This is a genomic window from Streptomyces sp. NPDC091289 (assembly GCF_044757365.1).
Taxonomy (GTDB): Bacteria; Actinomycetota; Actinomycetes; order Streptomycetales; family Streptomycetaceae; genus Streptomyces.
Map to the genome: position 1 here is coordinate 115,344 of NZ_JBIVUT010000001.1, position 389,165 is coordinate 504,508.

Consider the following 389,165-nt stretch of genomic DNA (forward strand, 5'->3'; position numbering starts at 1 on the left):
TGCTGTCGCCGCCGAGCGCGAAGAAGGAGTCGTCGCCGCCGGGCGGTCCGTCCAGCCGCAGGACCTCGGCGAACAGGCCGGCCAGCGTGGCGGCCGTGCCGGTCAGCGGGGCGTCGTCGGAGGCTGCGACGACCGGGGCGGGCAGTGCCGCGCGGTCCACCTTGCCGGTGGGGCCGAGCGGCAGGGCGGGCAGCACGGTCACGGTGGCCGGGACGGCGTAGTCGGGCAGGGTGCGGGCGAGGGCCGAACGCAGCCGGTCGGGGTCGAGGTCCGCCCCGGGCCGCGCGACGACGTATCCGGCGAGCGCCTTGCTGCCGGGCCGGTCCTCGCGCAGCACCGCGGCGCCCTGGCGCACGCCGTCGAGCGCGGTCAGGGCGGACTCGATCTCGCCCAGCTCGATGCGGAATCCGCGCAGTTTCACTTGGTGGTCGGCGCGGCCCAGGTACTCCAGCTCCCCGTCGGCGCGGCGGCGGGCCAGGTCGCCGGTGCGGTACATCCGGGAGCCGGGCGGGCCGTAGGGGGCGGCGACGAAACGGGTCGCGGTGAGACCGGGGCGGCCGAGGTAGCCGCGGGCGAGCCCGGACCCGGCGACGTACAGCTCACCCGGGGTGCCGGGCGGCACCGGGCGCAGTGCGGCGTCCAGGACGAGGGCGGCGGTCTCGGCGACGGCGGTGCCGACGGGGACCGGGCTGTTGTCGTCGGCGCGCAGCCGGTCGGGGTCGCAGCGCCAGAGGGTGGCGTCGACGGTGGTCTCGGTGGGGCCGTAGGAGTTGAACATGCGGGTGCGGCCGGCCCAGGCGCGGACGAGGGCGGGGGTGCAGGCCTCTCCGGCGACGATGAGCGTGGTGCCGGGGGCGACGGCGTCCTCGGGGAGTGCGGCGAGGACGGCGGGCGGGACGGTGAGGTGGGTGACGCGGTGCTCGGCGAGGAACTCCGCGAGCGGTTCGCCCAGGCGGCGGTCGGCGGGCACGATCTCCAGGGCCGCGCCGGAGAACAGCGCCATCACGATCTCCCACACCGAGGTGTCGAAGCTCAGCGACGCGAACTGGAGCACCCGGTCGCCGGGACCGGCCCCGAAGGCGTCGGCGAGGGTGCGGGCCAGGGCGGGCAGCCCGGTGTGGGTGACGGCGACGCCCTTGGGGCGGCCGGTGGACCCGGAGGTGTAGATGATGTACGCCGCCGCGTCGGGCCGTCGGTTGCGCCAGAGGCCCGGGTCGTCGGCGGACCGGCCGAGCAGTGTGCCGTCGACCTCCAGCCGGGGTACGCCGTCGGACGCGGGCGTTCCCGGGGTGGTGAGGACGAGGGTGGGGGCCGCGTCGGTGAGCATGTGGTCGATCCGCTCGGCCGGGTAGTCCGGGTCGACGGGGAGGTAGACGGCTCCGGTCTTGGCGACGGCGAGCAGGGCGACGACGGCTTCGACGGTGCGGGGCAGCATGACCGCGACCCGGTCCTGCGGCCGTACGCCGTGTTCGGCGAGGTCGCGGGCCAGGGCGTTGGCGGCGGCGTCGAGCTGCCGGTAGTCCCGTTCGGTGCGCTGCCCGGTGGCCAGGTCCGGTCCGGCGAGGGCGGGGGCGTCGGGGTGGGCGGCGGCCACGGCGGCGAAGAGTCCGGGCAGGGTGGTGGAGGCGTCGCCGTGCGGCACGGCGGCGTCCTCGGGGCGGCCGAGGAGCGCGGTGCGTTCGGCCGGGCTGAGGATCTCCAGCCGGTGCAGAGGCGTCGCGGGGGCGGTGACGGCCTCGGTGAGGACCCGGACCAGGCGGTCGGCCAGGGCCTGCGCGGTGGCGGGTTCGAAGAGGTCCTCGGCGTACTCCAGGACGCCTTCGATGCCGTCGGCCCCGGCGCGCTCCGCGAGGGTGAAGGTCAGGTCGAACTTGGCGGAGCGGCCGAACGCCGGGACGGTCGTGGTGGTGAGTCCGGGCAGCCCGATCTCGCCCGCCTGCCGGTTCTCGTACGCCAGCATCACCTGGAAGAGCGGATGGCGGGCGAGCGAGCGGTGCGGGGCGAGCGTGTCGACGAGGTGCTCGAAGGGGACGTCGGCGTGGGCGTACGCGGCGAGGTCGGCCTCCCGCACCCGGTGCAGGAGGTCGCGGAAGGACGGGTCGCCGGAGAGGTCGGTGCGCAGGACGAGGTTGTTGACGAAGAAGCCGACGAGGTCGTCCAGCGCGGTGTCGTGGCGTCCGGCGACGGGCGTGCCGACGACGATGTCCTGGCCGGCCCCGGTGCGGGCGAGCAGGGCGGCGAGCGCCGCGTGGGCCACCATGAACAGTGAGGTGGACTCGGTCCGGGCCAGGGTGCGCATCGCGGTGTGCACCTCGGGCGGCACGGTGAACCGGGCGAAGCCGCCGCGATGGCTGGGCACCGGCGGACGCGGCCGGTCGGTGGGCAGGGGCAGTTCGGCGGGGAGACCGGCCAGGACGGTCCGCCAGTGGTCGAGCTGGGCGGCGGCCACCCCGTCGGGGTTCGGCGCTTCGCCTTCCGCGTTCGGCGCGTCGTCGTCCCAGCCGAGAGTCTCGCGCTGCCACAGGGTGAAGTCGGCGTACTGGACGGGCAGCGGCGGCCACGCGGGGGCGTCGCCCCCGGTGCGGGCGGCGTAGGCGGTGGCGAGGTCGGTGAGGAGCGGGCGGGCCGACCACTGGTCGGCGGCGATGTGGTGGACGACGAGCACGATGACGTGCTGGTCGGGGGCGAGCCGCAGCAGGCCCGCGCGCAGCGGCACGTCCCGCTCCACGTCGAAGACGGTTCCGGCCATCTCCTCGACGTAGCGCCGGAGTTCGTTCTCGACGCCGGTGGCGTCGGTCACCGTGAGCAGCGGAGGGAGGTCGGGGACCTCGACGATGTGCTGGTGCGGCCGGCCGTCGGTGGCGGGGAAGACGGTGCGCAGCGCCTCATGACGGGTCATGACGTCGATGAGGGCGGCGCGCAGGGCGGGGACGTCGAGGGGGCCGGTCAGCCGGGCGGCGAAGGGGATGGTGTAGTCGGCCCCGATGCCGTGGAGTTGCTGGAGGAACCACAGCCGGCGCTGCGCCGGGGAGAGCGGCAGGGTGGCGGGGCGCGGCCGGGGCCGGAGCGGTTCGGGGGCCCGCCCGGCGTGCTGGACGCGGCGGGCGAGGGCGGCGACGGTCGCGGCCTCGAAGACGTCGCGCACCGACAGGGTGACGTCGAGGGCCGCCCGGATCCGGGAGGCGAGGCGGGTCGCGAGCAGGGAGTGGCCGCCGAGGGCGAAGAAGTCGTCGTCTGCGCCGACCTGTTCGCGTTCCAGGATCTCCGCGAAGAGGTGGGCGAGGATCTCTTCCTGCGGGGTCGCCGGGGCGCGTCCGCCGGGGACGGCGGCCTCTTTCGGTTCGGGCAGGGCGGTGCGGTCGAGCTTGCCGTTGGCGGTCAGCGGCCAGTGGTCGACGGGGATGACGGCGGCCGGGAGGAGGTAGTCGGGCAGCCGTTCGCGCAGGGCCTCGCGGAGCCGGTCCGGGGCGAGCGGGCCGGCGGCGGGGGTGGCGTAGGCGAGGAGTCTGGTGCCGCCGCCTGGTGCGGGGCGGGCGAGGACGACGGCGTCGGCGACCTCGTCGAGTGCGGCGAGTGCGGCGCGCGCCTCGCCGGGCTCGACCCGGAAGCCCCGGATCTGCACCTGTTCGTCGGCGCGCCCGAGGTAGTCGAGTTCGCCGTCCGCCGTCCAGCGCGCCAGGTCCCCGGTGCGGTACATGCGGGTGCCGGGCGCCCCGTACGGGTCGGCGACGAAGCGGGTGGCGGTGAGGGCGTGCCGGCCGAGGTAGCCACGGGCCAGGCCGGGCCCGGCGACGTACAGCTCTCCGGTGGCCCCGGGGGCGACGGGGTGCAGGGCGGAGTCGAGGAGCCGGACGGCGAGGTCGTCGAGCGGCCGGCCGACGGGGCTGAGCGGGGCGTCCGGTCCGTCCTCCTCCTCGGCCTCCATGACCCGGTGGGTGACGTGCACGGTGGTTTCGGTGATGCCGTACATGTTCACGAGCTCGGGGCCGTCGTCCCCGTACCGCTCGAACCAGCCGGTGAGCCGCCCGGGGTCGAGCGCCTCGCCGCCGAAGACGACGGTGCGCAGAGCGAGTTCGTGTTCCTCGGAGGCTTCGAGCAGGACGTCGGCGAGCTGATGGAACGCGGACGGGGTCTGGTTGAGCACGGTGACGCGTTCGCGACGCAGGAGGGCGGCGAACTCCTCGGGCGCGCGGGTGGTGGCGCGCGGGACGACGACGAGGCGTCCGCCGTACAGCAGAGCCCCGAAGATCTCCCAGACGGAGAAGTCGAAGGCGTACGCGTGGAAGAGCGTCCAGACGTCGTCCGGGCCGAAGCCGAAGTCGTCGTCGGTGGCATCCAACAGCCGGAGCACATTCCGGTGTTCGACGACGACGCCCTTGGGGCGTCCGGTGGATCCGGAGGTGTGGATGACGTAGGCGGCGGCGTGCGGGGAGATGGCGGGGGCGGGGTAGCGGGTGTCGTCCGGGGCCGCTGCCGGGATGTCGTCGAGCGTCAGCCAGCCCGCGCCGGGGCGGTCGGCGTCACAGTCGGTGGCAGGCAGGTCGTCCCGCTGCCGCGAGGAGGTGACGAGGCCGATCACCGGTCGCGCGGCGGCGAGTTGGGGGCGGATCCGGTCGGCGGGGGCGTCGGTGGGGAGCGGCAGGTAGGCCGCGCCGGTCTTGAGGACGCCGAGGATCGCGCCGATCTGCTCGGCGGACGGTTCCAGGGAGAGAGCGACCAGGGTGCCGGGGCCCGCGCCCCGTGCGTGCAGCAGATGGGCGATCCGGTCGGAGAGGGCGTCGAGTTCCCGGTAGCCGATCGTCCGGTCGCCGTCGGTCACGGCGGTCGCGTCGGGGTCCAGGGCGATGGCGGCCGCGAAGCGGTCGGGGATGGACTGCGTGGGGGGCTCGTCGTCGGGGGTGAGGGCCTCGCCGTCTTCGAGGACGCGGCGGCGGTCCTGTGCCGTGAGGAGTTCCACCGTCCCCGCCGGGGAGGTGGGGGCGGTGGCCAGGGCCTCCAGGACCCGGACATAGGCGGTGCCAAGAGCGCGGGCGCGGTCGGCGGTGAGCAGGTCGGGGCGGTAGCGCAGGGCGATCCGGGTCTCGGGGCCGGGGTGGACGACGACGGTGACGGGGTAGTGCGTGGCGTCCTCGCCGCGCACGGACCGCACGGTGAGTCCGCCCGCTGCCTGGGCGTCGGCGAGGCCCCGGGTGTCGACGCCGAAGTTCTCCACCACCAGCAGGGTGTCGAACAGCTCGCCGATTCCCGCGAGTTGCTGGATGTGCGGGAGGCCGAGGTGTTCGTGGCCCAGGAGCTTGGTGCGGTCGGCCTGGAGGGTGGCGGCGATGTCGGCGAGCGGAGCACGCGGGGGTGCGTGCACGACGACCGGCAGGGTGTTGATGAACAGGCCGATCATGGTCTCGGCGCCGTCGAGGTCGGCGGGACGGCCGGAGACGGTGGTGCCGAAGGCCACGTCCGCCCGGCCGGTCAGCCGGGCCAGGGTGATGCCCCAGGCCGCCTGGTGGACGGTCGCCGTGGTCAGTTGCCGGGCGGCCGCGAAGGCGGTGAGCCCTTCGCCGGCCGGGGTGGAGAGCCGCAGATCGAGCTGGACGGGCGGCTCGGGCACAGCGGCGCCGACGGCGGCCGGCGCGAGGAGGGTGGGTGCGGTCAGCGGGGCGAGCGCCTCGCGCCAGGCACTCTCGGCGGCGGGCCGGTCCTGTGCGGCCAGCCAGGCCAGGAAGTCCCGGTAGGGGCGGACCGTGGGCAGGGCCGGGGCGGCGGGGGCCTTGGTGTGCTGGGCGTAGGCGGTGAACAGCTCCTTGCCGAGCAGCGGTACCGACCAGCCGTCGAGCAGGATGTGATGAGCCGTCAGGATGAGGGTGTGGTCCTGGTCGCCGTGGCGCAGCAGGGTGAGCCGCAGCAGCGGGGGCCGGGTCAGGTCGAAGCGGTGGGTGCGCTCCTCGTCCAGGATCCGCTGTTCCTCGGCCCGCTGCCGGTCGGGGGCGGTGTCCCGCAGGTCGATCTCCCGCCAGGGCACTTCGGCCGTGCGGGGAATCGCCTGGACGGGCCGGTCGAGACCTTCCTGGAGGAACGCCGCCCTCAGGTGGGGGTGGCGGTCCAGCACGGTGTCCGTCGCGCGGCGCAGGGCGGTGGCGTCGAGGTCTCCGTCGAGGCGGAAGACCAGACGCATGGTGTAGACGTCGATCCCGTCACTCGCGCCGGAGGCTCCGCCGGTGTCGGAGAGGTCCGCGTGGAAGAGCAGGCCTTCCTGAAGGGGCGCCAGGGGAAGGATGTCTTCCAGGCCGTGGTCCGCACTCACCGGTTCCTCCATCGGGCTTCGAGCATGGCTGTCTGTTCGGGGCTGAGCGGGGACAGGCCGTGGGCGGGCCTGTCGGTGTGCCGGTCGGCGGGTCCGGCCGCCGGTTCCGGTCCGGCGGGTGGTGGGGCGTCTGTGGCCGGCGCGGTCAGCGCGCGCTGCCAGCAGTCCGCGAGGTCGTGGGCCGCCCGGTCGTCGAGGGCCGCCGGGGACCAGGTGAGCCGGGTGTCCAGCAGGGGGCCCTCGGGGGTGTCCCGGGTGAGGGCGTTGATCTCGACCGCGTGCGCCATGGTGAGCGCGTCGTCGATCGCTCCCCCGAGCACGCCGGCCCCGGGCGCGGGTGTCCAGGCCGCTCCCCCGGCTGCGGGCGCGGTGCCGAACCGCCCCAGGTAGTTGAAGGCGATCAGGGGTGCGCCGGGTCCGTCGGCCGCTGCCACGGCCAGGGGCCCGTCCGGCTCGCCGCGCTCCGCCGCGTACCGCAGCAGGCCGTAGCCGATGCCGCTGTCGGGGAGGCGTTCCAGGTGGTCGCGGGTGCGCGCGAGGGTGTCGCCGGGCGGTTCGGCGGCCGTCGCGGTCAGCCGTACGGGGTAGAGGCTGGTGAACCAGCCGACGGTACGGGAGAGGTCGGCGCCGTCCTCGATCTGCTGTTCCCGGCCGTGCCCCTCGACATGGGCGGCGAAGTCCACCCGGTCGCGCCCGCTCCATTCACGTACGGCGCGGGCGAGCGCGGTGAGCAGGAGGTCCTGGACACGTGCGCCGTGGTGTTCGGCAGCCCCGGTGAGCAGGGTGCGGGTGGCCGCGCCGTCGAGGGTCCGGACCAAGTGGCGGGCCTCGGCGACCGTGCCCAGGGCGCGCGGCTCCTCCGACGGGGCACCGGGCGGGGCGGGCAGCCGGTCGGGGGCGGCGAGGATCTCGTTCCAGAGCGGGAGTTCGGCGGTGCGGGCGGCGGTCTGCCGTCGCAGCGTGTGGGCCCAGCTCCGGAACGAAGTGGTGGCGGGCGGCAGTTGAGGTGTCCGGCCCTGTGCGATGTCGCTCCAGGCCTGGGCCAGGTCGTCGAGGAGGATGCGCCAGGAGACGCCGTCGACGGCCAGATGGTGGACGACGAGCAGCAGTCTGCCGGGGTGTCCGTCCGTCCCCGGGTAGCTGCGGGCCCGCACCATCAGCCCCTCGGCCGGGTCGAGTCGGGCGGCGAGCTCGTCGACCTCGCGGGCCAGTGCCTCGGGGCTCGCCCCCGTACCGGACGGCCCTTCGTCCAGCGCCGGGGCGGGCCCCGCGTCCGGCTCCGGGATCACGAAGGTCCCGGCGTCCAGGTCGATGCGGGCGCGCAGCACGGCGTGGTGGCGCAGGACCGCGCCCAGGACCTCCGCCGTCGCGGCCGGGTCGATGGCGGGCGGCAGGGTCAGCAGCATGGACTGGCTGAACCTGCCGGTGGGGCCGGGCCGTTCGGCGATCCAGCGCATGATGGGTGTGAGGGGTGCGGGGCCGGTGTCGGGGAGGGCGGGGGCCGAGGGGCGGCCGGCCACCGGGGCCGGCTCCCGGCCGGAGACGAGGGCGGCGAGTGCCCGGACGGAGGTCTGCTCGAAGACCTCGCGCGGGGTGAGGCGCAGCCCGGCGGCGCGGGCGCGGGCCACCAGTTGCATGGAGAGAATGCTGTCGCCTCCGAGGGTGAAGAAGTTGTCCTCCGCGCCCACCGAGGGCAGGGCCAGTACGTCGGCGAAGAGCGCGGCCAGGGTCTCCTCGGCGGGTCCTTCGGGGGCGGTGTCGCCGGTGGCCGCGCCGAAGTCGGGGGCGGGCAGCGCGTCGCGGTCGAGCTTGCCGTTGGCGGTGACCGGCAGACCGGGAACGGTCACGAAGGCGCTGGGCACCATGTGGTCGGGCAGCACCCGGGCCAGGGCGGTGCGCAGGGCGGTGGTGTCGAGAACCGCCTCCGGGTCCCCCGCCGCCGGCACCAGGTAGGCGACCAGTCGGCGCGGTCCCGCCGGGTCGTCCTGGCGCAGCAGGACGGCCGCCGCGCGGATCTCCGGGCGGGCCTGGAGGGCGGCGACGATCTCGCCGGGCTCGACGCGGAAGCCCCGGACCTTCACCTGGTCGTCGGCGCGCCCGTGGTAGAGCAGGGAGCCGTCGGGCGCCCGGGACACCAGGTCGCCGGTGCGGTACATGCGGCTGCCGGGAGGGCCGCCGGGCTCGGCGGTGAAGCGTTCGGCGGTGAGGCGGGGGCGGTCCAGGTAGCCCTGGGCGACGCCGGGCCCGGCCACGTACAGTTCGCCGGTCCCGCCGGGAGGTACGGGCCTGAGCAGGGTGTCGAGGACGTGGGCGCGTACGCCGTGCAGCGGGGTGCCGATGGGCGGGGTCGCGCCGGGGGTCAGGGGTGCGCTCATGGTGACGCAGGCGGTGGCCTCGGTGGGCCCGTAGGCGTTGACCATGCGGCGGCCAGGGGCCCAGCGGGCGGCCAGCGGTGCGGTGCACGCCTCGCCGCCGACAATCAGGGTGCGCAGGCAGTCGAGTCCGTCCGGTTCGAGGCCGGTGAGGGCGGTGGGCGGGATCAGGGCGTGGCTGACGCGGCGTCGGGCGATCGTCTCGCCGAGGAGTGGTCCGGCGAGCGGTCCCGGGTCGGGGACGACGAGGGTGGCGCCGGTCGCCAGGGCCATCAGCGTCTCCATCACGGAGGCGTCGAAGGACGGGGAGGCGAGCTGGAGGACCCGGCTGCCGTCGTCGATGCCGAGCCGCTCCGCCTGCGCGGTGGTGAGGGCGGCAAGGCCCCGGTGCGGGGTGATCACTCCCTTGGGGCGGCCGGTCGACCCGGAGGTGAAGATGATGTAGGCGGGGTGGTCGGGGGTGAGGGCGACGTCGGTGTCCGTGTGCGCCGCTTCGGGCCTCGGCGCGTCCGTGAGCAGCGCGTCCGGGTAGCGGTCGGCGAGCGCCCGGTGCGTGAGGATCCCTGCCGGGCGGGCGTCCTGGAGCATGCCGGCGATGCGGTCCTCGGGGTAGTCCGGGTCGATGGGCAGATGGGCGGCGCCCGCCTGCTGGACGGCGAGCTGGGCGACGACGAGGTCGACGGAGCGCGGCAGGATCACGGCGACCGTCCGGCCCGGACCGATCCCCGCACCGCGCAGCGCACCGGCCAACTCGCGTGCCCGCCGGTCCAGTTCCGTGTACGTCAAGGAGCCGTCCGGCGCGTCCACGGCCACCGCGTCCGGCCGGCGGTCGCGCTGTTCGGCGAAGAGCCGGGCCCAGGTGCGGGCGGTGGGGGCGGGCGGTCCGGCGCGGTGTGCGGTGAGCGCCGTGTGTTCGGCGTCCGTCAGTGCGTCGAGTGCGGCGATACGGGTGTCGGGGGCGGTGACGAGCGCCCGCAGCAGATGTTCGACGCGTGCGGCGAGGTCCCGGGCGTGGGCCGGGGTGACGGCCGCCGGGCGGTAGGTGAGGCGCAGGGTGAGCCGTTCGCCGGGCACGGTGGCGAAGGTCAGCGGGTAGTGGGTGGCGTCCCGGCCCCGGATCTCCTCCAGGCCGAGACCGGTGGCCTCGGCGAGGGCCGGGATGCCGTCGGCCGGATAGTTCTCCAGGGCGGTGAGGGTGTCGAAGAGGACGCCGTGTCCCGCGGCCCGCTGGATGGCGGCCAGGCCCAGGTGGTGGTGCGGCAGCAGGGCCGCGAACGCGTCCTGGACGCGGGCCGCGAGAGCGGCGAGCGTCTCGTCGGGGCGCACGGTGACGCGTACGGGAACGGTGTTGACGAACAGGCCGATCATGTCGGTGACGCCGGGCACCTCGGCGGGCCGGCCGGAGACCACCGTGCCGAAGACGACGTCACGCCGCCCCGTGTGGGCGCTCAGCACCAGCCCCCACACGGTCTGGGTGAGGGTGCTGAGGGTCAGTTCCCGCTCCCGGGCGAATGCCAGGAGCCGGGCGGTGAGGTCGGGGTCGACCAACACCGTGTGCTCGTGCGGGAGTTCCTGCTCGCCGGGGTCGTCGGGGACGAGCCGGGTGGGTTCGGTGACGCCGTCCAGCGCCGCGCGCCAGGCTTCCGCCGCGCCCTGCTCGTCCTGGGCGTCGAGCCAGGAGCGGTGGAGCGGGTAGTCCGGCGGGGCGGGCAGTTCGATGTCCGCGTAGGCGTGCAGGAGTTCGCGGACGAGGAGGGGCAACGACCAGCCGTCGAGGACCAGATGGTGTCCGGTGAGGACGAGTTCGCAGGTCTCCGAGCGGCGGATGAGCGTGGTGCGCAGCAGCGGCGAGGCGGCCAGGTCGAAGCGGCGGCGGCGGTCGTCGTCGGCCCGCCGGGTGGCGCGCCGCTCCTGCTCCTTCGGCTTGCGGCGACGCAGGTCCAGTTCGTCGAACTCCGCTTCCACGTCGGCGTGCACGCGCTGGGTCCAGCCGTCCTCGTCGCCGGTGAACGCGGTGCGCAGGGGTGTGTGGCGACGGATGACCGTGCGCAGTGCGGGGCGCAGACGGTCGGTGTCGAGGTCGCCGGTGAGGCGGATGACGACCTGGACGTGGTAGACGTCGAGCGGGTCGCCGCCGGTGCCGGTGGCCTCCGGGCCGTCGTACTGGGAGAGGAACAGCAGCCCTTCCTGGAGCGGGGTGAGCCGGCCGGGGGCTCCGTCGTCCGGGGTGGCGGGCCCGGCGGACGTCCCTGCGTCCGGGGTGGCGCGTTCGGCGACGGCGAGCAGGCCGCTGACCGTCCGGTGGCGGAAGACGTCCTGCGGGGTGAAGACGAGACCGGCCTTGCGGGCCGCGCCGACGAGTTGGATGGACAGGATGCTGTCGCCGCCGAGGGCGAAGAAGCTGTCGTCGACGCCGATGTGTTCGGTCCGCAGGAGTTCGGCGAAGAGGGCGGCGAGCCGCCGCTCCTCGTCCGTGCGGGGTGCGGTGCGGGTCTCCGGGGAGGTGAGGCGGGGTGCCGGGAGCGCGGCGCGGTCGAGCTTGCCGTTGGCGGTGACGGGCAGGGCGGGCAGCGGGATCAGGGCGGTGGGGACGAGGTGGGCGGGGAGCCGGGCTGCGAGGTGTTCCTCCATACCGGCGGGGAGCGCGGCGCCGCCTCCCGTACGGGGGACGACGTAGCCGATCAGATGCGTGGTGCCGGTGGCGGGGTCCTCGTGCGCCACCACCGCGCAGGCGGCGATCTCGGGGTGGGCGTCGATCGCGGCCCGGATCTCGCCCGGCTCGACGCGCTGGCCGCGCAGCTTGATCTGGTCGTCGACGCGCCCGAGGTGTTCCAGCGTTCCGTCGGCCCGTAGCCGGGCCAGGTCGCCGGTGCGGTAGAGGCGGCTGCCGGGCGGGCCGTAGGGGTCGGCGACGAACCGTTCGGCGGTGAGGGCGGCGCGGCCGTGGTAGCCGTACGCCAGTTGGGCTCCGGCGAGATAGAGCTCGCCCGCCGCGCCGGGCGGGGCCGGGCGCAGCCGTTCGTCCAGGACGAGGGCGGCGGTGTTCCACACGGGCCGGCCGATGGGGAGGTGCCCCGAGGCGATGTCGGCGGTGGTGACGGGGTGGGCGGTGACGTCGACGGCGGCTTCGGTCGGCCCGTAGAGGTTGTGGAGCTCGGTGTGCGGGGCGAGGCGGAGCAGTCCGTCGGCGGCGGCCGGGGTCAGGGTTTCGCCGCTGGCCAGGACGCGGCGCAGGGACGCGCAGGCGTCGGGGTCGGCGGCGCGGGTGAAGTCGGTGAAGGCGGTGAGCATCGACGGGACGAAGTGGACGGTGGTGATGCGGTGTTCGCGCAGCAGCCGGGCGAGGGCGGCCGGGTCGCGGTGGTCGTCGGGCCCTGCGGTGACGAGGGTGGCGCCGGCGAGCAGGGGCCAGAAGAGTTCCCAGACGGATACGTCGAAGGTGGCCGGGGTCTTGAGGAGGACGCGGTCGTCCCCGGTGAGCCGGTAGGTGTCCTGGGCCCAGCGCAGCCGGTTGGCGACGGCGCTGTGCGGAACGGAGACGCCCTTGGGGCGGCCGGTGGAGCCCGAGGTGAAGAGGAGGTAGGCGGGGTCGGCGGGGCGGGGGGTGTCGAGGACGGTGGTGAAGCGGGGCACCTCGTCGGCGGTGATGTCGAGGACCGGCAGGCCGTCGAGGACCTCCTCGGGAAGGGGCACGGCGGGTTCGCCGATCAGCAGGACCGCTCCCCCGTCGTGGAGTTGGGACCTGATGCGCGCGGCCGGCTGGGTCGCGTCGAGCGGGAGGTACGCCGCCCCGGCGCGCTGCACGGCGTGGACGGCGAGGACGAGTTCGGCGGAACGGGGCAGCGCGACGGCCACGGTGTCTCCGCGTCGGACGCCCTGGTCGGCGAGGAGGCCGGCGATCCGGTCGGCCTCGGTGTCGAACTCGGCGTAGCTCCAGCTGCGGGCCCCGTCGCGCAGGGCCTCGGCGGCAGGGGTGCGGGCGGCCTGCTCGCGCACCAGGTCGGCGAGGGTGCGTGGCGGCAGGGCGGCATCGGTTCCGGTCGACGCGGTGAGGACCCGCCGCGTCTCCGCCGCGTCCAGGACGGGCACCTGGTCCACGGGCCGGTCGGGGTGGGCGCAGAGCCGTTCGAGCAGGGCGGTGAGCCTGCGGGCGAGGGCCTCGACGGTCGGGCGGTCGAAGAGGGCCGTGCGGTAGTTGAGGGCGGCGCGCAGCCCGTCCTTTCCGGGTTCCTCGACGACGGCGAGGGTCAGATCGAACTTGGCGGCGCGGGTCTCGACGAGTTCCACATCGGCGGTGCCGGGTCCGAAGGGGTGGCTGCGGTCCGGGGCGTTCTGGTGGATCAGGGCGATCTGGAAGAGCGGGTGGCGGGAGAGCGAACGGTCCGGGGCGAGGGCGTCGACGAGCCGTTCGAAGGGCAGGTCGCCGTGGTCGAAGGCGTCGAGGTCGACGGCCCTGACCCGGGCGAGGAGTTCGGCGAAGGTGGGGCCCCCGGAGGTGTCGGTGCGCAGCACGACGGTGTTGGCGATCAGTCCCGGCAGCTCCTGAAGGGCGGGCTCGCCCCGGCCGCTGAGGGTGGTGCCGATCGGCAGGTCGTGGCCAGCCCCATGGGCGGTGAGCAGGACGGCGAGGGCGGACTGGAGCACCATGAAGAGGGTGGCGCCGCCCTCGCGGGCGGTCCGGACGGCGGCCCGGTGGACGTCGGCGGGGAGGGCGAACTCCACGGAGTCCCCGCACTCGTCCACCTCCGCGGGACGGGGCCGGTCCAGGGGCAGGGCGATCTCCTGGGGTGCTCCGGCGAGTGCGGTGCGCCAGTAGGCCAGCAGCCCGTCCTCCCGGGCGGCGGTCGCATCCCGGTGCCAGAGGGTGTAGTCGGCGTACTGGAGGGTGGGGGCGGCCGGTGGCGTGCGGTCCGGGTCGAGTTCGGTGGCGTACAGCTGGGCGAGGTCCCGTACGAGGGGTCCGGTGGAGGCCTCGTCGTACGCGATGTGGTGCACCACGAGCAGCAGGGCCGGTTCGCCGTCGGGGCCGGTGAGGAGGTGGGCGCGGAGCGGGGGCCGGTCGGCCAGGTCGAAGGGTTCGGCGGCGAGCCGGCGGGCAGCGTCCTCGACGGACTCGCCGTCCAGGAGTGCGGTCGTCAGGGGTACGGGGGCGGCCTCGGGCAGCACCTGCTGGACCGGGCGTCCCTCGTGCTCGGGGTAGCAGGTGCGCAGGATCTCGTGGCGTCGGGTGAGCGCGGTGAGTGCACGGCCTAGGGCGTCCTCGTCGAGGGGGCCGTGCAGGCGCAGCAGCAGCGGTACGGCGTAGGTGACGGCGGATCCGCCGAGCCGGTGGAGGAACCACAGGCGGGCCTGGGCGGGCGACAGCGGGAGCCGGTCGGGGCGTTCGGCGGCCGGGGCGAGCGCGGGGACGCGGGCGTCCTGGGTGCGGGTGAGTCCGGTCAGCCGCTCGGCGAGCGCGGCGACCGTGGGGGCTTCGAAGAGGGTCCGGACGGGGACGTCGAGGCCGAGTTCGGCGCGGAGGCGTCCGGCGAGGCGGGTGACCAGCAGGGAGTGGCCGCCGAGGGCGAAGAAGTCCTCGTCCACGGCGACGGGGGCGCGGCCGAGGACCTCGCTGTAGAGCCGGGTGACGAGGTGTTCCTGTGCGGTGCGGGGGGCACGTCCGGTGGGCGGCCCGTCCGGGGCGGCGTCGGCGTCGGGGAGAGGCAGGGTGGCCCGGTCGAGCTTGCCGTTGGCGGTCAGCGGCAGCCGGTCCAGGCCGACGAACGCGGTCGGCACCATGTAGTCGGGCAGTCGCGCCGCGCAGGCCGCGCGCAGGTCGGCGGCCGGGACGCCGCCCGTCGTGTAGGCGACGAGGCCGGGTCCGGTGGGCAGGTCATCGCGGAGGAGGACGGCGGCGGAGCGTGCTCCGCCCGCGTCGCACAGCACCGTCTCGATCTCGGCGGTCTCGATGCGGAACCCGCGCAGCGACACCTGGCTGTCGGCCCGGCCGAGGTAGTGGAGGGTGCCGTCGGCGGACCAGCGGGCGAGGTCGCCGCTGCGGTACATCCGGGTGCCGGGCGCGCCGAACGGGTCGGCGAGGAAGCGTTCGGCGGTCAGCGGGTGGCGTCCCCGGTAGCCGCGGGAGAGGCCGGCCCCGGCGACGTACAGCTCACCGGTGACGCCGGGCGGCACGGGCCGCAGCCGCCGGTCCAGGACGTAGAGCCGCAGATCGTCGATGGCCCGGCCGACGGGGCTCACGCCCGGGGCGGGCGCACCGGGGGCGAGGTCGTGGGTGGTGACGTGCACGGTGGTCTCGGTGATCCCGTACATGTTGACCAGCCGAGGTCCCTCGGGGGCCCGGAGCCAGGGGGTGAGGCGGGCCGGGTCGAGGGCCTCGCCGCCGAGGACGACCAGGCGCAGGGTGGGCGGGATGCCGGGCGAACCGGGGGCGGTGAGGGCCTCGGTGAGCTGGTAGCAGGCGGACGGGGTCTGGTTGAGGACGGTGACGCCCTCGTGGTGCAGCAGCTTGAGGAAGTCGTCCGGGGACCGGGTGACGGTGTGCGGGACGATGACGAGGCGGCCGCCGTGGAGGAGGGCGCCCCACATCTCCCAGACGGAGAAGTCGAAGGCGTAGGAGTGGAAGAGGGTCCATACGTCGTCGGGGCCGAAGGCGTCCTCGGCGGTGGCGTCGAAGAGGCGGGCGAGGTTGCGGCCGGTGACGACGACGCCCTTGGGGCGGCCGGTGGAGCCCGAGGTGTAGATGAGGTAGGCGGCGTTGTCCTGGCGGGGCGGCGTGGTGCGTTCGGCGTCGGTGACCGGACCGTCCGGCTGCCGCCGCCAACTCCCGGCGTGCGGTTCCTCGTCGAGGACGAGCACGGGGGTGGTGCAGGTGACGGGGGTGCTGCCGACGGTCGCGGTGTCGGTGAGGACGAGGGCGGGGGCGGCGTCGTGGAGGGTCCAGGCGATGCGGTCCTGGGGGTGGGCGGGGTCGACGGGGACGTAGGCTGCCCCGGTCTTGGCGACGGCGAGCACCGCTTCGACGAGGGCCGTGGAGCGGGGCAGCAGCAGGGCGATCCGGTCCTCGGGGCCGACTCCGTACGACATCAGCAGCCGGGCCAACGCGTTGGTACGGGCGTCGAGTTCGGCGTAGGTGAGGGTGTGGTCCCCGTGGGTGAGGGCCGGTGCGTCGGGGTGCCGGTCGGCGGTGCGGGCGAACCGGTCGAGGACGGACGGGGTTCCCCGGTGGTCGCCGGCCGGGTTCCAGTGGCGCAGGAGGGTGTCCTCCTCCCCCTCGGTGAGGACGCCGATGGAGCCGATCGGGGTGTCGGGGCGGGCGACCGCGCGGGCCAGGACGGTGACCAGCCGGTCGGCGAGGGTGCGGACGGTGGCGGCGTCGAACAGGTCGGCGCTGTAATTGATCGCCCCGTCGATGCCACCGCCGGTGAGGTGATCGGTGAACCCGACGATGAGGTCGAACTTCGCCGTGTCCGTCTCCCGCAGGGTGAACATGGCGTCGACGCCGGGTGCGGTGAACGGGATCGCGGTGCGGTTCTGGTACGTCAGCATCACCTGGAACAGCGGGTTGGCCGGGCCGCGTTCGGGGTTGAGCTCCTCCACGACCCGTTCGAAGGGCAGGTCGGCGTGGTCGAAGGCGTCGAGGTCCACGGCCCTGACCCGGCCGAGGAGTTCACGGAAGGACGGGTCGCCCGACAGGTCGGTGCGCAGGACGAGCGTGTTGACGAAGAAGCCGATCAACTCCTCCGTGCGCCGCTCGCCCCGGCCGGCGGTCGGGACACCGAGGGGGATGTCGTCCCCGGCCCCGAGTCCGGCGAGCAGGGCGCACAGCGCGGCCTGGGTCACCATGAACGGGGTCACTCCGGCGCCGGCGGCCAGGGAACGCAGGCCGGTGGCGACCTCGTCGGGGAGGGTGAAGGGGACGAACCCGCCGCGTCCGGTGGGTGTTTCGGGCCGGGGCCGGTCGGTGGGCAGGTCGAGGGCGGCGGGTGCGCCGTGGAGCGTGCGCCGCCAGAAGTCGGCCTGGCCCTGGAGGTGGCCGCCGTCCAGAAGGGTGCGCTGCCAGTGGGCGTAGTCCGTGTAGCGGGCGGCGAGCGGCGGCAGGTCGGGGGCGGCTCCGGCGAGCCGGGCCCGGTAGGCGGCGGACAGGTCGGTGAGCAGCGGTTCGACGGACCATTCGTCGGCGGCGATGTGGTGGATCAGCAGCAGGACGGTGGTGCGGTCGGGCTCGGTCAGGACGGTGACACGGAAGGGCGGTTCGGTGGCGAGGTCGAAGGGTTCGGCGGCGAGCGCGCCGAGCAGGTCCTCGACTTCTCCCGGGGTGTGGGCGGCCCGGACACGGACCGGTGCGGGCCGGTCCAGGATGTGCTGGGCCGGTGCCCCGTCGGCCTCGGGGAACACGGTGCGCAGCACGGCGTGCCGTTCGGCCAGGTCGCCGACGGCGGCGGTCAGGGCGTCGTGGTCGACCTCGCCGGTGAGGGTGAGGACGAACGGCAGGTGGTAGGCGGGGCCGGGCTGGAGCCGGCTCAGGAACCACAGCCGCGCCTGGGCGGGCGAGAGCGGCAACGGGCCTTCGTGGGCCACGGGTTCGAGTGCGGGCAGCGGGGTGGCCGGGGGCCCCGAGTGGGCGGCGAGCGCGGCGACGGTCGGGGTGTCGAAGATCTGCCGGACCGGCAGCGGGTGGCCGAGCACCTCGGAGGCCCGGCCCGCCAGCCGGGCGGCGAGCAGGGAGTGGCCGCCGAGGGCGAAGAAGTCGGCTTCCGCGCCCACGTGTTCGAGGCCGAGGAGGTCGGCGAAGAGCGCGGCGAGCAGCTCCTCGCGCTGTCCGGCCGGGGCGCGTCCGGCGGGGGCGGCGGCGGGCCGGGGCGCGGGCAGGGCGGCCCGGTCGAGCTTGCCGTTCGGGGTGAGCGGGAGGGCGTCGAGCGGCAGGCAGAGGTCCGGGACGAGGTGGCCGGGCAGCACGGCGCGCAGGTCTTCGCGGACCCGGGCGGCGGTGGCCGCCCGGGTCTCGGGGGTGCCGGTGAGCCCGGTGAGGTGCGCGATCAGGCGGGGTGCCGGGTCGGACGGGTCCTGGTGGGCGACGACGGCCGCGTCCTCGACTTCCGGGTGGGCGCGGAGGGCTGCGGCGACCTCGCCGGGTTCGATGCGGTGGCCGCGGATCTTCACCTGGTGGTCGGCGCGGCCGACGATCTCCAGGGTGCCGTCGGCGCGCAGCCGGGCGAGGTCGCCGGTGCGGTACATGCGGGCCCCGGGCGGTCCGCAGGGGTCGGCGGTGAAGCGTTCGGCGGTCTGGCCGGGGCGGCCCAGGTAGCCCTGGGCGAGTCCGCTGCCCGCGAGGTAGAGCTCGCCGGTCACTCCGACGGGCAGCGGGACCAGGCCCCGGCCGAGGACCCGGGCGCGGGTGTTCCACAGCGGGGTGCCGACGTGCGGGGCCGCGGCGGCCGTCGCGTCGAGGGTGCCGGCGGTGGACCAGATGGTGGTCTCGGTGGGCCCGTAGAGGTTGACGAGTCCGGCGCCGTGGGCGACGAGCCGCCGGGCGAGGTCGGGGGCGAGGGCCTCGCCCCCGGCGAGGGCGAGCAGCCCGCCGACCGCGTCGGGCCGGGCGTCCAGGAGGGCCCGCCACAGGGAGGGGGTGGCCTGCATGACGGTGGGGCGGGCGGTGTCGATGAGCCCGGCGAGGAGGGCGGGGTCGCGGACCTGTTCCCGGTCCGCGAGGATCACGGTGCCGCCGGTGATCAGTGGCAGGAACAGTTCGAGGACGGCGATGTCGAATCCGACGGTGGTGACGGCGAGGAGCCGTTCGGAGCCGTCGAATTCCAGGGTGTCGGCCAGGCAGAGCAGGAAGTTGACGACGGCGGCCCGGGTGACGACCACGCCCTTGGGGCGGCCGGTGGAGCCCGAGGTGTGGATGACATAGGCGGGGGCGTCGCCGTGGGTGGGCCGGGGTGCGAGCGGAGCGGCGTCGGCGGCGGCGCGCACCGTCGCGGGGTCGTCGAGGAGGAGGGCGGTGCGCGGGTCCACGTCGAGGGTACGGCCGGTGGCACGGTCGGTGACCAGGAGCGCCGGTGCGGCGTCGGCCAGCAGCAGCCGGATGCGGTCGGGCGGGAAGTCGGGGTCGACGGGGAGGTAGGCGGCTCCGGTCCGGCCGACGGCGAGCAGGGTGACGAGGAGGTCGGCGCCCCGGGGCAGGCTGACGCCGACGAGGACGCCGGGGCCGGCCCCGCGGTCGGCCAGCAGCCGGGCCAGCCGGGCGGAGCGCTCGTCGAGTTCCGCGTAGCTGATCTCCTCGGCCCCGCTGACCAGGGCGGTACGCGCGGGGGTGCGGGCGGCCTGGGCGGCGCACAGCTCGGCGGGCGAGGTGGCCGGGACGGGGTGCGGCTCGGGAGCCGCGACCGCGCTGCTGGGGACGGTGCCGGATGCCGCGCCGGATGCCGTGCCGGGGAGGGTGCCGGTAGCGGAACCGGCAGCCGCTCCGGCGACGGTTCCGGTAGCCGTGCCGGGGGCCGTTTCCAGGGTGACGACGGGGCGTTCCGGGGCGGCGGTGGCCCGGTCGAGGAGGTGCAGCAGCGCCCGGGCGAAGCGGTCGGCGGCGGAGGCGTCCCAGAGGTCGGTGCGGTATTCGAGCTGCCCGGTCGCCCCGGTCGCCGGGTCCTCGCTGATGGTGCACTGGAGGTCGAACTTGGCGGCCCCGGTCGCCACGAGGCGGGGCCGGCCGGTCTGGCCGGGCAGCACGGGCCGGTCGGGGAACTCCTCCCGTACGGCGAACAGCACCTGGAACAGCGGGCTCACGCCCGGCAGGCGGGGCGGGTTGACCTCGGCCACGATGCGTTCCAGCGGGAGGCGCTGGTGGGCGAGGGCGGCGAGGTCGTCGTCCCTGGTGCGCTCCAGCAGGTCGAGGAAGCTGGGTGTGCCGTGCAGATCCGTGCGCAGCGGAAGGGTGTTGATGAAGAAGCCGACGCTGTCGCGGAGCGCCTCGTCGTGACGTCCCGCGACCGGTGTGCCGATGACCAGGTCGTCGCCGCAGCCGAGCTGGGAGAGGGTGGCGGCGAACGCGGCGTGCAGCACCATGAAGGTGGTGGTGCGGGTGCGGCGGGCCAGGGCCCGGACGCGCTGGTGGAGTCCGGCGTCGAGGGCGAAGTCGTGGGTGCGGGCGGGGCCGCCGGTCCGGGTGGGCCGGGGCCTGGCCCAGGGCAGGGTCAGCTGTTCGGGGGCTCCGCTCAGCCGGGTGCGCCAGTAGGCCGCGTCCGCGTCCTCGTTCGCGGCCACGACGTCCCGCTGCCAGAGCGTGAAGTCGGCGTGGTCCACGGGCGGGCGCGGCAGCAGGGGGGCGGCGCCGGAGAGGCGGGCGGTGTAGGCGGCGGCGAGGTCGTCGAGGAGCGGCGGCAGTGACCATTCGTCGGCGGCGATGTGGTGCAGGACGAGCAGCAGGGTCCCCCGGGGCGGCTCGCCGCCCTCCGGGGCCTCCGACTCCGTGGTGAACAGCACCGCACGCAGAGGCGTTTCGCGCTCGACGGCGAAGGGGCGGGCGGCCTCGACAGCGATCCGGTCGGTCAACTCCGCCGCGGTGACCGTGACTTCGTCGAGTGGGGGCTCCGCCGATCCGGTGTCCAGCACCTGCTGCCAGGCCTCACCGTCCTGGACGGGCAGCACGGTGCGCAGGATCTCGTGGCGGGCGGCGACATCGGCGAGCGCGCGGCGCAGCGCGGCCGGGTCGAGCCGGCCGGTGATGTCGAGGGCGAGGGGGATGTTGTACGAGCCGTCCTCGCCCTGGCTGCGGGCGAGGAACCACAGCCGCCGCTGTCCGAAGGAGAGCGGCGGCCGCTCGGGCCGGGGTCGCCGGACCAGCGGAGGCAGGGCCCCTGCCGACGGCCGGGAGGCCTCCGTCTCTTCCAGGACGGCGGCCAGCCGGGCCGGGGTGGGGTGGTCGAAGACGACGCGCACGGGCAGTTCGGCCCCGGTACGGGAGCGGAGCGCGGTCACCAGGCGGGCGGCGGACAGCGAGTGGCCGCCGAGGAGGAAGAAGTCGTCGTCGGGCGTCGCGCCGCTCCGGCCGAGCACATCGGCGAACAGGTCGCACAGCAGCGACTCCGCCCCGGAGCTCGGGGCGCGCCCGGGCGTGGGGCGGGCGGCGGTCCCGACGGCGGGCAGTGCGGCCCGGTCGGTCTTGCCGTTCGGGGTCAGCGGCAGCCGGTCCAGCCCTACGAAGTGGCTGGGCACCAGGTGTTCGGGGAGCTGCTCGGCGAGCGCGGCGCGCAGCGGGTCGGCCCAGGGGCCGTCCGTGGCGTCTCCGGCTTCGGGCTTCTCCTCCGTGTCCTCCGTCGTGCGTGCGAGAACGCAGTACGCGGCGAGCGTCAGGTCGCCGCCCGGTGCCGGGACGGCGGTGACGGCGGCCTCCGCGACCGAGGGGTGGGCCAGCAGGGCGGCCTCGATCTCGCCGGGTTCCACACGGTGTCCGCGGATCTTCACCTGGTGGTCGGCGCGGCCCAGCACCTCCAGGGTGCCGTCGTCGCGGAACCGGGCCAGGTCGCCGGTCCGGTACATCCGGCCGCCGGGTGTGCCGTAGGGGTCGGCGACGAAGCGTTCGGCGGTCAGCGCGGGGCGGCCGAGGTAGCCCTCGGCCACCCCGTCCCCGGCGAGGTGCAGTTCGCCGGTCATGCCGACGGGAGCGGGGGCGAGGGTGCGGTCCAGGACGTAGGCGCGGGTGCGGCGGACGGGCCGGCCGACGTGCGGCGGGGCGCCGTGGCCGAGGACGGCCGCGGTGGACCAGATGGTGGTCTCGGTCGGCCCGTAGAGGTTGACGAGCCCGGTGGCGTGCCGGGCCAGGATGTCCGCCAGGTCGGGGGGCAGCGGCTCTCCCCCGCTGAGCGCCCGCAGTCCTCCCAGGGTGTCCGGGGCGGCGTCGGCGAGGACGCGCCAGAGCGAGGGGGTCGCCTGCATCACGGCGGGTGCGGTCGACCGGATGAGCGCGGCGAGCGCGAAGGGGTCGCGTACGTCGTCGTCGGCGGCGAGCACCACGGTGGCCCCGCCGAGGAGGGGAACGAAGAGTTCGAGGGCGGCGATGTCGAAGGAGACGGTGGTCACCGCGAGCAGGCGGTCCTCGCCGGACAGGCCGAGCAGCCGGCCCATGGCGGCCAGAAGGTTGGCGAGGGCGTGGCGGGGCACCACGACGCCCTTGGGGCGGCCGGTGGATCCGGAGGTGTAGATGACATAGGCGGGGTCGGCCGGGTGGGCGTCGGCCGGCGGGACGGGACCGCCGGCCTCGGCCCCGGTCTCCCTGTCCGCCCCCGCCCCCGCGTCCGGGACCGTGCCGTCCGGGGCGATGGTGAGCAGGGGCAGATCCGTGGCCCAGGGGTGGTCCCGGTCGGTGACCAGGAGGAGGGGCCGGCTGTCCGTCAGCATGTGGCGGAGCCGGTCGGCCGGGTAGCGCGGGTCCAGCGGTACGTACGCGGCTCCCGCCTGCGCCACGGCCAGCAGTGCGACCAGGAGCGCTTCGCCCCGGGGCAGGGCGACGGCGATCAGGCTGCCCCGGCCCGCACCCCGGGCCCGGAGGACCGAGGCCAGCCGGTCGGCCCGGTCCGCAAGATCCGCGTAGGTGAGGCGGGTGTCGCCGCGGCGGAGGGCCACCGCGTCCGGGGTGCGGCGGACCTGGGCCGCGAAGCCCTCGGTGAGGCCGGGGGCCGGGGCGGCTTCGGCGTCCTGGTCGGCGGGGGTGTTGAACTCCCGCAGGACGCGCCGGTGTTCGGCGTCGCCCAGGAATCCGACGCGGGCTGCCGGGAGGTCGGGTTCCGTGCGGGAGAGCCGGTCCAGGAGGGTGGCGAAGCGGTGGAGGTGGGCGTCCAGCTCCTCGGCTCCGTACAGCTCGGGGCTGCCGTCCAGGACGAGATCGAGGCCGGTGAGCCCGGTGTCCGGGCCGCCCCGCCCGGCGACCGTGACGTTGAGGTCCTCGACGGCTCCGGCGGCCAGCGAGTGCACCGTACCCGCGCAGTCGCCGAAGGTGAGTTCCGTGGCGAACGGCTTGATGTTCAGCTGGGGGCCGACGAGCCGTCTGCCGTGCCCGAACAGCTGCAGGTCGCGGCGGAGTTGCTCGCCCCGGTAGCGCTGGTGGCGGCGTTGGGTGCGCAGGGTGCGGGTGATGCGGCGCAGGAGGTCGCCGACCGGCTCCCGTTCGTCGACGGCGACCCGGAGCGGGACGACGTTGACGGCGGTGACGGGGGTGCGGGCGAGGACGCTGCCCGTGCGGTTGCTGACAGGGAGGCCGATGACGGCCTCGGGTGTGCCGGTGAGCCGGGTCAGGTACAGCGCCCATGCGGCGGTCACCGCCTCCGGCCAGGTGGCGCGGGAGTGCTGCGCGAACGCGGCGAGCCGTTCGGCGTCCCCGGCTCCGAGGGTGAGCCGGCTGCGCAGGAAGCGGGGGGCGACGCGGGTGGGCGCGGTGCGGGCCGGGGTCGGCGGGTGCGGCCGGTCGGCCAGCAGGTCCTGCCAGAACCGGGCGTCGAGGGTGTGCTGTTCGGAGCCGGTGTAGCGCAGGTCCTCCTCGACCGCGTCGCGGAGCGAGCCGAACGAGGCCGCCTGAGGTTCGGTGCCCGCACATGCGTGCCCGTAGAGCTCGGCGACGCGTTCGGCGAGGCGGGCGTAGCCGTAGGCGTCGAGGAGGATGTGGTGGCAGCGGTGGTACCAGAGCCATTGCTCGTCGCCGGTGCGCAGCAGCGTGTGGCGGTAGAGCGGGCCGCGTTCGATGTCGACCGGGGTGGAGCGCTCCTGCTCCATCCAGGTCAGGGCGGCGGTGTGCGGGTCGCCGGCGGTGCGGAGGTCGAGGATGTCGGGGCCGGCCGGCAGGACCGCGCCGGTCTCCTGGTGGACGTCGTCGCCGTCGGCGGTGAAGCGTACGGAGAGCCCGTCGGCCTCGCCGACGGCCCGGGTCACGGCCGCCGTGAACGCCCGCTCGTCCAGCGGTCCCGTCAACTCGACGTACTCCGCGGTGAGATACACGGGGTTCGCCGGGTCGAGTCGCTGCGCGGACCAGAGACCGAGCTGGGCCTCGGTCAGCGGCAGGCGTTCGCGGTGGGTGCTCATGCGCATTCTCCCGGCAGGAAACCTCGGCCGGATCTCCCGGTGAGGTGGACAGGTTCGTGGGCAGGGCGTGCCGGAGGGCACGCGGACGAGGGCCGTCGGCGCGGCGGTGTGACAGTGAGTGGTGGGGGGGGCGGGTTCGGGGCGCGGGCGCACCGGGACCGGCCGGTGGTGCGGGCCGGTGTCCCGGTGCGGTGTGCTCCGTGGGCCCGGAGCCGGCCCCGGGGTGGGTCAGGCCTGGGGTCTGTGGCCGTGGTGGGGGGCGAGGTCCAGGACGGCTTTCGGCTGCACGACGAAGGGGCGCATCATCATCATGTCCTCGTGCTCGTAGACGTGGCAGTGGTGCATGAACCGTCCGGGCGGCCCGTCGAACGTGGCCCCGACCGTGATGAGTTGGGCGGGCGCGAGCGAGATGACGTCCTTGGGGCCCTGTTCGGCCGCGGTCAGCGGGGCGTTCTTCCGCCAGCGGATCGGAGTGGTGGTGCCGGCTCCGTAACCGCCGCCCGGCAGCTCGAAGAAGGTGAAGGAGCCGACGTCGTACACCTCGCGGCTCAGCCCCTGGAAGGCGACCGAGTGGAGGTGCATCGGGTGCGGGTAGGCGCCCTCGGATTTCTCCAGGCTGAGGAAGCGCCAGCGTTCGGTGGCTCCGGCGGCGACGGTGAACCGTACCGGGTCCTCGAAGGTGGCGGAGACCCGCCGGAAGGTGCGGACCGTGCCGCGCTCGTCCTCGATCTGGACGATTCCGTCGATCGGGAGCTCGCCCTCGGGGGCCTCGGTCTCCTCCATCTCCCAGAGTTCGGGGTCCTTGGGGTAGACGGGGGTGACGATGACGAGGCGTTCGGGGGCGGCGGCCGGGGGCCTCACCGGGGTGAAGGAGGTGGCGAGGCGCTTCGGCGGGACGAACGTGTCGTGCCCGGCCCGCGAGGCGACGCGGAACTCCATCAGGTCGGGGCGGGCCCCGGGTTCGGGCAGGGCGTTGACGAGCCGGAGCCGCCGGCCGCGCAGGGCGGAGAAGTCCACCAGGAGGTCGGCGCGTTCGCCGGGGGTGAGCGGGACGCCGTCCGTCACCGGGTCGGGCTTCGGCAGCAGTCCGCTGTCCGTGCCGATCAGCCGGAAGGCCTCGGCGGGGAGTTCCTCGCCCTCCTCGTCGAGGATCTTCAGGAGGTAGGGGCGGTTGTTGGAGGCGTTGAGGGCGCGGAAGCGGTACCAGCCGGCCTCGACCTCCAGGTGCGGCCAGATCACCCCGTTGACCAGGTTGAACGGTCCGGTGAAGGGGCGGACCAGTTCATAGGGGTCGTCGGCGACGACGATGCCCTTGTAGAGGAGGTCGCCGGTGAAGGCGCCGTCGTCGTCGAGGTCGAGGTTGCGGTCGTAGAAGACGAGGGGGACCTCCCGGTCTCCGGCGGGAAGCCGTAACCGCCGCTCCTCCTCGTCCCGGATGAGATAGGCGCCCGCGCCGAGGCCGGTCATCACATTGAGGTGGGTGATGTGCATGGCGTGGTCGTGGTACCAGAGTCCGGCGGCGGGCTGTTCGTTGGGGTATTCGGCGAGCTGGGCGGCGCCCGGCAGGACGGCGTTCTCCGCCCAGCCGTCGTTGCCGCCGCCGGTGACGGCTCCATGCAGGTGCACCACGGCCCACGGGGGCAGTGCGGCGACGTCGGCGCGCACCGCGGCCCCCTCGCGCCCCGGGCGGTCCCACATGAGGGGCAGCTCGGGGTCGTAGGCGAACGGGACGCGGACCGCCGGCAGGGGGTAGGCGCCGGTGAGGTCGTTCTCCCAGGCGATACGGAGTCGGCTGCCGCGCTTCGCCTCGATGGTCGGGCCGACGTGCGTGCCCTCGTACGTCCACAGCCGGGTGTGCGGCAGGCTGCGGTGGAGGCGGACGCGGGCCGAGCGCATCGTGACGGTCAGCTCTCCCTTGCGGCCGCTGATGACCCGGGGCACGGGCAGCGGGTCCAGGAAGGGCACGAGGGCCTTCGCCGCCTTTGCCGCGCGGGCGGCCTTCCCCGCGGCGTCCCCGGTGAGCCGGGGCCCGGCCTCCCGGGCCTCACGGACGGCGTCGGGCAGGTCGTCGAGCGGGGTGCCGAGGGCCGCCGTCATCAGGGCGGAGCGGGGCGGCGCGGTGGCGGCCATGGCGCGGCCGGATCCGCCGGGGAGGGCGAGTCCGGTGCCGAGGGCCGCCCCCGCGCCCGCCACGCCGGCTCCGATGAGGAACCCCCGGCGGGCGACCAGGTCCGACAGCTTGGGGGGAGTTCTCATGTGGGATCGGCCGCCATGCTCTCTATCAGGCTCTTGGGCCGCAGGTCGGTCCAGTTCTGCTCGACGTAGTCCAGGCAGGCCTGGCGGGTGTCCTCGGGGTGGGCCACGGTCCACCCGGCGGGCACCTCGGCGAACGCGGGCCACAAGGAGTGCTGTCCCTCGTCGTTGACGAGCACCAGGTAGGTGCCGTCCTCGTCCTCGAACGGATTGGTCACCGCAACCTCCATCTACTTAGGTAAGGCTACCTTTACTTGATCGCTCAGCGACCCTACCCACCCATCTCGCGGTTGACGCACCGAATCCCACAACTCACTCACTCAACACCGGTTTTGATGGCTTGAAATGAGCGCCCCGGACGCCTGCGCACCCGGGGCGCCTCCCTCACGCGGTGCCGGTGCCGCGCCGTTTGAACAGCACCCAGCCCAGGTACACACCGCCCAGCACGGCGGTGGTGACGCCCACCGGCAGCAGATTGTTGCGCTGGGACTCCTCCACCACCTGGATCCATCCGACCTGCCGGTCGGCCCACACCAGGGCGGTGAAGAACTGGCTGGAAGCAAGGTGTGCGGCCGAGAGCAGTCCGGCGCCCACCGCCCCCGCCGAGAACAGGCTGACGCCCGGGCTGCGGCTGACCATGGCGGCGATCTGCGGGGCCGCCAGCGCGATGAACGGGATGGGCCCGGCGCTCGCCACGGCCACCCCGCACAGCCCGATGCCCAGCACCGTCAGGGCGAGCCGCGAGCGGTTCACCCGGACGCCCAGGCCGGTGGCGAGATCGTCGCCGAGCTCCATCATCCGCAGTCGTCTGCCGAACAGCAGCACCGGCGGCAGGAGGACCACCAGGGCGACGGCCATGATCTGCACGGAGCTCCAGCCCCGCCCGTTGAGCGTCCCGACGAGCCAGATGTGCGCGTTCTGGGCGTCGTTGAGGGAGGACCGGGTGAGTAGATAGGAGTTGACCGATCCGAGCATCGCGGTCACGCCGAGCCCGATGAGGACCAGCCGGATGCCGTGGAGCCCTCCCCTGCTCGCCAGGACGGAGACCAGCAGCGCGGTGACCAGGCCACCGGCGATCGCTCCGGCGGCCACCGAGGCCGCCGCGCCACCGAACGTCACGATGACCAGGATCGCTCCGGTCGCCGCGCCGCTGTTGAAGCCGATGACGTCGGGACTGGCGAGCGCGTTGCGCGACACGCTCTGGAAAATCGCGCCGCTCATGCCCAGCGCACAGCCGGCCAGGATCGCCAACAGGGCCTGGGGCAGCCGCTCCTGGTTGACGAAGTGGACGGCGAGCCGGTCGCCCGTACCGTAGAACAGGGCGCGCGCCACGTCGGGCACCGGTACGGGGTAGGAGCCGACGCCCAGGCTGACCAGCAGCAGGAGCGCCGCCAGCAGCAGGGCGCCGCCGCTCACCAGGGCCGTACGCCGGTGCATGCGGAAGCTGACCCGTCCCGACCACAGCCGCACCGGCCGGGCGGCGTCCGACGCGCCGGCGCCCGCCTCCGGGGCCGGACGGATCTCCGTCGTCGTCACAGCGAGGCCTCCTTGCGTCGGCACACCATCGCGATGAACACGGGAGCGCCGATCACTGCGGTCACGGCGCCGACCTCCAACTCGTCGCCGGGCAGTGCCACTCGGCCGATGATGTCCGAGACCAGCAGCAGCACCGGGGCCAGCACCATGGAATACGGCAGCACCCAGCGCAGGTCCGGCCCGGTCAGCCAGCGCGCGACCAGCGGAACGACCAGGCCCACGAAGCCGATCGGCCCGGCGGCCGCCGTCGAGGCGCCGCAGAGCAGGGTCACGGCGATCACGGCGGCGATCCGGGTCCGGGCGATCCGCGCCCCGAGCGCCCGGCCCAACTCCTCGCCCAGGGCCAGGGAGTTCAGCGGGCGGGCGAGCAGCAGGGCGATCACCAACCCGACGGCCACGAACGGCAGGAGCTGCACGACGAGTTCGGGCTCCCGTCCGGCGAGCGAGCCGACCATCCAGAACCGCAGGTAGTCGTAGGTCGCGGAGTCGAAAACGGTGAGTCCGGCGATGACGCCGCTCAGGCTCGCGCTCACCGCGGCCCCGGCCAGCGCGAGGCGTACGGGCGTGGGCCCGGCCCTTCCGGAGGCTCCGAGCACGTACACGACGACCGTGGTGAGCGCCGCGCCGACGAAGGAGAACCAGACCAGCGACCCGAAGCCGGCCAGGCCGACGACGCCGATACCGAAGACCACCGCCGCCGAGGCGCCCGCGTTGACGCCGAGCAGCCCCGGGTCGGCCAGGGGGTTACGGGTGACGGCCTGCATGACCGCTCCCGCCACGCCGAGGGCCGCGCCGGTCATCAGACCGACGAGCGTGCGCGGCAAGCGGAGTTGGCGGACGACGTCGGTGGTGTAGGAGCCGTCGTCGTTCCAGAGGGCGGTCCACACCTGGCCGAGGGTGGTGTCCTTCGTGCCGATCCAGGTGCTCAGCACGACGAGGAGCAGGAGCACTCCGGTGAGGACGAGGAGTCCGCCGCCGCGCAGGGCGGACCGGGCGACGGTGGGTTCCGGCTGTGGCTTCCGTGCGGCGGACCGGCGGCCGACGGCGGTGGGCGGGGCGGTCACGTCGGCGTCCCGCCCGTCCGGACGGGCCGAGGGCCGTGCCGTAACACCCGCGGCGCGCGAAGCCCCCGGGGCCGAGAGCCGAACATAACCAACCGCATGGTGCAGCCTTCCGTCGCGTCCACTGTCATCGCAGTGGCGCGACGCACGGCCAACCGACCTGTCGCACAGGCCGGTTGACTGGTCGGGCGAAGCGGAACCCCCCGCGAAGTAAGGCTGACCTTACCTAAGATCGCGGCGGCTGAGGAGCCCGGTCGGGGCCCGGTCAGAGCCCGAGATCGCTCAGGCGGGCCTCGTAACGGATGGTGAGGTCCTCGGAGTCGCCGGCCGCCGGGTCGTCCCAGAGGGCCTCCAGCTCGGAGCGCACGGCGTCGGGCAGCGCCTCGTACCGCTCGGACCAGGTGTCGGAGTTCGGTATCCAGTAGCCGACGACCTTGAAGCGATCCGCCGGGAGCCCCAGCTCGCGCCGGAGGTAACGGCGCACCGAACGCAGGGCGTTGGTCTCCCCCGCGACCCATACGTACCCGCCCGCGAGATCCGTGCCGGGCGGGACGGCGGCGGCCACCAGATCGGCCAGCCGGCTCGGGCCGTGGCCGTTTCCGCCGTAGGTCCAGGTCACCTTGGAGTCGGCCGGTTCCCGCAGCGGGAGGACGGCCGAGGGGTCGGGCGCCTCCAGTACCACCCGGGTCCTGATGTGGTCCGGGGTGTTCTCCAGCAGCCGGGCGGCGGCGGGCAGACCGGTCTGGTCGGCGACCAGCACCTGCCAGGTGAGATCGGCCGGGGGGCTGTAGAGCCCGGTGGGGTCGTTGACGCCCACGACGTCCCCGGGCCGCGCCTCGGCGGCCCAGCCGGACGCGATGCCGCCCTCGTGCAGCACGAAGTCGATGTCGAGCTCGCCGGCCTCCGGACGGACCGCGCGGATCGTGTACGTGCGCATCGGCGCGACGGGCTGCCCCTCGGGGGTCTCCCACCCGCCCTGCTCGGTGGTCCGGGGCAGGGACACGGCGGTGCGGTCCGGGCCGTGCGGAAGGAAGATCCGCACGTACTCGTCACCGACCCCGGTGGTCCGGAAGCCCGCCAGCCCTTCACCGTGCAGGGTGACGCGGGTCATGCTCGCGGTGAGCGGCTGCACTCGGGCGACGACGGCTCGGTGGATCGTCATGGACACTGCCCCTTCGTACGCGTGGTCGGCCTGAGCGCCTCGCCCGCGGGGACGAGAGAACCGAATTGACTTAGGCCAGCCTAACCTTCCATGGGCACCAGTTCGAGACGGCGTCGATCACACGGCCGGTGTACGACGGCGCACACCCCGGTCCTCCGCCGTTCGGCAGAGGAGCCGACGACACCGCACCCGCGCGTCTGCCGAACGGCCGATGGATCCGACGGGGTGCCGGGACCAAGCTGGTGACCACGGCAAACGCCCGTAGCACCACCTCGCAGCAAGCACCCCGGAACAAGGAGTTCACCATGCGCGTCACCTCCCTCGCAGCACTCGGCATCGCCGCGCTGACGGCTCTCACCGCGACCGCCGCGACGGGCGCGGCACCCGCCGACGACGCCCCCGCCGCCAAGCCGGCCACGACCGCGAGCGTCCACGGATCGGCACGGATCCACTATGCGTTCAGCCCCGACGACGACATCCGCTTCACGATCGACGCCGATGCGGCGCCCTACTCCCGGCCGCTTCCCGGGTTGCCCCAGGGGCTGCCCACCGACGCACGGGGCACGGTGAGCTTCCGGCACGTCGTCGCCGCCACGGGGCAGATCGCCACGGCGAAGGCCCGGGTGGACTGCCTGGTCACCGGCGGCGGCACGGCGACGCTCACCGCCGTCGTCACCCGGTCCGACGTGGGGCCCGTCGGCGAGCGGCTGGGCTTCAGCGTCGGCGAGGGACGCGCGGGCGAGCCGGACCGGCTCGGGTTCTCGTGGGGCGTGGCGAACGTCGACCCCGAGGAGACCGACGAGCAGGGGAACGTCACCGCCCCGAAGGTGGGGACCTGTATGGCGCCCGCGCCCTTCGCTCCGGCCACCCGGGGCGGCTTCACCGTCCGCCACGCCGAACTGCCCACGCGGCCCAGCGGAATGCGCTGACCCGGCACAGGCGCGTTGTGCCAGAATCCACCGCATGCCCGTTCGATATCCGCGCCCCCTTCGTCCCGGTGACCGCATCGGGGTCACCTCCCCTTCGAGTGGAGTGCCCGAGGAGCTGCGCGAGCGGCTCGCCGTGGCGGTGCGCGATGTGGAGGCGCGCGGGTACGAGGTCGTGACCGGCCGGTGCATGGACGGCTCCGGGCACATCAGCGCGCCCGCGGCCGACCGGGCGGCCGAGTTGACGGCGATGCTCACGGACCCCGGCATCAGAGCCGTGGTGCCGCCGTGGGGCGGGGAGACCGCCATCGACCTGCTGCCGCTGATCGACTGGGAAGCGGTGCGGGCGGCGGAGCCGACCTGGGTGGTGGGCTACTCGGACCTGTCGACCGTGATGACACCGCTGACCCTGCTCACGGGGGTGGCGACGGTGCACGGGAACAACCTCATGGACACCCCGTACCGGGTGCCAAAGGGTCTGGTGTCCTGGTTCGACGTCGTCGCCGCCCCGCCGGGGCACCGGTTCACCCAGATCCCGCCGGAACGGCACCGGTCCTCGGGCTGGGACGACTGGGCGGAGCACCCCGACGCCCGTACGCTCACGCTCGACCTCCCGGGCCGGTGGACCCGGCTGGACGGCGGCGGCGACGTGGACGTCGAGGGGCGGCTGATCGGGGGCTGCGTCGAGATGCTGTGCAACCTCACCGGTACGCCGTACCTCGACACCTCGACGTTCGCCCGCACGCACGCCCCGGAGGGGCTTCTCGTGTACGTGGAGGCCGCCGGCGACGACGCGTTCGCCATCTGCCGCTATCTGCACGGGATGCGGCTGGCCGGCTTCTTCGACGCGGCCAACGCCGTACTCGTGGGCCGGACTTCGGCCCCGGACACCGCCTCGCTCACCCAGCACCAGGCCGTGCTGGACGCGCTCGGACCGCTGGACGTGCCGATCGTCGCCGACGTCGAGTGCGGCCATGTGCCGCCGTACCTGCCGCTCGTCAACGGGGCGCGCGCCCGGGTCGTGCACACGGCGACGCGCGGTGAGCTGACCCAGACGCTGGACTGACCGCCGTGGCGTCCGCCCCGGCGGCCTGGCACCATGCAGGCCCATGAGTGATCCCGAAACCGCGTCGGCCCAGGCCGTTCGCCTGGTGCGCGAGCTGTACCCCGAGGCTCTCGGGGCCGTTCTCGGCGGGTCGGCCGCCCAGGGCCGGGCCACGGCGAGCAGTGACCTCGACATCGGTGTGCTCCTGCCGGACTCCGCCGGAAGCGGCCGCCGCGTGGTGCGCCACGAGGGCCGCCAGGCGGAGCTCTTCCTCAACGCCGTGGGGGACGTGCCCGGGTTCTTCGCGTGGGACCGTGCCCGGCGGCGGGCGACCGTCGTCTTCGTCTACGCCCAGGGGGTGACCCTGACCGACCCGTCGGGGCATGCGGCCGACACACGTCGGCTGGCCGAGGAGATCGTCGCTCTGGGACCACCGCCGCTGACGGTGGACCAGTGGCGCCACGGCCGCTATGTGCTGACCTGCTACCTGGACGACCTGGTCGACACACCGCCGACGAGCCGCCATGAGCAGCTCGTCGTCGCCGACCACGTCCTGCGGGAGGCCGCCGAACTCGTCACCGCCCACCGCGGCGCCTGGACGGGGATCGGCAAGTGGCTGCCGCGGCGGCTCCTGGCCGCGGATCCCGGGCTGGGGAACGCCCTGCTGGACGGGCACCTGGCCGTGGCGGAGCGGGCCGATCCGGTGCCGTTGGCCGCTGCGGCGACCGAGGTGCTGGAGGTGGTCGGCGGGCCGCTGCGCGAAGGCTATGCGCACCGGTGGGGGGCCTTCGAGGCGCGCGGGTCCTGACGAGCGGTTCGCCTCTCAGCAGATACGCGGCAGCTGCTCGCCCAGCGGCATGTCCACCACCCGGGTGCCGCCCAGGCCCGTGGCCGCCACCACCATGCCCGGATGCTCCGCGACGCAGGTCCCGATCCGTACCGACTCCTTGCCCAGCGGGTGGGCGCGCATCGCTTCCAGGACCGCGTCGGCGTGGTCCGGGGGCACGAAGGCGACGAGCTTGCCCTCGTTGGCGACGTACAGGGGGTCGAGGCCGAGGAAGGAGCAGGCGTTGGCGACGGTCTCGGGTACCGGGAGGGAGCCTTCGTCGAGGGTGATGCCGATGCCGGCGGCTCCGGCGATCTCGTTGAGGGAGGTGGCCAGGCCGCCCCGGGTCGGGTCGCGCAGGACGTGGAGGTCGCGGCAGGCGGCGAGCATGTCGGCGACCAGGCCGGCCAGCGACGCGGTGTCGCTCTGGATCTCGACGCCGAACTCCAGCCCTTCGCGCACGCTCATGATGGCGACGCCGTGGACGCCGATCTGCCCGCTGACCAGGACCGCGTCACCGGCGGCGGCGCGCTGGGGGCGGATGTCGACGCCGTCGGGGACCAGCCCGATCCCGGCGGTGTTGATGAAGATCCCGTCGCCGTGTCCGGCGTCGACGACCTTGGTGTCTCCGGTCGCGACGGTCACGCCCGCCGTGCGGGCCGCGTCGCCGAGTGCCTGCGCCACCCGCCCCACCACCGACAGTTCGATGCCCTCCTCCAGGATGAAGCCGCAGGAGAGGTAGGCGGGCTCGGCGCCCGCCATCGCCAGGTCGTTGACCGTGCCGTTCACGGCGAGGTCGCCGATGCTGCCGCCGGGGAAGAACAGCGGCCGGACGACGAAGGAGTCGGTGGAGAAGGCGAGCCGGGCGCCGCCCATCGTCAGGTGGGCGGAGTCGCCGAGTTCGGCGAGGATGTCGCTGCCGAAGGCCGGGGCGAAGAGGTGCTCGACCAGTTCGGCGGAGAGCGTTCCGCCGCCGCCGTGGCCCATCACGATGCGTTCGTGGTCGCGCAGCGGGGCGGGGCAGGTCCAGCCGGAGAAGTCGGCGGGGGCCGGGGCGATGTCAGCCAACGGAACTCGCCTCCTTCGTCGCGGCCTTGGAGGCCTCCTTCGGGGCTTCGAGCCGCCGGTAGAGGTAGTACGCGGCGCACGCGCCCTCGCTGGAGACCATCGTCGCGCCGAGCGGGTTGCGCGGGGTGCACTCCTTGCCGAACGCGGCGCACTCGTGCGGCTTGATCAGGCCCTGGAGGACCTCGCCGCTGCGGCAGACCGTGGACTCCTCGGTCTCGATGCCGGTGACGGAGAAGCGGTGCTCGGCGTCGTACTCGCGGTACTTGGGCGACAGCCGCCAGCCGCTCTGCGGGATCATCCCGATGCCGCGCCAGGACCGGTCGGTGACCTCGAAGACGTCGGCCAGCATCTTCTGGGCGGCCGGGCTGCCCTGCTCGTTGACCGCGCGCGGATAGGCGTTCTCGACGGTGTGCTCGCCCGCCTCCAGCTGCCGTACGGCGCGGCGGATGCCTTCGAGGATGTCGAGGGGTTCGAATCCGGTGACGACGATGGGGACCTCGTGCTCGGCGGCGAGCGCCGGGTACTCCTTGGTGCCCATGACCGTGCAGACGTGCCCGGCGGCGAGGAACGCCTGGACCTGGCAGTCCGGCGAGTTCATGATGGCATCGATCGCCGGGGGCACCCGTACGTGGGAGACCAGCAGGCTGAAGTTGGCGATGCCCAGCTTCTTCGCCTGGTAGACCGTCATCGCGTTGGGCGGGGCGGTGGTCTCGAAGCCGATGCCGAAGAAGACGACCTGCTTGTCCGGGTTCTCCTGGGCGATGCGCAAAGCGTCGAGCGGCGAGTAGACGACGCGGACGTCCGCGCCCTCGCTCTTGACCTGGAACAGGTCGCGGCCGCTGCCCGGGACGCGGAGCATGTCGCCGAACGAGCAGAAGATCACGTCGGGCCGGGAGGCGATCTCCAGGGCCTTGTCGATGATCTCCAGCGGCGTGACGCAGACGGGACAGCCCGGGCCGTGGATCAGCCGGATCTCGTCGGGGAGCAGCTGGTCGATGCCGTGGCGGATGATCGAGTGCGTCTGGCCGCCGCAGACCTCCATGAGGGACCAGGGTTTCGTGGTGAGAGCCCGGATGTCGTCGAAGAGCCGTTTCGCGAGGACCGGGTCGCTGAACTCGTCGAGATACTTCATGACCGTGCCTCCTTCTCACTCCCGTCGGCGGGGAGTTCGGTCCCTGCCGGGCGCTCCGCGCCCGCGTCCTTGGCGGCCTTGCCCCAGTGGTCGCCGAACTCCTCCTCCAGTACGCCGAGGTTCTCGAAGAGTTCCAGGGTCTGGCGCGCCGATTCCTCGTCGAGCCGTTGCAGGGCGAATCCGACGTGCACGATCGCGTAGTCGCCGACCTGCATGTCGGGGACGTACTCCAGGCACACGTCCTTGACGACGCCGCCGAAGTCGACCTTGGCCATTCGCGTGGCGTCGCGTTCCTCGATCTCCAGCACTCGGCCGGGTACGGCCAGACACATGGCGCTCTCCTCCCTCACTCCTTCGTCCGGGCGGCGACGATCAGTTGTCCGAGGGCGAGTCCGCCGTCGTTGGGGGGCACCTTGCGGTGCCGCAGGACGGTGAAGCCGTCCGCCTCCAGTCCCGTACAACAGCCTTCGGTGAGCAGGGCGTTGCAGAAGACACCTCCGGTCAGGGCCACGGTGGCGATGCCCGTACGCTGCCGGGCCGCCGCGCACACCTCCCGTACGAGGACGGTCACCGCGCGGTGGAAGCGGCGGGCCACGGCGGTGGCCGGTGCGCCCGCGAGGACGTCCGCCGCGGCGGCGGCGAGGACCGGTCGCGGGTCGGCGATCAGGGGGGCCGCCGGCCCGTCCGGCTCTGCTCCCAGGATGAACCCGTACGCGGACTCCCGCCCGTCGTCGCCGCCCGCGCCCGCTTCCGCGCCGGTCAGGGCGGCGTTCTCCAGGCGCATCGCGGCCTCGGCCTCGTACTCCACGCGGTGGCAGACACCGGCGAGCGAGGACACCGCGTCGAAGAGCCGGCCCATGCTGGAGGTGGGAACGCAGTTCAGCCCGCGCTCCAACTGCCGCTCCAGCAGGCGTCGTTCGCCGGGTGGCGCGATGGCGGTGCAGGGCAGGGCGTCCGTCCACGGCAGTCCGGCGGCGCGCAGATGGGACAGCGCCATCCGGTACGGGTTGCGGACGGCGGCGTCGCCGCCGGGCAGCGGGACGTAGCGGAGGTGGGCGAAGCGTTCGAAGCCGTCGTAGTCCGCGATGAGGATCTCGCCGCCCCAGACCGCGCCGTCGTCTCCGTATCCGGTGCCGTCGAAGGCGATGCCGATGACCGGGGCGGTGCCGTCGAGTCCGTGCTCGGCCATGGTCGAGGCGACATGGGCGTGGTGGTGCTGGACCTGGCGCAGCGGGAGGCCGCGGGCCTCGGCGGCGCGGCGGGCCCACTGGGTGGACCGGTAGCCGGGGTGGCGGTCGGCGATCAGCAGGCGCGGGGTGACGGCGGTCAGGCCGGTGAGGTGCCCGGTGGCGCGCTCGAACGCGGTGAGGGTGGAGAGGTCGTCCATGTCCCCGACGTGCGCGGAGAGCCAGGCGTAGCGGTCGTCGGCGGCGCAGAAGGTGTTCTTCAGATCGCCGCCGACCGCGAGGGCCGGAACGACGGGCAGCGGCAGGGCCAGCGGCAGCGGGGCGTAGCCGCGCGAGCGGCGGACCGGGAGTTCGGCCCCGGCGCAGATCCGGACCACGGAGTCGTCGCAGGGCACATGGATGGGCCGGTCGTGCCCGAGCCAGGCGTCGGCCAGTCCGTCGAGCCGGGTCAGGGCCTCGGTGTCGTCGGTGACGATCGGTTCGCCGGAGCGGTTCCCGCTGGTCATGACCAGGACGGGTGGTCCTGGCGGGTCGCCGGGCAGGCCGAGGAGCAGGCGGTGCAGCGGGGTGTACGGGAGCATCACGCCGAGGTCGGGGCTGCCGGGGGCGACGCCGGGCGCGACATCGCCCGATGTGGAGCGGGTGCGGCGACGCAGCAGGACGACGGGTTTGCGGGGGCCGGTGAGGAGGGCGCGTTCGGCGTCATCGACGTGGGCGAGGGCTTCGACGGTGGCCAGGGAGTCGGCCAGCACGGCGAACGGCTTGTCGCCCCGGTTCTTGCGCTTGCGCAGGGTCCGTACGGCGGTGGGGTCGGCCGCGTCGCAGGCCAGGTGGTAGCCGCCGAGCCCCTTCACGGCGAGCACGGCCCCGTCGGCGAGCAGTCTGCGGGCCTCGGCGAGCGCTTCGGCGTCACGCAGGGCGCCGGGGTCGTCGGGGCCGCGGCACAGGGTGAGGCGGGGGCCGCAGTGCGGGCAGGCGATCGGCTGGGCGTGGAAGCGGCGGTCGGCGGGGTCGGCGTACTCCTGGGCGCAGTCCGCGCACATCGGGAAGCCGGCCATGGTGGTCAGGGGGCGGTCGTAGGGCAGACCGGTGACCACGGTGAACCGGGGGCCGCAGTGCGTGCAGGTGATGAACGGGTGGCGGTACCGCCGGTCGGCCGGGTCGGCGAGTTCGGCCAGGCAGGCGTCGCAGGTCGCCGTGTCCGGCGGGATCAGGGTGCGTCCGGGGCCGGAGGCGGAGGGCCGGATGGTGAAGCCCGAGCCGTCGTTCAGGACGGGCACGGGGTGCGGCTCGACGGACTCGACGAGGGCGAGCGGCGGTGCACGGGTCCCGATGGCGTCGGTGAAGGCGGCCACGTCGGCCGCCGGGCCCTCGACCTCGGTGTGGACGCCGTCGGCGTCGTTGGTGACCCAGCCGGTGAGGCCGTGTTCCTCGGCGAGGGTGTAGACGAACGGGCGGAAGCCCACGCCCTGGACCGCGCCGCGCACGGTGAGGTGGCGGCGGACCCGTCGCGGTTCCCGTGACGCCTCCGGTGCCGGTTGCGGGGCCGTCGCGGGCGGGGGCTTCCGGGGCGTCATCGCGGGCTTCCCGCCGGTAGGTGCGCGGCCGCCCGGTCGTGCGGGTGCTCGTGTTTGGCGTCTGCCTCACCACCGTGGTGGTGCAGGTGCTTCTCGTGCTGCCGCGCGAGGACCGGCGTGTGCGTCTCCAGGCCGTCCGCCGCGCGCAGGACGTGGGCGAGCAGGTCGTCGACGCCCTCGCCCGTGCGGGCCGATGTCTCGATCACGGGCACGCCCGGGTTGACCTGCTGGACGCCCGCGAGGAAGGCCTCGCGCCCGAACTCCACCGCGTCGGCCAGGTCCGTCTTGGTGATCACGACCAGGTGCGCGAGCCCGAAGGCCGCCGGGTACTTCACCGGCTTGTCCTCCCCCTCGGTCACCGAGGCGAGCGCGATGCGCAGGGTCTCGCCGAGGTCGTAGGAGGCGGGGCAGACGAGATTGCCGACGTTCTCGACGAACAGCAGCCGGGTTGCCTCGGGCAGCCAGCCGTCCAGCTTGCCCCACAGCATCCCGGCCTCCAGGTGGCAGAGCCCGTCGGTGAGGATCTGCCGTACGGGGGCTCCCGAGCGGGCCAGGCGGGTCGCGTCGTTCTCGGTGGCCAGGTCGGCGGTGACGGCGGCGGCCGGGGTGCCGCCCGCGACGGCCCTGGTGAGGAGCGCTTCCAGCAGGGCGGTCTTGCCGCTGCCGGGGCTCGACAGGAGATTGACGGCCGCGGTGCCCCGCTCGTCGAGGGTGCGGCGCAGCTCCACGGCGTTGGTGTCGTTCTTCGCCAGCACGGCCTGATGCAGGTCAACGGTGCGGCACATGGCTCGCCTCCGGTACGTCGTCCCCGTATCGGCCGCCCGGTTCGTCCAGGACGACCCGGGCGATCTCCAGTTCGCGCCCGCCGGTCAGGCTCATCGCCCGTGAGCAGACGCCGCACCACAGGTCCGGGGGCATCCCGGTCGCGGTGTCCCGCCCGCAGCCCTCGCAGCGGGCCCGTCCCTCTACAGTTTCGATCAGCAGCCGCGCGTCCGCCAGGGCAGTGCCCTCGGCCGCCACCCCGAAGGAGAAGTCGAGCGCCTCGGGCACCACACCGGACAGTTCGCCGACGCGGAGCGTCAGCGACCGGACGCGCGCGTCCCCGGCGTCCTGCTCGTGGACCGCGCTCTCCACCTGGTCGACGACGGCCATGGCGATGGACAGCTCATGCACGGTGCTCACCCCCTCGCTACCCTGAAAGAACCATGGCTGGTCACGAGGTCGAACGGCGGGCGCTGCTCACCCCGGTCCTGCTTCTGCTCCTGGCCGAACGTCGGGGTCATGGCTACGAGCTGGTGCAGCGGCTGGGCGCGTTCGGCTGGGAGGAGGCCGAGTCGGCGCATGTGTACCGGCTGCTGCGGGGGATGGAGAAGTGCGGTGAGGTCACCTCGCGGTGGTGTGCCTCCGCCTCGGGTCCCGCGCGTCGGGTATACGCGATCACTCCGCAGGGCGCCATGAATCTCGCCCTGTGGTTCGTCCGGCTGGGAGAACTGCACAGCACCCTCCATCTCTTCCTCGAGCGCTATGTGCAACTGGAGGACGTCGGGGGCGGGGACGGGCCTCCGCACCACTCCGGACGGGACTCCGGTCACGACCCCGGTCACGGCTCCGGTCACGGGGATTACATCCGGCGCATGCGCAGGTAACGCCGGGCGTCGGGCAGGTTCCTGACGACTCCGTAGAGGGCCGCGAGGCCCGCGGCGACGCCGATCCACATCCAGTGCATCCTGTGCCTCCAACGTCGTGGTTCTCAGTTCTGTCGTGGTTCTCAGTTCTTCTGCGGTACGGAATCCGGTACGGCGGTGGCGCGGCGTGCCAGCAGGTCGAGCACCAGACCCACCGCCGGCTCCACCGCCGCTTCGACGGGGTCGCTGAGTCCCATACCGTCCGCGGTGTCCAGGGGTTCGCAGCCCACGACGTACACCTCGTCGGGAAGGGTGCCGCCCGCTCCGGCGTGCAGGTCGTGCAGCAGGCCGAGGACGGTGGCGGGGTCCATGGCGTGGGTGTCGAGCGGGCCGGGTGCGGGGCGGGCGTCCGGCGGCCGGGATCCGACGTCGATGGTGTAGAGCGTGCCGGGCGGGCCTCCCCGGCCGACGGTGTCGACGAGGACGAGGGTCCGGTAGCCCTCCAGCAGCTTGTACGCGAGGTGGACACCCCGGATTCCGGCGTCCATCAGCTCGGTGCCGGGCGGCAGCCGGGACGGGTCCAGGCGGCCGAGCCGCCGGACCGTCTCGACGCCGAAGCCGTCGTCCGTGAGGAAGATGTTGCCGACCCCGGCGACGAGCGTGCGCGCGGGCGTCTCCGTACCGGTCATGGCTCCTCCTCCCGCAGTGGGGTCACCTCGTCGGGCTTGAAGTAGAGGAACCGGCCCTGCTGGCGGCGGATGTCGTTGCCCGGGTCGTCGTCCAGGACGACGGCGAGGTGCACCTCGCCGTCCAGGTCCGCGACCACGGCTTCGACGGTGGCCCGGCAGCCCCGCAGGAACGCGTCCTGGGCGTCCGTGCGACGGGAGCCGGGGGCGAGGAGGACGCGGCTTCCCTCGCCGACGGCCTCGCCGTCGACGGAGACGGTGGAGGGGGTGTCGGCCGCCTCGGGGTCCTGCTGCGGGTCCCACCAGGGGTGCCCGGAGCCTTCGGGGAGGCTGAGTCCGGCGGCGGGCGCTGCGGGCTCCTCCCCCGTGACCTCGCGCAGCCCCCGGATCGCTCCGTGCAGCCGTTCCCGTACCGCTTCGGGCATGGTGTCGACCAGGTCGATGACCTCGGCGGCGCGGGCGTCGGTGCCGCGTGCCTCACGCTTCTCGTGCTCGGTGAGGGCGGCGGTGCGCAGCGAGAGGATCTCGTCGATCTCGGTGGCGTCGTAGAGGGGGCCGGGGCTCTCGTCGGCGAGGGCGGGGTGGTCCTCCAGGATGATCGGCGAGGAGAGCACGACGTCCTCCCGGCCGGCCGGCCCGGCGAGGACGGGCCAGGTGTTCTCGTTGCGCAGCTCCGCGACGGCGGGGCGGGCCCATTCGGGCGGGTCGGTCATCGACAGGAAGCGGCCGCCCTCCACCGCGAGGAGCAGATGCGCGCCGATCATGCTGTGCGGGAGAGCGTCGTCGCGGCTGCCGCCGTGGGCAGGCGGGGGCGCGTCGACGGTGTTGTGGACGGTGACGGTGAGGCGGGAGAGCCGGTAGGGGCCGGGGAGTTGTTCGACGTACGGGCGGATCTCGCCGGAGAGGCGGCCGCGCCGGCGTACCAGTCGGCCCAGCGTGCGGCCCTCCTCGTCGAGCACCGGTTCGTGTTCGGTGCCGGGCGGCAGGTCGAAGGTGACGGTACGGGTGTGGGCCTGCTCGCCGGTGAGTTCGGCGAGGGGTGCGTGGAGCCGGACGCGTTCCTCGTGGCCCTCGTCCCAGGGGACCAGGACCCGGTCGGGCAGCTCCAGTTCGGGTACCTCGGTGTAGGAGCCGTCGGGTTCGAGGCGTTCGACGGTCCGCCGTCGTACGTGCAGGAAGCGCAGTTCGGCGTGGAGCCGGTCGCCGGAGCGGGGTTCCAGGAGGATGTCGGTGCGCTGCTCCGCGTGTTCGCCGCCGTCGGCGGTGCGGGCGGGCGGCACCAGGACGCCGAACTGCCAGCGCATCCGGTTCTTGGCGGAGGAGGCGCGGTACGGGTAGAGGACGTAGCCCTCGAAGAGGACGGCGTCGGCGACCGTGCGGGCCTGGTCGAGCGCGTCGTCGAGGGAGGCCGCGAGGTCCGGGGCGGGGTTCGGAGCGGTCATCTCACTCAGCCCCCTTCGCTTCTGCGGCTTCGGCTGCGGCTTCCGAAGTGGCCAGCAGCTCGTCGAAGACGCGTTCCCACGACGGGAGAGCGCGCGCGGACCGGTAGCGGCGCAGGTCCTCCAGGCAGTCCTTGCGCAGGCGCAGCCAGCCCGTGTTGGGGAAGTAGGCCTCGATCAGCTCCTGCCAGACGGCCACCGGCATCAGGCAGGACGCCTCCTTGTGCCAGGGGATCGGCTCGGCGCGGAAGCTGCTGCGGCCGGTGAAGACCGTGCCGGAGAAGAGCATCAGCAGCGGCACCTCGCCGCGTGCCAGGGCCCGGAAGTAGGAGGCGGAGGCGACCTCGGTGTCGTAGGTGCAGGGCACCGGGAGGTCGACGTGGGTGGTGCCGGTGAAGGCGGGCACGGTGAGGGAGGCGTGGGCGAACTGGAGCGGTTTGAGGGTGCTGCTCCAGCGGCTGGGTTCGCCGAACAGATCGCCCAGCATGTCGACCTCGTCCGGGTCGTAGGTGCGCTTGGCGGGTTCGATGCGGATCTGGCACCGCAGGGCCACGGCGTGCACGGGCAGGTGGTCCCGTTCCTCGATGCGCAGGTCGAACAGGAGCGTGGGGCTCGCGCCGAAGGGCTCGGGCCTGACGCCGGTGCAGTGGAAGTCGAGGTCGGTCACGGGGCGCCTCCGGAGTGCCCCGGGCTTGTGGCCTCGGCTTCCGCCGGCAGCGGCCGGGCGCGGGAGGCGACCCGGTCGAAGAACTCCGCGAGGGCCGCGCGGGCCTCGGATCCGCCGTCGAAGCCCTTCCAGTGGAGCCGCATCCGACCGACGAGTTCGTAGCAGACGTCGATGGGGACGAGGGTGCAGGTGGCGGGCCGGTCGCGTTCGGCGTGCAGCAGCAGCGCCTCGACGTCGTCCTCCAGGAGCCCGGCGAGCCGGGTGGAGCCGATGACGGCCTCCCAGGTGGCGGGGTCGAGTTCGCTCTCGGTGGCTCCGGCCGGGCTCGGGTAGAAGGCGGCGAAGCGGTCGAGCGCGGAGTTGCGGAAGAAGAAGGCGAGCCCGACGGGGATCTGGAGCCGGTTCCAGCCATCGTCGTCGAGGAGGAAGCCGGGGTCGGTGAGGTAGCGGTCGGGGACCGCCCGGAAGCGGCCCTGTCCCGCGCCGGGGCGGGTGAAGAGCAGATGGCAGGGCGGGCAGGAGCATTTGAGGGAGCGGCGGGTGGTGTCGACGAGGTGGCGGTGCTCGTCGGGCAGCGGCTCGCCGCACAGTTCGCACCGCTCCCCCGGCGGCGGAGGCCGGCGGGTGAACTGGGCCAGCACGTTGGCGCTCACGACCCGGCTCCCAGCAGTTCGGGCAGCGCGATCCGGACGGCCCCGTCCTCCTCCAGGAGCGGCAGCGGTTCCAGGTGCGTGTGCTCGCCGCGCCCCGCGTGCCGTACGTCGAACCGGGCGGCGCACCCGGCGCAGCTGAGGAACTCCCCGTCGAGGGGGGCGGTGCGCAGGTCGGCGCCGCAGCCGGGGCAGCGGTCGCGGTAGGCGTACAGGTTGCCGGGGAGCCGGACGAGGAGGAGTTCGTTGCCGTCGATGTCGGCGACGCGGGTGGTGCGGTCCCGGGCGGGGAGGGCCGGTGCGGCGAGGGTGTGCCAGCGGGGCGGTTCGGCCGGTACGTCGTTCCGTGGCGGCTCGGGCGCTCCGGTCGGGGCGTCGTCGGGCGGGCGGGGCTGGATCTGGAGCAGGGGCGGTTCGGCGGGCGCGGCCTCGGTGACGCCTTCGACCTCGATGTGTGCGATCTCGGGGGCGAGGCGGGCGACGGCTTCCTCGATGGTCCAGCGCACGGTCTGGGTGGAGGACGGGCAGCCGTCGCAGCTGCCGCGCAGTCTCAGCCGGAGTGTGGGGCCCTCGGGGGCCTCGGTGTCGAGGCCGGCGACGTCCACGTCGCCGGCGTGGGAGCCGAGGTAGGGGCGGACCTTGTCGAGGGCCCGGCCGACCCGGGTCATGGTGTCCTCGGGGTGCAGGTCGTGCAGGATCAGCAGGTCGCCGACGAGTTCGTCGGCGGTGAGCACGGAGAGGGGGTCGGCCCCGGCCGGTGCGGAGCGCAGCAGCCGTACGGTGCGGGCGAGGCCTTCTCCGTAGAACTCCACGACGCTGCGCACCAGTTCGTCGGCGGTCTCCCGGGCCCCCGGTCCGGCCTCGCTCTCCAGTCGGTCCAGCAGTTCGCCGATGCGTGCACCGGGGTCGGCTCCCGCCATCGTGGGCCCCTCTCGTCAGCCGCCCGCCAGTCCGCTCAGGCCGGTCGGCATATGGGTCTGCTCGATGGTGCGGCCGCCGCCGACGTACATGTGCACACCGCACGGCAGGCACGGGTCGAAGCTGCGGACGGCCCGCATGATGTCGATGCCCTTGAAGTTCTCGGGCGGGTTCTCCTCGAAGATGGGGGTGTTCTGGACGGCGTCCTCGTACGGTCCCGGGGTGCCGTAGCTGTCGCGGACGCTGCCGTTCCACGGGGTCGGCGGGTAGGGGTGGTAGTTGGCGATCTTCCCGTCCCGGATGACCATGTGGTGGGAGAGGACGCCGCGGACCGCCTCGGTGAAGCCGCAGCCGATGGACTCGTCGGGGACGTCGAACTGCTCCCAGGTCTGGGTGTGTCCGGCGCGGACCTCCTCCATCGCCTGTTCGGCGAAGTGGAGGGCGGCGGCGGCCGCGTACGCCTGGAAGTAGGTGCGGGCCCGGTTGCGTTCGATGGCGTTGGACCACTGCGGGATCGTCCACTCCAGCGCCATTTCCGGCTTGGTCATGGTGCGCGGGAGGTTGATCTGCACGCTGTGTCCGGTGGCCTTGATGTAGCCGATGTCGACGAGTCCGGACAGGGCCGTGGACCAGAGCCGGGCGATGGGGCCGCCGCCGGTGTCCAGGGCGAGGTGGTCGGTGCCGTCGAACCAGCGGGGCGACATGACCCAGCTGTACTTGTCGTCGAAGTCCCGTTTCTGCGGGGCCGGGATGGTGTGCTGGTTCCAGGGGTGGCGTTCGTCCAGTTCGTTGCCGAGCGGGTCGCGTTCGACGAACTTCCCCATGCCCGCCCAGTCCTCGTAGTAGGAGCTGCCGAGCAGGATGCGGATGCCGAGGTTGATGTCGAGGAGGCTGTTGGTGACGAGCTTGCCGTCCACGACGACGCCCGGGGTGACGAACATCCTGCGGCCCCAGTCCTCCATGTTGGCGTAGGTGAAGTCGCAGTACTGCGGGTCGTTCAGCGCACCCCAGCAGCCGAGCAGGACGCGCCGGCGGCCGACCTCCTCGTAGCCGGGCAGCGCCTCGTAGAAGAAGTCGAAGAGGTCGTCGTGGAGCGGGACGACCCGCTTCATGAACTCCACGTAGCGGGTGAGGCGGGTGAGGTAGTCGGTGAAGAGCTGGATCGTGGCGACCGTGCCGACGCCGCCGGGGTAGAGCGTGGAGGGGTGCACATGGCGGCCCTCCATCAGGCAGAACATCTCGCGGGTGTAGCGGCTGACCTGGAGGGCCTCGCGGTAGAACTCGCCCTCCAGCGGGTTCAGCGACCGCATGATGTCGGCGATGGTGCGGTAGCCGTGGTCGGCTGCGTGCGGGGCCTCGGTGCGTTCGGCGAGTTCCAGGACCCCGGGGTTGGTCTCGCGGACCATGCGCTCGCAGTAGTCCACGCCGACCAGGTTCTCCTGGAAGATGTTGTGGTCGAACATGTACTCGGCGGCCTCGCCGAGGTTGATGATCCACTCGCCGAGGTGCGGGGGCGCGACTCCGTACGCCATGTTCTGGGCGTAGACCGAGCAGGTGGCGTGGTTGTCGCCGCAGATGCCGCAGATGCGGCTGGTGATGAAGTGCGCGTCGCGCGGGTCCTTGCCCTTCATGAAGACGCTGTAGCCGCGGAAGATGGACGAGGTGCTGTAGCACTCCGCGACCCGCTTCGCGGCGAAGTCGATCTTGGTGTGGATGCCGAGGCTGCCGACGATGCGCGTGATCGGGTCCCACGACATCTCCATGAGGCCGTCAGCGTCGACGACGGGTTTGCCGGTCGCAGTCGCCATGGTCCCGCGCCGCCTTCCTGTTGGTCGTGCCGCTCGTCCGGGCCGTCGCGCCCGCCGGGGTCGCCCGAGCTCACCGGGGTGGCCGGCGGGAGGTCACCAGGGCGGCCGGTAGCCGGTCTTGATCGTCTCGCTCTTCGACCGCCACTTCGGTTCCTTGTCGACCGTCTTCTCCGTGAAGTGGCGCAGCCGCCGGATGACGGAGCCGTACACCCCGCTGGCCGCCGCCGACACATGGCCGCCGGGCGGCTCGTCCATGAACGGCATGAACTTGTCGGGGAAGCCGGGCATGGTGCAGCCGATGCAGATGCCGCCGACGTTCGGGCAGCCGCCCACGCCGTTGATCCAGCCGCGCTTGGGAACGTTGCACTTGACGACCGGCCCCCAGCAGCCTAGCTTGACCAGGCACTGCGGGGATCCGTACTCGTCGGCGAACTGGCCCTGTTCGTAGTAGCCGGCCCGGTCGCAGCCCTCGTGGACGGTGGCGCCGAACAGCCAGGTCGGCCGCAGCTCCTCGTCCAGCGGAATCATGGGCGCGGCGCCGGCCGCCTGGTAGAGCAGGTACAGCAGGGTCTCGGAGGCGTTGTCCGGGTGCACGGGGCAGCCGGGGATGCAGACGATCGGGATGCCCGCCTTGGACTTCCACTCCCAGCCCAGATAGTCCGGCACGCCCATGGCGCCGGTGGGGTTGCCCGCCATCGCGTGGATGCCGCCGTAGGTGGCGCAGGTGCCGATGGCGACGACCGCCAGGGCCTTGGGGGTGAGGCGGTCGAGCCATTCGCTGGTGGTGATCGGCTGGCCGGTCTCCGGGTCGTCGCCGAAGCCGCACCAGTAGCCCTCGGGCTTGATGCGCTCGTTCGGGATCGATCCCTCGACCACCAGCACGAAGGGTTCCAGTTCGCCCCGGTCGGCCTTGAAGAACCACTCCACGAAGTTGTCGGCACCCTCGACGGGCCCGCATTCGTAGTCGATGAGCGGCCAGTGGACGGCGACCTTGGGCAGGCCGGGCAGCGCGCCGAGGGCGAGTTCCTCGATGCTCGGCTGGGAGGCGGCGGTGAGGGACACGGAGTCCCCGTCGCAGCTCAGCCCCGCGTTGATCCACAGAATGTGAACGGTCGGGTCTTCCTGAGGTTCGTCCAGTACGTCCGGATCGGCCGTAGTGGCGGTCGGGGCGCTCATGAGCCCTCCTCGGATCGGCCCGCTTCAGGTTCTCTGGTCGGCAGCCTCTTTCCTGGATACCCCGGGGACACCCGGGCCGGTAAGTGCGGCGTGGCCCTATTGCCCGCGTGCACCTGCCGGGGCGGGACGCGGCACGCGGGTGGCCGGTTCGGATCAGGTGGGGCCGCGCCCGCCCTAGCATGACGGGATGAGCCGACTGCCCGACCCCCACGCCCGGCGTTCCGTACTCCGACTGCTGGGCGGCGCCCTCGTGACCGTGCCGCTCGCGGCCTGCGGCACGGAATCCGGCCCGTCCTCGCCGTCGCCCGCCGGGAAGGCCGCCGGATCGCCCTCGGCCGCGGCGCGGGACGCCGGGCGCGCCTTCGCGGCGCTGGAGAAGGAGTACGCGGCACGGCTCGGCGTGTACGCCGTCGACACCGGGAGCGGGCGCACGGTCGCCCACCGTGACGGGGAGCGGTTCGCCTACGCCTCCACGTTCAAGGCGCTGGCGGCGGGGGCCGTGCTGCGGAAGTACAAGGTGGCCGGGCTGGAGCGGGTCGTGACCTACCGCCGTGAGGATCTGGTCGAGCACTCCCCCGTCACCGAGAAGCACGTGGCCACCGGGATGAGCCTGGGCGATCTGTGCGACGCCGCCGTTCGCTACAGCGACAACACCGCGGGCAATCTGCTGTTCGACGCGGTCGGCGGGCCCCGGAAACTGCAGGCCGTGCTCGCGGAGCTGGGGGACGACGTGACCCGCATGGAGCGGCGGGAGACCGAGCTGAACGAGTGGTCGCCCGGCGCCACCCGCGACACCAGTACGCCCCGGGCCCTGGCCGAGGACCTGCGGGCCTTCGTCCTGGGCGACGCCCTCGGCAAACCCGAGCGGGCCCGGCTCACCCGGTGGCTGCGGGACAACACCACCGGCGGCGAACTGATCCGGGCGGGGGTGCCGAAGGGGTGGACCGTCGGCGACAAGACCGGGGCGGGCAGTACGTACGGGACGCGCAACGACATCGCCGTGGTGTGGCCGCCCGGCGCGGCGCCGCTGGTGCTGGCGGTGCTCTCCCACCGCACGGACGCGGACGCCGACTACGACAACACGCTGATCGCGAAGGCCACGTCCGTCGCCGTCGGCGCCCTGACCGGCCGGGACACTCCTTAGCGCACGGCTCGGGCCCCCTCGGAGGACGGCTCAGGTCTCGTCCAGCACGGCGTCGATCTCGCCGAGGAAGTCGTCCAGGTCGCCGGGGTTGCGCGAGGTGATCAGCGACCAGCCCTCGGCGTCGTCGCGGACCACCGGCTTGTCGACCCAGGTGCCGCCCGCGTTGGTGATGTCGGTCCGCAGCGAGGCGTACGAGGTCAGCGTCTTGCCCCGGACGTAGCCGCCCTCGATCAGCGCCCACGGCCCGTGGCAGATGGCGGCCACCGGCCGGCCGGACGCGGCGAACGAGCTGACGATCCGGGTGGTGGCCTCCTCCAGACGCAGCGAGTCGGCGTTCAGCGTGCCGCCCGGGACCAGCAGGAGGTCGTACGCGGCGGGGTCGACGTCGTCGAGTGTGAGGTCGGGCCGCACGGTCTCGCCGGGATCACGGTCGCCGACGAGGGTACGGATCCCGTCGGTGGAGACCGCCGCCACGCTGACCTGCGCCCCGTGTGCGCGCAGATGCTTCACGGGGACGACGAGTTCGTCCTGCTCGACCCCGTAGTTGGTGACGATGGCCAGGATCCGGCGGTCGTCGAGAGCGGTGGTGGACATGGACTGCTTCCTTTCCTCTGGTGTCGTTCGTCCGGACGACAGGGGCCTTACCGCTCACCGCGTCGACCAGCAGCGGTTCTTCCTCGACACCCACCGTGCGGGCCACAGTGCCAATATGGCCGGGCGCTGCGGGCCCCGCATCTTCTCCCGTAGCGTGATGAGGGAGGCCGGGCCAGGTGTCCGGGGCCTCACCGCCCCGGGAGACTGCTTCGCCGGACAGCGGGTACCCAGCAGAGCGCCTCACCACTCCCCCCGTTCCCACCGGGGCCGTACGAAAGGAAGCTCTCATGACCGACCGCAGGCCGGAAGGCACCGCCTACACCGGGGCTTCCGGCAGCCCGCCGCCCGTACCGGCGGACATGCCCGACCAGCAGACCCAGGAGGGCGAGGACGCTCTCGACATACCGGTGCCGGACCGGGTGGCCCGCGAGGGCGGACAACCCGAGCTGGACGAGGCCGGGGCCGGCCGGGACGCTCCGCGCAACGCGGGGGCACACCCCGACGAGCATCCGACCCCGGAGGAGTCGACGGGCTAGCCGCCCGGTACGTCCGGAACGCCCTGGAGCCCCGGAGCGCGATGCGCTCCGGGGCTCCAGGGTCGGTCAACCCGGGATCAGGCGGCGGTGATGTTCTCCGCCTGCGGGCCCTTCTGGCCCTGGGTGATGTCGAAGGTCACCGCCTGGCCTTCCTGGAGCTCACGGAAGCCGGTGGAGTTGATGTTGGAGTAGTGCGCGAAGACGTCGGGACCGCCGCCGTCCTGCGCGATGAAGCCGAAGCCCTTTTCCGAGTTGAACCACTTGACGGTTCCGCTGGCCATGCCCGTACCTCTCAGCAGTAAACGGATCCGCACCGCGCGGACCCGGAGGTGATCGCCCTGGTTCTCAGGCACTGCACAGCAAAACGCCCGCGCCAGGCGCGGGCAGGTACTGCGAACCACGACATCTTCCGGCGACGCTACACGGCGGGATCACTCCTCACCAGAGAGCAACGCCATTTTGCTGTGGATCACCTTCGTGGTCACCGGCTCGTACCACACCGACTACGGCCCGTTCAGGGCCTGTCGGCGCCCCGGGCGACCCCGCGCGCCCACAGGACCAGCGGCAGCTGGAGGGGCAGCCGGGCGTAGGCCGCGGCCCGCTGCGGCCGGGGCCGGTGACGCCAGTCGACAGCCATCTGCACATTGGCCGGAAACACTCCGACGAAGAAGCCCGCCGTCACCCGGGCGGCGGGCGCCCGGGTCCGGGGGTGGGCGAGGCCCGCGGCCAGGGCGAGTTCCACCGCTCCGCTGACGTAGGTCCAGGTACGGGGCCTACCGGGCAGGATCCGGGGCACCGTGCCGTCGAAGGCCTTCGGGACGGCGAAGTGGAGCACCCCCGCTCCGCCCATGAGCCCGGCGAGCAGGACGGCGGAACGCGTCTGGCGGGACATGCTTCTCCTTCGACGACGGGACTTACTTGGGAGTAAGTTACGGGTTCCCAGCGCGTCCCGCACCCCTCAGGGCGCCAGCAGCCGCCAGAGCATCAGCACCCCCACACCGCAGACGAGCACTCCGGCGAGCAGGGCCAGCGTGCCCCGTCGTACGTTGTCGGGCTGGAAACCGCCGAGCACGCTGAAGCACAGCCGGAGTCCGTGGGCCACGGCCAGCGCCCCGCACGCGGTGATGGCGAACCCGGCCGCGATGGCGTCCCACTGGTCCTCGAACGCCCGTTGATACGGCCCCGGCTGCCGGGTGGCCAGTACGTATCCGGCCGAAGTGAACAGAGCGGCGGGGAAGGCCACCAGGCCGAAGAGGACGGTCAGGCGCCGGATCACCGGAACGACCCCCTTTCCACGGGGAAGCGGGAGAGGCGTTCACGGACCGACCGCTTCAGCCGTTCCTCCCACCGGTCCCGCTCGGCGACATGGGTGAACAGCTCCCGCATCCGGTTCACCTCTTCGATCATCGTGTGCTCCTCCTCGGCGAACCGCCGGTTCAGGGGCCGTTCGATCCTCAGCAGGAGGGCGGCCCACGCCGCGAGCGAGAGCGCCGCCACAGTCAGGCCGGCCACGACGAGCACACCCCCGGGGCCGTCGCCCGTGGCGGCGGCGAGGGCCAGCACCGCCGGGAGCAGCACCGCGAGGGAGGCCGAGGCGATCCGGGGCCGGCGGACCCGGCGCTGCCGGGCGCTCAGGGCCTGGACACCGGCCAGTCGCCGTTCCGCGGCCGCCAGCGTCCGCAGGAACGCCGCTCCGCCGTCGATCGCGGCCATGTCAGTCCCCGTTCCGCTGCGTGATGAACGACTGGAGTTCCTGGCCGAAATGGGTGCGCAGCGCGCCGATCTGCGCATCGTCCAGCTGGGAGGTCTGTACGGGCAGCCCCGGAAGGAACTGGTGGCGGATGAGCCGGGAGGCCATCGGGAGGACGGACAGGCGCAGCGACGTCTCGTTCTCCAGGTCCCGCATGAGGGCGGCGAACGGGGACTCCCGGCGGGCCCGCCCGGGGATGTAGTGGTCGCGCGCCTCGTCGAGCCGGTCCCAGTACAGATCGCTCTTGGACACCGCGACGATCAGCCAGCGCAGCCGCTTGGCCAGCTGTCCGTCGATGATCGCGTCGACCAGGAGCCGGAAGTCGGCCGCCTCCTTGCGGCGGTGCCAGTTCCGTACGGCTTCCCGGTCGACGGCGCCGTCGGCGGCCAGCGCCTCCTGGACGTCGCGCTGGGAGGCGCGCTGCCAGATCCTGTTGTGCCCCCAGCAGACGACGTGGACGATGCCGTGCGGGGAGGCCTCGCCCCCCATCGTGTCGTGCAGGGCCCGTTGCCGCTGGGTGGACAGCTGCCCCGGGATGACGGTGACGGCGGCCCGGGTGCGGCGGTTGCCCGAGCGCAGGACCGTGGCGTGCTTCTCGATGTCGGGGCTGCGGGAGCTGTCGCTGTCGCCCGTGCGGATCGACTGGGTCAGCGCGTCGTAGAGGACGGTCTTGCCGGCCCCCGCCTCGCCGGTGACGGCGATGGGGTTCACCGAGAGGCCGAGCCGTCCGTTCAGGGTGGCCACGCCCGGCCCGGGCCCCTGACCGCCACCGTCCACCGCGTGCCGGACGCTCTCCCACCGTGATCGGGTGTTCTCCCAGACGTCGGGCACGCGCGCAGCTCCCCCGGTTAGGCCGATGGGGAGATGCTATCGATCAACGGGGCGCGGTGTACCGGCACTTACGGGATTGACGGCGGGATTCACTGGATGAACCGGGGCAGCCAGCGCGCCTGGTAGTCGGGGTGGCCCGCGTACTCGGCGGCGAGCTGCCGCACGGCGAAGCCGAGGCCCACCGCGCGGCCGGAGCGGAAGTCCTCGGCCGGGCGGTCGGTGTCCAGGTCGGCCACCTCGACGTACTCGCCGACCATGACGCGGTTCGTCTCGATGCGCTCCAGGGTCCGCGCGGGGTTCTGGAGGGCGATGTGCTGGTCGAAGCCCCGGCCGCGCACCGTGAACGCCACCCCGCCGGTGCGGTCGTGGACCTCGCCCGGCACATCGGCCGGGCACCGCCATCGGTCCCCGCCGGCGGCCAGGGCGACGTGTTCCTCGTCGGCGAGCCGGGCCCGGACGAAGGCCACCATGTCTGCGTTGCCGGCCATTGGATGCCGCTCCCTTGCGCTGATGGATCTCTGCACTCGATACGGGGAGCATTCTGGTGGACCGGACGCGGCACGATCCACCTCCGCATCCGGTTCACCCCACCGTGTCCCCCGCGTCACCCGCGGCCAGGCCGGCGAGGACCTTGTGCAGGGGTTCGGTCTTCCGGCGGCGGTACTCCTGCACCGCCCAGCCGTTGCCGTCCGGGTCGGTGAAGTACATGAAGGTCGCCCCGTCGTCGGGGGCATACCGCTGCGGCTCGGAGACCTCGACGCCCCGGCCGACGAGTTCGGCGTGCGCGGCCTCGATGTCGGTGACGCAGAGCTGGAGGCCGTGGTACGTGCCCGGCTGCGGGGTTCCGGTCGGGTTGGGCAGTCCTTCGGTGAGGGCGATCGAGCAGCCGGATCCGGGCGGCGTGAGCTGGACGACGCGGGCGCCCGGCATCACCTCGCCGTCGATGTCGACGTGGAAGCCGAGCTTGTCCCGGTAGAAGTCCCGGGCCCGGTCGACGTCGGTCACGGGGAGCACGATCACTTCGAGGGTCCAGTCCATGGGTCAGTTCCCTTTCGCGGGTCGGTCGGTGTCCGGGCCGGGCCCTGGCTCGTCCGGGTCGGGTCGTGGTGTGTCCGGGGCGGGTTGTGATGTGTCGGGGTCGGTTCGTGGCACGCCCGCTTCGGCGTCCCCGTCCTCTCCGGCCGCTTCCGCTTCCCCGGTGAGCGGCGTCGCGCCGCCCTGGAGGCGGGCCAGGTCGGCGGGCCGGACCTGGATGATGAACAGGGCGACCAGGGCGGCGAACACGGCGAAGCAGGCCGCGACGACGAAGGCGCTGGAGACGCCCGAGGTGAGGACCTCGTCGCCCCAGGGCGGTGGCAGCTCGCCGGTCCTGCGGAACTCCAGAAGCTGGGCGGGGGTGCCCTCCTGGAGGAATCTCGGCACCTGGTCGCTCGCCGCGTTGCGGCTGGCCGTGCCGAACGTCGTGACCAGGATCGACAGCCCCAGGGAGCCGCCGACCTGCTGGGTGGCGTTGAGGATGCCGGAGGCGGCGCCCGCCTCCTTCGGGGCGACGCCGGAGACCGCCATCAGGGTCAGCGACACGAACTGCATGCCCATGCCGAAGCCGAACACGAGCATCGGGCCGAGAATCGAGCCGAGGTAGGAGCTGTGGACATCGGTCAGCGTCAGCCAGCCGAGGCCGACGGCGGCCAGGAGCGCGCCCACCACCATGAAGGGTTTGGGCCCCCACCTGGGCAGCAGCTGGGAGGCCAGCCCCGCGCTGACCGCGATGACGGCGCTCACGGGCAGGAACGCGAGGCCGGCCCGCAACGGGCTGAAGTCGAGGACGTTCTGCACGAACAGGGTCAGGAAGAAGAACATCCCGAACATCGCCGCGGCGAGGCTGAGCATCATCGCGTAGGTCCCGGCGCGGTTGCGGTCGCGGAACATCCACAGCGGGGTGATGGGCTGTTTCGAGCCGCGTTCGACCGTGATGAACACCGTGAGGAGCAGCACGGCGGCCGCGAACGAGCCGAGGGTGAGCGGGTCGGTCCAGCCGTCCTCGGAGGCCCGGATGAAGCCGTAGACGAGCAGCACCATGCCGACCGTCGACGTCAGGGCGCCGGCGATGTCGAAGTGGCCCGGACGGCGTTCGGACTCGGGGATGTAGCGGGGGGTCGCGACGGCGATCAGCAGGCCAATGGGGATGTTGACGAACAGCACCCAGCGCCAGTCGAGCCACTCCACCAGCAGTCCGCCCGCCAGCAGTCCGATGGCGCTGCCGCCCGCCGAGACGGCGGCGAACACCCCGAACGCGCGGTTGCGTTCGGGGCCCTCGCGGAAGGTGGTGGTGATCAGCGACAGGGCGGTGGGCGAGGCGATGGCGCCGCCGACGCCCTGGAGGGAGCGGGCGGCCAGCAACTGCCAGCCCTCCTGGGACAGTCCGCCGAGCAGCGAGGCGAAGACGAAGAGGAGCACGCCGAAGATGAAGACCCGGCGGCGGCCGAGGATGTCGCCGAGGCGTCCGCCGAGCAGCAGCAGTCCGCCGAAGGTCAGGGTGTAGGCGTTGACCACCCAGGAGAGGTTCTCGGTGGAGAACCCCAGGTCCTTCTGCATGTGCGGAAGCGCGATGTTGACGATGGTGACGTCGAGCACCACCATCAGCTGGCAGGAGGCGATGACCAGCAGCGCCAGTCCGCTCCGGTGCCGGTCAGGGGTCTTTGCCGTGTCCGCGGGGGTCGCGTGGGAGCCCGTCATAGTGCAGTTCGTCTCTCGTGCCGAGGGCAGTGCACCCCAGGGGGTGTCTGACAATTCCGCGTGGGGCGGCCGGTCTCTGCGTCGGTCGGATGAACGCGGGCGTTCACCCGACCGACGTTATGACGGAACCCGGAGCCTCGCCAATCGGGCCAACGCGGTCCCGCGCGGGCCCTTCGCCTCACTGGAGCGCGTGGACCGCGGTACGGAAGACGGCCGGCGCCCGGTGGGCCGCGGCGACGATCAGCCGCCCCGAGGACGGGTGGCCCGCTGCGGCCAGGAGGGCCGCGGTCAGCAGCCGGTAGCGTCGGGTGACCCGTGCCCACCGGCGGGGGTAGTCCTCGGGCCGACCGGCGGTCAGGCAGTCGACCGCGGCCGTTGCGGTGGCGACCGCGAGGGCGATGCCCTCCCCGGTCAGGGCGTCCACGTAGCCCGCCGCGTCGCCGACCAGCAGGACGCGCCCGGCCCGCCTGCCCCGCGCCCGCTGCCGCAGCGGACCCGCCCCGCGTACGGGGGTGGCCCCGGGTGCTGCCGCGAGCCGGGCCGCGAGGGCGGGGAAGGCGGCCAGGTGCTGGTCGTAGGGGCGGCGGTCGCGGCTCAGGACGGCCACTCCCACCAGGTGCTCGCCGACCGGGGTCACGTACGCCTCGCCGTGCCGGGACCAGTGCACCTCGACGTGGTCCGTCCACGGGGCGAGCGGGTAGTGGCGGCGCAGACCGTAGCGGCCGGGCCCGGGGGCGGGCCGGTCGAGGTCCAGGGCGCGGCGCAGGGGCGAGTGGAGCCCGTCGGCGGCGATGAGCCAGCGCGCGGTGAGTCCGGAGGCGGTGACGGTGCGTTCGTCCTGGCGGATCTCCCCGACCTTTCCGGCGACGACGCGGACGCCGAGGGCGGCGGCCCGCTCGTGCAGGGCGGTGTGGAGTTCGGTGCGGCGGACGCCCGCGCCGGGGCCGCCCCGGAAGGCCGCCTCCGCGCTGCGCCGGCCGTCGGTGTAGCGGATGCCGCGCAGCTCGTGGCCGCTCACCCGGACACCGAGGTCGCGCAGGGCCGCGACGCCGCCGGGCATGATGCCCTCGCCGCACGCCTTGTCGACGGGGGTGGTGCGCGGTTCGACGACCACCGTCTCCAGGCCCGCCGACGCGGCCCGGATCGCGGCGGCCAGTCCGGCCGGCCCGCCGCCGGCGACCAGGACGTCGATCACGCCGTCGCGTCCACGGCCGGGAGTCGGGACAGCGCCCGGTCCTCGCAGCGGATCCGTACGGCCATGAGCGCGGCGTTGAGCACGGTGAAGACGAGGGCGGTCACCCACGCCCCGTGGACCAGGGGGAGCGCGAGGCCTTCGGCGGCGACGGCGACGTAGTTGGGGTGGCCCAGCCACCGGTAGGGGCCGCCGGTGATACGGGGCAGGCCGGGGACGACGATGACGCGGGTGTTCCAGCGGGGGCCGAGCGCGCGGATGCACCACCAGCGCAGCGCTTGCGCGGCCACGACGACGGCGACCATCGTCCAGCCGAGGACGGGCAGGAAGGGACGGTCGGTGAGTCGGACCTCCGCCAGACAGCCCACCAGGAGCGCGGTGTGCAGGGCGACCATCGCCGGATAGTGCCCGCGGCCCGATTCGGTGCCGCCCCGGGCGAGGCTCCAGGCGGTGTTGCGGCGGGCCACGACGAGTTCGGCGAGGCGCTCGGCGGCGACGGCCAGCACCAGGAGGGTGTACCAGGTCATACGGGGCTCCCGTTCACGGTCGGGTTCGGGCGCGGGGGCACGGGTGGCGGGCCGTCGGGTCTCTCCGTCCTACCAGCGCAGCAGCACCAGTTCGCAGCAGAATCCCGGGCCCATGGCGAGCAGCAGCCCGGGGGTGCCCGGCTCCGGGCGGCGCTGTTCGATGGTGTCCCGCAGGACGTGCAGGACCGAGGACGAGGACAGGTTGCCGACGTCGGCCAGCGAGCGCCAGGTGACGTCGAGCGCGCCGTCGGGCAGATCGAGGACCTCGGTGACGGTCTCCAGCACCTTGGGGCCTCCCGGGTGGCACACCCAGTGGGCGATGTCCTTCGGTTTGAGGCCGTGTTCGTCGAGGAACTCCCGTACGTCGTCCGCGAGATAGCGGCGGACGACGTCGGGCACCGCCGGGTCGAGGACCACGGAGAAGCCGGTGGAGCCGATGTCCCAGCCCATGACGTGCTCGGTGTCCGGGTACATCCGGCTGCGGGTGGCAACGATCTCGGGCCCGGCGACGGCCCGGCGGCCGCCGAGGGCGACCACGGCGGCCGCTCCGTCGCCGAACAGCGCGGTCGCCACCAGGTTGGCGGGCGAGGTGTCGTGGCGCTGGAAGGTGAGGGAGCAGAGCTCGACCGACAGGAGCACGGCCACGTCGTCGGGGTGGCCGAGGAGGTAGTCGTGCAGCCGGGCCGTGCCGGCGGCTCCGGCGACGCAGCCGAGGCCGAAGACGGGCAGCCTCTTGACGTCGGATCGCATCCCGAGCCGGGCCACGAGCCGGGCGTCGACGGAGGGGGCGGCGATGCCGGTGACGGAGGTGAACATCAGCAGGTCGACGTCGGTGGGCCGCAGCCCCGCCGCCCGCAGCGCACCGCGTACGGCCTGGCCGCCGAGGTCGACGGCGGACCGGATGAACACGTCGTTGGAGGCGCCGAAGCCGTCGAGGTCGCGGTAGGCGTCCAGGGGCAGCACGGTGTGCCGGGTGCGGACCCGGGCGTTCTCGTGGAGCCGGTCCAGGACTCGGCGGTCGGCGCCGGGCGGCAGGCAGGTGCGGGCCACCATGTCGGTGACCTCGCGCTGGGTGTGGCGGTGGGGCGGCAGGGCCCCGTGAACCGCGGCGATGCGGGTCATCCTGCCTCCTGCTCGGGTGACGTCATGAACCCATCCTGCCCACAACCGGTAATGAATCCCGGGAAGGGACCCGCCCGGTCCCCGCATTGACGGGCCGCCAGGCCCCTACGATCGCCCGATGGACGCCACGGACAGGGTGAGCCCGGGCGGCGCGGTCGCGGCCTGCGCCGGGCGGCGGGGCCGGGTCGTGGGGCTCGCGCTCGCGTGTCACCCGGGGCCGGCGCTCGCGGTGACCGCGCTCGCCTGCGCCCTCGCCCTCGGCTCCGGTCTCGGCGGCCCCCGCTCCGCGCTGGTCACGGTGGCGGTGCTGACCGGCCAGCTCTCGGTGGGCTGGTGCAACGACGCGTACGACGCACGGCGTGACGCCCGTGCCGGCCGCCGGGGAAAGCCCGCGGCCGACGGCACGGTCGGGCCGGGCGCGGTGTGGGCGGCGGCGGCGGTCGCGCTCGCCCTGTGCGTACCGCTCTCACTGGCCTGCGGAGCCCTCGCCGGTACGGTGCACCTCGTCGCGGTCGCGGCCGGCTGGCTCTACAACCTCTGGCTCAAGGCGACCGCCCTCTCCTGGCTGCCGTACGTGGCCGGATTCGGCGCCCTGCCGGCCGCCGTCGCGCTCTCCCTGCCCGGCGGCCCGTGGCCCCGGTGGTGGACGGTGGCGGCCGGGGCCCTGCTCGGGTTCGCGGCGCATCTGGCCGACACGCTCCCGGACATCGCGGCGGACCGGGCCGCCGGAATCCGGGGCCTGCCGCACCGGCTGGGCGACACGGGGACCCGGCTGCTGCTGCCGCTGCCGCTCCTCGGCGCCACGGCGGTGCTGGCGCTCGGGCCGCCCGGGCCGGTGGACGCCGGGGGCGCGGCGGCGCTCGTCCTGGCCGGTGCGGCGGCGCTCGTGGGCCCGGCGCTCGGCCGCCGGTGGCGCAAGGCCGCGCTGGCCGGAGCGGTGGCCGTGGCGGCGGTGGATCTGGCACTGCTGCTGGCCCGGGGCGCGACCGCAGCCTGAACAGGCTTGCCCAGCACCGCACCTGACGTCACGTCAGTTCGCGCACTCGAATGACATGACCATGCGAGGACCGTTGACAAAATCGAAACAGCGCAGAAATCTATGAACCTCCGACCGCAAAAGATTGACTTAGAGCCTCAATTATTGTGGAAGCAGAGGACATCATGAGATGGAAGCGACTCACAGGACGGTCGATCACCGGGCTGCTGATAGCCGGAATGGTCTCCGTCGGACTCCTGCCCGTCGCGGCGAGCGCGGCCGAGGCCACCGATCTGGCCCGGGGGAAGACCGTCACGGCCAGCGGTTCGCACGGTGGCTTCCCCGCCGCCAACGCCAACGACGGTGACGTAGACAGCTACTGGGAGTCCGACGGGCTGCCGGCCGACCTCACGGTGAAGCTCGGCGCCGACGCGGACCTGGAGTCCGTGGTCGTCAAGCTCGACCCGGACCCGATCTGGGGGAGCCGGACGCAGGACATCCAGGTGCTCGGCCGGACCCAGGACGGCACCGCGTTCACCTCGCTCCGGGCCCGCGCCGCCTATGCGTTCAACCCGGCCGGCAACCAGAACACGGTGACCATCCCGGTGGACGGCAGGGTCGCCGACCTCCAGCTCAGGTTCTTCTCCAACACGGAGGCTCCGGGCGCGCAGGTCGCCGAGGTCCAGGTCCTGGGAACGGCCGCGCCCAACCCCGATCTCACCGTGAGCGCGCTGTCCTGGAGCCCCTCGTCCCCGTCCGAGACGGACGACATCACGGTCGAGGGGACCGTCCGCAACATCGGTTCGGCCGCTTCCCCCGCGACGACCGCCAATGTGAGCCTGGGCGGCGTGGTCGTGGGCAGCGCCCCGGTCGGCCCGCTCGCCGCGGGAGCCTCGGCCGAGATCTCGGTCGAGGTCGGCAAGCGGCCGGAGGGCTCGTACACCGTATCGGCGCTGGTGGACCCGACCGACACGGTCGTCGAGTCGGACAACACCAACAACAGCCGCACCACCGCCTCCCCGCTGGTGGTCGGGCAGAGCCCGGGCCCGGACCTGGAGGTCCGCTCCATCACCTCCAGCCCCGCCAACCCGGCCGTCGGCGCGGCCGTCAGCTTCACCGTGGCGGTGCACAACCGCGGCACCAGCGCGGTGAGCGCGGGCACCGTCACCCGGCTGACCGTCGGATCCACCACGCTCAACGGCACCACCCCGGCCATCGCGGCGGGTGCGACCGCGAACGTCACCATCGGCGGCAGCTGGACGGCGGCGAGCGGCGGCGCCACGCTGACCGCCACCGCCGACGCCACGGACCTGGTCGCGGAGACCAGCGAGACCAACAACGTCTTCGCCCGCTCCCTCGTGGTCGGACGCGGCGCGGCCGTGCCGTACACCGAGCTGGAGGCGGAGGACGCCGCATACGAGGGCACGCTGCTGCAGTCCGACGCCGTGCGCACGTTCGGGCACACCAACTACGCCACCGAGTCCTCCGGCCGCGAGTCGGTGCGGCTCGACTCCACCGGTGAGTTCGTGGAGTTCACCTCGACAGCTCCGTCGAACTCCGTCGTCGTACGGAACTCCATCCCGGACGCGCCGGGCGGTGGCGGCCGTGAGGCGACCATCAGCCTGTACGCCGACGGCGAGTTCGTCCGCAAGCTCGACCTCTCCTCGAAGCACAGCTGGCTGTACGGGAACACCGACAGCCCCGAAGGACTCACCAACACCCCCGGCGGCGACGCGCGGCGGCTGTTCGACGAGTCCCACGCCCTGCTCACCCAGACCTACCCGGCGGGAACGAAGTTCCGTCTCCAGCGGGACGCGAGCGACGACGCCTCCTTCTACGTCATCGATCTGATCGATCTGGAGCAGGTGGCGGCGCCCTCGTCACAGCCGTCGGGCTGCGTGTCCATCACGACGTACGGCGCGGTGCCGAACGACGGGATCGACGACACGGACGCGATCCAGCGCGCGGTGACGGCGAACCAGGAAGGCGAGATCGACTGCGTGTGGATCCCGGCGGGCCAGTGGCGCCAGGAGCAGAAGATCCTCACCGACGACCCGCTCGACCGGGGCCAGTGGAACCAGGTCGGCATCCGGGACGTGACGATCCGGGGCGCGGGCATGTGGCACTCCCAGCTCTACACGCTGACCCCGCCGCACGAGGCGGGTGGCATCAACCACCCGCACGAGGGCAACTTCGGTTTCGACATCGACGAGAACACGCAGATCTCCGACATCGCCATCTTCGGCTCCGGCACCATCCGCGGCGGTGACGGCGACCACGAGGGCGGCGTCGCGCTCAACGGCCGGTTCGGCAAGGACACGAAGATCAGCAACGTCTGGATCGAGCACGCCAACGTGGGCGTCTGGGCCGGCCGCGACTTCGACAACATCCCCGAGCTGTGGAACCCGGGCGACGGCGTCGAGTTCACCGGCGTACGGATCCGCAACACCTACGCCGACGGCATCAACTTCGCCAACGGAACCCGCAATTCCACGGTCTTCAACTCGTCGTTCCGCAACACCGGCGACGACGCGCTCGCCATCTGGTCCAGCAAGTACGTCAAGGACCAGTCCGCCGACATCGCCCACGACAACAGCTTCCGCAACAACACCATCCAGCTGCCGTGGCGCGCCAACGGCATCGCGATCTACGGCGGTTACGACAACACCATCGAGAACAACCTCATCTCCGACACCATGAACTACCCGGCCATCATGCTGGCGACCGACCACGACCCGCTGCCCTTCTCCGGGGAGACGCTGATCGCCAACAACGGCCTGTACCGCACCGGCGGAGCCTTCTGGAACGAGGACCAGGAGTTCGGCGCGATCACCCTCTTCCCGCAGAACCTGCCGATCCCGGGAGTCACGATCCGCGACACGGACATCATCGACTCCACCTATGACGGCATCCAGTTCAAGACAGGCGGCGGTCTGATGCCGGACGTCACGATCGAGAACGTGCGGATCGACCAGTCCAACAACGGATCCGGCATCCTCGCGATGGGCGGCGCCCGCGGCAACGCGACGCTCACCGACGTCACCATCACCGACTCGGCCGACGGCGACGTACTGATCGAGCCCGGCTCGCAGTTCACGATCACCGGCACGCCGAACGGCGCACGGGCCAAGCGGTAGGCCTGGTAGGACCCCGGTACGGATCCCGGGCCGGCGGATCGCCGCCGACCCGGGAACGCCCTTGTTCCGCACCGGATTTGGTCCCGTCACGGCTCTGGGAAGTGCAAGGCCCCGGGGCTACCCTCCGCGCATGATTCCCACGGTTGTCTGGGGTACCGGCAACGTCGGCCGCGCGGCGATCCGCGCCGTCGAGGCCCATCCGGCACTGACACTCACCGCCGTCCTCGTGCACGATCCCGCCAAGGTCGGCCGCGACGCGGGCGAGCTCGGCGGGGCCGAGCGCACGCTCGGGGTCGCGGCCACCGACGACATCGCCGCCGTCCTCGCCGCCCGCCCCCGGGCGGTGGTCTACGCGGCGTCCGGCGATATCCGTCCCGACGACGCCCTCGCCGACATCGGCCGGGCGATCCGGGCCGGCGCGGTCGTCGTCACGCCCTCCCTCTATCCGCTCTACGACCAGCGCAACGCCCCGCCGGAGCTGCGGGACCCGGTCCTGGCCGCCGTCGCCGAGGGCGGCGGCTCCCTCTTCGTCTCCGGCGTCGACCCCGGCTGGGGCAATGACGTCCTGCCCCTGCTGGTCAGCGGCCTCGGCACCGAGGTGGACGTCATCCGCTGCCAGGAGATCTTCGACTACTCCACGTACGAGCAGGAGGAGTCGGTGCGCCATCTGATCGGCATGGGGCACCCGATGGACTACGAGCCGCTGATGCTGGCGGAGAGTGTTCCGACGATGGTGTGGGGCGGTCAGATACGTCTCATGGCGCGGGCGCTGGGCGTCGAGCTCGACGGGATCCGCGAGACGCTGGACCGCCGGGCGCTGGAGAAAGAGGTGTACACCCGCACGATGGGCACGTTCGCGGCGGGCACCCAGGGCGCCGTGCGCTTCGAGGTGCAGGGCATCGTGGACGGCGAGCCCCGCATCGTCATCGAGCACATCACCCGGATCCACGCCTCGTGCGCCCCTGACTGGCCGTCCCCGCCCGACGGGGTGGGCGCGCACCGGGTGGTGATCGAGGGCCGTCCCCGTATCGAGGTGACGGTCGAGGCGTCCGACGAGGACGAGAACCGGTCGGCGGGCGGGAACGCCACCGCGGTGGGGCGGCTCGTCTCGGCGATCGACTGGCTGGTGGACGCGGAGCCGGGCCTGTACGACGCACTCGACGTTCCGCTGCGGCCTGCGGTCGGCAGGCTGGGAAGGAGACCGGCATGATCATCGATATTCCGGAGGGCCAGGAGCCCATCGGCTACGTATGGGGGGAGATGGTCCCCGGCATCGGCATGGCCGCCGCCACGTTCTCGATGTCCGTGTACGAGCACACCACGCTGGGGCTGCGGGAGTTCGAGGCGGCCAGGCTGCGGGTGGCGCAGATCAACGGGTGCCTGTTCTGCCTGGACTGGCGGACCGAGCGGGACGGGGCGAAGGTCGAGGAGGAGTTCGCCGGGGCGGTGACCCAGTGGCGTACGACCGACGCGTTCGACGAGCGGACCCGGCTCGCGGCGGAGTACGCCGAGCGGTACACGCTCGACCATCACGGTCTGGACGACGCCTTCTGGAAGCGGATGACCGCGCACTACAGCCAGGCGGAGATCGTGGAACTGACGATGAGCATCGGCTCGTGGCTGGCGTTCGGGCGGCTCAACCATGTGCTGGGGATCGACGCGGTGTGCGTTCTGCCCGGTCACGGGTGAGGGGCGGGCCCCCACGGACGGAGTCCGGGGCCGCCGGGTTGGCACTCCCGGCCCCGGGCTCTTTCGTTGTCGCCTACAGATCGGTCGCGATGATCCGTTCGATGTTGCGCTCGGCGAGCGCGGTGATGGTGACGAACGGGTTCACGCTGGTGTTGCCGGGGATCAGCGCGCCGTCGATGACGTACAGGCCGGGGTAGCCGTGCAGCCGGCCGTAGTTGTCGGTGGCCTTGTCCAGGACCGCACCGCCCAGCGGGTGGTAGGTGAGGTGGTCGCCCCAGATCTTGTACACACCGAAGAGGTCCGTGCGGTAGATCGTCCCCTCCTTCTGGTTGATCTTGTCGAAGATGGTCTTCGCGGCGTCGATCGACGGCTGCTTCCACGCCGTCTGCCAGTTCAGCTCCGCCTTCCCCGCCGCCGCGTTCCAGGTGAACTGCGCCCGGTTGGGGTTCTTGGTGATCGAGAGGTAGAAGGAGGCCCAGGTCTCGATGCCGGTGGGCAGCGGAGCGACTTCGGCGAACGCTCCGCCGGCGTCCCAGTTGTCGATGCCGCCGGTGGGGATGGACGACTGGACCTTCCCCGTCGGGTCCCAGAGGTGGTTGGCGCGGCCGCACATGACGTTGCCGTTGTCGCCCCAGCCCTTGCCGATCTCGTCGTTGAGGAGGGGCAGGGCGCCGGTGGCCTTGAGGCCGACGAGCAGCTTGCTGGTGCCGACGCTGCCCGCGGCGAAGAACACCTTGTCCGCCGTGACGGTCTTGGTGACGGTGGTCCGGCCGGTGGTGTCCAGCTGGTCGATGAGCACGGTGTAGCCGCCGCCGGGGGCCGGGGTGACCGTGGTGACTTTGTGGAGCGGGGAGATGGTGACCCGGCCGGTGGCGTTGATCCGGTCGAGGTAGGTCTTCTGGAGCGACTTCTTGCCGTAGTTGTTGCCGTAGAGGATCTCTCCGTCCAGGGCCGACTTGGGGACGCTCCCGGCCGCCTCCTGCTTCATGTAGTCCCAGTCGTAGACGGCGGGCACGAAGAGGAACGGGAAGCCGGAGCGCTGGGCGTGTTTTCGGCCGACCCGCGCGTACTGGTAGCAGTCGACCGTGTCGAACCAGGCGGGATCGATGGTGGTGACGCCCAGCCCGCTGTTGGCGCGCGGGTAGTAGGTGCTGTACATCTCCTCGGCGTTCACCGTCGGGAGGATCGCGCCGAAGTTCTCCCGGCGCGGGGTGACGGCCATGCCGCCGTTGACCAGGGATCCGCCGCCGACGCCGCGGCCCTGGTAGACCGTGATCCCGCCGAACTCCTCGGCGTCCAGGATGCCGGTGTAGCGGTTGACGTCCTTGTCGATGGGGAAGCCGAGGAAGTTGCTCAGCGGCTGCTTGGTCCGGGTCCGCAGCCAGAAGGAGCGGTCGTCCGGCTTGGTGGTGTTGGCGAAGATCTTGCCGTCCGCGCCCGGGGTGTCCCAGGCCATGCCCATCTCGATCATGTGGACGTCCGTGCCGGCTTCGGCGAGCCGGAGGGCGGCCACGGAGCCGCCGTATCCGGTGCCGATGACCAGGACCGGTACATGTGCGCCGGAGCCGATCGGCGCCGCTGCCGCACGCACGCTCGCCCAGGACGGTGCGGTGGTACCGGCCAGCGCCGCGACCCCCAGAAGAGAACCTGTTCCAGCGATGAATCTTCGACGCGAGACACCCTTGGCCTCGCCATCCTGCATGGTGGTGTCGTTCATGTGACCTACCTCACTCTCGACAGAGTGCAACAGGTTCTACTGTCGATCGCGTGGTAAGTCACTAGAAACTTGGGGGTAACTTCCCGGCCCCGCCCGGCATGACAGAGGGGCCCCGGACCGTTCGGTCCGGAGCCCCTCCGCCCTGGGCGCGGGGTCGATCAGTAGGCGCCGAAGACGTTGTCGATCGAGCCGTAGCGGTCCGCGGCGTAGTTGCACGCGGCCGTGATGTTGGCGACCGGGTCGTAACTGTCGGTCGAGGTGCCGGGCACGTGGTACGCCTGGAAGGTCGGGTCGATGACCTGGAGCAGACCCTTGGACGGGGTGCCCTTGACCGCGTTGGAGTCCCAGTTGTTGATCGCGGCCGGGTTGCCCGAGGACTCGCGCATGATGTTGCGGTGGATGCCCTCGTAGGTGCCGGGGATGCCCTGCTCGGCCATGACCGCCAGCGACTCCTTGATCCAGCCGTCGAGGTCGTTCGTGTACGTGACGGCCTTCGCGGCGGCCGGAGCGGCCTGCGCCACGGGGGCGGCCTTGCTGCGCTCCGAACGGTCGGCGCGGTCCGCCGACGCACCGCGCGCGACGGACGGGGAAGCCTTGCCGGACTTGGCGTCCGACGGGGCGGCGGCCTTGTTTCCGAGGGTCAGCTTGATACCCGGGTGAATAAGATCGGGATTCTCTCCGACGATCTTCCGGTTGCCTTCGTACAGCTTCTCCCAGCCGCCGCTGACGGAATGTTCGCGGGCGATCTTGGAAAGCGTTTCACCGGCCACCACGGAATGCTGGGCGGGCGCGGCCTTCGCGGCGGAATTCACCTGTGCGGACACCGCTGCGGGGGCCGCGGCCTGCTGCGGCGCCGCGGTGGGGGCGGGGGCCGCGAAGGCGCTGGTGGCGCCGATCACCGGGAGGGCGAGAACGGCTCCGCCGGTGGTCACGGCGGCGAGGCCGCGGCGCAGCGAGGTGGACTGGGGACGGCGGTGCTTACCCTGTGCGGGCATGGGGGATTTCCTCTCCGGCGCCTACGAGGTGAGCTGTCGGGTTCAGACGGGAGATGTCTGGCCGCACGGTCGTGCGACTTCACCCCAAGCCGTTCCGGTAACGGTTCGGCGACTTACCTGGGTCCCCCGCTCCTGCCGTACGTGAGTGGGTTTCGGATTCCCGGACGGCGGCAGGATTCGGCGTTCCATCCGGATTGACGGTGACCGTAGGCGAGAAACGCCGAACGGAACAAGCCCCGCATTCCTGATTCCCTTTTCCGCGCATGATCGAATGGCGGAATTCCCGGACCGTGCCGTGCCGTCATGGCGTCAACTTTCTTCGCACAGAAGGGAACCGACGGATCCGCTTCTGCGTCCGCCCCCTGGGACGTGATGCTCACCACTCGCTCGCGGCGATGGCGAAAACAGGCCTAGGCAAATGCAGCAAAGGGCTCAGCAATCCCTTTACGGATAGATTTAACAAAAGGACCAAATCAACCATATAGGCATAGCAAAACGGACCAATCAGGCACTCGGGGCGAGGCCGGTCGAGGGGCCCGCGGGGCGATCGCTTACGGTGTGGGGTGGAGACTGGTAAGCCAACCCTTACCTCCGACGTACGCTGTACCTGCCCGCGTTCGCCCGCCCCGAAGGATCACCACGCCATGACACGCCCCGTCCGCGTCGCCATTGTCGGAGCCGGCCCCGCCGGTATCTATGCTGCGGACGCGCTGCTCAAATCCGAGGTCTGCCAGGACCCGGGGGTCTCCATCGACCTCTTCGAGCGCATGCCCGCGCCCTTCGGCCTGATCCGTTACGGCGTGGCCCCCGACCACCCGCGTATCAAGGGCATCGTCAAGGCCCTGCACCAGGTGCTGGACAAGCCCCAGATCCGGCTCTTCGGCAATGTCAGCTACCCGCACGACATCGGCCTGGACGACCTGCGGTCGTTCTACGACGCGGTGATCTTCTCCACCGGCGCCGAGGCCGACCGGGCGCTCGACATCCCCGGCATCCAGCTGGACGGCTCCTACGGAGCGGCCGAGTTCGTCTCCTGGTACGACGGGCACCCCGAGGTCCCGCGCACCTGGCCGCTCACCGCGGAGAAGGTCGCCGTGCTCGGCGTCGGCAACGTGGCCCTGGACGTGGCCCGTGTCCTGGCCAAGACGGCGGACGAGCTGCTGCCCACCGAGATCCCGGACAACGTGTACCAGGGCCTCAAGGAGAACAAGGCGCTGGAGGTGCATGTGTTCGGGCGGCGTGGCCCCGCGCAGGCCAAGTTCAGCCCGATGGAGCTGCGGGAGCTGGACCACTCCCCCAACATCGAGGTCATCGTCAACCCCGAGGACATCGAGTACGACGAGGGCTCGATCGCGACCCGCCGGGAGAACAAGCAGGCCAACATGGTCGCGCAGACCCTGGAGAACTGGGCGATCCGGGACGTCGGCGACCGCCCGCACAAGCTGTTCCTGCACTTCTTCGAGTCCCCGGTCGAGATTCTCGGCGAGGACGGCAAGGTGGTGGCGCTGCGCACCGAGCGCACCGAGCTGGACGGCACCGGCAACGTCCGGGGCACCGGCCAGTTCACCGACTGGGACATGCAGAGCGTCTACCGCGCCGTCGGCTACTACTCGGAGGAGCTGCCCAAGCTTCCCTTCGACGTGGCCTCCGGCACCGTCCCGCACGAGGCGGGCCGCGTCATCGCCGGTGACGAGCACATGGCCTCGGTCTACGTCACGGGCTGGATCAAGCGCGGCCCGATCGGCCTGATCGGCCACACCAAGGGCGACGCCAACGAGACGGTCGCCTGCGTCCTGGAGGACCGCGCCGCCGGCCGGCTGCCCGAGCCGGCCACGCCCGCTCCGGAGGCCGTCGAGGCCTTCCTGGAGGGCCGCGGCGTCCGCTACACGACCTGGGAGGGCTGGCACAAGCTGGACGCCCACGAGCAGGCGCTGGGCACCGCCCAGGGCCGTGAGCGGATCAAGGTCGTGGAGCGCGAGGGCATGCTGGAGGCCTCCGGCGCCTTCGTGCCGGCCGAGCGCCCCGCCGACGCCTGATCGACAGGATCGACGGCACTCCTTCTAGGGGGCCGGATCCGGGGCCGCCGCCGGGCGCCCCGGGTCCGGCCCCCTGAACGTGCGCCACAGGTCGGGGCCGGACGCCCGGGACGCCGGGGGCCGCCGGACCTCCGGGGTCCCGGTCACCCACCGGGCGGCCAGCAGGATCGCGATGTCGTCGGGGCGGTCGATGGCCGCCCGGGCCTCCCCGATGACCTGGTCGGCCGTGTCGGCCAGGGGCACCGCGCCGATGCGTTCGACGGTGGCGCGCAGCCGCTCGATCCCCTCGTCGATGTCCGTGCCGGGGCGCTCGATCAGCCCGTCCGTGAACAGGGCGAGCATCGCCCCGGGTTCGAGCCGCATCTCCGTGACCGGGTAGGTCGCGTGCCCGTCGATCCCGAGCACGATGCCGCCGGGCAGGTCCAGCACCTCCGTCCGGCCGTCGGGCCGGCGCAGCACGGGCTGCGGATGCCCCGCCCGTACGGCACGGGCCATACCCGTCACCGGGTCGAGCGCGATGTAGCAGCAGCTGGCGAACTGTCCCGGGTCGAGGTCGATGAGCAGCCGGTTCGTCCCGCTCATCACCTCCCGCGGATCATGGTTGCTCAGCGCGAACGCCCGTACCGCACTGCGCAGTTGCCCCATCGTCGCGGCGGCGGAGACACCGTGGCCCTGTACGTCGCCGATGATCAGGGCGAGTTCGTCGCCGGTCTCGATGACGTCGTACCAGTCGCCGCCCACGTCCATGCCCTGGGTGCCGGAGAGGTAACGCCCCAGGGTGTCCACGCCGTCCACCTCCGGCAGCCGGTGCGGCAGCAGGGCGTCCTGGAGTCCGCGGGCCAGGGCCGACTCGCTGTCGTAGCGCTGGGCGCGCTGCAGGGCCTGGGCGATGAGGCCGGCCAGCGCCGTCAGGACCGTACGCTCCTCCGGGCTGAAACCGCGCGGCCGGTCGAAGCCGAGGATGCAGGAGCCGACGGGCCGCCCCGAGGCGATCAGCGGGAGGAACGCCCGCGCCCCGACGTCCGCGTCGATCGGGATGCCCGGATAGGCCTCGGCGAGGCGCTGCATGGACTCGAAGAAGATCGGACGGCCGGTGGTCAGGGTCTCCACCCCGGGGATGCTGACGTCGAGCCCGACCCCGTCGAAGCGGTCGAGGAAGCCCTTCGGGAACCCGGTCTCCCAGGCCAGCTGGAGATGACGGTCGTTCAGCAGATAGATGGCTAGCTGACGGCCGCCGAACGCGGGCAGCAGCTCCTCCGTGACCACCGCGGAGACCTGACGGGCCGTGACCGCCTCGGTCAGGGCGATGGCGAGGGCCACCGGCCGGTACAGCGCGGAGGAACGGTCGGCCGTCGAGCCGATGCCCAGCCCCGGTGCGGTGACGGAGCCGGGAGCGTAGGCCGGCTGGTCGGTCGCCTGGAGGACGACGCTCACCCCGTCGTGGCCCGGATACAGGGACACCGACAGCCAGCGCGAGGGCGGGCGCCGGGCGAGGAAGTGGACGGGTTCGTCGGCGATCAGGGCCGCCCGGTAGTGGTCCTCGTACGCCTCGTGCCCGAACCACGGCAGGGCCTGCCACACCACATGGCCGATCAGCTCCAGCCGGGAGTGACCGAGCAGTTCCTCGGCGAGGCCGTTGGCGTACGTGATCCGCCCGAGCCGGTCCAGGGAGAGAATGCCCCGGGGCAGCCGGTCGGCGGCCTCCGGCACGACGGGCCCCGCGCCGAGGTCGACCAGGAAACCGCTCAGATGGCTGGCGGACGCGTCGCCGTCCGGGTGGGTCCAGCGGCCGGACAGCTCCAGCAGATGAGACCGGCCGTCGGGGCCGCGCAGCCGCATGCGGCGGACCACCGGCTCGGCCGATTCCACCGTCTGCCGGGCCAGTGCCCACAGCCCGTACACGTCCTCCGGGACCAGCCGTTCGGCGAGCGCGTCCACGGTGCCCGGGAAGGCGGCGGGCGCGAAGCCGAGGATCGCGCAGAGTTCGTCGTCGGCGGCGACCTGCCCGGAGTGCAGGTCCCAGTCGAAGCGGCCGACCCGCACCGGGGGCGCGGTGGCGGCGGGCAGCTGCACGGGGACCGGCTCGGTCTCCCATACGCAGTCGACGCCCCGCCGCTCCAGATCGGTGAGCGCTCCGCCGAGCCGTTGCCCGAGGCGGTGCAGCCGGTCGCCGTCGGCGGGGGCGATGGGCTGCCCCGGGGTGGAGGCCCGCAGGACCGCCAGCACGCCCATGCTTCCCCGGGGTCCGGTGATCGGCACCCACAGCGAACCGAACGGGAACGGCAGCCCGGCCATCAGCTGCGGGAACCGGCGCATCGACTCCTCCGCGTCGGAGAGCAGCACGGGCCGCCCCGAGCGGTAGGCCTCGGACACCGGGAAGGGCCGGTTCACATGCATCCGCCACCAGGGCCGGAACAGCGGGCCCGGCAGTCCGGCGAGCACCGCGAGCCGCAGAAGTCCGGGCGTCCGGCTGCGCAGGTAGACGCCGCCCGCGTAGCCGTCGGTCGACTCGACGGCGCTGACGAGGCCCTGTGCGAGGACGAGGGACAGCTCGTCGGGTGCTCGGTCACCGTCGTATCCCCCGGCCGCGGTCCCGTTTCCGGCGGGCGGGGGGTGCCGGGTCGCATCGTGCCGGGTCACACAGCCAGCATGCTCCCGATCCGGGGTACCCCGCACCTCCGGCGGCCGGCCACTCCCCTGTGGCGGCCGGTCGCCAGGAGGCGGGATCAGTACAGCTTCGCGACGGCGGTACGGGTCGTCTTCTTGAACCCCTCCAGCGGTGCGCCGTCGAGTTCGCCGAGCTGCCCCCACTCGACGACGGTCACCGCGCGGCCGTCGCGGCCCACGGAGAACAGCCAGATGTCGGTGGCGCCGACCTCCGGGTAGGACGTGTCGATGCTGTAGACGTGCGCGCCGTCCTCGATATTCACCCGGCCCTGGTACAGCGCCTCCCCCTCCAGCCCCGGGTTCTGCTCCTTCAGCCGGTCGAGGCAGGTCTCCAGGGCGCTCCGCAGCTCGGCGGCGAGCGTCCTGGCCTGGGCGGTGGTGGCGGCGACCGTGGTGGTCTGGCGGGCGCCGGTGTCCAGTTCGGTGCGGAAGTCCCGGTGGCGGGTGCCGGCCGCCGGAGCAAGGCCGGCGGTGCACATGGACCCCTCCTCGGGCAGCCCCTGGCGTACCGGGTCGGCCGTCCAGGGGGTGAGGGAGGCGGGCAGCTCGCCGGCGCTGAGGAACTTCGGCGGGGCGGGAGCGGGGGCCGGGGCCGCGGCGGCCGGCACCTGGGCCAGGGCGGTGACGGCCAGGCCCGCGGCCGCGGCGGTCAGGAGTGCGGTGCGGAGGGTGCGCATGGGTGGGTTCCCCGTTTCGGGTGGTGCGGTCAGGTGGGTCGTACGCGTCGTTCCGCGGCGTACGGGGCCCGGTGAGGAGCCCGTACGGAGGCGGTACGGAGGCGGTACGGGAACGGCTCCAGCCTGGGCCGCGGCCCTGGACGCGGACAAGCGCGACACGGCTTCGCGCCGGGCTGGAACCGTCCCACCCCCGGTGACGTGGGTGTTCTCGAAGGGCTGGAACGCCCGGGAACGGCGGCGGGGGAGGTCGAGCGGGTTGGGTGACGCCGAGGGGTCCGCACGGGCGGCGTTGGCGGAACGGCTGAGCGCGCTGCGGGAGGGGTCGGGCCGGACGTACGCGTCGCTGGCCCGTCGCATCGGCGTCAGCGGCTCGACGCTGCACCGGTACTGCACGGGGCGGACGGTGCCCGCGGAGTTCGCCCCGGTGGAGCGGCTGGCCCGGTGGTGCGGCGCACCGGCCGAGGAGCGGGAGGCGCTGCACCGCCTGTGGATCCTGGCCGACGGCGAACGTCTCGCACGGCAGGGGGCGGCGGAGGCGGAGTCGGCAGGGGGCGTGCCGGCGGGGGGCGTGCCTCAGGAGGTCGTGCCGGTGGACGCCTCGGCCGGGGAGACGGTTTCGCCCGGGGAGCGAGCGCGGGACCACGCCGGCGAGGCCGGGGCGTCCGGTGGGGCGTCCGCCGGGGCCGGGGCGTCCCGGGGGCCGGTGCTCCGGTCCCGTCAGGCGCGGCGGTACGCGCAAGGGCTCGGCGTTCTCGCCGCGGCGGGCCTCGTCCTCGCCCTGGTCGCGGCGTTCGGAGGGACCGGGCTCCCGGGTCCGGACCGGCGGCCGTCGGTGGCCCACCGTCCGGGCGAGCCCCCGGTGGACTCCCCGGCGCCCTCCCCTTCCGGCTCCGGCACGCCCGGGAAGCCGCAGGGCACACCGAGCGGGACCCCGCAGGGCACACCGTCCGGCGGCCCGACGCCGACCGTGCCGCCCGGCGTCGGGCCGCGCAACGAGACGCTTCCCCGGCCCTCCGGCTCCTCGTCGGGTCCGGAGGCCGGGCGGGTGCCGTTCACCTGGACCGGTGACGACCACGTCTGGAAGAACGGCTGCGACCACTCCTACCTCGTCGACCGGGGGCCCACCGCCGTCCCGCCGCCCCCGGTGCAGGCCGACGCGGCGTCCTGGGCCGGAGCGCTCGGCGCGGTGCACGCGGGCGAGACCGGTGTCCGGATCACGCTGCAGGGCCGGGACGAGCGGGCCGTGGTGCTGGAATCCCTGCGGATCCGGGTCGTCGAGCGCCGGGCGCGGGCGAAGGGCCGGGTCTACCGGATGAGCTCCGGCTGCGGCGGGGCGCTCACCCCGAGGATGTTCGACGTCGATCTCGATGTGCCCCGCCCCATCGCCCGCCCGGTCGCGGGCAACGACTCGGGCGTGCCCATCGAGGCGGTCGCCTTCCCGTACAGCGTCTCGGTCACCGATCCCGAGGTCCTCCTGATCACCGCTCGTACGGTCGGCTGCGACTGCGACTGGTTCGCGGAGCTGGCCTGGAGCAGCGGCGGCCGGTCCGGCACGGTGCGCATCGACGACGGCGGGCGGCCGTTCCGTACGAGCGGGGTGCGGGGGCGGCCCGTCCACGACTACGACACGGCCACCGGCCGCTGGGTGTCGGTGGAGGGCGCCGGGGAGGAAGCCGTGTCCTGAGAAGCGGTGGGACCGTCTCTCGCGGAGGCGTGCGGGGGAGGATGCGCCCATGCTGGTGGGACGTGCGACACGCGCGGCGGACCGGCGCCGACTGCGGACGTTCCCGATGGAGGTGCCGATGGATCCCGTCACCGCGCTGCGGCGGATCGCCTTCCTGCTGGAACGCTCGCAGGCCGCCACCTATCGGGTGAAGGCCTTCCGTACGGCCGCCGCCGCCGTGGACGCGATGGCCGCCGGGGAGGCGGCCGAGCGGGTGGCCGCGAAGTCCCTGGAGCAGGTCACCGGGATCGGCCCCCGCACGGCCGAGGTGATCCGGGAGGCCCTGGCCGGAAGGACACCCGGATATCTGGACCGGCTGGAGCAGGAGGCCGCGGCGGAGCCGCCCGTCGAGGGGGGCCAAGATCTCTACGCCCGGCTGCGGGGAGACTGCCATGTGCACTCGGACTGGTCGGACGGGGGCAGCCCGATCGAGGAGATGGGCCGGACCGCCGCGGAGCTGGGGCACGCGTGGGCCGTCCTCACCGACCATTCGCCCCGGCTGACGGTGGCACGCGGCCTGTCGCCGGATCGGCTGCGGGAGCAGCTCACGGTGGTGGAGCGGCTCAACGAGGAGTGGGCGCCGTTCCGGCTGCTGACGGGGATCGAGTGCGACATTCTCCCGGACGGCTCGCTCGACCAGGAGGACGAGCTGCTGGAGCGCCTCGATGTCGTGGTGGTCTCCGTCCACTCGAAGCTGCGGATGGACCCGGCCCCGATGACCCGGCGTCTGGAGGCTGCGGTGCGCCATCCTCGGGCGGATGTCCTCGGCCACTGCACGGGACGCCTGCTGGCCGGGCGGGGCCGGCCGGAGTCGCGGTTCGACGCGGACCGGGTCTTCGCGGCGTGCGCCGATGCGGGGACGGCGGTGGAGATCAACTGCCGTCCCGAGCGGCAGGATCCGCCACGGCGGCTGCTGCGCGCGGCCGTCGCGGCGGGGACGCTCTTCGCGATCGACACGGACGCGCACGCCCCGGGGCAGCTCGACTGGCAGCGGTCGGGGTGCGCCCGCGCCGAGGAGTGCGGGGTGCCGGCGGACCGGGTGGTGACGACCTGGAGCGCGGAACGGCTCCTGGAGTGGGCCGGCTGACACACACCCGCCCGCCCGGTTCCGGAGCTGGTGCATGTCCGGAAACGGGCGGGCGAGCGGGCTGCGGCGGGGCTACTTCTCGGGGTAGACGTCCCCGGCCTCCATGGCGCTCTGCTGTTCGCTCCGGTCCCGGATCGTCCGGGACTTCTTCTCCAGCCGCTCGCGCTCGTGCGGGTCGCTCGCGCGCTCCGCGGCCTCCGCGAGCTGCTGGGCCTTCTCACGCATCTGCCGAGCCAGGTCGGCGGACTCGTCCGAACCGCTCATCACCACACCACTCCTTGGACGCTGGGGACTTCTGGGGCGTGTCCCCAGCGAACCAGCGACCGGCCGCCTCCGCATCCCGCACGATCCCGCACGGGCGCGCGGTCACTCCGGCTGCCGGCCCAGACGCCGCAGGAGTGCGCGCAGCCGGGGGTGGCGCGCGTGCGCCTCCGCCGAGCGGCGGCCGAGCTCCTCGCCGAGGCGTTCGGTGCGCTCCTCGATGTCGAGTTCGGCCAGCACCCGGTCGATCTCGGCGAGGAGCGCGCCGTGCAGCTGCCACTGGCGCGGATGCTCCTGGACGTCCTCCAGCAGCAGGTCGGCCACCCGGTCGCGGGTGGCGCGGCTGCGGACGAGCGCGTCGGCGAGCCTGTCCTCCGCCGCCTCCGCGTCGGCGGCGAGCTGGGTCGTGACCAGGACGGCGAAGCTCTCGATCGCCTCGGCGAGGTGGCCGAAGAGTTCCTGGAGCAGTTCCGTCACATCGGCCGGGAACAGCGACTCCTCGGTGCGTGCCTTCGCCAGGTCGGTGAGGGTGCGGGACAGGACGCGCAGGACGACGGCGCAGATCTCCAGCGTGTCGAGCCCGGTGCGCAGGACGACCCGGTGCAGCAGCCCCTGTCTCACCCTGGGGTTGAGGGTGAGACTTTCCTCCGCCTGTCGCAGCGAGGCGTCGACCTCGACGATGTCGTGGTCGAGCCTGCGGGCCTCGTGCAGCCGGGCGGCGGCCCGGGAGACGGGGTGGTTCCCCACCACCTCCTCACCCATGCTGCGCAGCATCGTGCCCATCCGGGCGGCCAGGGACTCGATGGAGGAGCCGGCCGAGCCGACCCAGACGGGCGGGGCGAGGAGCAGGTTGAACAGGAGTCCCACGACGGCGCCGATCAGCGTCTCCCACACCCGGTCCCAGGCGGTGTCGGCGACCTGCGAGACGCCGAGGACCAGCATGGCGCTGATCGCCACCTCGGGCACGAACTCGTTGACCCGCACCAGCCGCCCGATCAGCAGCGAGGTGAAGATGGTGAGGCCGAGGCTCCACCAGCTCAGCCCCACCAGGGAGCTGAAGGCGATGGCGATGAGGACGCCGACGACGACCGAGTTCACCCTGCGGACGCCGGTGGTGAGGGTCGCGTAGAGGGTCACCTGGACGACCAGGAGCGCGGTGAGGGGCGCGGTCAGCGGGGCCGGTTCGGGCAGCGCCCAGACGGCCACGGAGTACGCGATGACAGCGGCCGCCGTGGAACGCAGCGTCTGCACCCCGGCGGGTTCGGTGGTGCGCTGCACGAGTTTGACGACGGGGGCGGAGACTCGGGGCATGCCCTGACGGTGCCCCGAATCGCCCCGCCGCAGCGCTCCCCCGGCCCGCGCTCCGCCGTACGGCCCTGTACCCGGGCGGTACGGCGGACGGCATGCGCGGAGCCGCGGACGGAGAGACCCTGGAGGCATGGCTGTTCTGCTGAATCCCCCAGGAGAGACACCGCCGGCCGAGGGCTCCATCAGCGAGGCCCACGAGGAACGCGCGGACGGAGGGCTGTGGGAGCATCCCGGCGTCTGGACCGCCCTGATCGTGATCGGTGCGCTCGTGGTCGCCGGATTCTTCCTCGCCCGGATCTTCGGCTACGGATGAGCCGCGAGGTCTCCGCATCGGCGCGCCGGATCGCCGACGTGCTGCTGGAGGAGTGCGGGCGGACGTACGCGGCGGAGGCGGGGATCCGGCTGCGCGACACTCCGCAGCCGCTCTACCAGCTCCTGGTGCTGAGCCACCTGCTGAGTGCCCGGATCCGTGCCCCGGTCGCCGTGGCCGCCGCGCGGGCGTTGTTCGCGCACGGTATGCGCACCCCGCGCCGGATGGCGGACGCGACCTGGCAGCAGCGCGTGGACGCGTTGGGTGAGGGCGGCTACCGCCGCTACGACGAGCGGACCTCCACCCAGCTCGGGGAGGGGGCGCACCTCGTCCTCGACGTCTGGAAGGGCGACCTGCGGAGACTGCGCGCGGAGGCGGACGGCGACGGAGGGGCGTTGCGGGCGGGGCTCCGGCGCGTCCGGGGGATCGGACCGGCCGGGGCCGACATCTTCGTACGCGAGGTGCAGACGATCTGGCCCGAGATGGGGTTCCTGGCCGGTGCGAAGGCCCTCCAGGGGGCCGAGCGGCTCGGTCTGCCCACCTCCCCCGGCAGGCTGTCCGAGGTGGCGCGCGACCGGGATGGGGCCGCGTTCGCCGCGGCGCTGGTCAGGGCGGCCCTGGACCGGGAGATCGTCGAGACGGTCCGGGAGGCCGCGCGCCGGAGGAAATGAGCGCCGCTCACGGACCTCCCGGGACCATCGCACCTCCCGGGGTCGCCGCGCGGACTCGCGAAGGCGCCCGTGCCGTACGCGACGGGCACGGGCGTCTCGCTTCTCTCAGCGGTCGGAGGCTGCCCGCGATGCGCGCGCCAGGGCCTCCTCGCGGCGGGCCTCGGCCTGTTCCTTCCTGCCCTCGGCCTTCAGCCGCTCGTCCTCGAGGGCGATGCCGTCCGATTCCTTGATCATGCCTTTGAGCCTTCGCGCCTTGGCGCGGGCTATCTCGGTGCTCTTTCCCACAGCTGCCTCCATGCCGCGAGGGAGATACGCGCTTCTCCCTCCACTATGCATACCCGCGCGGCAGAACGCAGGGGGCACGGGCCGGCAGAACCTACAGGAGCGGATCCTCGTCCTCGTCCGGTCCGCCGCCCTCGACGCGCAGCGCGAGGTCCTGGAGGACGTCGGCCGACGACACGTCGGTCTGTCCGGAGTCGTGGACCTGGGCCAGCATCGTGAACGCGAGGGTGAAGGCGCTCACGAGCTGTTCGACCGCGCCGCCGACCTCGCGTCCGACGACGTTGACCACCTCCTCGACGGAGAAGTCGTCGGGGATGGCGATGTGGGGCATCGTCTCGTTCAGCAGGGCGGTGACGGCGCCCGCTCCCGCGTCCAGATCTTCCCGTTCGAGGTCCGCCTCCAGCAGACGCTGCATTTCGCGCGCCTCCGTGAGGATGCCGATCACGCGCTTCACGACTTCCCGTTGCTCCATGGGCGCGAGCATAGGGCGTGCAACCCGGTCGCAACGTCCGGTCGAGTTGACTTGCGTCCGGTTGTCGCAGCGTGGCGCGGCCGAGAAGGGGCAGGTCCATGGAGTGTGACCCGAAATCTCCCGCCGTCGAGCTGACTCCCGCCGCGGCCGGTCTGCTGCGGCGGCTGCGGGCGGACCACGGCCCGTTGATGTTCCATCAGTCGGGCGGCTGCTGCGACGGCAGCGCGCCGATGTGCTACCCGGCCGGTGAGTTCCGTACCGGGGACGCCGATGTGCTGCTGGCGGCGCTCGCCGTCGAGGGGATGCCCGAGAGCGTGCCGTTCTGGATGTCGCGGAGCCAGTACGCGGTGTGGGCCCACACCCGGCTGATCGTGGACGTGGTGGAGGGCCGGGGCAGCGGATTCTCGTTGGAGGCCCCGGAGGGCGTGCGGTTCCTCATCCGCTCGCGGCTGGCGGACGGATGAGGAAGCGCACGGCCCGTCAGTGCGTGTCGCGCACGGCGACGATGCCGTTGAAGACGCCCGCGTAGGCGGTTCCGTCGGGGCCGATGGTGATGGGCGCCCAGTTGTTGTCGTACGCGGGTCCGGTGCCGGTGAGCGTGCGCCAGCGGCGTTCGCCGGTACGGAAGTCGACGGCGGTCAGATACCAGGCGTCGATGCCCAGCGCGTTGGGCTCCTTCTCGTAAAAATAGAGCAGTCCGTTGGCCGTGGACAGTTTGGGCACGGTGGAGGGCGAGCGGACGGCGCTCTCCCACACGGTGTCGCAGCCGCTGCCGTCGGGCCGTACGTCGATGCGGGTGACACCGCCGACGACGCTGCGGCCCAGCAGCAGCGAGGTGGGGTTCTCGTAACCGTAGTTGTTCTCGACGACGAGGCTGTCACCCCAGCTGATCAGCGAGTTGTCGGTGGTGGAGCGGCCGTGGGCGAAGACCGGGACCGAGCAGACGAGACGGCGTTCGGCGGGGACGTCGACGCCCCGGCGGAAGACGAGGACGTTCATCCGGTCGTCCGCGTTGTCGGTGATCGCGACGTATTCCCCGTCGGTGCCGAACAGGTCGGGGGTGGTGCCGGAGCCCTGGTTCACCGAGCCGGGCTTGGTGCCGGTGCCCCGGTCGTACGTCTGGCGCCACTGGATGCGCGGGGTGCCGTCCTCCTCGGCCGTGAAGCTGTAGAGGGCGTGGTCGGAGACGATGGAGACCGCGTCCTGGTCCACGGAGAAGGAGTTCTGGATCTCCTCGCCGTCGAGCCGGACGGACCGGATGGCCGAGGTGTCGGGGTCGACCGTGCCGACCCGGCCGAGCCGGGTGACCCACCAGATCCGGCCCTGCCAGTCGGGCATCACGGAGGTCACCGGGTCGCAGGTGCCGCTGGGGAAGAGGTTGGTCCAGGACACGCAGTCGTGCGGGACGTGACCCGTGAGGTCCCAGTCGTCCTCGACGACGAATTCCCAGCGCGCGTCCGCGCCCTGCCGGTGGGCGATGCGCAGGACGTGCTGGCGCGAGTCGGCGAGGACGACCCGGTCCTGGTCGTCCAGGTAGAAGTAGGCGCCGCCCGAGGTGTCCTTGAAGATCTTGGAGAAGTCGAGGCGGGTGATGGCCTCGACCGTGGAGGACCGCTGCGGCAGTTTGTATTCGGCGAGCGTGTCGAGGGTGCGCGGGTCGAGCAGTTTGAGCAGGAAGCCGGTGAACGTGCCGCAGACCGTGATCAGCCGGCCGGCCGCGTCGAACGTCGCGGTGGCGCACTCGCCGCCGATCGGGGCGATCTTCTCGCTGGTCACCTCTGGCGCCCGGCCGAGCGGTCCGGCGTAGGGGTGGGTGCCGCTGCCCGCCGCGTCCGCGTGCATGCCGCTGCGGCCGTTGGGCGCGAGGAAGGGGTGCTGCGGGGGCGCCTGCCCGGGGACCGGCGACGCGGTGGCGGGAGCGCCCTCGTACCCCTTGACCAGACGGTGGCCGGGGGCCTTGGGGATGTCGTCGGCCTGCGCGGGGGAGGTGGGCCCGGCCAGGGTGAGGGTGGCGACGGCGAGCGTCAGGGCCAGGGCACGGGCGAGCGCTCTGCGGTACGGCGGGGGCATCGGGCTCCTCGGTTACGGACGGGGGTCGCGCCGCCGCCCGACGTTAGGACGCACCCCTTGAAGTGTCCATGGAAAGCAGGAGGGTTTCGCGGGCACGACACACCGCCGCAACACCGCGCCATGTGCGGCAACACCCGCGACCGCCCGCACCACTCCGGGCCGTACCGGGCCGCGCCCTATCCGCGCGGCGGCGGCTTCGGACGCGAGCGGTTCTCCAGCATCGCCCGGCGGATTCCGGCCGCCGCGGAACGTGCGTGCTCCGGCGTCGCGGTGTGGTCGGCGACCGAGGTGACGAAGCGGTGCAGCGGCTGCCGGCAGCGGGTGCACGGGGTGTCGGTGGTGACGCGGTGGCCGTCCTCGCACTGCGGGTCGGAGCACGACCCGGGCATCAGCAACTGCTCGGCGATGTCCTGGGCGCTCCAGCGGCGGCGGCCGTCCTCGTCCTTCTCGTTGAGGGCGTGGGCCCAGCGCAGGTTCCAGCGGCGTTCGATGCGCTCACGGAGGAGACCCGCGCTCCGGTTCGCCAGCTCCTGATGGATCAGGTCGTGGACGGTGCTCGGGACCCGGCCGCCGAGCGCCTGGAGGAGCTGCTGCGGCAAGGCCTGGAGGACATAGCCGCGCGGGTTGCTCTTGGCGCTCTCCCGCCAGCGGTCGCAGCCGCAGGATCCGTCGGGGCGCTTCGGGGCGTGGCAGCGGCCGCACAGGCCGCGGCACTCGGCGCACAGCCCTCCGTCGAGCCCGTCCAGGTGGGGCGCGGGCGCCCGGCCGCACTCCTGGCAGCAGGCCGCGCACGGACCGCAGAGCCGTTCGTTGCCCGCTTTCGTCGTCCAGGTACGCATCTGGCACCGGCAGCAGAGGCCGGTGTTGCAGTACTCGTGGTGGGCGGCGCCCGAGTGCCGTCCGGAGGGCGGAAAGGACATCTGACCATTGTGCGGGATGTCCGGGGGCGGCGCGGACAGACCGCCGGGACCGGGGCCCGGGTCAGGGGTGGAGGCCGCTGACCAGGTCGGCGGTGGCGCCGATGCCGTCGTGGATGGTCGGCGCCATGCTCGTACTGGCCAGGAGGAAGCCCAGCAGGGCGCAGACCAGCGCGTGCGAGACCTTCAGCCCTCCGTTGCGCAGGAAGATCACCGCCAGGATCGTCAGAAGCAGCACCAGTGAGATCGAAATGGCCATGGCCAACCTCCTCCGCCGCGCCTGATTTGCGGCATTCGGCCGCCAGTGTGGCGCAGCGGAGGGGCTGTTCGGCGGACTGGCGTGTCCGCCGAACGGGTACTTCCGGCCCGGTGGGCGTTACGGGGTCGGGGCTCCGTTCCCGCGAGCGCGGAGGAAGTGTTCGAGTCCGGCCAGATCGTCGGTGTTGAGGTGGTCGACCCCGGCGGCGAGCAGTTCGGACCAGACGGCCTCGCGTTCGGGTCCCGGCAGGTCGGGCGTGGCCCAGAAGCGGATGCGGCGGCCCTCGCGGTGGGCGGTGGCGACGAGGGTGCGGAGCCGGTCGCGCTCGGCCCGGGGGAAGGGGCCCGCGCCGCGCCAGCCGAAGCTCTCGGTCCAGTTGGCGCTGACGAGCGGGGCGAACGAGGCGGGGGCCGCGGTGCCGAGGTCGTCGAGGCGGCCGTCGTAGAACGCGTACCGGGTGCGCTGCGCCTCCATGGGGGCGCGGGCGGCGCGGTCGCCGGAGATCACCGGGGTGACCGCGCCGGGGTGGACGCGGCCGTGGCGGTAGCGGGTGAGGATCCGGCGGTGGCGGCGCAGTTGCCGGTCCAGCTCCTGGTAGGCGGCGACGCCGTCGGCCTTGATGTCGATGAGGAGTTGCAGCGGGGCGCGGTGGTGCGGGTGGACGCCGCCGTGCCCCGCGCGGACCAGGGCGGCGAGCGGGTCCAGGTAGAGCGAGGTGAGCGTGCGGGTGGGGTCGAGGTCCGCGGGCTCGTGGGCGACGAGCAGCTCGCCGTCGACGAGGAAGACGTCCGCCTCGACGCTGGTGAAGCCGTGCGCGAGCGCGTCGTGCAGCGGCCGGGGGTGCAGGTAGTCGTTGTGCGCGTGGGCGTGGCGTAACGGACGCGGGCCGCGCGGACGGGCGGGCGCGGCGGCCGCCGTCGCGGTGGGGACGGCGACTCCCGCGGCGGCGGTGGCGAGGGCGACCGTGAGCGCGCGGCGGCGGATGAGGTGGGCCATGGGGACTCCCTGAGCGGCGGACGGGCGGGGTGGACGGTCGCGTCGAGTATGGAGTCGCGACCCAGCCATTGGGCAGGTACCTGCCAAGAGTTGGCCGGACCGTCGCCGGTCGGTCGGCCGGGCCGCATCCGCTGTTCGCCGATTCCCGTGCGGCCTCCGCTGTACCCCGCGCGTGACGTGCGCTCAGCCGACCGCGACGCGCTCGCTTCCGGCGTTCCGCTCGCCCCAGCGGACCGTACGGTCGCACCAGCGCTCCAGCAGCACCCGGTCGTGGCCGACGGCCAGCAGGGCCGCCCCGGACTCGGAGCGGTAGCGCTCGACCACCGAGACCAGGGCCGCCGTGGTGGACGCGTCGAGCATCGCGGTCATCTCGTCGCAGATCAGCAGCCGGGGCTCCAGCACCAGGGCCCGTGCCAGACAGGCCCGCTGGAGCTGGCCGTCGCTCACCGCGTGCGGGCGGCGCTCCAGCAGCTCCTCGGAGAGGCCGACCAGCGGGGCCAGTTCACCCACCCGCCCGGGGACCTCCCGGCGGCGCCCGGTGGACCGCAGCGGCTGGGCGATCAGTTCGCGCAGGCTGAGCCGGGGGTCGGCGGAGAGCCGGGGCTGCTGGAAGACGACGCCGACGGCCGTGCGCTGCTCGCGCGGGGCCCGGTGCCGCCAGCCGCGTATCACCGTGCCGTCCAGGGTCATGGTTCCGGCGTCGGGGCGGTGCAGGAGGGCGGCGACCTTGGCCAGGGTGGACTTGCCGCAGCCGCTGGGGCCCAGCAGCCCGACCGCCTCGCCCGCCGCGACGTGCAGGGAGACATCGCGGACGACGGGGTCGCGGCGGTCGTATCCGGCGGTGATCCGGGTCAGCTCGAGCATCGGTGTCTCAGGCATCGGCGGCCTCCTTGAGGGGGTGCGGCCTGCCGGTCAGCGCGTGGTGGCAGGCCAGGTCCGCGTCGAAGGCCGGCTGTTCGCCGGTGCAGCGGGCATCCGCGTACGCGCAGCGGGCGGCGAAGGCGCAGCCGTCGGGCAGCGCCCCCAGCTCCGGCGGCATGCCGGGGATCGGGGCGAAGTCCCGCTCGGGCAGGGCGTCCAGCAGCCCCTTGGCGTACGGGTGGCGGGGGCCGGGTGCGCCGAAGAAGGGGGCGGCGTCGGCGATCTCGACGATCCGGCCGGCGTACATGACGGCGACCCGGTCGGCGATGCGTTCGGCGGCGGCCAGGTCGTGGGTGATGATCAGCAGCGCGCGGCCCTCGTCGGTGTGGCGGCGCAGTTCGTCCACCGTCCGCTCGACGAGGTCCCGGTCGAGTCCGGTGGTCGGTTCGTCGGCGAGCAGCAGCGGGGCGTCGCCGATCAGGGCGAGGGCGGTCGCGGCGCGCTGGGCGAGGCCGCCGGAGAGCTCGTGCGGGTAGCGGTCGAGGTGGCCGTCGGGGAACGAGGCGCGGTCCGCCGCCACCACGGCGGCCTTGCGCAGTTCGCTCCCCCGCACCCCGGTCAGCTCGCGCAGGCTCTCCTCCAGCTGGGCCCGGACGGTGCGCACGGGGGTGAGGTGGGCGGCGGGACTCTGCGGTACGAGGCCGATGCGCCGACCCCGTACCGTACGGGCGAGCGTGCGTTCATCGGCGGTGAGCAGGTCCAGGTCCCCGCCGAGCACCGCGCTGCCGGTGGTGGCGGCGTTGGCGGGCAGCAGTCCGAGCAGGGCGGAGGCCAGGACGGACTTGCCGCAGCCGCTCTCGCCGACCAGGGCCAGGCACTCCCCCGGTGCGACGGAGAAGCGGGCGTCGGTGACGGCGGCGATGTCCCGGCCGCCGCGCATCCGGAAGCGGACGGAGAGGTCCCGGACGTCGAGGGCGGGTACCCCGGTGTTCTCACGGGCGTCGGTCACAGCATCAGCTCCGATTTCCGGCGCGGGTTGATCCGGTCGCGCCAGGCTCCGGCGAGTCCCGCGAGCGCGAGGGTCGGGATGATCAGGAAGAGGCCGGGGAAGAGGGTGGGCCACCAGTCCCCCGCGAGCAGCGATCCGCGCGCGGACTGGACGAGGTTGCCGAGGCTCGCCTGATGGGCCGGGAGGCCGAGGCCGAGGAAGGAGAGCGCGGACTCGTGCCACATGGCGTGCGGCACCATCAGCACGGCGGCCAGTCCGGCCTGCGGGAGCACCCCGGGCAGCAGGTGCCGCACGATGACCCGGGTGCGGGAGGCCCCGCCGGAGACGGCCGCGTCGATGAAGGGGCGCGAGCGCAGCGAGAGCACCTCGGAGCGGACGATCCGGGCGGTGGAGATCCAGTGCGTCAGGGCGACCGAGATGATCACCGGCCAGACGCCGGGCCGGAACATCGCGACGATGAAGATGCCGAGCAGCAGATGCGGGATGGAGGACAGGGCGTCGACGACGCGCATCACGACCCGGTCGGTCCAGCCGCCGAACGCCCCGGCGAGCGCGCCGATCGCGGTGCCGATGACGGTGGCGGTGAGGGCCGCGACGAGGCCGACGAGCAGCGAGACGCGCAGGCCGTAGACGCAGCGCAGCAGGAGGTCGCGGCCGACGTCGTCGGTGCCGAACGGGTGGGCCCAGGACGGCGGGTCGAGCTTGTTGGCCAGGTCGACGGCCTGCTGGTCGAGCTGGGCCAGCGGCGGCACGACGAGGACGGCGAGCGCGACGGCGACGACGATCGTGGCCGAGGTGACGATCCGGACGCGGCGGGTGGTGCGGCCGGGGAGGGCGAGCGTGGTCTCAGCCATCGAAGGCCACCCGGGGGTCGGCGAGTCCGTAGAGGAGGTCGGAGAGCAGGTTGCCGAGCAGCACGGCGGCGGTGGCGAGCACCGTGAGCGCGGCGAGCAGGGAGAAGTCCACCGAGGTGGCGGCCTCCACGGTGGCGGCGGCGATGCCTGGCCAGCTGAAGACCGTCTCGACGAGCAGCGCGCCGGTGATGAGTTCGGGGACGCGGGAGCCGATCAGGGTGAGCATCGGCAGCATCCCGGAGCGCAGGGCGTGGCCGAGAAGCACGGTGCGCTCGCTCAGCCCGCGGGCGCGCGCCCCGCGCACGGGGTCTTCGGCGAGGGCGTCGGCGACCCCTTGGCGTACGTACAGGAAGAACCACGGCAGCTGGGAGACGCCGAGGACGGCGGCGGGCAGCACGAGGTGCGAGGCGACCTGGCCGAAGGTGACGACATCGCTGGCGGCGTCGGTGAGCCCGCCGGCCGGGAGGACGTCCAGCTTCAACGCGAAGAACCAGATGGCGAGGAGCCCGAGCCAGAAGGCGGGGGCGGCCTCCAGGGTGTACGCGGCGGAGCTGACGCACCGGTCGAGCCAGCCGCCGGGCCTGCGGGCGGCGAGGACGCCGAGGCCGGTGCCGAGCAGGATCGCGATCAGGAAGGCGGTGGCGGCGAGCAGGACGGACCAGCCCATGCGCTCCGCGATGACGTCGGCGACCGGCTGGCGCATGAGGCTGGAGTCCCCGAAGTCGCCCTGGAGCGCGGAGGTCAGCCAGTCCCACCAGCGGGCGACGAGCGGCTGGTCGACGCCGAGGTTGGCCCGCAGCTGGTCGAGGTTCTCCTGCGACGCGGTGAGCCCGGCGGTGCCCGCGTAGGCCTTGACCGGGTCGAAGGGGGACGCGGCGGCGACGGCGAAGACGCCGAAGGTGACGACGCCGAGGACGGGGACGGCGAACAGGGCCCGCCGTCCCGCCATCCGCGCCATCGGCCCCCAGGGGAGGCGGTGGCTCACTTCTTCGAGCCCCCGGCGCTCTTCGTGGACCACTTCTCGACGTTCCACCAGGGGCCGGAGGCCAGCCCGTGGTCGTGCGGCTCCACCTGGGTGGTGAGGGAGCCGAAGCGGTCGTCGACGACGTAGAGGTGGTCGATGTGGGTGAGGAAGGTGTAGCCCGGGTTCTTCACCAGCTCACGCTGGACGGTGTCGTAGGCCTTCTTGCGCTCGGCCTTGTCGCCACTCCTGCGGCCGGCCTCGATCGCGGTGTCGACGGCCTTGTTGTCGTACCAGGCCATGTTGTTGAAGCCGTCGCCCGCGAGGGAGGACTTCAGCAGGGTGTACTGGTCGAAGTCGGGGTCGGCGGGCGAGCCGCCGCCCGCGAGCACGGCGTCGTGCTTCATCCGGGGCTCGATGACCTCCCAGGTGCCGGCCTCGGCGGTGATGGCGATGCCGGCCTTCTTGGCGTCGGAGGCGTAGGCCAGGGCGTGCTCCTGGCGGAGCTTGTCGCCGGTGAGGTACCAGAGCGGGAACGCGGCGCGCACGCCGTCCTTGACCCGGACGCCGTCCTTGCCGGGCTTCCAGCCGGCTTCGTCGAGGATCTTCTTCGCGGCGGCGAGGTCGTGGGGGCGCTCGGTGCCCTTGGTGAACCACTCGCTGTCGGTGGGGACGGGCCCGTAGGCGGGCTTGCCGTCGCCGTTGAGGATGGCGTCGACCATGGTCTCGCGGTCGACGGCGATGTCGAGGGCGCGGCGCACGGCGGTGTCTCCGGCGACCTTGTTGTGGGTCGGGAGCGTCACCGTGCGGTAGTCGTAGGTGGTGGCGGCGTAGGTCTTCTTGCCCTTGTCGTCCGCGAAGCCCTTGGCGAGGTTGGGCGGCAGGATCGCGCCGTCGAGGTCGCCGGAGCGCAGCCGGGTGGCGCGCACGTCGTCGTCCTTGATGATCGCCATGGTGAACTTCTTCACCTCCGGCTCACCGCCCCAGTAGTGGGGGTTGGCGGTGAAGCTGAGCTTCTCGCCCTTGGACCACTTGGTGAGGACGTAGGGCCCGGTGCCGATCGGCTTGGTGGTGAAGGCCCCGGTGTTGACGTCCTGCTTGCCCGCGATGTGCTCGGGGGCGATGGGCAGGACGGTGCGCTGGGCGAACGGCGCGTAGGGGTACTTGAGCGTGAAGACGACCGTGTCGTCGCCCTTCGCGGTGACATCCTTGACGGCGTCCAGCTCTGTGCGGGAGGCGTTGTTGGTCTTCTCGTCGAGGATGGTGCGGTAGGTGAAGACGACGTCCTTGGCGCCGAACGCCTTGCCGTCGCTGAACTTCACGCCCGTGCGCAGCTTGTACGTGTAGGTCAGGCCGTCGGCGCTGACCTCGGGGAGTTCGGCGGCGAGGGCGGGGCGGAGCTTCATGTCCGCGTCCAGGGCGAGCAGTCCGTCGAAGATCTTGGAGTTGCCGTCCTTGCCGTAGCCGAGCAGCGGGCTCAGGCTGTCGGGCTCGTAGGCGATGCCGACGACGGCCGAGGTGGACCCCGATCCGGAACCGCTCTTGGCGCTGTCCGGGTTCGAGCAGGCTGCCGCGGTCAGGGACAGGGCGGTCGCCAGTGTGGCGGCGACCGCCACCCGTATCGATCGGGCCGTCATACTCTGCACATCCCTGTTGAAGATCGGCTGTTATTGCGAACAGCACGCAATTAAACAGCACGTAAAAGGCCCTGGTACACCCCGCCTCGACCGGCGGGACGCGTGCACCGGGGCCGGTACGACAGGGGATGGCCTCTCAGGGGGCCGGCCCCGCCCGCCTACAGCGAGGCGTCGGCCAGGTCGATGGTGAGTACGTCCTCGTCCCTCGTCGGGTGCTCGATCGTGATCGAGCCGTCCGCGCCGGCGTAGGCACCCGTCCCCCCGGTGATCGCGAAGACGTGGGACCACGGCTGCGCGTTCACCGGGGGCTCGGTCAGGGCGGGAAGCGGCCGCTGGAAGGCCGTGGCCGCCGTGATCAGGCCGTCGTCGAGGCTCAGGACGAGCGTCGCCAGGACGTACGACCCGTCCAGCCCCACGGCGACCGGCAGGCAGTGCGCGTTCTCGGTGCCCACGATCTCGCCCTGCGCGTCCGACAGGTCGTACCGGACGAAGTACGGGACGCCGGCCGTGAGGACGTCCGGGATGTTCGCGCCCGTGCGCCTGCCGGTCAGGACGATCCGGCGGTCCGCCCTGCGCGCCGCGTGGGCGGGCCCGCCGGCCCCGGCGACCAGTCCCCCGGCGATGGTCGCCGCCGAGGCCAGTCGCAGCATGCTCCTGCGATCCGTGTCCGTCATAGCCGCCTCACACCCTTGTCCGTCGTGTCCGTGGGGCGCACACGCGCCCCACGGACAAACGCCCACCGAGGCGGAACGGATCGCCTCGCACGCGCACATCACCGGATCGGACGAGCGGGCCGGTGTACCCAGGGGCGATCAGGGGCTACGGGGCCGGCAGCTCCGCCAGTTCCGCGACGGCCTGCCGATGGCCGCCCGCCGTGCCGTACGCGATCGAGTCGGCCTTGGCGCGCTTCAGGTACAGGTGCGCGGGGTGCTCCCAGGTCATGCCGATCCCGCCGTGCAGCTGGACGCACTCCTCGGCGGCGTGGACCGCGACGCCCGAGCAGTACGCCTGGGCCACCGCGACGGCGAGCGGGGCGTCGGGGCTGTGGGTGGCCAGCGCGTCGGCGGCGTTGCGGGCGGCGGCGCGGGCCGAGACGATCTCCAGCCAGAGCTGCGCCATCCGGTGCTTGAGCGACTGGAACGAGCCCACGGGCCGGTTGAACTGGTGGCGTTCGCGGGTGTACCGCACGGTCTCGGTCAGGCACCACTCGGCGATCCCGAGCTGTTCGGAGGCGAGTAGTCCGGCTCCGGCGAGCAGTCCGCGCCGTACGGCGGTGGCGCCGGTTTCCGCGTCGGCGAGCAGGGTCCCGGCCGCCCCGGTCAGGGTGACGGCGGCGAGCGGGCGGGTCAGGTCGAGCGGGACGAGCGCGTCCACGGTGACGCCGGGGCCCGAGGCCTCGACCGCGTACAGGCCCTCGGCGGTCGGCACCAGCAGCACATCGGCGGCCGCCGCGTCGGCGACGCCGCGTACCGTGCCGTCCAGCGAGGTGAGGACCGCGTCCGCCCCGGCGGGCGGGGTCGCGAAGGGCACGGCGAGCACGGCCGTACGGGCGCCCGAGGCCAGTTCGCCGAGGAGCGCGGCGGCCGGTCCTTCCTCCCCGCCCAGCGCGAGCAGGGTCTCGGTGGCCACGACGGAGCTGGTCAGATACGGGGCGGGGGCGACGCTGCGGCCCAGCTCCTCCAGGACGACGGCGGCCTCGCGGTGGGACGCGCCCTGGCCGCCGAGCTTCTCCGGTACGAGGAGTCCGGCCGCGCCGATGCCGCCGGCGAGCGAGGCCCACAGCTGCGGGTCGTACGGCGTGTCGGACTCGGTCGCGGCGATCACCGTCGGCGCGTCGGCCCGGTCGGCGAGGAGGGCGCGCACGGCGGAGCGCAGGTCCTCCTCGTCCTGCGAGTAGAGCAGGTCGGGGGTGGCGGGGGGCTGGGTGGGCGCGGTCATCGGCTCAGGTCCTTCCAGGCGACGTCCTTGTCGTTGCGGGGTTCGGAGGGCAGGCCGAGGACGCGCTCGGCCACGATGTTCAGCAGGACCTCACTGGTGCCGCCCTCGATGGAGTTGCCCTTGGAGCGGAGATAGCGGTAGCCGGCGTCCCGTCCGGTGAAGTCGACCAGCTCCGGGCGGCTCATGGTCCAGTCGCCGTACAACAGGCCCTCGTCGCCGAGCAGTTCGACTTCCAGGCCGCTGATCTCCTGGTTGAGCCGGGCGAAGGCGAGCTTCATGCCCGAGCCCTCGGGGCCGGGCTGTCCGGCGACGAGCTGCTGGCGGAGCCGCTCGCCGGTGAGCCGGGCGACCTCGGCCTCCACCCAGAGGGTCAGCAGGCGCTGGTGGGTGTCGGGGGTGCGCAGGTCGGGGCGTTCGCGCCAGGTCTTCGCGACCGGGCCGATCATGCCGCCCTCGCGCGGGATGCGGGAGCCGCCGATGGAGACGCGCTCGTTCATCAGGGTGGTCTGGGCGACCTTCCAGCCCTCGCCGACGGGGCCGAGGCGACGGCTGTCAGGGATGCGTACGCCGGTGAGGAAGACCTCGTTGAACTCGGCCTCGCCGGTGATCTGGCGCAGCGGCCGGACCTCGACGCCGGGGTCGGTCATGTCGCAGATGAAGTAGCTGATGCCCCGGTGCTTGGGCAGGTCAGGGTCGGTGCGGGCGATGAGGATCGCCCAGCGGGCCAGGTGGGCGCTGGACGTCCAGACCTTCTGGCCGTCGACGATCCAGTCACCCGTCTCGTCCTGGACGGCCCGGGTGGCGAGGGCCGCCAGGTCGGATCCGGCGCCGGGTTCACTGAAGAGCTGGCACCAGACCTCCTCGCCGACCCACAGGGGGCGCAGGAAGCGTTGCTTCTGTTCCTCGGTGCCGAAGCCGAGGACGGTGGGGGCGGCCATGCCGAGGCCGATGCCGATGCGGCGCGGGTCGTTGTCGGGCGCGTCGGCCGCGGCGAGTTCGGCGTCGGCGACCTGCTGGAGGGAGCGGGGCGCGTCGAGTCCGCCGAGGCCCACCGGGTAGTGGACCCAGGCGAGGCCGGCGTCGAAGCGGGCCTTGAGGAACTCGGTGCGGTCGGTGGTGGCGGGCGGGTGCGCGGCGAGCAGTTCGCGGGTGCGGCGGCGGACGTCGGCGGCGTCGACTGCGGGGCTCATCGGGCGCCTCCGGGCAGGACGACGATGCGGCCGGTGCTGGTGCCGTCGGCGACACGCTGGACGGCGTCGGCCGCTCCGGCCATCGCGACACGCTCACTGACCAGGGGTTTGACGATGCCCTGTGCGGCCAGCTTGGTCAGCTCGTCGTGGCAGGCGCGGACGGCGGCCGGGTCCTTGGTGTTGTAGAGGCCCCAGTGCAGTCCGACGACGGAGTAGTTCTTCACCAGGGCGTGGTTGAGGCCCGGGGTGGGGATGACGCCGCTGGCGAAGCCGACGACGAGGATGCGCCCCTCGAAGGCGATGCACTTGACGGACTTGGCGTACGCGTCGCCGCCGACCGGGTCGTAGACGACGTCCGCGCCGCGCCCGCCGGTGGCTTCCTTCACGGCGGCGACGATGTCCTCGGAGCGGCGGTCGATGACCAGGTCGCAGCCGAGTTCACGGGCGACGGCGGCCTTCTCCGGGCCGCCGACGACGCCGATGACCCGCGCGCCCGCGGCCTTGCCGAGCTGGACGGCCGCGCTGCCGACGCCGCCCGCCGCCGCGTGGACGAGAAGCGTCTCGCCCGCCTCGAGGTTGGCGCGGCGGTGCAGGCCGAACCAGCCGGTCTGGTAGCCGATGTGCAGCGCGGCCGCTTCGGCGTCGTCCAGGGCGTCGGGCGCGGGCAGCAGGGCCGCCTCGTCCGCGACGACGTACTCGGCGAAGCCGCCGTGCGGCAGGGCCGGGGTGGCGAGGACCCGTCGGCCGTCCTCGGTCGTGCCGCACACCTCGACGCCCGGGGTGAACGGCAGCGGCGGCCGCACCTGGTACTGGCCCCGGCAGAGCAGGGCGTCGGGGAAGTTGACGTTCGCCGCGCGGACCTCGACGAGCACCTGCCCGTCGCCGGGGGTGGGCCGGTCCGTCTCCTCCAGCCGCATCACCTCGCCCGGCTCGCCGTTCCGGTGCACTCGCCATGCCTGCATGAGGGGCCTCCACAACACTGTCGAACACGGTCGGCATTACCACTGCTCCGGCGCATACTAAGCGGTCGCTTGCCGATCTGGGAACACCCCGAAGCGACCGACGGCGGGCCCCTCAGCCCCGCTTCGGCTTCGCCCTCACGTGCATGCGCTCGCCCTGCGGGCCGAACAGACTCAGGAACTCCACCGTCTCGTCCTCGGCCGGGCCGAACCAGTGCGGCAGCCGGGTGTCGAACTCGGCGGCCTCCCCCGGCTCCAGCACCAGGTCGTGTTCGGCGAGCAGCAGCCGCAGCTTCCCGGAGAGCACGAACAGCCACTCGTACCCCTCGTGGGTGCGCTGTTCCGGCGGGCCGCCGCTGCCGGGCTCCTGGATCAGTTTGTACGCCTGGAGGCCGCCGGGCCGGGCGGTCAGCGGCAGCATGGTGCGGCCGTGCTGGACGATCGGCTTGGCCCGCACCCGGGGGTCGCCGACCGGAGTGGCGCCCACCAGGTCGTCGAGCGGCACCTCGTGGGCGCGGGCGATCGGCAGCATCAGTTCGAGGCTGGGGCGCCGGCCGCCGGACTCCAGCCGGGAGAGCGTGGAGACGGAGATGCCGGTGGCGGCCGAGAGTGCGGCGAGGGTGACTCCGCGGTCCTTGCGCAGCCGGCGCAGGCGGGGGCCGACGCCGGACAGGACGGTCTCCAGTTCCGGGTCGTCCCGGTCGTGTTCCTTCATACGGCTATTGCAGAATCGGCAAGCCGTTTTGTCAATGCAGGAAGAGTGTCTCAGGCGCGGTCAGTGGGCGAAGACCTCGAAGGTGACCGCGGGCCGGCCGCCGAACTGCTCGGCGGCGGCCTCCACCATGCCCGTCAGGAAGGTCCGGCAGTACCGCTCCGGATCCTCCTGGGTCAGCGCCTCGATATACGTCCGGTGCTCCAGCAGCGACCGGACCGAGCGTTCGAGGCCGGCCGTGGCGTCGACCGCGTGGGTGGGCCGGTCGCTGCCCGCCACGGCGGTCCAGCGCACCCCGTCCCACGGCTGGAGTCCCTCCTCGCGGAGTTCCGGGAAGATCCAGCGGTTGCCCGCGTCGGCGACGGCGTCCAGCGCGGCGCGCCCGACCGCGCGGTGGTCGGGGGTGTTCCAGGCGACCCCGCCCCAGGTGTCCCGGTGGTTGAGGGTGACCACCAGCTCGGGGCGGTGGCGGCGGATGGCCGCGGCGATGTCGCGCCGCAGCCCGGTGCCGTATTCGATCACCCCGTCGCGGTGGTCCAGGAACTCCACGGTCGTCACGCCGACGACGGCGGCGCTCGCCCGCTGCTCCCGCTCGCGCACCGGGGCGCACTCCTCGGGCGGCAGGGTGTCGATCCCGGCCTCGCCGCGGCTGGCCAGGAGATAGACGACCTCGCGGCCGCCGTCGGTCCACTCGGCCACGGCGGCGGCCGCCCCGTACTCCAGGTCGTCGGGGTGGGCGACCACGGCCAGGGCGCGCTGCCAGTCGACGGGCATGGGTTCGAGTCGCTGCGGCGTCATACCGGCAGGCTACCCACGTCACGTCCCACCGGCAGGCCGGCCAGGCACTCGGGGTGCCCGGGGTGCTCGGGGTGCCCGGGGTGCTCGGGGTGCCCGGGGTGCTCGGGAACGCTCCGGGCGCCGGGCCGGGGCGAGTCGCCCGACCGGCCGGGGCCCGGCGGCGGTGCCGGGCGTGCGACGCTGGAGTCCGGTGGCGACCACCGCGAACCCGGCCCGGCCCGTCCGGACCGGTGGGAGGCCTCCCTCCCGCCCCGCCGCCCCGGCGAACGAAAGGAACCCGCCCGTGCCCACCAGCCCCGCATCCCTCTCCCCCGCCCAGGCCGCAGCCCGTCTGGAGGAGTTCACCGTCATCGACGTGCGGGCTCCGGGCGAGTACGCCGCCGGACATGTCCCCGGCGCCCTGAACATCCCGCTCGACAAGCTGCCGGACGCGCTGCCCGCCCTCAAGTCCGCCTCCGCGCGCGGTTCGCTGCTGGTGGTGTGCGCTTCCGGGGTCCGGTCCACGCGGGCCTGCGAGATCCTCTCGGGCGCGGACATCGAGGCCGTGACGCTGACCGGCGGCACGTCGGCGTGGGAGGGCGACGGCCGGGGTCTGGACCGCCCCGAGGGCGCGCGCACCACCTGGCCCATGGAGCGTCAGGTGCGGCTCGCGGCGGGCTCGCTGGTGGTGGCGGGGCTGGTCGCGGGCATCCGCTTCCCGGCGGCGCGCTGGCTGTCCGCGGGCATCGGCACGGGCTTGGTGTACTCGGCGGTCAGCAACACCTGCGGGATGGCCGCGGTCCTCTCGAAGCTGCCGTACAACCGGGCCCCGCGGGCCGCCGGTGACCTGGACGCCACGCTGGAGGAGCTCCAGCGCTGATCCAGCGTTGACCCAGCGCTGATCCGGCGGGGCCCGGCCGGTCAGCGACCGGCCGGGCCCCGGGCGGGCGCACCGGCCTCGGCCGGTCAGGCCTCGTCGCGCACCAGCGCCAGCAGCCGGTCCAGGACCCGGGGGCCGCCCGCCCGCACCCCGTCGTGCTCGTACTCGTTCGTCACCCAGGTCCGCAGCCCCCGGATCGCCGCCGCCGTGCGCAGCGAGTCCGCGGTGTCGACGTACATGTCGTCGTGGTAGACGGCCGCCGCGACCGGGACCTCGTTGGCGGCGAGCCGCTCGGGGTCGTACAGCACGGGCCAGTCGGTGCGCTGCGCGAGCAGTTCGGCGGTCTCGCGCAGCGGGCGCAGCGCCGGGTCGACGTCGAAGTGCCAGGGGTGGATGGTCTCGCCGGTGAAGAGGACGGGTCCGTCGCCCTTCAGTGCCGCCGCCGCGTCGAACTGCGGGAACTCGGCCCGTACGCGTTCCGCCGCCCAGGCCGTGGCGCGCTCGCCCTGCCCGTAGATGGCCTCGTGCAGCAGGGCGTACAGCGGGTGCCCGGCAAAGGAGGAGGCGGTGCGCATCGCTTCCTGGAAGGTGTCGGAGAGTTCGGTGGCGCCCGGGGTGCGGACGAAGGCGTTCTCCAGCAGGTAGTGGAGCTGGTGGCTGCCGCTGCCGGAGCCGAGCATGATGCCGAGCGACTGGAAGCCCTCGGGCGTGAGCCGGTGTCCGGCGCTCTCGGGCCGGTGCTCGGCGAGGTACGCGGCGATGGCGCGGGCGCGCTCGACGTCCTGCGGGTAGCGGGCGTAGTGGGCGGCGACCTTCCGTTCGATACGCGGGTACGCGGCCCGGTAGACGTCGTCCGCGTGCGCGTCCAGCGAGGGCAGTCCGCCGGTGATGAGGACCGCCGCGAGGCCCTCGGGCGCCGAGGAGAGATAGCGGACGGCGCAGAAGCCGCCGAAGGACTGGCCCAGGACCGTCCAGGGTGCTCCGCCGGTGAGCTGCGGCCGGATCAGTTCGCAGTCGCGGACGATGGAGTCGGAGCGGAAGTGGGCGAGGTAGTCGGCCTGTTCGCGCGGGCCGCCGCGCAGCGGGAGGGTCTGCCGGTTGGCCGGGGTGGACAGTCCGGTGCCGCGCTGGTCGAGGAGGAGCACCCGGTAGTCGCGCAGGGCCCGCCCGAGCCAGGCCTCCGTGCCGACGAAGCGGCGCGCGCCGAAGCCGGGGCCGCCCTCCAGGTAGACCAGCCAGGGCAGTTCCTCGCCGGCCCGGGAGGCGGCGACCGCTTCCCGGCCGTAGACCTCGATCTGCTCGCCGCCGGGGTCGCTGTGGTCGAGGGGCACGGTGAAGCGCCGGTCGGTGAGGACGACACCGGGCTGCCGGTAACTGCTCACGGGGAACTCCTGAATCCGGGGTGCGGGCTGATCCGGGCGAAAGGGCCAGTTCAGCACATGCCCTCCCCGCGAACGGCCAAGGGGCTGTGCCCCGGACGGTCCCGGCCCGTGTGCGCGGCGGCCGGGGTGCTCCTAGCGTGCAGACATGATCCGGTTCGAAGAGGTCGGCAAGGTCTATCCGGACGGGACGACGGCGGTCGACGGGCTGACCTTCGAGGTGGCGGAGGGCGAGCTGGTGACCCTGGTGGGGCCTTCCGGCTGTGGGAAGACGACCACGATGATGATGGTGAACCGACTGATCGAGCCGACCTCGGGCCGGATCCTGGTGGACGGCGAGGACATCGCCGGGATCGACCCGGTGAAGCTGCGCCGCCGGATCGGCTATGTGATCCAGCAGGTGGGCCTCTTCCCGCACCGCACGGTCCTGGACAACACCGCGACCGTACCGGCGCTGGTCGGCTGGAAGCGGGCACGGGCCCGGGAGCGGGCGGCGGAGCTGCTGGACCTGGTGGGCCTGGACCCGAAGACGTACGGCTCGCGCTATCCGGCGCAGCTCTCCGGCGGCCAGCGCCAGCGGGTGGGCGTGGCGCGGGCGCTCGCGGCGGATCCGCCGGTGCTGCTGATGGACGAGCCGTTCGGGGCGGTGGACCCGGTGGTGCGGGAGCGGCTGCAGAACGAGTTCCTGGCCCTGCAGCAGCGGGTGCGCAAGACGGTGCTCCTGGTGACGCACGACATCGAGGAGGCGGTGCGGATGGGCGACCGGATCGCGGTGTACGGGGAGGGGCGCATCGAGCAGTTCGACACCCCGGCCGCCGTGCTCGGCACCCCGGCGACGCCGTACGTGGCCCGGTTCGTGGGCTCCGACCGGGGGCTGAAGCGGCTGTCGGTCACCGCGATCGAACCGGAGGACCTGGAGGAGCCCCCGGTGGCCCTGCTGGAGGAGCCCGCCCGGGAGGCGGCGGCCCGGCTGGAGGCGGCGGGGGCCCGGTGGGCGGTGGTGCTGAACGGCGGCGGCGAGCTGCACGGCTGGGTGGCGGCGGACGCGTTGCGTTCGGCCGGGGAGAAGGAGGCCGTGGGCGTACTCGCCCGCCGGATGGACGCGTGGGTGCCGGTGGGCGCCCCGCTGAAGCAGGCGTTCAGCGAGATGCTCCAGCACGACGCGGGGTGGGTGGCGGTGCTGGACGGGGCCCGGTTCCTCGGGGTCCTCACCCCGGCGAAGCTGCACGAGGCGCTGCGCCGGTCGGTGGACGCCGACGCACAGGGGGTGGGCCGTGAGGAGGTGGAGTTCGACTCCGTGGCGGATGCGTAGGGGGCGGGCAGGGGTGGCGGCGGGACGCGACCCGGCCCACCTTGCCCGCGCTTGCACATAACCCGCGCGTGCAATTATTGTTGACGCCAGTAAACGTCGCACGCCATCGATTCCGGCGGCGACGCGCACGACGTACACCGCGCAACCCGTACACCGCCCTACCGGAAGGCCGCCCCATGTCCACCGTCCCCACCGTCACGCTCAACAACGGCGTGACCATCCCCCAGCTCGGCTTCGGCGTCTTCCAGGTGCCCGACGACGAGACCACCGCGGCCGTCTCCGCCGCGCTGGAGGCCGGCTACCGGTCCATCGACACCGCGGCGATCTACGGCAACGAGGTCGGCGTGGGCCGCGCGCTGGCCGCCTCCGGGATCCCCCGCGAGGAGCTGTTCATCACCACGAAGCTGTGGAACGCCGACCAGGGCTACGACGCGACGCTCGCCGCCTTCGACGCGAGCCTGGCCAAGCTCGGCCTCGACCACGTCGACCTCTACCTGATCCACTGGCCTACGCCCGCCCACGACCTGTACCCGGAGAGCTGGCGCGCCCTGGAGAAGCTGGCCGCCGACGGCCGGATCCGCGCGGCCGGGGTCTCCAACTTCCAGCCCGCCCACCTGAGCCGGCTGCTGGAGACGGGCACGCTCGTCCCCGCCGTCAACCAGATCGAGCTGCACCCGGGCCTCCAGCAGGCCGAGCTGCGCGCCTTCCACGCCGAGCACGGCATCGCCACCGAGGCCTGGAGCCCGCTGGCCCAGGGCGCCCTGCTCAAGGAGGCGGCGCTGGTCTCCATCGCCGAACGGCACGGCAAGTCCCCGGCCCAGGTGGTGCTGCGCTGGCACCTCCAGCTCGGCAACGTCGTGATCCCCAAGTCGGTCACGCCCGAGCGGATCCGGCAGAACATCGACGTCTTCGACTTCGAGCTGTCGGCCGCGGACCTGGACGCCATCGCGGCCCTGGACCGCGGCCTGCGCACCGGCCCGGACCCCGACACCCTCAACTGACCCGGTTCGCCGGTCAGCGACCGCGGCGGTAGCTGCTGCCGTCCCGGGGCCGGACCAGCAGCCCCGCGACGACGAGGTAGCGGCGCAGCGCGGAGCAGTCCTCGTGGACGGTGAGCAGCGCCTCGTTCACCTCGTGTTCGGTGTACGAGCGCTCCCGCTCGAACAGCGTGTCGGCGAGGTGCACGAGCAACTGCTCCCGCCGGGCCTCCTTGCGCGGGATCGCGACCAGGCGGCCGTGCGAGAAGAGCGCCTCGACCCGGTGGGTACGAGGGGTCTGCGACGGGGGCGTACGCGTGTCTTGTTCGGCGGGCATGGCCGGAAGCGTCGCAGGCTTCCGGAGGACGGGCAACGCCTTTTCGGCGTTGCCCGTCCTCGCGTTGACAGACGCGTACCGCCCGGGTTGTGATGGTGCATGTGCAGCGTGACGTCGGCCAAAGAGATCTGGGCCGGCCGGCGGTCAAGCCAGCACCTTCTTCCCAGGGATGACGCCATGAGTCCACTCATCGCCCCCTGCCTCTGAGCAGCCGCGCTCCGGGCCACCGTGCTCCGAGCGCCTTCGCGTCCGAACACCTCACCGCGGCACTCCGCGACGCCGGGCCCTCGTGTGCCCGCATTCCTTCCGGGAGACCCAGAACCTCCATGTCCCATGCCTTCCAGCAGTCCGTCATCACCGAGTTCCGCGCCAACGCGGGGAAGGTCGGCGGCCCCTTCGAGGGCTCCGATCTCCTCCTGCTCACCACCACCGGCGCCCGCTCGGGCAAACCGCACACCACGCCGCTCGGATACGTACGCGACGGCCGACGGCTCCTCGTCGTCGCCTCCAACCTCGGCGCACCGCTCGACCCCGACTGGTACCGCAATCTCCTCGCCCACCCCACCGTGCGGGTGGAGCTGGGGGACGAGGAGTTCGAGTCCCTCGCCGTGCCGGCCGAAGGGAAGCGGCGCGACGACCTCTTCGCCCGGGTGGTGGCCGAAGAGCCCGGCTACGCGGAGTACCAGGACTCCACCGACCGGGTGCTGCCGGTCGTGGTCCTGGAGCTGCCCGACCCCGACGCGGAGGCCCCCGCGATCACCTCCCTCGCCGACAAGCTCGTCGAGGTGCACACCTGGCTGCGGGCCCAACTGCTCCACGTACACGCGGAGACGGAGGCGCACTTCGCCGCTCGGGCCTCCCACGGGGACGCGGGCGCACCGCCCCCGCCCGGTCTCGGGCTGCAGATCCGGCAGCGCTGCCTGGCGTTCTGCCAGGCGCTGGAGTTCCATCACACGGCCGAGGACGGCCATATGTTCCCCACGATGGAGGGCTACCACCCCCACCTGAGGGACGTCTTCGACCGGCTGCGGGTGGAGCACCGCTCCATCGGGGAGCTCCAGTCGGCGCTCGCCGCCCTGCTGGCCGATGTCGCCATCGCGGAGCCGGACCGCTTCCGAGCCGAACTGACCCGGATGACAAAGGAGTTGACGGCGCACCTCGACTACGAGGAGGAGCAGATCCTGCCGCTCCTGGCCGATGTGCCCTGGCCGCCGGCGGCTCCTGCCCCGCCCGCCTCCTGACGTCCGGGGCGGCTCAGCCCTTCGGGAGGAGCTTCTTCGACTCCAGGTAGGTGCGCGCGACGTCCTCGGGCAGCCTGCGCCAGCTGTCGACCTGCTCGTTCATCGAGGCCAGGTCGGCGGTGGTCAGTACGGTGTTGAGCCGGTCGAGGGCGTCGCGCACCCCGGTGCTCCCCGCGCGGGCGCGGTTGACGACGGGGACCACGTAGTCCGCGTTCTGGAGGTTCTTGTCGTCCTCCAGCAGGACCAGGCCGAACTGGTCCAGCGTGGCGTCGGTCGTGGTGGTCAGCACCATCTGGTCCTGACCGTTCTGCACCGCCTGCTTCGCCTGGGTGGTGCCGACGCCCTTCGGGTCGACGGCGACGATGTCGATGCCGTACGTCTCGCGGAGCCCGGGGGCGCAGTAGGGCCGCTGGACGCATTCGTCGCCCGCAGCCAGCCGGACGGGCAGTTTCGCGGCGCCGACGTCGCTGAGGGTCTTCAGCCCGTGCTTCTTCGCGTACACGGCGGTGACCGCGAAGGCGTTCTGGTCGACGGCCCGGCCCGGGTCGAGCACGGTCAGCCCGCGCGGGGCGGCCAGTGCGCGGAGCGCCTTCATGGTGGCGGCGAGGTCGGGCGATCCGACGGGGGCCGCGTCGGCGCCGTTGGCCTTGGCGTTCAGCCAGTCGGCGAAGGTCGCCGCGTATTCCGCGACGACGTCGATCTGGCCGTTCTCCAGGGCGGGTTCGTAGATCTCCCGGTTGGTGACGGAGATGAGGTCGGCGGAGTATCCGGCGTCCTCCAGGAGCAGGGCGTACATCTGGGCGAGCAGGTCGCTCTCGGTGAATCCGGCGGATCCGACGGTGAGTTCCCTGCTGTCGCCGGGCGGTGCGGTGACCTCGCCCTGGTTCTCCAGGCTGGGGCCCGTGGTGCAGGCCGTGGCGGCGAGGAGGGCGAGCGCGGCGAGGGCCCGGCGGGCGCGGTTCACACCGCCTCCCGGCCGTACCGGGGCGCGAGGCGCTGCCCGGCCTCGAAGAGGCCCTCGACGAGGAGGGCGAAGACCGCCACGAGGATCGCTCCGGCCACCACCTGCGGGGTGGCGGCGAGGTTGAAGCCCGCGGTGATGATCCGGCCCAGTCCCCCGCCGCCGGCCAGCGCGGCGAGGGTGGCGGTGGCGACCAGTTGCACGGCGGCGATCCGCACGCCGGTGAGGATCAGCGGGAGCGCGAGCGGCAGCTCGACGCCCAGCAGCATCTGGCGGCCGGTCATGCCCATCCCCCGGGCGGCCCGGACGACGTCCCGGTCGACCTCGCGCATGCCGACGTAGGCGTTGGTGAGGAGCGGCGGCACGGCGAACAGCACCAGCGCGATGATCGTCGACCACTGGCCGTACGTGCCGACGGGGGTGAGGAGCAGCAGGACCAGCACGGCGAAGGTGGGCACGGCCCGGCCGATGTTGGAGAGGTTGACGGCGAGCGCGCCGCCCTTGCCGAGGTGGCCGAGGACGAGGGCGACGGGCAGCGCGATCAGGCAGCTGATGAGCAGGCAGACGACGGTGAGGAAGAGGTGTTCGCCGAGCCGGTTCCAGACGCCGTCGGGGCCGGACCAGTGGGCGGCGGTGGTGAGCCAGGACCAGGTGTCCGAGAGCGTGTTCATGTCCGCGTCCGGGTCCAGGGCGTCAGCAGGCGGCCCGCTCCCAGGAGCAGCAGGTCGGCGGCGACGGCGATGACGACACACAGGACGGAGGCGGTGAGCACCTGGGCCTTGAAGTAGGTGTTCATTCCGGAGTAGATGAGGTTGCCGAGTCCGCCGTGGCCGACGATCGCCCCGACGGTGACCAGGGAGACCGCGGAGACGGTGGCGATGCGCAGCCCGGCCATCGCGGCGGGCAGCGCGAGCGGGAGCTCCACGGCGAGCAGGAGACGCAGCGGCCCGTACCCCATGCCGCGGGCCGCCTGCCGGGTCTCCTCGGGGACGGCGCGGAGCCCGGCCAGGATGTTGCGGACGAGCAGCGTCAGGGAGTACAGGACGAGCCCCGCGATCACCAGCGCGGCGGAGAGTCCGTACAGCGGCAGCAGCAGCGAGAACATCGCCAGCGACGGGATCGTGTAGAGGATCGTCGTGAGGCCGAGCACCGGCCCGGCCGCCCAGCGCCACCGGCGGGCCGCCAGGGCCAGCGGGACGGCGAGGACCAGGGCGATGGCCACCGCGGCGGCCGTCAGCTGGAGGTGCTGCAACACCGCGTCCACCAGGATCTCGCGGCGGCTGGAGAGATAGGCGCCGCAGATCCACTCGTTGCGGGCGAGGCAGTCGTCCGGAGGCGCCATCACCTGTTCATTCGAGCGCGGCAGCGGTGCCGTCGCAGGTCAGGGGCGGCCGTTCGGGGGGTTTGAGCGACTGCTCAACCCTCTGGTAGCGTCCGGCGTACAGGGGTTGAGCAGTCGCTCAAACAGGCGCGGCGACCGGGGGCAGGCAATGGGGCTGTACATCGAGGCACTGATCCGCACGGACCTGGAACGGCTGTGGGAGCGGACCCAGGACACCGCGCGGCATCAGCGGTGGGATCTGCGCTTCACCGAGATCAGCCCGCTGCCCGGCCCGGCGGATTCCGCCCAGCGGTTCCGGTACGCGACCCGGGTACTGCCGTTCCTCACCGTCGCGGGGACCGGGACGAGTGCGGGCGAGCGGCACCGGGAGGACGGCGAGCGGGTCTCCGCGCTGAGGTTCGCCTCGTCGGAGCGGCTGTCGCTGCTGGCCGAGGGCAGCGGCTACTGGCGCTACGTCCCCACCGCCGACGGGGTCCGCTTTCTGACCGGCTACGACTACCGCACCCGCTGGGGCCGGTTCGGCGCGTTCGCGGACCGGCTGGTGTTCCGGCCGCTGATGGGCTGGGCGACGGCCTGGTCCTTCGACCGGCTGCGGCTGTGGTGCGAGCGCGACATCAGCCCGGCCCGGTCGCTGGCATACGCCCTGGCGGAGGTCCTGGTGCGGATCCTCGTCGTGGCGGTGGCCCTCCCGTTCGGTCCGGCGGCCGTGCTGCCGGCCGCCCTGGCCGCGCTGTTGACGCCTCCGTCCCCGCGCACGCCCGCCGCCCGGCGCTGCCTGCGCAGACCGCCCGGCCGTCCCGCCGCCCCGTCCCTCCTCGCCCGTCTGGAGCGCCCGTGACCTCGATCTTCGCCCGTGCGATGGGGGATGAGTTCCACCGGCTGCACCCACAGCTGCAACGCCGCTTCTCGGTCGGCCTGGAGAGCGGGGAGGCATGCGTCGGGCGTGGCTCCATGGACCGGATCTGGCACGGGCGGGCGTTCGTGAAGCCGTTCCTCGCGCTCGGCGCCACCCGCAACATCCTCGTGCCCCGGACCGGCCGCGACGTCCCCTTCACCATCGAGAACGTGCCGTACACCGACTCCTACGGCCGCGAGACCGTCACCTTCGTCCGGACGTTCGCCCTGCCGCGCGGGCCGCGCCGCTTCGACGCCACCATGGTGCACAGTCCCGAGCGGTCCTGCGTCCTCGACTACCTCGGCACCCATCAGCATCTGGCCACCGATCTGCGGCTCAGCGCGGAGCCCGACGGGTCACTCCTCATCCGCTCCGGGGAGCACCGCTTCCGGGAGGGCCTCCTGGATCTGCGGGTCCCGGAGCTGATCGGGGGCGATGCCGAGGTGCGCGAGTCCTTCGACGACGCCACGGGCCGCTTCCGTATCCGGGTCCGGGTGACCAACCGGCGTTTCGGGCCGCTGTTCGGCTACGAGGGAACGTTCCGCGCCCGCTACGTCGACGCGCTGCGGCACGGCGTACGGGCGGGGCTGCGGCCGGTCCGCGAGGAGGCGCGGGCGTGACGGGGAGCGCGACCGGGGCGGACACCCGGACGAAGCTCCTGGAGGGTGCCCTGCGCACGCTCGCCGACCAGGGCATCGCGAAAACGTCGGCCCGCGCGGTCGCGGCCGCCGCCGGGGTCAATCAGGCGCTGGTCTTCTACCACTTCGGCTCGGTCGACGAGCTGCTGGCGGCGGCCTGCCGGTACGGGGCCGAGCAGCGGGTGGCCCACCACCGCGAGCGGCTGGCCGCCGTCACCACCCTCGCCGAGCTGGTGGCGTGCGGGCGCGAGCTGCACGAGGAGGAGCGGGCGGGCGGCCACGTCGCCTTTCTCGCCCAGTTGCTGGCGGGGGCACAGACCCAGCCCCGGCTGGCGCCCGCGACCGCGGCCGGCCTGGAACTGTGGACCGCCGAGATCGAGAAGGTCCTGGTCCGGGTGCTGGGTGACTCACCGCTGGGCGAGTTCGCCGATCCGGTGGGGCTCGCCCGCGCCGTGGCCGGGTCGTTCGTGGGCCTGGAGATGTACGAGGGCGTCGACCCGGACGGGGCCGTGCGGGCGTTCGCGGCGCTGGAGCAGCTCGCCGAGCTGGCGGGCGTACTGGACGAGCTCGGCCCGGTGGCCCGGCGCGCGGTGCGCCACCGCCTGCGGCGTACGGGGAAGGCGTAGCCGCGGGGCAGCGGGGCCCGGCGTACGGTGGAGGGACAGCGCACGCGTACGCCCCGGACGGACGGCAGGTACCCGCGATGGCCGGTGAGATCTCCTTCTTCGAGCTCGGCGTGGAGGACCCCGACCGGGCGCGCGCCTTCTACGGCGAACTGTTCGGCTGGGCCTTCGAGCCGGGCCCCTCGGGCGGCGGCTTCGCGATCACGGCCCCCGGGACACCGGGCGGGGTGCACGGCGGTGACCCCGGCGCCGGGCCGTACGTGTTCTTCCGGGTCGACGACCTGGGCGCCGCCGTGGCGAAGGTCCGCGAGCTCGGCGGCACGGTGGACGAGGGGGAACTGGGGGGCGACGACGACGAGTCGGCCGCCCGGTTCGGCCGCTTCCGGCTCTGCCGTGACGACCAGGGCTCCTCGTTCGGCCTGCACGAGCCGCCGACGGCCGGGTGACGCACAACGCCTGACGCGTACCGCACGAACAGGAGCTTTCGGCACCCGTACGGACGCGCGAACAGCGTCGGAAGCGAAAGCGGAACGACCTGGGGCGCCCGAGCAACCCTCCATGCCCGGCTGCCGTCTTGATCCATGACAGGACGGTTCGCCGCGCGGGACGTGCGGCGTCCAACCCCCACATGATCCGGGCCTGTCCGACCGGCCGACTATACCCCCCATGTATACACGGAGGGCATAGCCGCCCCGGTGCGGGCCCGGGCACCGCGCGGAAGGCACCCATGCAGACCAAGGCACTGGCGCCCGAGTACCAGGGAGCTCTCACCAAGATGTCGGTGAACGCCTCCCTCACCGACGTACTGGCCGAGGGAGTACGCCATCTGAAGCAGGCCGAGCTCTCCGGATCGCAGGAGGAGGTGGCGCGCTCGGGCCTCGCCGTGGCCGAGGCGCACCGCAGGCTCGGGCAGGTGGCGGAGGCCGACCGGGCCTGGAAGGCCAGCTACCGGGCCGCGCGGGCGGCCGGGAACACCGGGGCGATGGCCTGGGCCCTGTGGAGCGGCGGCACGCTGGCGCGGCAGCGCGGGGCGCTGCGGCTCGCGTTCCGGCTGCTCGGCCTCGCCGCGGAGCTGGGGAAGCGGGGCGGCGATGTGGTCGCCCGCGGCTATTCGCTGGCCGGACTCGCCGAGACCGGGCGGATCCAGGGCGACTACGCCACCGTCGCGACGCTGCACGAACAGCTGCTGGCCGAGGCGCGCGTCCGGGGCGAGGCCCGGCACACCGTCTGGGCGCTGGAGGGCATCGCGCAGATCCACCGCAACACCGGTTCGCTGGACTCGGCGCTGGAGATGTTCGAGGAGGCGGCCGTCCTGGCGGGCGACGCGGACGACCGGCGGGGCCGGGCCTGGGCGCTGCGCGGCATCGCCGACATCGTTTCCCTCCGGGACGGGGCGACCGGGCGGGCGCTCGATCTGCTCTCCGAGGCCGAGGTCACCTGCCGCGAGATGAAGCTCTCCAGCGCCCTGGCGTACAACCACAAGATGCGGGCCAACGTGCTGTTCCGCGCCGGGCGGTACGAGGAGGCCCGCGAGGTCTACGAGCAGGCGCTCGGCGAGTTCCGCGCGATGGACGAGCCGCGGGGCGAGGCACTGTCCTCGCTCGGCCTGGTCAAGGCGCGGGCCAGGCTCGGCCGGGACCGCGACGCCACCGCCGCCGAGCTGGACGAACTGCGCGGCAGGCTCAGCCGGATCGGGCTGCTGAACGCCCGGGAGATGGTCGAGAAGGCGTACGCCGAACTCGGCGTGGAACAGGCCGTGGTGGACGGGAGCGGGGACCGCCGATGACGCTCTCCACGACCCGCCGGGCGAGCGCGCCGCAGATACTGGACCGGTGCCGCGTGCTCGTACGCCCGGCCCTGGTGGAGTCGGTGGGGCGGCTGCACCCCTGGCACGCGGAGACGGCGGCCTTCTCGCTGGGCTGGAGCGGGACCGGCGGCGAGCCGGTGCCCGGATCGCAGGGCAAGGGGGTCCGCCAGGCGCTCGCGGTGCTCGGCGCGGAGGCCGCGGGCGGCAGCGGGGCGGAGGCGGTGCCCGGTGCGGTCGCCGTCGAGCTGATCCACACGTTCTCCCTGATCCACGACGACATCATGGACGGCGACGAGACCCGCCGTCGCCGGCCGACACTGTGGAAGGCGTACGGCACCGGCCCGGCGGTCCTCGCGGGGGACGCCCTGTTCGCGCTGGCCGTCGCCACGCTGGCGGAGACTCCGGGTCCTGGCGGCCCGGCGGCGGTGCGGCAACTGGCGGGCGCGCTGGGCGATCTGGTGCGCGGTCAGGCGCAGGACCTGCTCTTCGAGTCCCGGCCGTGGACCGGGCCCGGGGCGGTCCTGCCGCACGAGTACCGGACGATGGCCACTCTCAAGACGGGCTCCCTGCTCGGTTGCGCGGCCGCCCTGGGCGCGGTGCTGGCGGGCGCTCCGGCGTCCACCGTCGAGGCGCTGGACCTGGCGGGCCGGCATGTGGGGGTGGCGTTCCAGGCGGTGGACGACCTGCTCGGGATCTGGGGCGATCCGCAGGTGACCGGCAAGCCGGTGCACAGCGATCTGCGGCGGCTCAAGAAGACCTACCCGGTGCTCGCGGCCCTGTCCGCCGACCACCCGGCGGCCCGGCGCCTCGACGCACTGCTCGCCTCCGCCGGACCGCTCGACGACCCGGCGGCGCGCCGTGCGGCCGAACTGATCGACGAGGCCGGCGGGCGGCGGGCCACGATCACCGAGGCCGAGGAGCACCTGGCCGCGGCCCGCGCCTGCCTGGACCGGGTGCCGCTGGCCGAGGAGGCGCGCGGGGATCTGCTGACGCTGATCCCGTACCTCGTGGACCGCACCGGCTGAACCGTGGCCGCCCGCCGGACATCGGCGGGCGGCCACCGGCGGTGGACACCCGGGCCCTCGCCGGGACCTCCCTCTCGGCACCATGGAAACGGCGTAGCCGACAGGTAGATGGTGATGCCATCCGGTGCGCCGATCGGCGGTGTGCGGTAGGCCGGAAAAAGGTGACGGTATAACCGGCTGGATCCGTACGGAGCACCGCCGCCATTCCGTGCGACAGCCCCCCGCAAGCCCTTTCGCCACCTGCCCGAAAAGGGCTCGCGACCCTGCGCCGATCTGCTGCGCGGCCACTCTAACGGCCCCCCAGCAGGCGTAATCCCCGTGTGGTCGTATGAGCGAGTCACGCGCACGATATCGCCACATCTCTGCCAAAGTGCACTTCGGCTTTACTCACCGGATTGAGCGAAGAGAGCCGTGCGTGCTGGAGATGCGTCGTACTGAAGAAAGCCAATTGACGGTCCTTCATTTGGTTCAGCCCGTGGACGGCGGAGTGGCCCGGGTCGTCACCGATCTCGTCAGGGCCCAGGCCGGGTCCGGACTGCGCCCCGTGGTGGCCTGTCCACCGGGGAGCCCGCTGGCCCTCGGGGCGGCGGCGGCGGGTGCCGAGGTCCACGACTGGTCCGTCACCCGTGCCCCCGGGCCCCGGCTGGCCGGTGAGGTCGCCGCCGCGCGCCGGATCGTCCGCGCGAGCCGCCCGCACGTGGTGCACGCCCACAGCGCCAAGGCGGGACTGGCGGGCCGGATCGCGGTACGCGGCCGGGTCCCCACGGTGTTCCAGCCGCACGCCTGGTCGTTCGAGGCCGTCGGCGGACGCACCGCGGAACTGGCGCTGGGCTGGGAGCGGTTCGGCGCGCGCTGGGCCGATCACATCCTGTGCGTCAGCGAGTCCGAGCGCCGCACCGGGCAGGAGGCGGGTATCGCCGCCCGCTGGTCGGTCATCCACAACGGCATCGACCTCGACCGTTTCCGCCCCGGCAGCCACGCCGACCGCGCGGAGGCCCGCGCCTCGCTGCCCTTACCTGACGGGCTCGACCGGGACGCCCCGCTGGTCGTCTGCGTCGGCCGGCTGACCCGGCAGAAGGGGCAGGACGTCCTGCTGCGGGCATGGCGCCGGATCCCGGTGGCCGGGGCCCGGCTGGTCCTGGTGGGCGACGGGCCCGACCGGGACGGACTGGAGGAGTCGGCCCCGCCGGGCGTGCTGTTCACCGGTGCCTGCGAGGACGTACGGCCGTGGATCCACGCGGCGGACGTCCTCGTGCTGCCCTCCCGCTGGGAAGGCATGGCCCTGGCCCCGCTGGAGGCGATGGCCTGCGGCCGCCCCGTCGTGATGACCGACGTGAACGGGGCGCGGGAGAGCCTGCCGCCCGGCCACGAGGACCACTGTCTGGTGCCGCCGGAGGATCCGGCGGCGCTGGCCGCGGCGCTGACCGCGCTGCTCACCGACCCGGAACTGCGCGAGGCGGTGTCCCACCGGGCCCTGCGCCACACCCGGACCGCCTTCGACGTCCGACGGACCGCGGGGGCGGTTGCCGGTCTCTACCAGGAACTTGTCGGCATGTCCGGCCCCACGACGAGGAAGCGCACCGAGCGATGACGATGGAGAGTGCACCGGTTCCCGGCACCGCCCAGGCAACAGCCGTGCAGGCGCACACGGTTCATCCGCCGCGAAGAAGCGGTGGCGGTGCGCAGGCGCAGCCCGGTGAGCGCCGGGCCGTCCGGTTCGGCCGTCTCGCGCCGCTCCTGGGCGTGGACGCCCTGGCCCCGGCCGTGACGTTCGCCCTGGTCGTCCCGGTCGCGTGGCCCTGGCTGCTGGTGGCCGTCCAGGCCGTGGCCCAGGTGCTGCTCTTCGCCCAACGCCGCCTGTACGGGATGCGGTTGTCCCCCTCGGCCCTCGGCGAGCTGCCCGCGCTCCTCGGTCTCGCCCTTCTCCAGTGGTACGTGACCATGGAGGCGCTGGACGCCTGGGCCCCGCAGCAGGCGATCGGCTGGGCGGTGCTCGCCTACGGGGCGGGGGTGCAGACCGTACTGACCTGTGCGGGACGCGCGGCCGTGTACCGGGCGCGGCGGCGGGCCGCCGCCCGCCGCCCGGTGTCCACGCTGGTCGTGGGCCAGGGGCCGCTGGCCCGTCAGGTGACGGCGGCGCTGTACGACCGCCCCGCGTACGGGCTGCGGCCGGTCGGTGTGGTCGCCGCCCCGGCGGCCGGGGACGAGGACCGGGCGACGGGTTCCGACACCGTGCCGCTGCCGGTCCTGGGCTCGCCCCAGGAGGTGGGGCGGGCCGTCGTGCAGAACAGCGTGCGGCACGCGGTGTTCACGGCGCCGCCCGAGGCCACCCCGGACGGGGCCGCTCTCTTCACCCTGCTCACCGGACACGGCTGCCGGGTGTGGCTGGTCACCGGACCCGGCGCTGTCGCGGGGCTCCCGGCGGGAGGCCGCCCGGATCATCTGTGGGGCTTCACCGCCCAGCCCCTGCACGACCGGACGAGCCGTCCCGTCGGCCACGGGATGAAGCGGGTGATGGACGCCGTCCTGGCCGCGGTCGGACTGCTGCTGGCGGCCCCGGTGATGGCGGCCTGCGCCCTGGCCGTGCGGCTCTCCGACGGGCCGGGGGTGATCTTCCGGCAGGAGCGCGTCGGCCGGCACGGTCGTCCTTTCGTCCTGCTGAAGTTCCGTACGCTGCGGCCCGCCGACGTCCAGGAGTCGGCCACCCGCTGGAACGTCGCGTCCGACGGGCGGATGAGCCGGGTCGGCCGGGTGCTGCGCCGGACCTCTCTCGATGAGCTGCCGCAGCTGTGGAACGTCCTGCGCGGCGATATGAGCATGGTCGGGCCCCGCCCCGAACGCCCCTTCTTCGTGGCGCAGTTCAGCCGCGCCCACCCCGGCTACCAGGCCCGTCACCGGATGCCGGTCGGCATCACGGGTCTGGCCCAGGTGAACGGGTTGCGGGGCGACACCTCGATCGAGGACCGGGCCCGTTTCGACAATCGCTACATCGAGACCTGGTCGCTGTGGCAGGACGCGTGCGTGCTGGCGCGGACCGCGGGCTCCCTGTTCCGGCTCGGAGGCAGCTGATCATGGCCGCTGTCCTGACCCGGCCCGCGCCGACGCCGTCGGCCGCGCCCCCTGCCGTCTCCCGCCCCTCGTGGGGCGGTTGGCGGAGCCGTTGGCCGCTGCTGCCGCTGGTCGCGACCGTCCTGCTCCCCGCCCTGCCCTACGGGGCCTCCGGCGAGGGCGGCGGCCCTGCGGTCGGACCGGCCGATCTGGCCTCGGGTCTCGCGGTCCTCGTGTGCGTGGGACGGCTGTTGTATCTGCGCCGGCGCCCGCTGAGCGCCACCGCCGCACTGGTCCTGGGGCTGCCGGCGGTGGGCTTCGCGGTGGCCACGGTCACGGCGGCGGACCCGGCGGCGGCCCTGCCGGGGCTGGTCCGCTATCTCCAGGTCTTCGTCCTCGTACCGATCGCGGTGTTCCTGCTGTTGAAGGACGCGTACGGGTTCCGGATCGTCGCCGGCTCGCTGGTGCTGCTGGCGGTCGTCCAGGGCGTCACGGGCGTCCATCAGTACGTCACCGGGACCGGCGCCTCGTACATGGGCGAGGACATCCGGGCGGTCGGCACCTTCGGGCCCAGCGACATCATGGGCATGGCGACCGTCGTCGCCTACGGTCTGCTCGCCGCCGCGGCCTGCGCCCTGCGCACCCCCGGCAGCGCCCCGGCCTGGCTGCGGCCGTGCGCCGCCGTCCTCGCCGTCGCGCTGATCGTGCCCCTGACGCTGTCGTTCAGCCGGGGCGTGTGGATCGCCACGGCCGCCGCGGTCCTCGTCGCCCTGGCGCTGGCCGGGCGGCGGCAGGCGCTGACGTCGCTGGCCGTGCTGGGCGCGGCCGGGGTGGTGGTGGTCGGCGGGTTCGGCATCGGTTCCGAGATGATCGCGGACCGGGCCGCCAGCGTGACCCGGGTGACCAGCACCCCGGACCGCTCCGTCAGCGACCGCTACGCGATGTGGAGCGCGGCGGGCGCGATGTGGCGCGAGCGGCCCGCCGCCGGGGTCGGCCTCAAGGGCTTCCCCGACCACCGTGACGGACATGCCTCGATCGGGCTCTCCTCCGGCAGCGACACCGCCGGGGCGGGCCAGGAGTTCCGCCGGCAGGCGCTCCTGTCGCCGCACAACATGTATCTCCTCGTCCTCAGCGAGCAGGGCCTCGTCGGCCTGACCGCGCTCGTGGGCAGTTGGGCGGCGATCCTGGTGGGCGCGATCCGCAGACTGCGCCTCGCCCGCTCGCGCGGCCCCGCGGCCATGGACTGCGGTCTGACGGCGGTGGCCCTGATGACCTGGCAGAGCGTCAACTTCCTGTACGCGGACATCGGCGGGCCCACGACGGTGCTGAGCGGCGTCATCCTGGGACTGGCCGCCTGGTGGGCGCTGGCCGAGCCGGACCGGGTGAGCGCCGCATGAGCGACACCGGTACGGGGACGGAGGCCGAGCCGCGTCCGGCGGACGCGGCATCCGCCCCGCCGCTGCTCCCGGCGCCCGGCTCCGGCCCCGAGGGGCCCGTCACCCCCGGCACCGCGCCGGAGACGGACAGCGGCGAGGCGCCCCGGCTCGGGTCCTTTCTCGCCCGCGCGGCGGCGGCCACGGCGGTGCTGACCGTGCTGGGGGCCGTGCTCGGGCTGGTGCGGGACCAGGCCATCGCCCGGTACTTCGGGGCGAGCGACGCCAGCGACGCGTTCCTGATCGCCTGGACCGTGCCCGAGATGGCGGCGACGCTCCTGATCGAGGACGGGATGGCGCTCCTCCTCGTCCCGGCCTTCAGCCTGGCCCTGACCCGGCGGGCCGAGGCCGGACATGCTCCCGGCTCCGACCCCGTACGGGATCTCGTGGCCGCCACACTCCCCCGCCTGGCCCTCCTGCTCTCCGGCGGCGCGGCCCTGCTGATCGCGGGCGCCCCGTGGGTCGTGGGCGTGCTGGCCCCGGGCCTCGCCGATCCGCGGCTCGCGGTGGACTGCACCCGGCTGACCGCCGTCACCGTGCTCACCTTCGGGATCACCGGCTACTTCAGCGCCGCGCTGCGCGCGCACCGCAGCTTCCTGCCGCCCGCCTGCGTCTATGTCGCGTACAACCTCGGCATCATCGGGATGACGCTGGCCCTGCACTCCGTGTGGGGGGTGCGGGCCGCCGCGGTGGGCGTCGCGGCCGGCAGCGGGCTGATGATCCTGACCCAACTGCCCATGTTCCTGCGGCTGGTGCCGCTCGCGCGGCCCCGGCTGCCGAGGTTCGGGCGGCTGCGGCGGCGGGCCGCGCGGACCGCTCCGCTGCTGGGCTTCGCGGTCCTGGCCCCGGTGGTCCTGTTCGTGGTGAGCCGTCAGTCCCAGGTGCTGGTGGAACGGTTCCTGGCCTCCACCCTGCCGGCGGGCGCGATCTCGCATCTGAACTACGCCCAGAAGGTCGCGCAGATGCCGATGGTGCTGTCGCTGATGATCTGCACGGTGACCTTCCCGGTGGTCGCGCAGGCCATGGCCGCCGGGGACCGGGAGAAGGCCCGGCGGCGGGTCGAGCGGGACCTGGCACTGGCCGGGATGGTGGTGCTGCTCGGCACGGCGGTCGTCCTCGGATACGCGCCCCAGATCATCGAGGTGCTCTTCCAGCGCGGCGCGTTCGACGTCGCGGACACCGACGCCACCGCCCAGGTGATGCGGGTGTACGCGCTGGGGCTGCTCGGGCACTGTCTGGTCGGCGCGCTGAGCCGGCCGTTCTTCTCGTCCGGGCGGCCCACCTGGTTCCCGGCGTTCGCCATGGGCACCGGGCTGCTGGTCACCATGGGGGCCGGGTACGCGCTGACGTACCGCTTCGGTGTGGACGGCATCGCGACCGCCAACGCGATCGGGATCAGCACGACGGCGCTGCTGCTCCTCATGGGCCTCGGCACCCGGGTGGTGCCGATCCGGACCCGCGCCGTGGCGCTGTCGCTGGGCCGGCTCACCGGGGCGTCGCTGGCGGCGGGCGTGGCCGGCTGGGCGTGCGCTCCTCTCGTCCCCGACGCGGTGCTGAGTCTGGCCGCCGGGTGTCTCCTCGTCCCCGCCGTCTTCTTCCTGACCGGGCTCGCCCTGCGCTCGCCCGAGGTCGTTTCCCTGCTGGCACTCACCCGACGGAGGTTCCTTGATGGCCGCTGATTCCTCGGCACATTGCGCCGACGCTCCCTCGTCCCGGCTCCGCCCGCACACCCGCCGTCAGCCGTGGATCCTCACGTACCACTCGGTGACGGATCCCAGCGACGATCCGTACGGCATCACCGTCTCCCCCGAGCGCCTCGACGAACAGCTGTCCTGGTTGCGCAGCCGGCGGCTGACCGGGGTGGGGGTGTCCGAGCTGTTGCGCGCGGGGGCGTCGGGGCGGCGCGGTCTGGTCGGGCTGACCTTCGACGACGGGTACGCGGACTTCCTCGGCGAGGCGCTGCCGGTGCTGCGCAAGCACGGCTGCCGGGCGACGGTCTTCGTCCTGCCGGGCCGGCCGGGCGGGGACAACGCGTGGGATCCGCTGGGCCCGCGCAAGCCGCTGCTCACGCACGCCGAGACCCGGCGGGTCGCCGACGCGGGCATGGAGGTCGGCTCGCACGGCCTGTACCACCAGGACCTGACGGCGTTGTCGGACGAGGAGCTGCGCCGGGAGACCGTCGACAGCCGGGAGCTGATCGGCGAGCTCACCGGCGCACTCCCGGAGGGCTTCTGCTATCCGTACGGGATCCTCGACCGCCGGGTCACGGAGGCCTCGCGCACGGCGGGTTACGGCTATGCCTGCGCGCTGGCCCCCGGCCCGCTGCTCAGCCGGTTCGCCCTGCCCCGCACCCACATCAGCCAGGCGGACCGGGGGGTGCGCCTGTGGGCGAAGGACCTGCGGCACGGGCTGCGGCAGGTCGCCGCGCCCGGTACGGGCTCCCGTGTCACCGGGCCCGTGCGGGCGGGCGGCCCGCGGTGAGGGCGCTGCACGTCATCACCGGGCTCGGGGTCGGCGGCGCCGAGCGGCAGTTGCGGCTGCTGCTGCGTCATCTGCCGGTGGAGTGCGACGTCGTGACGCTCACCAACCCGGGGGCGGTGGCCGAGGAGCTGCGGTCCGACGGGATCCGGGTGACCCACCTGGGGATGCGCGGCAACCGGGACCTGTCGGCTGTCGGGAGGCTGGCCCGGCTGATCCGGGACGGCCGCTACGACCTGGTCCACACGCATCTGTACCGGGCCTGTGTGTACGGCAGGATCGCGGCCCGGCTGGCCGGGACCCGGGCCACCGTCGCGACCGAACACTCCCTGGGGCGCGCCGAGATCGAGGGCCGCCCGCTCACCCGGGGCATCCGGGCCCTCTATCTCTCCACCGAGCGCCTCGGCTCGGCGACCGTCGCCGTCTCCTCCACCGTGGCCGGCCGGCTGCGGGACTGGGGGGTGCCCGCCGACCGGATCCGGCTGGTGCCCAACGGGATCGACGCGGGCCGGTTCCGCTTCGACGGGGAGCGGCGGACCTCCGTGCGGGCGGAACTGGGCATCCCCGAGGGGGCGTTCGTCGTCGGCGGGGTCGGGCGGCTGGTGCCGGGCAAGCGGTTCGACGTGCTGATCCGCGCGGTCGCCGCCCTGCCGGAGGCCCGCCTGCTGCTGGCCGGGGACGGACCGGAGGCCGGGTCGCTGCGCGCGCTGGCCCTGCGCCTGGGAGCGGTGGACCGGATCCGGTTCCTCGGGGAGTGCGACGAGGACGGGGACGGTCCGGTGCCGGGTGTTCCGGCGCTGCTGAGCGCCCTGGACGCCTTTGTCTCCACGTCCCGCGAGGAGTCCTTCGGCCTGGCCGCCGTGGAGGCGCTCGCCGCCGGACTGCCCGTGCTCCACGACGCCTGCCCCGCCATCGACGACCTGCCTGCCGCCCACGCCCCGGGGGCCACCCGGATCGCCGGGAGCCCCGACGAGCTGACGGCCCGGCTGCGGCAGCGGATACAGGCCCGCGCGGACCGGCAGCCGCCGCCCCGGGCCGTCGGCCATTACGACATCAGGCGCAGCAGCGAGCGGCTGATGGACGTGTACGCGTACGCACTCGACACCGCCCCACCGAACCGGAGAGCCTTTTCATGACCGAGTCACCCGAGCAGCAGCGGCCCGCCGTCGCCCGTCGGCTGCGCACCGCCCTCACCCGGCTTCCGCACTGGTGGCCACTGCCCGTCTGCGTGCTGATCGGCACCGCGTCCGGGCTGTCGTACGGTGCGCTCGCCGCACCGCAGTACGAGGCCACCAGCTATGCGATGGCGGTCGCCGAGGGCGAGACGGACCCCTCGGCGGCGCTGGGGTACGCCCAGTCGTACGGGCGGCTGACGACGAGCGACGCGACGCTCTCGTACGCCCAGGGTGCGGCCGGCGAGCCGGTGCGCGAACTGCGGTCCCACGTGCGGTCGGAGACCTCTCCCGACTCGCCGATGATCGCGGTGACGGGCACGTCCGAGGACCGGCACAAGGCGGCCGACATCGCGAACGCGGTCATCGAGGCCGTCATCGTGAGCAGCGGCCATGTCTCCAAGGACACCGGGGTGAAGCTGATCAAGTTCACCCATGCGATGACGCCGGACCGGCCGGTCTCGCCGTCGGTGCCGCTGGGCACCGCGGTGGGGGCGGCGGCGGGCGGTCTGCTGGGCGGTCTCGTGCTGCTGGTACGGCCGCGCCGGGCAGGCTGGAGCGTCTCGGCGCAGGTGCCGGGGCCGACGGCCGAGGGCGGCAACGTAGCCCAAGACGAGCGGGAGCTGGTCCGATGACGGCGCACCGGGCGGGCAGCCTCGCCGTGACCCTGTGCCGGGACTTCCGGGAGTTCGGCGCGCTCGCCGGGGAGTGGGACGCCCTGCACCGCCGCTGCGCCACCGCCACCCCGTTCCAGAGCCACGCGTGGCTGCACTCGTGGTGGATCTCCTACGGGCAGGAGGGCCGGCTGCGGGTGCTGCTGGTCCGCCGGTCGGGGCGGCTGATCGGGGCGGCGCCGCTGATGCTGGTGCACCGTCCGATGCCGCTGCTCGTCCCGATGGGCGGGGCCGTCTCCGACTTCTTCGACATCCTCCTGGACGAGGAGGAGGCCGGGTACGCGGTGGGGGCGCTGGGGCGCGGTCTGGACCGGGCGGCCCGGCACACCGTGGTGGACCTGCGGGAGGTCCGGCCGGACGCGTCGGCGCAGTTGCTGTTCGGGCGGTGGCCGGGGGCCCGGAGCCGGCTCAGTGACTCGACGTGCATGGAGCTTCCGGCCGAACCGCTGGGCGACCGCGTGGCGCGGCTGACGGGCTCACGGGGTCAGCGGCTGCGCTCGAAGCTGCGCAAGGTCGAGGCCCTGGGCGTCGAGGCGCACCGGATTCCGCAGGACGGGGTGCCCGCCGCGGTCGGCACGCTGCTGCGGCTGCACGAGCGGCAGTGGGAGGGCCGGGGGGTCAATCCCGAGCATCTGCGGGCGCGGTTCTCGGACCATCTGATCCGGTCGGTGGGACGGATGGTGGGGGACGGTACGGCGGCCATGACGGAGTTCCGGCTGAACGGCGAGGTGGTGGCGTCGAACCTGTCGTTGCAGTCCGGGCATCTGACGGGCGGCTATCTGTACGGCGCGGATCCGGCGCTGCGTGAACGGAAGGTCGATGTGTCGACGATGCTGCTGCGCGAGGTGGCCCAGCAGGCCTCGGACGCCGGGCGCGAGGTGCTGAGCCTGCTGCGCGGTGCGGAGAGCTACAAGAACCACTGGGGGCCGGTGCCCGTGGTCAACCAGCGGCTGCTGCTGGCCCGCCCGGGTCTGGAGCCTCTGCTCCGGCTGCGCGAGTCGCAGGTGGCGGTACGGGAGCGGGCGGTGGAGACCGTGAAGGCCCGGTTCCCGACGGCGCGGGACTGGCACGAGCGGCTGACGGGCCTTCCGGTGATCGGGCGCTGACGCGGGACGCGCGCCCCGGGGCGTACGCCGGACAGGGGCGTCGGAGATATCACCTATGAGCCGATCCGTTACCGTCCGGCGTTTTTCGCGTTGTCAGGGGGTGCGGGCCTCGCGTCCGCAGCTCACCCCCTTCTTTACTAGGAGTTCTCAATGTCTCGTATGACGAAGGTCGCCGCTGTCATGGCCGGCACCGGCGCCCTGATCGCCGGCGGCGCCGGCATGGCGTCCGCGGACGCCGGTGCGCAGAGCCTCGCCGCCGCCTCCCCCGGCGTCGGTTCGGGCAACAGCGTCCAGGTCCCCGTGCACGTCCCGGTGAACCTCTGCGGCAACACGATCAACGTGATCGGCCTGCTGAACCCGGCCTTCGGCAACACCTGCGTCAACGCCTCCGAGGGCCACGACGACGGCGGCGACGGGGACTACGGCTACGGCCGCTGATCTCCCGCTCCACCGGAACGGCCGGCTCCCTCCTCGCGGAGGGGGCCGGCCGTTCCTCCGTCCGGGCTCAGGCGTAGCGGTAGACCTTGCTCTGGTCGAGGAGTTTCCTCGGGGGCACGCCCCAGGGGGGCATCGCCTCGTCCAGGCCGAAGACGTATTCGCGGTCCTGGCTGGGCGAGGCGGGCTTGCGGCCGGGCAGATAGGCGGACTTCGGGTGCGCCTTGCGCCACCGGTCCCACAGCAGGTCGATGAAGGAGTGGTGGAGCCAGAACACCGGGTCCTCGGGGGAGGCCGCGCCCGCCATCGGGCCGCCGACCCACTGGTGGACCTGGTTATGGAGGCCCACCGTGCGCACGCCCCGGATGCCCCACCCCTCGATGCGGTTACGGAAGCCCTCGGTGCTGATGCTGTTCCAGGGCTCGGTGTCGTAGACGGGGTCCTTGAGCGCCCTCGCCACGTCGTCCTTGGTGGGGAGCGAGACCGGGTTGCTGCCGGGCCTGCCGAAGTTGCGGGTGAGGTAGTTCTCGTCGGTGACGCCCTTTCCGACACTCCAGTTGCCCGCTTCGTAGGCGAACGCTCCGGTGGTGACCTGGCGGTCACCGGGCCTGCCGTTGCTGCCGAGGAAGTCCTCCGCCCACAGGGACGAGGTCTGCTTGTTGTCCTGGGTCCAGTCCCAGTAGGGGACGCTGACGCCCGCGTCGACGCCCTGGAGCGCCTTCTCGAACTCCAGCAGGTACTGGCGGTGCCAGGGGAAGAACGAGGACGTCATGTGCGCCGGGCGCGGCCGGCGCTCGGTGTCCATGACGTAGTACTCCCGGTGCATGACGACGAAGTCGTCGTAGCGGCCGGAGCGCTTCAGTTTCAGGATCGCGTCGACAAGCCGGCGCTTCTCGGTGCGCGTGAGGTCGCGCTGGTTCTTGCGGGTGTACACCGGTGCTGGTCCTCCTGGTTCACATGTGGTGCGCGACGGGGGGCGCGAGTGAGGCGTTGCCTAGCTCGTCGACGGCGGCGCGGGCCGTCTCCAGCAGCGTCGGGTACGACTCGTAGTGCCGGACGTCGCTCAGATAGGTGCCGTCCGCCCGCCGCATGACGTGCAGCGGCCTGCCGTCGATGCGGATCTCGGTGACCGGTTCGGCGACGACCGCCACCCGGTCGTCGTCCGGGGCGCCGGCGGGGACGATGACGGTCGCCGTCCCCCGGATCTCCCGGCCCCGGTACATCTCGGCGAACTCTTCCGTCGTGGACGACTTCGTGGCTGACTTCGCGGATGACTTTTCCGCCGTGGATCCCTTTTCCGCCGTGGATCCGAGGGCCTCGGGTCCCGGTGCGGGCCGGGCCGCGGCGGCCTGCTCACGGTCGAGCAGCGGGAGCAGGGCGCCCGCGGTGCCCGTGACCACGGCCGCGGTGAAGGCTCCGCGCAGGACGATCCGGCGGGAGGGAACGCGGGTGCCGCCCGGTTTCGCTGGGGTGGGGCTCATGAGAAGACTGCCTGCCTCTCGTTAACTCGTCCGAGGTGCTGCTGATGGCGATGTTGACAACGAGGCGGTGCCGAAACAGTTCTCGTGCGTGCGGCGTACGGCGCACACGCGGCGGTCACGTTCCGTCAAACGCGTGAGGGTGCGGGGCCATCGGCGGCGACGGGCCGCGTCGGGAGGGCCTGCGCGGCGGGCGGACCGGAACATGGCCTGGCGAACCGTGGAGGTGATGGGCATGACCGTTCCGAACCAGCTGTCCGGCGACCGTGTGCTGCGCGCGGCGGACGTCGATCTGGCCGACCCGGCGTTCTGGCGGCTGCCGCGCCCCGAGAGGCTCCGGGCGTTCGCCCTGCTGCGGGAGCTGGACGCGCCGGTGCTGTTCACTCCCCGGCCCGGTACCGCGCGTACCTCCGGCACACCGTTCCACGCCCTGGTGCGCCATGCCGACGTGCGGACCGCGAGCCGCACGCCCCAGGTGTTCGCGAGCGCCCCGGGGGTCACCACCCCGGAGCCGGCCGGCTGGGCGAAGGCGCTGTTCGGGAACTCGATGGTCAACATGGACGGGCCCGAGCACGCGGCGCTGCGCCGGATCATCTCGCGGCGGTTCACGCCCCGGCTGCTGGCGGACGTCGAGGAGAACGTCGGCCGGCTCGCCGGGCGGCTGGTGGACGAGCTGATCGCCGAGCGGCCCGGGGACTTCATGCCGTCGGCGGCCTCGCGGCTGCCGCTGGAGGTGATCTGCGACCTGATGGGCATCCCGGAGGCGTACCGGGCACGGATCGCGGAGCAGATCGACCACGCGTCCGAGCACGTCGGCGTCGAGCGCCGGGGCCGGGCCCGGCTGCGGATTCCCGGCCGGGGGCTGGCGTCCCTGGCCCGGATGCAGTGGGTCATGGGGCGGCTCGCCCGGGAGCGCCGCCGGCACCCCGAGGACGACCTCGTCTCGGCGCTCGTGCGGGCGGACATCGACGGCGAAGCACTGTCCGGGCGGCAGCTGGGGGCCTTCTTCTCCCTGCTGCTGGTGGCCGGGGTGGAGACGACCCGCAACGCCATCGCGCACGGGCTGTTCCTGCTCGACCGGCATCCGGAGCAGCGGGAGCTGCTGCGGTCCGACTTCGACCGGTACATCGGCGGCGCCGTCGACGAGATCGTCCGGCATTCGACGCCGATCATCCAGTTCCGCAGGACCGTCACCGCCGTATGCGAACTCGGCGGCCGCACGTTCCTTCCGGGGGAGAAAGTCGCTCTCGTCTATGCGTCGGCCAATCGCGACGAGGCGGTTTTCACCCATCCGGATCGCTTCGATATCACCCGGTCGCCCAATCCCCATCTCGGATACGGCGGCGGGGGCCCGCACCACTGCCTGGGGGCGCATCTGGCCCGTCTCGAAATGACGGCCCTGTTCCGGGAACTGATCGACCGACGGCCTGTCATGCGGAAGCTGGGAGATCCGGAACTGGTCGATTCGAATTTCGACAACCGTGTCGGCTCGCTGCCGTTCACGTTCGGCCCCACATTCACCTGAACGGCACGCCCGCAACGCCGAATACGATAAATGGACTCCTGCGCATGCCGCCGGTGCATGATGATGAAACTCTCTCCCTATCAGGCCGAACCGGCCGGAATTCATCGCAGCCAGGAGGAGTAATGCCGGCAAAGCGCCGTCTCATCGTCTCGTGCATCGCGGCGGCCGCTCTCAGCCTCCTGGCAGGGGGTGGCATCGCGGGCCAGTCTCCGCCGGGCACCGATTCCGTCGACGCCGCCGCCCCCGGCCCACCGGGCGCGGGAAGCGGCACGGCGCACGGCGCGTATCTGGACTACGGGCCCGCCGGGGTCAGCAGGATGGCCGAGCTGTCGCGCTGGCTCGGCGGGGCGGAGCTGCGGGTGGGGCACACGTATCTGCCGGGCGATCTCTGGGTGAACATCGAGGGCGCACCCGATTTCCTGGACGCCTGGGCGGACTGGAGACAGGCGGACCAGGACCGGATGTTCGTCCTGAACGTGCCGATGCTGGAGCGCAACGAGGAGCGGGTCCCGGACGGCGAGGTGCGCACCCTGCTCCGGGCCGGCGCGGCCGGGGACTACGACCAGCACTTCACGAAGCTCGGTGAGCGCCTGGTGGGGCTGGGCGTCCCGGACACCGTGATCGTGCTCGGCTGGGAGATGAACGGCACCACGTACACCCATCGGTGCGGTCCCGATCCCGCGTCCTGGAAGGCGTACTGGGAGCGGATCGTCACCGCGATGCGCGCGGTGCCCGGCCAGGAGTTCCGCTTCGACTTCACGCCGAGCCGGGGGCGGGACGCGGTGCCGTGGACCGAGTGCTACCCGGGCGACGACGTCGTCGACATCATCGGGATGGACTCCTACGACCAGCCGCCCGGCGAGACCTTCGACGACCAGATCAGCGACCCGTACGGGCTCCAGAAGCACGTCGACTTCGCCGCGGAGCACGGCAAGCCCATCTCGTTCCCGGAGTGGGGGCTCTTCCGCAACGGCGACAACCCCGAGTACATGCGGCGGATGCTGGAGTGGATCGACCGGCACAAGCCGCTCTACCAGACGGTCACGGACTACTGCCCGCACGGCGTCTGGCAGTGCAAGAGCAATCCGCGGTCCTCGAAGGTGTTCCGGACGATGCTGACGGAGATGGCCGCGCCCGCCGGGCCCGTGCCCAGCCCCACTCCGACGCCGACACCCACGCCTACGGACCCGGCCCCGTCCCCGACGGTCCCGCCGTCCACGCAGCCGTCCCCGCCGGTGGCGCCCACGCCCACGCCACCGGTGACCGACGCGCCGCCCGCCCGCAGGTGGTGCGTCACCGTGCCGTTCGGCGACTGGCTGGGCCAGTGGCTCAAGGAGCGCAAGATCTGCTTCCGCTACTGACCCCGGGCATGGAAACGGCTCCGGCCCACCTGTCGGGGGCCGGAGCCGTCCACCCACACGGGTCCAGCGCGGGGGCAGGGGGACGAGCAACCGCTTGTCACCACCACCAACGCGGGCACCGCCCGCTCCGTCACGCCGCCGAACGAGGGACACCCCCCGCCCGGACCGCACACCGGGCGCACCGGGCGCGGTCCGGGGCGACGCGCGACCATGGAAACCTACAGAGGGTGGTGAGGTGCAATGGCATCCGCCGATGAGGGCTCCCCGGCGGAGCCCGGCCCGCTGCCCTCCGGGGACGGGCTGCGACCGGCGCGGACGGCCGACGACGCGGCGGCGGTGATCGCCGGGGACGGCACGGTCATCGGCTGGACCCGCGGGGCCGAGGCGCTGCTCGGGTATCCGGCGGCCGAGGTGGTGGGCCGGTCGGCCACCCTGCTCCTGGCCGGCCCCCCGGACGCCTGGCGGACGGCCGCGGTGGCCGCGCGCTGCCGGGCCGGTTCGGGGTGGAGCGGGCTGATCTCCCTGCGGAACCGGGACGGCCGAGCGCTGGACATCGACGTGCGGGCCACCGCCTCGTTCCAGATCGCCGGGCAGGAGGGCTTCCTGGTGTCCGGGCGGGAGCTCACCCCGCACTGGACGATGAGCGGGTCCGTGCTCGACGACTTTCTGACCCGGTCGCCGGTCGGGATGGCGGTGCTCGACCCCGAACTGCGCTATCTCTGGCTCAACGACACCCTGGAGCGGTTCGGCGGTGTCCCCCGGGAGCAGCGGCTGGGACGCCGGCCGGGCGATGTGCTGCCCGGAGCGCTGGCGGCGCCCATCGAGCGGCTGATGCGACAGGTCCTGTCGACCGGCGAGGCGATCACGGATTACGAGTATCTGGGCTGGAGCTGGGCCGATCCGCACCGCCGACGGGCGTACGCGAGCTCGTTCTTCCCGCTGGCCGACGCCCAGGACCGGCGGGTCGGCATCGGCTACCTGGTCCTCGACGTCACCGACCGGTGGAACGCGCGCCGGCTGCTCGCGCTGGTGAACGAGGCCGGAGCGGCCATCGGCAGCACCCTGGACGTACAGCGTACGGCGCAGGAGCTCGCCGATTTCGCGGTGCCCCGGTTCGCGGACTTCGTCTTCGTCGACCTGCTGGAGACCCCGTTCGGCGGTGACCGGCCCGGGGCGGCCGCGCCGGCCGAGGGCGAGCGGCCGGCCATGCGCCGGGCAGGCATGAGCTCGGTGCGCGAGGGCTGTCCGGAGGCAGTCGTACGGGTCGGGGAACCGGTCGATTTCGTGCCGCCGCCGCACGACGCGCACTTCCTCCTCGACGGCGACCCGGTCCTGCTGCCGGTGCTCGACCCGGACAGTCACGGGTGGACGGTGGAGCAGCCCGCGCGGGCCGCCCGGCTCCGGGAGTTCGGGCTGCACTCGCTGATCTCCGTGCCGATGCGGGCGCGCGACACCGTGCTGGGGCTGACCACCTTCATGCGGTCGCAGAATCCGGTGCCGTTCGACGAGGACGATGTGGCGCCGGCCCGGGAGCTGGTGGCCCGTGCGGCCGTGTGCGTGGACAACGCCCGCCGCTACACCCGGGAGCACACCGCGGCGCTGGTGCTCCAGCGGAGCCTGCTGCCGCACACGCTGCGCGGTGGGACGGCGCTGGACGTGGCGTCGTCCTACCTTCCGGCGGACGCGAAGGACGGGGTCGGCGGCGACTGGTTCGATGTGATCCCGCTGTCCGGCGCCCGGGTCGGGCTGGTCATCGGCGATGTCGTCGGGCACGGCATCGGGGCCGCCGCGACCATGGGCCGGCTGCGCACCGCCGTACAGACGCTGGCCGACATGGATCTTCCCCCGGACGAGCTGCTGGCCCGCCTGGACGATCTCGTCCTGCGGCTCAGCGAGGAGGAGCGGGCGGGGGGCCCGGCGGAGCGGGGCGGCACGACGGTGGTGGGGGCCACCTGCCTGTACGCCGTCTACGACCCGGCGAACGGCTGCTGCACGATGGCGCGGGCCGGTCACCCGCCGCCGGTGGTCGTCACACCGGACGGCACGGTCAGTTTCCCGGACCTGCCCGCCGGGCCGCCCCTGGGCCTCGGCGGGCTGCCCTTCGAGTCACTGGAGATCGAGCTGCCCGAAGGGAGCCTCCTCGGCCTCTACACCGACGGGCTCATCGAGGGGACCGACAAGGACATGGAGAGCGGCATGGAACGGCTGGGCCGGGCGGTGTCCCGGGCCGCGCTGCCGCTGGAGGATCTGTGTCCGGCGGTGGTCAAGGAACTGCTGCCCGTCCCGCAGCCGGACGACATCGCCCTGCTCCTCGCCCGGACGCATGTCCTGAGCCCCGAGCACCTGGTCTCGTGGGACGTTCCCGTGGACCCGGCGGCGGTCGGGGAGACCCGGGCGAAGGTCTCCCGCCAGCTGGAGGCGTGGGGGCTCGCGGAGCTGTCGATGACGACGGAGCTGATCGTCAGCGAGCTGGTGACCAACGCGATCCGGTACGGCTCGGGGCCGGTCCGGCTGCGGCTGCTGTTCCAGTCGGCGCTGACCTGCGAGGTGTCCGACGCCAGCAACACCTCGCCGCGGCTGCGGCACGCCAGGACGACGGACGAGGGAGGGCGCGGGCTGTTCCTCGTCGCGCAGCTCGCCCATCGGTGGGGCACGCGCTACACCCCCCGGGGGAAGATCATCTGGGCGGAGCAGCCCCTTCCCTGAACGCCCCTGATCGACACCGTCAGGAGTGGGCCGACGCCTCCTCGCGGGCGAAGAGGCGGGTCAGCGGGCCGCCGGCCAGGATCAGCTCGTCCCAGGTGCCCTCCTCGACGATGCGCCCGCCGTCCAGGACCACGATCCGGTCGGCCCTGCGGACGGTGGCCGGGCGGTGGGCGATCACCAGGGTCGTCCGGGTGGCGGAGTCCACCGTGAGCGCCCGGGCCAGTTCCGCGTCGCCCCGGTGGTCCAGATGGGCCGTCGTCTCGTCCAGGACGAGCACGCGCGGGGCGCTCAGCAGCCCTCGGGCCAGGGCCACCCGGGCGCGCTGGCCGCCGGACAGGGTCGCCCCGCGCTCGCCGACGGCGGTGTCGAGCCCGTCGGGCAGGGCGTCGGCGATGAGGTCGACGCCACAGATCCGTGCCACCGCGCCGACCTCGTCCGCCGTGGCGTCCGGGGCGCCCAGGCGGAGGTTCTCGGCGAGGGTGCCGTGGAAGAGCGGGGCTTCCTGCCCGACCACGGACACGGTGGCGCGCAGCTCCTCCTCGGTGAGGTCCCGCAGGTCGACGGGGTGGGCCGGGGCGGGGGGCACGAGCTCCAGGACGCCTTCGGCCGGATCCCAGTACCGCGCCAGAAGGTGGGCGCAGGTCGACTTGCCCGCCCCGGACGCTCCGACGAGGGCCACCGTCTCGCCGGGCCGGACGGTGAGGTCGACGCCGTCCAGCACGGCCTCTCCCCCGTAGCCGAACCGTACGCCGCGCAGCCGCAGGCCCAGTGGTCCCGCCGGTGCGGGGCGGGGGGCGGTCGGCGCGGGGGCTCCGGCGGGGGCGTGTACGGCGGCCCGGACCCGTGCCGCGGCGGCGCGCAGGCCGCCCGCCCGGCCGAGTGCGGCCGCCGATTCGGCGACCGGAGCGAGGGCGCCCAGGGCGAGGGCCAGGGCGGCCGGGGCCCACGCCCCGTCCAGGCGTCCGGCGGACGCGGCGTGGGCGGCGGCCGCCACGACCCCGATGACGGCGGCGACGACCAGCAGATCGCGGGCCGCGCCCGCACCGGTCTCCCAGGACTGCTCGGCGCGCTGGGCGCGGGCGAGCCGGCGCCCGGCGGACCTGAGCCGGGCCCGCCTGCGGTTCAGCGCCCCTGCCATCAGGAGTTCACGCAGCCCGTCGACGCTCTCCACGGTCTCGGACGACACCTCGGCGAGCGCGCTCCGGGTCCGCGCCCCGCGCTCCGCCCGCCCGCGCGCTTCGAACACCGGCGACCAGATCAGGAGCAGCGCGGCGGGCACGACGGCGAGCAGCAGCCAGGGCCCGAGGGCCGCCAGCACGGTGGCGGACACCGCGAACACCACGCCGGAGGCGAGGAGTTGGGCGATGGCATGGGCGTAGAAGAACTCCAGTGCCTCGACGTCCCCGAGCGCGGTGGCCGCGAGGTCGCCGCTGCGCCGGCCGGCGATCCGGGCGGGGGCGCTGCGGGCCAGCCCGTCGAAGACCCGGACACGGAGTTCGGCGAGGACCCGGTAGGCGAGGTCGTGCGAGAGGTCCATCTCCCGCCAGGTGGCGAGGGCCCGCAGCAGGACGAGCCCGGCCAGGACGGCGACGGTCCCGGGGGTGGGCGGGCGGTGCTCCGTGACGGCTGTGCCCACCGTGTACGCGGCGAGGGTGACCAGGGCCACCAGGGCCGCCTGGTCGACGAGGGCGGCCAGGCAGGTGCGCAGCACGGTGACGCGGTGCGCGCCGAGGACGGGGAGGAGGGAGCGCAGGGCCCCGGTTGCGGCATCGCCGGGCGAGGCGGCGGAGGCGGTGAAGGTGGCGGAGGAGGTGGCAGAGGAAGAGGAGGCGGAGGGGCCGGGCGTCGGGGGACGTGGCGGATCGGCCGGGGCCGGGGCGTGGGGCGGGGTCGGGGTCATGCGGCGTGCTCCTCCTGTGCGGTGCGCCCGGCCGCGACGAGCGAGGCGTAGACGCCGCCGCCCGCGAGCAGGGTGGTGTGGTCGCCCGCCGCGGCGACACGGCCCGCGTCGAGGACGACGATGTGGTCGGCGTCGCGTACGGCGTCGAGCCGGTGGGCGACGACGACGCAGGTACGGCCGCGGCCGGTGGTCGTCAGCTCCCGGACGATGCGTGCCTGGCCGCGTTCGTCGACCGCGCTGGTGGCCTCGTCCAGGATCAGGACCGGGGCGTCGGCCAGCAACGCCCGTGCGAGGGCCAGCCGTTGGCGCTGTCCGCCGGAGAGGGTGGCGCCGCGTTCGCCGACGAGGGTGGCGTAACCGTCCGGCAGCCGGGCGATCTCCTGGTCGATCCCGGCGGTGCGGGCGGCGGCGCGGAGTTGTTCGTCCGTGGCGGCGGGGCGGGCGATGCGCAGGTTCTCCGCGACGGTGGCGTGGAAGAGGTAGGTCTCCTGCGAGACCACGGCGATGCCCCGGCGCAGGGAGGCGAGGGTGTACGCGGCGGTGTCCGTCCCGGCGACGGTGAGGCGGCCCCGGTCCGGGTCCCGTTGCCGCAGCAGCAGGCTCACCAGGGTCGACTTTCCCGCCCCGGACGGACCGACGACGGCCGTGGTGCGCCCGGGGGCGGCGGTGAAGGACACGCCGTCGAGGGCGGGCCGCCCGCTCCCCGGGTGGGTGAAGTGCACGTCCTCGAAACGGATTTCGGGGGCGTCCTGCCAGACGGCGGGCACGGTGCCCCGGTCCGGCACGGCGGCTTCGGCGGTGCGCAGTCCGGCGATGCCGTCGGCCGCCGACACCCCGAGGTAGCCCGCGTGCCACTCGCGGGAGAGGTCGCGGACGGGGCGGAAGCATTCGGAGGCGAGGAGGAGCAGGAGGTAGGTGCCGGTGGCGGCGGTGCGGCCGGTGGCGGCCGAGGAGCACGCCACGAGCACGGCGGCGACGGTGCCGCCCTGGACGGCCAGGTCGGTGAGGCCGGTGTCGACGAGCGAGACCCGGAGCTTGGCGACGGTGGTCCGGTGCAGGGCGGCCGACCGCCGCTCCAGCCGTTCCCGTACGCGGCCGACGGCACCGGCGGTGCGCAGGGTCGGCATCCCTTGGAGAGCCTCCAGGTAGTCGGCGGCGAGGGCTTCGTAGGAATCCCAGTGCTCCTTGCCGCGCCGCGCGAGCAGCCGGTCCCACCAGCGCGGCCCGAAGAGGGCGAGCAGCAGGGCGGGGCCGAGGGCGAGGGCCGCGTACGGCTCGACGAGCGCGACGGCGACGAGCAGCAGCGGCGGAGCGGCGCAGGTGATGAGGAGTTGGGGCAGATACCGCGAGATGTACGCGTCGACGCCCTCGACGCCGTCCACCAGCGTGGCGCGCACGGCTCCGGCCCGCGCACCGGTGATCGCGGTGGGCCCGAGCGCGCCGAGCCGCTGAAGGAGAGTGTCGCGGAGCCTCACCCGTACGGTGGCTCCCGCCGTGACGGCGGTCAGGCGCTGGGCGCGGCCGAGGGCGGCGCGGACCAGGACGACGACGATGACGGCTGTGAGCAGCGGGGCGAGGGCGGCGGTCTCCCCCTGGGCGATCCGGGAGAGGACGACGGCGAGCAGAACGGCCTGGGCGAGGTGGGTGGCGGTGACCGCCGCGAGCAGTGCGGTGGCGAGGCCGAGCGGGCGGCGCGCGGTGCTCGCGGCGCGCAGGAGTTCCGGGTGGAGCATCATGGGCGTACTTCCTCGCCGGGCGGGGGTTGTTGGGGGTCGGGTGCCGGGGGTCGGGGGTCGGGTGTTGGGGGCCGGTCCTGGGGTGCCGGTGCCGGTGCCGGATGCTGGGTACCGGTTCCGGTCGTTGCGCGCCCGTGCCGGTGCCGGACGTTGCGTGCCGATGCCGGTTGTTGCATGCCGGTTCCTGTCGTTGGGTGGTTCCGGGTTACGTGGGCGGCTTCCGGGTTACGGAGGTGGGGCGGACGGGCTCCGGTGTGCTCGCGGGGGCCTGGGGCCGCCCAGGGCCAGGCCGTGCACGATCCAGTCGCGTCCGGGGGTGTCGCCGAGCGCCGCGCCCAGATCCGCCTGCTGCCAGGAGCCGATGGGGCGTGAGCGCAGGCCCAGTGCGGCGGCGTGGGCCTGGGCCGTGCCGACCGCGTATCCAGCGATGAGGCGGCTGCTGCGGAAAGCGGCCGGCGGAGCGTCCTCGGGGCAGCCGTGGGCGAGGAGCACCGCGCCGGCTGTGCCGACCCACTGCTGGTGCGCGGCCCAGCGGGCGAGGGTGGGGCGCGCGTCGCCGGTGGCCCGGACGGCGAGGCCCCGACTGCCGGAAGCCGATACGTCGTACAGGGCCGGGGTGGCACCACCGACCGCTGCGGTCCATGCGGGTCCGGCCGGCCGAACTGTCCGCGCGGTGGCCACGATCCGGGCGAGCGCGTCGTGACCGGGCAGATGGTTCAGCCCGTCGGGCGGGGCGCTCCGGCGCGCTTCCAGGACATCGTCGGTCACCGCTCCCGGGCGCGGGGCCGGGTACCAGGTGCCGCCGGGCAGTGCGGTGGCTTCTGCGATGTGGTGCAACAGATGCCGTGCCGCGGCGAGTTCGCGGGGCGGGGAGGTCTCGGCTCCGGGTTGCGGCTCCGGAGCCCCGGCTCGAGGCAGGGCGGCCCAGGCACTCAGTGACCCATCGGCGCCCCCGGCTCGGCCCAGGGGGTACAACTTGGCTGCGGCGAGCGGCAGTTCCGGCTCGGTGCCCGGCCATACGTCCTGCCAGTCCGGGGCAGGGGGCAGCCCGGCGGCGGCGGACAGCAGGGCTCCGTCCGCGTCGAGGGCGACCCGGACCCCGACGGCCGGGGGCCCGGCCAGCGCGAGGGCGGCGGCGGCATGTCCCGCGTCCAGGAGCAGCAGCGGCCAGGCCCGGTGGCCGTAGTGGGCGACGGTGCGGGACGCGGCCACGGTGAGGACGACGAGGGCGCCCGGGGGGACGTCGGCGGGGGCCGGGCCACGCGGATGGGCGCGGTGGGTGCGCGGGTCGTAGGCGTAGCGTCCGGGCGACAGCGAACATCCCGGCCCGAGCAGCAAGTGGGCGCGCACCGGATGGAGGGCGCCCGCCGAGGGAACGGGCCGCAGCCTGCCCGGCGTGCCAGTGGGTGCGGCCAGGGACAGCCGCAGCACACGGTCCAGGTCGATCGCAGCCCCGGAACCGGTCCCGGACAGCGGCAGCCCGGGACCGTTCCAGGGAAACGGGCGCTCCGGGACGTACGGGGAAAGGTCCGGAACCCTCGGCGACCGGGCGTCCGCGAGCGCCTGACGCAGGAGGGCCGGCGCGGGGCGCTCGGTTCGGGAGCCGGGAGCCGCCCCCGGGGCACGGGCGGAAGCGGACGCGTCCGGCGGCACGGGAGCGGGTTCGGCGACGTGGACGGCACGTGGCCCGGGCGTCCCGGAGGCGGACGCGGCGGTCCGTGCGGCGCGCGCACCCGAGGCGAACACATGGGGCAGCACGGCGCGCGCGCCGGAAGCGGCCTCGGCGGTCGGCATGGAGGGCTCCCCGGAAGCGGGCGCGGTGGACAGCGCGGGGCACAACCCCGCGACCGGTGCGACGGGCAGCACGGTTCTCGCCCCGGAAGCGGGCGCATCGGTCGCCACAGGGCGCGCACCGGAGGCGGGTACGCCGGACGACTCAGGGCACGCACCGGAGGCAGTCGCGGCGGGCGCCACAGGGCGCACACCGGAGGCGGGTACGTCGGACGACGCAGGGCACGCACCGGAGGCAGTCGCGGCGGGCCGCACCGCGTGCGCACCGGAGGCGGACGCGTCGGGCGGCACGGCGCGCACCCCGGCAACAGGCATAACGGGACGCACGGTTCGGGCCCCAGGAGCGGCGGGCGCGGCGGCTCGGGCCGAGGTCTCGGGCATGGCGGTGTGCTCCTTCACATGTGCGGCGGCGGGGCGAGGGTGAAGTCCTGCGGGGTGGCCGGCGGTCGGGAGCGCCAGCCCCGGGCGAGCGCCGCCGTCGCGAAACGCGGGCAGCCGAAGTAGCCGAAGGCAGCAGGGGAATTGGGGATCAGCCCGGAGACCAGGACGCGGGCGACACGCAGGGTGGTCTCGGCGACGTCCTCCGTGGTGAGGTCCGCGGTGATCACCCGGTGCCCACCGGCGGCGAGCGCCGCGTCGAGCCCGGTGCGGCTGCCCGGGTCGATCGCGGCGACCGGGACCGTACCGCGTGCGGGTTCGGTGAAGCGGCGGGCGAGCGGGGCCATCCGGCCGTCCAGCCAGACCTGGACATGGGCGCCGAGGTCCCGGACGGCGGCGAACTCGGGACCGCAGTCGTCGAGATAGCGCCGGTCGGGGCGGTGGTCGAGGTAGAGGCCGCGGGCCAGCATCCCGGCTTCCACCGCCCGGTACACCCAGCCGTCGGCGTCCACCGCACCCTGGGTGAACACCCAGGTGTGCACGGCCTCCAGCACAGCCTTGCGGGCCGCCTCCGCCGGGTCGTACCGGCAGGCGAACCCCGCCGCGTATATGCCGCGCCCGGGATCGTGCACGAGGGCCGCCACGCAGGGGGCGAACTCGGAGGGCATCTCCACGATGCGCACGTCCAGCCCACACCCGGCGAGGTCCTCGGAGAGGCCGGGCACGCTTGCCGGGTCGATGCCCCGGGTGGGCCCGTCCAGGTGCCACCACAGCTCCAGCGCGTCGCGCTCGACGACTTCGAGGAGCCCGCGTTCGGCGGCGTCGTCGAGGCCCTGCCCGGTGGCGATGCCCGCGTAGTTGAGGTGGTGGGTGCGGGGCAGCGAACGCGGTTCGCCCTGACGCCAGTTGAGGTGGGTCAGCGCGACGGGGGCCCAGCAGGGCTCCCCGTTCTCGACGGCCCGGGTCCACAGCGCCGGTGTGTCGGGGGTGAGTTCGGCGTACGGGAACCCCGGGCGGGCGTACTGCCAGGGGGCGTACGTCGGCAGATCACCGGGCTTCCCGTAGAGGCGGTGGCCCTCGGCGGTCAGTTCGGCGGCGGTGGCCCGCCGGGGCTCCTGGGGGTGGCCGGGCGGTGGGAGTCGGTTGCCGCAGTAGCGTTCGACGGCCTCCGCGACGGCCGCGATCCACGCGCCCCGGGGGTCGCCGAACGTAGTGCCGAGCGAGACCCGGTCGGCGGGCCAGGCGCCGAGACGGCGGGCGTCGGCGACGTCGGCGGTCATCGCGGTGTAGCGGGGCGGCGCACCGGCGGGGTGCTCGACGGGCCCGACGGCCCGGATGATCCCGCTGACGGGATCGACGAGGGCCTCGATGGGCAGGGCGCTGGTCAACGGCATATCTCCGGTACGGGCTCGACGTAGCGGCGTCGGGCGACGACGGGCAGGTGGAGGGCGCTGCCCCGGGGGTTCACGGTGCGGCGGGACGGGGCGAGCCGGGTGGCCGTGACCGGGTCCTCGCCGGTGTGCGGGTTGCGGGCGTGGGCGGGGAAGTGGTGTCCGGCGATCTCGGCACGCAACCGGGTCCCGGCGGGCAGCCGCCGGCCCAGTGTGCCGAGCGGCACGGTGATGTCCGCGGCTTCGCCGGGCGGGCCGGTACGCCGGACGATGCCGAAGGCGAGCGGATCCGCTCGGCCGGACGGGTCGAGTGCGGTCAGGCGTACGGCCCAGTCGGCGCAGGGTGTGTCGGCCGTGACGTTGATCCGGGCGACGGCGGCCCCTGCCAGGTCGAGCGGGCGGGGCAGCGGCGGTGAAAGAAGCAGACAGCGATCGGCGCGGTCGCCGTCGGCCGGGACGGCGAGGTCGTCGGAGCGTACGGGGTGGTCCGGGTCGGCGCTGAACTCGGCTCCGTGGAGCAGCCGTAGACCGGTGGGCGAGCCGAAGGGCCAGGCGACGGTGCGGGCCCGTTCGACGTCCGGCCCCTCGGACCCGGACCCGCCCGGCGGGGTGGCGGCGGCAGTGATCGCGGACCGGGGAGCGCTCCGCACCCGCGTGCTGTGCCAGCGTCCGCTGTCGCCGAGGGCGATGACCCCGTGCCGCGTCGGATCCAGGCGGTCGGCGAGCGCGGCGCGGGCCCACCGTACGTACAGCGCACCGAGGTTGACGCGTGCTCGGGACGGTGCGGCCGGGTCGGCGGTGAGTCGGTGTCCCCAGGGGCCGAGCAGCAGACGGGCCGGGCCGCCCCAGCCGTGCCACAGGGCCACGGTGTCCTCGGCGAAGGGGTCACGGGTGCCGCCGACGGCGAGCAGCGGAGTGCGGGCGGCGGCTCCGAGCTCGACGAGCCGGCCTCTTCCCCGGTCGGCCCAGAGCCGTGGCCAGGACGGCAGTTCGCGCCCCAGGCCCTCGGCCAGCCGCTCCGCCAGTCGGGCGATCGGGAGGTGTTCGAGCAGCCCGGGGTCGTCCGCCAGGGCGCGGGTCAGGGCGTCCGGGTCGGAGTCGCGGCGGTCGCCGTGGGCCGCCCACCAGCCGGCCCGGGCCCACAGCCGCTCCGGGCCGCCGGGCTCGCGCGCCGTCTCGGTGAGCCCGAGCGCGGGGACGGCGGCGATGACGGCGTCGGGGACTCCGTCGCGGAGGACGGCGTCGGGGGCTCCGTCACGGTGGGCATCGTCGGGAATCCCGTCTCGGAGGGCCTCGGCGGGGGCGGCGAGTGCGGTGACGAGGGCGCAGTGTGCGGCGTAGGAAGCACCTGCGGCGACGACCTCTCCGTTGCTCCACGCCTGTGCGCGCACCCACGCGACGGCGGCCGTGCCGTCCGCCCTCTCGTGGCCCCAGTAGGGGTGCCACTCCCCCGGTGAGCCGTGGCGGCCGCGTACGTCCTGGGCGAGGGCGGCGAATCCGTGCGCCGCCCAGCCGCGCAGCTCGGCGCGGTGGGCGTCGCGTCCGTAAGGGGTTCTGATCACGACGGCGGGACGGGGACCAGGCCCGTCCGGGAGGCATACGTCGGTGGCGAGCGCGATGCCGTCGGGTGTGGGGACGTACACGGTACGGGTGTTCACGGGCGCGCCTTCGCGGTGCCGGTCCCGGCGCGCGTCCCGCCCCGTGTCGGAGCGGGCAGAGGTGCGACGTCCGGGACGGGGAGCACGGGGTGCTCGGTGACGGTGAGGTCGCGCAGGTCGATCCGGCGCAGCCGACGGCGCACCAGGAGACCGACGGCCCCGTCCGGTCCGGCCCCACCCGGTCCCGCTTCGGCTTCGGCTTCGGCTTCGGCTTCGGCTTCGGCTTCGGCTTCGGCTTCGGCTTCGGCTTCGGCTTCGGCTTCGGCCCAGGCGATCAGATCGGCGGTCAGGAGCGCGGCGATCAGGGCGGCGGAGGCCTCGGTGGGGTGCGGACCGGTGTCGGGGGTGCGGTGTCCGGCCCAGTACGCGGCGAGTTCGCGATGGGCGGCGGTGGCCGCGAGCCTGCGGAGACGGACGTGCCGGGAGGTGACGTCACCCGGGGCGGCGGCGAGAGGCTCGATCCAGGTGTGCGCGCCCTCGCGGTGGCAGCGCAGCCAGGCGATGCGTCGCCCGGGCAGCCGGTCCGCCGTGTCCCAGAGCCCTTCGGGTACGGGTGAGTCGAGGCACCACACCACGGCGACGCGTCCTTCGGCGCGGTGTTCCGGGGCCGCCCGGGCGAGCTCCGCCACCCGGTCCGGGGTGGTCAGGTGGACCTCGGCCCCTTCCGCCCCTGCGCAGCGCGCCACCGGACCGGTGAGCACGCGGTCGCCGAGGACGTGGACAGTGCGGCCGGCGAGCGGAGCCCGCGGCAGGGCGGACACCGCGTGTCCGCCGGCCTCGAACGCCTCGACGAGCCGGGCCAGTTCAGCGGCGTACGGGCCTTCGCCCGGCGCCCCCTCCCCCATCAGCCGGCGCACCAGGGCTTCGCCGTCCACACCGCCGGTGTCGATGCGCAGGAACTCCCCTCCGGAGGTCCGGAGCACGGGGCCGGCACCGGGGACGGTGACGATCCCGGCACCGGGAGCGAGTCGACTGCGGGTCACGGAATCCTCCGGTGCGGGAAGCGGGAAGCGGAAGGGGATGTGGGAAAGGGGAGTCGGGAAAGGGGATGCGGAATGTGAAGGCGGGGCGCTCGGCGGCTGAACGGGCGGGCCCGCCCGGGATGTCACCGGGCGGGCCCGCCCCCGCGTTACACGGGGAAGCCTGCCGTCAGCGGCAGGCTTCGCTCACTTCTCGGCCGCGGTGTCGGCCTCGACGGTGTCATCGAAGGGGTTCTCGACGAGAGCGTTCGAGTGGGTGGCGGACAGGTGGGCGAGCTGCCCCTGGTCGGCGATCGGGCTGAACACCTTGTTGTTCTCCATGAGTTGACGTCTCCATTCGGTCGGATCGGATAGGCGTGCCGCACGGCGATTGGTGACTGCCGCCGCACCCACCGACACTAATGAATATGATTTTCATTCCGCAATAGCTGGAGTGGATCGAGAGGGTGATCTGGGTAACAGACGGGCCAACCGCCCTCGCTGTCGACCCCCACCCGGCCGTCCACGCCCAGGACTTCGGCCAGCAGCCGCCGGGTGACGACCTCGGCCGGGGGCCCGTCGGCGGCGACCAGGCCCTCGCGCAGCGCGACGATCCGGTCGGCGAACCGGGCGGCGTGGTTGAGGTCGTGCAGCACCATCACCACCGTCAGCCGGCGTTCCGCGCGCAGCCGTACGACCGTCTGGAGCACCTCCAGTTGGTGTCGCAGATCGAGATACGTGGTCGGCTCGTCGAGGAAGAGCACGCGGGCGTCCTGGGCCAGCGCCATGGCCAGCCGGACCCGTTGGCGTTCACCCCCGGACAGCGCGTCCACCGGCCGGTCGACCCAGGCGGTGACACCGACGTCCGCGAGCGCCCGGGACGTCACCTCGTCATCGCCCTCCCGCAGCATCCCGAGCGGCCCCCGGGCCGCATAGCGCCCCTGACGTACCAGTTGACGTACCGTCAATCCCGGTACTGCCGGTGCTGATTGGTGGAGCAGGGCGACGCGTCGGGCGGCGGTGCGGCGGGGCAGCCGCGCCACGTCGTCACCTTCGAGCAGGACACGCCCGCCGCTCGGGGTGAGCAGGCCGGCGGCGAGCTTGAGGAAGGTGCTCTTGCCGCATCCGTTGAGCCCGATCAGGGCGACCAGTTCACCGGCGCGGATACTCAGGTCCACCCCGCGCAGCACCATGCGTCCCGGGTAGCCGAAGGCCAGCCCTTCGGCCCGGACCACATCCGGACCGGGGCCCGCGCCCGGCTTCGCATCCGGGGCGACCCGCTTCGCCGGGCCCACGTCCACTTGTCCCGTCAGGCCTTCCGACATGCCGCCCCCCTCATCGCCGTACCCCTGTTCTGTCGACTGTTCCGTCGGATGTTCCGACTGCTGTTCCGACTGCTGCTCCGTCTGCTGTTCCTCCGACGCCGGGACGGCGCGTCCACTCCTCGCCCCGTCATCGCTCGTCCGCCCGTCGCCGCGCCACGACCATCAGCAGCCCCGCCCCCACGAAGGTGGTCAGGGCGCCGACCGGAAGGGTCAGCCGGTCCGCGTCGAACGCGGTGGCCAGCAGCCGGGACAGCAGTTGGGCGGCGGCGTCCGCCCCGCACACCACCACCGCACCGAGCAGCGCGGCGCCCGGGAGCGTGCTGCGCAGGTCGGCGCCGAAGACGGCCAGCGCCAGATGAGGCACCAGCAGCCCGACGAAGCCGAGCGCGCCCACCGCCGAGACGGCGCCGGCCGTCAGCGCCACCGCGCACACGAGCGCCGCTCCCCGGCCCCGGCCGGTGGCCAGACCCGCCGCGGCGGCCTGCTCGTCGCCGCAGCGCAGCAGGGTCAGCGGTCCGGCGAGCAGCCAGGCCGCCGCACCCCAGAAGGCGGCCCACGGCCAGAGCAGATTCCAGTGCTGCCAGACCCGGCCCTCGGTGGAGCCGATCAACCACTGGACGACGCTGCCGAGTTCGCCGGGCGCCACCAGGAGGACGACGGCGGTGAGTCCGGCGAGCACCGCCGACACGAGGACCCCGTAGACGGCGGTCTGTTCCGGGTCGCCCCGGTCCCGCCCGGCGAGCAGCCACAGCAGCCCCGCTCCGGCGAAGCCGCCGAGGCAGGCCGCCACGACCACGGCCGTGGGGGATTCCCAGCCCGCCAGGCCGAGGCCGGTCGCGGTCACCGCGCCGAGCACCGCACCGGGGGTGACACCGGTGACCTCGGGCCCGGCCAGCGGATTGCGCAGGGCGGACTGGAGCACGAGCCCGGCCACCCCGAGGCAGGCCCCGGCGGCCAGCGCCACCAGCAGCCGGGGCAACCGCAGGTGGAGCACGATGTGCTCGGCGGTGGGGTCGTCGCCGATCCCGAGCAGCACGGCCCGTACGCCTTCGGGGGTGACGCCCCGGCCGGCGAACAGATCGGCGCAGGCCACCGCGGCGACGAGCAGCGCCAGGCCGCCCAGCCGGACGCCCGGTGCGCGCAGAGCGCGGCGGGCACGGCCGGCCCGTCCGGGCGCGGTGTCGGTGAGCGTCATCGTTCGGCCTTCCGCAGGACGGGAGCGGGGACGTCCGGCGGACTCCCCGGCACGGACGCGGACGCGGGCGCGGCCACGGGCAGGGCCTCGGGCAGGGCCTCGGGCAGGGCCACGGCCCCCCGGTCCCGGGCGGGCCGCCTCCCCCGCTTCAGCAGCACCACCCCGACCGGCACCCCGACCAGAGCGGTCCAGGCGCCGACGGGCGTCTCGACCGGGGCGAGCGCCAGCCGGGCCGGCTGATCGGCGCACAGCACGACGATCGCGCCGCACACGGCGGACCGGACGAGCCACCCGGCCGCGCCGCCGTCCGGGCGGAGGCGGCGGGCCAGGTGCGGGGCGAGGAAGCCGACCCAGGCCACCGGCCCGCAGACCGCGACGACGGGGGCGATGAGGACGACGGCGATGCCCAGCGCGGCCACCCGCGCCCGTTCGACCCGTACCCCCAGCGCACGGGCGTCGTCGTCACCCAGCCGCAGCACACCGAGCACCGGCACGCACAGCACCAGCGCGGGGGCGGCGACGGCGAGCCAGGGCAGCAGACCGGTGACGTCGTCCCAGGTGCGGGCGGACAGACTGCCCAGCAGATAGCGGTAGATGAGCTGGAGGTCGAGCTGGTCGGCCATGACCATGAGCACCAGCAGCCCCGCCTGGAGCGCGGCGGCGACGGCGGCTCCGGTCAGCAGCACGGCCGAGGGGCTCCGCCCGAATCCGGCGGCGACCAGGGTGAGCAGACCGCCGAGCGCCGCCCCGGCCAGGGCGAGGAACGGCTGCAGCCCGAGCGGGACGGCCAGGGCCAGGACCAGCGGCGCGGCGACGCCCAGGGCGGCCCCGGAGGAGACCCCCAGCATCTCCGGCACGGCCAGCGGGTTGCGCAGGGCCTCCTGGAGGACGAGGCCCGCCGCGCCCAGGCAGGCGCCGGCGAGCAACGCCAACACCATGCGGGGAAGCCGCAGTTCGGTGACGACGAGCCCCGCGAGCCCGTCGGCGCCCAGCGTGGCCGGCAGCCGGGCGGGCGGGACGTACGGCGTGCCGAGGCTGAGCGCGCAGACCGCGCCCGCCAGGGCCGCCGCGCCCAGGCAGAGCAGTGCGACGGGCGGACGCCTCACCGCAGCGCGGCCGTCGCCTCGTCGAGGACGACGCCCAGGGACCGGGTGCCGCGGCCCTTGGCCCACACCTCGGAGTCGACCTCGATGACCTTGCCGTTCTTCACGGCGGGGATCCGTGACCAGAGGGGGTTCTTCGCCAGCTTGTCGGAGAGTTTGCCGTCCGGCGCACCGAAGGAGAGGGTCTCCACGAACAGGACGTCGACGTCCCGGGCGAGGATCTCCTCCAGGCTGTAACTGCCGTCGACGCCCCGGCTCTTCCAGGGGTAGTGGGAGATCTTCGGGAACAGTCCGGCGGCCACATCGGTCTCCGGGGTGGCCACGCCGAAGTTCTCGTCGCTGCCGTAGACGATCAGCGCGGTCCTGTCGCTCTTCCGCTTCTCCGCCTCAGCCAGGCGGGTGCGGAAGGTCTTCTCGGCCTTCTCGCCCTGTTCGGTGCGGCCGGTGAGCGCGGCGAGGTCCCGCAGGTAGCCGACGCTGTCCTGCCAGGATCCGGGCTGGACCGGCCAGAACGTCGTGGCGCCCTTCAGCGCGGGGGCCAGCTTGCCGTGCGTGTCCTCCAGGCCGATCACCAGGTCGGGCCGGTGGGACAGGATCGCCTCGACCTCGGGACTGAGGAAGCCGCCGGGCACGACCGGTATCTCCGCCGCCTTCTTCTCGCCCAGGAGCTTCGGGTGCGCCAGCACCTGGGAGTTGGTGGCGGTGGGGGTCATGCCCAGCTCGACGAGGATGTCGTCGCAGAGGGCGACCAGGCAGACGATCTTCTCCGGCGGCTTCGGCAGGGAGACCGTGACGCCCTTGGCGTCGGTGATCCGGGTGGCGGCCTCGATGGGCCGCACCTCTGTGGTCGTACGGGATCCGGCCCCGCCCCCCGGAGCGCCGGCCGTCCCTCCGGTGCCGGTCTCCTCGGTTCCGCAGCCGGCCAGCAGGCCTCCCAGTACGGCGATCGCGGCCCAGCGGCGGACTCTCAGCGCGGTTCGTGGCATCGACGGTCCCTCAACGTTCCTGTGCGGTCCCGGGGATGCGGCAGCGAGGGCGGCGGAGCCCCGGGAGCGATCCCCGCCACAAGCCGAAACCTTACACATGATTATCATTTCCATTAAAGCCAGCGGGGTCACCCACCGATTCCAGGAGTTCGCCATGCCGCACGCCCCCACCCCTCGCCTCTCGTCCCACGCGCCGCCGCGCCTCCTGGTCGCCGACCACGTCGCGGGGCGGATCAGCCTGCTGGACCTCCCGGACGGAACGGAGCGGGCGGAGCTGAACCACCGGCACCTCGCCGAGCACGCGGGGTTCCTCGCCCTGCCGGGCGACCTCACCGCCTGTGTGGACGACCGGGCGGGTGAGCTGTTGGTCCTGGACCCCTACGGCCCCGACGCGGGCCGCCCGCTGGTCCGGCGGCGGATTCCGGTCGCGGTCCCCGCCGAGCATCTGGCGGCGGATCCGGGAGGGCGGTATCTGGCGGTGACCACCGGCCTCGGCCGCAACGAGGCGGCCTGGACCGGGCTCCTGACGGCCGTCGACCTCGACGCACCGGACGGCGCCGTCGCCGTACGCGTACGGGAGCGCACCGGCGAGCCGGGTGTCACGGTCCTCGGCGGACCGTCCCCGCTCGTGGTGCTGCGTCACCGGGAGCCGGGCGAACTGCTGGTCCACCGGCATCGCGACCTGATGCGTTCGGCCCCCGCCTGCCCACCGGCGACCCCGGTGCGGCGGATCGCGCTGCCGGACGACGACGGGCACGGTGACGCCCACGATCCGCTCACCGGGCGGGTGTTCGCCGCCGCGGGCTCGGGGGTGCATCGCGCACGGCGAGAGCAGAACACCCCGGATGCCCCGGACGCCCTCGTGTCCGAGGCCCCGCTGTCCTGGTCCGCCGACGGCCGGTCCGGCGGGCGCGGCTACTACCTGCGGCTCGACCCGGTGCGGCGCATGGTCTGGTCCTGCGTGCGCGGCGGGCCGGGCGACCCCGGGCAGTGGCCCGACTGGTCCAACGACGCCTGGTGGCACCACCTCGACACCGGCGTTACGGGCCGGCTGGAGCTGGGCCCCGGGCTGGTGTTCCGGCTCGCGGTGACCGCGCGCCACATCGCGTACACCCGGGTCCACCCGGACGGCGACGAGCTCATCCTGCTCACGGCACCCCCGGCCGCAGGATCCCGCCCGGAGGTCGCCGCGCGACTGCCCCTGCCCGCCATGTCCGGCGCACCCCGGCGCGGCGGGACCCCCTGGGACGGCGTGCAGCGGCGGGCCGTCGCCGGCTCCCCCGGCGGGGACCTGGTGGCGGTCAGCCGGGGAGGCCATGGCGAGATCCACGTCTTCGACGCGGATCGGGCGGCCCAGGTCACGACCCTGTCCGTCCCGACCCCCCTGGACGACGGCGGTCACCTCGCGCTCGTCACGCCCGGGGACGGAGCGCACGCCGATCCGATCGGCCGCTGAGAGACGCGGCGCGGGTGGTGGCGCGGCGCAACCACCGTGCCACCACCCGCTCCTGGCGCCCGGACCGGCTTCACCAGGAGGACTTGGTCACCCCCGGCAGGAATCCCGCGTGGGCCTGCTCGCGCATCCGGACCCGGGAGAGGCCGAACCTGCGCAGATACCCCCGGGGCCTGCCGTCGACGCTGTCCCGGTTACGGACCCGCGTGGCACTGGCATCGCGCGGCTGACGCCGCAACTCCTCGACGGCGGCGGCACGTTCGCGCTCCGGCGTGCCGGGCCGGCGGATGACCTCCTTGAGCTCGGCCCTGCGGGCCGCGTAGCGGTCGACGATCGCCTGACGCTTGTCGTTCCGCGCGATCTTGCTCTTCTTCGCCATTCAGACCTTCCCTCCCCGCGCGCGGATGCGCGCGACCGCGGCTTCGATGCCGATGCTGTCGATCGTCTTGATCGCCCGAGCGCTCAGCGTGAGGCGCACATACCGGCCCTCACCGGGCAGCCAGTACCGCTTGCGCTGAACATTCGGGTCGAACCGGCGGGACGTCCGGCGGTGCGAATGGGAGATGTTGTTGCCGAATCCCGGCTTCGAGCCGGTCAGTTGGCAGTGGGCGGACATGGAAAGTTACCTGCCTCTCCTTCGACGCATCCATTATTGAAAATGGAAACCATTGCCATATAGTAGCGCCCATGGCTCGCAACGAAGTACGCCCGGTCATCAAGCTCCGCTCCACCGCGGGGACCGGCTACACCTACGTCACCCGCAAGAACCGGCGGAACGACCCCGACCGGATGGTGCTGCGCAAGTACGACCCGGTCGCCCGCCGCCATGTCGACTTCCGCGAGGAACGCTGAAGCATCCACTCCCCCGACGCCGCCCCTGAAGCACACCCCTAGGACACCGCCATGAAGCCCGGAATCCACCCCTCGTACGGCCCCGTCGTCTTCCGCGACAAGGCCGCCGACTTCGCGTTCCTGACCCGTTCGACCATGACCAGCGACCGCACCGTCGCGTGGGAGGACGGCAACACCTACCCGGTGGTCGACGTGGAGATCTCCTCCGCGAGCCACCCCTTCTACACCGGCACCGCCCGCGTCCTGGACACCGCCGGACGCGTGGAGCGCTTCGAACGCCGCTACGGACGCGGTGAGGCTCGGTGAACGAGCACCGTACGAAGCTGCCCGTCGTCATCGTCTGCGGCCTGCACTCCGAGGCGCGCCACGACGTGGTGGAAGGGCTACTTCGGGACGTTCCGCACAGCGTCGCGCTCCACCACGACCTGTCGACGGCCACCGGTGGGACGGTCCGCCGCTCCCTGCGGGACGCCGGCGGCAAGCTGGCTTCCGGCGAAGCGCCGCTGGTGAACGAGTGCGCCTGCTGCGCGCTGCGCGAGGACCTCGTCCCCGAACTCGAACGGCTCGCGGAGGACGGGGTGACCCGCCTCGCCGTCCTGGAGCTCTGGGACTCCGTCGAGCCGAAGTCCATGGCCGAGGTGATCGCGGCGCACACCGATGCCGCCGAGGTGACGAACGTGTTCGCGGCGGTCGACCCCACCCTCGTCCTGCCCTGTCTCTCCAACGGCGACGATCTGGCCGAGGCCGGTCTCGCGGCGGCGCCGGCCGACCGACGGACCATCGGCGACACCTGGGCCCGGCAGGTGGAGAACGCCCCCGTCCTCGCCGTGGCGCAGAGCCCTGCGGCGGACGACGAGGACCGCGCGCTGATCCGGCAGCTTCATCCGACGGCCCGTCAGGCAGGTGCCGGTTCGACGGAGTTGGCCCGTCTCGCGTTCGCGGGGTTCGACGTGGAGGCGGCGGACGCGGGGCAGCACCCGGCCTGCGCACTGCTGCCGCAGGAGGCGGAGGAAGCCGGGGTGGGCACGCTCGTCTGGCGTCGGCACCGGCCCTTCCACCCCGAGCGCCTCCTGGACGCGCTGGAGGACCTGAGCTGCGCGGCGGCCCGCAGCCGGGGCCGGTTCTGGCTCGCGGACCGGCCCGACACGCTGCTCTCCTGGGATGCGGCGGGCGGCGCGCTCTGCGTGGAGAACACCGGCCCCTGGCTCGCCTCGCTCCCGGACGCCGCCTGGTCCATGGTGCCGCCCTACCGGCGGGCGGCCGCCGCACTGGACTGGCATCCCGAGCACGGCGACTGCTGCCAGCACCTGGTCTTCGTCTCCCCCGGCCTCGACCGCGACGGCCTGACCGGGCTGCTGGACTCCTGCCTGCTCACGGACGAGGAGTACGGATCCGGCCGGGACGCGTGGAAGAACCTGCCCGCCGCGTTCGACGCGCTCCTCGACCCGGTCCACTGACCCGACCGTCCCGACCCGTCCCGTCCCGCCGCGTCCCCGCCCCCGTAACCCCGTAACCCCGCAGTCCCGCGACCCACCGACACACGAGGAAGCCCCATGGCACGTCAGCCGGACCCCCGCAAGCCGCTCAAGAACCGGCCGAACCCCCTGGACGCCGCCAGGATCACGTACATCGACTACAAGGACACCGATCTGCTACGGAGGTTCCTCTCCGACCGGGGGAAGATCCGCAGCCGCCGGGTCTCCCGGATCAGCGCCCAGCAGCAGCGCCGGGTGGCCGCCGCCATCAAGAACGCCCGCGAGATGGCCCTGCTCCCGTACTCCGGATCCGCGGCGGGCAAGTAGCGCGCGACGCCCCCGCCCCTGGATTTCGCCCTGCGGCGGGGGCCGCCGCCCGCGGCTCGGGATGCAACACCGCGGCAGCCCGGAGAACATGGACGCATGGGCAGAGACATCCCCGAGAAGGGCGCCCCCGGTTCGAGGTCATCGACTCCGGGAGCAGCGGGCCGACGGGGCGGTCCGCCGCACCAGGGACTCGCACTCGCCGCCATGCTGTTCGCCGTGTCGATGACGTTCATCGACCAGACCATCGTCGCGATCGCCGCCCCGGACATCATCGACGAACTCGGGCTCACCTCCTCGCAGATGCAGTGGGTCGTCAACGCCTATCTGCTGACGCTGGCCGCCTTCTTCGCACTCGGCGGACGACTGTCCGACATCTTCGGCCACCGCCGCGTGATGCTGATCGGCACCCTGGTCTTCGTCATCGCCTCCGCCCTGTGCGGCGCGGTGCCCTCCGGGGACTTCGCGCAGGCGTGGCTGATCGGCTTCCGGGCCGTCCAGGGCATCGGAGCGGCCCTGATGTTCCCCGCCGCGCTCGCGGTGGTCATCGCCGTGTTCCCGGTGGAGCGGCGCGGCCGGGCGCTGGCGCTGTTCTTCGGGATCTCCGGGGCACTCACCGCCGTCGGGCCGCTGCTCGGCGGCTGGCTCACCGCGTGGACCTGGCGGGCGATCTTCTGGGTCAATGTCCCGATCGCCGTCATCGCCGTCGTACTGGCGCTGCTGGCCCGCATCCCGGACCGGTCCCGCCGCGAGCCGCTGGACCTGCCCGGGGCGGCGCTGGTCGCGGTCGGCATGGGGCTGACGGTGCTGGGCCTGCAGCAGGCGGGTACCTGGGGCTGGGACTCCGTCGCCACCTGGGCCTGCATCGCGGGCGGGCTGGTGGTTCTGGCGGTCTTCTGCCGGTTCGAGCTGCGCACCCGCTTCCCGTTGATCAAGCTGCGGGTCTTCCGCGATCTGGCGTTCAGCGTCGACAACGCCGTGCTGTTCTTCGCCATGCTGGCGTTCGTCCCGGTGTTCTTCTTCGCCTCCGTGTACGCGCAGGTCTCGCTGAGCGCCTCGCCGAACCAGGCCGCGCTGTATCTCCTGTACTTCTTCATCGGCTTCGGGATCGCCTCCCAGTGGGGCGGCCGGATCCTCGACAAGCGCGGCGCACGCCCCGCGATGAAGCTCGGTACGGCGCTCGGTGCGGTCGGGTTCGCGCTGTGGGCGGGCAAGTTGACGTCCCTGTCCATGCACGACCAGTGGCTGTACGCGGCGATGGCGGGCGCGGGCATCGGGCTGCTGCTGGCGCCGGCCTCGACGGACGCGGTGAACCGGGCGATCGACGCCAGCTACGGCGAGGTCACCGGCATCACCCAGACCGTGCGCAACTTCGCGGCCAGCATCGGTCTCGCCGTCTACGGCACCGTGCTGACCCATACGACGATCACCAAGGTGGACGAGACGCTGCGGAGCAAGGGCGTGCCGGCCGGTGAGTCGCACGACATCGCCGAGTCCGTCGCCCAGTCGGTGACCGGCCACGCGGACTCCCGGGGGCCGTCCGGGTCCGGGCCCGTGGCGGAGACCGTACGGGACTCGATGGCGGCGATCCGGATGGACTTCGCCGAGGCGAACCAGTGGGTGTTCTACGGGATGGCCATCGCCCTGGGCATCGCCTTTCTGATCTCGCTGCGCCATCCGGGGACCCGGGTGACGCGGGAGTCCTCCGATCAATGAAGGTCGCGCCCGGTGTCGGGTGGGTCCGGTGGATCCGGCAGGTCCGGTGACGAACCGACCGGGGCGGGTCGCTGCCGGCCGCGGCGGAGACGGCTGGGGCGACCGCATGGCTCCCGGTCGTCGTGGACGGAGGCGTGTGCGGGGCACGCCGGGCGGGGCAGGTAGAGCAGGGGCTGATCAGGTGGGTCGGTGGGTCAGAAGGCGAATACGGCGTTGTCGTTCATGCTGCCCGCCATCTCGCAGGCATTGCCGTACGTGGTGCTGAACTGGACCGGCTTGCCCTGCCAGACCCCGTGGGCGGTCACCACGACCGGGTCCCACTGGCGGGTACAGGTCCGGTTCGACGGGCCGGCGGTCAGTTCGGAGAACTCGCCCTGGACCGCGGCCAGTTCCTTGCAGGCCTCGACCGGAGAGGGGTGCGTCCCCTCGGCGGTCGGGGCACAGGAGAGCGTGACGGCCCGTTCCACGGTGGCGGTCAGCGGGTCCTCGCCGCGGGCGACGGTGAGGACGAGTGCGGAGGGTGCGTAGAGGCTCTCCGCCTTCGCCGGTGCGGCCTGCGCGGTGGCGGTCGCGAAACCGCCGAGCAGAAGAGCGCTCGCCGTGACGGTTGCGAAGATGGCGTGAGGGTTGCGTCGCATTGGTGAAAACTCCTCGATCGGGTGCCTGATTGCGGTCAGGAGTCTTACGCATGCGGAAAGTAAGCGCACATCGACGGCCACCTTCCAGCCGTAGACGCTTGTTCGAACCGACCGAATGGTCATTCGGGCAGCTCAGGCACCCCGCGCGACTCGTCCAGCATATGGACAGACTTCAGCGGTTCAATCCGAAACAACCGCCTGACCTGCGGATACATCCGAACGACTCGATGCGCCAAACCGCCGCTTCGGCCGGAAAGTACCGCTGTCCGGGCGCTTCACGGCCGCCGCCACCCTTCGACGAACCGCCCACGGATCACGCGGAGGACACAATTCCGGATACCTCTTGACCAGGGGAATTTAGGTTAGGCTAACCTCACGGTCGTGATCGCTCCTGCCCTCGACCGAGAAGACCCATCGCCGCGTCGGCGCTCCGCGCCCGCTGCCGGCACCCCCGCCCCGACCGCCGGTGCCGGGCCCGGCTCGGCCGTGTCCCGCGCGGCCGCTGAACCCGACGCCGGCCTCGACGCCCGCGACATGACGGTCGCGTACGACCGCACCGACGTCGTGCACGGCGCCGACCTCCGGCTGCCGCGCGGGCGCGTCACCGCGCTCATCGGGCCGAACGGCAGCGGGAAGTCCACCCTGTTGCGGGCCGTGGCCCGGCTGCACAAGGCGCGTACCGGAACCGTGACCGTGGCGGCCCGGACCGAGGACGCCGGGCCCGTCGACGCCCTCGCCCTGTCGCGCTCCGACTTCGCCCGCCGCGTCACCCTGCTCGCGCAGAGCCGGACCGCGCCGGCCGGGCTCAGCGTCCGCGACGTGGTCGGATTCGGCCGGCACCCCTACCGGGGCCGGGTCCGGGGGAACGACCCGGACGGCGCCCGGATGGTCGAGCACGCGCTGACCGTCACGAACCTCGCCGAGTTCGCCGACCGCGGGGTGGAGAGCCTCTCCGGCGGGCAGCTGCAACGCGTCTGGTTCGCCTGCTGCCTGGCCCAGGACACCGACGTACTCCTCCTCGACGAGCCGACGACCTATCTCGACCTGCGCTACCAGGTGGAGATCCTCGACCTCGTCCGCGACCTGGCCGACACCCACGGCGTCACCGTCGGGGTCGTCCTGCACGACCTGGACCAGGCCGCCGCCGTGGCCGACCAGGTCGTCCTCCTCTCGTCCGGGCGGATCGTCGCCGCGGGCACACCCGCCGAGGTGTACGCCCCCGAGCGGCTCAGCGACGCCTACGGCATCCGCATCGACGTCGAACCCGACTCCGCCACCGGCATCCCACGCACCCGCGCGGTCGGCCGCCTCCACCTCCGTTCCGAAAGGCCCTGAACACCCTCATGAAGAACCAGCACCTGACCTGGCCCGTCCTCGCCGCCGCGGCCGCGCTCGCCCTCACGGCCTGCGGCACCACCGAGGCGCCGAAGAAGGAGTCCGCCGGGGACAACGCGGTGACGATCACCGACTCGCGCGGCAAGAAGATCACGCTCGACGGGCCGGCCAAGCGCGTCGTCGGCACCGAGTGGAACGTCGTCGAGACGCTCGTCACCCTCGGCGTCCAGCCGGTCGGGGTGGCCGACGTGAAGGGCTACACCGCGTACGACAAGGCCGCGCCGCTCACCAAGGGCGTCAAGGACATAGGCACCCGGGGCGAGCCCAGCGTCGCCACCGTCGCCGCTCTCGAGCCCGACCTCATCGTCGCCACCACCGACCTGTCCGACTCCGCCATCGCGCAGCTGTCCAAGGCCGCCCCGGTCGCCGTGGTCCGCTCGGCCGACGCGAGCCGGCAGATCGACCAGATGATCGACACCGTCGAACTCATCGGCCGGGCCACCGGCACCGAGGACAAGGCCACGTCCGAGGTCGCCTCCTTCCGCAAGGCGGTCACCGACGGGAAGAAGAAGCTCGCGGACGCCGGTCTCGCCGGCGAGAAGGTCGCGTTCGCCGACGGCTGGCAGGAGGGCAACCAGGTCTCGGTGCGCCCGTACGTCAAGGGCTCGCTGCTCTCCGACGTGAACACCGAACTCGGCCTCGTCGACCCGTGGAAGCTGAAGGGCGACAAGGCCTACGGCCTGGCCGCGACCGATGTCGAGGGCCTCACGAAGATCGGCGACGCGCAGTTCGCGTACATCGCCAACGACTCCGACGGCGGCGACCCGTTCGCCGACGGCCTCAAGGACAACGCGGTGTGGAAGTCCCTCCCGTTCGTCAAGAACGACGAGGTCCACCGACTGCCCGACGGCGTCTGGATGTTCGGCGGCACCGCGTCGATGCGCGAGTACATCGACGCCCTCGTCGGCGCGCTGACCGCCTGACGATGAGCACACGCACCACGACGACCGTCCCGCCCGCCCCCGTGAAGACGGTGGCGGGCGCGGCCGCTCCCGCCGGGGCCGGGTCCCCGGTGGCGGCCGGCCGACCGGCCCGCCGCGGCCGGATGTTCCTCCTCGCACTCGCCGCGCTCCTCGCCCTGGCCGCTCTCGCAACCGTGCACGTGAGCCAGGGCACCGCCGCCGTCGATCTGCACACGCTCTGGCACCTGGCCACCGGGGCCGCCTCCGACCGGACCGCCGACGAGCAGACGGCCGCCGTGGTCCTGGACTCCCGGCTGCCCCGGCTCGCCGCGGGGCTCCTCGTCGGCTGCGCGCTCGGCGCGGCGGGCGCGGCCCTCCAGTCGGTGTCGCGCAACATGCTGGCCTCCCCCGACACGCTCGCCGTGAACGCGGGCGCGTATCTCGCGGTGGTCGCGGTCGCCGCGTTCGGCATCACGCTGCCCGCGCTGCCGGCCGGGGCCACGGCCTTCCTCGGCGGGCTGTTGGCGGCGGGCGTCGTCCTCGGCCTGTCGCGGGCGGGGGCCGGGCCCATCCGGCTGGTGCTGGCGGGTTCGGCGCTCACCCTCGCCCTGTCCGGGCTGAGCGGGATGCTGCTGCTCCTGCGCTCCCAGCAGACGACCGGGCTGTTCGCCTGGGGCAACGGTTCGCTCGCCCAGATCGGCATGCAGTCCATCGACCGGCTCGCCCCGGTCGCGCTCCTCGCGTTCGCCGGGCTCATGCTGCTGGGCCGGCGGCTGGACATTCTCGCCCTCGGCGACGACGGGGCGGCGGTCGTGGGGGTGAGCCCCCGGCTGACGCGCAGCATCGCCGTGATCCTCGCGGTGCTGCTGGCAGCGGTGTCCGTGGCGGTCGCGGGGCCCGTCGGCTTCGTCGGCCTGTGCGCGCCCGCCGTGGTCCGGCTGCTCAGCACGTGGATCCCGGGCCTGGTCCGGCACCACGCGTTCATCCCGGCCTCCGCGCTCGCGGGCGTGCTCGTGGTGCTCGGCGCGGACGTGCTGCTGCGCGCGGTGTTCGGCGCCCAGGCGGGGGCCGAGGTGCCCACCGGCATCGTCACGACCTGTTTCGGCGCACTCGTGCTGGTCTTCATGGCCTACCGGTCGCGCGACATGGGCACGGACAGCGGCTCGACGGCGTTCGCCCGGCTGCGCAGCCGACGCGCGTTCGTCCTCACCCTGGTGGCAACGGTCGTGGGGCTGCTCGGCGCGGTGCTGGCGGCGACGCTCATCGGCGACGCGACGCTGCTCCTGGGCGATGTGGGCAACTGGCTCACCGGCCGGTCCGGGCGGCTGGTCACGTACATCCTCGACACCCGCGTGCCCCGGGTCGCCGCCGCCCTGCTGGCCGGTGCGGCGCTGGCGGTCGCGGGAGCCGTCGTCCAGGCGGTGTCGCGCAACCCGCTCGCGGAGCCCGGCGTCCTCGGCGTCGTCAGCGGAGCCGGGGTGGGGGCGGTCGCCGTCCTCACCGTCGTACCGCTGGCGAGCTTCTGGCTGATCGGCGGCTCCGCGCTGGCCGGTGCGACGGCCGCCGCCGCGCTGGTGTTCGGTCTTGCCGCCCGCCATGGTCTGGAGCAGAACCGTCTGGTGCTGATCGGCATCGGGGTCCAGGCGGGCGCGGCCGCGTTCGTCAGTCTGCTGATCGTGCTCACCGACCCGCACAACGAGACGAAGGCGCTGGCCTGGCTCGGCGGTTCGACGTACGGGCGGACGTTCCCCGAGCTGATCCCGGTGCTGGTCGGCCTCGTCGTCGCGCTGCCCGCCCTCGTGATGATGCGGCGCGAACTCGACCTGATCGGGCTGGACAACGAGACACCCGCCCTGCTCGGCGTGCGGATCGGGGCCACCCGGCTGGGTCTGCTGAGCCTGGCCGTCCTCCTGACGGCGGGAGCCGTGGCGGCGGTCGGTGTGATCGGGTTCGTCGGCCTCGTCGCCCCGCACGCGGCCCGCGCCCTGGTGGGCCGGCGTCATGTGCGGGTCATTCCGGTGAGCGCGCTGCTCGGCGCGCTGCTGGTGGTCGTGTCCGACACGGTCGGCCGGACGATCATCGCTCCGGCGCAGATCCCGGTCGGCCTGCTGACGGCCGTGATCGGTGCCCCGTACTTCATCTGGCTGCTGTGGCGGTCGCGGCGCGAGGGGTGACGGCGACGAGGCCCAACGCATAGGCGTGGAAGGCTTTCAGCGGGTGTGTCCTCCAGGGTGCCTCCATCGCTAAGTGGTCGGCTCCGGAAGTCCTTCGGGTGTTGATCAGGCTGGCTGGGCGGTGGAGGATTCTTCCTGGTGATCGGTGGTGTGTCGGTCGAGTCTGGCCAGCAGATCGTCCAGGTCGGAGGTGGTGAACCTCCACTGGAACGGCTGTGCCGTGGCCTTGTAGCGGTCTTCGAATTCTTGGAGCCGGTCCCTGACCTGGATCAGGTTGGTGAAGTCGTTGGGCGAGACGACCTTGCGCTGCACCACGGAGAAGTAGATCTCCACTTGGTTCAGCCATGAGGCGTGGACCGGGGTGTGCACCAGGACCGCGTTCGGGAATGCCGCAGCCAGCCGGTCGGCAGCCTTCGTGCCGCGGTGAGAGGAACCGTTGTCGACGATCCAGAAAACCCGTTTCGCGCTGGCGTAGGGTTCCAGGCCCATGACCTGGGCGACCACGGCCATGAACGGCTCGATGCCGGTGCGCGCCTCGGTGCGGCCGAACACCTTCGCATGGCGGACGTCGTAGGCGGCCAGGTAGGCCAGCGCGCCGCCGCGGCCGTAGGTGTGGTTCACCCGCATCGCTCTTGCCTGGCCCGGGGCAAGCGTGGGGCGGCAGCAGCAGGCCGGAATGGAGGTCTTCTCGTCCGCACTGATGACGTATTCGTCCGCGTCGAGTAGCTCGCCGTCGGAAGTCGGGGTCGGTGATGAAGATCCAGGAGCAGTGCTGCCAGGGTTTGATCGCGTCATGGTCGAGCCAGCGGCGCACGGTGGAGGCCGACACCGACGCGGCGATGCCCCGCGACATGGCCTCGCGGGCCAGTTCCGGGCACGACCAGCGCGACAGCGGAGCGCCGGTCTCAGCGGGAAGCTGGCAGGCCAACGCTTTGACCTGCGCGGCCTGCAGGAGTGTGAATACGGGAGGGCCGGCCAGCGCGCTGACGGTCGAGCAGGCCGCGCAGACCCAGGTCGGCGAACCGGCCTCGCCATGCGCGCACCGTGTCGACGTGCACTCCCGCCTCAACGGCAATGCGCTCGTTGGACCTGCTCCGAGCCGCCAGGAGCACGATCTGCGCCCGTACCCGGTCCCGGTACTCGGTCCTGTGGCCGTAGGCAGCCTTCTTCAGCCGATGCCGCTCGGCGGCGGTCAGGACTATCGGGCGCGCGGTGGCAACAGGCAAGGCACGCAGGCCGATCGGCAGAAGTGGATCAGGGCAGCCACAGCCTGCCGCAGGCGCTGACGTCTGATGGCAGCTCGGCCATCAGACGATGGACGAGCTGCCCAACCCGCCGAGCCGGCCGATCTCCTCCATCGGGTACGGGGTCTGCCTGCTCTCCAGTTGGAACTTGCGGTAGAAGTCCGTCATCACCGTGGCGAGCGGCGCGTGCTGGGTGAGGATCGCTGCGGCCTGTGACGGAATCCCCTCCGGGCGCTCCCCTTGGGCGCATGCGCGCACGAACGCACTGCGCTCCTCCCCCCTGTACCCATACAGGGCGGTGACCAGCCAGATCACCAGATGTGTGGCGGAGTAGTAGCAGTCATAGGTCTGGTGTTCGGCAAAGAAGTCGTCCTCTTCCTTGGACAGGTCGAACCGGGAGGAGATCGCAAGGCCGTAGTCCGCAAAGAACAGACGCTCACCGTCGGTCAGGATGTTCTGGAAGTGGGCGTCGAAGTGCAGGAGACCGTGGGCGTTCATGAACGAGGTCCCAGCCTGCAGTTGCCTCACGACCATGGCGCAGGCCCTCTCGGCCGACTCATCACCGGCTTTGACCTGGACGCCCAGCCAGTCGTGCAGGTTCTGGGGGATGTACTCCAGGAACAGTGCGATGCTCGCAGAGGAATCTCGCAGAGCCTCGATCCGGCGGCGCACCTGCAATCCGCCTCCCCAGTAGGTGACAGCCTTCTCCACGTCGGCCAGTTCCTCGGGAAGCGACTGCCCGGGGTGCGGCAGGACCCGCGAGTGGTACATCAATGGGAAGCCTTCATAGTCCTGTGCGAGCACCCAGTTTGTCGTCATGGTGTGCACGGCCAGCTCCCTCCAGGCCCCAAAGCCCGGCGCCCCGATGACCCCGACACCGAAATGGGAGAAGGCAGGTAGCTCGAAGAGGTTCGCCGTGGACCGGACGTTCTCCGGCTGCCTTTCCAGATCGCTCAGCGGCACCCGCTTGACGAAGACCGGGGTCCCGCCGATGTCCAGCAGCGCCGATGTCCCGCCGATACCGGATCCCATTGGCTCAGCCGCATCCACGAGGTCGCGCAGTTCAAGATCACTGCACAGGGCCAGTGCTGTGGAGACGGCACTGTGAGCCGCCAGACGCGCATCGCGCGACATGTCAACGCTCTCGACGACTGCCTCCACGCGGGCATGAACCTCTCTGAAACACCTGGGCGTCTCCGACGAGCACGCGACGCACAGCCCTGCGGTTCGACTCTTGGCACGTACAGCAGGCATCCAGGACCCGTTTTGCGAACACAGATCCGAACCCCCTGCCGGCTGCACTGTACGTGAAGACGACAAGGAGATCGGGCGAACGCAATACCTCGGCAAACCACCACTGCTCAGCGGCTCGGAACTGGGCAAACTCGCAGTGGTCGAGCTTCATCGCAGTATCCTTCGACGCCGACCGGTGAACACACCCGTCAGGCCCGGGGGCTAACCCCCGAAGAACTTCCGGAGCCGACCGCTAAGGTGGCGCCGATGGAGATATCGGTGTTCCCCAGCCCTGACGTCCTCGTGGCGCGGCTGGCCCGGCTGGCGGAGATCGCGGTTCCTCCCGGGCATCCTCCGGGCGAGGAGTTCCTGCGTGACCTCGCCGGACGGGTCGGCCTGGACGGCAACGACCTCCTTGTCGTCGCCGGTCTCCCGCTGCCGGAGGACGCGCTGGACCTGGAAGGCGCGGCGGGCGGCTGGGGCTCTTCGCTGGTGCAGCACACGCTGTCCCTCCCCGCCCACGACCGGCAGCGCCTTCGCGCACGTGCCCGGGCGCTGGCCGGGCAGCCGCGTCCCGCACGGACCCCGGAGCGGCCCCCCGCGGCCCCCGGGCCGCCGGGTTTCGGTTCGCTCCTGGTGTACATGCTCGCTCTGCGCAACCTGAACCCGTCGGCCGTCGCCGAGACCATGTGCCTGATGTCGGGCGTCTGCAATGCGGCCTCGACCATCCGGATGGTCCGCGACGGCGCGAAGGAACTCGACGCCGAGCTTCTCGGAGGTTTCGCGGCGGTGCTGGGCGTGCCGGTCGCCGTGCCGGCCGCACTGACCGGAGTGAGCATCCCGGCACAGAGCGCCGGACCCTCGCCGGAGGTGGCGGACGTGGCTGCGCTGATCCGGGAGGTGCGGCACCTCACCGAGGAGGAGGTGATCGAACTCGCCGACCTGGCACAGGAGCTCGACCGGACGTCGGGCACGGCGGAGGGAACGCCGGGCCGGTGACGCTCGGTGGCTCAGGACCCTGCCAGTGACACGAGCACGAAACCCGCGCCGATGACCGCCATGACGCCGCCGCCGATCCGATACTGGGTCAGGGTGAGCGGCCAGGTGCGCCGCGCGTTGGCCTTCACCTCGAACCAGTCGGTCGCTCCACGCACGTTGGTGGCCAGGGCCACCCCGGCGACCAGCACCGCGCATCCCCACAGCAGAACAAATCCGTTTCCCAGCACGCAGTGAGAATAGCTGTTCGATCGCCCGGTCCGGCTCCTCGCCCGGTCGCCGGACGAGGAGCCGGAGCCGCGGACTCAGGCCGTGAAGCGGTGGTTGCCCGAGCCGACGGCGAAGACCGCGCAGCCGTCCTCCATCCGCAGGAACCGGGCGCCGCTGTGCGTGACGTCCTCGGCGCGGGCGGCCGGGATCCATACGTCGGCGGTGGTGTTCACGGGCAGGCTCACGGTCAGGTGGAAACGGCCCTTCTCCGTCTTCCAGTCGGTGGTGACCGGGCCGTGAAGGGAGGTGAACCTGCCCCGGGCTCGGGTGATACCGCCGCCGGGCCGGGGCCGGACCGTGATCTTGCGGAAGCCGGGGGCGGCGGGCGCGATGCCGGTGATGTGGGCGTACATCCACTCCCCCACCGAGCCGTACGCGTAGTGGTTGAAGGAGTTCATCCCGGCGTCCTGGAAGCTTCCGTCCGGCTTGATGGAGTCCCAGCGCTCCCACATCGTCGTGGCCCCGCGGTCGATCTGGTAGCCCCAGCTCGGGAAGGTCCGCTGGAGCAGCAGGCGGTACGCCACGTCCGTGTGCCCGGTGTCGGTGAGGACGGGGAGCAGGCGCGGGGTGCCGAGGAAGCCCGTGGACAGGTGCCAGTCCTTCGCCTCGATCAGGGCGACGAGGCGGTCGGCCGCGGTGGTGCGTTCCGCCGCACTCAGCAGGTCCATGGAGAGCGCGAGGACGTAGGCGGTCTGCGTGTCGCCCTTCACCCGGCCGCCGTCGGTGACGTACGCGGTACGGAAGGCCTCGCGGACCTCCGCGAACAGTGCGGTGTACGGGGCCGGGTCCTCGCCCAGGACGCGGGCGGTGCGGGCGACGAGGTCGGCGCTGTGGGCGTAGTAGGCGGTGGCGATGACGTCCTTGGGGGTGTCGTCGGCGATGTTGAGCCAGTCGCCGTAGCCGGTGGCGGGCCGCAGCCGTCCGCTGCTGTGCGCCTCCAGGTAGTCGAGCCACTTCAGCATCGAGGGCCAGGCCTTCTCCAGGACCTGGGTGTCGCCGTACGCCTGGTAGAGGGCCCAGGGGACGGTGACGCCCGCGTCGCCCCAGCCGGCCGAGCCCGCGCCGAGTCCCTCGACATGGGGTGCGACGTCGGTGAAGGCCCCGTCGGTGGTCTGGTCGTCCTGGAGGTCGCTCAGCCATTTGCCGAGGAAGCGCCCCGACTCCATCGCGTACGCGGCGGTGGGCGCGAAGACGTTGATGTCGCCGGTCCAGCCCAGGCGTTCGTCGCGGGCGGGGGTGTCGGTGGGGATGGAGAGGAAGTTGCCGCGCAGACCCCAGGTGATGTTGCTGTGGAGTTGGTTGAGCATCGGGACGTTCGTCTCGAACTCCATGGTGAGGGGCGCGTCGGTGTGGATCACCCGTCCGACGACGGCGTCCAGCGGCGGCCTGCCGGGGTAGCCGGTCACTTCGACGTAACGGAAGCCGTGGAAGGTGAAGCGGGGCTCGTACGTCTCGCGGCCGCCGCCCTTGAGGGTGTAGTGGTCGGTCGCCGCGGCGGTACGGAGGTTGGTGGTGTAGACGGTGCCGTCGGGGTTCAGCACCTCGGCGTGGCGCAGCCGTACGGTGGTGCCGGCGCGGCCGGTGACGCGCAGGCGCGGTGTGCCGACCATGTTCTGGCCGAGGTCGAAGACGAAGACGCCGGGGCGGGGTTCGGTGATCTTCCGGGCCTTGAGCTCCTGGATGACGCGGCAGGGCCCGTCGGGCTCCGCCACCAGTTCGGCGGTGACCTCCTCCTCGGCGGGCACCGCCTTCGCCCAGTCGGCGTCGTCGAAGCCGGGGCGCAGCCAGCCGGTCGTCTCGCGGCGGGCGTCGTAGCTCTCGCCGGTGAGGAGATCGGCCAGGGTGATGGGTCCGGTGGCCGCCCGCCAATCGGTACCGGACAGCACCCGCTCGGTCGTCCCGTCCCGGTAGGTAACCTCCAACTGGCCGAGGAAGGCGGGGTGTTCGCCGTACTGATGCGGGCCGAACATACCCACGTTGCCCGCGTACCAGCCCGTCGCCAGCTCCACGCCGAGGGTGTTGGCCCCGGCGGTGAGCAGCTCGGTGACGTCATGGGTCTGGTACTGGATCCGCTTGGCGTAGTCGGTCCAGCCGGGCGCGAGGCGGTCCGTGCCGACGCGCTCACCGTTGAGGTGGGCCTCGTACAGGCCGAGGGCGGTGGAGTACAGCCGGGCGCGTGCGACCGGCTTGCGGCGCAGCCGGAACTCGTGGCGCAGCTGGGCGACGGGGGCGTAGGCCGGGGCCACCTTGCCCCAGGGGCCGGAGCCCCACGCGGCGAGGACCTTGGCGGCGGGCCAGGATCCGTCGTCGTAGTCCACGGCCCGCCAGTCGCCTGCGGGTTCGGCGTCGATGGCCTTCCAGTCGTCCCCGGTGGTGAGGGTGCGCACGCCATCGTCGGTGGTCAGTTCCAGGGCCCCGAGCAGCCCGGCGGGGCCGGCCACGTCGTTGGTCGCGGCGACGGCGAGCACATGGCGGCCGGGGGTGAGGTGGGCGGTGACGTCGGTGAGCGACGGGCGCCGCCAGGTCTCGGCGGCCTGGTCCGCCTCGGCCCGGGCGACCTCGGCTCCGTCCAGATGGGCTACGTATCCGTCGTCGGCGGTGAGCACGAGCCGGGCCCGGGTCACGCCCTCGGGTACGTCGAACGCGCCCCGGAACCAGCGGGTCGCGGCCGGAGCGTTCGTCGCCGGATCGCCTTCCGGGAACCAGATCCAGGAGGCCGAATCCAGGTCGGGCGCGCCGACGAGGGCGGCCGGGGCCCCGATCCAGCGCGCCGACCAGTCCGACGCCTCGTTGAGGCCCGTCTCCCACCACGTGGGCTCGGACCAGGCGGAGGCCCGACCCTCGTCGTCCCAGACCCGTACGGTCCAGTAGTAGCGGGTACGGGAGCGCAACTCCGGTCCGCCGTAGGTCACCTGGGCGGAATCCGGGGATGCGACCTTGCCGCTGTCCCAGACGTCGGGGCGGGCCAGGGCGCGTTCGCTGAGGGCGACGCGTATCTGGTACGCGCTCTGGCTGCGTCCGGGCTCGGTGGCGGCCAGCGGCCAGCTGAGACGCGGGCGGGTGGCGCCAATGCCGAGCGGGCGCCGGACGTACTCGGCGGTCGCGCCGCTCACCCGCAGCGACTTCGCTCCGGCCGCGCCGGCCGCGCCGCGTTCGGCGGCCTGCGCGGGCGGGATGGCTCCGGCGATGAGGGTGGTTCCCAGGGCGGTGGCAGTCGTGCTGAGCAGTCGTCGTCTGCTGATCACACTCGGCTCCGATTCGGCGAGGGGACAGGGGATGGAGCGGGGTCAGGAATACAGGGGGTGCGCGCCGTCGACGCGGCGCGCCGCCGCCTCCCAGGCCGCCGGGTCACCCGACGGCTCGTAGCGGGTCAAGGGCTGCGTGCGGACGATGAGTTCACGCACCGAGTCGAGGTCGCCGGGCAGGCCGTGGGCCCGCGCCTGGACGAGGACGTTGCCGAGCGCGGCCGCTTCCGCGGGGCCCGCGACCACCGGCAGACCGCAGGCATCGGCCGTGAGTTGGCAGAGCAGGGCGTTACGCGCCCCTCCTCCGACGATGTGCACCACGTCGACCGCGCGGTCGGCCAGGCGCTGCGCCTCGTGGATCGCGCGCCGGTGGGCGAGGGCCAGCGAGTCGAGGATGCAGCGCGTGGTCGCGCCCGGAGTCGCGGGCTCGGGCTGGCCGGTCGCCCGGCAGGCGGCCGCGATGCGTTCGGCCATGTCTCCGGGGGCCAGGAATTCAGGTGCGGCGGCATCCACCACGGACCGCAGGGCGGGCGCGCGTGCGGCTTCGGCGAGCAGAGGGGTGACGTCCTCCCGGCCCCAGGTGCGCATGCACTCCTGGAGCAGCCACAAGCCCATGATGTTGCGCAGGAATCGCACGGTGCCGTCGATGCCCAGCTCGTTGGTGAAATTCGCGGCACGGCTCGCCTCCGTGGTGACGGGGGCGTCGAGTTCGAGGCCGGCGAGGGACCAGGTTCCGGTGCAGAGGTAGGCGAACCGCTCTCCCCGCCCGGCCGGGACGGCGGCGACCGCCGATGCGGTGTCGTGCGAGCCGACGGCCGTCACGGGTACGGGGCCCGGCAGCCCGGTCTGCTCCTGGACCGCCGGGAGCAGCGCGCCCGCCGGGTCGCCGGGGCGGCGCAGCGGGGCGAAGAGGGCGAGGTCGATACCGAGACGGTCGGCCAGGTCGTGGTTCCAGTCGCCGGTGCGCGGGTCGATGAGCTGGGTGGTGGAGGCGTTGGTGAGCTCGGTGCCCTGCTCCCCCGTGAGCCAGTACGCGATCAGGTCGGGGATCAGCAACAGACGTGCGGCGGACGACAGCTGCGGGGTTTTGCGAGCGGCCACGAGTTGGTAGAGCGTGTTGAACGGGGCGTACTGGATGCCGGTGGCGCGGTAGAGGTCACCGGGCGGGACCGTGGCCCACACCTGCTCGGGCACCCCCTCGGTGCGGGCGTCCCGGTAGTGGACGGGGTTGCCGAGCAGGGCGCCGTCGGCGTCGAGGAGGCCGTAGTCCACGGCCCAGCTGTCGATGCCGACGGAGTCGACCGGGCCCGCCGCGCGCAGCCCGTCCAGGACGCCCCCGTACAGGCCGAGGATGTCCCAGCGCAGGCCTTCGGGCAGGCGTACGGGCCGGTTGGCGAAGCGATGGGACTCGGTGAGGTGCAGGATGTCCGGGCCGACGCGGCCGACCATGACCCGCCCGCTGGACGCGCCGAGGTCGACGGCCGCGAAGGTCTGCGTACCGGCGACGCTCATCGCAGGAAGGCCCCGGCGACCCCGGCGTCGACGGGGATGTGGAGGCCGGTGGTGTGGGTCAACTCGCCACCGGTCAGGGCGAAGACGGCGTTCGCGACGTGTTCGGGCAGCACCTCGCGCTTGAGGAGGGTGCGTTGGGCGTAGAACTCGCCGAGCTTCTCCTCCTCGATCCCGTACGTCGCGGCGCGCTGCGCCCCCCATCCGCCGGCGAAGATGCCTGAGCCGCGCACGACGCCGTCCGGGTTGACGCCGTTGACGCGGATGCCGTCCCCGCCCAACTCGGCGGCCAACAGGCGCACTTGGTGGGCCTGGTCGGCCTTGGCGGCGGAGTAGGCGACATTGTTCGGGCCGGCGAAGACGGCGTTCTTGGAGGCGATGTAGACGAGGTCGCCGCCGAAGCCCTGGGCGCGCATGACACGGGCGGCCTCGCGCGAGACCAGGAAGGAGCCCCGGGCCATGATGGCGTGCTGGAGGTCCCAGTCCCGGGCCGTGGTCTCCGCGAGCGGCTTGGAGATGGAGATGCCCGCGTTGTTCACCACCAGGTCGACGCCGCCGAAGGCGAGCGCCGCCGCGTCGAAGGCGGCCGCGATCTGCTCCTCGCTGGTGACATCGACCGTGACGGCCACCGCCCGGTCCAGGCCGCCCAGCTCCTCGGCGACGACGACCCCGCTCTCCTGGTCCAGGTCCGCGACGACCACGCAGGCGCCCTCCGCGACGAGGCGGCGGGCGATGGCCCTGCCGATGCCGCTGCCCGCGCCGGTCACCAGGGCGACCCGGGTGGCCAGCGGCATCGGCTTCGGCATCCGCCGGAGTTTGGCCTCCTCCAGCGCCCAGTACTCGATGCGGAACTTCTCCGACTCCTCGATCGGCGCATAGGAGGAGACGGCTTCCGCGCCACGCATCACGTTGATCGCGTTGCGGTAGAACTCCCCCGCCACGCGGGCGGTCTGCTGGTCCTTGCCGAAGCTGAACATCCCCACTCCGGGGATCAGCACGATCGCCGGGTCCGCACCCCGCATCGGGGGCGAGCCGGGCTCCGCGTGGCGGGTGTAGTAGGCGGCGTACTCCTCCCGGTAGGCGGCGTGCAGTTCGCCCAAACGCCGTACGGCCTCGTCGAGTTCAGCGGTGGGCGGCAGGTCGAGGACCAGGGGCCTGACCTTCGTGCGGAGGAAGTGGTCCGGGCAGGAGGTGCCCAGTGCCGCGAGCCTCGGGTGTTCGGCGCGGGCGAGGAAGTCCAGGACCGCTTCGGAGTCGTCGAAGTGCCCGACCTGGCGGCGGTCCCGGGAGGCCAGGCCGCGTACGTACGGGGCGAGGGCGGCGGCCCGCTCGCGGCGCTCCGCCTCGGGCAGCGCCTCGTACCCGTCGAGGACTGGTCCGAACGGCTCGGGCCTGCCGCGCTCGGCCAGGAACGTCTCGGCGGTGCGGATGATGTGGAGCGCGTTGGCCTCGCACTCCTCGGACGTCCCGCCCCAGGCGGTGATGCCGTGGCCGCCCAGGACACAGCCGATGGCCTCCGGGTTCGCGTCCTTGACCGCGGCGATGTCCAGGCCGAGCTGGAAGCCGGGACGCCGCCAGGGAACCCACGCGACCGTGTCGCCGAAGCAGTCGGCGGTCAGCTTCTCCCCGTCGGCGGCGCAGGCGAGCGCGATCCCGGAGTCGGGGTGCAGATGGTCGACGTGCGGGGCGTCGACGAGGCCGTGCATGGCAGTGTCGATGGAGGGGGCCGCGCCGCCCTTGCCGTGCAGGCAGTAGTCGAACGCGGCGACCATCTCGTCCTCGCGCTCCTCGCCCGCGTAGACGCCTCGCAGGGCGCGGAGCCGGTCGAGGCGGAGTACGGCGAGCCCTTCCTCGGTGAGGGTGCCGAGGTCGCCGCCGGAGCCCTTGACCCACATCAGCTCGACGTCGTCGCCGGTGACCGGGTCGGGCGCGGGGCCCTTGGCCGAGGCGTTGCCGCCTGCGTAGTTCGTGTTGCGCGGGTCGGAGCCGAGCCGGTGGGAGCGGGCCAGGAGTGCTGCGGCTTCGGGGTGGAGTGCCATGGGTTCCTCGGTGTCCTTCGCTCAGGGGCGGCAAAGAGGCGGTCGGGGCGTGGGGCCGGGCAGGGCATGGCCCGTCGGGTGTGGGGCGCGGTGAGGGCCGTCGGGCTTGGGGCGCGGCGAGGGCCGAAGGCCTACGCCCCCCAGCCCGCCTGCTGTCCGCCGATCCGCTCCTCGGCGGTCTTCGTCGCCCAGCCGGAGCGCCGGTAGGCGGCCATCGGGTCGCCGTCGAGGCCCTGTTCCTCGCGGATCTCGGCGAGCAGGGGACGTACGTCGGTGTTGTAGGCGTCCATGAGCACGGCGTTGGACTCCAGGACGTCGCCGGCGCGCTGGGCGGCGGCCAGGGCCTCGCGGTCCACGAGGAGCGCCTTCGCGGTGGCCTCCTGCACGTTCATCACCGAGCGGATGATCGCGGGGATCTTCTCCTCGATGTTGTGGCACTGGTCGAGCATGAAGGCGACGTCCGCGGTGAGCCCGCCGCCGCGCACGACCTCGTACATGATGCGGAAGAGCTGGAAGGGGTCGGCCGCCCCGACCATCAGGTCGTCGTCGGCGTAGAAGCGGGAGTTGAAGTCGAATCCCCCGAGCCGACCCTCGCGCAGCAGGGTCGCGACGATGAACTCGATGTTGGTGCCCGGTGCGTGGTGACCGGTGTCCACGACGACCTGCGCCTTCGGGCCGAGCTTCAGGCAGTGGGCGTACGCCGTGCCCCAGTCCGGGACGTCGGTCGTGTAGAAGGCGGGCTCGAACAGCTTGTACTCCAGGAGCATCCGCTGGTCGTCGCCGAGCCGTTCGTACACGGCGGTCAGTGCCTCGGCGAGCCGGTCCTGCCGCTCGCGGATGTCGTCCTGCCCGGGGTAGTTGGTGCCGTCCGCGAACCACAGCTTGAGGTCCCGGGATCCTGTCGCGTCCATGATGTCGACGCAGGCCAGAAGGTGGTCCAGCGCCTTGCGGCGTACGGCGGCCTCCGGGTGGCAGACGCTGCCGAGCCGGAAGTCGTCGTCCTGGAAGGTGTTGGCGTTGACGGCCCCGAGGGTGAGGCCCCGGTCGCGGGCGTGCCCGGCGAGGGCCGCGTAGTCGTCGACCGTGTCCCAGGGAATATGGAGGGCGACGGTGGGTGCGGCTCCGGTGAACTCGTGCACCTTCGCCGCGTCGTCCAGTTTCTCCTGGGGGGTGCGGGGCACGCCGGGCCGGGCGAAGACCTTGAAGCGGGTCCCTGAATTCCCGTACGCCCATGAGGGAGTCTCGATGGCCTGGGACATGAGGGCGGCCTTCACCGTGGCGGGCTCGGTCACTTCGTCGCTCCTGTGACTTCGGTGTGAACGCGAATGAATCTGAAACGATTCATGCGGGTTGAAGTTAGGAGCACCCCTGAGGGCTGTCAACCCTTCCGGCAGCCCGGACCTCACAGAACCTCTCGGATACAAGGGGCGATCGAGAATTTCCGTTCACCCCCATTGACGCGACCCGAGGGACCTGCCTAACGTCCCGGCAACTCATTTGAAACCTTTCACGATGCCGTGAGGACGCCCTCCGCATCGTCGAGGAGCCCCCGATGACCCACCGGTCCGCCAAGGATCCGGCCCCCGTGCTGGCACTGAGGGACGTCTCCAAGTCCTTCGGCGCCGTACGAGCCCTGCGGGACGTGTCCCTCGACCTGTTCCCCGGCGAGGTCCACGCCCTCGCCGGCGAGAACGGCGCGGGCAAGTCCACTCTGATCAAGACGCTCGCCGGAGTGCACCGGCCCGATGCCGGTCAGCTCCTGCTGGACGGCGAGCCGGCCACCTTCCACGGCCCCGCCGACGCCCGGGACGCCGGCATCGCCGTCATCTACCAGGAGCCCACGCTCTTCCCCGACCTGTCGATCACCGAGAACATCTTCATGGGCCGTCAGCCCCGTCGGACGCTCGGCCGGATCGACCACCGGGCCACCCGGACCGCGACGGCCGCCCTGATGCGCCGGCTCGGGGTCGAGCTCGACCCCGACCGTCCGGCGCGCGGCCTGTCGATCGCGGACCAGCAGATCGTCGAGATCGCCAAGGCCCTCTCCTTCGACGCCCGCGTCCTGATCATGGACGAGCCGACGGCCGCCCTGACCGGCAGCGAGGTGGCCCGGCTGTTCGGCGTGGTCCGCGCACTGCGCGAGCAAGGGGCCGCCGTGCTGTTCATCTCGCACCGGCTGGAGGAGATCTTCCGGATCTGCGAACGGGTCACCACCCTGCGGGACGGGGCCCTGATCGCCAGTGAACCGCTGGCGGGCATGGCCGAGGAGGACCTGGTCCGCCGGATGGTCGGCCGGGACCTGGACGAGCTCTACCCGAAGCAGCACGTCGAGGCCGGCGAGGTCGCCCTCAGCGTCCGCCGCCTCACCCGCGAGGGCGTGTTCACCGACGTCTCCTTCGACGTGCGATGCGGCGAGATCGTCGGCATGGCGGGTCTGGTCGGCGCCGGACGTACGGAGGTGGCGCGGGCGGTCTTCGGCATCGACCGGTGGGACGCCGGCGAGGTCGAGGTGGCCGGGCGGGCGCTCGTCAACGGCGCCCCGTCCACCGCCATGGCCGCCGGCCTCGCCCTGGTGCCCGAGGACCGGCGGGCCCAGGGCCTGGTGATGGGCATGTCCATCGAGCGGAACATCGGCCTCACCGGTCTGCGCGCCACCCGGAAGGCGGGGCTGATGGACCGGGGCGCGGAACGCAGCCGGTCGCTCGACTGGGCGGTCCGGCTCCAGGTGAAGTACGCCCGGATCGCCGACGCGGTGTCCACCCTGTCCGGCGGCAACCAGCAGAAGGTGGTCCTGGCCAAGTGGCTGGCCACCGGGCCCGCCGTGCTGATCGTCGACGAGCCGACGCGCGGGATCGACGTCGGCACCAAGGCGGAGGTGCACCGGCTGCTGAGCGCGCTGGCAGCCGACGGGGTGGCGGTGCTGATGATCTCCTCCGACCTGCCCGAGATCCTCGGCATGGCCGACCGGGTGCTGGTGATGCACGAGGGCCGCCTCACCGCCGAGATCCCTCGTTCCGACGCCACCGAGGAGACCGTGATGGCCGCTGCCACCGGGAGGGCCGCCGCATGACGGTGACGACGACCGAACCGGCGCCCGTCGCGCCGATCCCCGCCTCCAGCAGCACCCGGCTGGTGGACCGCGTCTTCAAGATGCGGGAACTCGCCATCCTGCTCGTGCTGTTGGCGATGCTCGCCCTCACCCAGATGGGCAACAGCGCGTTCCTCTCCGAGCAGGGCATCAAGGACCTGCTGCTCAACGCCACGATCCTGATGCTGGTCGCCACCGGCCAGTCGCTGGTGGTCATCACCCGCAACGTCGACCTGTCCGTGGGCTCGACGCTCGGCATCAGCGCCTTCGCCGCCGGTACGTATCTCCAGGGCGGCGGGCACCCGGTGGTGGCCGTGACCCTGGCCGTGCTGCTGGGCGTCGGCTTCGGGCTGCTGAACGGGCTGCTCGTCAGCCTGGGCCAGGTGCCCGCACTGGTCGTGACGCTGGGCACGCTCTACATCATCCGGGGCATCGACTCGATCTGGGTCGGCTCGCGGCAGATCACGGCGGCCGATCTGCCGGGCGGTTTCGTGGACTTCGGCTCGGGCGGCATCTCGGCGGTGCCCTGGCTCGCGATGATCGCGCTGGCCCTGCTGGTGTCGACGGCGTACTACCTCAAGCACTTCGGCAGCGGGCGCGAGCTGTACGCGCTCGGCTCCAACCCGGAGGCGGCGCGGCTGGCGGGGATTCCGGTACGCCGGCGGATCCTGCTCGCCTACACCTTCTGCGGGGCGCTGGCCGGACTCGCGGGCGCGCTGTATCTGGCACGCTTCGGGAACGTCGACTCGGGCACCGGCACCGGTTACGAACTCACCGTCGTCAGCGCGGTCGTGGTCGGCGGCGTGGTCTTCACCGGCGGGTCCGGCACGGTCTACGGCGCGGCGCTCGGCGCGCTGCTGCTGACCTCGGTCAACAGCGTGCTGCCGGCGCTCGGCGTCAGCTCCGTATGGGTGCTCGCGATCAACGGCTTCCTGCTCATCCTCGCCATCGCGGTCGACCGGATCGTCGCCCTGCGCGTGGCGTCCGCACTGAAGAAGAGGAACGCCCGCCATGGCTGACTCCGCACTCGCGCGCGCCGTCCGCTGGGACACGGTCGTCGGCGCTCTCCTGATCGTGGTGCTGCTGCTCTCCTTCGGCTTCGTCGACGGTTTCGGCAACACCCTCAACCTGTCGTTCCTGATCGGCAACACCCTGCCCATCGCCCTGATCGCCCTGCCCATGACCCTGCTGGTCGTCTCCGGCGAGATCGATCTGTCGGTGGCGTCCACGGCCGGTCTCTCGGGGGCGGTGATGGGGGCGCTGTGGAACCAGGGTCTGCCGATCGAGGCGATCATCCCGGTCTGTCTGCTGCTCGGCGTGGTCTGCGGACTGGTCAACGGGCTGCTCGTCACCCGGCTCGGGCTGCCGTCGCTCGCGGTCACCATCGGAACGCTGGCCGCCTACCGGGGCATCGCGCAGATCGTGCTGGGCTCGGACGCCGTCACCGACTTCCCCACGCCCTACCTGGACTTCGCCGCCGGCCGGATCGGCGACACGTTCGTCCCGTACGCCCTCGTGCCGTTCCTGGCGCTGCTGGCCGTCGCCGTACTCGCCCTGCACGCGACGCCGTTCGGGCGCTCCCTGTTCGCCACCGGGGCCAACGAGGAGGCGGCCAGGTTCGCGGGCGTGCGGGTGAAGCGGCAGAAGCTGATCCTGTTCACGGTGACCGGCCTGATGGCCTCCCTCACCGGCGTGTTCTGGGCGCTGCACTACGCCAGCGCCCGCTTCGACAACGCCACCGGCCTCGAACTGTCCGTCGTGGCCGCTGTGTTGCTCGGCGGTATCGACTTCGACGGAGGCAAGGGCACGCTCGGCGGCGCGATCGCGGGCGTGTTCCTGCTCGGGGCGCTGCAGAACGTGATGAGCCTGGGCGACGTCTCCGCACAGTCGCAGATCGTCGTCACCGGCGTGCTGCTCGTCGTCTCCGTGCTCGGCCCGCGCGTCGGGCGGCAGATCGCCGTGGCGAGGGCGGGGCGACGGGCCGCCTCGGCTCCGACCCCGGCCTCGGCTCCGACCCCGTAACCGTCCGTCATCCCCGCCCCTCTCCCGCAAAGGACCCTGCCATGCGTACGTCATCGATCCGCCGCACCTGTGCGGCCCTCGCGGCCGTCACCTCCCTCGCGCTCGCCGTCACCGCCTGCGGGGGCACCACCAAGAGCGATGTGAAGAAGGAGAGCGGCTCGGCCGCCTCGGCCGGTGAGGCGGACCCGGACGCGCCCACCAAGAAGGGCCTGACCGTGGGATTCCTGCCCAAGCAGGTCAACAACCCCTACTTCACCACCGCCGACAAGGGCGGGCAGAAGGCCGTCGAGGCGCTGGGGTCCACCTTCAAGGAGGTCGGCCCGACCAGCGCCACCGACACCTCCGGCCAGGTCTCCTACGTCAACACCCTCACCCAGCAGCAGGTCGACGCCATCGCCGTGTCCGCGCAGGACCCGGGCGCGCTGTGCACCGCGCTCAAGCAGGCCATGAAGAACGGCGTCAAGGTCGTCACGTACGACTCCGACACCAAGACCGACTGCCGCCATGTGTTCATCTCGCAGGCGGGGGCGGAGGACCTGGGCCGTACCCAGGTCCAGCTGCTCGCCGAGCAGATCGGCTACAAGGGCGAGATCGCGATCCTGTCCGCCGCCCAGACCGCGACGAACCAGAACCTGTGGATCGACTACATGAAGGACGAGCTGAAGGACCCGAAGTACAAGGACGTGAAGCTGGTGAAGGTGGCGTACGGCAACGACGACGCCCAGCAATCCTTCCAGCAGACTCAGGGGCTGCTCCAGGAACACCCGAAGCTCGCCGGGATCGTCTCGCCGACCACGGTCGGCATCAAGGCGGCGGCGCAGTACCTGTCCGGTTCGAAGTACCGCGGCAAGGTGAAGCTGTCCGGCCTCGGTACCCCCAACGACCTGCGCTCGTACGTGAAGAACGGCACCGTCGAGGCGTTCGAGCTGTGGGACCCGGCGAAGCTCGGCGAGCTGGCCGGCCACACCTCGATCGCGCTGGCGTCCGGGCAGATCACGGGCAAGGAAGGCCAGACCTTCGAGGCGGGCGACCTGGGTACGTACACGATCGGGAAGGACGGGGTGGTCGACCTCGGCAAGCCGACGGTGTTCGACAAGGACAACATCGACGACTTCGACTTCTGATGCGCGCGGATAGGCTGAGGGTTCGTTCCGCGTCCCTCGCCCCTCTGGAGGTCTCCGTCTGATGGCCCGGTCGGTGGGTATCAAGGACGTGGCCCGGGTCGCCGGAGTATCGGTGGGCACGGTCTCCAACGTCATCAACCGCCCGGACGCGGTCGGTTCCGACACCCGGGCCCGCGTCCTGTCGGCGATCGACCGGCTCGGATACGTCCGGAGCGAGTCGGCGCGGCAGTTGCGGGCGGGGCGCAGCCGGATCATGGGGCTGCTGGTCCTCGACATGGGCAACCCGTTCTTCGTGGACGTGGCGCGCGGGGCGGAGCGGGCCGCGCGCGAGGCGGGGCTCGGTGTCATGGTCTGCAACAGTGCGCAGAGCCCCGGCGAGGAGGCGGAGTATCTGTCGCTCTTCGCGGAACAGCGGGTCCGGGGCGTGCTGCTCACCCCCGCCGACGCGACCGGCCGGAACATCGAGGCGTTCCGGCGGCACGACATCCCGTTCGTCCTCGTCGACCGGGTCGCCGAGGGAACCACCGAGTGCTCGGTGTCGGTCGACGACGTGGCGGGCGGGGCCCTGGCCGTACGGCATCTGCTGGACGCCGGGCACCGCTCCATCGCGTATGTGAGCGGGCCGCCCGGCTTCAACCAGGTCCGGGACCGCCGTACGGGAGCGCTCGCCGCGCTCGCGGAGGCGGGCCTGGGCCCGGAGGCGCTGCGGGAGCTGCCCACGGAACGGCTCGACGTGGCGGCGGGGCGGGACGCGGGGGCCCGGCTGCTGGGGCTCTCCGACCGTCCGACCGCCGTGTTCTGCGCCAACGACCTGCTGGCCCTGGGCGTGCTGCAGTCCCTGTTCGCGGCCGGGGTCTCCGTTCCGGGCGATCTGGCGCTGGTGGGGTACGACGACATCGAGTTCGCGGCGGCGGCCGCCGTGCCGCTCACGTCCGTACGGCAGCCGGCGGCGACGATGGGGGCGCTGGCGGCGGGTCTGCTCCTGGAGGAGACCGGGGCCGGGGCGGCGGACGTGCCGCACGAGCACCGGCGGGTGGTGCTGCAGCCGGAGCTGGTGGTGCGCCGCTCCAGCCTCGCCCCGCGCTGAGTCCCGGGGCGGCCGGGGCCGTCGGTCAGAGGTGGGCGAGGAGTCCGTCCAGCGGGCGTGGCAGACGTACCGGGTCCAGCGCTTCCGTCAGCGCTCGCGCGTAGTGCTCCTTGCGGCCGCCGATGGTCCCCATGAACCGCCGCAGCTGCGCCTCGACGGGCCGCTCCCGCTGGGCGGGCTGCCGTTGGAAGAGCCGGAAGGTGCGCAGGTCGCCCTGGTCGTCGATGACCTGCTGGACGCCGTCGGTGCCCAGCGCCCGGATCAGCTCGTCCTCCAGGTCGGCGTGGCAGGTGAAGAAGCCCAGCGTCTCCAGGTCCTCGGGGGTGCGGGCGGTGCCGAAGCCGGTCCGCTCCAGGCCCTGGAGGAAGAACCGCTGCTCCGCCGCGTCGCACAGGCCGGCGGGCCGGACGTCGAGTCCGTCGGGCCCCAGGAGGCGCAGGTACCGGGTGATGCTGGTGGCGCCTCCGAGCGGTACGACCACGGCGCCCTCGGCGGTCAGGTCGCGCCCCTGGCGTTCGGCCAGCGCCTCGACGGCCGCCCGGTCGCTGACGCCCTCCACGAGCACCACGGTGCGCAGGCCCAGGTCGGCCGCCAGGTCGCGGGCGGCCGCGGCCTCGGCGGGCGCCGGTGTGTCCGTATCGCCCGCGGCCCAGGCGATGACCGTCTGCCTCAAGCGCGTCGCTGTGTCCACGGAGCCAGTCTCGCACCATGATCGGCGGGTGCGGCAGTGGTTTTCGGGTACGTCGGCGAGGACCGTTCCCCGGTACGTCAGCGGAGTGCGGGAGGCCGCCGCGCCAGGTACAGGCCGACGCCCAGGGCCAGCGCCAGCACACAGCCGGAAAAGGTCAGTCCGGCGTTCCTGAGTCCGATGCCGAGGGTGAGGGCGCCGACGCCGACGACGGGCAGGGAGATGCCCAGGTAGGCGATGACGAAGAAGGCGGACACGGTCGCGGCCCGGTGCTCGGGCGGCGCCGCCGCGCTGATCGCCGTCACCGCGCCGCGGAACGCCAGCCCCTGGCCGAGGCCGCCGCAGAGCGCACCGGCGACGAGCAGCGGCAGTGAGGCGAACAGCAACGACGCACCCACCAGCACGAGTCCGCCGACCAGCACGAAGCAGCCGCCCGGCAGGGCACGGCGCTCGCCGACCCGTCCCATGAGCGCCTGCCCGGCCGTGGAGGCGAGGAAGACGGAGAAGACGACGAGTCCGGTCAGGGCCAGATTGTGGACGTCGAGCGTCTCGGCCACGAAGGCGGGGGCGACCGCCGTGAAGAGACCCAGCAGGGAGAACCCGGCGAAGGCGGCCAGCGCCGAAGCGGCGAACACCCCGCGCACCTCGGGCGGGACGGCGAGGCCCTGCGGCCGCAGCCGGAATCGGCGGACGCGGGAGGTGACCGTCTCGGGCAGGAGGCAGGTCAGCGCGGCGGCCACGGCGATCAGCGCCAGGTGCACGACGAAGGGGAGCCGCAGGGGCCAGGGGGCGTACTCGGCGAGGAGTCCCGACAGGAGCGGGCCGCACCCCAGGCCGCCCATGTTCGCGGCGGTCGCGGCCAGCCCGGCCCTGGCCGCGCGCCCCGGCGGGGCCAGCTCCATCACCGTGACCGTCGCCGCGCCGCTCAGCAGTCCGGCGGCGAACCCGGAGAGGAGGCGGCCGGCGAACAGGGCGGGGAGCCCGCCCTCGAAGAGGAAGCAGAGGGCGCTGGCCGCCGAGAAGCCCAGGGCGGCCAGGAGAACGGGCCGCCGCCCCGCCTCGTCGGAGACGTTCCCGGCGAGCAGCAGGGTGGCGATCACTCCGAGGGCGTAGACGGCGAAGACCACCGTCACCATCAGCTCGGAGAAGCCGAGCTGTTCCCGGTAGAGGCCGTAGAGCGGGGTGGGCAGGGTGGTGCCCGCCATGCCGATGGCGAAGACGGCCGCGGCGGCCGGGTAGCCCAGGCGCCTCTTCGGACGGGTGGGTCCGGTGGTCCGGCTCATGCGGCGGAGGCGTCGTCCGGCCGGGCGGCGGGCGTGATGTGGGTGAGCACGCACAGCCAGCGGCCCTCACGCCGGACGAGAACGTCCGTGACCCATTCGTCGGCGTCGAAACGGCGGCCGCCGTAGTGGGCCGTGTTCGTCATCCGTGCCGTGATCGTGGCGGTGTCGCCGTGGACTCGGACCCTCGGCGGGCTGATGGCCGCCATCGCCGAGTGGGTCAGGTCGCCGGACTCGACATAACCGAGGAACGTGTCCCGGTCCGTGATGCCGGACTCGGAGACGATGACCCACTCGTCCGCCATGAAGGCCGCCATCCGTGTCACGTCGTTCGAGACGATCGCGGCGGACCAGGCGTCCACGGTCACGGCGAGCCGGGCGTGATCCGCGTCGGGCGTTCCCCGGTCCGCGGGCGGCTCGGCGGTCTCGTCCTCTCCGCTCTCTCCCATGCCGCGAGCGTAGCCGTGGGCCGGGCGGGCCGCGCGTCCTACGGGGCGGGCGGGACCGTGCGCGGCCCTGGGCCGCCCTGCACGATCCCGCCCCCCGGTCGTCGGACGGTCAGCGGTGGCGAGGGATCAGCGCGCCCCGCCCTGACGGCGTTCGAATGCGGCGAAGGCCGCTTCCTGACGCCACTCGGTGGCCGCCTTCGCGTTGTCCGCGAGATAGCGGGCGCAGGCGGGGGCGGGAGGCGCGATGCCCGGCCGGGATCCGGCGCAGACGCGCACCGGGCGGTAGCCGGAGCGCTCGGCGCCGGTGGCCCACAGGCTGCCGCCGTCGAGGAAGGCGTACGTCAGCGAGGCGCGCGCCAGGTCCTTCAGCTCGGTGTAGCCCAGGCCGTAGGTGGCGCGGGCGTACTGGTACTCGTGGCTGATGTCGATGCGCGAGACGCCGGGGTCGTCGGTGGCCAGGACCACCGGGACGCCGTAGCGGCGGTACGCGTTGAACGGGTGGTCGTCGCCCGCGACGCCCAGGATCTGCTTGTTGCTGCTGAACGGCACCTCGACGGCGACATCGCGCCGGGCCATCGTCCGGGCGAGCTGCCGCCAGTCGTCCTCGTGGACCAGGTCGACGCCGTGGCCGATGCGTTCGGCTCCGGCGACGAGGACGGCCTCACGGATGTGGAACGTCAGGTCCTCGGGCTTGACCAGGCCGGGGGTCAGCTCACCGGCGTGCAGGGTGAGGCGGGCGTCCGGGTACTGGGTCCGCAGGTACTGGAGCATCCGCATCTGGAGGCGGTAGTTGCGCAGGGCGCTCTCCCCGTCCTCCGGCTGGACGAGGTTGACGGCGACGAACCGCGGGTCGCGCTCCGCGAGTCGCATGCCGAGCGCCATCTGGGTGAAGACGCGTTCGTTCGAACTCCCGCGGGAAACCTGGGAGATCCACCGGACGGGAAGGCGGCAGCCGGGGTCGGGGCGGTCGGTGTCGCAGTGCGCCGCCTCCCGGAACTGGGCGTCGGCGGCATCCGCCTCGCGTACGGCCTCGGCGACGACCCCGTCGAGCTTTCCGCCGCCGACCAGCTTGCGGTGGAAGGCGGCGAGGTCGGCGTCGTAGCCCACGGAATCGGCGAGCTTCTTCGCGGAGTCCGACGCGGGGGTGACCAGGGTCTCCAGGTAGAACTGGTTCTGCTCCACGACGGTGTTGGCGACGTTGGCGAGCATCTTGCCGCGGTCGCGCGTCGCCTCGCCGAACTTGCCGAAGGTGTCGAAGAAGTGGTCGTGGCCGGACTGGTCGGCGGGGAAATCCTGCATCGACCAGGCGCGGACGATCCGCTGACGGAACTCCGCGTCCGTGCGGGCGTCGGCGGCCGGCCGGGTGCCCGGTCCACAGGGCGGGCGCACCGCGGTGTCCGTGGCATCGATGCACAGGCCGTTCTCGCCCGCGAGTTGGATCAGGTACTCGGTGGTGACCGCGCCCGAGAGGTGGTTGTGGAGGTCGCCGCCCTTGGGCAACGCCGCGAAGAACGCCTTGAGCCGCGCCGGGTTGTCCCCCAACGCGTCGAGGCGGGCGGCGGTCCTGCGTTCGGCCGGGGTCGTGAGGCGGCCCGGCGCCTGCGCCCCGGCCCGGGGAGATGCGTCCCGCGCGGGTGCCGCGGCGGCCGGTACGGCGGGGAGCAGCGTGACGAGAGCGAGTAAACCGAGCCCGGCAGGGAGCAGGGACTTGGGACGGTGGGCCGTCCGAATCGATGAGATCACCGCCGAATGATCGCGTCGTCGGACACGCTTCCCGGCCCGAATCGCGTACACGGGCAGCAAGATCCACTCGATCGAGTGGGGAGATCCGTCGCCCCGTGCGCACACGGTTCGAGGCGCTGTACGTCAGTACCTCCGTGGTGTCGCGACGCTCACCCAAGGGGCGGTCAGCGCACCCGCCCTCGCGACTTGAGGGGCCCCGGCGGGAGCTGAGGCGCGGGGATCGGGGCGCCGTCGTACCCCTTGACCTCGCCGAACCTGTCGCCGTTCATCCAGTCCTCGCGGGCCTGGGCGATCTCCTCGTGGGAGCGGCCGATCCAGTTCCAGAACATCACGAGCTCCTCCTCGAACGGTTCGCCACCCAGGAGCATCAGTCCGGCGTCGGAGACGGCGCGCAGGGGCAGTTCGGTGCGGCCGCAGCCGAGGTAGAGCATCGAGCCGGGCAGCACGGGGACGCCGTCGACCTCGGCCTCGCCCGACATGGACAGGACCGCGTACTCGAAGTCGGGGTCCAGGGGCAGGCGGGCCTCGGCGCCGCCGGTCAGGGTCACGTCGGCGCCGACGATCGGGGTGTACGCGGTGCCGGGCGAGGCCGCCCTGTCCAGTTCGCCCAGGATGACGGTGGCGGCGAGGCCGGGGGCGGTGACGACGGGCAGGTCCCTGTGGTGCTGGAAGTGCGGCTCGACGTTGCGGTGCGCATCCGGGAGCGCCACCCAGAGCTGCGCCCCGTGCAGCAGCCGGGCGTGCTCCTTCGGGCTCTCCTCGGAGTGGCTGATGGCACGGCCCGAGGTCATCAGGCCCAGCTCGCGGGGGCGTACCGTCTGGAGGCTGCCGAGGCTGTCCCGGTGGAGGACCTCCCCGTCATGGAGCCAGCTGACGGTCTGGAGTCCCATGTGCGGGTGGGGCGGGACCTGCATCCCGGGCTCGTCGGCGATGTCGTCGGGTCCGTAGTGGTCGACGAAGGCCCAGGCGCCGACCATGCGCCGGCCGAGGTTGGGCAGCAGCCGGCGGACCTCGGTGCCCTCGCCGAGCTGGACGTGGCGGGGGGCGAGGAGCTCACGGACGGGCTCGGCGACGACGAAGCCGCGCCCTCCGCAGACGGAGGGCGTCGCCTGGCGATCGAGATTGCTCATGGCGCTCAACCTATTCCCGTAGGGGCGTGGAGCACCGGGTCCCACGCCAGAATTTTAGTGGAATGTTCAACCATTGTGCGGTGTTGTCATGGCTGAACGTACGGCGGGGCGGTCCGGAGACGGGCCGCACCACACGAAGGAGGACACGTGAGCGAGACCGAGACCTACTACGAGTTCGGCACCGCCGCCGACCGGTGGGACCGGGCGCAGATGTTCTTCGAGGCCAAGGAGTACCTGACGGCCGCGCGGATCCTGGGCGGACTCGTCGAGGAGGTGCCGGAGCAGGTCGCGCCCCGGCTGCTGCTGGCCCGCTCCTACTACCACTCCGCCCGACTGGGCAAGGCCGAGGAGGAGCTGCGGACCGTTCTGGAGCTCGACCCGGTGGAGAGCTACGCCCGCCTCATGCTGGGCCGGACGCTGGAGCGCCAGGGGCGGACCGCCGACGCGGCGCCGCACCTGCGGATGGCGGCCGCCCTCACCGGCGACTTCGGCCCCGGAGCCACCCACTCCTGAGCCGTCGCCCCGCTCCACCTGCCGGGCCCGCACCCATCGGTGCGGGCCCGGTCTCCTTTACCCGCCGGTACGGGCATCGGACAATGTGATCTCCAGGACGAAGGGGTGGGGAGATGCAGGGATCCAGGAGTGCCGCATTACGCCGGGCGCGGTCGGCCGCGCTCATCGGACTGGCGGTGGCGGCCTCGGTCGGCTGCTCCGGCGGCGGGAACGGTGACGGCGACGGGAGGAACGGGGAAACGGCGAAGCTGACCGCCCGCCCGCCGGGGGCCCACAGTTGGACCGGCACCCCGTGCGACCTCCTCGCGGGCGCGGCGCCCGCCGAGGGCTTCGCTCTCGGCAGCTCCACCGACTCCGCCTCCCCCGACGCCCGGGAGGACATCGGCGAGAACGGTGCGCGGCCGCTCTACCGCCGGACCGGCTGCCTCGCGGACCTGAAGGCCCCGGACGGCACATTCTGGAAGCTCAGCACCACCGCCTCCGTGTACGAGGACACCGAGCCCGCCCGCCACGCGTACCGCCTCAAGGAGAATCTCGACCGTGCCCACGGGCGGGGGCCCGAGAAGGTCCACGACGCCGCCTACGCGATACCGGCCGACGACCAGGGCCGCCCCGGCCGCACCCTCCTCCTGTGGAACGGCGACCTCGTGCTCACGGTGTCCGCGTACGCACCGCACGGCAGCACGGAACCCGACGTACAGAAGGACCTCGAACAGATCGTCGGGAACGCGGCGCGCCGCACCGAGGACGGCCTGCGCGATCACGATGCGCCCTCCCCCGCGCCCTGATGACCACCACTCCCACGACCCCCGCGGTCCGGCTCGGTGCTCCGGATCAGGTGTCCGGGCGGGCGTTCGCCACCCGGTCGAGCCACTCCTTCATCAGCGCCGCCTCGGCAGTACTCAGACCCGCCCCGTGCTCCTGCCGCAGCAGGGCGCTCAACCGGGCCGCCGCCGTGGGGACTTCGGCGTCCGGCGGGGTGCTCGGCGACACGTCGGGCGTGAGCACCGTCGCGTACAGGGCGTCGCGCACCCGGTGGGACACCTCGATGTCGTCGAACGTCGCCGGGCGGGACACGAGCATCAGCGACACCCCCACATTGGCCGACATGATCATCTGGGCGGCCAACTCGGGCGCGACGCGTATCCGGCCCTGGGCCGCGGCCCGTTCGAGGTCCCCCGTCAGGATCCGGTGGGACTCCAGCGCCGCGGCGGGCGGCGTGCGCATCGCCGGTGAGTTCATGAGGCGGTAGAGGTTGCGGTTGTCGAGGGCGAAGGCGACATGACTGTCCCACCCCCGACGCAGGTCCTCCACGGCGTCCGTCGTCTCGCCGCGGTCCCGCTTCGTCGCCAGGTACTGCTCGAAGCCGTGGTCGACGACGGCCGACAGCAGGCCTTCCTTGTCGCCGAAGTGGCGGTAGAGGGCCGGCGCGCCGACCTTCGCCGCGTCGCACACGGCGCGCGTGGAGATGTCGCCGTCGGGCGATTCCCTGACCAGGGCGGCGGCCACTTCCAGGATGCGTGTCCGGGTACTCGTACTCACCGGACGGACGCTATCAAGCGGCACGGCGGCGCTCAGACGATGCCGCCGTTGGCCCGCAGCACCTGGCCGTTGACCCAGCGGGCCGGGCCGGCGAGGAAGGAGACCACCTCGGCTATGTCCTGCGGGGTCCCCAGCCGCCCCAGCGGCGGCTGGGCGGCCATCCGCGCGATGGTCTCCTCGTCCTTGCCGTCCAGGAACAGTGCGGTGGCGGTCGGCCCGGGCGCCACGGCGTTGACGGTGATGTCCCGGCCGTGCAGCTCGCGGGCGAGGATCAGGGTCATCGCCTCGACGGCGCCCTTGGTCGCGGCGTACGCGGTGTAGCCGGGCAGGGACAGCGACAGCACCGAACTGGAGAAGTTGATGATGGCCCCGCCCGCGCGCAGCCGCCGGGCGGCCTGCTGGTCGACGACGAACGTGCCCCGGATGTTGGTGCGGTGCATCCGGTCGAGCGTGTCGAGTTCGAGCTCGGCCAGCGGCGCGAGCGCCATGACGCCCGCCGCGTGCACCACCACGTCGACGCCTCCGAACGCCGCCTCTGCGGCGTCGAAGAGCGCCGCGACGGCGACCTCGTCGGCCACGTCCGCCTGATGGGCGAGGGCCTCACCGCCCGCGGCGGTGATGGCGGCGACGGCGGCCTCCGCCTCGGTCCGGTTGCCCGCGTAGTTCACGACGACCGCGAACCCGTCGGCGGCGAGCCGCTCGGCGCTCTCGCGGCCGATGCCCCGGGATCCCCCGGTGACCACGGCCACCCGGCGCGGGGCGTCGGATGCGAACTGTTCGGTCATGGTCCGTTCGGTCATGGCAGTGCTCCTGGCGACTGGGGTCGCGGCGGTCCCGTGAAACCCGATGGGATCAACGCTAACACCATGACGTTAGCAGCGCTACCCCGAAGGCGTAACGCTGCTAATGAACATTGCTACCCCTACCCCTCCTTCGCCCTGCCCGCACACGACAGAACCCGCCGGGGCGTGTCCGGCGGGTTCTGTCGTGTGCCTCACGCACGCGCGTCCGTACGCACGGCCCGTTCAGTTCACCGCACTCGCGGTGCGGGGCGTCGCCGCAGGGACGGCGGGCGTCAGGAGCCGTTCGGTGAGGTAGCCGAAGACGATGCCGAAGACGCTCCACAACGTCGCCTGGACCGCGAGCGTCGAGAGCCGGAACTCCCACAGCAGGCCGGCCGGGAAGTCCTTGCCCACCTCGTCGAAGGAGGGCAGGAAGGCGTAGGCGAGACCGATCAGCAGAACGAAGCCGGCGACGGCCGCGATGGTCGCGTTCCAGTTGCCCAGGCGAGGAGCGAGCCGCCTGCCGATGATGACGGCGGCGACGGCCAGCAGCACGCTGAGGGCGACCATCAGGAAGAACAGGGCGGTGCGCTTGCCGATGGTGTCGGGGTTGCCGACGGCAGGCGGGTTCGCCGGGTACTTCAGGAACGGCACGACGTAGACCGTGAGCAGGGCGGCACCCGCGATCAGCGCCGCCGTGGCCCGGGGGCCGAAGTTCCCGATGCGGCCCAGCGCGTAGCAGAACACGAGGGCGGCGATTCCGCCCACGGCGACGCCGAAGACCAGGACGCCGGTGGCGAGTCCGCCGGTCGCCTGCATGGTGCGGCTGACCAGTTCCTCGCCGCCTCCGTGGTCATGGCTGTGGGCCTCTTCGAGGGCGATGGCCGCGTCCACCTGGGACTCACCGAGGAAGTAGGCGACGGCGAGCGCGAGCGCACCCGCGATCAGGCCCGCGAGCATGCCGCGCACGAGCAGAGCTCTGACAGATATGGAGTTCACGATGGTTTCCTGTTTTCTCTTGCTTCCCGTGTCCGCTGATTCCCTGGTTCCTCAGGTGCCTCAGTGGCAGGGGAAGCCGAGCAGGTGACGGCCGTCGTGAACCCACTCGTGGACGCCTTCGCCCGAGATGAGCGCGGTGGCGCCCTGTTCGGCGCCGACGAAGTAGAGCAGGACGAGCATGAGAATGCCGAAGAAGACCGCCCACGGGGCAATGGCCTTCGCCGAGATCGGAGCGATCGCGGATGTCCCGGTTGCGGGAACGGCGGACTGTGCCATCGCAGTACCTCCTGTGGGAACACGCGTCCCTGTCGTGGTGCCTCGGACGAAGGTGCCGGGTCTGACTTCCCCGCACGGATGCGGGTTCACAGTGGCGCGACCGTGCCGGATTCTCACCGGACTTCCGTCACACCCTCGTCATGGTCGACGTGACCATACCGCCTGTACGCAGGTGCCGCCATGGTCCAATCTGCGGGGCCGCCGAGCACGGATCCCTTGGGACGGCAGGCCTTTGGGGCCCATGGTGAAGGAGTGAGGGCAGGGACATGACAGTACGGGTGATGTTGATCTCACCGGCGATGAACGCGGCGCTCCGGGAGGCCCGCTTCGACGGCGACGCCCCCCTGGACCGGTCCGGCCGGGAGCGTGCGCGGGCAGCGGCCGGCGCGGTGCCGGCGGCCGGGCTCGTGCTGAGCGGCCCGTCCGAGCGGTGCCGTGAGACCACCGAAGCGCTCGGTCTGACGGCCCGGGCCGAACCGGCCCCGGCCGGCTGGGACCTGGCGCGCTGGGCCGGCCGCCGCCTCGACGAGGTGGCGGCCGCCGAGCCCGAGCGGGTGGCCGCCTGGCTCGGCGACCCCTCGGCGGCTCCGCACGGCGGCGAGTCGCTGTGCGACCTGGTCGGGAGGGTCGGCCGGTGGCTGGACTCCCTCGGTGGACCGGACGCACCCGGCACCGGTTTCCTGGCGGTGGCCGAGGCCGCCGTCGTCCGGGCGGCGGTCGTCCATGGTCTGCGGCTGCCGCCGGAGGCGTTCTGGCGGCTGGACGTCGCCCCGCTGACGCTGACCGAACTCAGCGGGCGGTCGGGCCGGTGGAACGTGGGACTGGGCCGCCCCCTGACCGCTCCCCCGGCCGACTGAACGTCACGGCACCTCGCTGTCCCGCCAGTCGGGCCGGATCAGCACGGCCGTGGCGACGATGCCGTCCTCGATCCGCCACAGCCCGTGCAGCGTCGTCGGCAGCGCCGGGTCGGTGAGCAGCAGACGTGCGGCGAAGGCACCGTCGGCGGCGGCACCGCCCCGAGGACCGTCACCGCCGCCCGGAAGACTACTGCCGTCCCGGCTGTCCTGACCGTCGATCCGATGGAACGTCAGGTCGGCCTCGGCGAAGTCGAGTTCGAGGCCGGTGACCGGATACCAGGCCTTGAAGACGCTCTCCTTGGCGCTGAACAGCACCCGGTCCCAGTGGATGTCGTCCGAGCCCTCCGGCGCGGGCGGACCGATCCGCTCGCGTTCGGCGGGCAGCGTCACCAACTCCCTTACGCCGGTGGGGAGCGGGGCGTGAGGTTCCGCGTCGATGCCCAGTGACAGCACCTCCTTGGCACGGGCCAGCGCCGCCGCCCGGTACCCGGCGCAGTGGGTCAGGCTGCCGACGATTCCCTCGGGCCACAGCGGTCTTCCCCGGTGGCCGTGGAGCACGGGCACCGGCGGCAGGCCGAGTCCGGCCATGGCGCGCCGGGCGCAGGCGCGGGCCGTCGCGAAGTCGTTCCTGCGTTTGGCCACGCTCTTGGCGACCAGCGCCTCCTCCTCCGGGAAGAGGTTTCCGTCCGGGACGGTCTCCGCGCGGGTGTCCGCGCAGGACACGTCGGCGGGCAGCAGCCGCTCGATCACGAGGTGCCTCCGGGGGTACGCCGCTGTGCGGTCGGTTCGGCGCCGGTCCGGGCCGGTGGGGCGGGTTCGCCCTCGTACGGGAGGATCTGCCGCAGCAGTCCGCGCGGGTGTCCCCGCTCCCGCCACTCCCTGGGGTAGCCGATGGAGACCTCCTCGAAGCGCACCCCGTCGTACCAGGTCGTACGGGGAATGTGGAGGTGTCCGTAGACGACGGCGGTGACGTTGAAGCGGCGGTGCCAGTCGGCGGTCAGTTCGGTGCCGCACCACTGGGCGAACTCCGGGTACCACATCACCGACGTGGGCTCCCGGACGAGCGGCCAGTGCCCGGCGAGGACGAGGGGTATCCCGGGGTCGTGCTCCGCGAGCCGGCGTTCGGTGGTGGCGACCCGGGCGCGGCACCAGTCGTCCCGGGTGGGATAGGGGTCCGGGTGGAGGAGGTATTCGTCGTTGCAGACGATGCCGGACTCGTGCGCGACGGCGAGCGACTCCTCCTTCGTGTGCGTTCCCGGGGCGCGGAAGGTGTAGTCGTACAGGAGGAAGAGCGGCGCGATGGCCACCGGGCCGTCCGGGCCCGGCCAGAGCGGGAAGGGGTCTTCCGGAGTCGTCACCCCGAGGTCCCGGCACAGCGCGACGAGGTGGTCGTAGCGGGCCTGGCCCCGCAGTTGGACCGGGTCCTTGTTCACGGTCCACAGCTCGTGGTTGCCGGGGGTCCAGATCACGTGGGCGAAGCGTTCCGCGAGCAGTGCGAGCGCCCACCGGATGTCCTCGGGCTGCTCCGCCACGTCGCCCGCGACGATCAGCCAGTCCGCGTCGGACGCCGGGTGCAGGGACTCCACGAGGGGCCGGTTGTCGGTCACCGCCGCGTGCAGGTCGCTCACGGCCAGCAGACGGCCCGCGCCCTGCTGTCGGTGCCCGTCGCCGGGGGCGGGAACGGCGGCGGGAGCACCGTGCGGTGCGGGGTCGCTCGGAGGGGTCATGGGCGCTGATTCCCGATCTGTCGGCAGTGGTCCGGCTCCGTCCGCACGGTGGGAGCCGCTGGGAACGTAGCCTCTCACGCTCGGCTCGCGGTTCCTCAGGGGTTTCGGACGGTGGGCACGTCGGCCGGTACCTGCCATCAGCGGGCGTCCGCCCGGCGGGAGTTGAGTTCGTTGACCGCGCCGAGCGCGTCGCCGACCGTCGTGTAGTCGACGGCGATGAAGGTGACCGGGCTGCCGCGCTCCGCCTCGCAGGCCCGGGTCCTCTCCAGGACCCAGTCGCGGGCGTTGACGCGGCCGGCGTCCAGGCGGCTGCCGCCCGCGTTCGTGATGAAGTGGTTGAGGAGGAAGAGCCGCTTCCCGGTGCCGCCCCGGTGCGGCCCGCAGGTCATCTCGGAGGGGCTCCGGAAGGCGAACGGGGTCTCCATCCCGTACCGGTAGAAGTTGCGGTACCAGGGCGCGGGGCCGTCGGCCTTCTCGGCGAACACCACGAGCCGTCGGCCGCTGTCGATCATCTCCTCCAGGGTGGGCCACGGGGCGTCCGGGTCCGCCGAGGGGGTGTGCAGGAGGTCGTCCAGGCCGGCGGCGCGGAACGCCTCCTCGGTGTCCTCGGGGCTGATGTCGTCCTGGACGATGAGCGTGACGATCTCGGTGGGGTGGGCGCGCAGCCAGTCGCCGATGTCCTCCAGGGCCGGGACCAGTTCGATGGCCCCGGCGCGGCAGACTCCGTGGCAGAGCCACAGGCCCTCGCGCGGCGGGTTGACCTTGTCGATGGCGCCGGAGATCAGGCGGCGCTGCTCGGGGGTGAACTCGGGGGAGTCGAGGCGCTCGGCGATGTCCTGCGGACTTTCCCAGCGGTACGTGTCGAGCTGGAGGGCCCGGACGCCCGTGTTGAGCTGGGTGGTGATGTCGGGGTCCTGGAGGGGGCCGATGAACCGGTCGGCGGTGGTGGACATGGCGTTGTGCGAGGTGAGGTAGGCGGCTTCGTCGTAGCGCAGTTCGCACAGGCGGCTGCTGCCCAGGCACTGGCGGGGTGCGGACGGGCCGAACACGGGCGGCACGAGCAGGACGCCGGCCAGTGCGGCGCAGGCCACGCCCGCCGCCGTCGTCCGTACCGCCGTCGGGGTCGGGGTCGGCATCCGGCCCGGGCGCACCAGCAGCGCCCAGCCGACGCCCGTGAGGAGTACGCCGCCGAGGAGAGCCGTGAGGGCGGCGCTCAGCCCGGTGGCCACCGCCTGGTCCACGGCGTTGCGCTGGAGGTCGTCGACGAGCGCGGTGACGCTCGGGGCCCAGGAGGACGGGATGGCGAGCAGACGTCCCCCGGTGATCAGCCGGGCCAGGAGCACGGCGGCGGCGGTCAGCACTCCCGCGCAGGCCAGTGCCTGCCCCAGCCGCATCAGCCGGCGGGCCGGGGCGGCGGGGCCGGTGAACCAGAGCGTCACGAGAGCGGCCAGGGCCAGGGTGACGGCGAGGACCTGGAGCAGGGTCAGCAGCCGGACGTAGTCGCGGGCCTCTTCCAGGGCGGTGAGGTCGTTCCCGGCGGCGGTCAGGGTGTCGGTCAGATCCCACGTACCGTCCTGGAGGGTGGTACGGAGGCCGGCCACCGCGCTCCGTGAGCCGTCGGAGAGCGCAGCGGCCGCGGTGGCCGCCAGCGCGGTCGACACGTCCCCCTCCCCCAGGGCCACCTCGATCTCGGGGCGCAGCGCCGCCCGTTCCCGGTCCGGTACGGCCGTGAGGAGGGCGTCGGCGGCGCGGTCCGCCTGGTCCTCGGTGAGCGGCAGCGCGGGCAGCTCGGGGGCCCGGCCCTCCTTCAGGGCGTCGAGCGCGGTGGCGAGGTCGGCGGTGAACCGTTCGAAGTCGGGCCGGTCGCCGCCCTGGACGTTGGCCACGAGGTCACCGAAGTAGACCTGTGCGAGGTCGGCGAGGTTCTCCAGCACCGGGGCCAGGTCGACGGTCAGCCGGAGCTCGTCGCGGTCGCCGCGCAGATAGCCGGTCACCGCCTCGATCTGCTGGTCGGTCAGGGCCCGGACCGTGGCGGGCGGCAGCACGACCTTGATGTTCGACGTCACCAGCGCCTCGGGCACGGGCAGGCGCGCGAGCAGGTCGCGGGTGACGGGCGAGATCTCCGGGTCGACGAGCACCTCGCTGTAGAGGCGGTCGTAGGCCGACTCCTCGTCCAGCACCGCCTGGTAGAAGCCGGGTGAGGCGACCGTGGACCGGACGGTCGCGGTCAGGGCGACCGTGCTCACGCACAGGACGGCCAGCACGAAGGCGAGCACCGGCACGAGACGGCGGGGCCGGAGCGGGTTCGTGGTCGGTTCGGCACTCACCCGCCCAGCCTATGCGGAATATCAGCTTTTATGCATGAATGATGAGATTCAGGAGCTGAGGAGCCCGCTGTGCACTCCGTCCACCTGGCCGTGCTGATGACGAGTCACGACCGCCGCGCGCGGACGCTGTCCGCGCTGCGCGCCCTGGAGGAGCAGCGCGGGCTCCCCGCCGGGACGACGCTGGGCGTGCATCTCGTGGACACCGGCAGCACCGACGGTACGCCGGAGGCGGTCCGGCTGCGGCATCCGGCGGTGGAGGTGATGTCGGTGGGCGCGGACGTCCCCCGCAACCAGGCGCTGCGCATCGCGAGCCGCAACAGCCGCAGCGGCGGCGGGGGCGGCGGCGCGCTCGGGGTGACACCGGGCGGACCGAGCCATCCGTGGACGCATCAGCTGTGGCTCGATGACGGGGTCGAACTCTTCCCGGACGCCGTGGTGGCGCTGTTGCGCACGGCGGACGCGGCCGGGTCCGACGCGGTCGTCGTCGGCGCGGTGCGGAACGCGTACGGGGACACGGTGTACTCCGGCCGGCGGGGCAGGTCCCTGGCGCTCGTCGAGCCCGGCGAGCACCGGCCCGAGCCCTGCGACACGTACGACGGGCGGGTGGTCCTGGTGTCCCGTGCCGTGTACGACCTCGTCGGGGACCCCGACAAGGTCTTCCGGCACCGGATGGGCGACTACGACCACGGCTGTCGCGCGCGGCGGGCCGGTGTGAGCGCGTTCGTCGCCCCGGGGCACGCCGGCGAGTGCGTGGGCGGACCGGTCGCGCCCGCCTCCCGGGAGCCGGGGATCGGCGTCCGGGAGGCGCTGCGCCGGGTGACCTCCGGGCGGGAGCTGCCGCCCCGCCAGTGGTGGCTGTACTGCCTGCGGCACACCTGGCCGTGGGCGCCGTATCTGATGGTCGCCCCGTACGCGCGCACCGCGGCCCGCGCCACCCTCGGCCGGCTGCGGGGGTGAGCACGGGCCGGGCGGCGTCAGCTTCGCTCGGCGGCGACCGCGGCGGCTTCGGCCGCGGGGCGTCCGGTGGGCGGGGGCGGCACGGTGGGACGCCCCGCGGCGGTCCTGGCGGTGCCGGCGGCCTTGCCGGATCCGGGGGATGCCTTGCCGGGCGTGGGTGCGGCGCCCGGTGCGGATGCGGCCGAGGGGATCGCGGCGCCGGTGGCGTGCTCCGTCGTACGCCGGGTGGAGGTACGGGGAGGGGCTGTGCGGGGCGGTGCGTACGCCGGGATCCTCAGCAGGGCGAACACGGCGGCCGCCGTCCCGGCCAGCGGCAGGAGGAGGAGCGCGGGGTGCAGCAGCTCCGCGTACACCAGCGTCCCGGTCGCCACGGGCACGCCCGCCCAGAGGGCCAGGAGGACCGCCGTGCCCGGCACGGTGACGCGGACCCGGCGCAGGCGGTGCGCGATGTGGTCGTCCGTGTCGCGGAGCAGGGAACGCGCGGCGCGGCGGCGGGAGATCAGGACCAGGGCGGTGTCGGCGAGGGCCACCGTCGCCAGGGCCGGCAGCGCGGCCCACGCGGCGCGGCCCGACGGAGCGGCCGCCTGGATCAGCGCGCCGGAGGCGGCCAGCGCGAATCCGGTGAACTGCGCACCGGACGCGCCGAGCCGAAGGCGGGCGGGGTGCCAGTTGTGGAGCAGGAAGCCGGCGAGACCCGCCGCCAGGGCGGCCGGAAGCAGGGCGAGGGCGGGGCTGCCGCCGACGGCGGCGCAGGCGAGCAGCCCGGCGGCGGTGACCACGCCGACGGCGGTCAACAGGCCGTCGGCGTGGTCGAGCAGGGCGAACGCGTTGGTGACGAGGACGATCCAGAGCACGGCCAGGACGCCCGCCGCGGGTGACAGTCCGGCGAGGCTGACGACGAGGACCGCGGCGGCCGTCTGCACGACGAGGCGGAGGGCTCCCCACAGGGGCTTCAGGTCGTGGACGAGGCCGAGAGCGGCCACGGTCCCGGCCCCGGCGAGCAGCCCCGCGACGGAGCCCGCCGAGTCGTCCGCCGCGCCGAGCCACAGGGCCCCGCCGACCGCCGCGCCGACGCCGAGCACGGCTGCCGGACCGCCGGTCCTGCGCAGCGCTCTGGCCCGTGGCGCACGCCCGGCCGGTTCGTCCGGGACGTGGGGGCGGAACGCCGCGCGGCGGGCGCCCTTGGCGAGTGCGACCGTGATGAACAGCGCGGCCACACCGGAGGCGATGATCCCCAGCACGTTCACCTGCCCTGCCTTTCCTCGTTCATGACCCTCGGCACTGGACGCCGGGCGGCCGGTGGAACGGCGGCAGCCCGGTCCCGGCCGGTTGTGGGTCGGGGGACACAGGACGCCACCCGGGTGGCGTTTCTCCCCAACCTACGGGCCGATGTCCCCATTCACCCTAAATAACACGAAAAGGGTGGCGTATTGTTCTGCCGCCCGGCCTCGGGAGTCCCCACGCCGACCGGTCCACATCGCTCAAAACGTCTTGGTTCGGGCAGAGTTGACCGCCGGTGCGCGCGGACGGGCCGTCAGCCCGCGACATACCGGTCGGCGTTGCGCTCGGCCGCCGCGTGCCACCAGCGGGGCGGAGGGGGACCGGCGATCACGGCGGTGGGCTGATCGGGGTGCAGGCCCAGCGCACGCAGCGCACCGGCGTCGACCCGCACGGCGTACCAGCCGCGCCGACGCCCGTCCGCGTCGATGCCGCAGGCGAGATCGACGTGGATCAGCTCCCCGGCGAAGGGCATCCAGTCGATCCCACGGTCACGCAGTCAAGCGCGGAGGGCTGCCGGGGGTCGCGGGCAGCCCGGCAGGTTCTCGTACGACACGACGGTCACCCACTCGGTGCTCGAACCGTTGCTTTCCCTCTGCGCGCGCATGGCGTCGAGCGTAGCGTCACCCCGCGGCGCGGGCGTCCCTGCCGTCCACGATGGTGCTGACAACCTCGATGTCCCCGATCCGGGAGGGGTCCACGCGGTGCGGGTCGTCGCCCAGCACCACCAGGTCGGCGCGCATCCCCGGCGCGAGGGCGCCCGCCGCGTCCTCCCAGCGGCAGGCGTGGGCGCCGGCGACCGTGTAGGCCCGCAGCGCCTCGTCGACGGTGACGGCCTCGTCCGGGCCGATGAGGCGGCCCGACGCGGAGGCGCGTTCGACCATGAACTGGATCGCCCGCAGCGGCGAACCGTCCGTGACGGGGCGGTCCGAGCTGCCCACGAGGGAGACCCCGTGGTCCAGGAACCCCCGGCCCCGGTACATCCAGCCGGCCCGCCCCTCTCCCATGACCGTCGCGTAGTCGTCGCCGAAGGAGTGCAGGAAGGTGGGCTGGACCACCGCGCTCACGCCGAGCTCGGCGAAGCGGGGCAGCTGGTCGGGGCGGATCAGCCCGGCGTGTTCGATGCGGTGGCGCGCGTCCGGGCGGGGCCGCAGCTTCTGGGCCCGCTCCAGGGCGTCCAGGGCGAGGTCGGCGGCCCGGTCGCCGATGGCGTGGACGGCGAGCTGCCAGCCCGCGAGGTGGCCGTCGACGATGAGGGCGGCGATGCGGTCGGGGTCGTCCTGGAAGCGGCCGGTGTTGTCGGCCGTGCCCTCGTACGGGGAGGTGAGCGCCGCCGTACGCGCCATCATCCCGCCGTCGGTGTAGATCTTGAGCGCGCCGAGCGACAGCCAGTCGTCGCCGAACCCGGTGCGCAGGCCGAGGTCCAGGGCCCGGGGGAACCCGTCGTCGGTGTGCGCCGCGCGGGGGCGCAGGGTGTCGCCGGACGCCATGAGCTGGACCCGCAGGGGCAGCCGGCCACGGTCCCGGAGCAGTTGGTAGGCGCCCAGTTCGACGGGGCTGTGGCCGAGGAGTCCGCCGCCGATGCCCGCCTCGGCGCAGGCCGTGATCCCCTCGTCGAGGCAGCCGCGGGCGGCGAGCTCGATCGCGTCGGCCAGCTCCTCCTGGGAGTAGGGCAGCCGCAGCCGGCGGGCGGTGGTCATGGCGCTCTCGGCGAGGAAGCCGTCCTCGTGCGGCGTCCCGTCCGGCAGCAGCTCCAGTACGGCGGTGTTGACGACGCAGGCATGCCCGGAGTCGTGCATCAGGAAGACCTTGCGGCCCTGGCTGACCCGGTCCAGTTCGGCGGCGGTCAGATGGCGGCCCAGGGCCCGCTGGTCGTACCCGGCGACGTCCACCCAGGCGCCGGGAGGAGCCGGCCGCCGGGCCGCCGCGTCCACGGCGGCGAGGATGTCCTCGACCCGCTCGCACGGGGCGACGCTCGGTGTCGTGGCCTTCAACCCGGCCCAGGCCAGGTGGACATGGCTGTCGATGAAACCGGGCAGCACGGTGGCGCCGCCCAGGTCGACGACCTCGCGGGCGGGCAGGGAGGTCACGGCCTCGTCCACGCCGACGACCCGCCCCCGCCAGATGCCCAGGTCGTGGGCGACGGGGTGGTGCGGGTCCATCGTGAGGATGCGGGCGTTCGTCAGCCTCGTACAGAGCATGGAAGGTCCCTCCCGGTCGCGTTCGGACCCACGGCACGCGACCGGAAGGCGGGCCGGGCCACGTTGGCCCGCAGTTCACGCCCTGTCGATGCCGGGGTGCGTTTCCGGCCGACATCAGCTGTCAACCTGCCCGTGAATCATAGGACGTTGTGCTCTTAGGTAAGGCTTGCTTTACTGAGGCGCCGGTTGATCGCTCTTCCAAGGAGGCACCTCCATGCGGGTCGTCATGTTCGGTTACCAGACCTGGGGACACCGCACCCTGCAAGCTCTCCTGGACTCCGAGCACGACGTGGTGACGGTGGTGACCCATCCGAAGAGCGACCACGCCTACGAGAAGATCTGGAGCGATTCGGTCGCCGATCTCGCGGAGAAGCACGGGGTTCCCGTGATCATCCGCAACCGGCCGGACGATGAACTCCTGGAACAGCTCAGGGAAGTGGCCCCGGACATCATCGTGGCCAACAACTGGCGGACGTGGATGCCCCCGGAGATCTACAACCTGCCGGTCCACGGCACGCTCAACATCCACGACTCGCTGCTGCCCGCCTACGCGGGCTTCTCGCCGCTGATCTGGGCGCTCATCAACGGCGAGCCGGAAGTGGGCGTCACGGCCCACCTGATGGACGAGGAGCTGGACGCCGGCGACATCGTCGTCCAGCGGGCGGTGACCGTGGGACCGACGGACACCGCGACCGACCTCTTCCACCGTACGGTCGACCTGATCGCGCCGGTCACCGTCGAGGCCCTCGGGCTGATCGCCTCCGGGCAGACCGAGTTCACCCCGCAGGACCGGTCGAAGGCCAGCTTCTTCCACAAGCGCGCCGAGGAGGACATCCGCATCGACTGGAACTGGCCGGCCGAGGACCTGGAGCGCCTGGTCCGCGCCCAGTCCGCCCCGTATCCGGCCGCGTTCACGTTCCACCGGGGGCAGCGCCTCGAAGTCGTCTCCGCCGTCGTGTCCCAGGGCCGCTACGGCGGCACCCCGGGGCGCGTCTTCTACCGCGAGGGCGACGGCGTCGTGATCGTCGCCGGAGCCGACGCCCGTACGGGCCGCAACCGCGGTCTGGCGATCACGCGCGTACGGACCGCGGACGGCCACGAGCTGCCCGCGACCGAGTACTTCACCTCGATGGGCGGCTATCTCACCGGCCGCCCCTGACGATCGGGACCCCACCCATGCGTACCGCACGTGCCCGGCACTACCTCATGTGCCGGCCCACCTACTTCGACGTGGTCTACTCCATCAACCCGTGGATGGACCCGACGAAGCCTGTCGACACTCCGCTGGCCATCGCCCAGTGGGAGCGGCTGCGCGAGGTCTACCTGAACCTCGGGCACACCGTCGACACGATCGACCCCGTCCCCGGTCTCCCCGACATGGTCTTCGCGGCCAATGGCGCGACCGTCGTCGACGGGCGGGCCCTCGTGGCCCGGTTCCGCGACGCCGAGCGCATCGCGGAGGGCCCCGCCTATCACGACTGGCTCCGGGCCAACGGCTTTCCGGACCTGCGCACGGCCGCGTTCGTCAACGAGGGGGAGGGCGACTATCTCCTGGCCGGTGACTGGCTGCTGGCGGGCACCGGCTTCCGCAGCGATCCGCGCTCCCACGACGAGGCACAGGAGTACTTCGGACGCCCGGTGATCGGGCTGACCCTCGTGGACCCCGACTACTACCACCTGGACACCGCCCTGACCGTGCTCGACGAGAAGACGGTCGCCTACTACCCGGGGGCCTTCTCCCCCGGCAGCCTGGCCGTCCTGGAGCGGCTGTTCCCGGACGCCCTCCTCGCCTCGCCCGGCGACGCCGAGGTGTTCGGGCTGAACGCGACATCGGACGGATACAACGTGGTCCTGCCGCAGAACGCGACGGACCTGGCCGGGCAGTTGCGCGAGCGCGGCTTCAACCCGGTCGGCGTGGATCTCTCCGAACTCCTCAAGGCCGGCGGCAGCGTGAAGTGCTGCACCCTGGAGCTGCGCCGGGACGCCTGAGCGGACGGCCTCCCCACGGAAATTCCGTGGGGAGGCCGTCGGTGCGTGGCTACCGTGGGCGCATGACCATCGAGACCCGGACGGCCTTCCCTCCCCGACCCCTGCACGGCGTCAAGGCCGTGTACGCCCGTCAGGCCGGCTGTCCGTCCTCCTTCGCCCTGGCGGTGGCGGACTTCGAGCCCTGGGTGGAGGGCGTGGAGTTCGAGACGGCGGACACGTGTACGGTGCCGGGCTGGTCGGCCGCCGAGGTGGCCGAGCTGCACGAGGCGTTCGGCGCCGGCGTGCGCGAGGAGCTGGCGAAGCTCGCGGAGGCGACGAAGCTCGCGGAGGCGACGGTTCCGGATCACGGCACCACCGTGGCCGTCGCGGTCGTCCTGCGGTCCATCAAGGTGCACGAAGTGGACACCAACCCCCGCGCGTTCCACCAGGCCGGGCGACAAGCCGTCCGGAACGCGTTGATGGAGGCGTACGGCCCACCGCCGACACCCTGGCCGAGGCTGCCCTGAATCCGGGCTCCGGCCCCACCGGCCGGCCGCCCACGCCGCGAAAGCCGGCCGCCCACGCCGCGAAAGTTAGGGTAACCTAACTTCATGCCCATCACCGTCCCCCGTCCCGCGCGCGGCGAGGCCCCTTCGACGGCCTCGCCCGCCTGGGCCGAACCCCCGGCCGGCGGGGCCGAGGTGGCCGAGCCCTATCTGCTCACCACCGCGGTGTTCGGCGACTCCGGACCGATGGAGCCGGCGGCCTCGGACATCCACACACACCCCGACGCGCTGCTGGTCTGGCCGCACACCGGCTCGATCACCCTGCGCACCCGGAACGCGGTGCGCCGCCTGCATCCCGGGCAGGGCGCCTGGCTCCCTCCCGACACCCCGCACGCGGCGTCCCACGAGGCGGGCGGCATCAGCTGCTACACCTACGTGGCGCGGCGAGCCGTCCCGCCGGGCTGGTCCACCCCCCGGCCGATGCGCGTGAGCCGGGCGCTCCAGGAGATGCTGCTCCATCTCGACGCGACCGCGATGCCCGACGACCTCCGGCTGCGGACGCAGCGCGTCATCATCGAGATGCTGGAGGAGGACACGCTCCCGGCGATCGAGGTGCCCGTGCCGGAGGACCGGCGGATCCAGGTGCTGGCCGACGACGTCATGCGCGATCCGGAGAGCGACCTCTCCGTGGAGGGCTGGGCGGCCCGGCACGCGTTGAGCGTGCGCACCGTCACCCGGGCGTTCAGCCGCGACGTCGGCATGCCGTTCGCCCGCTGGCGTTCGCTGGTCCGGATGTCGGCCGCCACCGCCCTGCTCGCCCAGGGCCACCCGGTCAACCTGGTCGCGCACCGCAGCGGTTACGCCACCACCAGCGCCTTCTGCGCCGCGTTCCGCCGGGTCACCGGCACCAGCCCGACGGAGTACCTGCGCGAGCAGACGACTCCGGCGCCGGCCACCCGCTGACCCCACCCCGCACCACGGCCCGGGTGGAGGTCCGCCCTCCGGCTGGCCGATTCACGACACACCCTGGCCGGTACACGACCCCCGAACGGCCAGGACCTTCCTAATGTCTCTCCAGGTGAGGGTTGCCTTACCTCAGAACCAAGGAGAGACATGTCGACATACATCCCGGCCCGACGCGGGCCGGGCGCCCTGGTCCGCGCCCTGACGGTGGCGGTCGCCGCCGTCGTCGTCCTGGCGGGCTGCGGCGGCACCGCGTCCGATTCCGGCACGCCGGAGGCCGCGTCCAAGGCCGCGTCGGCCGCGTTCCCCGTGACCATCAAGCACGGCCACGGCAGCACGACGATCAAGCAGAAGCCGAAGCGCGTCGTGGCGGTCAGCTGGATGTCCCTGGACGTGGTCGCGGCCCTCGGCACCGTCCCCGTCGGCGTGGACAAGCAGTGGGGCGGCGACAAGCAGGGCTACACCCCGTGGTTCCGCAGCACGGTCGAGAAGCTCGGCGGACCGCTGCCCGAGACCCTGAACTACGGCGACGCGGGCGAGATCGACTTCGAGCAGATCCTCTCGCTGGAACCGGACCTCATCGTCGGGCTCTACTCCGGCATCAGCGACGTCGACTACAAGCGCCTGTCCCAGATAGCCCCCACTCTCCCCTACCTCAAGAAGCCGTGGGACGGCGGAACCTGGCAGGAGATGACCCGGACCATCGGCACGGCTCTGGGCGAGACCGAGAAGGCCGAGAGCATGGTCACCGACGTCCAGGGGCAGCTGGCCGCGGTGGCGAAGGACCACCCGGAGTTCAAGGGCACGACGTTCGCCTATGGACTGGCCCTCTCCCCCGGCTCCACCGAGGTCGGCCTCTACATCGACTACGACGCCCGGGTCCGTCTGCTCACCGAAATGGGCTTCGAGAACACCCCCTCGATGGAGAAGATCGCCTCCACCGCCAAGGGCACCAACTGGTACGGCGGCATCAGCCTGGAGAAGCTCGACACGATCGACGCCGACATCTTCGTCGCTTGGGCCAACGGGGCCAAGGAGGTCGACTACACCCTGAAGGATCCGCTCTTCAGCCGCTGGAAGCCGATCGCCGACCGCAAGTACGCCTTCGTCGAGAACGACACCATGGGCATGGCCACCAGCGGGCCCTCGGTGCTCTCCATCCCGTGGGCGATCGACCGGTACGTCCCGATGCTCGCCGACGCCGTCGCGGGCAAGGGCAAGACCGCCGCGGGCTCCTGACCGCCGCCCGCCGCCCCGCCGCTCCACCCAGGTGACGCCCTCCTCAAGGACAACCATGACGACCGCCCCACCCTCGGGTGACCTCACCGCCGGCGCCGAGCGCGCTGTGCCGGGCCCGCGCGACGACGCGGGCCCGGCCCGGCGGCACCGGCACCGCCCGCTGATCCTGCTCACCGCCGTCGGCCTGCTCCTCGTCGTCGCCGTTCTCAGCCTGATGATCGGCGCGCGTGCCATCGCGCCCGGCACCGTATGGGACGCGCTGCTCCACTTCGACGACTCCGACGAGCACGTCATGGTGCGCGAGCTGCGTGTGCCACGCACCGTGATCGGCCTGGTCGTCGGTGCGGCGCTCGGCCTCAGCGGCGCGCTGATCCAGGCGTTCACCCGTAACCCCCTGGCCGATCCCGGCATCCTCGGCGTCAACGCGGGGGCGAGTCTCGCGGTGACGTTCGCCGTCGCCGTCCTCGGCTACACGGCCGCGGGCCAGTTCATCTGGTTCGCCCTGGGCGGGGCGTTCGGGCTCACCGTGCTCGTCTACGCCCTCGGCTCGATCGGCGCCGATCGCGGCACCCCGGTCAAACTCACCCTGGCGGGCGTCGCGTTCACCGCCGTGTGCGGCGGCTTCACCAGCGCCATGGCGCTCAAGAGCACGACCACCTTCGACATCATGCGGTTCTGGGGCGTCGGATCCATCGGCGGGCGGTCCCTCGACATCCTGCCGGTCGCCCTGCCGCTCATCGGCGCCGGCCTGCTGCTCGGACTGCTCAGCGCGGGCTCGCTCAACGCCCTCGCGCTCGGCGACGACATCGCCCGCTCCCTGGGGACCCGGCTGGCGCTGACCCGGGTCGTGGTGATCCTCGCCGTCACCCTGCTGGCCGGAACAGCGGTCGCGGTCGCCGGGCCGATCTCGTTCGTCGGGCTCATGGTGCCGCACATCGTGCGCTGGTTCGTGGGGCCCGACCAGCGCTGGATCCTGCCGGTCACCGTCGTCGTCGCCCCCGCCTTCCTGCTGATCGCCGACATCATCGGCCGCGTGGTGCTGCCCTCCGGGGAACTGCGGGTCGGTCTCGTCACGGCGCTCGTCGGCGCCCCCGTCCTCGTCGCCCTCGTCCGGCGGCGGAAGGTGAGCACCCTGTGAGCACCCGAACCGTGCCCCCGCCCTCCCCTGCGGCTCCGCCGCCGGCCGGCACCGTACGCACCCGGGGCACGATCCGGCGGCCCGGCAAGGTCGACTTCGGCCGGACCACGTGGACCCTGCGGCGCGGCGGGGTGTCGCTGCGCATCGACCGGCGGGCCGTCCTCGTCTGCGCCGTCCTGACCGTCGTGGTCGCCGCGCTGGGCGTCGTGACCCTGGGTTCCGGATCAATCAGCCTGACGCCCGTCCAGGTGCTGTCCGCCCTCGTCGACCCGGACGCCGATCCCCGGGCCCGGCTCGTCGTGGTGACCTGGCGGCTGCCCAGGCTGCTGTTCGCCGTGGTGTGCGGGGCGGCGCTGGCGATCAGCGGCGCCCTGTTCCAGTCGCTCACCAAGAATCCTCTCGGCTCCCCCGACGTCATCGGCTTCGCCTCCGGCTCGTACGCCGGCGCGAGCGTCGTGATGCTTCTGCTCGGCACCGCCAACTACCTCGCGGTGGCTTCGGGTTCGCTGATCGGCGGGGCGCTGACGGCGCTGCTGGTGTACGTGCTGGCCTACCGGGGCGGGCTGCAGCCGTTCCGGCTGATCATCGTCGGCATCGCCGTCGGTGCGTTCCTCGGCTCGCTCACCTCGATGCTGCTGCTCTCCGTCAGCCCGCAGCAGGCGATGCTGGCGGCCACCTGGGGCGCCGGGTCGCTCAGCGGGCTCGGCTTCGAGCAACTGCACCTCACCGCCCTCGTGTTCGCCGTCCTGCTGGTGGGTTCCGCCCTCGTGGTGCGTCCCCTGGTCCATCTGGAGATGGGGGACGACGCGGCCGTCGCGCTCGGGGTGCGCGCCCAGCGCGCCCGGCTGACGGCCACGGTCGTCGGGGTGGCGCTCACCGCGCTGGTGACCGCCGCCGCGGGCCCGATCGCCTTCATCGCGCTGGCCGCGCCGCAGATCGCCCAGCGGCTGACGCGGAGTTCGACCACTCTGCGCATCGTGCCCGCCGCCCTCACCGGGGCGGCCGTCCTGGTCGGCGCGGACTTCATCGCCCAGCGCATCGATCTGCCGGTCGGCGTCGTCACGGTGTGCGTCGGCGGCGCGTACCTGGCCTGGCTGCTCGCGCGCCAGTACTCGGGCCGCCGCCGATGAGCGCCCGGCCGTGCGCGAGCCCGTGCAGATGACCGTACGACGGTACGTGAGCCCCTGCCGGTGACCGTACGACCGTACGCGAGGCCCTGCCGATGAGCGCCCGGCCGTACGCGAGGCCCTGCCCTTGACCGTACGGCGGACCGCTCCCCCGGCACGGTCCACCCCCTCCCTTCCTTCTCCCGAGGAGACATCCGTGAGCACCACGATCCCGCCGGTCCGGCCCCCGGCAGCGGGACACCCGGCGAAGGGCCCCGCCCCGCACCCTCCCGAGCCGGAGTCGGGGCCCGAACCCGCCTCCGTGAAGGCGCTGTTCCGCACCGCCCTCGTGCGGGACGGGCGTGGGCTGCGGCTCGGCCTGACCGCCGTCGCGTTCATGGTCCACCAACTGTGCGAAGCCCTGGTGCCGATCCTCATCGGGGTCGTCATCGACCGGGCGCTCGCCCCCTCCGACGGCCCGGCTCTCCTCGGCTGGCTCACCGTGCTCGCCGGGGTGTTCACGCTGCTGTCCCTGTCGTACCAGCGGGCGTCCGCGGCGATGGTCACCGTGTACGGATATGGCGAACAGGCGTTGCGCCGGCGCACGATGGCCAGGCTGCTGGACCCGCGCTCGCTGCGGCGGCGGCCCGGGGCGGGCGAGGCGCTCTCGCTGGTCTCCTCCGACACCTACCGCGTCGCCGGGGTCTCCTGGAGCGTCGTCCAGCAGGCGTCCACGGTCACCGCCATCCTCACGGCGTCGGCCGTCCTGCTGCTGATCTCCCTCCCGCTCGGCGCGGGCGTGATCGCCGGTACCGTCCTGGTGCTGCTGATCATGCGCCGGATCTCGATGCCGCTGGAGGCGCGGGGGCTGGCCGAGCAGAGTTCGGCGGCGCGCGCCGGTGATGTGGCCACGGACATGATCACCGGTCTGCGGGTGGTCACCGGCATGAACGCCCACGCCGAGGCGGCCCGCCGCTACCGCGTCGCGAGCCAGGCGTCGCGCAGGGGCGCGGTCGCCGCCGCCCGGTCGGTGCTGACGTACTCCAGCGTGAGCCTGCTGCTGTCCGGCCTCTTCCTGGCGGCGCTCGCCACCGCCTCCGGGTATCTCGCTCTCGACGGGAGCATCACGATCGGTCAGCTCGTCACCGTCCTGGGCCTCGCCCAGTTCCTCCAGGGGTCGCTCGCCCACGTGGGCACCTTCGCCTCCAACTGGATCCACAAGCGCGCCTCGGCCCGCCGGCTCAGCGACCTGATCAACGAACCGCCCCTGATCGGCGCCGTCCCGGGCCCCCGGGACGGCCGGCCTGGCGAGGCGGCCGACACCACCGCCCCGGCGCTGCTCTGGCATCCGCCCGGCCATGGCGCACCGGTGCGGCTGGGGCGCGGCGAGCTCGTCGGCGTCGTGCCCGGCCTGCCCGCCCGGGCACGGGACATCGGCGACCGGCTCGGCTACCGCGTCCCGCTCGCCCGCGGTGAACTCCTGGTGGGCGGCGTCGACGCCGTCGAGCTGGGGCCGGAGCGGGTACGGGAGTTGATCGCCGCGCCACCCCATCACGGCGCGGTGTTCTCCGGCACGCTGCGGTCGAACCTCGTGCCCGCGGGCGGCGACCCCGACCCCGCCGTGCTGCGGGCGACGATGCTCGACGACGTGATCGAGGACATCGGCGGGGACGGCTGCGAGGTCGGCGAGCGGGGACGCAAGCTCTCCGGCGGTCAGCGCCAGCGTCTGCTGATGGCTCGCGCGCTGCACGCCGGGGCGGACGTCGTCGTCCTCGACGAGCCGACCACCGCCGTCGACCCGGCGACCGAGCAGCGTATCGCCGAAGGTCTGCGCGCGCTGCCCGCGACCACGCTGCTGATCACCACCAGCGGCATCCTGCTCTCCGCCTGCGACCGGGTCGTGGACCTCACAGCCGAGGCCGACGCCGACGCCGATGCCGATGCCGATGCCGGTCCCGTCCCCGACGTCGCTCCCGCTCCCGACGCCGACCGCAACGAACCGAACGGAACCCCCCGGTGACCCCGGTAACCACCACCCTGCCCATCGCCGGTCCCCGCCGGACCCGGCGGGAGCTGCTGCGCCGGCTCGGCGCCCACCGCTTCCGGCTCGGCGCGGCGCTGCTGACGCTCCTCGCCGGGACCGCGGCGACCCTCGCCACCCCGCCCCTCCTCGGCGGCATCGTCGACGCGGTCGCCGAGGGGTCCGGGCAGGGCCGGGTGATCGCGCTCGGCGTCACCCTGCTGGTCGTCGCGGCCATCGGCGCCGGCCTCGCCCTCGTGGGTGGACGGATGCTGGTCTCCCTCGTCCAGGAGGTCCTGGCGGCGCTGCGCGAGGACGTGTTCACGACCGCGGTCCGGCTGCCCGTCGACATGCTGGAGTCCTCGGACAGTTCGGATGTGGTCTCCCGGGTGACGCACGACGTCGAGGCGATCTCGGAGGCGGCGTCCGACGTCCTGCCCGATGTGACCGGTGCGGCCTTCACCATCGGTCTGAGCCTGGTCGGGCTCGCGGTCCTCGATCCCCGCCTGGCCCTGGCCGGTCTGGTCTGCCTGCCCGTCCACGTCCTGGCCACCCGTCAGTTCCTCACCCGCACCCACCAGGTGTACGGGGACATCCGCAGGCTGGAGTCCGCGCGCGGGCAGAGTGTCATCGAGGCGGTGCACGGGGCCGAGACCATTCGCGCGTACGGCACCCAGGACCTGCATCTGGGCGAGGTCTCCGACCGGGGTGAGCGGGCCATCGAGCGGCAGCGCGACGGCGTACGGCTGCGCAACCGCTTCACGGGGTGGCTCAACGCGGCGGAGTTCCTGGGTCTGGCCGCCGTCCTGGCCACCGGATACGCGCTGCTCGGCGCGGGGGCGATCTCGCTCGGCGCGGCCACCGCCGCCGCCCTCTACTTCCACCGCCTGTTCGGACCGGTGGGCGCACTTCTGGGCAGTCTGGACGACATCCAGCGGGCCACGGTGGGCCTGGCCCGGCTGGTCGGGATCACCGACCTCGACGGGGCGCGGGACGACACGGCCGCCGTGCCGAGCCCGGCCCTCGCCCCGGGGCCCCCGGAGATCGCGGTGGAGGGCGTCTCGTTCTCGTACGACGGGATACGCCCCGCGCTCAGCGAGGTGACCCTGACCGTGCCGGCGGGCGGGAGCGTCGCGCTCGTGGGCGCGAGCGGCTCGGGCAAGTCCACCCTGGCCCGGCTGATCGCGGGGATGGGCGAACCCACGGCCGGCCGGATCACGGTGGGGGCCGCCGGGGCGCCCGCCGTCCGGTACCTGGTCACGCAGGAGGTCCACCGGTTCGGCGGGACCCTCGCGGACAACCTCCGGCTGGCCCGCCCGGCCGCGTCCGACGAGGAGCTCCGTGAGGCGCTGCGCGCGGTGGGCGCCGACTGGGCGGAGGGCCTGGAGTCCGGCACCGACACGGTCCTCGGCCCGGGCGGCACGCCCCTGGACGACGGCTCGGTCCAGCATCTGGCGCTGGCCCGCGTCCTGCTCGCCGACCCGCCCGTGGCCGTGCTCGACGAGGCCACCGCCGAGTCCGGGGCGGGGGCCGGCGATCTGCTGCGGACGGCGCTGGCCCGGGTGACCCGGGGCCGGACCAGTGTGATCGTGGCCCACCGGCTGGACCAAGCGCGCGACGCGGACCGTATCGTGCTGCTCTCCGGCGGCCGGGTCATCGAACAGGGCACGCACGACGAACTGCTCGCGCACGGCGGCGAGTACGCGGCGCTGTGGCGGGCGTACGACCGGGGCCGCACACCGGTGTGAGGGAGGGGAGAGAGCGGGCGGGCCCGGGGGTCAGGCAGTTCGACTCCGGCTGTTCTCGGGCACTTTCACCCGTACGTTGCCGTTATTCGGGCAGCGGTCTGTCCTGGACGACGTTCTTCATGACCAGGGTCGACGTCAGGCGCTGGACGCCCGGGAGCCGGGCGAGCTGCTCGTCGTAGAGCTGCTGGAAGGCGGCCAGGTCGGCCGTCGCGACCCGTAGCAGGTAGTCGGGCTCGCCGAACAGACGCTGCGCCTGCAGTACGTGCGGGACAGCGGCCACAGCCTCTTCGAAGGCGGTGACGGTGTCGGGGCTCTCCCAGCGCAGCGTGGCGAAGACGAGGGCCTCGAAGTTCAGGCCGACGGCCGCCGGGTCGACGACGGCCCGGTAGCCGCGGATCGCGCCCTCGCGTTCGAGGTCGCGCAGCCGGCGGTGGCAGGGCGAGACGCTGAGTCGTACGCGAGCGGCCAGCTCGGTGACCGTCAGACGGCCGTCGAGCTGCAGCTCAGTAAGAATCTTCCGGTCCAAGGCATCCATGGACAAGATTCTCCCCTACATACCGCGATCATGAAGTAAATACGCAAACACCTACGGTCATATCCGGCCTAGCGTTCCCTCCAGAGCACGACTTGCCGAGAGGGAACGATCGATGGAAACGACGACACTGGCGGCCTTCCTGGCCGTGGACCTGCTGCTGGTGTTCACTCCGGGCGCGGACTGGGCCTACGCGATCTCCGCCGGGTTGCGGGGACGCTCGGTCGTCCCGGCCGTCACCGGGCTGATCGCCGGACACGCGGCCTACGCGCTGGTGGCCGTCGCGGGCCTGGCGGTGATCGTGGCGAGCTACCCGGCCGCGCTCACCGCACTGACCGTGGCGGGGGCCGGGTACCTGCTCTGGCTGGGCTGGGGGATCCTGCGGCAGGCGGCCGTCCCGGTTGCCGCCGGTGAGACCACTGCCGCCGGTGGGACCACGGACGCCTCCCGCCTGCGGGTCCTGCTCAAGGGGGCAGGGATCAGCGGCCTGAACCCCAAGGCGCTCCTGCTGTACTTCTCGCTGTTCCCGCAGTTCATCGACCCTGCCACGGGCTGGCCGGCCGCCGCGCAGACCGGTCTGCTCAGCACGGTGCACCTGACCGCGTGCGCCGTCGTCTATCTCTCCGTCGGCGTCCTGGCACGCACGGTCCTGCGCACCCGGCCCTCGGCCGGCCGGGCCGTGGCGCGCATCAGCGGTGCCATGATGATCGCCATCGGCGCCCTTCTCCTGATGGAAGGCCTGGCCGGTTGAGGAGCCCGACCCGCTCCGCCCGACACGACACGGACCCGAAGGAGAGCACGCAGGTGGAAGACCGGATGCGGCAGGACCAGGCGAGCCCCGAGGTGCACCAGCGCGTCCGGGACAGTTTCGACCGGCAGGGCCTGATGTCCCACCTCGGCGCTCGGATCGCTCACATCGGCCCGGGCCGCGTGCACATCGTGCTCCCGGCCCGCCCCGAGGTGACACAGCAGCACGGTTACGTCCACGCGGGCGCCACCAGCGCCATCGCGGACAGCGCCGGCGGCTACGCCGCGCTCACCCTGTTCGACGAGGCGTCCGAAGTCCTCACCGTCGAGTACAAGATCAACCTCCTCGCACCCGCGGCCGGTGACCACCTGGAAGCGATCGGGACCGTCCTCAAGCCCGGCCGCACCCTGACGGTCTGTCTGCTGGAGGTCTACGGCGTCCGCGCCGACGGCACCCGGAAGCTCGTCGCGAACGGCCAGCAGACCCTGATCCGGGTGAACAGGACCGCTGAATAGGCCCCCGGCGTCTGCGCATCCTCCAGCACGCCCGGGTCGGTCACGCCGTCGGCGTCCGGTCTCCCCGGCGACGGACGGGCCCCGGCTCAGCGGCGGTCCGGCACCCGGCGCAGGGTGCGGATCGGGCGGGCGACCAGCAGGGCGGTGGCGGTGAGGAAGGAGACCATGACGCCGACGAGGAGCACCTGGTCGGTGCCGAACACGCCGACGGCGGGGCCCGCCAGCGCGCTGCCGATCGGGTACATGCCGACCGAGCCCGCGACCTCGTAGGCGTGGATGCGGTTGAGCATCTCGCCCGGCACCTGGGTCTGCACGCTGGTGGCCCACATGACGCCCCAGACGCCGATCCCGGCCCCGACCGCGACCTGGGCGGCGGCGAGCGCCCAGACCGGCAGGCCGAGCACGAGGCCCAGCGGGTAGAGGGGGTACGCCAGCATCGCCACCGCCCCTGCGGCGAGCGGCCGTTCGGGCTTGTAGCGGATCGCCAGCAGGCCACCGATCACGGTTCCGGCGCCCAGCGCGGCGTTGATCAGGCCGAAGGACCGCGCGCCGTGTTCGGGCACGATGACACCGGCGGCCACCGACAGCTGCGGCCCCCAGGAGAGCACCGCGTAGAACATCCAGATCACGATCACGCCCCAGAGCCAGCTACGGGCGCGGAACTCCCGCCAGCCGACCGCGAGGTTGCGCCACAGGCCCTCGCCGGGCGGCGGGGCGGGCACCGGTCCGAGCCGGAGCACGAACAGGCAGACCGCGCTGGTCCCGTAGGCGACGGCGGAGATGACCATCACCCAGCCGGTGGATCCGAACCCGACGAGGACGCCCGCCAGCGCGGGGCCGCCGAGCCCGGTGATCGCCTCGGAGGTGCGCAGCACCCCGTTCGCGCCCTGTACGTCCCGGGACACCAGCGGGACGGTCGAGGAGGCGCCCGGCTGGAACAGCGCGTTGGCGGTCCCGGCCACCGCCAGCAGCGCGTACAGCTGCCAGAGGTGGTCGATGCCGTGGATGAACAGGAGGGCGAGCAGGATGTGGGCGGTGAGGTTGGCCAGATCCGCGATGATCATCATCCGGCGGGCGGTGAACCGGTCGGCGAGCACCCCGCCGAACAGCACCAGGCCCGCGAACGGGGCGACCAGGAAGGCCATCGAGTAGCCCGCGGTATCCACACCGTACCCGTCGATGAGCAGACCGGCGGCGACGGCGACCGGCAGCATGGCCCAGCTGAGCAGACCGGCGCTGCGGGCGACGAAGTAGTAGCGGAAGTTGCGGGACCAGATCGCGGGCTCCCCCGGCGGTGTCCCGACTGTCACACCGGCCTCGCCAACCCCGCCGTCCCCGCCGGTCGTCGGCGAAGTCGCGACCACCGTGGCGTGTTCGTGCTCCGCCAGGCGTTCTTCCACGGCCGTTCAGTCCTTCGGTCGTCGGTCGTGCGCGCCGTCGGTCCCGCGTGGCGGCGACGGCGGGCGGTGTCGCGCGGCGAGTTCCGCTCGCAGGGCGGCGTTCTCCTGTTCCAGCCGTGCGAGGCGGTCGTGGACCGGTCCCAGGGCGTCGGAGAGTTCGCGCCGGGTGAAGCGGGGTGTGATGTGGTTGGGGCAGTTCCAGGCGAAGGCCTCGACCCGGACGGTGACGAGCTGTTCGACCCTGCCTTCGGTACGCGGCGAGTCCAGGCGCTCGGTGAGTACGGGGTCCTCGTCGGCCGGTACGGCGGTGGCGTGGCCGAAGAGTTTGAGGCGGGTCTGCCGGGCGTGGTCGAGGAAGAAGAGCGCGACGCGGTCGTTGCCGCGCACATTGCCGGTGGTGATGTACTGCCGGTTGCCGCGGACATCCAGATAGCCGAGGGTGTGCTCGTCCAGGACGTGGACGAACCCCGGTGGTCCGCCCCGGAATTGGATGTACGGCCAGCCGGTCTCCCCGACGCTGGCGAACAGGAAGCCATCGAGGCTCCGGATGAAGTCGGCCGCCGCGCCGGTGAGCGGCTCCGCCTCGCCGGCCGGCTCCCGCAGCCGGCGGCCGGCTGCCGTGGCGCTGCCCATCTCCTGTTGGACCCGACGCACCGCCGAGGTGTGTGCGAGTCGGTCGTACCGGCTCATGCGGCGCTCCTGTCGATCGGCGTGGAGGGAGGTGGTCCTGCGATGCGGCCAACCGTACGGTTGCGGTCTGGCCGCGCTCCTTGAGTCCGGCCAGAGGAACGGGAGCGCCGAAAAGGCCGGTCGCGGACGACGGGAACGTGCGTTGACCTGCGCGTGTGCCGGTCGGTGCCGGGCTAGGCGCGGGGACCGGCAGAAGAGACGGAACTGCCGGAGCAGTTGTCCTGCCCGTCGCCGCTCCGGGCGAGCTCACGGGCGTAGGAGCGCAGCAGGACGTCCAGTCCGAACCGGCCGACCGCCCGTTGTCGCACCAGATGGGCGTCCGCCAGGCCCGTCAGGAGTCCGGCCGCGGCGGCCGGTGTGACGTCCGCCAGTGCCGCGGCGTCGTCCACGGTGAATTCCTGGCCTGGCAGCAGGCCGAGGAGCCGGAACATCCGGCGTACCCCGGCCGGAAGCACACGGTAGGAGAGGTCGAAGGCGGACCGCACGGCCGAGCCCCGGTCCCCTTCGATGTGCAGCCGGCCGAGAACGTCCTCCCCCGCCAACTCGGCGCAGTGGTCGGCGATACGGGCGTTGCGGGCCACCAGGTTGGCACCGGCGATCCGGATGGCCAGCGGCAGACCGCCGCACAGCGCCACGAGCCTGCGGGCCGCTTCCCTCTCGGCCGCGACATGGCACGCGCCGACGATGCCGCTCAGCAGTCGGCAGGCCTCGTCCGGGTCGAGCACGTCCAGCGCGATGCGGCGCGCGCCGTCGCTGGAGACCAGACCGGAGAGCTCGCTCCGGCTGGTGATCACCACCGCGCAGCCCCGGGCGCCCGGGATGAGCGGTCTGACCTGCTCGGCATCGCGCGCGTTGTCCAGGACGATCAGCAGGCGTCTGTCGGCGAGGAGCGTGCGGTAGAGGGCCGCCGCTTCGTCCTCGTCCTCGGGCAGTTCGTGCGGTGGTGCTCCGAGGGCCCGGAGGAATTGCGCGAGGACGTCGCCGGGGCGCAGCGCCGGGAGCCGGGAGTGGCCGCGCAGATCGATGAACAGCTGCCCGTCCGCGAAGTGTTCGCGTCGCGCGTGCGCCCAGTGCGTGGCGAGGGCGGTCTTGCCGACCCCGGGCGCGCCGACCACCACCGCCAGGTGCGAGCGCCGCGCCGGATCGGACGCGACGAGGGCGTCCAGTATCTGCGTCTGCGACCGCCGCCCGACGTAGTTGTCGGCCGCGGCGGGCAGTTGGGCCGGGGCGGGGACCGGCGTCGGGCCGGTGGTCACCGTACGGTCGGACGCGGCGGAGTCGTCGAGGCGCTGTGCGCGTGGCAGTTGCCGGCGCAGTACGCGCAGGTGTGCCTCGCGGACCTCCGGGCCGGGCTCGATGCCCAGCTCCTCGTCGAGCCGGTCACGCAATCGGCTGAACACGTCGAGCGCGGCGGCCTGTTCACCGCAGGCGGCGAGAGCGAGGATCAGCCGGGCGTGCAGGCCCTCGTGCAGCGGCTCGATGTTCACCAGGTCCGCCAGCACCGGGACGGCTTCCCCGGAGCGGCGCAGCAGGAGCGCCATGTCGGCGTGCAACAGCACGGCCCTGACCCGCCGTTCATCGGCAGCGACCGAGGCCGGGTGCCGGCGCAGCACCGGGTCCGCGTCCGCGAGGACGGGGCCCCGCCACCATCGCAGGGCCTGTGTCAGCGACTCGTACACGGGCGCCGGATCCGACGTGCGGCGCAGGCGTTCCCCCTGGGCCAGCAGCTCGTCGAAATAGCCGAGGTCGATCTGGCTCCGGGACGCCTCCAGCCGGTAGCCGGTGGGCGTCCGGACGACGGTCGGCGGCGGGTCGGCCCGCAGGCCGCACGGTTCCAGCAGTCGGCGTACCTGGCTGACGTAGGTGTGGATGAGGCTCTGGTGGGAGTGCGGCGGCCCGGACGGCCAGAGGATGTCGGTGATCTCCTGCTGCGTGGCGGGCCCGGGGTGCTTGAGCGCGAGCAGCCCGAGCAGGCGGCGCAGCATCGGGCTGGAGATCTGGACGCGGGTCCGGCCGCGTTGGAGGGCGAGGGGGCCGAGGATCAGCAGGCGGGGCCGGCCGGCGTCGCGCGGCGGCCCGGTGCGCGCGGAGGTCAGCAGGTCCGCCAGTTCCTCGCCGCTCAGTCCCAGCGTCTCGGCCAGGCCGCGGAGCGTGCGCGGGCGGGGCCGCCGGACCCGGTCGCGCTCGATGTCGCGCAGTGCCCTGGTGCTGATCCCGGCACGCGCCGCGGCCGCCTCCTGGCTGAGCCCGGCCCGTCGGCGGAACGATTGGATCCGTGGGCCGACCGCGTTTTGCTCCGCACCTTGTTCCCCGCCTTGTTCCCCGCCTTGTTCCCCGCCTTGTTCCCCGCCTTGATCCGGGCCCTGCTCCTCGCCCTGCCTCTCGCCCTGCTTCTCTCGAGGACCACCCTGCGGGTCCCTCGTGGCCGACGTCGTATGCGACATGGCATCCCCCTGGTCCGCCGCCCCCGGCCAGTGTGGACCGGCCCCGTGCACCGATCAAGGGAGGGCCGGCCGGCGCCCGGTCGCCGGGACAGGGCGCCTGGTCACAGACGGGGGGTCAGCTTGCCCGCGAGGTCGCGCCGCGACCGGTGGCGGCCGCGAGGATCACGGCGAGAGCGACCAGGACGATGCCGAACCGGACGACGCTCGTGACACCCGCGTGGTCCGCGAACAGACCGCCGACGAGGGCACCCAGGGCGATGCAGGTGTTGTAGGCCATGGTGTTGAGCGACATCGTCGCCTCGAAGGCCTCGGGGGCCGCCGCGAGCGTCAGGTTGATCTGACTGAGCTGGACGACACCGAAGGCGAGGCCCCACAGGGCCATCGCGGCGATGACGCCGACATCGTTCGCGCCCACGGTCAGCAGCATCACCAGGGCGGCGATCATGATCACGCCACCCGCGACGAAGCTGCCCCGCATGCTCCGTTCGACCGTCCGGCCGCCGATGAAATTGCCGGCCGCACCGCCGATGCCGAACACGATGAGGACGACGGTGATGAAACCGCCGGTGGCGGACGCGCCCTCTTCCAGGTACGGCCGGACGAACGTGTACGCGCCGAAGTGGCCGAGGACGAAGAACACCACCATGAACAGCACCACGCGCAGCCGTACGTTCCTGAGCGGCAGCCCGAACACCTCGCGAACCGTGACCGCGTTGGCCGACGGCAGCGACGGAACCGTGACGGCGACCGCGAGGAACACGGCGGCGCTGAGGGCAGACCAGATCAGGAAGGTGCTGCGCCAGTCCCCGGCGCTCTCCAGCAGGGTGCCGAGCGGGATGCCGACGACGGTGGCGACCGAGATGCCGGACATCACGACGGCGGCGGCGCGGTTGGCGTGCCGCTCCGGGACGATGCGCATGGCCATGCTGACGCCGATGGCCCAGAAGACGCCGCTGGCGAAGCCCATCACCAGGCGGGTGCCCAGGATCAGCGGGTAGTTCGGGGCGATCGAGGTGATCAGGTTCCCGGCCGCCAGGACGACGAGCAGGGTGGTCAGCAGCCGGCGCCGGTCGATACGGCGGCTCCAGGCCACGATGAACGGCACGCCGAGACCGGCCGCGACACCCTGCGCCGTGACCATGAGGCCGACCGCGCCCACGGAGACGCCGAGGCTCTCACCGATCGGGGTGAGCAGGCCGATCGGCATCAGTTCGGTCGTGAGGAAGACGAACAGGCTGGCGGTGATGGCGGCCACGCCCAGCCAGCCCCGGACCGGGGACACCGGTTCCCGCGAGGCGGAGGGCGGGTTCGTCTCTTCTTGAACGGTCATGTCGTCTCTCCGGAAGTCGTCGGGCGTGGTTCGCGAAGGCCGTACGGCACCGGGTCCGGCACGGTGGTCACGGCCTCGGTCGGTGCGGTGCGGTGGTCAGGCGGCGGGCGCTGGCCGAGTACGACCGCCGCGAGGACGACGGCCATGCCGACGCACTGGAGGGCCGACAGCGTCTCGCCCTTGACCAGGTAGCCCAGCAGCGTCGCCACGACCGGGCTGCCCAGTGCGAGGAAGGAGACCGCGACGGCGGGCAGGCGTTCGATGCCCCGGAACCAGACGATGTAGCTCAGGACCGCGCCCAGGGTGATGAGGTGGGCGAACCCGATGACGTTGGCTCCGGTGAGCCCGTCGGGCAGCTCCTCCAGCGACAGCCAGAACGGCAGCAGGACCAGTCCGCCCGCCGTGAGTTGCCACCCGGTGAACGTGAGCAGGCCGACGCCCTCCGGCCGGCCCCACCGCTTGGTCAGCGTGATGCCCAGGGCCATGCACAGCGCACCGCCGACCGCGGCGAGAACTCCGAGGGCGTCGAGCGACGCCGTGCCCCTGAAGACGAGGAGCGCCACGCCCCCGGCGCCCATCGCGCAGGCCAGGGCGTGAAGGGTTCTGATCCGGTCACCGAGGAAGAGAGCGGCGAGGATCACGACGAACACGGGCTGAGCCGACATGATCATGGCGGCGATGCCGCCAGGCAGTCGATAGGCCGCGTAGAAGAGCAGGAAGTTGAAGGCGCCGATGTTCAGCACGCCCAGGAGCGGCGCGCGCCACCACCAGATGCCGACCGGAAGCTTCCGGCCCAGCGCCAGCAGCACCAGCCCACCGGGCAAGGCCCGCACAGTGGTTGCCAGGAGCGGCCGGTCCGGTGGCAACAGCTCGGTGGCCACCAGGTAGGTGCTGCCCCAGACCGCTGGAGCGAGACCGGTCAGGGCCGCCGTGCGTATGTTCTGTCTGCTCGTCATCTCGCCTCGAACTTCTCGAACTTCTCGAACTTCCGGGGGGGGGAGAGATCATCGGGACTCCCGCTTTCGGGCACGCCGGAGAGGCCCCGGTCGCGTGGCCGACCTGCGTGATCGGCCCGCGGAGGCTCCTGTCGTGTGTGGTCGCCATCAGTCTCGGACCGAGGCCATCCATGAGTCCAACACATGCTTGTCACGCGATGAATCTCGATTCACGATGGATCCATGGAGCTTCAGCAGATGCGGTACGTGATCGCCGTGGCCGAGACGAACAACTTCACGAGGGCCGCCCAGCGCTGCCTGGTGGTGCAGTCCGCGCTCAGCCACCAGATCGCGCGCCTGGAGAAGGAACTGGGCGCCCGGCTCTTCGAACGCACCAGCCGCCGGGTCCGGTTGACCCCGGCGGGCGCGGCGTTCCTGCCCGCTGCCCGCCAGTGCCTGGAGGCGGCGGAGCGAGCGGCCGCCGAAGTGGCGGCGGCCGTCGGGGAGGTACGCGGACGTCTCAGGGTGGGTCTGATCCCCACGGTCGCCGCCGTGGACCTTCCCGCCGTCCTCAAGGACTTCCACCAGCGCCACCCGAAGGCCCGGGTCAGCCTCTGCGTGGGAGCGAGCGAGGATCTCGTCGAGCAGGTCAGACAGGGCGAGATCGAGGTGGCCTTTCTCGGCATCCCGGTCACCGCCCGCCCTCGGGGCGTCATGGCCCGGGAGCTGGCCCGGGAGCGGCTGATCGCCGTGGTCTCCCCGGCCCACCCGCTCGCCGGCGCGTACTCGGTCGACCTCCGCCGGCTGTCCTCCGAGGTGTTCGTGGACCTCCCGGCGAAGACCGCCGGCCGAGCGCAGTCCGATCTCGCCTTCGCCGCCGCCGGCCTCACCCGCGAGGTCGCCTTCGAGGTGACCAACGCCGACTACCTGGCCCGGCTGGTCGGCGCGGGCCTGGGGGTGGCCCTGCTCCCGCCCTCGTACGTCGCGAGCCTGGCCGGGGTGACCACGATCGAGGTGACGGACGCGCCGGCCCGCGTCGAGTACGTGGTCTGGGGCCGGGAGGGCCGCACCCCGGCGGCCACGGCCTTCCTGGAGCTTCTGGGCGTCGAGGAGGAGTGAACGCCGGGTACGTCGAAGGCCCGGGCCGTCACGCACGAAGCCGCTGGTGTCCGCATGCCGGGACCCGTGGTGTGAAGCGCCTCACCGGCTGGGCACCTCGGGCCGGACGTACGCGATCATGACCGGATGGACACGCGATTTCTCGGCATATCCGAGCTGACCGAAGCCCCTTCCGTGGCGGTCGTGGTCGACGTCATGCGCGCTTACACCGTGGCTGCCTGGGCCTTCGGCCAGGGGGCGGAGAAGATCGTCCTCGCCGAGTCGCTGGACGACGCCCTGGCCCTCAAGGCCCGTCACCCGGAGTGGGTGACGCTCAAGGACGGGCCGCCGGCGCCCGGCTTCGACGCCGTCAACTCACCGGGCCTGCTGCGCTCCGTCGACCTCGACGGACGGACCGTCGTGCAGAAGACCACGGCGGGAACGGTCGGCGCCCTCGCCGTCAAGGAGGCGTCGCTGGTGCTGTGCGCCGGCTTCGTGGTGGCGGAGGCGACGGCTCGGCTCCTGCGGCACCGTGCGTGCGACGCCGTCACGTTCGTGGTCACCGGCGAAGAAGGGCGCGCCGAAGAGGATCTGGCGTGCGCCCAGTACATCGCGCGGAGGGCCGGCGGGGCCGGGACGGACGCGACCGCGTTCCTGCGCCGTGCCGGCGCATCACGTGCCGCCGCCGAACTGACGGAGGGGGTGCGTCAAGGGGCCCATCCCGATGACGTGGCGCTCTGTCTGGAGCTCGACCGGTTCCCCTTCGCCATGGTCGCGACCTTGGAGGACTCGCTGATGGTCCTCCGCCCGTACGCCGTACCGGCATCAGCACCGGCACCGGCCGACGCGGCTTCGGCCTGACCGTCGGCGCCGCTCAGGCCGCGTTCTCCGGCGCGATCTCCGCGATCAGGCCCTCGATCAAGGTCTTGATCTCGTCGCGGATCGGGCGGACGGCGGCCACGCCCTGCCCGGCCGGGTCCTCCAGCTTCCAGTCGAGGTAGCGCTTGCCGGGGAAGACGGGGCAGGTGTCGCCGCAGCCCATCGTGACACAGACGTCCGACGCGCGGACCGCGTCGACGGTGAGGACCTTCGGCGTCTCGGCGGAGATGTCGATCCCCACCTCGGCCATCGCCTCGACGACGGCGGGGTTGACGGCGTCGCCGGGGCTGGAACCGGCGGAGCGGACCTCGACGCGGTCCCCGGCCAGGTGGGTCAGCCAGGCGGCGGCCATCTGGGAGCGGCCGGCGTTGTGGACGCAGACGAACAGGACGGACGGCTTGCCGGAGGACTCGGCCATGGTGATCGCTCTCTCCCGTCGCAGGGCGGAACACTGATCCGCCGCTGACTTCAGCCCCCGCCGGCATCAGCGAGTGGCGGCGTGAAAGTATCAGCACATGCTGACTTCAGTCGATCCTGATGTGATGCGTGCGCTGGGCGATCCGCTCCGCATGAAGATCGTGACCCTGCTCGCCCGTGAGACGCTCTGCACGACGCATCTGGTGGAGGAGACCGGAGCCAAGCAGACCAATCTGTCCAACCACCTCAAGGTGCTGCGCGAGGCCGGGCTGGTGGAGACCGAGCCGTGCGGTCGCTTCACCTACTACAAGCTCAGGCCCGAGGTCCTGGCCGGGCTGTCCGAGCAGTTCGCCACGCTGGCCCAGTACGCCCGTACCGCCGGCGAGAACAAGAGGTCCTGCCCGTGACCTCCGCCGAGCCCACCACCACGGCAACCGCTACCACCGCCGCCCAGGACGCCGACCCGGGCGAGGACGGCTCGATCGTCGGAAAGCTCTCCACGCTCGACCGCTACCTCGCGGTGTGGATCCTGCTCGCCATGGCCGTCGGCCTGGGACTGGGACGCATCGTCCCCGGCATGAACGACGCGCTCGCGAAGATCGAGATCGGCGGGATCTCCCTGCCGATAGCGCTCGGCCTGCTGGTCATGATGTATCCGGTGCTGGCCAAGGTCCGTTACGACCGGCTCGACCGTGTGACCGGCGACCGCAAGCTGCTGATTTCCTCACTGGTCGTCAACTGGATCATCGGCCCCGCGGTCATGTTCGCCCTGGCGTGGATCTTCCTGCCGGACCTGCCCGAGTACCGCACCGGCCTGATCATCGTGGGCCTGGCCCGCTGCATCGCCATGGTCATCATCTGGAACGACCTCGCCCGCGGCGACCGGGAGGCCGCCGCCGTCCTCGTCGCCCTGAACTCGGTGTTCCAGGTGTTCGCGTTCGGCCTGCTGGGCTGGTTCTACCTCGATGTGCTGCCGCGCCTGCTCCACCTCGGCGACGGCCAGGGCCTGGACGTCCCCGTATGGCATATCGCGCTGAACGTCGCCATCTTCCTCGGCGTCCCCCTGCTGGCCGGATTCCTCACCCGCCGTATCGGCGAGCAGAAGATGGGCCGCGAGCACTATGAGGCAAACTTCCTGCCGCGGATCGGCCCCTGGGCGCTGTACGGGCTACTCTTCACGATCGTCGTCCTGTTCGCCCTCCAGGGAAGGACGATCACCTCGCAGCCGCTCGACGTCGTACGGATCGCACTGCCGCTCCTCGTCTACTTCGCGATCATGTTCTTCGGGACGTTCCTCCTCGGCAGGAGCCTCGGCCTCGCGTACGACCGCACCACCACGCTCGCGTTCACCGCCGCCGGCAACAACTTCGAACTGGCCATCGCCGTCGCCGTCGCGACGTTCGGCGTCACCTCCGGGCAGGCGCTGTCCGGCGTCGTCGGACCGCTGATCGAGGTGCCCGTGCTGATCGGACTCGTGTACGTCGCGCTGGCCTGGCGCAGGAGATGGACCGCCGAGGCGTCACCGACGTAACCGCCGCCGAGCTCGGCTCAGACGACGACAGGGCTGCGTCGCTCGACAAGGACGACGTCGCGCCAGACTCCGCGGTGACGCCCGACCCGCTCCCGTGTGCCGATGACCCGGAATCCCGCCCGCCGGTGGACCGCCAGGCTCGCCCCGTTCTCGGGAAAGATGCCGGCCTGGATGGTCCAGATCCCGGCCCGCTCGGTGGAACGGATCAGCTCACCGAGCAGCACCGAGGCAAGACCCCGGCCCCGGGCGGCGGGGTGGACGTACACGGAGTGTTCGACCACGCCCGCGTACGCGCACCGGTCCGAGACCCTGCTCGCGGCGACCCAGCCGAGGACCGATCCACTCCCGTCGAGCGCGACGAAGCGGTGGCCAGGCAGCTTCCCCGCATCGAAGTCCTCCCAGGCGGGCGGGCCGGTCTCGAACGTGGCATGGCCCTCGTCGATGCCCGTCCGATAGATCGCCAGCACTTGATCGGCGTGTTCCGCCGTCAGCGGCACCACCACATCGCTCACCCGCCCAGCCCCTTCTCACGCCACCCGGAGGCGACCACCCTCAGCCCGCAGCGGGCAGGACGAGCAACCGCCCCATCGCGGCGAGCACCGACGGTTCGACCCGGTAGTACACCCAGGTGCCACGCCGCTCGGAGGCCAGAAGTCCCGCCTCTTTCAGCTTCTTCAGATGATGGGACACGGTGGGCTGCGAGACGCCGACGTCGGAGATGTCGCACACGCACGCCTCTCCGCCCTCGTGCGAGGCCACGGCGGAGAACAGCCGCAGACGCACCGGGTCACCGAGGGCCTTGAACATCCGCGCGGCCGTCTGCGCCTCGTCGGCGGTCATCGGACGCTCGGTCAGGGGCGGGCAGCACGGTGTGACGCCCTGCCCCCCGGCGGGGTCGATCAGCGGCAGCACCTTCGCATTCGACATATATCTATGTTGACATACGTCGAACCAGGGCGACCGAAGTCACCCGCACGAGCTCCACTATATCGACACTCATCTATGTTGACGTCCATCAATACAAGTGTCACCCTGGGCCGCACAAGCCATCGACAGATGTCGAATCACGCCAGGAGTCGCCGCCGTGAACACGCCCGCCATCGCCGAACTGCCCGTCGTCGTGATCGGAGCCGGACCCGTCGGTCTCGCCGCCGCAGCCCAGCTGACCGACCGGGGCATCGAGCCCCTGGTTCTGGAAGCCGGAGCCGCCGCCGGCGCCGCGGTACGCGAGTGGGCGCACGTACGCCTCTTCTCCCCCTGGGGCGAGATCGTCGACCCGGCCGCCGAGAAGCTGCTGGCCCCCACCGGCTGGACCCGCCCCGACCCGACGGCCTACCCCTCCGGCGGAGACTGGGCCGAGCGGTATCTGCGTCCGCTCGCCGAGGTCCTCGGCGAGCGGATCCGCCTCGGCGCGCGGGTCACCGGCGTCTCCCGCGCCGGCCGCGACCGGATCGTGGACGCCGACCGCGACCGGCAGCCGTTCGCCGTGCACATCACCCACGCCGACGGCCACGAGGAGCGGGTCCTCGCCCGCGCCGTCATCGACGCCTCCGGCACCTGGGCCACCCCGAGCCCCGCCGGGGCCTCCGGCCTGCCCGCCCTCGGCGAGAAGGCGGCCGCCGACCGGATCACCTACCGCGTCCCCGACCTCAAGGAGCCCGCCGTACGCGCCCGTTACGCGGGGCGTCGCACCGCCGTCATCGGCTCCGGAGCCTCCGCGTTCACCGCCCTCGCCCACCTGGCCGACCTCGCCACGTCCCCCGACGGCGCGGGCACCAAGGGCGTCTGGGTCCTGCGCCGGGGCATCTCCGGCTCCACCTTCGGCGGTGGCGGCACCGACCAACTGCCCGCCCGCGGCGCTCTCGGGCTCGCGGCCAAGGCCGCCGTCGACGAGGGGCACGCGGACGCGGTCACCGGCTTCCGCACCCGGGCGATCGAGCGCGACACCGACGGCCGCCTCGTCCTGGTCGGTGAGGACGGTCGCCGCCTGGACGCGGTCGACGAAGTCATCGTGCTGACCGGCCTCCGCCCCGACCTCGGCTTCCTCGGCGAGCTCCGCCTCGGCCTGGACGAGCGGTTGCAGGCCCCGACCGCGCTGGCGCCGCTGATCGACCCCAACCAGCACTCCTGCGGCACCGTCTACCCGCACGGCCACCGCGAGCTCTCCCACCCGGAACCCGGGGTTTACCTGGTCGGTATGAAGTCCTACGGCCGCGCCCCGACCTTCCTCGCCATGACCGGCTACGAGCAGGTCCGCTCCGTCGCCGCCGCCCTCGCCGGCGACCTCGAAGCCGCCGACCGGGTCGAACTCACCCTCCCCGAAACGGGAGTCTGCGGCGGGGCCGGGCTCTTCGACGACCCGGCCGCCGCACAGTCCGACGCCGACGCCGGAAGCTGCTGCGCGATGCCGGAACCCGCCCTCGTACAGCTCGGAGTCGACGCCCCGGCCGCCGCCGGGGCCTCCGACGAAACCTCGGGCGGCGGCGGCTGCTGCGGCTCGTAACCGGCCTGCCGCATCCGTTGCGCGGCCCCGGCCCGCCGGTCAGTGGTAGGCGTGGACGACGGCGTGGCCCTTGCCGCGGCCGATCATCCACTTGTTGACCGGGGTCGTGATCACGAAGGCCACGGCGAAGCCTCCCAGCAGCGCCGTCCAGAACAGCGCGTCCGACAGATGGGCGTCCATCGCGCCGGGCGTCAGGGCGATGATGCCGTTGTCGACGAGCTCCATCACCGCGATGGAGACGGTGTCGGCGGCCAGCGCCACCTTCACAGCGGCCTTGAGGCCCAGACCGGCCCTGCGGACCGCGAACAGCGTGAACGAGTAGCCGAACACGAACGCCAGCGCGATCGCCAGGACCATCGTCTCCACGTTGCCCCACATCAGGGCGGTGCCGATGACCATGCCGAGGATCTCGCCGATCGCACAGCCGGTCAGACAGTGCAGCGTCGCCTTCGCGGCAGCCCACCACGTCACCCGGCCCTCCCCCGGCCCGGCGTGCCCCTCGCCCGACGGCCGATCGCCGTGGTCATGGGCGGTGCCGGTGTGGTGCGTACCGTGATCCATGGTCGTCATCTCCCATCCCGTCCGGGTGGCATCCCGCTGACCCACGCGACAATCTTATACCCCATGGGGGTATAAGGCATCGCCGGATCAGCGGGATGAACGAGAAGAGGGGCCGACAGGCGAACCGGGCTTCCCGAGCCCTCGGACGCCGCACCGGCAAAGCCCGTACACCCCTCCTGAGTACGCCCACCCGGAGCCTTTGTACAGCTAATGGACAAAGTTTGTTCCGCTGTGCGTCAGCTCTTCCTGCCCCAGGATGAAGCTGCTACCTTCCTGGCCAACCTCCCCTCCGACAAGGGGAGTTGGTGCGAACCAGGGAGGTATGACCATGCCGGGAAGCCTGTTCGCCGGGCATCGCGTGCGATTATTCGCCGGCCTTCCGGCGACGGCCGACGGTGTGGGGAGCCTCCGCTCCGTCCGTGCCGCCTCACGGTGCGGGTGGGCCCGATGACCCTCCTGTCCATGGCGGGGATAGACAAGTCGTTCCTGGGGGTCCAGGTCCTGCACGGCGTCGGGCTCGATCTCGACGTGGGGGAACTGCACGCCGTGGTCGGCGAGAACGGGGCCGGGAAATCCACGCTCGTCAAGACGCTGGTGGGGGTCCACGCGCCCGACCACGGCACGATCCTCATCGACGGAGAACCCGTCGTCTTCTCCCATCCCGCACAGGCGCTGGCGGCCGGGATCGCCATCATCCACCAGGAGTTCACCCTCCTGCCCGACCGCACGGTCGCCGAGAACGTCTTCCTCGGCCGGGAGCCCACCCGCCACGGGCTGGTGGACCGCCGCGCCATGGAGACGGCCACCGCGCACCTGCTGGCCGAACTGGAGGAGACCTCGTTCGGCCCTCGGACCCCCGTCCGCCGACTCTCGGTCGCGCAGCAACAGGTGGTGGAGATCGTCAAGGCGCTGTCCACCGACGCCCGCGTCCTGATCATGGACGAACCCACCGCGGCCCTCGCGGACCACGAGGTCGGCCGCCTGTATGCCCTGATCCACCGTCTGATCGAACGCGGGATGGGCATCCTCTACATCTCGCACCGGCTGCGCGAGGTCTTCGACCTGTCCCGGCGGATCACCGTCATCAAGGACGGCCGCCGCATCGCCACGCTCACCACGGCGGACACCCACGAGAACGAGATCGTCCGCCTGATGGTGGGCCGTGAGCTCAGCACCTACTACCCGCCGCGGAGCACCGCGGCCGAGCGCGGCCCGCTCCGGCTCTCCGTCGACGGCGGGAGCACCGCGAAGCTCACCGGCATCACGGTGCGGCTGCACGCCGGTGAGGTGGTCGGCGTGGCCGGACTCCAGGGCTCCGGCCGCACCTCACTGGCCCGCGCGCTGTTCGGCATCGCCCCCTTCACCGGGGGCGGGATGACGGTGGACGGGCGGGCCCTGCGGCCACGCCGCCCGCGCCAGGCCATCCGGGCCGGTCTGGCGCTCGTCAGTGAGGACCGCAAGGCTGAGGGGCTCGCCCTGCGGCAGTCCGTCCGCGACAACGCGCTGCTCGTCGAACGGGCCGTCTTCTCCTCCCCCTTCCGGCGGCGGCGCTCCGACATCCCGGAGCTCCTGGAAAGCGTCGACCTGCGCACCCACGGCCAGGAGCAGCAGGTGCGCTATCTGTCCGGAGGCAACCAGCAGAAGGTCGTCATCGCCAAATGGCTCGGCGTACGGCCCGGTGTCCTGCTCGTCGACGAACCGACGCGCGGCGTCGACGTCGGGGCCAAGGCCGCCATCCACGACCTGATCCGCGGGCTCGCGCGGGACGGCATGGCGGTGCTGCTCATCTCCTCCGAGCTTCCCGAGGTCATCGGCATGAGCGACCGCGTACTGGTCATGAGCGAAGGCAGGATCGCGGGCGAGCTCCCCGCCGGTCCGACCGAGGAAGAGATCATGCGGCTCGCCACCGCCGGCCGCGCGCCTTCGGAGGCCGTGGCATGAACGCACCGACCCTCACCCCGCCCGGCAAACCCGGCAGGTTCGGCAGATCCGGCAGATCCGGCACAGCCATGAGCGCCACCGGGGCCAGGACCGCGACCGCCGCGAGGCTCACCGACCCCACCACCGTCGTCTACCTCGCCCTCCTGGGCGTCTATCTGCTCGGGTGGATCGTCGTGGAGGCCAGGGGCGGCGCGTTCCTGACCATGGACCACACCGTCGGCATCCTCCAGAACTCCGTGGTGCTGGGGCTCGTCGCCGTCGGACAGACCGCGGTGATCCTCACCGGTTCGCTCGACCTCTCGGTCGCCTACCTGATCAGCATCACGACCCTGGTCGCCGCGGAGACCATGGACGGCAGCGACGCCAACGTCCTTCCCGCGATCGGCGCCGTCCTGGCGATATCGGCGGCGGTCGGACTCTTCAACGGCATCGTCGTCACCACCTTCAAGGTCAACGCCTTCATCGCGACCCTCGGTGTCGGGTTCATGCTGCGCGGCTGGATCGAGGACAACTACTCCGGCCCGGCCGGCAAGGTCTCGGAAGCCTTCCAGCGCCTGGGCTACGACCGGATAGGACCGCTCCCGGTCTCCGCCTTCCTGCTGCTCGCGGTGGGCGCGGCGATGTGGCTGCTGCTGCGCCGCTCCCGGCTGGGCCACCACATGTACGCCGTCGGCGGCGACGAACAGACCGCCCGCCTCTCCGGAGTGCGCACGCACCGCGTGATCATCGCCGCGCATGTGCTGTGCGCAGTGTGCGCGGGCCTGGCGGGACTGTTCCTGGCCGCACGGCTCGGCGCCGGCTCGCCGTGGGCGGGCACCGAGGCACGCTACGACCTGACGTCGATCGCGGCCGTGGTGCTCGGCGGCACCGCGCTGGCGGGCGGCCGCGGCGGCGTGGCGGGGACGCTGGGCGGCGTCCTCATCCTGGCCGTCCTGGACAGCGTCTTCAACCAGATCGGCGTCGACCCGTTCTTCCAGAACGTGGTGCGCGGCGTCGTCATCATCGTCGCGGTCGCCCTCTACGCCCGGCGCGTGACCGGCAAGGGGGCCTCCGGATGAAGAGCACTCCCCTGACCGGGTCGCGGCGGGGCGCGGAACCGGCGGACGCCGGTGCCGTCGCGGAGTCCGTACGGGTGACCAGGCTGTCGCCGCGAGCCCGGTTCCTCGCCTCGCTGCGGGCCGGGGCCCCCGTGTATCTGCTGCTTGCCGTGCTCCTCGTCGCGCTCGGGGTCGAGGACCCGACGTTCTTCGAGCCCGATCCCTTCCTGGCCTTCCTGAAACGCTCCGCCCCGCTGGTCGTCCTGGCGGCCGGTCAGTATCTGGTGATCGTCTCCGGCGGCTACGACCTGTCGGTCGGCGCCCTGGTCACCGTCGGTGTCGTGGTGACGGCCGAGACGTACCACGCCTTCCCCGGCGCCCACTGGCTCGTCGTCGTCGCGCTCCTGCTGCTCGGCGGCGCGCTCGTCGGGCTCGTCAACGGGCTCGCGGCGACCGTGCTCCGGGTGCCGTCCTTCATCGCGACGCTGGGGATGACGCTGATCCTCGAGGGCGCCGTCTTCTACTGGACCCAGGGTTCGCCCAGCGGCGTCCTGCCCGAGAGCTTCCGGGCCATCGGCCGCGCGACCGCGTTCGGTCCGATGCCGTGGGCGGTCCTGGTGTGCGTCGCGGTCGGCGTACTGGTCGTCGTGCTGATGCGGTCCGACTTCGGCCGCACCCTGATCGCCACCGGGGACAACGCACGCGCCGCCGGGCTCGCCGGAGTGCGGGTGCTGCGCGTGCGGACCCTCGCCTTCGTGCTGTCCGGAGTGGCCGCGGCGGTGGCCGCGATCCTCGTCGGCGGCTTCTCCGGGGTCTCCGCGCAGGCCGGCCGGGGCTACGAGTTCGAGGCGATCACCGCCGTGGTGCTGGGCGGCGTCGCCCTCGGCGGGGGCGCCGGGTCCGTGGTCGCCGCCATGTGCGGGGCGCTCTCGCTGCAGACCCTGTTCACCCTCCTGAACCTGCGGGGCGTCTCCGGCGCGATGGAGACCGCGGTGCAGGGCGCCATCGTCATCACCGCCGTCGCCCTCGGGGCGCTGGACTGGTCCGCACTCCGCAGGCGGTTTGCGGCGTACACCCATCGAACACCACGAGGAGAGCGATGAAGGACAGCCGACCGAAGCGCCGCGGACTCCCCCTCGCGGCCCTCGCACTGACGGCGGCGCTCGCCGTCGCCATGACCTCGTGCTCCAGCGACGCACCGGGCAACGCCGACGGTGCCACCGCGGGCGGGGGAAACACCTCGGCGAGCGAGTCGGCCGACGCGGGCAAGAGCGACGCCACGTTCTTCGTACAGGAGGAGTACGACAGCCAACTGGCGCTCCTGGACGCCGAACCGGAGGGACCGGCCGGCAAGCCCTGGGCGCAGATGCTCGACCCGCGGGAGATGGCCGACACGTCCCCGTACAAGAAGAAGGGCCCGTACGAGATCTGCTTCTCCAACGCCAACGTGGCCAACAACTGGCGGCAGACCGGCCTGACGACCATGAAGGCCGAGGCGGCCACCCACCCGGAGATCAGCAAGTTCACCGTCCTGGACGCCCAGGGCAAGGACGACAAGCAGATCTCCGACATCCAGGAACTCGCGGGCAAGGGGTGCTCGGCGCTGATCGTGTCGCCCAACACGACCGCGACCCTGACCCCGGCGGTGAAGGCCGCCTGCGGCAGGATCCCGGTCATCGTGTTCGACCGGGGCGTCGACACCGACTGCCCGGTGACGATGATCAACCCGGTGGGCGGGTACGCCTTCGGACACACGGCGGCGAAGTTCCTGGAGGAGAACGTCGACCCGGGCGGCAAGATCCTGGCCCTGCGGATCCTGCCCGGCGTCGACGTCCTGGAGAACCGCTGGGCGGCCGGCGAGAGGGTTCTGAAGGCGGCCGGGCTCGACGTCGTCGACGTCAAGTTCACCGACGGCGACCCGGCGAAGACCAAGGCCGTCGTCACGGACGCCATCCAGCGGCACGGGACCATCGACGGGGTGTGGATGGACGCCGGGGACACCGCCGTCGCGGCGGTCGAGGCGTTCGAGGACGCGGGCAAGGAGGTCCCGCCCATCACGGGCGAGGACCAGCAGCAGTTCCTGGAGATCTGGAAGGAGAAGAAGCTCACCGCCGTCGCCCCGACCTATCCGACGTACCAGTGGCGCACCCCGGTGATCGCGGCCCTGCGGATCCTCGAGGGTGAGCCCGTGCCGAAGGTGTGGAAGCTTCCGCAGCCGACGATCACCGGCGAGACGCGCGACACGTACCTCACCACCGGGATGCCGCCGCTGCACTACGCGATGTGCGGCTGCGAGACCCTGCCCGGTTACCCCGGCACCTGGGGTGGCAAGTAGCCGCACGGGGACCCACCAGGGCGTCGGGCCCCGTACGACATCCCTCCCTACTCCCCCACCTCACCCCCCCCACACCTCCGAAAGGAGGAGCCGTGTTCGTCCTCGGTGTGAACACCTGGATCTGGACGTCTCCGCTCGACCTCCCCCGGTTACGTCAACTGGCGCCCGGGATCGCGAAGACGGGCGCGCAGGCGGTCGAGCTGCCGCTGGAGGACCCGGACGACTGGGACCCCGCGCAGGCCCGCCGCGTCCTCGCCGACCACGGTCTGGCACCGGCGGCCGTCTGCGCCGTGATGCCGCCCGGGCGTGACCTGGTGAGCACCTCGGCGGCGTCGCTGACCCGCACCCGCGACTACCTTCGGCGCTGTGCGGACGCCGCGGCGGAGCTGGGCGCGCCGACGGTCATCGGGCCGATGTACGCGGCGGTCGGCCGCACCTGGCGCAGCACCGACAGCGAACGCGCTGGCCTCGTCGAGGAGTTCCGGTCGGGGCTGGCGCCCGTCGCCGAGCACGCCGGGCAGAACGGTGTCTCCCTGGCGGTCGAGCCGCTCAACCGCTACGAGACCAGTCTGTTCAACACCGTCGCGCAGACCCGCGAGGCCATCGCGCCGCTCCCCGAGGGCACGGTGGGCATCGCCTTGGACACCTACCACCAGAACATCGAGGAGCGCGGCCTCGCCGCCGGGGTGCGCGCGGCGGCGGGACGGATCGCCCATGTGCAGGTCTGCGCCAACGACCGGGGCACGCCCGGCGCCGATCACCTGGACTGGACCGGTTTTCTGACGGCCCTTCGGGAGGCCGGCTACCGCGGGCCGTTGTGCATCGAGTCGTTCACCGCGCACAACGCGTCCATCGCCGTCGCCGCCTCGATCTGGCGGCCGCTGGCCGAGTCCCAGGACGCCATCGCCCGCGACGGCATCGCCTTCCTGCGCCGCACGATCTCCGCGCTCGAACCCTGAAACGGCTTCCGGGCCGGGTCCGGGTCTGGGTCCGGGTCCGGTTGGGTTCCCCGCGAACGAGCAAGCAGCCATGTCCCCTTGAGGAGAAAACATGCAGCTCTCCGATCGAAGTCGACTACGGGCGCTCGTCCGGCCACTGGCCACCGTCCTGGCGCTGGCACTCGCCGTTCTGGTGCTGTCGCCCCCGCAGAAGGCCGAGGCCCATGTGACGTTCCGCGCCCTGGTGTTCACCAGGGCGGTGGGGTACGTCCACGATTCGATCCCGTCGGCCGTCAAGATGTTCGAGGACGAGGCGGAGGGCGGGCACTACGAGGTGGTGCGGTCCGACGATCCCGCGGTCTTCGACGACGCGAACCTCGCGACCTTCGACGCCCTGGTCATGCTGCAGAACTCGGGCATGGTCTGGGACACCGAGGGCCAGCGTGAGGCGCTGCAGAAGTTCGTCCGGTCGGGCAAGGGCGTGGTCGCCGTACACAACTCCCTCGACATGGGCATCGAGGACGAGTTCCCCTGGTGGGACGAGCTCGTCAACGGGGGCAGCCACATGCCCGCGCACTCGCCCGGTGTCCTGCGCGGCACCGCCAAGGTCGCCGACCGGGTGCACCCGTCCACCAAGGGTCTGCCCGAGCGCTGGACGCGGGACGAGGAGTGGTACAACTTCGACCAGAACCCGCGCGGGAACGTGCACGTCCTGGTGACCGCCGACGAGACCACGTACGACCCCGGCGGGTCCGCGATGGGCGCCGACCACCCCATCTCCTGGTGCCGCAACGCCGAGGGCGGCCGGGTGTGGGCCACCGCGATGGGGCACACGGGCGCCTCGTTCGACGAGCCGGAGATGCGCGAGCACATCGTCGGGGGCCTGCGGTGGGCGGCCGGCGCCGAGCCGGGCGACTGCGGCGGGACGGTCTGGAACAGCTTCGAGAAGGTCACGCTGGACGACAACACCGCGGACCCGATGCAGCTCGACGTCGCCGCCGACGGCCGGGTGTTCTACGTCCAGCGCAGCGGTGAGGTCAAGATCCACAAGCCCGACACGGGCACCACCGTCAGTGCGGGCAAGCTCGATGTGTACACCGGCGGCGAGGACGGCCTGGTCGGCATGGCGCTCGATCCGGGCTTCGCGGAGAACAAGTGGATCTACCTCTACCACTCCCCCGCGTCGAGCCCCACGGACGTCAACCGGGTGACCCGGTACACGGTGAACGGCGACCAGCTGGACACCGCGAGCGCGCAGGACATCATCGACGTCCCCGCCTACCGCGACCGCACCTTCCCCGAGCCCGGACACACCGGCGGCGCCCTCGACTTCGGTCCCGACGGCTCGCTGTACGTCGCCACCGGTGACGACACCCCGCCGAACCTGGACAGCAACTGGCAGGGCTACGCTCCCCTCGACTGGCGGCCGGGCAAGGAGAACCTCGACGCCGCCCGGACGGCCGGCAACACCAACGACCTCCGCGGCAAGATCCTCAAGATCAAGCCGAAGGCCGACGGCGGCTACGACATCCCGGAGGGCAACCTCTTCGCCCCCGACACGGAGAAGACCCGCCCCGAGATCTACGCCATGGGCTTCCGGAACCCGTTCCGCTTCCGCGTCGACCCGGCCAACGGCTGGGTGCACGTGTCGGACTACGGACCGGACCGCGGGCTGCCGACGACCGACCGCGGCCCGGAGGGACTCGTCGAGTACAACGTCGTCAAGCAGGCGGCCAACCTGGGCTGGCCGTTCTGCCACGGCGACAACCAGGCGTACGCGCCCTTCGACCCGGACACCGGGGTCGTCGGCGCGAAGTTCGACTGCTCCGAGCCGACGAACCCCTCGCCCAACAACACCGGCCTGACCACCCTGCCGCCCATCCAGCAGCCGGAGGTCTGGTACGGCTACGGCGCCTCCCCGGACTTCCCCGAGCTGGGTGAGGGCGGATCGGCGCCCATGAGCGGTCCGGTGTACCACTACGACGCGGACAACCCCTCCCCGACCAAGTTCCCGGCCTACTACGAGGGGGCGAGCTTCTTCTACGAGTGGGCCCGCGGTTACGTCAAGGAGATGCGCTTCGACGCGGAGGACAAGCTCCTGAAGATCAACGACTTCGCGCCCACGGTGAAGTTCGCCAAGCCCATGGACATGACGTTCGGTCCGGACGGTTCGCTGTACGTACTGGACTGGGGATCCTCGTTCGGCGGCGGCAACAACGACTCCGGGCTCTACCGGATCGACTACTCGCAGGGTCAGCGGGCCCCGGTCGTCAAGGCCACCGGCACCCCGACCAACGGGACGTCGCCGCTGACCGTCGCGTTCTCCAGCGCCGGAACCGCCGACCCCGACGGCCAGCCGATCGAGCTGGCCTGGGACTTCGACGGCGACGGCACGACGGACTCGACGGAGGCGGACCCCACGCACGTCTACCGCGAGAACGGGGTGTTCACCGCCCAGCTCAAGGCGACCGACCCGGACGGGAAGACCGCGTTCGCGAACGTACCGATCACGGTCGGCAACACCGCCCCGACCGTCACGATCGAACTCCCGGAGGACGGAAAACTCATCGACTTCGGCGACACCGTTCCCTACCGGATCACCGTCACCGACCCCGAGGACGGCCCGGTCGACTGCTCCCAGGTCTTCCTGAACCCGGCACTCGGCCACGACGACCACGAGCACCCCACCGCCGACAAGGCCGGCTGCGAAGGCACCGTCTCCACGGGCGACCTCGGCGGCCACCCCGAGGGCGCGAACCTGTACTTCGTGCTCAACGCGCGCTACACCGACAAGGGCGCACCGGGAAGCGCCGAACTCACCGGCTACGGACGCGCCGTGCTGCAACCCCGGCACCGGCAGGCCGAGTACTTCTCCGCGCAGTCCGGAACCCGGATCGTCGAGCAGTCCGGAGCGGAGAACGGCAAACGCATCGGTGACATCAGCGACGGCGACTGGCTCGCCTACGACGGCATCAACCTGACCGGCACCGAAGCCGTGCGCTACCGCATCTCCGCACCGAGCGCCGGCGGTTCGATCGAGCTGCGAGCAGACTCCCCGACGGGCCCCCTGCTCGCCACCACACCCGTACCCGCCACCGGCGGCTGGGACGACTACCAGTTGACGCCGGCCGTGCCGCTGGACCCGATCAGCGGGTCGCACCGGCTCCACCTGGTCTTCAGGACAGGATCGGGCGGTGCGTTCGACGTGGACGCGATCCAGTTCGACGCGGCCGGAGGCTGACGAAGGCATAACACAGCGCGGAAGACGCACGGGAAGGCCGGGGCCGCCGCAGCTCGCACCATCGGGCTGCGGCGGCCCGCGTCCGTTGGACTCCCCCAGATACCTCAGGGCTCATTGACCTCTTCGACGGTGGCCACACCCGGTCACCCGGACCGCCGTCGCAGTGCGACTGTGTCGGACGTTCCGGACGGGATGGGCCGACCTCCGTTCAGGGGCGCACGGTGCACAGCGCGAGCAGGCAGAGGTTGAACCCCTGGGTATTGCTGGGGCCCGTGTGGCCGCCCGGTCCGGATGCGCCCACCGTGCACCGGGCCAGCAGACAGAGATTTCCGCCCTGTATTCCCCGGTAGGAGGCGAACGGTCCGGCGGCGGACCCTGCTTCGCGAGCGGAGTGGGCCTGCCGGGGCGCCGCTTCGGGAGCGGCGGTGACGGCGGATGCCGCGGGAGCGGTCGCCAACAGCGCGGTGCCGACGACGGCTCCGACGAGCTGCCACCGCAGGGCGGGAACAGGGAGTTTCATGGGGTTCTCCAGATCTCTTCGACGCATGGGCCGGAGGCGTCCGGACGGACGTCCGGACGTGAGTTCTTCGGTGCGAAGCCATCTCCGGATGGGCGTACGGCGTAAATCCGCCAGGCGGTTGGCTGATATGCGCCAGCGAAGTGCAAAGCACGGTCGCCTCCATGTGCCGTGCGTCACATGGGCAATCCGGGGCTGGAGTGTCTCCGAACGACTGGTGTGAAAGCCCCGTTGGGGCAACGTCAACACATCGGAGGCTGCCAGCGTGCACCGGGCCAGCGAAGCGGATGCTTCGCCATCGCGACTTCTGCGCGTTCCGCGCGTGTCGGATCTCCCTGCGGCACCGGCCCACGCCCCCGCAGCTCTCCCCCACCGAGGTGACATCGCGTGACCGACGCACCGCACACCGGCCCCCCGCCGGGCACCCTGCGCCTGACCGCCGCTCAGCAAGGAGTCTGGTTCGCCCAACGGCTCGATCCGGCGGACCCCTCGTACAACATCGCGGAGTACGCGGACATCCGGGGCCGCATGGAACCGGACCTGCTGCGCCGCGCCGTCAGCCACACGGCGCACGAGATGGAGGCTCTGCGCAGCACCTTCGGCGCACACGACGGGGTTCCGTTCCAGCGTGTGCGGAACGGTCAGGAGGGCACGGACATACCCGTGCCGTTGGTGGACCTCTCCGGTGCGGCGGACCCGCACGCCGAGGCCCTGCGGCGGATGAACCGGTGCCTGGCGGAGCCCGCGGATCTGTCGGCGGGTCCCCTGGTCCGCATCACCCTCTATCGTCTCTCCGCCTCGCATCACCTCTTCCACCAGCAGGTTCACCATCTCGCGCTGGACGGCTACGCGGCCGTGCTCGCCCTGTCCCGCATCGCCGAGGTCTACACCGCACTCGCCCTCGATCCAGAGATCGCTCCGGAGCCGCGTCCCACCGGCTCTCTCGCCGCACTCCTCGAGGAGGAGGACGCCTACGCCGCCTCCGAACAGGGCCTCCGCGACGAGAGGTTCTGGGCCGACCACCTCGTCGGCGCCCGCTCCCCCGAGGCCCCCGGAGGGCCCGGGGCGGGACCCGGATACGGGACGGTTTCGGTGCGGCGCGCGTACACCCCTGCGGAGACCGCCCGGCTGAAGGCGGCCGCCAAGAAGGCCGGCACCGGCTGGCCGACATTCCTCATGGCAGCCCTGGCGGTCTGCCTGCACCGGGAGAAGGGGCTCGGCGAGGTCGTCCTCGGGCTGCCCGTCACCGGCCGGCGCACTCCGGCGGCCCGGTCGACCCCGGCCATGCTCAGTTCGATCCTGCCGATGCGACTCGCCGTCTCCCCGGCCGACCGGGTGGCCGATCTCGCGCGGCGGGCGTCCGCCGAAGCCCGGTCGGTACTGCGGCACCAGCGCAGGCCGGCCGAAGCGCTGCGCCGCCGGCTGGGGCTGACCGGGACGAGGACCCCGCTGACCGGGCCGTCCGTCAACATCCTCGCCTTCGACGACGTCCTACGTTTCGGCCCGCATCCCGCGACGCTGCACAATCTGTCGATCGGCCCGGTCGACGACCTGGCCGTGGCCGTGCACGCCTCGTACGGCGACGGCGGTATGCACGTCGATCTGCTGGGCAACGCCGGGCACTACGGTCAGCAGGACCTCGTGGGCCCGCACGAGCGTCTGTGCCGGGTCCTCGACGCGTTCGTGGAGGACCCGGAGCGGACCGTCGGGGCGGTGAGCCCCGTCGGCGAGGACGAACGGCTGCGGGTGCTCGGCCTGGGCGGGGCCACGCCTTCGCGCGGTGACGCCGCGGCGTCGGCGCCGCTGCCGGAGCAGTTCGCGCGGCAGGCCCGGAGCACTCCCCACCGCACCGCCGTCGTCTGCGAGGGCACGACGCTCTCCTTCGAGGAGGTCAGCCGTCGGGTGGACAGGCTGGCCGGGGTTCTCGCCGCGCACGGTGCCCGTCCCGGCACACGTGTCGCGGTGGGGCTGCCCCGCTCCACGGACCTGGTGGTGGCGATGCTCGCGGTGATGCGGACGGGGGCCGCCTACCTGCCCCTCGATCCGTCCTACCCGGCGGACCGGCTCGCCTTCATGATCGAGGACTCCCGCCCCGTGGCCCTGGTGGCGACCGCGGCGTCCGCCCACGCGATCGACCCCGAGGGGTCGGTCCCGACCATCGACCCGTCGTCCACGGCACCGGCCGGTGCGAGCGGCCGGCCGGTCCTACCCGGGCCGCAGGACGCCGCGTACGTCATCTACACCTCCGGATCCACCGGCAGGCCCAAGGGCGTCGTCGTCGAGCACCGTTCCCTGAGCAATCTCCTGGACCACCACCGGCAGGAGGCGCACACCCTGGGCGAGGAGGCTCTCGGCCGCCGGCTGCGGGTGGCCCTGAGCGCCGCGACCTCGTTCGACGCCTCCTGGGACCCGGTGCTCTGGATGGTCGCCGGACATGAACTGCACATCGTCGCGGACGACGTACGCCGGGATCCGCAGGCTCTGGTGCGGTATCTCGTCGACCGACGCATCGACGCCATCGAGGCGACCCCCACCTACCTGCGGCAGCTGCTGGCGGCGGGCCTGCTCACCTCGGACGGTCACCGGCCGCGCGTCATCGCCCTGGGCGGCGAGGCCGTCGACGACGGACTCTGGGACGAACTGGCCGCCGATCCCGGCCTGCTGGTCTTCAACTTCTACGGGCCCACCGAGACCACCGTCAACGCCGTGACCGCCCGGGTCACCGGCGCCTCCCCGGTGATCGGACGTCCCGTCACGGGGGCGGGGGCGTATGTGCTGGACCCGTCGCTGCACCCCCTGCCGAGAGGGGCGGTCGGTGAGCTGTACCTGTCGGGCGAGGGCGTGGCACGCGGATACGCGGGGCGGCCGGGGCTCACCGCCGAGCGCTTCATGCCGGACCCCTTCGGTATCCCGGGCGGGCGGATGTACCGCACCGGTGACCTCGCCCGGTGGGACGAGGACGGCTCGCTGGAGTTCGTGGGGCGCGGCGACGGGCAGATCAAGGTGCGCGGTGTCCGGGTCGAGACCGGGGAGATCGAGGCCGCCCTGCGTTCGCTGCCGGGCGTCGAGGACGCCGCGGTGGCCCTGACCACCGCGCAGGACGGTCCGGAGCGGCTGGCCGCCTTTCTGGTGGCCGGAGCCGGTGCGCCCGGTCACACGGAGGCGCGCGACGCGGTCGCCGCCCTGCTGCCCGCCCCGTTCGTACCGACGGCGTGGGCGACGGTGGAGCGCCTGCCGCTGACGCCCAACGGGAAGCTCGATGCGTCGGCCCTGCCCGAGGCGCTGCCCGTGGCGTCCGACGGCGGCGCCCCGCGCACCGCCCGGGAGGCCCGGATGTGCGCGGTCTTCGCCGCGTGCCTGGGGGTACCGAGGGCGGGCCGGGACGACGACTTCTTCGCGCTGGGCGGCCACTCGTTGCTGGCGATGCGGCTGATCGGCCGGATCCGCGGCGAGTTCGGCGTGGAGGCGCCGATCAGCGCCCTGTTCTCCGCACCCACACCGGCCGGCCTGGTGGCGGCGCTGGGCGAGGCCGCCGTGGCACGCACCCCGGTGACGGCGGCCGGCCCACGGCCGAAAAGGCTGCCGCTCTCGTTCGGGCAGCAGCGGCTGTGGCTGCTGGAAACGCTGGGCGATACGGGCGCCTCCTACCATCTGCCGGTGGCGCTGCGCCTGCGCGGGGAGCTGGACCGTGAGGCGCTGGAGCAGTCCCTGTACGACCTCGTGGAACGGCACGAGGCGTTGCGCACCGTGGTGGCCGGGACTCCGGAGGGCCCGTGCCAGAAGATCCTGCCGACGCCCGGACCCGGAGATCCGCTCCTGAGGATCATGGCCGCCGGTGAGCCGGTGGGCCCGGCCTCGGCGCCTTTCGATCTGGAGCGCGAGATCCCGTTGCGGGCCCAGCTGTTCCCGGTCCGCGCCGACGAGCACGTCCTGGTCGTGACGCTGCATCACATCGCTGCGGACGGCTGGTCGATGGGTCCGCTGATGCGGGACCTGTCCGCCGCCTACGCGGCGCGCCGCTCGGGGCGGGCGCCCGGGTGGGACGAACTTCCGGTGCAGTACGCCGACTACGCGCTGTGGCAGCGCGCCCTTCTCGGGGATCCGGACGCGCCCGGCAGTCTCGCGGCCCGCCAGCTCGCCCACTGGGCGGACTCCCTGGCAGGACTGCCGGAGGAGTCGGCCTTCCCGGCGGACCGGCCACGTCCGGCCCGCCCCTCGGGGCGCGGTGGGAGCGTCCCGGTGCGGCTCGGAGCGCGGGACCACCGGACGCTGGTGAAGCTGGCCGGGGACAGCGGCTCCAGCCCGTTCATGGTGCTCCACGCGGCCTTGGCCGCCCTCATGTCACGCCTGGGCGCCGGCGAGGACGTCGCCCTGGGCACCCCGGTGGCGGGGCGCACCGACGAGGCGCTCACCGATCTGGTCGGCTTCTTCGTCAACACACTGGTGCTGAGGGCGGACACGTCCGGCGCGCCGGTCTTCCGCACCCTGGTGGAGCGGGTGACCCGCACCGACCTGGCCGCCTACGCGCACCAGGACATCCCGTTCGAACGCGTCGTCGAGACGTTGGCGCCCCCACGGTCGCTCGCACGTCATCCGCTCTTCCAGGTGATGCTGAGCCTCGACAACACCCCCTCGCCACGCCCCCGCCTCGACGGTCTGGCGGTCAGCCACGACACGTCCGTGGGGCGGGCGGGCGCCAAGTTCGACCTCAGCTGGGACCTGGCCGAGCAGCACGACGACCAGGGCCGCCCCGCCGGCATCACCGGGGAGCTGGAGTTCGACGAGGACCTCTTCGACCGTACGACTGCGGAACGGTTCGCCGAGCACTTCACCCGGCTCGTGGGCGCCCTGCTCGCCGAACCGGACCGCCCGGTGACGGACGTGGGCTTTCTGGCTCCCGCTCAGCGCGCCGCGGCTCTCGACGAGCTGCCCCGCGGCGCGCAGAAGCCGGTCAACGCGACGCCGAGGCTGCCCGGGGAAGCGGACGAGGACTGGACGGTGCTGGACGTCCTGGCCACGCGTGCCGCCGTCCAGCCGGACCGCACGGCCGTCGTGGCCTGCGACGGACGCCTCACCTTCGGTGAACTCCGCTTCCTGGTCGATCGCCTGGCCGCGGCTCTCGCGGAATCCGGGGTCGGTGCGGGCGACCGGGTGGCGGTGGCGCTGCCCCGTACAACCCTCGCCGTCGTGGCGGTGCTCGGCGTCCTGCGGGCCGGAGCGGTGTACGTCCCCGTCGATCCGGCGCAGCCCGCGGCCCGCACCGCGCTGATTCTCGAAACCGCGGCCCCGCGCCTGGTGCTGGCCACGTCCGGCACCCACGCGACGCTGCCGGACTCGGCCGACGTACTGCTGTTGGACGGAACCCGGCAGTGGCGTGCCGCTCAGCGGGCCACGCCTGTGCCGCCGCGCGGCCGGGACGCGGCGTACGTGCTGTACACCTCCGGGTCCACCGGGCTGCCGAAGGGTGTCGTTGTGGAGCACCGGTCGCTGGCCGCGCTCCTGGCCCATCACCGCGAGCGGCTGATGGGGCCCGCCGAGGCGGACAACAACGGGCTGCCGCTGCGCGTGGCGCTCACGGCCGCGATGACCTTCGACGCGTCCTTCGACCCACTGCTCTGGATGGTCGCGGGCCATGAGCTGCACCTCGTGGACGACGCGACGCGCCGGGACCCCGAAGCACTCACCGCTCTGCTCCACGACCGGGCGATCGACGTCGTCGAGACCACCCCCTCCTTCGTGGAACAGCTGCGTTCCTGCGGTCTGTTCGCTCCCGGCCGGCCTCGGCCGCGGGTGCTGGCGTTGGGCGGGGAAGCCGTGCCCGCACCCCTGTGGCGGGAGCTGGCGGCGCTGACGGACGTCGCGGTGTGGAATCTGTACGGGCCCACCGAGTCCACCGTGGACAGCGTGATGGGCCGTGTCCTGCCCGGCGTACGGCCGCACCTGGGGCACCCGGTGGCCGGCGGCCGGGCCCGGGTGCTGGACGGGCGGCTGGGGCCGGTCGCCCCCGGGGTGACGGGAGAGCTGTATCTGTCGGGCCCGGGCGTCGCCCGCGGCTACGAGAACCGCTCCGCCGCGACGGCCGACCGCTTCCTGCCCGACCCGTACGGGGCGCCCGGCGGGCGGATGTACCGCACCGGTGACCTGGTGCGCCGGGCCGGGGGACGGCTGGAGTACCTGGGGCGTGCCGACGGGCAGATCAAGGTCCGCGGCTTCCGGGTCGAGACCGGGGAGGTCGCGGCCGCCCTCGACGCACACGCCGACGTCGCGCAGTCGGCGGTCGCGGTGCGCGCACACCCAGGCCGTGACAACGACTCCGGCGAGGCCCGGCTGGTCGGCTGGGTCGTGCCCATGGGCCACCGGGTGCCGACGCCCCGGGAGTTGCGGGCTTTCGTCGCGCGGCGGCTGCCGGCCCACATGGTGCCGTCGCTGATCGTTCCGGTCGCCGCCCTCCCGCTGACCCCGCACGGGAAGGTGGACTTCCCGGCCCTGCCTCTGACACCGGCGGCCGGGGGTACGGAGGGGGAGGGGCAAGCCCGGCTGTCCGCCCCGGAGGAGATCCTCTGTGCCCTGTTCGCGGAGAGTCTGGGACAGGAACAGGTGGCGCGTGACGACGACTTCTTCGCGTTGGGCGGCCATTCGCTGCTGGCGACCCGGCTGATCGGCCGGATCCGGTCCGCGTTCGGCGTCGAGCTCCCGGTACGGGCCCTGTTCGAGTCCACGACCCCCGCCGCGCTGGCCGAGCGGCTGGCGGGAGCGGGCGCGGCGCGGCCGGCCCTGCGCCGGACGCCTCGCACGGAACGGCCGCCGCTGTCCGCGGCTCAGCAGCGCCTGTGGTTCCTGCACCAGCTGGACCCGGGAGCGGCGGCGTACCACATGGCGTTCGCCGTGCGGCTCGACGGCAGCCTGGACCGGCATGCCCTGCGGCGTGCGCTGGGTGATGTGCTGACCCGGCACGAGAGTCTGCGCACGGTGATCGCTCCCGGCGACGGCTACCCGCGCCAGCACGTCCTCGCGCCCGGTGACGCCCGTCCGGAGCTGCCGGTCGTGGCGGTCGAACAGGCGGAGCTGGGGGAAGCGCTGCGCGAGGCGGCGGCCGAGCCCTTCGACCTGACGCACGACGTCCCGCTGCGGCCGGTCCTGTTCCGGAGCGCTGAGGACCGGCACACCCTGCTGGTGACCGTTCATCACATCGCGGCGGACGGATGGTCGATGGGGCCGCTGGCGCAGGACCTGGCCGGGGCCTACGCGGCGCGGTGCGCCGGGCGGGCGCCGAGCTGGACCCCCCTGCCGGTCCAGTACGCGGACTACACCCTCTGGCAGCGCGACCTGCTCGGCAGTTTCGAGGACCCGGCCTCCGCGGCCTCGGGTCAGCTCGCCTTCTGGAAGGACCGGCTGGCCGGCGCCCCGGAGGAGACCGCGCTGCCCGCCGACCGGCCCCGGCCCACCTCGCCGGGCGGGCTTGGCGGCACGGTCCCGGTGCGGGTGCCCGAGGAGACCATGGCGGATCTGGCGCGGCTCGCGAGGTCGACGGCGAGCAGCACCTTCATGGTGCTGCACGCCGCGCTGGCGGCGCTGCTGCACAGGATGGGCGCCGGCACCGACATCACGATCGGCACCCCGGTGGCCGGGCGGACCGACGAGGCGCTCGACCCCCTGGTGGGCTTCTTCGTCAACACCCTCGCCCTCCGTACGGACCTGGGCGGCGAAGCGGACTTCGCGGAGCTGCTGGCCCGGGTGCGGGAAACGGACCTGGCCGCCTACGCCCACCAGGAACTGCCCTTCGAACGGCTGGTGGAGGCCCTCCGGCCGGCCCGTTCCCTCTCCCGCCACCCGCTCTTCCAGGTCATGCTGACCCTGAACAACCACCGGCCGCCGCGACTGGACCTGCCGGGTCTCAACGCCAGGCTGGAGGGGGTCGACACCGGGGGCGCGAAGTTCGACCTGTCGTTCTCCTTCACCGAGCGTGCGGGGACCGGCGCGGGTGCGGGGACGGGCGTTGATTCGGGTGCGGGCGTGGACTCGGGTGCGGGAGGCGACGGATCGTACCTGGACGGCACACTGGAGTTCAGCCGGGACCTGTTCGACGCAGAGACCGCCGCAAGGATCGCCGACCGCTTCGTCCTTCTCCTCGCGCACGCGGTCCGCGCCCCCGCCACGAGCGTGGGCGACCTGCCGCTGACCGGCCCCCGGGAACAGCGGCGGCTGCTGGCCCTCGGGGAGGGCGGGGGCACGGCTCGACACGTCGCGCCGCCGTTGACGGTGCTGGACCGGTTCGCGGCCACGGTGGCCGCGGCGCGCAGCGGTGACATCGCGGTGACCGCGGCGGACGGCAGCCTGTCCTTCGCGGAGCTCGACGCCCGCTCCGACCGGATCGCCGCACTGCTCGGCCGGGCCGGCGCGGGCCCGGCCGATCCGGTGGCGGTGCTGCTGCCGCGCGGTACCGGTTCGATCGCCGCGCTGCTCGGGGTGCTCAAGGCCGGGGCCGTGTACGTCCCGGTCGACGCCTCCCTCCCGCAGGGCCGGATCGACGCGGTGCTGGCCGATGCCCGCCCGTACGCCGTGCTCACGGCCGACGCCACGCACACCCGGGCGACGGGCGGATGGCGTCGCCTGAACCTGGACTCCCCGGACTCCCCGGACTCCCTGGACTCCCCCGACTCCGCCGCCGCGCCGGGCGCCCCGGTGCACCTGCGGGAGCAGGTCCGGCCGGGGCCCGCCGACCCCGCCTATCTCCTGCACACCTCGGGGTCGACCGGCCGCCCCAAGGGGGTCCTGGTCGGCCATGGCTCGCTCGCCCGGCTGCTGGAGCACCACCGCCGCCATGTCTTCGGGCCCGCGGTACGGGCGGCCGGGCGGCCCCGGCTCCCGGTCGCGCTGACGGCGGCGCTGTCCTTCGACGCCGCGTGGGACCCGGTCCTCTGGATGATCGACGGGCACCGGCTCCATGTGCTGGACGACCTGACGAGGCGGGACCCGGAGGCCCTGGTCGAGGCGGTACGCGACCAGGGCCTGGCGGTGCTGGAGTCCACTCCCACCCATGTCCGGCAGTTGCTGGACGCCGGCCTGTTCGCCGAGCCGGACCGGGCTCCGTCCGTGGTGGTCCTGGGCGGCGAAGCCGTCCCCGCCTCGCTGTGGAACGACCTGCGGGCCCGGCCGGGTCTGCGGGCCTGGAACTTCTACGGTCCCACCGAGGCCACGGTGGACACCCTCACCGCCGACCTCCGGGCGACGGTGCGGCCGGTGCTCGGCTCTCCCGTCGACGGAACGGCCGTCCGGCTCCTCGACGACCGGCTGCGGCCGGTGCCGGTGGGGGTGACCGGCGACCTCTACCTGGCCGGGGACAGCCTGGCCCTGGGCTACCACGGACAGCCCGGGGGAACCGCCGCCCGTTTCGTGCCCGACCCCTACGGCCCCGCGGGCACGCGGATGTACCGGACCGGTGACCGGGCCGTGCGCACGGCGGACGACGCCCTGGAGTTCTCCGGGCGCGCCGACGGCCAGGTCAAGGTGCGCGGCTTCCGGGTGGAACCGCAGGAGGTCGCCTCGGTTCTGGCGGAACACACCGATGCCGCCCACGTGGCCGTGGTGGCGTACGGGGAGGATCCCGGGGGCTCGCGTCTGGCGGCGTACGTGGTGCTCGCCGAACAGCCCGACGCCCACGCAGAGGCAGCAACAGAGGCAGGAGCAGCGGCGGCAGCAGGAGCGGATCCGGCAACAGGGGCGGATGGAACGGGTGTTGCGGAGCCCACCGGCACCATGCGGTCCGACGCCGCGCGACTCGACGGGCTACGGCAACACGCGGCGGCGCGGCTGCCCGCGTACATGGTCCCCTCCGGCTGGGTCGCCGTCACCGGGATCCCCCTGACGCCCAGCGGAAAGCTGGACCGCGCGGCACTGCCCGACCCTTCGTCGGCCACGCCGTCCACCGGCACGGGGCGCAGTCCCCGCAATCCGCGCGAGGACGTGCTGTGCACGCTCTTCGCCGAGGTGCTGGAGCGCGATCAGGTCCTCATCGACGAGGACTTCTTCGCCCTGGGCGGTCACTCCCTGCTGGCGGCCGGTCTCGTCGGCCGCATCCGTGACGCCCTCGGTGCGGACGTCAGCATCCGCAGTCTGTTCGAGGCGCCCACGGTCGCCGCCCTGGCGGAGCGGATCCGCGCCGGCGCCCAGGACAACCCGCTGGCGACCCTGCTGCCGCTGCGGACCAGCGGCAGCCTGGCGCCGCTGTTCTGCGTCCACCCGGCCGGTGGCCTGGCCTGGGCGTACGCGGGGCTGCTCCCCCACCTCGGCAGCGACCGGCCGGTCTACGGACTCCAGACCCCGAACCTGGACGGCACCGAGCCGTTCCCCGACAGCATCGAGGCGATGGCCGCCGTGTACGTGGCCGAGCTGCGGACCGTACAGCCGCACGGCCCGTACCACCTGTTCGGCTGGTCCTTCGGCGGCAACGTCGTCCAGGAGATCGCCGTCCAGCTCCAGGAAGCGGGCGAGGACGTGGCCTTGCTGACGATCCTGGACGCGTTCCCGCTCGCCCCGCTGGACGACCTGGACAGCGCGAGCCGGGACACGGTCTTCCGGGCCCTGCTCACCAACATGGGGGTCGGCCAGGGTGCCCTGGACGGGGACAGGCCGGTGGAGGCCGCCGCCGTACGTGATCAGTTCCTCGCGAACGGAAGTCCGCTCGGGGCGCTGGAACCGGCCACGATCGACGCGATGGTGGACAACTTCGCCGGTCAGGCACGGCTGATGCGGAAGTACACCCCCCGCGTGTTCCACGGTCCCGTGCTGTTCTTCACCGCCGCCGAGGGCCGCCCCGAGGACACCTTCGGCCTGTCCCTGTGGGACCCGTACATCGACGGACCCATCGAGAACCACGACGTGCCGTGCGCGCACGCACAGATGATGCAGCCCGCCGCGCGGGAGCAGATCGGCACCACGGTCTCGACCGTGCTCAACGCCGGCCACCGCACCGAACACCACACCGAACGCAGCACCGAACGCAGCACCGAACAAGGAGACCCGTCATGACGAATCCCTTCGACGACCCGCACACCCGGCACCGCGTCCTGGTCAACGACGAGGGACAGCACGCCCTGTGGCCGTCGTTCGCGACGGTGCCCGCCGGCTGGGACGAGGTGTTCGGCCCGGCGGAGCACGCCGCCTGCCTGGAGTACGTGGAAGTCAACTGGACCGACATCACCCCCAGGAGCGCCCGCGTACGGGTGGCATGACCCGGCCCCGTTCACCCCGACCGCGCCGGCCCACGCACCACGAGAGGCACCCATGACCGCCCCGCCGACCCGTCCGGCGATACGCGCCGAAGGACTCACCAAACGATTCGGGAAGAAGCAGGCCCTGGCCGGTGTGGACCTGGAGGCGGCCCCCGGCACCGTGCTGGGGGTCCTCGGCCCGAACGGCGCGGGAAAGACCACCACGGTGCGGGTGCTGTCGACGCTGCTGCGGCCGGACAGCGGCCGGGCCTGGATGGCCGGTCACGACGTCCTCGCCGACCCGGAGGCCGTACGCCGCGACCTCGGTCTTTCCGGGCAGTACGCCGCGGTCGACGAGAAGCTGACCGGACGGGAGAACCTCTATCTGGTGGCCCGGCTCTACGGGTTCGGCCGTCGTGCCGCCCGCCGCAGGGCCGGGCAGCTGCTGAGCGGCTTCGACCTGGAGGACGCCGCGGACCTGCCGAGCGGGACGTACTCGGGAGGGATGCGCAGACGGCTGGACCTGGCCGGAGCGCTGGTGGCACGACCGGCCGTGGTGGTCCTGGACGAGCCCACGACGGGCCTGGATCCCCGGGGCCGGGCGGACACCTGGCAGGCCGTCAGGGATCTGGTCGCCGAGGGGACGACCGTGCTGCTGACCACCCAGTACCTGGAGGAGGCGGACCAGTTGGCCGACGCCATCGTCGTGATCGAGAGCGGCAGCGTGGTGGCCCGCGGCTCGGCAGCCGAACTCAAGGCGCGGGTGGGCGGCGAGCGGCTTTCGCTGACCGTCGCGGAACCGGGGCACCGGGGCACCGCGGCCGGGATACTGGCCACACTGGGAGAGCACCTCCCCGACCTCGAACCGCGCACCGGCCGCCTGACCGTCGCCACCGACCACGGCGCGCGGAGCCTGGAATACGCTCTGGGCTGCCTGCGGCTGGCCGGTATCGCCGTCCGGGACGTGGAGCTGGCGCAGCCGACGCTGGACGACGTGTTCCTCTCCCTCACCGGCCGGCCGCTCGAGCCGGGAACGCCTCAGGCCGTCGCGGCGGCCTCGGCGAGCACCACGGCGACCGGGGGCGGTGACCGGTGACCGCCGTCCAGCAGTTGAGCCGCGACTCCTCCATCGTGGCCTGGCGCAACCTGCTGAACCTGCGCCGGACCCCGGGGTCGGTCATCGCGGCCCTGGTCCAGCCGGTGATGTTCGTCCTGCTGCTCGCCTACGTCTTCGGCGGGAGCCTCGGCGGGGCCGAATACCGGACGTTCCTGATGGGCGGCATCTTCGCCCAGGCCGTCACCTTCAACGCGGCGTTCACCGCCCTGGGTCTGGCCAACGACATGGACAAGGGCATCGTCGACCGTTTCCGCTCCCTGCCGATGCCCGCCATGGCGGTGCTCCTGGGCCGGACCCTGTCCGATCTGACGATGAGCGCCGTGACCCTGGTCGTCACCTCCCTGTGCGGGCTGCTGGTGGGCTGGCGGATCACCGCGTCGGCTGCCGACGCGGTCCTGGCCTACCTGCTGATCCTCCTCTTCGCCTTCGCCATGTCCTGGGTGGGAGCGGCGATCGGGCTGATGGCCCGCAGCGTCGAGGTCGCGCAGAGCGCGGGGCTGATCTGGCTCTTCCCCGTGACGTTCGTGTCCTCGGCGTTCGTCTCCACGCACACCATGCCGGGCCCGTTGCGGACGATCGCGGAATGGAACCCGGTCTCCGCCACGGCGACCGCCGTCCGGCAGCTCTTCGGCAACCCGCCGCCGTCCGGCCTCCCGACGAGCGACACCTGGCCCGTCGTGCACGCCCTCCCCTACGCCGTGGCCTGCGCCTGCCTGATCACGGGCGCGTTCATGCTGCTCGCGCTCAGGAGGTTCCGGCGCATCACCCTGGGATAGAGGCCCAGCACGGTGCGCTCCTCCGCGCGACGTCGCAGCCGGGCACGCAGTCGCTTTTGATGGTGGCGGTGCCACCGGGGATGACATAGAGAGCCGCCGCCGGTGGGCCGGTGCCTCAGTTCCGTGAGCGAGATCCGAAGGTCCGCGGTGCCGGGCACGGTGAGTTCGACGAGCCGGGCGATGCGGGTCTCGGTGTTCACCCCGCCGTTGACCGCGGGGTGCTCTCGGGGACGGCGAGGGAGAAGCGGACCGTGGCGCGGCTCTTCGGCCGTACGGTGACGGTGGCTTCGGAGTCCGGCTTCAGCCGGGCGCCGACGCCGGTCATCCGCCGGCCTTCCTGCGCGGGAGCCAGACCGAGTACGAGGCTGTGAGGAGGAGGCTCCACAGGGCAGGGAATCGCGCCCGGCCGGTGGTGGTGGCGCGGCTGCTGGGGAGCCCGCCGCCGACGTAGTAGTTGCTCGCCGTGCCCGGCGCTCCGGTGCCGTCGTTGGTCCGCACCGAGACGTTGTCGCCGTTGGTGTTGGACGTCAGCACGTCGGGCTCCCGGTCGCCGTACCGAGGTGACGAGGTCGGCCTTGCCATCGCCGTTCAGGTCGCCGAGTGCGGTAGCGGTGCCTTTCCGGAACCCGCGGGCAGCGGGACGGCGGTGGCCCCGCCGAAGGAGACGGTGAGGTCGGGCGCCGCCTGGGCGGCCGGGGCCGGACACAGCCCGGTGTGAGGGCGGCGGCGGAACCGAGCACGAGGCCGGCTCTTCGCGGTGGGGACGTTCTCAACGTATCTGCCCCTTGAGGACGTCGTGGCGAGAGATCAGGCGGAAGCGAGGGAGATCTCGGTCGACTTGATCAGGGCGACGACGGAGGTCCCGGCCTTGAGGCCCAGGTCCTCCACCGCGTCCTTGGTGATCGCCGAGGTCAGTTCGCCACCCTCGACGGAGACCTTCACGGAGCTCATGGCGCCGCCCGTCGCCACGTCGGTGACGGAGCCCGCGAGCTGGTTGCGGATGGAGACTCCCTCGACCCGGCCGGTCGCGAGCGCGACCTCGGTCGACTTGACGAGGGCCTTGACCGCGGATCCCTCGGCCAGGCCCAGGTCCTTGACCGCGTCGGCGGTGATGGCAGCGGTGATGTCCTGGCCGCCTGCCAGGCGTACCTTCACCGACGCCATGGCTTCGCCCGTGGTGACGGCGGTGACGGTGCCGGGGAGCTGGTTACGAATGGACAGGGTCATGGGAACGCGCCTCACAAGCCGGTAAACCAACAGGGGTCACTTATGTGACCTGCATGTCGACGGACGCTACCGGAAAGAAGGAAACCTTCCGCGGCACGCATCGCATCCACCAGCCGAACGGGCGCAATCCCCTCGCATGCAATTCTCCGGCACGTCAGCCTTCCAGAAGATCCCGGGCGAGATAGCCGCCGGGACGTACGCCACCCGGTACCGCGAACACCGCTGACGACTCGTGCACCAGATACCGGGAGAGCGCGTCCCCCTGCGCCAGTCGTCGCTGGACGGGCACGAAAGCGGTTCGGGGGTCCTGCTGCCAGGCGGTGAACAACAGGCCGGCGTCCGGTGTGCCGTCGGACCGAAGACCGTCGTGGTACGACCAGCCGCGCCGGAACATGACCGCGCCGCCATTGCCGGCCGGAGCGGCCAGCCGGATATGGGCACTCGCGGCGATCACCGGCACGCCGTCGGGGCGCGCCGCCTCCAGATCGACGGGGGTGTGCTCGCCGCCTCCGGTCAGCGGGGCGCCGTCGGCGGTCCGCCGCCCGAGGGCTTGTTCGCGGTGCGGCAGGGGAAGCGTGTCCCAGTGGTCGAGCAGCATCCGGATACGCCGGATGACGACGTACGAACCTCCCACGAGCCAGGGTGGCACGGCCGGCCCCGACAGCAGGGCCCGGCGGGGATCGGGGTTGTTGGTGCCGTCGATCTGTCCCATGAGGTTGCGCCGCCCGTCGGCGGCCGTGAATCCGCTCATGGTCCAGCGCAGTCGCGCCTCGCCGTGGGCCAGTCGCTGCAGGGTGCGCAGTACGTGCGCGGTGACGAAGGCGTCGTCGGAGCCGATCTGGGCCAGCAGGTGACCGCCGCCGCGCGCCGGGTCCAACCGGTCGTCGGGAAAGGCGGGGAGCGGGGCGAGTGCTTCGGGCCTGGCCGCCGTCAGCCCGGGCCGGTCGAAGAACCCGGGGCCGAGACCGAAGGTGAGGGTGAGGCGGGCCGGATCGGTTCCGGCGAGGGCCCCGGTCTCGGCCGCCCGCGATCCGGGGGGCTCGGCGCGGGGGTCCGGCGTCGCGCCCCGCATCAGCCGTTCGGCTGCCGACGTCCAGCGCAGGAACAGGGCCGCGGCCCGGCCTCGGTCCGTGTGGTCGCCGAGGTCGAACGCGGCCATGCGTACGTGTTTCTGTCGGGGTGTCAGGATTCCTGGCTGGTGTGGCCCGTGGAAGGCGGCAGGCCCGGCGGTGGCACCCCCGTCGTCGCCGTCATCTCCGTCCCGAAGTGCCGTGGTGACGGCGACGCCCCCGGCGAGAGCCGCTATCGCGCCCACCGACGGGCCGAACAGCGAGCGACGCGAGACCCGACCGCGGGTGGGGGAACCGCCGTCCGACGCCGTGGGCCGGTCCGCGTCAGCCCGCGGCACGGGAGGGTCCGGCACCGGCGTCGACGAGCGGGTCCACGGTTCCGACCCACAGCTGGTTCACCTCGGACACGTACCGGCCACCACGGGTGTCCTGCGGGACGACCAGGCGCGGACCGACCGCGTCGTCGAACGGTGTGCCGTCCTCGGAAACCGCCAGCAGAATCCGGGACTTGGCGAATCCGGGGTCGAGCTCGGCCCAGCCGAACACCGCCCGGTAGTCGCCGCCCCCGGTCGCCGCGACGACGCCCCGGAGCTGCCCGTTCTTCTTCGACTCGTCGAAGCGCGGCCGGGCGTCCTTGAGCACGTCGTGGAGCAGGACGCCTCGGTAGGTGTGCTGCTGGCTCCCCTTGGCGCTCGTGTACTCCACCTCCACGGATATCTGCGGCCGGGCGCGCAGGTCGGCGAGGGTCACCGTGAACGGCTTGTCCACCTGCCCCGCCACCCGCAGCTCGCCGGGCTTCAGCGGGGCCACGGTGGCGGCGGCCGAGCCGCTCGGTCCGGTGCCGGTGGCCGTCTGCCCCGGTGAACCGGGATCCTTCCCCGCCGTGTCGCCGGCGCATCCGACGAGTGCCGGGAGCAGCAGGGCCGAAACGACGGCGGCAGCGGTCATCGAGACATGACGGTTCATGGAAGAACTCCCTCCCCGCCAGGTGCGCACTACACATCTGCGACCCCGGCAGGCCATTTCGGGTGGCGAATACCGCTGAAAGATACCGAGCGGGTGGCATCTGTCAGTGCCGAGTCGAAGGATTCTGGGAATCCTCCACATCGGCTCCGCGACCATCGGAGGAAGCCACATCTACTACGTACGAGGTACTCGGCGGCGGCAGGCCATGCGCTCCCCTGCCGGCCCTCCTGCGTGGCATGGCGTGCGGGGCCTCGCCGGCCAGGGCGTGCTGCCGTCCCGGATGCGGGAGATGATCGGGACATGAGCGGCGAACGAGACCTGGTGTGCCGTACGGAGCCGGCCTGGCGTCCCCCGGTCCGCCGTGTCCGCGCCGCGAGCCGCATCCCTGCTCCGAGGCCCTGCGAAGCGGCTCTGCCGCCGTCGGACGGACACCGAAGGCGGGGGCGGTGAATCAAGAACGTCTTCTCCGGCATTACGCGGCGCTGATGGGGGCCGTGCCGCAGTCGGTCTGGGTGCTGTCGGCCGACGGGGTCGTCACCCTTCTGGCGGGAAGCGGCATGAGGGAGAGGCTGTGGCACCCCGATGGCGGGACGTCGTGGATGGACGCCGTGCATCCCAAGGACCGGGACTGGTTCCGGCGGGCCTGGCGCAGGACCTCCGAGGAGAGGTCTCCGCTCGACACGGTTGTACGGGTGCGGCTCAAGGACACCCCCGACCGCTTCCGGCACATCAAAATCATCGCCGTACCTGTCCTGGACGAGGAAGGCGACACCGAATGGGTCGGCACGGCCGCCGACGCCGAGGACCACTGGCGCATCCGGATGCGGGAGAAGCTGCTGGCCCGCATGGCGGCGGTACCGGCCGCGCACGACCTGTCCGAGGCGTTCCTGACGACCGCGGCCGCCGTCGTCCCCGAACTCGCGGATGCCGTCGCCGTCTTCCACGTACGGGGCGAGCCCGGACCTGGTCACGGGCTGCCCGAGGGTGCGGAGTCCGAGGCATCGACGGAGAGTGTGGGGCTGGCACCCGGGCTGCCGTCCCTCTATCCGCTGGACAGGGACATCCTGTGGGGGGCGGCCCCACGACAGGTCATCGAGAGCCAGGAGGCCCGCCTGTTGACCTTCCCGCCCGGAGAGCCTCCCGAGGACGGCCTGTCGAAGGCGTCCGTACGGTGGCTGCGCAAAGCCGGTGCGACCAGCGTCGCGTTGCTTCCCGTCGTGGTGGACGGCCGGGCCGTCGCCCTGGCGACCACGACGACCTGCCGGGGGAACCCGCCGCCCGACGAGGCCGATCTGAACCTGCTGCAGGACGTCTTCCAGCAGATGAGCGGACCCCTGCGCAGGACCATGGAGCTGCAGAGAATCCGTGACAAGGCTCTCGCCCTCCAGCAGTCCTTCCTCGCTCCTCCGTCGGCCGTCGACGGCATCTCGATCACCGCTCTCTACCATCCGGCCGACTCGACCGCGGAGGTCGGTGGGGACTGGTACGACGCGGTCAGGCTCTCGGCGGACTCGCTCGCCCTGTCCATCGGCGACATCGCGGGCCATGACCTGGACGCGGCCGCCGCGATGGGCCGCGTCAACAGCCTGTTGCGAGGACTCGCCTACGACAGCGGGCCGGCCGCCAGCCCGGCGGTCACCCTGAGCCGGCTCGACCGCATCGTGCAGGCGCTCGACGGGCCGTCGATGGTCACGGCGGTGCACGCGGTCGTCCGTCGGCTGGCCCCTCACGTCTGGCGTGTCACCCTGTCCAACGCGGGTCACCCACCGCCGCTGCTGATCCCCCGCGACGCACCACCGCGATACCTGCACGACCTCACGGCCCCGGACCCTCCGCTGTGCGTCACCGATGACGTGCCCCGTACCGATCTCCACACGGTCATGCGGGAGGGCGACACCCTGATCTTCTACACCGACGGACTGGTGGAAGCACCGGGTACGGACATCGGCGAAAACCTTCAGCGCCTGCGCGAGCACACCGAAGCCCTGGTACGGGCGGGGGTGCCCCTGGCGGCACTGATCCGAAGGCTCCTGCCGCCCGCCCAGAACCGGCGGGACGACATCGCCGTCATCGCCCTGCAGGCCCGGTCGGGCGAGTAGCCCATCGCCGAGGGGAGGAGCAAGCCGGGTGTGTCACCCCTCTCCGGGCCGCCGGACGTGATCCCGGCCCGCCGCCTCGCTTGCACACCCGCGGCCGCGATATACCGTCGAACAAGCCGTACCTGACCGAAAGAGGCCTCGCATGAGCACCCCCCAGAACCGGCAGAGCGGACTCGCCACCTCCCGGGCCCACTCCGCCCGGGTCTACGACTACATCTTGGGCGGGAAGGACCATTACCCCGTCGATGCCGAAGCCGGCGACGTGATGTGCCGCCACTGGCCCGCCCTGCCCGTCCACATGATGGAGAACCGCCGGTTCATGCACCGCGCAGGTCGCTACCTCGCCGAGGAGTGCGGCATCCGCCAGTTCCTCGACGTCGGTACGGGGCTGCCGACCCCTCCCAACCTGCACCAGGTCGTGCAGGAGGTGGCACCGGAGTCACACGTGGTCTACGTGGACAACGACCCCATCGTGCTCGCGCACGCGCGGGCCCTGCTCCAGAGTTCGGCCGAGGGTGCCACCGCGTACGTGGACGCCGACATGCACGACCCCGACGCCATCCTCGGCAGCCAGGAGTTCCAGGAGCTGATCGACCTGAACCGGCCCGTCGGCCTGATGGTGATCGGCATCATGCACTTCATCCTGCCGCCCGACGACCGGCGTCTGATCACCAGGCTGCTGGATCCGCTGCCGTCCGGCAGCTATCTGGCCATGACGATCGGCACCGCGGACTTCGCACCGGACGAGGTCAACCGGGTGGCGCAGGAGTACCGCGAGCAAGGTATGCCTTTCGTCCTGCGTGACCTGCAGACGGCCACCTCGTTCTTCGACGGGCTGGAGTTGCGGGACCCGGGAGTCACCCAGGTGCACACGTGGCGCCCCGGTCCGGAGCAGAGTGCCGTCGACGGCCGGGACATCGCCATGTACGGCGCGGTGGCCAGGAAGCCCTGAAGCCGGCCTTCCTCGCCGAGACCGCTGCCGCCATGAGGCCCGCCGGAGCACCCCACCCCCGTCGAACCGACGTCCGAGGCCTCAGGAGACTGGGCCCATGAGAGACATCGTTTTCACGCGCCGGAGCGGCTGGATTCCGAACGTGATCCGCGAGGACGGTGAGCTGAAGCTGATGCTCGGCGCCGGGGCCGACGCCAACCATGAGCCCCGTACGTTCACGTTCCCCGTCGAGGAAGCCCACCTCGCGGTGATCCAGGAGGATCTGGCCAGGCACCTGCTCCTGTGGAGTGCGGTGCTTCCGCTGTGCGATGCCGCCGGAACCCGGGGCAGCCTCGACGAGAACGCCGCCGTCGCGCTCCTGGATCCGATCCTCCTCTCCGCCCCTGGGGACGTCGACGCGCTCTTCCGGCGCATCCCGTGGGACCGGGGCCGGCTCGTCGCCCATGGGGCGGACATCGGTCTGCTGGAGCGCGGGCAGGTCTGCGCGGCCCTGCGCACGGCGACGGAGACGTCCGACGGGAAGCGGGCTCAGGAGCACCACGCGGAGCGCCGTCGCGCCGAGCGCGGGATCGTATTGGGTCCCCTCGACGCCGCGATTCTGCGGTACACGGGCCAGTACGTGCACGGCGCGACCCTTCCGAGGCGGACGCCGGATGCCGTCGATACCGCGCTGCTGCCCGAGGTCATGCGGGTGATCGGCACCGCCGAGCAGGCGTGCGCCGGAATGCGGATCGGCCTTGATCCACGACGGGGCAAGCGCGCCACGGACAAGCGCGACTGGGAGCGGATGACGGCGAGCGTCGACGCCGCCGTGCGCCGCGCGCACCCCGGACTCACCGATGACGCGGTGCGTACCGTGAGTTTCCTGATGTGCTCGGAGGCCTCGGAGCGCGCCAGGAGCATGCCCCTGGAGGGTGACGAGGAGGCGGCCGGCGTCGGCGGGAGCGGGCGGAAGACGGCCCTGTCGTTCACGGATGACAAGGGCGTCGAGAAGAAGTGGCGCCAGGGCGGTCCCCGCACCGCCACCGCGGAGTTCTGGGAGTTCGTCGGCGAACGCTCCGCCGGGGACAACGAAGTGTTCACCATCGAGGACGAGGAGATGGGCGAAGGGATCCAGCTCCACTTCTACGCGGACTCGATCGCCCGGGTCACCACGGTGCGCCAGGGGGCAGGCGGGGCGGATCCGGAGTACCGGGTCGAGTACGCCCTCGTCGACGGGATCGGCGGGTACCGGAAGCTGGTGAGCACCTTCGCCCGGGGCGGCTGCGCCGCACTGGACCAGCAGGGCTCCTGGATGTCGGACGTCGCCGATTTCGAGCGCGCGCGGCGGCGGCGCGACGGCAAGTAGTCCCGGCACTCGACGCCGGGGCGCACAGCCCCGGCACCACCGGACCATGACCGCCCTCGCCGGGCGACTCGTTCAGGCGCCGGCCTGGAGGCGCAGCCCCGCCAGGGTCAGGTCCAGCGCGGCGCGGAACTGGTCGATGTCGTCGTGCCCGTCGAACTCGTCGACGATCTCGTGCACGAAGGGGTAGTCGTCGGCGTCGAGTTCCCGCCATGTCCTGGCGAAGCGGCCGAGGAACTCGTCGCGGCCGACGGCTCCGTCGAGAACCTCCTCGGGCGGTTCCTGGCCCAGGTCGACCGCGGAGCCGACGACGACCGTCGTGATCGCCGAGACGGCGTGGAACCGCTGGCGCGCGGTGAGCTTCAGCCGCAGGGTCGGCTGCCCCAGCTTGTCGTACAGGCGCAGGGCGTTGCCCTGGACGTCGGTGTTGCGCATGAAGTAGTTCCCGAGCCAGGGCCGTACCAGGATCGCGTCGAACAGGGTCAGTGACATGGCGCGCAGGTCGTCGATCGGGTCGTCGCCGGGCTCCATCGCCTCGATGTCGGCGAGGACGCCGCCGATCACGTGGTCGGTGGCGCGGTCGAGCAGCTCTTCCTTGCTCGCTACGTACCAGTAGATGCTGGCCACTCCGCCCCCGAGGCGCTGTGCGAGCGCCCGGAACGTCAGAGCCGAAGGGCCCGCCTCGTCGAGGAGCGCCACCGCCTCGGTGAGCACGGACTCCATCGAGTGCGAAGCCCGGCGGCGGCCGCCCGCGGCGGCACGGTTCTGGTGGCGCGGCATGACCTCTGCCTCTCGTTTGCATCCCTATCGAACGTTGTTCTATCGTACCTCATGGAACACCGTTCGATAGTCGAGCGGCGTTCGATAGAAAGGAGCGCCGCCATGACGACCGCGATGCTGAAACCCCCCGCTTCCCGCACCTATCCCTCCCTGCGCGCCGCGTGGATCCCGATGGCCGCCCTCTGTCTGGCCTTCTTCGTGGAGATGGTCGACAACACCCTGCTGTCGATCGCGCTGCCCACCATCGGACGTGACCTCGGCGGTGGCACCACCGCGCTGCAGTGGGTCACCGGCGCGTACTCACTGACCTTCGGCGGCCTGCTGCTCACCGCGGGCTCCATGGCCGACCGGCTCGGCCGCCGCCGCGTCCTGCTCGTCGGGCTCACCGTGTTCGGCGCGCTGAGCCTGTGCGTCGTCTGGGTCACCACCGCGGGTGAGCTCATCGCCCTGCGCGCCGCGCTCGGCATCGCCGCCGCGGCGATGGCCCCGATCACGAACTCGCTGGTCTTCCGCCTCTTCGACGACAAGGCGCTGCGGATGCGCGCCATGACGGTGATGATCGTCGTCGGCATGTCCGGCTTCATCCTCGGACCGCTGATCGGCGGCACGGTCCTGGCCCACGTGCGCTGGGAGTGGCTGCTCGTCGTCAACGCCCCGATCGCGCTGATCGCCTGGATCGGGGTCCGCCTCGGCGTCCCGACCGACCGGCCCGAGGACCTGACCCGCGACCGGCTCGACATCCCGGGCGCCGCGCTGAGCGTCGCCACCATCGGACTCGGCTGCTACGCGCTGACCAGCGGTATCGAGAACGGCTGGCTGTCCGCCCTCACCATCGGCTCCGTCGTGGGCGCGGTCCTCGGCGCGATCGCCTTCGTCCGGCACGAGCGCCGCAGCTCCAGCCCGATGCTGGACCTCAAGCTGTTCTCCAACGGCACGGTCCGGGGCGCCGCCGTGGCACAGATCGGTACGTCCATCGCGATGGCCGGCGTGATGTTCGGGCTCATCCTGCACTTCCAGTACGCGTACGGCTGGAGCCCCGTACGGGCCGGCCTGGCCAACCTGCCGCTGATCGTGACCATGGTGCTCGCGACGCCCCTCTCCGAGGGACTGGCCCGCCGCTACGGCCACCGCGTCGCCTGCCTGGTGGGCGCGGCCTGCCTGGCCCTCGCGCTGGCGGGACTGTCCTGGGGTGTCGAACACGGGTACTTCGTCATCGCGCTCTGCATGGTGCTCATGACGATCGGGCTGCGGACCGTCATGACGATCTGCGCGGTCGCGCTCGTCGACGCGATGCCGGCCAACCGCACCTCGATGGGCACCGCGCTCAACGACACCGCGCAGGAGGTCGGCACCAGCGTCGGCACCGCCGTGATCGGCACGCTGATCGCCGCACTGGTCACCACCCAGCTCCCGGACGGGGTGTGGAGCAGCGACCTCGTCGCCTCCTTCTTCCACGGCGAGCGGATCGCCTACGCCGTACTCGCCGTCGCCGTCGGCCTGATCGCGACCACCGGCGCGCTGAGCCTCACGGACTCCCGCAGCGTGGAGGAGACAGCGCCCACGGAGGCCGCCTGACCAGGCGACCTCCGCTCTTGTGCGGCACGGTGGCGCGGACCGGGTCCCGCACCGGCCGGAGTCCGCGGCGGCAGCTAACCCCGATAGGTCTCCAGCAGCCGCAGCCACACCTCACTGATGGTCGGGTACGCCGGAACCGCGTGCCACAGGCGGTCGATGGGCACCTCCCCCGCGACCGCGACCGTCGCCGAGTGCAGGAGTTCGCCGATGCCCGGGCCGACGAAGGTGACGCCGAGGAGGATCTCACGGTCCAGGTCCACGATCATCCGGGCGCGGCCCCGGTAGCCGTCGGCGTAGAGGCCGGAGCCGGCGACCGCGGCGAGGTCGTGGTCGACGGCGCGGACGCGGTGGCCGGCGCGTTCCGCCTCGGCGAGGGTGAGGCCGACGGATGCGGCCTCGGGGTCGGTGAAGACGACCTGGGGGACGGCCGCGTGGTCGGCGGTGGCCGCGTGGGCGCCCCAGGGGGCGGTGTCCAGGGGGGCCTTCTCGGCGCGGGCGGCGATCGCCGCGCCCGCGATGCGGGCCTGGTATTTGCCCTGGTGGGTCAGCAGTGCGCGGTGGTTGACGTCCCCGACCGCGTACAGCCAGTCCGTGCCCTCGACGCGGCAGCTGTCGTCCACGGTGAGCCAGGAGCCGGGTTCGAGGCCGATCGTCTCCAGGCCCAGGTCGTCCGTGCGCGGGGCCCGGCCGGTGGCGAAGAGGATCTCATCGGCCTCGATGCTCTCGCCGTCGTCCAGGTCGACGGTGACCGGGCCGTCCGGTGCGGGACGCCGGACGGCGGTGACGGAGACGCCGGTACGGATCCGGGCCCCGGCCTCCGTGAGGGCGTCGGCGATCAGCTCGCCCGCGAAGGGCTCCATCTTCGGGAGCAGGCCGCCGCCCCGGATCAGCAGGGTCACCTCGGAGCCGAGCGCCTGCCAGACGGTCGCCATCTCCACGCCCACGACTCCCCCGCCGACGACCACGAGCCGGCCGGGAGCCTCCTTGGCGCTGGTGGCCTCGCGGCTGGTCCAGGGGCGGGCCTCCTCGATGCCGGGGAGGGCGGGGACGACGGCACGGCTTCCGGTGCAGACGGCGACGGCGTGCCGGGCGGTGAGCCGGTGCTCCGTGCCGTCGGGGGCGGTGACGGTGACCGCGCGGGGGCCGGTGAGACGGCCCGTACCCCGGTAGACGTCCGCTCCGACGCTCTCCAGCCAGGCGACCTGGCCGCCGTCCTTCCAGTGGCTCGTCTGCTCGTCCCGGTGGGCGAGGACGGCCCGGACGTCGAGCGGGCCCTGTACGGCGGCGCTCAGACCCGGTACCCGGCGGGCGTCGGCGCGGGCGACGACGGGGCGCAGCAGCGCCTTGCTCGGCATGCAGGCCCAGTAGGAGCACTCGCCGCCGACCAGTTCGGACTCCACCACCGCTGCGGAGAGCCCGGCTGCGCGGGCCCGGTCCGCCACGTTCTCCCCGACCGGACCTGCCCCGATGACCACGACGTCGTACGGCGGGTGCGCGAAGTTCTTCACGGCATCAGTCATGGAAACAGTGTCGTCGTGGGTGTGCGCCGCGGCCACATGGGCAGGCGGAATAGGGCAAGTGCAGTCACCGTTGTGCCGGACAGGACCCGACAGGACCCCCACGGGCACAGGAAGAGGTACCCCAAGAATGAGCACCGTCGAGCTCACCAAGGAAAACTTCGATCAGGTCGTCAGTGACAACGGATTCGTCCTGATCGACTTCTGGGCTTCCTGGTGCGGCCCCTGCCGACAGTTCGCACCCGTCTACGACTCGGCGTCCGAGCGCCACCCCGACCTGGTCTTCGCCAAGGTCGACACGGAGGCGCAGCAGGAGCTGGCGGCGGCCTTCGAGATCCGGTCCATCCCGACGCTGATGATCGTCCGCGACAACGTCGCGGTCTTCTCGCAGCCCGGCGCGCTGCCCGAGGCGGCTCTGGAGGACGTCATCGGCCAGGCCCGCAAGCTGGACATGGACGAGGTCCGCAAGTCCGTGGAGGAGCAGAAGCGGGCGGCCGAGGCCGGGGAGGGACAGCCGGAGCCCCAGTAGCCGCCCGACCGGCGCACGGCACCGGGTGAGGGGCCCTGACCGACACCGTGGACGCGGTGTACGCGGTCGGGGCCTTCTGCCTGCCCGGGCCCGCCCGGTGAACCCGTGCGATCAGGACGCCGGGCGCTCGCCCCCAGGCCCCGCCACGCGGACCGACATGCCGTAGTCCAGCTCCTCGCCGTCGATGAGCACGGCCTCCACCGTCCGGGTCTCCGGGTCGACGTCCGCCTCCATGCCCTCGCCCGCGTACCGGGGGTAGCCCGAGGCCCCCGTCTCGCCGGTGGCGGCGACGACCGCGGACCGGATCGGCCGGCCGGGGGCTCCGGTCCGCGTTCTGCTGTGGTCGGGGATCAGGAGCAGCTCGTAACTCTGCGGATGGCTCATGCCTCCGACGCTAGACATCCGCCGTGCGCCGCGCATGTCGTCGCGCCGGAGGCGGTCAGCTGGATTCCCGGTGTACGGCGCTGGTGCGGAGCAGGTCGTGGTGGACCGGAGGCCTGCCCGGGTGCTGGACCATGCGGTCGATCGTCTCGGCCAGCGGCTGGGGCATCGCCAGTTCCATGCGGACGGTGCTCAGCCTCGGGCGCAGCAGTCGGCCGATGAGCAGGTCGTCCGCGCCGATCACCGCCGTGTCGGCGGGCACGGCGACCCCGGCGTCCTCGAGGGCCCGCATCAGCAGCATGGCGTACTCGTCGTTGTACGCGAACACCGCGTCCAGTCCCAGTTCCGGCCAGCGGGCGGCCAACTGGTGCGCGGACTCCTCCTCGTACCGCAGCGGGAGCGGGCACACCCGGGCCGCCGCCGGTTCGGCGGCGCGCCGCGCCCCGGTGAGACGGGGTTCGGAGAAGAGCGCCCGGCCCGGTTCCTGGGGCATGACGACGCCGATGTGGCGACGGCCGCGGGCCAGCAGGTGTTCCACCGCGGCGGCTCCGACCTGGCGTTGGTCCATGACCAGGCCGTGCGCCCCGGCCACCGGGTCGGGGCCCAGGGTGATCACCGCCTTGGCGCCGGAGCGGGTCAGGATGCCGGTGCCGTGCGGGGTGAGGGTGATCCCCGGCGGTACGACGACGGCGACGGGCCGCAGTTCGGCCCAGGCCGTGGCCGCCTCGTCGGCGGTGAGACCGACGCTGCCGTACTGGACGACTGTGTAGTCCAGGCGGCGCAGCCCCGACTGGAGTTCCTCGAAGAAGTACTGGTGCAGCGGTCCCGCCGGTATGTGTCCCGAGGGCAGTAGGACCATGCGGCTGTGTCCGGCGCGCAGGCTGCGGGCAGCGGCGTGCGGAACGTAACCGAGCTGGAGTGCGGCCTCCCTGACCCGGCGTCGGGTGGGTTCACTGATCCGGACGGTGGCGTTGTTGTTCAGTACGTACGACACGGTGGCCCGGGACACTCCGGCGAGGCGCGCGACATCGGCGCTGGTCGGAACGGAGACTTCGGCGGGCTGCTTGGGTAACTGGCTCATGGCGTCGGGCAGTCTTCCAGACCCGGTGCGGCGGGTTTCGGCCCGGGGCCCGCAGCTCCGGTCATGGTGGCCGGAAGGCCGCCCCCCGGCGCCGCTCCGACGCCCCCCTCCCGGAACCGGGCGGTGGAGGTTCTACGGTGTTGCGATGACGTTCCACGACAGCGCGTACCGATCCGACAACCCGTTTGACGTGCCCGGCAGCAGCGGGCCGACCGCCACCGTGCAGGCCGACCCCGATGACGTGGGTTCCGTGCGCACGTCCTACGCCCCGAATCGCGACGGCGATCCCGACCCCGGCGAGATCGTCTGGACCTGGGTGCCTTTCGAGGAGAACGACGGGCGCGGGAAGGACCGGCCGGTGCTCGTCGTGGCCCGCGAGGAGGCGGGCACGCTCCTCGCCGTCCAGCTCTCCAGCAAGCAGCACGACCGGGACCACGAGTGGGTGGCGCTGGGCGCGGGCCCGTGGGACAGCTCGGGGCGGCCGTCCTGGGTCGATCTGGACCGGGTACTGCGGGTCCACGAGGACGGGATGCGGCGGGAGGCGTGCGCCCTGGACCGGGAGCGGTTCGACCGGGTCACCGGGCGGCTGCGCGAGCGGTACGGCTGGAGCTGAGCGGTACGGCCGGCGCTGAGCGGTCCTGCCGGCGCGCGGGACCCGGCGCGCATCGCGGCGACGGGCCCCGGGTCAGGGGAAGGTCCGGGCGAAGGCGGCCCGGACCGGGGAGTCGGGGTCCCGGTCCAGGATCCCGAAGACGATCTGCTCGAAGTGGCCGCCGAACCGGCCGCCCGCGCCGAGCAGCGCCCGGAACGCCTCCGCCACCTGCGCCGGGTCGTTCCGGAAGACTCCGCAGCCCCAGGCGCCCAGGACGAGCCTGCGGTAGCCGCGTACGGCCGCGACCTCCAGCACCCGTTCGGCGCGGGAGGCCAGGGCGGCCGGGACGCGATGGGCGTCCTCGGGGGTCTGCCGCTGGATCACCCCGGCGTTGGGCGCGGGCGAGGTGAGGAACCCGACGGTGTAGGGGGCGTCCAGGAAGCGGCCCCGGTCGTCGCGGAAGACCGGCACCCCGGGCGAGTGGATCACCCGGTCGGTGTAGAAGGCGCTGCGTTCGGCGCGGTGGTGCGCGTAGTAGTCGGGGGCGCGCAGGAGGGTCGCGTGGAGGGCCGATCCGCGGCACAGGGCCTCCTCCTGGGCCTGCGCCCCGTTGAGGTAGCCGCCGCCGGGGTTGCGGGCCGAGGCGTAGCTGAGGACGGCGACCCGGCCGGGGGCCTCGCCGGTCATCCGGCGGGCCGCGGCGAGGCTGCTCTCGCCGGTGACCTCGAAGCGCGGGACACGGTCGGTGTCCAGGGCGGCGACGGGCACCGGGTCCGGTCCGTAGAGCCTGGTGCCGGACAGCGCGGCGGTCACGGCCCGTTCGATGGACACGTCCTGACCTGCCGCGTTGCGATATCGCCCGGCCTCGACGACCGCTTCCGTATCGCGCGCGATGCCGCGCAGCCGTGCGCTCACCGGCGCTCCCCCGTGTGGTGCATACGGGGCATGCTGACGGGGAACCCGGCCTGGGCGCAACCGGATTATCCTGGCTCGGGGGCACCCTTGTGCGATCTCCGGGTACGGGTTTGGCTGGTAGGCAAGCAGCTGCGAAGGAGGCCCTCATGGGCTTGGACATTCCCGGCGCAACCGGCTCGCGCCCGGACGCCACCCCCCTCGACGAGAGCGGGGCGGAGGATTTACTGCGCGGCATATGTTTCAAGACGGGCCCTCCCCGAACCGTCGGGGTGGAACTCGAATGGCTCATCCACGACCGGGAACGTCCTGACCTCCCGGTCGGCCAGGAGCGGCTGGACAGCGCCGTCGAGGCGGTCCGTGCGCTGCCGCTCAGCGCGGCCCTGACGTTCGAGCCCGGCGGGCAGCTGGAGCTCAGCTCGCAGCCGGCCGGCTCCCTCATGGAGTGCGTCGACACCACCGCGGCCGATCTGGCGGCCGTCCGCGCCTCGCTCGGCGCGGCGGGGCTCGCGCCGGTGGGGCTCGGCGTCGACCCGTGGCAGTCGCCGCGCCGCAGGCTGCGGGAGCCCCGTTACGACGCGATGGAAGCCGCGCTGGACCGCGCGGGGCCGGCCGGGCGGGCGATGATGTGCACCTCCGCTTCGGTCCAGGTCTGCCTGGACGCGGGCGAGGAGGAGCCGGGGCCGCTCGGTTACGGGCGGCGCTGGCAGCTCGCGCATCTGCTGGGTGCGGTGCTGGTGGCGGCGTTCGCGAATTCGCCGTTCCAGCAGGGCCGCCGGACCGGCTGGCGCTCCACCCGGCAGTCCCTGTGGGCCGACCTCGACCCGGGCCGGACCCTCGCGCCGGGCTCCGGACGCGCCCCGCGCGAGGCCTGGGCCGCGCATGTGCTGGACACATCCGTGCTGTGCATCCGGTGCGAGGACGGCCCCTGGGACGTGCCGGAGGGGCTCACGTTCCGCGAGTGGATCCGTACCGGGTCGCCCCGCCCGCCGGTGCGGGCGGATCTGGACTACCACCTCACCACGCTGTTCCCCCCGGTCCGGCCGCGTGGTCATCTCGAACTGCGCATGATCGACGCGCAGAGCGGGCCCGACGGGTGGCTGGTGCCGCTCGCCGTCGCCACGGCCCTGTTCGACGACCCGGAGGCCGCCGAGACCGTGTACCGCACTGTGAAGCCGCTGGCCGAGACGGCGGGCGCACCGCCGGCCCCGCGCAATCCGCTCTGGACGACGGCCGCCCGCGAGGGCCTCGCCGACCCGGAGCTGCGGGCCGCGGCCACCGTCTGCTTCGGGGCGGCGCTCCCGGCGCTGGAGCGGATGGGCGCGAGTCAGGCGGTGCGCGACACCGTGGCCGCCTTCACCGACCGCTATGTCGCCCGGGGCCGATGTCCGGCCGACGACCTGCCGGAGCCCGGCGACCTGACCGATCCGAGCCTGCTGACCGATCCGGCCGGGCTCCCCGATCCCAGCCTGCCCGCCGGCCGAAAGGCGGCCTCCGCATGACCGAGCACCGTGAGGACGAGCGGCGCCCGGAGCACCGCGAGCACTCCGACGCCTTCGATCCGGCCCGTTCCACCGCCTCGGACGGCTTCCCCGTCGCCCCCGGCATCGATCCGGAGACCCTGCGTCGGCGTGCCCTCGACGCGCTGCTGACCGCGCGCGAGCGCACCGCCCTGCTCACCGGGAGCGTGGACGACGGTGAACTGACGGCCCAGCACTCCCCTTTGATGTCGCCCCTGGTCTGGGACCTGGCGCACATCGGCAACCAGGAGGAGCAGTGGCTGCTGCGCGCCGTCGGCGGCCGGGAGGCCCTGCGCCCGGAGATCGACGGGCTGTACAACGCCTTCGAGCACGCGCGCGCCGCGCGTCCCTCGCTGCCGCTGCTGGCCCCCGCCGAGGCACGGACGTACGCCTCCGACGTGCGAGGACGGGCGCTGGATCTGCTGGAGGGCGCACCGCTGCACGAGGGCGGACGCCCGTTGGAGCGGGCCGGGTTCGCCTTCGGGATGATCGCCCAGCACGAACAGCAGCACGACGAGACCATGCTGATCACCCATCAGTTGCGCGCGGGTCCGGCGGCGCTCGCCGCTCCCGCCCCGCCCGCGCCCGCCCGCGCCGAGGCGCTCCCGGAGGAAGTCCTGATCGCCGGGGGCCCGTTCACGATGGGGACCTCCGCCGAGCCGTGGGCCCTGGACAACGAACGGCCCGCGCACCGGCGCGACGTGGCGGCGTTCCACCTGGACACCTCACCGGTCACCTGTGGCGCCTACCTCCGCTTCATCGAGGACGGCGGGTACGGGGACGCCCGCTGGTGGGCCCCCGAGGGCTGGGCCATGGTCCGGGAACACGACCTGGAAGCACCGCTGTTCTGGTGGCGGGAGGCGGGGCAGTGGCTGCGCCGCCGGTTCGGGGTGACCGAGCCGGTGCCGGACGACGAGCCGGTGCTGCACGTCAGCTGGTACGAGGCGGACGCGTACGCCCGCTGGGCGGGTCGGCGGCTGCCCACGGAGAGCGAGTGGGAGAAGGCCGCCCGGCACGATCCGGTCTCCGGCCGCTCCCTGCGCTACCCGTGGGGCGACGAGGATCCGACGCCGGAGCGGGCCAATCTGGGCCAGCGCCATCTGCGTCCGGCGCGGGCCGGGGCATATCCGCAGGGCCGGTCGCCGTCCGGGGCGGGGCAGTTGATCGGCGATGTGTGGGAGTGGACCGCCAGCGACTTCCTGCCCTATCCGGGGTTCGTGGCGTTCCCCTACCGCGAGTATTCGGAGGTCTTCTTCGGCCCCGGGCACAAGGTGCTGCGCGGCGGCTCGTTCGCCGTGGACCAGGTCGCCTGCCGGGGCACGTTCCGTAACTGGGACCTTCCGGTACGGCGGCAGATCTTCGCCGGGTTCCGCACCGCGAGGGATGCCTGATGTGCCGCCATATCGCCTATGTGGGCGAACCGGTGGCGCTCGGCGAGCTTCTGCTGCGGCCCCCGCACGCGTTGGTGCGGCAGTCCTGGGAGCCGCGCCGGCAGCGCTACGGCACGGTCAACGCGGACGGTTTCGGTGTCGGTTGGTACGCGGACGGCGACCCGCTGCCCGGACGCTACCGCCGCCAGGGCCCCGTATGGGGCGACGAGACCTTCACCGATCTGGCCCGGGTGGTCCGCAGCACCGCGCTGCTCGCCGCCGTACGGGACGCCACCGAGGCGGGTGCGGACGGGGAGGCCGCGGCCGCGCCGTACGCCGCCGGGCGGCTGCTGTTCAGCCACAACGGTGCGGTGAAGGGCTGGCCGGGATCGCTCGGCCCGCTCGCCGCAGCCGTGCCCGCCGAGAAGCTCCTGTCGCTGGCCGCCCGTAATGACTCGGCGCTGGTCTGGGCGCTGATCCGGCACCGGGTCGACACCGGGGACGCCGTGCCGGAAGCCGTCGCGGAGACCGTCCGCGAGGTCGCGGCCGCCGCGCCCGGTTCCCGGCTGAATCTGCTCCTCACCGACGGGGAGACGATCACGGCGACCGCCTGGGGCGACACCCTCTGGTACCTCACGACGCCGGGCCGCCGCACCGCGGTCGCCTCGGAGCCGTACGACGACGACCCGCTCTGGCGCGAGGTCCCCGACCGCACCCTGCTGGTCGCGACCGCCTCGGACGTCCTGCTCACCCCGCTCAAGGAGCCCACCGCGTGAGTCCTTTCCTGCTGACCCGCACCCTGCCGGTGGACGCGACGGACGCGGCGCTGCGCGCCGACGTCCTCAGCGGCCTGACCCGGCATCCCAAGACCCTGCCGCCGAAGTGGTTCTACGACGCGCGCGGCAGCGAGCTGTTCGAGGAGATCACCCGGCTGCCGGAGTACTACCCGACCCGCGCGGAGCGGGAGATCCTGGAGGAGCGCGCCGAGGAGATCGCCGCGGCGTCGGGGGCCCGGACCGTGATCGAGCTGGGCTCGGGGTCCTCCGAGAAGACCCGTCATCTGCTGGACGCCCTCCCCGAGTTGCACAGTTACGTTCCGGTGGACGTGAGCGAGAGCGCGCTGACGGGGGCGGCCGAGTCGCTGCTCGCCGAGCGCCCCGAGCTGTCCGTCCACGCCCTGATCGCGGACTTCACCGGCGGTCTGGCCCTGCCGGGGACGCCGGGGCCCCGTCTCGTGGTGTTCCTGGGGGGCACGGTCGGCAATCTGCTGCCGGAGGAGCGGGCGGCGTTCCTGCGGTCGGTCCGCTCGCTGCTCTCGCCCGGGGACGCGCTGCTCCTGGGCACGGATCTGGTGAAGGAGGAGGAGACGCTGGTGGCCGCGTACGACGACGCGGCGGGGGTGACGGCGGCCTTCAACAAGAACATCCTGAGCGTCGTCAACCGTGAGTTGGGGGCCGATTTCCCGCTCGACGACTTCGAGCACCGCGCGGTGTGGAATCCGGCGGACCGCTGGATCGAGATGCGGCTGCGGGCCCGCCGGGCGCTGAGCGTCAAGATCCGGGAGCTGGACCTGGTGGTGCCGTTCGAGGCCGGTGAGGAGCTGCGTACGGAGGTGTCGGCGAAGTTCCGTCAGGAGGACGTCCGCGAGGAGCTGGCGGCCGCCGGGATGCGGCTGGCCCGGTGGTGGACGGACGCGGCGGGGCGGTTCGCCCTGTCGCTGGCCACGGCGGTCTGACGGGGCCGGAGGAGGTCGTCTCCAGGGTCGAGGACGGCCGTTCGTGCCCTGCGGGCCAGGGTGCGGCGGTCGTCCTCGCCATTCGGGGGGATCGGTGCGAGGACGTCGACCCGGGCGGTGAGCCCGGCCGCCCGCACCACGCGCCAGAGCGAGGCGGCGAGCGGATCGTCCCCGACGAACGCCACGGCCCCGGCGGCCGGTTCCGAGGCGTGCGACGCGGCGGTGCGGTAGGCGATGCGGACCGGCCGGACCGTCGCGCCGGCGTCGATCGCCGCCTGGAACACGGCGGGCCGGAACGCGCCGCCGCCCCGTCCGCACCAGGTGCTGCCCTCGGGGAAGACCACGACCCGGGAGCCGGAGCGCAGGGCCGCCGCGACGGTCCGTACGGCGGCGGGCAGGGCGCGCAGCCGGTCGCGGTCGATGAACAGGGTGCCGCCGAGCGCGGCGAGGGGGCCGAGCAGCGGCCAGCGCCGGATCTCGCTCTTGGCGAGCATCCGGCCGGGCAGGACGGAGGCGATCAGCGGGATGTCGAGCCAGGAGATGTGGTTGGCGACGACGAGCTCGCCGCCGGTGGCGGGTTCCGGCGCGTGCCGCCGGACCATGACGCGTACGCCGAAGGCCCGGGGAACCGCGTGCGCCCAGCGCCGCACCAGCAGGTCACGGCGGGCGGCCCCGAGCTGCCGGACCAGCGGGACGCAGGCCACCCCCAGCAGGACCAGGGTGCAGCCGGCCAGCAGCAGGAGGGCGGCGGGCAGCGGGGCGCGGACGGCTCCGGTGTGCCGGGCGCAGCCGTCCGGGGTGCACGGGGCGACGGGCAGCCAGGTGCTCATCGCAGCGGGGCCAGGGAGAGGAAGTGGCGCAGGTAGCGCGGGTCGGTGCGGCGCAGCGAGAGCAGGACGTACAGGTCGGCGACGTTGAAGTCGGGGTCGTACGCGGGGGCTCCGCAGATCTGGGCGCCGAGCCGGAGGTAGCCGCGCAGCAGGGGCGGGAGGTCAGCCCGGGAGCCGGTCTCCGTGCCGTGCGCGGAGGAGTCCCAGAGACGGTGCGGGGTGACCCAGTGCTCCTCCGGCGCGAGGTGTCCCGCGCGCACGGTGTTCCAGCTCCGGGCGGCCGACGCGCCGCCGTCGGCCAGCGGCAGGGAGCAGCAGCCCGCGATCCAGGTGTGGCCGGTGCGCTCCATGTAGCGGGCGAGTCCGGCCCAGACGAGGGCGATGACCGCGCCGTCGCGGTGGGCGGGGTGGACGCAGGAGCGGCCGACCTCGACGAGGTCGTCGCGGATCGGGGCGAGCCGGGTGAGGTCGAACTCGCTCTCCGCGTAGAGGCGTCCGGCGATCCGGGCGCGGTCCGGGGGCAGCAGCCGGTAGGTGGCGACGACGTCCCCGGTGGCGGTCTCACGGACCAGGAGGTGGTCGCAGTACGCGTCGAAGGCGTCGCTGTCCAGGCCGGGTTCGGGCCCCTCGAGCCGGGCTCCGAGCTCCCCGGCGAACACCAGGTGGCGCAGGCGCTGGGCCGCTCGTATGTCTTCCTGGCAGGTGGCGAGGGAGACCCGGTAGGCCGGTTCGGGGGCCGGTGCCGGGACGGGCGCGGGGGCGGGGGCGACGGCGGGAAGCGGGGCGTGCGGGGCGACGGGCAGCACGGTCATGGCGGTCTCCGGGGACGGAAGCGGTAGGGGGTGCTACCGGGTCGTCGCGGGAGTGCGACGGCCCGGCCCCTTACTTCTTCCGTCACCGGCTGGATTCGACGTGACCGCTGTGGGGAGCGGGGATGTGCGACGGCTGAATCCCCAGGGACACTGAATCCGCAGGGACACCGGGTCCCGGGGACGCGGGGTCCCGGGGACGTCGTCGCGGAGGGGTCAGCCGCTGCCGGTGAGCATGGCGGTGATGCGCTCCGAGGCTGCCTTGGCCTCCCGGGCCGGGTCGCCGCCTTCCAGCACGGCCGTCATGTAGGGCTTGATCGGGTTCTCCGCCTCGACCCTGGCCCACTGGGAGGAGTTGGGGGTGGCACGGCCGCGGGTGGCGCCTTCCGCCATCGCCGCGGTGCCCTCGTCGCCCTCGATGACATGGGCGAGGCTCGGCTTGTTGGGGACGTAGCTCATGCCCCGGGCGAGCTCCGTCTGCCACTTCTCGCTCGCCAGCGCCTTGACGACGGCGATACCGGCGCTGCGCTCGTCGGCGTTCTTCGGGACGATGAGGTCGGAGCCGCCGGTGAATACCGAGCCGGGGGCTTTCGCGGTCTTGCCGGGAATGGGGAAGTAGCCCAGCTTTCCCTTGAGTTCGGGATTCTTCTGCTCGATGAGCGCGGCGCTGCCCGGTGTCGAGATGATCTGCGCGACGTCGCCCTTGGCGAATACGTCGGTCTGCGGGGGCTTCTCCTCGTCGGCGTCCGTCGGGCCGTCGCCGAGCGCCTGGAGTTTCTGGTAGAACTCCATGCCCGCCAGGGCCTCCGGGGTGTCCAGGGCGCCCTGCCAGTCGCCGCCGTTCTCGTCGGCGAGCTCGCCGCCCTCGTCCCAGATGAATCCTGCGAGCACGTACCAGTTCTGGCCGGCCAGATAAATGCCTTGGTTGCCCGCGTTGTTGAGCTTCTCGGTGTCGGCGATCCACTCGGCGCGCGTCTTCGGGACGGAGTCGATGCCCGCCTTCCCGAAGATCTCCTTGTTGTAGATCACCACCCGGTTGGCCGCGTACCAGGGGATGCCGTACTGCACACCGTTGATGCTGCCGGGCTGGGCGAGGCCCGGCAGCCAGTCGTCGCTGCCCAGGTCACGCATCGATTCCAGGGTCAGGTCGCGCAGGCCGCCGCTCTCCGCGTACTGCGCGACCTGCGTGTTTCCGACCTCGATCACGTCCGGGGCGTCGTCGCCCTCCAGCGCGGAGAGGACCTTGGGGCCGATGCCGCCCCACTCCTGAATCTTGAAGTCCAGCTCGATCGAGGGGTTCTCCTCCTCGTACGAGCGGGTGAACTTGTCCAGGAAACCGGGCGAGACGCTGTCCTTCATCAGCCAGACCGTCACCGTGCGGTCACCGCTGCCCGAGCCCGTTATGTAGCTGCACCCGCAGAGTGCGACGGATGAGACAAGCGCGATGGCTCCGGCCAGAATGCGGTTCTTCACGTGGTCACCTTCTGCGAAACGGCACAACGAAATCGGGACCCGGTGTGGGGGGATTGCGGGCAGCGCTCGCACGGGTGGTTGGCTGAATTTTGGTATGGACCAATCAGTAGGTCAAGGCGGACACCCGTCCCGATTCGCCCCACTCTCCCCCTCGCGGGACACCACGGATTGGGGCAACGTGGTCTCAGGAGAGGAGACACACCATGGCGAATCACACTTATCGGGTCACCGAGATCGTAGGAACCTCCGAGGAGGGCATCGACGCGGCGATCCGGAACGGCGTCGCAAGAGCGGCGGAAACGTTGCACAATCTCGATTGGTTCGAGATTAATCAAGTTCGTGGCCATATCGAAGATGGCCGAATCGCGCACTATCAGGTCGGCCTGAAGGTGGGCTTCAGGCTCGACGAAAGCGCCTGATCAGGTACGTCCCTCGCGCTCCTGCGCGTCCTTCAGCGCTGCCGACGGGTCGGCCCAGCGGGCCCGCACCACGGCAAATCCGGCCACCTCGGCCGCATCGCAGACCAGCTCGTCGTCGTCCACGAGCATGCGCACCCTCCCCGTCCGCCCCAGCCGCCGGAGGATGTCCAGCTTCGTCCGGCGCGCGGGGCGGCGGTCGTCGTTGCGCCGCATGAACAGCTCGCCCTCGGGCAGTCCCTGACGGCTCAGCCAGCGCACGGTGTCGCGGCGGCACCGCTCGGGCCGGCCGGTCAGATAGACGATGCGACACTCCTCGGCGCTGGCGAGCACCATCCGTACGCCCTCCGGGAGCGGCGGGTCGGCCGCGGCCGCGGCGAAGAAGCCGGCCCAGTCGTGCTTCGCCCCCTCCAGGAAGTGCTGCCGGTGGGCGGTGTCCGCGAGCGTGCCGTCCAGATCGAAAACGGCCAGCGGCCGTGCGTCGTTGTCCACTCCCCCAGCTTAGGAAGCTCCGCCCCGGGAAGCCCCGCGGGAATCCCCGCGGGGCCGGCGCGTTGAAGAGAGCGTGAGCTCTGTGATCGCTTCGACCCGCTTCTCCGTCCTGGACCGTTCCCGCACCCGTGAGGGGCACGACGCGCCCCGGGCGCTGCGCGACACCGTCGACCTGGCCCGGGAGGCGGAGACGCTGGGCTTCCACCGCTTCTGGGTCTCCGAGCACCACGGGGTGCCGGGGGTCGCGGGGTCCGCGCCGACGGTGCTGGCGGCCGCCGTCGCCGCCGCGACCTCCACCATCCGGGTCGGCACCGGCGGAGTGATGCTGCCCAACCACCGGCCCCTGGTCGTCGCCGAGCAGTTCGGGGTGCTCGCCTCCCTCTTCCCCGGCCGGATCGACATGGGGCTCGGCCGCTCCGTGGGGTTCACCGACGGCGTCCGCCGGGCGCTCGGCCACGGCAAGGAGGACGCCGAGGACTTCCCCGGCCGGCTCGCCGAGCTGCTCGGCTGGATCGACGGCACCCAGCGGGCCCACCCCCGGGTGCACGCCCATCCGGCGGAAGGCCTGCGCATCCCCGCGTACGTCCTGGCGATCGGGGAAGGCGCGTCGGTCGCCGCGGCCGCCGGGCTCCCCCTCGTCATCGGCGATCTGCGCGGCCGGGAGAAGGTGCTGCGCGCCATCGAGGTCTACCGCCGCGACTTCCGCCCCTCCGCCCGCGCCGAGCGGCCCGAGGTGATCGTCGCGGGCACGGTGGCCGTCGCCGGCACCGAGGAGGAGGCCCGCCGGCTGCTCGTGCCGGAGGCGTGGGCCATGGCGTACTCCCGTACGCACGGGGACTTTCCGCCGCTCGCCCAGGCCGCACGCATCGAGGCCCTCACCATGACGGCCAAGGAGCGGACGCTGTACGAGCGGGGGCTCGAGGGCCATGTCCACGGCACCGAGGAGCAGGTGGCCGGTCAACTGGAGCGGGCGATCGAGGAGACCGGGGCGGACGAGGTGCTCGTCACGACCAGCACGTACGACCGGGAAGGGCTGGTGGACTCGTTGCGGCGGCTCGCCCGGATCGCCCGACCGCGGGGCCGGGGCGACGAGCAGGCACCGCGGCGGAGCCTCGACGTCCGATAACCGCCGGACCCGGCCGCGAGGAGCGGGAACGCTGGGGGCATGACCCACACCACCCCGACGACGAGCCCCCGGGCGGTCCTGACCGCCATGTACGCGGCCGAAGCCCGCTATCTGGCGGCCGGCGGGCCGGGCACCGCCTCCTTCGACCTTCTGGCCCCCTGCTTCGCCCCCGATGTGGTCCTGCGTCAGGCGGCGGCACTCCCGTACGGCGGGGTCTGGCGCGGACACCGGGGCATGGAGCGGTTCTTCCTGGCGATGAGCGCCACCTGGGCCGAGTTCGAGCTGGTGGAACAGGATTTCCTGGCCACCGGGGAGACGTCGGTGGTGCGCACGATCGTCCGCGCCAGGTCCCGGGCGACCGGGCGGGAGCTGACGTTCCCCATCCTCCAGACCCTCACCGTCCGGGACGGCCGGATCACCGAGGTGCGGCCGTTCTACTGGGACACCGACGCGGTCGTCCGCGCCTGCACCCCATGAGGCGCGCCGTCGGATCCCGGGGGACCACCGTCGGCGCCGACGCCTAGAATCGGACTGTTTGTCCCGCCAGGCGTCAGAACCCCACCCGTACGGAGTCGAGCCCCATGCCCTCCCCCCACGATCCGTACGTCCGCGTGCGCGGCGCCCGCGAGCACAACCTGAAGGACGTCCGGGTCGACATCCCGCGCGACACCCTGACCGTCTTCACGGGCGTGTCGGGGTCGGGGAAGTCCTCCCTGGCCTTCGGGACCATCTACGCGGAGGCCCAGCGTCGCTACTTCGAGTCCGTCGCGCCGTACGCCCGGCGGCTGATCCATCAGGTGGGCGCGCCCGCCGTCGGGGAGATCACCGGGCTGCCGCCCGCCGTCTCCCTGGAGCAGCGGCGCTCCGCCCCGGGGGCCCGGTCGTCCGTCGGGACGGTGACCACGCTCTCCAACTCGCTGCGCATGCTCTTCTCCCGGGCCGGCGACTATCCGCCGGGTGCCGAGCGGCTGGACTCCGACTCCTTCTCCCCCAACACCGCCGTCGGGGCGTGCCCGGAGTGCCACGGGCTGGGGCGGATCCACCGGACGGACGAGGAGCTGCTCGTCCCGGACCCCTCGCTGTCGATCCGGGACGGGGCGATCGCCGCGTGGCCGGGCGCCTGGCAGGGCAAGAACCTGCGCGATGTGCTGGACGCGTTGGGGTACGACGTCGGCCGACCGTGGCGCGAGCTGGACCCGAAGGACCGGGAGTGGATCCTGTTCACCGACGAGCAGCCGGTGGTGACCGTGCACCCGGTGCGGGACGCGGGCCGGATCCAACGCCCGTACCAGGGGACGTACATGAGTGCGCGGCGCTATGTGCTGCACACCTTCGCCGACACCAAGAGCCGGACGCTGCGGGCGAAGGCGGAGCGCTTCCTGACCAGCGCCCCGTGCCCGGTGTGCGGCGGGAGCCGGCTGCGGCCCGAGGCGATGGCGGTGACGTTCGCCGGGCGGACCATCGCGGAGCTGGCCGGGCTGCCGCTGTCCGCGCTGGCCGAGGTGCTGTCCGGGGCGGGGGCGGGCGGTGAGGAGACGGCCCGGGTGCTGACGGGTGATCTGCTGGCGCGGATCGGCACGGTGACGGAGCTGGGGCTCGGCTATCTGAGCCTGGACCGGACGGCCCCGACGCTGTCCTCCGGTGAGCTGCAACGGCTGCGGCTGGCCACGCAGTTGCGGTCGGGCCTCTTCGGTGTCGTCTACGTCCTGGACGAGCCGTCGGCAGGGCTGCACCCGGCGGACACCGAGGCGCTGCTCGGGGTGCTGGGACGACTGAAGGAGGCCGGGAACTCGGTCTTCGTGGTGGAGCACCAGATGGATGTGGTGCGGCGGGCGGACTGGCTGGTGGACGTCGGCCCGCTGGCCGGGGAGCACGGCGGGCGGGTGCTGCACAGCGGTCCGCCCGAGGGGCTCGCCCAGGTCCCGGAGTCGGCGACGCGCCGCTTCCTGTTCGAGGAGGGGCCCGCGCCGGTACGGGTGCCGCGCACGCCGGCCGGGTGGATCCGGCTCACCGGCGTGGAGCGGCACAATGTGCGGGGCGTCGACGCGGCGTTCCCGCTCGGGGTGTTCACGGCGGTGACCGGGGTGTCCGGCTCGGGCAAGTCGACCCTGGTGGGCCAGGTGCTCGCCGGGGTCCTGGGTGACCGGCAGGCGGGCGAGGAGGCCGGGGCGGGCGAGCTGTACTGCGCGGCGGCCACAGGCCTGGAGGCGGTGGACCGGCTCGTCCAGGTCGACCAGAAGCCCATCGGCCGTACGCCCCGGTCCAATCTGGCCACGTACACCGGTCTGTTCGACGCCGTACGGAAGCTGTTCGCGCGGACGGAGACGGCGCGGGAGCGGGGCTATGGCGCGGGGCGGTTCTCGTTCAATGTGGCGGGCGGTCGGTGCGAGACCTGTCAGGGCGAGGGGTTCGTCTCGGTGGAGCTGCTGTTCCTGCCGAGCACATACGCGCCCTGCCCCGACTGCCACGGTGCGCGCTACAACCCGGAGACCCTGGAGGTCACTCTCGACGGCCTGACGATCGCTCAGGTCCTGGATCTCACCGTGGAGTCGGCGGCTTCCTTCTTCGCCGGGACGCCGGCCGCCGAGCGTGCGCTGACCACTCTGCTGGACGTGGGGCTCGGCTATCTGCGGCTCGGCCAGCCCGCCACGGAGCTGTCCGGCGGTGAGGCGCAGCGCATCAAGCTGGCGGCGGAGCTCCAGCGCACCCGGCGCGGGCACACCCTGTATCTGCTGGACGAGCCGACGACGGGACTGCATCCGGCCGATGTGGAGGTGCTGATGCGGCAGTTGCACTCCCTGGTCGACGGCGGGAGCACGGTGGTGGTCGTGGAGCACGACATGGCCGTGGTGGCGGGAGCGGACCATGTCATCGATCTCGGCCCGGAGGGCGGGGACCGGGGCGGCCGGATCGTGGCGACCGGCACCCCGGCGGAGGTGGCGCGGGAGACCGGGAGCCGTACGGCGCCGTATCTGGCGAAGGCGCTGCGGCGCTGATCCCGTACGGCTCCCACGCGTTCGGAGCCGTACGGGATCAGCTCCCGGTTCAGCGGCGGACTTTACGGGTCGCCCGCAGCCACTCCTTGTTCATCGCGGCGATCGAGGGCAGCGGGATGCCCTTGGGGCAGGCCGTGGCGCACTCGCCGGTCAGGGTGCAGCCGCCGAAGCCCTCGTCGTCCATCTGGGCCACCATGTCCAGGACGCGGGTCTCGCGTTCGGGGGCGCCCTGCGGCAGGACGTTGAGGTGGTTGACCTTCGCGGCCGTGAAGAGCATCGCCGAGCCGTTGGGGCAGGCCGCGACGCAGGCGCCGCAGCCGATGCACTCGGCGTTCTCGAAGGCCAGCTCGGCGTCGGGCTTGGGCACCGGGGTCGCGTGGGCGTCGGGGGCGGTGCCGGTGGGGGCGGAGATGTAGCCGCCGGACTGGATGATCCGGTCGAACGAGGAGCGGTCCACGACCAGGTCCTTGATGACCGGGAAGGCGGAGGCCCGCCAGGGCTCGATGTCGATCGTGTCGCCGTCGGCGAAGGACCGCATGTGGAGCTGGCAGGTGGTGGTGCGCTCCGGGCCGTGGGCGTCACCGTTGATGACGAGGCTGCACGCGCCGCAGATGCCCTCGCGGCAGTCGTGGTCGAAGGCGACGGGCTCGTCCCCGGCGAGGGTGAGTTCCTCGTTGAGGGTGTCGAGCATCTCCAGGAAGGACATGTCGGCGGAGATGCCGTCGACTTCGTAGGTGGCCATGGCGCCGGCCTCTTCGGCGTTGCGCTGACGCCAGACGCGCAGGGTGAGCTTCATGCGTAGCTCCGCTGGGTGGGGTGGACGTACTCGAAGACGAGGTCTTCCTTGTGCAGGACGGGGGCGTCGCCGGTGGCGGTGAACTCCCAGGCGGCGGCGTAGGAGAACTCCTCGTCGCGCCGTTCGGCCTCGCCTTCCGGGGTCTGGGACTCCGCGCGGAAGTGGCCGCCGCAGGACTCGGCGCGGTGCAGGGCGTCGAGGCACATGAGCTCGGCGAGTTCCAGGTAGTCGACGATGCGGTTCGCCTTCTCCAGCGACTGGTTGAACTGTTCGCCGGTGCCGGGGACCTTGATGCGCCGCCAGAATTCCTCGCGGATCTCCGGGATCTTGGCGAGCGCCTTGCGCAGTCCGTCCTCGGTGCGGGCCATCCCGCAGTACTCCCACATGAGTTCACCGATCTCGCGGTGGAAGGAGTCGGGGGTGCGGTCGCCGTCGACGGAGAGCAGCAGGTTGATGCGGTCCTCGGTCTCCGCCACCACCTCGGCGACGGCGGGGTGCCCGGCGTCGACGTTCTCGGTGTGCGGGTTGCGGGCGAGGTAGTCGTTGATGGTGGAGGGCAGGACGAAGTAGCCGTCGGCGAGGCCCTGCATCAGGGCGGATGCGCCGAGGCGGTTGGCCCCGTGGTCGGAGAAGTTGGCCTCGCCGATGGCGAAGAGGCCGGGGATGGTGGTCTGCAGGTCGTAGTCGACCCAGAGGCCGCCCATCGTGTAGTGCACGGCGGGGTAGATCCGCATGGGGACCGTGTACGGGTCCTCGTCGGTGATCCGCTGGTACATGTCGAAGAGGTTGCCGTACTTGGCCTCGACGGCCTTGCGGCCCATCCGGCCGATGGCCTCGGCGAAGTCCAGGTAGACCCCCTGTCCGCCGGGGCCGACGCCGCGCCCCTCGTCGCAGACGTTCTTGGCGGCGCGGGAGGCGATGTCGCGGGGCACCAGGTTCCCGAAGGCGGGGTAGATGCGCTCCAGGTAGTAATCGCGCTCGTCCTCGGGGATCTTGTTGGCGGGGCGGTCGTCGCCCTTGGCCTTGGGGACCCAGATGCGGCCGTCGTTGCGCAGCGACTCGCTCATCAGGGTGAGCTTGGACTGGTGGTCGCCGGTGCGCGGGATGCAGGTGGGGTGGATCTGGGTGAAGCAGGGGTTGGCGAAGTACGCGCCGCGCCGGTGGGCCCGCCAGATCGCGGTGGCGTTGGAGTTCATGGCGTTGGTCGACAGATAGAAGACGTTGCCGTAGCCGCCGGTGGCCAGGACGACCGCGTCGGCGAAATAGGTGTCGATCTTCCCGGTGACCAGGTCGCGGGCGACGATGCCGCGCGCCTTGCCGTCGACCACGATCAGGTCCAGCATCTCGGTGCGGGCGTGGAGTTCGACACCGCCGGCGGCGATCTGGCGGGAGAGCGCCTGGTACGCGCCGAGGAGGAGCTGCTGTCCGGTCTGGCCGCGCGCGTAGAACGTACGGGAGACCTGGACGCCGCCGAAGGAGCGGTTGTCGAGGAGGCCGCCGTACTCGCGGGCGAAGGGGACGCCCTGGGCGACGCACTGGTCGATGATCTCGACGGAGATCTGGGCGAGCCGGTGGACGTTGGACTCCCGGGCGCGGAAGTCGCCGCCCTTGACGGTGTCGTAGAACAGCCGGTGGATGGAGTCGCCGTCGTTGCGGTAGTTCTTCGCGGCGTTGATGCCGCCTTGGGCGGCGACCGAGTGGGCGCGCCGGGGTGAGTCCTGGAAGCAGAACTGGACGACGTGGTAGCCCTGTTCGGCGAGGGTGGCGCCGGCCGCGCCGCCGGCCAGTCCGGTGCCGACGACGATGACGGTGTGTTTGCGCCGGTTGGCGGGGTTCACGAGTTTCGCTTGGAAGCGGCGGGTGTCCCAGCGTTCGGCGACGGGCCCCTCGGGGGCCTTGGTGTCGACGGCGGGCTCGCCCGTGCGGTACTGCGTGTAGTCGGGCATGTCAGCTCACCACTCCGGTCATGACGGCGACGGGTACGGAGATGAAGCCCACCGTCAGCACCACGGCGAGGAGGTTGGCGAGGGTCTTCAGGATGCGGTCGCGGGTCGCGTTGCCGACGCCCAGGGTCTGCGCGGCGCTCCAGAAGCCGTGCTGGACGTGCAGGCCCATGGCGAGCACCGCGGTGATGTAGATGACGTTGCCGTACCAGGTCGAGAAGGTGTCGATGACGTTCTGGTAGGGGTGCCCGGCCTCGAAGCCGGTGTGCACGGTGCCGGTCGTCAGGTCGAGGATGTGCCAGACGATGAAGAGCGCGAGGATGATCCCGCCCCAGCGCATGGTCCGGGTGGCATAGCTGGCACGGGGCCTCTTGTGGACGTACTTGGCCGGGCGCGCCCTGATGTCGCGCCGGCTCAGTTGGTACGCGGAGACGCCGTGCAGCACGACGGCGGCGACCAGCCCCACGCGGACGATCCAGAGCGCCCATTCGTAGTGCAGGATCGGTTCGCCCATGGTGCGCAGCCAGTGGGCGTACCCGTCGAACTCACCGGGCCCGAAGAAGATCTTCAGGTTGCCCGCCATGTGGGCGACGAGATATCCGAGCATGATCAGGCCGGACACGGCCATGATCGTTTTTTTGCCGACGGTCGAGTCCCAGAGCGTACGCGTCATCGACGGCCGTCGGTCCGTCCGCGTTGCCAATGCCATGGACACGACGGTAGGGCGGGAGAGCCCGATCAGTCCAAGACATGGTCCGGCTGATCTCCATAGCCTGTGACTATAAAGAGAGGCTATCGTCGGCGTATGCACTTCCAGCAGCTCACCTACTTCGTGGCCGTCGCCGAGGCCCGGCACTTCACCCGGGCCGCCGAGGCGGTGCATGTCTCGCAACCCTCGCTCTCCCAGCAGATCCGGGCGCTGGAGACGGAGTTGGGCGCGGATCTGTTCAGCCGGGCCCGGGGCAACATCGCCCTCACCGACGCGGGCGAGGCGCTGCTGCCGCTGGCCCGGCGGATCCTCGCCGACGCGGAGACGGCGCGCCAGGAGGTCCAGGAGCTGGTCTCGCTGCGCAGCGGCCGGGTGCGGCTGGGGGCGACGCCGAGCCTGTGCACCGGGCTGCTGCCGGACATGCTGCGCGCCTTCCACGACCGGCATCCGGGGGTGCGGCTGCTGCTGGAGGAGGGCGGTTCGCACGACCTCGTACGTCAGCTGGCGCGGGGAGCGCTCGACCTGGCGCTGGTGGTGCTGCCCCTGCCTGCCGCCTCCCCCGCGCTGACCACGGTGGAGCTGCTCCACGAGGACCTGGTGGTGGTGTCGTCGGCGGCGGAGCCGGCCCCGGGGCGGGGCGGAACGGTCCGGATCGCGGATCTGGAGGGGGCGCCGCTGGTGATGTTCCGGCACGGGTACAACCTGCGGGAGCTGACGCTCGCCGCCTGTCGCGCGGAGGGCTTCGAGCCCTCGTTCACCGTCGAGGGCGGCGAGATGGACGCGGTGCTCGGTTTCGTACGGGCGGGGCTCGGCATCGCCGTGGTGCCGAGCATGGCCGCCCGCCGGGCGGGCCCCGACCTGCGGATGACCCCGCTGGCCGGTGCCGGGCTGCGGCGCACGATCGCGCTGGCGCACCGCAGCGACGTGGCCCCGCCCCGGGCGGCGCGCGAACTCCAGCGGATGCTGCTGGAGCACGGGCCGGTCCCCGGCCGACCGTGACCGGCCCCGCCCGATGGCTCAGACCGCGTCCGCCAGCAGCAGGGAGTGGATGCGGTCCGGGGCCCCGGGGCGGGCGTAGTACCAGCCCTGGGCGGTGTCGCAGCCGAGCCGGCGCAGCTGCTCGGCCTGGGCGCCCGTCTCCACGCCCTCCACCGTGACGGCCAGCTCCAGGCTGTGGGCCAGCGACACGATGCCCTCGACGATCTTCAGGTCGACCGGGTCCGCCGGGTGCTGCTGCATGCCCCGGGTGAAGGAACGGTCCAGCTTGAGCACGCTCACCGGCAGCCGGCGCAGGTTCGCCAGGTTCGAGTAGCCGGTGCCGAAGTCGTCGAGCGCGATGTCGACGCCCATCTCCGCGAGCTGCCGCAGCGGCTTGAGGAGATCGTCGTCGGCGCCGATCAGGGCGGACTCGGTCACCTCCAGGCAGAGCGCTCCCGGCTCCAGACCGGAACGTTCCAGCACGTCGACCGTCTCGGCGACGAGGCGCGGGTGGTGCAGCTGGGTCGGCGAGAGGTTGACGTTGATCCGCAGGGGGCCGCCGTCGCTGTGCCGCTCCTGCCAGAAGTTCGCCTGCCGTACGGACTCCTCCAGCACCCAGCGCCCGAGCGGCACGATGAGCCCGGTGTGCTCGGCGAGCGGGATGAACCGGTCGGGACCGAGCACCCCGTGCTGCGGATGGCACCACCGTACGAGCGCCTCGGCGCCGTGCACGGTGCCGTCGCCCAGGTGCACCAGCGGCTGGTACTCGATGAAGAACTCTCCCCGGTCCAGGGCGGCCGGGAGCGCGGTGGTCAGCCCGTGCCGGGTGATGGCGCGCGCGTCGGCCTCCGCGTCGGCGAGCTGGAAGCGGTTGCCACCCGCCGCCTTGGCCCGGTACATGGTGATGTCGGCGCTGCGCAACACCTCGGCGGCGCTGCGCTCCCCGGAGGGCCCCTCGACCACACCGATCGAACCACGGACGGTCAGTTCACGGCCGTCGAGGCGGATCGGGGAGGCGAGCGCGTTCAGGATGCGGCCGGCCAGTTCGTCCACCTCGTCGGCGGTGTCCGGGCCGGTGGTCAGCGCGACGAACTCGTCGCCGCCCAGCCGGGCGACCATCTCGCCGGGCTTGGGCGCGCAGCTCTGCAGCCGGTCCGCGATCTCGACCAGGAGCCGGTCGCCGGCGGCGTGGCCGAGGCTGTCGTTGATGGCCTTGAAGCCGTCGAGGTCCAGGTAGCAGAGGCCGAAGCGGATCCCTTCCTGGGCGGCGAGGGCCTTCTCCAGACGTTCGAAGAACAGGGTCCGGTTGGGCAGTCCGGTGAGCGCGTCGTGGGTGGCCTCGTAGCGCAGCCGCAGATTCAGCAGCCGCCGCTCGGTGGTGTCCTCCATCAGCGCGAGCTGGTATTCGGGACGGCCTTCGGAGTCGCGGAGCAGCGAGACGGTGAGGTTGGTCCACAGGACGGTGCCGTCGTTGCGGTAGTACGCCTTCTCGACCCGGTAGTGGTCGCGTTCGCCGCGTACCAGCTCGTCGTAGTACTTCCACACCTGGGGCGAGTCCTCGGGGTGGACCCACTCGTTCACCTTGTGGCTGCGGACATGGTGCTCGAGTCCGCCGAACATCTTGGTGAGGGTGTCGTTGATCTCCAGGATGTTGCCGTCCAGGTCGGCGATGCCGATGCCGATGGCCGCGTCCTTGAAGACCGCGCGGAACCGCGCCTCCGTGGCATGCAGGGCCTGTTCGGCGTGCGAGCGGGCGGTCAGCGCCGAGCGGGCGATGGCCTCCTGCTCGGCGAGCGTGCGCTCGCGCAGGGCCGCGGAGAAGCCGGCGGCCAGCGTGTGCTGGATCCGTGCGCAGCGGGCCCGGCCGTCCTCGGTGGACAGCGCGCCGGGTCCGTTGCCGCCGCAGTACAGCACGAGGTAGGAGTCGACGACGCCGAGCGTGGAGCTGAGGGCGTCCGGGTCGGTGCAGTGCGCGTCGATCAGGGCCGCGCCGATCCGCTGGGCGGGCGAGGCGTCGAAGGGGCGGGCGTGCAGGATGCCGTTCAGCTCGCGTGCCAGGGGCAGCAGATGCTGTTCGAACTCGGGCCGGGTGAGCGAGGTGGCCGTCAGGGGGAAGATGGCCCGGCTCCAGATTCTGGCGAATCTCCGGAGCCGGCCTTCCGGACCGTCGGGCTCCGCGTCCGGTTCCCCGGACGCCTGGGCGGGAATGCTCACGCCTTGCGCCCAACCCCTGCGAAGCCCGAGAACGCGTACGGGTCTTCCTGCTCCGGCGCCTGCGGGGTGTCGGGCCGCCACGCGGGCATCGACACGAGCCCGGGCTCGACCATCTCGTAGCCCTCGAAGAACCGGCCGATCTCCTCGTGCGAGCGCATGATCAGCGGGTTGCGGATGTTCTTGTAGACGCCGACCGTGCCGGCCGCCTCCTCCTCGGGCAACGGGATGCCCTCGTACGAGGCGTGGGTCAGAACGAGCAGGCTGCCGGGGGCCAGCGCCTCGCGCAGTTCGGCGACCGCGGCGCGCGGGTCGTCGGCGTCCTCGACGAAGTGGAGCACCGCGACCAGCAGGAGGGCCACCGGGCGGTCCAGGTCGAGCAGTCCGCTGATCTCCGGGTCGGCCAGGATCTCCTTGGGGCGGCGCAGGTCGGCGGCGGCGATGACCGTGCGGTCGTTGCCCTCCAGCACGGCCTGGCTGTGGGCGACGGCCACCGGGTCGTGGTCGACGTACGCCACCTTGGCGGCGGGATCGGCGGCCTGGGCGACCTCGTGGACGTTGCCGAAGGTCGGGATGCCGGAGCCGATGTCCAGGAACTGGTCGATGCCCGAGTCGACGGCGTAGCGGACGGCCCGGCGCATAAAGGCGCGATTGGCCTGCATGATCTTGGGAAGGCCCGGGAGGAACTCCATGGCCTTGCGCGCGGCTTCCCGGTCCACCTCGAAATTGTGCGATCCGCCCAGATAGAAGTCGTACATGCGAGACACGCTCGGCACCGAGATATCTATGCCTTGCGGTGCCCAGGCGGGACGCTCCATCGATGTCTCCAACAAGTTCGCCACGGCGATCCGGCCATGTTCATGGTCAGTGTTGACCAGAGGCTACTGATCGGCCGCCAAGAGAGCGAGTGGAAACGGAAATTAGCGATCCGTTATTGGTCACACTCCGGTGGCATCAACGGCCGGTCCGTCGCTGCGCGTATGCGCGCAGCGACGGACCGGCACTCCGTACGCCGTTTCCCGGTGGTTCGGGGCCACTTGGGGCTCCTGGGCGATTGTTCGCCGGGGCCCGTGATTACTTGGAAGCGCCGACGAGTTTCGAATCGGGAGAAACGGCATACCAGGTGCCGCCGACTCCCTGTCCGTTGGTGTCGCCGGGCTTGGAGTCGCCCGCGAAGGTGTAGATGGGCCAGCAGTCGATGCTCTGCTGCTTGACGCCGTCGGGGCGGTCGAAGGTGACGAATCCCTTCGTCGTCACCCCGTCCACCGCATTTTTGGCCACGGGAGCCACTACCGGCCACTTCTTGAGGCAGTCGCCCGTGCACGCGGTCTTCATCGGCCAGGCGGAGTCCTTGGTGAACCGGTAAACCGTCATGCCCCGGCCGTCCACCACGATGTCGCCGAGTTCCGGGTCCTTGCGGACCGAAAGCCCCGCGGGGTCGGCCGGTTCGGTGACGCCCTCGCTGTCGGCGTTCTTCGCCGCCTTCTTGCCGTCGGGGGCCGCGGCGAACCAGGTGCCGCCGACCCCCTGCCCGTTGACCTGGCCCGGGGCGGTGTCCTTCGCGTACCGGTACATCGGCCAGCCGTCGACGGTGAGTTGGCTGGTGCCGTCGGCGCGGCTGACCTCCCCGAGGAGATCGGCGTCGGTGCCGGCCGCGGCGGTGGCGTTGCCCGCGGCCACCACCGGCCAGGTCGCGGCGCACTCGCCCTCGCAGGTCGACTTCGGCGGGTTCGCGGTGTCCTTGTCGAAGCGGTAGAGCGTGAAGCCCTCGCTGTCGGTGAGCACCTTCCCGAGCTTCTTGCTGTCCTGGACGGCGAGTTGGCCGGCCTCCTTCGGTTTCGCCGCCTCCTTGCCGGCCCCGGAGCCGTATCCCCCGCCGGCCGAGCCGTACCCGCTCTCTGCGGGCTGCTGGGCCGGGGCGGCGTTGCCCACCGACTGGCCGTTGGGCGATGCGGTGCCCTGCTCCTGACCGCACGCCGTCGTGAGCGTCAACAGAGCCGCGGCGGTGACCGCGAGCGAGGCGTTGCGCCAGGTGTTCATGTCGACTCCCGTGGTGCTTCGTCGTTCCGCTTCCGATGCCGGCGCGGGACCGCGCCGTTCATGGCCCTAGGTACGGGACGCCGACGGGGTCGTGTTCAAAGGAAGGCCGAGAAGAATCCGGCGGCCGGGGACGCGGCGCAAACACGAATGGCCGATTATCCCCACGATCAGGCGAATCACCCGCGGGTACCGCGTGTCCCCCGGCGGCGTGGATCATGCTCCCCGTCGTGTACGGATCACGCATCGCGCGGCTCACGGCAGCCGCCGCACTCCTCTGGCTGACAGCCGTACCGCTGCCCGCGACCGCCGACAACTGTGCGGTGGCCTCGATCGGGCAGGGCGACGGCAGTTCCTCGGTCGCCGTGGCCGGCGACGGGGGCTGCGTCGCGGTCTCCGAGCCGGAGCCACCTCCGCCGCCGCCCCCGCCGCCGAAGCCGGCACCCCCACCGCCACCGCCTCCCCCGCCTCCGCCTCCGCCGCCCCCACCTCCGCCGCCACCGCCACCGCCGGCGGTCGTGGAGCCGCCGCCACCGCCACCTCCGCCTCCCCCACCGCCTCCGGCGCCGGCACCACCGCCGCCGCCGAAGCCCTCGCCCTCGCCGAAGCCGCCGGTGCGGACCGAGCCGCCGGAGCCCCGGGCCGTCGCCCTGCCGACGTACCGCAAACCGCCTCGCAAACAGCCGCGGAGCGGGCCGTCGCTGGTGTCCCTGACGCTGCTCATCACCGCTCCGGCGGTCTTCGCCGTCGCCGTGCTGCGGCCGCGATCGTCCCGCTGACCAGGAGAGACGCATGTCCGAATGGCTCGTACTGAGCATTGCCATGGCGGCCGCCTGCGCGGTCGTCCTCACCATCGCCGTCCTGAACAACCGGCGGATCGGGGATGACGACGACCCGTCCGAGACGCCCGACGTCATCGAGTACATGACGATGATGATCGGCGTGGTCTACGCGATCGTCCTGGGCCTCGCCATCGCCGGGGTCTGGGAGGGACGCAGCGCCGCCCAGGAGTCCGTACGCATCGAGGCGCAGGCGCTGCACGAGGTGCAGGCCCGGGCCTCCGTCTACCCGGTCGAGGTCCGCGACCGCATCCGGGCGGACGTGGACGCCTATGTCAGCCATGTCGTCCACGACGAGTGGAAGGTGATGTCCGAACGGAACACGCTCACCGAGCGCGGCACCCAGCTGCTGGACAAGGTGCGGGCGGACGTCACGGACTACGAGCCGAAGACCGACCACGAGGGGCAGGCCTACCAACCGCTGGTCGACCAGGTGGCGGCGGCGGACGACGCCCGCAGCTCACGCGCGCAGAACGCCGGGGCGACGATGCCCGGGGTGGTCTGGTTCGGGCTGATCATCGGGGCGCTGGTGACCGTGGGGCTGATCTTCACCCTCCAGATCCGCAGAACGTTCCGCGAACTGCTCCTGGCGGGCCTGTTCAGCGCCTTGATCGCCTTCCTGCTCTTCCTGATCTGGGACTTCGACGCCCCCTTCGGCCGGGGCATCTCGGCCACCGCCGAACCGTTCCTCGACATGTTCCCGGGGGTCACTCGCTGAGGGCCGCTCCCCCGGTCGGTGAGCAGGCCGGAGGGCAGGTCGGTGGGCCGGTCGGGGGACGCGGCTAACCCATTCGCCGGACCCCGATCGCGGGCCGGGGGGACCCCTCCTAGCGTGTCGGGCATCGAGGTGCATTTTTCCTGCTATGTGGAAATTGGTTCCGCAGCTGCCCCTCGGGGAACCCGGAGGATCCACCATGCGCGCGATACGTGTCGCACCGCTCGCCCTGCTCGGCGCCAGTGCCCTGACGCTGCTGGCCCCGTCCGCCGCCCACGCCGCGCCGGACGGGGCCAGCAGCACGTTCAATCCGACGATCAGCCCGTCGGTCATCGCACCGGGCGGCCGGGTCACCCTCGGCGCCGGTGGCTGCACGGGCGAGACGACCGTCAGTTCGGGCATCTTCGACACCGTCACCATCCCGAGCGGCAGCACGACGGCCACCGCCACCGTCGACACGGACGCCCGCCGGGGCGCCGTCTACGCGGTGACGTTCGCCTGCGGCTCCACCGGCACCTCCCGGAACGTCAACCTGACCATCACCGGCGGCGCCACCAGCACCCCCACCCCGACGCCCACCCCCACCACGGTCCCGACCGCCAGCTCGACGGCCCTCGTGCCGGGCGGCGTACGCGGCGGCCTCGGCGGAAGCTCCGGCACCACCGACACGGTGGAGGTCGCGGCCGGAGCGGCCCTGGTGGTCGCGGCGGCCTCGGGCGCCCTCTACTTCGCGCGCCGTCGCACCACCGACCGCCGCCACTGACCGCGAGCATGCGGCGCACGACAGTCGCCCCGGGTCCTGATGCAGGACTCGGGGCGACGGGCGTATCGGGCCGGGCGGGAGGTTCGACGCCTTAGAACGCCGCATGGCTCGTCCGCCGGCGCCGGACGAGGAAGACCGCGCCGCCGACAGCCGCCGCGGCCACCAGACCGCCGCCGACCTGCATCTCCACGGAGCTCGGACCCATCGTGCCGCCGAGCCCGCCCTGCGCGCCGTTGCCGGCGAGCACGGTGAACTTGTGCGTCTCGATCCGGTTGTTGTCACTGCACTTCACGGAGAGGTTGTAGTGCCCCGGAGTGGTGTTGTGACGGATCTGCGCCTTGGCGTACCCGGTGCCGCCGGCGGAGAGCTCGGTCGTCGGGAAAGCGTTCGACCAGACCTTGCCGCCGTGACCGCAGCCCTGCGCGGTGACCTTCATGGTCGCGCCCTGGTGGACCGAGTACGGGTTGACGGTGATGTTGCTCGGACCATTGGTGGCCGCGGCCATGGGGGCCGCGAGCCCGACGGCCGCGAAAGCGGTCGCGGTGACCGCGAGAGCGCGTGAAGCACGCATCGTGTGAACCTCCAGCGGGAAACGCCCCCGGGGGCTTGTCCCCCGGGCTGGATCGACGAGAACGCCTCCCATGACGAACACTCACCAGCGGACCGACGGCTCGCACTTCGGCGTTGCTCCACCCCGGTGACGCGACACGCCGTACGAAAACCCTCGAACCTGACGGAGCCGCAGGTCACAGACCGTCAGAACTTTTATCTGCTCATTACTCCGATGGGCAGTCACCCAGCAGGGCTCCCCACCCGGCCGCCACCCGTTCGCCCCTCTCTGATCGCCGCCCGGACGCGACGCCCTTAGCGTTCACAGCGTCGCGACGAAGGGAGAACCATGGGCCGGGACTACGCTGGCGCCGAGCGGACCAGACGTGTGCCATGGGGTGCGATCGCCCTGGTGCTGCTCAGCGGCCTCGCCCTCATGCGCAACGGTACGGAGTTCGGGGAGGCGGGCCCGCCCCAGCCCGCCGCGGCCGCCTCGCTGGACCTGGGCAAGGACTCCGCGGGACCGCCGGTGGAGGGCGAGCCGGTGCAGCCGCTGCCGTACGCCCCGGCCTCCCGGGTGAAGATCGGTTCCATCAACGTGGACGCCCCCATCATCGACGTCAACCTGGACGCCAACGGATGGATCGACGCCCCGCCCGCCGAGGACCCCAACCTCGCCGGCTGGTACCAGAACGGCATCGCCCCCGGTCAGCAGGGCACGGCCGTGGTCGTCGGCCATGTCGACAACATGTCCGGGCCCGCGGTCTTCTACGGCCTCGGCTCGCTCCAGAAGGGGCACCGCGTCGAGGTCACCCGCTACGACGGCCGGGTCGGGATCTTCGAGGTGTACGGGGTGGAGGTCTTCTCCAAGAACGACTTCCCCGGCCCCCGGGTCTACGGCGACACCGGCCACGCGGAGCTGCGGGTCATCACCTGCGGCGGCGGCTACTCGAAGGCGGGCGGCTACGACGGCAACGTGGTGGTCTTCGCCCGGCTGGTCGACACCCGCTGACCGGACGCACCCCCACGCGGCCGCGCCCCCGGTGGTCCCCGATTTCTCGGGGTCGCCGGGGGCACAGCCGTGCACACACGCGCTTCTTCGCTCAGACGCGGTGCGGCACCGTGATGCGGTAGCCGGAGTCGATCAGCCGGGGCAGATAGCGGCGCAGGGCCGCGACACTCTGCGAACGGTTCCCGCCCGCGTCGTGCGAGAGGACGACGACGCCGGGCGCCGCCCCGTCCAGCACCCGGCTGACGATCGTGCCGGTGCCGGGCGTCGTCCAGTCGAGCGTGTCCACGGTCCAGGCCATGGGTTCCATTCCCAACTCCGCCCCGATCTCGAAGGAGTTGCGGTTCCACGCACCGTACGGGGCGCGATACCACAGCGGTGGGGTGCCGAGCGCCCGCTCCACCACCTCGCTGGTACGCCCCAGCTCGTCGCGGATCGCGGCGCGGGAGAGCTTCGGGATGAGCGGGTGGGACCAGGAGTGGTTGCCCACCACATGGCCGTCGTCGGCCATCTCGCGCAGCAGGTCCGGGTTGCCGTCGGCCATCTCGCCGCAGACGAAGAACATCGCGCGGACCCGGTGCTCGCGCAGGGTGGCCAGGATGTCCGGGGTGTAGAGCGGGTCGGGGCCGTCGTCGAAGCTGAGGACCATCGAGTGCCCGAGCTCGGGAAGGCGCTCGAAGGGCCGGGTCCGCACGGGCGGCCTGGCCGGTCTGAACCGGGGCGGGGTGTGCGCGGTCATCGGGTCGAGACGGTACGGGGAAGGCCGGCCCCGGACGTGTCCCGGAGGCCCCGCGGCCGCGGCGGGCGGGGTGCCGGCGGTGCGCGCGGGACGGCTGGGCGTCGACGCCGGATCGGCGGCGATCAGGTGCACGGCGGTGGCGGCTCCGAGGCCGAGGGCGACCCTCAGCAGGGTGCGGCGCCCGGGTCCGGTGTGATCACTTCTCATGGCCAACTGCTCGCACGGCCGGACGTCCGCTCCGGCCGCCGACACGGACACCGCCACGGACGCCGACCGTTTTGTACCCGATCGACGCAGTATGTTCATCTTCACCGGGGCCCGTCGCCGTCCCGGAGCGTCGCCCTCCGGACGAGCCGATAGCCTCGGAGCCGTGACAGAGCAGCAGCCTCACCGGTTCGAACGCGGCACGGACGGCCCCAAGGTGATCGTCGCGGGGCTCGACGGCTCCGATTCGTCGATGCGCGCGGCGGCCTACGCCGCCGGACTCGCCCGCCGGCAGAACGCCATGCTGGCCCTGGTGTACGTCCAGCCGGTCATGACGGCGGGCGCCGCGCTGGGTGTGCCGGTGAGCGACACCACGGGCGAGGTCGCCGACGACCTGGCCGCCGAGATCCGCGCGGCGACCGAGCGCTTCAGCGACGCGTGGGACATGCGCTGGGAGTTCCACACCTTCCGGGGCGACCCCTACAACGGCCTGGTGACGGCGGCCGACGAGCTGAAGGCGGACGCGGTGGTGGTCGGGGCCTCGGAGTCGGCCGGGCACCGCTTCGTCGGCTCGGTGGCCGTACGCCTGGTGAAGGCGGGGCGCTGGCCGGTCACCGTGGTGCCGTAAGGGCGTTCACCTGCCCATGAGCAGTCCGTCGCCTTCCGCTCCCCGGCCGAGGACGACGGTACGGATGCGGTCGCGGACCTCGCGGAGGTGCTCGGCGCCGTCGTCGAGGGCGGTGTTGAGGTTGACGGCGCGTCCGGTGACGGTGTCGTACCACTGGGGGACGAACTCCGCCTTCTTCACCGTCCAGCGCTCACCGGGTTTCGCGGGCGGCGCGAAGGTGAAGCGGCCCATCGAGCTCTGGTTGCCGCGCGGGTCCTGGGCCCCCTCGTAGTTGATCATCGCTCCGGCGATCTGGTCGCCCATGCCGTAGACGACCCAGGTGCCGTTGACCTTCTCGTACGCCTGCGGCACATGGGCGTGGGTGCCGATGATCAGGTCGATGTCGGGGCGGCCCTTGTCGGCGGACGCGGTGAGCCGCTTCGCCAGCTCCAGCTGCCGCTCGTCGGGCTCGTCCTGCCATTCGGTGCCCCAGTGGGCGGAGAGGACGACGACGTCGGCGCCGGCACGCCGGGCGGCCCTGGCCTCCTCGACGATCTTCCGTTCGTCGGTGACGTCGACCGTCCAGGGCCGGCCGGCGGGGAGCGGGATGTCGTTGGTGCCGTAGGTGTACGCGAGGTGGGCGACCTTGGCCGCGCCCTTGCCCGGTCCGGCGGGCAGGATCGTGGGCCGGGCGGCCTCGGCGGCCGTACGGGCGGAGCCCGCGTGCCGGATGCCCGCCTTGTCCAGCGCTCCGAGGGTCCGCGAGACGCCCTCGGCCCCGTCGTCGAGGGTGTGGTTGGAGGCGGTGGAGCAGGAGTCGAACCCGGTGGTGCGCAGGGCGGCGGCGACCTCGGGCGGCGACTTGAAGCTCGGGTAGCCGGTGTAGGGGCCGCCCTCCTTCCCGTACACCGTCTCCATATGGCAGAACGCCAGGTCGGCGCCGGAGACGACGGGGGCGACGCCCGCCAGCATCGGGGCGAAGTCGTAGCCGCTGCCGCCCGCGTCGGCGGCGGCCCGGTCGATGACGGAGGAGTGCGGCAGGACGTCGCCCGCGGCGAGCAGTGTGAACGGGCGGGGCCCGTCGGCGTCCTGGCCGCCCGCGCCCCGGGCGGCGGCGGGCGGTCCGCTCGGTGCGGGGGCCGTGGACGGCTGCCCGGTGCAGCCGGTGGCCGCGGCGAGCAGGAGGGCGAGGGCGGCCACGGCGCCCGGTCGGATGCGCTGCGTCATCTGCTCGACTCCATGTTCGGATGATTATGACCATCCGACTACACATATCTTCATATCGCATAAGCAAGGAGCATTGCCGCATACCTAGCTGAACTGGTCGTACCGGCCGACCCCGACGGCCCCTCGACCGTTCACCGCACCATTCGCCGCACTGAGCGACCGCTCGTCGCACGCCTCGGTGCACCGCCTGTTCCCGCGCCGCCGAATGCGTTCGGATACGCCCGTCGGCAACGAGGCCGTCAGGGGCCTCGGCGGGAGAGGACGTTCATGAACACCACGACGACGACCGACGAGCGGACCCTCGCGGAGTTGCAGCGGGAACACGGCCCCGCCCTGTTCCACTTCCTCCTCGGCCTGACCTTCGGGGACCGGCAGCGGGCCGAGGACCTGGTGCAGGAGACCCTCGTACGCGCCTGGCAGCATCCCGAGGCCTTCGACGCGCCCTACGCGTCGATGCGGCCGTGGCTGTTCACCGTCGCCCGCCGCCTCGCCATCGACGCGCGGCGCTCGCGCCAGGCCCGCCCCGTCGAGGTCAGCGACACGGTGCTGGAGAGCACCCCGGCCGCCCTGGACACCGCCGACAGCGCCGTCCGCGCCCTGGACGTCCGCGAGGCGGTCCGCACCCTCAGCCCCGAGCACCGTGCGGTGCTGGTGCAGATCTACTTCCGCGGGCTGAGCGTCGCCGAGACGGCCACGGCGCTCGGCATCCCCGCCGGAACCGTCAAGTCCCGTTCGTACTACGCCCTGCGGGTCCTCGCACGGACCCTGCCCGGCTACTCCCTCAGGTCCTCGGCCCGGAGCAGCGCCAGCAGGGCGGAGGCCTCGGCCACCTCCACATAGACCCGGGCGCAGGCGTCGCAGCCCTGGAGGTGGCGGGCGACCCGGCAGGCCTCACCGTCGTCCAGGGCGTCCAGGACGTACGCGCCCAGCAGCAGGCGCACATGCGGGTCGTCGCCGGGGTCGGCACTCATTCACAGCCTCGTATCTCCTGGGCGATCCTCCCCTTCTGCCCACGCGGGGCGCCCGCCCCCGGTTCAATGCTGCGTGAAGCCCGGTACCGAGCAAGGAAAGAGGCGAGACGGGATGCGTCCCGAGGATACGGATGGGACCGGTGGGAACGGGCTCCAGGTACCGATGACCTGGCTGTCCACCGAGTACATCGCCGATGACCTGCTACGGACCGGCGATCTGATGGAACCCTCGACCCTGGAGTTCCGGGCGGGGCGCGACGCGCTCGCGCTGACGATGTTCCTGTGCGCGTTCCCCGGGGACGCCCCCGCCTCCCGGGCCCTGCCCGAACCGCGGGTCGACGAACTGCGGATGCTCACGGCGTACGGGTGCACCTGGCGCAGCTGGATCTGCGAGCGGCTGGCGGAGGCGGGACGGTGCGCCGCGCCCGGCGACCCCGATCTGGCGCTGGCCCGGGCGGCCTGGCGCTGGCTGGACGAGACCGAGCTGCTCGCGGCGGACCTGGACGCGATCGGCCCCGGTTCCTGGGAGCCCGCGGCCGGCCCGGCGGAGGACGGCGAGGTCCGGATCTGGACGCCCGCCTGGCAGTTGGGGCTGCCGCTGGGACATCTGGCCGTGCATCTGTGCTGAGCTCTTCCCTCAGGAACCGTGCACGCCCGCACGGTACTTGGGCAGCCGGACCGTGATCTTCATGCCCGCCCCGACCCCGGTCTCGATGACGAGGCCGTAGTCGTCGCCGTAGACCTGGCGCAGCCGCTCGTCCACGTTGAGCAGCCCGATACCGGTGGACGTACCGCCCTCGCCGCGCAGGATCTGCCGCAGCCGCTCGGGGTCCATACCCGTTCCGTCGTCCTCGATGACGACCTCGGCCTCCGAACCGGCGTCCAGGGCGCTGATGGTGATACGGCTGCGGGTGACCGCCCCTTCGAGGCCGTGCTTGACGGCGTTCTCCACCAGCGGCTGGAGGCACAGGAACGGCAGCGCGACCGGCAGCACCTCGGGGGCGACCTGAAGGGTCACGGCGAGGCGTTCACCGAAGCGGGCGCGGACGAGGGCCAAGTACTGGTCGATGGAGTGCAGTTCGTCCGCCAGGGTGGTGAACTCCCCGTGCCGGCGGAACGAGTAGCGGGTGAAGTCGGCGAATTCCAGCAGCAGTTCGCGGGCCTGCTCGGGGTCGGTCCGGACGAACGAGGCGATGGCGGCGAGCGAGTTGAAGATGAAGTGCGGGGAGATCTGCGCCCGCAGGGCCTTGATCTCGGCCTCGATCAGCTGCGTACGGGAGCGGTCCAGCTCGGCCAGTTCCAGCTGTACGCAGACCCAGCGCGCCACCTCCCCCGCCGCCCGGGCCAGCACCGCCGATTCGCGCGGGGCATAGGCGACGAGTGCGCCCAGGACCCGGTTCTCCACGGTGAGCGGCACGGCGACGGCCCAGCGCAGCGGGCAGTCGAGGTCGGCGCAGCCGCTGTCGAAGGCGGTGCCCCGGCCGTTGTCCAGCAGCACCTTCAGATGCTCCATCACGTGCTTGTCGTGGTGTTGCCCGGCGCCGTCCCAGACCAGCACCCGGTCCCGGTCGGTGAGGCAGAGGGCGTCGGTGCCGAGCAGGGAGCGCAGTCTGCGGGCGGCCCGCCGGGCGCTCTCCTCGGTGAGGCCGGCCCGCAGCGGCGGGGCGGCCAGCGACGCGGTGTGCAGGGTCTCGAAGGTGGCGTGCTCGACGGGGGTGCCGACGTCGCTGGGGCGCACCGGGCGGGCGGTACGGCGGCCCAGCCGGAAACCGGCGGCGAGCAGCAGCCCGGCCAGCACGACGAGTACGGCGATCGCGGCCCCGGTCATCGTTCCCTCCCGGCGGACCGCGCGGAGGTGAGGGCCTCGGGCAGGTGGAAGCGGGTCATGGCGGCGTTGGTGCCCGGGGGTATCCGCCCCGGGGTGGCGAGCGAGACCAGGATCATCGCCAGGAACCCCACGGGGACGGACCAGACGGCGGGCCAGGCGAGCAGGGCGTGCGGCCAGCCCGGCGGGGTCACGGCCCCGCTGACGGTGATGGCCACCGCGAGCAGGGCGGAGCCGCCGCCCAGCAGGAGCCCGGCGACGGCCCCGGGCGGGGTGAGCCGTCGCCACCAGATGCCGAGGACGAGCAGCGGGCAGAAGGAGGAGGCGGAGACGGCGAAGGCCATGCCCACCGCGTCGGCCACCGGCACCCGGCTCACCAGCAGGGAGCCGGCGAGCGGCACGGCGATGGCGAGGACGGTGGCGAGCCGGAAGTGGCGTACCCCGCGCGAGGGCAGGACGTCCTGGGTGATGACGCCGGCGACGGCCATGGTGAGCCCGGAGGCGGTGGAGAGGAACGCGGCGAAGGCCCCGCCGGCGATCAGCGCCCCGAGGAGGTCGCCGCCGAGTCCGCCGATGACCCGGGCGGGCAGCAGCAGGACGGCGGCGTCCGCGTCTCCCCCGTACCGCAGTTCGGGGGTGTAGAGCCGGCCGAGCGCGCCGTAGATCGGCGGCAGCAGGTAGAAGAGGCCGACCAGGGCGAGGACGGCGACGGTGGTGCGGCGGGCGTCGCGGCCGTTGGGGCTGGTGTAGAAGCGGACGACGACATGCGGCAGGCCCATGGTGCCGAGGAAGGTCGCCACGATCAGTCCGTACGTCGCGTAGAGCGGGTGGTCGGCGCGGAAGACGGCGAGCTGGTCGTCGAAGCTGACGCGCGGCCGTCCGTCTCCCTGCCACGCCAGGATCAGGAAGAGGGCGGGGACGAGGAGTGCGGTGAGCTTCAGCCAGTACTGGAAGACCTGGACGAAGGTGATGGAGCGCATGCCGCCGGCGGCGACGGCGGCGGTCACGACGGTGGCGACGAGCACGTCGCCGAGCCAGCCGGGGGCGCCGGTGAGGATCTTCAACGTCAGCCCCGCGCCCTGGAGCTGCGGTACGAGGTAGAGCCAGCCCGCGCCGACGACGAGCGCGCTGACCAGCCGGCGGACCTGCCGCGATTCGAGCCGGCCCTCGGCGAAGTCCGGCAGGGTGTACGCCCCCGAGCGGCGCAGCGGCGCGGCGACGAAGATCAGGAGCACCAGGTATCCGGCGGTGTAGCCCACCGGATACCAGAGCATGTCGGGGCCGTGGACGAGGACGAGCCCGGCGACGCCGAGGAAGGAGGCGGCGGAGAGGTATTCGCCGCTGATCGCGGCGGCGTTGAGGCGGGGACGCACGGTGCGGGAGGCGACGTAGAAGTCGGAGGTGGTCCGGGAGATACGCAGACCGAAGCCGCCGACGAGGACGGTGGCGAGGACGACGAGGGCGACGGCCACCCAGGACGCCATGGGGGCGGGGGTGCTCACGGGACGGGACGGCCCTCCACCAGCCGGGCGAAGTCGCGTTCGTTGCGCTCGGCCCGGCGGACGTACCACCAGGCGGCCAGGGTGAGCGGCGGGTAGGTGGCGAAGCCGAGCACCGCCCAGACCAGGGCGGAGCTGTTCAGGGCGGCGAAGAGGAGCGGCAGCGTGCCCGCGACGAGGGCGAGCACGCCGAAGACGGTGAGCCCGGCGCGCAGCTGTCCGCGCATCAGCGAGCGCACATAGGCGCCGCCGAGGGCGGTCTGCTCGTCGATCTCCGACTGGGTGCGGTAACGGGGCAGCGGGCGCACCCGCCGCGGCTCCCCCGTGACCACTTCGCGCCGGGGGGCTGGCTCTGCGGACATGGGCTCGGAGTGTAGGCGTCGGCGGGTGGTGCTGGGAAGGGATCGAGGAAGGTCGCCCCAGGTCAGCGGCGGGCTCAGGGCTTTGGTCAGCGGCCGCCCTGGCGCATCAGGAGGTCGCGCAGGGCGCGCGTGTGGCGGCGGCTGACGGCGAGCTCGGCCTCCCCGATGCGCACGCTCATGCTGCCCGCGTCCAGCCGCAGTTCGTCGATGCGGCCCAGCGCCACGAGGTGGCGGCGGTGGATCCGGACGAAGCCGCGCGAGCGCCAGCGCTCCTCCAGGGTGGTGAGCGGGATGCGGACGAGATGGCTGCCGCCGGCGGTGTGCAGACGCGCGTAGTCGCCCTGCGCCTCGGCGTACGCGATCTCGTCGATGGGGATGAAACGGATGACGCCGCCGAGCTCGACCGGGATCTGGTCGCCCGCGCTGTCGTGGACGGGCGCGGACCGGTCCCCCACCTGTTCGGCGACCCGGCGGACGGCTTCGGCGAGGCGTTCGCGGCGGACCGGTTTGAGGACGTAGTCGACGGCCTTGAGGTCGAAGGCGTGGACGGCGAAGCCCTCGTGCGCGGTGACGAAGACGATCAGCGGGGGCGCGGCGAATCCGGCGAGGAGCTGGGCGACGTCGAGGCCGGTGAGTCCGGCCATGTGGATGTCGAGGAAGACGACATCGATGGCGGACGGGTCGTCGGGGCCCGCGTCCACGGCACTGCCGATGCGGCGCAGTGCCTCGGTGGCGCCGGTGGCGCCCTCGGCGCTGCGGACACGGGGGTCGGCGCGCAGGAGGTAGAGGAGTTCCTCCAGGGCGGGTTGTTCGTCGTCGACGGCGAGTACGCGCAGCATGAGGCCGGAGTTTAGGGGCTCGGGGGCCTGATGGCTTGAGTGATGTGTGGCTTGTTCCCGTACCGCAGTACATGCAGACGACCGAACCCCACATCCGGGTGGGGGCCTATGCCCTGGGCGTGCTCGGAAGCACCGACGCCTTCCGGTTCGAGGAGCATCTGACGGACTGCCCCGGGTGCCGTGAGCGGGCCCGGGAGTTCGCCGGGGTGCGGGACGGTCTGGCGGTGGCGGGGCCTCCGGTGGCGCCGGGGCCCGGTCTCGCGGAACGGCTGACGGCCGTGGTGGCGGCCGCGCGGCGCAGGGCGGGGCGGCGGCGGCTCGCGCTGGTGGCGGCCGCGGTGGTGCTGGCGGTGGGCGGTACGACGCTGGTGGCCGGATCCTCGGGCGGCCCGGCGGACGGGGCGGGGGTGCGGAGATGGTCCGGGAGCGACGGGGCGTCGGGGGTGGCGGCGGTGGTGACGGCGGCGGGGCACGAGTGGGGGTCGGCGGTGGCGCTGGAGGTCGCGCGGGTTCCGGTGGAGGGGGTGTGCGCGCTGGTGGCGGTGGGCCGGGACGGCAGCGAGGAGACGGTGGGCAGCTGGTCGGCCGGGGGCGCGGGTGACGGTCCGGTGGAGGTGTCGGGCGGGGCGGCGCTGCGGCCGGAGGGCATCGACCACTTCGAGGTGCGGACGGCGGACGGGCGGCGGCTGGTGACGGTGACGCGGTGAGCCGGGCTGCCGTTACTTGAGGAACTTCGAGAGCCTCCGGTCGGCCAGCGGCTTGCCGCCGGTCTGGCAGGTCGGGCAGTACTGCAGCGAGGAGTCGCTGAAGGAGACCTCCAGGATGGTGTCCCCGCAGACCGGGCAGGCCTCTCCGGTACGTCCGTGGACCCGCATCCCGCTCTTCTTCTCGGCTTTGAGCTTCCCCGCTTCCACCCCGCTGGAGCGGGCCACGGCATCCTTCAGCGTGGTGCGCAGCGCGGTGTACAGACGGGTGACGTCGTCCTCGCCGAGGTCGGCGGTCCGTTTGAACGGGGACATCTTCGCGACGTGCAGGATCTCGTCGCTGTAGGCGTTGCCGATGCCCGCGATCAGCGACTGGTCGCGCAGCGCACCCTTGATCTGGCGGCGCTCCCCGGCGAGCAGTGCGGCGAACGCGTCGCGGTCGAAGGCGTCGGCGAGGGGGTCCGGGCCGAGGCGGGCGATGCCGGGGACGTCCATGGGGTCGTGGACGAGGTGGACGGAGAGGCGCTTCTTGGTGCCCATCTCGGTCAGGTCGAAGCCGTCGCCGTCCGTGGTCACCAGACGCAGGGCGAGGGGACCCTTGCCGGGGCGGGGCGGGGTGGCCGGGAAGGAGTCCTTCCAGCGGAGCCAGCCGGCCCGGGCGAGGTGGGTGCACAGGTGGAGCCCGCCCGCTTCGATGTCGAGGAACTTGCCGTGCCGGGCGATCGAGGTGACCCGCTCGCCCTCCAGGGCGGTGAGTGGCGGGTCGTACGTCTTCAGGACGCTGATCGCCAGCGGGAGGACGCGGGCGATCTCCTTGCCGACCAGATGGTCGTCGAGGAAGACCCGCAGGGCTTCGACTTCGGGCAGTTCGGGCATGGTTCCAGCCTGCCGCAGCCGGTGGGCGGCTGCCTGTCAGGACACCGGCGTGCGGTCCGTGCCGGTGATGACGGCGTACAGCTCGGTGAACTCCTCCTCGACGGCCGCGGCGAGCCGGTCGAGGTCGGGCAGCGCCTTGCCGTCGGCCACCAGGCCCACGTGCACCCGCCCGCCGTAGGTGGAGAGGGCGACCGCCAGGGACTGGCCCCGGGCCAGCGGCGCCATGGGGTAGAGGGCGGTCAGCGGGCAGCCGCCCAGCGAGAGCGCGGAGCGCGGCAGCGGCACGCTGGTGACCAGCACGTCGAACAGCATGCGGGCGGCACCGGCCGCCAGCGGTGCGCCGAATCGATGGGCCAGCGGCGGCAGTTGGTCGGCGAGTACGGCGACGGCTCCGGCGCCCTTCAGGGGTCCGGCCGCCTTGTTGCGGTCCATCGCGCTCCGGACCGCCCGGAGCCGCTCGCGCGGGTCGGCCGCGGTGACGGGCAGGCCGAGCAGATAGGCGGAGAGCCGGTTGCCGGTGGCGGCCCCGCCGGGCCGGCGCCGGGAGACGGGGACCAGGGCGCGCGGGTCGGCGGCGGGCAGCGGCTCGCCGCGCCCGGCCATCCAGCGGCGCAGGGCTCCGGCGACGACGGCGAGGAGGATGTCGTTGGCGGTGCCGCCCTCGGCCCGCCGGATCCGCTGGAGGTCCCCGGCGTCGAGGTCGGCGGTGGCCAGGCGCCGGGTGCCGCTGGAGGGTGCGGTGAAGGCGGTCGTGCCGCGCAGGTCGAGGCGGCCGGCGCGGACGACGGAGGCCCCCACGCCGAGCGCCCGGCCGACCTCGCCGATCCGTCCGAGGGCCATGCCGGCCATCTCCCGGGGGTCGGGCAGCCAGGAGCGGGGCGGGACGGCGGGGCGGCCCCGGGCGGCGGTGCGGGCGCTGGTGACGGCGGCGATCTCGTCGAAGATCCCGGCGCCGATGGCGACCGCCCGCATGCCGTCGGCCAGGGCGTGGTGCAGCTTGACCAGGACGGCGAAGGGCCCGTCGGCCGCACCGCCGATGAGATACATCCGCCAGGGCGGCAGCCCGCGCCCGAGCGGCCGCTCCATCAGTTCACCGGCCAGCCGGGTGGCCTCCGCCATGAAGTCGCCGTCGGCCACGACGACGCGCTCGACGTGCCGGTGCACGTCGAAGTCCTTGTCCACCGTCCAGGCCTTGCCGCCGACCGGTAGCAGGACGTCCCGTACGCACATGCGCAGCCGGGGGATCGCGGCGGCGCGGGTGCCGAGCAGGTCGAGGATCCGCTCCGGACCGGCGCCGGGCGCCGGGGCGAAGACGGCGAGCGCGCCCAGGTGCATCGGATGGGCGTCCGATTCGAGGTGCCAGAAAGCAAGATCGAGCGGGGCGAGTAGCTCGGTACCCAACGGGGACCTCATGTCGTCGAAGGCGGCGGGGCCGGGTGCGGCCGGTGCCCCGCAGTCAATCCTTTGCGGTCGGTTACGGTCAAGCACAGACATGTTACGTACTGTTACATCACTGTGCGGGGTTCAGCGGCCGGGAATCAGCGGGCCGGGATGAGGAACTCGCACCACACGCATTTGCCGCTGCCCCGGGACTCCACGCCCCAGACGTCGGCCAGCCGGTCGACCAGCATGAGGCCGCGCCCCGACACCCCGGACCCCCCGGCGTCGCGTCGCCGGGGCAGCGCGCTGGAGCGGTCCTCGACGTCGACGCGCAGGCGTCGCTCGGTTCCGGCGAGCACCCGGATCGTCACGACCGCGCCGCCGTCGGTGTGCATGAGCGCGTTGGTGATCAGTTCGTCGGCCGCGAGCTCGATCTCGTCGGCCCGGTCCTTCGCCCCCCAGGCGCGGACCGCGGCCCGGATCATGTGCCGGGACGAGCTCAGCGCCTCGGGGTCGTTCTGGGCGACGTGCTGCTGGAGCCGGCCGCCCGGCTGCGGGGCGTGCGCGGCCCGGCGGCGCAGCAGCAGGACCGCGACGTCGTCCTGGCCGCCGCGCCCGTCGACGGCGTCGCAGAGCTCGTCGGCCAGCTTCTGCAGGTCGCGGGGGCCGTTGGTGACGAGGGTGGTGAGCAGCTGCATGCCTTCGTCGAGGTCGGAGCCCGGCATCTCGACGAGGCCGTCGGTGAACAGGATCAGCGTCTGGCCGGGGTCCAGCTCGACCGTGCCGACCGGATATTCCAGCCGGCCGAACTCCGCCGAGAGGCCGAGCGGCAGGCCGCCCTCGGACGGCATCCTGCGGCAGCTCCCGTCCACGTCCCGGACGAGCGGGTCGACATGCCCGGCGCGGACCACCTGGACGACGCCGGTGGTGAGGTCGACCTCGGCGTAGGTGCAGGTGGCGAAGCGGTCGGTGTCCAGCTCATGGAGGAAGACGGAGGCCCGCGCCATCACCGTGGCGGGGCTGTGCCCCTCGGCGGCGTACGCGCGCAGGACGATCCTGAGCTGTCCCATGACGGCTGCGGCGTGGGTGTCGTGCCCCTGGACGTCCCCGATGACGGCGCCGACCCGGCCGCCGGGCAGCGGGATCAGGTCGTACCAGTCGCCGCCGATGTCCCGGCCGAGGCGGGCCGAGCGGTAGCGGACGGCGACCTGCGCGCCGGGCACGGCCGGGATCCGGCGCGGCAGCATCGCCTGCTGGAGCCCCTCGGCGAGGTCGTGCTCCTGCTCGTAGAGCATGGCGCGCTGGAGGCTCTGGGCGATGGAGGTGCCGAGCGCCATCAGCAGATTGCGTTCGTCGGCGGTGAAGCCCGCCTTGTCCCGGTAGAGGAGACCGAGTGCGCCGATCGGGCGGGCCTGGGCGATCAGCGGCATGTAGGCGGCGGAGGTGATCCCGAGGTGGCTGATGTCGGGCCACAGGATCGGGTAGGAGGCGGCGAAGTCGTCGGCGGACTCGATGAAGCGGGGGGCCAGCGTGCGGACGACTTCGCTCATCGGGTACTGCTCGTCCACCCGGGTGTACCGGGTGCCGGGGACGTACGCGCCTTCGGGGCCGTCGGCCACCAGGTGGATGCGGCCGGACTCCAGCAGGCCCATGACGAGGCTGGTGGCTCCGAGGTGGGCGAGGCCCTGGGAGTTCTTGAGGACGGCGATGACGTCCTTGACGGTACGGGCGTGGGCCAGGGCCGCGGTGGTGCCCTCGACCAGGCTGGTGCGCTGGCGGCGCTCCTCGTCCAGTTCGCGCCGGGCGGTGGAGTCGGCCAGTTCCTGGGTGGCGTCGCGGACGATCCCGATGATGCGGCGCGGGCGGCCGGTCCCGTCGCGGCGGACGAAGCCCTGGGTGTGGGTCCAGCGCAGGGTGCCGTCGCGCCGCTGGATGCGGAAGTACGCGCCGTAGTTGGTGCGGCCGCTCTTCAGCGCGTGCGAGACCATCCCGTCCAGGCGCTGGGCCTCGTCCGTCGGCACGCGCGGCGCCAGCGAGGCCGGCCGGTCGTCGTACTCGTCCGCGGTCAGGTCGAACACGTCGAGGGCGGGCTGGTCCATGTGCATGAGGCCGGTGTCAAGATCCCAGTCGAAGCTGCCCATACGGTTCAGGGCGAGGCTGAGGTCCGGGTGGGCGGGCCAGTCGTCGGGGAGTGACAGGGCACCCGCTACCCGATCATCCATATCGGCCACTCTGCCACCATTTGTCAGATTCCTCGACTGGTTCGTACGACGCCCGGGTCAGCCGGCGAACACGTCGCCGAGGCCCGCTTCCATGGGCTCCTCCGGCTCGGCGGGCTCCAGCGGCTCGTCCGGTTCGGCGGGGAAGACCTGGGTCGGCTCCGGCGCGACGTCCGGGTCGCCCTCCTCCTCGTACTCCCACGGCTCCTCGGGCGGTGTGTCGCCGAAGCCGTCGGACGACTCCCCGGGGCCGGGGTCCGTCGGCGCTTCCGGCTCGGAGGGGGCCGGGTCGGACGGCGGGGCCTCCGGGGGCGCGGACTCGGTGGGGCGGCCCGGTGACGGGAAGAGCAGGCCGGCGTCGGGCTCGAAGGGCGGCGGGTCGTCGGGGGTGCGGTCGCGGCCGCCGCTGTCGCCCATGGCCCGTTCGATCCAGGTGTTGTCGTCGGTGTTCGCGATGATCAGGCTGGTGGCCGCCTTGACGCCGGGCTCGATGGCCAGGATGCGTGTGGGGTCGTAGCCGGGCCAGCGTTCACCGCGGTGGGCGACCTTCCCGTCGGCGACCACGGGCGGGCCCAGTGGGTTGCCGCAGGCGCAGCGGACGCGGGGCATGCCCCGGCTGTCGACCAGGACGGCGGTGCCCGCCTGGAGCACGGCCTGGAAGGCGGTGGACGAGCCGGCGCTGTAGCCATGGTTGGTGACCTGGGCGTCGGCGCGCAGGACGACCGGGGTGAGGGACTTCAGATAGCCGGGGATCTGCACGGCCTCGATGCCGGCCGCGTCGGCGAAGGCGCTCGCCTTGTCCTCGTTGCCGGTCAGCAGGGTGGCCTGCCGCTCGACATCGCAGGCGGCGACCGACCGGGTGCCGCCGTAGAGCCCCGGGACGGCGCCGGAGACCGGATGGACCGTCCGGGTGGCGGAGGTCGGTTCGGCGTCCGGTGCGCCGGTGGGGGACGCGGAGGCCGCCGCCCGCGCCGTGGACGCGGTGAACGGTCCGGGGCCGGGGGACGCGAGCGGCTGGAGGAGGACGTCCTTGGCCTCCGCGGTGCCTGTGGTGCCCTTTGCCGTCCGGTCTCCGCCGCCCCCGCAGCCGGCGACGGCGAACAGCACCCCGGCGGACAGCGCGGCGAGCGCGGTACGCCGGAAACGTCCTTGTGAGCGCACAGAGCTCTCCTGCCTGTCCCTGTGGAACGGAGTGGGTGTCACCATCTGTGCCGCACCGGGCACGGACCCGCAAGCGGACAGCCCGCCGCCACCCCAGCCTTGAACGCGTTCAATAAACCCTCTACGCTCACTCCCAGGACTTGAACACGTTCAAAGCTGGGGGGAAGTCGTGTCCGCACTGGTCAACGCCATCGTGATGCTGGGCATGCTCGTCGTCGTGCCGGCGGGGCTGCGGCTGACCGAGCTGCGGGAGCTGGACCGGATCCGTCGGCTCTGGCCCCTCTTCGCCGCACCGGGTGCGGTCGCCCTCTGGCTGCCGCGCGGCACCACGGCCACGGTGCTCGCCTGCTGCTACGCGCTGGGAGCCGTCCTGCTCGCCCTGCACGCACCGCGCCGGGCGGCCCGCGGCCAGGACCTCGACCCCGCCGGGATCGCCCTGCTCACCGCGCTGGTCACCCCGGCCGTCGCGGCGACCGCCCTGGTCGCCGAGCGTGCGGGACACGAGCTGTTCGGGTTCGACCTCGGCATCCTCGCGCTCACCGTGCCCCACTTCCACTTCGCCGGATTCGCCGCGGCCCTGATCGCGGGCCTGGTCTGCCGGGTCGCCGACGGCCCGGCGGGCCGCTTCGCCGCACTGAGCGTGCCGCTGGGCACCCTGCTCGTCCTCGCCGGCTATTTCGTCGGCGACTGGGCCGAGCTGGTCGGGGCCGTCGTCCTCACCGCCGGAATGTGGACGGTCGGCCTGCTCACCCGGCGCCTGGGGCACGCCGACGGCCGGGACCGGACGACCCGGCTCCTGCTGCTCACCTCCGCCGCCGTCCTGGTGGCGACGATGCTGCTCGCGCTGAGCTGGGCGCTCGGCGAGGCGACCGGACTGCCCCATCCCACCCTGACCTGGATGGCCGCCACCCATGGCCTCGGCAACGCGCTGGGCTTCGCGCTCTGCTCGCTGCTGGCCTGGCGGCGCATCCGTACCGAAGACCCGCTCCGTACCGAAGCACCCCACCTCACCGGAGGCAGAACCGCATGAGCACCCTCACCTACCCGGAAGTCGGCGCCACCCGTCTCGGCCCGCTCCCCCGGGGCTACCACCACCTCCACCACCGCACCCCGATCGGCCGGGGCGAGGCCGACTTCGCGGCCGCCGGCGCGGCGATCACCGAGTGGCGGATGCACCGCGCCTCGGGCGCACGGGTGGAGGCCCCGGCACCCCGCGCGGAGCCCGGCGGCGGCGTCCGGGTCTCCCTGGGGCTTGGACCGGTGCGCTTCACCGCCCCCTGCGAGGTGATCTGGACGGCGTACGGGGAGGACGGCCGCACCGGCTTCGGCTACGGCACCCTGGCCGGGCATCCGGAACGCGGCGAGGAGTGCTTCACGGTGGACCTCGCGGACGACGGCACGGTGTGGTTCACGGTGCTGGCCTTCTCGCGCCCCGCCTCCTGGTACGCCCGGCTCGCCGGACCGCTGGTGCCGCCCGTGCAGCACTGGTACGCGCGCAGGCTCGGCCGCACGCTGCGCCGCATCGTCGCCGCGAGCTGACGCGCCCGGCTGCGACCGGAAGGGCCCCAGGACGCCCGCGGGCCGATACTGGCAGGGATGGAATGGTTCACCGCGGACGGCTACTGGCTGAGCCGGCTGATCTTCCAGCGGGCTCTGGCCGTGGTCTATCTGGTCGCCTTCCTCTCCGCCGCGCTCCAGTTCCGGGCGCTGATCGGCGAGCGCGGCATGCTGCCCGTCCCGGAACTGCTGCGGCGCACGCCCTGGCGGGCCGCTCCGGGGCTCTTCCGGCTGCACTACTCGGACCGCTTCTTCGCCGCCGTCGCCTGGAGCGGCTGTGCCGTGTCCGTGGCCCTCATCGCCGGTCTCGACGGTCTGTTGCCGCTGTGGGGCGGCATGCTGCTCTGGGCGGTGCCCTGGGTGCTGTATCTGTCGATCGTCCAGGTGGGGCAGGTCTGGTACGGATTCGGCTGGGAGTCGCTGCTGCTGGAGACGGGATTCCTGGCGGTCTTCCTCGGCAGCGGGGACACGGCCGCGCCGGTGCTGGTGCTGTGGCTGCTGCGGTGGCTGCTGTTCCGGGTGGAGTTCGGCGCGGGGCTGATCAAGATGCGCGGGGACGCGTGCTGGCGCGAGCTGACCTGCCTGGACTTCCACCACGAGACGCAGCCGATGCCGGGGCCGCTGAGCTGGTTCTTCCACCATCTGCCCCGGCCCGTGCACCGGGTGGAGGTCGCGGCCAACCATGTCACCCAGCTGCTGGTTCCCTTCCTGCTGTTCACCCCGCAGCCGGTGGCGAGCGTGGCCGCGGGACTGATGGTCCTCACCCAGCTCTGGCTCGTCCTGTCGGGGAATTTCGCCTGGCTGAACTGGCTCACCATCGCGCTGGCGCTCTCCGCGATCGACTGGACTCCGCTGGCCGGTCCGGCGCCGGCCCAGGTCGCGCCACCCCTCTGGTACGAGGTGGTCGTCATCGCGGTCACCGCCCTGGTGCTGGTGCTCAGCTACCGCCCGGCGCGCAATCTGCTCTCGCGGCGGCAGGCGATGAACCGGTCCTACGATCCCCTGCACCTGGTCAACACCTATGGGGCGTTCGGTTCGATCAGCCGGATGCGGCTGGAGGTCGTGGTGGAGGGCAGCGCCGATCCGGTGGCGCACGAGGGTGCCGAGTGGCGGGAGTACGGCTTCCGCGGCAAGCCGGGCGATCCGCGCCGGCTGCCGCGCCTGTTCGCCCCGTACCATCTGCGGCTCGACTGGATGATGTGGTTCGCGGCGCTCTCCCCCGCGTACGCGCGCTCCTGGTTCGGGCCGTTCGCCGAGCGGCTGCTGGAGGGCGACCGGGACACGCTCCGGCTGCTCGGCCGCAACCCGTTCCCCGACGGACCGCCCCGGCACGTCCGCGCGCGGGTGTTCCGCTACCGGTTCACCGGGTTCCGGGAGCTGCGGGCCACCGGTTGCTGGTGGCACCGCACCTATGTGCGGGAGTTCCTGCGGCCCGTCTCCCGGCCGCTGCCGCCGGAGCGGTAGGGCGAAGGGGGACGGGCCGCAGGGGACGTACGGGGGAACCTCTGGGGTCAGTCGATGCCGGGCAGGATGTGCGGCTCGGCGAGGTCGTCCTCGTATCCGGCGAGCCGGATCGGGGCGGACCTGGCCCAGACCTCGATGTTCCGCAGCTTCTCGGGGCGGCCGGGCCGCCCCGTGTTGCGTTCGGCGGGGCGCATGTCGCGCTCGGTCAGTTCCGGTGTCGTCACCGCGCACTCCTTCGTGTCGCGTCACCCGGGGCGTCGCCGTCGCTCCGGCGGTTGTGCCGGTGCGCGACCGCCCCGCGCGGGGCAGGGGTTGGGATATGTCGGTCGCGGTGGCGCCGGTTGGGGGCGGAACAGCGGCCGGGTTACCGACCATGTCCCAGGACGGTCGAGGAACCTTCGTGGGCTCCTCGATGGCGTCCGTTCGCCTCAGCGTAACCAAATGAGCGCCACCGCGCTCGATAGAACGTGTGCGGTAGGTCACTTTCGGCCACCGGGTACGCAAAAACCCGGCCCAGAGAACATCCTGGGCCGGGTTTCGGGCCGCCGCGCGGAGACCGACCGTCCGGTTGAGCCGTTCGGGTTACCAGTTCGCGGGGGCGTAGTCCTTGAGGAAGCAGCCGTAGAGGGCCTCTCCGCCCTCACCGCGCACGATCGGGTCGTAGACCCGGGCGGCGCCGTCGACCAGGTCGAGGGGGGCGTGGAAGCCCTCCTCGGCGAGTCGCATCTTGTCCGGGTGCGGCCGCTCGTCCGTGATCCAGCCGGTGTCCACGGCCGTCATCAGGATGCCGTCCTTCTCGAACATCTCCTGGGCGCTGGTGCGCGTCAGCATGTTGAGCGCGGCCTTGGCCATGTTGGTGTGCGGGTGGCCGGCGCCCTTGTAGCCGCGGCTGAAGACGCCCTCCATCGCGGAGACGTTGACGACGTACGCGTGCTTCGCGGCGGTGGCGGCCATCGCCGGGCGCAGCCGGCTGATCAGGATGAACGGCGCGGTGGAGTTGCAGAGCTGGACCTCGAGGAGCTCGATCGGCTCGACCTCCTCGACCGTCTGGATCCAGCTGTTGCTGTCGTGCAGGTCCGGGACGAGGCCGCCCGCGTCGATCGCGGTGCCGGCGGCGATCCGGGCCGGCGAGGCGGATCCGGTGACCAGGGCGAGGTCCGTGACCTCCTGGGCGCTCAGGCTCTCCTTGCGGGCGGCGGGCAGCGCCGCCACCCGGTCGACCGTGCCGCTGCCGAAGGTGCCGATGACCTCGGCGGCGGGCAGCTCGCCGGCGGGCAGCGGGGCCGACTCGGCGTTGACCAGCTCGCTGTAGGCCCCCGGGGAGCGGCGGACGGTCTGGGCGGCGTTGTTGATCAGGATGTCGAGCGGGCCCTCGGCGGCGACGGAGTCGGCCAGCGCGACGACCTGGGCCGGGTCGCGGAGGTCGATGCCGACGATCTTCAGCCGGTGGATCCACTCGTCGCTGTCCTCCATCGCCTTGAAGCGGCGGATCGCGTCGTTGGGGAAGCGGGTGGTGATGGTGGTGTGCGCGCCGTCGCGCAGCAGCCGCAGCGCGATGTACATGCCGATCTTCGCCCGGCCGCCGGTGAGCAGCGCCCGGCGTCCGGTCAGGTCGGTACGGGCGTCGCGGCGGGAGCGGTTCTCCTTGGCGCAGGACGGGCAGAGCTGGTGGTAGAACGCGTCGACCTCGACGTACCGCGTCTTGCAGATGTAGCAGGACCGGGGCCGCTGGAGGATGCCCGCGATCTCGGCCTGGGCGGAGGAGGAGGGCAGCACACCCTGCGTCTCGTCGTCGATGCGCTCGGCCGAGCCGGTCGCCGTGGCCTCGGTGACGGCCCGGTCGTGGGCGGTCTTCGCGGCGCGGCGCTCCTGGCGGCGGCGCTGCTTCACGGTGCGGTAGATCCCGGCGGTGGCCCGGCGGACGGCGATGGCGTCCGGGTGGTCCACCTCGATCCGGTCGAGTTCGTCGAGCACGCTCAGGCAGACGGCCAGCCGCTCCGGGTCGATACCGGGACCGAACTCCTCGATTCCGGGAGCGAGCTCCGGGCTGTCCTCTGTCACCGTCATTGCCGTTCCTCTGTCATCTTCTCGCCGCGGATCATGGATCACCGCAGGCTGTAACACCCCGCCCAAGTTTGCCATGCGCGGGCCACTGCTCCGTTCGAGCGGTGTACGAGCGGACCCGGCGGAGAAGGCGCGGAAGCGCCCCCGGGAACGCGGCACGGGCAAAGAAGCGGAACGGGGACGCATGACTTCGCGGGGAGCGGGCAGGCGATCGTCCGACACATTGGGCAGCAGGGAGGGCGACACCATGACGGCGATGTCAGTGCGAGCCACCGGAGCGACGGCGCCGCTGAGCGACGACCGGGCCGGTGCGCGGACGGCGGACGTCACCGGAGAGCTGCCCTGGGTGGAGGACGCCGGGAAGATCGCCCCGCAGGACGCACGGGCCCTGTCGAAGATGTTCTTCGACCGGCTCCAGGTCCTGGAGGAGGGCACCCCCGAGCACCAGTACGCGCGCAACACCCTGATCGAGATGAACCTCTCCCTGGTGCGCTTCGCCGCGTCCCGGTTCCGCAACCGGGGCGGCGACGACACCGAGGACATCATCCAGGTCGGCACGATCGGCCTGATCAAGGCGATCGACCGGTTCGACCTGTCGCGCGAGGTGGAGTTCGCCACCTTCGCCGTGCCCTACATCGTCGGGGAGATCAAGCGGTTCTTCCGTGACACCACCTGGTCGGTGCATGTGCCGCGGCGGCTCCAGGAGCTGCGGGTGGACCTCGCCAAGGCGAAGGAGCAGCTCTCCGCCGAGCTCGACCGCGACCCCACCGTCAAGGAGCTGGCCACCCACCTCGACCTTCCCGAGGAGGAGATCATCGAGGGGCTCGTGGCCGCCAACGGCTACTCCGCCGGTTCCCTCGACACCCCCTCCGCGGACAGCGACTCCGGCCAGGAGCAGCGGGCGTACGCCGATGTCCTCGGCGAGACGGATCCGGCCATGGAGACCGTCGAGAACCTGCACACCCTGGCACCGCTGCTGGACCGGCTCGACGACCGGGAGCGCCGGATCGTGCAGATGCGGTTCGGGGCGGAGATGACGCAGTCGCAGATCGGCGAGGAGCTGGGCGTGTCCCAGATGCATGTGTCGCGGCTGCTCAGCAGGATCGTCCAGCAGCTGCGCAAGGGGATGAGCGTCGAGGCGTGAGCCCGGGCGGCCCGGCCCTCGCCTATGCTTCCTGACGGTCAGGCCGGATCAACCGCGCCGTCGCACGAGGGGGTGGAGGGTTGACCGAGTCGCCCGTGGGCACCTCGCCGAGTCCTGTGGGCATATCCGGAATTCCCTCCCAGCAGGTCGGGGCCGCACAGCCCGCCGAGGCGCCGCTGTGGAATCTGAACGCGTCGATCCTGCTCGTGGAGGACGACGCGGGTGACGCTCTGCTCGTCGAGGAGATGCTCACCGACAGCGAGCTGGACTCCGCCCTCACCTGGTGCAAGACCCTGGCCGAGGCGCGTGCCTTCCTGCGCGCGTCCACCGTCCCGGTGTGCGTGCTCCTCGATCTGCACCTTCCCGACGTCCACGGCCTGGACGCCGTGCGCCAGATCCTGGAGTCCGACGGCGAGGCCGCGATCGTCGTCCTGACCGGTCTGCAGGAGTCCGGCACCGGGCTCCGCGCGGTCGCCGGGGGCGCCCAGGACTATCTGGTCAAGGGGCTCCTGGACCCGGAGGTGCTGGCGCGCGCGATCCGCTACGCCCTGCAGCGCAAGGACGTGGAACGCGCCGCTGCCGCACTGCGCGCCAACCGGCTGATCGCCCAGGAGAACGCCCGGCTGGAGCGCGGGCTGCTACCCGTGCCCCTGCTGCGGGACGACCGCTTCCGGGCGCGCGCCCGCTATGAGCCGGGGCGGGTCCACGGGCTGCTGAGCGGTGACTTCTACGACGTCGTGCAGACCTCGGACGGCACGGTGCACGCGGTGATCGGCGATGTCTCCGGGCACGGCGCCGCCGAGGCAGCGCTCGGGGTGTGTCTGCGGGTGGCCTGGCGTACCACGGTGCTGTGCGGTACGTCCCAGCCCGAGCAGATAGCCCTGCTGGAGGAGATCCTGGTCGCCGAGCGCTCGGACTCGCATGTGTTCGCCACCGTCACCTCGCTGGCGTTCCCGCCCGGGCAGGAGCACGTCCAGATCCTGCGGGCCGGTCACCCCGGCCTGCTCCTGCGTCAGGGCACGGACGTGACCTGGGTGGAGCCCGAGGGCGGCATGGCGCTCGGGCTGCTGCCCGGGACCGGCCGATGGCCGACGGTCGACATCCCGCTGACGCCCGGTGCGGGCCTCGTGCTCTTCACGGACGGGCTCTTCGAGGGACGCGACGGACCGGACAGCCGCCTCGGGGAGGAAGGGCTGCTCGCCATGGCACGGGCCAACGGGCATCTGCCGGCCCGTGCGTTCGTCGACGCCCTGGTGGCGGGAGCCACCGAGGGGGCCGCGCCCTACGGCGGCCTCGCGGACGATGTGGCCGTTCTGCATCTGGGCTGGGGAGCGGAATCCGATGAACGGTGACATGACCGGGAAACCGGCGCCCGGCGGCTTCGCCGCACGCCTGTCGGTGCAGAACTGGGTCCATCTCATCCTCGGCGGATTCATCGTGGTGGTCTGCGGCTGTCTGGTGATCGGCGGGCTCGTGATGTCCCGGATCTCCGACCGTACGACCGATCTCGTGGACCGTATCCAGCCCGCCAGATCGGCGTCCTTCCAGCTCCAGAACGCCCTGCTCGACCAGGAGACCGGGATCAGGGGATTCGCGCTGACCGGCGACGACTCCTTCCTCGAACCCTACGAGGCGGGGAAGGCCGCCGAGCAGGAGCGCCTCGCGCAGGTCCGGCGCCTGGTGGGCCCGGACAACCGGTACGCCGAGGATCTCGACGCCATCGCCGCCGCCGCGCGGCAGTGGCGGCGGAGCAAGGCCGAGCCGCTGATGCGGACGGTCCGGGAGGTGGGGCCGAGCGAGGGCGCCACCGGGGCGCAGTTGCAGCGCAGCAAGGCGGACTTCGACCAGCTGCGGCAGGCGTACGGCGACCAGCAGGGGCATCTCGCCGAGGCCCGTGACCAGGCGCGGGCCGACCTCGGTTCGGCGCGCACCACCCGCGACCGGGTGCTGATCGCGCTGGTCACCGTCTTCGTGCTGACCGTGGTGGCGCTGAGCCTGCTGCTCCACCGGGTGGTGGGCGTCCCGCTGTACCGGCTGCGCGGCGCGTCGGACCGTGTCAGGTCGGGGGCCTTCGGGACGCGGATCGAGATCAAGGGCCCGTCCGACGTGCAGGCCGTGGCTTGGGCGGTGGAGGACATGCGGCGGCGGCTGGCCGACGAGCTGGCCGAGGCGCAGGAGCGCGAGGCCCTGCTCGCGGAGCAGACGGAGGAGCTGCGCCGTTCCAACGCGGAGCTGGAGCAGTTCGCGTACGTGGCCTCGCACGACCTCCAGGAACCGCTGCGCAAGGTCGCCTCCTTCTGCCAGCTGCTGGAGAAGCGGTACGGCGAGGAGCTCGACGAGCGGGGCAAGCAGTACATCGCCTTCGCGGTGGACGGCGCCAAGCGGATGCAGGTCCTCATCAACGACCTGCTGACGTTCTCGCGGGTGGGCCGGGTGCAGGAGACCTGGAAACCGGTCGATCTGGACCGGGCCCTGGACCGCGCCCTGGCCAATCTGACCCTCGCGATCGAGGAGTCGGGGACAGTGATCGAGCGGCCCGAGGCGCTGCCCGAACTGCTCGGGGACGCGACCGCGCTCACGATGGTCTGGCAGAACCTCGTCGGCAACGCGGTGAAGTTCCGCCGGGAGGGCATCCCGTGCCGGATCTCGATCGGCTGCGTGCGCGAGGGCGAGGACTGGCATCTGACCGTGTCGGACAACGGGATCGGGATCGAGCCCGAGTTCGCGGACAAGGTGTTCGTCATCTTCCAGCGGCTGCACGCCCGCGACGCGTACGAGGGCACGGGCATCGGCCTCGCGCTCTGCCGGAAGATCGTCGATTTCCACGGTGGCCGGATCTGGCTGGAGCCCGAACCGGACGAAGGCACCCTCATCCACTTCACCCTGCCCGTGGCACCCGAGGCGCCCACGCACACCACGGCGGAGCTGCTCGCTCCCGCCCTGCTCACCAGCCAGCCGGGAGACCCTTCGTGAACACCCCTGTCCAGCCCATCGAGGTCCTGCTCGTCGAGGACGATCCCGGCGACGAGCTGATGACCCGTGAGGCCTTCGAGGACAACAAGATCCGCAACACCCTGCACGTCGTGCGCGACGGGCAGGAGGCGCTGGACTTCCTCTACCGGCGCGGCGAGTACACCGAGGCCCCCCGCCCCGACCTGGTGCTGCTGGACCTGAACCTGCCCAAGTACGACGGCCGGCAGGTGCTGGAGCAGATCAAGGGCGACCCCGAGCTCTCCCTCATCCCGGTGGTCGTGCTCACCACGTCCTCGGCCGAGGAGGACATCCTGCGCAGCTACAAACTCCACGCCAACGCGTACGTGACGAAGCCGGTGGATCTTGATCAGTTCATCGCCGCGGTGCGCCAGATCGACGAGTTCTTCGTGACCGTGGTGCGGCTGCCCGGACGTGCGTAGGATCGGTCCGGATCTCCTGGAGTGGGATCCTTCGCCAGGGGTAGACGCATGGCGGAAAAGGTCTCCGACCTCACTGCGGCGCCCTGGCTGGAGCACATGAACGAACAGCTCACCTCCCCCCCGGAAGACCCGGGCCTGGGGCCGGCTTCCGCCGAGGTACTGCTCAGCGCCGAGGTCTTCGACGGCGAGCCGGGCTGCATCGCGCTGGCCCGTGCGCTCGCCGACCGTTTTCTGACGAGACTCGCGGTGGAATGCCTCGCCCCGATCGGCGAACACACGCGCAGCGACCTGATGCTGGCCGTGAGCGAGCTGGTCACCAACGCCGACCGCTACAGCCACGGCCCCTACCTCCTGGAGCTGGAGGGCAACGCCGAGCTCATCAGCGTCACGGTGTACGACAGCAGCACCGCGATGCCCGTGCTGTACGCCCCCGACCCGTCCCGCCTCGGCGGTCACGGCATGGAGATCGTCGTGGCCCTGTGCGACCGGCTCACGGCCGAGCGGGTGCCGGTGGGCAAGCGGATCCGGGCGGAGTTCCAGCTCAGCACCTGAGCCCGGCCGGCACTCCCCCGGCCGTCGTCCGCCCGTTCGCGATGCCCGTCCGCCGTCCGGGGCGCCCGTCAGGCGTCGAGGACGGCGGTGGCCTCGACCTCCACCAGGTGCTCGGGGATGTCCAGGGCCGCGACGCCCACCAGTGTGGCGGGCGGTACGGGCGTGGTCCCCAGTCGCGCGGCGGCCCGGGAGACGCCCTCCAGGAACAGGGGCATCTTCTCGGGCGTCCAGTCCACGACGTACGCGGTCAGCTTCGCCAGGTCGTCGACGGTGCCGCCGACCGCGGCGAGGGCCGTGCCGATGTTGACGTAGCACTGCTCGACCTGCGCGGCGAGGTCGCCCGCGCCGACGGTGGCGCCCGCCGCGTCCCAGGCGACCTGTCCGGCGATGAAGACCAGCTTCGATCCGGTCGCGACCGACACCTGTTTGTAGGCGCCGATCTCCGGCAGTCCGCTCGGGTTCACCAGGGTGATGGCCATGCCGCTCGCCTCCTCGTTCCGGGGGCCGTGCCCCCCCCTCTTGTCCGCCGGACCGGTCGTTTCCCGGTCACTTGTGGTTACCCGGGAACCGTAGGAGAGTGGCCGCTGACATGGAAGAACGCACTTTTCGGTGACGGGGGAACCTGACGGTGACCAAGCAGTTCAGCGGCTCGCCCGAGGACGCGGATCTGCGGCGCGCGGACTCGCTGGCGCGGGAGATCTTCTCCGACGTCGCCAACAAGTGGGCGCTCCTGATCATCGAGGCCCTGGGCGAGGGCACCCTCCGCTTCACCGAGCTGCGCGGCGAGGTCGAGGGCATCAGCCACAAGATGCTCACCCAGAACCTGCGGATGCTGGAGCGCTACGGACTCGTCGAGCGGTGTGTGCACCCCACCGTGCCGCCACGGGTCGAGTACACCCTCACCGGGCCGGGGCAGGGCCTGCGCGCGACGGTCCATGTGATGTGCGACTGGACCCATGAGCACATCGGGCACATCGAGGCCTCCCGCCGCGCCTTCGACGCTCCCTAGTCGCCCTGCCGGCCGAACCAGTCCAGGCACAGCACCAGCGCGTCGTCGGGCGTCTCCGTGCCCCGGTACTCCGCCAGTTCGCCGAGCATCGCACGCGGGACGGTGGCGGCGGGCAGGAGCCGCGTCGACTGGATGGCGCGGGCCAGCATGCGTTCGCCGTACGTCTCGCCGAGCGGGGACACCGCGTCGTAGACGCCGTCGCTGAACAGCAGGAGCCGGTCGCCGGGCTCCACGTGGAACTCCTGGACCGTGTACTGCGACTCCTCGAACATGCCGAGCGGGAGCTGCGCCTCCAGCTCCACGCGGCGGACCGTGCGGCCGCGCTGAATCCACAGCTGGGGCGAGCCCGCGTCGACGACGCCGACCCGCCCGGTCGCCAGCTCGAAGCGGAGCAGCAGGGTGGAGACGTGGGAGGCGCCGCGGTGCTGGTCGTAGAGGGCCTGGTCGGCGAGGGCCGCCTGGTCCGCGATGCCGATGCCGGCCCGGCGGGCGTTGCGCAGGGCGTTGACGGCGAGATTGGTGAGGAGGGAGGCCTGTATGCCCTCGCCCATGCCGTTGGTGACCGCGAGGGTCAGCTCGTCGGCGTCGGCGGCCCAGTCGAAGTTGTCGCCGTGGATGGCGTACGCGGGCTCCAGCTGGGCCCCGATCGCGAACTCGGCGGCGGTGCAGGCGCGGGCGGGCAGCAACTGCCACTGCATCTCGGCGGCGAGGGTGAGGCGGCTGGTGCGCCGGGCGCGCTGGTAGAGGTCGGTGTCCCGTTCGGCGACCAGGATCTCGTGGCCCAACAGGTCGGCCATGTGGGTCAGCTCGCCGACCAGCTCCGGGGTGGACAGGCCCTGGGGCAGCCGGACGGTGAGGATGCCGAGGCGTTCGCCCCGTACGGTCACGGGCAGGTGGTGGTCGACGGCGTCGTCGTGCCGGACCTGTTGTTCGCGGGGCTCCTGGCTGCCGAACGCCCGGCCCTCGGGACTGTTGTGGAGGGACAGCGGCTGGTTCTCGCCGTCGGGACGGTCCAGGGATGTGAGGACCCGCAGACCGTAGTCGGCGAGGTGGAGTTCCACCGCGAGGGCCCCGTAGACGCTGCGGAGCTTGGTGCGCAGGGTGGCCAGCAGGGCGTGCGGCGCGGCGGCCCGTACGGCGGCCTCGATGTCCGTTCGTCTGTTCACGGTCTCTCGCGCAATCTTCGTCCTGCGACGTGGTAGGGGCCAGGCCCGGGCTGACAAGCGGGCCTGACGGGTGACACAGTGGCCGAATGCCCCACCGAGGATTTCGCCCGAGCAGTCGCGAACAGGCGTCCGCCGACGCCGTCGCCGCCTCGGAGCTGCTGGAGGTGCTGTGGGGCCGGGGCCAGGAGTCCGCCGCTTCGGGAACCGTATCGCCCTCGCAGCTTCGGGCCCTGCTCGTGATCGAGAGGCAGGAAGGCACCAATCTGCGGGCGCTGTGCGAGGCCCTGGGCTCTCGGGCTCCCTCCGTCAGCAGGCTCTGCGACCGGATGGAGGCGATGGGGCTCGTCCAGCGGGCACCCAGCCCGACCAGCCGGCGCGAGCTGGAACTGCGGCTGAGCCTGCGCGGCCGCGCCCTTCTCGAAGAGTACCGGGCCCTGCGCGCCGCCGAGCTGAACGCTGTGCTGGAGCGGATGGATCCCGCCGCCCTGGCCGCGCTCACCGAGGGCCTCGCGGCCTTCCACGCCGCCGCTTCGGAGCGCCTCTCCCCGCAAGGGGGCACGGCCGCCTCCCCCCTCCACGACGATGTCGCCGACAGCGCTTAGCTTCATCCGGCTCCTGCTTCCGCGTCCATCGGTCGACCGCCTTCGACGGGGGCCCGAGCAACCGTCGGGGATCAGATTGTTACCCCATGGAGAATGTTGTCAAATGACAACTGTTACTTCTATCGTTGCCCCGTACCCCGCCGCGACCAGGGACGGAACGATGCCGCCCCGTCCGGCAGAACGGCTCTCCGTCCCCTTCCGACCCGTCCGAGGTGCCTTCCGTGCTTTCATCGCCCAACGAAGACAGAGCCGTCAGAATCTCCACCCGGCAGGAGCGGGGGGCTCTGGTCCTCGCCGTGTCGGGTGACCTCGACATCGACAGCGTCGCACCGCTGGGCCTCGCCCTGACCTCGGCGGCCGACGACGGCTCCGGCCCCGTCGTCGTGGACCTGTCCGGCGTCGGTTTCGCGGACTCGACGACGGTGAACGTGCTCCTCCAGGGACACACCGCGCTGGGCGACCGGCTGCGGCTGGCCGCCCCGTCCCCGTTCATGCGACGCCTGATCGACATGATCGGCCTCGACAGCGCCCTGCCCGTCCTGCCGACCGTGGACGACGCCATCGACGCCGTACTGCCTTCCTGACAGTACGAGGATGGTCCGGCGGTCCCGGATCGGCTGCGGCGGGGCGGACTAGCGTCCCGCCGCAGCCGATCCGGGCGCCCGGTCGAACACGCAGTCCCCGCACAGCCCGCCGCCCGGACAGCGCCAGTACAGGCAGCAACTGCGCCGCCGGAACGCCGGACCGTGGGGGGACCCGGTGTCGCGCAGCGCCTCGTCGTCGAAGAGCTCGGCCGCCAGCGCACGGGCCCGTGCGGCCACGTCCGGCCGGTCGTGGGCACGTGCGAACGTGACCAGTTCGCGTACGGCTCCGGCGAGCGCGGACCCCGCGTTGCCCCACAGCAACTGCGGGGAGATGTTCCCGTCGCGCCGGAACGCCTCGGCCAGCGGGACCAGATGCCCGTACTGGACCTCCTCGCGGATCCGGGTGGCCGTACCGGGCAGCTCCGACGTCCCCGCGAGCCACAGATCGTCCGGCGAGGTGAACGACGGGTCCCAGTGGAGGGCGCCGGGCGTCAGAGCGGGGATCCGCCCGAAGAGCGCGGCCGGCCCCAGGGCGAGGGACCAGAGCCGGGCGGCCAGCCCGAGATGGGCGATGGAGGCGGCGACCCTGCGCTCGGGGGCCGCGAGACGCGCCGCGACCTTGTCGACACGCGCGGCGAGAGGACCGTTCTCCCCCGCGTACAACCGCTCCAGCGGCCGGTGCCCACCGCCCGGCACCGGGGTGGTCCGCAGGGCGAAGAATCCCCCGACCGACGCCTGTAGCACCAGGTCCATGCCTTGCTCCCCCTCGGTTCCCGGGTCCGGATCCGGGCCGCTCCCTCGACCGGCCCCACGGACACCGGCTGTGCCGTCCTCGCGGCTCACCGTATCCGCCGGGCGCCAACTTCTGACGGCTGGGGGCGGCAGGACTACCGTCGGGAGGAGGACGTCGGTCCGACGGGCGTACTACTGGGGCAGTACGCCGAAGTGCAGTCTCAAGGACGACGACGTGGGGCCCCGGACGGGACATCGTGGTGTACATGAGCTCCCTTGCGTTGTCCGTGCTGCTGTCACTGATCTCCGCGGTCGCGTACGCGGCCGGGGCGATCATCCAGGAGCGCGTGGCCGCGACCGGTGACAACTCCTGGCGCTCCCTGGTGCGCAACGGCGTGTGGTGGGTCGCCGTCGCCCTCAACGGGACCGGTGCGGTCCTGCACGTGGTGGCCCTCGCGTACGGCCCGCTCAGCCTGGTCCAGCCGCTCGGCGCGCTGACGATCGTCTTCGCCCTGCCGATGGCGGCCCTGTTCGTCGGGCGGCGGGCGGGGGCGACGGCCTGGCGCGGCGCGCTGATGGCGACGGCCGGGCTCGGCGGACTCCTGGCGCTCACGGGGAACGCCGAGCCGCACACCCTGAACGGTCCCGAACAGGTACTGCTGGCCTCGGTGACGTTCGGGGCCGTCGGCGCGCTCGTCGTGCTCGCCCGTACGCTGCGCCGGCCGGTCCTGCGCAGCATCGTCCTGGCGACGGGCGCGGGTGCGGCGTTCGGTATGGCCTCGGTGTTCACCAAGACCGTGGCCGTGGAGTGGACGTCCGGTTCGGTGCGCTCGGGCGCGCTGCCGCTGCTGGTGATCGCCGGGCTCGCGGCGGCGGGCCTGTTCCTGTCCCAGGCCGCCTACCGGGGCGCGGGGCTCACGGCTCCGCTCGCGACGGTGACGGTGGTCAACCCGGTGGTGGCCGCCGCGATCGGCATCACGTTGTTCGGGGAGCACTTCCGGCTCGGCGTCCCGGGCACCGTCCTGGCCCTCTCCTGCGGGGCCGTGGCCGCCGGCGGCCTGATCATGCTGACCCGGGAGCGGCTGAGCACGGAGCACGCCCAGGGGCCCCGGACGGACCCTGAGGCGGCGGCTCCCGGCGGAGAGCGCGCGGCCCCGGCCGCCGGCTCCGGTCCGGGGGACGCCATCGCCGTCACGGAGGAGCCGGAGGACGGACACCCCTCGCCGTCACCGGTCGTGCCGGAACCCGCGTCGGGGCGGCTGCCCGTGGCGCACACCTCGTCGCCCCTGCCGCCGGGACACGCGGTGCCGCAGGTGGAGTTCGGCGCGCCGGGCCCGCTCGCGGAACAGCGGCGGCGCGGCGGGGCCACGCTGCGGCGCTCCCGCGCCGAGCGGTCGGTTCAGACCCTGACGCCGCCCGCCCGGAGGTAGGCGAGCGGGTCGACGTCCGACCCGTAGCCGGGACCCGTGCGGACCTCGAAGTGCAGGTGCGGGCCGGTGCTGTTGCCCGTGGAGCCGGAGCGGGCGATGCGCTGCCCGCCGGAGACCGACTGCCCCGCGCGCACATGGAGCGCGGAGAGATGGGCGTACTGGCTGTACTTGCCGTCGCTGTGCCGGATGACGACCTCGTAGCCGTACGCTCCGGCCCAGCCGGCCGAGACGACGCTTCCCGGGGCCACCGACTTCACCGATGTCCCGGTGGGCACGGGGAAGTCCACCCCGGTGTGATACCCGCTGGACCAGGAGCCGGCCTGCCGGTAGGGGGTGCCGGTGCCGGCGGCCACCGGGGCGCTGAAGCCGGAGTTCTTCACGGCGCGCTCCGGAGCGGGCTGCTCCTTCTTGGGAGCGGCCTCCTTGGGAGCTTCCTTCTTGGGCGCTTCCCGCTCGGGCGCTTCTTTCTTAGGCGCTTCCTTCTTGGGTGCTTCCTGCTTCGGTGCTTCCTTCTTGGGTTCCTGCTGCTTCGGGGCTTCCTTCTTCGGCGCGGCCGCCGGGGGCTTCGGGGTGGTCTTCCCCGCAGGCTTTCCGGTGCTCGTCCCCTCCCCCGCCTTCGGCGCCCGGCTCTGGTCGAGGCTCAGCCGCTGTCCGGGGAAGATCAGGTCCGGGTCGCTCCCGACGACGGTGCGGTTGGCCGCGTAGAGGCCCTGCCAGCCGCCCCGCACCCCCTGGGCGGACGCGATCCCGGAGAGGGAGTCGCCGCTCGCGACGGTGTACGAGTCGCGCTTGCCCGGCACATGGGTGGGCGTCGCCGCGGCGGGCCGGGTCTGCGGCTGCCTGGGGGGCGCGCTCTGCGGCGGCGCCGCCTGGATGGGCCGGTTTCCCGCGCTCTGCGCACCGGTCCCCGCCTCCGGGGCGGTCCCGGGCGCGTCCCCGCCCCGGGTGAGCCCCGCCCGTACGGAACAGGTGGGCCAGGCGCCGGGGCCCTGGCCGTCCAGCACCTTCTCGGCGATGGCGATCTGCTGGTCCCGGGTGGCGAGGTCGGCGCGCGACGCGTACTGCGTGCCGCCGAAGGCCGCCCAGGTGGAGCCGCTGAACTGCAGCCCGCCGTAATAGCCGTTGCCCGTGTTGACCGCCCAATTGCCGCTGGACTCGCAGGCGGCGACCTTCTCCCAGACGTCGACCGGCGCGGCCCCCGCCGAGGCCGCGGTGATGAGCGGGAGCGCGATGCCCGCGCCGCCCGCCGTCACCGTGAGCGAAGCACGGTTGATCCGGCTGGGCTGATACCTGCGGTGCCGTCCGTTCGCGGCCATACCTGGCTCCCCCACTGGCTTTGGGACATCTCGCAAGGGGCAACGTAGGTCCGGGCTGTGACTGATCACAAGCAAAACGTGATACTCGGCCGCCCAGGGCCGATCCGTGGCCGGAATCCGATCCTCGGCGATCCGGCCGGGACCGCATCCGGCCGAAGCCGTGAACTCCCGTCACCCCTGGATGCGTTCAGGCCCCCGGGGACTCCTCCGGCCAGGCGCCCATGGCCACTTCCGCGACCGTCTCGAGCTCCGCGCGGCTCGCACCGTCCCGCGCCTGCTGCGACATTCCCTGGATGACGGCCGCCATATAGCGGGCGAGCGCCGCCGCGTCGGCGTGCGCGGGCAGCACTCCCGCGTCGATGTCCGCCTGGATCCACCGCTGGAACTCCGTCACGTTCCGGGCGCGTTGGCCGCGCAGCGCCGCCACCACCTCGTCCGACGAGCAGTTCTCGGCTGCGCTGAGCACCATGCAGCCGTGCGGCCGGCCGGCCGCCGTGTACTCCGCCGCCGCCTCGCGCAGCATCCGTGCGAAGCCGCGTCGCGTGGTCGGCTCCTCGGCCATGGCACGGTCACCGAAGCCGCCGAAGAGGTTCGCGTACGTCTCGACGACCTCGGCGAAGAGGGTGCGCTTGTCGCCGAACGCCGCGTACAGGCTCGGCGCGGCGATGCCCATCACGCGTGTCAGGTCCGCGATCGAGGTCGCCTCGTACCCCTGCTCCCAGAAGGTCAGCATCGCCTTCCGGAGAGCGGCCTCCCGATCGAAGGACCGTGGCCTGCCCCGCTGCTTCGTCGCCATGCAGCAATTCTATAGCGACCACTAGAGAACGTGTTACGTTTCTTTCTGTAGCGAGCACTAATCAAAAGCTGGATCACGAGAGGGAGAGCGGAGCCATGGGCTCACTCACAGGGAAGACGGCACTGGTCACCGGCAGCAGGGGCATCGGACGAGGCATCGCCGAACGGCTGGGACGGGACGGAGCGGTCGTCGGCGTGCACTACGGCAGCAATGAGGCGGCGGCCGTGGAGACCGTGGCCGCCATCGAGGCCGCGGGCGGCAAGGCGTTCGCGCTCGGCGCGGAGCTGGGGGCCCCGGGGGCCGCCGCCGCACTGTGGGCCGCCTTCGACCAGCAGGCGGACGGCCTGGACATCCTCGTCAACAACGCCGGGATAGGCAGCTCGCAGAGCTTCACGGAGATCGAGGAGGAGGAGTACGACCGGCTGTTCGACGTCAACACGAAGGCGCCGTTCTTCCTCACCCGGCTGGGCCTCGACCGGCTGCGCGACGGCGGACGCGTCATCAACATCTCGACGGGCCTCAGCCACGCGGCGATGATGCCGGACCTGATCGCCTACGCCATGTCCAAGGGCGCGCTGGACGTGTTCACCCGGTATCTGTCCAAGGTGCTGGGCGACCGGGGTATCACCGTCAACGCGGTCGCGCCGGGCATCGTGGACACCGACGCCAACGCGGACTGGCTGCACGCCGGCGATGACGCGTGGGCCGGTGCGGCCGCCCTGTCCGCACTCGGCAAGGTCGGCACGCCCGCGGACATCGCCGACGTGGTGGCCTTCCTCGCCTCGGACGAGGGCCGATGGATCACCGGCCACTGGATCGACGCGACGGGCGGCTCGCTGGCCTAGGACGAGGGGCCCTGGAGCGCGTCCGGCCTCCCGCCTGGATCCCGCCGGGCTCGCGAGGTGTCCCGGCCCCCGGACGGCCACCCATGGAGAGCGCTCTCCGCTAGTGCTATAAAGGCGCTCATGACGGATGATCTGCGGACGGCCGGAGCACCCACCCTGGAGGACGTGGCGCGGGCGGCCGGTGTCTCGCGCGCCACCGTCTCCCGGGTCATCAACGGAGTGCGCAATGTGGACCCGGTGATCCAGGAGGCCGTGCGGCACGCGGTCTCCGTGACGGGCTATACGCCGAACCGCGCGGCCCGGTCCCTGGTGACCCGGCGGGCCGATGCCGTGGCGCTGGTGGTGTCGGGCGCGGGCGTCGAGCCGGAGGCCGCCCAGGAGGGCTCCGACGCCGCGGCTTCCGGCGACGGGGCCGGGCCTTCCGGCGACGGGGCCGGCGATGCGGGCTCGTTCACCGCGCAGGTGTTCGCCGACCCGTTCTTCGGCCGGGTGGTGACCGGGGTGGTCAACTACCTGCGTCCACGCGGGATGCACCCGGTGCTGATGTTCGCGGAGACCTCACGGGCGCGCGAGGAGGTGGTGGCGTACCTGCGGCAGGGCAGCGCCGACGGGGCCCTGGTCGTCTCGACGCACGCCGAGGACCCGCTGCCCGCCCTGATCGCGGACGCCGGTCTGGCGGCCGTCCTGTACGCGCGCCCGGCGCATCCGGTCCCGGTCAGCTATGTCGACCTCGCGCACCAGGACGGCGCGCGGCTCGCGGCCGAGCATCTCCTGGGCCGGGGCTGCCGCCGGATCGCGACGATCAGCGGCCCGCTGGACGTCCCGGCGGGCCAGGCCCGCCTGACGGGTTTCCGGGACACCATGGCGCGCCACGGGCACCCGTACATCCCCACCGTCGAGGGGCAGTTCACCCAGGAGAGCGGTGAGGCGGCGATGGAACGGCTGCTGGCGGAGCACCCGGATCTGGACGGGGTCTTCGCCGCCAACGACCTGATGGCTCTGGGGGCCTGCCACATCCTACGGGAGCACGGCCGCTCGGTGCCGAGGGACGTGGCTGTGGTGGGCTTCGACGACAGCAGCGCCGCCCTGGCCTGCCGCCCGCCACTGACCACGGTCCGCCAGCCGGTGGAGGGGATGGCGGCCGAGATGACGCGCCTGCTGCTGGACCGGCTGGCCCGGCCGGACGGCCCGGTGACCTCCGTGATCTTCGAACCGGAGCTGGTGGTACGGGGATCGGCCTGAGGCTGTCCCGTAAACCGCCTGCTCAGGGCTGATGGCATGATCGAGGTGTGATCAGTGAACCCGGCCGTCCCGGCGCGACGAAGTACGTTCTGTTCGACGTCGACGGCACGTTGATCGATGCCGTGGAGAATCAGCGCCGGGTCTGGCACACCTGGGCGGAGCGGTACGGCCTGGACCCCGACGATGTCTACCGCGTGGCCTTGAGGACGAGGCCGCTGGAGACGTTCGCGCAGGTGGCTCCGGGCCACGACCCCCGGGAGTGCCTGGCCGCACTGCACGACCTGGAGGACGAGGACGTCCGCTCCGGCACCTATACGGCCTTCGACGGCGCCGCGGAACTGCTGAGCGGACTGCGCCCCGGCGCCTGGGCCCTGGTGACGTCGAACTACGAGCACCGGGTGCGCGGGCGCTTCGCCCGGACCGGCCTGCCGACCCCGGACGTTCTCGTGGACGCGGCAGCCGTCGAGGAAGGCAAACCGTCACCTGTGCCGTATCTGCGGGCCGCGGCGCGGCTCGGCGCCGCGCCGCGGGACTGTCTGGTCATCGAGGACGCGCCGTCCGGGGTGCAGTCCGGGCTGCGTGCCGGAATGACGGTGTAGGGCGTCAACACACCTGCGCCGGTGGACGGTGCGCATCGCCACTTCGGCAGCCTCCGCGAAGCGGTCGGCGCCATCCTCGCCTTCGCCTCCGGAGGCACTCACCGGCCGGCGGGATCGACCTCGGTGGACACGCGCCGGTGATCAGCCCGCTTCCAGCTCGTCCGCCCGGCGCGTCAGGTCTGCCGCGATGCCGTCCCAGTCCGGTCCGTGCAGCCACAGGTTCTCGGCGGCCTCCCGCATCAGCCCCGGTTCGTCCGGCCGTTGCAGCAGCACCAGGCGGTAGGAGAGGTTGCGCACCCAGACGGGCAGGTGGCCGTCGACCACGTGCGGGCACAGCTCGCGCAGCATGCCGAGGATCGCGTCCGCGTCCGCGAAGGTCAGCTCCTCGACGAAGTAGTGCTCCCGGTGTTCGCGGTCGCACTCCGGCGTGGGCCGGTTCTCGTCCCCGTAGAGGCAACGCGCGTGCTCGGTCAGGGTGTTGTGCATGGCCCGGAGCCTATGACACCTCGGTCCGCCGGACAGAACCCGAGGGCCGCGCCTTCGGACTGGCGAGGGTGCGCGGGCGTCCGCGAGGATGCGTTCATGACCGCCGCCCCTTCCCCGCCCCGCGCCCGGGTCGCCGCCTATGTGATCCGGCGTCACCCCTCGCCCGCCCTGCTGGTGTTCGACCATGCGGACTTCCCCGAGGCCGGCACCCAGGTGCCCGCGGGCGGCATCGCGCCCGGTGAGGATCCGGAGCGGGCCGTCCTGCGCGAGGTCGCCGAGGAGACCGGGCTGACCGGGGCCCGTGTCGTCCGGCGGATCGCGGTAGACGGGCGGGCGCATCCCGAGACCGGGCAGCCCCGGCACACCACCTTCCTCCTGCTCGACGCGCCACCGGACGGGCCCGTGGAGTGGGAGCACCGGGTGCGCGGCGACGGGGCCGACGCGGGGATGCGGTTCGCCTGCCGGTTCGCGCCGCTGCCCCTGGAGCACCCGCTGGCCGACGCACAGGACGCGTGGCTGGGCCGGGTGGCCCCGGGCCGCGTCACGCCGGGCGGCACGGGACTGTAGCCCGGAGAGGGCGCGGGACGGTAGCCCGGAGAGGGCGCGGGGCGTGGGCGGCCGACGCACGGGCGGACGCGCCGCGTGGGCACACCCCCGTTCAGCTCGTCGACGTGCGGTGGCGTTCCCCGACCGCCTGGACGGCCGTACGGGGCGGCGTGCCGGTGCCGCCCGCCTCCGGCCTGCTGCCGCCCCGGGCCAGGAAGTCGGCGAGCGGCAGCGTGGCCGCGCCCACCGTGACCGCGTCCGGGCCGAGGCGGCCCATCTCGATGGTGGTGCGGGCCGCCGCGTGGCTCAGGGCGTACTCGTTCGCGTACCGGCGGATCTCGGGCAGCAGGCGGGGGCCGATGAGCAGGCCCGCCCAGCCGCCGATCAGGATCCGCTCGGGCAGGAAGAGGTTGATCAGGTCGGCGAGGGCAGCGCCGAGGCACTCGGCGGTCTCGTCGAGCAGCGCGAGGGCCACCGGGTCCGGGATGCCGCGGCGCCCCGGATAGGCGGCGGCGAGCAGCGCGGCGAGCGCGCTCTCGTCGTCGGCGTCCTCGGGCAGCGGTCCGCCCGCCTCGCGCCAGCGCTCGCGCAGGGCCTCCGCGCCCGCGTACGCCTCCAGGCAGCCGATGGAGCCGCAGCGGCACTGGCGGCCGCGCAACTGGACGGTGGTGTGGCCCCATTCGAGGGCGAGGCTCGTGCGGTCCTCGTCGAGGATGTCGCCGTGGTCGACGCAGGCTCCTACGCCGGAGCCGATGAGGGCGATGGCGGCGGCGCCCGCGCCCCGGCCGCCGCCGAACCACATCTCGGCCTGGCCGAGCGTCTTGGCGCCGTTGTCGATGAAGAGCGGCACCTCGGGCGGCACGTCGACCGCCTCGCGCAGCAGTTGCTCGAAGGGGACCGCGCGCCAGCCGATCGTCTGGCCGTGCACCACCGCGCCGCGCGTGCCGTCGGGGCCCTCGGGGCCGTCGCGCTCGATGATGCCGGGGACCCCGATGCCGATGCCGAGGAGCCGACGCGGGTCGGCGCCGGCGTCGCGCAGCACGTCCGCGACACCGGTGCGGACATGGGCGACGATGCGCTCGACGTCGTAACCGTGCTGGGCCAGCAGCCGTTCGGTGCGGGCCAGTTCGGTCAGGGAGAGGTCGAACAGCTCGACCCGGACCCGGGTCTCGCCGATGTCGATGCCGACGAGCAGGCCGCCGTCCGGGGCGACGCGCAGCAGCGTACGGGGGCGGCCGCCGTCCGAGTCCACGATGCCGGCCTCCTCCAGCAGGCCCTCGGCGGAGAGCTCCGCGACGACGTTGCTGATGGAACCCGAACTCAGGCCCGTGACCGGTCCGAGCTCCTGGCGGCTCAGCGGGCCGTCGAAATACAACCGTTGCAATACTCTCGCCCGGTTGCCCCGCCGCAGGTCACGCACGGTCCGTCTGTTGCGCTCGGCCATGTTGCTCCTTCCCGTCCAGGAACATACCCGGTCCCAGGCCTTGACGCGACCTTCTCTCACCTCTTAAATCACGGCATAAATTAAGTCATGGAGGCCGTTCGGTTCCCGAACGCAGCCATCCCCGGAAAGGGGCCACCTCTCATGCGTCACCTCAGAGCCGCAAGCGCCGTCACCCTCGCCCTCGCCATCGCCGCGGCCGCCACAGGCTGTGGCGGCGGGACCACCTCGGGCGGCAGCAACGAGTCGCCGAAGACCCTCACCTACTGGGCGTCCAACCAGGGCCCCAGCATCGAGGCCGACAAGGAGATCCTCACTCCCGAACTGAAGAAGTTCGAGAAGGAGACCGGGATCAAGGTGAAGCTGGAGGTCGTGCCGTGGGCCGACCTGCTGAACCGGATCCTCGCCGCCACCAGCTCCGGTCAGGGCCCGGACGTGCTGAACATCGGCAACACCTGGTCGGCCTCGCTCCAGGCGACCGGCGCGCTCCTGCCGTGGGACGAGAAGAACTTCGAGGCGATCGGCGGCCGGGACCGCTTCGTCGACTCGGCGGTCGCCTCGGCCGGCAAGGAGGGCGAGCCGCCCGCCGCCGTGCCGCTGTACTCACTGGCGTACGCCCTCTACTACAACAAGAAGATGTTCGCCGAGGCCGGCATCGAGAAGCCCCCGGCCACCTGGGACGAGCTGGTCGCGGCCGGCAAGAAGATATCCAAGGGCGGCAAGTGGGGGCTGGGCGCCGAGGGCAGCAACCTCTCCAACAACATCCACCAGACCTTCGTCCTGGGCCAGCAGCACGGCGCCGACTTCTTCGACAAGGACGGCAAGGCGACCTTCACCTCCGACGGTGCGGTCGCGGCGGTGAAGCAGTACATCGACTTCATGGCCAAGGACAAGATCATCGCTCCGGGCAACGCGGAGTACGCCCAGAACCAGTCGCTCACCGACTTCGCCAAGGGCAAGACCGCGATGGTGCTGTGGCAGGCCGCCGCCTCCACCTTCGCCGCCCAGGGCATGAAGCCCGAGGACTGGGGTGCGGCCCCGGTGCCGGTCCCCTCGGGCGCACCGGGCGCGGACCAGCAGGTCAACTCCATGGTCGCGGGCATCAACATGGCGGTCTTCAAGAACACCAAGAACATCGACGGTGCGAAGAAGTTCGTGAAGTTCATGACCAGCGACGAGGAGCAGAAGCACCTCAACAAGACCTACGGGTCGATCCCGCCGGTCAAGACGGCCCAGGCCGACGAGGCCTTCGGCGCGCCCGACCTCGCGGTCCTCCGCGACACCCTCGCCACCAGCGCGGCCCCGCTCCCCCAGGTCCCGAACGAGTCCCAGTTCGAGACGGCCGTCGGCACGGCCGTCAAGGAGCTGTGGGCGGACGCGGCGGCCGGACGTCCCGTGACCGACGAATCCGTCAAGGCGCGCCTCGAAAAGGCCCAGCAGACGATGCAGCAGTGAGGCCCTGATCCATGACCGCCACCGTCACCACGGACCCCGAGGTCGACACGTCGACCGGTAAGGGTTCGAGCCGGGGCACCGGGGGTGCGCGCAGGAGACTGCCGCGCATCCCCGACCGGATCCGCCAAGGCGGACTGCCCTACCTGCTCCTTCTGCCCGCCGTCCTGCTCGAACTCCTCATCCACATCATCCCGATGATCATCGGGATCGTGATGAGCTTCCGCCAGCTCACCCAGTTCTTCATCAGCAACTGGGGGGCGGCGCCCTGGACCGGCTTCGACAACTACAGCATCGCCGTCGACTTCGACGCGCCGATCGGCGAGGCCCTGCTCCACTCGTTCTTCGTGACCTGCGTCTTCACGTTCTTCTCGGTCGGGTTCGCCTGGCTGTTCGGCACCGCGGCGGCGATCCTCCTCCAGGAGAGCTTCCGGGGCCGGGGCATCCTGCGGGCGATCTTCCTCGTCCCGTACGCCCTGCCGGTCTACGCGGCCGTCATCACCTGGGCGTTCATGTTCCAGCGGGACAACGGGCTGATCAACCACGTCCTGCACGACCAGCTCGGCATCACCGACGAGCCGTCGTTCTGGCTGATCGGCGACAACAGCATCTACACCCTGATCATCGTCTCGGTGTGGAAGGGCTGGCCGTTCGCCTTCCTCATGCTGATGGCCGGGCTTCAGAACATCCCGCGCGAGCTGTACGAGGCCGCCTCGATCGACGGCGCCGGCATCTGGCAGCAGATCCGCCGGATCACCCTTCCCTCGCTGCGCCCCGTCAACCAGGTCCTGGTCCTGGTGCTCTTCCTGTGGACGTTCAACGACTTCAACACGCCCTACGTGCTGTTCGGGAAATCGGCGCCGGAGAGCGCGGACCTGATCTCGATCCACATCTACCAGTCGTCGTTCGTCACCTGGAACTTCGGCACCGGATCCGCGATGTCGGTCCTGCTGCTGCTCTTCCTGCTGGTCGTGACGGCCGTCTATCTGTTCTTCACCTCGCGCGGAAGGAAGGGCGCCGATGTCTAGCCTCACGCGGCCGACCCGCACCACCCGGTCGCGGGCCCGCTCGCCGATGGCGGCGCCGCAGTCCTTCCTCTGGACCCGGCGCATCGTCCTGACGCTGCTCACCGGATTCGTCCTGCTGCCCGTCTATGTGATGGTCAGCAGCTCGCTGAAGCCGCTCCAGGACGTGTCGGGGAAGTTCCAGTGGATCCCGTCCACACTGACGATCCGGCCGTACTTCGACATCTGGGAGACCGTCCCGCTCGCCAGGTACTTCGTCAACTCGCTGATCGTGGCGGGCTCGGCGACGGTGCTGTCGGTGACCATCGCGGTGTTCGCCGCCTACGCGGTGAGCCGCTACCGCTTCCGGGGCAAGCGGGTCTTCACCGTCACGGTGCTGTCCACGCAGATGTTCCCGGGGATTCTCTTCCTGCTCCCGCTGTTCCTCATCTTCGTCAACATCGGCAACAGCACCGGCGTCGCTCTGTACGGCTCGCGCGGCGGCCTCATCCTGACGTACCTCACGTTCTCGCTGCCGTTCTCGATCTGGATGCTGATCGGCTACTTCGACTCCATCCCCCGGGACCTGGACGAAGCGGCGCTGGTCGACGGCTGCGGCCCCGTCCGCGCCCTCTTCCAGGTCGTCGTGCCGGCCGCCGTGCCCGGGATCGTCGCCGTGTCCGTCTACTCCTTCATGACGGCCTGGGGCGAAGTGCTCTTCGCCTCCGTCATGACGAACGACGCCACCCGGACCCTCTCCGTCGGCCTCCAGGGCTACGCCACGCAGAACGACGTGTACTGGAACCAGGTCATGGCCGCGTCCCTCGTCGTCAGCATCCCGATCGTCGCCGGATTCCTGCTCCTCCAGCGCTATCTGGTCGCCGGTCTGACGGCGGGAGCCGTCAAGTGACACCGGCCGACGGAAGCCGTCCCACCACCCCCACGGAAAGGCAGCACGTGTCCGACCTCAACGCCCTCCCGGCAGACTTCACCTGGGGCGTCGCCACCGCCGCGTACCAGATCGAGGGAGCCGTCGCCGAGGACGGCCGCTCCCCCTCGATCTGGGACACGTTCTCGCACACCCCCGGCACGATCGACGGCGGCGACACGGGCGACATCGCCTGCGACCACTACCACCGGGTCCCCGAGGACATCGGCCTGATCAAACGGCTCGGCGCGGACGCCTACCGCTTCTCGGTCGCCTGGCCGCGGGTCGTGCCCGGCGGCGACGGGCCGGTCAACAAGGCGGGCCTGGACTTCTACGACCGGCTCGTGGACGGCCTCCTGGAGGCCGGCGTCACCCCGTTCGCCACGCTCTACCACTGGGACCTGCCGCAGGTGCTCCAGGACCGGGGCGGCTGGACCGTACGGGAGACCTCGGAGCACTTCGCGGCGTACGCCTCCCACGTGGTGGAGCGCCTCGGCGACCGCGTCAAGGACTGGGCGACGCTCAACGAGCCGCTCTGCTCGGCCTGGATCGGGCACCTGGAGGGCCGGATGGCGCCGGGTCTCACCGACCTGACCGCCGCCGTGCGCGCCTCCTACCACCTGCACCTGGGTCATGGGCTCGCCGTGCAGGCCATCCGGGCGGCCTCGTCGGACGCCCGGGTCGGCATCGTCAACAACCTCAGCCCGATCGAGCCGGCGAGCACGAGCGAGGCCGACCTCGCCGCCGCCCGCCGCGCCGACGGCCACATCAACCGCTGGTGGCTGGACCCGATCCTGGGGCGCGGCTACCCGCAGGACATGGTGGAGGAGTACGGGGTCGAACTCCCCGTCCGGCCGGGCGATCTGGAGACCATCGCCGCACCGCTCGACTGGCTGGGCCTGAACTACTACTTCCGGCAGATCGTCACCGCCGACCCCGACGGCACAGCGCCCCGGGCCAAGCAGGTCTCCGTCCCCGGCGCCCGCCTCACCCACATGGACTGGGAGGTCCACGCGGAGGGCCTGGAGCAGCTGCTGCTGCGCCTGACCGAGGAGTACGGCGTCCAGCGGATCTACGTCACCGAGAACGGTTCGGCGTACGAGGACGTCGTCGCGGCGGACGGCTCGGTCCACGACCCCGAGCGCGTGCGGTACTTGGAGGAGCACCTCGCCGCCTGCGCCCGCGCGGTCGCCAAGGGCGCGCCGCTGGCCGGGTACTTCGCCTGGTCGCTGCTGGACAACTTCGAATGGGCGTACGGCTACGACAAGCGGTTCGGCCTGGTCCACGTGGATTATGAGACCCAGCGCCGTACGGTCAAGAGCAGCGGCCGCCGGTACGTGGAGCTGGTCCGGGAGCACGCGGAGCGCCGCGATGGCCGGACGGCCGCCTGACCCCGCTTCTCCCCTGCCCCTCCCCTGCCCCTCCCCGACAGCCCTCCGGCCGCGGCGCATTCTCGCCGCGACCGGAGGGCTTTTCGCATCGCCGGACAGCCTCTAGGAGGAGGGCGCCCACGGCTTCAGCATGTCCTTCATCGCGTCCGTCAGCGCGAACTGCAGCAGCGGACCGTAGGTGATGCGGCCGACGCCGAGGCGGCGGAAACGCTCCAGGTCGTGGTTCACGGGATGTGCCGTGGTGTTCACCGGAACGGCGACGGCCGCGGTCACCGCCGCGAGCAGCTCGTCGTCATCCTGGATACGCACCGGGTAGACGCTGTCGGCGCCGGCCCGCTCCATGGCCCGCAGTCGCTCGATCACCTCGTCGAGGACAGCCGAGGGCTTCTCCGCGTGCACGAAGAGGTCGGTGCGCCCGTTGACCCAGACCGGGACGCCCGCGTCGTCCGCCGCCGCGCGCAGACCCGCGACGTAGCTCGCGTGCTCCTGCGTGCTGCGCACGCGTCCGCCCTCCGAGTGGACGGTGTCCTCGATGTTGAGACCGACACCGCCGGCCTCGATCAGACCGGCGACGAGATCCGCGGGCTTCTGCCCGTAGCCGGACTCCAGGTCCACGGAGACGGGGACGTCGACCGCCGCGATGATCGGCCTGACGGCGGCGAGCACCTCCTCGAAGGTCTGGCCCTCCTGGTCCTCGGCCCCGCGGGAGTCGGCGAGCGGATGGCTGCCGATGGTCAGCGCGGGGAAGCCCGCGGCGGCCGCGGTCCGCGCGGACCAGACGTCCCAGACGGTGGGCAGCACGAGCGGCTTGTGGTCGGCGTGCAGTCGCTTGAGGCGTTGAGCACGCTCGACAGTGGTTCGAAAGTCCATGCCGAGACGCTACCCCCGCATCGTCCGAGAACAACGTGTCGAGCCCGCGGCGGCCACGGATGTCCGTGGCCGCCGCGGGCTTCCTCCACGCCGACAGCGGGGATGGGACGGCGCGGAGGGCTTCTCGTCCGGCGGGGGTCAGCTTTGGTAGACGCCGAACTCGTAGAGCGAGTAGCCCCACGGGGTGCCCCGCTCGGTGGCGCTCACGCGGACGTGTCGGGCGTTGCCCGCGACCTCGATGTCATCGATGCCGCCGTTGCCGGCCGTCTCGGTGTGGACGGTGTTCCAGTCCTGGCCGTTGTCCGAGGTCTGGACCGTGTACCCCTTGGCGTAGGCCGCCTCCCAGGCCAGCTGGACGTGGTCGAAGGAGGTGGTCGATCCCAGGTCGACCTGGATCCACTGCTGGTCGGCCCAGTCGCTGGCCCAGCGGGTGTCGAAGGAGCCGTCGACGGCGTTGGCCGCCGGGCAGGGGCAGCCGACGCTGTCCGGCTGGAAGGACGAGGCCTCGGCGGGCTTGCCGGAGGCCAGGTTCACCCCGTCGACCTGCGGCGGAACCACCTTGAAGGACTTCGTCTCGATGCCGACGTTGCCCTTCCCGTCGGTCGACTTGAGGTAGACCTTCCAGACGCCGAGCTTGTCCGGCGCGGTGACCTCGAAGGTGCCGTCACCCCGGTCGGTGAAGTCCGTCTCCGTCAACTGGCCGCTGTCGTCGATGTACTTGGAGTTGACCAGCACCTCGTGCGTGAGCGCGTCGCCGTCCGGGTCGGACACGGACGCCTTGAGCGTGAACGGCCGGCCCGCCTCGACGGCGGAGGCGTTCTCGACGGTCAGGTCGCTGATGACCGGCGGGGTGTTGTCACCGGAGGTGTCCGCGCCGTACGCCTCCTTCACCGCGTAGTAGGAGAGCCGCTTCTGGCCCGCGGGGAGCAGGTTGAACCAGACGCCGCCGAAGTCGTACTCGGTGCCGTAGTGGAAGAGCGTCGCCCCGAGCGAGACCCCGGAGTGCCCCTGGACGCAGTCCCAGGCGCTCTTGTATCCCGCGGCTTTCGCCACGTCGCTGGGCTCGTCCGGGATGCCGTTGGCGTCGTCCGGCACCTCCCACTCACCGGCGGGGCCGCCCTCGGTGACGATGTAGGGCTTGTCGTAGCCGCCGCTCTCCCAGGTGTCGCGGATGTCGCAGACGGCGTCGTAGGAGTTCACCGCGTACAGGTCGAGGTCGGGCGCGTTCTTCTTGTAGTACTCCCAGGCGCCGGTCCAGGCGTCGGTCGAGGTGACCGGGTGGTTCGGGTCGACCTCGTGGATCTTCTTGGTGATGTCGTTGACGAAGGTGGTGTACGCGTCGCGCTGCTGCTCCAGTTCGTCGCCGCTGTAGCAGTTCTGCAGGCCGAGCACCGACTCGTTGCCGACGTTCCACATGAGGACGCCCTCATGGTCCTTGTAGGTGTCCACCCACTTCGGGAACTCGGCGAGCATGTCGTTCTTGTAGTCGGTGTCCGTCAGGTAGTTCACACAGCCGCCGCTGCCGGGACCGCCGCCCGGCTGCAGCCAGAACCCGGCGATCACCTTGATGCCGTTGGCCGCCGCGGTGTCCAGGAGCGGTTCCGTGGTGGCGTCGGTGCCCCACGTACGGATCGTGTTGACGCCCATCGACTTCACGTCGGGCATGTACTGCCCGGCGTCCGCGACGGACGGACCCCAGGTCAGGCCCTTCACGGTGTACGGGGCACCGTCCACGGTCAGCTGCCAGGCGCCCTGGGAACCGGTCACCTTCACCACACTGCCGGCGGCCTGGGCGGCCGGCACCGGAAGGGCGGCCGCCGCGGCGGCCAGGAGCGCGGAGACGGCGAGACGCGCGGTGGTACGGCCCCGAGGGCGGGCCGGTCGTCGGAAACGGGACGTGATCATGGGGGGAAGGGCTCCTCACGGGAGTGCGGGTGGGGGATATGGAAGGTAGGTGCGGGCGGGGGAAGCGGAACGGATGGGAGAGCGCTCTCCCTTATGGGCGCGGTGCACCCATAAGGGAGACGCGATGGGGGCAGAACTCAGACCGGGGTCAGGGCAGTTCGTAGTTCTCGTCCAGGGCCGCGCCCTCGTCCGGGTTGGTCTCGTCGTAGCCGCGGGCGTTGCACTGGAGAGCGCCGACGACACAGTGGTCGACCAGGGCGGCGAGCGTGGCGTCGTCCCAGGCGTTGAAGAAGTCGTAGTGGAAGGAGTGACCGGCGCCGCTGGCCAGTCTCACCTGCGACATGTCACCGTTGACCGGCCAGGCCATCTTGAACTCGATCATCGGCAGGGCGACCGGGTGGCTCGTCGGGCAGACGTCCTGGTTGGCCCCCATCACGACCGGATAGGCCATGTGGGCCTTGTGGTCGGGGGTGTCCAGGTACTTGCCGTCCCAGCAACTGGGCGCCTGCATACGCAGGTTGAGCTGGGTGTCCTGGCTGGTCGGGCAGGTGGCCGGGAAGCCGTAGTTGTGGTAGCTCTCGCCGCACTCGTACCCCTCGACCATGCCGGGGTGGTCGCGGAACTCCTCGGGGGTCTGCGTGGGGCTGCCGACGACGAACCGCAGCCCCTTGGGGAACGGCCGTACGGTGCGGTAGTCGGTGACTCCGGACTTGTAGTAGATGGTCTGGGGGCCGACCGGGCGGATCTCCTCGTCCCCGTTGAACAGGGTCGGCATCCAGTACGCGGACACATCGCCGGGCGCCAGGCAGGCGGTCCCGCCCGCACTCAGGGACTCGGTGGTGCTGCTCGCGTTCGTGGTGTCGTTGCCCATGAACGTGTGGTCGTGCGACGCGCCGGCCTGGCCCGGGTAGACGATCGGGTCGTCCGGGGCGGTGTGCGTGACCGAGCAGTTGGCCTGGAACTCGTGGAAGTAGCGGTGCGGCGGGATCTCGTCGGACGGTTCCACACCGGTGACCGGCGGGTCCGCCGGTATGTAGCCGTCGCCGTCGGGGTCGTCGCCGAAGGCCACGGGCTTCGCGGGCGCCATCTTGTGCCCCTGCATGGCGTGCGAGGCAGCAGCGGGCTGATCGGATACGGGCCGGGCCGCCTCGGCGGCGGTCGCCCCGGCGTTCGTGATCGCGGTCAGCCCGAGCGCGACCAGCGCCAGGGCGGTGGCCACGATCAGGACGGACACCAGGGTCGTTCGGTTGAGTCTTGTCACCATAGGGACCTCCATGCCGCTCTTCATCCCTGCACATCGGGTGCACGGTGGGGGGAAAGGGTGAGCTGGACGGTGCAGCCGGGAAGAGAACTCCCCCTGTGCGTCACGAGGCCGGCGGACCGCGGGAACGCTGGGAGAGCGCTCTCCAAAGCGGTGCCAGTGTTGCGCCGGTGCTGAGAAGGTGTCAATAGCTGGTGAACGATGCACCGCGCAAAGGAGGTTGGGCGGGGTCCTGACATGACCGGGAGCCCGCACAGGAAAGCGGCCCCGCACACCGGCGGGACCGCTCACGTATACCTTCCGCACCTTCGCCGGACCGATGAACGCCGGCGCCGCGCGCTCACGATTTCACCGGCCGATGGAATCCGGCCGACCGGAGCCGCTCGAGACCGCCCGGGACCGGTCCGGGACCGCCCGGGACCACGCGCGCCCCGGCGCTTTCACCCGGCGCCCTCACCCGTCGGCGGGAGCCGTTCCGCCGGGGAGGACGGCGGAACGGCTCCCCCGGATCACGCGGTGTGCAGGGTCAGCCCGTACCGGTTGAGGATCTCGTTGACCGGCTGGTACCAGGTCTCGCCGCCGCCGGAGCAGTTGCCCCAGCCGCCGGAGGTGACGCCCTGGGCCTGGTCGCCGCTGATGAACGAGCCGCCGGAGTCGCCGCCCTCGGCGCAGACGCTCGTCTTGGTCATCTCGTGCACGGCGCCCTGGCTGTAGTTGACGGTCTCGTTCTTGGCCAGGACGTTGCCGCAGTGCCAGTGCGTGGTGGAACCGGAGCGGCAGATCGAGGCACCGATCGGCGCCTCGTTCGAACCGCGGACGAGCTGGTCGGAGACGGTGCCCCAGCCGATGACGACCGGTGCGGTCCACCAGCCGTTGGCCACGTTCACCCAGGCGTAGTCGTCACCGGGGAAGGACGAGCCCTGGAAGTGGCCGATGTCCGAGCCGTCCCAGCCGCGCACGGACTGACCGGCGCCGCCGCAGTGCCCGGCGGTGACGAAGCCGCCGTGCACGGAGAAGCCGATCGAACAGCGGACGTTGCCCGTGTAGTACGGGTCGCCTCCGACCGTTCCGGCGGCGAAGGTCTGCGGCGCTTCGGCGGTCGTCTCCACGGTCACGGGCCCGGCCTCACGGGCCTTGGCGACAAAGGACCGGACATCGTTGTCACGCTGCTCGGAGGCGACGACGTTCACGACGACACTGCTGGTCGCCGGGTCGACGTGCCAGCTGCTCACCCCGGCCGGCGCGGTCAGCTTGTCGATGCGCGCCTTCGTGGCGTCGAGCCGCTCGGCCGAGTGCCCGACGATCCGGGTGTCGGCACCGGCGGCCCGTACGGCCGCGGCCTTCTCGGCGTTCGTGACCGCGACGACCAGCTTGCCGGTCTTCGGGTCGAACCAGGAGCCGCCGTAGGCGGAGCCCGCGGCGCGCTGCGCCTTCGGCTCCAGGGCGGTGGCCGCCTTCTCGTCGGCGAGCCGCGCACGGGCCTCGCCCTCGCTGAGGCCGAGGTCGCGCTGCATCGCGGTGAGCAGGCCGGCGGAGGCGGGGGCCTGCGCGGAGTCGGTGGGGGCGGCGGAGGCGGACGAGGGGCCGGCGGCGGCCCAGGCACCGAGGAGCAGGAGTGCGGACAGACCGGTCCGCAGCACGGTTGCGTGTCTCAAGGGAGTGACCCTTCCTGTTGTTCCAGCGACGTGGGGGTGGAACGGGAGGCGTCCGTGAGCGCATGCCGATCGTGCCGCTTGAGAGCGCTCTCAGATCCGCCGTCCCGGACTGTAGCGGAGTTCGATAGTCAGGTCCATGCCAATGGCGGCGAAGGGTCGGGAAGGGGTGCGGGGGGGGGCGACGCGCACCGGGTTGAGTAGGCGTACTCATCCGGCCCGCCGACACTGGTCCTACTGTCACAGGAACAGGGGACGGGACCAGGTGGAGGAGCAGATCATGGCTGGATCACGCCGCAGACAGTGGAGAGCCGCGCTGACCGGCACACTGGCGGGTTCGCTGGTCGTCCTGCTGGGCGCGTGCGGAGTGGTCGACACCAAGGACGACCGGCGGGCGGCGGAGGAGCTGGCCGAGAAGCACTTCCCGGGGCAGCTCAAGGCGATCGGAGCACGCACGCTCTTCCCGGGAACCGGCGGCTCGGAGGTCACGTTCGCGGTGACCGACGACCGCGACGCCGTGGTCCGGCTCCGCATCGACACGGACAAGGCGGACCAGGGTCTGTGCGACCGCAAGGACTGCGCCGGCGTACTGGCGGAGGCCGTGAAGCGCGGGCGGCAGCAGGCCGACGACTTCCGTACGCTCAAGGGCGCCTTCGACGCGTGCGGTTACGAGGTCATCGCCCTGGGTCCGACCGGCACCCCGCCCTACGTGGTGGCCGAGCTGACGAACGCTACCGTGACGAAGGTGCTCGGCGAGATCGGGGAGTGCGTCCAGCGCTGGGTCACGGCGAGCGGGGCCGACAGCACGTTGGGGAAGGCTCAGGGCTCGTACGTGAACGTGGTCTCCCCCGCCGTCGCGGACCGCCGCGACCGGGGCAAGGACTCCTGGCCCACGGTGATGCGGCTGACCCGGACGGACCTCCTGGCCTCGCTCACCAAGCAGGCCTACTACTCGGCGAGTTACGAGATCGAGGCGGGCCGGGTCGACACCACGGGCAGCGCCCGGGTCGTCCGCCCGTTCCGGGAGCGCCAGAAGTTCGGCGACACCGTGCAGAACGCGGTGAAGGAGCAACTGCGGGCCACGTACCCCCGGGTGGTCATGAGCAACTACCAGTGGATCTGGCGGCTGGAGCCGGGCCGTGTCGACCGGCAGACCGGTTACGTGCTGTTCTGCCCCGAGCCGGACGCGCGCGGGCGGTGCGTCAACAGCGACGACGCGGCCCTGGTGACCACGGACGAGCACGGCAATCCGGTGGGGAAGATCCGGCTCGTGCACGACGTACGCGAGGGCACCGGGGCGCTGCGGCTGCCGCCGTACTAGGTTTCCCTGCTCCCCCTGCCCCTGCCCCCTACAGCTCCCCAGCGGGTGTCATCGGACCCGTCGTGGCATCGTGGGCGCCATGGCCATCGTCGTCCGCCCGGCCTCGGCCTTCGAGGACGTTCGTACCCTGGTCGGTCCGAAGTCGCCCGGGGCCAACGTCTGCTGGTGCCTGAGCTACCGGATTCCGTCCAAGCTCAACAACGAGCTTCGCGGACCGGCCCGCGGTGAGTACGTCGCCGGGCTGTGCCGTGCGGAGCCCCCGCCGGGGGTACTCGCCTACGACGGCGACGAGCCGGTGGGCTGGGCCGCCGTGGCACCGCGCTCGGACACCTCCTTCGCGCGCAGCCGTCGCATCCCGCACGTGGACGACCTGCCGGTCTGGTCGCTGTGGTGCGTCCGGGTCCGCCCCGGTCATCGTAAGAAGGGGATCTCGCACGTCCTGATCGCCGGGGCGGTCGAGTTCGCCCGTGCGCACGGCGCGCCGGCGATCGAGGCGTACCCGATCGACAACGGTGACGCCATGGTCGACCTGACGATGGCGTACGCCGGGATCCGGAAGAACTTCGAGCGCGCCGGGTTCACCCACGCCGCCGACACCACCTCGGTGCTGGCCGGTCACCCCCGCGTCCTGATGCGGCTCGACCTGCGCGGTCAGTGACCGAAGGCGGTCAGTGATCGACAGCGGTCGACAGCGGTCGACAGCGGTCGACAGCGGTCAATGATCGAGGGCGGTCAGCGGTCGCGGGATGTCCTGGACCTCTTCGTCGACCCCTTCATCAACACCCCGGCGGGTCGCCCACGGCTGAAGCTTCTCCGGATTGCGGACCACCCAGATCCGGGCGACACGCCCCTCGGCGACATCGAACGCGGCCACGGTCACGACGGCACCGTCACGCCGCGCCACCAGGCCCGGCACACCGTTGACCGGCCGCTCCAGGAGTTCGAGGCCCGGCGCCCGGTCGGCGATGGCCACCATGTACGGGGCGATACGCGCGGCTCCTTCGATCGGGCGCAGGGCGGCGCCGACCAGGCCGCCGCCGTCTGCGGTCATCAGGGCGGCCGGGTCGAGGAGGTCGACGAGGGCCGCGATGTCCTTGTTCTCCCAGGCCTCCTTGACGCGCCGCACGGCGTCGGTCCGTGTGTCCGCCGGTGCCGGAGCCGGGGCGGCGGGCACCCGCCGCCGGGCGGAGGACGCGAGCTGCTTGCAGGCGGCGGGGGTCCGGCCGAGGACGTCGGCGATCTCGGCGAACGGGTAGCGGAAGACGTCGTGCAGGACGAACGACACCCGCTCGGCGGGGGTCATCGTCTCCAGGACGACCAGGAAGGCCATGGTCACCGATTCGTCCAGGACGATCTGGTCGGCGAGGTCGGCCAGGTCGGTGCCCCGCCCGCGCCCGCCGGGTTCGGGCAGCGGATCCGGCAGCCACGCGCCCACGTACCGTTCGCGCCGGACCCGCGCCGAGCCGAGCACATCCAGGCAGATACGGCCGGTCACCGTCGTCAGCCAGGCGCCGGGCGACACGATCTCGTCCCGCCGGCTCCGCGGCAGCGCGTACCAGCGCGCGTAGGCCTCCTGCACGGCGTCCTCGGACTCGGCCAGCGATCCGAGCAACCGGTACGCCACATTGATCAGTTGACCGCGCTCACCGGCTGTCTCATCGGTGCCCGCCGTTGCCGCCCCCATGCTCCGACCGCCTCTCGCCTTACCTTTCGCGGGCCCGCTTCGTCGGGCTGGTAAGACCTTATCGATCAACTGCCCACGGGCGGGAAAAAGGGGGGCGTGGCATGACCACCCAGGTGACGACTCGGCGTGGATTCTCGTTTTTGCAGATCGCGATCGCTCTGCAGACCCTGACCATCTTCCTTCAGGCCGTCTCCTCCGGACTGCTGATGACCACGTCCTACGGAGAGGTTCTGCACAGCGTCGGAGCGCGCGTGATGTACGGGGCGTCGATGCTGTACGTGCTCGCGGCGGTGCTGGCCTGGAAGCCGGGCGGCGGCTCGCCCCGGCCCGTGCTGCACGCGTCCGGCTTCCTGGTCCTGGCCTCGGTCCAGGTCGCGGTCGGCATCGCGCACATACCGTCGGTGCATCTCCCCCTGGGCGTCCTGATGTTCGGGCTGAGCGTGCTGGCCCTGGCGCGGCGATGAAGGCGGCGCGGGGACCGTACCGCGTCCGCGATGCGGTCACCCGCCCAGGTCGATGCCGCCTACAGCTATCCTCCGTGCGGTGGACACCGAAGCCAAGGGGCTGGACGACAGCATGGACGGGAACACCGGCACCGGTCGCGGGCGCGTCGTCGCCGCCCTCGACGGCGTGAGCATGCGCCGCCACGCCACCGGCCAGGTCATCCTCGACGGTGTCGACTGGACCGTCCGGGCCGGCGAGCACTGGGCGCTGCTCGGCCCGAACGGGGCCGGCAAGACCAGCGTGCTGCGTCTCGTCGGCGCCACCGCCTTCCCCACCACCGGCACGGTCGACGTCCTCGGTCACCGGCTCGGCCGGGTCGACGTACGGGAACTGCGCGCCCGCATCGGTCATGTCTCCACCTCCCAGCGCGTCCCGGGGGACCTGACCGGGCACACCACGGTCCTCACCGGGCACACCGGCACGGTCCAGCCGCTGTGGAAGTCGTACGACGACGAGGTGCGCGAGCGCGCCCACGGGTTGCTCGCCGAACTCCAGGTCAAGGAGCTCGCCGACCGCCCATACGGCGTCTGTTCGGGCGGTCAGCGCGCCCGGATCCTCATCGCCCGGGCCCTCATGGCGGACCCGGCTCTGCTGCTGCTCGACGAGCCGTTCAACGCACTCGATCTGCCCTCGCGCGAGGACCTCATCGACACCATGCGTCATCTCGCCCTGAACCGGCCGGAGTTGTCGACGGTGACCGTCACGCACCATCTGGAGGAGCTCTCCCCGGCGATCGGTCACGCCCTGCTCCTGCGGGAGGGGCGGGTCCTCGCGGGAGGGCGGGTCGAGGACGTCCTCACGGAGGAGCGGATGACCGCCTGCTTCGGCCGCCCCATCGAGGTGACACGGCACGCGGGCCGCTGGCTGGCCCGCTCGGGCGGCTTCGCCTAGACGAGCCGCCCGGCCGCCGCCCGGCCGCCTGCCGCCCCCTGCCGGAGGCCGGCTCTCAGGGCGCCAGCAGGGGCAGGCCGGCGGTACGCCAGAGATCACGGAACCCGTCCTCCGCGTCGCGCCCGGGGCCGTCCTCGTCCGCCGTACGCCAGATCCGTACCGGCGCCCCGCTCCCGGCAGGTCCGTCGAGAGGGTCCCAGCCCGGATCGCCGTGGGCGGCGAACCCGGCCCAGGCGCGGGTCATGCGCCCGGAGAGCTCCTGGTCGGCCGGGCCGGGCGGGCCGCCGACGAGGAAGTGGACGCTCTCCTCGTGGAGGTTGCCGAAGGCGAACGGGATGTCCGCGCAGTGCCAGGCGCGCACCCGTTGCCCCGCACGGTCCCGGCGGCGGTCGAAGCGGGCGAGGAAGGCCCGGCCGCCCGCCAGGGCATGGGCCTCGGCGAGACGGGTGCTGTACTCCGCGAACAGGAGGCCGGAGTAGAGGGACAGATAGACATCGAGGACCGGTGCGTCCGGCAGGCGCTCGCGGTGGCCCTCGACGAGGGCGGCCGGGAGGCCGAAGTCGGCGGCGAAGGCGGCCAGTTGCTCTTCCGTCGTGATCTTCGCACTGCTGCCGACCGCGTCCAGGAGCCAGTACTCCTCCGTGGTGTGGCAGACCAGCAGCTCCACCGCGCCGCCCGCCCCGGCCGCCAGGGCCTCCAGCGGGTCGGCGGTCAGGAGGACGCCGTCGGCGACCGGACCGTAGATCGCCGGGTCGTAGTGGCGCTGCCCCGAGCCGGGGTCCTGTGCGTACCGCTCGCGGACCCGGTCCCCGGCGGCCACCAGGGCCTCGGGCGGGGCGGCGAGCAGCCCGGCGCCGGTGGCGGGCACCCCGGCCGCCGCGGCGACCTCGACGGTGGTGCGGGCCGCCTGCTCCACCGTGGCGAAGGCGTTGACGGCGCTGTGCAGGACGGCGCGGCGGAACAGGCCGCGCGCCCGGTCGGCCACCGCCAGGCAGGCCACGGAGGTGGCGCCCGACGACTGTCCGGCCAGGGTGACCCGGTCGGGCGAGCCGCCGAACGCGGAGATGTTGTCGCGGACCCATTCCAGGGCGGCGATCTGGTCGAGCAGGCCCCGGTTGTCGGGGAAGGGCTCGGCGCCGCTGCCGGCATCGGTGGCAGGCGTGCCGCTGCCGGCGTCGGGCACATGGCCGAACCCCTCGAAGCCGAGGCGGCTGTTGAGGGTGACGACGACGAGCCCCAGGCCCGCCGGCGCGGTGCCGTCGAAGTCGGGCTGGGCCGAGGACCCGAAGACGTACGCGCCGCCGTGGATCCAGACCAGTACGGGCAGGTCGCCCGGCCCGTCGGCGGGCGTCCAGATGTTCAGCGTGAGGATGTCCTCGTCACCGGGCGACCAGGCCGGCGCGCCCGGCAGTTCGGCCGACTGGGGAGCGATCGGCCCGAAGGCGACGCAGTCGCGCACGCCGTCCCAGGGTTGCGCCGGCTGCGGCTCCCGGAACCGGCGGTCGCCGAACGGCGGGGCCGCGTACGGGAGTCCGAGTACGGAGACGATGGAGCGGTCCCGGGCGGTGCGCCGCCCCCGTACCGTCCCGGCCTTCGTCGTGAAGATGTCCACGGCTCCCGCTCCCCCCGCTCCCGCCCCGTCCGGCTTTCGGCGCGGCCGGGCCATCGTCCCAGCTCATCGGCGGCCCGCACCAACGGATTGATCCCGGCCGGGGTCGGTCTAGGCGCCGATCAGTTCGCGCACCGTGGCCATGTCGCTGAACGGCAGCAGCTCGCCCCGGACGGCCTGGTGCGGCTCGCTGCCCTTGCCCGCGATGAGCACGATGTCGGCCGGCCCCGCCTCCGCCAGCGCGGCGGCGATGGCCAGGCGGCGGTCGGTGATCCGCTCGAACGGTGTCCCGGCCGACGCGATGCCCGGGGCGATCTGGTCGAGGATGGCCTCGGGGTCCTCGTAACGGGGGTTGTCCGAGGTGAGGACGCACAGGTCGGAGTGGGCGCCCGCGATGGCGCCCATCTCGGCGCGCTTGGTGGTGTCGCGGTCGCCGCCGCAGCCGAAGACGGTGATGACCCGTCCCCGGGCGAAGCCGCGGATCGTGGTGAGGACCTTGCTGAGGGAGTCCGGCGAGTGGGCGTAGTCCACGATCACCGAGGTGCCGCCGGGGGTGTGGAGGCGTTCGAAGCGGCCGGGGATCTGCGGCATCCGCTCCAGCGCGTCGACCAGCCCGGCCAGACCATGGCCGAGGAGGTGGCAGGCGGCCACCGTGGCCAGCGCGTTGGAGACCGAGAACCGGCCCGGCGAAGGGATCGCCGCCGGGTACTTGCGGCCGTCGTGGTGCAGGGTGAACCGGGTGCCCGAGGCGTCCACGGTGAGATCGCTCGCGCGGTAGTCCGCGTCGCCGTCCAGCGCGTACGTGGTCACCGCGTCGGGCATCAGCTCCCGGATCCCGGCGCCCACCGGGTCGTCGGCGTTGACCACGGCGCGGCGGCACAGGCCCTGGAAGAGGCGGAGTTTGGCGTCCCGGTAGTTCTCCATGGTGCCGTGGTCGTCGAGGTGGTCCTGGGTGAGGTTGGTGAAGACGCCGACGTCGATGAACGTACGGTCCAGACGGTGCGTCAGCAGCCCCATCGAGGTGGCCTCCAGGACGACGCTGCCGGTGTCCCGGTCCCGCATGTGCCCCAGCAGGTACTGGAGATCGGGCGATTCCGGTGTGGTGAGCACCGAGGGGGGCATCGGGATGGGCTCGTCCCCGATGCGGCTGCCCGCCGTGCCGATGACCCCGACCCGGGTCCCCTCGGCGAGCCGCAGCACCGACTCGGTCATGTACGAGACGGAGGTCTTGCCGTTGGTGCCGGTGATGGCGATCAGGTCCATCGCCCGGCCCGGTTCGCCGAAGTAGCGCGAGGCGAGGACGGCGGCGGCCTTGCGGACGTCGGGGACGCGTACAGCGCATACGTCGCCCAGCGCCGCGGGCAGCGGCGGCGCCTGTTCGTCGACGATTACGGCGACGGCGCCGCGAGCGACGGCCGGGGCGACGGCTTCCGGGCCGCCGGCGGCGTGGCCGGGCACCGCGGCGAAGACGGAACCGGGGGTGACCCGGTCCGCGTCGAACGTCGCTCCGGCGGTGACGTCCGTGCGGTCGGGGGCTCCCCGCAGCACGTGGTGGACCTGCCCGGCCATGAGGTCGCTCAGATTCACGATGATCCCTTCGAGTGCGGCGCCGGCCAGGTGGTGCGGCCGTCGCCGGGAAGCGGCCCGGGCGGGTGCGCCTCGGGCCGCGTGGTGCTGTGGTGCTGTGGAGCCGGTGGTGACGCGTCGCCTCCGGCGAGTGCCGGAGGCGACGGTGAGCTCCGGCGCTCAGCGGGCCGGAGAGGTGGTATCGGTACGGGGGCGGCGGGCCGGGGGCGGTGACGCCGGGGGCCGGGAACGCCGGATGCAGCTGTCGGGAACGGCCGGGTGGGCCGCTAGCCGTGGCCGTGCAGTGCGGTACGGCCCGTTCCGGGCGCCGCGTCGGCGGGCGCCGGGGGCACGGCCGCGCGGGCGGCGGCCGGGGGCAGCGCGGAGGAGGCCCTGAGCGGGCATGTCCTCGGTGCGGTGCGGTGTCCCATAGGCCGAGTGTACGTGCGGTGGGAAGGGCCCCGGTCCGCGCCGACCGGAGCGGGTCCGGGGCGGGGACCGGGGTGGGGCCGGGACTCCGTCAGGGGGTGCTGTCGATGAGCCGGACGGTGCTGAGGATCTTCCGCACGGTCGGCTCCGGTACCTCGTCGTCGACTCCCCGTACGCCGACGAACGTCCAGGAGACCGTCTCGCCCGCCGAGTTCTCGAAGGCGAACGCGGTCGCCTTGCCGTCGTAGGAGCAGCCGCCCGTCCTGGCGACACCGGTCGAGGTGGCGGTCGCCACGCTGCCGGTGATGCCGGACTTCGTGGTGAACGGCTTCGCCGCCCCGGTGGTGACCTTCTCCTTCGACGGCTGGGCGTAGCTGCCGTAGACCCAGAGACGGGCGTTCTCCCGGGCCGCCTCGGCGGTGCTCCGGGCGTCGGGCTCACCCCGGGAGCCCACGGAGGCGAGCGGGGTGTCCTCCTGGATGCCGTTGCCGTCGTCGTCGGACCGGCACCACTTCTCCTTGAGGATGGCCGGGGCCGAGAACCCGACGAGCGGGACCTCCTCGGGGTCGTCGTTCTCGGCGACGTAGCTCACCCAGCCGCTCGACTTGAGCGCCCACTGGACCGGGACGTCGAAGGCGATGCCGCGCTTGGGGTTGACCACGGTCTTCCAGCCGGGCACGAGGGGCGCGGTCCCGTCCTCGTCCCCGGTGCGGGGCTCGCCCGGGGACGCCGACGGCGGGGCGGTGTCCGCCCCGGTGGGCCCCGCGCTCGGCTTCCCGTCGTCTCCTCCGCCGCCGAGCACCAGGAATCCGGTGATCCCGGCGGCGAGTACGACGGCGGTGGCCGCGACGACGGCGATGACCGCGCTGCGGCGGCTGCCGCCGGACGGGGGCGGCGGCCCGGGGTGCGGGGGCAGCCCTGAGGGAACGGTCTGCGCGCTCCAGGGGGCGGAGGCGGGCTGCCCGGCGGGCCGCTGCTCCTGCGGTGGCCACCCGTACGGCTGCCCCTGGCCGTGCCCGTACGGCTGTTCCTGGCCGTACGCCTGCTGCTGTGCCTGTCCGTGCGGCTGCGGTTGCGGCTGCGGCGGTTCCTGCTGGTGGTGATCGCCCCCGGGCGACTGCGGTCCATTCCCCATAGGGGATCACCCTATTGCGGGGCCGTACGGCGATTCGAACGGCCCCGGGCTCCGGCTCTCCCTGGCTGCCCCTGACTTCCCCGGACGCCCCCGGACTCTCCGGATGCGCGGCGCACCGGCCGCGACCTGCGTACGGACCGGTTCACAGCGCCCGCGTCCGGCACCGGAAACCGATCTTCCCTTTGCGGCCGGAGCGGGACGGGAGTGGAATTGCGTACAGGGGACAGGAGAACTTGCTACTCCCGGAGCTCCGGAGGAAAGGACGCGCCATGAGCGACACCGACTGGGGGGACGCCGTCTACCAGCCCCAGGAACCCGAGGCTTCCGATCCCGGCGAACAGCTCGGCGCCGAGGACACACTCATGGATCCGTCCGGCACCGGCGACCCCCTGGACGAGGGATATTCGCCGCCGGACCGCCCGTGGGTGGTCGACGAACTCGGCACCACGGCCGGCGAGCGGCACACCGGAGAGTCCCTCGAAACCCGGCTGACCAGGGAAGTGCCCGAGCCGGACGGTTCCGCCGGCGACGGCGTGGGCGACCTGGTGGACGGCGACGGCGAGCTCTGGGACGACGAGGTCGGTGTCGCCCGCGCGGGACGGCTGACCCAGCAGGCCGACGGGCGCGTCCCGGCCACCCTCACCGCGAGCGATGTGGGCATCGACGGCGCGGCGGCGTCGGCGGAGGAGGCCGCGATGCACGTGATCCCCGAGCCGGGGGACGACGACGCGCTCCTGGAGGCCGGGCCGCCCCCCGCCGCCCCCGGTTCCGGCACTGCCGCCGACGGCACAGCGGCCTCGCCGTCGCCGTGAGCGGCCCCCGGGCGAGCGCCCACCCCTGAACGCGACTGTCCCCGGGCCCGTACTCCCCTGACCGGAGCGCACCACGCCGCACCGGACCCACCACGTTCACCGCACTCACCACACCCACCACACCCACCGCACTCACCGCACTCACCGACGTACTCGGATCCGATCCCCAGGAGCACACAGATGAGCGGCACCGCTCAGATCGGCGTCACCGGACTCGCGGTCATGGGCCGCAACCTGGCCCGGAACTTCGCCCGCAACGGCTTCACCGTCGCCGTGCACAACCGCACCACGTCCCGGACGGACGCCCTGGTCGAGGAGTTCGGTGACGAGGGCACGTTCATCGCCGCGCGCACGCCCGAGGAGTTCGTCGCCGCGCTGGAGCGCCCCCGGCGGCTGGTGATCATGGTGAAGGCGGGGGACCCCACCGACGCGGTGATCCAGGAGTTCGCGCCACTGCTGGAGGAGGGCGACGTCGTCATCGACGGCGGGAACGCCCACTTCGAGGACACCCGCCGCCGTGAGAAGGAGCTGCGCGAGCGCGGGATCCACTTCGTCGGGGTGGGGATCTCCGGCGGCGAGGAGGGCGCGCTGAACGGGCCGAGCATCATGCCGGGCGGCTCGGCGGAGTCCTACGCGTCGCTGGGCCCGATGCTGGAGAGGATCGCCGCGCGGGCGAAGGACGGCACGCCGTGCACCGCGCACATCGGTCCCGACGGCGCCGGCCACTTCGTGAAGATGGTCCACAACGGCATCGAGTACGCGGACATGCAGCTGATCGCCGAGGCGTACGACCTGCTGCGCGCCGTCGCCGGATACTCCCCCGCGCAGATCGCCGACACCTTCCGTGCGTGGAACACCGGGCGGCTGGACTCGTACCTCATCGAGATCACGGCGGAGGTCCTCGCCCACACGGACGCGGCGACCGGGAAGCCGTTCGTCGACATCGTGCAGGACCGGGCGGAGCAGAAGGGCACCGGGCGCTGGACCGTGCAGATCGCGCTCGACCTCGGGGTGCCGGTGTCGGGTATCGCGGAGGCGGTCTTCGCCCGGTCGCTGTCCGGCCACGCCGATCTGCGGGAGGCGGCCCACGGTCTCCCCGGGCCCACGCCGAAGCCGCTCGACGGGGCGGCGGCCGCCGCGTTCGCCGACCGGGTGGAACAGGCCCTGTACGCCTCCAAGATCGTCTCGTACACGCAGGGCTTCCACCAGATCAGGGCGGGCAGCGAGGCCTACGACTGGGACATCGACCTCGGCTCCGTGGCGGCGATCTGGCGGGCGGGCTGCATCATCCGGGCGGCGTTCCTCGACCGCATCCGCGCCGCGTACGCCTCCCGGCCCGACCTGGTGAGCCTGCTCTCCGACAAGGAGTTCGGGCAGGAGATCGGCGCGGCGCAGGACGACTGGCGGGCGGTGGTGGCCGAGGCCGTGCGCCAGGGCGTGCCGACCCCGGGCTTCGCCGCCGCGCTCTCGTACTACGACGGGCTGCGAGCGGACCGGCTGCCCGCGGCGCTCACCCAGGGCCAGCGGGACTTCTTCGGGGCGCACACCTACCGGCGTACGGATCGGAAGGGTTCGTTCCACACGCTCTGGGGCGGCGACCGGTCCGAGACCGAGGCGGGCTGAGCCGGCCGGCGCCCGGGGCCGGTCCGGCGCTCCCCCGCCCGGCCCACCCGGGGTGCGGCCGGACGCGGCGCGTGGCTTAGTGGCACCGAGCCCTGTTCACCTTCCCAGTGGAGTGCGCGCATGCCCGACGCCGTCCCCGATCCCGTCTCCGTCCAGCCCGTCGTGGCGCCGTTGACCAGCGCGGCGCTGTTCCTGGTCGGCACGATCGAGCCCGGCGGCGAGAGCGCGGTGCGGGACGTGCTGCCCGATCTCGCGGCCGTCGCCAGGTCGCTCGGATTCCGGTACCCGGACTCCGGTCTCGCCTGTGTGGCGGGCTTCGGCTCCGGCGCCTGGGACCGGTTGTTCGGCGGGCCCCGCCCGGCTCACCTGCACCCGTTCCCGGAGCTGCGCGGGCCTCTGCACCACGCCCCGGCGACCCCGGGAGACGTACTGCTGCACATCCGGGCCGAGCGGATGGACATCTGTTACGCGTGGGCGGCCCAGCTGCTCGACAAGCTCGGCGGAGCCCTGCGGATCGTGGACGAGACGCACGGTTTCCGCTATCTGGACCACCGGGATCTGCTCGGCTTCGTGGACGGTACGGAGAACCCGGTGGGCGACGACGCCCGCTCGGCGGCGCTCGTCGGGGCGGCGGACGACCCGGACTTCGAGGGCGGCAGCTACGTCGTCGTACAGAAGTACCTGCATGACCTGACCTCCTGGAACGCGCTCTCCGTGGAGGAGCAGGAACGCGTCATCGGCCGCACCAAACTGGACGACGTGGAGTTCCCCGACGACGAGAAGCCCGCCGACTCCCACCTCGCGCTCAACACGATCACCGACCCCGACGGCACCGAACGGGACATCCTGCGGGCGAACATGCCGTTCGGGAGCTTCGGGAAGGGCGAGTTCGGTACGTACTTCATCGGGTACGCCGCCGATCCCGACGTGACCGAGCGGATGCTCCGCAACATGTTCCTCGGCGATCCGCCCGGGACGCACGACCGCATCCTCGACTTCTCCACCGCGGTCACGGGCTCGCTCTTCTTCGCCCCCCGCGCCGACTTCCTCGACGCTCCGCCGCCCCCGCCCGCCCTGGCCGGCTCCGGGGACCGGCCGGAACCGGTGTCCGCACCGGTCCGGCAGGAGTCCCTCCCGGCCGGTTCCGGCAACGGTTCGCTGCGCATCGGCAGCCTGCAAGAAAGTGCCCAGTGATGAACAATCTGCACCGCGAACTCGCACCGGTCACCCCCTCCGCCTGGAACGAGATCGAGGAGGAGGCCCGCCGCACCTTCCGCCGCCACGTCGCCGGCCGCCGTGTCGTCGATGTGTCCGATCCGGCCGGTCCGACGCTGTCCGCCGTGGGCGACGGACATCAGCGCGACATCGACCCGCCCACCCCGGACGTGGTCGCGCGGGCCCGCACGTCCATGCCGGTCATCGAGTGGCGGGTGCCGTTCACGGTGACCCGCCAGGCCGTGGACGACGTGGAGCGCGGCTCCGAGGACAGTGACTGGCAGCCCGTCAAGGACGCGGCGCGCACGTGTGCGTTCGCCGAGGACATGGCGATCATCGACGGGTACGGGGCGGCCGGCATCACCGGTCTGCGGGACGGCTCCTCGCACGATCCGCTGCCGCTGCCCGCGGATGCGCGGGACTATCCGGTGGCGGTCAGCCAGGCCGTGACGCGGCTGCGGCTGGCCGGGGTCGACGGACCGTACCGGCTGCTGCTCGGCGCGGACGCGTTCACCGAGGCGGCCGAGACGTCGGACCACGGGTATCCCGTCAAGACGCACCTGAGCCGCCTGGTGGACGACGAGATCCTGTGGGCGCCCGCGGTCAAGGGCGGGGTGCTGCTGTCCACCCGGGGCGGAGACTTCGAACTCTGCCTGGGCCAGGACCTGTCGATCGGCTACGCGGACCACGACGCCACCAGCGTCCACCTCTACTTCCAGCAGGCCTTCACCTTCCGGATGCTGACGCCGGAGGCCGTGGTCGGCCTGATCGCCTGACCCTGGGGGCAGCCATCAGGGACTCTGGCCGTATGACGCAGACGACTTCCGCACACCACGAAGACGGCGCGGCACCGCCCGCCGCCCGCTTCGACGCCGTCGTCCGGGCGGCCGTCCAGCAGGGGCTGCTGGGCGAGCGCGGCCCGGTCGCCGGATTCATCGACACGGAGGGGGTGCGCGCCTCCGTCGGGACCCTGCACGACGCCTTCTCCGCCACGCCCGGGGTACTGCACACCTTCGCGGCCAAGGCCTGCTCCCTCATCCCCGTGCTGCGGCTGCTCGCCGACTGCGGCATGGGGTGCGAGGTGGCGAGCCCCGGTGAACTGCGCCTGGCCCTGGAGGCCGGGTTCGCCGCGTCCCGGATCGTCCTGGACTCCCCCGCCAAGACCCGCGACGAGATCCGGCTGGCGCTCGCCCTCGGCGTGGCCGTCAACGCCGACAGTCTCGACGAACTGCGCCGCATCGACGCCCTCCGGAACCCGGGCACCGCCTCGGTGCTCGGGCTGCGGGTCAACCCGCAGGTCGGCGGTGGCGCGATCGGCGCGATGAGCACGGCGACGGACACCTCCAAATTCGGGGTGGCGCTGCGCGATCCGGGGGCCCGCGAGAGGATCGTGGGGGCCTTCCGGGAGCGGCCGTGGCTGACCCGGCTGCACGCCCATGTGGGCTCCCAGGGCTGCCCGTTGGAGCTGATCGCGGCCGGGGTGGCGCAGACGTACGAACTGGCCGAGGAGATCAACGCGACGCTGGGCGTCCGGCAGATCACCAGCCTGGACATCGGCGGCGGGCTTCCGGTCAACTTCGCCGACGAGACCGTGCACCCCTCCTACGCGGACTACGTGGCGGCCCTGGCGTCGGCGGCCCCCGGCCTGTTCTCCGGGCGCTATGCGCTGGTCACGGAGTTCGGCCGGTCGCTGCTGGCGAAGAACGGGTTCATCGGGGCGCGGGTGGAGTACACGAAGGACGCCGGGGGCCGCCGGATCGCGCTCACCCACGCGGGCGCCCAGACCGCCACCCGCACCGTCCTCATGCCCGACGCCTGGCCGTTGCGGATCGGGGCGTTCGGCCCGGACGGCGCTCCCAAGGGCGGCCCGGTGCTGGCGCAGGACATCGCGGGGCCGTGCTGTTTCGCGGGGGACGTGGTGGCGTACGGCAGGGAGCTGCCGGAGCTGGCCGAGGACGATGTGGTGGTGCTGTACGACACGGGGGCCTACTACTTCTCCACGCCGTGGGCGTACAACAGCCTGCCGCGGCCCGCGGTCTACGGATTCCGGACGGTGGCAGGGCAGGACGGCACGAACAGGGCGGTGACGTTCGCGACGGTGCGGGACGCGCAGTCGATGGACGCCATCGCGGCGGAGAGCGGCCTCGCACACGCGGACGCGCTGATCGAGCGGGGCGACTGAGCCGACGGGGTTCCCGGCACTCCTCGGCCTCACCAGGAGGGGGTCGAGGAGCGCCGGGCCCGCTGAACTATCGGCACCGGCCCCCGGTCACGTCCCGGCGGGCTGGGGCTCGGGTTCCGGATCCGGTACGGGGTCGGGGCCCGGCGCCGGCGGTTGCGGGATCGGGTCGGGCGCGGGGCCGGGCGGCACCGGTGCCGGACCCGGCGGCACGGGCGGCGGACTGGGCACCGGGGTGGGCGGGCCCGGTACGGGCGGAGGCGTCGGCGAGGGTGGTACGGGGTCGGGGTACGGGTGGGTCATCGCGTTCCTCCACAACGGCACGAATAGGACAGATGGAGCTCTCCTCCACCGTCTCCCGGTGCGGCTGCCCGCGCCTGCCGAGTCCACACGTACGTCCCCCGGCGACAGCGGCGCACGGAGCCGTGTGCCGACGCGTCCGACCCGCCCAGGCCTCCGTGACCACCACTGTCGATGACTGTCGATGCGAAAGGTGTCCCCCATGCCCCTGCCGAGCGTTCTCGCCGTCCACGCCCATCCGGACGACGAGTCCCTGTTCTGCGGAGGGGTCCTCGCACAGCACGCGGCGGCCGGCGCCCGCACGGCGGTGGTCACGGCAACCTGGGCGGAGGGCACACACCGGGCCGTCGAGCTCGCCCGGGCCCTCGACGCCCTGGGCGCGGGCGCCCCACGGCTGCTCGGCTACGCGGACGCCCGCGTACCGGAGTCGGCCCCGGGCAGGCCCCGGTTCCTCGACGCACCGCTGGACGAGGCCGTGGCGGCCGTGGTCGGCCACATCCGTGAGGTCCGGCCGGAGGTCGTGATCACGGCGGACGCCTACGGAGGCATGACCGGCCACCCGGACCACGTGCACGCCCACCGGGTCACCGCGCTGGCGGTCCGGGCCGCCGGACTTCCCCACTTCTGCCCACAGGCAGGCGAGCCCTGGCAGCCGAGCGCCCTGTACCTGGCCACGCATCCCCGCTCGGCGGCGGTTCCGGTGGGCGGACGGCTGGCCCGGCCGGGCACGCCGGCCGACGCGCTGTACTGCACGGAGGACGCGTGGATCACCACGACGGTCGATGTCGGCCCCTGGCTTCCGCAGAAGCTGGCGGCGATCCTCGCGCACCGCAGCGAGGTGGAACGGGGAGCGGCACCGGGCCGGATCGCCGCGCTGCCTCCGGCGGTGCAACGCGAAGTGCTGAGCACCGAGTGGTACATCCGCGAGGACCTCGAGCCCCGGAGCGGGTCCGCGACAGAGCTGAGCGCCTGACGGGAAGCACAGAGGTCGCAGCTCTCAGAACAGCTCGGGGTGGTTCCTGAGCTGCCGCTCCGCTTCCTGGACGAGCTCGGCCGGGGCCTCGGGCGCCTCGTCGGGGTGGCGCTGCGCCCACTTCGCCGCGTACGGGCACAGCGGCACGACGGGGACGCCCTCGCGGGCGGCCGTGGCGTAGAACTCCCTCACGAGCGCTCCCGCGATGCCCTTGCCCTCGTGTTCGGGCCGGACGACGGTGTGCACGGCCACGAGCGCGCCGGGAGCCGGGTCCATGACGAAGTACGCGATGGTCCCGGCCGGCTTGCCGTCCTCGTACGCCACGAGGTTGCCGTGCTCCCGGTCGTCCCTGATCTCCACTGCTGCGTTCTCCGCCATGGCTCCTGCTCTCCCGTTCGTGGAGGTATGCGCGAAATGACGCTCTCAGCCGCCCGCGACGACGGCCTGCGGGCTCCGCTCCGTACGGGTCCCGGGAACCGGCGCCGAGGCGTCGTCGCCGAGCGCCACGATCCGGTTGTCCGCGTCCACGTGCACGACCCGCGGCACGAGGGCACGGGCCTCGGCATCGTCGACCTGTGCGTAGCTGATCAGGATGACCAGGTCACCGGGGTGCACGAGGTGTGCGGCCGCGCCGTTGATCCCGATGACACCGGACCCGCGCTCGCCCTCGATGACGTACGTCTCCAGGCGGGCGCCGTTGTCGATGTCAACGATATGGACCAGCTCGCCGGGCAGCAGGTCGGCGGCCTCCATCAGGGCGGCGTCGATCGTCACGGAACCGACGTAGTGCAGGTCAGCCTGGGTGACGGTGGCCCGGTGGATCTTGGACTTAAACATGGTGCGCATCATCGGGGTACTCCTGGGCTAGGCTCCCTGCCTGCGTTATTGCAGGTCAAGGGCTGTTTTCGTACCCTACAACGATTCGCGGTCCCGGTCAGCTCCCACCGGGCTTCCGAGGGTTGATGCTGACCACATGCGTTCGCACCGGTCAGGTGAGCGGCGCGATGTACGAGTAGACGTCCTCGATCTGGTGCCGCTCGTTGTAGTACTGGATGGTGTCCCCGGCGGTGTTGTTCAGGATGCCGGTGGTGTAGCCGTTGTAGTACGCCGTCGGCGAGTTCGTCCCCTTGCCGATGTAGACCTTGAGCAGGCTGCCGGGCTGGATGACATAGCCGTCGCCGATGAACACGCGCACGTTCCCGGCGCCGTCCCGCAGGTAGTGGCCGCCGACGTCGATCGGGCGGCCGGTGGTGTTGCGGAGCGTGATGTGTTCGCCGGTCTCGGCCTGTACGTCATCGCCGCTGGGGTTCTCGATGACGTGGTCGACGACGACACCGGCCGCGCGGGGTTCGGGGTTCTTGCCGTCGCGGACGCGGGTCGCGGTCCCGGTGAGGTTGGTGACGAGGTAGTCGTAGCCCTGGTCGAGAGCCATGTCGATCTGCTCGGGGCTGTCGACCGGGTCGCTGTATACGACGAGGCCGGCGTCGTGGGCGCGCTTCACGTCGGACGCGGTGGTCAGACGCGGGTCGGCGAAGACGCCGACGGTCCAGGTCGACAGGTCCTTCAGCTCCGCGTCGCCGAGCATGGCGCCGCCGGTCAGGTGGACCAGCGGGACGTCGGGGAGGACGGACCCGAACGCGTGGAGAGCGTCCTTGTCCCGCGAGTGAACCATGATCTTCCAGGCGCCGAACCGGGTGCGGCCGGCGTCGTCCAGCCCGTAGCGGTCCAGCAGCTTCGCGAGCTCGGTGGCGACGCCGGGGCTGTTGACGGGGGACTTCAGCTCCAGGGTGACGGCGGCCCGGCCGCGGTTGAGCTTCAGCAGTTCCTCGACGGTCGGGACGCGTTCCCCGGCGAATCCCTCACGGTGCCAGGTGCCGGCGTCGAGCCGCTTGATCTCGGCGAGAGTGAACGCGCCGACCTTCGCGTCGGCCCGGTCGGGGAACACCTCCGCGACGTCGGTGGTGCGGGCCAGCGTGTCGTCGTGCACCAGCACCATCCGGCCGTCGGAGGTCAGCTGTACGTCGCCCTCCAGGACGTCCGCGCCCTGGGCGAGCGCCTCCCGGTAGGACGCGAGGGTCTCCTCGGGCGCGTTGCGGGGCGCTCCGCGGTGCGCGACCACGGGGACGTCGCTGCCCGCGCCGCCGCTGGCCGAGGCCAGATCGACAGGGGCGTCCTCCTGGGCGCGGTGGGCGGGTGCCGTCGCGGCGTCGACACCCCCCATGACCAGAGCGGCGACCGACAGGGCAGCCGCCGCGGACAGCAGGGCGGAGTGCGGGCGTGGACGTGAGCGCATGTGTGCCTCCGTGTCCGGCGGTCCGGACGTGTCGGTCGATCCTGTGCGTCGCACCCGAACGCTAGGGATTCCCCGGATACGCGGCGTGAACACCGGGTGGCTGTCGCGCGGTGCGTGGCGCAACTCCTCCGTGCCCCGGCGGCCTGGTGAGGCGGTCGTCGATCAGGGCCGCGGGGAAACTTCGGCCGGAGGTGAATCCTTTCCGGACCTCCCCGACTCCTATGTGTGTACCGGCCGAACGGGCCGGCGGAACCGGGAGGAAACACCGACCATGGTCACCACCCTCGTAGTCATCGGAGTCCTGCTCGTGGGCGCGTGCAGCTGGCACCTGATGCGGCGCTACAAGAGCCGAAGCTGACCAACTCCTGCGAGCGGGGCGCCTTACGGGTATGAGTAGCACATGAATCAACGCTTCCCCTGGCCCGACGAGCGGCTGATCAAGGCTGCTCAGGACGGCGACGTCACGTCGCTCACCACCGTCGTCATGGAGTCGCAGCCTCATGTGCGCAAGTTCGCCATATCGCTGTGCGCCTCGCCGCAGGACGCGGAGGACGCGGCACAAGAAGCGCTGATCATCCTCTACCGGAAGATCGGCACCTTGCGAGCCACCGGCGCTCTTGCCTCATGGATGTTCCGGATCGTGCGCAACGAATGCCTCCGGCACGTGCGGCTGCTCGTCCCGCGCAGGGGCGAGGCGCCGGCCGAATCGGAGGCGCCCGCGGAACCCTCCGCCGAGGACGCGGTGCTGCAGAAGCTGGAGGTGGAGCGGATCGCGACCGCGGTCAGCGCCCTCCCCCGTGACCTGCGTCAGGTCCTGATCATGCGGGACGTTCAGGGGCTGCCCGGCAAGACCGTCGCCCAGTCGCTCGGTCTGAGCAACGCCGCGATGAAGTCGCGGCTGCACAGAGCGCGTTCAGCGCTACGTCAATCGTTGGCCGCGACCGACCGAGTACCCGATCAAGCCATCGACCGACCAGTCGAAGGAGACTCGCAACCGTGAACACCTTGAGCACCCTGAAAATCGTGAAGCCCGCACAGGACGAGAAGGCCCCCGGCACCGCACCGTCCGCGCCGTCCGCGCCGCCCGGGATGAACTTCGCCAGCAAGTCCGTCCCGCGCCATCTGGCGCGCGGCGCCATCGGCTTCGGGCTCATCGCCGGCTCGATCGCCCTGGTGCCCGTCGCCGGCCCGGCCGCCCTGTTGGCGGCCCCGTTGGCCTTGATCGCTTTCCGTGGCTGCCCCACCTGCTGGATGGTCGGGCTGGCGCAGACCATCTCCCGCGGTCGTCTGGAGCGCCAGTGCGTGGACGGCGTCTGCACGATCACCAAGGCCGACCACGGGACGTCCTGAGCGCCTACCCGCGATTGAGCGTGGCCGCCGTCAACTCGCCCGGGATGACCGTGGTGGCCGGTGACGGGGCCGACCTGGACGCCCTGGCCGCGCACTACGGCGATGACGTCCGTACCCCACGCGACAGTGGGCGCGGTGCTCGACCGGCCCGGCATGGGCGACCTCGCCTCACGCCAATCGGGCGGGCTGTCGAGTCCGCGCAGGAACAGCCCCGCACTCGACGTGCGACGTCACCGGGAGACCGAACACCTGGCGATCTCACCGGGACAGGATCATGATGGCTGTGACGGAGGCCAGAGCTCCGGCTCGGTGCTCAACCGTGAGGAACGGAGCTCTTCCCGCCGTCCCGAAGTGCGCAGGCCGCGGTTCCTCCCGGCATGCGGTGACGGTTCTCCGCCACCAGCCGGTAGACGCGAGGGGCGACCCACCGGCCGGGCGGCAGCATGAGCAGGGCGCCCAGCAGCGCCCATCCCCGGCCCGAGCGCAGCAGCACCTTCGCGACAGCCTGAGCGCCCCCGTACACCCGCCCCGCCGGCGTCACCCACAGCACCTCGTGCTCGGCTCGCTCCTGGGTGACGCCCAGCTCCGCCAGGTCCGCGAACTGCCAAGGGACGACCTCGCAGCGTGGCCGGAGACGTCGCTCGGCGAACCTCACCGAGGTCGTACAGAAGCCGCAGTCTCCGTCGAAGACGAGCACCGGTCGAGTCCGCATGGTTCCAGTATGGGCCTCCCCTCGGACACGGACACGGGCAGGGGCACGGGCGGGGGCACGGGCACGATCCGCCGAGCCGCTCAGCCGGACGCGCCCACCGCCGTCCTCACCAGTTCCCTGACCTGGCGCACGATGTCCGAGCGGTTGCGCTCGAAGTTCGGGTCGGTGACAACTCCCGTCTGCGGGTCCGTGTTCTCCGGGCCGAACCGCAGGATCGGTGTGTGGAGGTGGCCGCCCGGCAGCTTCGGCAGGCCCAGCCGGTCGCGCAGCAGGGTGACCCGGTAGGCGATCTCGTTGGAGAGGTAGTCTCCACCGCCGCCGGCCCGCGCCGCCGAGCCCGGCGTGGGCCCGTCCGGCCTGGTCACCGGCTGGGTGCCGCCCGCCGGTATCTCGGTGACCTCGGTGTTGTCGTACACCGGGAAGCGTCCCGTGTCCGCTTCGGTGAGCTGTCGGTACGGGAGGGTGGTGGAGGTCCACTGCGGCTGCGTGCCGGGGTCGGTGACGGGGACGAGCCCGGTGCTCGCCGCGTTCTCGTTGTCGGGGAAGCCGCCCCGCCACGCGCCGTTGGTGCGCTCCACGTCGAAGCGGCCCTCGCGGCCCTGGCTGACGGTGGTGAACAGGTCCAGGCGCGGCAGCTGCCGGGCCAGGGCCCGCTCGACGGTCCCCTCCGCGAAGTCCGCCCAGCGTACGGGGAAGACGACGGTCTCGATCCGGGCCGGCCCGTCGGCCGTCCGCACCAGGGTGCCGTCCAGGGCGAGCGCGCTCGCGCCCGAGGGGTTGCCGATCCGGACGTCCCTGTCCAGCGTGAACGGGTCGAAGCCGGTGACGAGGACCCGCTTCACCTGGTGGCCCGGGAAGCGGATGTCCTGCTGGCCGCGCGAGGAGGTCTCCAGCGCGGTGTGCAAAGCCCTGCGCTGCTCGTCGTTCAGCTCGAACGACGGCTCCCACGCGCGCAGTTCGCGGCTGAGCGCGAGGCGGGCCCAGTACAACGGGCGGTCGTCGCCCCGGTCCAGGTCGCCCGCGGCCGGTCCACGGCCCTGGGCGCGGTCCACGGCGCGTTGCCACAGCGCCCGGGCGTGGCGGGTCACCGTTCGCTCCGCCTGCGCGTAGCTCCGGGAGCGCTCCAGGGATCGCTCGAAGCGCGGGGCGAGGGCGTCGAATCCGCTGCGCCGCAGGATCTCCCGCGGGGCGGCCCGGTCGAGGCGCTGCTCCTCGACGGTCGTCGCCGTGCCGGCGCCGCGGGCGGTGTCCGCCGGGGATGCCGTGGCGGGCAGGGCGGGGCCTGCGAGGACGAGCAGGAGCGCCACACCGCCCAGGCCGAGCCGGGTGGTTGCGGAGAGTCGGTACGTCACATCGGTCCCTTCGGTACGACGGCTGGGTCGCAGTATCACGGCACCACCCGAGGCGATGCCATAGGGCAGGTCCTGGGCGGGCGCGCGGAGAAGGCTCGCGGTGAAGGCTCGCGGTGAAAGCACGCGGAGAAGGGGCGGACCTACGCGGAACGCACTCCGACCGGCCTGTACGCTGCGATCATGCAGCCGTCCGTCCCCTCATCCCCGTCGGGTTCCGCGCGGCCGGGTCCGGCCGGGGACCCCGCCCGGCGCGGGCTCCTGACGGAGCGCATCGCCCGTGAGCTGGAGCACGACATCCGCTCCGGCGAGATCGCCGTCGGGACGAAGCTCCCCTCCGAGCGGGAGCTCGCCGCCCAGTTCGGCGCGAGCAGGAACGTCGTGCGCGAGGTGCTGCGGCGCCTGGAGGCCCAGCATCTGATCGAAGTCGCCCCGGGGCGCGGCTCCTTCGTCCGTGAGCAGTCCTCGGGGCAGGCCCGGGGGTACGACGCGCTGTACCGGGCGGGACGGCCCACCGTCCGGCAGCTCATCGAGGCGCGGATCCCGCTGGAGGTCGAGATGGTCCGGCTGGCGACCGGGCGGGCCACGGACGAGGACATCGCGGCGATGCGGGCCGCCCGGGATGCTCTGGAGTCGGCGACCGATGTCGTCGTCAAGGCCCAGGCGGACATGGACTTCCACGATGCCATCGCCGTGGCCAGCAAGAACCCGGTGCTGAGGATCATGCTGTCCTCGATCGGCGGGATGATGTTCGAGATGATGCTCCGCTCGAACTCCGACCCCTCGATCGGTGAACCCGGCGTGCCGCACCACCCGGAGATCTTCGAGGCGGTCGAGGCGCGGGACGTGGACCTCGCCTGCGCGCGGATGCGGGAGCATCTGATGCTGGGCCTGCGGACGTACGGGGCCGATCTCGACGTCCAGGTCGACACGATGGCGCGCCATCACATCGAGACGCTGCTCGACCAGGCCGAGGGCCGCCGGACGCCTCCGGGGCAGTAGCCGACCCGCAGGCCGGCGGGGCGGAACTCGTCCGTCCGGTCCGCGGAATCTTCGCTTCAGGGTCTGGTCGGGGAGGTTTCCCTGCTGTTACGGTCCCGTCCATGGCAACTGGTCCTACCAGTTGGACCAGGTTGGACCAGATCCACCGGTTCGGTCCCTCGGGCACCGGCCGGCACGCGATACGCACGCAGAGAAACGAGGACGAGGATGTCCACGAGCAGCCAGCCCCTGAGCCGGCGCGCCTTCGGCAGGCTCGCCGCAGGGGTCGCGGCGGCGGCCGGGGCGGGCGCGCTGAGCGCCTGTTCGGGAGGGGGCGGCACGCCCTCGGCCGACGCACCGTTGCGGATCATGGCGATCAACCACGTCTGGTCCCAGGCGGTCAAGCGCCGCACCGCGGAGTTCGAGGAGCGGATCGGGCGGCGGGTCTCCATGACGCTGCTCACCGCCGACCAGCTCGCCAGCAGCTACAACGTCAAGCTCAACGCCTCGGGCACCGATGTGGACGTGATGATGGTCCGCGCGCTCCAGGAGCAGTTGCTCTTCGGGCACAACGGCTGGCTGGCCGACCTGAGCGACCGGGTCGCCGACGACGCCCACTTCGCCTGGGACGACTTCCAGGAGGCCCCGCGCGAGGCGTCGGTCACGGCCGGGAAGGTGCTGAGCGTCCCGGTGGTGACCGAACGCCCCGCGCTCTACTACCGCAAGGACCTGGTGGCGGACCTGGGCGGGCCGCCGCGCACCCTGGAGGCGCTGATGGAGGCCGCGCGGGAGCTGACCCGGCGGAAGGACGGGTTCTACGGGTATGTCGGCCGGGGCCAGCGCAGCGGCGCGGTGTCCCAGTGGTCGAGCTTCCTCTACTCGCACGGCGGGGACTTCGTCGTGGACGGGAAGTCCGGGATCGGCAGCGCCGAGGCCGTCGCCGCGTACGAGTACTACGGCCGGCTACTGGCCGGTTCCGGGCCGCCCGGGGCGACCAACATGAGCCTCGAACAGGCGATGCCGATCTTCGCGCAGGGCAAGGCCGCCTTCTTCGTCGACGCCGACGCGATCTACAGCAGCTTCCTCGACCCGAAGGTGTCCCGGGTGCGCGAGACCGTCGGCTTCGCCCCCTTCCCCGCCGGGCCGGCCGGGGCCAGACCGCACAACATTCCCTCCTGGAGCCTCGGCATCAACACCTTCTCCCGACTGCGCGACGAAGCCTGGGAGTTCATCCGGTGGGCCGCCGGTCCCGAGATGTCGGCCGCGCTCCAGTCGGAGGGCATACCCGGCGCCCGCTCCTCGGTGTGGTCCGACCCGAAGACGCTGGCCGCCTTCCCGCCGGAGCTGGCCGAGGCCATGCGGCTCAACGCGGAACGCGGCGTGGGCCACGACCGGCCCCGCGTCCTCCAGGTCGGCCGCGCCCGGGACATCGTCGGCCGTCCGCTGGTCGCGGGCATCCTCGGCCAGTCCGTCCGGCCGGTCGTGCGCGACGCGGACGCGGAGTTCGCCGATTTCCTCGTACGCGACAACCGCCACAAGGAGTCCTGATGCCCGCCACCGAGGCAACCGAGGCCGTCGGGGCCACCGGGACCGCAGAAGCCACCCGGGGCTCCGCCGTCCGTACGGCACACCCGACGCCGCCCGGGGCCGGGCGGCGGCAGCGGACCTTCGAGCAGGCCAACCGGCGGCTCAAGTGGGCGATGCTCGCCCCGGCGGTCCTCTTCGTCGGCCTGATGATCGTCTTTCCGCTGGTCTTCACGCTGAATCTCAGCCTCACCGACGCCTTCGGGGCGGTGAACGCCGACAGCGCCCACGTCGGTCTGCGCAACTTCACCGACGCGCTGGGCGACACCCGCCGGTTCTGGCCCGCCGCCCGCCGCACCCTGGTCTTCACCGTCGGCGCGGTGGTGCTGGAGACGGTGCTCGGGCTCGCCCTGGCGATGCTCATGCGCAAGCCGTTCCGGGGGATGCGCTGGGTCCGCACCGTGCTCATCGTTCCGCTGCTCGCCACACCGGTCGCGATCGGCATCCTGTGGCTGCTGATCCTCGACCCCACCAACGGCATCGCCAACCACCTCCTCGAAGCGGTCGGCGTGCCCCGGCAGGAGTTCCTCGGCTCGGTCGGGCAGTCGCTGCCGACGCTGATGCTCATCGACGTATGGCAGTGGACGCCGATGATGACCCTGTTGCTGCTCGCCGGGCTCACCACGCTGCCCGAGGAGCCCGAGGAAGCCGCTCTGGTCGACGGGGCGAACGCCTGGCAGCGCTTCCGGTACGTCGTCCTGCCGATGCTCGGGCCCACGCTCGCCACCGCGCTGGTGCTGCGCGCCGTCGACGCGCTGAAGACCTTCGACATCCTCTACGCCACCAAGGGCGCGGGCGGTGGTTCCGACTTCGAGGTGGAGACCCTCAACGTCTACGCCTACGGGCTGACCTTCGACTACCAGGAGTACGGCCTGGCCGCCGCCGTCCTGGTCCTGTTCACGCTGTTCATCATCGGTGTCGTGGTGCTGCTGCGCCGCCGGGGCGGAAGGAAGAACGCATGAGTGCCACCCTCTCCCCCGCCCGGCCCCGGCCCGGGCGGCCGTACGGCTCGTGGCTGCGCGGCATCGCCATCACGCTCGTGACGCTCGTCTTCGCGCTGCCGCTCGTGTGGATGTTCGCCGCGGCCTTCAAGACCAATGTGCAGGTCACGGACCCCTCGGTCGGGCTGTGGTTCACGCCCACGCTGGACAACTTCCGCGCCGTCGTCGAGGCCGGCCAGATCGTGCGCTCGATGGGCAACTCCCTGCTGGTCGGCGTGGTTTCGACGGTGCTCTCCGCCGTGATCGCCGTCCCGGCGGCGTGGGCGGTGGGCCGGTTCTCCATGCACCGCACCGGCTCCGTGATCCTCGTGGCGCGGATCGTCCCGGCGATCTCGCTGCTGGTTCCCTGGTACTACCTGTTCGCGCGAATGGGCCTGGTCGGCTCCTACACGGTGCTGATCCTCAGCCATATGTTCGTCTCGGTCCCGCTGATCATGTGGATCATGATCAGCTTCTTCGCGGGGCTGCCGGTCGAGCTGGAGGAGGCCGCCCGCACCGACGGGCTGAGCGCCTTCGGCGCGTTCTGGCGCATCTCGCTGCCGCTGGCCGCCCCCGGCACCGCGACCGCGTCGCTGCTGGCCTTCGTCTTCAGCTGGAACAACTTCATGTTCGCGCTGGTCTTCTCCGACGACCGGACCCAGACCGTGCCGGTCACCCTGTTCAACTTCATCTCCTACGCGAGCACGGACTGGGGCGGTCTGATGGCCGCCGCCTCCCTCATCACCGTGCCCGTCGTCCTCGCCGCCGTCCTCGGCCAGAAGTACCTGGTGGCCGGGCTGACGTCCGGCGCCACCAAGGGCTGACACCAGGGGCTGAACCCCCACTCCCCCGACCTCCGACCCCACCTGCGGAAAGAGCGCACACGCATGAAGATCGTCGACGCGAAGGTCGTCGTCACCAGCCCCGGCCGCAACTTCGTCACCCTGAAGCTGACGACCGACGAAGGGCTCACCGGCCTCGGCGACGCCACCCTGAACGGCAGGGAGCTGGCGGTGGTCAGCTACCTCACCGACCATGTCGCCCCGCTGCTCATCGGCCTCGACCCGCACCGCGTCGAGGACACCTGGCAGTCGCTGTACCGGGGCGCGTACTGGCGGCGCGGTCCGGTGACGATGGCCGCCATCGCCGCCGTGGACGTCGCGCTGTGGGACATCAAGGCGAAGGCCGCCGGGCTGCCGCTGTACCAGTTGCTGGGCGGCGCGAGCCGGGAGCGGATCGGTACGTACGGTCATGCCAACGGCCGGGACATCCCCGAGCTGCTCGACTCCGTACGGGCCCGGCTCGCCGAGGGCTATCCGGCCGTCCGCATCCAGTCCGGCATCCCCGGACTCAAGGCGGTGTACGGGGTGTCGGCCACCGATGACACCGGCGCGCCGGTCCTCCACCAGCAGGCCCGCCCGCTGGTGGAGGACTGGGACACCGCGGCGTATCTGCGCCATGTGCCAGCCGTCTTCGAGGCGGTACGCGCGGAGTTCGGCGCCGAACTGCCGCTGCTCCACGACGCCCACCACCGGCTCACCCCGATCCAGGCCGCCCGGCTCGGCAAGGACCTGGAGCCCTACCGGCCGTTCTGGCTGGAGGACTGCACCCCGGCCGAGAACCAGGAGGCGCTGCGCCTCGTCCGCCGGTCCACCACCACGCCGCTGGCCGTCGGCGAGGTGTTCAACACGGTGTACGACTACCAGGCCCTGATCACCGAGCAGTTGATCGACTACGTGCGCTCGGCGGTGACCCACTTCGGTGGCGTGACCCCGCTGCGCAAGCTCTTCGACTTCGCCGCGCAGTACCAGATCAAGAGCGCCGTCCACGGTCCCGAGGACATCTCGCCGGTCGGAATGGCGGCCGCCGTCCATCTGGACCTGGCCGTGCACAACTTCGGCATCCAGGAGTACTCCGGTCACACCCCGCTCACCGAGGCGGTGTTCCGGCACGCCTACACCTTCACGGACGGCTGTCTGCACCCGGGCGAGGCGCCCGGTATCGGGGTGGAGCTCGACGAGGAGCTGGCCGCCGCCCACCCGTACGCGCCCGCCTATCTGCCGGTCAACCGGCTCCACGACGGGACCGTGCACGACTGGTGACCCCGCACGCACAGGCCTGTACCCACACGGCCGAAAGAAGTCTTGCGCGATCCCTTGACCCGTGCGGAACGGAGGTTCACAGTACTCACTAATGCGCATTAGTAATACGCATTAGTGATCCGGAGGAACACCGTGGAAGAACCCAGGAAGCGGTCCCGCCCGGGCCGGGCGCCCGCCCCGGCGGGCCGTACGTCCCGGCCGCGCCAGGCCGAGGTCGCCCGGCTCGCGGGGGTCTCGCAGGCCACCGTCTCGCTGGTGCTGGGGGCCCGGAAGCAGGGCGCCACGATCTCCGAGGAGACCCGGCAGAAGGTGCTCGACGCGGTGCGGGCCCTGGGCTATGTGCCGGATCCGGCCGCCAGCCGGCTCGCCGCCGCACGGAACAATCTGCTCGGGGTCTTCAGCTTCACGTCCACCTTCCCCACCGACGTCCAGCACTCGTACTACCCCTTCCTGGTCGGCGTCGAGCAGGAGGCCGCGGCCCGGGGCTACGACCTGGTGCTCTTCACCGGTTCCAGCACGGGCGGCGCGGGGGCCGCCGGGCCGAACGCCCTCAACCGGGTGCGGCTCGCCGACGGCTGTCTCTTCCTCGGCCGCCACGCCCCCGCCGACGAACTGCTGCGGCTGGTCGCCGACGGCTTCCCCGTGGTCCACCTGGGCCGCCGGGACGAGCTGGAGGGGCTGGCCTGGGTCGGCGCGGACTACATCAGCGGGGCCCAGGAGGTCGTCGCGCACCTCGCGGCCCTCGGGCACCGGCGCATCGTGCTCGTACGGGAGGACGACGAGGCCCCCGCGTCCACCGACCGCGAGCACGGCTTCCTCAAGGGCCTGGAGGAGGCGGGGCTGCCCGGCGGTCCCGCCGCCGTCTTCCGCTCCGCCGACCCCGAGCGCGACCTGACCGCCGAGCGGCTGCGCGGCTGGCTCGACGAGGGCGTGACCGCGTTCGTCGCGGAGGAGACCGACACCGGCGACGCCTGGCGCGCCCTGCACGGCGCCGCGCACTTCGTCGGCATCGACTGCCCCCGCGACGCCTCGCTCGCCCTGCTCGGCAGCCCCCCGCCGGATCTGGCGGACGGGCCCGTCCCCACCGGTTTCGACGTCCCCCGGCCCCAACTGGGCGCGGCCGCCGTGCGGATGCTCGCCGCGCTGGTGGCCGGGGAGGAGGCGACGGAGCCCCTGGTGGCCTGCACCTTCCGGCCCGGCGAGACGGCCGGCCCGGCCCCCGTACGTCTCTGACACCCCGTACATCTCCGACTCCCGGGCATCTCCGACGCCCCGTACATCTCCGACCCGGCCTCCGGAGGCGGTCGCACCGCGCATCAACGCACCACGTTCACACAGCACTTCAAGGAGAACCGTGATATCCGAACCCGACATCCTCATCGTGGGCGCCGGACTGGGCGGCGTGGCCGCCGCTCTCGCCGCCTGCCGGGCGGGGCGCACCGTCGTCCTCACCGAGGAGACGGACTGGATCGGCGGCCAGCTCACCTCGCAGGCGGTTCCGCCGGACGAGCACCCGTGGGTCGAGGAGTTCGGCACCACCGCCTCGTACCGCACCCTGCGCGACTCCATCCGGGACTACTACCGCCAGTGGTACCCGATGCGTTCCGAGGCCCTGGCGCTGCGCAACCTCAACCCGGGCGCCGGGCGCGTCAGCAAGCTGTGCCACGAGCCGCGCGTCGCCCTGACCGTGATGGAGGGCATGCTCGCGCCGCACCGCTCCTCGGGGCGGCTGACGCTCCTCACCGAACACCGGCCGGTGGCCGCCGAGGCGGGCGACGACGACACCGTGCGGTCCGTGACGCTCGCCGATCCGCGCGGCGGCAACCGGCTGACTATCAGCGCCCGTTACGTCATCGACGCCACCGAGACCGGTGAACTCCTCGAACTCGCGGGGGTGGAGCACGTCATCGGCGCCGAGGCGCGGAGCGAGTTCGACGAACCGCACGCCCCCGAGGAGGCGCAGCCCCTCAACCAGCAGGGCATCACGGTGTGTTTCGCGCTCTCGCACCACGAGGGCGAGGACCACACCATCGAGCGCCCGGCCGACTACGACTTCTGGCGCACCTATCAGCCGGACTTCTGGCCGGGTCCGCTGCTCGGCTTCCTGGCCCCCGACCCGCGCAGCCTGGAGGCCGTCCCGCGCACCTTCGTCCCCAATCCGGAGCTGGATCCGCTGGACGTCAGCGCCGACCAGTCCGCCGACGCGGGTGACAAGGAGCTGTTCGGATTCCGCCGGATCCTGGCCCGCAAGCTGCACCGGCCCGGCGCGTTCGACTCCGACATCACCCTGGTCAACTGGCCTCTGAACGACTACTGGTTGAAGCCACTGATCGGCGGCGGCGAGGAGACCTCGGCGGCCGCGCTCGCCGAGGCGCGCCAGTTGTCGCTGTCCGTCCTGTACTGGCTCCAGACCGAGGCCCCCCGGGCGGACGGCGGCACGGGATTCCCGGGTCTGCGGCTGCGCCCGGACGTCACCGGCACGGCGGACGGTCTGGCGAAGGCCCCCTACGTACGGGAGTCGCGGCGGATCAAGGCCGTCACCACGGTCACCGAGCACGATGTCTCGATCGACATCGTCGGCCCGTACGGCGGCACCCGCTACCGGGACTCGGTCGGCGTCGGCAACTACCGCATCGACCTGCATCCTTCGACCGGCGGCGACAACTACATCGACATCGGTTCGGTGCCGTTCGAGATCCCGCTCGGCGCGCTCGTCCCGCGCCGCGTCCGCAATCTGCTGCCGGCCGGCAAGAACATCGGCACGACGCACATCACCAACGGCTGCTACCGGCTCCACCCGGTGGAATGGAACATCGGCGAGGTCGCCGGCGCGCTGGCCGCGCACTGTGTCGCCGACAGCGTCGAACCGCATCAGGTCCAGGCCGAGGACAAGCGGTTCGAGGTGTTCGCCCGGCTGCTGGAGCGCGACGGCGTGCAGCGCCACTGGCCCGACGTACGCGGCTACTGACCCCGTCCGCGCACGACGGACGGCGCGGAGGACGACCGACGCATCACCCGCTTCACCGCACGGCCCCCAGGGTGCGCGCGGAGCGCCGGGCGGGCGCAGCTCCACCTGTACCCGCCCGGCCCCAGGCCCGGACCTCTCGCGATGCCCCGGACCTGCCGCCCTCGCCCTGCCATCCGCACAAGGAGGTGCCCAGCCATGAACACCCACCGCATACGCGTCGGCATCGACGTGGGCGGAACCTTCACCGACGCCGTGGCCGTAGACGCCACGACCCTGAGCCTGCTGGGGCAGGTGAAGGTACCCACCAGCCACCATCACGAGGACGGTGTCGCCCACGGCATCGTCGAAGCTCTCGACCGTCTGCTGGAGCAGACCGGCCACACGCCCGAGGACGTGACGTTCCTCGCCCACGGCACCACACAGGCTACCAACGCCCTGCTGGAGGGCGACGTCGCCACCGTCGGACTGATCGGCATCGGTGCGGGCCCGAGCGCCTCGCTGACCCGTCGGCTGGCCGCGTTCCGCAAGCTGGAGCTGACGCCCGGCAAGCGGCTGCCGCTCGCCTACGGGCATGTGGCCGACCCGGACGACGCGCCCGCCGTACGTGCCGCGCTCGACGCGGTCGTGCGGCAGGGCGCCGAAGTCGTCGTCGCCAGCCAGCCGTTCAGCGTCGACCGGCCCGAGGGCGAGGACGCGGTCGTGGCCGCCGCCGAGGAGCGGGGGCTGCCCACGACCGCCGCGCACGACATCACCTCGCTGTACGGGCTCCACAAGCGGACCCGGACCGCCGTGGTGAACGCCGCGATCCTGCCCCGCATGCTCGCCACCGCCGATCTGGTCGACGCGTCCATCACCAAGGCGGGCGTGAGCGCGCCGCTGATGGTGATGCGCTGCGACGGCGGGGTGATGTCGCTGGACGAGATGCGGCGCAGACCGCTGCTGACGGTGCTGTCCGGACCGGCGGCGGGTGTCGCCGGGGCGCTGATGCAGGAGCGCATCAGCGAGGGTCTGTTCCTGGAGACCGGCGGCACGTCCACGGACATCAGCGTCGTGCGGCGCGGCAAGGTCGCCGTCCGGCACGCCACCATGCTGGGCCGGACGTCGTACCTCTCGGCGCTCGACGTACGGACCGTCGGGGTCGGCGGCGGGTCGATGGTCCGCGTCGACGGCGGCAAGGTCGTCGGCGTCGGGCCGCGCAGCGCGCATATCGCGGGGCTGCCGTACGCCTGCTTCTCGACGGTGGACGATCTGCGCGACGCGACCCTTTCCACGATCCGGCCGATGGCGGACGACCCGGCCGACTACGCGGTGCTGGACGCCGCCGGGGGCCGCTTCGCGATCACCATGACGTGTGCGGCGAACGCGCTGGGCCGGGTGCCGGAGGGCGACTTCGCCCGGTGCGATCCGGCCGTGGCGAAGGCCGCGCTGGCCCCGCTGGCCGCCGCGCTCGGCACCGATGTCGCCACGGCGGCGACGAAGCTTCTGGACGCGGGCACCGATCAGGTGAGGTCCGTGGTCGAGACGATGATGCGGGACTACCGGCTGGACAAGGACACCGCGCTGCTGGTCGGCGGGGGCGGCGGCGCTGCCTCCGTCACCCCGCATCTGGCGGCCGTCACCGGCCAGGAGGGCCGGATCGCCCAGCACAACGAGGTGATCAGCCCCATCGGTGTGGCGCTCGCCCTCATCCGGGAGCAGGTCGAGCGGATCATTCCGGGGGCGGGGCAGGAGCAGATCCTCGCCGTGCGCGCGGAGGCCGAGGCCGCCGTCATCGCCCAGGGGGCCGCCGCCGACGGTGTGGAGGTGGAGGTCACGGTCGATCCGCAGACCAGCACCGTACGGGCCGTGGCGACCGGCGCGACCGAGCTGCGCACCCAGGATCGCGCCCACCGGGCCGACGAGGCGGACCGGCTGCGCGCCGCCGCGATGAGCCTGCGGGCCGATCCGACTTCGGTGCGGGTCCTCGCGGGCACGCCGGCCCACACCGTGTACGGCACCGAGGTGCGCCGCCGGTTCCGGGCGGACCGGCACCCGGTGCGGGTCGTGGACGCGGACGGCGTCGTACGGCTGCACGCGCCGGACGCCCGGGTCGAGACGACCACGGTGGGCCGGGCTCCGGAGGTGCTGGCCGGTCTGGTGAAGGAGGCCACCTCGTACGGGGACGGCGGGGTGCGGGCCCCGGCGCTGCGGCTCCTGCTCGGGTCCCGGATCGCCGATCTGTCCGGGGTGATCGACCCGGATCCGCTGCTGGCGCTCGCCCGCAGCGAGCTGCGCGCCCGCGCCGCCGACGAACCGGTCGTCGCGGTCGTGGAGGTGCGCTCATGACGGCCGCCCTGCTCGACCGGGCCGCACGCACCGCCATCGCGGTCCTGGAGGCCGACGACGACGTCGAGTTCGGCGTACGGCTGCTGGCGAACACGCCCACGCACGAGGGGCGCGATCCGAAGCTGCTGCGCCACTGGGCCCGTACGGCCGACGCGTTCGGCGCGGCGCTCCCGCCGGTCGCCTCGACGGCCCGGATCGTGGAGAGCGACGGTGGCCTGGCGAAGGGGCTCCTGGCCCGCTACACCTCGCGGCCGGTGCCCACCGTCGAGCTGTTCACCGACACCCTGGCGCTCGCCGACGAGCTGATCGACCTGCTCGGCTGGCGGCACTGGTATCCGGCCGGTTCGGTCCGGGCGGCGGCGGTCGCGCACGAGGCGGTGCACGAGCGGCTCCACCACGGTCCGGCGAAGAAGTCGCTGAAGCGCGCCCTGGACCACGTGGTGCTGCGCGCCGGCCGGCACACCCTGTACGGCCATGTCGCGGGCGCCGACGAGATCGCCGCCCACGCCCATGCCCGCACGGTCTGCGGTCTGGGCCGCAGTCCGCTCCTGCTGACGGCCGCTCTGGCCACCGCGGCCGAGCCGCGGCACGGGTCCGCACACGGATCCCCGCACGGAAGAGAGAAGTAACGCCATGGGCGTCGTCATCCTTCTTGTCATGGCGGCCGGTGTCGCCGCGATGCTCACTCGCAAGCTGCCCACCGCCTTCGCGCTCGTCATCCTCGCCGTTGTCATCGCGTTCGTCGCGGGCGCCCCGCTGACCGGCGAGAACAGCGTGCTCGACACGGTCGTCCAGGAGGGCGCACCGGCTCTCGCCGCCACGATGATCGCGATCCTGCTCGGCTCCTGGCTGGGCAAGTTGCTCGACGAGACCGGCATCGCGGGCACCCTGGTGCGCAAGATCGTCGAGTTCGGCGGGGACCGGCCGGTGGTGGTCGCCCTCGGTGTCCTCGCCGTCTCCACCCTGGTCGGCACGGTCACCGGCTCGGCTCCGGCGGCGATGCTCGCCGGGATCATCGGCATCCCGGCGATGATCGCCGTCGGCATCCCCAAGGTCACCGCCGCCGGGACGATCCTGATGGGCATCGCCGCCGGCATGCCGTTCGAGCTGCCCATCTGGCAGTTCTTCTCCACCGCGCTGGAACTGCCGGTCGAGACGGTGCGCGGCTTCATGTTCAAGCTCTTCCCGTTCGCGCTGGCCGCCGCCGTCCTCTTCGTCCTCATCGAGACGCGCAGGCGCGGTGTCGAGCACGCCTGGTCGCTCAAGTCGGCTTCCGCCAAGCCCGTTTCGCGCCGCAAGCAGCTGGGCGACGCCCCGTGGTACGCACTGCTCACCCCGGTCGTGCCGCTGGTCCTGGCCCTCGGTTTCGAGGTCGCGATCCTGCCCTCGATGCTGGCGGGCATCCTGTTCGCGCTGGTCACGACCACTCGGCCGCGCGAGATGAACAAGCGGCTGCTGCGCACGCTGTACGGCTCCTTCGAGGTCGCGGCGGCCCCGATCGTCCTGTTCATCGCCATCGGCATCCTGCTCGCGGCGGTGAAGCTGCCCGGTGCGGTGGAGTCGCTGGAGCCGCTGGTCAAGGCCGTCAGCCCGCAGAACCCGGTGCTGTTCGTGCTGGTCTTCACGCTGCTCGTGCCGCTCTGCCTGTACCGGGGGCCGCTGAACGTCTTCGGTCTCGGCGCGGGCATCGCCGGTGTCCTCATCGCCGCCGGCATCTACCCGGCCGTCGCGGTGCTGGGTCTGGCCACCTCGTACAACCAGGTCTTCGGGGTGTCGGACCCCACCAGTACGCAGACCGTGTGGAGCGCGCAGTACGCGGGGGTGACACCGCAGCAGGTGATGCTGCGGACCCTGCCGTACGTCTGGGCCGTGGCGCTCGGCGGCTTCTGCGTCACCGCCGCCAGCTATCTGTGATCGCTCACCTGTCTGTGATCGCTCAACTCTTCGGGACGGAGAACGACATGACACCGCACGAGGACACCACCCCGGCCGCATCCGGCGCGTTCCTGCCGAGCCGCCGAATCTTCCTGCGCGGCGCGATCGCCGGGACGGCGGCGACCGCCGGACTGATCGCCACCGGCGCGGGGGCGGCCCCTGCCGCCGCGGCCCCGGGCGGCTTCCCCGACTACCGCCACCTCAAGCCGCTTCTGACGCCCTCCCAGCTCACGTACAACCCGACGGGCGAGATCATCTTCCCGTGCATCCGGGGCGTCTACGACAAGCTGGCGAATCCACTGGGACGCTACTACCTCTACTACGCCCCGCACGACGCGCCCGGCGGCATCTGCCTGGCGTACGGCGACTCGCTGGAGGGTCCGTTCACCGAGTACCCGGCGAACCCACTGGTCTCCAACGACTGGCAGCCGCACTACAAGGTCAGCCATGTCTCCTCGCCGCACGTCCTGTGGAACGAGGACGTCAAGGAGCTGTGGCTCTACTTCCACGGCGAGAACCACACCACCCGGCTCGCCCGTTCCAAGGACGGCATCTCCTTCACGTACGACCGGACCGTGCTGACCAAGGACATGCTGCCGGCGGGCACCAACGAGACGTCCTACGCACGGGTGTTCCGGCACGACCTGCCCGCGCGCGACGCCCGGTACGTCATGCTCTTCATGATCAACAACCAGTCGAACCACCGTGACATCGCCTGGGGCTGGTCGAAGGACGGCCGGGACTGGACCTTCGCCCAGCAGCCGCTGGTGCGCCACTCCGACGTCGGCGTGAACAACCTCAGCGGCCCGCACCTGCTGACCCGGGGCGGCAGCACGTACGTCGTCTATCACACCGGCAAGGAGAACGGCGGGAACATCCTGATCACGGAGGTCGGCAACGACTTCTCCCGCCGGGACCACCTCGGGGTCTTCTACGACTCCGGCAGCGCTGCCCCGGAGAACGGGCGCGCCGCCTCGCCCAGCTTCGGGACGGACCGGGGCGTGCCCTACCTGGTCTACGAGGCGGGCGACCGGCTCGGGGGGTCGATCGCCGTCGCACGCGGCTGACGGCGGCCGACCGCTGATCCGACGCACAGGTCCGCGACCGCGACCGCGACCGCGCCCCGGCACCCGGCGCCGGGGCGCGGTCGCGGGGTTCCCAGGAAGGCTCCGCCCGATGTCGCACGATCCCCGTCTGGACCCCGAGATGGCCGCGGCGATGGCCGCCGACCCGCTGCCGCGCACCGTCCTCGACGGCCTCACCCGCGAGGAACTGGCCGCGCTGCGCTCCGCCCGCGCGGCCACCGTGTTCCCGCCGCCCGCCGAGGGCGTCCGGGTGACCGACCACCGGCCGGAGGGCCTCGCCCCCGTGCGGGTCCGGTTCCACCGGCCCGTCGGGGCCGTACCCGGGCCGCTGCCCTGCCTGGTGTGGATGCACGGCGGAGGCATGGTGCTCGGTACGCCCGAGATGGACGACGCCCGGATCTCGGCGTACGTCCTGGAGGCGGGCTGCGCGGTGGTGGCCGTCGACTACCGGCTCGCGCCCGAGCACCCCTACCCGGTGCCCGTCGAGGACTGCTACCGCGCGCTGCGGTGGGCGGCGGAGCAGGCGGATGCGCTCGGCATCGACCCGGAGCGCCTCGCGGTCGGCGGGATCAGCGCCGGCGGCGGGCTCGCCGCCGCCACGGCCCTGCTGGCCCGGGACCGCGGCGGGCCGCACCTCGCCTTCCAGTTGCTGCTCTGCCCGATGCTGGACGACCGCAACACCACCGCTTCGAGCCGGGAGTTCACCGAGCCGGTCACCTGGCCGCGCGCCAACAACCTCTACGGCTGGGCCGCGCTGCTCGGCCCGCTCGCGGGCGGCGACGAGGTGCCCGCGTACGCGGCGCCGGCCCGTGCCACCGACCTGTCGGGGCTCCCTCCCGCGTACGTCGACGTCGGCGAGCTGGAGGTCTTCCGGGACGAATGCGCGCGGTACGCACTCCGGTTGGTCGCCGCCGGGGTGTCGACCGAATTCCATCTGTGGCCCGGCGCGTTCCACGGGTTCGACGGGGTGCTCCCCCGGCTCACCCTCCCGCGCAGGGCGGCCGCCGAGCAGATCGCGGTGTTGCGGAGGGCTCTGGGGAACCCCGTGCGGGGGGCCTGAGTACACCCTCGATCCGGGGTCCGGACGGCCTGACCCGGTGCGGGGCGCCTGGCAGGGTCGTCGGCGGAAGAACGATCCACACCGGCCGGGGCTTCATCCGCAGCCCGGCCGGGGCCACGTCCAGGGGGACCCATGTACCGCAAGCGCCTCACCACCGCTCTTCTGTTCACCACCACGCTCGCCGTGGCGTTCGCCCCGGCGGCGTCCGCGCACCGGCCCGACCCCGTGCAGCGGCAGCTGGATCTGCTCGTCGAGCGGGACGGGGTGCCGGGCGCTCTCGCGTTCGACGGCAGGAGCACCCGGACCGCCGGGGTCGCGGACCTGGAGTCCGGTCGCGCGATGGTCGGCTCCAAGGGCAGCTTCCGGCTGGCCAGCAACACCAAGGCGTTCACCGCGACGGCCGTGATGCGGCTGGTCGCGGACGGCCGGATCCGGCTCGACGACCGGGCCGGCGACCACGTACCGCAGCTGGCCGGACACGCCGTCACCGTACGCCAGTTGCTCAAGCAGACCAGCGGGCTGCCGGAGTACACACCGCTGGTCGACTGGGACCGGCCCGGCACGCCCGAGGACTATCTGGCGCTCGCCCTGGCGGAGCCGCCGGTCTTCGAGCCGGGCGGCGACTGGGGCTACTCCAACACCAACTACCTGGTGCTCGGGATGGTGATCGACCAGGTGACGGGGGTCGGCTTCCGCACCTACATCGAGCGCGAGATCCTCCGGCCGCTGCGGCTGACCGACACCTACTGGCCGGCGCCGGGCGAACTGGCCCTGCGCGGGCCGCACGCCCGCAACTACGGTGTCCACCCGGCCGATCCGGAGGCGGGACGGGTGGATGTGACCGAGCTTCCCGGCTACGAGTTCGGTGCGTCGGGCGGGCTCGTCTCCACCCCCCGGGACCTGAACGCCTTCTGGGACGGGCTGTTCGGCGGCCGGCTCCTCCCCACGTGGGCGGTACGCCTGATGACCCGGGACACCAGCGATATCGGCGGTCGTGACGTCTACCCCGCCGGAAGCCGGTACGGCTACGGAGTCGCTTCCGTCCCGCTCAGTTGCGGCGGCGTCTACTGGGGCCACGGCGGGGACCTGCCGGGCGGGTCGGTGGGCGGCGGGCGCGCCTCGGGGGGCCGTGCCACCGTGACCGTCTACACCACCACCTGGACGGCCGAGGGCGAGGGACTGCGTCATCTCCAGGGTGCGGTGGACGCGGCCCTGTGCGCCCGGGGCCGCTGAGCGGCGGCCCTACCATCCGACGCCGAGCCGCTGGGGGCTGCGGGAGGTCGTTCCGGTGCGCCAGGCGACCGCGTCCGCGGGCTCCACGAGTCGCAGGCCGGGGAAGCGGGCGGCCAGGCGGTGCAGGGCGAGCTGGAGCTCCGTGCGGGCCAGCCAGGCGCCGAGGCAGTAGTGGGGTCCGGCGCCGAAGGAGAGCGTGGGGGCCTCCAGCGGGGCGAACAGGTCGTGGAGGGTGGCGGGCGGGAAGACCTCGGGGTCGCGGTTGGCCATGCCGCAGTCGGCGAGCACGATCGCGCCGGCCGGGATCGTCACCCCGCCGACCTCGACGTCCGTGGCGGCGTGGCGGGCGCTGCCCCGGTCGTCGCCCAGCGGGACGAGGTGGACGAGGCGGTCGGCGAGGCGTCCGGCGGCCTCCTCGTCGGCGCCGAGGAGGGCCCAGGTCTCGCGGCGTTCACCCAGGAGGTAGAGCAGCGCGTTGCCGAGCATGGTCATCGTGCTGTCGTGGCCGCCGACGACCAGACCGCACACCAGGCTGACCAACTGGGCCTCGGGTACGCCCCCTTCCTCGTCGGCCGCCGCGACCAGGCCGCTGATCAGGTCGTCGCCGGGCGTCCGGCGCCGCTCCTCAAGGAGGTCCGCGCCGAACGCGCTGAACTCCTCGAGGGAGGACGCCACTTCTTCCCCGTCGTGGGTGCCGTCGGAGAAGGCGTGTTCGCTCCAGTGCCGCAGCCGGCCCCATGCGGACTCCTCGAGCCCCATCAGCCGGCTGATCACCGCCACCGGCAGCGGGAGGCTGAACTCCGCCACCACGTCGGCCGGTTGCGGACGGGTCTCCAGCCGGTCGAGGAGTTCGTCGACGATCGCGGCGATCCACGGCCGCCAGCGGGCGACGGCCCTCGGGGTGAACGCGCGCCGCAGGGTGCGGCGCAGCCGCAGATGGCCGGGGCCGTCCTGGTTGAACATCAGGTCCGGGTCGTTCACCAGGTCGGGTACGTCGGAGAGGGCCGGTGCGTCGGCGGCGTACAGCTGTGCCCGGCCGAACCGCGGGTCGGAGAGCACCTGCCGGACGTCGTCGTACCGGCTGACGAGCCAGGCGGGGCCGCCGCCGGGCAGCTCGGTCGGGCAGGGCGGGCCGGGTTTCTCGAAGTGCAGGCGGTGCATCGGCACCGGCGCGGGACGCGTGGGCTCGGTGGCGGTCAACGTGCCTCCTGGGATGGGTGGTGAGGATGCTTCCGGCCTCGCGGGTCAGAGCTCGACGAGGACCTTGCCGCGGTTGGCCGCCCGGTCGGCGTAGAGGCTGCCGTAGGCGGCGGGGATGCGGTCGAAGCCGTGGTGCAGGGTGTGGTCGCAGACGACCTCGCCGCGCCGGACCCGGCCGCCCAGCTCGGTGTGGAGGTCCTGCCAGTTCTGGTCGGTGAACCATTCCAGGGAGAAGATGCCGCGGACGGTGGCGCGCGGGAACATCAGGTAGGGCAGGAGCCGGGGGCCGGTGTCCTCGTTGCCGACCTGGGTCGCCCACTGCCAGCACACCGCCACCTGGCTGCCGATGTTGAGCATGGGGAACACCGCGTCGGTGACGGTGCCGCCGAGGTTGTCGAAGTACCGGTCGACGCCGTCGGGGGCGGCGCGGGCGAGCGCCTCGCGGACGGTTGCCTCGCCGTCGCCGTGGCGGTAGACGATCACCGCGTCGAAGCCGAGCCCGGTGAGGTAGTCCGCCTTCTCCGGGGACGAGGTGGTGCCGATCACCCGGGCGCCGGCGAGCGCGGCGAGCTGTCCGACGAGGGCGCCGACCGCGCCGGAGGCCCCGCTGATGACGAGGGTCTCACCGGGGCTGATCGTCATGTACTTGGAGAGGGTCCCCCAGGCGGTCATGCCGGGTCCGCCCATCACGCTGAGGGCGGTCGGCAGCGGCAGGGCGTCGTCGTACCACCGGGGGTCCAGCCTGCGGTACGCCGGGAAGACCATGGGGAACGTGCCGGTCTGCCAGAGTTCGGCCGCGCCGGTGCTGATCACATGGGTGCGCCAGCCGCCGAAGCCCTGGACGAGGTCGCCCGCGCGGTGTGCGGCGCGCGGGCCCGCCTCCACCACCTCCATGATCGAGTCGGCGCCCATGTGCCGGCCGATGGGGGTGTCGAGGGCGATGCCCTGGAGGTAGGGGTCGACGGAGACGTACAGGGTGCGCAGGAGCATCTCGTCGGGGGCGAGGGTCACGTCGACGTTCTCGACGACCTTCTCGTAGACGCGGTCCACGTCGGGCACGCCCTCGACGTGTTCGCGGACCACCCATTTCGCGATCTTCATGGCTTCCTCTCCGTCGGTGCGGCGGGGCGGACGGGCACGGGGATGACCCGGTGGGTCGGTGGTGGTGCGGTGAGGTCGAGCGATGCGGTGAAGGGCCGGTCGTCGTCGCGGCAGACGAACTGCATGACGTGGCGGCCGGCGGCGGCGGCCCGGATGAGCCCGCCGGTGGTGGCCCAGACGCCGGACTGGTAGAAGTCGTGCAGTCCGGGGAGGCCCGGGCCGTGCTTCTTGATCAGCTCTTCGAGGGTCTCGCCGCTCTCGACGAAGGGTTGCCAGCCGAGGACGGTGCCGTCGTAGTTGCCGGTGTAGCGGACCTGGGTGAGGGGGCTGGAGACGTCGCGGACGACGATCGCGTCCCGCAGGCCGGGGTGGCGCTGTTCCAGGAAGCCGACGAGGGCTTCGCGGGCCCGCCGTTTCGCCGCGTAGTAGCCGCGCCCGTGCCGTACGGGCAGGGTGTGCAGCTCCTTGCCGCCGCGGGTGCGGGTGATCTGTTCGGGGCCCTCGTCCAGGGCGCGCCAGGGGGCGATGTCGCAGAAGTAGGTGGCGTAGACGACGGTGGTGCCGTCCGGGGACAGTTCGGGGTAATGGCGGCTGCGGAACTGGACGTTGATGCTGGGGTGGCGGATGCCGGTCAGTTCGGCGGCCCTGGCCTCGTCGAGGAGGTACGTCGTGCAGGGGTCGCCCTCGGGGAACGGGCGGGAGAGGCCGAGGAAGAGGGTGAAGTAGCCGGGGAAGACCATGCCGGGTTCGTGGATGGTCTCGGTGTAGAGCTTGCGGTAGTCCTCGCCGAGGTATTTGCCTTCCAGGAACTTCATGGTGGTGGTGTAGCCGTCGCAGGCCGATACGACGATGTCGGCGCGGAGTTCCTTGCCGTCGCTGAGCCGGACGCCGACCGCCCGGTCGTCCTCGACGATCACCGTCTCGACCTTCGTGTTGTACGAGATCTCGCCGCCGAGCCGGCGGTAGCGGGCCTCGATCGACTCCGCGAGTCCGAGGGAGCCGCCCTCGGGGACGCCGGCGGAGAGGTTGGCGTGCGATGCGAGCTGGAAGTGGAACGGGAGGACGGGGAAGGCCGGGTGCTTCTCGTACAGGATGAAGTTGAAGGCCTCCCGCAGGAGGGGGTCCTTGAACTTCGCGGAGAAGTCGGTCATCAGGACCGTGATCGTGGTGCGTACGGCGTTGACGTACGGCAGGAACGAGGCGAGCATCCGCCAGCGCTCCCGGCGGCCCATCAGCCCGACGGGCTTGAGGAAGGGGTAGACCGCCAATGCCTTGCGGAAGCTGCGCAGTTGGGCGCAGAACTTCCGTACGAGGCGGGCGTCGGCGGGCGAGAGGGCGATGAGGTGGGCTTCGAGGCGGTCCGGGTCGGAGTAGAAGTGGACGGCCCGGCCGTCCGTGCCGCGCACGATGTTGAAAACGTCGAAGTGGCGGATCTCCTTGCCCTGGAGGGCGCCGAGCTCCAGCCAGATCTGGTGCATCTCGTTGCCGGGGCCGCTGCCGAGGAGCCAGCTGACGCAGGCGTCCAGGGTGAAGCCGCCGCGCTCCCAGGCGGTGCAGCAGCCGCCGGGCAGCTCGTGCATTTCCAGGATGTGGGTGCGGTAGCCGTTCATCCGGGCGTAGCAGCCGGTGGAGAGACCGCCGAGACCGGCCCCGATGATGATCATCGTCTCCCGGGGCCGGCGCGCACCGCCGTCGCGCCGGGGCCCGTTGCCGTCTCCGCTCATGAGTTCTCGCTCTCCCGTGCGGACCACCGGTCGAGCTGGGGCAGGTGTCCCAGCTTGTCGGGGTGCCAGGGTTCGGCGCCCTTGCTCTCCCAGGCCCGGAATTCCAGGCCGAGTTCGCGGCAGAGGTACTGGACGGCGAAGCGGCCGGTGGAGGCGGCGCGGATCAGGCCGCCCATGCCGACCCACTGCCCGGCCATGGAGAAGCCACTCAGTCCGGGCAGCCGCATCCGGTCCTTGCCGACCAGGCGTGCGGCGACGTCGTCGGCGTCGGAGAACGCCTTCCAGGCGAGGATGGAGCCGCCGAGGTTGCCGGTGTAGCGGTGGGTCGTGGCGGGAGTGGCGACTTCGACGATGTCGATGCGCTCGGCGGTGCCGGGGCTGCGGCGTTCGAGGAAGTCCCGGACGAAGTGGGCGACTTCGCGCTTGCGCCGGCGGTACTCCTTGCGGTCCCTGGTGCGCAGGTCCTTCCAGTGGGCGTAGTCGCTGAAGTAGGTGCAGTGCAGGACGGAGTGGCCCGGTGGTGCGAAGCCGCCGGAGTAGCGGGAGCGGGCCTGCACGACGAGGCTGTCCTGCAGGGCGCCGGGGAGGTGGGCCGCGTCGTCCGGGCCGAGGAGGTGCGTGGTGCTGTGCGCCTCGTCGGGGTCCAGGTCGCCGCGCAGGCCGACGAAGGCGGAGACGACGGCGGGGAAGAGGGTGCCGGGGCGGTGCAGGAGGTCGGTGTAGAGCTTGTCGATGCGGGGGCCGGTGTACCGGCCGCCCAGGAGTCCGTAGACGGTGGTGTGGCCGTCGCAGGCGGAGACCACGTGTTCGGCGAAGTACCTTTTCCCGCCCCGGAGTTCGATGCCGATCGCCCGGTCGTTCTCGACCAGGATCCGTTCGGTGCGGGCCCGGTAGGTGACCGTGCCGCCCAGGCTCCGGTAGCGCTCCTCGACCGAGCGGGCGAGGCCGAGCGAACCGCCTTGCGGGAAGCCCGCGTTGCCGTGGTGGGCGGCTGCCATGTTGAAGAGGTACGGCAGCAGCGGGAAGCCCTCCGGGTCCTGGAAGAAGATGTTGCGGAACGCCTTGCGCAGCAGCGGGTCCTGGAACCGGTCGGCGAAGACGTGCATCGGGGTGGCGGCGGTCCGCCAGAACAGCCGGAAGGCGGGGAGCACCGTGCGCAGGGTCTGGACCCGTTCGCGTACGGTCCGCAGCGCGGGCGCGGTGAGGAACGGGTACAGCTCGATGTCGATGAAGCGCCGCAGGTCCCGGGTGAAGGCCCGGATGAGCGGGGCGTCGGCGGGTGAGATCTCCAGGAGGTGGGCCTCCAGGCGGTCGGGGTCGTTGTAGAACGTCACCGACCGGCCGCTCTCGTCCTCGACCTTGTTGAACAGCTCGAAGTTGGTGACGGTCTTGCCGTCGAGCGCGCCGAGTTCGCTCCACACCCGGTGGGCGTCGTTGCCCGGGGCGGTGCCGATGAGCCACTCGATGCAGTAGTCGAAGAGGTATCCGTCGCGCGACCAGGCGGTGCAGCAGCCGCCGGGCAGCACGTGCTTCTCGAAGATCCGGGTCCTGGCGCCGCTCATCTGCGCGTAGCAGCCGGTGGAGAGGCCGGCCACGCCCGCGCCGACGACGATGACGCGGGGCGGGGTGCCCGGGGCGCGGTCCCGGCTGGTCCAGTCGGTGGGGTCGTCATCCGCCATGGGCCGCGTCTCCCGTCAGGACGGAGCGCACCAGCTCGGCGTTGCGGGGCAGGTGTTTGGCGTCGAGCATGTCGGCGTGGACGCCGGAGCCACGCAGTACGGCGGTGGCGCCGGTGGAGCTGCCGTGCCAGGTGCCGTGCTCCCCGGCGGCGTAGAGGGCGGCCTTCTCCTCGTCGGTGATCACGCTGACGGTCGCGGCGACCGTGCCGGTGTTGGGGGTGCGGCCGCAGAAGGCGAGGTATTCGGCGGCGTGGGCGAGGGTCTCGTGGGCGACGGCGTCGGATCCGGTGTGTTTGCGTACGTGGTCGGCGAGTTCGGCCTCGAAGGCGGCGATGCCGGAGGCGTCCGGTTCGTAGGCGGCGAGGATGCGGCGGGAGTCGAGGATGACGACGTGGGCGACGTGGCGGCCGCGCCGCTCCAGCTCCTTGGCCGTCTCGAAGGCGAGGTTGCCGCCGAGGGAGTAGCCCAGGAGGAGGTAGGGGCCGTCGGGGCGGGCGGCCTCGATCAGGTCGGCGTACCGGGCGACCTTGTCGTCGCCGGGGAGGTAGTTGAAGCCGATGACGGTGTGGTCGGGGAGCTGGGCGGCCAGGCCCCGGTAGACGAGCCCGTGGCCGCCGGCGGGCGGGAAGCAGAAGAGGGCGGGGTGCTGTCCGGCGTTGAAGGTGAGGCTGGGCAGTTCGTCGGCGGTGGTGCCGAGCAGCACGTCCTCCACCGTGGCGGCCATGCCGTGCAGGGTGGTGACCTGGTAGAGCCTGCTGACGGGGACGCCGACGCCGAACTCGGTGCGCAGATGGTGGAGGAGTTCGATGAGCTTGATCGAGCTTCCGCCGAGTTCGAAGAAGTCGTCCTCCAGACCGACCTGTTCGCGGCCCAGGAGGGTCTTCCAGTGCCGGGCGACGCTGACCTCGTACAGGGTCACGGGCTCCTCGTGCGGCCGGTCCCCCGCCTCCGCCGGTGGGGCCGGCAGGGCGGCCGTGTCGACCTTGCCGTTGGTGGTCAGCGGCAGGGCGGGCAGTTCGGTGAAGTGGGACGGGATCATGTACGAGGGCAGCGAGCGCGCCAGGTGGCGGCGCAGGGCCCGGACATCCAGGGAGGCGCCGGGCGCGGGGACGCAGTAGGCGCAGAGCGCCGCGTCTCCCCCGGTGTCGGTGCGTACGGTGACGACCGCCCGGGCGATCGGGGGCCACTGGGCGAGGTGTGCCTCGATCTCGCCGATCTCGATGCGGTGGCCGCGCAGTTTGACCTGTCCGTCGGTCCGGCCGAGCAGGTGCACCCGGCCGTGTGCGTCCCAGCGGGCGATGTCGCCGGTGCGGTAGAGCCGTTCGGGCCGGGCGTGCGCGTCCCGGCCGAGCGTACGGGTGACGAACCGCTCCTCGGTCTGCTCGGGGTCCCCGGCATAGCCGAGGGCGACGCCGTCGCCGCCGATCCAGAGTTCGCCGGGCACACCGGGCGGGACGGGTTCGCCGTGGGTGTCGAGGACATGGAGGGTGCTGTTGGGGAGGGGCCGGCCGATGGGGACCATCGCGCCGGGTTCCAGGTCGTCGACGGGACCCTCGAAGTACGCGCTGTCGATGGTGGCCTCGGTGAGGCCGTAGGAGTTGACGAGGCGGGTGCCCGGTCCGCACAGCTCGGCCAGCCTGCGGTACTCCCCCACGCTCCAGGCGTCCGAGCCGACCACCAGCAGCCGCAGGAAGTCCAGCCGCAGCCCCTCCCGGTCGCAGTGGTCCATCAGCGCACGGACGACGGCGGGGACGAACTCGGCGCAGTCGACCCGCTCCTGACGCATCGTCCGGTAGAGCCGGGTGGTGTCGAAGAGGAGGTCGCGGTCGGCCAGGACGAGGGTCCCGCCCGAGCACAGGGCGCGCACCAGGTCGCCGGTGAACACGTCGAAGGACGATTCGGCCATCTGGAGGTGCGTCCGGACGTCGGTCCCCAGCCGGTACTCCTGCCGCCACGCGGCGTGGGCGGAGGCGAGGTTGCGGTGGCTGACGCGGACGGCCTTGGGGCGGCCGGTGGATCCGGAGGTGGTGATGATGTACGCGGGTGAGTCCGGGCCCGCCTCGGGCGCCGGTCCGTCCGGATGCGGTGCGGTGCGGTCGAGCGCGGCGAGGGTGAGTGTCGGGACGGTCAGGGCCCCGGTCTGCTCCGGTCCGGCGTCGTCCGCGACGAGGACGAGTCCGGCGCCGGTGGCCGTCACGAGGTGGGCGAGCCGGTCGGCGGGCTGGTCGGGCCGCAGCGGCAGATAGGCGGCGCCGGCCTTGAGCACGGCGAGCAGGGCGACGATCAGCTCGGGCGACTTGTCCAGGCACAGGACGACCACCGAGCCGTCGCCGATGCCGAGGGCCCGCAGCCGGGCGGCGGTGTCGGCGGCCCGCCGATCCAGTTCCGCGTAGGTCAGCCGGTGCGCCCCGCCGCTCGCGGTGGGCATGGTCACGGCGACGGCCGAGGGGCGCTCGGCGGCGACGCGGGCGATGCGTGCCTGGACCGGGGTGAACGGCTCTTCCCGTGCGTCGTCCCGGGGCCCGTCGGGCGGCAGGGCGGGGCGGCTCCACTCCCCGACGAGCCGCTCCCGCTCCCGGTCGCCGAGCATCTCCAGGCGGGAGGCGGGCAGTTCGCCCGGGGCGTGGGTCATCCGGTCGAGGAGGCGGGTGTAGTGGGCGGCCATGCGGCGCATGGTCTCCGGGAGGAAGAGGTCGGTGTTGTACTTGAACACGCAGTGGAAGCGGCCCTCGGCCTCGTCCTCGTAGGCGGACAGCGTTATGTCGAACTGCCCTTCCTCCTCAGGAAGTTCGATGTACTCCAGGCGGTAGCCGTACTGCTCGGTCGCCACCTTGTGGGTGAGGAGGATGAACATCGCCTGGAAGACGGCGGAGCGGCTGGGGTCGTGCTGGAGGCCCAGCTCCTCGACGAGGAGGACGAAGGGGTACTCCTGGTTGTCGAGGCCGCCGAGGACGGTCCGGCGGACCTGTTGCAGCAGTTCGGCGACGGTCGGGTCCTCGGACAGATCGGCGTGCAGGGGCAGCGGGTTGACGAAGTAGCCGTAGACGGAGGAGAAGTCCTGCCGGGTGCGGCCGGTCACCGGGCTGCCGACGACGATGTGGTCCTGCCCGGAGTAGCGGTGCAGCAGGAGGTAGTAGGCGCTCAGCAGCACCATGAACGGGGTGACGCCGTGGGCGCGGGCCAGGGCGTGGACGCGGGCGCTGAGGGCGTCGTCGAGGACGAAGAACTCGGAGGCCCCGTTGTGGGTCTGGACCGCCGGGCGCGGTTTGTCGACGGGGAGGTCCAGGAGCGGGACCTCGGCCGGCAGGTGGGTGCGCCAGTAGTCGAGCATGCCGGCCGCCCCGGGCCCGGCCAGGAAGGTGTTCTGCTGGTTGAGGAAGTCGAGGTAGCGGGCCTCGATCGGAGGGAGCTGCGGTTCCTGGTTGCGGCGCAACGCCTCGTAAACGCTGAGGAGTTCCTCGATGAAGGTGAAGGTGGAGATGGCGTCCGAGACGATGTGGTGGACGGCCTTCATGATGATCCAGCGGTCCGGGCCCCGCTTGAAGAGGCGGAAGCGGACCAAGGGGTCGTGGGCGAGGTCGTAGGGCTTGCGGTACTCCTGGACGATCGTCGCGTGGATGGACTCCCAGTCCTCGCCCTGGACGTCGAAGAGGGCGAGGTCGGTGGCGGCGTCCTCGGAGACCCGCTGCACGGCCTGGCCGTCCACCAGGAGGAAGTTGGTGCGCAGCGCCGGGTGGCGGGCGATGAGGCGGCGGACGGCCTCGAACATCAGGTCCGGTTCGAGGGCGACGTTCACCTCGACGGCCCCGCCGATGTTGTACGCGTAGCCGTCGGGGTTGAGGTGCTTGAGGAACCAGAGCGCTTTCTGGTTCTGGGTGAGCGGGTACTGCCGCTCGTCGCTGTGGAGTTCGACCGGGCCCGCCGCCCCGTCGGGGGTGTCGGCCGAGGCCAGGGCGCTGAGGCCGTCGTGGAGCTGGGCGGCGAGTTCCCCGGCCGGGGTGCCGCTGAGGAGGGCGACCACGGGCAGGGCGACGCCGAGTTCGGCGTGGATCCGGGCCCGTAGCTCCATGGCGAGGAGCGAGTCGAGGCCGAGTTCACCGAGGCCGGTGGCGGGGTCGATGCGGTCCGTGCCGGTGCGCAGCACGGTGGCCGCGAGCGTGGCGAACCGCTCGGCGACCAGGGTGCGGCGGGTCTCCTCGTCGGCGGCGCGGAAGGTGTCGAGGAATCCGTTGCCGGAGGCGGCGTCGCCCGGTGGGGCGGCGGCCGCGGCGAGGTCGGCGACCAGGGGCGGCGGGGACGGATACCAGGCGAGGAAGACGGGCCAGTCGACGACGGTGGCGACGACGAGCTGGGCGTGGTCCTGGCCGATGACGCGTTCCAGGACGGCCATGCCGGCGTCCGGGGAGAGCGAGCTCATGCCCCGGCTGTGCAGGTAGTGGTCGACCAGGCCGAGTTCCTCGATCATGCCGGTGGCCCAGGGGCCCCAGTCCAGGCTGAGCGCGGGCAGGCCCCGGGCGCGGCGGTGGTGGGCGAGGGCGTCCAGGAAGGCGTTCCCGGCGGCGTAGTTGGTCTGGCCGGCCGTGGTCAGCAGGGAGGCGATCGAGGCGAAGAGCACGAAGTGTTCGAGGGGTTCGTCCCGCAGGTGCCGGTGCAGGAGGTGGGCGCCGACGGTCTTGGGGTCGTGGACGGCGTCGAAGGCGGCCCGGTCCAGATCGGCGACGAGCGTGTCGCGGACCTGTCCGGCCAGGTGGAACACCCCGCGTACGGGCGGCGCCCCGCTCTGCCGGTGGGCGTCGAGCCAGCCGGTCAGGGCGTCCTCGTCGGTGATGTCGAGGGTCGCCAGGACGGGCTGTGCGCCGAGCGCCTCCAGCTCGCGGAGCAGGGCGACGGCCCGGCCCTCGGCGGTGGCGGGGTCGGTGCCGGCCCATTTCTCCCGGGCCGGGACGGGGGTGCGCCCGACCAGGACGATCCGGCGGGCCCCGCGGCGTACGAGGGTGCGGCACAGCAGCCGGCCGAGCGCGCCGAACGCACCGGTGACCAGATAGCTTCCGTCGGCCCGCAGGCGCGGCGGCAGCGGCCGGGTCAGGCCCTCGGCGGGGCGGAGGCGGCTGGTGCGGCGGCCGCCGTCGCGCAGGGCGATCTCCTCCTCGTCGTCGCTGAGCACCTCGGCGAGGAGCGCTTCGGCCTCGGCCCGGTCGCTGTCGGGTCCCGGCCGGCGCCGGGGGTCGAGGTCGATGAGTTTGCCGGGGTGTTCGATCAGCTCCTGGTGCCGCAGCACGCGGCCGATGCCCCAGGCGGGTGCGCCGAGGGGTTCGGGCCCCTCGCCGGGGAGGGCGGGCTGGGCGCCACGGGTGACGATGTGCAGCCGTCCCCCGCCGCCCCGGGCGAGGAGGAGCCGGGCGAGGGCGATCAGTGAGTACGCGCCCGCGCCGGTGTGGTCGCGGAGGGCGGCCCGGTCGCAGTCGGCGAGGGCGGGGGCGTCGAGGTTCCACAGATGCAGGACGGTGCCCCGGAAGGGGCCGCCGTCGCGGTCCAGGTCGGCGAGGAGACGGCGCAGATCGGCGTCGGATCCGGGGTCGACGGTGAACGTGGCGCCGTCGCCGGAGGCGGTGTAGGCCGCGCCCCGGCGCACCAGGCGGCAGCGTTCGCCCCGGGTCGCGGCGAGGGCGGCGAAGGCGTCCGCGACACCTCCGGTGTCGGCGAGGACCAGCCAGTCGTGGTCGCGGGCCGTGCCCGCGGCGGGCAGTGGCGGGCAGGCGGTCCAGACGGGTTCGGCGAGCCAGGAGTCGATCGTGGTCCGGGCGACGGCGGTGGCGGCCTTCTCCACGTCGGCGGCGCGGAAGCCGTGGACGCGGCCGAGCGGGGTGCCGTCGTCGGCGTACAGGGCGATGTTCCCGAGGGTGGTGTCCGCGTCGCCGGGGAGCAGGGTGGCGTGGGCCCAGAACGGCTGGTCGCCGATGGGTTCGAGGGCGACCTCCTCCAGCGAGAGCGGCAGCCTGATCCCGGTGCCGGGTGCGGGACCTCCGGGGGTCGGCGGGGTCGGAGGGATCAGCGGAGTCAGGAGCGTCTGGAAGCAGGCGTCGAGGAGGACGGGGTGGAGGTGGTGGCCGGCGGCGTCGTCGCCGATGGCCCGGGGCGGGCGGATCCGGGCGAGGACCTCGCCGGTGCCGATCCAGACCTCCTCGATGGCCTGGAAGGCGGGGCCGTAGTGGTAGCCGAGGGCGGCGAGGGCGGTGTAGCAGTCGGGGCCTTCGAGACGTCGGAGGGACCGGGACCGGATCGCGGGGGCGTCGAGCGGCGGGTCGGTGCGGCGGCGCTGCCCGGTGCGGACGATCCCCCGGGCGTGCACGGCGCGCTCTCCGTCGTCCCCGGTCGGGGAGGCGATGGTGAAGGCGGCGTTCTCCGGGGAGAGCGACACCTCCACGGTCCGGTCCTCGCCGTCGGGCAGGAACAGCGCCTTGCGCAGATCGATGTCGGCGAGGACGGCGGTGGTGCCGCCGGTGAGCCGCAGAACGGCCTGGGCCGCCATTTCCAGATAGCCGGCGGCGGGGAAGACCACCGTGTCCTGGATGCGGTGGTCGGCGAGGTAGGGCAGGTCCTCGGTGCCCAGACGGGCCTGCCAGGTGGGTTCCGTGGCGTCGGTGCGGCGGCCGAGGAGGGGGTGGTCCCGGTGGCCGAGGCGGACCTGGGCGACCGGTCCGGGTTCGGTCCAGTGGCGGTCGCGCCGGAAGGGGTGGCGGGGCAGGGTGACGGGCCGGCCGGCCGGCTGGAGCAGGTCCCAGTCGATGGGAACGCCCAGGTTGTGGAGCGAGCCGAGGGAGGCGGCGAAGCGCTCGCTCTCGTTCTCCCGGCGGCGGATCGAGGGCACGGTGAGTCCGGACGTGCCGCCCGCGTCCAGGCATTCGCGGATCGCGTGGCCGAGGACCGGGTGCGGGCCGATCTCCAGGAACACCTGGTGGCCGTCGGCGGCGATCCGGTCGACGGCGGAGCGGAAGCGCACCCGGTCGCGGACGTTCTTCCACCAGTAGGCGGCGTCCAGTTCCTCGCCCCGGGCGGTTCCCTCGACGCCGGTGAGATACAGCGGCACCTGGGCCGGGCGTGGCTCCAACGGGGCGAGCTCCGTCAGCAGTTCATGCTTGATCCGCTCCATGCCGACGCTGTGGTAGGGCACTTCGACAGTGAGGAACTTCGCGAACTGCTGCTCGGCCCGCAGCTCCTCGGCCAGCAGGGTCAGCGCCGCCTCGTCCCCGGCCAGGGTGATCGCGGTGGGGCTGTTGACGGCGGCGATGGAGACCCGGTCGCTGTAGGGGCGCACGCGGCGCTCCGCCTCGTCCTCCGACAGGCTCACGGCGAGCATGCCGCCCGTGCCGGCCAGGGTCTGCTGGAGGCGGCTGCGGTGGACGACGATCCGGGCCGCGTCCCGCAGGGAGTAGACGCCCGCCGCGTGGAAGGCGGCGATCTCTCCGGTGCTGTGGCCGACCACGGCGTCGGGGCGCACCCCGTGGGACCGCCACAGGGCCGCCAGGGCGACCTGTACGGCGAAGTTCGCGGGCTGGGCGAGCCAGGTCTCGCTCATGCGGGAGACGGACTCGTCGGCGGTCATCTCCTCGATCAGGGACCAGTCGGCGAACTCCCGCAGCGCCCGGTCGCAGGCGGTGACGGCGTCGCGGAAGACCGGCTCCTCCGCGAGCAGTTGGCGGCCCATGCCCCACCACTGGGGGCCCATGCCGGTGAAGACCCACACCAGCCGCCGGTCGGCGGCCTCCCGGGCGCGGCCGTGGACGACCCGGGGGTGGGGTTCGCCGCGTTCGTGGGCGGCCAGGGCCTCGTCGAGGGAGGCGCGGGAGGAGTAGACGACGGACAGCCGCTCGGGGAGGTGCTGGCGGCGGTGGGCCAGGGTGTGGCCGAGGTCGTCCAGGGCCACGGCGGGGCCGTGGTCGCCCGCCAGTTCGCCCCGGATCCCGGCCGCCATCTCGGCCAGGGCGTCCGGGTTGCGAGCGCTGAGCGGCAGAATGCTCCAGAATCGCGCGGCGGCTTCGGCGGGACGAGCGTCGGTCGTGGGCGGCGGGGCCTCCTCCAGGACGACATGGGCGTTGGTGCCGCCGAACCCGAAGGAGTTGACCCCGGCGCGGGCGGGCCCTTCGTGCTCGGGCCAGGCGGTGGGCCGGGTGGGGATCTCGTAGGGCAGGGTCGCCGGGTCGATGGCGGGGTTGAGGTTCTCCAGGTTGATGTGGGGCGGGATCGTCCGGTGCTCGATGCTGAGGACGGTCTTGATCAGCCCGGCGATCCCGGCGGCGGATTCGGTGTGGCCGATGTTCGTCTTGACCGAGCCGACGTAGGCGCGGGCGCCCGGGGCCCGTCCGATGGCCAGCGCGCGGGCCAGGGCGTTCGCCTCGATCGGGTCGCCGACCGGGGTCGAGGTGCCGTGCGCCTCCATGTACTGGAGCTGGCCGGGGGTGATGCCCGCCTCGGCGCAGACCCGGCGGATGAGGTCGACCTGGGCGTCGGCGTTGGGCACGGTGATGCCGTTGGTGTGGCCGTCCTGGTTGACGCCGCTGCCGGCGATCACCGCGTGGATCCGGTCCCCGTCCCGTACGGCGTCGTCCAGCCGCTTCAGCGCGACCAGGCCGACGCCTTCGGCCCGTACGTAGCCGTCGGCGGCGGCGTCGAACGTACGGGAGCGGCCCTCGGGCGAGAGGAACCCGCCCTTCGTCTCGGCGACGGTGTACTGCGGGGCCATGTGCAGCAGGGTGCCGCCGGCCAGCGCGAGGTCGCTCTCCCCGCTGTCGAGCGCCTGGCAGGCCAGGTGGACGGCGACCAGGGAGGAGCTGCACGCGGTGTCGATGGAGAGGCTGGGGCCGCGGAAGTCGAAGCAGTACGAGATGCGGTTCGACACCATCGTCATCATGGTGCCGGTCGCGGTGTGGGCGGCCAGCGAGGTGAAGCCCAGGTCGGCGAATTGCAGGATCTTGTAGTCCAGGGTGAACGCGCCGACGTACACGGCGACGTTGCCGCCGGCGAGGTCGGCGGGCCGCTGGCCGCCGTCCTCCAGGGCCTCCCACGCCACTTCGAGAAGCTTTCGCTGCTGCGGGTCCATGTGGTCGGCCTCGCGGGGGCTGATGCCGAAGAACGCGGGGTCGAACTCGTCGAAGCCGTCGATGTATCCGCCGCGGCCGCCGACGAGGCGCCCGGGTTTGTCGCGGAACCGGCTGCCGAGCGTACGGACGTCGTACCGGTCGGGCGGGGTGGGCGTGATGCAGTCCTTGCCCGCCACCAGATTCCGCCAGTACGTGCGGTGGTCCGAGGCGCCGCCGGGCAGGCGGCAGCCCATCCCGATGATCGCCACCTTGTCGCGTAACGCCCGGTTGTTCGCGTCGGCCATTCGAACTCCTCAAGTCGTGGTGGAGCGTCAGGGGGCGGCGGTCACTCCGGCCCGGGGCCCGGGGCCGGCCGGCGTCGCCAGGGGTGCAGGAGGGCGGCGAGGATCTCGCCGGTGCCGGGGAAGGTCGTGGGGTCGTGGAGGCCGACGGCGGAGGGTTCGCGGCCGGGACGCCAGGTGAAGCTGCCGAAGAGGTGGTCCCAGCACGACAGGTCGGAGCCGTAGTGGCCGGCTTCGGACAGATCGGTGCTGTGGTGCAGTCGGTGCTGCTCGGGGCTGGCCAGCAGATGGTTGAGCGGTCCGATGCGGACATCGATGTTGGCGTGGACGAAGTAGCCCTGGGCGGCGACGAAGAGTCCTACCACCAGCACGGCGGTGCGGGAGAATCCGACGAGGGCCAGGGTCAGTTGGACGAGGCTCTGGGCCAGGACGATGTCCAGGACGTGGTTGACGCCGTTGTTGGCGACATTGACCTTGTCCGGCACGTGATGCACTCCGTGCAGTCGCCAGAGCAGGGCGTTCCGGTGGCCCAGCCGGTGCACCAGATAACTGACGAGCGATCCGGCCAGCAGCGCGCCCGGGATCTCCACCCAGAGGTGGTGGGCCGACTCCTCCGGCGAGATCAGGCCGACGGTCACCGCCACCAGCAGTTGCGCCAGACCGCTTCCGGCCATGGTGAGCAGGAAGTAGATGCCGTACCAGCGCCATTCGTCCTTTCCGGGGTGCCAGTTCCGGTCATAAGGAATCAGCCGTTCCAGAAGGGCCAGATAGGCGATGACCCCGATCAGGAAAAGTGAACTGACCCACGCCGGATCCCATTTCAGCCACAATGCGGCCGCACTCACGGATACGACCGCGAGGAGGAGTACGGGGTAGGCGACGGCGCGAAGGATCCGAGCAGGTGAATTACCTACCCGACTCTTCCGTCCAACCGAAAAGTCGGCCGAATATATTTCGCCATCGGCAGATCGCTCGCGCTCGTCCATCCGTGACCCTCCACAAGTGACAGTGCCGGGGAGAGAGTTCATCGCATCGCATCAGTGCAGGCCAGGGCAGCCTTGGGAGTGACAGGAACCCCGGGTGGCGACCATGGCCCCCGCGCTGGCGACTTTCAGACACCCGACCCCGATGACATTCGGCCGTGGCGTGAACTGATGCCCCCGACCCCATCAGCCCAGATCATCTATTTCCCGTTCCCACAGCTTTAATCACGACCGACTCACGGAAATCTTCCGACGCATTTGCCGACGACGGAATGCGAGAAGGAACGCACAACGGGATCGCACAGTCGAATCGCACAACCGAGGCGAGTTCATTTGTGCGAGCAATTCCTTCATAGGATCATCTCGACGCCGAAAGACGGCGCATTCCGGTGCGCCGGTACCCGATGCTCCACGCTCGGGCGCGTATGCGGGCGGGGAGCGGTGCGCCCGCGCAGAAGCGGCATCCCCGCAAGCGCCCCCGGCCGGCCCGACTCCTTCCGCCGGAGGACACCGCCCTGCGATGATCGCGGCGGGTCCGGCAGCGGGATCCGACAGCGAAGCCCGGCAGCGAATCAGCGAATCGAGGAGCCCTCTTGTCGTACGACGTCGACGCGGTGCGCGCACAGTTCCCCGCCCTGCGGTCCGGCACGGCGCACTTCGACGGGCCGGGCGGCACCCAGACCCCGGCCGCCGTCATCGCCGCGATCGGCGAGGCGATGAGCCGTCCTCTGTCGATCCGGGGCGCCGCGCTGCCCGGGGAGGTGAACGCGGAGGAGATCGTCCGCGGGTTCCGGCGGGCGATGGCGGATCTGCTGGGCGCGGACCCGGGCGGGATCGTGTACGGCCGCAGCGCCACCCAGCTCACGTACGACTTCTCGCGCACCCTGGCCATGACCTGGAACCCGGGGGACGAGGTGGTCGTCAGCCGGCTGGACCACGACGCCAACATCCGCCCGTGGGTGCGGGCGGCCGAGCGCGTGGGTGCGGTGGTGCGGTGGGCCGATTTCGACCCGGCGACCGGCGAGCTGTCCCCGGAGACGGTCGGCGCGCAGATCACCGGGCGGACCCGGCTGGTCGCGGTGACGGGCGCGTCCAACCTCATCGGCACCCGGCCCGACATCCCGGCCATCGCCGGGCTCGTCCACCGGGCCGGCGCGCTGCTGTACGTGGACGGGGTCCATCTCACCGCCCACCGCACGGTGGATGTGGAGCGGCTCGGGGCGGACTTCTTCGTCTGCTCCCCGTACAAGTTCTTCGGCCCGCATCACGGGGTGCTCGCCGCCCGGCCCGAACTGCTCGGCACCCTCCGCCCGGACAAGCTGGCGCCGTCCACCGACGCCGTACCGGAGCGCTTCGAACTCGGCACGCTCCCCTACGAGTCGATGGCGGGGACCCGCGCGGCGGTGGACTTCCTGGCGAGCCTGGGCGCCGATGCCGTATCCGGTGCGGACGCCGGGCGTCGCGAGCGGCTGCGGTCGGCGTACGCGGCGATCGACGCCCACGAGACGGCGCTGCGGGAGAGCATCGAGAAGGCGGTGGGCGAACTGGACGGCGTGACAGTGCGCTCCCGGGCCGCCGAACGCACCCCCACCCTGCTGCTCACCTTCGAGGGCCGGGACGCGGCGGACGCCTACCGCGCCCTCGCCCGCTCCGGCGTCCACGCGCCCGCCGGATCCTTCTACGCCCTGGAGGCCTCCCGCCACCTCGGGCTCGGCGAGGCGGGCGGCCTGCGCGTCGGGCTCTCCGCGTACAACGACACGGCCGACGTGGAACGGCTCCTGACGGGCCTTTCGGACTTCCTGCGATGACGGCTAACGCTCGTCGCGCCGACGGGCGAGATGGACGGTGAGGTCCGCGGCGATCTCGACCGTCGCGGGCAGGACCCGCAGGATCCGCTCGAGCACCTGCTCCCGGTCCGAGGGCGGCAGGACGAGATAGGCGGAGACGGTCGAGAGGTGGCCGACGAAGTCGGGGGCGCTCATGGTCAAGCGCCGTTCGACCACGTCCTGTCGCACATCGGTGAACCACTCGGACCGCAGGAGCTCCGTCCCCGGCCACTGCATCGCGTGCTCGGGAGGCGTCCCGTCCGGGGACGGGATCTGGTCGCTGTCCAGGTACGGCGCTCGCACCGCGCGTACGGCTTCCTCCACCGCCGGGTCGGCCAACTGGATCGGCCCGCCGAACGAGGCGAACACGCCACCGGGCTCCACCAGAGCGGCCATCCGCGGCCATCGCCCCTGCGGGTTCGTCCAGTGCAGGGCCGCCGCCGCGTAGACCAGTCCGCATCTCTCGCCCGGTCGCAGCTCCTCGAACGCGGCGTGCACCGCCCTGACGCTTGCGGGCACGTGCTTGCGGAGCTCGGCCAGCATGGCCGCGTCGGGCTCGGTCGCCGTGACCGCGACACCCCGTCGGGCGAACACGCGGGTCGCCTTGCCGGTCCCGGCGCCGATCTCGAGGGCCGTCCGGACCGGCCTGCCCGCGTACGCGGTCACCAGGTCGAACAGCTCCGTGGGATATCCCGGCCGGTACCGTTCGTATGCCTGCGCCATCGCTCCGAAGCTCCGTGCACGTTCAGCCATGCCGAGCATCCTGGCACGGCGGGCCGCTGATCCCCGGCGGCCCGCAGCCACGCCCGTTCTATACGCTGAAGGCGTGACCAGCGCCGACGACCGACCGAACCGGAGCACCGCCGCGGATTCCGGGGCGCCGCTCACGGACCTCCACACGTTCGCGGTCGAGCTGCGCCGGATGAACGGCGAGATCAACCGGATGACCCACGGTTTCGCGGCGAGCCAGCGGCTGCACCCCACGGACGTGAGCGCGCTCGCCGCCATCCTGGACGCCCCGTCACCCCTGACGCCGGGGGCGCTGCGCGAGCATCTGGGCCTCACCTCCGGCGCGGTGACGGCCTGCCTGGACCGGCTGGAGCGGGCCGGGCACATCCGTCGGGCCCGGGAGAGCGCCGACCGCCGGGTGGTGCACGTGTACTACGAGGCGAGCGCCCGCGCGGCCGCCCGTGACTACTTCCTGCCGCTCGCCGAGGCCACGGCACGGGCCAGGGAGCGCTTCGGCGAGACGGAGCTGACGACCGTCCTGCGCTTCCTCGCCGCCATGAACGAGGAGCTGGCCGCGGTCCCCCCGGCGGGTCGCTGAGGTCTCCGCCACCCCCTTGCGGTTCCCTTCGTGAGCACTCGCGTAATGTATTTCAACAATTGAGATTGTTTGTCGATGAGATATCTGAGGTGCCAGCCGAGGTGCCTGCTGAGGTATCTCCACCCCCGGGAGAGGCATGTCCACCCCTGCACGTTCGGTTCGCCGGCTGGTCCCCTTCCTCCTGCTGATCGCCTGGCTCGGCATCGGCGGCGGGCTCGGCCCGTACGCCGGGAAGCTCGGCGAGGTCGCCACCAACGACCAGGCGGCCTTCCTGCCGCAGAACGCGGAGTCCACCCAAGTCATCGACGCCCAGAAGGCGTTCCAGCAGAACGAGACCCTGCCGGTCATCCTCGTCTGGACGTCGGCGGAGCAGGGCGCGCCGCTGGACGACGGGCAGCGGGAGGCCGCCACCGGCGCCCTCGCCTCGCTGGCCGGGAGCGACGGCGTCGCCGGAGAGCCCTCCCCCGCCCTGCCCTCCGAGGACGGCCTCGCGCTCCAGGGCATCGTGCAGTTGAGCCCCGATCTCGGGGACGAGCTGCCGGCGGTGCTGGAGGAGGCCGAGAAGGCGGGCGCGTCCGTGCCCGGCACGACGGTTCAGCTGGCGGGCCCGGCCGCGAGCCAGGCCGACCTCTCCGACGCTTTCGCGGGCATCGACGGGCTGCTGCTCGGGGTCGCCCTGATCACGGTGCTCGTCATTCTGCTGCTGGTCTACCGCAGCGTGCTGCTGCCCTTCCTCATCATCCTCGGCGCCGTGTTCGCCCTCGCCCTGTCCTGCGCGATCGTCTACGTCCTCGCCGACCACGACATCGTGCGCGTGGACGGTCAGGTGCAGGGCATCCTGTCCATCCTGGTGATCGGCGCGGCCACGGACTACGCCCTGCTGCTCACCGCGCGGTTCCGGGAGGAACTCGCCGTCCACGGCGATCGGTTCAGCGCGATGCGCGTCGCGCTGCGCGAGTCCTTCGGCCCGATCACGGCGAGCGCCGCGACGGTGGCGGCGGGCCTGCTCGCCCTGCTGCTCAGCGACCTCACCAACAACCGGGCCCTCGGTCCTGTGGGCGCGATCGGCATCGTCTGCTCGGTCCTGAGCGCGCTCACCTTCCTGCCCGCCGTCCTGGTGCTGCTGGGCCGGACCGCCTACTGGCCGGCGAAGCCCAGGCCCGCCGACGCGGCGTCCGGTCACGGCATCTGGCACAAGGTCGCGGCCCTCGTCGACCGGTCGCCCCGCAAGGTCTGGGCGATCACCCTGGCGGCCCTGATCGCGTGTGCCGCGTTCGCCCCCACGCTCACCTCCAAGGGCGTGCCGCTCGACGAGATCTTCGTCAACGACGCCCCGTCCGTGGCCGCCCAGGAGACGCTGGGCGAGCACTTCCCCGGCGGCTCCGGCAATCCGGCGGTGATCATCGCCGCGGCGGACCGCCTGACCGAGGTCACGGAGGCCGCCGACCGTACCGACGGGGTGGCCTCCGTCGCGGCGGTGAGCGCGAGCGGCCGGCCGGGCGGCGAACCGCTCGTCGTCGACGGCAGGGTCCGGATCGACGCGACCCTGAAGGACCCGGCCGACAGCGACGGCGCCAAGGAGACGGTGGCCGCGCTGCGCACCTCGGTCCACGCGGTGCCCGGATCGGACGCCCTGGTCGGCGGCTACACCGCCCAGCGGTACGACACCCAGCAAACGGCCGAGGACGACCGCACGCTGATCGTGCCGGTGGTGCTGGCGATCATCCTGGTGATCCTGGTCTTCCTGCTGCGTTCGCTGCTCATGCCGGTGCTGCTCGTGGCGACGGTGGCGCTGAACTTCCTGGCCACACTGGGGATTTCCGCGCTGGTCTTCACCCATGTGTTCGGCTTCAGCGGCACGGACGCATCGGTGCCGCTGTACGGATTCGTCTTCCTGGTCGCCCTCGGCGTCGACTACAACATCTTCCTGATGTCCCGGGTCCGGGAGGAGTCGCTGCGGCACGGCACCCGGGAGGGCATCCTGCGCGGGCTGACCACGACCGGCGGGGTCATCACCTCGGCGGGCGTCGTCCTGGCGGCCACCTTCGCCGCGCTGGGTGTGATCCCGCTGGCGTTCCTGCTCCAGATCGCGTTCATCGTGGCCTTCGGCGTCCTGCTGGACACGCTGGTCGTCCGGTCGCTCCTCGTCCCGGCGCTGGTGCGGGACATCGGGCCGAAGGCCTGGTGGCCGGGGGCCCTCAGCCGCGAGAGGCCCTAAGGCCGGCGCAGGGCGTCCCCCGGAGCCCATCCCGGGTCCCGGTAGGCCGCCAGGGCCCAGATGACGAAGATGTCCAGGGCGATGACGATCACCGACCAGAGGGGCGCGTACGGCAGGAAGAGGAAGTGCGCGAAGAGGCTCAGGGAGGCGAAGAGGATGCCGGTCGCCCGCGCCCAGCGCGCCCCCAGGAGCAGTGCGGCCCCGGTGACGGCCACGCAGACGCCGAGCACCAGGTGGATCCAGCCCCAGCCGGTGAGGCTGATCCGGTAGAGATACTCGCCGACGTCGCCGTACACGTCTCCGTCGGCCAGGGCCGCGATGCCCTCCAGGGCCGCCACGAAGCCCTGGCAGAGCATCAGCACCCCGGCCAGGAGCACCCCGCCGGTCACCCAGAGGCTGCCCGGATCGGGCGCCGGCGCGGGCCCGGCCGGGCCGTCGCCGCGCTGCCACGGCGTCTCCCCCTGGCCGGGTCCCGGCCGGGGTCCCTGGCCGGGGCCGGGACCCGGCAGGACGTCGGGGTGGGAGGGGTCCTCGCTCATCGGAAGGTCTCCTCCTTCTGGGCAGCCTGCTGGGCGGCCTGCCCCTTCGCCCGCCTGCCGACCACCGTGGCGGCCGCGACCGCCGCGCCCGCGAAGGACAGCGCGACCATCCACGGGCGGTCGAGGACATGTCCGGTGACATGGTCCAGGGAGTAGCGCCCGGGGCCGGTCAGTCCGATGGCCGCGGCGGTGAAGCCGAGGAGCGCCGGGTATTCGTAGCCGCCGCCCTGGGCGAAGAAGCCCGCCGGGACGTGCACGGCCACCGCACCCGCCATCGCCGCGGCGGCCGCGGCGCCCGCCGCCGGGGTGGCGAGCCCCAGCGCCAGCAGCGTGCCGCCGCCCGCCTCGCCGAGTCCGGCGGCCACGGCGCTGGGCTTGGGCGGGTGGAACCCCATCGCCTCCATGGCCGACGCGGTGCCCTGGATGCCTCCGCCGCCGAACCAGCCGGCCAGCTTCTGGCTGCCGTGGGCGGCGAGCACCGCGCCGGTGCCGACGCGCAGGGCGAGCAGGCCGAGATCACGCCGGTTGACGCAGACCATGAGGACTCCCGGGGTGAGGGGGTTTCGGGTACGGATCCCACTCTCGTCGGCGGGTGGCGGCCGGGCGCGGCCGAGTACGCCGTACGGGGCGGGGGCCGGGCGCCCCAAGGGCCGGGGTGCGACGCAGATCATTGTGCAACTTGTTGCATAAGGGCGTGGCGGTGGTCTACAACTGACCCGACGACCCTGTGCGGAGGAGACCCCCATGAGCCTGTATCCGAACCTGCTGAGCCCGCTGGACCTCGGGTTCACCACCCTGCCCAACCGGGTGCTCATGGGATCGATGCACATCGGTCTGGAGGAGGCCGAGCGCGGCTTCGAGCGGATGGCCGCCTTCTACGCCGAGCGCGCCCGGGGCGGCGTCGGCCTGATGGTCACCGGCGGCATCGCCCCCAGCGAGCGGGCCTGCTCCTTCCCCGGCGGGGCCAAGATGACGACCGAGGCGGAGGCGGAGCAGCACCGGGAGATCACCTCGGCGGTGCACGCGGCGGGCGGCCGGATCGCGATGCAGATCCTGCACTTCGGGCGGTACGCGCACCACCCCGACCTGGTGGCGCCGAGCGCGCTCAAGGCTCCGATCAGCGGGTTCACCCCGAACGCGCTGACCGACGACCAGGTCGAGGAGACCATCGAGGAGTTCGTCCGGGCGGCGGAGCTGGCCCGGTTCGCCGGCTACGACGGCGTCGAGATCATGGGCTCCGAGGGCTATCTGATCAACGAGTTCATCGTCTCCGCGACCAACCACCGCACCGACCGCTGGGGCGGTGGTTACGAGAACCGCATGCGGCTGCCCGTCGAGATCGTGCGCCGGGTCCGCGAGCGGGTCGGCGACGACTTCATCCTGATCTACCGGCTCTCCATGCTGGACCTGGTGCCGGGCGGCTCGACGCTGGAGGAGGTCGTGACGCTCGCGAAGGCGATCGAGGCGGCGGGCGCGACGATCATCAACACCGGCATCGGCTGGCACGAGGCGCGCATCCCGACCATCGCCACCTCCGTGCCGCGCGGCGCGTTCAGCTGGGTGACCGAGAAGGTGCGCGGCGCGGTCTCCGTACCGCTGGTGACGAGCAACCGCATCAACACCCCCGAGGTCGCCGAGGAGATCCTCGCCTCCGGCCGGGCCGACATGGTCTCCATGGCCCGCCCCTTCCTCGCCGACCCGGAGTTCGTCGCGAAGGCGGCGGCGGGCCGCGCGGACGCGATCAACACCTGCATCGGCTGCAACCAGGCCTGCCTGGACCACATCTTCAGCCTCAAGATCACCTCCTGCCTGGTCAACCCGCGCGCCTGCCACGAGACCGAGCTGGTCCTCTCGCCCACCCGGACCCGTAAACGCGTCGCCGTGGTCGGCGCCGGTCCGGCAGGCCTCGCGTGCTCCGTCACGGCGGCCGAGCGGGGGCACGCGGTGACCCTGTTCGACACGGCGGACGAGATCGGCGGGCAGCTGAACGTGGCGCGCCGGGTGCCGGGCAAGGAGGAGTTCGACGAGACGCTGCGCTACTTCCGTACGCGGCTGGCCGAGCTGGACGTCGACGTCCGGCTGGGCTCCCGGGCGGACGCGGGAACGCTGGACGGCTACGACGAGATCGTGCTCGCCACCGGCGTCGAGCCGCGTACCCCGGCGATCCCCGGCACCGACCACCCGAACGTCGTCAGCTATCTGGACGTGCTGCGCGACGGGGCGCCGGTCGGCGACCGGGTCGCGATCGTCGGCGCGGGCGGCATCGGCTTCGACGTCGCGGAGTTCCTCACCGACGGCGGCGACGCGGCGAGCCTGGACGCGGACACCTTCTTCCGGCAGTGGGGCGTGGACACCGCCTACGCGGAGCGCGGCGGGCTGCGCGCCCCCGAGCGTCCGAAGTCGCCGCGCACGGTCCACCTGGTGCAGCGCAGGACCACCAAGGTCGGCGCGGGGCTCGGCAAGACGACGGGGTGGATCCACCGCACCGAACTGCGCCACCGGGGCGTCGAGATGATCGCCGGAGCCTCCTACGACCTCATCGACGACGAGGGCCTCCACCTCACCGTCGACGGTGAGCCGCGGGTGCTGCCGGTCGACACGGTGGTGCTGTGCGCGGGTCAGGAACCGCGCCGCGAGCTGTACGAGGAGCTGCGGGCGGGCACCGTCCCGGTCCATCTGATCGGCGGCGCGGACGTGGCGGCCGAGCTGGACGCGAAGCGGGCCATCCGCCAGGGCACGGAGCTCGCCGCCGCCCTGTGAGCCGCCGGGCGCCCCGGGTCCCCGTACGTCCTTAGGATGCACCCCATGTCACTGCCGCACGCGATCCTCACCGCTCTGCTGGAGAAGCCGTCCTCGGGTCTGGAACTGACCCGCAGGTTCGACCGGTCGATCGGCTACTTCTGGTCATCGACGCACCAGCAGATCTATCGCGAGCTGGGGAAACTGGAGCAGGCCGGGCGGATCAGGGCGCTGCCCACGGCGGTGCCCGCCCGGGGGCAGAAGAAGGAGTACGAGGTGCTCCCCGCGGGCCGCGAGGAGCTGGCGGCCTGGGTGGCGCTGCCCGAGGATCCCCGGCCGGTCCGCGATCCGCTGCTGCTGCGGATGCGGGCGGCGGCGGTCGTCGGGGCGGACGGCATGGGCGCGGAGCTGCGCCGCCATCTCGCCCTGCACGAACGGCAGCTCGCGGAGTACCGGGAGATCGAGGAGCGGAACTTCACCCCCGCGCCGACGACCGACGAGGACCGGCTGCGGTATCTGGTGCTGCGCGGCGGCATCGACCTGGAGACGTTCTGGATCGGCTGGCTGACCCGGGCCATCGCCGACCTGGACGGCTGAGCGGTCGCGGTCCGGCGGAACCGGCCGAGCGGTCGGCGGGGCGGCCGAGCGGTCGGCGGGGCGGCCGAACCGGACGTCCCGACCGCCCCGCCGGTCGTCCTCACGCCCCGCGCCCCGCGCCCCGGTCAGCCGCTCGCGTGCGCGGGGAGGGGGTCCGGTACGCCTCCGAGCGGCACGGGGTCCGCGCGCCGGGGGCTGCCGATGACGACCCTCGCCGGTACCGGGTCCACCGGGGCGGCGATCGGTTCCTCGGCCGCGTCGCCGTGCTCCGTGTGCCGCGCCTGGGCCCGGCTGAGGAGGATCACCCCGCGCACGGCCGCCGCCGTACCGAGGAGCGCGAGCACCAGGCTGACCGGCCCGCCCTGGAGGCGCTCGCCGAGCAGGGCCAGGCCGATCGCGGCGGCGGCGACCGGGTTGGCGAGGGTGACCACGGCGAGCGGTGCGCCGAGCCCGCCCCGGTAGGCGGTCTGGGACAGCAGCAGGCCGCCCATCGCGAAGGCGGAGACGAGCAGCGCCACCGTCAGCAGCCGCCAGCTGAACAGCGGGCCGCCGGAGTGGTCGGTGACGGCGACGGTGAGGGTCTGGGTGAGCGCGGAGGCGACACCGGAGGTGATTCCGGAGGCCGCCGCGTGCCGCAGCCCCGGCCGGGCCCCGGGCCGGCTGAGCCCGGCGACGACCGCCATGGTGGCCGCGCCGACGCCGAGCGCCTCGGGGAGGCTGAGGGTCTCGTGCGGGGCGGAGCCGCCCGCGGTCAGGAGCAGTGCGCCGAGGCCGAGCAGGGTCAGGGCGGTGCCGCGCCACTCGACGCGGCCGACCCGGCGCCCGGCGGCGCGCGCCCCGAGCGGGACGGCGACGACGAGGGTGAGCGCGCCGAGCGGCTGGACCAGGGTGAGCGGGCCGTAGTTGAGCGCGGCGACGTGCAGCAGCGCACCCGTGGCGTTGAGACCGACCGCCGACCACCAGGCGCCCCGGCCCAGCAGCCGCAGGACTCCGGTGGACGGGTCGGTGCGGCCGGCCAGCCGGGACTGGGCCACGGCGGCGGAGGCGTAGGCGGCGGCGGAGACGAGGGAGAGGGCGACGGCGATCAGGGTGGCGTTCATCGCACGGCTCCGGCCCGAGTACGCGCCGGTGACCCGGCACCGGCAGCGGTTTCGGCGGGCCGGGGCGGCACGACCGTCGCGCCGGGGGCGGGCTCGGGAGCCCCCGGCGCGAAGGCCGCGGCCTCTGCCGCGCCACCCGCGTACGCCGGTACGGGAATCCCCTCGCCGCTCCCCCACGCGCCCGGCCGGGGCAGCCGCGTCGGGACGGCCCGGGCGGACAGCGGCAGCCGGAACGCGGCGAGGGCGACCGCGAGCAGGGCTGCCACGACGATCGCGTCGAGCCAGTAGTGGTTCGCCGTGCCCACGACGACGAGCAGCGTGAGCGCCGGGTGCAGCAGCCACAGCCAGCGCCACCGGGAGCGGGTGGCGGCGATCAGCCCGACGGCGACCATCACGGCCCAGCCGACGTGCAGCGAGGGCATCGCGGCGAACTGGTTCGCCATCGTGTCGGTCGCGGGCGTCTGCCCGTACACCGTCGGCCCGTACACCTGACCGGTGTCGACCATGCCGGCGGCCGGGAGCATCCGGGGCGGGGCCAGCGGGAACAGCAGGTGCAGCACCAGGGAGGCGGCGGTGAGCGCGGCGAGCACGCGGCGCGACCAGACGTAGTGGCGGGGGCGGCGCCAGTAGAGCCAGACCAGGAAGAGGGCCGTGGCCGGGAAGTGCACGGTGGCGTAGTAGGTGTTCGCCGCGTGGATCAGGGGCTGGCTGTGCAGCAGCAGTCCCTGGACCGCGCCCTCGCCGGGGAGGTGCAGGGCCCGTTCGAGGTCCCACACGTTCCCCGCGTTGCGGAACGCTTCCTCGACATGACCGTTGGCGGCCCGGCGGCCGAACTTGTAGGCCAGGAAGAGTCCGGCCACGAGAAGGAACTCGCGGACGAGGGGCGGTCGGGCACGTATGTCCGGCTCCTGGTCCGTGGGCTCGGTGCGGGCGTAGGTCACCCGGTGCCCCCTTGGATGCGAAGCGGTGTCAGGACGGCCCGGTCAGATCCACGCCGTATCGATACGCCAGTGTACCGATACGTCGGCGTATCGGTACACGTACGTATCGGTACACTGGCGTATCGAGAACCTCACCGCACCGCCGCAGGAGGTACAGCCCATGCCGTCGCCCGATTCCGCACAGGAGTCAGCCCTCACGTCCCGCCGGTCGAAGATCACACCGGAGCGGGCGCAGGAGCTCTACGCGGCGGTGCTGGAACTGTTGCGGGAGGGTGGTTACGAATCGCTGACGATGGAGGGGGTCGCCTCCCGCACGCGGTGCGGGAAGTCGACGCTGTACCGCCAGTGGGGCTCCAAGCCCGAGCTGGTCGTGGCCGCGCTGCACGGCACCCGGCGGATGCGCCTCCCGAACATCGACACCGGGACGCTGGCCGGGGACCTGCTGGAGGCCGCGCGCGCGATCGGCGAGGCCTCGGGGAGCGACACCCCGCTGATGCACGCCCTCAGCCATGCCGCGCTCCAGAGCCCGGAGCTGCTGTGCGCGCTGCGCGAGGCGCTGATCCTGCCGGAGATCGCGGCGATCGACGCGATGGTCCGGCGGGGCCAGGCGCGCGGCGAGATCGCGGGGGACCTTCCGGGGGCCGAGTTCGTGGCGGCGCAGCTGCTCGGCGTGATGCGCGCCCGGCCGCTGCTGGAGGGGCGCTACGCCGACGCGGCGTATCTGACCCGGTTCGTGGAGATGGCGATCCTCCCGAGCCTCGGACTCACGGCGGGCGCGCCGGAGTCCTGACAGACGTGGACCGCTCGTCCCAGCGGATGGGGACGGTCCACCCGCGCCGCACCGTGGGGACGGGGGCGGCGCACCGCCCGGCCGGGCGGGGGGCGCCGGGGGGGGGGGCGGGCGCCCCCGGGGGCGCCGGGCCCCCCCCCGCGCGGGCCCCCCCCCCCCCCCCCCCCCCCCCCCCAGGGGGGGTTGT

Annotated in this window: 333 protein-coding genes, 2 pseudogenes and 2 riboswitches (1 of these 337 only partly in view); of the genes and pseudogenes, 157 read left to right on the plus strand and 178 right to left on the minus strand. The window is 72.7% G+C overall.

What is annotated here, in order from left to right:
* From ACIQPT_RS00440 to ACIQPT_RS00470, 7 genes are all read right to left on the minus strand, one after another.
* Positions 1–6,298, minus strand: the beginning of a protein-coding gene (locus ACIQPT_RS00440; protein WP_401150814.1) for an amino acid adenylation domain-containing protein. It extends 9,287 nt beyond the left edge of the window; only the first 6,298 of its 15,585 coding nucleotides appear in the window; its start codon is at positions 6,296–6,298; its stop codon lies off the left edge, out of view.
* Positions 6,295–23,736, minus strand: a complete 17,442-nt coding sequence (locus ACIQPT_RS00445) for an amino acid adenylation domain-containing protein (RefSeq protein WP_401150816.1) — start codon at positions 23,734–23,736, stop codon at positions 6,295–6,297. Before ACIQPT_RS00445 ends, ACIQPT_RS00440 begins: the two co-directional genes overlap by 4 nt.
* 228 nt (positions 23,737–23,964) lie before the next feature.
* The gene (locus tag ACIQPT_RS00450) at positions 23,965–25,992 is read right to left on the minus strand and encodes a multicopper oxidase family protein (protein ID WP_401150819.1); all 2,028 of its coding nucleotides are present in this window, start codon (positions 25,990–25,992) and stop codon (positions 23,965–23,967) included.
* Positions 25,989–26,207, minus strand: coding sequence for an MbtH family protein (locus ACIQPT_RS00455; protein ID WP_065479820.1), 219 nt, complete (start codon positions 26,205–26,207; stop codon positions 25,989–25,991). The genes ACIQPT_RS00450 and ACIQPT_RS00455 overlap by 4 nt, the downstream gene beginning before the upstream one ends.
* A gap of 166 nt (positions 26,208–26,373) precedes the next feature.
* Positions 26,374–27,525, minus strand: coding sequence for a FecCD family ABC transporter permease (locus ACIQPT_RS00460; RefSeq protein WP_401150821.1), 1,152 nt, complete (start codon positions 27,523–27,525; stop codon positions 26,374–26,376).
* Positions 27,522–28,589: a FecCD family ABC transporter permease gene (locus ACIQPT_RS00465; protein ID WP_401150824.1), complete on the minus strand. Its 1,068-nt coding sequence runs from the start codon at positions 28,587–28,589 to the stop codon at positions 27,522–27,524. The genes ACIQPT_RS00460 and ACIQPT_RS00465 overlap by 4 nt, the downstream gene beginning before the upstream one ends.
* 262 nt (positions 28,590–28,851) lie before the next feature.
* Positions 28,852–29,748, minus strand: coding sequence for a siderophore-interacting protein (locus ACIQPT_RS00470; protein ID WP_401150827.1), 897 nt, complete (start codon positions 29,746–29,748; stop codon positions 28,852–28,854).
* Positions 29,749–30,053: 305 nt separating this feature from the next.
* On the opposite strand from ACIQPT_RS00470, the gene ACIQPT_RS00475 reads away from it, so the two are divergent.
* Genes ACIQPT_RS00475 through ACIQPT_RS00485 form a run of 3 tightly spaced genes read left to right on the plus strand, consistent with a single transcriptional unit; the run spans position 30,054 to position 32,527 of the window.
* Positions 30,054–30,677, plus strand: a complete 624-nt coding sequence (locus ACIQPT_RS00475; RefSeq protein WP_401150830.1) for a hypothetical protein — start codon at positions 30,054–30,056, stop codon at positions 30,675–30,677.
* 34 nt (positions 30,678–30,711) lie between these two features.
* A complete protein-coding gene (locus ACIQPT_RS00480) occupies positions 30,712–31,740 on the plus strand; it encodes a S66 peptidase family protein (RefSeq protein WP_401150832.1) in 1,029 nt (342 codons plus the stop codon).
* Between the two features lie 43 nt (positions 31,741–31,783).
* Positions 31,784–32,527: a nucleotidyltransferase domain-containing protein gene (locus tag ACIQPT_RS00485; protein ID WP_401150835.1), complete on the plus strand. Its 744-nt coding sequence runs from the start codon at positions 31,784–31,786 to the stop codon at positions 32,525–32,527.
* Between the two features lie 15 nt (positions 32,528–32,542).
* Here ACIQPT_RS00485 and hypE read toward each other — a convergent pair whose 3' ends face one another.
* The 6 genes from hypE to ACIQPT_RS00515 form a co-directional block, all read right to left on the minus strand.
* Positions 32,543–33,532, minus strand: coding sequence for a hydrogenase expression/formation protein HypE (hypE, locus tag ACIQPT_RS00490; protein WP_401151568.1), 990 nt, complete (start codon positions 33,530–33,532; stop codon positions 32,543–32,545).
* Between the two features lie 73 nt (positions 33,533–33,605).
* Positions 33,606–34,745, minus strand: coding sequence for a hydrogenase formation protein HypD (gene hypD, locus ACIQPT_RS00495; RefSeq protein WP_401150837.1), 1,140 nt, complete (start codon positions 34,743–34,745; stop codon positions 33,606–33,608).
* Entirely contained in the window at positions 34,742–35,077 is a 336-nt protein-coding gene (locus tag ACIQPT_RS00500) for a HypC/HybG/HupF family hydrogenase formation chaperone (RefSeq protein WP_093807261.1), read from the minus strand. Before ACIQPT_RS00500 ends, hypD begins: the two co-directional genes overlap by 4 nt.
* Before the next feature lie 14 nt (positions 35,078–35,091).
* Entirely contained in the window at positions 35,092–37,509 is a 2,418-nt protein-coding gene (gene hypF, locus ACIQPT_RS00505) for a carbamoyltransferase HypF (protein ID WP_401150839.1), read from the minus strand.
* Complete coding sequence (gene hypB / locus ACIQPT_RS00510; protein WP_401150841.1) at positions 37,506–38,294, minus strand: hydrogenase nickel incorporation protein HypB; 789 nt, start codon at positions 38,292–38,294, stop codon at positions 37,506–37,508. Before hypB ends, hypF begins: the two co-directional genes overlap by 4 nt.
* Positions 38,278–38,682, minus strand: coding sequence for a hydrogenase maturation nickel metallochaperone HypA (locus tag ACIQPT_RS00515; RefSeq protein ID WP_401151571.1), 405 nt, complete (start codon positions 38,680–38,682; stop codon positions 38,278–38,280). Before ACIQPT_RS00515 ends, hypB begins: the two co-directional genes overlap by 17 nt.
* Positions 38,683–38,714: 32 nt before the next feature.
* Between ACIQPT_RS00515 and ACIQPT_RS00520 the strand changes: the two genes are divergently transcribed.
* Complete coding sequence (locus ACIQPT_RS00520; protein ID WP_401150844.1) at positions 38,715–39,155, plus strand: helix-turn-helix transcriptional regulator; 441 nt, start codon at positions 38,715–38,717, stop codon at positions 39,153–39,155.
* Here ACIQPT_RS00520 and ACIQPT_RS00525 read toward each other — a convergent pair.
* The 8 genes from ACIQPT_RS00525 to ACIQPT_RS00560 all read right to left on the minus strand — a co-directional run bounded on the left by ACIQPT_RS00525 (position 39,131) and on the right by ACIQPT_RS00560 (position 46,478).
* The gene (locus ACIQPT_RS00525; RefSeq protein ID WP_374202198.1) at positions 39,131–39,235 is read right to left on the minus strand and encodes a DUF6893 family small protein; all 105 of its coding nucleotides are present in this window, start codon (positions 39,233–39,235) and stop codon (positions 39,131–39,133) included. The two genes, ACIQPT_RS00520 and ACIQPT_RS00525, sit on opposite strands and share 25 nt — an antisense overlap.
* 42 nt (positions 39,236–39,277) lie before the next feature.
* Positions 39,278–39,823 (minus strand): hydrogenase maturation protease, encoded by a 546-nt coding sequence (locus ACIQPT_RS00530; protein WP_401150847.1) that lies wholly within the window; start codon positions 39,821–39,823, stop codon positions 39,278–39,280.
* On the minus strand, positions 39,820–41,262 hold the full coding sequence (locus ACIQPT_RS00535) for a hypothetical protein (protein WP_401150849.1): 1,443 nt from the start codon (positions 41,260–41,262) through the stop codon (positions 39,820–39,822). The genes ACIQPT_RS00530 and ACIQPT_RS00535 overlap by 4 nt, the downstream gene beginning before the upstream one ends.
* A 1-nt stretch (position 41,263) precedes the next feature.
* Complete coding sequence (locus tag ACIQPT_RS00540; RefSeq protein ID WP_401150852.1) at positions 41,264–41,926, minus strand: DUF6084 family protein; 663 nt, start codon at positions 41,924–41,926, stop codon at positions 41,264–41,266.
* On the minus strand, positions 41,923–42,579 hold the full coding sequence (locus tag ACIQPT_RS00545; RefSeq protein ID WP_401150854.1) for a DUF5947 family protein: 657 nt from the start codon (positions 42,577–42,579) through the stop codon (positions 41,923–41,925). The genes ACIQPT_RS00540 and ACIQPT_RS00545 overlap by 4 nt, the downstream gene beginning before the upstream one ends.
* Positions 42,576–43,496 (minus strand): NifU family protein, encoded by a 921-nt coding sequence (locus ACIQPT_RS00550; RefSeq protein ID WP_401150856.1) that lies wholly within the window; start codon positions 43,494–43,496, stop codon positions 42,576–42,578. Before ACIQPT_RS00550 ends, ACIQPT_RS00545 begins: the two co-directional genes overlap by 4 nt.
* 15 nt (positions 43,497–43,511) lie before the next feature.
* Positions 43,512–45,302, minus strand: a complete 1,791-nt coding sequence (locus ACIQPT_RS00555) for a nickel-dependent hydrogenase large subunit (RefSeq protein WP_401150858.1) — start codon at positions 45,300–45,302, stop codon at positions 43,512–43,514.
* Between the two features lie 93 nt (positions 45,303–45,395).
* Positions 45,396–46,478, minus strand: coding sequence for a hydrogenase expression protein HypE (locus ACIQPT_RS00560; protein ID WP_401150861.1), 1,083 nt, complete (start codon positions 46,476–46,478; stop codon positions 45,396–45,398).
* Between the two features lie 187 nt (positions 46,479–46,665).
* Between ACIQPT_RS00560 and bla the strand changes: the two genes are divergently transcribed.
* Positions 46,666–47,622 (plus strand): class A beta-lactamase, encoded by a 957-nt coding sequence (gene bla / locus ACIQPT_RS00565; RefSeq protein ID WP_401150863.1) that lies wholly within the window; start codon positions 46,666–46,668, stop codon positions 47,620–47,622.
* A gap of 30 nt (positions 47,623–47,652) precedes the next feature.
* Here bla and ACIQPT_RS00570 read toward each other — a convergent pair whose 3' ends face one another.
* The gene (locus ACIQPT_RS00570; RefSeq protein WP_401150865.1) at positions 47,653–48,216 is read right to left on the minus strand and encodes a type 1 glutamine amidotransferase domain-containing protein; all 564 of its coding nucleotides are present in this window, start codon (positions 48,214–48,216) and stop codon (positions 47,653–47,655) included.
* 287 nt (positions 48,217–48,503) lie between these two features.
* Here ACIQPT_RS00570 and ACIQPT_RS00575 point away from each other — a divergent pair, with 287 nt between their 5' ends.
* Positions 48,504–48,752: a hypothetical protein gene (locus ACIQPT_RS00575; protein WP_401150868.1), complete on the plus strand. Its 249-nt coding sequence runs from the start codon at positions 48,504–48,506 to the stop codon at positions 48,750–48,752.
* Positions 48,753–48,829: 77 nt separating this feature from the next.
* Here the strand turns inward: ACIQPT_RS00575 and ACIQPT_RS00580 are convergent, their stop codons facing one another.
* From ACIQPT_RS00580 to ACIQPT_RS00630, 11 genes are all read right to left on the minus strand, one after another.
* A complete protein-coding gene (locus ACIQPT_RS00580) occupies positions 48,830–49,033 on the minus strand; it encodes a cold-shock protein (RefSeq protein WP_015613078.1) in 204 nt (67 codons plus the stop codon).
* A 233-nt stretch (positions 49,034–49,266) separates the two neighbouring features.
* Positions 49,267–49,644, minus strand: a complete 378-nt coding sequence (locus ACIQPT_RS00585; protein ID WP_401150872.1) for a hypothetical protein — start codon at positions 49,642–49,644, stop codon at positions 49,267–49,269.
* 66 nt (positions 49,645–49,710) lie between these two features.
* Entirely contained in the window at positions 49,711–50,028 is a 318-nt protein-coding gene (locus ACIQPT_RS00590; RefSeq protein ID WP_401150874.1) for a hypothetical protein, read from the minus strand.
* Complete coding sequence (locus ACIQPT_RS00595; protein ID WP_401150876.1) at positions 50,025–50,465, minus strand: hypothetical protein; 441 nt, start codon at positions 50,463–50,465, stop codon at positions 50,025–50,027. Before ACIQPT_RS00595 ends, ACIQPT_RS00590 begins: the two co-directional genes overlap by 4 nt.
* Position 50,466: 1 nt before the next feature.
* A complete protein-coding gene (locus tag ACIQPT_RS00600) occupies positions 50,467–51,333 on the minus strand; it encodes a hypothetical protein (RefSeq protein ID WP_401150879.1) in 867 nt (288 codons plus the stop codon).
* Positions 51,334–51,422: 89 nt separating this feature from the next.
* Entirely contained in the window at positions 51,423–51,821 is a 399-nt protein-coding gene (locus ACIQPT_RS00605; RefSeq protein ID WP_401150880.1) for a DUF6221 family protein, read from the minus strand.
* A 94-nt stretch (positions 51,822–51,915) separates the two neighbouring features.
* Positions 51,916–52,371 carry a VOC family protein gene (locus ACIQPT_RS00610; RefSeq protein ID WP_401150882.1) on the minus strand — a complete coding sequence of 152 codons (456 nt, stop codon included), beginning with the start codon at positions 52,369–52,371 and terminating at the stop codon, positions 51,916–51,918.
* Positions 52,372–52,374: 3 nt separating this feature from the next.
* Positions 52,375–54,069, minus strand: a complete 1,695-nt coding sequence (locus ACIQPT_RS00615; protein WP_401150885.1) for an MFS transporter — start codon at positions 54,067–54,069, stop codon at positions 52,375–52,377.
* A gap of 178 nt (positions 54,070–54,247) precedes the next feature.
* Entirely contained in the window at positions 54,248–55,264 is a 1,017-nt protein-coding gene (locus ACIQPT_RS00620) for an NAD(P)/FAD-dependent oxidoreductase (protein WP_401150887.1), read from the minus strand.
* Positions 55,261–55,788, minus strand: a complete 528-nt coding sequence (locus ACIQPT_RS00625; RefSeq protein WP_401150889.1) for an isoprenylcysteine carboxyl methyltransferase family protein — start codon at positions 55,786–55,788, stop codon at positions 55,261–55,263. Before ACIQPT_RS00625 ends, ACIQPT_RS00620 begins: the two co-directional genes overlap by 4 nt.
* 69 nt (positions 55,789–55,857) lie before the next feature.
* Positions 55,858–56,997 (minus strand): type III polyketide synthase, encoded by a 1,140-nt coding sequence (locus ACIQPT_RS00630; RefSeq protein ID WP_401150892.1) that lies wholly within the window; start codon positions 56,995–56,997, stop codon positions 55,858–55,860.
* 31 nt (positions 56,998–57,028) lie between these two features.
* On the opposite strand from ACIQPT_RS00630, the gene ACIQPT_RS00635 reads away from it, so the two are divergent.
* The 4 genes from ACIQPT_RS00635 (at position 57,029) to ACIQPT_RS00650 (ending at position 62,712) form a co-directional block, all read left to right on the plus strand.
* On the plus strand, positions 57,029–57,907 hold the full coding sequence (locus tag ACIQPT_RS00635; protein ID WP_401150894.1) for a UbiA family prenyltransferase: 879 nt from the start codon (positions 57,029–57,031) through the stop codon (positions 57,905–57,907).
* A gap of 164 nt (positions 57,908–58,071) precedes the next feature.
* Positions 58,072–61,023 (plus strand): CARDB domain-containing protein, encoded by a 2,952-nt coding sequence (locus ACIQPT_RS00640; protein ID WP_401150896.1) that lies wholly within the window; start codon positions 58,072–58,074, stop codon positions 61,021–61,023.
* Positions 61,024–61,153: 130 nt separating this feature from the next.
* The gene (locus ACIQPT_RS00645; protein ID WP_401150899.1) at positions 61,154–62,233 is read left to right on the plus strand and encodes a dihydrodipicolinate reductase; all 1,080 of its coding nucleotides are present in this window, start codon (positions 61,154–61,156) and stop codon (positions 62,231–62,233) included.
* Entirely contained in the window at positions 62,230–62,712 is a 483-nt protein-coding gene (locus tag ACIQPT_RS00650) for a carboxymuconolactone decarboxylase family protein (protein ID WP_401150901.1), read from the plus strand. Before ACIQPT_RS00645 ends, ACIQPT_RS00650 begins: the two co-directional genes overlap by 4 nt.
* 73 nt (positions 62,713–62,785) lie before the next feature.
* Here ACIQPT_RS00650 and ACIQPT_RS00655 read toward each other — a convergent pair whose 3' ends face one another.
* On the minus strand, positions 62,786–64,429 hold the full coding sequence (locus ACIQPT_RS00655) for a GMC oxidoreductase (RefSeq protein WP_401150904.1): 1,644 nt from the start codon (positions 64,427–64,429) through the stop codon (positions 62,786–62,788).
* 158 nt (positions 64,430–64,587) lie between these two features.
* Positions 64,588–65,424 carry a transglycosylase SLT domain-containing protein gene (locus ACIQPT_RS00660; protein ID WP_401150906.1) on the minus strand — a complete coding sequence of 279 codons (837 nt, stop codon included), beginning with the start codon at positions 65,422–65,424 and terminating at the stop codon, positions 64,588–64,590.
* 5 nt (positions 65,425–65,429) lie between these two features.
* Positions 65,430–65,617: riboswitch (cyclic di-AMP (ydaO/yuaA leader) on the minus strand.
* 451 nt (positions 65,618–66,068) lie between these two features.
* Here ACIQPT_RS00660 and ACIQPT_RS00665 point away from each other — a divergent pair.
* Positions 66,069–67,460, plus strand: a complete 1,392-nt coding sequence (locus ACIQPT_RS00665) for an FAD-dependent oxidoreductase (protein WP_401150909.1) — start codon at positions 66,069–66,071, stop codon at positions 67,458–67,460.
* A gap of 24 nt (positions 67,461–67,484) precedes the next feature.
* Here the strand turns inward: ACIQPT_RS00665 and ACIQPT_RS00670 are convergent, their stop codons facing one another.
* Together ACIQPT_RS00670 and ACIQPT_RS00675 are read right to left on the minus strand one after the other, a co-directional pair.
* Complete coding sequence (locus ACIQPT_RS00670) at positions 67,485–70,100, minus strand: SpoIIE family protein phosphatase (RefSeq protein WP_401150912.1); 2,616 nt, start codon at positions 70,098–70,100, stop codon at positions 67,485–67,487.
* Positions 70,101–70,186: 86 nt separating this feature from the next.
* Positions 70,187–70,804, minus strand: coding sequence for a hypothetical protein (locus ACIQPT_RS00675; protein WP_401150913.1), 618 nt, complete (start codon positions 70,802–70,804; stop codon positions 70,187–70,189).
* A gap of 256 nt (positions 70,805–71,060) precedes the next feature.
* On the opposite strand from ACIQPT_RS00675, the gene ACIQPT_RS00680 reads away from it, so the two are divergent.
* The gene (locus tag ACIQPT_RS00680) at positions 71,061–72,488 is read left to right on the plus strand and encodes a helix-turn-helix domain-containing protein (RefSeq protein WP_401150915.1); all 1,428 of its coding nucleotides are present in this window, start codon (positions 71,061–71,063) and stop codon (positions 72,486–72,488) included.
* 118 nt (positions 72,489–72,606) lie between these two features.
* Complete coding sequence (locus tag ACIQPT_RS00685) at positions 72,607–73,614, plus strand: PHP domain-containing protein (RefSeq protein ID WP_401151573.1); 1,008 nt, start codon at positions 72,607–72,609, stop codon at positions 73,612–73,614.
* Positions 73,615–73,686: 72 nt separating this feature from the next.
* Here the strand turns inward: ACIQPT_RS00685 and ACIQPT_RS00690 are convergent, their stop codons facing one another.
* The gene (locus tag ACIQPT_RS00690; protein ID WP_401150918.1) at positions 73,687–73,878 is read right to left on the minus strand and encodes a DUF6381 family protein; all 192 of its coding nucleotides are present in this window, start codon (positions 73,876–73,878) and stop codon (positions 73,687–73,689) included.
* A 102-nt stretch (positions 73,879–73,980) separates the two neighbouring features.
* A complete protein-coding gene (locus ACIQPT_RS00695; protein ID WP_401150921.1) occupies positions 73,981–75,186 on the minus strand; it encodes an aromatic acid exporter family protein in 1,206 nt (401 codons plus the stop codon).
* Positions 75,187–75,313: 127 nt separating this feature from the next.
* Between ACIQPT_RS00695 and ACIQPT_RS00700 the strand changes: the two genes are divergently transcribed.
* Positions 75,314–75,496, plus strand: a complete 183-nt coding sequence (locus ACIQPT_RS00700; RefSeq protein WP_006129330.1) for a DUF6480 family protein — start codon at positions 75,314–75,316, stop codon at positions 75,494–75,496.
* The gene (locus ACIQPT_RS00705; protein WP_401150924.1) at positions 75,493–76,164 is read left to right on the plus strand and encodes an endonuclease; all 672 of its coding nucleotides are present in this window, start codon (positions 75,493–75,495) and stop codon (positions 76,162–76,164) included. Before ACIQPT_RS00700 ends, ACIQPT_RS00705 begins: the two co-directional genes overlap by 4 nt.
* Positions 76,165–76,269: 105 nt before the next feature.
* Here the strand turns inward: ACIQPT_RS00705 and ACIQPT_RS00710 are convergent, their stop codons facing one another.
* Both ACIQPT_RS00710 and ACIQPT_RS00715 read right to left on the minus strand, forming a co-directional pair.
* Positions 76,270–76,449 carry a hypothetical protein gene (locus tag ACIQPT_RS00710; RefSeq protein ID WP_401150926.1) on the minus strand — a complete coding sequence of 60 codons (180 nt, stop codon included), beginning with the start codon at positions 76,447–76,449 and terminating at the stop codon, positions 76,270–76,272.
* Between the two features lie 91 nt (positions 76,450–76,540).
* The gene (locus ACIQPT_RS00715) at positions 76,541–76,930 is read right to left on the minus strand and encodes a hypothetical protein (protein WP_401150928.1); all 390 of its coding nucleotides are present in this window, start codon (positions 76,928–76,930) and stop codon (positions 76,541–76,543) included.
* 86 nt (positions 76,931–77,016) lie between these two features.
* On the opposite strand from ACIQPT_RS00715, the gene ACIQPT_RS00720 reads away from it, so the two are divergent.
* Entirely contained in the window at positions 77,017–77,382 is a 366-nt protein-coding gene (locus ACIQPT_RS00720; protein ID WP_401150931.1) for a DUF779 domain-containing protein, read from the plus strand.
* A gap of 16 nt (positions 77,383–77,398) precedes the next feature.
* On the opposite strand, the gene ACIQPT_RS00725 is transcribed toward ACIQPT_RS00720, so the two are convergent.
* The 15 genes from ACIQPT_RS00725 to ACIQPT_RS00795 form a co-directional block, all read right to left on the minus strand.
* The gene (locus tag ACIQPT_RS00725; RefSeq protein WP_401150933.1) at positions 77,399–78,988 is read right to left on the minus strand and encodes a hypothetical protein; all 1,590 of its coding nucleotides are present in this window, start codon (positions 78,986–78,988) and stop codon (positions 77,399–77,401) included.
* Between the two features lie 176 nt (positions 78,989–79,164).
* The gene (locus ACIQPT_RS00730; RefSeq protein WP_401150934.1) at positions 79,165–79,908 is read right to left on the minus strand and encodes a hypothetical protein; all 744 of its coding nucleotides are present in this window, start codon (positions 79,906–79,908) and stop codon (positions 79,165–79,167) included.
* A gap of 61 nt (positions 79,909–79,969) precedes the next feature.
* Positions 79,970–80,164: a hypothetical protein gene (locus ACIQPT_RS00735; protein WP_401150937.1), complete on the minus strand. Its 195-nt coding sequence runs from the start codon at positions 80,162–80,164 to the stop codon at positions 79,970–79,972.
* A gap of 117 nt (positions 80,165–80,281) precedes the next feature.
* Positions 80,282–81,160: a phosphatidylinositol-specific phospholipase C/glycerophosphodiester phosphodiesterase family protein gene (locus ACIQPT_RS00740; RefSeq protein ID WP_401150940.1), complete on the minus strand. Its 879-nt coding sequence runs from the start codon at positions 81,158–81,160 to the stop codon at positions 80,282–80,284.
* 183 nt (positions 81,161–81,343) lie between these two features.
* Positions 81,344–82,024, minus strand: a complete 681-nt coding sequence (locus ACIQPT_RS00745; protein WP_401151576.1) for an ABC transporter ATP-binding protein — start codon at positions 82,022–82,024, stop codon at positions 81,344–81,346.
* A 7-nt stretch (positions 82,025–82,031) separates the two neighbouring features.
* Positions 82,032–83,030 (minus strand): ABC transporter ATP-binding protein, encoded by a 999-nt coding sequence (locus ACIQPT_RS00750; RefSeq protein WP_401150943.1) that lies wholly within the window; start codon positions 83,028–83,030, stop codon positions 82,032–82,034.
* Positions 83,027–83,884, minus strand: a complete 858-nt coding sequence (locus ACIQPT_RS00755; protein ID WP_401150945.1) for an ABC transporter permease — start codon at positions 83,882–83,884, stop codon at positions 83,027–83,029. Before ACIQPT_RS00755 ends, ACIQPT_RS00750 begins: the two co-directional genes overlap by 4 nt.
* On the minus strand, positions 83,877–84,842 hold the full coding sequence (locus tag ACIQPT_RS00760; RefSeq protein ID WP_401151579.1) for an ABC transporter permease: 966 nt from the start codon (positions 84,840–84,842) through the stop codon (positions 83,877–83,879). The genes ACIQPT_RS00755 and ACIQPT_RS00760 overlap by 8 nt, the downstream gene beginning before the upstream one ends.
* A 23-nt stretch (positions 84,843–84,865) precedes the next feature.
* Positions 84,866–86,482, minus strand: a complete 1,617-nt coding sequence (locus ACIQPT_RS00765) for an ABC transporter substrate-binding protein (RefSeq protein WP_401150947.1) — start codon at positions 86,480–86,482, stop codon at positions 84,866–84,868.
* Positions 86,483–86,640: 158 nt separating this feature from the next.
* Positions 86,641–87,156 carry a hypothetical protein gene (locus tag ACIQPT_RS00770; protein WP_401150949.1) on the minus strand — a complete coding sequence of 172 codons (516 nt, stop codon included), beginning with the start codon at positions 87,154–87,156 and terminating at the stop codon, positions 86,641–86,643.
* Between the two features lie 145 nt (positions 87,157–87,301).
* A complete protein-coding gene (locus ACIQPT_RS00775; RefSeq protein WP_401150951.1) occupies positions 87,302–88,420 on the minus strand; it encodes an acyl-CoA dehydrogenase family protein in 1,119 nt (372 codons plus the stop codon).
* Positions 88,417–89,610: an acyl-CoA dehydrogenase family protein gene (locus ACIQPT_RS00780; protein ID WP_401150953.1), complete on the minus strand. Its 1,194-nt coding sequence runs from the start codon at positions 89,608–89,610 to the stop codon at positions 88,417–88,419. Before ACIQPT_RS00780 ends, ACIQPT_RS00775 begins: the two co-directional genes overlap by 4 nt.
* The gene (locus ACIQPT_RS00785; protein ID WP_401150956.1) at positions 89,607–90,572 is read right to left on the minus strand and encodes an NADPH:quinone oxidoreductase family protein; all 966 of its coding nucleotides are present in this window, start codon (positions 90,570–90,572) and stop codon (positions 89,607–89,609) included. The genes ACIQPT_RS00780 and ACIQPT_RS00785 overlap by 4 nt, the downstream gene beginning before the upstream one ends.
* A gap of 112 nt (positions 90,573–90,684) precedes the next feature.
* Positions 90,685–91,284: a helix-turn-helix domain-containing protein gene (locus ACIQPT_RS00790; protein ID WP_401150959.1), complete on the minus strand. Its 600-nt coding sequence runs from the start codon at positions 91,282–91,284 to the stop codon at positions 90,685–90,687.
* A 60-nt stretch (positions 91,285–91,344) separates the two neighbouring features.
* Positions 91,345–92,079: a PIG-L deacetylase family protein gene (locus ACIQPT_RS00795; protein ID WP_401150961.1), complete on the minus strand. Its 735-nt coding sequence runs from the start codon at positions 92,077–92,079 to the stop codon at positions 91,345–91,347.
* Between the two features lie 283 nt (positions 92,080–92,362).
* On the opposite strand from ACIQPT_RS00795, the gene ACIQPT_RS00800 reads away from it, so the two are divergent.
* A complete protein-coding gene (locus ACIQPT_RS00800; RefSeq protein WP_401150963.1) occupies positions 92,363–92,938 on the plus strand; it encodes a rhodanese-like domain-containing protein in 576 nt (191 codons plus the stop codon).
* A gap of 86 nt (positions 92,939–93,024) precedes the next feature.
* On the opposite strand, the gene ACIQPT_RS00805 is transcribed toward ACIQPT_RS00800, so the two are convergent.
* A complete protein-coding gene (locus ACIQPT_RS00805; protein ID WP_401150965.1) occupies positions 93,025–94,320 on the minus strand; it encodes an alpha/beta fold hydrolase in 1,296 nt (431 codons plus the stop codon).
* A gap of 145 nt (positions 94,321–94,465) precedes the next feature.
* On the opposite strand from ACIQPT_RS00805, the gene ACIQPT_RS00810 reads away from it, so the two are divergent.
* Together ACIQPT_RS00810 and ACIQPT_RS00815 are read left to right on the plus strand one after the other, a co-directional pair.
* Positions 94,466–95,629 (plus strand): ABC transporter ATP-binding protein, encoded by a 1,164-nt coding sequence (locus tag ACIQPT_RS00810; RefSeq protein WP_401150967.1) that lies wholly within the window; start codon positions 94,466–94,468, stop codon positions 95,627–95,629.
* A gap of 176 nt (positions 95,630–95,805) precedes the next feature.
* On the plus strand, positions 95,806–96,630 hold the full coding sequence (locus ACIQPT_RS00815; protein WP_401150969.1) for an aldo/keto reductase: 825 nt from the start codon (positions 95,806–95,808) through the stop codon (positions 96,628–96,630).
* Between the two features lie 13 nt (positions 96,631–96,643).
* On the opposite strand, the gene ACIQPT_RS00820 is transcribed toward ACIQPT_RS00815, so the two are convergent.
* On the minus strand, positions 96,644–96,943 hold the full coding sequence (locus tag ACIQPT_RS00820; protein WP_401150972.1) for a DUF2087 domain-containing protein: 300 nt from the start codon (positions 96,941–96,943) through the stop codon (positions 96,644–96,646).
* A 326-nt stretch (positions 96,944–97,269) separates the two neighbouring features.
* On the opposite strand from ACIQPT_RS00820, the gene ACIQPT_RS00825 reads away from it, so the two are divergent.
* Entirely contained in the window at positions 97,270–98,184 is a 915-nt protein-coding gene (locus ACIQPT_RS00825; RefSeq protein WP_401150975.1) for a nitroreductase/quinone reductase family protein, read from the plus strand.
* A 13-nt stretch (positions 98,185–98,197) separates the two neighbouring features.
* On the opposite strand, the gene ACIQPT_RS00830 is transcribed toward ACIQPT_RS00825, so the two are convergent.
* From ACIQPT_RS00830 to ACIQPT_RS00840, 3 genes are read right to left on the minus strand one after another with little or no spacing between them, the layout of a single operon-like run.
* Positions 98,198–99,148, minus strand: coding sequence for an ABC transporter substrate-binding protein (locus ACIQPT_RS00830; protein WP_401150977.1), 951 nt, complete (start codon positions 99,146–99,148; stop codon positions 98,198–98,200).
* Positions 99,145–99,816, minus strand: a complete 672-nt coding sequence (locus ACIQPT_RS00835; RefSeq protein WP_401150979.1) for an ABC transporter permease — start codon at positions 99,814–99,816, stop codon at positions 99,145–99,147. Before ACIQPT_RS00835 ends, ACIQPT_RS00830 begins: the two co-directional genes overlap by 4 nt.
* Positions 99,813–100,490, minus strand: coding sequence for an ABC transporter permease (locus ACIQPT_RS00840; protein ID WP_401150982.1), 678 nt, complete (start codon positions 100,488–100,490; stop codon positions 99,813–99,815). The genes ACIQPT_RS00835 and ACIQPT_RS00840 overlap by 4 nt, the downstream gene beginning before the upstream one ends.
* Before the next feature lie 145 nt (positions 100,491–100,635).
* On the opposite strand from ACIQPT_RS00840, the gene ACIQPT_RS00845 reads away from it, so the two are divergent.
* The 15 genes from ACIQPT_RS00845 (at position 100,636) to ACIQPT_RS00915 (ending at position 115,824) form a co-directional block, all read left to right on the plus strand.
* On the plus strand, positions 100,636–101,325 hold the full coding sequence (locus ACIQPT_RS00845) for a hypothetical protein (RefSeq protein ID WP_401150984.1): 690 nt from the start codon (positions 100,636–100,638) through the stop codon (positions 101,323–101,325).
* Complete coding sequence (locus ACIQPT_RS00850) at positions 101,322–102,002, plus strand: DUF4166 domain-containing protein (protein ID WP_401150987.1); 681 nt, start codon at positions 101,322–101,324, stop codon at positions 102,000–102,002. The genes ACIQPT_RS00845 and ACIQPT_RS00850 overlap by 4 nt, the downstream gene beginning before the upstream one ends.
* A complete protein-coding gene (locus ACIQPT_RS00855; protein ID WP_401150990.1) occupies positions 101,999–102,646 on the plus strand; it encodes a TetR/AcrR family transcriptional regulator in 648 nt (215 codons plus the stop codon). Before ACIQPT_RS00850 ends, ACIQPT_RS00855 begins: the two co-directional genes overlap by 4 nt.
* A 77-nt stretch (positions 102,647–102,723) precedes the next feature.
* A complete protein-coding gene (locus tag ACIQPT_RS00860; RefSeq protein WP_401150993.1) occupies positions 102,724–103,089 on the plus strand; it encodes a VOC family protein in 366 nt (121 codons plus the stop codon).
* A 281-nt stretch (positions 103,090–103,370) separates the two neighbouring features.
* The gene (locus ACIQPT_RS00865) at positions 103,371–104,429 is read left to right on the plus strand and encodes a tetratricopeptide repeat protein (protein ID WP_401150994.1); all 1,059 of its coding nucleotides are present in this window, start codon (positions 103,371–103,373) and stop codon (positions 104,427–104,429) included.
* A complete protein-coding gene (locus ACIQPT_RS00870) occupies positions 104,426–105,475 on the plus strand; it encodes a polyprenyl synthetase family protein (RefSeq protein ID WP_401150996.1) in 1,050 nt (349 codons plus the stop codon). The genes ACIQPT_RS00865 and ACIQPT_RS00870 overlap by 4 nt, the downstream gene beginning before the upstream one ends.
* A 415-nt stretch (positions 105,476–105,890) precedes the next feature.
* Positions 105,891–107,066, plus strand: coding sequence for a glycosyltransferase (locus tag ACIQPT_RS00875; protein ID WP_401150998.1), 1,176 nt, complete (start codon positions 105,891–105,893; stop codon positions 107,064–107,066).
* On the plus strand, positions 107,063–108,544 hold the full coding sequence (locus ACIQPT_RS00880; protein WP_401151001.1) for an exopolysaccharide biosynthesis polyprenyl glycosylphosphotransferase: 1,482 nt from the start codon (positions 107,063–107,065) through the stop codon (positions 108,542–108,544). Before ACIQPT_RS00875 ends, ACIQPT_RS00880 begins: the two co-directional genes overlap by 4 nt.
* A 2-nt stretch (positions 108,545–108,546) precedes the next feature.
* The gene (locus ACIQPT_RS00885) at positions 108,547–109,920 is read left to right on the plus strand and encodes an O-antigen ligase family protein (RefSeq protein ID WP_401151003.1); all 1,374 of its coding nucleotides are present in this window, start codon (positions 108,547–108,549) and stop codon (positions 109,918–109,920) included.
* Complete coding sequence (gene murJ, locus ACIQPT_RS00890; protein ID WP_401151005.1) at positions 109,917–111,635, plus strand: murein biosynthesis integral membrane protein MurJ; 1,719 nt, start codon at positions 109,917–109,919, stop codon at positions 111,633–111,635. Before ACIQPT_RS00885 ends, murJ begins: the two co-directional genes overlap by 4 nt.
* Positions 111,625–112,437, plus strand: a complete 813-nt coding sequence (locus ACIQPT_RS00895; protein ID WP_401151008.1) for a polysaccharide deacetylase family protein — start codon at positions 111,625–111,627, stop codon at positions 112,435–112,437. Before murJ ends, ACIQPT_RS00895 begins: the two co-directional genes overlap by 11 nt.
* Positions 112,434–113,570 carry a glycosyltransferase gene (locus ACIQPT_RS00900; RefSeq protein ID WP_401151011.1) on the plus strand — a complete coding sequence of 379 codons (1,137 nt, stop codon included), beginning with the start codon at positions 112,434–112,436 and terminating at the stop codon, positions 113,568–113,570. Before ACIQPT_RS00895 ends, ACIQPT_RS00900 begins: the two co-directional genes overlap by 4 nt.
* A complete protein-coding gene (locus ACIQPT_RS00905; RefSeq protein ID WP_401151014.1) occupies positions 113,567–114,241 on the plus strand; it encodes a lipopolysaccharide biosynthesis protein in 675 nt (224 codons plus the stop codon). The genes ACIQPT_RS00900 and ACIQPT_RS00905 overlap by 4 nt, the downstream gene beginning before the upstream one ends.
* The gene (locus ACIQPT_RS00910) at positions 114,238–115,386 is read left to right on the plus strand and encodes a GNAT family N-acetyltransferase (RefSeq protein WP_401151017.1); all 1,149 of its coding nucleotides are present in this window, start codon (positions 114,238–114,240) and stop codon (positions 115,384–115,386) included. The genes ACIQPT_RS00905 and ACIQPT_RS00910 overlap by 4 nt, the downstream gene beginning before the upstream one ends.
* A 150-nt stretch (positions 115,387–115,536) precedes the next feature.
* Positions 115,537–115,824: a chaplin gene (locus ACIQPT_RS00915; protein ID WP_137235028.1), complete on the plus strand. Its 288-nt coding sequence runs from the start codon at positions 115,537–115,539 to the stop codon at positions 115,822–115,824.
* 67 nt (positions 115,825–115,891) lie between these two features.
* Here the strand turns inward: ACIQPT_RS00915 and ACIQPT_RS00920 are convergent, their stop codons facing one another.
* Both ACIQPT_RS00920 and ACIQPT_RS00925 read right to left on the minus strand, forming a co-directional pair.
* Positions 115,892–116,755 carry a tyrosinase family protein gene (locus ACIQPT_RS00920; protein ID WP_401151020.1) on the minus strand — a complete coding sequence of 288 codons (864 nt, stop codon included), beginning with the start codon at positions 116,753–116,755 and terminating at the stop codon, positions 115,892–115,894.
* A gap of 19 nt (positions 116,756–116,774) precedes the next feature.
* A complete protein-coding gene (locus tag ACIQPT_RS00925) occupies positions 116,775–117,302 on the minus strand; it encodes a tyrosinase family oxidase copper chaperone (protein WP_401151023.1) in 528 nt (175 codons plus the stop codon).
* A 232-nt stretch (positions 117,303–117,534) separates the two neighbouring features.
* Here ACIQPT_RS00925 and ACIQPT_RS00930 point away from each other — a divergent pair, with 232 nt between their 5' ends.
* The 3 genes from ACIQPT_RS00930 (at position 117,535) to ACIQPT_RS00940 (ending at position 122,891) form a co-directional block, all read left to right on the plus strand.
* On the plus strand, positions 117,535–118,824 hold the full coding sequence (locus tag ACIQPT_RS00930) for a cytochrome P450 (RefSeq protein ID WP_401151026.1): 1,290 nt from the start codon (positions 117,535–117,537) through the stop codon (positions 118,822–118,824).
* Positions 118,825–118,946: 122 nt separating this feature from the next.
* The gene (locus ACIQPT_RS00935; protein WP_401151029.1) at positions 118,947–120,185 is read left to right on the plus strand and encodes a glycoside hydrolase family 26 protein; all 1,239 of its coding nucleotides are present in this window, start codon (positions 118,947–118,949) and stop codon (positions 120,183–120,185) included.
* Positions 120,186–120,425: 240 nt separating this feature from the next.
* Positions 120,426–122,891 carry a SpoIIE family protein phosphatase gene (locus tag ACIQPT_RS00940; protein ID WP_401151032.1) on the plus strand — a complete coding sequence of 822 codons (2,466 nt, stop codon included), beginning with the start codon at positions 120,426–120,428 and terminating at the stop codon, positions 122,889–122,891.
* Between the two features lie 19 nt (positions 122,892–122,910).
* Here ACIQPT_RS00940 and ACIQPT_RS00945 read toward each other — a convergent pair whose 3' ends face one another.
* From ACIQPT_RS00945 to ACIQPT_RS00995, 11 genes are all read right to left on the minus strand, one after another.
* Complete coding sequence (locus ACIQPT_RS00945; protein ID WP_401151034.1) at positions 122,911–124,791, minus strand: ABC transporter ATP-binding protein; 1,881 nt, start codon at positions 124,789–124,791, stop codon at positions 122,911–122,913.
* The gene (locus tag ACIQPT_RS00950) at positions 124,788–126,527 is read right to left on the minus strand and encodes an ABC transporter ATP-binding protein/permease (protein WP_401151037.1); all 1,740 of its coding nucleotides are present in this window, start codon (positions 126,525–126,527) and stop codon (positions 124,788–124,790) included. The genes ACIQPT_RS00945 and ACIQPT_RS00950 overlap by 4 nt, the downstream gene beginning before the upstream one ends.
* 225 nt (positions 126,528–126,752) lie before the next feature.
* A complete protein-coding gene (locus ACIQPT_RS00955) occupies positions 126,753–128,321 on the minus strand; it encodes a nitroreductase (protein WP_401151039.1) in 1,569 nt (522 codons plus the stop codon).
* Between the two features lie 392 nt (positions 128,322–128,713).
* Positions 128,714–130,084 (minus strand): YcaO-like family protein, encoded by a 1,371-nt coding sequence (locus tag ACIQPT_RS00960; RefSeq protein ID WP_401151581.1) that lies wholly within the window; start codon positions 130,082–130,084, stop codon positions 128,714–128,716.
* On the minus strand, positions 130,081–131,745 hold the full coding sequence (locus ACIQPT_RS00965; RefSeq protein ID WP_401151042.1) for a CocE/NonD family hydrolase: 1,665 nt from the start codon (positions 131,743–131,745) through the stop codon (positions 130,081–130,083). The genes ACIQPT_RS00960 and ACIQPT_RS00965 overlap by 4 nt, the downstream gene beginning before the upstream one ends.
* Positions 131,742–132,728 (minus strand): hypothetical protein, encoded by a 987-nt coding sequence (locus ACIQPT_RS00970; protein WP_401151044.1) that lies wholly within the window; start codon positions 132,726–132,728, stop codon positions 131,742–131,744. Before ACIQPT_RS00970 ends, ACIQPT_RS00965 begins: the two co-directional genes overlap by 4 nt.
* 183 nt (positions 132,729–132,911) lie before the next feature.
* Positions 132,912–133,046 carry a streptamidine family RiPP gene (gene amiA / locus ACIQPT_RS00975; RefSeq protein ID WP_401151046.1) on the minus strand — a complete coding sequence of 45 codons (135 nt, stop codon included), beginning with the start codon at positions 133,044–133,046 and terminating at the stop codon, positions 132,912–132,914.
* A gap of 77 nt (positions 133,047–133,123) precedes the next feature.
* Positions 133,124–134,029, minus strand: coding sequence for an ABC transporter ATP-binding protein (locus ACIQPT_RS00980; RefSeq protein ID WP_401151048.1), 906 nt, complete (start codon positions 134,027–134,029; stop codon positions 133,124–133,126).
* Between the two features lie 127 nt (positions 134,030–134,156).
* Complete coding sequence (locus ACIQPT_RS00985; RefSeq protein ID WP_401151051.1) at positions 134,157–135,224, minus strand: FecCD family ABC transporter permease; 1,068 nt, start codon at positions 135,222–135,224, stop codon at positions 134,157–134,159.
* Positions 135,221–136,330 (minus strand): FecCD family ABC transporter permease, encoded by a 1,110-nt coding sequence (locus tag ACIQPT_RS00990; protein WP_401151053.1) that lies wholly within the window; start codon positions 136,328–136,330, stop codon positions 135,221–135,223. Before ACIQPT_RS00990 ends, ACIQPT_RS00985 begins: the two co-directional genes overlap by 4 nt.
* Positions 136,327–137,313 (minus strand): ABC transporter substrate-binding protein, encoded by a 987-nt coding sequence (locus ACIQPT_RS00995; protein WP_401151056.1) that lies wholly within the window; start codon positions 137,311–137,313, stop codon positions 136,327–136,329. Before ACIQPT_RS00995 ends, ACIQPT_RS00990 begins: the two co-directional genes overlap by 4 nt.
* 154 nt (positions 137,314–137,467) lie before the next feature.
* Here ACIQPT_RS00995 and ACIQPT_RS01000 point away from each other — a divergent pair, with 154 nt between their 5' ends.
* On the plus strand, positions 137,468–138,769 hold the full coding sequence (locus tag ACIQPT_RS01000; protein WP_401151583.1) for a hypothetical protein: 1,302 nt from the start codon (positions 137,468–137,470) through the stop codon (positions 138,767–138,769).
* 70 nt (positions 138,770–138,839) lie between these two features.
* Here ACIQPT_RS01000 and rpsN read toward each other — a convergent pair whose 3' ends face one another.
* Positions 138,840–139,145: a 30S ribosomal protein S14 gene (rpsN, locus tag ACIQPT_RS01005; RefSeq protein ID WP_401151058.1), complete on the minus strand. Its 306-nt coding sequence runs from the start codon at positions 139,143–139,145 to the stop codon at positions 138,840–138,842.
* The gene (rpmB, locus tag ACIQPT_RS01010) at positions 139,146–139,382 is read right to left on the minus strand and encodes a 50S ribosomal protein L28 (protein ID WP_401151061.1); all 237 of its coding nucleotides are present in this window, start codon (positions 139,380–139,382) and stop codon (positions 139,146–139,148) included.
* A 71-nt stretch (positions 139,383–139,453) separates the two neighbouring features.
* On the opposite strand from rpmB, the gene rpmG reads away from it, so the two are divergent.
* The 5 genes from rpmG (at position 139,454) to ACIQPT_RS01035 (ending at position 143,133) form a co-directional block, all read left to right on the plus strand.
* Positions 139,454–139,618 carry a 50S ribosomal protein L33 gene (gene rpmG / locus ACIQPT_RS01015; protein WP_003964410.1) on the plus strand — a complete coding sequence of 55 codons (165 nt, stop codon included), beginning with the start codon at positions 139,454–139,456 and terminating at the stop codon, positions 139,616–139,618.
* 51 nt (positions 139,619–139,669) lie between these two features.
* The gene (locus ACIQPT_RS01020) at positions 139,670–139,924 is read left to right on the plus strand and encodes a type B 50S ribosomal protein L31 (protein WP_103511914.1); all 255 of its coding nucleotides are present in this window, start codon (positions 139,670–139,672) and stop codon (positions 139,922–139,924) included.
* Entirely contained in the window at positions 139,921–141,075 is a 1,155-nt protein-coding gene (locus ACIQPT_RS01025; protein ID WP_401151065.1) for a CobW family GTP-binding protein, read from the plus strand. The genes ACIQPT_RS01020 and ACIQPT_RS01025 overlap by 4 nt, the downstream gene beginning before the upstream one ends.
* Before the next feature lie 96 nt (positions 141,076–141,171).
* Positions 141,172–141,420, plus strand: a complete 249-nt coding sequence (gene rpsR, locus ACIQPT_RS01030) for a 30S ribosomal protein S18 (RefSeq protein WP_401151068.1) — start codon at positions 141,172–141,174, stop codon at positions 141,418–141,420.
* Positions 141,421–141,516: 96 nt separating this feature from the next.
* Positions 141,517–143,133 carry an MFS transporter gene (locus tag ACIQPT_RS01035; RefSeq protein WP_401151070.1) on the plus strand — a complete coding sequence of 539 codons (1,617 nt, stop codon included), beginning with the start codon at positions 141,517–141,519 and terminating at the stop codon, positions 143,131–143,133.
* 194 nt (positions 143,134–143,327) lie between these two features.
* On the opposite strand, the gene ACIQPT_RS01040 is transcribed toward ACIQPT_RS01035, so the two are convergent.
* Positions 143,328–143,771 (minus strand): subtilase-type protease inhibitor, encoded by a 444-nt coding sequence (locus ACIQPT_RS01040; RefSeq protein WP_401151073.1) that lies wholly within the window; start codon positions 143,769–143,771, stop codon positions 143,328–143,330.
* Between the two features lie 534 nt (positions 143,772–144,305).
* Between ACIQPT_RS01040 and ACIQPT_RS01045 the strand changes: the two genes are divergently transcribed.
* Genes ACIQPT_RS01045 through ACIQPT_RS01055 form a run of 3 tightly spaced genes read left to right on the plus strand, consistent with a single transcriptional unit; the run spans position 144,306 to position 148,242 of the window.
* The gene (locus tag ACIQPT_RS01045) at positions 144,306–145,106 is read left to right on the plus strand and encodes an ABC transporter ATP-binding protein (RefSeq protein WP_401151585.1); all 801 of its coding nucleotides are present in this window, start codon (positions 144,306–144,308) and stop codon (positions 145,104–145,106) included.
* Positions 145,107–145,114: 8 nt separating this feature from the next.
* A complete protein-coding gene (locus tag ACIQPT_RS01050; protein ID WP_401151076.1) occupies positions 145,115–146,089 on the plus strand; it encodes an iron-siderophore ABC transporter substrate-binding protein in 975 nt (324 codons plus the stop codon).
* A 2-nt stretch (positions 146,090–146,091) separates the two neighbouring features.
* Positions 146,092–148,242: an iron ABC transporter permease gene (locus ACIQPT_RS01055; RefSeq protein ID WP_401151079.1), complete on the plus strand. Its 2,151-nt coding sequence runs from the start codon at positions 146,092–146,094 to the stop codon at positions 148,240–148,242.
* A 105-nt stretch (positions 148,243–148,347) separates the two neighbouring features.
* Here ACIQPT_RS01055 and ACIQPT_RS01060 read toward each other — a convergent pair whose 3' ends face one another.
* The 3 genes from ACIQPT_RS01060 to ACIQPT_RS01070 form a co-directional block, all read right to left on the minus strand.
* The gene (locus ACIQPT_RS01060) at positions 148,348–148,863 is read right to left on the minus strand and encodes a transposase (RefSeq protein WP_401151081.1); all 516 of its coding nucleotides are present in this window, start codon (positions 148,861–148,863) and stop codon (positions 148,348–148,350) included.
* A gap of 284 nt (positions 148,864–149,147) precedes the next feature.
* Positions 149,148–149,354, minus strand: a complete 207-nt coding sequence (locus tag ACIQPT_RS01065; protein ID WP_401151587.1) for a helix-turn-helix domain-containing protein — start codon at positions 149,352–149,354, stop codon at positions 149,148–149,150.
* Between the two features lie 195 nt (positions 149,355–149,549).
* The gene (locus ACIQPT_RS01070; protein WP_401151590.1) at positions 149,550–150,620 is read right to left on the minus strand and encodes a protein kinase family protein; all 1,071 of its coding nucleotides are present in this window, start codon (positions 150,618–150,620) and stop codon (positions 149,550–149,552) included.
* A gap of 366 nt (positions 150,621–150,986) precedes the next feature.
* Between ACIQPT_RS01070 and ACIQPT_RS01075 the strand changes: the two genes are divergently transcribed.
* Positions 150,987–151,718 (plus strand): hypothetical protein, encoded by a 732-nt coding sequence (locus ACIQPT_RS01075; RefSeq protein WP_401151084.1) that lies wholly within the window; start codon positions 150,987–150,989, stop codon positions 151,716–151,718.
* Positions 151,719–151,729: 11 nt separating this feature from the next.
* Here the strand turns inward: ACIQPT_RS01075 and ACIQPT_RS01080 are convergent, their stop codons facing one another.
* From ACIQPT_RS01080 to rhaI, 5 genes are all read right to left on the minus strand, one after another.
* Positions 151,730–151,945 carry a hypothetical protein gene (locus ACIQPT_RS01080; protein WP_401151086.1) on the minus strand — a complete coding sequence of 72 codons (216 nt, stop codon included), beginning with the start codon at positions 151,943–151,945 and terminating at the stop codon, positions 151,730–151,732.
* A gap of 75 nt (positions 151,946–152,020) precedes the next feature.
* Positions 152,021–155,230 (minus strand): alpha-L-rhamnosidase, encoded by a 3,210-nt coding sequence (locus ACIQPT_RS01085; protein ID WP_401151089.1) that lies wholly within the window; start codon positions 155,228–155,230, stop codon positions 152,021–152,023.
* 42 nt (positions 155,231–155,272) lie between these two features.
* Positions 155,273–156,742, minus strand: a complete 1,470-nt coding sequence (locus ACIQPT_RS01090; RefSeq protein WP_401151090.1) for a rhamnulokinase family protein — start codon at positions 156,740–156,742, stop codon at positions 155,273–155,275.
* Complete coding sequence (locus tag ACIQPT_RS01095) at positions 156,739–158,778, minus strand: bifunctional aldolase/short-chain dehydrogenase (protein ID WP_401151093.1); 2,040 nt, start codon at positions 158,776–158,778, stop codon at positions 156,739–156,741. The genes ACIQPT_RS01090 and ACIQPT_RS01095 overlap by 4 nt, the downstream gene beginning before the upstream one ends.
* A gap of 131 nt (positions 158,779–158,909) precedes the next feature.
* A complete protein-coding gene (rhaI, locus tag ACIQPT_RS01100; protein WP_401151095.1) occupies positions 158,910–160,070 on the minus strand; it encodes an L-rhamnose isomerase in 1,161 nt (386 codons plus the stop codon).
* 260 nt (positions 160,071–160,330) lie between these two features.
* On the opposite strand from rhaI, the gene ACIQPT_RS01105 reads away from it, so the two are divergent.
* From ACIQPT_RS01105 to ACIQPT_RS01125, 5 genes are all read left to right on the plus strand, one after another.
* Positions 160,331–161,848 carry a sugar ABC transporter ATP-binding protein gene (locus ACIQPT_RS01105; protein ID WP_401151097.1) on the plus strand — a complete coding sequence of 506 codons (1,518 nt, stop codon included), beginning with the start codon at positions 160,331–160,333 and terminating at the stop codon, positions 161,846–161,848.
* Positions 161,845–162,885 (plus strand): ABC transporter permease, encoded by a 1,041-nt coding sequence (locus tag ACIQPT_RS01110; protein ID WP_401151100.1) that lies wholly within the window; start codon positions 161,845–161,847, stop codon positions 162,883–162,885. Before ACIQPT_RS01105 ends, ACIQPT_RS01110 begins: the two co-directional genes overlap by 4 nt.
* The gene (locus ACIQPT_RS01115) at positions 162,878–163,888 is read left to right on the plus strand and encodes an ABC transporter permease (RefSeq protein WP_401151102.1); all 1,011 of its coding nucleotides are present in this window, start codon (positions 162,878–162,880) and stop codon (positions 163,886–163,888) included. The genes ACIQPT_RS01110 and ACIQPT_RS01115 overlap by 8 nt, the downstream gene beginning before the upstream one ends.
* Positions 163,889–163,929: 41 nt before the next feature.
* Positions 163,930–165,012, plus strand: a complete 1,083-nt coding sequence (gene rhaS / locus ACIQPT_RS01120) for a rhamnose ABC transporter substrate-binding protein (protein ID WP_401151105.1) — start codon at positions 163,930–163,932, stop codon at positions 165,010–165,012.
* A gap of 61 nt (positions 165,013–165,073) precedes the next feature.
* Positions 165,074–166,099 (plus strand): LacI family DNA-binding transcriptional regulator, encoded by a 1,026-nt coding sequence (locus tag ACIQPT_RS01125; RefSeq protein ID WP_401151107.1) that lies wholly within the window; start codon positions 165,074–165,076, stop codon positions 166,097–166,099.
* A 25-nt stretch (positions 166,100–166,124) separates the two neighbouring features.
* On the opposite strand, the gene ACIQPT_RS01130 is transcribed toward ACIQPT_RS01125, so the two are convergent.
* The 5 genes from ACIQPT_RS01130 to ACIQPT_RS01150 form a co-directional block, all read right to left on the minus strand.
* Positions 166,125–166,790 carry a TOPRIM nucleotidyl transferase/hydrolase domain-containing protein gene (locus tag ACIQPT_RS01130; RefSeq protein WP_401151109.1) on the minus strand — a complete coding sequence of 222 codons (666 nt, stop codon included), beginning with the start codon at positions 166,788–166,790 and terminating at the stop codon, positions 166,125–166,127.
* A 77-nt stretch (positions 166,791–166,867) separates the two neighbouring features.
* Positions 166,868–168,070 (minus strand): MFS transporter, encoded by a 1,203-nt coding sequence (locus tag ACIQPT_RS01135; RefSeq protein WP_401151111.1) that lies wholly within the window; start codon positions 168,068–168,070, stop codon positions 166,868–166,870.
* Entirely contained in the window at positions 168,067–168,516 is a 450-nt protein-coding gene (locus tag ACIQPT_RS01140) for a nuclear transport factor 2 family protein (RefSeq protein WP_401151114.1), read from the minus strand. The genes ACIQPT_RS01135 and ACIQPT_RS01140 overlap by 4 nt, the downstream gene beginning before the upstream one ends.
* 126 nt (positions 168,517–168,642) lie before the next feature.
* Positions 168,643–170,259 carry an adenosine deaminase gene (locus tag ACIQPT_RS01145; RefSeq protein WP_401151116.1) on the minus strand — a complete coding sequence of 539 codons (1,617 nt, stop codon included), beginning with the start codon at positions 170,257–170,259 and terminating at the stop codon, positions 168,643–168,645.
* A 164-nt stretch (positions 170,260–170,423) separates the two neighbouring features.
* Positions 170,424–171,389 carry a pirin family protein gene (locus ACIQPT_RS01150; RefSeq protein ID WP_401151119.1) on the minus strand — a complete coding sequence of 322 codons (966 nt, stop codon included), beginning with the start codon at positions 171,387–171,389 and terminating at the stop codon, positions 170,424–170,426.
* A gap of 147 nt (positions 171,390–171,536) precedes the next feature.
* Between ACIQPT_RS01150 and ACIQPT_RS01155 the strand changes: the two genes are divergently transcribed.
* Together ACIQPT_RS01155 and ACIQPT_RS01160 are read left to right on the plus strand one after the other, a co-directional pair.
* The gene (locus tag ACIQPT_RS01155) at positions 171,537–171,902 is read left to right on the plus strand and encodes a tetratricopeptide repeat protein (RefSeq protein ID WP_401151121.1); all 366 of its coding nucleotides are present in this window, start codon (positions 171,537–171,539) and stop codon (positions 171,900–171,902) included.
* Positions 171,903–172,015: 113 nt separating this feature from the next.
* Positions 172,016–172,690, plus strand: a complete 675-nt coding sequence (locus ACIQPT_RS01160; RefSeq protein WP_401151124.1) for a hypothetical protein — start codon at positions 172,016–172,018, stop codon at positions 172,688–172,690.
* A 46-nt stretch (positions 172,691–172,736) separates the two neighbouring features.
* On the opposite strand, the gene ACIQPT_RS01165 is transcribed toward ACIQPT_RS01160, so the two are convergent.
* The 4 genes from ACIQPT_RS01165 to ACIQPT_RS01180 form a co-directional block, all read right to left on the minus strand.
* Positions 172,737–173,444, minus strand: a complete 708-nt coding sequence (locus ACIQPT_RS01165; protein WP_401151126.1) for a TetR/AcrR family transcriptional regulator — start codon at positions 173,442–173,444, stop codon at positions 172,737–172,739.
* Positions 173,445–173,476: 32 nt separating this feature from the next.
* Entirely contained in the window at positions 173,477–174,229 is a 753-nt protein-coding gene (locus ACIQPT_RS01170) for an SDR family oxidoreductase (RefSeq protein ID WP_401151592.1), read from the minus strand.
* Between the two features lie 240 nt (positions 174,230–174,469).
* Complete coding sequence (locus tag ACIQPT_RS01175) at positions 174,470–175,225, minus strand: CbtA family protein (protein WP_401151128.1); 756 nt, start codon at positions 175,223–175,225, stop codon at positions 174,470–174,472.
* A gap of 60 nt (positions 175,226–175,285) precedes the next feature.
* A complete protein-coding gene (locus tag ACIQPT_RS01180) occupies positions 175,286–175,501 on the minus strand; it encodes a CbtB-domain containing protein (RefSeq protein ID WP_050361777.1) in 216 nt (71 codons plus the stop codon).
* Positions 175,502–175,546: 45 nt separating this feature from the next.
* A riboswitch (adenosylcobalamin (AdoCbl) riboswitch) is annotated at positions 175,547–175,641 on the minus strand.
* A 126-nt stretch (positions 175,642–175,767) separates the two neighbouring features.
* Between ACIQPT_RS01180 and ACIQPT_RS01185 the strand changes: the two genes are divergently transcribed.
* Complete coding sequence (locus tag ACIQPT_RS01185; RefSeq protein ID WP_401151131.1) at positions 175,768–176,358, plus strand: histidine phosphatase family protein; 591 nt, start codon at positions 175,768–175,770, stop codon at positions 176,356–176,358.
* Positions 176,359–176,361: 3 nt separating this feature from the next.
* On the opposite strand, the gene ACIQPT_RS01190 is transcribed toward ACIQPT_RS01185, so the two are convergent.
* The 3 genes from ACIQPT_RS01190 to ACIQPT_RS01200 all read right to left on the minus strand — a co-directional run bounded on the left by ACIQPT_RS01190 (position 176,362) and on the right by ACIQPT_RS01200 (position 180,412).
* Complete coding sequence (locus ACIQPT_RS01190; protein WP_401151134.1) at positions 176,362–177,108, minus strand: 4'-phosphopantetheinyl transferase; 747 nt, start codon at positions 177,106–177,108, stop codon at positions 176,362–176,364.
* Positions 177,105–178,085: a metallophosphoesterase family protein gene (locus ACIQPT_RS01195; protein ID WP_401151136.1), complete on the minus strand. Its 981-nt coding sequence runs from the start codon at positions 178,083–178,085 to the stop codon at positions 177,105–177,107. The genes ACIQPT_RS01190 and ACIQPT_RS01195 overlap by 4 nt, the downstream gene beginning before the upstream one ends.
* A 137-nt stretch (positions 178,086–178,222) precedes the next feature.
* Positions 178,223–180,412 (minus strand): hypothetical protein, encoded by a 2,190-nt coding sequence (locus ACIQPT_RS01200; RefSeq protein ID WP_401151139.1) that lies wholly within the window; start codon positions 180,410–180,412, stop codon positions 178,223–178,225.
* Between the two features lie 69 nt (positions 180,413–180,481).
* Between ACIQPT_RS01200 and ACIQPT_RS01205 the strand changes: the two genes are divergently transcribed.
* A complete protein-coding gene (locus ACIQPT_RS01205; protein ID WP_401151142.1) occupies positions 180,482–181,369 on the plus strand; it encodes a glycosyltransferase family 2 protein in 888 nt (295 codons plus the stop codon).
* Positions 181,370–181,386: 17 nt separating this feature from the next.
* On the opposite strand, the gene ACIQPT_RS01210 is transcribed toward ACIQPT_RS01205, so the two are convergent.
* From ACIQPT_RS01210 to ACIQPT_RS01220, 3 genes are all read right to left on the minus strand, one after another.
* The gene (locus ACIQPT_RS01210; RefSeq protein WP_401151145.1) at positions 181,387–182,616 is read right to left on the minus strand and encodes an MraY family glycosyltransferase; all 1,230 of its coding nucleotides are present in this window, start codon (positions 182,614–182,616) and stop codon (positions 181,387–181,389) included.
* 287 nt (positions 182,617–182,903) lie between these two features.
* A complete protein-coding gene (locus ACIQPT_RS01215; RefSeq protein ID WP_401151148.1) occupies positions 182,904–183,122 on the minus strand; it encodes a hypothetical protein in 219 nt (72 codons plus the stop codon).
* A 148-nt stretch (positions 183,123–183,270) separates the two neighbouring features.
* Positions 183,271–184,848, minus strand: coding sequence for an amidohydrolase (locus ACIQPT_RS01220; protein ID WP_401151151.1), 1,578 nt, complete (start codon positions 184,846–184,848; stop codon positions 183,271–183,273).
* A gap of 214 nt (positions 184,849–185,062) precedes the next feature.
* Here ACIQPT_RS01220 and ACIQPT_RS01225 point away from each other — a divergent pair, with 214 nt between their 5' ends.
* The 9 genes from ACIQPT_RS01225 to ACIQPT_RS01265 all read left to right on the plus strand — a co-directional run bounded on the left by ACIQPT_RS01225 (position 185,063) and on the right by ACIQPT_RS01265 (position 195,536).
* Positions 185,063–186,007 (plus strand): methionyl-tRNA formyltransferase, encoded by a 945-nt coding sequence (locus ACIQPT_RS01225; protein WP_401151154.1) that lies wholly within the window; start codon positions 185,063–185,065, stop codon positions 186,005–186,007.
* Between the two features lie 17 nt (positions 186,008–186,024).
* Positions 186,025–186,837: a dimethylargininase gene (gene ddaH / locus ACIQPT_RS01230; RefSeq protein WP_401151156.1), complete on the plus strand. Its 813-nt coding sequence runs from the start codon at positions 186,025–186,027 to the stop codon at positions 186,835–186,837.
* A 62-nt stretch (positions 186,838–186,899) separates the two neighbouring features.
* Entirely contained in the window at positions 186,900–187,343 is a 444-nt protein-coding gene (locus ACIQPT_RS01235) for a hypothetical protein (protein ID WP_401151159.1), read from the plus strand.
* 84 nt (positions 187,344–187,427) lie between these two features.
* Positions 187,428–188,285 (plus strand): helix-turn-helix domain-containing protein, encoded by an 858-nt coding sequence (locus ACIQPT_RS01240; RefSeq protein ID WP_401151161.1) that lies wholly within the window; start codon positions 187,428–187,430, stop codon positions 188,283–188,285.
* Positions 188,286–188,435: 150 nt separating this feature from the next.
* Complete coding sequence (locus tag ACIQPT_RS01245) at positions 188,436–189,524, plus strand: iron-siderophore ABC transporter substrate-binding protein (protein WP_401151164.1); 1,089 nt, start codon at positions 188,436–188,438, stop codon at positions 189,522–189,524.
* A gap of 55 nt (positions 189,525–189,579) precedes the next feature.
* Positions 189,580–190,662 (plus strand): FecCD family ABC transporter permease, encoded by a 1,083-nt coding sequence (locus ACIQPT_RS01250; RefSeq protein ID WP_401151167.1) that lies wholly within the window; start codon positions 189,580–189,582, stop codon positions 190,660–190,662.
* A gap of 71 nt (positions 190,663–190,733) precedes the next feature.
* On the plus strand, positions 190,734–191,792 hold the full coding sequence (locus ACIQPT_RS01255; protein ID WP_401151595.1) for a FecCD family ABC transporter permease: 1,059 nt from the start codon (positions 190,734–190,736) through the stop codon (positions 191,790–191,792).
* Between the two features lie 193 nt (positions 191,793–191,985).
* On the plus strand, positions 191,986–193,788 hold the full coding sequence (locus ACIQPT_RS01260; protein WP_401151169.1) for an ABC transporter transmembrane domain-containing protein: 1,803 nt from the start codon (positions 191,986–191,988) through the stop codon (positions 193,786–193,788).
* Positions 193,785–195,536, plus strand: a complete 1,752-nt coding sequence (locus ACIQPT_RS01265; RefSeq protein ID WP_401151171.1) for an ABC transporter ATP-binding protein — start codon at positions 193,785–193,787, stop codon at positions 195,534–195,536. Before ACIQPT_RS01260 ends, ACIQPT_RS01265 begins: the two co-directional genes overlap by 4 nt.
* Positions 195,537–195,618: 82 nt before the next feature.
* Here the strand turns inward: ACIQPT_RS01265 and ACIQPT_RS01270 are convergent, their stop codons facing one another.
* A complete protein-coding gene (locus tag ACIQPT_RS01270) occupies positions 195,619–196,071 on the minus strand; it encodes an Lrp/AsnC family transcriptional regulator (RefSeq protein WP_401151174.1) in 453 nt (150 codons plus the stop codon).
* Between the two features lie 112 nt (positions 196,072–196,183).
* Here ACIQPT_RS01270 and ACIQPT_RS01275 point away from each other — a divergent pair, with 112 nt between their 5' ends.
* Positions 196,184–196,819, plus strand: coding sequence for a LysE family translocator (locus tag ACIQPT_RS01275; RefSeq protein ID WP_401151177.1), 636 nt, complete (start codon positions 196,184–196,186; stop codon positions 196,817–196,819).
* 65 nt (positions 196,820–196,884) lie between these two features.
* Positions 196,885–197,331: a PaaI family thioesterase gene (locus tag ACIQPT_RS01280; protein WP_401151598.1), complete on the plus strand. Its 447-nt coding sequence runs from the start codon at positions 196,885–196,887 to the stop codon at positions 197,329–197,331.
* Between the two features lie 86 nt (positions 197,332–197,417).
* On the opposite strand, the gene ACIQPT_RS01285 is transcribed toward ACIQPT_RS01280, so the two are convergent.
* From ACIQPT_RS01285 to ACIQPT_RS01305, 5 genes are all read right to left on the minus strand, one after another.
* Entirely contained in the window at positions 197,418–198,731 is a 1,314-nt protein-coding gene (locus tag ACIQPT_RS01285; protein WP_401151179.1) for an MFS transporter, read from the minus strand.
* 6 nt (positions 198,732–198,737) lie between these two features.
* Positions 198,738–199,421 (minus strand): pyridoxamine 5'-phosphate oxidase family protein, encoded by a 684-nt coding sequence (locus ACIQPT_RS01290; RefSeq protein ID WP_401151180.1) that lies wholly within the window; start codon positions 199,419–199,421, stop codon positions 198,738–198,740.
* Positions 199,422–199,594: 173 nt separating this feature from the next.
* Positions 199,595–201,865 carry a BTAD domain-containing putative transcriptional regulator gene (locus ACIQPT_RS01295; RefSeq protein ID WP_401151182.1) on the minus strand — a complete coding sequence of 757 codons (2,271 nt, stop codon included), beginning with the start codon at positions 201,863–201,865 and terminating at the stop codon, positions 199,595–199,597.
* 115 nt (positions 201,866–201,980) lie between these two features.
* Positions 201,981–203,195, minus strand: a complete 1,215-nt coding sequence (locus ACIQPT_RS01300) for an MFS transporter (protein WP_401151184.1) — start codon at positions 203,193–203,195, stop codon at positions 201,981–201,983.
* Complete coding sequence (locus ACIQPT_RS01305) at positions 203,192–204,151, minus strand: EamA family transporter (protein WP_401151185.1); 960 nt, start codon at positions 204,149–204,151, stop codon at positions 203,192–203,194. The genes ACIQPT_RS01300 and ACIQPT_RS01305 overlap by 4 nt, the downstream gene beginning before the upstream one ends.
* A gap of 222 nt (positions 204,152–204,373) precedes the next feature.
* Here ACIQPT_RS01305 and ACIQPT_RS01310 point away from each other — a divergent pair, with 222 nt between their 5' ends.
* Positions 204,374–205,249 (plus strand): LysR family transcriptional regulator, encoded by an 876-nt coding sequence (locus ACIQPT_RS01310; RefSeq protein WP_401151187.1) that lies wholly within the window; start codon positions 204,374–204,376, stop codon positions 205,247–205,249.
* A gap of 126 nt (positions 205,250–205,375) precedes the next feature.
* Positions 205,376–206,089, plus strand: a complete 714-nt coding sequence (locus ACIQPT_RS01315; RefSeq protein ID WP_401151190.1) for a 2-phosphosulfolactate phosphatase — start codon at positions 205,376–205,378, stop codon at positions 206,087–206,089.
* 13 nt (positions 206,090–206,102) lie between these two features.
* Here ACIQPT_RS01315 and ACIQPT_RS01320 read toward each other — a convergent pair whose 3' ends face one another.
* Complete coding sequence (locus ACIQPT_RS01320) at positions 206,103–206,525, minus strand: arsenate reductase ArsC (RefSeq protein WP_401151191.1); 423 nt, start codon at positions 206,523–206,525, stop codon at positions 206,103–206,105.
* 97 nt (positions 206,526–206,622) lie between these two features.
* On the opposite strand from ACIQPT_RS01320, the gene ACIQPT_RS01325 reads away from it, so the two are divergent.
* Together ACIQPT_RS01325 and arsB are read left to right on the plus strand one after the other, a co-directional pair.
* The gene (locus ACIQPT_RS01325; protein ID WP_401151194.1) at positions 206,623–206,931 is read left to right on the plus strand and encodes an ArsR/SmtB family transcription factor; all 309 of its coding nucleotides are present in this window, start codon (positions 206,623–206,625) and stop codon (positions 206,929–206,931) included.
* Positions 206,928–208,055: an ACR3 family arsenite efflux transporter gene (gene arsB, locus ACIQPT_RS01330; RefSeq protein ID WP_401151197.1), complete on the plus strand. Its 1,128-nt coding sequence runs from the start codon at positions 206,928–206,930 to the stop codon at positions 208,053–208,055. The genes ACIQPT_RS01325 and arsB overlap by 4 nt, the downstream gene beginning before the upstream one ends.
* 17 nt (positions 208,056–208,072) lie before the next feature.
* Here the strand turns inward: arsB and ACIQPT_RS01335 are convergent, their stop codons facing one another.
* Both ACIQPT_RS01335 and ACIQPT_RS01340 read right to left on the minus strand, forming a co-directional pair.
* Positions 208,073–208,558, minus strand: coding sequence for a GNAT family N-acetyltransferase (locus ACIQPT_RS01335; RefSeq protein WP_401151601.1), 486 nt, complete (start codon positions 208,556–208,558; stop codon positions 208,073–208,075).
* 49 nt (positions 208,559–208,607) lie between these two features.
* A complete protein-coding gene (locus ACIQPT_RS01340; protein ID WP_401151199.1) occupies positions 208,608–208,982 on the minus strand; it encodes an ArsR/SmtB family transcription factor in 375 nt (124 codons plus the stop codon).
* A gap of 157 nt (positions 208,983–209,139) precedes the next feature.
* On the opposite strand from ACIQPT_RS01340, the gene ACIQPT_RS01345 reads away from it, so the two are divergent.
* Positions 209,140–210,558, plus strand: a complete 1,419-nt coding sequence (locus ACIQPT_RS01345; RefSeq protein ID WP_401151202.1) for an NAD(P)-binding domain-containing protein — start codon at positions 209,140–209,142, stop codon at positions 210,556–210,558.
* Positions 210,559–210,597: 39 nt separating this feature from the next.
* Here the strand turns inward: ACIQPT_RS01345 and ACIQPT_RS01350 are convergent, their stop codons facing one another.
* Positions 210,598–211,119, minus strand: coding sequence for a DUF4396 domain-containing protein (locus tag ACIQPT_RS01350; protein ID WP_401151603.1), 522 nt, complete (start codon positions 211,117–211,119; stop codon positions 210,598–210,600).
* A 447-nt stretch (positions 211,120–211,566) separates the two neighbouring features.
* Between ACIQPT_RS01350 and ACIQPT_RS01355 the strand changes: the two genes are divergently transcribed.
* The 6 genes from ACIQPT_RS01355 to ACIQPT_RS01380 all read left to right on the plus strand — a co-directional run bounded on the left by ACIQPT_RS01355 (position 211,567) and on the right by ACIQPT_RS01380 (position 220,611).
* Positions 211,567–213,060 carry a sugar ABC transporter ATP-binding protein gene (locus tag ACIQPT_RS01355; RefSeq protein WP_401151205.1) on the plus strand — a complete coding sequence of 498 codons (1,494 nt, stop codon included), beginning with the start codon at positions 211,567–211,569 and terminating at the stop codon, positions 213,058–213,060.
* Between the two features lie 68 nt (positions 213,061–213,128).
* Positions 213,129–214,118 carry an ABC transporter permease gene (locus ACIQPT_RS01360; RefSeq protein ID WP_401151606.1) on the plus strand — a complete coding sequence of 330 codons (990 nt, stop codon included), beginning with the start codon at positions 213,129–213,131 and terminating at the stop codon, positions 214,116–214,118.
* Positions 214,115–215,200, plus strand: coding sequence for an ABC transporter permease (locus ACIQPT_RS01365; RefSeq protein WP_401151208.1), 1,086 nt, complete (start codon positions 214,115–214,117; stop codon positions 215,198–215,200). The genes ACIQPT_RS01360 and ACIQPT_RS01365 overlap by 4 nt, the downstream gene beginning before the upstream one ends.
* Complete coding sequence (locus tag ACIQPT_RS01370) at positions 215,197–216,432, plus strand: substrate-binding domain-containing protein (RefSeq protein WP_401151211.1); 1,236 nt, start codon at positions 215,197–215,199, stop codon at positions 216,430–216,432. The genes ACIQPT_RS01365 and ACIQPT_RS01370 overlap by 4 nt, the downstream gene beginning before the upstream one ends.
* Before the next feature lie 92 nt (positions 216,433–216,524).
* Positions 216,525–217,391, plus strand: a complete 867-nt coding sequence (locus ACIQPT_RS01375) for a sugar phosphate isomerase/epimerase family protein (RefSeq protein WP_401151213.1) — start codon at positions 216,525–216,527, stop codon at positions 217,389–217,391.
* A 91-nt stretch (positions 217,392–217,482) separates the two neighbouring features.
* Positions 217,483–220,611 (plus strand): ThuA domain-containing protein, encoded by a 3,129-nt coding sequence (locus tag ACIQPT_RS01380; protein WP_401151215.1) that lies wholly within the window; start codon positions 217,483–217,485, stop codon positions 220,609–220,611.
* 208 nt (positions 220,612–220,819) lie between these two features.
* Here the strand turns inward: ACIQPT_RS01380 and ACIQPT_RS01385 are convergent, their stop codons facing one another.
* Complete coding sequence (locus tag ACIQPT_RS01385) at positions 220,820–221,131, minus strand: hypothetical protein (RefSeq protein ID WP_401151218.1); 312 nt, start codon at positions 221,129–221,131, stop codon at positions 220,820–220,822.
* A 384-nt stretch (positions 221,132–221,515) separates the two neighbouring features.
* Here ACIQPT_RS01385 and ACIQPT_RS01390 point away from each other — a divergent pair, with 384 nt between their 5' ends.
* The 4 genes from ACIQPT_RS01390 to ACIQPT_RS01405 are packed head-to-tail and all read left to right on the plus strand — an operon-like array spanning position 221,516 to position 234,231.
* The gene (locus ACIQPT_RS01390) at positions 221,516–232,156 is read left to right on the plus strand and encodes an amino acid adenylation domain-containing protein (protein ID WP_401151220.1); all 10,641 of its coding nucleotides are present in this window, start codon (positions 221,516–221,518) and stop codon (positions 232,154–232,156) included.
* Positions 232,153–232,359 carry an MbtH family protein gene (locus tag ACIQPT_RS01395; protein ID WP_401151223.1) on the plus strand — a complete coding sequence of 69 codons (207 nt, stop codon included), beginning with the start codon at positions 232,153–232,155 and terminating at the stop codon, positions 232,357–232,359. Before ACIQPT_RS01390 ends, ACIQPT_RS01395 begins: the two co-directional genes overlap by 4 nt.
* Positions 232,360–232,411: 52 nt before the next feature.
* Positions 232,412–233,434 carry an ATP-binding cassette domain-containing protein gene (locus ACIQPT_RS01400; protein WP_401151226.1) on the plus strand — a complete coding sequence of 341 codons (1,023 nt, stop codon included), beginning with the start codon at positions 232,412–232,414 and terminating at the stop codon, positions 233,432–233,434.
* On the plus strand, positions 233,431–234,231 hold the full coding sequence (locus ACIQPT_RS01405; RefSeq protein WP_401151228.1) for an ABC transporter permease: 801 nt from the start codon (positions 233,431–233,433) through the stop codon (positions 234,229–234,231). Before ACIQPT_RS01400 ends, ACIQPT_RS01405 begins: the two co-directional genes overlap by 4 nt.
* Positions 234,232–234,427: 196 nt before the next feature.
* Here the strand turns inward: ACIQPT_RS01405 and ACIQPT_RS01410 are convergent, their stop codons facing one another.
* The 6 genes and pseudogenes from ACIQPT_RS01410 to ACIQPT_RS01435 form a co-directional block, all read right to left on the minus strand.
* Positions 234,428–234,556, minus strand: coding sequence for a hypothetical protein (locus tag ACIQPT_RS01410; protein ID WP_401151621.1), 129 nt, complete (start codon positions 234,554–234,556; stop codon positions 234,428–234,430).
* Positions 234,553–234,765, minus strand: coding sequence for a hypothetical protein (locus ACIQPT_RS01415; protein ID WP_401151624.1), 213 nt, complete (start codon positions 234,763–234,765; stop codon positions 234,553–234,555). Before ACIQPT_RS01415 ends, ACIQPT_RS01410 begins: the two co-directional genes overlap by 4 nt.
* A gap of 22 nt (positions 234,766–234,787) precedes the next feature.
* Positions 234,788–234,937 (minus strand): annotated as a pseudogene (locus ACIQPT_RS01420) (FG-GAP repeat protein); the annotation flags it as partial.
* A 101-nt stretch (positions 234,938–235,038) separates the two neighbouring features.
* Complete coding sequence (locus ACIQPT_RS01425) at positions 235,039–235,458, minus strand: molybdopterin-binding protein (RefSeq protein ID WP_401151230.1); 420 nt, start codon at positions 235,456–235,458, stop codon at positions 235,039–235,041.
* Between the two features lie 154 nt (positions 235,459–235,612).
* Entirely contained in the window at positions 235,613–236,881 is a 1,269-nt protein-coding gene (locus tag ACIQPT_RS01430; RefSeq protein WP_401151232.1) for a Dyp-type peroxidase, read from the minus strand.
* Positions 236,853–237,494, minus strand: a complete 642-nt coding sequence (locus ACIQPT_RS01435) for a molybdopterin-dependent oxidoreductase (RefSeq protein ID WP_401151234.1) — start codon at positions 237,492–237,494, stop codon at positions 236,853–236,855. Before ACIQPT_RS01435 ends, ACIQPT_RS01430 begins: the two co-directional genes overlap by 29 nt.
* Before the next feature lie 446 nt (positions 237,495–237,940).
* Between ACIQPT_RS01435 and ACIQPT_RS01440 the strand changes: the two genes are divergently transcribed.
* The 3 genes from ACIQPT_RS01440 to ACIQPT_RS01450 all read left to right on the plus strand — a co-directional run bounded on the left by ACIQPT_RS01440 (position 237,941) and on the right by ACIQPT_RS01450 (position 241,893).
* Entirely contained in the window at positions 237,941–239,593 is a 1,653-nt protein-coding gene (locus ACIQPT_RS01440) for a SpoIIE family protein phosphatase (protein ID WP_401151237.1), read from the plus strand.
* Between the two features lie 142 nt (positions 239,594–239,735).
* Positions 239,736–240,545, plus strand: coding sequence for an SAM-dependent methyltransferase (locus ACIQPT_RS01445; protein WP_401151238.1), 810 nt, complete (start codon positions 239,736–239,738; stop codon positions 240,543–240,545).
* Positions 240,546–240,642: 97 nt separating this feature from the next.
* Positions 240,643–241,893 carry a DUF6357 family protein gene (locus ACIQPT_RS01450; protein ID WP_401151241.1) on the plus strand — a complete coding sequence of 417 codons (1,251 nt, stop codon included), beginning with the start codon at positions 240,643–240,645 and terminating at the stop codon, positions 241,891–241,893.
* 72 nt (positions 241,894–241,965) lie between these two features.
* Here the strand turns inward: ACIQPT_RS01450 and ACIQPT_RS01455 are convergent, their stop codons facing one another.
* A complete protein-coding gene (locus ACIQPT_RS01455; protein WP_401151609.1) occupies positions 241,966–242,613 on the minus strand; it encodes a TetR/AcrR family transcriptional regulator in 648 nt (215 codons plus the stop codon).
* 159 nt (positions 242,614–242,772) lie between these two features.
* Between ACIQPT_RS01455 and ACIQPT_RS01460 the strand changes: the two genes are divergently transcribed.
* Positions 242,773–244,245 carry an MFS transporter gene (locus ACIQPT_RS01460; RefSeq protein WP_401151244.1) on the plus strand — a complete coding sequence of 491 codons (1,473 nt, stop codon included), beginning with the start codon at positions 242,773–242,775 and terminating at the stop codon, positions 244,243–244,245.
* Positions 244,246–244,319: 74 nt separating this feature from the next.
* Here the strand turns inward: ACIQPT_RS01460 and ACIQPT_RS01465 are convergent, their stop codons facing one another.
* Positions 244,320–245,765, minus strand: coding sequence for a dihydrolipoyl dehydrogenase family protein (locus tag ACIQPT_RS01465; RefSeq protein WP_401151246.1), 1,446 nt, complete (start codon positions 245,763–245,765; stop codon positions 244,320–244,322).
* 127 nt (positions 245,766–245,892) lie between these two features.
* On the opposite strand from ACIQPT_RS01465, the gene trxA reads away from it, so the two are divergent.
* Positions 245,893–246,291 carry a thioredoxin gene (trxA, locus tag ACIQPT_RS01470; protein ID WP_401151249.1) on the plus strand — a complete coding sequence of 133 codons (399 nt, stop codon included), beginning with the start codon at positions 245,893–245,895 and terminating at the stop codon, positions 246,289–246,291.
* 111 nt (positions 246,292–246,402) lie between these two features.
* Here trxA and ACIQPT_RS01475 read toward each other — a convergent pair whose 3' ends face one another.
* Together ACIQPT_RS01475 and ACIQPT_RS01480 are read right to left on the minus strand one after the other, a co-directional pair.
* Positions 246,403–246,675 carry a hypothetical protein gene (locus tag ACIQPT_RS01475; RefSeq protein WP_401151251.1) on the minus strand — a complete coding sequence of 91 codons (273 nt, stop codon included), beginning with the start codon at positions 246,673–246,675 and terminating at the stop codon, positions 246,403–246,405.
* 55 nt (positions 246,676–246,730) lie between these two features.
* Positions 246,731–247,753 (minus strand): LacI family DNA-binding transcriptional regulator, encoded by a 1,023-nt coding sequence (locus tag ACIQPT_RS01480; RefSeq protein WP_401151253.1) that lies wholly within the window; start codon positions 247,751–247,753, stop codon positions 246,731–246,733.
* Positions 247,754–247,898: 145 nt separating this feature from the next.
* Here ACIQPT_RS01480 and ACIQPT_RS01485 point away from each other — a divergent pair, with 145 nt between their 5' ends.
* Positions 247,899–248,366, plus strand: coding sequence for a type II toxin-antitoxin system PemK/MazF family toxin (locus tag ACIQPT_RS01485; RefSeq protein WP_401151256.1), 468 nt, complete (start codon positions 247,899–247,901; stop codon positions 248,364–248,366).
* 72 nt (positions 248,367–248,438) lie between these two features.
* Here ACIQPT_RS01485 and ACIQPT_RS01490 read toward each other — a convergent pair whose 3' ends face one another.
* Entirely contained in the window at positions 248,439–249,260 is an 822-nt protein-coding gene (locus ACIQPT_RS01490; protein WP_401151258.1) for a TIGR02452 family protein, read from the minus strand.
* 146 nt (positions 249,261–249,406) lie between these two features.
* Between ACIQPT_RS01490 and egtA the strand changes: the two genes are divergently transcribed.
* Genes egtA through egtD form a run of 4 tightly spaced genes read left to right on the plus strand, consistent with a single transcriptional unit; the run spans position 249,407 to position 253,882 of the window.
* Positions 249,407–250,759 carry an ergothioneine biosynthesis glutamate--cysteine ligase EgtA gene (gene egtA, locus ACIQPT_RS01495; RefSeq protein ID WP_401151260.1) on the plus strand — a complete coding sequence of 451 codons (1,353 nt, stop codon included), beginning with the start codon at positions 249,407–249,409 and terminating at the stop codon, positions 250,757–250,759.
* On the plus strand, positions 250,756–252,168 hold the full coding sequence (egtB, locus tag ACIQPT_RS01500) for an ergothioneine biosynthesis protein EgtB (RefSeq protein WP_401151263.1): 1,413 nt from the start codon (positions 250,756–250,758) through the stop codon (positions 252,166–252,168). Before egtA ends, egtB begins: the two co-directional genes overlap by 4 nt.
* Complete coding sequence (egtC, locus tag ACIQPT_RS01505) at positions 252,168–252,923, plus strand: ergothioneine biosynthesis protein EgtC (protein WP_401151266.1); 756 nt, start codon at positions 252,168–252,170, stop codon at positions 252,921–252,923. Before egtB ends, egtC begins: the two co-directional genes overlap by 1 nt.
* Positions 252,920–253,882: an L-histidine N(alpha)-methyltransferase gene (egtD, locus tag ACIQPT_RS01510; RefSeq protein WP_401151269.1), complete on the plus strand. Its 963-nt coding sequence runs from the start codon at positions 252,920–252,922 to the stop codon at positions 253,880–253,882. The genes egtC and egtD overlap by 4 nt, the downstream gene beginning before the upstream one ends.
* Here egtD and ACIQPT_RS01515 read toward each other — a convergent pair.
* From ACIQPT_RS01515 to ACIQPT_RS01525, 3 genes are all read right to left on the minus strand, one after another.
* The gene (locus ACIQPT_RS01515) at positions 253,777–254,712 is read right to left on the minus strand and encodes a lysophospholipid acyltransferase family protein (protein ID WP_401151272.1); all 936 of its coding nucleotides are present in this window, start codon (positions 254,710–254,712) and stop codon (positions 253,777–253,779) included. The two genes, egtD and ACIQPT_RS01515, sit on opposite strands and share 106 nt — an antisense overlap.
* Positions 254,709–255,524, minus strand: coding sequence for a GNAT family N-acetyltransferase (locus ACIQPT_RS01520; RefSeq protein ID WP_401151275.1), 816 nt, complete (start codon positions 255,522–255,524; stop codon positions 254,709–254,711). Before ACIQPT_RS01520 ends, ACIQPT_RS01515 begins: the two co-directional genes overlap by 4 nt.
* Before the next feature lie 213 nt (positions 255,525–255,737).
* Positions 255,738–256,994, minus strand: coding sequence for an extracellular solute-binding protein (locus tag ACIQPT_RS01525; RefSeq protein ID WP_401151278.1), 1,257 nt, complete (start codon positions 256,992–256,994; stop codon positions 255,738–255,740).
* A gap of 203 nt (positions 256,995–257,197) precedes the next feature.
* Here ACIQPT_RS01525 and ACIQPT_RS01530 point away from each other — a divergent pair, with 203 nt between their 5' ends.
* Positions 257,198–257,413 (plus strand): dodecin, encoded by a 216-nt coding sequence (locus ACIQPT_RS01530; protein WP_003964580.1) that lies wholly within the window; start codon positions 257,198–257,200, stop codon positions 257,411–257,413.
* Here the strand turns inward: ACIQPT_RS01530 and ACIQPT_RS01535 are convergent, their stop codons facing one another.
* Positions 257,414–257,902, minus strand: coding sequence for a hypothetical protein (locus ACIQPT_RS01535; RefSeq protein WP_401151282.1), 489 nt, complete (start codon positions 257,900–257,902; stop codon positions 257,414–257,416). It abuts the gene before it with no gap.
* A gap of 82 nt (positions 257,903–257,984) precedes the next feature.
* On the opposite strand from ACIQPT_RS01535, the gene ACIQPT_RS01540 reads away from it, so the two are divergent.
* The 3 genes from ACIQPT_RS01540 (at position 257,985) to uvrA (ending at position 262,024) form a co-directional block, all read left to right on the plus strand.
* A complete protein-coding gene (locus tag ACIQPT_RS01540) occupies positions 257,985–259,028 on the plus strand; it encodes an MsnO8 family LLM class oxidoreductase (RefSeq protein WP_401151285.1) in 1,044 nt (347 codons plus the stop codon).
* A 39-nt stretch (positions 259,029–259,067) separates the two neighbouring features.
* Entirely contained in the window at positions 259,068–259,505 is a 438-nt protein-coding gene (locus ACIQPT_RS01545; protein ID WP_401151287.1) for a nuclear transport factor 2 family protein, read from the plus strand.
* 104 nt (positions 259,506–259,609) lie between these two features.
* The gene (gene uvrA, locus ACIQPT_RS01550) at positions 259,610–262,024 is read left to right on the plus strand and encodes an excinuclease ABC subunit UvrA (RefSeq protein ID WP_401151290.1); all 2,415 of its coding nucleotides are present in this window, start codon (positions 259,610–259,612) and stop codon (positions 262,022–262,024) included.
* Between the two features lie 49 nt (positions 262,025–262,073).
* Here the strand turns inward: uvrA and ACIQPT_RS01555 are convergent, their stop codons facing one another.
* Genes ACIQPT_RS01555 through ACIQPT_RS01565 form a run of 3 tightly spaced genes read right to left on the minus strand, consistent with a single transcriptional unit; the run spans position 262,074 to position 265,436 of the window.
* The gene (locus ACIQPT_RS01555; protein ID WP_401151293.1) at positions 262,074–262,820 is read right to left on the minus strand and encodes a succinate dehydrogenase/fumarate reductase iron-sulfur subunit; all 747 of its coding nucleotides are present in this window, start codon (positions 262,818–262,820) and stop codon (positions 262,074–262,076) included.
* Positions 262,817–264,766 carry a fumarate reductase/succinate dehydrogenase flavoprotein subunit gene (locus ACIQPT_RS01560; protein ID WP_401151295.1) on the minus strand — a complete coding sequence of 650 codons (1,950 nt, stop codon included), beginning with the start codon at positions 264,764–264,766 and terminating at the stop codon, positions 262,817–262,819. The genes ACIQPT_RS01555 and ACIQPT_RS01560 overlap by 4 nt, the downstream gene beginning before the upstream one ends.
* 1 nt (position 264,767) lies before the next feature.
* The gene (locus ACIQPT_RS01565; RefSeq protein ID WP_401151612.1) at positions 264,768–265,436 is read right to left on the minus strand and encodes a succinate dehydrogenase; all 669 of its coding nucleotides are present in this window, start codon (positions 265,434–265,436) and stop codon (positions 264,768–264,770) included.
* A gap of 132 nt (positions 265,437–265,568) precedes the next feature.
* Here ACIQPT_RS01565 and ACIQPT_RS01570 point away from each other — a divergent pair, with 132 nt between their 5' ends.
* Positions 265,569–266,471 carry a LysR family transcriptional regulator gene (locus ACIQPT_RS01570; protein WP_401151298.1) on the plus strand — a complete coding sequence of 301 codons (903 nt, stop codon included), beginning with the start codon at positions 265,569–265,571 and terminating at the stop codon, positions 266,469–266,471.
* A gap of 18 nt (positions 266,472–266,489) precedes the next feature.
* Here the strand turns inward: ACIQPT_RS01570 and ACIQPT_RS01575 are convergent, their stop codons facing one another.
* From ACIQPT_RS01575 to ACIQPT_RS01585, 3 genes are all read right to left on the minus strand, one after another.
* Positions 266,490–268,664, minus strand: coding sequence for a putative bifunctional diguanylate cyclase/phosphodiesterase (locus tag ACIQPT_RS01575; protein ID WP_401151300.1), 2,175 nt, complete (start codon positions 268,662–268,664; stop codon positions 266,490–266,492).
* Positions 268,661–269,479 carry an SAM-dependent methyltransferase gene (locus ACIQPT_RS01580; RefSeq protein ID WP_401151303.1) on the minus strand — a complete coding sequence of 273 codons (819 nt, stop codon included), beginning with the start codon at positions 269,477–269,479 and terminating at the stop codon, positions 268,661–268,663. Before ACIQPT_RS01580 ends, ACIQPT_RS01575 begins: the two co-directional genes overlap by 4 nt.
* A 256-nt stretch (positions 269,480–269,735) precedes the next feature.
* Positions 269,736–270,701 (minus strand): SCO0930 family lipoprotein, encoded by a 966-nt coding sequence (locus ACIQPT_RS01585; RefSeq protein WP_401151306.1) that lies wholly within the window; start codon positions 270,699–270,701, stop codon positions 269,736–269,738.
* A 227-nt stretch (positions 270,702–270,928) separates the two neighbouring features.
* Between ACIQPT_RS01585 and ACIQPT_RS01590 the strand changes: the two genes are divergently transcribed.
* The 3 genes from ACIQPT_RS01590 to ACIQPT_RS01600 all read left to right on the plus strand — a co-directional run bounded on the left by ACIQPT_RS01590 (position 270,929) and on the right by ACIQPT_RS01600 (position 273,015).
* A complete protein-coding gene (locus tag ACIQPT_RS01590) occupies positions 270,929–271,477 on the plus strand; it encodes a hypothetical protein (RefSeq protein ID WP_401151309.1) in 549 nt (182 codons plus the stop codon).
* Between the two features lie 13 nt (positions 271,478–271,490).
* Positions 271,491–272,255 (plus strand): DUF4239 domain-containing protein, encoded by a 765-nt coding sequence (locus ACIQPT_RS01595; protein WP_401151312.1) that lies wholly within the window; start codon positions 271,491–271,493, stop codon positions 272,253–272,255.
* 196 nt (positions 272,256–272,451) lie between these two features.
* Positions 272,452–273,015 (plus strand): hypothetical protein, encoded by a 564-nt coding sequence (locus ACIQPT_RS01600; protein WP_401151315.1) that lies wholly within the window; start codon positions 272,452–272,454, stop codon positions 273,013–273,015.
* 91 nt (positions 273,016–273,106) lie between these two features.
* On the opposite strand, the gene ACIQPT_RS01605 is transcribed toward ACIQPT_RS01600, so the two are convergent.
* Complete coding sequence (locus tag ACIQPT_RS01605) at positions 273,107–273,586, minus strand: hypothetical protein (protein WP_401151318.1); 480 nt, start codon at positions 273,584–273,586, stop codon at positions 273,107–273,109.
* A gap of 327 nt (positions 273,587–273,913) precedes the next feature.
* Between ACIQPT_RS01605 and ACIQPT_RS01610 the strand changes: the two genes are divergently transcribed.
* On the plus strand, positions 273,914–274,576 hold the full coding sequence (locus tag ACIQPT_RS01610; RefSeq protein WP_401151321.1) for a class F sortase: 663 nt from the start codon (positions 273,914–273,916) through the stop codon (positions 274,574–274,576).
* Positions 274,577–274,667: 91 nt separating this feature from the next.
* Here ACIQPT_RS01610 and ACIQPT_RS01615 read toward each other — a convergent pair whose 3' ends face one another.
* Positions 274,668–275,519: a polysaccharide deacetylase family protein gene (locus tag ACIQPT_RS01615; RefSeq protein ID WP_401151324.1), complete on the minus strand. Its 852-nt coding sequence runs from the start codon at positions 275,517–275,519 to the stop codon at positions 274,668–274,670.
* A gap of 163 nt (positions 275,520–275,682) precedes the next feature.
* Here ACIQPT_RS01615 and ACIQPT_RS01620 point away from each other — a divergent pair, with 163 nt between their 5' ends.
* Positions 275,683–276,144 (plus strand): universal stress protein, encoded by a 462-nt coding sequence (locus ACIQPT_RS01620; protein ID WP_401151327.1) that lies wholly within the window; start codon positions 275,683–275,685, stop codon positions 276,142–276,144.
* A gap of 6 nt (positions 276,145–276,150) precedes the next feature.
* On the opposite strand, the gene ACIQPT_RS01625 is transcribed toward ACIQPT_RS01620, so the two are convergent.
* Complete coding sequence (locus ACIQPT_RS01625) at positions 276,151–277,350, minus strand: CapA family protein (RefSeq protein ID WP_401151330.1); 1,200 nt, start codon at positions 277,348–277,350, stop codon at positions 276,151–276,153.
* Between the two features lie 267 nt (positions 277,351–277,617).
* Between ACIQPT_RS01625 and ACIQPT_RS01630 the strand changes: the two genes are divergently transcribed.
* Positions 277,618–278,190 (plus strand): sigma-70 family RNA polymerase sigma factor, encoded by a 573-nt coding sequence (locus ACIQPT_RS01630; RefSeq protein WP_401151332.1) that lies wholly within the window; start codon positions 277,618–277,620, stop codon positions 278,188–278,190.
* Here the strand turns inward: ACIQPT_RS01630 and ACIQPT_RS01635 are convergent.
* A complete protein-coding gene (locus ACIQPT_RS01635; protein WP_401151334.1) occupies positions 278,124–278,321 on the minus strand; it encodes a zf-HC2 domain-containing protein in 198 nt (65 codons plus the stop codon). The two genes, ACIQPT_RS01630 and ACIQPT_RS01635, sit on opposite strands and share 67 nt — an antisense overlap.
* Before the next feature lie 112 nt (positions 278,322–278,433).
* Here ACIQPT_RS01635 and ACIQPT_RS01640 point away from each other — a divergent pair, with 112 nt between their 5' ends.
* On the plus strand, positions 278,434–278,949 hold the full coding sequence (locus tag ACIQPT_RS01640; protein ID WP_401151337.1) for a hypothetical protein: 516 nt from the start codon (positions 278,434–278,436) through the stop codon (positions 278,947–278,949).
* Positions 278,950–278,958: 9 nt separating this feature from the next.
* Here ACIQPT_RS01640 and ACIQPT_RS01645 read toward each other — a convergent pair whose 3' ends face one another.
* From ACIQPT_RS01645 to ACIQPT_RS01660, 4 genes are all read right to left on the minus strand, one after another.
* Positions 278,959–280,149 (minus strand): sensor histidine kinase, encoded by a 1,191-nt coding sequence (locus ACIQPT_RS01645; RefSeq protein ID WP_401151340.1) that lies wholly within the window; start codon positions 280,147–280,149, stop codon positions 278,959–278,961.
* Positions 280,146–281,648, minus strand: coding sequence for a cation acetate symporter (locus ACIQPT_RS01650; RefSeq protein ID WP_401151342.1), 1,503 nt, complete (start codon positions 281,646–281,648; stop codon positions 280,146–280,148). Before ACIQPT_RS01650 ends, ACIQPT_RS01645 begins: the two co-directional genes overlap by 4 nt.
* Entirely contained in the window at positions 281,645–282,007 is a 363-nt protein-coding gene (locus tag ACIQPT_RS01655; RefSeq protein WP_401151345.1) for a hypothetical protein, read from the minus strand. Before ACIQPT_RS01655 ends, ACIQPT_RS01650 begins: the two co-directional genes overlap by 4 nt.
* An 86-nt stretch (positions 282,008–282,093) precedes the next feature.
* Positions 282,094–282,846, minus strand: coding sequence for a LytTR family DNA-binding domain-containing protein (locus tag ACIQPT_RS01660; protein ID WP_030584585.1), 753 nt, complete (start codon positions 282,844–282,846; stop codon positions 282,094–282,096).
* Between the two features lie 71 nt (positions 282,847–282,917).
* Here ACIQPT_RS01660 and ACIQPT_RS01665 point away from each other — a divergent pair, with 71 nt between their 5' ends.
* Complete coding sequence (locus ACIQPT_RS01665; protein WP_401151348.1) at positions 282,918–283,553, plus strand: anti-sigma factor family protein; 636 nt, start codon at positions 282,918–282,920, stop codon at positions 283,551–283,553.
* Positions 283,554–283,565: 12 nt separating this feature from the next.
* On the opposite strand, the gene ACIQPT_RS01670 is transcribed toward ACIQPT_RS01665, so the two are convergent.
* From ACIQPT_RS01670 to ACIQPT_RS01685, 4 genes are all read right to left on the minus strand, one after another.
* Positions 283,566–284,426, minus strand: a complete 861-nt coding sequence (locus ACIQPT_RS01670) for an Fpg/Nei family DNA glycosylase (RefSeq protein ID WP_401151351.1) — start codon at positions 284,424–284,426, stop codon at positions 283,566–283,568.
* Positions 284,427–284,462: 36 nt separating this feature from the next.
* On the minus strand, positions 284,463–285,827 hold the full coding sequence (locus ACIQPT_RS01675) for a wax ester/triacylglycerol synthase family O-acyltransferase (RefSeq protein WP_401151353.1): 1,365 nt from the start codon (positions 285,825–285,827) through the stop codon (positions 284,463–284,465).
* Positions 285,828–285,964: 137 nt separating this feature from the next.
* On the minus strand, positions 285,965–288,028 hold the full coding sequence (locus tag ACIQPT_RS01680; protein WP_401151355.1) for a SpoIIE family protein phosphatase: 2,064 nt from the start codon (positions 288,026–288,028) through the stop codon (positions 285,965–285,967).
* A 57-nt stretch (positions 288,029–288,085) separates the two neighbouring features.
* Entirely contained in the window at positions 288,086–289,186 is a 1,101-nt protein-coding gene (locus ACIQPT_RS01685; protein WP_401151357.1) for a DUF6777 domain-containing protein, read from the minus strand.
* 169 nt (positions 289,187–289,355) lie between these two features.
* Between ACIQPT_RS01685 and ACIQPT_RS01690 the strand changes: the two genes are divergently transcribed.
* The 3 genes from ACIQPT_RS01690 to ACIQPT_RS01700 are packed head-to-tail and all read left to right on the plus strand — an operon-like array spanning position 289,356 to position 292,207.
* Entirely contained in the window at positions 289,356–290,216 is an 861-nt protein-coding gene (locus ACIQPT_RS01690) for a YndJ family protein (RefSeq protein WP_401151360.1), read from the plus strand.
* Positions 290,213–290,725 carry a DUF1990 family protein gene (locus ACIQPT_RS01695; protein WP_401151362.1) on the plus strand — a complete coding sequence of 171 codons (513 nt, stop codon included), beginning with the start codon at positions 290,213–290,215 and terminating at the stop codon, positions 290,723–290,725. Before ACIQPT_RS01690 ends, ACIQPT_RS01695 begins: the two co-directional genes overlap by 4 nt.
* Positions 290,726–290,782: 57 nt before the next feature.
* Positions 290,783–292,207 (plus strand): lipase maturation factor family protein, encoded by a 1,425-nt coding sequence (locus tag ACIQPT_RS01700; protein WP_401151365.1) that lies wholly within the window; start codon positions 290,783–290,785, stop codon positions 292,205–292,207.
* Between the two features lie 47 nt (positions 292,208–292,254).
* Here the strand turns inward: ACIQPT_RS01700 and ACIQPT_RS01705 are convergent, their stop codons facing one another.
* Together ACIQPT_RS01705 and ACIQPT_RS01710 are read right to left on the minus strand one after the other, a co-directional pair.
* Positions 292,255–292,431, minus strand: coding sequence for a hypothetical protein (locus tag ACIQPT_RS01705; protein WP_217230937.1), 177 nt, complete (start codon positions 292,429–292,431; stop codon positions 292,255–292,257).
* Between the two features lie 358 nt (positions 292,432–292,789).
* Positions 292,790–294,274: an SDR family NAD(P)-dependent oxidoreductase gene (locus ACIQPT_RS01710; RefSeq protein ID WP_401151367.1), complete on the minus strand. Its 1,485-nt coding sequence runs from the start codon at positions 294,272–294,274 to the stop codon at positions 292,790–292,792.
* A 244-nt stretch (positions 294,275–294,518) separates the two neighbouring features.
* Here ACIQPT_RS01710 and ACIQPT_RS01715 point away from each other — a divergent pair, with 244 nt between their 5' ends.
* The 5 genes from ACIQPT_RS01715 (at position 294,519) to ACIQPT_RS01735 (ending at position 299,380) form a co-directional block, all read left to right on the plus strand.
* Positions 294,519–295,415 (plus strand): RNA polymerase sigma factor SigF, encoded by an 897-nt coding sequence (locus tag ACIQPT_RS01715; protein ID WP_401151370.1) that lies wholly within the window; start codon positions 294,519–294,521, stop codon positions 295,413–295,415.
* Between the two features lie 116 nt (positions 295,416–295,531).
* Positions 295,532–296,767, plus strand: coding sequence for a PP2C family protein-serine/threonine phosphatase (locus tag ACIQPT_RS01720; protein ID WP_401151614.1), 1,236 nt, complete (start codon positions 295,532–295,534; stop codon positions 296,765–296,767).
* Between the two features lies 1 nt (position 296,768).
* A complete protein-coding gene (locus ACIQPT_RS01725) occupies positions 296,769–298,388 on the plus strand; it encodes a CHASE3 domain-containing protein (protein WP_401151372.1) in 1,620 nt (539 codons plus the stop codon).
* Complete coding sequence (locus tag ACIQPT_RS01730) at positions 298,385–298,828, plus strand: response regulator (RefSeq protein WP_030089012.1); 444 nt, start codon at positions 298,385–298,387, stop codon at positions 298,826–298,828. Before ACIQPT_RS01725 ends, ACIQPT_RS01730 begins: the two co-directional genes overlap by 4 nt.
* 96 nt (positions 298,829–298,924) lie before the next feature.
* On the plus strand, positions 298,925–299,380 hold the full coding sequence (locus tag ACIQPT_RS01735; RefSeq protein ID WP_401151616.1) for an ATP-binding protein: 456 nt from the start codon (positions 298,925–298,927) through the stop codon (positions 299,378–299,380).
* Positions 299,381–299,448: 68 nt separating this feature from the next.
* Here the strand turns inward: ACIQPT_RS01735 and ACIQPT_RS01740 are convergent, their stop codons facing one another.
* Positions 299,449–299,859, minus strand: a complete 411-nt coding sequence (locus tag ACIQPT_RS01740; RefSeq protein WP_401151375.1) for a RidA family protein — start codon at positions 299,857–299,859, stop codon at positions 299,449–299,451.
* Positions 299,860–300,008: 149 nt separating this feature from the next.
* Between ACIQPT_RS01740 and ACIQPT_RS01745 the strand changes: the two genes are divergently transcribed.
* A complete protein-coding gene (locus ACIQPT_RS01745; protein ID WP_401151377.1) occupies positions 300,009–300,389 on the plus strand; it encodes a winged helix-turn-helix transcriptional regulator in 381 nt (126 codons plus the stop codon).
* Here the strand turns inward: ACIQPT_RS01745 and ACIQPT_RS01750 are convergent.
* A complete protein-coding gene (locus ACIQPT_RS01750) occupies positions 300,386–301,555 on the minus strand; it encodes a PP2C family protein-serine/threonine phosphatase (RefSeq protein WP_401151379.1) in 1,170 nt (389 codons plus the stop codon). The two genes, ACIQPT_RS01745 and ACIQPT_RS01750, sit on opposite strands and share 4 nt — an antisense overlap.
* 86 nt (positions 301,556–301,641) lie before the next feature.
* Here ACIQPT_RS01750 and ACIQPT_RS01755 point away from each other — a divergent pair, with 86 nt between their 5' ends.
* Positions 301,642–302,157, plus strand: coding sequence for a MarR family winged helix-turn-helix transcriptional regulator (locus ACIQPT_RS01755; protein WP_401151381.1), 516 nt, complete (start codon positions 301,642–301,644; stop codon positions 302,155–302,157).
* A gap of 221 nt (positions 302,158–302,378) precedes the next feature.
* Positions 302,379–302,741: an STAS domain-containing protein gene (locus tag ACIQPT_RS01760; RefSeq protein ID WP_401151384.1), complete on the plus strand. Its 363-nt coding sequence runs from the start codon at positions 302,379–302,381 to the stop codon at positions 302,739–302,741.
* Between the two features lie 48 nt (positions 302,742–302,789).
* On the opposite strand, the gene ACIQPT_RS01765 is transcribed toward ACIQPT_RS01760, so the two are convergent.
* Entirely contained in the window at positions 302,790–303,494 is a 705-nt protein-coding gene (locus ACIQPT_RS01765; protein WP_401151386.1) for a (2Fe-2S)-binding protein, read from the minus strand.
* Positions 303,495–303,739: 245 nt separating this feature from the next.
* Here ACIQPT_RS01765 and ACIQPT_RS01770 point away from each other — a divergent pair, with 245 nt between their 5' ends.
* On the plus strand, positions 303,740–304,903 hold the full coding sequence (locus ACIQPT_RS01770; RefSeq protein ID WP_401151389.1) for a DMT family transporter: 1,164 nt from the start codon (positions 303,740–303,742) through the stop codon (positions 304,901–304,903).
* On the opposite strand, the gene ACIQPT_RS01775 is transcribed toward ACIQPT_RS01770, so the two are convergent.
* Together ACIQPT_RS01775 and ACIQPT_RS01780 are read right to left on the minus strand one after the other, a co-directional pair.
* Positions 304,873–306,219: a transglycosylase family protein gene (locus tag ACIQPT_RS01775; protein WP_401151390.1), complete on the minus strand. Its 1,347-nt coding sequence runs from the start codon at positions 306,217–306,219 to the stop codon at positions 304,873–304,875. The genes ACIQPT_RS01770 and ACIQPT_RS01775 overlap by 31 nt on opposite strands.
* Before the next feature lie 187 nt (positions 306,220–306,406).
* Positions 306,407–307,015, minus strand: coding sequence for a TetR/AcrR family transcriptional regulator (locus ACIQPT_RS01780; RefSeq protein ID WP_401151392.1), 609 nt, complete (start codon positions 307,013–307,015; stop codon positions 306,407–306,409).
* Positions 307,016–307,110: 95 nt separating this feature from the next.
* Between ACIQPT_RS01780 and ACIQPT_RS01785 the strand changes: the two genes are divergently transcribed.
* The 3 genes and pseudogenes from ACIQPT_RS01785 to ACIQPT_RS01795 all read left to right on the plus strand — a co-directional run bounded on the left by ACIQPT_RS01785 (position 307,111) and on the right by ACIQPT_RS01795 (position 309,842).
* A complete protein-coding gene (locus tag ACIQPT_RS01785) occupies positions 307,111–307,860 on the plus strand; it encodes an SDR family oxidoreductase (protein ID WP_401151395.1) in 750 nt (249 codons plus the stop codon).
* 120 nt (positions 307,861–307,980) lie between these two features.
* Positions 307,981–309,102, plus strand: a complete 1,122-nt coding sequence (locus ACIQPT_RS01790; RefSeq protein ID WP_401151398.1) for a LacI family DNA-binding transcriptional regulator — start codon at positions 307,981–307,983, stop codon at positions 309,100–309,102.
* Between the two features lie 47 nt (positions 309,103–309,149).
* Positions 309,150–309,842: pseudogene (locus tag ACIQPT_RS01795) on the plus strand (HAD-IA family hydrolase).
* On the opposite strand, the gene ACIQPT_RS01800 reads toward ACIQPT_RS01795, so the two are convergent.
* Complete coding sequence (locus ACIQPT_RS01800; RefSeq protein WP_401151401.1) at positions 309,843–310,187, minus strand: hypothetical protein; 345 nt, start codon at positions 310,185–310,187, stop codon at positions 309,843–309,845.
* Between the two features lie 96 nt (positions 310,188–310,283).
* Between ACIQPT_RS01800 and ACIQPT_RS01805 the strand changes: the two genes are divergently transcribed.
* Entirely contained in the window at positions 310,284–310,754 is a 471-nt protein-coding gene (locus ACIQPT_RS01805) for an NUDIX domain-containing protein (RefSeq protein WP_401151403.1), read from the plus strand.
* A gap of 91 nt (positions 310,755–310,845) precedes the next feature.
* On the opposite strand, the gene ACIQPT_RS01810 is transcribed toward ACIQPT_RS01805, so the two are convergent.
* Positions 310,846–312,177 carry an ROK family protein gene (locus ACIQPT_RS01810; protein ID WP_401151406.1) on the minus strand — a complete coding sequence of 444 codons (1,332 nt, stop codon included), beginning with the start codon at positions 312,175–312,177 and terminating at the stop codon, positions 310,846–310,848.
* Positions 312,178–312,318: 141 nt separating this feature from the next.
* On the opposite strand from ACIQPT_RS01810, the gene ACIQPT_RS01815 reads away from it, so the two are divergent.
* From ACIQPT_RS01815 to ACIQPT_RS01830, 4 genes are read left to right on the plus strand one after another with little or no spacing between them, the layout of a single operon-like run.
* Positions 312,319–313,629 carry an ABC transporter substrate-binding protein gene (locus ACIQPT_RS01815; protein ID WP_401151408.1) on the plus strand — a complete coding sequence of 437 codons (1,311 nt, stop codon included), beginning with the start codon at positions 312,319–312,321 and terminating at the stop codon, positions 313,627–313,629.
* Between the two features lie 11 nt (positions 313,630–313,640).
* A complete protein-coding gene (locus ACIQPT_RS01820) occupies positions 313,641–314,654 on the plus strand; it encodes a carbohydrate ABC transporter permease (protein ID WP_401151410.1) in 1,014 nt (337 codons plus the stop codon).
* Positions 314,647–315,540, plus strand: coding sequence for a carbohydrate ABC transporter permease (locus ACIQPT_RS01825; protein WP_401151413.1), 894 nt, complete (start codon positions 314,647–314,649; stop codon positions 315,538–315,540). Before ACIQPT_RS01820 ends, ACIQPT_RS01825 begins: the two co-directional genes overlap by 8 nt.
* Positions 315,541–315,587: 47 nt before the next feature.
* Positions 315,588–316,949 carry a GH1 family beta-glucosidase gene (locus ACIQPT_RS01830; protein WP_401151415.1) on the plus strand — a complete coding sequence of 454 codons (1,362 nt, stop codon included), beginning with the start codon at positions 315,588–315,590 and terminating at the stop codon, positions 316,947–316,949.
* A 102-nt stretch (positions 316,950–317,051) separates the two neighbouring features.
* On the opposite strand, the gene ACIQPT_RS01835 is transcribed toward ACIQPT_RS01830, so the two are convergent.
* From ACIQPT_RS01835 to ACIQPT_RS01850, 4 genes are all read right to left on the minus strand, one after another.
* Positions 317,052–317,819, minus strand: coding sequence for an isocitrate lyase/phosphoenolpyruvate mutase family protein (locus ACIQPT_RS01835; RefSeq protein WP_401151417.1), 768 nt, complete (start codon positions 317,817–317,819; stop codon positions 317,052–317,054).
* Positions 317,820–317,957: 138 nt separating this feature from the next.
* Positions 317,958–319,724, minus strand: a complete 1,767-nt coding sequence (locus tag ACIQPT_RS01840; RefSeq protein WP_401151420.1) for a discoidin domain-containing protein — start codon at positions 319,722–319,724, stop codon at positions 317,958–317,960.
* 148 nt (positions 319,725–319,872) lie between these two features.
* On the minus strand, positions 319,873–320,988 hold the full coding sequence (locus tag ACIQPT_RS01845; RefSeq protein WP_401151423.1) for a DUF1996 domain-containing protein: 1,116 nt from the start codon (positions 320,986–320,988) through the stop codon (positions 319,873–319,875).
* A gap of 506 nt (positions 320,989–321,494) precedes the next feature.
* On the minus strand, positions 321,495–322,640 hold the full coding sequence (locus tag ACIQPT_RS01850; RefSeq protein WP_401151425.1) for a S1 family peptidase: 1,146 nt from the start codon (positions 322,638–322,640) through the stop codon (positions 321,495–321,497).
* A gap of 277 nt (positions 322,641–322,917) precedes the next feature.
* Here ACIQPT_RS01850 and ACIQPT_RS01855 point away from each other — a divergent pair, with 277 nt between their 5' ends.
* Both ACIQPT_RS01855 and ACIQPT_RS01860 read left to right on the plus strand, forming a co-directional pair.
* Complete coding sequence (locus ACIQPT_RS01855) at positions 322,918–323,958, plus strand: SCO7460 family lipoprotein (protein WP_401151428.1); 1,041 nt, start codon at positions 322,918–322,920, stop codon at positions 323,956–323,958.
* A gap of 79 nt (positions 323,959–324,037) precedes the next feature.
* Entirely contained in the window at positions 324,038–324,616 is a 579-nt protein-coding gene (locus ACIQPT_RS01860) for a GNAT family N-acetyltransferase (RefSeq protein WP_401151430.1), read from the plus strand.
* Positions 324,617–324,673: 57 nt separating this feature from the next.
* On the opposite strand, the gene sigJ is transcribed toward ACIQPT_RS01860, so the two are convergent.
* Entirely contained in the window at positions 324,674–325,642 is a 969-nt protein-coding gene (sigJ, locus tag ACIQPT_RS01865) for an RNA polymerase sigma factor SigJ (RefSeq protein WP_401151432.1), read from the minus strand.
* 101 nt (positions 325,643–325,743) lie between these two features.
* Between sigJ and ACIQPT_RS01870 the strand changes: the two genes are divergently transcribed.
* Together ACIQPT_RS01870 and ACIQPT_RS01875 are read left to right on the plus strand one after the other, a co-directional pair.
* Positions 325,744–326,106, plus strand: a complete 363-nt coding sequence (locus tag ACIQPT_RS01870; RefSeq protein ID WP_401151434.1) for a hypothetical protein — start codon at positions 325,744–325,746, stop codon at positions 326,104–326,106.
* 112 nt (positions 326,107–326,218) lie between these two features.
* The gene (locus ACIQPT_RS01875) at positions 326,219–327,037 is read left to right on the plus strand and encodes an ABC transporter ATP-binding protein (RefSeq protein ID WP_401151619.1); all 819 of its coding nucleotides are present in this window, start codon (positions 326,219–326,221) and stop codon (positions 327,035–327,037) included.
* Between the two features lie 55 nt (positions 327,038–327,092).
* Here ACIQPT_RS01875 and ACIQPT_RS01880 read toward each other — a convergent pair whose 3' ends face one another.
* The 4 genes from ACIQPT_RS01880 to ACIQPT_RS01895 all read right to left on the minus strand — a co-directional run bounded on the left by ACIQPT_RS01880 (position 327,093) and on the right by ACIQPT_RS01895 (position 331,776).
* Positions 327,093–328,649 (minus strand): carboxylesterase/lipase family protein, encoded by a 1,557-nt coding sequence (locus ACIQPT_RS01880; protein WP_401151436.1) that lies wholly within the window; start codon positions 328,647–328,649, stop codon positions 327,093–327,095.
* 108 nt (positions 328,650–328,757) lie between these two features.
* A complete protein-coding gene (locus ACIQPT_RS01885; RefSeq protein WP_401151438.1) occupies positions 328,758–330,233 on the minus strand; it encodes a UDP-N-acetylmuramoyl-L-alanyl-D-glutamate--2,6-diaminopimelate ligase in 1,476 nt (491 codons plus the stop codon).
* 266 nt (positions 330,234–330,499) lie between these two features.
* Positions 330,500–330,643 (minus strand): hypothetical protein, encoded by a 144-nt coding sequence (locus ACIQPT_RS01890; protein ID WP_401151441.1) that lies wholly within the window; start codon positions 330,641–330,643, stop codon positions 330,500–330,502.
* Positions 330,644–330,732: 89 nt separating this feature from the next.
* Positions 330,733–331,776, minus strand: coding sequence for a hypothetical protein (locus ACIQPT_RS01895; protein ID WP_401151444.1), 1,044 nt, complete (start codon positions 331,774–331,776; stop codon positions 330,733–330,735).
* 269 nt (positions 331,777–332,045) lie between these two features.
* Between ACIQPT_RS01895 and ACIQPT_RS01900 the strand changes: the two genes are divergently transcribed.
* The 6 genes from ACIQPT_RS01900 to ACIQPT_RS01925 all read left to right on the plus strand — a co-directional run bounded on the left by ACIQPT_RS01900 (position 332,046) and on the right by ACIQPT_RS01925 (position 338,878).
* Positions 332,046–332,588 (plus strand): DUF5709 domain-containing protein, encoded by a 543-nt coding sequence (locus ACIQPT_RS01900; protein ID WP_401151446.1) that lies wholly within the window; start codon positions 332,046–332,048, stop codon positions 332,586–332,588.
* 180 nt (positions 332,589–332,768) lie between these two features.
* Positions 332,769–334,211, plus strand: coding sequence for an NADP-dependent phosphogluconate dehydrogenase (gndA, locus tag ACIQPT_RS01905; protein WP_401151449.1), 1,443 nt, complete (start codon positions 332,769–332,771; stop codon positions 334,209–334,211).
* 120 nt (positions 334,212–334,331) lie between these two features.
* The gene (locus ACIQPT_RS01910; protein ID WP_401151452.1) at positions 334,332–335,405 is read left to right on the plus strand and encodes a Dyp-type peroxidase; all 1,074 of its coding nucleotides are present in this window, start codon (positions 334,332–334,334) and stop codon (positions 335,403–335,405) included.
* Positions 335,405–336,202, plus strand: coding sequence for a family 1 encapsulin nanocompartment shell protein (locus ACIQPT_RS01915; RefSeq protein WP_401151454.1), 798 nt, complete (start codon positions 335,405–335,407; stop codon positions 336,200–336,202). Before ACIQPT_RS01910 ends, ACIQPT_RS01915 begins: the two co-directional genes overlap by 1 nt.
* Positions 336,203–336,234: 32 nt before the next feature.
* Positions 336,235–337,608: a diaminopimelate decarboxylase gene (locus ACIQPT_RS01920; RefSeq protein ID WP_401151457.1), complete on the plus strand. Its 1,374-nt coding sequence runs from the start codon at positions 336,235–336,237 to the stop codon at positions 337,606–337,608.
* 499 nt (positions 337,609–338,107) lie between these two features.
* Positions 338,108–338,878 carry a PIG-L family deacetylase gene (locus tag ACIQPT_RS01925; protein WP_401151459.1) on the plus strand — a complete coding sequence of 257 codons (771 nt, stop codon included), beginning with the start codon at positions 338,108–338,110 and terminating at the stop codon, positions 338,876–338,878.
* A gap of 24 nt (positions 338,879–338,902) precedes the next feature.
* Here the strand turns inward: ACIQPT_RS01925 and ACIQPT_RS01930 are convergent, their stop codons facing one another.
* From ACIQPT_RS01930 to ACIQPT_RS01940, 3 genes are all read right to left on the minus strand, one after another.
* Positions 338,903–339,256 carry a GNAT family N-acetyltransferase gene (locus ACIQPT_RS01930; protein WP_401151462.1) on the minus strand — a complete coding sequence of 118 codons (354 nt, stop codon included), beginning with the start codon at positions 339,254–339,256 and terminating at the stop codon, positions 338,903–338,905.
* Between the two features lie 45 nt (positions 339,257–339,301).
* Entirely contained in the window at positions 339,302–339,727 is a 426-nt protein-coding gene (panD, locus tag ACIQPT_RS01935; RefSeq protein ID WP_401151464.1) for an aspartate 1-decarboxylase, read from the minus strand.
* Positions 339,728–339,866: 139 nt separating this feature from the next.
* Positions 339,867–341,171, minus strand: coding sequence for a glycerophosphodiester phosphodiesterase family protein (locus tag ACIQPT_RS01940; protein ID WP_401151467.1), 1,305 nt, complete (start codon positions 341,169–341,171; stop codon positions 339,867–339,869).
* 400 nt (positions 341,172–341,571) lie between these two features.
* Between ACIQPT_RS01940 and ACIQPT_RS01945 the strand changes: the two genes are divergently transcribed.
* Both ACIQPT_RS01945 and ACIQPT_RS01950 read left to right on the plus strand, forming a co-directional pair.
* On the plus strand, positions 341,572–342,171 hold the full coding sequence (locus ACIQPT_RS01945) for an RNA polymerase sigma factor (RefSeq protein ID WP_401151469.1): 600 nt from the start codon (positions 341,572–341,574) through the stop codon (positions 342,169–342,171).
* The gene (locus ACIQPT_RS01950) at positions 342,168–342,521 is read left to right on the plus strand and encodes a hypothetical protein (protein ID WP_401151472.1); all 354 of its coding nucleotides are present in this window, start codon (positions 342,168–342,170) and stop codon (positions 342,519–342,521) included. Before ACIQPT_RS01945 ends, ACIQPT_RS01950 begins: the two co-directional genes overlap by 4 nt.
* Before the next feature lie 313 nt (positions 342,522–342,834).
* Here ACIQPT_RS01950 and ACIQPT_RS01955 read toward each other — a convergent pair whose 3' ends face one another.
* Together ACIQPT_RS01955 and ACIQPT_RS01960 are read right to left on the minus strand one after the other, a co-directional pair.
* The gene (locus ACIQPT_RS01955; RefSeq protein WP_401151474.1) at positions 342,835–343,233 is read right to left on the minus strand and encodes a thiol-disulfide oxidoreductase DCC family protein; all 399 of its coding nucleotides are present in this window, start codon (positions 343,231–343,233) and stop codon (positions 342,835–342,837) included.
* An 80-nt stretch (positions 343,234–343,313) separates the two neighbouring features.
* The gene (locus tag ACIQPT_RS01960; protein ID WP_401151476.1) at positions 343,314–344,585 is read right to left on the minus strand and encodes a pyroglutamyl peptidase; all 1,272 of its coding nucleotides are present in this window, start codon (positions 344,583–344,585) and stop codon (positions 343,314–343,316) included.
* Positions 344,586–344,765: 180 nt separating this feature from the next.
* On the opposite strand from ACIQPT_RS01960, the gene ACIQPT_RS01965 reads away from it, so the two are divergent.
* The 13 genes from ACIQPT_RS01965 (at position 344,766) to ACIQPT_RS02025 (ending at position 360,835) form a co-directional block, all read left to right on the plus strand.
* Positions 344,766–345,584 carry a FadR/GntR family transcriptional regulator gene (locus tag ACIQPT_RS01965; RefSeq protein WP_401151479.1) on the plus strand — a complete coding sequence of 273 codons (819 nt, stop codon included), beginning with the start codon at positions 344,766–344,768 and terminating at the stop codon, positions 345,582–345,584.
* A 207-nt stretch (positions 345,585–345,791) separates the two neighbouring features.
* Positions 345,792–347,111, plus strand: coding sequence for an ABC transporter substrate-binding protein (locus ACIQPT_RS01970; RefSeq protein ID WP_401151482.1), 1,320 nt, complete (start codon positions 345,792–345,794; stop codon positions 347,109–347,111).
* Complete coding sequence (locus ACIQPT_RS01975) at positions 347,111–348,109, plus strand: carbohydrate ABC transporter permease (protein ID WP_401151485.1); 999 nt, start codon at positions 347,111–347,113, stop codon at positions 348,107–348,109. Before ACIQPT_RS01970 ends, ACIQPT_RS01975 begins: the two co-directional genes overlap by 1 nt.
* A complete protein-coding gene (locus tag ACIQPT_RS01980) occupies positions 348,106–348,951 on the plus strand; it encodes a carbohydrate ABC transporter permease (RefSeq protein WP_401151488.1) in 846 nt (281 codons plus the stop codon). The genes ACIQPT_RS01975 and ACIQPT_RS01980 overlap by 4 nt, the downstream gene beginning before the upstream one ends.
* A 63-nt stretch (positions 348,952–349,014) precedes the next feature.
* On the plus strand, positions 349,015–350,229 hold the full coding sequence (gene manD, locus ACIQPT_RS01985; RefSeq protein ID WP_401151491.1) for a D-mannonate dehydratase ManD: 1,215 nt from the start codon (positions 349,015–349,017) through the stop codon (positions 350,227–350,229).
* A gap of 132 nt (positions 350,230–350,361) precedes the next feature.
* Positions 350,362–351,462, plus strand: a complete 1,101-nt coding sequence (locus ACIQPT_RS01990; protein ID WP_401151494.1) for a LacI family DNA-binding transcriptional regulator — start codon at positions 350,362–350,364, stop codon at positions 351,460–351,462.
* Between the two features lie 121 nt (positions 351,463–351,583).
* Complete coding sequence (locus ACIQPT_RS01995; RefSeq protein ID WP_401151496.1) at positions 351,584–353,197, plus strand: FAD-dependent oxidoreductase; 1,614 nt, start codon at positions 351,584–351,586, stop codon at positions 353,195–353,197.
* Between the two features lie 195 nt (positions 353,198–353,392).
* A complete protein-coding gene (locus ACIQPT_RS02000; RefSeq protein ID WP_401151499.1) occupies positions 353,393–355,522 on the plus strand; it encodes a hydantoinase/oxoprolinase family protein in 2,130 nt (709 codons plus the stop codon).
* Entirely contained in the window at positions 355,519–356,151 is a 633-nt protein-coding gene (locus tag ACIQPT_RS02005; RefSeq protein ID WP_401151501.1) for a hypothetical protein, read from the plus strand. The genes ACIQPT_RS02000 and ACIQPT_RS02005 overlap by 4 nt, the downstream gene beginning before the upstream one ends.
* Before the next feature lie 4 nt (positions 356,152–356,155).
* Entirely contained in the window at positions 356,156–357,436 is a 1,281-nt protein-coding gene (locus tag ACIQPT_RS02010) for a TRAP transporter large permease subunit (RefSeq protein WP_401151504.1), read from the plus strand.
* A gap of 47 nt (positions 357,437–357,483) precedes the next feature.
* Positions 357,484–358,524: a hypothetical protein gene (locus ACIQPT_RS02015; protein WP_401151506.1), complete on the plus strand. Its 1,041-nt coding sequence runs from the start codon at positions 357,484–357,486 to the stop codon at positions 358,522–358,524.
* A gap of 109 nt (positions 358,525–358,633) precedes the next feature.
* Positions 358,634–359,602: an alpha/beta hydrolase gene (locus ACIQPT_RS02020; RefSeq protein WP_401151509.1), complete on the plus strand. Its 969-nt coding sequence runs from the start codon at positions 358,634–358,636 to the stop codon at positions 359,600–359,602.
* Positions 359,603–359,734: 132 nt separating this feature from the next.
* A complete protein-coding gene (locus ACIQPT_RS02025) occupies positions 359,735–360,835 on the plus strand; it encodes a serine hydrolase domain-containing protein (protein WP_401151512.1) in 1,101 nt (366 codons plus the stop codon).
* Between the two features lie 9 nt (positions 360,836–360,844).
* On the opposite strand, the gene ACIQPT_RS02030 is transcribed toward ACIQPT_RS02025, so the two are convergent.
* Genes ACIQPT_RS02030 through ACIQPT_RS02055 form a run of 6 tightly spaced genes read right to left on the minus strand, consistent with a single transcriptional unit; the run spans position 360,845 to position 376,904 of the window.
* Positions 360,845–362,035 carry a cytochrome P450 gene (locus tag ACIQPT_RS02030; RefSeq protein WP_401151515.1) on the minus strand — a complete coding sequence of 397 codons (1,191 nt, stop codon included), beginning with the start codon at positions 362,033–362,035 and terminating at the stop codon, positions 360,845–360,847.
* 45 nt (positions 362,036–362,080) lie between these two features.
* The gene (locus tag ACIQPT_RS02035) at positions 362,081–363,136 is read right to left on the minus strand and encodes an MDR family NADP-dependent oxidoreductase (protein WP_401151518.1); all 1,056 of its coding nucleotides are present in this window, start codon (positions 363,134–363,136) and stop codon (positions 362,081–362,083) included.
* On the minus strand, positions 363,133–364,860 hold the full coding sequence (locus ACIQPT_RS02040; protein ID WP_401151521.1) for a phytoene desaturase family protein: 1,728 nt from the start codon (positions 364,858–364,860) through the stop codon (positions 363,133–363,135). Before ACIQPT_RS02040 ends, ACIQPT_RS02035 begins: the two co-directional genes overlap by 4 nt.
* The gene (locus ACIQPT_RS02045; protein WP_401151523.1) at positions 364,857–366,539 is read right to left on the minus strand and encodes a phytoene desaturase family protein; all 1,683 of its coding nucleotides are present in this window, start codon (positions 366,537–366,539) and stop codon (positions 364,857–364,859) included. The genes ACIQPT_RS02040 and ACIQPT_RS02045 overlap by 4 nt, the downstream gene beginning before the upstream one ends.
* Positions 366,529–375,921 carry an amino acid adenylation domain-containing protein gene (locus ACIQPT_RS02050; protein WP_401151525.1) on the minus strand — a complete coding sequence of 3,131 codons (9,393 nt, stop codon included), beginning with the start codon at positions 375,919–375,921 and terminating at the stop codon, positions 366,529–366,531. The genes ACIQPT_RS02045 and ACIQPT_RS02050 overlap by 11 nt, the downstream gene beginning before the upstream one ends.
* Before the next feature lie 41 nt (positions 375,922–375,962).
* A complete protein-coding gene (locus ACIQPT_RS02055; protein ID WP_401151528.1) occupies positions 375,963–376,904 on the minus strand; it encodes a sterol desaturase family protein in 942 nt (313 codons plus the stop codon).
* Between the two features lie 590 nt (positions 376,905–377,494).
* Here ACIQPT_RS02055 and ACIQPT_RS02060 point away from each other — a divergent pair.
* Positions 377,495–378,709 (plus strand): cysteine desulfurase-like protein, encoded by a 1,215-nt coding sequence (locus tag ACIQPT_RS02060; protein ID WP_401151531.1) that lies wholly within the window; start codon positions 377,495–377,497, stop codon positions 378,707–378,709.
* A 3-nt stretch (positions 378,710–378,712) separates the two neighbouring features.
* On the opposite strand, the gene ACIQPT_RS02065 is transcribed toward ACIQPT_RS02060, so the two are convergent.
* Positions 378,713–379,480 (minus strand): class I SAM-dependent methyltransferase, encoded by a 768-nt coding sequence (locus ACIQPT_RS02065; RefSeq protein WP_401151533.1) that lies wholly within the window; start codon positions 379,478–379,480, stop codon positions 378,713–378,715.
* Between the two features lie 73 nt (positions 379,481–379,553).
* On the opposite strand from ACIQPT_RS02065, the gene ACIQPT_RS02070 reads away from it, so the two are divergent.
* The gene (locus ACIQPT_RS02070) at positions 379,554–380,054 is read left to right on the plus strand and encodes a MarR family winged helix-turn-helix transcriptional regulator (protein ID WP_401151535.1); all 501 of its coding nucleotides are present in this window, start codon (positions 379,554–379,556) and stop codon (positions 380,052–380,054) included.
* A 136-nt stretch (positions 380,055–380,190) separates the two neighbouring features.
* Complete coding sequence (locus ACIQPT_RS02075; RefSeq protein WP_401151537.1) at positions 380,191–382,272, plus strand: MMPL family transporter; 2,082 nt, start codon at positions 380,191–380,193, stop codon at positions 382,270–382,272.
* Here the strand turns inward: ACIQPT_RS02075 and ACIQPT_RS02080 are convergent.
* Positions 382,269–382,811 carry a hypothetical protein gene (locus ACIQPT_RS02080; protein ID WP_401151540.1) on the minus strand — a complete coding sequence of 181 codons (543 nt, stop codon included), beginning with the start codon at positions 382,809–382,811 and terminating at the stop codon, positions 382,269–382,271. The genes ACIQPT_RS02075 and ACIQPT_RS02080 overlap by 4 nt on opposite strands.
* Positions 382,808–383,350, minus strand: coding sequence for a DoxX family protein (locus ACIQPT_RS02085; protein WP_401151543.1), 543 nt, complete (start codon positions 383,348–383,350; stop codon positions 382,808–382,810). The genes ACIQPT_RS02080 and ACIQPT_RS02085 overlap by 4 nt, the downstream gene beginning before the upstream one ends.
* A 205-nt stretch (positions 383,351–383,555) precedes the next feature.
* Here ACIQPT_RS02085 and ACIQPT_RS02090 point away from each other — a divergent pair, with 205 nt between their 5' ends.
* Both ACIQPT_RS02090 and ACIQPT_RS02095 read left to right on the plus strand, forming a co-directional pair.
* Complete coding sequence (locus ACIQPT_RS02090; protein ID WP_401151545.1) at positions 383,556–385,571, plus strand: FAD-dependent oxidoreductase; 2,016 nt, start codon at positions 383,556–383,558, stop codon at positions 385,569–385,571.
* 45 nt (positions 385,572–385,616) lie between these two features.
* Positions 385,617–386,147: a PadR family transcriptional regulator gene (locus ACIQPT_RS02095; RefSeq protein WP_401151548.1), complete on the plus strand. Its 531-nt coding sequence runs from the start codon at positions 385,617–385,619 to the stop codon at positions 386,145–386,147.
* A 125-nt stretch (positions 386,148–386,272) separates the two neighbouring features.
* Here ACIQPT_RS02095 and ACIQPT_RS02100 read toward each other — a convergent pair whose 3' ends face one another.
* Both ACIQPT_RS02100 and ACIQPT_RS02105 read right to left on the minus strand, forming a co-directional pair.
* Positions 386,273–387,247, minus strand: coding sequence for a DMT family transporter (locus ACIQPT_RS02100; RefSeq protein WP_401151551.1), 975 nt, complete (start codon positions 387,245–387,247; stop codon positions 386,273–386,275).
* Entirely contained in the window at positions 387,244–388,188 is a 945-nt protein-coding gene (locus ACIQPT_RS02105) for a phosphatase PAP2 family protein (RefSeq protein WP_401151554.1), read from the minus strand. The genes ACIQPT_RS02100 and ACIQPT_RS02105 overlap by 4 nt, the downstream gene beginning before the upstream one ends.
* A gap of 160 nt (positions 388,189–388,348) precedes the next feature.
* Here ACIQPT_RS02105 and ACIQPT_RS02110 point away from each other — a divergent pair, with 160 nt between their 5' ends.
* Positions 388,349–388,978, plus strand: coding sequence for a TetR/AcrR family transcriptional regulator (locus ACIQPT_RS02110; protein ID WP_401151557.1), 630 nt, complete (start codon positions 388,349–388,351; stop codon positions 388,976–388,978).
* Positions 388,979–389,165 lie beyond the last annotated feature (187 nt).

Excerpts from the sequence above, each read along its gene's own strand:
- ACIQPT_RS01365 (WP_401151208.1), top strand. The coding sequence starts at position 214,115 with ATGAAGAGCACTCCCCTGACCGGGTCGCGGCGGGGCGCGGAACCGGCG.
- panD (WP_401151464.1), bottom strand. The coding sequence starts at position 339,727 with ATGATGCGCACCATGTTTAAGTCCAAGATCCACCGGGCCACCGTCACC.
- ACIQPT_RS00950 (WP_401151037.1), bottom strand. The coding sequence starts at position 126,527 with ATGATGCTCCACCCGGAACTCCTGCGCGCCGCGAGCACCGCGCGCCGC.
- ACIQPT_RS00810 (WP_401150967.1), top strand. The coding sequence starts at position 94,466 with ATGATCCGGTTCGAAGAGGTCGGCAAGGTCTATCCGGACGGGACGACG.
- ACIQPT_RS01055 (WP_401151079.1), top strand. The coding sequence starts at position 146,092 with ATGAGCACACGCACCACGACGACCGTCCCGCCCGCCCCCGTGAAGACG.
- hypB (WP_401150841.1), bottom strand. The coding sequence starts at position 38,294 with ATGTGCCGCACCGTTGACCTGCATCAGGCCGTGCTGGCGAAGAACGAC.
- ACIQPT_RS01395 (WP_401151223.1), top strand. The coding sequence starts at position 232,153 with ATGACGAATCCCTTCGACGACCCGCACACCCGGCACCGCGTCCTGGTC.
- ACIQPT_RS02050 (WP_401151525.1), bottom strand. The coding sequence starts at position 375,921 with ATGGCCGACGCGAACAACCGGGCGTTACGCGACAAGGTGGCGATCATC.
- ACIQPT_RS01980 (WP_401151488.1), top strand. The coding sequence starts at position 348,106 with ATGAGTGCCACCCTCTCCCCCGCCCGGCCCCGGCCCGGGCGGCCGTAC.
- ACIQPT_RS01805 (WP_401151403.1), top strand. The coding sequence starts at position 310,284 with ATGACCGCCGCCCCTTCCCCGCCCCGCGCCCGGGTCGCCGCCTATGTG.
- ACIQPT_RS01545 (WP_401151287.1), top strand. The coding sequence starts at position 259,068 with ATGACCCACACCACCCCGACGACGAGCCCCCGGGCGGTCCTGACCGCC.
- ACIQPT_RS01225 (WP_401151154.1), top strand. The coding sequence starts at position 185,063 with ATGCGGGTCGTCATGTTCGGTTACCAGACCTGGGGACACCGCACCCTG.
- ACIQPT_RS01820 (WP_401151410.1), top strand. The coding sequence starts at position 313,641 with ATGACCGCCACCGTCACCACGGACCCCGAGGTCGACACGTCGACCGGT.
- egtB (WP_401151263.1), top strand. The coding sequence starts at position 250,756 with ATGACCGAGCACCGTGAGGACGAGCGGCGCCCGGAGCACCGCGAGCAC.
- ACIQPT_RS00745 (WP_401151576.1), bottom strand. The coding sequence starts at position 82,024 with ATGCTCGAGCTGACCCGGATCACCGCCGGATACGACCGCCGCGACCCC.
- ACIQPT_RS00575 (WP_401150868.1), top strand. The coding sequence starts at position 48,504 with ATGACCGACCGCAGGCCGGAAGGCACCGCCTACACCGGGGCTTCCGGC.
- ACIQPT_RS01150 (WP_401151119.1), bottom strand. The coding sequence starts at position 171,389 with ATGAGCAATCTCGATCGCCAGGCGACGCCCTCCGTCTGCGGAGGGCGC.
- ACIQPT_RS01465 (WP_401151246.1), bottom strand. The coding sequence starts at position 245,765 with ATGACTGATGCCGTGAAGAACTTCGCGCACCCGCCGTACGACGTCGTG.
- ACIQPT_RS00700 (WP_006129330.1), top strand. The coding sequence starts at position 75,314 with ATGGCTGTTCTGCTGAATCCCCCAGGAGAGACACCGCCGGCCGAGGGC.
- ACIQPT_RS02055 (WP_401151528.1), bottom strand. The coding sequence starts at position 376,904 with ATGGACGAGCGCGAGCGATCTGCCGATGGCGAAATATATTCGGCCGAC.
- ACIQPT_RS00640 (WP_401150896.1), top strand. The coding sequence starts at position 58,072 with ATGAGATGGAAGCGACTCACAGGACGGTCGATCACCGGGCTGCTGATA.
- ACIQPT_RS01835 (WP_401151417.1), bottom strand. The coding sequence starts at position 317,819 with ATGGACTTTCGAACCACTGTCGAGCGTGCTCAACGCCTCAAGCGACTG.
- rpmB (WP_401151061.1), bottom strand. The coding sequence starts at position 139,382 with ATGTCCGCCCACTGCCAACTGACCGGCTCGAAGCCGGGATTCGGCAAC.
- ACIQPT_RS01735 (WP_401151616.1), top strand. The coding sequence starts at position 298,925 with ATGAACGAACAGCTCACCTCCCCCCCGGAAGACCCGGGCCTGGGGCCG.
- ACIQPT_RS01280 (WP_401151598.1), top strand. The coding sequence starts at position 196,885 with ATGCGGCAGGACCAGGCGAGCCCCGAGGTGCACCAGCGCGTCCGGGAC.
- ACIQPT_RS01775 (WP_401151390.1), bottom strand. The coding sequence starts at position 306,219 with ATGGCCGCGAACGGACGGCACCGCAGGTATCAGCCCAGCCGGATCAAC.
- ACIQPT_RS01595 (WP_401151312.1), top strand. The coding sequence starts at position 271,491 with ATGTCCGAATGGCTCGTACTGAGCATTGCCATGGCGGCCGCCTGCGCG.
- ACIQPT_RS01915 (WP_401151454.1), top strand. The coding sequence starts at position 335,405 with ATGAACAATCTGCACCGCGAACTCGCACCGGTCACCCCCTCCGCCTGG.
- ACIQPT_RS00645 (WP_401150899.1), top strand. The coding sequence starts at position 61,154 with ATGATTCCCACGGTTGTCTGGGGTACCGGCAACGTCGGCCGCGCGGCG.
- ACIQPT_RS01645 (WP_401151340.1), bottom strand. The coding sequence starts at position 280,149 with ATGACCGGGGCCGCGATCGCCGTACTCGTCGTGCTGGCCGGGCTGCTG.
- ACIQPT_RS01485 (WP_401151256.1), top strand. The coding sequence starts at position 247,899 with ATGACGTTCCACGACAGCGCGTACCGATCCGACAACCCGTTTGACGTG.
- ACIQPT_RS00690 (WP_401150918.1), bottom strand. The coding sequence starts at position 73,878 with ATGAGCGGTTCGGACGAGTCCGCCGACCTGGCTCGGCAGATGCGTGAG.
- ACIQPT_RS01925 (WP_401151459.1), top strand. The coding sequence starts at position 338,108 with ATGCCCCTGCCGAGCGTTCTCGCCGTCCACGCCCATCCGGACGACGAG.
- ACIQPT_RS02100 (WP_401151551.1), bottom strand. The coding sequence starts at position 387,247 with ATGAACGCCACCCTGATCGCCGTCGCCCTCTCCCTCGTCTCCGCCGCC.
- ACIQPT_RS01520 (WP_401151275.1), bottom strand. The coding sequence starts at position 255,524 with ATGACCGTGCTGCCCGTCGCCCCGCACGCCCCGCTTCCCGCCGTCGCC.
- ACIQPT_RS01045 (WP_401151585.1), top strand. The coding sequence starts at position 144,306 with ATGACGGTCGCGTACGACCGCACCGACGTCGTGCACGGCGCCGACCTC.
- ACIQPT_RS01580 (WP_401151303.1), bottom strand. The coding sequence starts at position 269,479 with ATGGAGCGTCCCGCCTGGGCACCGCAAGGCATAGATATCTCGGTGCCG.
- ACIQPT_RS00480 (WP_401150832.1), top strand. The coding sequence starts at position 30,712 with ATGCCCGTTCGATATCCGCGCCCCCTTCGTCCCGGTGACCGCATCGGG.
- ACIQPT_RS01325 (WP_401151194.1), top strand. The coding sequence starts at position 206,623 with ATGCTGACTTCAGTCGATCCTGATGTGATGCGTGCGCTGGGCGATCCG.
- ACIQPT_RS01670 (WP_401151351.1), bottom strand. The coding sequence starts at position 284,426 with ATGCCCGAACTGCCCGAAGTCGAAGCCCTGCGGGTCTTCCTCGACGAC.
- ACIQPT_RS00915 (WP_137235028.1), top strand. The coding sequence starts at position 115,537 with ATGTCTCGTATGACGAAGGTCGCCGCTGTCATGGCCGGCACCGGCGCC.
- ACIQPT_RS00860 (WP_401150993.1), top strand. The coding sequence starts at position 102,724 with ATGGCCGGTGAGATCTCCTTCTTCGAGCTCGGCGTGGAGGACCCCGAC.
- uvrA (WP_401151290.1), top strand. The coding sequence starts at position 259,610 with ATGCCCTCCCCCCACGATCCGTACGTCCGCGTGCGCGGCGCCCGCGAG.
- sigJ (WP_401151432.1), bottom strand. The coding sequence starts at position 325,642 with ATGGGGGCGGCAACGGCGGGCACCGATGAGACAGCCGGTGAGCGCGGT.
- ACIQPT_RS00775 (WP_401150951.1), bottom strand. The coding sequence starts at position 88,420 with ATGACCGCGCCCACCCAGCCCCCCGCCACCCCCGACCTGCTCTACTCG.
- ACIQPT_RS01290 (WP_401151180.1), bottom strand. The coding sequence starts at position 199,421 with ATGAGCCGGTACGACCGACTCGCACACACCTCGGCGGTGCGTCGGGTC.
- ACIQPT_RS01785 (WP_401151395.1), top strand. The coding sequence starts at position 307,111 with ATGGGCTCACTCACAGGGAAGACGGCACTGGTCACCGGCAGCAGGGGC.
- ACIQPT_RS01475 (WP_401151251.1), bottom strand. The coding sequence starts at position 246,675 with ATGAGCCATCCGCAGAGTTACGAGCTGCTCCTGATCCCCGACCACAGC.
- ACIQPT_RS01900 (WP_401151446.1), top strand. The coding sequence starts at position 332,046 with ATGAGCGACACCGACTGGGGGGACGCCGTCTACCAGCCCCAGGAACCC.
- ACIQPT_RS01725 (WP_401151372.1), top strand. The coding sequence starts at position 296,769 with ATGACCGGGAAACCGGCGCCCGGCGGCTTCGCCGCACGCCTGTCGGTG.
- ACIQPT_RS00470 (WP_401150827.1), bottom strand. The coding sequence starts at position 29,748 with ATGACGATCCACCGAGCCGTCGTCGCCCGAGTGCAGCCGCTCACCGCG.
- ACIQPT_RS01400 (WP_401151226.1), top strand. The coding sequence starts at position 232,412 with ATGACCGCCCCGCCGACCCGTCCGGCGATACGCGCCGAAGGACTCACC.
- ACIQPT_RS01250 (WP_401151167.1), top strand. The coding sequence starts at position 189,580 with ATGACGACCGCCCCACCCTCGGGTGACCTCACCGCCGGCGCCGAGCGC.
- hypE (WP_401151568.1), bottom strand. The coding sequence starts at position 33,532 with ATGGGCCACGGCGGCGGCGGAACGCTCTCCGCCGAACTGGTCGAGCAC.
- ACIQPT_RS01560 (WP_401151295.1), bottom strand. The coding sequence starts at position 264,766 with ATGCCCGACTACACGCAGTACCGCACGGGCGAGCCCGCCGTCGACACC.
- ACIQPT_RS01780 (WP_401151392.1), bottom strand. The coding sequence starts at position 307,015 with ATGGCGACGAAGCAGCGGGGCAGGCCACGGTCCTTCGATCGGGAGGCC.
- ACIQPT_RS01840 (WP_401151420.1), bottom strand. The coding sequence starts at position 319,724 with ATGATCACGTCCCGTTTCCGACGACCGGCCCGCCCTCGGGGCCGTACC.
- ACIQPT_RS00770 (WP_401150949.1), bottom strand. The coding sequence starts at position 87,156 with ATGACGGACACGGATCGCAGGAGCATGCTGCGACTGGCCTCGGCGGCG.
- ACIQPT_RS00485 (WP_401150835.1), top strand. The coding sequence starts at position 31,784 with ATGAGTGATCCCGAAACCGCGTCGGCCCAGGCCGTTCGCCTGGTGCGC.
- ACIQPT_RS00765 (WP_401150947.1), bottom strand. The coding sequence starts at position 86,482 with ATGACGGCCCGATCGATACGGGTGGCGGTCGCCGCCACACTGGCGACC.
- ACIQPT_RS01695 (WP_401151362.1), top strand. The coding sequence starts at position 290,213 with ATGAGCACCCTCACCTACCCGGAAGTCGGCGCCACCCGTCTCGGCCCG.
- ACIQPT_RS01610 (WP_401151321.1), top strand. The coding sequence starts at position 273,914 with ATGGGCCGGGACTACGCTGGCGCCGAGCGGACCAGACGTGTGCCATGG.
- ACIQPT_RS00820 (WP_401150972.1), bottom strand. The coding sequence starts at position 96,943 with ATGCCCGCCGAACAAGACACGCGTACGCCCCCGTCGCAGACCCCTCGT.
- ACIQPT_RS01295 (WP_401151182.1), bottom strand. The coding sequence starts at position 201,865 with ATGTCGCATACGACGTCGGCCACGAGGGACCCGCAGGGTGGTCCTCGA.
- ACIQPT_RS01810 (WP_401151406.1), bottom strand. The coding sequence starts at position 312,177 with ATGGCCGAGCGCAACAGACGGACCGTGCGTGACCTGCGGCGGGGCAAC.
- ACIQPT_RS01660 (WP_030584585.1), bottom strand. The coding sequence starts at position 282,846 with ATGCTGCGCGTACTCGCCGTCGACGACGAACAACCCGCCCTGGAGGAA.
- ACIQPT_RS01425 (WP_401151230.1), bottom strand. The coding sequence starts at position 235,458 with ATGACCCTGTCCATTCGTAACCAGCTCCCCGGCACCGTCACCGCCGTC.
- ACIQPT_RS01740 (WP_401151375.1), bottom strand. The coding sequence starts at position 299,859 with ATGGCCATCACCCTGGTGAACCCGAGCGGACTGCCGGAGATCGGCGCC.
- ACIQPT_RS02065 (WP_401151533.1), bottom strand. The coding sequence starts at position 379,480 with ATGGCTGAACGTGCACGGAGCTTCGGAGCGATGGCGCAGGCATACGAA.
- ACIQPT_RS01305 (WP_401151185.1), bottom strand. The coding sequence starts at position 204,151 with ATGACGAGCAGACAGAACATACGCACGGCGGCCCTGACCGGTCTCGCT.
- ACIQPT_RS00530 (WP_401150847.1), bottom strand. The coding sequence starts at position 39,823 with ATGACCGGTACGGAGACGCCCGCGCGCACGCTCGTCGCCGGGGTCGGC.
- ACIQPT_RS00605 (WP_401150880.1), bottom strand. The coding sequence starts at position 51,821 with ATGGCCGGCAACGCAGACATGGTGGCCTTCGTCCGGGCCCGGCTCGCC.
- ACIQPT_RS01450 (WP_401151241.1), top strand. The coding sequence starts at position 240,643 with ATGAGAGACATCGTTTTCACGCGCCGGAGCGGCTGGATTCCGAACGTG.
- ACIQPT_RS00685 (WP_401151573.1), top strand. The coding sequence starts at position 72,607 with ATGGATCCCGTCACCGCGCTGCGGCGGATCGCCTTCCTGCTGGAACGC.
- ACIQPT_RS02000 (WP_401151499.1), top strand. The coding sequence starts at position 353,393 with ATGAACACCCACCGCATACGCGTCGGCATCGACGTGGGCGGAACCTTC.
- ACIQPT_RS00945 (WP_401151034.1), bottom strand. The coding sequence starts at position 124,791 with ATGACCCCGACCCCGCCCCACGCCCCGGCCCCGGCCGATCCGCCACGT.
- ACIQPT_RS01825 (WP_401151413.1), top strand. The coding sequence starts at position 314,647 with ATGTCTAGCCTCACGCGGCCGACCCGCACCACCCGGTCGCGGGCCCGC.
- ACIQPT_RS00580 (WP_015613078.1), bottom strand. The coding sequence starts at position 49,033 with ATGGCCAGCGGAACCGTCAAGTGGTTCAACTCGGAAAAGGGCTTCGGC.
- ACIQPT_RS00720 (WP_401150931.1), top strand. The coding sequence starts at position 77,017 with ATGGAGTGTGACCCGAAATCTCCCGCCGTCGAGCTGACTCCCGCCGCG.
- ACIQPT_RS01655 (WP_401151345.1), bottom strand. The coding sequence starts at position 282,007 with ATGTCCGCAGAGCCAGCCCCCCGGCGCGAAGTGGTCACGGGGGAGCCG.
- rpsR (WP_401151068.1), top strand. The coding sequence starts at position 141,172 with ATGGCACGTCAGCCGGACCCCCGCAAGCCGCTCAAGAACCGGCCGAAC.
- ACIQPT_RS01070 (WP_401151590.1), bottom strand. The coding sequence starts at position 150,620 with ATGTCGCGCGATGCGCGTCTGGCGGCTCACAGTGCCGTCTCCACAGCA.
- ACIQPT_RS02090 (WP_401151545.1), top strand. The coding sequence starts at position 383,556 with ATGAGCCTGTATCCGAACCTGCTGAGCCCGCTGGACCTCGGGTTCACC.
- ACIQPT_RS00695 (WP_401150921.1), bottom strand. The coding sequence starts at position 75,186 with ATGCCCCGAGTCTCCGCCCCCGTCGTCAAACTCGTGCAGCGCACCACC.
- ACIQPT_RS01870 (WP_401151434.1), top strand. The coding sequence starts at position 325,744 with ATGACCACCCAGGTGACGACTCGGCGTGGATTCTCGTTTTTGCAGATC.
- ACIQPT_RS00675 (WP_401150913.1), bottom strand. The coding sequence starts at position 70,804 with ATGCGCACCCTCCGCACCGCACTCCTGACCGCCGCGGCCGCGGGCCTG.
- ACIQPT_RS00845 (WP_401150984.1), top strand. The coding sequence starts at position 100,636 with ATGGGGCTGTACATCGAGGCACTGATCCGCACGGACCTGGAACGGCTG.
- manD (WP_401151491.1), top strand. The coding sequence starts at position 349,015 with ATGAAGATCGTCGACGCGAAGGTCGTCGTCACCAGCCCCGGCCGCAAC.
- ACIQPT_RS01140 (WP_401151114.1), bottom strand. The coding sequence starts at position 168,516 with ATGGGAGAGAGCGGAGAGGACGAGACCGCCGAGCCGCCCGCGGACCGG.
- ACIQPT_RS00795 (WP_401150961.1), bottom strand. The coding sequence starts at position 92,079 with ATGACGCCGCAGCGACTCGAACCCATGCCCGTCGACTGGCAGCGCGCC.
- ACIQPT_RS01020 (WP_103511914.1), top strand. The coding sequence starts at position 139,670 with ATGAAGCCCGGAATCCACCCCTCGTACGGCCCCGTCGTCTTCCGCGAC.
- ACIQPT_RS00625 (WP_401150889.1), bottom strand. The coding sequence starts at position 55,788 with ATGACCTGGTACACCCTCCTGGTGCTGGCCGTCGCCGCCGAGCGCCTC.
- ACIQPT_RS00615 (WP_401150885.1), bottom strand. The coding sequence starts at position 54,069 with ATGACGGGCTCCCACGCGACCCCCGCGGACACGGCAAAGACCCCTGAC.
- ACIQPT_RS01530 (WP_003964580.1), top strand. The coding sequence starts at position 257,198 with ATGGCGAATCACACTTATCGGGTCACCGAGATCGTAGGAACCTCCGAG.
- ACIQPT_RS00535 (WP_401150849.1), bottom strand. The coding sequence starts at position 41,262 with ATGACCGCTCCGAACCCCGCCCCGGACCTCGCGGCCTCCCTCGACGAC.
- ACIQPT_RS01855 (WP_401151428.1), top strand. The coding sequence starts at position 322,918 with ATGGCTGGATCACGCCGCAGACAGTGGAGAGCCGCGCTGACCGGCACA.
- ACIQPT_RS01075 (WP_401151084.1), top strand. The coding sequence starts at position 150,987 with ATGGAGATATCGGTGTTCCCCAGCCCTGACGTCCTCGTGGCGCGGCTG.
- ACIQPT_RS01380 (WP_401151215.1), top strand. The coding sequence starts at position 217,483 with ATGCAGCTCTCCGATCGAAGTCGACTACGGGCGCTCGTCCGGCCACTG.
- ACIQPT_RS01310 (WP_401151187.1), top strand. The coding sequence starts at position 204,374 with ATGGAGCTTCAGCAGATGCGGTACGTGATCGCCGTGGCCGAGACGAAC.
- ACIQPT_RS01105 (WP_401151097.1), top strand. The coding sequence starts at position 160,331 with ATGACCCACCGGTCCGCCAAGGATCCGGCCCCCGTGCTGGCACTGAGG.
- ACIQPT_RS01910 (WP_401151452.1), top strand. The coding sequence starts at position 334,332 with ATGCCCGACGCCGTCCCCGATCCCGTCTCCGTCCAGCCCGTCGTGGCG.
- ACIQPT_RS00445 (WP_401150816.1), bottom strand. The coding sequence starts at position 23,736 with ATGAGCACCCACCGCGAACGCCTGCCGCTGACCGAGGCCCAGCTCGGT.
- ACIQPT_RS00790 (WP_401150959.1), bottom strand. The coding sequence starts at position 91,284 with ATGAAGGAACACGACCGGGACGACCCGGAACTGGAGACCGTCCTGTCC.
- ACIQPT_RS00550 (WP_401150856.1), bottom strand. The coding sequence starts at position 43,496 with ATGGCGGGAGCCGACCCCGGTGCACGCATCGGCGAACTGCTGGACCGA.
- ACIQPT_RS01215 (WP_401151148.1), bottom strand. The coding sequence starts at position 183,122 with ATGCCCTTCGCCGGGGAGCTGATCCACGTCGATCTCGCCTGCGGCATC.
- ACIQPT_RS00760 (WP_401151579.1), bottom strand. The coding sequence starts at position 84,842 with ATGGCGCGGATGGCGGGACGGCGGGCCCTGTTCGCCGTCCCCGTCCTC.
- ACIQPT_RS00655 (WP_401150904.1), bottom strand. The coding sequence starts at position 64,429 with ATGAACGACACCACCATGCAGGATGGCGAGGCCAAGGGTGTCTCGCGT.
- ACIQPT_RS00815 (WP_401150969.1), top strand. The coding sequence starts at position 95,806 with ATGTCCACCGTCCCCACCGTCACGCTCAACAACGGCGTGACCATCCCC.
- hypF (WP_401150839.1), bottom strand. The coding sequence starts at position 37,509 with ATGACGCCCCGGAAGCCCCCGCCCGCGACGGCCCCGCAACCGGCACCG.
- ACIQPT_RS00560 (WP_401150861.1), bottom strand. The coding sequence starts at position 46,478 with ATGAGCGCCCCGACCGCCACTACGGCCGATCCGGACGTACTGGACGAA.
- ACIQPT_RS01800 (WP_401151401.1), bottom strand. The coding sequence starts at position 310,187 with ATGCACAACACCCTGACCGAGCACGCGCGTTGCCTCTACGGGGACGAG.
- ACIQPT_RS01515 (WP_401151272.1), bottom strand. The coding sequence starts at position 254,712 with ATGAGCACCTGGCTGCCCGTCGCCCCGTGCACCCCGGACGGCTGCGCC.
- gndA (WP_401151449.1), top strand. The coding sequence starts at position 332,769 with ATGAGCGGCACCGCTCAGATCGGCGTCACCGGACTCGCGGTCATGGGC.
- ACIQPT_RS01600 (WP_401151315.1), top strand. The coding sequence starts at position 272,452 with ATGCGCGCGATACGTGTCGCACCGCTCGCCCTGCTCGGCGCCAGTGCC.
- ACIQPT_RS01135 (WP_401151111.1), bottom strand. The coding sequence starts at position 168,070 with ATGAGCCGGACCACCGGACCCACCCGTCCGAAGAGGCGCCTGGGCTAC.
- bla (WP_401150863.1), top strand. The coding sequence starts at position 46,666 with ATGAGCCGACTGCCCGACCCCCACGCCCGGCGTTCCGTACTCCGACTG.
- ACIQPT_RS01095 (WP_401151093.1), bottom strand. The coding sequence starts at position 158,778 with ATGGCACTCCACCCCGAAGCCGCAGCACTCCTGGCCCGCTCCCACCGG.
- ACIQPT_RS02095 (WP_401151548.1), top strand. The coding sequence starts at position 385,617 with ATGTCACTGCCGCACGCGATCCTCACCGCTCTGCTGGAGAAGCCGTCC.
- ACIQPT_RS00785 (WP_401150956.1), bottom strand. The coding sequence starts at position 90,572 with ATGCAGGCATGGCGAGTGCACCGGAACGGCGAGCCGGGCGAGGTGATG.
- ACIQPT_RS02080 (WP_401151540.1), bottom strand. The coding sequence starts at position 382,811 with ATGAGCGAGGACCCCTCCCACCCCGACGTCCTGCCGGGTCCCGGCCCC.
- ACIQPT_RS01920 (WP_401151457.1), top strand. The coding sequence starts at position 336,235 with ATGACGCAGACGACTTCCGCACACCACGAAGACGGCGCGGCACCGCCC.
- ACIQPT_RS01565 (WP_401151612.1), bottom strand. The coding sequence starts at position 265,436 with ATGACGCGTACGCTCTGGGACTCGACCGTCGGCAAAAAAACGATCATG.
- ACIQPT_RS00935 (WP_401151029.1), top strand. The coding sequence starts at position 118,947 with ATGCCGGCAAAGCGCCGTCTCATCGTCTCGTGCATCGCGGCGGCCGCT.
- ACIQPT_RS00595 (WP_401150876.1), bottom strand. The coding sequence starts at position 50,465 with ATGGCCGCGATCGACGGCGGAGCGGCGTTCCTGCGGACGCTGGCGGCC.
- ACIQPT_RS01240 (WP_401151161.1), top strand. The coding sequence starts at position 187,428 with ATGCCCATCACCGTCCCCCGTCCCGCGCGCGGCGAGGCCCCTTCGACG.
- ACIQPT_RS02110 (WP_401151557.1), top strand. The coding sequence starts at position 388,349 with ATGCCGTCGCCCGATTCCGCACAGGAGTCAGCCCTCACGTCCCGCCGG.
- trxA (WP_401151249.1), top strand. The coding sequence starts at position 245,893 with ATGAGCACCGTCGAGCTCACCAAGGAAAACTTCGATCAGGTCGTCAGT.
- ACIQPT_RS00475 (WP_401150830.1), top strand. The coding sequence starts at position 30,054 with ATGCGCGTCACCTCCCTCGCAGCACTCGGCATCGCCGCGCTGACGGCT.
- ACIQPT_RS00735 (WP_401150937.1), bottom strand. The coding sequence starts at position 80,164 with ATGGCCATTTCGATCTCACTGGTGCTGCTTCTGACGATCCTGGCGGTG.
- ACIQPT_RS01480 (WP_401151253.1), bottom strand. The coding sequence starts at position 247,753 with ATGAGCCAGTTACCCAAGCAGCCCGCCGAAGTCTCCGTTCCGACCAGC.
- ACIQPT_RS00885 (WP_401151003.1), top strand. The coding sequence starts at position 108,547 with ATGGCCGCTGTCCTGACCCGGCCCGCGCCGACGCCGTCGGCCGCGCCC.
- ACIQPT_RS00940 (WP_401151032.1), top strand. The coding sequence starts at position 120,426 with ATGGCATCCGCCGATGAGGGCTCCCCGGCGGAGCCCGGCCCGCTGCCC.
- ACIQPT_RS01360 (WP_401151606.1), top strand. The coding sequence starts at position 213,129 with ATGAGCGCCACCGGGGCCAGGACCGCGACCGCCGCGAGGCTCACCGAC.
- ACIQPT_RS01115 (WP_401151102.1), top strand. The coding sequence starts at position 162,878 with ATGGCTGACTCCGCACTCGCGCGCGCCGTCCGCTGGGACACGGTCGTC.
- ACIQPT_RS00525 (WP_374202198.1), bottom strand. The coding sequence starts at position 39,235 with ATGCACTGGATGTGGATCGGCGTCGCCGCGGGCCTCGCGGCCCTCTAC.
- ACIQPT_RS00870 (WP_401150996.1), top strand. The coding sequence starts at position 104,426 with ATGACGCTCTCCACGACCCGCCGGGCGAGCGCGCCGCAGATACTGGAC.
- ACIQPT_RS01975 (WP_401151485.1), top strand. The coding sequence starts at position 347,111 with ATGCCCGCCACCGAGGCAACCGAGGCCGTCGGGGCCACCGGGACCGCA.
- ACIQPT_RS01765 (WP_401151386.1), bottom strand. The coding sequence starts at position 303,494 with ATGGACCTGGTGCTACAGGCGTCGGTCGGGGGATTCTTCGCCCTGCGG.
- ACIQPT_RS01185 (WP_401151131.1), top strand. The coding sequence starts at position 175,768 with ATGACAGTACGGGTGATGTTGATCTCACCGGCGATGAACGCGGCGCTC.
- ACIQPT_RS01605 (WP_401151318.1), bottom strand. The coding sequence starts at position 273,586 with ATGCGTGCTTCACGCGCTCTCGCGGTCACCGCGACCGCTTTCGCGGCC.
- ACIQPT_RS01945 (WP_401151469.1), top strand. The coding sequence starts at position 341,572 with ATGAATCAACGCTTCCCCTGGCCCGACGAGCGGCTGATCAAGGCTGCT.
- ACIQPT_RS00780 (WP_401150953.1), bottom strand. The coding sequence starts at position 89,610 with ATGAGCCCCGCAGTCGACGCCGCCGACGTCCGCCGCCGCACCCGCGAA.
- ACIQPT_RS00755 (WP_401150945.1), bottom strand. The coding sequence starts at position 83,884 with ATGGCTGAGACCACGCTCGCCCTCCCCGGCCGCACCACCCGCCGCGTC.
- ACIQPT_RS01040 (WP_401151073.1), bottom strand. The coding sequence starts at position 143,771 with ATGCGACGCAACCCTCACGCCATCTTCGCAACCGTCACGGCGAGCGCT.
- ACIQPT_RS01090 (WP_401151090.1), bottom strand. The coding sequence starts at position 156,742 with ATGAGCGTCGCCGGTACGCAGACCTTCGCGGCCGTCGACCTCGGCGCG.
- ACIQPT_RS01890 (WP_401151441.1), bottom strand. The coding sequence starts at position 330,643 with ATGGGACACCGCACCGCACCGAGGACATGCCCGCTCAGGGCCTCCTCC.
- murJ (WP_401151005.1), top strand. The coding sequence starts at position 109,917 with ATGAGCGACACCGGTACGGGGACGGAGGCCGAGCCGCGTCCGGCGGAC.
- ACIQPT_RS00585 (WP_401150872.1), bottom strand. The coding sequence starts at position 49,644 with ATGTCCCGCCAGACGCGTTCCGCCGTCCTGCTCGCCGGGCTCATGGGC.
- ACIQPT_RS01195 (WP_401151136.1), bottom strand. The coding sequence starts at position 178,085 with ATGACCCCTCCGAGCGACCCCGCACCGCACGGTGCTCCCGCCGCCGTT.
- ACIQPT_RS01160 (WP_401151124.1), top strand. The coding sequence starts at position 172,016 with ATGCAGGGATCCAGGAGTGCCGCATTACGCCGGGCGCGGTCGGCCGCG.
- ACIQPT_RS01125 (WP_401151107.1), top strand. The coding sequence starts at position 165,074 with ATGGCCCGGTCGGTGGGTATCAAGGACGTGGCCCGGGTCGCCGGAGTA.
- ACIQPT_RS00665 (WP_401150909.1), top strand. The coding sequence starts at position 66,069 with ATGACACGCCCCGTCCGCGTCGCCATTGTCGGAGCCGGCCCCGCCGGT.
- ACIQPT_RS02005 (WP_401151501.1), top strand. The coding sequence starts at position 355,519 with ATGACGGCCGCCCTGCTCGACCGGGCCGCACGCACCGCCATCGCGGTC.
- ACIQPT_RS00980 (WP_401151048.1), bottom strand. The coding sequence starts at position 134,029 with ATGTCGGAAGGCCTGACGGGACAAGTGGACGTGGGCCCGGCGAAGCGG.
- ACIQPT_RS01815 (WP_401151408.1), top strand. The coding sequence starts at position 312,319 with ATGCGTCACCTCAGAGCCGCAAGCGCCGTCACCCTCGCCCTCGCCATC.
- ACIQPT_RS02035 (WP_401151518.1), bottom strand. The coding sequence starts at position 363,136 with ATGAAGATCGCGAAATGGGTGGTCCGCGAACACGTCGAGGGCGTGCCC.
- ACIQPT_RS01555 (WP_401151293.1), bottom strand. The coding sequence starts at position 262,820 with ATGAAGCTCACCCTGCGCGTCTGGCGTCAGCGCAACGCCGAAGAGGCC.
- ACIQPT_RS00650 (WP_401150901.1), top strand. The coding sequence starts at position 62,230 with ATGATCATCGATATTCCGGAGGGCCAGGAGCCCATCGGCTACGTATGG.
- egtA (WP_401151260.1), top strand. The coding sequence starts at position 249,407 with ATGGGCTTGGACATTCCCGGCGCAACCGGCTCGCGCCCGGACGCCACC.
- hypD (WP_401150837.1), bottom strand. The coding sequence starts at position 34,745 with ATGAAGTATCTCGACGAGTTCAGCGACCCGGTCCTCGCGAAACGGCTC.
- ACIQPT_RS01320 (WP_401151191.1), bottom strand. The coding sequence starts at position 206,525 with ATGGCCGAGTCCTCCGGCAAGCCGTCCGTCCTGTTCGTCTGCGTCCAC.
- ACIQPT_RS00930 (WP_401151026.1), top strand. The coding sequence starts at position 117,535 with ATGACCGTTCCGAACCAGCTGTCCGGCGACCGTGTGCTGCGCGCGGCG.
- ACIQPT_RS00895 (WP_401151008.1), top strand. The coding sequence starts at position 111,625 with ATGGCCGCTGATTCCTCGGCACATTGCGCCGACGCTCCCTCGTCCCGG.
- ACIQPT_RS01570 (WP_401151298.1), top strand. The coding sequence starts at position 265,569 with ATGCACTTCCAGCAGCTCACCTACTTCGTGGCCGTCGCCGAGGCCCGG.
- ACIQPT_RS02020 (WP_401151509.1), top strand. The coding sequence starts at position 358,634 with ATGTCGCACGATCCCCGTCTGGACCCCGAGATGGCCGCGGCGATGGCC.
- ACIQPT_RS01715 (WP_401151370.1), top strand. The coding sequence starts at position 294,519 with ATGACGGCGATGTCAGTGCGAGCCACCGGAGCGACGGCGCCGCTGAGC.
- ACIQPT_RS01340 (WP_401151199.1), bottom strand. The coding sequence starts at position 208,982 with ATGTCGAATGCGAAGGTGCTGCCGCTGATCGACCCCGCCGGGGGGCAG.
- ACIQPT_RS01275 (WP_401151177.1), top strand. The coding sequence starts at position 196,184 with ATGGAAACGACGACACTGGCGGCCTTCCTGGCCGTGGACCTGCTGCTG.
- ACIQPT_RS00610 (WP_401150882.1), bottom strand. The coding sequence starts at position 52,371 with ATGGACTGGACCCTCGAAGTGATCGTGCTCCCCGTGACCGACGTCGAC.
- ACIQPT_RS00660 (WP_401150906.1), bottom strand. The coding sequence starts at position 65,424 with ATGCCCGCACAGGGTAAGCACCGCCGTCCCCAGTCCACCTCGCTGCGC.
- ACIQPT_RS00740 (WP_401150940.1), bottom strand. The coding sequence starts at position 81,160 with ATGGCCCACCTCATCCGCCGCCGCGCGCTCACGGTCGCCCTCGCCACC.
- ACIQPT_RS01585 (WP_401151306.1), bottom strand. The coding sequence starts at position 270,701 with ATGAACACCTGGCGCAACGCCTCGCTCGCGGTCACCGCCGCGGCTCTG.
- ACIQPT_RS01965 (WP_401151479.1), top strand. The coding sequence starts at position 344,766 with ATGCAGCCGTCCGTCCCCTCATCCCCGTCGGGTTCCGCGCGGCCGGGT.
- ACIQPT_RS01630 (WP_401151332.1), top strand. The coding sequence starts at position 277,618 with ATGAACACCACGACGACGACCGACGAGCGGACCCTCGCGGAGTTGCAG.
- ACIQPT_RS01460 (WP_401151244.1), top strand. The coding sequence starts at position 242,773 with ATGACGACCGCGATGCTGAAACCCCCCGCTTCCCGCACCTATCCCTCC.
- ACIQPT_RS02025 (WP_401151512.1), top strand. The coding sequence starts at position 359,735 with ATGTACCGCAAGCGCCTCACCACCGCTCTTCTGTTCACCACCACGCTC.
- ACIQPT_RS01370 (WP_401151211.1), top strand. The coding sequence starts at position 215,197 with ATGAAGGACAGCCGACCGAAGCGCCGCGGACTCCCCCTCGCGGCCCTC.
- amiA (WP_401151046.1), bottom strand. The coding sequence starts at position 133,046 with ATGGAGAACAACAAGGTGTTCAGCCCGATCGCCGACCAGGGGCAGCTC.
- ACIQPT_RS01860 (WP_401151430.1), top strand. The coding sequence starts at position 324,038 with ATGGCCATCGTCGTCCGCCCGGCCTCGGCCTTCGAGGACGTTCGTACC.
- ACIQPT_RS01615 (WP_401151324.1), bottom strand. The coding sequence starts at position 275,519 with ATGAGAAGTGATCACACCGGACCCGGGCGCCGCACCCTGCTGAGGGTC.
- ACIQPT_RS01050 (WP_401151076.1), top strand. The coding sequence starts at position 145,115 with ATGAAGAACCAGCACCTGACCTGGCCCGTCCTCGCCGCCGCGGCCGCG.
- ACIQPT_RS01710 (WP_401151367.1), bottom strand. The coding sequence starts at position 294,274 with ATGACGGTGACAGAGGACAGCCCGGAGCTCGCTCCCGGAATCGAGGAG.
- ACIQPT_RS01955 (WP_401151474.1), bottom strand. The coding sequence starts at position 343,233 with ATGCGGACTCGACCGGTGCTCGTCTTCGACGGAGACTGCGGCTTCTGT.
- ACIQPT_RS00730 (WP_401150934.1), bottom strand. The coding sequence starts at position 79,908 with ATGTCCTTTCCGCCCTCCGGACGGCACTCGGGCGCCGCCCACCACGAG.
- ACIQPT_RS00865 (WP_401150994.1), top strand. The coding sequence starts at position 103,371 with ATGCAGACCAAGGCACTGGCGCCCGAGTACCAGGGAGCTCTCACCAAG.
- ACIQPT_RS00715 (WP_401150928.1), bottom strand. The coding sequence starts at position 76,930 with ATGCTCGCGCCCATGGAGCAACGGGAAGTCGTGAAGCGCGTGATCGGC.
- ACIQPT_RS00825 (WP_401150975.1), top strand. The coding sequence starts at position 97,270 with ATGTCCCATGCCTTCCAGCAGTCCGTCATCACCGAGTTCCGCGCCAAC.
- ACIQPT_RS01770 (WP_401151389.1), top strand. The coding sequence starts at position 303,740 with ATGAGCTCCCTTGCGTTGTCCGTGCTGCTGTCACTGATCTCCGCGGTC.
- ACIQPT_RS01875 (WP_401151619.1), top strand. The coding sequence starts at position 326,219 with ATGGACGGGAACACCGGCACCGGTCGCGGGCGCGTCGTCGCCGCCCTC.
- ACIQPT_RS01000 (WP_401151583.1), top strand. The coding sequence starts at position 137,468 with ATGCCGCACGCCCCCACCCCTCGCCTCTCGTCCCACGCGCCGCCGCGC.
- ACIQPT_RS02010 (WP_401151504.1), top strand. The coding sequence starts at position 356,156 with ATGGGCGTCGTCATCCTTCTTGTCATGGCGGCCGGTGTCGCCGCGATG.
- egtC (WP_401151266.1), top strand. The coding sequence starts at position 252,168 with ATGTGCCGCCATATCGCCTATGTGGGCGAACCGGTGGCGCTCGGCGAG.
- rhaS (WP_401151105.1), top strand. The coding sequence starts at position 163,930 with ATGCGTACGTCATCGATCCGCCGCACCTGTGCGGCCCTCGCGGCCGTC.
- ACIQPT_RS02015 (WP_401151506.1), top strand. The coding sequence starts at position 357,484 with ATGACACCGCACGAGGACACCACCCCGGCCGCATCCGGCGCGTTCCTG.
- ACIQPT_RS00955 (WP_401151039.1), bottom strand. The coding sequence starts at position 128,321 with ATGCCGACCGCCGAGGCCGCTTCCGGCGCGCGCGCCGTGCTGCCCCAT.
- ACIQPT_RS00630 (WP_401150892.1), bottom strand. The coding sequence starts at position 56,997 with ATGCGGGGACCGGGCGGGTCCCTTCCCGGGATTCATTACCGGTTGTGG.
- ACIQPT_RS01110 (WP_401151100.1), top strand. The coding sequence starts at position 161,845 with ATGACGGTGACGACGACCGAACCGGCGCCCGTCGCGCCGATCCCCGCC.
- ACIQPT_RS01635 (WP_401151334.1), bottom strand. The coding sequence starts at position 278,321 with ATGAGTGCCGACCCCGGCGACGACCCGCATGTGCGCCTGCTGCTGGGC.
- ACIQPT_RS01895 (WP_401151444.1), bottom strand. The coding sequence starts at position 331,776 with ATGGGGAATGGACCGCAGTCGCCCGGGGGCGATCACCACCAGCAGGAA.
- ACIQPT_RS00725 (WP_401150933.1), bottom strand. The coding sequence starts at position 78,988 with ATGCCCCCGCCGTACCGCAGAGCGCTCGCCCGTGCCCTGGCCCTGACG.
- ACIQPT_RS01300 (WP_401151184.1), bottom strand. The coding sequence starts at position 203,195 with ATGACCGTTCAAGAAGAGACGAACCCGCCCTCCGCCTCGCGGGAACCG.
- ACIQPT_RS01680 (WP_401151355.1), bottom strand. The coding sequence starts at position 288,028 with ATGGATGATCGGGTAGCGGGTGCCCTGTCACTCCCCGACGACTGGCCC.
- ACIQPT_RS00450 (WP_401150819.1), bottom strand. The coding sequence starts at position 25,992 with ATGAGAACTCCCCCCAAGCTGTCGGACCTGGTCGCCCGCCGGGGGTTC.
- ACIQPT_RS01845 (WP_401151423.1), bottom strand. The coding sequence starts at position 320,988 with ATGGTGACAAGACTCAACCGAACGACCCTGGTGTCCGTCCTGATCGTG.
- ACIQPT_RS01410 (WP_401151621.1), bottom strand. The coding sequence starts at position 234,556 with ATGACCGGCGTCGGCGCCCGGCTGAAGCCGGACTCCGAAGCCACCGTC.
- ACIQPT_RS00835 (WP_401150979.1), bottom strand. The coding sequence starts at position 99,816 with ATGAACACGCTCTCGGACACCTGGTCCTGGCTCACCACCGCCGCCCAC.
- ACIQPT_RS00555 (WP_401150858.1), bottom strand. The coding sequence starts at position 45,302 with ATGGCGACTGCGACCGGCAAACCCGTCGTCGACGCTGACGGCCTCATG.
- ACIQPT_RS02045 (WP_401151523.1), bottom strand. The coding sequence starts at position 366,539 with ATGGCGGATGACGACCCCACCGACTGGACCAGCCGGGACCGCGCCCCG.
- ACIQPT_RS02040 (WP_401151521.1), bottom strand. The coding sequence starts at position 364,860 with ATGAGCGGAGACGGCAACGGGCCCCGGCGCGACGGCGGTGCGCGCCGG.
- ACIQPT_RS02085 (WP_401151543.1), bottom strand. The coding sequence starts at position 383,350 with ATGGTCTGCGTCAACCGGCGTGATCTCGGCCTGCTCGCCCTGCGCGTC.
- ACIQPT_RS01270 (WP_401151174.1), bottom strand. The coding sequence starts at position 196,071 with ATGGATGCCTTGGACCGGAAGATTCTTACTGAGCTGCAGCTCGACGGC.
- ACIQPT_RS01355 (WP_401151205.1), top strand. The coding sequence starts at position 211,567 with ATGACCCTCCTGTCCATGGCGGGGATAGACAAGTCGTTCCTGGGGGTC.
- ACIQPT_RS01790 (WP_401151398.1), top strand. The coding sequence starts at position 307,981 with ATGACGGATGATCTGCGGACGGCCGGAGCACCCACCCTGGAGGACGTG.
- ACIQPT_RS01385 (WP_401151218.1), bottom strand. The coding sequence starts at position 221,131 with ATGAAACTCCCTGTTCCCGCCCTGCGGTGGCAGCTCGTCGGAGCCGTC.
- ACIQPT_RS00880 (WP_401151001.1), top strand. The coding sequence starts at position 107,063 with ATGACGATGGAGAGTGCACCGGTTCCCGGCACCGCCCAGGCAACAGCC.
- ACIQPT_RS01315 (WP_401151190.1), top strand. The coding sequence starts at position 205,376 with ATGGACACGCGATTTCTCGGCATATCCGAGCTGACCGAAGCCCCTTCC.
- ACIQPT_RS01220 (WP_401151151.1), bottom strand. The coding sequence starts at position 184,848 with ATGCTCTGTACGAGGCTGACGAACGCCCGCATCCTCACGATGGACCCG.
- ACIQPT_RS01445 (WP_401151238.1), top strand. The coding sequence starts at position 239,736 with ATGAGCACCCCCCAGAACCGGCAGAGCGGACTCGCCACCTCCCGGGCC.
- ACIQPT_RS00635 (WP_401150894.1), top strand. The coding sequence starts at position 57,029 with ATGGACGCCACGGACAGGGTGAGCCCGGGCGGCGCGGTCGCGGCCTGC.
- ACIQPT_RS00520 (WP_401150844.1), top strand. The coding sequence starts at position 38,715 with ATGGCTGGTCACGAGGTCGAACGGCGGGCGCTGCTCACCCCGGTCCTG.
- ACIQPT_RS01350 (WP_401151603.1), bottom strand. The coding sequence starts at position 211,119 with ATGGATCACGGTACGCACCACACCGGCACCGCCCATGACCACGGCGAT.
- ddaH (WP_401151156.1), top strand. The coding sequence starts at position 186,025 with ATGCGTACCGCACGTGCCCGGCACTACCTCATGTGCCGGCCCACCTAC.
- ACIQPT_RS00925 (WP_401151023.1), bottom strand. The coding sequence starts at position 117,302 with ATGAGCCCCACCCCAGCGAAACCGGGCGGCACCCGCGTTCCCTCCCGC.
- ACIQPT_RS01035 (WP_401151070.1), top strand. The coding sequence starts at position 141,517 with ATGGGCAGAGACATCCCCGAGAAGGGCGCCCCCGGTTCGAGGTCATCG.
- ACIQPT_RS01665 (WP_401151348.1), top strand. The coding sequence starts at position 282,918 with ATGCAGACGACCGAACCCCACATCCGGGTGGGGGCCTATGCCCTGGGC.
- ACIQPT_RS00910 (WP_401151017.1), top strand. The coding sequence starts at position 114,238 with ATGACGGCGCACCGGGCGGGCAGCCTCGCCGTGACCCTGTGCCGGGAC.
- ACIQPT_RS01625 (WP_401151330.1), bottom strand. The coding sequence starts at position 277,350 with ATGACGCAGCGCATCCGACCGGGCGCCGTGGCCGCCCTCGCCCTCCTG.
- ACIQPT_RS01640 (WP_401151337.1), top strand. The coding sequence starts at position 278,434 with ATGCGTCCCGAGGATACGGATGGGACCGGTGGGAACGGGCTCCAGGTA.
- ACIQPT_RS01235 (WP_401151159.1), top strand. The coding sequence starts at position 186,900 with ATGACCATCGAGACCCGGACGGCCTTCCCTCCCCGACCCCTGCACGGC.
- ACIQPT_RS01435 (WP_401151234.1), bottom strand. The coding sequence starts at position 237,494 with ATGAACCGTCATGTCTCGATGACCGCTGCCGCCGTCGTTTCGGCCCTG.
- ACIQPT_RS00905 (WP_401151014.1), top strand. The coding sequence starts at position 113,567 with ATGACCGAGTCACCCGAGCAGCAGCGGCCCGCCGTCGCCCGTCGGCTG.
- ACIQPT_RS00995 (WP_401151056.1), bottom strand. The coding sequence starts at position 137,313 with ATGCCACGAACCGCGCTGAGAGTCCGCCGCTGGGCCGCGATCGCCGTA.
- ACIQPT_RS01700 (WP_401151365.1), top strand. The coding sequence starts at position 290,783 with ATGGAATGGTTCACCGCGGACGGCTACTGGCTGAGCCGGCTGATCTTC.
- ACIQPT_RS00985 (WP_401151051.1), bottom strand. The coding sequence starts at position 135,224 with ATGACGCTCACCGACACCGCGCCCGGACGGGCCGGCCGTGCCCGCCGC.
- ACIQPT_RS01245 (WP_401151164.1), top strand. The coding sequence starts at position 188,436 with ATGTCGACATACATCCCGGCCCGACGCGGGCCGGGCGCCCTGGTCCGC.
- ACIQPT_RS00705 (WP_401150924.1), top strand. The coding sequence starts at position 75,493 with ATGAGCCGCGAGGTCTCCGCATCGGCGCGCCGGATCGCCGACGTGCTG.
- ACIQPT_RS01170 (WP_401151592.1), bottom strand. The coding sequence starts at position 174,229 with ATGACCGAACAGTTCGCATCCGACGCCCCGCGCCGGGTGGCCGTGGTC.
- ACIQPT_RS02075 (WP_401151537.1), top strand. The coding sequence starts at position 380,191 with ATGTCCACCCCTGCACGTTCGGTTCGCCGGCTGGTCCCCTTCCTCCTG.
- ACIQPT_RS01755 (WP_401151381.1), top strand. The coding sequence starts at position 301,642 with ATGCCCCACCGAGGATTTCGCCCGAGCAGTCGCGAACAGGCGTCCGCC.
- rpsN (WP_401151058.1), bottom strand. The coding sequence starts at position 139,145 with ATGGCGAAGAAGAGCAAGATCGCGCGGAACGACAAGCGTCAGGCGATC.
- ACIQPT_RS01930 (WP_401151462.1), bottom strand. The coding sequence starts at position 339,256 with ATGGCGGAGAACGCAGCAGTGGAGATCAGGGACGACCGGGAGCACGGC.
- rpmG (WP_003964410.1), top strand. The coding sequence starts at position 139,454 with ATGGCTCGCAACGAAGTACGCCCGGTCATCAAGCTCCGCTCCACCGCG.
- ACIQPT_RS00500 (WP_093807261.1), bottom strand. The coding sequence starts at position 35,077 with ATGTGTCTGGCCGTACCCGGCCGAGTGCTGGAGATCGAGGAACGCGAC.
- ACIQPT_RS00570 (WP_401150865.1), bottom strand. The coding sequence starts at position 48,216 with ATGTCCACCACCGCTCTCGACGACCGCCGGATCCTGGCCATCGTCACC.
- ACIQPT_RS01940 (WP_401151467.1), bottom strand. The coding sequence starts at position 341,171 with ATGCGCTCACGTCCACGCCCGCACTCCGCCCTGCTGTCCGCGGCGGCT.
- ACIQPT_RS01180 (WP_050361777.1), bottom strand. The coding sequence starts at position 175,501 with ATGGCACAGTCCGCCGTTCCCGCAACCGGGACATCCGCGATCGCTCCG.
- ACIQPT_RS01455 (WP_401151609.1), bottom strand. The coding sequence starts at position 242,613 with ATGGAGTCCGTGCTCACCGAGGCGGTGGCGCTCCTCGACGAGGCGGGC.
- ACIQPT_RS01970 (WP_401151482.1), top strand. The coding sequence starts at position 345,792 with ATGTCCACGAGCAGCCAGCCCCTGAGCCGGCGCGCCTTCGGCAGGCTC.